The 372,695-nt window shown below is 71.2% G+C and carries 339 protein-coding genes and 5 tRNA genes (1 of these 344 only partly in view); 214 read left to right on the top strand and 130 right to left on the bottom strand.

The window, feature by feature from the left end:
* Positions 1 to 78 precede the first annotated feature (78 nt).
* From ABD269_RS09105 to ABD269_RS09070, 8 genes are all read left to right on the top strand, one after another.
* Complete coding sequence (locus tag ABD269_RS09105) at positions 79 to 723, top strand: HAD family hydrolase (protein ID WP_344117256.1); 645 nt, start codon at positions 79 to 81, stop codon at positions 721 to 723.
* A 68-nt stretch (positions 724 to 791) separates the two neighbouring features.
* Entirely contained in the window at positions 792 to 2,054 is a 1,263-nt protein-coding gene (locus ABD269_RS09100) for an MFS transporter (protein WP_344117255.1), read from the top strand.
* Entirely contained in the window at positions 2,005 to 3,174 is a 1,170-nt protein-coding gene (locus ABD269_RS09095) for an acetoin utilization protein AcuC (protein ID WP_344117254.1), read from the top strand. The genes ABD269_RS09100 and ABD269_RS09095 overlap by 50 nt, the downstream gene beginning before the upstream one ends.
* A gap of 157 nt (positions 3,175 to 3,331) precedes the next feature.
* A complete protein-coding gene (locus ABD269_RS09090) occupies positions 3,332 to 4,147 on the top strand; it encodes a phosphatase (RefSeq protein ID WP_344117253.1) in 816 nt (271 codons plus the stop codon).
* A 128-nt stretch (positions 4,148 to 4,275) separates the two neighbouring features.
* Positions 4,276 to 4,485, top strand: coding sequence for a helix-turn-helix domain-containing protein (locus tag ABD269_RS09085; protein WP_067299677.1), 210 nt, complete (start codon positions 4,276 to 4,278; stop codon positions 4,483 to 4,485).
* 110 nt (positions 4,486 to 4,595) lie between these two features.
* The gene (locus ABD269_RS09080; RefSeq protein ID WP_003948845.1) at positions 4,596 to 4,694 is read left to right on the top strand and encodes a 30S ribosomal protein bS22; all 99 of its coding nucleotides are present in this window, start codon (positions 4,596 to 4,598) and stop codon (positions 4,692 to 4,694) included.
* 197 nt (positions 4,695 to 4,891) lie between these two features.
* Entirely contained in the window at positions 4,892 to 5,938 is a 1,047-nt protein-coding gene (locus ABD269_RS09075; RefSeq protein WP_301886517.1) for an NAD-dependent epimerase/dehydratase family protein, read from the top strand.
* A 14-nt stretch (positions 5,939 to 5,952) separates the two neighbouring features.
* On the top strand, positions 5,953 to 6,981 hold the full coding sequence (locus tag ABD269_RS09070) for a lysophospholipid acyltransferase family protein (protein ID WP_344117252.1): 1,029 nt from the start codon (positions 5,953 to 5,955) through the stop codon (positions 6,979 to 6,981).
* A 126-nt stretch (positions 6,982 to 7,107) separates the two neighbouring features.
* Here the strand turns inward: ABD269_RS09070 and ABD269_RS09065 are convergent, their stop codons facing one another.
* The 4 genes from ABD269_RS09065 to ABD269_RS09050 form a co-directional block, all read right to left on the bottom strand.
* Entirely contained in the window at positions 7,108 to 8,304 is a 1,197-nt protein-coding gene (locus ABD269_RS09065) for a DUF5667 domain-containing protein (protein ID WP_344117251.1), read from the bottom strand.
* Positions 8,305 to 8,508: 204 nt separating this feature from the next.
* The gene (locus ABD269_RS09060) at positions 8,509 to 9,294 is read right to left on the bottom strand and encodes an ECF subfamily RNA polymerase sigma factor, BldN family (protein WP_116212650.1); all 786 of its coding nucleotides are present in this window, start codon (positions 9,292 to 9,294) and stop codon (positions 8,509 to 8,511) included.
* Between the two features lie 410 nt (positions 9,295 to 9,704).
* Positions 9,705 to 10,646: an HAD family hydrolase gene (locus tag ABD269_RS09055; RefSeq protein WP_116212649.1), complete on the bottom strand. Its 942-nt coding sequence runs from the start codon at positions 10,644 to 10,646 to the stop codon at positions 9,705 to 9,707.
* A gap of 135 nt (positions 10,647 to 10,781) precedes the next feature.
* Complete coding sequence (locus ABD269_RS09050; RefSeq protein WP_301886522.1) at positions 10,782 to 11,069, bottom strand: glutaredoxin family protein; 288 nt, start codon at positions 11,067 to 11,069, stop codon at positions 10,782 to 10,784.
* A 340-nt stretch (positions 11,070 to 11,409) separates the two neighbouring features.
* On the opposite strand from ABD269_RS09050, the gene ABD269_RS09045 reads away from it, so the two are divergent.
* The 6 genes from ABD269_RS09045 to ABD269_RS09020 all read left to right on the top strand — a co-directional run bounded on the left by ABD269_RS09045 (position 11,410) and on the right by ABD269_RS09020 (position 17,804).
* A complete protein-coding gene (locus ABD269_RS09045; RefSeq protein ID WP_301886523.1) occupies positions 11,410 to 12,180 on the top strand; it encodes a redox-sensing transcriptional repressor Rex in 771 nt (256 codons plus the stop codon).
* Complete coding sequence (locus tag ABD269_RS09040; protein WP_344117250.1) at positions 12,177 to 13,592, top strand: glutamyl-tRNA reductase; 1,416 nt, start codon at positions 12,177 to 12,179, stop codon at positions 13,590 to 13,592. The genes ABD269_RS09045 and ABD269_RS09040 overlap by 4 nt, the downstream gene beginning before the upstream one ends.
* Entirely contained in the window at positions 13,589 to 14,587 is a 999-nt protein-coding gene (hemC, locus tag ABD269_RS09035) for a hydroxymethylbilane synthase (protein ID WP_301886526.1), read from the top strand. The genes ABD269_RS09040 and hemC overlap by 4 nt, the downstream gene beginning before the upstream one ends.
* A complete protein-coding gene (locus tag ABD269_RS09030; protein ID WP_344117249.1) occupies positions 14,584 to 16,233 on the top strand; it encodes a bifunctional uroporphyrinogen-III C-methyltransferase/uroporphyrinogen-III synthase in 1,650 nt (549 codons plus the stop codon). The genes hemC and ABD269_RS09030 overlap by 4 nt, the downstream gene beginning before the upstream one ends.
* The gene (gene hemB, locus ABD269_RS09025) at positions 16,230 to 17,219 is read left to right on the top strand and encodes a porphobilinogen synthase (RefSeq protein WP_301886528.1); all 990 of its coding nucleotides are present in this window, start codon (positions 16,230 to 16,232) and stop codon (positions 17,217 to 17,219) included. Before ABD269_RS09030 ends, hemB begins: the two co-directional genes overlap by 4 nt.
* 132 nt (positions 17,220 to 17,351) lie before the next feature.
* Complete coding sequence (locus ABD269_RS09020) at positions 17,352 to 17,804, top strand: ATP-binding protein (protein WP_116212643.1); 453 nt, start codon at positions 17,352 to 17,354, stop codon at positions 17,802 to 17,804.
* 1 nt (position 17,805) lies between these two features.
* On the opposite strand, the gene argS is transcribed toward ABD269_RS09020, so the two are convergent.
* Positions 17,806 to 19,569: an arginine--tRNA ligase gene (argS, locus tag ABD269_RS09015; RefSeq protein WP_301886529.1), complete on the bottom strand. Its 1,764-nt coding sequence runs from the start codon at positions 19,567 to 19,569 to the stop codon at positions 17,806 to 17,808.
* Between the two features lie 208 nt (positions 19,570 to 19,777).
* Between argS and lysS the strand changes: the two genes are divergently transcribed.
* Positions 19,778 to 21,514 (top strand): lysine--tRNA ligase, encoded by a 1,737-nt coding sequence (gene lysS / locus ABD269_RS09010; protein WP_344117247.1) that lies wholly within the window; start codon positions 19,778 to 19,780, stop codon positions 21,512 to 21,514.
* 72 nt (positions 21,515 to 21,586) lie between these two features.
* On the opposite strand, the gene ABD269_RS09005 is transcribed toward lysS, so the two are convergent.
* A complete protein-coding gene (locus ABD269_RS09005) occupies positions 21,587 to 22,300 on the bottom strand; it encodes a hypothetical protein (RefSeq protein ID WP_344117246.1) in 714 nt (237 codons plus the stop codon).
* Positions 22,301 to 22,434: 134 nt separating this feature from the next.
* Positions 22,435 to 23,280, bottom strand: coding sequence for a hypothetical protein (locus ABD269_RS09000; RefSeq protein WP_344117245.1), 846 nt, complete (start codon positions 23,278 to 23,280; stop codon positions 22,435 to 22,437).
* Positions 23,281 to 23,490: 210 nt separating this feature from the next.
* Here ABD269_RS09000 and ABD269_RS08995 point away from each other — a divergent pair, with 210 nt between their 5' ends.
* Positions 23,491 to 24,684, top strand: coding sequence for an RtcB family protein (locus ABD269_RS08995; RefSeq protein ID WP_301886534.1), 1,194 nt, complete (start codon positions 23,491 to 23,493; stop codon positions 24,682 to 24,684).
* 29 nt (positions 24,685 to 24,713) lie between these two features.
* Here ABD269_RS08995 and ABD269_RS08990 read toward each other — a convergent pair whose 3' ends face one another.
* The 3 genes from ABD269_RS08990 to ABD269_RS08980 form a co-directional block, all read right to left on the bottom strand.
* The gene (locus tag ABD269_RS08990) at positions 24,714 to 25,094 is read right to left on the bottom strand and encodes a VOC family protein (protein ID WP_344117244.1); all 381 of its coding nucleotides are present in this window, start codon (positions 25,092 to 25,094) and stop codon (positions 24,714 to 24,716) included.
* Positions 25,095 to 25,207: 113 nt separating this feature from the next.
* Positions 25,208 to 25,966, bottom strand: a complete 759-nt coding sequence (locus ABD269_RS08985) for an SDR family NAD(P)-dependent oxidoreductase (protein ID WP_301886536.1) — start codon at positions 25,964 to 25,966, stop codon at positions 25,208 to 25,210.
* 93 nt (positions 25,967 to 26,059) lie between these two features.
* Positions 26,060 to 26,395 (bottom strand): YnfA family protein, encoded by a 336-nt coding sequence (locus ABD269_RS08980; RefSeq protein ID WP_116212635.1) that lies wholly within the window; start codon positions 26,393 to 26,395, stop codon positions 26,060 to 26,062.
* A 474-nt stretch (positions 26,396 to 26,869) separates the two neighbouring features.
* On the opposite strand from ABD269_RS08980, the gene ABD269_RS08975 reads away from it, so the two are divergent.
* The 3 genes from ABD269_RS08975 to ABD269_RS08965 all read left to right on the top strand — a co-directional run bounded on the left by ABD269_RS08975 (position 26,870) and on the right by ABD269_RS08965 (position 28,787).
* Positions 26,870 to 27,253, top strand: coding sequence for an STAS domain-containing protein (locus ABD269_RS08975; protein WP_344117243.1), 384 nt, complete (start codon positions 26,870 to 26,872; stop codon positions 27,251 to 27,253).
* Positions 27,254 to 27,321: 68 nt separating this feature from the next.
* Positions 27,322 to 28,053 (top strand): ANTAR domain-containing protein, encoded by a 732-nt coding sequence (locus ABD269_RS08970; protein WP_344117242.1) that lies wholly within the window; start codon positions 27,322 to 27,324, stop codon positions 28,051 to 28,053.
* Positions 28,054 to 28,058: 5 nt separating this feature from the next.
* A complete protein-coding gene (locus ABD269_RS08965) occupies positions 28,059 to 28,787 on the top strand; it encodes a GAF and ANTAR domain-containing protein (RefSeq protein WP_344117241.1) in 729 nt (242 codons plus the stop codon).
* A 31-nt stretch (positions 28,788 to 28,818) separates the two neighbouring features.
* On the opposite strand, the gene ABD269_RS08960 is transcribed toward ABD269_RS08965, so the two are convergent.
* Positions 28,819 to 29,388, bottom strand: coding sequence for a hypothetical protein (locus ABD269_RS08960; RefSeq protein WP_344117240.1), 570 nt, complete (start codon positions 29,386 to 29,388; stop codon positions 28,819 to 28,821).
* A 198-nt stretch (positions 29,389 to 29,586) separates the two neighbouring features.
* Between ABD269_RS08960 and ABD269_RS08955 the strand changes: the two genes are divergently transcribed.
* The gene (locus tag ABD269_RS08955; RefSeq protein ID WP_344117239.1) at positions 29,587 to 31,341 is read left to right on the top strand and encodes a recombinase family protein; all 1,755 of its coding nucleotides are present in this window, start codon (positions 29,587 to 29,589) and stop codon (positions 31,339 to 31,341) included.
* A 61-nt stretch (positions 31,342 to 31,402) separates the two neighbouring features.
* Here ABD269_RS08955 and ABD269_RS08950 read toward each other — a convergent pair whose 3' ends face one another.
* The 5 genes from ABD269_RS08950 to ABD269_RS08930 all read right to left on the bottom strand — a co-directional run bounded on the left by ABD269_RS08950 (position 31,403) and on the right by ABD269_RS08930 (position 35,545).
* Positions 31,403 to 32,038: a recombination directionality factor gene (locus ABD269_RS08950; protein ID WP_344117238.1), complete on the bottom strand. Its 636-nt coding sequence runs from the start codon at positions 32,036 to 32,038 to the stop codon at positions 31,403 to 31,405.
* On the bottom strand, positions 32,031 to 33,398 hold the full coding sequence (locus ABD269_RS08945; protein ID WP_344117278.1) for a replication initiator: 1,368 nt from the start codon (positions 33,396 to 33,398) through the stop codon (positions 32,031 to 32,033). The genes ABD269_RS08950 and ABD269_RS08945 overlap by 8 nt, the downstream gene beginning before the upstream one ends.
* A 292-nt stretch (positions 33,399 to 33,690) precedes the next feature.
* The gene (locus ABD269_RS08940; protein WP_344117280.1) at positions 33,691 to 33,888 is read right to left on the bottom strand and encodes a hypothetical protein; all 198 of its coding nucleotides are present in this window, start codon (positions 33,886 to 33,888) and stop codon (positions 33,691 to 33,693) included.
* Positions 33,885 to 35,189, bottom strand: coding sequence for an FtsK/SpoIIIE domain-containing protein (locus ABD269_RS08935; RefSeq protein WP_344117236.1), 1,305 nt, complete (start codon positions 35,187 to 35,189; stop codon positions 33,885 to 33,887). Before ABD269_RS08935 ends, ABD269_RS08940 begins: the two co-directional genes overlap by 4 nt.
* Positions 35,189 to 35,545: an SCO3933 family regulatory protein gene (locus tag ABD269_RS08930; protein WP_344117235.1), complete on the bottom strand. Its 357-nt coding sequence runs from the start codon at positions 35,543 to 35,545 to the stop codon at positions 35,189 to 35,191. The genes ABD269_RS08935 and ABD269_RS08930 overlap by 1 nt, the downstream gene beginning before the upstream one ends.
* Before the next feature lie 158 nt (positions 35,546 to 35,703).
* Here ABD269_RS08930 and ABD269_RS08925 point away from each other — a divergent pair, with 158 nt between their 5' ends.
* From ABD269_RS08925 to ABD269_RS08910, 4 genes are all read left to right on the top strand, one after another.
* Complete coding sequence (locus ABD269_RS08925; RefSeq protein WP_344117234.1) at positions 35,704 to 36,477, top strand: GntR family transcriptional regulator; 774 nt, start codon at positions 35,704 to 35,706, stop codon at positions 36,475 to 36,477.
* Positions 36,478 to 37,214: 737 nt separating this feature from the next.
* The gene (locus tag ABD269_RS08920) at positions 37,215 to 38,399 is read left to right on the top strand and encodes an HBL/NHE enterotoxin family protein (protein WP_344117233.1); all 1,185 of its coding nucleotides are present in this window, start codon (positions 37,215 to 37,217) and stop codon (positions 38,397 to 38,399) included.
* A gap of 82 nt (positions 38,400 to 38,481) precedes the next feature.
* Positions 38,482 to 39,654, top strand: a complete 1,173-nt coding sequence (locus ABD269_RS08915; protein ID WP_344117232.1) for an HBL/NHE enterotoxin family protein — start codon at positions 38,482 to 38,484, stop codon at positions 39,652 to 39,654.
* Positions 39,651 to 40,238, top strand: a complete 588-nt coding sequence (locus tag ABD269_RS08910; RefSeq protein ID WP_344117231.1) for a hypothetical protein — start codon at positions 39,651 to 39,653, stop codon at positions 40,236 to 40,238. The genes ABD269_RS08915 and ABD269_RS08910 overlap by 4 nt, the downstream gene beginning before the upstream one ends.
* Positions 40,239 to 40,468: 230 nt before the next feature.
* Here the strand turns inward: ABD269_RS08910 and ABD269_RS08905 are convergent, their stop codons facing one another.
* The 3 genes from ABD269_RS08905 to ABD269_RS08895 all read right to left on the bottom strand — a co-directional run bounded on the left by ABD269_RS08905 (position 40,469) and on the right by ABD269_RS08895 (position 41,921).
* Positions 40,469 to 40,768 carry a hypothetical protein gene (locus ABD269_RS08905; RefSeq protein ID WP_344117230.1) on the bottom strand — a complete coding sequence of 100 codons (300 nt, stop codon included), beginning with the start codon at positions 40,766 to 40,768 and terminating at the stop codon, positions 40,469 to 40,471.
* Positions 40,769 to 41,349: 581 nt separating this feature from the next.
* Entirely contained in the window at positions 41,350 to 41,562 is a 213-nt protein-coding gene (locus ABD269_RS08900; RefSeq protein WP_344117229.1) for a hypothetical protein, read from the bottom strand.
* Complete coding sequence (locus tag ABD269_RS08895; protein ID WP_344117228.1) at positions 41,562 to 41,921, bottom strand: ATP-binding protein; 360 nt, start codon at positions 41,919 to 41,921, stop codon at positions 41,562 to 41,564. The genes ABD269_RS08900 and ABD269_RS08895 overlap by 1 nt, the downstream gene beginning before the upstream one ends.
* A gap of 189 nt (positions 41,922 to 42,110) precedes the next feature.
* Between ABD269_RS08895 and ABD269_RS08890 the strand changes: the two genes are divergently transcribed.
* The gene (locus tag ABD269_RS08890) at positions 42,111 to 43,421 is read left to right on the top strand and encodes an NsdA family TPR-like regulatory protein (RefSeq protein ID WP_344117226.1); all 1,311 of its coding nucleotides are present in this window, start codon (positions 42,111 to 42,113) and stop codon (positions 43,419 to 43,421) included.
* A gap of 7 nt (positions 43,422 to 43,428) precedes the next feature.
* Here the strand turns inward: ABD269_RS08890 and ABD269_RS08885 are convergent, their stop codons facing one another.
* The gene (locus ABD269_RS08885; protein WP_116212620.1) at positions 43,429 to 43,962 is read right to left on the bottom strand and encodes an NUDIX hydrolase; all 534 of its coding nucleotides are present in this window, start codon (positions 43,960 to 43,962) and stop codon (positions 43,429 to 43,431) included.
* 384 nt (positions 43,963 to 44,346) lie between these two features.
* On the opposite strand from ABD269_RS08885, the gene hemL reads away from it, so the two are divergent.
* The 7 genes from hemL (at position 44,347) to ccsB (ending at position 52,219) form a co-directional block, all read left to right on the top strand.
* Complete coding sequence (hemL, locus tag ABD269_RS08880) at positions 44,347 to 45,684, top strand: glutamate-1-semialdehyde 2,1-aminomutase (RefSeq protein ID WP_344117224.1); 1,338 nt, start codon at positions 44,347 to 44,349, stop codon at positions 45,682 to 45,684.
* Positions 45,685 to 45,704: 20 nt separating this feature from the next.
* Positions 45,705 to 46,409: a histidine phosphatase family protein gene (locus tag ABD269_RS08875; RefSeq protein ID WP_344117223.1), complete on the top strand. Its 705-nt coding sequence runs from the start codon at positions 45,705 to 45,707 to the stop codon at positions 46,407 to 46,409.
* Positions 46,410 to 46,578: 169 nt separating this feature from the next.
* Positions 46,579 to 47,790 (top strand): polysaccharide deacetylase family protein, encoded by a 1,212-nt coding sequence (locus ABD269_RS08870; RefSeq protein WP_301894429.1) that lies wholly within the window; start codon positions 46,579 to 46,581, stop codon positions 47,788 to 47,790.
* A 123-nt stretch (positions 47,791 to 47,913) separates the two neighbouring features.
* A complete protein-coding gene (locus ABD269_RS08865) occupies positions 47,914 to 48,537 on the top strand; it encodes a TlpA family protein disulfide reductase (protein WP_301886544.1) in 624 nt (207 codons plus the stop codon).
* Positions 48,538 to 48,577: 40 nt separating this feature from the next.
* Positions 48,578 to 49,315 (top strand): cytochrome c biogenesis CcdA family protein, encoded by a 738-nt coding sequence (locus tag ABD269_RS08860; protein ID WP_301894430.1) that lies wholly within the window; start codon positions 48,578 to 48,580, stop codon positions 49,313 to 49,315.
* Positions 49,316 to 49,319: 4 nt separating this feature from the next.
* Complete coding sequence (resB, locus tag ABD269_RS08855; RefSeq protein WP_344117222.1) at positions 49,320 to 51,074, top strand: cytochrome c biogenesis protein ResB; 1,755 nt, start codon at positions 49,320 to 49,322, stop codon at positions 51,072 to 51,074.
* The gene (ccsB, locus tag ABD269_RS08850) at positions 51,071 to 52,219 is read left to right on the top strand and encodes a c-type cytochrome biogenesis protein CcsB (RefSeq protein WP_344117221.1); all 1,149 of its coding nucleotides are present in this window, start codon (positions 51,071 to 51,073) and stop codon (positions 52,217 to 52,219) included. The genes resB and ccsB overlap by 4 nt, the downstream gene beginning before the upstream one ends.
* 54 nt (positions 52,220 to 52,273) lie before the next feature.
* On the opposite strand, the gene ABD269_RS08845 is transcribed toward ccsB, so the two are convergent.
* The gene (locus ABD269_RS08845) at positions 52,274 to 53,701 is read right to left on the bottom strand and encodes a phosphocholine-specific phospholipase C (RefSeq protein ID WP_344117220.1); all 1,428 of its coding nucleotides are present in this window, start codon (positions 53,699 to 53,701) and stop codon (positions 52,274 to 52,276) included.
* Between the two features lie 217 nt (positions 53,702 to 53,918).
* Complete coding sequence (locus ABD269_RS08840; protein WP_344117219.1) at positions 53,919 to 54,227, bottom strand: PLDc N-terminal domain-containing protein; 309 nt, start codon at positions 54,225 to 54,227, stop codon at positions 53,919 to 53,921.
* An 87-nt stretch (positions 54,228 to 54,314) separates the two neighbouring features.
* On the opposite strand from ABD269_RS08840, the gene ABD269_RS08835 reads away from it, so the two are divergent.
* The 3 genes from ABD269_RS08835 to ABD269_RS08825 all read left to right on the top strand — a co-directional run bounded on the left by ABD269_RS08835 (position 54,315) and on the right by ABD269_RS08825 (position 57,544).
* Positions 54,315 to 55,766 (top strand): menaquinone biosynthesis decarboxylase, encoded by a 1,452-nt coding sequence (locus ABD269_RS08835; protein ID WP_301886549.1) that lies wholly within the window; start codon positions 54,315 to 54,317, stop codon positions 55,764 to 55,766.
* 79 nt (positions 55,767 to 55,845) lie between these two features.
* Complete coding sequence (mqnP, locus tag ABD269_RS08830; protein ID WP_344117218.1) at positions 55,846 to 56,766, top strand: menaquinone biosynthesis prenyltransferase MqnP; 921 nt, start codon at positions 55,846 to 55,848, stop codon at positions 56,764 to 56,766.
* A gap of 70 nt (positions 56,767 to 56,836) precedes the next feature.
* Positions 56,837 to 57,544 (top strand): UbiX family flavin prenyltransferase, encoded by a 708-nt coding sequence (locus ABD269_RS08825; protein ID WP_344117217.1) that lies wholly within the window; start codon positions 56,837 to 56,839, stop codon positions 57,542 to 57,544.
* Here the strand turns inward: ABD269_RS08825 and ABD269_RS08820 are convergent.
* Complete coding sequence (locus ABD269_RS08820; protein ID WP_344117216.1) at positions 57,541 to 57,675, bottom strand: hypothetical protein; 135 nt, start codon at positions 57,673 to 57,675, stop codon at positions 57,541 to 57,543. The two genes, ABD269_RS08825 and ABD269_RS08820, sit on opposite strands and share 4 nt — an antisense overlap.
* Before the next feature lie 133 nt (positions 57,676 to 57,808).
* On the opposite strand from ABD269_RS08820, the gene ABD269_RS08815 reads away from it, so the two are divergent.
* The 6 genes from ABD269_RS08815 (at position 57,809) to ABD269_RS08790 (ending at position 62,973) form a co-directional block, all read left to right on the top strand.
* The gene (locus tag ABD269_RS08815) at positions 57,809 to 58,264 is read left to right on the top strand and encodes an Lrp/AsnC family transcriptional regulator (RefSeq protein ID WP_116212605.1); all 456 of its coding nucleotides are present in this window, start codon (positions 57,809 to 57,811) and stop codon (positions 58,262 to 58,264) included.
* A gap of 73 nt (positions 58,265 to 58,337) precedes the next feature.
* Positions 58,338 to 59,501 (top strand): aminofutalosine synthase MqnE, encoded by a 1,164-nt coding sequence (gene mqnE, locus ABD269_RS08810; protein ID WP_344117215.1) that lies wholly within the window; start codon positions 58,338 to 58,340, stop codon positions 59,499 to 59,501.
* Between the two features lie 92 nt (positions 59,502 to 59,593).
* Positions 59,594 to 60,112: a GNAT family N-acetyltransferase gene (locus ABD269_RS08805; protein WP_344117214.1), complete on the top strand. Its 519-nt coding sequence runs from the start codon at positions 59,594 to 59,596 to the stop codon at positions 60,110 to 60,112.
* Positions 60,113 to 60,179: 67 nt separating this feature from the next.
* Complete coding sequence (locus ABD269_RS08800) at positions 60,180 to 60,470, top strand: DUF4229 domain-containing protein (protein ID WP_116212600.1); 291 nt, start codon at positions 60,180 to 60,182, stop codon at positions 60,468 to 60,470.
* A 370-nt stretch (positions 60,471 to 60,840) separates the two neighbouring features.
* Positions 60,841 to 62,166 (top strand): dicarboxylate/amino acid:cation symporter, encoded by a 1,326-nt coding sequence (locus tag ABD269_RS08795; RefSeq protein ID WP_301886557.1) that lies wholly within the window; start codon positions 60,841 to 60,843, stop codon positions 62,164 to 62,166.
* A 180-nt stretch (positions 62,167 to 62,346) separates the two neighbouring features.
* Positions 62,347 to 62,973 carry a TetR/AcrR family transcriptional regulator gene (locus ABD269_RS08790; RefSeq protein ID WP_301894431.1) on the top strand — a complete coding sequence of 209 codons (627 nt, stop codon included), beginning with the start codon at positions 62,347 to 62,349 and terminating at the stop codon, positions 62,971 to 62,973.
* A gap of 31 nt (positions 62,974 to 63,004) precedes the next feature.
* Here ABD269_RS08790 and ABD269_RS08785 read toward each other — a convergent pair whose 3' ends face one another.
* Positions 63,005 to 63,784 (bottom strand): hypothetical protein, encoded by a 780-nt coding sequence (locus tag ABD269_RS08785; RefSeq protein ID WP_344117213.1) that lies wholly within the window; start codon positions 63,782 to 63,784, stop codon positions 63,005 to 63,007.
* A 220-nt stretch (positions 63,785 to 64,004) separates the two neighbouring features.
* On the opposite strand from ABD269_RS08785, the gene ABD269_RS08780 reads away from it, so the two are divergent.
* Complete coding sequence (locus tag ABD269_RS08780) at positions 64,005 to 65,903, top strand: AMP-dependent synthetase/ligase (RefSeq protein ID WP_425572854.1); 1,899 nt, start codon at positions 64,005 to 64,007, stop codon at positions 65,901 to 65,903.
* Positions 65,904 to 66,103: 200 nt separating this feature from the next.
* Here the strand turns inward: ABD269_RS08780 and ABD269_RS08775 are convergent, their stop codons facing one another.
* The 3 genes from ABD269_RS08775 to ABD269_RS08765 form a co-directional block, all read right to left on the bottom strand.
* Positions 66,104 to 67,255, bottom strand: a complete 1,152-nt coding sequence (locus ABD269_RS08775) for a lipase family protein (RefSeq protein ID WP_344117212.1) — start codon at positions 67,253 to 67,255, stop codon at positions 66,104 to 66,106.
* An 84-nt stretch (positions 67,256 to 67,339) separates the two neighbouring features.
* On the bottom strand, positions 67,340 to 68,377 hold the full coding sequence (locus ABD269_RS08770) for an AraC family transcriptional regulator (protein WP_301886560.1): 1,038 nt from the start codon (positions 68,375 to 68,377) through the stop codon (positions 67,340 to 67,342).
* A gap of 232 nt (positions 68,378 to 68,609) precedes the next feature.
* A complete protein-coding gene (locus ABD269_RS08765; RefSeq protein ID WP_030067036.1) occupies positions 68,610 to 68,813 on the bottom strand; it encodes a cold-shock protein in 204 nt (67 codons plus the stop codon).
* A 285-nt stretch (positions 68,814 to 69,098) separates the two neighbouring features.
* Between ABD269_RS08765 and ABD269_RS08760 the strand changes: the two genes are divergently transcribed.
* On the top strand, positions 69,099 to 69,962 hold the full coding sequence (locus ABD269_RS08760) for a menaquinone biosynthetic enzyme MqnA/MqnD family protein (protein WP_344117210.1): 864 nt from the start codon (positions 69,099 to 69,101) through the stop codon (positions 69,960 to 69,962).
* A gap of 83 nt (positions 69,963 to 70,045) precedes the next feature.
* Here ABD269_RS08760 and ABD269_RS08755 read toward each other — a convergent pair whose 3' ends face one another.
* A complete protein-coding gene (locus ABD269_RS08755; RefSeq protein WP_344117276.1) occupies positions 70,046 to 71,071 on the bottom strand; it encodes an alpha/beta hydrolase in 1,026 nt (341 codons plus the stop codon).
* Between the two features lie 250 nt (positions 71,072 to 71,321).
* Here ABD269_RS08755 and ABD269_RS08750 point away from each other — a divergent pair, with 250 nt between their 5' ends.
* The 5 genes from ABD269_RS08750 to ABD269_RS08730 all read left to right on the top strand — a co-directional run bounded on the left by ABD269_RS08750 (position 71,322) and on the right by ABD269_RS08730 (position 77,309).
* Positions 71,322 to 72,887: a serine/threonine-protein kinase gene (locus ABD269_RS08750; RefSeq protein ID WP_344117209.1), complete on the top strand. Its 1,566-nt coding sequence runs from the start codon at positions 71,322 to 71,324 to the stop codon at positions 72,885 to 72,887.
* A 91-nt stretch (positions 72,888 to 72,978) separates the two neighbouring features.
* Positions 72,979 to 74,175 carry a cyclic dehypoxanthinyl futalosine synthase gene (gene mqnC / locus ABD269_RS08745; RefSeq protein WP_344117208.1) on the top strand — a complete coding sequence of 399 codons (1,197 nt, stop codon included), beginning with the start codon at positions 72,979 to 72,981 and terminating at the stop codon, positions 74,173 to 74,175.
* Between the two features lie 9 nt (positions 74,176 to 74,184).
* The gene (locus tag ABD269_RS08740) at positions 74,185 to 74,832 is read left to right on the top strand and encodes an amidohydrolase family protein (RefSeq protein ID WP_344117207.1); all 648 of its coding nucleotides are present in this window, start codon (positions 74,185 to 74,187) and stop codon (positions 74,830 to 74,832) included.
* Between the two features lie 395 nt (positions 74,833 to 75,227).
* Complete coding sequence (locus tag ABD269_RS08735; RefSeq protein ID WP_344117206.1) at positions 75,228 to 75,926, top strand: demethylmenaquinone methyltransferase; 699 nt, start codon at positions 75,228 to 75,230, stop codon at positions 75,924 to 75,926.
* Positions 75,927 to 76,025: 99 nt separating this feature from the next.
* A complete protein-coding gene (locus tag ABD269_RS08730; protein ID WP_301886567.1) occupies positions 76,026 to 77,309 on the top strand; it encodes a geranylgeranyl reductase family protein in 1,284 nt (427 codons plus the stop codon).
* A gap of 248 nt (positions 77,310 to 77,557) precedes the next feature.
* Here the strand turns inward: ABD269_RS08730 and ABD269_RS08725 are convergent, their stop codons facing one another.
* A complete protein-coding gene (locus tag ABD269_RS08725; RefSeq protein ID WP_344117205.1) occupies positions 77,558 to 78,409 on the bottom strand; it encodes a C40 family peptidase in 852 nt (283 codons plus the stop codon).
* A 728-nt stretch (positions 78,410 to 79,137) separates the two neighbouring features.
* Here ABD269_RS08725 and ABD269_RS08720 point away from each other — a divergent pair.
* The 14 genes from ABD269_RS08720 to nuoN are packed head-to-tail and all read left to right on the top strand — an operon-like array spanning position 79,138 to position 95,095.
* Positions 79,138 to 79,497 carry an NADH-quinone oxidoreductase subunit A gene (locus tag ABD269_RS08720; RefSeq protein ID WP_058047631.1) on the top strand — a complete coding sequence of 120 codons (360 nt, stop codon included), beginning with the start codon at positions 79,138 to 79,140 and terminating at the stop codon, positions 79,495 to 79,497.
* A gap of 13 nt (positions 79,498 to 79,510) precedes the next feature.
* Positions 79,511 to 80,065, top strand: a complete 555-nt coding sequence (locus ABD269_RS08715) for a NuoB/complex I 20 kDa subunit family protein (protein ID WP_301886569.1) — start codon at positions 79,511 to 79,513, stop codon at positions 80,063 to 80,065.
* Entirely contained in the window at positions 80,062 to 80,820 is a 759-nt protein-coding gene (locus ABD269_RS08710; RefSeq protein ID WP_344117204.1) for an NADH-quinone oxidoreductase subunit C, read from the top strand. Before ABD269_RS08715 ends, ABD269_RS08710 begins: the two co-directional genes overlap by 4 nt.
* Positions 80,820 to 82,142, top strand: a complete 1,323-nt coding sequence (locus tag ABD269_RS08705; protein ID WP_301886571.1) for an NADH-quinone oxidoreductase subunit D — start codon at positions 80,820 to 80,822, stop codon at positions 82,140 to 82,142. The genes ABD269_RS08710 and ABD269_RS08705 overlap by 1 nt, the downstream gene beginning before the upstream one ends.
* 17 nt (positions 82,143 to 82,159) lie before the next feature.
* Positions 82,160 to 82,924 (top strand): NADH-quinone oxidoreductase subunit NuoE, encoded by a 765-nt coding sequence (gene nuoE, locus ABD269_RS08700; RefSeq protein ID WP_344117275.1) that lies wholly within the window; start codon positions 82,160 to 82,162, stop codon positions 82,922 to 82,924.
* Positions 82,921 to 84,300: an NADH-quinone oxidoreductase subunit NuoF gene (gene nuoF, locus ABD269_RS08695; RefSeq protein WP_344117203.1), complete on the top strand. Its 1,380-nt coding sequence runs from the start codon at positions 82,921 to 82,923 to the stop codon at positions 84,298 to 84,300. The genes nuoE and nuoF overlap by 4 nt, the downstream gene beginning before the upstream one ends.
* Positions 84,297 to 86,807: an NADH-quinone oxidoreductase subunit G gene (locus ABD269_RS08690; RefSeq protein ID WP_344117202.1), complete on the top strand. Its 2,511-nt coding sequence runs from the start codon at positions 84,297 to 84,299 to the stop codon at positions 86,805 to 86,807. The genes nuoF and ABD269_RS08690 overlap by 4 nt, the downstream gene beginning before the upstream one ends.
* A gap of 32 nt (positions 86,808 to 86,839) precedes the next feature.
* Positions 86,840 to 88,180, top strand: a complete 1,341-nt coding sequence (nuoH, locus tag ABD269_RS08685; protein ID WP_344117274.1) for an NADH-quinone oxidoreductase subunit NuoH — start codon at positions 86,840 to 86,842, stop codon at positions 88,178 to 88,180.
* Complete coding sequence (nuoI, locus tag ABD269_RS08680) at positions 88,173 to 88,790, top strand: NADH-quinone oxidoreductase subunit NuoI (protein ID WP_344117201.1); 618 nt, start codon at positions 88,173 to 88,175, stop codon at positions 88,788 to 88,790. The genes nuoH and nuoI overlap by 8 nt, the downstream gene beginning before the upstream one ends.
* Positions 88,787 to 89,617 (top strand): NADH-quinone oxidoreductase subunit J, encoded by an 831-nt coding sequence (locus ABD269_RS08675; RefSeq protein ID WP_301886575.1) that lies wholly within the window; start codon positions 88,787 to 88,789, stop codon positions 89,615 to 89,617. The genes nuoI and ABD269_RS08675 overlap by 4 nt, the downstream gene beginning before the upstream one ends.
* Entirely contained in the window at positions 89,614 to 89,913 is a 300-nt protein-coding gene (gene nuoK, locus ABD269_RS08670) for an NADH-quinone oxidoreductase subunit NuoK (protein WP_301886576.1), read from the top strand. Before ABD269_RS08675 ends, nuoK (ABD269_RS08670) begins: the two co-directional genes overlap by 4 nt.
* A 12-nt stretch (positions 89,914 to 89,925) precedes the next feature.
* Positions 89,926 to 91,821 (top strand): NADH-quinone oxidoreductase subunit L, encoded by a 1,896-nt coding sequence (gene nuoL / locus ABD269_RS08665; protein ID WP_344117200.1) that lies wholly within the window; start codon positions 89,926 to 89,928, stop codon positions 91,819 to 91,821.
* 2 nt (positions 91,822 to 91,823) lie between these two features.
* Positions 91,824 to 93,446, top strand: coding sequence for an NADH-quinone oxidoreductase subunit M (locus tag ABD269_RS08660; RefSeq protein WP_344117199.1), 1,623 nt, complete (start codon positions 91,824 to 91,826; stop codon positions 93,444 to 93,446).
* Complete coding sequence (nuoN, locus tag ABD269_RS08655; protein WP_344117198.1) at positions 93,443 to 95,095, top strand: NADH-quinone oxidoreductase subunit NuoN; 1,653 nt, start codon at positions 93,443 to 93,445, stop codon at positions 95,093 to 95,095. Before ABD269_RS08660 ends, nuoN begins: the two co-directional genes overlap by 4 nt.
* Positions 95,096 to 95,152: 57 nt before the next feature.
* Here the strand turns inward: nuoN and ABD269_RS08650 are convergent, their stop codons facing one another.
* The gene (locus ABD269_RS08650) at positions 95,153 to 95,650 is read right to left on the bottom strand and encodes a hypothetical protein (RefSeq protein ID WP_344117197.1); all 498 of its coding nucleotides are present in this window, start codon (positions 95,648 to 95,650) and stop codon (positions 95,153 to 95,155) included.
* A gap of 167 nt (positions 95,651 to 95,817) precedes the next feature.
* Positions 95,818 to 96,993 (bottom strand): fumarylacetoacetase, encoded by a 1,176-nt coding sequence (gene fahA / locus ABD269_RS08645; protein WP_344117196.1) that lies wholly within the window; start codon positions 96,991 to 96,993, stop codon positions 95,818 to 95,820.
* A 323-nt stretch (positions 96,994 to 97,316) separates the two neighbouring features.
* On the opposite strand from fahA, the gene ABD269_RS08640 reads away from it, so the two are divergent.
* From ABD269_RS08640 to ABD269_RS08615, 6 genes are all read left to right on the top strand, one after another.
* Entirely contained in the window at positions 97,317 to 98,576 is a 1,260-nt protein-coding gene (locus ABD269_RS08640; RefSeq protein ID WP_344117195.1) for a carboxylate--amine ligase, read from the top strand.
* A 22-nt stretch (positions 98,577 to 98,598) separates the two neighbouring features.
* The gene (locus tag ABD269_RS08635) at positions 98,599 to 99,801 is read left to right on the top strand and encodes an NAD(P)-binding domain-containing protein (protein WP_301886584.1); all 1,203 of its coding nucleotides are present in this window, start codon (positions 98,599 to 98,601) and stop codon (positions 99,799 to 99,801) included.
* Between the two features lie 236 nt (positions 99,802 to 100,037).
* The gene (locus ABD269_RS08630) at positions 100,038 to 101,048 is read left to right on the top strand and encodes a polyprenyl synthetase family protein (RefSeq protein ID WP_116212537.1); all 1,011 of its coding nucleotides are present in this window, start codon (positions 100,038 to 100,040) and stop codon (positions 101,046 to 101,048) included.
* 232 nt (positions 101,049 to 101,280) lie between these two features.
* Complete coding sequence (locus tag ABD269_RS08625; protein ID WP_344117194.1) at positions 101,281 to 102,516, top strand: LolA family protein; 1,236 nt, start codon at positions 101,281 to 101,283, stop codon at positions 102,514 to 102,516.
* A 70-nt stretch (positions 102,517 to 102,586) separates the two neighbouring features.
* Positions 102,587 to 103,591, top strand: a complete 1,005-nt coding sequence (locus ABD269_RS08620) for an ABC transporter ATP-binding protein (RefSeq protein WP_425572853.1) — start codon at positions 102,587 to 102,589, stop codon at positions 103,589 to 103,591.
* On the top strand, positions 103,578 to 104,465 hold the full coding sequence (locus ABD269_RS08615) for an ABC transporter permease (RefSeq protein ID WP_344117193.1): 888 nt from the start codon (positions 103,578 to 103,580) through the stop codon (positions 104,463 to 104,465). Before ABD269_RS08620 ends, ABD269_RS08615 begins: the two co-directional genes overlap by 14 nt.
* Positions 104,466 to 104,651: 186 nt before the next feature.
* Here ABD269_RS08615 and ABD269_RS08610 read toward each other — a convergent pair whose 3' ends face one another.
* The 8 genes from ABD269_RS08610 to ABD269_RS08575 form a co-directional block, all read right to left on the bottom strand.
* A complete protein-coding gene (locus ABD269_RS08610) occupies positions 104,652 to 105,686 on the bottom strand; it encodes a M28 family metallopeptidase (protein WP_344117192.1) in 1,035 nt (344 codons plus the stop codon).
* Positions 105,687 to 105,797: 111 nt separating this feature from the next.
* Positions 105,798 to 106,838 carry an EamA family transporter RarD gene (gene rarD, locus ABD269_RS08605; RefSeq protein WP_344117191.1) on the bottom strand — a complete coding sequence of 347 codons (1,041 nt, stop codon included), beginning with the start codon at positions 106,836 to 106,838 and terminating at the stop codon, positions 105,798 to 105,800.
* Between the two features lie 127 nt (positions 106,839 to 106,965).
* On the bottom strand, positions 106,966 to 108,939 hold the full coding sequence (locus ABD269_RS08600) for an APC family permease (RefSeq protein ID WP_344117190.1): 1,974 nt from the start codon (positions 108,937 to 108,939) through the stop codon (positions 106,966 to 106,968).
* Between the two features lie 89 nt (positions 108,940 to 109,028).
* Complete coding sequence (locus ABD269_RS08595) at positions 109,029 to 110,078, bottom strand: 2-oxoacid:ferredoxin oxidoreductase subunit beta (protein ID WP_301886590.1); 1,050 nt, start codon at positions 110,076 to 110,078, stop codon at positions 109,029 to 109,031.
* Entirely contained in the window at positions 110,071 to 112,068 is a 1,998-nt protein-coding gene (locus ABD269_RS08590; protein WP_344117188.1) for a 2-oxoacid:acceptor oxidoreductase subunit alpha, read from the bottom strand. The genes ABD269_RS08595 and ABD269_RS08590 overlap by 8 nt, the downstream gene beginning before the upstream one ends.
* 271 nt (positions 112,069 to 112,339) lie before the next feature.
* Positions 112,340 to 113,011, bottom strand: a complete 672-nt coding sequence (locus ABD269_RS08585) for a response regulator transcription factor (protein ID WP_301894437.1) — start codon at positions 113,009 to 113,011, stop codon at positions 112,340 to 112,342.
* A 180-nt stretch (positions 113,012 to 113,191) separates the two neighbouring features.
* On the bottom strand, positions 113,192 to 114,505 hold the full coding sequence (locus tag ABD269_RS08580; RefSeq protein ID WP_344117187.1) for a sensor histidine kinase: 1,314 nt from the start codon (positions 114,503 to 114,505) through the stop codon (positions 113,192 to 113,194).
* Positions 114,506 to 114,632: 127 nt separating this feature from the next.
* Positions 114,633 to 115,874 carry a sensor histidine kinase gene (locus ABD269_RS08575; RefSeq protein WP_344117186.1) on the bottom strand — a complete coding sequence of 414 codons (1,242 nt, stop codon included), beginning with the start codon at positions 115,872 to 115,874 and terminating at the stop codon, positions 114,633 to 114,635.
* A 172-nt stretch (positions 115,875 to 116,046) separates the two neighbouring features.
* On the opposite strand from ABD269_RS08575, the gene ABD269_RS08570 reads away from it, so the two are divergent.
* The 12 genes from ABD269_RS08570 (at position 116,047) to ABD269_RS08515 (ending at position 127,359) form a co-directional block, all read left to right on the top strand.
* Positions 116,047 to 116,472, top strand: coding sequence for an NADH-quinone oxidoreductase subunit A (locus tag ABD269_RS08570; protein ID WP_205519195.1), 426 nt, complete (start codon positions 116,047 to 116,049; stop codon positions 116,470 to 116,472).
* Positions 116,463 to 117,053: an NADH-quinone oxidoreductase subunit B gene (locus tag ABD269_RS08565; protein ID WP_344117185.1), complete on the top strand. Its 591-nt coding sequence runs from the start codon at positions 116,463 to 116,465 to the stop codon at positions 117,051 to 117,053. The genes ABD269_RS08570 and ABD269_RS08565 overlap by 10 nt, the downstream gene beginning before the upstream one ends.
* The gene (locus tag ABD269_RS08560; protein ID WP_344117184.1) at positions 117,046 to 118,236 is read left to right on the top strand and encodes an NADH-quinone oxidoreductase subunit C; all 1,191 of its coding nucleotides are present in this window, start codon (positions 117,046 to 117,048) and stop codon (positions 118,234 to 118,236) included. Before ABD269_RS08565 ends, ABD269_RS08560 begins: the two co-directional genes overlap by 8 nt.
* Positions 118,233 to 119,198: a complex I subunit 1/NuoH family protein gene (locus ABD269_RS08555; RefSeq protein WP_344117183.1), complete on the top strand. Its 966-nt coding sequence runs from the start codon at positions 118,233 to 118,235 to the stop codon at positions 119,196 to 119,198. The genes ABD269_RS08560 and ABD269_RS08555 overlap by 4 nt, the downstream gene beginning before the upstream one ends.
* On the top strand, positions 119,198 to 119,749 hold the full coding sequence (locus ABD269_RS08550; protein WP_344117182.1) for a NuoI/complex I 23 kDa subunit family protein: 552 nt from the start codon (positions 119,198 to 119,200) through the stop codon (positions 119,747 to 119,749). The genes ABD269_RS08555 and ABD269_RS08550 overlap by 1 nt, the downstream gene beginning before the upstream one ends.
* The gene (locus ABD269_RS08545) at positions 119,746 to 120,345 is read left to right on the top strand and encodes an NADH-quinone oxidoreductase subunit J family protein (RefSeq protein ID WP_301886600.1); all 600 of its coding nucleotides are present in this window, start codon (positions 119,746 to 119,748) and stop codon (positions 120,343 to 120,345) included. The genes ABD269_RS08550 and ABD269_RS08545 overlap by 4 nt, the downstream gene beginning before the upstream one ends.
* Entirely contained in the window at positions 120,345 to 120,710 is a 366-nt protein-coding gene (gene nuoK / locus ABD269_RS08540; RefSeq protein ID WP_116212503.1) for an NADH-quinone oxidoreductase subunit NuoK, read from the top strand. The genes ABD269_RS08545 and nuoK (ABD269_RS08540) overlap by 1 nt, the downstream gene beginning before the upstream one ends.
* On the top strand, positions 120,707 to 122,698 hold the full coding sequence (locus ABD269_RS08535; RefSeq protein ID WP_344117181.1) for an NADH-quinone oxidoreductase subunit 5 family protein: 1,992 nt from the start codon (positions 120,707 to 120,709) through the stop codon (positions 122,696 to 122,698). Before nuoK (ABD269_RS08540) ends, ABD269_RS08535 begins: the two co-directional genes overlap by 4 nt.
* A 17-nt stretch (positions 122,699 to 122,715) precedes the next feature.
* Positions 122,716 to 124,299, top strand: a complete 1,584-nt coding sequence (locus ABD269_RS08530; protein WP_344117273.1) for a complex I subunit 4 family protein — start codon at positions 122,716 to 122,718, stop codon at positions 124,297 to 124,299.
* A complete protein-coding gene (locus tag ABD269_RS08525; RefSeq protein WP_344117180.1) occupies positions 124,299 to 125,822 on the top strand; it encodes an NADH-quinone oxidoreductase subunit N in 1,524 nt (507 codons plus the stop codon). Before ABD269_RS08530 ends, ABD269_RS08525 begins: the two co-directional genes overlap by 1 nt.
* Before the next feature lie 169 nt (positions 125,823 to 125,991).
* Positions 125,992 to 126,855: a zinc metalloprotease HtpX gene (gene htpX, locus ABD269_RS08520; protein ID WP_301886604.1), complete on the top strand. Its 864-nt coding sequence runs from the start codon at positions 125,992 to 125,994 to the stop codon at positions 126,853 to 126,855.
* A gap of 111 nt (positions 126,856 to 126,966) precedes the next feature.
* Entirely contained in the window at positions 126,967 to 127,359 is a 393-nt protein-coding gene (locus tag ABD269_RS08515) for a YccF domain-containing protein (protein ID WP_344117179.1), read from the top strand.
* 106 nt (positions 127,360 to 127,465) lie between these two features.
* Here the strand turns inward: ABD269_RS08515 and ABD269_RS08510 are convergent, their stop codons facing one another.
* A complete protein-coding gene (locus ABD269_RS08510) occupies positions 127,466 to 127,954 on the bottom strand; it encodes a YajQ family cyclic di-GMP-binding protein (protein WP_116212491.1) in 489 nt (162 codons plus the stop codon).
* A gap of 187 nt (positions 127,955 to 128,141) precedes the next feature.
* Here ABD269_RS08510 and ABD269_RS08505 point away from each other — a divergent pair.
* Positions 128,142 to 128,223: transfer RNA gene (locus ABD269_RS08505), tRNA-Tyr, on the top strand.
* A gap of 130 nt (positions 128,224 to 128,353) precedes the next feature.
* Here ABD269_RS08505 and ABD269_RS08500 read toward each other — a convergent pair.
* Positions 128,354 to 129,016: an NAD(P)H-binding protein gene (locus ABD269_RS08500; RefSeq protein ID WP_344117178.1), complete on the bottom strand. Its 663-nt coding sequence runs from the start codon at positions 129,014 to 129,016 to the stop codon at positions 128,354 to 128,356.
* 90 nt (positions 129,017 to 129,106) lie between these two features.
* Positions 129,107 to 130,390 carry an amidohydrolase family protein gene (locus ABD269_RS08495; protein ID WP_301886620.1) on the bottom strand — a complete coding sequence of 428 codons (1,284 nt, stop codon included), beginning with the start codon at positions 130,388 to 130,390 and terminating at the stop codon, positions 129,107 to 129,109.
* Between the two features lie 194 nt (positions 130,391 to 130,584).
* Here ABD269_RS08495 and ABD269_RS08490 point away from each other — a divergent pair.
* From ABD269_RS08490 to ABD269_RS08455, 8 genes are all read left to right on the top strand, one after another.
* Positions 130,585 to 130,657 (top strand) — tRNA-Thr (locus tag ABD269_RS08490).
* Between the two features lie 49 nt (positions 130,658 to 130,706).
* A tRNA-Met gene (locus tag ABD269_RS08485) sits at positions 130,707 to 130,779 on the top strand.
* An 85-nt stretch (positions 130,780 to 130,864) separates the two neighbouring features.
* Entirely contained in the window at positions 130,865 to 131,029 is a 165-nt protein-coding gene (rpmG, locus tag ABD269_RS08480; RefSeq protein ID WP_087927546.1) for a 50S ribosomal protein L33, read from the top strand.
* An 89-nt stretch (positions 131,030 to 131,118) separates the two neighbouring features.
* Complete coding sequence (locus ABD269_RS08475; protein WP_301886621.1) at positions 131,119 to 131,571, top strand: MaoC family dehydratase N-terminal domain-containing protein; 453 nt, start codon at positions 131,119 to 131,121, stop codon at positions 131,569 to 131,571.
* A complete protein-coding gene (locus tag ABD269_RS08470) occupies positions 131,571 to 132,002 on the top strand; it encodes a MaoC family dehydratase (protein WP_301886622.1) in 432 nt (143 codons plus the stop codon). The genes ABD269_RS08475 and ABD269_RS08470 overlap by 1 nt, the downstream gene beginning before the upstream one ends.
* Positions 132,003 to 132,131: 129 nt before the next feature.
* Positions 132,132 to 132,698, top strand: coding sequence for a TetR/AcrR family transcriptional regulator (locus tag ABD269_RS08465; protein ID WP_344117177.1), 567 nt, complete (start codon positions 132,132 to 132,134; stop codon positions 132,696 to 132,698).
* 81 nt (positions 132,699 to 132,779) lie between these two features.
* Entirely contained in the window at positions 132,780 to 134,171 is a 1,392-nt protein-coding gene (locus ABD269_RS08460) for a DHA2 family efflux MFS transporter permease subunit (protein ID WP_344117176.1), read from the top strand.
* A 65-nt stretch (positions 134,172 to 134,236) separates the two neighbouring features.
* Complete coding sequence (locus ABD269_RS08455) at positions 134,237 to 135,292, top strand: UDP-N-acetylmuramate dehydrogenase (protein WP_301886625.1); 1,056 nt, start codon at positions 134,237 to 134,239, stop codon at positions 135,290 to 135,292.
* A gap of 150 nt (positions 135,293 to 135,442) precedes the next feature.
* Here ABD269_RS08455 and ABD269_RS08450 read toward each other — a convergent pair whose 3' ends face one another.
* Both ABD269_RS08450 and ABD269_RS08445 read right to left on the bottom strand, forming a co-directional pair.
* Positions 135,443 to 136,462 (bottom strand): adenosine deaminase, encoded by a 1,020-nt coding sequence (locus ABD269_RS08450; protein ID WP_344117175.1) that lies wholly within the window; start codon positions 136,460 to 136,462, stop codon positions 135,443 to 135,445.
* A gap of 116 nt (positions 136,463 to 136,578) precedes the next feature.
* Positions 136,579 to 137,823: a pyridoxal phosphate-dependent aminotransferase gene (locus ABD269_RS08445; RefSeq protein ID WP_344117174.1), complete on the bottom strand. Its 1,245-nt coding sequence runs from the start codon at positions 137,821 to 137,823 to the stop codon at positions 136,579 to 136,581.
* A gap of 218 nt (positions 137,824 to 138,041) precedes the next feature.
* Here ABD269_RS08445 and ABD269_RS08440 point away from each other — a divergent pair.
* The 13 genes from ABD269_RS08440 (at position 138,042) to tuf (ending at position 155,221) form a co-directional block, all read left to right on the top strand.
* Positions 138,042 to 138,114: transfer RNA gene (locus ABD269_RS08440), tRNA-Trp, on the top strand.
* A 109-nt stretch (positions 138,115 to 138,223) separates the two neighbouring features.
* Positions 138,224 to 138,514 (top strand): preprotein translocase subunit SecE, encoded by a 291-nt coding sequence (secE, locus tag ABD269_RS08435; protein ID WP_116212476.1) that lies wholly within the window; start codon positions 138,224 to 138,226, stop codon positions 138,512 to 138,514.
* An 80-nt stretch (positions 138,515 to 138,594) separates the two neighbouring features.
* Complete coding sequence (nusG, locus tag ABD269_RS08430) at positions 138,595 to 139,500, top strand: transcription termination/antitermination protein NusG (RefSeq protein ID WP_116212474.1); 906 nt, start codon at positions 138,595 to 138,597, stop codon at positions 139,498 to 139,500.
* A gap of 162 nt (positions 139,501 to 139,662) precedes the next feature.
* A complete protein-coding gene (gene rplK, locus ABD269_RS08425) occupies positions 139,663 to 140,097 on the top strand; it encodes a 50S ribosomal protein L11 (protein ID WP_116212472.1) in 435 nt (144 codons plus the stop codon).
* Between the two features lie 76 nt (positions 140,098 to 140,173).
* Complete coding sequence (gene rplA, locus ABD269_RS08420) at positions 140,174 to 140,890, top strand: 50S ribosomal protein L1 (protein WP_116212470.1); 717 nt, start codon at positions 140,174 to 140,176, stop codon at positions 140,888 to 140,890.
* Positions 140,891 to 141,251: 361 nt separating this feature from the next.
* Complete coding sequence (rplJ, locus tag ABD269_RS08415) at positions 141,252 to 141,815, top strand: 50S ribosomal protein L10 (RefSeq protein ID WP_344117173.1); 564 nt, start codon at positions 141,252 to 141,254, stop codon at positions 141,813 to 141,815.
* A 110-nt stretch (positions 141,816 to 141,925) separates the two neighbouring features.
* Positions 141,926 to 142,309: a 50S ribosomal protein L7/L12 gene (rplL, locus tag ABD269_RS08410; RefSeq protein WP_301886632.1), complete on the top strand. Its 384-nt coding sequence runs from the start codon at positions 141,926 to 141,928 to the stop codon at positions 142,307 to 142,309.
* 587 nt (positions 142,310 to 142,896) lie between these two features.
* Positions 142,897 to 146,379 carry a DNA-directed RNA polymerase subunit beta gene (gene rpoB, locus ABD269_RS08405; RefSeq protein ID WP_344117172.1) on the top strand — a complete coding sequence of 1,161 codons (3,483 nt, stop codon included), beginning with the start codon at positions 142,897 to 142,899 and terminating at the stop codon, positions 146,377 to 146,379.
* 122 nt (positions 146,380 to 146,501) lie between these two features.
* On the top strand, positions 146,502 to 150,401 hold the full coding sequence (locus tag ABD269_RS08400) for a DNA-directed RNA polymerase subunit beta' (protein ID WP_301886633.1): 3,900 nt from the start codon (positions 146,502 to 146,504) through the stop codon (positions 150,399 to 150,401).
* Positions 150,402 to 150,836: 435 nt separating this feature from the next.
* Entirely contained in the window at positions 150,837 to 151,208 is a 372-nt protein-coding gene (gene rpsL / locus ABD269_RS08395; RefSeq protein ID WP_003948652.1) for a 30S ribosomal protein S12, read from the top strand.
* 2 nt (positions 151,209 to 151,210) lie between these two features.
* Positions 151,211 to 151,681 (top strand): 30S ribosomal protein S7, encoded by a 471-nt coding sequence (gene rpsG, locus ABD269_RS08390; RefSeq protein ID WP_030368420.1) that lies wholly within the window; start codon positions 151,211 to 151,213, stop codon positions 151,679 to 151,681.
* Positions 151,682 to 151,720: 39 nt separating this feature from the next.
* Positions 151,721 to 153,844, top strand: a complete 2,124-nt coding sequence (gene fusA, locus ABD269_RS08385) for an elongation factor G (protein WP_301886635.1) — start codon at positions 151,721 to 151,723, stop codon at positions 153,842 to 153,844.
* A gap of 183 nt (positions 153,845 to 154,027) precedes the next feature.
* The gene (gene tuf / locus ABD269_RS08380) at positions 154,028 to 155,221 is read left to right on the top strand and encodes an elongation factor Tu (protein ID WP_301886636.1); all 1,194 of its coding nucleotides are present in this window, start codon (positions 154,028 to 154,030) and stop codon (positions 155,219 to 155,221) included.
* An 86-nt stretch (positions 155,222 to 155,307) separates the two neighbouring features.
* On the opposite strand, the gene ABD269_RS08375 is transcribed toward tuf, so the two are convergent.
* Complete coding sequence (locus ABD269_RS08375) at positions 155,308 to 156,171, bottom strand: metallophosphoesterase family protein (RefSeq protein ID WP_344117171.1); 864 nt, start codon at positions 156,169 to 156,171, stop codon at positions 155,308 to 155,310.
* Between the two features lie 124 nt (positions 156,172 to 156,295).
* The gene (locus ABD269_RS08370) at positions 156,296 to 158,410 is read right to left on the bottom strand and encodes a PIG-L family deacetylase (RefSeq protein ID WP_344117170.1); all 2,115 of its coding nucleotides are present in this window, start codon (positions 158,408 to 158,410) and stop codon (positions 156,296 to 156,298) included.
* A 611-nt stretch (positions 158,411 to 159,021) separates the two neighbouring features.
* Between ABD269_RS08370 and rpsJ the strand changes: the two genes are divergently transcribed.
* The 31 genes from rpsJ to truA all read left to right on the top strand — a co-directional run bounded on the left by rpsJ (position 159,022) and on the right by truA (position 176,296).
* On the top strand, positions 159,022 to 159,330 hold the full coding sequence (gene rpsJ / locus ABD269_RS08365; protein ID WP_003948644.1) for a 30S ribosomal protein S10: 309 nt from the start codon (positions 159,022 to 159,024) through the stop codon (positions 159,328 to 159,330).
* A 13-nt stretch (positions 159,331 to 159,343) separates the two neighbouring features.
* Positions 159,344 to 159,988 carry a 50S ribosomal protein L3 gene (gene rplC, locus ABD269_RS08360; protein WP_086567349.1) on the top strand — a complete coding sequence of 215 codons (645 nt, stop codon included), beginning with the start codon at positions 159,344 to 159,346 and terminating at the stop codon, positions 159,986 to 159,988.
* A gap of 7 nt (positions 159,989 to 159,995) precedes the next feature.
* On the top strand, positions 159,996 to 160,646 hold the full coding sequence (gene rplD / locus ABD269_RS08355) for a 50S ribosomal protein L4 (protein WP_301886638.1): 651 nt from the start codon (positions 159,996 to 159,998) through the stop codon (positions 160,644 to 160,646).
* Positions 160,646 to 160,978 (top strand): 50S ribosomal protein L23, encoded by a 333-nt coding sequence (gene rplW / locus ABD269_RS08350; RefSeq protein WP_116212450.1) that lies wholly within the window; start codon positions 160,646 to 160,648, stop codon positions 160,976 to 160,978. The genes rplD and rplW overlap by 1 nt, the downstream gene beginning before the upstream one ends.
* A 39-nt stretch (positions 160,979 to 161,017) precedes the next feature.
* Positions 161,018 to 161,854, top strand: coding sequence for a 50S ribosomal protein L2 (gene rplB, locus ABD269_RS08345; protein ID WP_301886639.1), 837 nt, complete (start codon positions 161,018 to 161,020; stop codon positions 161,852 to 161,854).
* 12 nt (positions 161,855 to 161,866) lie between these two features.
* Positions 161,867 to 162,148: a 30S ribosomal protein S19 gene (rpsS, locus tag ABD269_RS08340; protein ID WP_301886640.1), complete on the top strand. Its 282-nt coding sequence runs from the start codon at positions 161,867 to 161,869 to the stop codon at positions 162,146 to 162,148.
* Positions 162,149 to 162,189: 41 nt separating this feature from the next.
* On the top strand, positions 162,190 to 162,537 hold the full coding sequence (gene rplV, locus ABD269_RS08335; protein WP_004571827.1) for a 50S ribosomal protein L22: 348 nt from the start codon (positions 162,190 to 162,192) through the stop codon (positions 162,535 to 162,537).
* Positions 162,537 to 163,367, top strand: coding sequence for a 30S ribosomal protein S3 (rpsC, locus tag ABD269_RS08330; protein ID WP_301886641.1), 831 nt, complete (start codon positions 162,537 to 162,539; stop codon positions 163,365 to 163,367). The genes rplV and rpsC overlap by 1 nt, the downstream gene beginning before the upstream one ends.
* A gap of 5 nt (positions 163,368 to 163,372) precedes the next feature.
* The gene (gene rplP / locus ABD269_RS08325; RefSeq protein WP_116212444.1) at positions 163,373 to 163,792 is read left to right on the top strand and encodes a 50S ribosomal protein L16; all 420 of its coding nucleotides are present in this window, start codon (positions 163,373 to 163,375) and stop codon (positions 163,790 to 163,792) included.
* Positions 163,792 to 164,016: a 50S ribosomal protein L29 gene (gene rpmC / locus ABD269_RS08320; RefSeq protein ID WP_116212442.1), complete on the top strand. Its 225-nt coding sequence runs from the start codon at positions 163,792 to 163,794 to the stop codon at positions 164,014 to 164,016. Before rplP ends, rpmC begins: the two co-directional genes overlap by 1 nt.
* Positions 164,016 to 164,297 (top strand): 30S ribosomal protein S17, encoded by a 282-nt coding sequence (gene rpsQ / locus ABD269_RS08315; protein WP_030026328.1) that lies wholly within the window; start codon positions 164,016 to 164,018, stop codon positions 164,295 to 164,297. Before rpmC ends, rpsQ begins: the two co-directional genes overlap by 1 nt.
* A 134-nt stretch (positions 164,298 to 164,431) precedes the next feature.
* A complete protein-coding gene (gene rplN / locus ABD269_RS08310) occupies positions 164,432 to 164,800 on the top strand; it encodes a 50S ribosomal protein L14 (protein ID WP_030368406.1) in 369 nt (122 codons plus the stop codon).
* 3 nt (positions 164,801 to 164,803) lie between these two features.
* Positions 164,804 to 165,127 (top strand): 50S ribosomal protein L24, encoded by a 324-nt coding sequence (gene rplX, locus ABD269_RS08305; protein ID WP_116212440.1) that lies wholly within the window; start codon positions 164,804 to 164,806, stop codon positions 165,125 to 165,127.
* The gene (rplE, locus tag ABD269_RS08300) at positions 165,127 to 165,687 is read left to right on the top strand and encodes a 50S ribosomal protein L5 (protein WP_116212438.1); all 561 of its coding nucleotides are present in this window, start codon (positions 165,127 to 165,129) and stop codon (positions 165,685 to 165,687) included. The genes rplX and rplE overlap by 1 nt, the downstream gene beginning before the upstream one ends.
* A gap of 5 nt (positions 165,688 to 165,692) precedes the next feature.
* Positions 165,693 to 165,878, top strand: coding sequence for a type Z 30S ribosomal protein S14 (locus ABD269_RS08295; protein ID WP_030368403.1), 186 nt, complete (start codon positions 165,693 to 165,695; stop codon positions 165,876 to 165,878).
* Positions 165,879 to 166,087: 209 nt separating this feature from the next.
* On the top strand, positions 166,088 to 166,486 hold the full coding sequence (gene rpsH, locus ABD269_RS08290; protein ID WP_116212436.1) for a 30S ribosomal protein S8: 399 nt from the start codon (positions 166,088 to 166,090) through the stop codon (positions 166,484 to 166,486).
* Between the two features lie 22 nt (positions 166,487 to 166,508).
* Positions 166,509 to 167,048, top strand: a complete 540-nt coding sequence (rplF, locus tag ABD269_RS08285) for a 50S ribosomal protein L6 (RefSeq protein WP_301886643.1) — start codon at positions 166,509 to 166,511, stop codon at positions 167,046 to 167,048.
* Between the two features lie 3 nt (positions 167,049 to 167,051).
* Positions 167,052 to 167,435: a 50S ribosomal protein L18 gene (gene rplR / locus ABD269_RS08280; RefSeq protein WP_116212433.1), complete on the top strand. Its 384-nt coding sequence runs from the start codon at positions 167,052 to 167,054 to the stop codon at positions 167,433 to 167,435.
* Positions 167,436 to 167,481: 46 nt separating this feature from the next.
* Positions 167,482 to 168,084, top strand: a complete 603-nt coding sequence (gene rpsE, locus ABD269_RS08275; protein ID WP_116212431.1) for a 30S ribosomal protein S5 — start codon at positions 167,482 to 167,484, stop codon at positions 168,082 to 168,084.
* Complete coding sequence (gene rpmD, locus ABD269_RS08270; RefSeq protein ID WP_030368398.1) at positions 168,084 to 168,266, top strand: 50S ribosomal protein L30; 183 nt, start codon at positions 168,084 to 168,086, stop codon at positions 168,264 to 168,266. The genes rpsE and rpmD overlap by 1 nt, the downstream gene beginning before the upstream one ends.
* A 1-nt stretch (position 168,267) precedes the next feature.
* Complete coding sequence (gene rplO, locus ABD269_RS08265; RefSeq protein ID WP_116212429.1) at positions 168,268 to 168,723, top strand: 50S ribosomal protein L15; 456 nt, start codon at positions 168,268 to 168,270, stop codon at positions 168,721 to 168,723.
* A gap of 213 nt (positions 168,724 to 168,936) precedes the next feature.
* Entirely contained in the window at positions 168,937 to 170,250 is a 1,314-nt protein-coding gene (secY, locus tag ABD269_RS08260) for a preprotein translocase subunit SecY (RefSeq protein WP_301886645.1), read from the top strand.
* Entirely contained in the window at positions 170,250 to 170,906 is a 657-nt protein-coding gene (locus tag ABD269_RS08255; RefSeq protein WP_301886646.1) for an adenylate kinase, read from the top strand. The genes secY and ABD269_RS08255 overlap by 1 nt, the downstream gene beginning before the upstream one ends.
* Positions 170,907 to 171,021: 115 nt before the next feature.
* Positions 171,022 to 171,858, top strand: a complete 837-nt coding sequence (gene map / locus ABD269_RS08250; protein ID WP_344117169.1) for a type I methionyl aminopeptidase — start codon at positions 171,022 to 171,024, stop codon at positions 171,856 to 171,858.
* Between the two features lie 284 nt (positions 171,859 to 172,142).
* Positions 172,143 to 172,364 (top strand): translation initiation factor IF-1, encoded by a 222-nt coding sequence (infA, locus tag ABD269_RS08245; protein WP_003956442.1) that lies wholly within the window; start codon positions 172,143 to 172,145, stop codon positions 172,362 to 172,364.
* A 60-nt stretch (positions 172,365 to 172,424) separates the two neighbouring features.
* On the top strand, positions 172,425 to 172,538 hold the full coding sequence (gene rpmJ, locus ABD269_RS08240) for a 50S ribosomal protein L36 (protein WP_003956441.1): 114 nt from the start codon (positions 172,425 to 172,427) through the stop codon (positions 172,536 to 172,538).
* 195 nt (positions 172,539 to 172,733) lie between these two features.
* Complete coding sequence (gene rpsM / locus ABD269_RS08235) at positions 172,734 to 173,114, top strand: 30S ribosomal protein S13 (protein WP_030368393.1); 381 nt, start codon at positions 172,734 to 172,736, stop codon at positions 173,112 to 173,114.
* A gap of 68 nt (positions 173,115 to 173,182) precedes the next feature.
* Positions 173,183 to 173,587: a 30S ribosomal protein S11 gene (rpsK, locus tag ABD269_RS08230; protein WP_003956432.1), complete on the top strand. Its 405-nt coding sequence runs from the start codon at positions 173,183 to 173,185 to the stop codon at positions 173,585 to 173,587.
* Between the two features lie 127 nt (positions 173,588 to 173,714).
* A complete protein-coding gene (locus ABD269_RS08225; RefSeq protein ID WP_004946635.1) occupies positions 173,715 to 174,737 on the top strand; it encodes a DNA-directed RNA polymerase subunit alpha in 1,023 nt (340 codons plus the stop codon).
* A gap of 145 nt (positions 174,738 to 174,882) precedes the next feature.
* Positions 174,883 to 175,359, top strand: a complete 477-nt coding sequence (rplQ, locus tag ABD269_RS08220) for a 50S ribosomal protein L17 (RefSeq protein ID WP_344117168.1) — start codon at positions 174,883 to 174,885, stop codon at positions 175,357 to 175,359.
* 82 nt (positions 175,360 to 175,441) lie between these two features.
* Positions 175,442 to 176,296: a tRNA pseudouridine(38-40) synthase TruA gene (gene truA / locus ABD269_RS08215; protein ID WP_301886656.1), complete on the top strand. Its 855-nt coding sequence runs from the start codon at positions 175,442 to 175,444 to the stop codon at positions 176,294 to 176,296.
* Between the two features lie 56 nt (positions 176,297 to 176,352).
* On the opposite strand, the gene ABD269_RS08210 is transcribed toward truA, so the two are convergent.
* Positions 176,353 to 178,473 (bottom strand): glycosyltransferase, encoded by a 2,121-nt coding sequence (locus tag ABD269_RS08210; RefSeq protein ID WP_344117167.1) that lies wholly within the window; start codon positions 178,471 to 178,473, stop codon positions 176,353 to 176,355.
* A gap of 314 nt (positions 178,474 to 178,787) precedes the next feature.
* Between ABD269_RS08210 and ABD269_RS08205 the strand changes: the two genes are divergently transcribed.
* A complete protein-coding gene (locus ABD269_RS08205; protein ID WP_344117166.1) occupies positions 178,788 to 179,591 on the top strand; it encodes a hypothetical protein in 804 nt (267 codons plus the stop codon).
* Positions 179,592 to 179,618: 27 nt separating this feature from the next.
* On the opposite strand, the gene ABD269_RS08200 is transcribed toward ABD269_RS08205, so the two are convergent.
* Positions 179,619 to 180,536, bottom strand: coding sequence for a hypothetical protein (locus ABD269_RS08200; protein ID WP_344117165.1), 918 nt, complete (start codon positions 180,534 to 180,536; stop codon positions 179,619 to 179,621).
* 56 nt (positions 180,537 to 180,592) lie between these two features.
* Here ABD269_RS08200 and ABD269_RS08195 point away from each other — a divergent pair, with 56 nt between their 5' ends.
* The 4 genes from ABD269_RS08195 to glmM all read left to right on the top strand — a co-directional run bounded on the left by ABD269_RS08195 (position 180,593) and on the right by glmM (position 185,060).
* A complete protein-coding gene (locus tag ABD269_RS08195) occupies positions 180,593 to 182,212 on the top strand; it encodes an ABC-F family ATP-binding cassette domain-containing protein (RefSeq protein WP_301886660.1) in 1,620 nt (539 codons plus the stop codon).
* Between the two features lie 286 nt (positions 182,213 to 182,498).
* A complete protein-coding gene (gene rplM / locus ABD269_RS08190) occupies positions 182,499 to 182,945 on the top strand; it encodes a 50S ribosomal protein L13 (protein ID WP_116212410.1) in 447 nt (148 codons plus the stop codon).
* A 43-nt stretch (positions 182,946 to 182,988) separates the two neighbouring features.
* A complete protein-coding gene (rpsI, locus tag ABD269_RS08185; RefSeq protein ID WP_301886661.1) occupies positions 182,989 to 183,507 on the top strand; it encodes a 30S ribosomal protein S9 in 519 nt (172 codons plus the stop codon).
* Positions 183,508 to 183,701: 194 nt separating this feature from the next.
* Positions 183,702 to 185,060: a phosphoglucosamine mutase gene (glmM, locus tag ABD269_RS08180; protein WP_344117164.1), complete on the top strand. Its 1,359-nt coding sequence runs from the start codon at positions 183,702 to 183,704 to the stop codon at positions 185,058 to 185,060.
* 184 nt (positions 185,061 to 185,244) lie between these two features.
* Here the strand turns inward: glmM and coaA are convergent, their stop codons facing one another.
* A complete protein-coding gene (gene coaA / locus ABD269_RS08175) occupies positions 185,245 to 186,237 on the bottom strand; it encodes a type I pantothenate kinase (RefSeq protein ID WP_301886664.1) in 993 nt (330 codons plus the stop codon).
* Positions 186,238 to 186,420: 183 nt separating this feature from the next.
* Here coaA and ABD269_RS08170 point away from each other — a divergent pair, with 183 nt between their 5' ends.
* The 5 genes from ABD269_RS08170 to ABD269_RS08150 all read left to right on the top strand — a co-directional run bounded on the left by ABD269_RS08170 (position 186,421) and on the right by ABD269_RS08150 (position 190,750).
* Positions 186,421 to 186,717 carry a hypothetical protein gene (locus tag ABD269_RS08170; RefSeq protein ID WP_425572852.1) on the top strand — a complete coding sequence of 99 codons (297 nt, stop codon included), beginning with the start codon at positions 186,421 to 186,423 and terminating at the stop codon, positions 186,715 to 186,717.
* A gap of 89 nt (positions 186,718 to 186,806) precedes the next feature.
* Positions 186,807 to 188,654 (top strand): glutamine--fructose-6-phosphate transaminase (isomerizing), encoded by a 1,848-nt coding sequence (gene glmS, locus ABD269_RS08165; RefSeq protein WP_344117163.1) that lies wholly within the window; start codon positions 186,807 to 186,809, stop codon positions 188,652 to 188,654.
* A complete protein-coding gene (locus ABD269_RS08160; RefSeq protein WP_344117161.1) occupies positions 188,651 to 189,019 on the top strand; it encodes a holo-ACP synthase in 369 nt (122 codons plus the stop codon). Before glmS ends, ABD269_RS08160 begins: the two co-directional genes overlap by 4 nt.
* A 99-nt stretch (positions 189,020 to 189,118) precedes the next feature.
* Positions 189,119 to 190,303: a helix-turn-helix domain-containing protein gene (locus tag ABD269_RS08155; RefSeq protein ID WP_344117160.1), complete on the top strand. Its 1,185-nt coding sequence runs from the start codon at positions 189,119 to 189,121 to the stop codon at positions 190,301 to 190,303.
* Between the two features lie 144 nt (positions 190,304 to 190,447).
* Positions 190,448 to 190,750 (top strand): hypothetical protein, encoded by a 303-nt coding sequence (locus tag ABD269_RS08150; protein ID WP_344117159.1) that lies wholly within the window; start codon positions 190,448 to 190,450, stop codon positions 190,748 to 190,750.
* Between the two features lie 6 nt (positions 190,751 to 190,756).
* Here the strand turns inward: ABD269_RS08150 and ABD269_RS08145 are convergent, their stop codons facing one another.
* Positions 190,757 to 191,254: a MarR family winged helix-turn-helix transcriptional regulator gene (locus ABD269_RS08145; protein ID WP_344117158.1), complete on the bottom strand. Its 498-nt coding sequence runs from the start codon at positions 191,252 to 191,254 to the stop codon at positions 190,757 to 190,759.
* 72 nt (positions 191,255 to 191,326) lie between these two features.
* Here ABD269_RS08145 and ABD269_RS08140 point away from each other — a divergent pair, with 72 nt between their 5' ends.
* Genes ABD269_RS08140 through ABD269_RS08130 form a run of 3 tightly spaced genes read left to right on the top strand, consistent with a single transcriptional unit; the run spans position 191,327 to position 196,437 of the window.
* Positions 191,327 to 192,244 (top strand): EamA family transporter, encoded by a 918-nt coding sequence (locus ABD269_RS08140; protein ID WP_344117157.1) that lies wholly within the window; start codon positions 191,327 to 191,329, stop codon positions 192,242 to 192,244.
* 19 nt (positions 192,245 to 192,263) lie between these two features.
* On the top strand, positions 192,264 to 192,905 hold the full coding sequence (locus ABD269_RS08135; RefSeq protein WP_344117156.1) for an NAD(P)-dependent oxidoreductase: 642 nt from the start codon (positions 192,264 to 192,266) through the stop codon (positions 192,903 to 192,905).
* A 43-nt stretch (positions 192,906 to 192,948) separates the two neighbouring features.
* Positions 192,949 to 196,437, top strand: coding sequence for an NACHT domain-containing protein (locus ABD269_RS08130; RefSeq protein ID WP_344117155.1), 3,489 nt, complete (start codon positions 192,949 to 192,951; stop codon positions 196,435 to 196,437).
* A 46-nt stretch (positions 196,438 to 196,483) separates the two neighbouring features.
* Here ABD269_RS08130 and ABD269_RS08125 read toward each other — a convergent pair whose 3' ends face one another.
* The 3 genes from ABD269_RS08125 to ABD269_RS08115 form a co-directional block, all read right to left on the bottom strand.
* On the bottom strand, positions 196,484 to 196,864 hold the full coding sequence (locus ABD269_RS08125) for a PIN domain-containing protein (RefSeq protein WP_344117154.1): 381 nt from the start codon (positions 196,862 to 196,864) through the stop codon (positions 196,484 to 196,486).
* Complete coding sequence (locus ABD269_RS08120) at positions 196,861 to 197,115, bottom strand: Arc family DNA-binding protein (RefSeq protein ID WP_344117153.1); 255 nt, start codon at positions 197,113 to 197,115, stop codon at positions 196,861 to 196,863. The genes ABD269_RS08125 and ABD269_RS08120 overlap by 4 nt, the downstream gene beginning before the upstream one ends.
* Before the next feature lie 77 nt (positions 197,116 to 197,192).
* Positions 197,193 to 198,626 (bottom strand): NAD(P)H-hydrate dehydratase, encoded by a 1,434-nt coding sequence (locus tag ABD269_RS08115; RefSeq protein WP_344117152.1) that lies wholly within the window; start codon positions 198,624 to 198,626, stop codon positions 197,193 to 197,195.
* Between the two features lie 99 nt (positions 198,627 to 198,725).
* Between ABD269_RS08115 and alr the strand changes: the two genes are divergently transcribed.
* Entirely contained in the window at positions 198,726 to 199,937 is a 1,212-nt protein-coding gene (gene alr / locus ABD269_RS08110; RefSeq protein WP_344117151.1) for an alanine racemase, read from the top strand.
* A 17-nt stretch (positions 199,938 to 199,954) separates the two neighbouring features.
* Positions 199,955 to 201,247 (top strand): alpha/beta fold hydrolase, encoded by a 1,293-nt coding sequence (locus ABD269_RS08105; RefSeq protein ID WP_344117150.1) that lies wholly within the window; start codon positions 199,955 to 199,957, stop codon positions 201,245 to 201,247.
* A gap of 24 nt (positions 201,248 to 201,271) precedes the next feature.
* Here ABD269_RS08105 and ABD269_RS08100 read toward each other — a convergent pair whose 3' ends face one another.
* Positions 201,272 to 201,451 (bottom strand): hypothetical protein, encoded by a 180-nt coding sequence (locus ABD269_RS08100; protein WP_301886677.1) that lies wholly within the window; start codon positions 201,449 to 201,451, stop codon positions 201,272 to 201,274.
* A gap of 154 nt (positions 201,452 to 201,605) precedes the next feature.
* Here ABD269_RS08100 and tsaE point away from each other — a divergent pair, with 154 nt between their 5' ends.
* A complete protein-coding gene (gene tsaE, locus ABD269_RS08095) occupies positions 201,606 to 202,130 on the top strand; it encodes a tRNA (adenosine(37)-N6)-threonylcarbamoyltransferase complex ATPase subunit type 1 TsaE (RefSeq protein ID WP_344117149.1) in 525 nt (174 codons plus the stop codon).
* A 191-nt stretch (positions 202,131 to 202,321) separates the two neighbouring features.
* On the opposite strand, the gene ABD269_RS08090 is transcribed toward tsaE, so the two are convergent.
* A complete protein-coding gene (locus tag ABD269_RS08090) occupies positions 202,322 to 202,903 on the bottom strand; it encodes a hypothetical protein (RefSeq protein WP_344117148.1) in 582 nt (193 codons plus the stop codon).
* A 128-nt stretch (positions 202,904 to 203,031) separates the two neighbouring features.
* Between ABD269_RS08090 and tsaB the strand changes: the two genes are divergently transcribed.
* From tsaB to ABD269_RS08070, 4 genes are all read left to right on the top strand, one after another.
* Positions 203,032 to 203,700: a tRNA (adenosine(37)-N6)-threonylcarbamoyltransferase complex dimerization subunit type 1 TsaB gene (gene tsaB, locus ABD269_RS08085; protein WP_344117147.1), complete on the top strand. Its 669-nt coding sequence runs from the start codon at positions 203,032 to 203,034 to the stop codon at positions 203,698 to 203,700.
* A 23-nt stretch (positions 203,701 to 203,723) separates the two neighbouring features.
* A complete protein-coding gene (rimI, locus tag ABD269_RS08080) occupies positions 203,724 to 204,206 on the top strand; it encodes a ribosomal protein S18-alanine N-acetyltransferase (RefSeq protein WP_301894440.1) in 483 nt (160 codons plus the stop codon).
* Entirely contained in the window at positions 204,190 to 205,347 is a 1,158-nt protein-coding gene (tsaD, locus tag ABD269_RS08075; protein WP_344117146.1) for a tRNA (adenosine(37)-N6)-threonylcarbamoyltransferase complex transferase subunit TsaD, read from the top strand. The genes rimI and tsaD overlap by 17 nt, the downstream gene beginning before the upstream one ends.
* Positions 205,348 to 205,451: 104 nt before the next feature.
* Complete coding sequence (locus ABD269_RS08070) at positions 205,452 to 205,817, top strand: hypothetical protein (protein ID WP_344117145.1); 366 nt, start codon at positions 205,452 to 205,454, stop codon at positions 205,815 to 205,817.
* Positions 205,818 to 205,833: 16 nt separating this feature from the next.
* Here ABD269_RS08070 and ABD269_RS08065 read toward each other — a convergent pair whose 3' ends face one another.
* The 4 genes from ABD269_RS08065 to ABD269_RS08050 form a co-directional block, all read right to left on the bottom strand.
* Positions 205,834 to 206,121 carry a hypothetical protein gene (locus ABD269_RS08065; protein ID WP_344117144.1) on the bottom strand — a complete coding sequence of 96 codons (288 nt, stop codon included), beginning with the start codon at positions 206,119 to 206,121 and terminating at the stop codon, positions 205,834 to 205,836.
* Positions 206,118 to 206,495 carry a DUF6247 family protein gene (locus tag ABD269_RS08060; protein WP_344117143.1) on the bottom strand — a complete coding sequence of 126 codons (378 nt, stop codon included), beginning with the start codon at positions 206,493 to 206,495 and terminating at the stop codon, positions 206,118 to 206,120. The genes ABD269_RS08065 and ABD269_RS08060 overlap by 4 nt, the downstream gene beginning before the upstream one ends.
* 77 nt (positions 206,496 to 206,572) lie before the next feature.
* Positions 206,573 to 206,710, bottom strand: a complete 138-nt coding sequence (locus tag ABD269_RS08055; RefSeq protein ID WP_344117142.1) for a hypothetical protein — start codon at positions 206,708 to 206,710, stop codon at positions 206,573 to 206,575.
* Complete coding sequence (locus ABD269_RS08050; RefSeq protein ID WP_344117141.1) at positions 206,707 to 206,856, bottom strand: hypothetical protein; 150 nt, start codon at positions 206,854 to 206,856, stop codon at positions 206,707 to 206,709. The genes ABD269_RS08055 and ABD269_RS08050 overlap by 4 nt, the downstream gene beginning before the upstream one ends.
* A gap of 434 nt (positions 206,857 to 207,290) precedes the next feature.
* On the opposite strand from ABD269_RS08050, the gene ABD269_RS08045 reads away from it, so the two are divergent.
* The 3 genes from ABD269_RS08045 (at position 207,291) to ABD269_RS08035 (ending at position 209,118) form a co-directional block, all read left to right on the top strand.
* Entirely contained in the window at positions 207,291 to 208,157 is an 867-nt protein-coding gene (locus ABD269_RS08045; protein WP_344117140.1) for a hypothetical protein, read from the top strand.
* A gap of 56 nt (positions 208,158 to 208,213) precedes the next feature.
* Positions 208,214 to 208,795, top strand: coding sequence for a Uma2 family endonuclease (locus ABD269_RS08040; protein ID WP_301886688.1), 582 nt, complete (start codon positions 208,214 to 208,216; stop codon positions 208,793 to 208,795).
* 74 nt (positions 208,796 to 208,869) lie between these two features.
* Entirely contained in the window at positions 208,870 to 209,118 is a 249-nt protein-coding gene (locus ABD269_RS08035) for an SCO4226 family nickel-binding protein (RefSeq protein WP_344117139.1), read from the top strand.
* A gap of 13 nt (positions 209,119 to 209,131) precedes the next feature.
* Here the strand turns inward: ABD269_RS08035 and ABD269_RS08030 are convergent, their stop codons facing one another.
* From ABD269_RS08030 to ABD269_RS07995, 8 genes are all read right to left on the bottom strand, one after another.
* The gene (locus tag ABD269_RS08030) at positions 209,132 to 209,785 is read right to left on the bottom strand and encodes a contact-dependent growth inhibition system immunity protein (protein WP_344117138.1); all 654 of its coding nucleotides are present in this window, start codon (positions 209,783 to 209,785) and stop codon (positions 209,132 to 209,134) included.
* 12 nt (positions 209,786 to 209,797) lie between these two features.
* Entirely contained in the window at positions 209,798 to 210,097 is a 300-nt protein-coding gene (locus ABD269_RS08025; RefSeq protein WP_301886691.1) for an RNase A-like domain-containing protein, read from the bottom strand.
* Positions 210,098 to 210,111: 14 nt separating this feature from the next.
* On the bottom strand, positions 210,112 to 210,684 hold the full coding sequence (locus tag ABD269_RS08020; RefSeq protein WP_344117137.1) for a hypothetical protein: 573 nt from the start codon (positions 210,682 to 210,684) through the stop codon (positions 210,112 to 210,114).
* Between the two features lie 23 nt (positions 210,685 to 210,707).
* On the bottom strand, positions 210,708 to 212,426 hold the full coding sequence (locus tag ABD269_RS08015; protein ID WP_344117136.1) for an RNase A-like domain-containing protein: 1,719 nt from the start codon (positions 212,424 to 212,426) through the stop codon (positions 210,708 to 210,710).
* Positions 212,423 to 212,725 (bottom strand): WXG100 family type VII secretion target, encoded by a 303-nt coding sequence (locus tag ABD269_RS08010; RefSeq protein ID WP_301886694.1) that lies wholly within the window; start codon positions 212,723 to 212,725, stop codon positions 212,423 to 212,425. Before ABD269_RS08010 ends, ABD269_RS08015 begins: the two co-directional genes overlap by 4 nt.
* Positions 212,726 to 212,811: 86 nt before the next feature.
* Positions 212,812 to 213,213, bottom strand: a complete 402-nt coding sequence (locus ABD269_RS08005) for a WXG100 family type VII secretion target (RefSeq protein WP_344117135.1) — start codon at positions 213,211 to 213,213, stop codon at positions 212,812 to 212,814.
* 36 nt (positions 213,214 to 213,249) lie between these two features.
* Positions 213,250 to 214,437, bottom strand: coding sequence for a THUMP-like domain-containing protein (locus tag ABD269_RS08000; RefSeq protein ID WP_344117134.1), 1,188 nt, complete (start codon positions 214,435 to 214,437; stop codon positions 213,250 to 213,252).
* Positions 214,438 to 214,510: 73 nt separating this feature from the next.
* Positions 214,511 to 214,966 carry a MarR family winged helix-turn-helix transcriptional regulator gene (locus ABD269_RS07995; RefSeq protein WP_301886697.1) on the bottom strand — a complete coding sequence of 152 codons (456 nt, stop codon included), beginning with the start codon at positions 214,964 to 214,966 and terminating at the stop codon, positions 214,511 to 214,513.
* Between the two features lie 137 nt (positions 214,967 to 215,103).
* Between ABD269_RS07995 and ABD269_RS07990 the strand changes: the two genes are divergently transcribed.
* The 4 genes from ABD269_RS07990 to groL all read left to right on the top strand — a co-directional run bounded on the left by ABD269_RS07990 (position 215,104) and on the right by groL (position 219,635).
* On the top strand, positions 215,104 to 216,369 hold the full coding sequence (locus ABD269_RS07990; RefSeq protein ID WP_344117132.1) for an alpha/beta hydrolase: 1,266 nt from the start codon (positions 215,104 to 215,106) through the stop codon (positions 216,367 to 216,369).
* Positions 216,370 to 216,451: 82 nt separating this feature from the next.
* On the top strand, positions 216,452 to 217,297 hold the full coding sequence (locus ABD269_RS07985; RefSeq protein ID WP_301886699.1) for a polysaccharide deacetylase family protein: 846 nt from the start codon (positions 216,452 to 216,454) through the stop codon (positions 217,295 to 217,297).
* 271 nt (positions 217,298 to 217,568) lie between these two features.
* A complete protein-coding gene (groES, locus tag ABD269_RS07980) occupies positions 217,569 to 217,877 on the top strand; it encodes a co-chaperone GroES (protein WP_116212352.1) in 309 nt (102 codons plus the stop codon).
* A gap of 135 nt (positions 217,878 to 218,012) precedes the next feature.
* Positions 218,013 to 219,635 (top strand): chaperonin GroEL, encoded by a 1,623-nt coding sequence (groL, locus tag ABD269_RS07975; RefSeq protein ID WP_301886700.1) that lies wholly within the window; start codon positions 218,013 to 218,015, stop codon positions 219,633 to 219,635.
* An 84-nt stretch (positions 219,636 to 219,719) separates the two neighbouring features.
* Here the strand turns inward: groL and ABD269_RS07970 are convergent, their stop codons facing one another.
* Both ABD269_RS07970 and ABD269_RS07965 read right to left on the bottom strand, forming a co-directional pair.
* A complete protein-coding gene (locus ABD269_RS07970; protein ID WP_344117131.1) occupies positions 219,720 to 220,493 on the bottom strand; it encodes an SDR family NAD(P)-dependent oxidoreductase in 774 nt (257 codons plus the stop codon).
* Between the two features lie 71 nt (positions 220,494 to 220,564).
* Positions 220,565 to 221,233 carry an MOSC domain-containing protein gene (locus ABD269_RS07965; protein WP_301886702.1) on the bottom strand — a complete coding sequence of 223 codons (669 nt, stop codon included), beginning with the start codon at positions 221,231 to 221,233 and terminating at the stop codon, positions 220,565 to 220,567.
* 79 nt (positions 221,234 to 221,312) lie between these two features.
* Here ABD269_RS07965 and ABD269_RS07960 point away from each other — a divergent pair, with 79 nt between their 5' ends.
* Positions 221,313 to 222,227, top strand: coding sequence for a LysR family transcriptional regulator (locus tag ABD269_RS07960; protein ID WP_301886703.1), 915 nt, complete (start codon positions 221,313 to 221,315; stop codon positions 222,225 to 222,227).
* Positions 222,228 to 222,245: 18 nt separating this feature from the next.
* On the opposite strand, the gene ABD269_RS07955 is transcribed toward ABD269_RS07960, so the two are convergent.
* Positions 222,246 to 222,557, bottom strand: coding sequence for a WhiB family transcriptional regulator (locus ABD269_RS07955; RefSeq protein WP_116215726.1), 312 nt, complete (start codon positions 222,555 to 222,557; stop codon positions 222,246 to 222,248).
* A gap of 453 nt (positions 222,558 to 223,010) precedes the next feature.
* Between ABD269_RS07955 and ABD269_RS07950 the strand changes: the two genes are divergently transcribed.
* The 5 genes from ABD269_RS07950 to ABD269_RS07930 all read left to right on the top strand — a co-directional run bounded on the left by ABD269_RS07950 (position 223,011) and on the right by ABD269_RS07930 (position 228,802).
* Positions 223,011 to 223,622 carry a response regulator transcription factor gene (locus tag ABD269_RS07950; RefSeq protein ID WP_003948568.1) on the top strand — a complete coding sequence of 204 codons (612 nt, stop codon included), beginning with the start codon at positions 223,011 to 223,013 and terminating at the stop codon, positions 223,620 to 223,622.
* A gap of 369 nt (positions 223,623 to 223,991) precedes the next feature.
* Entirely contained in the window at positions 223,992 to 224,594 is a 603-nt protein-coding gene (locus tag ABD269_RS07945) for a sigma-70 family RNA polymerase sigma factor (protein WP_301886704.1), read from the top strand.
* Between the two features lie 140 nt (positions 224,595 to 224,734).
* Positions 224,735 to 226,237: an IMP dehydrogenase gene (gene guaB, locus ABD269_RS07940; protein ID WP_116212342.1), complete on the top strand. Its 1,503-nt coding sequence runs from the start codon at positions 224,735 to 224,737 to the stop codon at positions 226,235 to 226,237.
* Between the two features lie 132 nt (positions 226,238 to 226,369).
* A complete protein-coding gene (locus ABD269_RS07935; protein WP_344117130.1) occupies positions 226,370 to 227,497 on the top strand; it encodes a GuaB3 family IMP dehydrogenase-related protein in 1,128 nt (375 codons plus the stop codon).
* Positions 227,498 to 227,647: 150 nt separating this feature from the next.
* The gene (locus ABD269_RS07930; protein ID WP_301886705.1) at positions 227,648 to 228,802 is read left to right on the top strand and encodes a rod shape-determining protein; all 1,155 of its coding nucleotides are present in this window, start codon (positions 227,648 to 227,650) and stop codon (positions 228,800 to 228,802) included.
* Positions 228,803 to 228,882: 80 nt separating this feature from the next.
* Here ABD269_RS07930 and ABD269_RS07925 read toward each other — a convergent pair whose 3' ends face one another.
* The gene (locus ABD269_RS07925; protein WP_344117129.1) at positions 228,883 to 230,154 is read right to left on the bottom strand and encodes a nucleotide sugar dehydrogenase; all 1,272 of its coding nucleotides are present in this window, start codon (positions 230,152 to 230,154) and stop codon (positions 228,883 to 228,885) included.
* Between the two features lie 268 nt (positions 230,155 to 230,422).
* Between ABD269_RS07925 and ABD269_RS07920 the strand changes: the two genes are divergently transcribed.
* From ABD269_RS07920 to ABD269_RS07910, 3 genes are all read left to right on the top strand, one after another.
* Positions 230,423 to 232,129, top strand: a complete 1,707-nt coding sequence (locus tag ABD269_RS07920) for a glycerol-3-phosphate dehydrogenase/oxidase (RefSeq protein WP_344117128.1) — start codon at positions 230,423 to 230,425, stop codon at positions 232,127 to 232,129.
* A gap of 413 nt (positions 232,130 to 232,542) precedes the next feature.
* Complete coding sequence (locus tag ABD269_RS07915; RefSeq protein WP_344117127.1) at positions 232,543 to 234,405, top strand: serine/threonine-protein kinase; 1,863 nt, start codon at positions 232,543 to 232,545, stop codon at positions 234,403 to 234,405.
* A gap of 267 nt (positions 234,406 to 234,672) precedes the next feature.
* Entirely contained in the window at positions 234,673 to 237,363 is a 2,691-nt protein-coding gene (locus tag ABD269_RS07910; RefSeq protein ID WP_344117126.1) for a protein kinase, read from the top strand.
* Between the two features lies 1 nt (position 237,364).
* Here ABD269_RS07910 and ABD269_RS07905 read toward each other — a convergent pair whose 3' ends face one another.
* A complete protein-coding gene (locus ABD269_RS07905; protein WP_344117125.1) occupies positions 237,365 to 238,939 on the bottom strand; it encodes a class I adenylate-forming enzyme family protein in 1,575 nt (524 codons plus the stop codon).
* A gap of 129 nt (positions 238,940 to 239,068) precedes the next feature.
* Here ABD269_RS07905 and ABD269_RS07900 point away from each other — a divergent pair, with 129 nt between their 5' ends.
* The 4 genes from ABD269_RS07900 (at position 239,069) to ABD269_RS07885 (ending at position 243,416) form a co-directional block, all read left to right on the top strand.
* On the top strand, positions 239,069 to 240,268 hold the full coding sequence (locus ABD269_RS07900) for an amidohydrolase family protein (RefSeq protein WP_344117124.1): 1,200 nt from the start codon (positions 239,069 to 239,071) through the stop codon (positions 240,266 to 240,268).
* Between the two features lie 6 nt (positions 240,269 to 240,274).
* The gene (locus tag ABD269_RS07895) at positions 240,275 to 241,444 is read left to right on the top strand and encodes an acyl-CoA dehydrogenase family protein (protein ID WP_344117122.1); all 1,170 of its coding nucleotides are present in this window, start codon (positions 240,275 to 240,277) and stop codon (positions 241,442 to 241,444) included.
* Between the two features lie 2 nt (positions 241,445 to 241,446).
* Positions 241,447 to 242,526, top strand: a complete 1,080-nt coding sequence (locus tag ABD269_RS07890; protein ID WP_344117271.1) for an acyl-CoA dehydrogenase family protein — start codon at positions 241,447 to 241,449, stop codon at positions 242,524 to 242,526.
* A 413-nt stretch (positions 242,527 to 242,939) separates the two neighbouring features.
* On the top strand, positions 242,940 to 243,416 hold the full coding sequence (locus ABD269_RS07885) for an ATP-binding protein (protein WP_301886713.1): 477 nt from the start codon (positions 242,940 to 242,942) through the stop codon (positions 243,414 to 243,416).
* Between the two features lie 359 nt (positions 243,417 to 243,775).
* On the opposite strand, the gene ABD269_RS07880 is transcribed toward ABD269_RS07885, so the two are convergent.
* Entirely contained in the window at positions 243,776 to 244,702 is a 927-nt protein-coding gene (locus tag ABD269_RS07880; protein ID WP_344117121.1) for a cyclase family protein, read from the bottom strand.
* Positions 244,703 to 244,800: 98 nt separating this feature from the next.
* On the opposite strand from ABD269_RS07880, the gene ABD269_RS07875 reads away from it, so the two are divergent.
* From ABD269_RS07875 to ABD269_RS07860, 4 genes are read left to right on the top strand one after another with little or no spacing between them, the layout of a single operon-like run.
* Positions 244,801 to 245,712 (top strand): SDR family NAD(P)-dependent oxidoreductase, encoded by a 912-nt coding sequence (locus ABD269_RS07875; protein ID WP_344117120.1) that lies wholly within the window; start codon positions 244,801 to 244,803, stop codon positions 245,710 to 245,712.
* A gap of 24 nt (positions 245,713 to 245,736) precedes the next feature.
* Positions 245,737 to 246,897 carry an acyl-CoA dehydrogenase family protein gene (locus ABD269_RS07870; RefSeq protein WP_344117119.1) on the top strand — a complete coding sequence of 387 codons (1,161 nt, stop codon included), beginning with the start codon at positions 245,737 to 245,739 and terminating at the stop codon, positions 246,895 to 246,897.
* Positions 246,894 to 248,357 (top strand): aldehyde dehydrogenase family protein, encoded by a 1,464-nt coding sequence (locus tag ABD269_RS07865; protein WP_344117118.1) that lies wholly within the window; start codon positions 246,894 to 246,896, stop codon positions 248,355 to 248,357. Before ABD269_RS07870 ends, ABD269_RS07865 begins: the two co-directional genes overlap by 4 nt.
* A 47-nt stretch (positions 248,358 to 248,404) precedes the next feature.
* Complete coding sequence (locus tag ABD269_RS07860) at positions 248,405 to 249,475, top strand: alcohol dehydrogenase catalytic domain-containing protein (protein WP_344117117.1); 1,071 nt, start codon at positions 248,405 to 248,407, stop codon at positions 249,473 to 249,475.
* 12 nt (positions 249,476 to 249,487) lie between these two features.
* On the opposite strand, the gene ABD269_RS07855 is transcribed toward ABD269_RS07860, so the two are convergent.
* The gene (locus ABD269_RS07855; protein WP_425572851.1) at positions 249,488 to 250,522 is read right to left on the bottom strand and encodes a GlxA family transcriptional regulator; all 1,035 of its coding nucleotides are present in this window, start codon (positions 250,520 to 250,522) and stop codon (positions 249,488 to 249,490) included.
* Positions 250,523 to 250,717: 195 nt separating this feature from the next.
* On the opposite strand from ABD269_RS07855, the gene ABD269_RS07850 reads away from it, so the two are divergent.
* Complete coding sequence (locus tag ABD269_RS07850) at positions 250,718 to 252,028, top strand: MFS transporter (RefSeq protein WP_344117115.1); 1,311 nt, start codon at positions 250,718 to 250,720, stop codon at positions 252,026 to 252,028.
* Positions 252,029 to 252,355: 327 nt separating this feature from the next.
* Positions 252,356 to 253,369 (top strand): hypothetical protein, encoded by a 1,014-nt coding sequence (locus ABD269_RS07845; RefSeq protein ID WP_344117114.1) that lies wholly within the window; start codon positions 252,356 to 252,358, stop codon positions 253,367 to 253,369.
* A 16-nt stretch (positions 253,370 to 253,385) separates the two neighbouring features.
* Here ABD269_RS07845 and ABD269_RS07840 read toward each other — a convergent pair whose 3' ends face one another.
* Genes ABD269_RS07840 through ABD269_RS07830 form a run of 3 tightly spaced genes read right to left on the bottom strand, consistent with a single transcriptional unit; the run spans position 253,386 to position 257,263 of the window.
* The gene (locus ABD269_RS07840) at positions 253,386 to 254,054 is read right to left on the bottom strand and encodes a flavin reductase family protein (RefSeq protein WP_344117113.1); all 669 of its coding nucleotides are present in this window, start codon (positions 254,052 to 254,054) and stop codon (positions 253,386 to 253,388) included.
* 49 nt (positions 254,055 to 254,103) lie between these two features.
* On the bottom strand, positions 254,104 to 254,979 hold the full coding sequence (locus ABD269_RS07835; RefSeq protein ID WP_344117112.1) for an enoyl-CoA hydratase/isomerase family protein: 876 nt from the start codon (positions 254,977 to 254,979) through the stop codon (positions 254,104 to 254,106).
* Positions 254,980 to 255,016: 37 nt separating this feature from the next.
* Positions 255,017 to 257,263, bottom strand: a complete 2,247-nt coding sequence (locus ABD269_RS07830) for an acetate--CoA ligase family protein (RefSeq protein WP_344117111.1) — start codon at positions 257,261 to 257,263, stop codon at positions 255,017 to 255,019.
* Positions 257,264 to 257,393: 130 nt separating this feature from the next.
* Here ABD269_RS07830 and ABD269_RS07825 point away from each other — a divergent pair, with 130 nt between their 5' ends.
* Together ABD269_RS07825 and ABD269_RS07820 are read left to right on the top strand one after the other, a co-directional pair.
* Positions 257,394 to 257,828 (top strand): Zn-ribbon domain-containing OB-fold protein, encoded by a 435-nt coding sequence (locus tag ABD269_RS07825; RefSeq protein ID WP_344117110.1) that lies wholly within the window; start codon positions 257,394 to 257,396, stop codon positions 257,826 to 257,828.
* 9 nt (positions 257,829 to 257,837) lie between these two features.
* Positions 257,838 to 258,437 (top strand): GNAT family N-acetyltransferase, encoded by a 600-nt coding sequence (locus ABD269_RS07820; RefSeq protein WP_344117109.1) that lies wholly within the window; start codon positions 257,838 to 257,840, stop codon positions 258,435 to 258,437.
* On the opposite strand, the gene ABD269_RS07815 is transcribed toward ABD269_RS07820, so the two are convergent.
* A complete protein-coding gene (locus tag ABD269_RS07815; protein WP_344117108.1) occupies positions 258,415 to 259,098 on the bottom strand; it encodes a pyridoxine/pyridoxamine 5'-phosphate oxidase in 684 nt (227 codons plus the stop codon). The two genes, ABD269_RS07820 and ABD269_RS07815, sit on opposite strands and share 23 nt — an antisense overlap.
* Positions 259,099 to 259,159: 61 nt before the next feature.
* Positions 259,160 to 260,332 (bottom strand): thiolase C-terminal domain-containing protein, encoded by a 1,173-nt coding sequence (locus ABD269_RS07810; RefSeq protein ID WP_344117107.1) that lies wholly within the window; start codon positions 260,330 to 260,332, stop codon positions 259,160 to 259,162.
* Between the two features lie 88 nt (positions 260,333 to 260,420).
* Between ABD269_RS07810 and ABD269_RS07805 the strand changes: the two genes are divergently transcribed.
* Positions 260,421 to 261,659: an acyl-CoA dehydrogenase family protein gene (locus tag ABD269_RS07805; RefSeq protein WP_344117106.1), complete on the top strand. Its 1,239-nt coding sequence runs from the start codon at positions 260,421 to 260,423 to the stop codon at positions 261,657 to 261,659.
* Positions 261,656 to 262,135, top strand: a complete 480-nt coding sequence (locus tag ABD269_RS07800; protein ID WP_344117105.1) for a nitroreductase family deazaflavin-dependent oxidoreductase — start codon at positions 261,656 to 261,658, stop codon at positions 262,133 to 262,135. The genes ABD269_RS07805 and ABD269_RS07800 overlap by 4 nt, the downstream gene beginning before the upstream one ends.
* Positions 262,136 to 262,261: 126 nt before the next feature.
* Here the strand turns inward: ABD269_RS07800 and ABD269_RS07795 are convergent, their stop codons facing one another.
* Positions 262,262 to 262,909 (bottom strand): TetR family transcriptional regulator, encoded by a 648-nt coding sequence (locus tag ABD269_RS07795; RefSeq protein WP_344117104.1) that lies wholly within the window; start codon positions 262,907 to 262,909, stop codon positions 262,262 to 262,264.
* Between the two features lie 490 nt (positions 262,910 to 263,399).
* Here ABD269_RS07795 and afsK point away from each other — a divergent pair, with 490 nt between their 5' ends.
* Positions 263,400 to 265,928, top strand: a complete 2,529-nt coding sequence (afsK, locus tag ABD269_RS07790) for a protein serine/threonine kinase AfsK (RefSeq protein ID WP_344117103.1) — start codon at positions 263,400 to 263,402, stop codon at positions 265,926 to 265,928.
* Positions 265,929 to 266,018: 90 nt separating this feature from the next.
* Here the strand turns inward: afsK and ABD269_RS07785 are convergent, their stop codons facing one another.
* Genes ABD269_RS07785 through ABD269_RS07775 form a run of 3 tightly spaced genes read right to left on the bottom strand, consistent with a single transcriptional unit; the run spans position 266,019 to position 268,420 of the window.
* Complete coding sequence (locus ABD269_RS07785) at positions 266,019 to 266,801, bottom strand: enoyl-CoA hydratase/isomerase family protein (protein ID WP_344117102.1); 783 nt, start codon at positions 266,799 to 266,801, stop codon at positions 266,019 to 266,021.
* Positions 266,798 to 267,262, bottom strand: a complete 465-nt coding sequence (locus ABD269_RS07780; RefSeq protein ID WP_344117101.1) for a Zn-ribbon domain-containing OB-fold protein — start codon at positions 267,260 to 267,262, stop codon at positions 266,798 to 266,800. The genes ABD269_RS07785 and ABD269_RS07780 overlap by 4 nt, the downstream gene beginning before the upstream one ends.
* Positions 267,263 to 267,268: 6 nt before the next feature.
* Positions 267,269 to 268,420 carry a lipid-transfer protein gene (locus tag ABD269_RS07775; protein WP_344117100.1) on the bottom strand — a complete coding sequence of 384 codons (1,152 nt, stop codon included), beginning with the start codon at positions 268,418 to 268,420 and terminating at the stop codon, positions 267,269 to 267,271.
* Between the two features lie 93 nt (positions 268,421 to 268,513).
* Between ABD269_RS07775 and ABD269_RS07770 the strand changes: the two genes are divergently transcribed.
* A complete protein-coding gene (locus tag ABD269_RS07770) occupies positions 268,514 to 270,154 on the top strand; it encodes a FadD3 family acyl-CoA ligase (RefSeq protein WP_344117099.1) in 1,641 nt (546 codons plus the stop codon).
* 213 nt (positions 270,155 to 270,367) lie between these two features.
* Here ABD269_RS07770 and ABD269_RS07765 read toward each other — a convergent pair whose 3' ends face one another.
* The 3 genes from ABD269_RS07765 to afsR form a co-directional block, all read right to left on the bottom strand.
* Positions 270,368 to 270,625 (bottom strand): hypothetical protein, encoded by a 258-nt coding sequence (locus ABD269_RS07765; RefSeq protein WP_344117098.1) that lies wholly within the window; start codon positions 270,623 to 270,625, stop codon positions 270,368 to 270,370.
* Between the two features lie 700 nt (positions 270,626 to 271,325).
* Positions 271,326 to 271,529, bottom strand: a complete 204-nt coding sequence (locus ABD269_RS07760) for a hypothetical protein (RefSeq protein ID WP_301886737.1) — start codon at positions 271,527 to 271,529, stop codon at positions 271,326 to 271,328.
* Positions 271,530 to 272,041: 512 nt separating this feature from the next.
* A complete protein-coding gene (gene afsR / locus ABD269_RS07755; RefSeq protein ID WP_344117097.1) occupies positions 272,042 to 274,975 on the bottom strand; it encodes an SARP-family global regulator AfsR in 2,934 nt (977 codons plus the stop codon).
* Between the two features lie 154 nt (positions 274,976 to 275,129).
* On the opposite strand from afsR, the gene ABD269_RS07750 reads away from it, so the two are divergent.
* The 9 genes from ABD269_RS07750 to ABD269_RS07710 all read left to right on the top strand — a co-directional run bounded on the left by ABD269_RS07750 (position 275,130) and on the right by ABD269_RS07710 (position 285,190).
* The gene (locus tag ABD269_RS07750) at positions 275,130 to 276,347 is read left to right on the top strand and encodes an amidohydrolase family protein (protein WP_344117096.1); all 1,218 of its coding nucleotides are present in this window, start codon (positions 275,130 to 275,132) and stop codon (positions 276,345 to 276,347) included.
* A gap of 98 nt (positions 276,348 to 276,445) precedes the next feature.
* Positions 276,446 to 277,357, top strand: coding sequence for a TIGR03619 family F420-dependent LLM class oxidoreductase (locus tag ABD269_RS07745; protein ID WP_344117270.1), 912 nt, complete (start codon positions 276,446 to 276,448; stop codon positions 277,355 to 277,357).
* Positions 277,358 to 277,405: 48 nt separating this feature from the next.
* On the top strand, positions 277,406 to 278,191 hold the full coding sequence (locus tag ABD269_RS07740) for an SDR family NAD(P)-dependent oxidoreductase (RefSeq protein WP_344117094.1): 786 nt from the start codon (positions 277,406 to 277,408) through the stop codon (positions 278,189 to 278,191).
* A gap of 110 nt (positions 278,192 to 278,301) precedes the next feature.
* On the top strand, positions 278,302 to 279,420 hold the full coding sequence (locus tag ABD269_RS07735) for an LLM class flavin-dependent oxidoreductase (protein WP_344117092.1): 1,119 nt from the start codon (positions 278,302 to 278,304) through the stop codon (positions 279,418 to 279,420).
* A gap of 483 nt (positions 279,421 to 279,903) precedes the next feature.
* Positions 279,904 to 281,661, top strand: a complete 1,758-nt coding sequence (locus tag ABD269_RS07730; protein ID WP_344117091.1) for an N-acyl-D-amino-acid deacylase family protein — start codon at positions 279,904 to 279,906, stop codon at positions 281,659 to 281,661.
* Positions 281,662 to 281,908: 247 nt separating this feature from the next.
* Positions 281,909 to 283,462 carry an APC family permease gene (locus ABD269_RS07725; RefSeq protein ID WP_344117090.1) on the top strand — a complete coding sequence of 518 codons (1,554 nt, stop codon included), beginning with the start codon at positions 281,909 to 281,911 and terminating at the stop codon, positions 283,460 to 283,462.
* Positions 283,463 to 283,533: 71 nt separating this feature from the next.
* Positions 283,534 to 283,818 carry a hypothetical protein gene (locus ABD269_RS07720; RefSeq protein WP_301886744.1) on the top strand — a complete coding sequence of 95 codons (285 nt, stop codon included), beginning with the start codon at positions 283,534 to 283,536 and terminating at the stop codon, positions 283,816 to 283,818.
* Positions 283,800 to 284,213 carry a DNA-binding protein gene (locus ABD269_RS07715; protein WP_301886745.1) on the top strand — a complete coding sequence of 138 codons (414 nt, stop codon included), beginning with the start codon at positions 283,800 to 283,802 and terminating at the stop codon, positions 284,211 to 284,213. Before ABD269_RS07720 ends, ABD269_RS07715 begins: the two co-directional genes overlap by 19 nt.
* A gap of 170 nt (positions 284,214 to 284,383) precedes the next feature.
* Positions 284,384 to 285,190: a VOC family protein gene (locus tag ABD269_RS07710; protein WP_344117089.1), complete on the top strand. Its 807-nt coding sequence runs from the start codon at positions 284,384 to 284,386 to the stop codon at positions 285,188 to 285,190.
* A gap of 28 nt (positions 285,191 to 285,218) precedes the next feature.
* Here the strand turns inward: ABD269_RS07710 and ABD269_RS07705 are convergent, their stop codons facing one another.
* The 3 genes from ABD269_RS07705 to ABD269_RS07695 are packed head-to-tail and all read right to left on the bottom strand — an operon-like array spanning position 285,219 to position 287,110.
* Positions 285,219 to 286,001, bottom strand: coding sequence for a maleylpyruvate isomerase family mycothiol-dependent enzyme (locus ABD269_RS07705; protein ID WP_344117087.1), 783 nt, complete (start codon positions 285,999 to 286,001; stop codon positions 285,219 to 285,221).
* A 25-nt stretch (positions 286,002 to 286,026) separates the two neighbouring features.
* Entirely contained in the window at positions 286,027 to 286,251 is a 225-nt protein-coding gene (locus tag ABD269_RS07700; RefSeq protein ID WP_344117085.1) for a DUF397 domain-containing protein, read from the bottom strand.
* Positions 286,241 to 287,110, bottom strand: a complete 870-nt coding sequence (locus ABD269_RS07695) for a helix-turn-helix domain-containing protein (RefSeq protein ID WP_344117084.1) — start codon at positions 287,108 to 287,110, stop codon at positions 286,241 to 286,243. The genes ABD269_RS07700 and ABD269_RS07695 overlap by 11 nt, the downstream gene beginning before the upstream one ends.
* 274 nt (positions 287,111 to 287,384) lie before the next feature.
* Here ABD269_RS07695 and ABD269_RS07690 point away from each other — a divergent pair, with 274 nt between their 5' ends.
* The 4 genes from ABD269_RS07690 (at position 287,385) to ABD269_RS07675 (ending at position 290,800) form a co-directional block, all read left to right on the top strand.
* On the top strand, positions 287,385 to 287,963 hold the full coding sequence (locus ABD269_RS07690) for a DUF6415 family natural product biosynthesis protein (protein ID WP_344117083.1): 579 nt from the start codon (positions 287,385 to 287,387) through the stop codon (positions 287,961 to 287,963).
* Positions 287,964 to 288,036: 73 nt separating this feature from the next.
* Entirely contained in the window at positions 288,037 to 288,429 is a 393-nt protein-coding gene (locus ABD269_RS07685) for a helix-turn-helix domain-containing protein (protein WP_344117082.1), read from the top strand.
* A gap of 48 nt (positions 288,430 to 288,477) precedes the next feature.
* Entirely contained in the window at positions 288,478 to 288,888 is a 411-nt protein-coding gene (locus ABD269_RS07680; protein ID WP_344117081.1) for a VOC family protein, read from the top strand.
* Between the two features lie 418 nt (positions 288,889 to 289,306).
* On the top strand, positions 289,307 to 290,800 hold the full coding sequence (locus ABD269_RS07675; RefSeq protein ID WP_344117080.1) for a carboxylesterase/lipase family protein: 1,494 nt from the start codon (positions 289,307 to 289,309) through the stop codon (positions 290,798 to 290,800).
* Between the two features lie 26 nt (positions 290,801 to 290,826).
* Here ABD269_RS07675 and ABD269_RS07670 read toward each other — a convergent pair whose 3' ends face one another.
* The 3 genes from ABD269_RS07670 to ABD269_RS07660 form a co-directional block, all read right to left on the bottom strand.
* Positions 290,827 to 292,383 (bottom strand): alpha/beta hydrolase, encoded by a 1,557-nt coding sequence (locus tag ABD269_RS07670; protein ID WP_344117079.1) that lies wholly within the window; start codon positions 292,381 to 292,383, stop codon positions 290,827 to 290,829.
* 433 nt (positions 292,384 to 292,816) lie between these two features.
* Positions 292,817 to 293,053 (bottom strand): hypothetical protein, encoded by a 237-nt coding sequence (locus ABD269_RS07665; RefSeq protein ID WP_301886756.1) that lies wholly within the window; start codon positions 293,051 to 293,053, stop codon positions 292,817 to 292,819.
* A gap of 153 nt (positions 293,054 to 293,206) precedes the next feature.
* The gene (locus tag ABD269_RS07660) at positions 293,207 to 294,703 is read right to left on the bottom strand and encodes a CehA/McbA family metallohydrolase (RefSeq protein ID WP_344117078.1); all 1,497 of its coding nucleotides are present in this window, start codon (positions 294,701 to 294,703) and stop codon (positions 293,207 to 293,209) included.
* 267 nt (positions 294,704 to 294,970) lie between these two features.
* Here ABD269_RS07660 and ABD269_RS07655 point away from each other — a divergent pair, with 267 nt between their 5' ends.
* The 4 genes from ABD269_RS07655 to ABD269_RS07640 all read left to right on the top strand — a co-directional run bounded on the left by ABD269_RS07655 (position 294,971) and on the right by ABD269_RS07640 (position 301,047).
* Positions 294,971 to 295,828, top strand: coding sequence for an LLM class F420-dependent oxidoreductase (locus ABD269_RS07655; protein WP_301886758.1), 858 nt, complete (start codon positions 294,971 to 294,973; stop codon positions 295,826 to 295,828).
* Between the two features lie 217 nt (positions 295,829 to 296,045).
* Entirely contained in the window at positions 296,046 to 298,640 is a 2,595-nt protein-coding gene (locus ABD269_RS07650) for a bifunctional FO biosynthesis protein CofGH (RefSeq protein ID WP_344117077.1), read from the top strand.
* Between the two features lie 232 nt (positions 298,641 to 298,872).
* Positions 298,873 to 299,850, top strand: a complete 978-nt coding sequence (locus ABD269_RS07645) for a DUF8017 domain-containing protein (RefSeq protein WP_344117076.1) — start codon at positions 298,873 to 298,875, stop codon at positions 299,848 to 299,850.
* A gap of 75 nt (positions 299,851 to 299,925) precedes the next feature.
* Entirely contained in the window at positions 299,926 to 301,047 is a 1,122-nt protein-coding gene (locus ABD269_RS07640; RefSeq protein WP_344117075.1) for an ADP-ribosylglycohydrolase family protein, read from the top strand.
* Positions 301,048 to 301,142: 95 nt separating this feature from the next.
* On the opposite strand, the gene ABD269_RS07635 is transcribed toward ABD269_RS07640, so the two are convergent.
* From ABD269_RS07635 to ABD269_RS07625, 3 genes are all read right to left on the bottom strand, one after another.
* Positions 301,143 to 301,340 (bottom strand): DUF397 domain-containing protein, encoded by a 198-nt coding sequence (locus tag ABD269_RS07635; RefSeq protein WP_344117074.1) that lies wholly within the window; start codon positions 301,338 to 301,340, stop codon positions 301,143 to 301,145.
* Between the two features lie 198 nt (positions 301,341 to 301,538).
* On the bottom strand, positions 301,539 to 302,402 hold the full coding sequence (locus ABD269_RS07630) for a helix-turn-helix domain-containing protein (RefSeq protein WP_344117268.1): 864 nt from the start codon (positions 302,400 to 302,402) through the stop codon (positions 301,539 to 301,541).
* A 419-nt stretch (positions 302,403 to 302,821) separates the two neighbouring features.
* Positions 302,822 to 303,598, bottom strand: coding sequence for a GOLPH3/VPS74 family protein (locus ABD269_RS07625; protein WP_344117073.1), 777 nt, complete (start codon positions 303,596 to 303,598; stop codon positions 302,822 to 302,824).
* A gap of 407 nt (positions 303,599 to 304,005) precedes the next feature.
* On the opposite strand from ABD269_RS07625, the gene ABD269_RS07620 reads away from it, so the two are divergent.
* Together ABD269_RS07620 and ABD269_RS07615 are read left to right on the top strand one after the other, a co-directional pair.
* The gene (locus tag ABD269_RS07620) at positions 304,006 to 306,297 is read left to right on the top strand and encodes a D-alanyl-D-alanine carboxypeptidase (RefSeq protein ID WP_344117072.1); all 2,292 of its coding nucleotides are present in this window, start codon (positions 304,006 to 304,008) and stop codon (positions 306,295 to 306,297) included.
* A 201-nt stretch (positions 306,298 to 306,498) separates the two neighbouring features.
* Entirely contained in the window at positions 306,499 to 308,370 is a 1,872-nt protein-coding gene (locus ABD269_RS07615) for an MFS transporter (RefSeq protein ID WP_344117071.1), read from the top strand.
* Between the two features lie 218 nt (positions 308,371 to 308,588).
* On the opposite strand, the gene ABD269_RS07610 is transcribed toward ABD269_RS07615, so the two are convergent.
* Genes ABD269_RS07610 through ABD269_RS07595 form a run of 4 tightly spaced genes read right to left on the bottom strand, consistent with a single transcriptional unit; the run spans position 308,589 to position 316,435 of the window.
* The gene (locus ABD269_RS07610; RefSeq protein WP_344117070.1) at positions 308,589 to 310,859 is read right to left on the bottom strand and encodes an ABC transporter substrate-binding protein; all 2,271 of its coding nucleotides are present in this window, start codon (positions 310,857 to 310,859) and stop codon (positions 308,589 to 308,591) included.
* The gene (locus tag ABD269_RS07605) at positions 310,856 to 312,334 is read right to left on the bottom strand and encodes a VWA domain-containing protein (RefSeq protein ID WP_344117069.1); all 1,479 of its coding nucleotides are present in this window, start codon (positions 312,332 to 312,334) and stop codon (positions 310,856 to 310,858) included. Before ABD269_RS07605 ends, ABD269_RS07610 begins: the two co-directional genes overlap by 4 nt.
* Before the next feature lie 13 nt (positions 312,335 to 312,347).
* Complete coding sequence (locus ABD269_RS07600; RefSeq protein WP_344117068.1) at positions 312,348 to 314,648, bottom strand: serine/threonine-protein kinase; 2,301 nt, start codon at positions 314,646 to 314,648, stop codon at positions 312,348 to 312,350.
* Positions 314,645 to 316,435, bottom strand: a complete 1,791-nt coding sequence (locus tag ABD269_RS07595; RefSeq protein ID WP_344117067.1) for a trypsin-like peptidase domain-containing protein — start codon at positions 316,433 to 316,435, stop codon at positions 314,645 to 314,647. The genes ABD269_RS07600 and ABD269_RS07595 overlap by 4 nt, the downstream gene beginning before the upstream one ends.
* A gap of 365 nt (positions 316,436 to 316,800) precedes the next feature.
* Here ABD269_RS07595 and ABD269_RS07590 point away from each other — a divergent pair, with 365 nt between their 5' ends.
* The gene (locus ABD269_RS07590) at positions 316,801 to 317,361 is read left to right on the top strand and encodes a hypothetical protein (RefSeq protein ID WP_344117066.1); all 561 of its coding nucleotides are present in this window, start codon (positions 316,801 to 316,803) and stop codon (positions 317,359 to 317,361) included.
* 313 nt (positions 317,362 to 317,674) lie between these two features.
* Positions 317,675 to 318,502 (top strand): class F sortase, encoded by an 828-nt coding sequence (locus tag ABD269_RS07585; protein ID WP_344117065.1) that lies wholly within the window; start codon positions 317,675 to 317,677, stop codon positions 318,500 to 318,502.
* Here the strand turns inward: ABD269_RS07585 and ABD269_RS07580 are convergent.
* On the bottom strand, positions 318,420 to 318,941 hold the full coding sequence (locus ABD269_RS07580; protein ID WP_344117064.1) for a MarR family winged helix-turn-helix transcriptional regulator: 522 nt from the start codon (positions 318,939 to 318,941) through the stop codon (positions 318,420 to 318,422). The genes ABD269_RS07585 and ABD269_RS07580 overlap by 83 nt on opposite strands.
* 70 nt (positions 318,942 to 319,011) lie before the next feature.
* Between ABD269_RS07580 and ABD269_RS07575 the strand changes: the two genes are divergently transcribed.
* Positions 319,012 to 320,112: a hypothetical protein gene (locus ABD269_RS07575; protein ID WP_344117063.1), complete on the top strand. Its 1,101-nt coding sequence runs from the start codon at positions 319,012 to 319,014 to the stop codon at positions 320,110 to 320,112.
* A 96-nt stretch (positions 320,113 to 320,208) separates the two neighbouring features.
* On the opposite strand, the gene recQ is transcribed toward ABD269_RS07575, so the two are convergent.
* Together recQ and ABD269_RS07565 are read right to left on the bottom strand one after the other, a co-directional pair.
* Entirely contained in the window at positions 320,209 to 322,077 is a 1,869-nt protein-coding gene (recQ, locus tag ABD269_RS07570; RefSeq protein WP_344117062.1) for a DNA helicase RecQ, read from the bottom strand.
* A 92-nt stretch (positions 322,078 to 322,169) separates the two neighbouring features.
* On the bottom strand, positions 322,170 to 324,215 hold the full coding sequence (locus ABD269_RS07565; protein WP_344117061.1) for a restriction endonuclease: 2,046 nt from the start codon (positions 324,213 to 324,215) through the stop codon (positions 322,170 to 322,172).
* Between the two features lie 204 nt (positions 324,216 to 324,419).
* Here ABD269_RS07565 and ABD269_RS07560 point away from each other — a divergent pair, with 204 nt between their 5' ends.
* Both ABD269_RS07560 and ABD269_RS07555 read left to right on the top strand, forming a co-directional pair.
* On the top strand, positions 324,420 to 324,884 hold the full coding sequence (locus tag ABD269_RS07560; RefSeq protein ID WP_344117060.1) for a hypothetical protein: 465 nt from the start codon (positions 324,420 to 324,422) through the stop codon (positions 324,882 to 324,884).
* A 189-nt stretch (positions 324,885 to 325,073) separates the two neighbouring features.
* Positions 325,074 to 325,484 (top strand): hypothetical protein, encoded by a 411-nt coding sequence (locus ABD269_RS07555; protein WP_344117059.1) that lies wholly within the window; start codon positions 325,074 to 325,076, stop codon positions 325,482 to 325,484.
* 81 nt (positions 325,485 to 325,565) lie between these two features.
* Here the strand turns inward: ABD269_RS07555 and ABD269_RS07550 are convergent.
* From ABD269_RS07550 to ABD269_RS07440, 23 genes are all read right to left on the bottom strand, one after another.
* A tRNA-Arg gene (locus ABD269_RS07550) sits at positions 325,566 to 325,638 on the bottom strand.
* A 129-nt stretch (positions 325,639 to 325,767) separates the two neighbouring features.
* Positions 325,768 to 327,225: an amino acid permease gene (locus tag ABD269_RS07545; protein ID WP_344117058.1), complete on the bottom strand. Its 1,458-nt coding sequence runs from the start codon at positions 327,223 to 327,225 to the stop codon at positions 325,768 to 325,770.
* Positions 327,225 to 328,580, bottom strand: coding sequence for an alkaline phosphatase family protein (locus tag ABD269_RS07540; protein ID WP_344117267.1), 1,356 nt, complete (start codon positions 328,578 to 328,580; stop codon positions 327,225 to 327,227). Before ABD269_RS07540 ends, ABD269_RS07545 begins: the two co-directional genes overlap by 1 nt.
* 44 nt (positions 328,581 to 328,624) lie before the next feature.
* On the bottom strand, positions 328,625 to 329,845 hold the full coding sequence (gene eboE, locus ABD269_RS07535; RefSeq protein ID WP_344117057.1) for a metabolite traffic protein EboE: 1,221 nt from the start codon (positions 329,843 to 329,845) through the stop codon (positions 328,625 to 328,627).
* A gap of 29 nt (positions 329,846 to 329,874) precedes the next feature.
* The gene (locus tag ABD269_RS07530; protein ID WP_344117055.1) at positions 329,875 to 330,750 is read right to left on the bottom strand and encodes a TatD family hydrolase; all 876 of its coding nucleotides are present in this window, start codon (positions 330,748 to 330,750) and stop codon (positions 329,875 to 329,877) included.
* Between the two features lie 53 nt (positions 330,751 to 330,803).
* Complete coding sequence (locus ABD269_RS07525) at positions 330,804 to 331,472, bottom strand: EboA domain-containing protein (protein WP_344117054.1); 669 nt, start codon at positions 331,470 to 331,472, stop codon at positions 330,804 to 330,806.
* On the bottom strand, positions 331,469 to 332,458 hold the full coding sequence (locus ABD269_RS07520; protein WP_344117053.1) for a sugar phosphate isomerase/epimerase family protein: 990 nt from the start codon (positions 332,456 to 332,458) through the stop codon (positions 331,469 to 331,471). The genes ABD269_RS07525 and ABD269_RS07520 overlap by 4 nt, the downstream gene beginning before the upstream one ends.
* Positions 332,455 to 333,348, bottom strand: coding sequence for an SCO3242 family prenyltransferase (locus ABD269_RS07515; RefSeq protein ID WP_344117052.1), 894 nt, complete (start codon positions 333,346 to 333,348; stop codon positions 332,455 to 332,457). Before ABD269_RS07515 ends, ABD269_RS07520 begins: the two co-directional genes overlap by 4 nt.
* On the bottom strand, positions 333,345 to 334,544 hold the full coding sequence (locus ABD269_RS07510; RefSeq protein WP_344117051.1) for an inositol-3-phosphate synthase: 1,200 nt from the start codon (positions 334,542 to 334,544) through the stop codon (positions 333,345 to 333,347). Before ABD269_RS07510 ends, ABD269_RS07515 begins: the two co-directional genes overlap by 4 nt.
* Position 334,545: 1 nt before the next feature.
* Positions 334,546 to 335,361, bottom strand: a complete 816-nt coding sequence (locus ABD269_RS07505) for a Tat pathway signal sequence domain protein (protein ID WP_344117050.1) — start codon at positions 335,359 to 335,361, stop codon at positions 334,546 to 334,548.
* A 122-nt stretch (positions 335,362 to 335,483) separates the two neighbouring features.
* Positions 335,484 to 336,767, bottom strand: a complete 1,284-nt coding sequence (locus ABD269_RS07500) for an MFS transporter (protein WP_344117049.1) — start codon at positions 336,765 to 336,767, stop codon at positions 335,484 to 335,486.
* On the bottom strand, positions 336,764 to 337,723 hold the full coding sequence (locus tag ABD269_RS07495; RefSeq protein WP_344117048.1) for an ornithine carbamoyltransferase: 960 nt from the start codon (positions 337,721 to 337,723) through the stop codon (positions 336,764 to 336,766). The genes ABD269_RS07500 and ABD269_RS07495 overlap by 4 nt, the downstream gene beginning before the upstream one ends.
* 5 nt (positions 337,724 to 337,728) lie before the next feature.
* Positions 337,729 to 344,244 (bottom strand): amino acid adenylation domain-containing protein, encoded by a 6,516-nt coding sequence (locus ABD269_RS07490; RefSeq protein WP_344117047.1) that lies wholly within the window; start codon positions 344,242 to 344,244, stop codon positions 337,729 to 337,731.
* Entirely contained in the window at positions 344,241 to 349,322 is a 5,082-nt protein-coding gene (locus tag ABD269_RS07485) for an amino acid adenylation domain-containing protein (RefSeq protein WP_344117046.1), read from the bottom strand. The genes ABD269_RS07490 and ABD269_RS07485 overlap by 4 nt, the downstream gene beginning before the upstream one ends.
* Before the next feature lie 75 nt (positions 349,323 to 349,397).
* On the bottom strand, positions 349,398 to 349,622 hold the full coding sequence (locus tag ABD269_RS07480) for an MbtH family protein (protein WP_301886818.1): 225 nt from the start codon (positions 349,620 to 349,622) through the stop codon (positions 349,398 to 349,400).
* 56 nt (positions 349,623 to 349,678) lie between these two features.
* Positions 349,679 to 350,686 carry a 2,3-diaminopropionate biosynthesis protein SbnB gene (sbnB, locus tag ABD269_RS07475; protein ID WP_344117045.1) on the bottom strand — a complete coding sequence of 336 codons (1,008 nt, stop codon included), beginning with the start codon at positions 350,684 to 350,686 and terminating at the stop codon, positions 349,679 to 349,681.
* Complete coding sequence (sbnA, locus tag ABD269_RS07470; protein ID WP_344117044.1) at positions 350,680 to 351,708, bottom strand: 2,3-diaminopropionate biosynthesis protein SbnA; 1,029 nt, start codon at positions 351,706 to 351,708, stop codon at positions 350,680 to 350,682. The genes sbnB and sbnA overlap by 7 nt, the downstream gene beginning before the upstream one ends.
* A 90-nt stretch (positions 351,709 to 351,798) precedes the next feature.
* Positions 351,799 to 353,064 (bottom strand): FAD-dependent monooxygenase, encoded by a 1,266-nt coding sequence (locus ABD269_RS07465; RefSeq protein WP_344117043.1) that lies wholly within the window; start codon positions 353,062 to 353,064, stop codon positions 351,799 to 351,801.
* Between the two features lie 112 nt (positions 353,065 to 353,176).
* Positions 353,177 to 354,625 carry a condensation domain-containing protein gene (locus tag ABD269_RS07460; protein WP_344117042.1) on the bottom strand — a complete coding sequence of 483 codons (1,449 nt, stop codon included), beginning with the start codon at positions 354,623 to 354,625 and terminating at the stop codon, positions 353,177 to 353,179.
* Positions 354,622 to 355,323: a 2-hydroxychromene-2-carboxylate isomerase gene (locus ABD269_RS07455; protein WP_344117041.1), complete on the bottom strand. Its 702-nt coding sequence runs from the start codon at positions 355,321 to 355,323 to the stop codon at positions 354,622 to 354,624. The genes ABD269_RS07460 and ABD269_RS07455 overlap by 4 nt, the downstream gene beginning before the upstream one ends.
* Complete coding sequence (locus tag ABD269_RS07450) at positions 355,316 to 356,437, bottom strand: beta-ketoacyl synthase N-terminal-like domain-containing protein (protein WP_344117040.1); 1,122 nt, start codon at positions 356,435 to 356,437, stop codon at positions 355,316 to 355,318. The genes ABD269_RS07455 and ABD269_RS07450 overlap by 8 nt, the downstream gene beginning before the upstream one ends.
* Complete coding sequence (locus ABD269_RS07445) at positions 356,434 to 357,699, bottom strand: beta-ketoacyl-[acyl-carrier-protein] synthase family protein (protein WP_344117039.1); 1,266 nt, start codon at positions 357,697 to 357,699, stop codon at positions 356,434 to 356,436. The genes ABD269_RS07450 and ABD269_RS07445 overlap by 4 nt, the downstream gene beginning before the upstream one ends.
* Complete coding sequence (locus ABD269_RS07440; RefSeq protein ID WP_344117038.1) at positions 357,696 to 357,971, bottom strand: acyl carrier protein; 276 nt, start codon at positions 357,969 to 357,971, stop codon at positions 357,696 to 357,698. Before ABD269_RS07440 ends, ABD269_RS07445 begins: the two co-directional genes overlap by 4 nt.
* A gap of 279 nt (positions 357,972 to 358,250) precedes the next feature.
* Between ABD269_RS07440 and ABD269_RS07435 the strand changes: the two genes are divergently transcribed.
* The 4 genes from ABD269_RS07435 to ABD269_RS07420 all read left to right on the top strand — a co-directional run bounded on the left by ABD269_RS07435 (position 358,251) and on the right by ABD269_RS07420 (position 363,079).
* The gene (locus tag ABD269_RS07435) at positions 358,251 to 359,234 is read left to right on the top strand and encodes a TauD/TfdA family dioxygenase (RefSeq protein WP_344117037.1); all 984 of its coding nucleotides are present in this window, start codon (positions 358,251 to 358,253) and stop codon (positions 359,232 to 359,234) included.
* A gap of 77 nt (positions 359,235 to 359,311) precedes the next feature.
* Positions 359,312 to 360,910, top strand: coding sequence for a tryptophan halogenase family protein (locus ABD269_RS07430; protein ID WP_301886829.1), 1,599 nt, complete (start codon positions 359,312 to 359,314; stop codon positions 360,908 to 360,910).
* Positions 360,911 to 361,032: 122 nt separating this feature from the next.
* Entirely contained in the window at positions 361,033 to 361,611 is a 579-nt protein-coding gene (locus ABD269_RS07425; RefSeq protein ID WP_344117036.1) for a flavin reductase family protein, read from the top strand.
* Between the two features lie 202 nt (positions 361,612 to 361,813).
* On the top strand, positions 361,814 to 363,079 hold the full coding sequence (locus tag ABD269_RS07420; protein WP_344117266.1) for a cation:proton antiporter domain-containing protein: 1,266 nt from the start codon (positions 361,814 to 361,816) through the stop codon (positions 363,077 to 363,079).
* 74 nt (positions 363,080 to 363,153) lie between these two features.
* Here ABD269_RS07420 and ABD269_RS07415 read toward each other — a convergent pair whose 3' ends face one another.
* The 5 genes from ABD269_RS07415 to ABD269_RS07395 all read right to left on the bottom strand — a co-directional run bounded on the left by ABD269_RS07415 (position 363,154) and on the right by ABD269_RS07395 (position 372,021).
* Positions 363,154 to 365,721 (bottom strand): ABC transporter permease, encoded by a 2,568-nt coding sequence (locus tag ABD269_RS07415; protein WP_344117265.1) that lies wholly within the window; start codon positions 365,719 to 365,721, stop codon positions 363,154 to 363,156.
* Positions 365,721 to 366,497 carry an ABC transporter ATP-binding protein gene (locus ABD269_RS07410; protein ID WP_425572850.1) on the bottom strand — a complete coding sequence of 259 codons (777 nt, stop codon included), beginning with the start codon at positions 366,495 to 366,497 and terminating at the stop codon, positions 365,721 to 365,723. Before ABD269_RS07410 ends, ABD269_RS07415 begins: the two co-directional genes overlap by 1 nt.
* A gap of 52 nt (positions 366,498 to 366,549) precedes the next feature.
* The gene (locus tag ABD269_RS07405; protein WP_344117035.1) at positions 366,550 to 368,322 is read right to left on the bottom strand and encodes a fatty acyl-AMP ligase; all 1,773 of its coding nucleotides are present in this window, start codon (positions 368,320 to 368,322) and stop codon (positions 366,550 to 366,552) included.
* Between the two features lie 92 nt (positions 368,323 to 368,414).
* On the bottom strand, positions 368,415 to 369,917 hold the full coding sequence (locus ABD269_RS07400) for an NAD(P)-dependent oxidoreductase (protein WP_344117034.1): 1,503 nt from the start codon (positions 369,915 to 369,917) through the stop codon (positions 368,415 to 368,417).
* A gap of 169 nt (positions 369,918 to 370,086) precedes the next feature.
* Complete coding sequence (locus ABD269_RS07395) at positions 370,087 to 372,021, bottom strand: AfsR/SARP family transcriptional regulator (RefSeq protein WP_344117033.1); 1,935 nt, start codon at positions 372,019 to 372,021, stop codon at positions 370,087 to 370,089.
* 435 nt (positions 372,022 to 372,456) lie between these two features.
* On the opposite strand from ABD269_RS07395, the gene ABD269_RS07390 reads away from it, so the two are divergent.
* On the top strand, positions 372,457 to 372,695 hold the 5' end (the start) of the coding sequence (locus tag ABD269_RS07390) for a LuxR C-terminal-related transcriptional regulator (RefSeq protein WP_344117032.1). The gene runs 736 nt beyond the window's last position; the window shows 239 of its 975 coding nt (coding positions 1-239); it begins with the start codon at positions 372,457 to 372,459; its stop codon lies off the right edge, out of view.

Raw genomic sequence — 372,695 nt, 5'->3', positions numbered from 1 at the left:
GCCGCCGAACAAATTTTAGCCTCAGGCCCTGGGTCATAGACCCGGGGCCTGAGGCATTTTTGCGTTTAAGGTGACGTCATGCGCTATGACCTCGTCATCTTCGACAACGACGGCGTACTCGTCGACAGCGAGCCGATCGCGAACCGGATCCTCGCCGCGTACCTCACCGAGCTGGGGCACGCCACCAGCTATGAGGACTCCCTGCGCGACTACATGGGCGCCGCCGTCCACCGCGTCCACGACCTCGTACTCGAGCGGACCGGGCAGCAGCTGCCGGCCGAATTCGACGACACGCTGCACGCCCGCACCTTCGAGGCCTTCGAGCGGGAGCTCCAGCCGATAAAGGGTGCGGTGGAGCTGCTGGAGCAGCTGGTCGCCGAGGGCGTGTCGTACTGCGTCGCGTCCTCCGGTTCGCACGAACGGATTCGTGTCGGGCACCGGCGCACTGGGCTGGACGAGTGGTTCGAGGACGAGTGGATCTTCAGCTCGGACGATGTCGGCAAGGGAAAGCCGGCGCCGGACCTCTTTCTCCACGCCGCCCGCTCCATGGGCGTCGAGCCGGGCCGGTGCGTGGTGATCGAGGACAGCCCGCGGGGCATCCAGGCCGCGGTCGCCGCGGGAATGGATGTGTACGCGCTCACTTCCCTCACGCCGAAGGATCGGCTGACCGGGGCGACCGGGCGGTTCGAAAGCCTCATGGAGCTCCCGCAGCTCCTCGCGTGAAACCGGGGCGCGGCGAATCGTGTGAGCGAGCTACCCAGGGGTAGCCCCGCGCCGTACTCTCATCGGCCATGACGGATGCGCGCTCGCGGCTGAGACACGGTCGGCTGTCCCTGGAGGTCAGCTTCTTCGTCCAGGGCGCGGTCTTCGCTCTCCTGGTGACGCGAATACCGGCGATCCAGACCCGGTACGGGATATCCGACGGGCTGCTGCCCGTCTTTCTCGCCGCCGTGCCGGTCCTCGCCGGAATGGGGAGCATCGGCACCGAGCGCCTGGTGGCGAGGGTGCGGCCCGGGGCCGTGCTCCGCTGGGTGCAGCCCGTCGTCGGCCTCGCTCTGCTCGCGGCCGGCTCGGGCCACGAGTTATGGCAAGTCGCCCTTGCCCTCGGAGTGTTCGGGCTGTCGGTCGGCGGGCTCGACGCCTCGATGAACATGCTCGGGGTGAGCCTCCAGCACGCGTACGGGCGCAGCATCATGCTCGGCTTTCACGCCGCGTACAGCCTCGGGGGCATTGTCGGGGCGACGCTCGCCTGGGTGGGCGCGCACGAGGGGCTTTCGCTGGCCGTGCTCTACGGGCCGGTGGTTGCTGTCGCGGTGCCGACGGCTCTTGTCGCGAGTCGCTGGTACGCGGACCGGGACGATCCGCGCGTGCAGGTCCTCGCCGACGACCGGCTTTCCGGCCGGACCGAAGTGGGCGCCTCCGACCGCGGCATGCGCTTTCTGCTGCCGCTGTGTCTGGTGATGGCGTTCGCCTATATAGGGGACTCCACCGTCTCCAATTGGAGTGCCAAATACCTCCAGGACGTCCTGCACGGTTCGGATCAGGTCTCGACCGTCCCGTACAACGCCTATATGGCAACGACCCTGCTGGGCCGGGCTGTCGGTGATCTCGGGGTGCGGCGTTTCGGGCCGGTGCGGGTGGTGCGGGCGGGGACGGTTGTCGCGGTGTGCGGATTCGGGGTGGTGTCGACGGCGCCCGGGGCGTGGGTCGGGACGGCCGGCTTCACGCTGCTGGGGCTGGGATTGAGCGTGATCGTTCCGCAGACATTCGCAGCGGCCGGTAGGAATGCCGAGGAAAGGCTCGGCGCCGGGGCGTCCGACAGGGCCGTCGCCCGGCTCAATATCTTTAACTATGTGGGTTTTCTTGTGGGTTCGCCCCTCGTCGGTGCGCTCGGCGAGATGTGGAGCTATCGGTGGGCCATGGTCGTGCCCATGATTCTGGCGCTTGCTACTTTCCGGTACGCCCCTTCATTCGGCCCCTCGGGGGCCCGCTACGGTGGCGGACATGAGCGGCCGAGCACAGCTGATGTGGGACGAGGCGGTAACGGGTTATGACTTCGGTCCCGGGCACCCGATGGATCCGGTGCGGCTCGTGCTGACCATGCGGCTGGTCGAGGCGTACGGCCTCGAGCGCGGGCTACGGGTCGTCGCCGCGCCTCCGGCGGGTGAGTCGACGCTGCGGCTGGTCCACCGCGAGGACTACGTGGCGGCCGTGCGGGCCGCGTCGGCCGATCCGGCCTCGGCCGACGGCTCGTACGGGCTGGGCACGGCCGACGACCCGGCGTTCGCGGGGATGCACGAGGCGTCGGCGCTGATCGCGGGCCAGTCGGTGGCCGCGGCGGAGGCGGTCTGGCGCGGGGAGGCGCTGCACGCGGTGAACTTCGCGGGCGGCCTGCACCACGCGATGCCGGGGGCGGCCGCGGGCTTCTGCGTGTACAACGACGCCGCCCTCGCCGTGGCCCGGCTGCTGGAGCTCGGGGCCGAGCGGGTCGTGTACGTGGATGTCGACGTGCACCACGGCGACGGGGTGCAGGCGGCGTTCTGGGAGGACCCCAGGGTGCTGACGATCTCGCTGCACGAGGACCCCCGCACGCTCTTCCCGCAGACCGGCTGGCCCGGGGAGACGGGGGCCGCCCAGGCGGAGGGCGGCGCGGTGAACGTGGCGCTGCCGGCCGGGACGGGGGACGCGGGGTGGCTGCGCGCCTTCCACGCGGTCGTCCCGCAGCTCGTCGCGGCCTTCCGGCCGCAGGTGCTGGTGACGCAGCACGGGGCGGACACCCACTTCGAGGACCCGCTGGCGCACCTGGCCGTGTCGCTGGACGCGCAGCGGGCGGTGGCGGAGGCGTGCCACGAGCTGGCGCACGCGCACACGGAGGGGCGGTGGGTGGCCCTGGGCGGCGGGGGCTACGCGGTGGTGGACGTGGTGCCGCGGAGCTGGGCGCATCTGGTGGGCATCGCGGCGGGCCGGCCGGTGGAGCCCGCGTCCGCGGTGCCGGAGGAGTGGCGGGGGGAGGTCTTCCGGCTCACGCGGCAGTTGGGGCCGTTGCGGATGACGGACGGGGTGGTGCCGTCCTGGCGGGACTTCGACTCCGGGTACGACCCCGGGGACCGGGTGGATCAGGCGATTCTGGCTACGCGGCGAGCGGTTTTCCCGGCGCACGGGTTGTTGCCGTAGGGGCTGGTGTTTCCGGGTTGTTCCCCAGCCCCGCCCCTTCCCGAAACCGGGGAGACCCGCGGCCCCCCCCGAAGCGGCTGCCCCGCACCGTTACGCCAAGCGTGGGATCCCTCTCCGAAAGGGCGCGGCGTCCCCCGGGGTGCGGCAGCATCGGGGTGTGTTGAGTGCTCGTACCTTGCGTGCGCATTTGCTGGCCGCCCGGCTGGCCGGGACCGTGGCCACGACGCGGGAGCGGAGTCTGGGCCGGTATCGGATGTTCGTGGCCCGGGACCCGCGGGCACTGATCGGGCTGGAGCCCGAACGTGACTGGCTTTTGGGGGACTTGTTACAACTGATGTGTCGAAGGTGTGGAGTTTCGGCCGATCCTGATCACGCGTCAGGGCAGGATGTGATCGACCCCGACCGAACGATCGCGGCACTCGATGCCTTCGCCGAGCGGCTCGCGGCCGCGGCCGAGGCCGGCGCTCCGGTGCTGTTCGGCACCGGTCATCCCCATCGACTCCTGGGCTTCTACGCCGGGTTGGCCGCGGCGCTCTCGGCGGCGGGATGCAGTGTCCTCACCCCGGCGCAGGGTCGAAGTGTCGACATAACGACCCGGTTCGGGGTACGCACTTACAACCTTGACTACGTTCGAGGAGTCGCGATGATGCGTGAACCCGGCGCACGGAGAGGCGCAAGTGAGCCGGGCGCACATACGCATTCCCCGCTCCCGCTTCGGGTGGCGCTGGACTCGGCGATGGACGCAGGAGAACCGCTGCCGGCGCTGGTCGTCGGGGACCACGGCTGGGTCTGCGGGGCAGGTCAGCTGGGCATTGAGGCCATCGGCCTGGCGGATTCGGACGACCCCGCGCCGTTCGTCGGAGAGGCCGAGGGGCGGGTGTCCGTCGTCGTTCCGCTTGATGACACTGTGCGGTCTGATTACTACCGACCGCTTACTCGCTATGTACTCAATCGAGCGTGTCTGTCACAGTAGGCGGCCGATGGCTGCTCCTCTTCCCCACTCGCATCACCCGCCCCTAACCTGGGGAGTGAGCGCGCAGCGACGAGGAGTCACCGGAGGGGAAGCCGGTGCGCGTCATGTGCGGAAGGTTCAGGTGTGTCATGGCTGCTGGCGAGAGGCCTCTCAACGAGGTCGTGTTCCTGACCGTGGCGGAAGTCGCCGCGGTGATGCGAGTGTCCAAGATGACCGTGTACCGCTTGGTGCACAGCGGTCATCTGCCGGCGATCCGGGTGGGAAGGTCGTTCCGGGTCCCAGAGCAAGCGGTGCACGAGTACCTCCGGGAGTCCTACGTGGGGGTGGAAACAGCCTGACGGGGACCTCGGATTACGTTGTTCGCCCGGTGCCGGGTAGGCTGGCCCGATGTAGGTCGTGTGGGCTCGGACGCCCCGCACCGAGTGAATCGATGTAAGCGAGGGTAGTCGTGGGCTCTGTTATCAAGAAGCGGCGCAAGCGGATGGCCAAGAAGAAGCACCGCAAGCTTCTCAAGCGCACGCGTGTTCAGCGTCGCAACAAGAAGTAAGCAGCGCCGCTGTGCTCGTCCCGCAGCCCTTCCACCGCTCAGCGGTGGGAGGGCTGCGGTGCGTTGCGGTGAGTAAAGCTTTCGCTACGGCTTGAAATGTAGCTCCGCGCATCGGCTGGTCATCACAGCGCAACAACGACCCGCTACGGTGGCCGCGACAGCACCACTGGCAAGGGGCGGGAAGGAAGGCGCTGATCTTGGGCAAGGTCGTGCTCGTCACCGGAGTCGCACGGCAGCTGGGGGGCCGGTTCGTCCGCCGCATCCTGCGCGAGCCCGATGTGGACCGTGTCATCGGAGTGGACGCGGTGGCCCCCGAGCGCGGTCTCGGCGGGGCCGATTTCGTACGGGCGGACATCCGCCATCCCGCGATCGCCAAGGTTCTGGCCGAACAGGGCGTCGACACCGTCGTCCACATGGATGTGAACGGCACCCCTCTGGGCAAGCGCGGCAGCCGGGCCACGGTCAAGGAGACCAACGTCATCGGCACCATGCAGCTGCTCGGTGCCTGCCAGAAGACACCCTCCGTGAAGCGGCTCGTGGTCAAGTCCAGCACGAATGTCTACGGTTCCGCGCCACGCGACCCCGCGATCTTCACCGAGACCACCCCGCCCAAGTCCCTGCCGAGCGGTGGCTTCGCCAAGGACGTCGTCGAGGTCGAGGGATATGTCAGGGCCTTCGCCCGCCGCCGCCCCGACGTGGCCGTGTGCGTCCTGCGCTTCGCCAACATCCTCGGGCCCCAGGCCGATTCGCCGCTCGCGGAGTACTTCTCCCTGCCCGTCCTGCCGACCGTCCTCGGCTTCGACCCCAGGCTGCAGTTCGTCCACGAGAAGGACGTGATCGAGGTGCTGCGGATCGCCGCGGGGGAGCCCCGCCGGTCCACCTTCAACAGCGGCACCTTCAACATCGCGGGCGACGGCGTGCTGCTGCTGTCCCAGGCCGCCAGGCGCCTCGGGCGCCCCACCCTCCCCTTCTTCCTGCCGACCGTCACCTGGGTCGGCTCCGCGCTGCGCTCGGTCGGCGTGACGGACTTCTCCCCCGAACAGATCCGGCTGCTCACCCATGGGCGCGTCGTCGGCACCACCGAGATGCGCGAGAGACTGGGCTTCGAACCCCGCTACACGACCGCCGGGGCCTTCGCGGACTACGCGAGCAGCCGCGGCCCCGGGCTGCTGCCGCCCGACACCCTCGCCCGTACCGTCGACCGGATCGCCGCGGCCCTGCCTGCCGGCCACGGCCAGAACTGAGGAGCGCACCCACCATGGCGGACGCGAAGGTCATCCCGTTCGGCGAGGAACCGCGGTCCAAGCGGAAGGGCAAGCGGGTGGGCCGTCCCCGTGCGAACCGGACCCAGTCGCCGCTCGCGCCCGTACCGCAGCAGCGCGATGAGGACCCGGCCGTCCCCGAGGAGGACCCGGCGGCGGAGGCGGAGGCCGCGCGGGAGCAGGGCGAGGGCTGGGACCGCAAGCTGGCCCACGGGCTGAACTTCCTGCGGCGGCGCATCACCGGCGAGTACGAGGTCGACGACTTCGGCTACGACCAGGAGCTCGCGGACCAGGTGGTGATGTCCGCGCTCCGCCCGTTCTACGAGAAGTACTTCCGGGTGGAGGTGAAGGGGCTGGAGAACATCCCCGACAAGGGCGCGGCCCTGGTCGTCGCCAACCACTCCGGCACCCTGCCGGTCGACGGGCTGATGCTCCAGGTCGCGCTGCACGACCACCACCCGGCCGGGCGGCACATCCGGATGCTCGCCGCCGACCTGGTCTTCGCCCTGCCGGTCATCAACGAGATCTCCCGGAAGCTCGGGCACACGCTCGCCTGCGTGGAGGACGCGGAGAAGCTGCTGGAGCGGGGCGAGGTGGTCGGGGTGATGCCGGAGGGGTTCAAGGGGATCGGGAAGCCCTTCTCCGAGCGCTACAAGCTCCAGCGCTTCGGCCGGGGCGGCTTCGTCTCCACGGCACTGCGTGCCGGGGCGCCGATCGTGCCCTGCTCGATCGTGGGCGCCGAGGAGATCTTCCCGATGGTCGGCAACTCCAGGACGATGGCACGGCTGCTGGGCATCCCGTACTTCCCGCTGACGCCCACCTTCCCCTGGCTGGGGCCGCTGGGCCTGGTGCCGCTGCCGACGAAGTGGACGATCCAGTTCGGCGAGCCGATCCCGACGGACGGCTATTCGCCGGAGGCCGCGGACGACCCGATGCTGATGTTCAACCTGACGGATCAAGTACGAGAAACGATTCAGCACACGTTGTACAAGCAGCTCGTCCAACGCCGTTCGGTGTTCTTCTGAGTTCGGAGTTCTTCCGACGCGTTGCGCCGGTCGCTCCGGGAACGACGGCGGCCGGTGTTCTCACGAGCCCCTCGATGGGTGAGCTCGGTCCGAGGTGAAGAACACCGACCGCCCTGGGCTGCCGCCCTATTTCTCCGCTTCGCCGTGGAATCCCAGGCCCGGGAGGATGTCCGGGAGGAGCGGCGGGATGGTGATGTCCGGCTGCTTGGACGGCTTGCCGTCCTTGCCGCTGTGCGCCGGGCCGGAGGCGCCGGGGGTCTGCGGGGGCTGGAGCAGGCCCGTGCCCCCGAGGAGCCCCTCGTGCTCCTGGTGGGTGCCGGGGTCCGCCGAGCGCTGCTGACTGCCGGCGCTGTGCTTGCCGTCGGCGGTCGAGGACGCGGACGGGGGCGTCGCGGGCCGGCTGCTCGCCCCGCCGCCGGTGCCGTGCCGGGAGGTGCCGGCCCTGGGCGCCGCGTGCTTGCCCGTGGGAGGGGGCAGCAGCGAGCGCAGCGGGCCGACTTCATCGTCTATGGCCGCGAAGACCGAGCTGACCTGGTTGCTGACGTCGGCCAGTTGGGCTGGCAGCTTCTCGCGCAGCTGGCTCCAGCCCTCGCGGTGCAGCGAGGCGAAGGAGTCGAGCCGCTCCATCGGGCCGAGGGAGCCGTCGCGCTTGTAAGCCGCGTGGAGCAGCCGGTGGCCCTCGGAGACGTCGTGGCGCATGCCGAAGAGCGTCTTGCGGATCTCGCTGAGGGCCTCGGTGTCGAGCGGGCCCGAACGGCCGCGCTCCATCAGCCGGCGCGCTTCGTGGAGCCGGGTCGACGCCTGGTCCAGGAAGAGGCCTCCGCGGGCGGAATCACCGTCGGCCATGCCGAGCCTGATGTCTTCCATGCCGCGCTTCAGGCCGTACAGCGAGTCGCCCGGGAGGGCGTTGGAACTCGCCGCCGCCACACCGCCGAAGGCACCCGCGGCCACGCCCACGGTCAGCCCGCCCGCGGCGAGCCCCTTGGACCAGCGGGACCGGGGCTTCAGCCGGCTCAGCGCGCGGTGCGCGCCCCGCCCTCGGGCCCTGCTGCCGCGCGGCTCGGGGACGGCGGCGGCGGATCCTGAAGCGAACTGGCTCTCCATGGCGGCGATCAGCTGCGCCCGCTGCACGGTTTTGATCTCGGGGTCGAGCTCGGGTGCGGGCAGGCCGCCGAGCTCGCTCGCCAGGGCCAGCAGCTTTCCCCGCTCGGCGTCGTCCGCCGATGGGCCGGGCTGTGTGGCCGCCGCGCCCTGGAGTTCCTGGTCCTCCAGGGCCTGGGCGAAGGCGTTCGCCCGCCGGTGCGCCGAAACGTTCGCGATCACAGGCGGCACCTCCTCTCGTCATGACGGTCGACTCCCCTCAAGACCGGGAGGGTTGCACGCCTTGGACGCATCCACTCGATCGAGTGAGGAGATACGGGCATGACGTGACCGCAGGGAGTCTGCATCCCGCACAACGACTGGCGCGGCGGCCGGGTTACGCGCCCTCGACGATGTGACCGCTGGTGAGTGAACAGGCGCACATAGTTAGCGCGCGTCGTCCGGGAGGAGCCGCGCCAGGGTGCGGACCGCGCGGTACTGGAGCGTCTTGATGGCGCCCTCGTTCTTGCCCATGACGCGGGCGGTCTCGGCGACCGAGAGGCCCTGGAGGAAGCGGAGCGTGACGCACTCCTGCTGCTGGGGGTTGAGCTTGCGGACCGCCTCCAGAAGGGCGGCGTTGGAGAGGGATTCGAGGACGGAGTCCTCGGGGCTGCGCTCGACCTCGTTGGCGTCGAGCATCTCGCCGGTGGTCACCTCCAGCCGGAACCGCGACGACTTGAAGTGGTCGGCCACCAGATTGCGGGCGATGGTCACCAGCCAGGCGCCGAAGTCGCGGCCCTGCCAGGTGAAGGTGCCGATCCGGCGCAGGGCGCGCAGGAACGTCTCGCTGGTGAGGTCCTCGGCCGTGGCCCGGCCGCCTACTCGGTAGTAGATATAGCGGTAGACCGTATCGGCGTACTGGTCGTAGAGCCGGCCGAAGGCCTCGGCCTCGCCGGCCTGGGCGCGCTCGACCAGGTCGAGCATCCGGGCGCTGTCGCTGTCGGCGCTGGGGCGGCGGGTGGTGGTGGACGTACCGGCGCCGGCGCCGCGGCGGGCGCGTCTGCCCACCGCCGCCGCGCTGCCCTCGGCGAGGGCGTAGCAGGGGCCGGCGGGGACGGGTGTGGCGAAGGCGGGGACGGCGTACGCGGTGGGGACGAAGCCGCGCAGACGGTCGAGGACCGTTGCGCGCAGCGTAGCCAGGCCCGAGGCGTCAACCCCGACGTGTGGGTACACGGGACTCCCAGAGGCAGAGCTTCCATCACGTGCAGTACGGAACCGTTCACTCGTCGTAGGGACAAGGGGGTACCGGTTTGCGTCTGAGGAGAATAACGCTTCGTACAGGCAGCGCTACACCGAGTTGCTCAAATCACCGTTTCCGTTCGATCTCTTGCCACTTCGGGATCGATCAAATATCGAACCATGGAGGGAAGTTGACCGAATTCGGTAATGGTGTGGCCGAATGGGCAGCGTGTTGTGGCAATCCGGGTGCGGAAGGACTGGCGGGGGCTGTGTGAGGGTATGACGACAGGATTGCCTGAGGGTGACGAACGGTTACGCGCTGTTGCGGGCGCGCCGGAGCGGCGCGTACGCCGGTGGCGGGATACGCGCGCTGGGTGTTGACGGCAGTTGCGTCGGGCCCCGGGTCAGCGCCGGCGGCGGTGCAGGGCGATCGCCGCGGCCGCGCCGCCCGCCAGGGCGCCCACCCCGGCCGCGGCCGGGATGCCGACCTTGGCCGCCTTGCGGCCCGTACGGTAGTCGCGCAGGCGCCAGCCGCGCTCGCGGGCGAGCTTGCGCAGGCGGCTGTCCGGGTTGACGGCGTAGGGGTGGCCGACGATCGACAGCATCGGGATGTCGTTGGCCGAGTCGCTGTACGCCGCGCAGCGGGCCAGGTCGAGGCCCTCGGCGGCGGCCAGCGCCCGTACGGCCTCGGCCTTCGCGGGGCCGTGCAGCGGCTCGCCGACCAGCTTGCCGGTGTAGACGCCGCCGATCGACTCGGCGACCGTGCCGAGCGCGCCGGTCAGGCCCAGCCGGCGGGCGATGATCGTGGCGGCCTCGATGGGCGCGGCCGTGACCAGCCAGACCTTCTGGCCCGCGTCGAGGTGGGCCTGGGCGAGCGCGCGGGTGCCCGGCCAGATGCGCTCCGCCATGTACTCGTCGTAGATCTCCTCGCCGATGGACATCAGCTCGGAGACGCGGTGGCCCTTGACGATGGACAGGGCGCTGTTGCGTGCGTCCTCGACGTGCTCGGGGTTCTCCGAGCCGACGACGCGGAAGTAGATCTGCTGCCACACGAAGCGGGCCAGGTCGCGCTTGTGGAAGAAGTGGCGTTTGTAGAGGCCCCGGCCGAAGTGGAAGAGGGACGCGCCCTGCATCACCGTGTTGTCGAGGTCGAAGAAGGCGGCTGCCTTCACATCGCCGACGACGGGGAAATCCGGCTCCGCGGATTCCGCGCCCTCTGTGGTCTCCGCGCTCTCGGCGTTCTCCAGAGCGGTCTTACGGGCTGCCTCCGCCGCGGCCTCGCCTGCCAGCACGCTGCGTGCGGTGGCGGAGCGCTTGCGGGGAGTGATCCATCCCAGTGCGGCCATGCGGGGAGCATAGCCAGTTTGTTCGGGGTAACGCTTCCGGGTGCGTGCGGCTTTGGGTGCGGGTTCGTTGCCGCCTGCGGCGGGAGCGGCCTCCGGCCGCGTCCTCAAACGCCGGACGGGCTGAAAGCTCCCGCCTCAGCCGCCCAGTGCCTTTCGCAGGCGTGTCGGGTCCGCTCGCCAGAAGTCGTGCTGGGCGCCGTCCACCAGGATCACCGGGATCTGTTCCCAGTACTTGCGGTGGAGCTCCTCGTCCTGGGTGATGTCCTTCTTCTCCCAGCGGGCGCCCAGTTCGGCGCAGACCTCGACGATGACGGCCTCGGCCGCGTCGCACAGGTGGCAGCCGGGCTTGCCGATCAGCGTCACCGTGCTGTCGGCGGGGTTCTTGCGGGCGCTACGGCGCAGCAGCGGGCTCATGGAGGCCATTGTGCCCGGTGTGGAGGGGGTCTCGTCCGGACCGATTTGGGTGCCTGGGTCGACTACCATCATGTGGCGATTTGTTGGTGTCCGGGGGTATGGCGATGAGGAGTGAGGGCGCGTGTCGCCGTCGGCGTACCCCTGGTGCCGGTGTGGTTGGCGTGACGGTCGCCGTGGGGCGGCCGATGGTTCCCGGATCGGGGCGAAACACCGCGTGACGCCGGTCACTTTGCCCGGACAAAGCGGACACCATCTTTGTGCACGCGTTCACAAAGGCATAGCCTGCGGGGGACGGGGCGGTCCTGGGACGAGGCGCCGCCCGCAGCCCCGCTCTACCCGCAGGAGCACCGTGGCAACTGGCCGAACTCACCGACCGGCGACCCGAAGCCGAGGGATTCCCGAGGCCACCGTCGCCCGGCTACCGCTGTATCTGCGTGCACTGACCGCGCTCTCCGAGCGCTCGGTGCCCACGGTCTCCTCCGAGGAACTCGCGACCGCGGCGGGCGTCAACTCCGCCAAGCTGCGCAAGGACTTCAGCTACCTCGGCTCGTACGGCACCCGCGGTGTCGGCTACGACGTCGAGTACCTCGTCTACCAGATCTCCCGTGAGCTCGGCCTGACCCAGGACTGGCCGGTCGTCATCGTCGGCATCGGAAACCTCGGTGCCGCGCTCGCCAACTACGGCGGCTTCGCCTCGCGCGGCTTCCGCGTCGCCGCGCTGATCGACGCCGACCCGGCGATGGCCGGCAAGCCGGTGGCCGGGCTGCCCGTGCGCCACACCGACGAGCTCGAAGCGATCATCAGTGACAACGGTGTGTCCATCGGCGTCATCGCGACCCCCGCCGGCGCCGCCCAGCAGGTGTGCGACCGGCTCGTCGCCGCCGGGGTCACCTCGATCCTCAACTTCGCGCCCACGGTCCTTTCCGTGCCGGAGGGCGTCGACGTCCGCAAGGTCGACCTGTCGATCGAGCTCCAGATCCTGGCCTTCCACGAGCAGCGCAAGGCGGGCGAGGAGAACACGCCGTCCCCCGTGCCGCCCCGCTCGGGTGCGGCGGTGCGCGCGGCGGCGGAGAACCGGAAGGGTCCGGACGGGGATGTCCCCGCCGTGATGCCGGCATGAGTCTTCTTGTCGTCGGTCTGAGCCACCGCAGTGCGCCGGTCAGCGTGCTGGAGCGGGCAGCCCTCGCGCGCGAGGCGCAGGCGAAGCTCCTGCAGGACACCCTCGCGGCGGAGCCCGCCACGGAGGCGGCCGTGCTCGCCACGTGCAACCGCATCGAGCTGTACGCCGACGTGGACAAGTTCCACGCCGGTGTGGCCGAGCTGTCCACGCTGCTCGCCCGGCACACGGGCGTCGGCCTGGACGAGCTGACCCCGTATCTCTATGTGCACTACGAGGACCGGGCCGTCCACCACCTCTTCTCGGTGGCGTGCGGGCTGGACTCGATGGTCGTAGGCGAGGGCCAGATCCTCGGCCAGATCAAGGACGCGCTCGCGCTCGGCCAGGAGCTGCACACGGCCGGGCGGCTCCTCAACGACCTCTTCCAGCAGGCCCTGCGGGTCGGCAAGCGCGCCCACAGCGAGACCGGCATCGACAAGGCCGGGCAGTCCCTGGTCACCTTCGGCCTGGAGCGGCTCGCCGCCGGTGCGGTCGTGGCCGAGTGGGCGGTGGGCAAGCGCGCCCTCGTCATCGGCGCGGGTTCGATGTCCTCCCTCGCGGCGGCGACCCTCGCCCGTGCGGGCGTCGCGCACGTGGCGGTCGCCAACCGCACGGTGGAGCGGGCCGAGCGCCTGGCGCAGATTCTCACCGAGCCCGGTGCCGCCGGTGTCGCCGACGGCTTCACGGCCTCGGCCGTGGAGATGACCGCCGTGCCCGGCGAACTGGCGCTCGCGGACGTCGTGGTGAGCTGCACGGGCGCCATGGGCGTGGTCCTGACGGCCGAGACCGTCCAGACCGCGCTGGCCGCACGCAAGGATGCGCTCTGCGCGGTCGATTCCGCCTGCGCGGACGCGTCCGGCACGGTGCTCGCCCTCCTCGACCTGGCCATGCCGCGCGACATCGACGCCGCCGCCCACCGCCTGGGCGGCGTACGGCTCGTCGACATCGAGTCGCTGGCCGAGGCGTCCGCCGACGCGCCCATGGCCGCCGATGTCGACCGGGTGCGCGCCATCGTCTCCGACGAGGTCGCCGCCTTCGGCGCCGCGCAGCGGGCCGCGCACATCACGCCCACCGTGGTCGCGCTGCGCACCATGGCGGCGGACGTCGTCGCGAGCGAGATCGCCCGGCTCGACGGCCGGCTGCCCGACCTCGACGACAAGCAGCGCGCGGAGATCACCCAGACCGTGCGCCGGGTCGTCGACAAGCTGCTCCACGCGCCCACCGTGCGCGTCAAGGAGCTTGCCTCCACCCCCGGCGGCGCCGGTTACGCCGACGCGCTGCGGGAGCTCTTCGACCTCGATCCGCAGGCGGTCGCCGCCGTGAGCCGGGCCGATTCACGGGCCGGTACGCACAACACTGCACGGGAGCCGGCATGAACGACACCCCCCCGACGGCGGACGGGGTGACCGTGGAACAGCAGCGCCCGCTGCGTCTCGGCACCCGCCGCAGCAAGCTCGCCATGGCCCAGTCCGGGCAGGTGGCGGAGGCTGTGCGGCAGCTGACCGGCCGCCCGGTCGAGCTGGTCGAGATCACCACGTACGGCGATGTCTCGCGGGAGTCGCTCGCGCAGATCGGCGGGACCGGCGTTTTCGTCTCCGCGCTGCGCGACGCGCTGCTCGCGGGGGAGATCGACCTCGCCGTGCACTCCCTCAAGGACCTGCCGACGGCCCAGCCCGAGGACCTGGTGCTGGCCGCGATCCCGGTCCGCGAGGACCCGCGGGACGTGCTGATCGCGCGGGACGGCCTGACCTTCGAGACCCTGCCGGCCGGAGCCCGCATCGGCACCGGCTCGCCGCGCCGCATGGCCCAGCTCAACGCCTGGGCCCGCACGCACGGCCGGGAGATCGAGACGGTGCCCATCCGCGGGAACATCGACACCCGGATCGCCTTCGTCACCGACGGCGAGCTGGATGGCGTGGTGCTGGCCGCCGCCGGGATCTCCCGGCTGGGCCGCTCCGCGGAGATCTCCCAGTACCTGGAGCCCGACACCGTTTTGCCCGCCCCCGGCCAGGGGGCCCTGGCGATCGAGTGCGCCGTGACCAACGCACCGCTCGCCGCCGCGCTCGCCGAGCTCGACGACCCGTACACCCGGGTCGCCGTGACCGCGGAGCGTTCCCTGCTCGCCGCCCTGGAAGCCGGCTGCTCCGCACCTGTGGGTGCGCTGGCCGACTTGTTGGCCGACGGGCAGGTTGTCACCGAAATGCGCCTGCGCGGCGTCGTCGGCTCGACCGACGGCAAGACGCTGGTGCAGCTGTCCATCACCGGTCCCGTGCCGGCGTCCAGCGAGGAAGCCGTGGCCCTGGGCCGCGAGCTGGCCGCAGCGATGCTCGACAAGGGTGCGGCCGGTCTTATGGGGGAGCGAGCACTTTGAACCCCACCGCCCCGAACCACCCCGTGCACGGGCACGTCACCTTCCTCGGTGCCGGCCCCGGAGACCCGGGACTGCTGACGCTGCGCGCCGTGGAGGCACTGGCGGCCGCGGACGTCCTGATTGCCGATCCGCAGGTGCTCGATGTGGTGCGCGCGCATGCGCGCGCCCATGTGGACATGCCTGCCCAGACGGTTACTGACGAGTCATCAAAAACCGCTGATGTCCCTGTCCTTAGGGACACCGCCAATCTTGTCATGACGGCCGCGCGCGGCGGCAAGCGGGTCGTCCGTGCCGTCCTCGGCGACCCCGGCCTCGACGGCAACGCCGGCGACGAGATGCTGGCCTGCGCCACCGAGGGCATCACCTTCGAGGTGGTGCCGGGCGTCGCGACGGCCGTGGGCGTGCCCGCCTACGCCGGAGTGCCGCTGCGCGACGGCAAGGGCGCCGACGTGCGCTTCGTGGACGCCCGTACGGCCTCGGCCACCTGCTGGTCCGAGGTCGGCGCGAGCGAGGTCACCGCGGTCGTCTCCACCACCCTCGACTCGGTGGTGGCCGCGGCCGGCGAGCTGGTCTCCGCCGGGCGCAAGCCCGACACCCCGCTGACCGTCACGGTCGCGGGCACGACCACGCGCCAGCGCACCTGGACCGCCACCCTCGGCACGATCGCCCAGGTGCTCAAGGCCGCGAAGGTGCTGCCGTCCCCGGACGGCGGCCAGCCGGTGATAGCCGTGGTCGGCGAGCGCAGCGCGGCCGCGCAGCGCGACCAGCTCTCGTGGTTCGAGTCCAAGCCGCTCTTCGGCTGGAACGTGCTCGTCCCGCGGACCAAGGAGCAGGCCGCGTCGCTCTCCGACCAGCTCCGGTCGTACGGCGCCGTGCCCAGCGAGGTCCCGACCATCGCGGTCGAGCCGCCGCGCACCCCGCAGCAGATGGAGCGCGCGGTCAAGGGCCTGGTCACCGGCCGCTACGAGTGGATCGCCTTCACCTCGGTGAACGCGGTCAAGGCGGTCCGCGAGAAGTTCGAGGAGTACGGGCTCGACGCGCGTGCCTTCGCGGGCATCAAGGTCGCGGCCGTCGGCGAGCAGACCGCGAAGTCCCTCGTCGAGTTCGGTGTGAAGCCCGACCTCGTGCCGAGCGGCGAGCAGTCGGCCGCCGGGCTGCTGGAGGACTGGCCGCCCTACGACCCGGTCTTCGACCCGATCGACCGCGTCTTCCTGCCGCGCGCCGACATCGCCACCGAGACCCTGGTGGCGGGGCTGATCGAGCTGGGCTGGGAGGTCGACGACGTCACGGCCTACCGGACCGTGCGGGCCTCCCCGCCGCCGGCCGAGACCCGCGAGGCGATCAAGGGCGGCGGCTTCGACGCCGTGCTCTTCACCTCGTCGTCCACCGTGCGCAACCTCGTCGGCATCGCCGGCAAGCCGCACAACGTCACCGTCATCGCCTGCATCGGCCCGGCCACCGCGAAGACCGCGGAGGAGCACGGCCTGCGGGTGGACGTGCTGTCGCCCGAGCCCTCGGTGCACAAGCTTGCCGAGGCGCTCGCGGACTTCGGCGCGGCGCGGCGCGATGCCGCCCTGGAGGCCGGCGACCCGGTCACGCGCCCGAGCGAGCGACGGCCCGGATCGCGCAGGAGGGCACGCAGTTGAGCACGTACGGAACCTTCCCCGGGGCCAGGCCCCGGCGGTTGCGGACCACCCCGGCCATGCGCCGCATGGTCGCCGAGCACCGGCTGCACCCGGCCGACCTGATCCTGCCCGCCTTCGTGCGGGAGGGCGTCAGCGAGCCGGTGCCGATCTCGGCCATGCCGGGCGTCGTCCAGCACAGCCGTGACACGCTGCGCCGGGCGGCCGTCGAGGCGCTGGAGGCGGGCGTCTCCGGGATCATGCTCTTCGGCGTGCCCGAGGACGCCAAGAAGGACGCGGCGGGCACCGCCGGGACCGACCCCGACGGCATCCTCCAGGTCGCCATCCGGGACGTGAAGGCCGAGGTCGGCGACGACCTCGTCATCATGTCCGACCTGTGCCTGGACGAGTACACCGACCACGGCCACTGCGGGGTCCTGGACTCCGCGGGCCGGGTGGACAACGACGCGACGCTGGAGCGCTACGCCGAGATGGCGCAGGTCCAGGCCGACGCGGGCGTCCACGTGGTGGGTCCGAGCGGCATGATGGACGGCCAGGTCGGCGTCGTCCGCGACGCCCTGGACCAGACCGGGCACGAGGATGTCTCGATCCTCGCCTACACCGCGAAGTACGCCTCCGCGTTCTACGGCCCCTTCCGCGAGGCCGTCGGCTCCTCGCTGCAGGGCGACCGCAAGACGTACCAGCAGGACCCGGCCAACGCCCGGGAGTCCCTGCGCGAGCTGGAGCTCGACCTCGCCGAGGGCGCAGACATGGTCATGGTCAAGCCGGCCCTGCCCTACCTCGACATCCTCGCCAAGGTCGCGGAGTCGGTGGACGTGCCGGTGGCCGCGTACCAGATCAGCGGCGAGTACGCGATGGTCGAGGCGGCCGCCGCCAACGGCTGGATCGACCGCGACCGCGCCATCATGGAGACGCTCACCGGCATCAAGCGGGCGGGCGCGAACATGATCCTCACCTACTGGGCGACGGAGGTCGCACGGCAGCTCTGAGCGGGCACGGCTGTACGGACCGATGGCGGCTTCCCCGGCGGGGAGGCCGCCATCGGCGTTCCCGCCAGGTGGCGACCATTCGCCTCAGAGCTCTACGTTGTAGCCCATATCGCTCACCACTCGGAGGCGTAGATGAGCAACGACCCGGAACTCGCCGACGACTGGGAGTACACCCTCCAGGTCCCCTCCGACCCGATGGCGCCCTGCATCGCGCGGCGCACCCTGCGCACGATCTTCCAGGAGCACGGCTTCGCCGAACTGGCGGACACCGCAGAGCTGTTGACGTCGGAGCTGGTCACCAACTCCTACCGGCACTCGGACGGCCCCGCGTCCGTGCGCGTGCGGCGGGAGGGGGAGCGGGTCAGGGTGACCGTGTGGGACACCAACCCCAAGCTCCCCGGGCTGAGCAGGGTCGCGCTCCCCGACGACGAGGCCGAACAGGGGCGTGGGCTGGGGCTGGTGATGCGGTGCGCCGACAGCTGGGGAGGGTTCGCGCTGCGGAACCAGCCGCAGGGGCTCGTCGGGAAGCTGATCTGGTTCGAACTGGGGGCGGGACGCGTGGCCCCGCCCCCGGTGAGCCCGTGAACTACAGCTGCTCGGGCGTCCGGATGCCCAGCAGGCTCATGCCCTGACGCAGCGTGCGGCCCGTCAGCTCGGCGAGGAAGAGGCGGTTCTCGACCGTCGCCGCGTCCTCGGCCTTGAGGACCGGGCACTGGTCGTAGAACGTCGTGAACGCCGACGCCAGCTGGTACAGATACGCGGCCAGCTTGTGCGGCTCGTAGGAACCGGCGACCTCGGCGAGGGTCTCCGCGAACTGGTCCAGGTGCAGCGCCAGCGCGCGCTCCGCCGGGGCCAGCGCCAGCTCCGGGTGGGCCTTGGCGGAGGCCGACTCGCCCGCCTTGCGGAGGATGGAGCGGATACGGGCGTACGCGTACTGGAGGTAGACCGAGGTGTCGCCGTTGAGGGAGACCATCCGGTCGAGGTCGAAGATGTAGTCGCGGCCCAGGGACGTGGACAGGTCGGCGTACTTCACCGCGCCGATGCCCACCTGGGTGCCGCGCTCGGCGATCTCCTCCTCGGAGAGCCCGAGCTTCTCGCTCTTCTCCCGGACCACGGCCGTCGCCCGCGCGATCGCCTCGTCCAGCAGGTCGACCAGCCGGACCGTCTCGCCCTCACGCGTCTTGAACGGCTTGCCGTCCTTGCCGAGCACCGTGCCGAAGGGCAGCTGGACGGCCTTGACGCCCTCGGGCAGCCAGCCGGCCCGGCGGGCGGTCTCGAAGACCATCTTGAAGTGCAGGCCCTGCCGGGCGTCCACGACGTAGAGCAGGGACTCGGCGCCCAGCTTGCCCACCCGGTCGCGGATCGCGGACAGGTCGGTCGCCGCGTAGCCGAAGCCGCCGTCGGACTTCTGGACGATCAGCGGGGTGGGGTTGCCGTCCGGGCCCTTGACGTCGTCGAAGAACACGCACAGCGCGCCGTTGGACCGGACGGCGACACCGGACTCCTCCAGCATGCGGCAGGTGTCGGCCAGCATGTCGTTGTAGCCGGACTCGCCGACGACGTCGGCGTCCTGGATCTCCATGTCGAGCTTGCCGAAGACCGAGTAGAAGTAGATCTTCGACTCGTCCACGAACCGCTGCCACAGGGCGAGGGTCTCCGCGTCGCCCGCCTGGAGGTCCACCACCCGGCGGCGCGCCCGCTCCTTGAACGCCTCGTCGGAGTCGAAGAGCGCGCGGGAGGCCTTGTAGAGCCGGTTGAGGTTCGACATGGCCTCCTCACCGGAGGCGGCGTCCTTGTGGTCCAGCTCGTGCGGGTGCTCGATCAGGAACTGGATGAGCATGCCGAACTGGGTGCCCCAGTCGCCGATGTGGTGGCGGCGCACGACCGTCTCGCCCGAGAACTCCAGGATCTTCGCGACCGCGTCACCGATCACGGCGGACCGCAGGTGACCGACGTGCATCTCCTTCGCCACGTTCGGCTGGGCGTAGTCGATGACGGACGTGCCGGGACGCTCGGCGAAGGGGACGCCGAGGCGGTCGTCGGCCGCGCGGGCCGCGAGCGTCTCGGTGATCGCCCGGTCGGTGACCGTGATGTTGAGGAAGCCGGGGCCGGAGACCTCGATCTCCTGGATCAGGTCACCGGTGGGCAGGCCGTCCACGACCTTGCCCGCGAGCTCGCGGGGGTTGCCCTTCAGCTTCTTGGCGAGCGCCAGCATCCCGTTGGCCTGGAAGTCGGCCCGGTCGCTTCGTCGCAGCAGCGGGTCGGCGGCACCGGCCTCCGGCAGGGCTGCCGAGAGAGCGTCCGCGATGCGCTGGTGGAGCGAGGAAGCGAGGGAAGGGACCGAGGCCATGGGGTGGGTGCCGTTCCGTTAGAGGGCGTTTTTGGTACACCGAGTATCACACGCACCCGTCACCGCCCGGGCGGCCATTTCGGCCGCTCTCATGCCCGCCCTCGCGCCCGCCCTCGCGCCCGCCCTTTCGCCGGCCCGGGAGCAACCCCGGAGCCGCCCGTGCCGTCTGGGACAATGGTCATGCCAGGACCGTAAGGAAGGAAGTGCCGTGGCTCAGGCTCAGAGCACCGAGGCCGATTGGGTCTCCCGTTTCGCCGACGAGGTCATTGCCGAAGCGGAGCGCCGTGCCCCCGGCAAACCGATCGTCGTTGCCTCCGGCCTGTCCCCCTCCGGCCCGATCCACCTGGGCAACCTGCGCGAGGTCATGACCCCGCACCTGGTCGCCGACGAGATCCGTCGCCGCGGCCTCGAGGTCCGGCACGTGCTGTCCTGGGACGACTACGACCGCTACCGCAAGGTGCCCAACGGCGTCCCCGGTATCGACGCCTCCTGGGCCGAGCACATCGGCAAGCCCCTGACCTCGGTCCCGGCCCCGGCGGGCTCGGCGTACCCGAACTGGGCCGAGCACTTCAAGGCCGCCATGGTGGCCGCGCTCGCCGAGCTCGGCATCGAGTACGACCCGATCAGCCAGACCGAGCAGTACACCTCCGGTGTCTACCGCGAGCAGATCCTGCACGCGATGAAGCACCGCGGTGACATCGACGCGGTCCTCGACCAGTACCGGACGAAGGACAAGGCGACCGGCAAGCCGAAGAAGCAGCAGCAGAAGCCGGTCGACGAGGCCGAGCTGGAGGCCGCCGAGGGCTCCGGCGCGGCCGCCGAGGACGACGGCAGCGGCTCCGGCGCGGGCTACTTCCCGTACAAGCCCTACTGCGGCGTCTGCGAGCGCGACCTGACCACGGTCACCGCCTACGACGACGAGACCACGGAGCTCGCCTACACCTGTGTGTGCGGCCACTCCGAGACCGTGGCCCTGAGCGAGTTCAACCGCGGCAAGCTGGTCTGGAAGGTCGACTGGCCGATGCGCTGGGCCTACGAGGGCGTGATCTTCGAGCCCTCCGGCGTCGACCACTCCTCGCCCGGCTCCTCCTTCGTCGTCGGCGGCCAGATCGTCCGCAAGGTCTTCGGCGGCGAGCAGCCGATCGGCCCGATGTACGCCTTCGTCGGCATCAGCGGCATGGCCAAGATGTCCTCCTCCAAGGGCGGCGTCCCCACCCCGGGCGACGCGCTGCAGATCATGGAGGCGCCGCTGCTGCGCTGGCTGTACGCGCGCCGCAGGCCCAACCAGTCCTTCAAGATCGCCTTCGACCAGGAGATCCAGCGGCTCTACGACGAGTGGGACAAGCTGGAGGCCAAGGTCGCCGACGGCAGCGTGCTGCCCGCCGACGCCGCCGCGTACGCCCGTGCCGCGCGCACGGCCTCCGGTGAGCTGCCGCGCACCCCGCGCCCGCTGCCCTACCGCACGCTCGCCTCGGTCGTCGACATCACCGCCGGCCACGACGAGCAGACCCTGCGCATCCTCAGCGAACTCGACCCGGAGAACCCGGTCACCTCGCTGGAGGAGACGCGGCCGCGGCTCGACAAGGCCGAGCACTGGATCAACACCCAGGTGCCGGCGGAGTCCCGCACGGTCGTCCGCTCCGAGCCCGACGCCGAGCTGCTCGGCTCGCTGGACGAGCAGGGCCGCGAGTCGCTGCGGCTGCTGCTCGCGGGCCTGGACGAGCACTGGTCGCTGGACGGGCTGACCACGCTCGTCTACGGCGTGCCGAAGGTGCAGGCCGGGCTGGAGCCCGACGCCAAGCCCACGCCGGAGCTGAAGGTCGCCCAGCGCACCTTCTTCGCGCTGCTCTACCACCTGCTGGTCGGCCGTGACACCGGCCCGCGCCTGCCCACGCTGCTGCTGGCCGTGGGCGCGGACCGCGTGCGCAAGCTGCTGTCGGTGTAACACCGCGTACGGACACGACGACGCCGGGCGGGCCCGATTCCTCGGGCCGGCCCGGCGTCGTCGTGCGTGCGGCTACTTCTTGTTCGCGGCCGCGACCGAGGCCACGACCTGCTTCGCCGCGTCCTGGGTGTTCTTCATCAGGTCGCCCGCGTCGGGGTTCTTGGCGCCCTCGAAGCCCGCGCCGGTGTACTTGACGCTGATCACGACGTTGGCGGTGCGGGTCACGACGATCGCGTTGCGGTAGTCGTCGTTGTCCTTGCGGTAGTCGGTGGCGATGCTGTTCGCCTCGTCACCGATCCCGCTGACCTTCTCGGTCTTGGCGTCCTTGGCGCCGTCCTCGGTGGCCGCCTTGGTCGTCCGCTGGCCGACGTACGTCGCGGCGAGCTTCTCGCCCGAGCCGAGCGTCGGGTCCGCCGAGAAGCGCTTGAGCGAGATCGTCAGGCCGCGGTACTGCAGGTCCTTGGGGTCGTCGCCGTTCAGGCCGTTCCAGAAGCAGCTTGCGGAGTCGTTGGGGGCGGTCGCCGGGAGCGCCTCGCCCTCCTTCTTCTTCGCCTTCGGCACCAGGCTGTCGACGGTCTTCTCGTCGACGGACTTGCACACCTCGGGCAGCTTGGCGAACGTCGCCGCCTTCACCGAGGCCGAAGGGCTGGGCGTCACCGAGTGGGACGGCGTCGCCGTCGCCTTCTTGGAACCGGAGTCGCCGCTCGAGCAGCCGGTGGCGACGAGCATCACCGGTACTGCGGCGCAGGCGAGGATTCGGGCGAGTCGCGGGGCTGTTCGGTGCATGGGTCCTTCACTCGGTCGGTGTCGGGGGCGGGTCGTTTGCGGTCCGGGGCGAGCCGTCCGTGGCCGGGTGCCCTGCCCGGCACGGTACGCGGCGGGGGAGCGCCGGTGGCCGAGGCGGGGCGATACTCGCCGGGCTAATTGCCGAAGTGCCCCGCGTCCAGTTCCCGGGCCAGGCCGTGCGCCTTGCCCTGGAGGTCTTCGCTGGTGGGAATGTGCTGCCGGTCGGCCGACCACTGGTCGTAGGCGATGCTCACGAGGATGTTCGCGGACCGGAAGACCACCGCGATGTCCCGGTGCACGCCCGCCGCCGTGCTGACCAGCTTGTCGTCGATGAACGCGTCGTCGCCGAGGTCGTCGAGGACGCGGGGGAGGAAGCGGGGGTCGGCGGAGGGGGAGCCCGGGGCGGAGGGGCTCGTGGAGGCGCCGGGGGAGGGCGATCCGGTGGCCGCGCCGCCCTGCGGGTGCGTGCCCGCGCTCGCGGAGGGCGAGGGCGAGGGCGTCGGAGCGGAGGGGGACGCCGACGCGGAGGGGATCTTCGCGGCGGTCGCCTGGCGCGCGTAGAGCTCCTGCGCCCGCTCCTCGTCGCTGACCCCCGGCTGGTACGACACCACGCGCTCGAAGTCGACCGACAGATGCCGGGTGCCCTCCGGGGTCTCCAGCTTCCAGCGGCAGCCGACGCGGCGGTCGGTGTCGTAGGTGATGGCGGCCTGGCCGCGGTAGAGCTTCTGCAGCTCGGGGTCGCTGTCGTCGTCACCGGCGGGCAGCATGCGGCGCAGGGTGTCCCGGTTCACATAGCCGCAGGGCTCGGGGAGGCTGCGGTATTTGCCGGGTTCCCCGGCCGGGGCCGTCGAGCCGGTGCGGCCGGTCTTCGCGTCGTCGCCCCCGCCGTGGCCGCCGGAGGAGCCGCCGCACGCGGTGACGATCACCGCGAGCAGTGCCGCAGCCAGTGCGGCGGCCGGTGCGTACGCCCTTCGCTGCACTGTCCGTGGCTCCCTTCGCCCTGCGGCTTGTCGCCCTGGCCCGTCGCGCTCACGCGGGTGCTCGCGCGAAAACGGGTTGCCGCCGGGAAGGCGGCGGCTGGAAGGTATGTCTACCGCACGTACCGCCCGGTCTGCCGGTTCCCTGTCGTGAATCGTCAGATTTGTCCGGCTTTTGCGTTATCTTGCTTTTACGGGGTTATGAGGAAAACGATGTCCTACACCGAGGTACCCGGCGTCCGTGTACCGATCCGCATGTGGGCCGACCCGGCCACGGTCGAGGGCGTTGCCATGCAGCAACTCCGCAACGTCTCCACCCTGCCCTGGATCGAGGGCCTCGCGGTGATGCCGGACGTCCACTTCGGCAAGGGCGCCACGGTCGGCTCGGTGATCGCGATGCGGGGCGCGGTGTGCCCGGCGGCGGTCGGCGTGGACATCGGCTGCGGCATGTCGGCGGTCCGTACGTCCCTGACGGCGAACGACCTCCCGGCGGACCTGTCCCGGCTGCGCTCGAAGATCGAGGCGGCGATCCCGGTGGGCCGGGGGATGCACGACGACCCGGTGGACCCGGGCCGGCTGCACGGCGTGCCGACGGCGGGGTGGGCGGACTTCTGGGGGCGGTTCGACGGAGTGGCCGAGGCGGTCAAGTTCCGTCAGGACCGCGCGGTGAAGCAGATGGGAACGCTCGGCGGCGGTAACCACTTCATCGAATTCTGTCTCGACGAGTCGGGTTCGGTCTGGCTGATGCTGCACTCCGGCTCCCGGAACATCGGCAAGGAGCTCGCCGAGCACCACATCGGCCAGGCCCGGAAGCTGCCGCACAACCAGGACCTGATCGACCGCGACCTCGCCGTCTTCGTCTCCGACACCCCGCAGATGGCGGCCTACCGGCACGACCTCTTCTGGGCCCAGGAGTACGCGAAGCACAACCGTGAGCTCATGATGGCGCTCTACCAGGACGTGGTCCGCAAGGAGTTCGTGAAGGCGAAGCCGACCTTCGAGCCCGTGATCTCCTGCCACCACAACTATGTGGCCGAGGAGACCTACGACGGCAAGGAGCTGCTGGTCACCCGAAAGGGAGCGATCCGCGCGGGCGACGGCGACTACGGCATCATCCCGGGCTCGATGGGCACCGGCTCGTACATCGTGCGCGGGCTCGGCAACGCGGCGTCCTTCAACTCCGCCTCCCACGGCGCGGGTCGCAAGATGAGCCGCAACGCGGCGAAGAAGCGCTTCTCCACCCAGGACCTGGAGGAGCAGACGCGGGGCGTGGAGTGCCGCAAGGACTCCGGCGTCGTGGACGAGATCCCGGGCGCCTACAAACCGATCGAGAAGGTCATCGAGCAGCAGAAGGACCTGGTCGAGGTCGTCGCGAAGCTCAAGCAGGTCGTCTGCGTCAAGGGCTGAGGCCCGTGGCCCGTGGCCCGCGGGGCGCGTCACGCGTCCTGCGGGTACCAGCGCAGTTCCACCGTGTTGCCGTCCGGGTCGAGGACGTAGAGGGACTCCGCGTTGCCGCGGGCGCCGTAGCGCTTGCCCGGTCCGTCGACGACGGTGAAGGTGCCCGCGTCGATCACCGTCTGCCAGTCCAGCGGCTCGACGACCAGGCAGATGTGGTCGACGTTGGACTCGCCGCGGGCGCGGTCGACCAGGTCGATGATGGTCGTGGGGGAGACGCGCACGGAGGGGAAGGACACCTTCCCCGCGCGCCACTCCTCGACGCGGACGGGCTCCAGGCCGAGCGGGCCGCAGTAGAAGGCGAGGGCCCGCTCGACGTCGGAGACGTTCAGGACGAGGTGGTCGAAGCCGGTGACACGCATGGGAGTTCCTTTCGCACAGGCCGTCCCCCGTGGCGGCCGCTGTGCCGAAGGTAGCTCCCGATGATCTTCCTTGTCATCGGTCTCCGGTCCTGCGTCGCAGGTCCCGGGCCCGCTCAGCCCTCGCGGTGCACCTTGTGGTTGGCGGCCTGCGCCCGCGGGCGCACGACCAGCAGGTCGATGTTCACGTGCGAGGGGCGGGTGACCGCCCAGGTGATGGTGTCCGCCACGTCCTCGGCCGTCAGCGGCTCGGCGACCCCGGCGTAGACCGCGGCGGCCTTCTCCTCGTCGCCGCGGAAGCGGGTGACGGCGAACCCGTCCGTCTTCACCATGCCCGGGGCGATCTCGACGACCCGCACGGGCTGCCCGCACAGCTCCAGGCGCAGCGTCTCGGCGATGACGTGCGCGCCGTGCTTGGCCGCGACATAGCCGCCGCCGCCCTCGTAGGTGCCGAGCCCGGCGGTGGAGGAGACGATCAGCACGGTGCCGTCGCCGCTCTGCACGAGGCGGGGGAGCAGCGCCTGGGTCAGGTTGAGCACGCCGAGCACGTTGACCTCGTACATCGTGCGCCACTCCGCGGGGTCGGCGGTGGCGACGGGGTCGGCGCCGAGCGCGCCGCCGGCGTTGTTGACCAGGACGTCGACGGAGCCGTCCAGCTGGTCGGCGAAGGCCAGGACGGCCGCACGGTCGGTGACGTCGAGCTCGTGGGCGACGGCCTCGTGGCCGGCCGCGGTGAGCTCGGCCGCCAGGGCCTCGATGCGGTCCTTGCGGCGGGCGGTGAGGACGACGCGGTGGCCCGCGGCGGCCAGCTGCCGGGCGGTGGCGGCACCGATGCCGCTGCTCGCGCCGGTGATGACAGCGGTGCGGGTGGTCATGGTGGGCCTCCTGGGGTGCCTGCGTGCGGGATCCGCTCGCAGGATATGCGGGCGCCGTTCGAGCAGCTGTCCGGGCCCGGTGCGCGGGCGGCGTCAGCGGCCGCGCGGCGCGTACATGATGATCGCGACCCCGGCGAGGCAGACCAGCGCCCCGGCCACGTCGTAGCGGTCGGGGCGGTAGCCGTCCGCGACCATGCCCCAGGCGAGGGACCCGGCGACGAAGACCCCGCCGTACGCGGCGAGGATGCGGCCGAACTCGGCGTCCGGCTGGAGCGTGGCGACGAAGCCGTACGCACCGAGGGCGATCACTCCGGCGCCGATCCACGCCCAGCCCCTGTGCTCCCGCACGCCCTGCCAGACGAGCCAGGCGCCGCCGATCTCCAGGAGCGCGGCGACGAGGAAGAGGGCGATGGAGCGGAAGGTGAGCATGGGAGGCACGCTACGTGCCGGGCGGGGCCGTGAGCGCGACGGCCGGAGCCGACCGGTGGTCCCGCCCTCCCCTGGCGGGGGCACCGGCCGGCCTGTCTACGACCTCGGGGCGACGGCAGGGCGGGAGGCGTCCGGCGCGTCCGGGGGAGACGGCGGCCGGGGGCCGGGGCCACGGGCCCACCCTAGAGCGGAGAGGGGCCCTCCGGAAGGCGGCCGGGCGGTCGGCCGTGACCGGTGGGTGAGGTCTCGGCCATCGGCGGGTACAGACCCTTGGAGAGTCAATCACCGATCGCCGCACCCGAAGGCCTGCTCCAGCTATTTTCATACCTTCGGGAGCCCGGAACGCGTTCCGGCCCTTGCGCGGTGGCGGTGGCCCGTATCTTCGTAGCAGCTGCCCCGGACCTTGGTGGCGACGGTGTGCAAGGCCCTGTTTCCCTGCCGCTGTCTCATGCCGTCCACGCAGGGGGAGCACTCGTGACCGAGTGGCAGAGCGCGTCGCATATCCGTGTGGTGGGCCGGTGGGGCGTGCTGCGGCTGACCGGTGAGCTCGACATCGAGTCGGTGCCGGAGGTCGAGCGGCTGCTGGTGCGGCTGCTCGCGCTGGAGAAGCCCGTCGTGGTGATGGATCTGCGCGAGGTGACGTTCTTCGACTGCGCGATCCTGGGCGTGATGTGCCGGGCCCGCACCGGAGTGCTCGCGGCGGGCGGCCGGTTCGCGGTGCTGTGCACCCGGCCGTGGGCGCTGAAGGTCATGCGGCTGGCCGATCTGCTGGAGGTCTTCGCACCGGTCGCCTCGCTGACGGATTTGGCCGATCTCGACGCCCTCGACGGCAGCCCCGACCGGGGCTCCCGGGCGTAGGGTGAAACCGACAGGCCGCCCGTTCCGGGTGGCGTGTGGGGGTTCGGCCCGGGAAGCGGGTGGCATCTGTGGCTACCAGCGCGGGCATGGCCCGCGTGCTGCGCGACATGTCCGCACGCTCGGGCCCCGGACTGATCGGCGGGAACCCGCTGGAGTGCGCCCGGGTCTTGGGCGTGGACGGGGTCGCGGTCTCCCTCGCCACGGCCGGGTCGCTGAGCGAGCTGGTGTGGTCCTCCCCGGGTGTCAGCGAGCGCCTTGAGGACGAGCAGTACACGCTCGGCGAGGGGCCGGGGGTGGATGCCCTGGGCTCCTGTGCGGTGGTCGTCGAGCCGGATCTGGGGCGGGTCCGCCCCGACCGGTGGCCCGCGCTGCTCCCGGCACTGACGGGGCTCGGGGTGGACGCCCTCTTCTGCTTCCCCCTGCGGATCGGCGGCGCGTGCCTGGGCGTGCTGACCGCGCAGCGGACCGGGGTGGGCCCGCTGACGGGGGCCGCCATGGATGACGCCCTGATCCTCGCCGCGGCGGTGACCGCGGTGGTGCTGGACGGCGGGGAGCACGCCGCGGCGTTCGCCTCCGCCGAGTCCGCCGCGCAGCTGCACCGGGCCGTCGTCCACCAGGCCAGCGGGATGATCAGCGTCCAGGCGCGGGTGACCGTCGCCCAGGCCCTGGTGCTGCTGCGCGCCCACGCCTATCGGCACGAGCTCCCCCTGATGGGGGTCGCGGAGGAAGTCGTGGCCCGCCGATTGCACTTCCGACACACTGACGACGGGCCGGACCCGTCTTTCGAGAAAAGGGGATGATGGCCATGGCTAGCCAGCAACGCACGCTGGAGATCCTGGTCGAGGCCGTCGATTCGCTGATCGACGACTTCGATCTGATCGACTTCCTGCACCGGCTCGCCGCCCGGTGCGTCGAACTGCTCGACATCGAGGCCGTCGGCGTGATGATCGTGAACCCCTATGGCGAGTTGCAGGTCATCGCCGCCTCGGACGAGCACACCCGGCTGCTGGAGCTGTTCGCCCTGCAGCACGACCAGGGCCCGTGCGTGGAGTGCTACCGCACCGGGCAGGCGCAGCTGGACATCGATCTGTCGTCCTCCCGGGCGACGTCGGATTTCGGGCCGTTCGCGGCCCGTGCCCGCGCGGCGGGTTTCCGTACGACGCACGCCATTCCCATGCGGCTGCGGCATCAGGTCATCGGTGCGCTGAACCTCTTCGACTCCCGTGGCGGGCGGATCTCCGAGCCCGATGTCCAGCTGGCCCAGGCACTGGCGGACGTGGCCACGATCGCCATCCTGCAGCAGCGCACGATCGAGCAGGGCAACATCGACAAGGCGCAGTTGCAGGCCGCGCTCCACAGCCGGGTGGTGATCGAGCAGGCCAAGGGCGTGCTGGCCGAGCGCTGGCAGGTGGGTCTTGACGAGGCCTTCGAGAGCCTGCGCAGCTACGCCCGCCCGCGGCAGCTGCGGCTGGCGGATCTCGCGCAGGAGGTGGTGCAGGGCAGCTTGGACACCGACCTGCTCGCACCGCGCTGACCGCCGTACGGGGCCGGGCGGGCCGGGGCGGTCAGGGCCAGACCAGGCAGTACGGCTGGTGGCCGTTCTCGTGCAGGCGGTGGGAGAAGTCCTGCCACTCGCGGAGCAGCTGGTAGACGGTGAACGCGTCCCGCGGGCCGCCGCGGTCGGGGACGGTGGACCAGATGAAGGCGGCGGCGCCCACCGATTCCTCGCCGATCCCGCGCAGCGGGTCGACGACGGTCATGGGGAGCTTGACGACGGCGTAGTCGGGGTGGAGGACGACCAGTTCGAGCGGGGGGACCTTGTGCAGGGGTATGCCCTCGATGCCGGTGAGGACCATCGCGGCCATCGTCTCCGGCTTGATCTTGGTGAACATGCCGCCCATGCCGAGCTCGTCACCGCCGAGCTCCTCGGGGCGCATGGAGATGGGGACGTTGGCCGCGGCGGCGCTGTTGGGCGCCCCGAAGTACTTGTAGGTCACCCCCACCCGGCCACCACTCCTGCTGCTTGCCACGCCGTCTTCTTCGCGGCGGCCCCTGTGACGCCCCCTGCGGGACCTCTGGGCTCGCTCGGGCCCCAGGTCATCGGTGCCCTCGCCCAGTCCGCCACCGCGATGCATATCTCCACCCGACCGCTTTTTTACGCAGCACAGCCCCCGCCGCGCAACCCGATCATCGTCTCAGAGACCTCCCCCGTGAACGGCGTGTGAAACGCCCGAAGACGACTCGGTGCGCGGCTCTGAGACCATGGCTAGCGTGAGCTACCCATATGAAGCCCCAGCTTCACCGAACTGGGGTAGTTAGGGTACCGTCCCTGTGTGACCCACACCACTGAAGCTGGGCACCCGGAGCACGTTGCAGCCGCGCTCCGGGTAGCAGCAGGGTATACCCGTCAGTCGAAGAAGAAATCCGACAAGTCGGAAGCCAGTCCGCAGACGCAGGACAGGGCCACGGAAAAGAAGGCCCGGGACCGCGGGTGTAAATTCGCGGGCCATTATCGCGATATCGGCGTTTCCGGCTACGACCCGAACGCGAAGCGCAAGAACTTCGAGCGGCTTCTGAATGATTGCCGCGCCCGCAAGATCCAAGAAATCATCGTCTTCAACGTCACCCGGTTCTCTCGTCGGGAGCCGAAAGACGCAATCCCCGTAGTCCTTGAGCTTTTCTCGCTCGGGGTCACGATCACCTCTGTTTCGGAGGGGTCGTTCTCGCCGGACAACACGATGGAACTCATCATGTTGATCATGCGGCTCGATGCGGCGCATCAGGACAGTAAGAACAAGAGTGAGTCAATCGCTGGCGCCAAGCGTGTAGCCAAGCAACTGGGCGGGTGGGCGGGAGGGGCACTTCCCTACGGGATGGAGAGCTACCCTGTGTCCGAGAGGAGGATGGTGGACGGCAAGGAGGTCGTCGTCACTATCCGCCTACTCCGTCCAGTCCCTGCAAGCGAGGACGGAACGGACCAGGGCAGCGTAATTCTCCGCATGGTGGATCGCATCTTCGAATTCAAGGACAAGCCTTGGATGGGGAAGAAGAGTGCGCATCCCGCTTCGGTAGGCGCTATCGTCACTTGGCTGAACGTGAATCAGGTGCCGAGCCAAAATGGCGGTGCGTGGCGCAAGCCCACCGTGAAGCGTGTCCTCTCCGATCCTCGTCTCGCGGGATTCGCAGCCGATCCGGTGTATCGAAAGGACAGGGACGGAAACCCCACCCGAACGATTGAGGGCTACAAGATTCTTCGGGATGCGACCGGCGAGCCCATTTCAATCGGGAAAGCACTCATCCCTCCTCCTCGGTGGTTCGAGCTCCAAGTGTGGCTGGACGGACGCGAAGGCGTGAAGGGGGTGACCTGGAGTGCGTCGTACCTTTTGACGGCCATGGACAAGCTCAAGTGCGAGTGCGACCGCCCTTTGACCGGCTCGCCGGGCATCTACAAGTGCAGCCGGGCGTCCGGTGTGGTGGAAGCCGGCAAGCATGAGGGCGGGCTCACCATCAACCAGGCGGAGGTGGACGAGTACGTGGCACGCCGGATCATGGCCGTCCTCATGACCGCGGAGGACAAGCCGGAGACTCTCGCCATCATCGCGGAAGCCACTCTCAGGCTGGCGAAGCTCAGAGAGCGGCCCGAGATGAGCGGTGAACGCGCCGCACTCACCGGGGAACGCGCAGAGATCACCGACTCCATCACCCGTCTCTACGATGACCTCAACTCGGGCATCTACGAGGGCAAGATCGGTAGGGCCCGCTTCCTGGCCGACAAGGAGTCGCTGGAGAGCCGCCTCGCAGCGATCGAGCGTCGGATCGATGACGTGGGCGGACCAGAGGTGCCCGCGCTTCCGATCGAGGAGTGGACCTACACCGAAGATCCGAATGGTGACCCGTTGGGAGAGGGCTCCTGGTGGAAGAACGCCACCGTCGCCGACCGGCGAATGTTGGTCGGGCTGTTCGTGGACGAAGTCCGCGTGAGTAAGGCGGCAGGCAGGGGCGGTAGTCGCCGTACTTGTCGGGTGGAGGAGCGCGTGAAGCTTCTGATGGCAGGGCAGCAGCAGGCAGCGGAGACCGCTGCTGCGTAAGGCACGTAGAAAGCCCCGAGGGGGACACCTCCTCGGGGCTTTCGCTTGGTCGTACAGTGCTCTATCCAGATGCCGCTTCGTGCCAGGGGCCAAGAACCTTGATGACCGGCTTTCGGTACGACACCCGCGTGCCGCTCCTCGTGGTGCATGTGACGAGTTCCATGCCGAGTTCCGCCAATGCTCGGCGGCCGATGCGCTCAATGGCCGCCGTCACGCTTTGTATGGACTCGGCGAGCTTCCAACTCGTCGATCTGTAGAAGAAGAAGCCGAGAGCCGCGTCATCAGCCAGGCGGAACGTGATCGCCGAGTTCGGCTGGGGTCCGCGGAATTCCATCGCTGCGGCTTTCCGCTCAGCAAAGGTCGGCGGGCAACCGCATGGCGTGCCTCGCCTGTCTGTGGGGCTCAGAAACTCGGCACCGTCACAGTGGTGCACGAGCTGAGAGCTCTTCCACAGCCGCATTTCGGAGGACACGGCGGTCGGGGTATCCACGACGATCATTACCTTGTCCGTGTCGGTGAGGATCTCAAGACAATCCCCGCCATCGGTCCTCCGCCTCTCGGGTTGTCCTCCCATCAGCCGGGATACCGCCTTGGCTATGTCCGGTTCGCTGGTTGTGACGCACCAACTCGGGAGCGAGACAGGAAGGTTGTCCACGATGTGGCCGGAGCGGAGGTGGCCTGCGAGGTCGTCAGGCACTGAACACCTCACGGGCGATCTTGCGGTTGGTGGCGAGGTCTTGGGCGATTCCGGCGGCGATGAGGGTGGCGCCGGGGGTGTGGCCGGAGCCGAGGTAGCGCCAGTGGGTGTCGGTGATCGCGTCTGGGGTGTCGGGGAGTTGGAGTCCGGCGTGGTGGTGGTCGGCTCGTTCGGTGCGCAGGGCTGTGTAGGTGGTGGAGTAGGCGCGGGATTTGGTGAGGATGTGGCCGCGGTAGCCGAGGGTGTGGGCCCAGGAGCGGAGCCGGAGGGGTGCGTACTCGGGCAGGCCGCCGAGGTGCCAGCAGGTCCGCATAAGCGCCTGGACGTGCGGGGTGGCGGGGACGGCCGCGATGTCGTCCCAGGTCAGGAGGCGGTGGTCGGTGCCGGCTGCGGTGTCGCTGGCGCCCTTCGTGACGTACTTGGCGACGTAGGCGGCGACCGCGTCGTCGGCGAGGCCGAGGGTGTTGTCGGTGGCGCGCAGGGGGCGGGCGTCGAGTTCGGTGCCCCAGCGGAGGGCGTGTTCCCCGGCGGCCGGGCTGTACGGGCTGCGAACCACGACGGAGCGGGCCGCAGCACGCACCGCCGTGATGAGGAGGTCGGCGGAGGCCGAGGGCGGGGGCGGGGTTCCGGGGCCGTGCGGGCCGTCGAGGCGTACGACGGCGTGGACGTGGACGGCGGCGCGTTTCTGGTACTCGGCGACCTTGGCGAAGGAGAGCCGGGCGTGGTCGGGGAAGCGGGACTGCGCGAGCCCTGCGGCGGTGGCGAGGTGGCGGCGGACGGCGCGGGTGAAGCGGTCCCAGAGTTGTCCGGCGTTGGCGTGCCACAGGACGTGGGCGGGGTAGTCGTAGCAGCCGGGACAGAGCGGCTGGCCGATGAGCCGGTCACCGGTGGCGTGGATGGCCGGGCAGCCGAGGGGGCGCCCGTGGTCGCATTCGCCTGCGTCGCGCCGGGGTCGGCAGCGCTTCCCGTCGGCGGCTCCATGGACGGGGCCGAAGGAGGGGGCGGTGAGGGTGACGAAGAGCCGGGGGTGCTCACGGACCTTGTCGGGGACGGTTTTGCCGCCGGTGAGTCCAGCTTGGACGAGGTGGTAGGTGTCTCCGGCGTGGAGGCGGGAGCACGGGGCGCAGACGGAGGAGCGGCGGTTGCGGCAGCGGACGAGGAGCCGTTCGCCGGGCTCGTTGCGGGTGTCGTAGTGGTGGAGGATCTCGCCCGTGGCCGCGTCGCGGGTGGTGGTGCGTCCGGTGAGGTGGATCGGGTGGGCGCAGCCGCCGGTGGTGGTGATCTGCTCCAGCCAGCGGCCGAATTGGGGGTCCTGGGCGAGTCTGATGGCGTCTTGGTCGGTTTCGGTGAGCTGACGCAGGCGCGCCGCGCGGTCGAGGGCGGCGCGCCGGTCAGCCGGGGTGGTTACGGCGGTGATGGTGGTGATCTCCCGGGGTGAGCCGCTCTGACAGCGGCGCGGTTGGTGGCTGGTGGTCCGGGGTCGTCCATGGGGTCGTCCTCTCGATGCGGGGGTGGAGTCTGGGTTCAGCGGGTGGTGCCGGTGCCGCGGCAGCAGCGGCAGCGACGCCACCGGCCGGTGTAGGTCTTGATCCGTCGTTCGCCCTTGCAGATCGGGCAGCGCACGGGGCGCATGGGCATGCTGGCCTGCCTTTTCAGTGGGTGTGGGTGAAGCCGGACAGGCACCAGGTCATGAAGCTGTTGATCGTGAAGATCACCGGGGTCTGGCCCAGGTAGACGCCGAACAGGCCGATCAGTACGGCCTGCCACCAGCGCACATCGCGGGAGTTGACCAGGAGGGCGGTCATGATCCCGAGCACCACCACCAGCGGGAGAACGGCTGTGTCCTTCACGTGGCTTCACCCACTCCGGCCATCAGCAGCGCCCGCCGCACGCCCAGGAGTTCCGGGGTGAGGTGCATGCAGGCCGCGGCGATCTTGCGGGCGTCCTCGACGGTGGTCAGGTGGGAGCGGGCCCGGCCCCAGCCGCCGTCGGCACCGGTGCACACTGCCACTCCCTTCTCCTCCGAGGTGATCGACTGCGCGACGGTCACGGCGTCCTTGTTGAGATCGCCGAGGGTCATTTCGGCGGTGCCGGGGTCGTTGACGCGGTGGCAGATGCGGCCGGAGAGCTGGGCGCGCAGGGCGGTGACGCCGGGGCCGAGATCGGAGCCGACCCGCTGCCCGGCCACGACCAGGTGAAGGCCGAGGGCTGCACCGAGCTGGGCGATGCGCAGGAGGTGGACGGAGCACTTCTCCGCCTCCGCCTTGGACTCCCTGGTGCCGTCCGAGAGATAGAGCTCTGCCAGCTCATCGACGAGGACGACGACGGGCACGGGGCGGAGCTTGTCGGGCAGCTCCCAGATCGAGCGGACCCCTTCGAACCGGCAGATCTCCATCCGTACCTGCATCTCGGCAACGAGCGCGCCGAGCACTGCCACGGCTTCCTTCCGGCAGGTGGTGAGGGCGGAGAGGCGAGGCTCGAACAGACCGAGCTCCATACCGCCCTTGCAGTCGATCCCGACCAGAGCGACCGGCTGCGGGGCAAGCTTCACCACCAGCCGCGCCAGGAGCGTGGACTTCCCCGACTGCGTTGCGCCGACGATCAGCCAGTGCGGGACTTGCCGGAGGTTCATCACCCACGCCCCGCCGCTCTCCAGGATCCCGATCAGCGCCGACAGCAACACGGCGGGCGCGTGCGCCAGGCCGGGCCGTTGGAGTGGGTCACCGGCCGTCGCGACCAGCGAGACCCGTCCTCGTTCGGGGGAGGTGACGCGTACGGCGTGGACGCGCCAGGCGTGGGCCAGGGCATCCGCCGCCGCGATGAACGGCCCCGGCGTCTGACCGGGGTGCAACCGCACTTCCACGCTCAAGCCGGCACGGGTCGCCCGGGGGAACGAGATCCGCGGCGCGACCGGGCGCAGGGCCTCACCCTTGACGACGAGGTCGCCGACGAGGCCGCGGGAGGGGCGGGGCGAGACGGCGAGGTCGTTGAGCTGGGCGACCTTGCGCCAGGTCCGCACGACCCGCACGGCGGTGGCGGGGTAGCCGGTGAGGTACCAGAACCACACCGGGTGCCGCTCCCGCACATGGGCGCCGGCGACGACGGCCCAGGCGAGGGCCGCGAGTAAGAACGCGAGCGTGATGGGTCCCATCAGGCACCACCCGCCCTCGAAGCAGCAGCGGCCGGAGCAGCTACCGGTGCGGGGGTGATGGCGGCGGCGCGGAAGCTGATGCCGTGCCGGTCGCCCATGGCCCAGGAGAACGCCTCCAGGCCCGTCACCCGCACCTCACCGCCCTCGACGACGCCTTTCGGCTCGCCGGTGACGGAGATTTCGATGACCGAGATCCGGCGGCCTTCCTGCCGGACCGTGACGGCCACGGTGTAGACCGTGTTGCCCTCCTTGTCCTTCTTGACTTCCTTGGTCCCGAAGCCGGTGAGCTTCGGTTCCGGCGCGACAGCGCACCGCAGTACGCCGAGCCGGGAGACATCAACAGGGATTGACTGCATGGGGTGTTGGCCTCCTTGGCCAATCAGACGTCAGCATCACACTGACGTCACTCGTGCTGACGAGTGACGACTATGCACCTATCGCGCCAACCGCGCAAGCACTTATGCTGACGAGTGACGTAAGACCAACGACCCGTTCACGCAAAGGGAGTTCGACAGTGGGAGAGATCCAGCGACCCGGCGCCCTGTACCAGCAGGTCGCCGCCGAGATCCGCAACGCCATCACCGCGGGCGAGATCCCGCCCGGCGCACCCGTCCCCTCCGAGTCCCAGCTCATGGACCGCTACGGAGTCTCCCGCCCCACCGTGCGCAACGCCGTCGCCGCACTCAGGTCCGAGGGGCTGATCGAGGTCATCCACGGCAAGGGCAGCTACGTCCGCGCCCTGCCCGCACCGGTCAACACCATCAACCGAGCCGTGACCAGCACCGGCCGCACGTTCAGCATGCTCGGGGACGAGGTGTGGGAGCCGGTCGAGGAACCGGCCGCCTACCGCACCACCACCGCAGTCACCGGCCCCCAACTCGGCCTGGAGGAAGGGGAAGCACTCTTCGCCTGCGACTGGCTGCTCGCCGACCCCAAGACCGGCACACGCCTCATGCACCGCGTACTGATCCCGTTCGCCACGGCCGAGGGCACGGGGCTGGGCGAGGCCCCGGACAGCCAGCCAACCGACATCTACGCGGCCCTCGCCAAGGCCGGGCACAAGCTGTGGTGGTCAGAGACCGTCGGCGCCCGCATCCCCAGGCCCGACGAACGCGCCACCCTCCAGCTCACCGACGCCACCGCCGTCCTCCACACCACCCGCACCACCCACGGCACCAACGACCAGCCGCTGCTCCTCGAAGAGCTCCGCGTCAGCGCCGACCGCGCCCAACTCACCTACCGCATCACGCCCGACAAAGCCCCGGCCAGCCGCCGCGCCCGCGCCTGAGACCGGCGATCGGTCGAAACCTTCTTCACTTACTCAAGGGCGCGCCTGCGGCGCGCCGGGCGGCCGGGCCGCCCCGGACCGGGCTGCGGCCTGACGGCCGGTCCCGGCCGGGCGCCCCACCGCCCGCACCGAGCGCGACTTGGCAGTGCGGAAGGCGACCTGCAGAAGAGCCTGGGGCGAAGCCGGCCAGCGTCCAGCCGCGCCAAGGCCGTCGAGCGGGCGCGGCATCGTTCACGGCACAAATTGCGTGGCCGGGCCGGGTGGGTGGTTGCTGGAGGCACACGCGCGCCTGATCGTCCGGCCGCCCCGCCATCGTGGCTGTCTTTCCGTGGCCGAGGTCCAAACTTGGCCACCATCGCAGCACCCTCCAACATCCACGACTAGAAATCCGGTGAGTAGGGGCCAGAGTGAAGCACGGGTATGAGGTGCAGCATCGGTTGTGGTGGGTTCTGACCTGCGGATTGCATTGAGTTCGGCCCCCGGCATTCGTGGCAAGGGTGTCCGCCCGGCCATGACGGGTTGGGAGATTACGCCAAAAATAGGCTCTCGTGATGGTATTTCCGGCACGTCAGGCGACTCCGGCCTGACGACCCGCCGTCGGTTTGCGTCGAATCCTGCTGGCCGAAAGCCCACATCCCGGCCGAGGTCCGAAAACGTTCTGCCGAGCATTCGTCACCTGGTGTGAGGATCGCTCCATTCGGTCGGTAGACGGTCACCGGGGAACGGAGACGATCACGATGGCAGTCACATTCGCTGATGCCCTGCAGGCTTCGCACGGTCCGGGCCTGGCGGTGCAGATGTTCACGCAGATGGTGACCAAGCAGACCAACATGGACACCAAGACGCTTCAGGAAAACGACAAGTTCAAGGACGAGTTGCCGACCGACCAGAAGCACGTCGTCGACGACGGCCTGGCGGCGCTCGACCAGATCAACACGCACCTCGGCAAGGCGCGGGGCCACGCGAATGACTGGAACACGGATCCCAACTTGCTGCAGGGCATGATCGGGACCAACGAGAACATCTACGGTCACGGTGACCTCATCAGCGCGGCCCTGAGTGAGTTGCCCGCCGCGCTGCAGAAGGCCAAGGAGAGCGGCGGCGACCAGCAGAAGCGCAGGGCCCTGAAGGAAGCTCAGGATCAGCTGCAGACGATCGAGGAGGACGTCGAGTCCTACCTGGAGGCCGTGGAGAAGCTCGTCAAGCGGTTGGGGACCTTCCAGGCCGACGTCGAGGAGGACTACCGGGCCTTCGACGGGGACAACACCAAGGTCGTCGCACTCCTCAACGGCGACACGGGACTCCTCAACACGATCTCCAGCGAGATCGACTCCCTGCACTCGGCCATCGCGAAAGACAACGCGATGATCGCCGGTGGCGCGATCATGGTCGTTGCTGGTGTCGTGGCCGGCGTTGTCGGCGGCATCCTCATCGCGACCGGGGTGGGCACGGGGATCGGACTCACCGTGATCGCCGGCGGAGTCCTCGTCGGGGGCGGCGGCGTGGCGATGACCACCGTCGCGGGCATCGACCTCAAGAAGAAGCAGGGCGAGCTGGCCTCGGCGGAGACAGAGTTGCATGTCCTGCACGCGTGCGTGACGTCCTTCAACTCCGCCAAGTCGGTTCTCGGTCAGCTCAAGACCGCGGCACAAAACGCGGCAACTGGAGCTGGTCAGCTGCACGCCGCGTGGCTCGGGCAGCAGGAGGCCCTGAAGCAGGAGCGGCACGACATCGAATCGGCGCTCAAGGCGGGTGGCTCTCAGATCGACCTCGCGTTGACCAAGGCCATCGACTTCACCAAGGCCGCCCTGAAGGAATGGGCGGTGGTGCAGACCAACGCGGACAACATCAGGACCGCGCTGACCGGTCTCACGGACGAGCCGAAGACGCACATCCCGAGTGTGGAGCTCCAGGCGGCCTGACCGCTCCCCTGGGGAGGGACCAGCTGCGGACCCTCCCCAGGCCGTACGGTCCCGCTCTTTCTCTTCTCCAGGAAGTACCTACATGCCCCAGACGCCGAAGATCTCTCCACCTGTGCAGTCCGCCCTCCTGGGCTCACATGCTCCCGCGCTCGCCGTGCAGAGCCTGATTGGGTGCATTGAGCTGACCTATCCCCTGCAGTTCGAGGACCTGAAGGACCTTCCCCAGGTCCGGACGGAGCTGGAAAAGCTCGACCAATTAGTGGCCGACGAAGCCGTGACGGCGCTGAGCGGTATCGCCACGCACACCCAAGCCGCTCAGCGGCATGGGCGATCCTGGCGGAACCGTCTTCTCCAGCAGTTCCTGAGTACGGCCTCCGACGTCCACGGATACGCCGATCTATTCGGTGTGGCGGCCGAAGAGGCCATCCAGCAGCTCAAAGCCGCAGGTTCCGATACAAGTAAGCAGCGCAAGGCGTTGAGCGATGCCCGTAATCAACTGTCCATATTGCGGGACGACGTGGGCGAAAGCCGGAAGGGCCCTGCCCGCGATCTGCGCACTGACCTCACGAACTTCGCCGTACTGGTCAACGGGGACAGCGCCGCCTTCGACACCGACCGGCAGACCGCTGAGAAGGCCATCACCGGCCAGGGCGGCATCATCGAGAAGCTCAAAGGGCGCCTCGACGTGCTCGGCCGGCAGCTGGCGGACGACCTCGCGAAGATCGCCCAAGGCGTCATCGAGGTAGGGGAGGGCATCGTCCTGATCGTGATCGGCGGCATCTTCACCATCGCCGACAAATCGGACGCCGGGATCGGGTTCATCGACGCAGGTATCGGCCGGCTGAAGGACCACAGCGGGCACACGGTGAGCGATGTCGACCTCAACAAGGAGAAGAGCGAATTGCTCAATCTCCAGGAGAGCCTGTCCGTGCTCCAAGCCTCCATCGCCTCTTTCAGCGCGGCCCAGCAGGCAGTGGCCACCTTCGCCAGCAGCAACCACAACAGTGTCACTGGAGCCGACGGCCTTGTCGGCATGTGGGACGCCCACGGTGACGCTCTGGACGCACAGATACAGGCGATCGACGCCCCGCATGCCGATCCGGCCCAGCTCGTCAAGGACGTGGGCACATTCTTCGCCGCCGCACTCAACGACTGGCAGGCGGGGCAGAAGACCGCGAAGTTCGTCCTGGACGGCCTGGAGGGCATCCAGGACAACGTCGACACCACCCGCGTCGACCGGCAAGGAGCCGCATGAACCAGACACCTCTGCTGGCCACATTCGACGCCGCGATCGCCACCACGCAGAAGGCCCTGCACGCCTACCTCTGGGACGTCAGCACCGTTGGCGGCAGCCAGGCGGCGAGTGCCATGAACGACGACGTCCGGTGCGTGAGCAGCTACCTGTGCAATCTGACGCAGTGGATCAAGGATGCCTGCGGGAATCTGCGGGCGACGCCGTTCGCCGATCTTCTCGACCGGAAGGATGTCGACGGGCTCAAGCAGCACATCCAGCCGGTGCTGCGCGATTTCGACGACGCTAAGGACAACACGAAGATCAGGCTGCTGCACAGCTACATCGGGCAGTTCGGCGACGAGAGGGCTGCCCTGAGCGGCGAGACCCCGCGCGACAGGTTCAAGGGCGATTGGCAGGCGTGCGTCACGGCGGCCGAGACCGCCGCCGCCGCACTGACCCCGCTGTACACCGGGATGTACGGCATGGGCGCCGCCGCGAAGGAGGCCCTGCACCTGGCGGGGATGCCGTCCGGCCACGCCGGGGCGCTCAACGAGTGGAAGCGGACGATGGATTATGCGACGAAGCTCGTGGGGCAGGCGGCCTGAAGCGGGCCGGGGTAACCAGGGCGGGTCCAATCTGATTGGGGTGCCCAGGTCCACCACGCACCATTCAGTCGGCACCTGGGCCTGAACAACGCCTAGCGGCAATACCAGTGATGTAGGGGCAAGTTCAGCCACCTGACCTGCGGAGACGTTGCCCTGTGGCGGACTTGGCAGTCGTAGAGTCACTGGTATTGTCCCTAGGCCCACCATGACGAAGGCCCACAGAACACCGCTCAGCTCGCCTTCCTGAACCGCGCCACCACCCGCGTCACCTCCGCCGCCGCAGCCGTCGACAATTCCACCCGCACCACTCCCGAGCCGTCCGCCGCCGAGCCCGCCCGCAGCCGCACCCCGGACGCCTCCACGCCCGCTGACATCAGCGCCTGACCGAGCTCTGCCGCCGCGTCACGCGCCGCAGCCCAGCCCGTCACGTAGTCCACCCCGCGCACCCACAGCGCCGCGTCCGGGTCGAACTCCTCAGCCCCGAACTCCACGTCACCGATCTCGAACGCCTCATCACCCGGCCCGAACATCAACTCTCCACCCCTCAAAGAATCTTGTCTGATCCTGGATCTTGTGGGGCGTCGCACGAACGCACGACGAGAGCCCCGGTACCATCGGCACCGGGGTCCTCGAGATCCCTTCCGGACCACCCCCGCCCGCCAAGGTGTAAGGGGTGGTCCGGTCTCATGTCTGGTGTGTGCGGCCTTGCTCCGGTAACCAACCGGAGCAAGGCCGCAGGCGGTGCACGGACAACACCGCCTCTCTCAAATACGGGCCGACCTGCCAAACGGTGGAGCCCGTACCGAGGAATCAAGGACGAGGCCGCCGTCCCCTCCGAGGGAATCGGCGACCGCGCCCGGTCTGGTTGCTGCGCACGGTCCGGCCCCTGGTTCCGTACGTCACCAAGGGGCCGGACCGCTGGCAGCGGCTGGAGCAGGCAACCGCTGCCATCCCCTCCGGCACGTTTGACGGCGAGCGTCCGCAGCGCGGCGCGTTGGGGGCCGCGCTGCGGGCGTTCCGTGCCGGGGGAGTTGAAGAGGCGCAGCCGTCCTTCCTGCCTGACGGCCGCGCCCTGCCTATCGAGGCTGACCGGGCCCTGTCCGGGCTGCCGTCAGCGCGCTTCCCGGCGTGGCTGCCGCCAGGTGCGCTGAACTCTGGTCACGGCGTTCGCGTTGACCCTTATCGAGGGGCCGGTTTTGAACACCATCACGACCTCGCTGCGCCCGTGGGAGAGGTGGAGCAAGCGGGCTTCCTTGACCTGCCGTTGCTCGTCGCCGACGGTCACCATGTCGCCGCGCTGGACCATGTACGCCAGCAAGCGCATCACGCCCGCCCTTCACGCGGTGCCGTCACCACGGCCCACACCGACTTCCCGACCCCGTTCCGGCCGCTCACGCCCCAGCGGTCCGACAACTTGGCCACCAGGACGAGGCCCCGGCCGCTCTCGATGGCCTGATCGCGGAGCTGAGGGCGGGTGTCGTCGGCGTCGTCAACCTGGATGCGTACTCCGTTGGGCTGAGGGAGGAACTGCGTCTCGATCTCCCGCCCCGGTGACACGCGGGCGTGGACGACGGCGTTCGTCATCAGCTCGGAGAGCACCAGGAGCGCCGCGTCCTCGACCGCCGCCAGACCCCAATTCGCCAGGGCGCTGCTCAGTTCGCCCCGCGCGCGTCTGACGGACATCGGGCGTGGCGACCAACGCCGCACCACAGCCTGCCCGTTCATAGAAACAACTGTCTGCTCCATGCCTCACAGCGTCGCGGTTGCACAGGGGCCGCAATAAGGCCCATTGGGATACCCACAGTGGGTAGCATCACCTCAGGCGGCACCGCAGAGACGATCAGTGCAGGTCACCCGACTCGGAGCACTCGCATGCCTCAGCCCTCGCAACAGGTGGGATTACCGGCGCAGTTGCTGTCCAGCCCGGCCATGGTCGCGGCTTGTCGTGAGCGCGACTTCGGGAAGATCTTCAAGCTTGCCAATCGCGCCGGGTTCAACAATGCACGCATCTCACGCCTTGTCGACATGACCCAGAGCCGCATCGGCGAGATCATCGTCGGTCCACGCGGGATCAGGGACATGAACGTCATCGAGCGGATCGCCGATGGCCTGCGCATCCCCGGCCACATGCTCGGGCTGGCCCGCCGGGACTGGGAGCCAACACCTGTCGCCGCCCCCTCGTACCGGCCTGCGGGCGTAGCCCTGTCTGCCCCCGCCAACCCGGTGTGTGCGCTCCCCGGAGCGGATCTGGACAGCATCCTTGCCGTGGCTGCCGGTCCCAAGCTCAGCCCGTCCACGGTCCGTGCGCTCCACTCGTCGATTGAGGACTACTGGCGACGCGACGACGAGCACGGTGGTGAGACGCTCCGCCCCGCCGTCGTAGGACAGCTGCGCTACGTCGTGGAGCTGCTGAAGGAAGCCGGCGAAGGTGAGTACCGCCGCAACCTCTACGGCGTCGCTGCGGAGCTCGCACGGCTCACCGGCTGGACGTACTTCGACGCCCGGCAGTACAGCCAGGCCCGCACCTACTTCGCCGAGGCACTGCAACTGGCCAAGGCGGTCGATGACCGCCCCTTCATGGCGAACGTGCTCTCGTGCATGAGTCTGCAAGCGACCTACGAAGACCGCCCGGCGGACGCGGTCGCGCTCTCGACCGCGGCCCAGGACTGTGCCCGATGGCACGGCGGTACGCCGCGCGTCATGTCGATGCTGTCCCTGCGGGAAGCGTTCGCCCACGCGTCCATGAGCAACCGCTCGGCCACCCACGCCGCGATCAAGGACGCGCACAGTCACTTCGAGCGGATCTCCGACGCGGACGACGATCCGTCGTGGGTCGCGTACTTCGACGAGCCCAAGCTGATCGTGGACACCGGCATCGCCCACGGTCGACTCGGGGAAGCCGATGCCGCCGAGCCGCTCGTGGCCGAGGCTCTGAGGCGCGGGCACTCGGGCAATCACCGCGGCCGCGCCTTCCACTCGTTCTGGCTGGCGAACATCCAGCTGCAACGCGGCAACCTCGACCAGGCGTGCCACACCGCAGGCGGCGCACTGGAGATCGCTTCCGCTGTCGACTCCGAGAGAGTCGCAGGGCATCTACGCGAGTTCCACGAGTTGCTGGTGCCTCACCGGAAGGCGCCCGCGGTCAGGGCGTTCGAGACGCAGATACGGGCCGCCCTCCGGTGAGAGCCGGTCAGCGAATCGATTCATCCATGAGCACGTAGAGCAGACCGACGAGTGAGCCGCTGCTGACGATCTCGCGACGGTCGATCATGCCGCGCACCTGCTCCAGCGGGATCCACTCGATCCGGTCGGACTCGTTCTTCTCTGTCGGCGGCCCGATGTACGTGGCGCCGTCGGCCCGGAACACGTGGTGCTGCGAGTCCGTGATCCCGTTCGCGGGCTCGGCGTAGATCAGCGGCTTGATCGGCCCAGGCCGCCAGCCGGTCTCTTCCTCGACCTCGCGAGCGGCAGCCTCTTCGGGGGTCTCTCCCTCTTCGATCAACCCCATGGGCAGCTCCCACGCCCACGCGTCCGTGATGAAGCGATGGCGCCACATCATCAGAACCTCACGCCGGTCGTTGACCACCGCTGCCACAGCCAGGTGGCGAAGCCGCACCACGTGATGCTCCCAGCGCCGCCCGTCGGGCTGCTCAACATCGACAAGGCACAGGTTCACCCAGGAATTCGTATAGATCTGTCGTTCGCCATAGGTCTTCCACTGCATGCGTGTTGCCCCTCTCGCCGTCAACGCCCAGCATCCCAGAGGCCGGTGCGAGGGTGGAGGAGTGCGATCAACATCGCTGAGTGACGATGAGCGTGGCCGGGATATCCGCGGACCTGGTGCTTGATCAAGGGCACATCAAGCTGTCTGTACAGATGGCCCCTAATGCGGCTGGGGTGTGCCGGATACCGGGCCGACCCGGCGCAGATAGCCCGGGACGTACCCTGTCGGCATGGCAGATGAGTACGTAGAAGGGGCTCCCGCGCGCGCCCGCGTGGGCAGCCTCTCCGCGTCGCGAGGAGCGGCGTGGGGCGTGGTGGATGCACGCGGCCAGCAGGTGGCTGGGGACGCGGGCCAGGGCAAGCAGCGGACGAATGGAGCAGGTCAGTGAACGAGTCTTCGCAGGTCAGCCCCGAACTACCTTTTGCTTATGAAGCCCCAGTCTCGCAGACGCTCTTCGACCGTGCCGCTGTCGTGACGCCCGGTGGCGTGAACTCTCCCGTGCGTGCCTTCCGCGCCGTGGGCGGTACGCCCCGGTTCATGGTCTCCGGTACCGGTCCGTACCTGACGGACGCCGACGGCCGTGAGTATGTGGACCTCGTGTGTTCGTGGGGGCCGATGATCCTCGGTCACGCGCACCCCGAGGTGATCGCGGCCGTCCAGGACGCCGTCGCCCGCGGCACGTCCTTCGGTACGCCGGGCGAGGGCGAGGTGGCGCTCGCCGAGGAGATCGTCTCCCGGGTCGAGCCCGTGGAGCAGGTGCGCCTGGTGTCGTCCGGCACCGAGGCGACGATGTCGGCGATCCGGCTCGCGCGCGGCTTCACCGGCCGCGCCAAGGTGATCAAGTTCGCGGGCTGCTACCACGGCCACGTGGACGCGCTGCTGGCCGCGGCGGGTTCGGGTCTGGCGACCTTCGGGCTGCCGGACACGCCCGGGGTGACGGGCGCGCAGGCGGGCGACACGATCGTGCTGCCGTACAACGACCTGGAGGCCGTGCACGCCGCCTTCCACGCGCACCCGGGCGAGATCGCCTGTGTGATCACGGAGGCGTCGCCGGGCAACATGGGCGTGGTCCCGCCGAAGCCGGGCTTCAACGCGGGTCTGAAGGCGGCCTGCGCCAAGAACGGCGCGCTGTTCATCTCGGACGAGGTCATGACCGGCTTCCGCACGAGCAGGGCCGGCTGGTACGGCGTCGACGGCGTGCGGCCGGACCTGCTGACCTTCGGCAAGGTCATGGGCGGCGGCTTCCCGGCGGCGGCGTTCGGCGGCCGCGCCGACGTGATGGGGCACCTGGCCCCGGCGGGCCCGGTCTACCAGGCGGGCACGCTCTCCGGTAACCCGGTCGCGACGGCGGCGGGCCTCGCCCAGCTGCGGCTGCTGGACGACGCGGCGTACGAGAAGGTGGACGCGGTCGCCGCGGAGATCGGCGGCCTGGTGACCGCGGCCCTGACCAAGGAGGGTGTGGCGCACCGGCTCCAGACGGCGTCGAACATGTTCTCCGTGTTCTTCACCGACCGCGAGGTCACGGACTACGAGCAGGCGAAGGCGCAGCAGTCGTTCCGCTTCAACGCCTTCTTCCACTCGATGCTGGCGCAGGGCGTGTACCTGCCGCCGTCGGCGTTCGAGTCGTGGTTCGTCTCGACGGCTCATGACAGTGCGGCGATCGAGCGGATCGCGGCGGCGCTGCCGGCCGCGGCGCGGGCGGCTGCCGAGGCGACGGAATGACGGACGGGATGACCACTGGCATGAGCAACGAAGCCGGCAAGGCCAAGGGCGGCGGCGAGATCACCGTTGTGCACCTGATGCGGCACGGCGAGGTCCACAACCCGGAGGGCGTGCTCTACGGGCGCAAGCCGGGCTATCACCTCTCCGAGCTGGGGCTGCGGATGGCCGACCGGGTCGCCGAGCACCTGGCGGGGCGCGACATCACGCATGTGGTCGCCTCCCCGCTGGAGCGCGCGCAGGAGACGGCGCACCCGATCGCCAAGGCGCACGGCCTGGACCTGGCGACGGACGAGCGGCTGATCGAGGCGGAGAACGTCTTCGAGGGGAAGACGTTCGGCGTCGGCGACGGCGCGCTGAAGAAGCCGGCCAACTGGAAGTACCTGACGAACCCCTTCCGCCCGTCGTGGGGCGAGCCCTATGTCGAGCAGGTCGTGCGGATGATGGGCGCGCTCGGCGCGGCCCGCGACGCGGCGCGCGGTCACGAGGCCGTCTGCGTGAGCCACCAGCTGCCGATCTGGATCGTGCGGAGTTTCGCGGAGCGGCGGCGGCTGTGGCACGACCCGCGTAAACGTCAGTGCACTTTGGCGAGCCTGACGACGTTCACCTTCAGGGGGGACAAAATCGTGTCGGTCGGCTACAGCGAGCCGGCCCGGGATCTGGTCCCGGCTCATCTGCTCGCGGGCGCGAAGCCGGTAAAGGGCGGGGCCAAGGCATTCGGTGCCTGAGCGTAAGGCCGTCCGGAGACCTTGGCGACCGCCGGTCTAATTCCGGGTAAAGCGCCGTAAAGACCGGCGAAATCGCGCAACCGCCGTACTCGACGCGCCGTCTCACGCAATGTCGTTTTATATGGACGACAAGGTGTATGGAGGCGTGGCGAGTACGGACGGAGACGACATGCGCGAGATCAGCCGACGAGGTCTCCTCGGCATGGGAGTGGGCGCGGGAGCGGCCGCCGCGCTGACCGGCGTCGCCGGCTGCTCCGGTCCCGCGGGCTCCGAGAAACACGACCCCTCGGCCAAGGCGAGCGAGCGGGCCAAGGCGAGCCCGATCGGCGACGGTTCCACGGCCGACGCCGGGCCGCAGCCCAACCAGCCGCCCAAGCCGGAGCGGCTGGAGCCGGGGCAGAAGCCGCCGCAGTTCGTGATCTTCTCCTGGGACGGCGCGGGCGAGGTCGGCAACGGCCTCTTCCCGCGCTTCCGCAAGCTCGCCCGGGACCACGGCGCGCACATGACCTTCTTCCTGTCCGGGCTGTACTGCCTGCCCGAGTCGAAGAAGGACCTCTACAAACCGCCGAACAACCCGGTGGGCGCCTCCGACATCGGCTACCTCACCGACGAGCACATCAAGGCGACCCTGGAGAACGTGCGCGAGGCCTGGCTCGACGGCCACGAGATCGGCACCCACTTCAACGGGCACTTCTGCTCCGGCTCCGGCTCGGTCGCCCAGTGGACCCCCGAGGACTGGGAGTCGGAGATCGAGCAGGCCGTCTCCTTCGTCACCGAGTGGCGGACGAACACCGGCTTCAAGGACCTGGAACCGCTGCCCTTCGACTACCGCAAGGAACTCTGCGGCAGCCGCACGCCGTGTCTGCTGGGGCAGGACAATCTCCTGCCGACCGCCAAGAAGCTGGGCTGGCGCTACGACGCGAGCAACCCCGGCGGCACTCAGGTGTGGCCGGGCAAAAGGCACGGCATCTGGGATCTGCCGTTGCAGCAGATGCCCTTTCCCGGCCATTCGTTCGAAGTCCTTTCGATGGACTACAACATCCTCGCCAATCAGTCGAAGAACACCACCCGGGGCCCCTCGGAGCACTACGACCACTGGCGCCGCCAGGCCACCGATTCCTATATCGCGGGCTTCGACCGCGCGTACGAAACGAATCGCGCGCCGTTCTATGTCGGCAACCACTTCGAACAGTGGAACGGCGGCATCTATATGGACGCCGTCGAAGAGGCGCTGAAATACATCGCCGACGAGAAGCGCAAGGACGTCCGGCTGCTGTCCTTCCGGCAGTTCGTCGACTGGCTGGACGCCCAGGACCCGGCCGTCCTCAAGAAGCTGGCCCAGTTCGACGTCGGCGAGAAGTGGCACGCCAAGAGCGACTGAACGCCGGCGGGGGAGGGGTGGCGGGCGGGGCGGTGCGGGCCGCTCCCCCGTGCGCATACTCGTTAGAGGGGCCCCGGAGGGGGGTGCGGAAGATCCCTAAACGGACCATGCGAAACTTTTCACATGAGTGCCTGCCGCGCCCTTCGACGCCCCGAATCCCGCCGTCGCACCACCCTGCTGGCCGCCTGCACCGCCCTCGCGGCCCTGACCCTGACCGCCTGTGGCTCGGGTGACAACCCGAAGAGCGGGGGTCAGACCCAGTTCGTGCAGGGCACCGGCGGCGTGAGCGTCGTGAACGACAAGAGTGCCCGGCAGAACGCGCCGGACCTCTCGGGCAAGACGCTGGAGGGCAAGGAACTCGACGTCGCCAAGGACTACAAGGGCAAGGTCGTCGTCCTCAACGTCTGGGGCTCCTGGTGCTCCCCCTGCCGCGGCGAGGCGAAGAACCTCGTCACGGTCGCCAACGACTACAAGGACAAGGGCGTCCAGTTCGTGGGCATCAACACCCGCGACACCGACCCCGCCCCGGCCCTGCGGTTCGAGAAGGAGTTCGAGGTCCCGTACCCGAGCCTCTACGACTCCGGCGGCCAGCTGCTGCTCCGCTTCCCCAAGGGCAGCCTCAGCCCCCAGTCGATCCCCTCGACCGTCTTCGTCGACCGCAACGGCAAGATCGCGGCACGGGCGATCAAGGCGCTGACCGAGGACGAGCTGCGCAAGACGCTCGACCCGCTCGTCGCGGAGAAGTGACCCGGTGACCACCGTCACCCTCGCCGCCGCCGTCGGGGACATGAACCAGACCGTCCTCACCGGCGCCCTGCTGCTCGCCCTGCCCGTCGCCGTACTCGGCGGGCTGGTCTCCTTCTTCTCGCCCTGTGTGCTGCCGCTCGTGCCCGGCTACCTCTCCTACGTCACAGGCGTCAGCGGCACGGACATGGCGGAGGCCAAGCGCGGCCGGATGCTCGCCGGGTCGCTGCTCTTCGTGCTCGGCTTCAGCGCGGTCTTCGTCTCCGGCGGCGCGCTGTTCGGCAACTTCGGCCAGGACCTCCAGAGCTACCAGGCCACGATCTCCAAGGTCCTCGGCGTCCTCACCATCGTGATGGGCCTCGCCTTCATGGGCCTGCTCTCCCGCTGGGGCCAGCGGGAGTTCCGCTTCCACCGCAGGCCGACGATGGGGCTGGCCGGCGCGCCGCTGCTGGGCGCGATGTTCGGCGTCGGCTGGACGCCCTGCATCGGCCCGACGCTCGCCTCCGTCCAGTTCCTCGCCCTCAACCAGGGCAGCGCCGGGCGCGGCGCGCTGCTGATGTTCGCCTACTGCCTGGGCCTCGGCCTGCCGTTCATACTCGCCGCCCTCGCCTTCCGGCGCGCTCTCGGCGCGTTCGGCTGGATCAAGCGGCACTATGCGTGGGTCATGAGGCTCGGCGGCGCCATGCTCATCACGGTCGGCGTGCTGCTGCTCACCGGCGCTTGGGACCACCTGATCGGCATGATGCGCCAGTGGTCGCAATCCTTCGTTCTCGAGGTCTGATCACATGACTAAGACAGAGACCACCCCCGCCACCGAGGACAAGGACATCGGCGTCGCCGGTTCCCAGCTGTCCACTGCGCCCGCCGAGGACGGCGGCCAGGCGGTGCCCGGCTCGTTCGGCGGCGTGCGCCGCCCCGGAGCCCTGGGGTGGCTGGGCTGGTCATGGCGGGAGACCGTCGGCTGGGTGCGCTGGTTCTGGCGCCAGCTGACGTCGATGCGGGTCGCGCTGATCCTGCTCTTCCTGCTCTCGCTCGCCACGATCCCCGGCTCGCTCGTCCCCCAGACGAGCGTCGACGCGGTGAAGGCCGAGAACTGGAAGAAGGCGCACGAGACCGTCGCCTCCGTCTACGACAAGCTCGGGCTCTTCCACGTCTACACCTCGGTGTGGTTCTCCGCGATCTACATCCTGCTGTTCACCTCCCTGGTCGGCTGCATCATCCCGCGCACCTGGCAGTTCGTCGGCCAGCTCCGCGGCCGCCCGCCGGGCGCGCCGAAGCGGCTGACCCGGCTGCCCGTCCACACCACCTGGCACACCGAGGCGGAGCCCGAGCAGGTGCTCGCGGCGGCGGGGAAGCTGCTCAAGAAGCGGCGCTTCCGCACGGAGGCCTCCGGTGACGCGGTGGCCGCCGAGAAGGGCTATCTGCGCGAGGCCGGCAACCTCGTCTTCCACATCGCGCTGATCGTGATGCTCCTGGCCTTCGCGTCCGGGCAGCTGTGGAAGTCCGAGGGCCAGAAGCTGATGGTCGAGGGCGACAAGTTCGCCAACACCCTCACGCAGTACGACGACTTCAAGTCGGGCTCCCTGTTCAAGGCGGAGGACCTCAAGCCCTTCGGCTTCACGATGGACAGCTTCGAGGGCACGTACGAGCGCACCGGCCCCCAGCGCGGCACGCCGCGGAAGTACGAGGCCGGGGTCACGTACTGGGACGGCGCGGACGGCGCTCCCAAGAAGACGACGATCAAGGTGAACGAGCCGCTGGAGACGGCGGACTCGAAGGTCTACCTGATCGGCCACGGCTACGCGCCGGTCGTCACCGTCCGGGACGGCAAGGGCGAGATCGCCTACCGCGGCGCGGTGGCCTCGCTGCCGCTGGACGCCAACGTCACCGAGTCCACGGTCATCAAGGTGCCGGACACCCGGGACAAGGACGGCAACAAGACCCAGCTCGGCTTCAAGGGCCTCTTCGTGCCGACGCAGGACCCGGCGATGCCCATGGTCTCGAAGTTCCCCGCGCTGGACAATCCGCGGCTGGTCCTCACCGCCTACCGCGGCAGCCTCGGCATCGACTCCGGCCTGCCGCAGAGCGTCTACCAGCTCGACGTGTCCAAGATGAAGCAGTACAAGGACGGCAAGAACCCGTTCGCGCAGAACCTCAAGGTCGGCGACACCATGACGCTCCCGGACGGCGCGGGCACGCTCAAGTTCGAGGGCATCAAGCCCTGGGCCACCTTCCAGGTCTCCCAGCAGCCCGGCAACAGCATGGCGCTCGTCGGCGCGGTCGCCGCCCTCGTCGGTGTGGCCGGGTCGCTGTTCATCCAGCGCCGCCGCGTCTGGGTGCGGGCCGTGCGCGGTGCCGACGGGCGGACCGTCGTCGAGATGGCGGGCCTCGGCCGCAGCGAGTCCGCCAAGCTGCCCGAGGAGATCGGCGACCTTGCCGGCGCCCTCCAGCCGGACGCCCCGCCCGTGGCCCCGGAAGAACCCACCGAGTCCGCTCAGCCCGAAGATTCCGCTGATCCCTCCGAAGGAGCGCGCGCGTGACCTCGATCGCTGCCGCAGCCAACGAGAACCTGGCGAATACCAGCAATGTGCTGATCTATTCGGCCATGGCCGTCTACACCCTGGCCTTCCTCGCGCACATCGCGGAGTGGGTGTTCGGCAGCCGCAGCGCGGTCGGCCGCACCGCCGCCGCGATCACCGTCGAGGCGCAGGCCCCGGCCGCCGCGGCCAAGGCCGCGCAGGGCGGCGGCACCGCCGTCCTGGAGCGCCCCAAGGTCGTCACCCGGTCCGCCGTCGGCAGCCGCGACATCCCCGACGGCCCGGGCGCGGCCGGCACCAGCGAGAAGGGCGACGTCTACGGCCGCATCGCCATCTCCCTGACCGTCCTCGCCTTCCTGCTGCACGCGGGCGCCGTCCTCACCCGGGCGCTGTCCGTGGAGCGGGCGCCGTGGGGCAACATGTACGAGTTCTCCACGACCTTCGGCATGGTCGTCGTCGCGGTCTACCTCATCCTGCTGGTCGCCAAGAAGAACGTGCGCTGGCTCGGCCTCCCGCTGACCACCACGATCCTGCTCGACCTGGGCCTGGCCCTGTCGGTCCTCTACACCGACAGCGACCAGCTGGTGCCCGCCCTCCACTCGTACTGGCTGTGGATCCACGTCTCCTGCGCGATCCTCTCCGGCGCGGCCCTGTGGGTCGGCGCGTGCTCCACGCTGATGTACCTCATCCGTGACGGCTACGAGGCCCGCCTGGTCACCGGCCGGACCGGTGCCGGTCTCGACCGCTACCTCGCCGAGCTGCCGCAGGACCGCAAGTACGCCCGCCTCAAGGCCAGGATCGCCAGGAGCACGGACAACCCGGTCTCCCGGCTGCCCGCCGCCGCCACGCTCGACAAGTTCGCGTACCGCATCAACGCGACCGTCTTCCCGCTGTGGACCTTCACCATCGTCGCGGGCGCCATCTGGGCCGAGGCCGCCTGGGGCCGCTACTGGGGCTGGGACCCCAAGGAGGTCTGGTCCTTCATCACCTGGGTCGCCTACGCCTGCTACCTGCACGCCCGCGCCACCGCCGGGTGGAAGGGCCGCAAGGCCGCGTACATCGCGCTGGCCGCGTTCGCCTGCTACATCTTCAACTACTACGGCGTGAACATCTTCGTCACCGGCAAGCACTCCTACGCCGGCGTCTGACCGCTCCGTACGCGACGGCCCGCCCTCCTCCCGGAGGGCGGGCCGTCGTGCTTCTCACCGGCGCGGGCGGCTGCCCTTCTCCTGCTGCGGGGGCGTCTGGTGGGAGTCCGGCAGCTTCGGCTTGGGCAGGTGGGTGACGTCCCACTTGGCCTGGGCGAGCTGCTTCGCGGTGTCGTGGGGCAGCGCGGGCGGCTTCGCCCTCGGCTGTTCGAAGCCGAAGGCGGAGGTGAGGTCGCCGAAGGCGTGCCTGCGCCAGGCGCTGATGTTGGGCTCCTTGACGCCCGTCACCCGCTCCAGGAACCGCAGGCAGGAGGTGTGGTCGAAGGCCTCGCCCGCGGCCCAGCCGCCCACGGTCCACGGCGAGACGATCAGGCACGGGACGCGGAAGCCGCCGCCGATCGGCAGGCCCTTGACGAACTCGTCCCGGGTCCCCGCGGGCGGCACCGGCGGGGGCACGTGGTCGAAGAGGCCGTCGTTCTCGTCGTAGTTCAGGATGAAGACGGTCTTCGCCCACACCTCGGGGTTGTCGGCGATGGCCTCGATCTTCTTGGCGACGTAGTCCGCGCCCGCGGCGGGCAGGAAGTCCGGGTGCTCGGACTGCCCGGCGGTGGGGATCAGCCAGGAGACGGTGGGCAGCCGGCCGTTGCGGGCGTCGTCCTCGAAGGTGCCCGCCGGCTGCCGGCGCATCCCGCGCTCGTACAGCGGATTGCCGGGCCTGGCGTCCTTGAACTGCTGGAACTCCTCCAGCAGGTTGCACTCGTAGTTGTCCTGCTCCTGATAGACGCGCCAGCTGACACCGGCCTTCTGGAGCCGCTCGGCGTAGGTGGTCCAGCGGTACGGCTTGGGAGCGTCATTGCTGATCACCGGGCCGCCGTGGGCGCCCGCGGGGTCGATGGTGCCCGTCATCCAGTAGAGCCGGTTGGGCCAGGTGGGGCCGAAGACCGAGCAGAAGTAGTTGTCGCAGAGCGTGAAGTTCTCGGCGAGCGCGAACTGGAACGGGATGTCCTCGCGCGTGTGATAGCCCATCACGTACGGCCCGTTGACCCCGTCCGCCTTGCGGTGCGCGGGCAGCCAGCGGTCCATCTTCCCGCGGTTCCACGCCTCGTGCTGGACCTCCCACGCGTGGCTGGTGGAGGGGATCGCCTGGGCGCTCGACTTGTGGGTGTCCAGGCGGAACGGCAGCAGGTGCCCGGCGGCGTTCTGCGGGTCCGGCTGGTGGAAGACCGTACGGCCGTCGGGGAGCTTGAGCGCGTCCGGGTCGTCGAAGCCGCGCACGCCGTTGAGAGTGCCGAAGTAGTGGTCGAAGGAGCGGTTCTCCTGCATCAGCAGGACCACGTGCTCGATGTCGCCCAGCGAGCCGCGCCGGGCCGGTCCGGCGGCGACCGCCCGCTGCACGCTCGGCGGCAGCAGCGACAGCGCCGCCGCGCCGCCCACCGCCCCCGCCGCCGCACCGAGGAGTCTGCGTCGGGTCATGTCGGGCATGGCGTGCCCCTCTCCCTGGAGTCGCGTGAGGCCACAGTGTGACCCCACAGACTCTCCCGGCACAGGGGTGTCGAGGGCAGGAGGAGGCGTGTGAACGGTGCGTCAAATGGCGGTGAAGAGGCACCAGTTGGGAGAAACGGTCATCGTATTCGCGGCGGACTTCCACCCCATCGGGTGATGCGCCGCTAGCCCGTACGGCAGTGTTTGATCCCGGGCGTCAGCCCTGCGTGCCGCTGCCGTTCTGGTCGTCGCGCCGCAGCGAGCGGAGGAACTCCGGGTTGTCGTCCGGCGCCACCCACCGCTGCCCGCCGTCGCGCCCGCCCGGGCGGGTCCGCTCGGCGCCGCGGCGACGGCCCGCGATCATCCACGCGACCGGCCCGACCAGCACCCCGCCGAAGAGCAGGATGACGATCACCCAGCCGATCTTCGGCAGGCCGCGCACCTCGTCCTCGGGAGTGTTCAGGCAGTCGATGAACGCGTAGATCCACAGGCCCAGGACCAGCAGTGACGGCAGATACCTGAGCATGGTGGCGGGCTCCCCGAGAGCGGCGGTACGGGCCGAACGCGGCCCCCGTGACGGCTCCAGGGTAGTCCGTGCTTGATACTGGAACGCATGGCTTATGACGATCTTCGCTCGTTCCTCCGGGCGCTGGAGCGCGACGGTGACCTCAAGCGCATCAAGGCCGAAGTCGACCCGTACCTGGAAATCGGGGAGATCGTCGACAGGGTGAACAAGGCCGGCGGGCCCGCCCTGCTCTTCGAGAACGTCAAGGGCGCGGCGATGCCGCTCGCCATGAACGTCTTCGGCACCGACCGCCGGCTGCTCAAGGCGCTCGGCCTGAAGTCCTACGACGAGATCAGCGAGAAGATCGGCGGACTGCTCAAGCCCGAGCTGCCGCACGGCTTCGTCGGGGTCCGCGAGGCCTTCGGCAAGCTGGGCTCGATGGTCCATGTGCCGCCGAGGAAGGTCAAGGAGGCACCGGTCCAGGAGGTGGTGCTGACCGGCGACGACGTCGACCTCGACCAGCTGCCCGCGCTCTTCACCTGGCCCGAGGACGGCGGCTCCTTCTTCAACCTGGGCCTCACGCACACCAAGCACCCCGAGACCGGCGTCCGCAACCTCGGTCTCTACCGCCTCCAGCGCCACGACAAGCGCACCATCGGGATGCACTGGCAGATCCACAAGGACAGCCGCAACCACTACCAGGTGGCGGCCAAGCGCGGCGAGAAGCTGCCCGTCGCCATCGCCTTCGGCTGCCCCCCGGCCGTGACCTACGCCTCGACCGCGCCGCTCCCCGGCGACATCGACGAATATCTCTTCGCGGGCTTCGTCTCGGGCAAGCGGATCGAGATGGTCGACTGCAAGACCGTGCCGCTCCAGGTCCCGGCGAACGCCGAGGTCGTCATCGAGGGCTGGCTGGAGCCGGGGGAGATGCTCCCGGAGGGCCCCTTCGGCGACCACACCGGCTTCTACACCCCGCAGGAGCCGTTCCCCGCGCTGACCATCGACTGCGTGACGATGCGGTCGCGGCCGCTGCTCCAGTCGATCGTGGTCGGCCGCCCGCCGACCGAGGACGGTCCGCTGGGCCGGGCGACGGAGCGGTTCTTCCTGCCCCTGCTCAAGATCATCGTGCCGGACATCGTGGACTACCACCTGCCGGAGTCGGGCGGCTTCCACAACTGCGCGATCGTCTCGATCGACAAGAAGTACCCCAAGCACGCCCAGAAGGTGATGCACGCCATCTGGGGCGCGCACATGATGTCGCTGACCAAGCTGATCATCGTGGTCGACAGCGACTGCGACGTGCACGACCTGCACGAGGTGTCCTGGCGGGCGCTGGGCAATACCGACTACGCGCGTGACCTCACGGTCGTCGAGGGCCCGGTCGACCATCTCGACCACGCCTCCTACCAGCAGTTCTGGGGCGGCAAGGCGGGCATCGACGCGACCGCGAAGTGGCCCGAGGAGGGCTATACGCGGGACGGGGGCTGGCCGCACATGGTCGAGTCGGATCCGGAAGTCGCCGATCGGGTGACGAAGCGCTGGAAGGAGTACGGACTGTGAGGAACAGTTCCAACATGGAGAGCGGCGGTGCGGATCCGGGATTTTCCCGCATCCGCGGGGGTGAGCCGGAGTACGGGCTGTGACGTCAGCTGCCGAGGGGGTCCTGAGCCCCGGACCCGCGCCGTCCACCGGCAAAATCCGCGCGTTCCTGCGCCTCGTGATGATCGAGCACTCGGTCTTCGCGCTGCCCTTCGCGTACATCGCCGCGCTCACCGCGATGTTCCAGGAGTACGGCGACGTCCACTGGACGCGGCTGCTGCTGGTCACCGTCGCCATGGTGGGCCTGCGCACCTTCGCGATGGCCGTCAACCGGATCATCGACCGGGAGATCGACGCCCGCAACGCCCGTACGGCGGGGCGCGAGCTGGTCACCGGCGCCGTCTCCGTGCGGACGGCGTGGACGGGCGCGCTGATCGCCGTCGTGGTCTTCCTGGGTGCGGCGGCGCTGCTGAACCCGCTGTGCCTGGCGCTCGCGCCGGTCGCCGTGATCCCGATGGTGGTGTACCCGTACGGGAAACGGTTCACCAACTTCCCGCACGCGATCCTCGGCCTGGCGCAGGCCATGGGCCCGGTCGGGGCATGGCTCGCGGTCACCGGGCAGTGGTCCTGGGACGCGGTGATCCTCGGGCTGGCCGTGGGCATCTGGATCGGCGGCTTCGACCTGATCTACGCCTGCCAGGACGTGCTGGCGGACCGGGTGCACGGCGTGAAGTCCACCCCGGCGCGCTTCGGCGTCCCGGCGGCGCTGCACGGTGCGCGCGTGTGTCACGTCATCACGACGGGTCTGCTCGTCTGGTACGGCCTCGCGATCGACGCGGGTGTCTTCTGGTGGGTGGGTCTCGGCTTCGCCGCGGCGTCGTTCGTCTATGAGCACTCGGTCGTCCGGCCGCACGACCTGTCCCGGCTCAACAGGGCGTTCTTCACGGTCAACGGCGTGATCGGCATCGTGCTCTTCGTCTTCGCGCTGCTGGACCTCGTCAACCTCGGCCTCGGCTGGTAACCCGCCCGGGTAGCTGCGTCCCGGCCCGCTGGCCGCGGGGCGACGCGCCGCTGCGGCTAGGCTCAAGACCGTGGAGCCGTACGAAGAGACAGCCGCACACGACACTCCGGCCCCGGGACGCAGGCCCTGGGTGGTCGGGGTGTCGGGCGCGTCCGGGACGCCGTATGCCGCCGCCGTGGTGCGGGGGTTGCTGGCCGCCGGTGAGGCCGTGGACCTGGTGGTGAGCCGCGCTTCGCGGCTGACGCTGCTGGACGAGACCGGGATCAAGTTCCGGGACGCGCACTGGCGGGAGGATCTGCGCGACTGGCTGGAGCTGGGCGCGGACGGGAAGCCGCACACGTTCGAGGTGGACCTCGCGGACGTGCGGTACTGGCCGGCGGGGGATCTCGCCGCGGGGCCGTCGTCGGGTTCGTACCCGGTCAAGGGGATGCTGATCGTCCCGGCGAGCACGGCCTGTGTGGCCGGGGTGGCGCTGGGGCTCTCGAAGGACCTGCTGCAGCGCGCGGCGAGCGTGATGCTCAAGGAGCGGCGCCGGCTGGTGGTCGCGGTGCGCGAGACGCCGCTGAGCGGTCAGACGCTCAAGCAGCTGGTGGCGCTCGACGAGGCGGGCGCAGTGGTGCTGCCCGCCTCTCCGGCGTTCTACGCGGGTGCGACGCACATCCAGGATCTGGTGGATTTCGTCGCGGGGCGGGTGCTGGACGCGGCGGGTGTGCCGCACCAGCTGTACCGCCGGTGGAAGGGAGAGCTGGGTGAAGCGCGCTCCCGGTCCGGGGGTTAGCGCTTCTTGGTGCGCGCGGTGCGGGCCGCCTTGGCCTCGGCGCGACGCTCGGCGAACTGATGGGCACGCGAGCGGTTGGCCGTGTCCTGCAGCTCGCGCATACGGGCGTAGGCCATCTCGATCGTGTACACGGGAAGATCACTCCTGAAGGATCGTCGTTGATCTAGCGGATCTTGCGAGAAATCACAGGGCGTTGACCCCTGTATGCCTTAGATTCTACATGCAAAGCGACGAGTTCGCTCATTATTTGAAAGGTGCCAGGCAATGGACGCGGTGGACAGGCAGCTCATCCAGGCCCTCCGGGAGAACGGCCGGGCGTCGTACGCGGAGCTGGGCCGGCTCGTCGGCCTCTCCGGGCCGAGCGTCACGGACCGGATCAACCGCCTGGAGGCGGCGGGTGTGATCACCGGCTACCGCGCGACCGTCGACGCCACGTCGCTCGGCCTCGGTGTCACGGCGCTGATCGGCATCCAGCTCTCCGACGCGGCGGACCACGAGGACGTGGCGCGCCGCCTGCGGGACCTGGAGGAGATCGAGGACTGCTGGTTCATCGCGGGCGACGACTCGTACATGCTCAAGGTCCGCGTCGGGGACGTGGACGGTCTGGAGCGCACGATCCGGCGGCTGTCGGGCACCAAGGGCGTGAGCCGGACGCGCACGACGATCGTGCTGTCCACGAAGTGGGAGAACCGCGTGGGGGAGCTTCCCGAGGAGGCGTAGGGGGTGCCGGGCCGCCGGAGGGCGGGGGAGTAACCTCGGTGAGGTTGCAGAAGCAGATGGGAGAGGCGGACTCGTGGACGCTGGGCTGAAGCGTGAGCTGGAGGAGAAGGTCCACGCGGGTGAGCGGTTGACCCGTGAGGACGGTATCGCCCTCTATGAGTCCGATGACCTGGCGTGGCTGGGTGGTCTCGCCCATGAGGTGCGGACGCGGAAGAACGGCGATGTCGTTCACTTCAACGTCAACCGTCATCTGAACATGACGAATGTGTGCACGGCGTCGTGTGCGTACTGCTCGTTCCAGCGGAAGCCGGGTGAGAAGGATGCTTACACGATGCGGATCGAGGAGGCCGTCCGCCTGGCGAAGGCGATGGAGAACGAGAACCTCACCGAGCTGCACATCGTCAACGGTCTGCATCCGACGCTGCCGTGGCGCTACTACCCGCGTTCCCTGCGGGCGTTGAAGGAAGCGCTGCCGAGTGTGTCGCTGAAGGCGTTCACGGCGACCGAGATCCAGCACTTCGAGAAGATCTCCGGCATGCCCGCCTCGGAGATCCTGGACGAGCTGATCGATGCGGGTCTTGAGTCGCTGACCGGTGGCGGTGCGGAGATCTTCGACTGGGAAGTCCGTCAGCACATCGTCGACCACGACACCCACTGGGAGGACTGGTCGCGCATCCACCGCCTCGCGCACTCCAAGGGCCTCAAGACCCCGTCGACGATGCTGTACGGGCACATCGAGGAGCCCCGCCACCGTGTGGACCACGTGCTGCGGCTGCGTGAGCTGCAGGACGAGACCGGTGGTTTCCAGGTCTTCATCCCGCTGCGCTACCAGCACGACTTCGTCGACATGAAGGACGGCAAGGTCCGTAACCGTCTCCAGGCGCGCACGAGTATGGCGACGGGTGCGGAGGCGTTGAAGACGTTCGCCGTCTCGCGTCTGCTGTTCGACAATGTGCCGCATGTGAAGGTGTTCTGGGTGATGCACGGTGTGCAGACGGCTCAGCTGGCGTTGCAGCACGGTGCGGATGACATGGATGGTTCGGTCGTCGAGTACAAGATCACGCATGATGCGGACAATTACGGTACGCCGAACAAGCTGACGCGTGATGATCTGCTGGATCTGATCCGGGATGCGGGTTTCCGTCCGGTGGAGCGGAACACGCGGTACGAGGTGATCCGTGAGTACCCGGGTCCTGACGCGTCGCTGCGCGAGTCGCCCCAGCCCATGCGCGTCTGATCCGCACAGCTCGTGAGGAAGCCCCGGTGGACACCGTCCGCCGGGGCTTTCCCTATTGCGGCGCCGCACCATGTAATGGTTGCATTGCCACTATGCCGCTTACCTGTATACGTGACCCCGAGCTGACCCCGGCCCTCCGTGAGGAGTTGCTCCGCCTGTGGGTGGACGTCACCCGGGCCGGCGGCTCCGTCGGCTTCGTGCCGCCGGTGACCGCCGACGAGGTGCGGCCCGTGGCGGACGCGCTGACCGGTGACGTCGCCGGGGGCAGGGCGCGCATGCTCGGGGTGTACGACGAGGGGCGGCTGGCCGGGACCACGTTCTTCAGGCTCAACGCGAATCCGTTGATGCACCACTGGTGCACCCTGGTCACCGTGATGATCCACCCCTCGCTCCAAGGCGGCGGCCGGGGGCGGCAGATGCTGGGCGAGGCGGTGGAGATGGCCCGTGACCTGGGCTTCGAGGCGCTCCGGCTCGAAGCGCGCGGCGGCATGGGGTTGGAGAACTTCTACGCGGGCTGCGGCTTCAAGGAGGTCGGCCGGGTGCCCGCGGGCATCCGCGTGGCGGCCGGTGACGACCGCGACGACATCACGATGTGGCGCCCACTGGACTGATCGCCTTCCGGTCGTGCTTGACTGGAGAGCGACCCTTTCGGTTGTCGTTGAGAAGAAGGTCCCGTCCGTGAGTAGCCAGAAGTTCGCCTCGCTCCGCTACACCGCCCTGCGGTTCGGCTTGCTCATCGCCTGCTTCGCCGTCGTCTGGGTGCTCTGCTCGCTGCACGCCATCCCGCTCGGCGCGAACAACTCGAACCTCATCTGGATGGTGCTGCTCGCGCTCGTCCTCTCCGCCCCGCTGAGCTGGGTGCTGCTGCGCAAGCAGCGTGACGCGATGTCGGAGCAGATCGTGGAGCGCGTGGACCGCGCCAAGGCCCGCTTCGAGGCCAACGCGAGCCAGGAGGACGGGGCGGCCTGAGCCTCCCGTATCCGGACCGATCGCCCTAATCGGGTGTAAGTCTCCTCACATCACCGCAACGCCCCGCCGTGGAGCAGCCGCTCCACGGCGGGGCGTTGACGTTTTCCGCGCCCCTCGGGTCGCCGTGGACCCAAAGAAGACCTTTGAGGCACCCAAAGCGTCAGTGTTAACGTATTGGACATGAAGACAGCAGCAGCGCACCGATCCCCCATGAGCCCCGCGCTCGTGGCGCGCCTGCACGTCGATCTTTGCCGCTGTGTCTCCGCGGCTTGTTGCCGCCGCTGACGTATGTCGACCCGGCCGGAGATCCCGCAGCACGTACGGACCTCCCTGGCGCCCACGCCCTTTTTCTTGACTTCCGGAGCTTCCGTTGTCCTCGACACCCGTGTCGTCCCAGGCGTCCCTGCGCGGGCGCATACCCAAGGTCCCGTTCTGGGGCCAGATCCTGCTCGGTCTCGTGCTCGGCGCCCTCCTCGGCTGGGCCGCCAAGAGCGGTGACATCCACTGGCTCGAGGTCACCCTCGGCAAGATCGGCGACATCTTCGTCCAGTTGCTGATGGTGGTGATCGCCCCGCTGGTGTTCTTCGCCATCCTGGTGTCGATCACCAATCTGCGGAACGTCTCCAACGCCGCCCGGCTGGCGACCCGCACGCTGATGTGGTTCATGATCACGTCGCTGATCGCGGTCGTCATCGGCCTGGCGATCGGCCTGCTCACCGACCCCGGCTCCGGCACCGGCCTCACCGCGGCCGACGGCAAGATGCCCAAGAAGCACGGCTCCTGGCTGGACTTCCTCACCGGGATCATCCCGACCGACATCATCACGCCGTTCAGCAAGCTCGAAGTCATGCAGATCGTCTTCATGGCCGTGGTCGCGGGCATCGCGATCCTCCAGGTCGGCGCCAAGGCCAAGCCCGTGCTCGACTTCAGCCAGGCCGCCCTGGAGCTGCTCCAGAAGGTGCTCTGGTGGGTCATCCGGCTCGCCCCGCTCGGCAGCCTGGGCCTGGTCGGCACGGCCATCGCCACCTACGGCTGGGACCTGATCGGGAAGTACGCGACGTTCACCGCCGACATCTACGTCGGCTGCGCCATCGTGCTGTTCGGCGTCTACCCGCTGCTGCTGGCCACCGTCGCCAAGGTCAACCCGCTCCAGTTCTTCAAGGGTGCCTGGCCCGCCATTCAGCTGGCCTTCGTCTCCCGCTCCTCCGTGGGCACGATGCCGCTGACGCAGAAGGTCACCGAACGCCTGGGCGTGCCCAAGGAGTACGCGAGCTTCGCGGTGCCCTTCGGGTCGACGACCAAGATGGACGGCTGCGCCTCGATCTACCCGGCGATCGCCGCGATCTTCGTGGCGCAGGTCTTCGATGTGCACCTGGACGTCCGGGACTACATCCTGATCGCCTTCGTCTCCGTCGTCGGCTCCGCGGCCACGGCTGGTCTGACCGGTGCCACCGTGATGCTGACCCTGACGCTCTCGACGCTCGGTCTGCCGATGGAGGGCGTGGGTCTGCTGCTCGCCATCGACCCGATCGTGGACATGATGCGCACCGCCACGAACGTCGCCGGCCAGTCGGTGATCCCGATCATCGTGGCCTCGCGGGAGAAGATCCTCGACCGCGAGGCGTACGACTCGGCGACGGCCTCGCCGCTGGATCCGGCCGAGCAGCCCGCTCCGGTGCCCGTCGCCGCGGCCTGATGAAGGTGGCCTGATCCTTTCGGTTCGGCTGTTTCGGCCGGATCTTCCCTCCTCGGCGTCCCTCCTCCCCGTAACATTACCTGCCGGTAACGTTACGGGGGCGGAGGGACGTTTGTCGTGAATGCTGCACAGATCGACGCTGCTGAGGCCGGAACGAAGCCGAAAGGCAGGATCAAGCGCATGCCGCGCGCGGTGCGCGAGCGCCAGATGCTCGACGCCGCCGTCGAGGTCTTCGCACGCCGTGGCTACCGCGCGGCGTCGATGGACGAGATCGCCGAGGTCGCCGGCGCGTCCAAGCCGCTGGTCTATCTCTATCTGAACTCCAAGGAAGAGCTCTTCAGCGCCTGCATACGGCGCGAGGCCGAGGCGCTGATCCTGGCCGTGCGCGAAGGGGTCGACCCGGGCGCGCCCGCCGACCGGCGGCTGTGGAACGGGCTCCGCGGATTCTTCGCGCACACGGCCGCGCACCCCGACGGCTGGGCCGTCCTGCACTGCCAGGCCCGTACGCACGGGGAGCCGTTCGCGCTCGAAGTGGCCGCCCTGCGGCAGGAGCTCGTCGACGTCGTCACCCAGCTGATCGTGGCGACGGCCGCGGAGAACGGCTGCGACGCCCCGCTGCCCTGGCAGGAGGCGTCCGGGCTGGCCCACGCGCTCGTGGGCGCCGCCGAGTCGCTCGCCGGGTGGACCAACGGCCGCACGGACGTGGCCCCGGCCGAGCGGGACACGGCGGAGACGCTGATGAACTTCGCCTGGGCGGGCCTGGACAACCTGATGAACGGGCGGCGCTGGGCGCCCGCCCGTCCATAGGTTCCGCTCCGCCCCCCGTGTGCCGCAGGGCTCAGCGCTCGCCCTTGCGGCGGCGGGCGGCGAGCAGGCCCGCGCCACCGAGGACACCGGCCGCCGCGAGCGCGCCGCCGATCATCCCGGGGTCGGTGTCCGAACGCTTCTCGGGCGCCTCGCCCGCGGCGACACCGCCCTTGGGCAGCTTCTTGGTGTCCGGCGTCTTGACGGCCGCGTCCTTCGCGGAGGTGTCGCGGGCGGCCTCGCCGTTGCGGCTCTTGACGGTGGTCTGGGTGATCTTGCCGGTCTTCTGGTCGAGGGTGACCTTCAGGCCGCCGTCGAGGGTGACGGAGGGGGAGGCCGCGGTGAGCGTGCCGAAGACGAAGCCGTCCGGGCCGGTGATGACGGCCTTGTAGGAGCCGTCGCCGAGCTTGGTGATGACGGCGTACTTCCCGTCGTTCAGCTTCACCGTGCGGGAGGACTCGCCCTTCTTGTCGTCTTTCTTCTGGTCCTTCTTCTTGTCGTCGCCCTGCGTCTTCGCGGTCACGTTCTGGCCGTCGAAGTGCACGTAGATGCCGTCGGTGTAGGTCTGGCCCTTCGAGAGCACCGCGAAGACCTTCCCGCTGCCGATCTCCTTGAGGTACGCCTTGCCGTCCTTGATCTCGGCCTCCATGCCGCCGCCGATGTCGACGGTCTTCCCCGCCGGCTGCGTGCTGCCCGTCGCGCTCGGCGCCGTGTTCGCGTCCGCGGCGAACGCCGCGGTGGGAACCGCTACGGCGCCCGCGAGGACGGTGGCGGCTATGGCGGTGCGAAGTGCGGTGCGAGTGGTGGTGTTCATGTGGCTCTGATCTCCTTACGGAGTTCTGTGTGCCGCCCGTGCGGCGACCCGACACCAAAAAAGTTATTTCGGGCACACCCGTACACGTATCGGCAAAACGGGCAGGGCTGTGCTGGCCGTAAGGACTAGAGAAGGTCTGGAGCGCATGGGCCCCGAGGCGTAGATTGACCGCGATTTACCGCTGAGTAGGTCTACTTGCCGGCAGGAACAGGAGCCGCACGTGTCCGAACCGCACAGCGCAGCCCCCTCCATACCCCACCCGCCCCGGACGACACTGGTGCGCGGCGTCGTCCGCGAGGCCGCCGTGCCGCCGCTCGCCCCGCCCGTGTCCACCGGCTCCCTCGGGGACCTCCCCTTCGACAACGCCGCCGCGGCCCCCACGGACGCCGTGCTCAGCCGCAGACAGCCCGACGGGACCTGGCGCGACGTCACCGCGGCCACCTTCGCCGCGGAGGTGCTCGCCACCGCCAAGGGCCTGATCGCGCACGGCCTGCGGCCCGGCGACCGGCTCGCCATCATGGCCCGTACGACCTACGAGTGGACGCTCCTGGACTTCGCGGCCTGGGCCGCCGGGCTGGTCGGCGTCCCCGTCTACCCCACCTCCTCCGCCCACCAGGTCCACTGGATCCTCCGGGACTCCGGGGCCACCGCCTGCGTCGTCGAGGGCGCGGCCCAGGAGCGGCTGGTCGAGGGTGTCCGCGCGGACCTGCCAGAACTGGCCCACCTGTGGCGCTTCGACGCCGGGGCGATCGGCGCGCTCATGGCCGCAGGACGGGAGCTGCCCGCCTCGGCCGTCACCGAGGCCCGCGCCACCCGCACCCCCGCGGACATCGCCACCCTCATCTACACCTCGGGTACCACCGGCCGCCCCAAGGGCTGCGTCCTCACCCACGGCAACTTCTTCACCGAGGCGGACAGTTCCACCGAGCTGCTCCACCCCCTCTTCAAGGCGACCGCCAAGGCCCCCGCCGCCACCCTCCTCTTCCTTCCGCTCTCCCACGTCTTCGGCCGCACCGTCGCCGTGGCCTGCATGCGGGCGCGCGTACGGGTGGGCCACGCGCCCTCCATCCGGACCGACGACCTCCTCGCCGACCTCGCGGCCTTCCGGCCGACGTTCCTGCTCGCCATCCCCTATGTGCTGGAGAAGGTCTACAACACCGGCCGCGCCACCGCCGAACGGCTCGGCCGCGCCGCCTCCTTCGACCGGGCCGCCCGGATCGCCACCCGCTACGGCGAGGCCGAGGAAGCCCGCCGGCACGGCACGGGACCCGGCCCGGGCCCGGCCCTGCGCGCGGCCCGCGCCCTCTACGACCCGCTCGTCTACCGCCGCATCCGGGCCGCGCTCGGCGGCGAGGTCCGCTACGTCCTCAGCGGCGGCTCACCACTCGGCCACCGCCTCGCCGCCTTCTGCGCGGGCGCGGGCATCGAGGTCTTCGAGGGCTACGGCCTGACCGAGACCACCGCCGCGGTCACCGTCACCCCACCGCTGCGCCCCCGTCTCGGCACGGTCGGCTGGCCGCTGCCCGGCAGCGCCGTACGGATAGCCGACGACGGGGAGGTGCTGCTGCGCGGCGGGCAGGTGTTCTCCGGGTACTGGGACGCCGAGCGCGGCGAGGCCGTCCCCGCGTCGCCCGGCGACTGGTTCGCCACCGGCGACCTGGGCGCGCTCGACGAGGACGGCTACCTCACCATCACCGGCCGCAAGAAGGAACTGATCGTCACCTCCGGCGGCAAGAACGTCGCCCCCGCGCCCCTGGAGGACCGGCTGCGGGCGCACCCGCTGGTCGGCCAGTGCGTCGTCCAGGGCGACAACCGCCCCTACGTCACGGCACTGTTGACGCTCGAAGCGGACGGTCTGGCGCACTGGGTGCGGATGCGGGGGAAGTCCGCGGTCCCGATGGACGACCTGGTGCGGGACCCGGAGCTCCTCGCCGAGCTCCAGCGGGCGGTGGACGACGCGAACTCCCTCGTCTCACAGGCGGAGTCGATCCGCCGGTTCGCGGTGCTCCCGGTGGATTTCACGGAGGAGTCGGGGCACTTGACGCCGTCCCTGAAGCTTCGCCGGGCGGTGATCGCCCGGGATTTCACGGCGGAGGTGGAGGCACTGTACGAGCGCTGACGCGCGTCTTCCCCCACCCCGCCCCTTCCCGAACTGGGGCTCTGCCCCAGACCCCGGAGCCCGCTTCGCGCGCTGTCCTCAAACGCCGGACGGGCTGAATTCAGCCCGTCCGGCGATTGAGGACGCGCCCGAAGGGCGCCCCCGCCGCAGACGGCGACGAGACCGCACCCGAACGTGGGCCCAGGGCGGAGCCCAAGTGGCTAGCAGTTACTCCCGGCCGGCTCATCCGCGAAGCGATGCGCCAGCCAGTTCGCCGCCGGGATCGATTCCGTGATCGCGCCCAGGACGTGCTCGCCCAGCGGCAGCGCATGCCACTGCACCGGCACACCCTTCGCGCACCAGTCCGCGCGCAGCTGTTGCCCGATCGCGTACGGGATCAGCTCGTCGATCACCCCGTGATAGAGGTAGACGGGCCGGTCGGGTGCGTGCGAGCCGAGGTTCGAGGCGCGCAGGACGCGCTGCCAGTCCGGCTCGTACAGCGGGTTCCTGACCGTGACGTCGGAGATCCGCTTGAAGAGCCCGGCGACCGTGTTGGCGGCGACGCAGTTGTTCTTCAGGAAGCCGACGAGCTGCCGCCCCCGGTCGTTGAGGTACGAGTCGAGCCGGAGCTCGGGGTAGGCCGCGTTCTGGCCGATGGCCGCCATGAGGATGAGGCCCGCGCCGATGTTGCCGTTGTTGTGGTCGGCGGTCTTGAGCAGGTCGGCGGGGACGCCACCGGTGGCGGTGCCCTTGAGGTTGAGCTCGGGGGCGTACGAGTCGTGCAGTTCGGCGGCCCAGCCGCCGGCGTGCCCGCCCTGGGAGTAGCCCATGATGCCCACGGGCGAGTCCTTGGCGAGCCCCGCCTCCGGCAGGCGCAGCGCCGCGCGCGCCGCGTCGAGGACGGCATGGCCCTCGGCGCGGCCGACGATGTAGGTGTGGTCGCCGGGCGTGCCAAGACCTTCGTAGTCGGTGACGGCGACCGCCCAGCCGCGCAGGGTGAGCTGCTGGATGAGGTTGGCCTCCGCCGTGGTGCCGTGGGGGAAGCCCGCCGAGGGGGCGCACTTGTCGGCGAGCCCCACGGTGCCCACCGCGTAGGAGACCAGTGGGCGCGGCCCCGTTCTGCCGTCCCGGGGCACGATCACGGTGCCGGAGACGACGTTGGGTGCGCCCTTGGCGGTGGTGGAGCGGTAAGTGATGTGCCAGGCCCTGGTGTTGGTGGGCTGGCCGGGCAGCGGGTGGAAGGACGTGGGCGCGGAGCTGAGGACGTCGCCGGGGGCCGCGGCGGGGCCCTCCGCCGCGGCGCCCGTGCCCGAGAGGCCGAGCGAGAAGGCCAGCGCGGCGACCGCGGCGAGGGCGGTGGATCGCAGGTGCATACGGCACTCCTGACTGTCGGTGGTACCGGGCCGGTCGGTGCGACCGTAGTGACGCGGGGGTCAGCAGGGCGGTGACCGTGGAGCTCAGCTTTGCTGACCCGGCCGCACCCGGTGCTCCAGGAGGCGGTACGCGCCGGGGGTGGTACCCGTCCAGCGGCGGAACGCCCGGTGGAAGGCGGTGTCCTCGGAGAAGCCCAGCCGCGCCGCCAGTTCGGCGATCGGCTCCCGCCCCTCCGCCAGGCTGCGCACCGCGGCCTCCCGCCTGACCTGGTCCTTCAGCTTCCGGTACGAGGTGCCCTCGTCCTTCAGCCGCCGCCGCAGCGTCGCCGGGCTCACCGCCAGCCGGGCCGCTGTGTGCGCCACTTCCGGCAGCCGGACGGTCCGGCCCTCGCGCAGCGCCCGCGCGAGCGAGTGCCGCACCTGCTCGGCGACCGTCGTCCCGTACTCGCGGCGGCTGAGCAGGCCGGCGGGCGCGTGCCGGAGCAGGGCCTCCAGGCTCGCCTCGTCCCGCACGACGGGGGCGCCGAGCCAGCACGGGTCGAACCCGGCGCGGGTGCGGGGCGCGCCGAAGCGGACGGGGCAGCCGAAGAGGAGGTCGTACTCCCGGGCGTACGGCGGGGCGGGGTGGGCGAACTCCGCCCAGCGCAGGGCGATCCGGCGGCCGATCAGCCAGCCGGCCAGCCGGTGCCAGACGACCATCAGGGACTCGGCGAGGAAGCGGCTCTCGGGGATGTCGCGCAGGTCGCTGCGGACCGTGAAAACGGCTTCCCCCGGCCGGTGTTCGAGCGCGAGGTCGGGGCCGCCGGGGAAGAGCCCGTAGAAGCGGATCCCGCGCTCCATGGCCGCGCCGAGGTCGCGGCAGCCGGCGCAGGCGTAGCACATCATCGCGAACGTGCCGGGCCTGCTGGGAGAGCGGCCGAGGCCGAGGAACTCGTCGCCGGTGGCCCGCCGCACCTCCTTGATCAGCAGGGTGAACTGCTCGGGGGTCACCCGGGCCCCTTCGTCGGCGAGGACGGGGGGCGGGATCCGCGCGCTGTTCAGCAGGGAAACGGTGTCGATGCCGAGCCGTCGGGCTCCGCCGAGAGCGGCCTTGACGTGGTGCACGGTGATCGTGCGGCTCATGGGATCAATTCAAGCCGGTTCGGGGATTGCGAGCATGCCGAAGACAACAGCGTGAACAGAAACGAAAGAAAAGGTGCAAAAGAAAAGCTGAATCGAAAGAATCAGGGCAGGAGGGTAAAAAGCAGGAGCCCCGTCCGCTTCCGTCGAAACGGAAGCGGACAAGGCTCCTTGGGTACTGCAAGCGACCGCGATCGGTCGGACGGTCAAGCCGTCGGATCAGCAGATCCGAAGACTAGGCCGGGGTGACGTTCTCCGCCTGCGGACCCTTCGGGCCCTGCGTGACGTCGAAGGTGACCTGCTGGTTCTCCTCGAGGGAGCGGAAGCCAGCGGCGTTGATCGCGGAGTAGTGGACGAAGACGTCGGGGCCCCCGCCGTCCTGGGCGATGAAGCCAAAGCCCTTTTCAGCGTTGAACCACTTCACGGTTCCGGTAGCCATAAGCCCTCCTTGGGCCAAAGGGTTGCCCTGCTCCAGAACCTGCGAGAAGTCTGAAAACTACAAAAGCCTGCGGGGTCACATGCTCCGCAGGCTCTGTACTGCAAGGGAAACCAAACTGCAACTTGCGGCGAGCCTAGCACGCGAGGTTCTTGCTGCGAAAGAGTGGAAGATCACGCTGTTGGATGGTTTTCCGGGTGTCGCGGCCGGAAAAGATCGACGGTCGGGCACCTGCCGTCAGGCCACCCCGCCCCACCCTTCACGGCGGCACGGGGCTAGCCTCCGGATGTGGACAATTCAGCCTCGGACCGGCGCAGCGGCCGCCCCCGCGTCGGCCATATCCAGTTCCTCAACTGCCTGCCCCTCTACTGGGGGCTCGCCCGCACGGGCACGCTGCTCGACCTGGACCTGACCAAGGACACCCCGGAGAAGCTCAGCGAGCAGCTGGTCCGCGGCGATCTGGACATCGGGCCCGTCACCCTCGTCGAGTTCCTGCGGAACGCCGACGACCTGGTGGCCCTGCCCGACATCGCCGTCGGCTGCGACGGCCCGGTGATGTCCTGCGTGATCGTCTCGCAGGTGCCGCTGGACAAGCTGGACGGCGCCCGGGTCGCGCTCGGCTCCACCTCGCGCACCTCGGTGCGGCTGGCGCAGCTGCTGCTCGCCGAGCAGTACGGCGTGCGGCCCGACTACTACACCTGCCCGCCCGACCTGAGCCTGATGATGCAGGAGGCGGACGCCGCCGTGCTGATCGGGGACGCCGCGCTGCGGGCCTCGCTGCACGACGCGCCGCGGCTCGGCCTGGAGGTCCACGACCTGGGGCAGATGTGGAAGGACTGGACGGGGCTGCCGTTCGTCTTCGCGGTGTGGGCCGTGCGCAAGGACTACCTGGCCCGCTCCCCGCACATCGTCGCCGACGTCCACGAGGCGTTCCTCGCCTCCCGGGACGTCTCGCTCGACGAGGTCGGCAAGGTCGCCGAGCAGGCCGCGCGCTGGGAGGCGTTCGACGCGGAGCTGCTGGAGCGCTACTTCACGACCCTCGACTTCCGCTTCGGTCCCGACCAGCTCGCGGGCGTCACCGAGTTCGCCCGCCGCACGGGCCCGACGACGGGCTTCCCCGCCGACGTCCGGGTGGAACTGCTGAAGCCCTGACCCCCGGAATCGGGGTCAGGGCTTCGAAGCGCGGGTGACGGGCGGCCGGGTCCCGGTGGAACAGCCGGGGCCCGGCGAGCGGGTCAGGAGGCGGGCACGGGGCCTTCCATCTGCTCACTGATCCACTGGATGCTGCCTTCGCCCATGCCCTCGACATAGGTCTTGGCGTTGTGCTCGCCGCCCTGGATCACCTGCAGGCGGGTGTGGATCGGTCCCTTGTTGCCGTACGTCCTGATGAACTGGTCCACCTTGGGGATGACGCTCTTCTCCTTCGTCCCGTACTGGAACGCGAGGTAGACGTCCTGCCCCGGCTTGTTGGCGGCGATCATCGCCTTGGCCAGCAGCTCGGGGTTGTTCTCGTTCTTCTCCTGCTCGTGGCCCTTCCACAGCGGGGAGTCCGGGACGATGTCCGGGCCGGAGGCGATCACGGCCTTGAACTTGTCCGGGTGCTTGAGCACGGCCTTCAGGCCGGAGAAACCGCCGGAGGAGGAGCCCATGAACGCCCAGCCGTCGCGCGACTTGATCGTCCGGAAGTTCTGCTTCATCAGGTCCGGGACGTCCTCGGTGAGCCAGGTGCCCATCTTCGGCTGGCCGGGGATGTCACTGCCGTCCCAGTAGAGCCCGCCGTCGTCCGGCTTGGGGTTGAGGACCGGCATCGCGAGGAGGAAGGGCTTGCTCTTGCCCTCGGAGTACCACTTGGAGATCGACGACTCCAGCTTCAGGCTGTCGTCCATCCAGTAGTTGGCCGGGAAGCCGGGGCCGCCGGGGAGCGCGATCAGCACGGGGAAGCCGCTCTTGGCGAACTTCGGGTCCTCGTACTCCTTGGGCGCCCACACCCAGACCTTGCCCTTGAAGCCGGACTTCTGGCCGTCGTAGGAGACGACGCCGACGTGCGTGCCGTTGCCCAGCGTGCTGGCGATCTTGAAGTCCGCGGCCGGGCCGGTGGGCATCGACACCTTGGAGTTCGCGGGCTGCTCGCCGCCGGTGCCGCCTGCCTGCCCGCCGCCGTTCGGCACCGAGCCGAAGCTGACGGGCTTGCCCTTGTCGGTGAAGGGCGGGATCTCGTAGTAGCTCATGACGGGCCAGGCGATCAGCCCGAGCACGGCTATGGACGCCACCACGATGATCCATCGTTTGGCGCGGGATGCTCGGCGGTGGCCCTGGGACCGGTAGGCCCCATTGGATGAGTGCGTCATCTCGTCGCTCCGGATGATGCTGCTGCCCCGAAGGACATGACGGTTTGTTCCGTCCTGGTGGATGGGTAAATCCGGCTCCGGGGTTCCTGGGACACCCCGTGAATTGAGTCATAGGCTCAAAAGCGGGGTCGTCGGTCCCCCACCGGGGGAGGCGAAAGACCCGATGCAGCCACTGCGTGCGGAAGATCCGCAGGTCATCGGCGCGTACCGGCTGCTGGGGCGGCTCGGGGCGGGCGGCATGGGCCTGGTCTACCTGGGGCGCAGCGCCGGCGGCCGCACGGTCGCGGTCAAGGTCGTGCACCCGCACTTCGCCCTCGACGAGCAGTTCCGGGCGCGCTTCCGCCGCGAGGTGGCGGCGGCCCGGCGGGTGGCGGGGGACGCCCGGCCGGACGGCCGGCAGTGGACCGCGCCCGTGCTGGACGCCGACCCCGACGCCGCCGTCCCCTGGGTGGCGACCGGCTATGTCGCGGGACCCTCGCTCACGGAAGCCGTCCTGGAGACCGGCGCCCAGCCGGAGCCGACCGTACGGGCCCTGGGCGCGGGCCTGGCCGAGGCGCTCGCGGCGGTGCACGCGCTGGGCCTGGTCCACCGGGACATCAAGCCGTCGAACGTGCTGCTCTCCCTGGACGGCCCCCGGCTGATCGACTTCGGCATCGCCCGCGCGTCGGACGCGACGGCGGCCCTGACCGAGACCGGGGTGTCCGTCGGCTCGCCCGGCTACATGGCACCCGAGCAGATCCTCGGGGCGGAGGTGACGGCCGCGGCGGACGTGTTCTCCTACGGGGCGGTCCTCGCCTACGCGGCCACGGGCGAGCCGCCGTTCCCCGGCGACAACTCCGCGGGCCTCCTCTACCGGGTCGTCCACGAGCCGCCCGTGCTCGGCCCGGCCCTCACGGGCGAGCTGCGCCTGCTGATCGAGTCCTGCCTGGCGAAGTCCCCGGCGGACCGCCCCACCCCGTCGGACCTGGCCCGCCGCCTGGCCCCGGCGGAGGGCGCGCGCGGCCTCGTCCGGAGCGGCTGGCTGCCGGCGCCGCTGCTGGAACGGGTGACGCGCCGGGCGGTGGAGCTTCTGGATCTGGAAGCGGACGGGTTCTCGCCGACGCCGACGCCGACTCTTCCCGGGCTTGAAGGAGCCCGCGATCCAGCCCGTCCGGCGTTTGAGGACACCGCGCGGAGCGCGGTTCAGGGGGCCGGGGTCTCCCCGGTTTCGGGAAGGGACGGGGCCGGGGAGAAGAAGACGCGCCGGAGCCGCGTGCTCGTGCTGACGGGGATCACAGCGCTCGCCGCTACGGCGGCCGCCTTCGCCCTGCTGCCCGGCAACGGCAACGGCAGTGCGAAGCCCGCCACCTCCCCGACGGCCCGGGCCGCCACCTCATCCGTACCGAAGGAGTTCCTCGGCACCTGGACCGGCGACGTCCACCAGTCCGACGGCACCCCCAACGGCACAGTGACCGCCGCCGTCTCCGGCGGCGGCACCGGCGCGTACGTGGTCCGCACGACGTACTCCGCGCTGAACGTCCTGGAGTGCCACAGCAAGGCCAAGCTCCTCTCGGCCACCGCCACCGAGCTCACCCTGGAAGAGGTCAGCGACGGCACCCCGGCGCTGGGCTGCACGGGCAACACCTCGAAGATCACGTTCACCCTCACCGGTGGAGACCGGCTCGCCTACGCCTCCGAGGACGCGGCCGGGGGCAGGCCCACGGCGACGCTCAGCAGGAGCGGGCAGTGACCGGACCGGTGGTGGCGGCCGCCATCAGCCGTGTCACAGGGCTGGCGTACGCTGGATCGGTCGTGTCAAACCCCCTCCGAAGGGACGCCCGGTGACCGAGAACGCCGACCTTCAGTCCGTCCTCGACCGTGCCGCTGCCGGTGGCCGGATCTCTCCGGAGGAGGCTCTCGATCTGTACCGCTCCGCGCCGTTGCACGCTCTCGGGGCTGCGGCCGACGCCGCACGCCGCAGGCGGTACGCGGGTGTGGAGCACATCGCGACGTACATCATCGAGCGGAACATCAACTACACGAACTCGTGTGTGACGGCGTGCAAGTTCTGTGCGTTCTACGCCCCGCCGAAGAGCGACAAGGTCTGGACGCGCGGCCTGGACGACATCCTGCGCCGCTGCGCGGAGACCGTCGAGCTGGGCGGCACGCAGATCATGTTCCAGGGCGGGCACCACCCGGATTACGGGGTGGAGTATTACGAGGAGCACTTCGCGGCGATCAAGAAGGAGTTCCCGCAGCTGGTGATCCACTCCCTCGGCGCGTCCGAGGTGGACCACATGGCGCGGATCTCGGGGGTGTCGGCGGAGGAGGCGATCCGCCGCATCCACGCCGCGGGCCTGGACTCCTTCGCGGGTGCGGGTGCGGAGCTGCTTCCGGCGCGGCCGCGTACGGCGATCGCTCCGCTGAAGGAGTCGGGTGAGCGCTGGCTGGAGATCATGGAGCTGGCTCACACGATGGGTGTGGAGTCGACGTCCACGATGCTGATGGGTACGGGTGAGACGAACGCGGAGCGGATCGAGCACTTGCGGATGATCCGTGATGTGCAGGACCGCACGGGTGGTTTCCGTGCGTTCATTCCGTACACGTACCAGCCGGAGAACAACCACCTCAAGGGCCGCACCCAGGCGACGCTGTTCGAGTACCTGCGGATCATCGCGGTCGCCCGTCTCTTCCTCGACAATGTGGCGCACATTCAGGGGTCGTGGCTGACGACGGGCAAGGAGGTCGGCCAGCTGTCGTTGCACTACGGTGCGGACGATCTGGGTTCGATCATGCTGGAGGAGAACGTGGTGTCCTCGGCGGGTGCGAAGCACCGGTCGAACCGGATGGAGATCATCGATCTGATCCGTAAGGCGGGGCGGGTGCCGGCGCAGCGTGCGACGACGTACGAGCACCTGCTGGTGCACGACGACCCGGCGAACGACCCGGTCGACGACCGTGTGGTCTCGCACCTGTCGTCGACCGCGATCGAGGGCGGCACCGCACACCCCGAGCTGAAGATCGTCGCGACCGGCTGACCCGCGGTCGTGCTGACCATCCACTCCGCCGAGCTGCTGATCACCGGCCCCGGCGCGGTCCCGCTGCCCGGCGGGGCCGTCGCCGTGGAGGGTGACCGGATCGCGGCCGTCGGGGCGTACGACGACGTGGCCGCCGCGCACCCGCTGGCCCGCACTCGCTGCTGGCCAGGCGTGCTCACCCCCGGGCTCGTCAACACCCATGCGGCCGCGCTGCTCGAAGCCGCCTACCACCCGGACCCGCGCGAGGCCGCCGAGCTCGGCGAGGAGCCGCTGACCGGGGACCGGCTGACGGCGCTCGGCCTGGACGACACCCGCTGGGGTGGCTCCGCCCGGCGCGGCGCCCAGCGGATGCTGCGGCACGGCACGACCGCGGTGGTCGGCCCCTTCACCCGGGCGTCCGTGCGGCTCGCCGTGGCGCGGGCGGGGCTGGCCCAGGTGCGCCGCCCGGCATCGCCCGGACCTGCGGGCCTCGACCCGCTCGCCGCCCTGCTCCAAGGCACCGCGCCGGACACGGCCTTCGCGGGCACGCTCGCGCCGGGCGCGCGGGCGGACTTCGCGGTCTTCGACGTACGGGACGTCGCCGCGCTCGCGGAGCGGGGTGCGGGGGCCTGCGTGGCCACGGTGCTCGGCGGGCGGCTGGTCTACCGGGCGCGCTGACGCGCGTCAGTGATCCGTAAAGGCGGTTGCGCCGTACGTCAGGGCGGCGTTAACGGATGTCGATCTTCCGTTTTCACCCTTCAGGATGAGAAGCGCGGGGGCGGTGGGACCGGGGGGTTCCCAGCGGTTCCGGGGAGCGGGGGTCCCCGGGAACCACGTCGCTGGCGCAGGCCGTCAGCGAGCCGCCCCCGTCCAGACCCCCGGGGTGCGCAGATCCAGCCCGTCCGGCGATTGAGGACACCGCGCGCCAGCGCGGTCCGGGGTCTGGGGCGGAGCCCCAGTTTCGGGAAGGGGCGGGGATGGGGAAAAAGCCCGCCGCAGGCGAAACGGCGCCGCGCCCGGCAACGGCGGCCCCCACGCACCCGGCCGAGTACCTCGCGGTGAACAATGGGGGCGTGACCCGAGCATCCCTGGACAAGCAGCCGCACGAAGTCGCCGCGATGTTCGACGACGTGGCGGCGAAATACGACCTGACCAACGACGTGCTGTCGCTCGGCCAGGCCCGCCTGTGGCGCAAGGCCGTCGCGCAGGCCGTGAACGCGCGCCCGGGGGAGAAGGTGCTGGACCTCGCGGCCGGTACGGGCACCTCCTCCATGCCGTTCGCCGCGGCGGGCGCGTACGTCGTGCCGTGCGACTTCTCCGTCGGCATGCTGCGCGAGGGCAAGAAGCGCAACCCGTGGCTCCCGCTCACCGCCGGTGACGCGACCCGACTGCCCTTCGCGGACGGCGTGTTCGACGCCGTCACCATTTCCTTCGGGCTGCGCAACGTGCAGGAGACCGACGCGGCGCTGCGCGAGATGCTGCGGGTGACCAAGCCCGGCGGGCGCGTGGTGGTCTGCGAGTTCAGCCAGCCGACGTGGGAGCCGTTCCGCACGGTCTACACCGAGTACCTGATGCGCGCCCTGCCGCCGATCGCGCGGGCCGTGAGCAGCAGCCCCGACGCGTACGTCTATCTCGCCGAGTCGATCCGCGAGTGGCCCGACCAGCCGGCGCTGGCGGCGCGGCTGAAGGGCGCGGGCTGGTCGGACGTGGCCTGGCGCAATCTGACGGGCGGCGTCGTGGCCCTGCACCGCGGTACGAAGGGCCAGGGGTGACCGGTGGGTGGGCAATTGCCCGCCCCGGCCGGACGGCTTCCGGCGCCCGGCTCATAGACTCGACGCATCCAACCCTCCGTCGAATCGGGAGAGCCGACCGTGACCGAGTCCCCCACCGCACACACCGCCGACGTGATCGTCGTCGGTGCTGGCCCGGCCGGCTCCACCACCGCGTACTACCTGGCCAAGGCCGGGCTGGACGTGCTGCTGCTGGAGAAGACGTCGTTCCCGCGCGAGAAGGTGTGCGGTGACGGGCTGACGCCGCGCGCCACCAAGCAGCTCGTGTCGATGGGCATCGACATCTCGGAAGAGGCGGGCTGGCTGCGCAACAAGGGCCTGCGCATCATCGGCGGCGGCGTCCGCCTCCAGCTGGACTGGCCGGATCTCGCCTCCTTCCCCGACTACGGACTCGTCCGCAAGCGCGACGACTTCGACGAGCAGCTCGCGCGGAACGCGGAGAAGGCGGGCGCCCGGCTCCACGAGCGGTGCAACGTCGGCGCGCCGATCATCGACGACCGCACGGGCCGGATCACCGGTGTGCACGCCAAGCTCGGCGAGGACAAGACCCCGGTCACCTTCCACGCCCCGCTCGTCGTCGCCGCCGACGGCAACTCCACGCGCCTGTCGCTCGGGATGGGCCTGCACCGGCGCGAGGACCGCCCGATGGGCGTGGCGGTCCGCACGTACTTCACCTCGCCCCGCCACGACGACGACTACCTGGAGTCGTGGCTGGAGCTGTGGGACCGGCGCGGCCCGCAGGACCGGCTGCTGCCCGGCTACGGCTGGATCTTCGGCATGGGCGACGGCACGAGCAACGTCGGCCTCGGCGTCCTCAACACCTCCGACTCCTTCAAGGAGCTGGACTGGCGCGAGGTCCTCAAGGCCTGGTGCGCCTCGATGCCCGAGGACTGGGGCTACACCCCGGAGAACATGACGGGCCCCATCCGCGGCGCCGCCCTCCCGATGGCCTTCAACCGTCAGCCGCACTACACGCGCGGCCTGCTGCTGGTCGGCGACGCGGGCGGGCTGGTCAACCCGTTCAACGGCGAGGGCATCGCCTACGCCATGGAGTCCGGCCAGATCGCCGCGGACGTCATCGTGCAGGCCCACGCCCGCGCCTCGTACGCCCAGCGCGAGCTGGCCCTCCAGCGCTACCCGAAGATCCTCAAGGACACCTACGGCGGCTACTACACGCTCGGCCGCGCCTTCGTGAAGCTCATCGGCAACCCGAAGGTCATGCAGATCGCCACGCAGCGCGGCCTGACGCACCCGCTGCTGATGAAGTTCACGCTGAAGATGCTGGCGAACCTGACGGACCCCACGGGCGGCGACGCCATGGACCGGATCATCAACGGCCTGAGCAAGGTGGCCCCGCGTTCATGACGACCAGCAGGCCGTGACGGACGCGCTCGTGACAAACGAGTGAGTTTCACCCTTTCGGGTAACTTTCATGCCGTTTCGGCGTGTCCGCTTTGCGGAAGAAATCAGGCAAGCAACCGCCCGCCGTGCGCCACAGCCCCCGTACGGCGGGCGGTCCTTGTGTGAAGTGACCGGGTATGCGAAAGGGCCGCCTTCCCCGAGCGGTGGGGAGTGGCGGCCCTTCGTCGTGCGTCCGTGTGCCGGAGCGCGCGTCACATGACGCGGACGGCACCCGTGGGCATGTCGTAGCTGAGGTCGCGCTCGACCACACCGGCGCTGGGGTTCTGCGCGCCGATGAACTTGCCGCCACCGATGTAGACGGCGACGTGGTAGGCGCTGCCCGCGGAGCCCCAGTAGAGGATGTCGCCGGGCTGGAGGTTGCTCAGGCCGACCTGCGTGCCGGCCGTCGACTGGTCCTGCGAGACCCGCGGCAGGCTGATGCCGATCTGGTTGTACGCGGACATGACCAGGCCGGAGCAGTCGTACGAGGACGAGCCGGTGGCGCCCATGACGTACGCCTTGCCCAGCTGCGCCTGGAGGAAGGAGATCAGCGTGGCCGAGCTGCCGCTGCCGGTCGACTTCGAGGAGGAGGACGACGACGCGGCGGAGGAGGCCTCGTCCGAGGAGTCCGTGGCGGACTTGACGCCGAGGCTCTTGCGCTCGGTGGCGCGGGAGGCGCGGGCCTCGTCCTGCTCGCGCTTCTCCTTCTCCGCTGCGGCCTTCTTCTCCGCGGCGTCGGCGATGCGCTGAGCCTCGTCCTTGGCCTGCTTGGAGGCGTCCTTGGCCGTGTCGTCGGCCTTGTCCTGCTGCGCGCTCTCCTGGTAGCCGAAGGCGGTCTGCTGGGTGGCAGCGGCGCTCTGCGCGATGGAGGAGGAGATCGTCGCGTTGATCGCCGGCATCTCCATCGTGGCCTCGGTGGGCTTCTCGACGGCAGTGGCGGAACCGGCGCCGGCCACGGCCAGGGTGCTGAGGACGCCACCGGCAACACCCGTGCGCACGACCCACGACTGGGTGGCCGTACGGCGGGGCTTCCGGTGGCTGGTTATATGCGCGTTCGGGGACATGGGACAACGGACTATCAGGCCGCGCAGGTTGAGTTCAATAAAAGTGACGTGCGCCACAATTGGCATGCGCGCGCCGAGAATTGGGACATTTGATCACGGCGGAGTCACGGCGCCCCGGGGCCTGCCGGGCGTGAACAGCCGCCTCAGCACGGCGTTTGGCCGCCGGGGATGATCAGCGGCGGGCATATCACCTTTACGGCGAGCGTGTCGAGGCTACCCGGGAAAAGGGGACCCTGAACCTCCCGTGGCGTGGCGCAGCTCACGCCCCGGCGGCCCCCGGCCCCGCGCTCGTGAACCGGAGGGCGGAGCGGCGGGCGAGGACCCCGCCGACTGCCGCCGCCTCAGTGTGCGGCGCCCCTATATCACTTGACGATCACCCTTGCCAATTTGCGTGCAGCGGCCATGTCTTGATAGGGCCGCACCCCTCCGACCAGCGCGGCAGCCGTCAATTGTCACCACTCGTGATCACTCGACCGCTTCGTGTACGAAGATCGGTGCTCATCCGACTTGATGATCGTTCGTCAGGTGGTGGAGATCACAAACGCGGTCGTGCACCCCGTGTCGCAGATCACAGACCGGCGGGCATAGGATGCAGTCGACCCGGGCTTGTGAACTGCCTCACATATGGGTGATCTTCGCGGGGATCTCCAGGAGGCGGCGAGCCCGCCGGGGTCCGGTCAGCCAGCGGTCAGCATCTTTCGGAAGTCGACTGGAAGGAGCGAGGAGCGGTGAACGCCTACGCGCCCATCCTCGTACTGGGAGCCCTCGGAGCAGGCTTCGCGATCTTCTCCGTGGTCATGGCCTCGCTCATCGGGCCCAAGAGGTACAACCGCGCCAAGCTCGAGGCCTACGAATGCGGCATCGAGCCCACACCGCAGCCCGCCGGGGGCGGGCGCTTCCCGATCAAGTACTACCTGACGGCGATGCTCTTCATCGTCTTCGACATCGAGATCGTCTTCCTCTATCCCTGGGCCGTCACCTTCGACGCCCTGGGGCTGTTCGGGCTCGTCGAGATGCTGCTCTTCGTGCTCACCGTCTTCGTCGCCTACGCCTATGTCTGGCGCCGCGGCGGCCTGGAATGGGACTAGGGGGCACCACACCATGGGACTCGAAGAGAAGCTGCCCAGCGGTTTCGCGCTGACCACCGTCGAACAGGCCGCCGGGTGGGTGCGCAAGGCGTCCGTCTTCCCGGCCACCTTCGGACTGGCCTGCTGCGCCATCGAGATGATGACCACCGGCGCCGGGCGCTACGACCTCGCCCGCTTCGGCATGGAGGTCTTCCGCGGCTCACCGCGCCAGGCGGACCTGATGATCGTGGCCGGCCGGGTCAGCCAGAAGATGGCGCCGGTGCTGCGCCAGGTCTACGACCAGATGCCCAACCCGAAATGGGTGATCTCCATGGGTGTCTGCGCCTCCAGCGGCGGCATGTTCAACAACTACGCGATCGTCCAGGGCGTCGACCACATCGTGCCGGTCGACATCTATCTGCCCGGCTGCCCGCCGCGCCCCGAGATGCTGCTGGACGCGATCTTGAAGCTGCACAAGAAGATCCAGGGCGAGAAGCTCGGCGTGAACCGCGAGGAGGCCGCCCGCGAGGCGGAGGAAGCGGCACTCAAGGCCCTGCCGCTGATCGAGATGAAGGGTCTGCTGCGGTGAGCGATCCGAAGAACAACGGCACTTCCCGGTCCAACGGCGTCAACCCCGACAAGGACGTCAACGCCCAGAACCTCCCGGGCCAGCGCGGCGACCAGGGCGAGGCCATCCGCGTCCAGCGCGGCATGTTCGGCGCCCGCAACGGCGGCGACACCTCCGGCTACGGCGGCCTCGTCCGCACCGTACGGCTGCCGGGCGAGTCCGCCCGCCCGTACGGCGGGTGGTTCGACGAGGTCGCAGACGAGCTCGAAGGGGCCCTGGAGGAACAGGGGCTCGCCCCCGAGAACGCCATCGAGAAGACCGTCGTCGACCGCGGCGAGCTCACCTTCCACATCGCCCGCGAGCACCTGCCGCGCGTCGCCCGCACCCTCCGCGACGACCCCGCGCTCCGCTTCGAGCTGTGCACCGGCGTCAGCGGCGTCCACTTCCCGGGTGACAAGGGCCGTGAGCTGCACGCGGTCTACCACCTGCGCTCGATCACCCACAACCGGCTGATCCGGCTGGAGGTCGGCGCCCCCGACAGCGATCCGCACGTGCCCTCGATCGTGGACGTCTATCCCACCAACGACTGGCACGAGCGCGAGACGTACGACTTCTTCGGCCTCGTCTTCGACGGCCACCCGGCGCTCACGCGGATCATGATGCCGGACGACTGGCAGGGCTTCCCGCAGCGCAAGGACTACCCCCTCGGCGGCATCCCCGTCGAATACAAGGGCGCCCAGATCCCGGCTCCGGACCAGCGGAGGTCGTACAGCTGATGAGCACTTCCCCTGCGAGCGCGCGCGACACCACCGAAGGCACCGTATATACGGTCACCGGTGGCGACTGGGACGAGATCGCCGAGGCCGCGAAACAGGCCGACGACGAGCGCATCATCGTCAACATGGGCCCCCAGCACCCCTCCACCCATGGAGTGCTCCGGCTGATCCTGGAGATCGACGGCGAGACCGTCACCGAGGCCCGCTGCGGCATCGGCTATCTCCACACCGGCATCGAGAAGAACCTCGAATTCCGGAACTGGACCCAGGGCACCACCTTCGTCACGCGCATGGACTACCTCACCTCGTTCTACAACGAGACGGCCTACTGCCTCGGCGTGGAGCGGCTGCTGGGCATCGAGGAGCAGATCCCGGACCGGGCCACGGTCGTCCGCGTGCTGCTGATGGAGCTGAACCGTCTCTCCTCCCACCTGGTGGCCATCGCCACCGGCGGAATGGAGCTCGGCGCCACCACGATCATGATCTACGGCTTCCGGGACCGCGAGATGATCCTGGACCTCTACGAGCTGATCACCGGCCTGCGGATGAACCACGCGTACGTACGCCCCGGCGGCCTCGCCCAGGACCTGCCGCCCGGAGCGGTCGACGCGGTGCGCGAGTTCGTGAAGAAGATGCGCAGGAACCTCCCCGAGTACGACAAGCTCGCCACCGGCAACCCGATCTTCAAGGCCCGTATGCAGGACGTCGGTTACCTCGACCTCGCCGGCTGCCTCGCGCTCGGCGCGACCGGCCCCGTCCTGCGCGCCGCCGGGCTCCCGCACGACCTGCGCAAGGCACAGCCCTACTGCGGCTACGACACCTACGACTTCGAGGTGCCGACCGCGGAGACCTGCGACGCCTACGGGCGCTTCCTCATCCGCCTCGAAGAGATGCGGCAGTCCCTGCGGATCGTCGAGCAGTGCCTGGACCGGCTGGCGCCCGGCCCGGTGATGGTCGCCGACAAGAAGATCGCCTGGCCCGCCCAGCTGGCCCTCGGCCCGGACGGCCTCGGCAACTCCCTCGACCACATCAAGAAGATCATGGGCACCTCGATGGAGGCCCTGATCCACCACTTCAAGCTGGTGACGGAGGGCTTCCGGGTGCCGCCCGGCCAGGCGTACGCGGCGGTGGAATCCCCCAAGGGCGAACTCGGCGTGCACGTCGTCAGCGACGGCGGCACCCGCCCCTACCGGGTCCACTTCCGCGACCCGTCCTTCACCAACCTCCAGGCCATGGCGGCGATGTGCGAGGGCGGCCAGGTGGCCGACGTCATCGTCGCCGTCGCGTCCATCGACCCTGTGATGGGAGGCGTCGACCGGTGAGTGATGTTCAGTTGGGGATGCCCCAGCTTCCGGCTCCCGACTACCCCGCCGACGTACGGGCCCGGCTGGAGGCCGATGCGAAGGAGGTGATCGCCCGCTATCCCGACAGCCGCAGCGCCCTGCTGCCGCTGCTGCACCTCGTCCAGGCGGAGGACGGGCACGTCACCCGCACCGGCCTGCGCTTCTGCGCCGAGGTGCTCGAACTGACCGTCGCCGAGGTCACGGCGGTGTCGACCTTCTACTCCATGTACCGCCGCGGGCCGAGCGGGGACTACCAGGTCGGCGTCTGCACCAACACCCTGTGCGCGGTGCTGGGCGGCGACGCCATCTTCGACGCGCTGCGCCGTCACCTGGGCGTCGACAACGGCGGCACCACGGAGGACGGCAAGGTCACCCTCGAACACATCGAGTGCAACGCGGCCTGCGACTTCGCGCCCGTGGTGATGGTCAACTGGGAGTTCTTCGACAACCAGACCGTCGAGAGCGCCAAGGCCCTCGTCGACGACCTGCGCGCCGGACGCCTCGACGGCGCCCGGCCGACCCGCGGCGCGCCCCTGTGCACGTACAAGGAGACGGCCCGCATCCTGGCCGGCTTCCCCGACCCGCGGCCGGGCGCCGTCGAGGCGTCCGGCGCCGCCGGGCCCGCCACCCTCGCCGGCCTGCGGCTGGCCAAGGGCGGGACCCCGGCCGCCCACGTCGGCCCGCCGCGCGGAGCGCCCGCACCGGACGGACCCGCGCCCGGGCCGGGGCCCGTGGCGCACACCGAGGAGGGGGAGGAATGACCATGGCACCCGCGAACGGTGGGACCCCCCGGCCCACGGCCGGGGGCGGCGCCGACCCGGAGAAGCTGCTCTCGCCCGTGCTCAGCGCCTTCTGGGACCAGCCGCGCTCCTGGACGCTGGACACCTATCTGCGCCACGAGGGCTACGCGGGCGCGCGCAAGGCCCTGGCGATGACCCCCGACGACGTGATCGCCTATGTGAAGGACTCCGGGCTGCGCGGCAGGGGCGGCGCGGGCTTCCCGACCGGGATGAAGTGGCAGTTCATCCCCCAGGGCGACGGCAAGCCGCACTACCTCGTCGTCAACGCGGACGAGTCGGAACCGGGCACCTGCAAGGACATCCCCCTCCTCTTCGCCAACCCGCACTCCCTCATCGAGGGCATGCTGATCGCCTGCTACGCGATCCGCTCCAGCCACGCCTTCATCTATCTGCGCGGTGAAACCGTCCCCGTGCTGCGGCGGTTGCACGAGGCCGTGCGCGAGGCGTACGCCGCGGGCTACCTCGGCCGGGACATCCTCGGCAGCGGGCTCGACCTCGACATCATCGTGCACGCGGGGGCGGGCGCCTATATCTGCGGCGAGGAGACGGCCCTCCTCGACTCGCTCGAAGGGCGTCGCGGCCAGCCCCGGCTCAGGCCCCCCTTCCCTGCCGTGGCGGGTCTCTACGCCTGCCCCACTGTGGTGAACAACGTCGAGTCCATCGCGTCGGTTCCCGCGATCCTCAACCGCGGTAAGGAATGGTTCCGTTCGATGGGCAGCGAGAAGTCCCCGGGCTTCACGCTCTACTCCCTCAGCGGCCATGTCGCGGGCCCCGGGCAGTACGAGGCGCCGCTCGGCGTCACCCTGCGCCAGCTCCTCGACATCAGCGGCGGCATGCGCCCCGGCCACCGGCTCAAGTTCTGGACCCCCGGCGGCTCCTCCACCCCGCTGCTCACCGAGGAGCACCTCGACGTCCCCCTGGACTACGAGGCCGTGGGGGCCGCCGGTTCCATGCTCGGCACCAAGGCCCTCCAGTGCTTCGACGAGACGACCTGCGTGGTGCGGGCCGTCACCCGCTGGACCGAGTTCTACGCCCACGAGTCCTGCGGCAAGTGCACGCCCTGCCGGGAAGGCACGTACTGGCTGGTGCAGTTGCTCCGCGACATCGAGGCCGGGCGGGGCCGTATGACCGACCTCGACAAGCTGGCCGACATCGCCGACAACATCAACGGCAAGTCCTTCTGCGCGCTCGGTGACGGCGCCGCGAGCCCGATCTTCTCCTCGCTGAAGTACTTCCGCGCGGAGTACGAACAGCACATCAAGGGGAAGGGCTGCCCCTTCGACCCCGCGAAGTCCACGGCGTGGGCGGACGGGAACCACCAGGAGGTAACCGCATGACCGTCACCACGCCGGCTTCCTCCGGGGGAGGGAACGCGGCGGTGCCACCGGACGACCTGGTGTCCGTCACCATCGACGGCATCGCGCTCTCCGTGCCCAAGGGGACGCTGGTCATCCGCGCCGCGGAACTGCTCGGCATCGAGATCCCCCGGTTCTGCGACCACCCGCTGCTCGACCCCGCCGGAGCCTGCCGGCAGTGCATCGTCGAGGTCGAGGGCCAGCGCAAGCCGATGGCGTCGTGCACCATCACCTGCACCGACGGCATGGTCGTACGCACCCAGCTCACCTCGCCCGTCGCCGACAAGGCCCAGCGCGGGGTGATGGAGCTGCTGCTCATCAACCACCCGCTCGACTGCCCCGTCTGCGACAAGGGCGGCGAGTGCCCGCTGCAGAACCAGGCGATGTCCGCCGGGCAGGCCGACACCCGCTTCGAGGGCCGCAAGCGCACCTTCGAGAAGCCGGTGCCGATCTCCACCCAGGTCCTCCTCGACCGCGAGCGCTGCGTGCTGTGCGCCCGCTGCACCCGCTTCTCCCAGCAGATCGCGGGCGACCCGATGATCGAGCTGCTGGAGCGGGGCGCGCTCCAGCAGGTGGGCACCGGCGAGGACGTGCCGTTCCAGTCGTACTTCTCCGGCAACACCATCCAGATCTGCCCGGTGGGCGCGCTCACCTCCGCGGCGTACCGATTCCGCTCCCGGCCCTTCGACCTCGTCTCCTCGCCGTCGGTGTGCGAGCACTGCGCGGGCGGCTGCGCGACGCGCACGGACCACCGGCGCGGCAAGGTGCTGCGCCGCCTCGCCGCGAACGACCCCGAGGTCAACGAGGAATGGGTGTGCGACAAGGGCCGCTTCGCGTTCCGCTACGCCCAGCGGCCGGACCGGCTCACCACCCCGCTCGTACGCAACGCCGACGGCGCCCTGGAGCCCGCGAGCTGGCCCGAGGCGCTGGAGGCCGCGGCCCGCGGGCTGGCCGCCGCGCGCGGCCGGACGGGCGTGCTGACGGGCGGACGGCTGACGGTCGAGGACGCCTACGCCTACGCCAAGTTCGCGCGCGTGGCCCTCGACACGCACGACGTGGACTTCCGGGCGCGGACGCACAGCGCGGAGGAGGCCGACTTCCTCGCGGCGCGGGTCGCCGGACGGGGCCGTGACCTCGACGGCGAGGGCGTCACCTATCAGACGCTGGAGCAGGCACCCGCCGTGCTGCTCGCCGGGTTCGAGGCGGAGGAGGAGGCGCCCGGGGTCTTCCTGCGGCTGCGCAAGGCGCACCGCAAGCACGGCCAGCGCGTCTTCTCCCTGGCCACCCACACAACTTCCGGTCTGCTGAAGGCGGGTGGCACGCTGCTGCCCGCGGCTCCCGGCACCGAGACCGAGTGGCTGCGGGCGCTGGCGGACGCCGTCGGGCTGGACGCGGCCGGGCAGGCGGCGGCCGAGGCGCTGCGCGCGGACGGCTCGGTGATCGTCGTCGGCGAGCGGCTGGCGGCCGTGCCGGGCGCGCTGACCGCGGCCCTCGCGGCCGCGGGCACGACCGGGGCGAGCCTGGTGTGGATCCCGCGCCGGGCGGGCGAGCGGGGCGCGATCGAGGCCGGTGCCCTGCCGGGCCTGCTGCCCGGCGGCCGCCCGGCCACCGACCCCCGGGCCCGGGAGGAGACGGCGGCCGCCTGGGGCGTCACCGACCTGCCGCGCGGCACCGGCCGGGACACCGGCCAGATCGTCGGGGCCGCGGCCACCGGGGAGCTGGGCGCCCTGCTGGTGGGCGGGGTGGAGGTCGCCGACCTGCCCGACCCGGCACGCGCGCGTGCCGCGCTCGATGCCATCGGCTTCCTGGTGAGCCTGGAGCAGCGGCCGAGCGAGGTGACGGAACGGGCGGACGTGGTGCTGCCGGTCGCGGCGGTCGAGGAGAAGGCGGGCACGTTCCTCAACTGGGAGGGCCGTGCCCGTCCGTTCGAGGTCGCGATCAGACGCGATCAGCTGACGCGCGGTCATGTCCCGCCGGACGTCCGGGTGCTGCACATGCTGGCCGACGCGATGGGCGTCGCCCTCGCCCTGCCGGACACCGACGCCGCCCGGACGGAGCTGGACCGGCTCGGCGCCTGGGACGGCGCCCACGCGGCCGCCCCCGCCGAGCCCGGCCGCCCGCCGGCGCCGCCCGGCGCCGGTGAGGCCGTGCTCGCGGGCCACCGGCTGCTGCTCGACCGGGGACGGCTCCAGGAGGGCGACGAGGCGCTGGCCGGCACGCGGCACGCGGCGGTCGCCCGGCTCTCCGCCGCGACCGCCGCCGAGGCGGGGGTGCGCGAGGGCGAGCCGCTGGCCGTGACCGGTCCGGCCGGGACCGTACGGCTGCCGCTGCGGATCACCCCCATGCCGGACCGGGTGGTGTGGCTCCCGCTGAACTCCGTCGGCGCCGGGGTCACCGACGGCACCGGCGCCCGCCCCGGCGAGCTCGTGCGCATCGCCGCGGCCGCCGGTGACGGCACCGGAACCGAAGAACCGGAGGCACAGCAGTGAAGGCATACGCACTGGCCGCCGAGGACCTGTCGATGTTCGGCCGGGACCCGTGGTGGCTGATCGTCGTCAAGGCCGTCTTCTGCTTCGCGTTCGTCATGCTGACGGTGCTGTTCTCGATCGTGTGGGAACGCAAGGTCGTCGCGTGGATGCAGCTGCGCATCGGCCCCAACCGGCACGGCCCCTGGGGCATGCTCCAGTCCCTCGCGGACGGCATCAAGCTGATGCTCAAGGAGGACGTGGTCGTCAAGCGGGCCGACAAGGCCGTCTACATCCTCGCGCCGGTCGTCGCGGCGATCCCGGCCTTCATGGCGGTCGCCGTCATCCCCTTCGGCCCGGCCGGGAACGAGATCTCGATCTTCGGCCACCGCACCACGATGCAGCTCACCGACCTGCCGATCGGCGTGCTCTACATCCTGGCCACCGCGTCGGTGGGCATCTACGGCATCGTCCTGGCGGGCTGGTCCTCCGGCTCGACCTACCCGCTGCTCGGCGGGCTGCGGTCGTGCGCGCAGATGATCTCGTACGAGATCGCGATGGGCGTCTCCTTCGCCGCCGTCTTCCTCTACTCCGGGTCGATGTCGACCTCGACGATCGTCGACGCGCAGCACGACCGGTGGTACGTCCTGCTGCTGCCGGTCTCCTTCCTCATCTACATCGTGGCGATGGTCGGGGAGACCAACCGGGCGCCGTTCGACCTGCCGGAGTCCGAGGGCGACCTGGTCGGCGGCTTCAACACCGAGTACTCCTCCATCAAGTTCGCGATGTTCATGCTCGCCGAGTACGTCAACATGGTCACGGTCTCGGCGGTCGCGGTGACGCTGTTCCTGGGCGGCTGGCGGGCCCCGTACCCCGTCTCGGCGTTCTGGGAGGGGGCGAACCACGGCTGGTGGCCGATGCTGTGGTTCGTCATCAAGCTCCAGCTGCTGCTGTTCTTCTTCATCTGGCTGCGCGGCACGCTGCCGCGGCTGCGCTACGACCAGTTCATGAAGCTGGGGTGGAAGGTCCTCATCCCCGTCTCGATGGTGTGGCTGATGCTCGTGGCCACCGTCCGGGCGATGCGCAACGAGCACTACGACTTCCAGCGCATCGTGCTCTACGTGGCCGGCGCAGTCGTCGCCATCCTGCTGCTGTCCTTCGTGGCCGACGTCTTCCGCGACCGCGGTGCCAAGGCGGAGCAGGAGGCGGAAGGGGCGGGCCCGGAAGGGGAGTTCGACCCGATGGCGGGCGGCTTCCCCGTGCCCCCGCTGCCCGGCCAGACCCTGCCGCCGGTGCCGCGCCGCCCGTCGCGCCTCGACCGCGAGCTCATTGTCAGTGGCAGCCCCAATACTGTGAGTGACGGTCCCCGAGACGGAAAGGAGGGCGAGGGTGCCTGACTTCCAGAACCCCGTGGCCGGCTTCGGCGTGACCTTCAAGGCCATGTTCAAGAAGCGGCTGACCGAGCAGTATCCGGAGGAGAAGAAGCACACCGCGCCGCGCTTCCACGGCCGCCACCAGCTCAACCGGCACCCGGACGGGCTGGAGAAGTGCATCGGCTGCGAGCTGTGCGCCTGGGCCTGCCCGGCCGACGCGATCTATGTGGAGGGTGCGGACAACACCGAAGAGGAGCGCTACTCCCCGGGCGAGCGCTACGGCCGCGTCTATCAGATCAACTACCTCCGCTGCATCCTGTGCGGCCTGTGCGTCGAGGCGTGCCCCACCCGGGCCCTGACCATGACGAACGAGTACGAACTGGCCGACACCAGCCGGGAGTCGCTCATCTACACCAAGGAGGAGCTGCTCGCGGGCCTGGAGGACCGGATGGTCGACACCCCGCACGCGATCTTCCCCGGCATGACGGAGAAGGACTACTACCGCGGCCTGGTGACGGAGGCCGCGCCGGGCACCGTGCGCCAAGTGGCGCTCTCCAAGGGCGAGGAGCCGGCGCGGGACACCGAGCCCGCGGGCACCGGGGCCTCCGCGCCGTCCGGTGAGGGGGAGGCATGAGCGCCACCGTCGCCGCCGCGGGCATGACCTCGACCGGCGAGGCCGTGCAGTTCTGGCTGCTGGGCACCGTCGCCGTCGTCGGCGCGCTGTCCACGGTGCTGATGAGGAAGGCCGTGCACAGCGCCCTGTCGCTCGCCGGCACCATGATCGTCCTCGCGGTGTTCTACCTCGCCAACGGCGCCTACTTCCTGGGCGTCGTCCAGGTCGTCGTCTACACCGGCGCGATCATGATGCTCTTCCTCTTCGTGGTCATGCTGGTCGGCGTCACCGCCGCCGACTCCCTCAAGGAGACCATCAGGGGCCAGCGCTGGCTCGCCGGGCTCTGCGCGCTGGGCTTCGGCATCCTGCTCATCGCAGGCATCGCCAATGCCTCACTGAAGGACTTCACCGGGCTCGGCCAGGCCAACTCCGGCGGCAATGTGCAGGGTCTGGCGGCGCTCATCTTCACCAAGTACGTCTTCGCCTTCGAGATCACCGGCGCGCTGCTGATCACCGCGGCCGTCGGGGCGATGGTCCTCACCCACCGCGAGCGCACCGAGCGGGCCCCCGGCCAGCGCGAGCGCTCCCAGGCGAGGGTCCGGGCGGGCAAGCAGCTGCCGCCGCTCCCCGCCCCCGGCGTCTACGCCCGGCACAACGCCGTGGACGTCCCCGGCCTGCTGCCCGACGGCACCCCCGCCGAGCTCACCGTCAACCCGACGCTGCGCGCCCGCGGCCAGATCCGCGACGTGTCCGGCGAGGCGCTCCAGGAGCTGGCCGCGCTGGAGCAGCGCTCAGCGGAGTGGGTCGAGGGCGGCCGCACCGAGGGCGCGAAGGAGGCCCGCAAGTGAACCCGGTCAACTACCTGTACCTGGCGGCCCTGTTGTTCACCATCGGCGCCGCCGGTGTGCTCATCCGGCGGAACGCGATCGTCATCTTCATGTGTATCGAGCTGATGCTGAACGCCTGCAACCTGGCGTTCGTCACCTTCGCCCGGCTGCACGGCAATCTGGACGGCCAGATCATCGCCTTCTTCACCATGGTCGTGGCCGCCGCCGAGGTCGTGATCGGCCTCGCGATCATCGTGTCGATCTTCCGCTCCCGCCATTCGGCCTCGGTCGACGACGCCGGCCTGCTGAAGCTGTAAGGGGACGCTGACGTGGAGAACCTCATCGGACTGCTCGTCGCGGCACCCCTGCTGGGCGCGGGCCTGCTGCTGTGCGGCGGCCCCCGGCTGGACCGGGCCGGGCACTGGATCGGCACGCTGCTCGCGGCGGTGTCCTTCGCCCTCGGCGCCGTGCTCTTCGCCGACCTCCTGGGCAGGGGCCGCGAGGACCGGACGCTGACCTCGCACCTGTTCAGCTGGGTGCCGGTCGGCGGCTTCCGCGCGGACGTCGGCTTCCAGCTGGACCAGCTGTCGATGACCTTCGTCCTGCTGATCACGGGGGTGGGCACGCTGATCCACCTCTATTCGGTCGGCTATATGGAGCACGACGAGCGGCGGCGCCGCTTCTTCGGCTATCTGAACCTCTTCCTCGCCGCGATGCTGCTGCTCGTCCTCGCCGACAACTACCTTCTGCTGTACGTGGGCTGGGAGGGCGTCGGCCTCGCCTCGTATCTGCTGATCGGCTTCTGGCAGCACAAGCCCAGCGCGGCCACCGCCGCCAAGAAGGCGTTCCTCGTCAACCGCGTCGGCGACATGGGCCTGTCCATCGCGATCATGCTGATGTTCACCACGTTCGGCACCTTCGCCTTCGGCCCCGTCCTCGCGCACGCGACGGACGCGGGGCAGGGCAAGCTGACGGCCATCGGGCTGATGCTGCTGCTCGCCGCGTGCGGCAAGTCCGCCCAGGTGCCGCTGCAGTCCTGGCTCGGGGACGCGATGGAGGGCCCGACCCCGGTCTCGGCCCTCATCCACGCGGCGACGATGGTGACCGCCGGCGTCTATCTGATCACCCGGTCCGGCGCGATCTTCAACGCGGCACCGGACGCGCAGACCGCGGTCGTCACGGTGGGCGCGGTGACGCTGCTCTTCGGTGCGATCGTCGGTTGCGCGAAGGACGACATCAAGAAGGCGCTGGCCGGCTCGACGATGTCGCAGATCGGCTACATGATCCTCGCGGCCGGACTCGGCCCGGTCGGCTATGTCTTCGCGATCATGCACCTGGTGACCCACGGCTTCTTCAAGGCGGGGCTCTTCCTCGGCGCCGGGTCGGTGATGCACGGCATGAACGACGAGGTCGACATGCGGCGCTACGGCGGCCTGCGGACGTATATGCCGGTCACCTTCGTCACCTTCGGCCTCGGCTATCTCGCCATCATCGGCTTCCCCGGCCTGTCCGGCTTCTTCTCCAAGGACAAGATCATCGAAGCCGCCTTCGCCAAGGGCGGTACGGAGGGCTGGATCCTCGGCGGCGCGGCGCTGCTGGGCGCGGCCATCACCGCGTACTACATGACGCGCGTGATGGTCCTGACCTTCTTCGGCGAGAAGCGCTGGCAGCCGGATGCGGAGGGCAACGCCCCGCACCCGCACGAGTCGCCCAGGACCATGACGATCCCCATGGTCGTGCTCGCCTTCGGATCGGTCTTCGCCGGTGGGCTGTTCAGCATCAACGACACCTTCCTGAAGTGGCTGGAGCCGGTCACCGGGCACGCCGAGGGCAACTCGCCGGTCAGCGCGCTCACCGTCACGATCGGCACCATGGTCGTCCTCGTCCTCGGGGTGGCGCTCGCCTGGGCGCAGTACGGGCGCCGCCCCGTCCCCGTCACGGCGCCCCGGGGCAATCCGCTCACCCGCGCCGCCCGACGGGACCTGCTCCAGGACGACTTCAACCACGTCGTGCTGGTCCGGGGCGGTGAGCACCTCACCCGCAGCCTGGTCTACGCCGACCACACGCTGGTCGACGGCGTCGTCAACGGCACGGCCGCCTCGGTCGGCGGGCTCTCGGGCCGGATGCGCAGGCTCCAGAACGGCTACGCGCGGTCGTACGCGGTCTCGATGTTCGGCGGTGCGGCAGTGCTCATCGCCGCGACCCTGCTGATGAGGGCGGTCTGATCATGTCTTTTCCCCTGCTGACGGTCACGGCCGCGGTGCCCGCGGCCGGCGCGGTCGTGACCGCCGCCGTCCCGGCCGCGCGCCGCACGGCCGCGAAATGGCTCGCGCTGGCCTTCGCGCTGGCCACGCTCGTGCTGGCGGGCGTGCAGCTGGCGCGGTTCGACCCGGACTCCGGGAAGCCGTTCCAGCTGACCGAGTCGCACGCCTGGATCAAGGACTTCGGCGTCCGGTACGACCTGGGGGTCGACGGCATCGCGGTGGTGCTGATCGCCCTGACGGCGCTGCTGATCCCCTTTGTGATGCTGGCCGGCTGGCATGACGCCGACCCGCTCGAAGGGCCCGCGCCCAACCGGCGCTGGCGGCCCACCCAGGGCTTCTTCGCGCTGATCCTGATGGTCGAGGCGATGGTGGTGATCTCCTTCGAGGCCACCGACGTCTTCCTCTTCTACATCTTCTTCGAAGCCATGCTGATCCCGATGTACTTCCTCATCGGCGGCTTCGGCGACCGGGCGGGCGGCCGGTCCGAGGAGGAGACGGCCGCCCAGCGGTCGTACGCGGCGGTGAAGTTCCTGCTCTACAACCTGGCCGGCGGGCTGATCATGATGGCCGCCGTCATCGGGCTCTACGCCGTCACCGCGCACCAGCTCGGCACCGGCACCTTCTCCCTCCAGGAGATCGTCCAGGCGCGGGCGGACGGCAGGCTGCACTTCGCGACCGTCACCGAACGGGCCCTGTTCCTGGGCTTCTTCTTCGCCTTCGCGGTGAAGGCGCCGCTGTGGCCGCTGCACACCTGGCTGCCCAACGCCATGGGCGAGGCCACCGCGCCCGTCGCCGTGCTGATCACCGCGGTGGTCGACAAGGTCGGCACGTTCGCGATGCTGCGCTTCTGCCTCCAGCTGTTCCCGGAGGCGTCGAAGTGGGCGACGCCGGTGATCATCGTGCTGTCGCTGATCGGCATCCTGTACGGGGCGCTGCTCGCGGTCGGCCAGCGGGACATCAAGCGGCTGATCGCGTACGCGTCGATCTCGCACTTCGGCTTCATCATCCTGGGCATCTTCGCGATGACCACCCAGGGCCAGGGCGGCGCGACGCTCTATATGGTCAACCACGGCATTTCCACGGCCGCGTTGATGCTGGTCGCGGGCTTCCTGATCTCCCGCCGCGGCTCCCGGCTCATCGGCGACTACGGCGGGGTGCAGAAGGTCGCGCCGGTCCTCGCCGGGACGTTCCTGGTGGGCGGTCTGGCCACGCTGTCGCTGCCGGGGCTCGCGCCCTTCGTCTCCGAATTCCTGGTCCTGGTCGGCACGTTCACCCGCTATCCGGCGGTCGGGATCGTCGCGACGCTGGGCATCGTGCTCGCCGCCCTGTACGTCCTGGTGCTCTACCAGCGCACGATGACCGGCCCGGTGCGGGAGTCCGTGCGCGGCATGCCCGATCTGCGGGTGCGCGAACTGGTCGTCGTCGGCCCGCTGATCGCCCTGCTGATCTTCCTCGGCGTCTATCCCAAGCCGCTGACGCAGATCATCGACCCGGCGGTCGGCCGCACGATGTCACAGGTCCACAAGGTCGACCCCAAGCCCGATGCCCCGACTGTTCCGACGAACGATGTGGAGGCCGCGAAGTGAGTCACGCAGCATTCGTCCACAGCCTGTGGACGATGTCGGCCGACCCGCCGAAGAAGATCCCGGCCCCGCATATCGAGTACGCCCAGCTGTCACCGACGCTGATCGTCCTCGGCGCGGCCGTCCTCGGCATCCTCGTGGAGGCGTTCCTGCCGCGGCGCCTGCGTCACCCCGTGCAGCTGCTGCTGAGCGCGGTCGGCCTGGTCGCCGGGTTCGCCGCCGTCATCGCCCTGGCCGCCGGGGGCTACGGCACCGGCAAGGCGCACGTCGCCGCCATGGGTGCCGTCGCCGTCGACGGCCCGGCGCTGTTCCTCCAGGGGACCATTCTCCTGGTCTCGCTGATCGCGGTGTTCACCTTCGCCGAGCGGCGGCTGGACCCGGCGGCGCACGGCAAGAGCGTCGACTCCTTCGCCGCGCAGGGCTCCGCCGTGCCGGGCGGAGCGGCCGAACAGGCCGCCGTCAAGGCGGGGTTCACCACCACCGAGGTCTTCCCCATCGTGCTCTTCGCGGTCGCGGGCATGCTCGTCTTTCCCGCCGCGAACGACCTGCTGACCCTCTTCATCGCGCTGGAGGTCTTCTCCCTCCCGCTGTATGTGCTGTGCGGGCTCGCCCGCCGCCAGCGGCTGCTGTCCCAGGAGTCGGCGGTCAAGTACTTCCTGCTGGGCGCCTTCTCCTCGGCCTTCCTGCTGTTCGGGGTGGCGCTGCTGTACGGCTACGCGGGCACGGTCACCTACGCCGGCATCGCCGACGTCGTGAACGGCACGGTCCGTACGGTCGACCCCGCCCTCGCGTCGACCACCGGCAATGACGCGCTGCTGCTGATCGGCGGGGCGCTGGTGCTGATGGGGCTGCTCTTCAAGGTGGGCGCGGTGCCCTTCCACATGTGGACCCCCGACGTCTATCAGGGCGCCCCCACGCCGGTGACGGGCTTCATGGCCGCAGCCACCAAGGTCGCCGCCTTCGGCGCGCTGCTGCGGCTGCTGTACGTGGTCCTGCCGGGGCTGCGCTGGGACTGGCGGCCGGTGATGTGGGGCGTCGCGATCGTCACCATGCTGGTGGGCGCGATTGTCGCCGTGACCCAGACGGATGTGAAGCGGCTCCTCGCCTACTCCTCCATCGCGCACGCCGGGTTCATCCTCGCCGGTGTCATCGCCGTCAGCCCGGACGGGGTGTCCTCCGTCCTGTTCTACCTGGCCGCGTACTCCTTCGTGACCCTGGGCGCCTTCGCGGTGGTGACGCTGGTGCGGGACGCGGGTGGCGAGGCGACGCACCTGTCCAAGTGGGCGGGTCTCGGCCGCCGTTCGCCCCTGGTCGCGGCCGTCTTCGCGGTCTTCCTGCTGGCCTTCGCGGGCATCCCGCTGACCAGCGGCTTCACCGGGAAGTTCGCGGTCTTCAAGGCCGCGGCGCAGGGCGGCGCGACGCCGCTGGTCATCGTCGGTGTGCTGTCCTCGGCGATCGCCGCGTTCTTCTACATCCGGGTGATCGTGCTGATGTTCTTCAGCGAGCCGAAGGCCGACGGGCCGACCGTGGCCGTGCCGAGCGCGCTGACCTCCACGGCGATCGCCGTCGGGGTCGCGGTCACGCTCGTCCTCGGTGTCGCCCCGCAGTACTTCCTGGATCTGGCGGGCCAGGCGGGGGTGTTCGTGCGGTAGGCGCGCGGAGCCGTCATGCTGCCCGGTGCCCCGAGAGGGGCGCCGGGCAGCGGTGCGTCAGCCGCCGAGCTTGCCCGGCATGCCCGGCACCTCGGCGGCGGGCTTGCCGTCCACGCCCACGGCCTTGGTGAGGGTGTCCTCCTTGCCGGAGGCCCACGCCACCGTGAGCTTCTTGGCGTCCACGCTCTTGATGGTGCCCTTGGCGTATTCGGTGCTGCCGTCCTGGCAGCGGGTGATGTTGATGGTGACCGGCTGCGTGCTGTCGACGACCGTGCCGGAGCAGGCGGTCTTCCCGCTCAGCATCACCATGTTCCCGGAGAAGGACAGGATGAGCAGGCTCTTGTCCATGAGCTTGCCCTTCGACCAGCCGCCCTTGAGGTCGGCGGCCTTGACGTTGCCGCCCTTGGCGGCGGCCGGGTCGGCGGGCTTGTCCGGCTGGGCGGCCGGCGGTGTGGCGGCGCCGGTCTTCTTGTCCCCGTCGCTCTGGCTGCTGCAACCCGTCATCAGCACAGCGGCGATGATCGCCGCCCCCGTGATCTGTACTGCCTTGCGCACGTGCGCTCGCTCCTCCGTAGTGGATCTGGACACGACAAATTAGCAGTCCAGATCCACTGCTCCGGAGCGGTGTCAGCCGCCGTCCGCGGAGCGGTCCCGCTGCACATTGGCGAAGGAGAGCAGCAGCAGTTCCGCGGGCAGCGTGAGGCCCGGGGCGGTGCCGGCGGTCATGGCCCGGAGGTGCGTGCGGGCGCGATCCTGCCCGTGACCTCGCCGAGGCCGATCCGGGCGCCGTCCGGCCCCGGCGCCCAGGCGGTGAGGGTGACCTCGTCCCCGTCCTCCAGCCAGGGGCCCTTGCCCTCGGTGAGCTCCAGCAGGCAGCCGCGCTGGTCGGGGTCGGGGCCGCTGACCGTGCCGGACGCGAAGAGGTCGCCGGTGCGCAACGAGGCGCCGTTGACGGTCATATGGGCGAGCTGCTGGGCCGCCGTCCAGTACATGGAGGCGAAGGGCGGCCGGGAGACCGTCTCCCCGTTGATGGTCACCTCGATGCGCAGGTCGATGCCGCCCGGCTCCGCCGCGGAGTCGTCGAGGTAGGGCAGCAGCGGGTGGGTGCGCTCCGGCGGCGCGGTGCGCGCCTCGTCGAAGGCGTCGAGTGGGGTGATCCACGCCGAGACCGAGGTCGCGAAGGACTTCCCGAGGAAGGGGCCGAGCGGGACGTACTCCCACGCCTGGATGTCGCGCGCCGACCAGTCGTTGACCAGGCACACGCCGAAGACGTGCTCGCGGAAGTCGCTCAGGGGTACAGGGGTGTTCGGCGGCGCGGGCGTGCCCACGACGAAGCCGACCTCGGCCTCGATGTCGAGCCGCGTCGACGGGCCGAACACCGGGCCCTCCGGGGTCCTGCGCTGGCCCTGGGGCCGGATCACGGGGCTGCCGGAGACGACGACCGTGCCGGCGCGGCCGTGGTAACCGATCGGCAGGTGCTTCCAGTTGGGCGTCAGCGCGTCGCCGTCGGGCCGGAAGATCCGGCCGACGTTGGTGGCGTGGTGCTCGCTGGCGTAGAAGTCGACGTAGTCGGCGATCTCGAAGGGCAGGTGAAGCGTCACCTCCTCCAGCGGGTGGAAGTGCTCCCCGTCCAGCCAGGTGCGGATCTCGGCGCGGACGGCCTGCCACGTGGAGCGGCCCGCCGCCAGCAGCGGGTTGAGCGTCGGCCGGTCCAGCAGCCCGGCGTACGCGGAGCCGTGCGCGGCGGCCGCGGCCGCCGCGTCGAGGACGTACGCGCCGTAACGGACGCCGATCCGGCGGTGGTCCGGGGCGTCGGGCGTCGTGAAGACGCCGTACGGGAGGGTGGCCGCGCCGAAGGGATCGCCTTCGGGAAGCTCGCGGGGGCTGTGCTGGGGCATGGGACGCTGCCTCGCTCTCTCCTGGACGCCTGGTGACCGTCCGTGCCCACATTACGTGCTGGCGGCCGCCAGGCAAGGGGTGTCCGAGGGGGATCCGGGGGGCGTGCGCAAGGCGCTCGCAGGGGCGGAACGCGCCCTGCTCGGACCGCCTCGCGCGCCGACTCCGAACACCCGCCCGGGACCTGGTCCGAACCACTGTCCGACCACTCACTAAAGGGCGAGCAATGTCCGGTAATTCCTTGCTGGAAGCGGTAATTCCGAAGTAGCGTCCTTAATCGGGTCACGCACAGTGGGGGGCCGCTGCGGCTGAGTGGCCGAGGGGGATGCTGGTGGCGAGCAGGAGTACGCCCATCGCGGCGGACCGGTCCGTTCCGGGGCTCATCGTGAAGATCGGCGATTACCCTCTGCATCACGGCGGGGTCGGCGCGATCCGCAGTCTCGGCAGACTCGGGGTCCCGATGTACGCCATCACCGAGGACCGCTGGACCCCCGCCGCCGTCTCCCGTTATCTGCGCGGTGGCTTCGTCTGGCCCACCACGGGCCGGGAGCGGCCCGAGGAGCTCGTCGAGGGGCTGCTGCGCATCGGGCGGTCCATCGGCCGCCCCACGGTGCTGCTGCCCACCGACGAGGAGGCGGCTGTCCTGGTCGCCGAGCACGCGGAGCAGCTGTCGGGGAACTTCCTCTTCCCGCCTGTGGAGCGGGAGTTGCCCCGCAGACTCGCGAGCAAGCAGGGCCTGCACGAGCTCTGCGTGGAGCACGGGGTGCCGTCCCCGGAGGCCCTCTTCCCGTCCTCCTACGAGGAGATCGAGGAGTACGCCGGGCGCGCCCGCTTCCCCCTGGTGGCGAAGAACCGGGAGGCGTTCGAGCGGCGCCGCAGGCCCGCCGTGCACGGGACCACCCGCATCGCCGGCCCCCGCGAGCTGCTGGCCCTCGCGCGCGGCTGGGGCCCCTCGCCGGGGGTGATCCTCCAGGAGTACCTGCCCCGCGAGCAGGCCGAGGACTGGATCGTGCACGCGTATTTCGACGCGGAGAGCACCCCCCTCGCGATGTTCACCGGAGTGAAGGTGCGCTCCTGGCCGCCGCACGCGGGCATGACCGCCAACGCCTACGTCGTGGACAACCCCGAACTGGCCGACATGGCTGCACAGTTCATCAAACAGATCGGCTTCTGCGGAATCATCGACCTGGACTGGCGCTTCGACCGGCGCGACGGCCGCTACAAACTCCTCGACTTCAACCCCCGGATGGGCGCCCAGTTCCGCCTGTTCGAGAACGAGGCCGGCATCGACGTCGTCCGGGCCCAGCACCTCGACCTCACCGGGCGCAAGGTCCCCGAGGGCGAGCAGCTCGCGGGGCGCCGGTTCGTCGTCGAGAACATCGACCTGCCGGCCCTCGCCGCCTACCGCCGCAGCGGGTACACCACCCCGCACGCGCCCGCACGGGCGAGCGGCACGGAGCTGGCCTGGGTCGCGCGTGACGACATGAAGCCGTTCTTCACCATGCTCGCCCGGTTCGTCAGGCCGGGCGTTCGGCACCTCTGGCAGCTGTGGCGCTCCAGGCGTGCCGCTGCTCTCGTCGAGTAAGCAACGCCCTGGGAGGGGACTCGTGACACTTCCCGTCGTAGTCATCGGGGCAGGTCCGTACGGACTGTCTACCGCTGCCCACCTGAGGGCGCACGGCATAGCGACCCGTGTCTTCGGCTCGCCGATGGTGAGCTGGAGGGCCCACATGCCCGCCGGAATGCTGCTGAAATCCACCCCCGTGGCCTCGAACATCGACGCACCGCAACCGGGCCACACGCTGCTCGACTTCTGCCGCGAAGCGGGGGAGCAGCGCTACGAATCGGACTGGGACGCCATCCCGGTCGAGACCTTCGCCCGCTACGGCCTGTGGTTCCAGGAGCGCCTGGTGCCCGATCTGGAGCAGACGCGGGTGGTGTCCGTGGACCGGCGGTCCACGGGCTTCGAGCTGAAGCTGGACTCCGGCGAGCAGTTCGCGGCCCGTGCCGTGGTCGTCGCCACCGGGCTCAGCGGGCTCGCCCGGCTGCCGGCCGAGCTGGCCGCGGCCGTGCCGGACGGCCCGTCGGTGAGCGGTCCCATCTCGCACAGCTCGCAGCACGACGACCTGTCGCGGTTCGCCGGCCGCGACGTGGTGGTCGTCGGCGCCGGGCAGTCGGCGCTGGAGAGCGCCGTGCTGCTGGCGGAGGGCGGGGCCGCGTCGGTGCGGGTCCTCGCCCGGCGCCGGGGCGCGGTGCGCTTCGGGGCGGCGCCGGACGGGCAGTCGCCGCTGAAGCCGGACACCCCGTTCGGGCGGGCCTGGTCGCTGTACGCGTTCTCGTACTACGCCGACGGATTCCGCCGGCTCCCGGCGCCGACCCGGAAGTACCTCGTCCAGCGGGTGCTCGGGCCGCTCGGCGCCTGGTGGCTGCGGGACCGCTTCATCGGCCGGGTGCAGGTGTCGGAGGGCAAGCGGATCGTCCGGGCCAGGGTGGAGGACGGCCGTCCGGTTCTGCTCCTCGCCGGGCCCGACGGGTCCACCGAGGGGGAGCTCTCCGCCGACCACGTCCTCGCCGCGACCGGCTACCACGTCGACCTGGCCGCCCTCGACTTCCTCGGCCACGGTCTGCGGACCAGGCTCGCGGTCGGCGCGGGCGGGCCCCGGCTGGGCCCCGGTTACCACTCGTCGGTCCCGGGCCTGTTCTTCACGGGCCTCCCGGCGGCGGCGAGCTACGGCCCCGTCATGAGGTTCGTCTGCGGCACGGAGTACGCGTCGCCACGGCTGGCGAGGGCGGTGGGAGCGCTGCCGTAGGCCCACGGCGCCGGACGGACTGGTTCCGGATGCAACCGGATCCAGTCCGTCCGGCGTTCGGTCAGGGGTTCCGGGGGCTTGCTCCCGGTGGGTGACCAAGCGCATAACGGGGCACACGTCTGGTCGACCGGGAAGGCGCCCACGGTGATCGACAGCCGACCGGATACGCTGACTTTCGGTGGAGACAGCGACACATCGACAATCCCCGTGTTCGCAGGCAGACAGGAGTACCCCTCGTGACCGTCGTCGGGCCTTTTGGGCTGAGCGTGCGGGACCAGGCTCTTGAAGCCGATGTCCAGGCCGGTTTGGCCGCCGTCGAGGAGGGCCTCCTGGAGGCCACCAAGAGCGACGTGCCCTTCATCACCGAGGCGGCCCAGCATCTCGTCCGGGCCGGAGGCAAGCGGTTCCGCCCGCTTCTGGTGATGCTCGCCGCGCAGTTCGGCGACCCGCACGCCCCGGGCATCGTGCCCTCGGCGGTCGTCGTCGAGCTCACCCACCTGGCCACGCTCTACCACGACGACGTCATGGACGAGGCGGACGTGCGGCGCGGCGTCGACAGCGCCAACGCCCGCTGGGGCAACTCCGTGGCCGTCCTCACCGGGGACTTCCTCTTCTCCCGGGCCTCGTACATCCTCGCCGACCTGGGCCCGGAGGCCGTCCGCATCCAGGCCGAGGCGTTCGAGCGGCTGGTCACCGGCCAGATCCTGGAGACGGCGGGACCGCGCGACGGCCGCGACCCCATCGAGCACTACCTCGACGTCATGGCTGGCAAGACCGGCTCGCTGATCGCCGTCTCCACCCGCTACGGCGCGATGATGTCCGGCGCCGACGAGCGCACCGTCGACATCCTCACCCACTACGGGGAGCGGCTCGGCATCGCCTTCCAGCTCGCCGACGACGTCCTCGACATCGCCAGCGACTCCCACGAGTCCGGCAAGACGCCCGGCACCGACCTGCGCGAGGGCATTCCCACGCTGCCGGTGCTGCACCTGCGGGCCCAGGCGGCCGCGACCGGCTCGGCGGACGACCTCCAGCTGTGCGAGCTCCTCGACGGCGACCTCACCGACGACACCCTGCACGCCGAGGCACTGCGCCGCCTGCGCGCCCACCCGGCGCTGGAGCAGGCCCGCCGCGACACGGTGCGCTACGCGCAGGAGGCACGGGCGATCCTGGCCCCCCTCCCGGAGTGCTTCGCGAAGGCGGCCCTGGAAAACCTTTGCGACGCGGTCGTGCACCGGGCTGGTTGATTCAGCCCGTCCGGCGTTTGAGGACAGCGCGCGAAGCGTGCTTCGGGGTCCGGGGCGGAGCCCCGGCAACAGGCCTGCGCCACAGGGGTCATACCCGAGAGGTACGGGAAAGTGCTCCCCGCGGCTGACGCGCAACCCGGCTGGCTTTGGTGCAATTGACACTGCTCCAGCAACCAGCGGCAGGGCCACAATGAAGAAGGCCCGGGGGCGCCGACGACGGAGGTATTGGCACATGGCACGGAATGAACCGACCCAGGTTGCCGAAGGCCCGGAGGGCCATCGCACACCGGCCCGCCGCAAAGCGGTCCGCTATGCCGTGCCGGTCGCGGTGGCGGGCGTCGCGGCGGCCACGATCGGGCTCGTCCCGGCGCTGGCGAAGAGCGGCGACCCCGATCTGCCGAAGATCAGCGCGGAGGATCTGATAGCCAAGGTCGCCAAGTCGGACGTCCAGCAGATGTCCGGCTCGGTCAAGGTGACCACCGACCTGGGCCTGCCGTCGCTTCCGGGCGGCGCCTCGCTCGGTGCCCTGGGCGGGGGTCACGACGGGAAGAAGGGCGGCGCGGACGTCTCCCCGCAGGCCAAGCTCACCGAGCTCGCCTCGGGTTCGCACACGCTGCGCGTCGCCGTCGACGGCCCCGACAAGCAGCGCGTGTCGATCGTCGAGCCCGCCGCGGAGTACAGCCTGATCCGCAACGGCGACCAGGTCTGGGCGTACGACAGCGGCAGCAACACCGTCCACCACTCGACCGCCCCGCGCGAGAAGGCCGATGCCAAGGGGCACTCCGGCCCGGAGGAGCTGAAGGGCGCGTCGCCGCAGGAGCTGGCCAAGAAGGCCCTCTCCGCCGTGGACGACTCGACGTCGGTGTCGGTCGGCGGCACGGCCAAGGTGGCCGGTCGGGACGCCTATCAGCTGGTCGTCAAGCCGAAGGCCGAGGAGTCGACGGTCGGCGCGGTCCGGATCGCGGTGGACGCCAAGACCGGTGTGCCGCTGAAGTTCACGCTCTCCCCGAAGAGCGGTGGCAAGGCGGCGATCGACGCGGCCTTCACCAAGGTCGACTTCGCCGAGCCGGCTGCGAGCACCTTCGACTTCACCCCGCCCAAGGGCGCCAAGGTCACCGAGGACAAGGGCAAGGGCGACGGCGCGCAGCGGGAGCACAAGGGCGCACTTCCGGCCACGCCGGGCGAGATGTCGGGCTTCGACGTGGTGGGCAAGAGCTGGACGTCGATCGCCCAGTTCAAGGCGCCCGCGGGCGCGAGCAAGGACGCCAAGGCCAAGGGCGGCGCCCTCGGGAAGAACGCCGGCGGCGCCGGTGCCCTCCTGGACACCCTCGGCACCAAGGTCTCGGGCCCCTTCGGCTCGGGCCACGTCTTCAGCACCCGCCTCGTCAACGTCCTGATGACGGACGATGGCCGGGTGTACGCGGGCGCGGTGACGAAGGAAGCACTCATCAAGGCAGCGACGAAGTAGGCACCCTCCTCGGCCGGCCCGGCGGGGTCGGCCGAGGTGTTCCACGAAAGCGTGACGAAGGGGGAGGCGGGTGCCAGGGTCTGCCGAGCGTGCGCCCTCCGGCGCCGGGTGCCATCCGGACGCCGCCATCCACACCCGCGCCCTCACCAAGCGCTACCGCGGCGGCCAGCTCGCCGTGGACGGGCTGGACCTCACCGTGCCGCGCGGGAGCGTCTTCGGGTTCCTCGGGCCCAACGGGTCCGGGAAGACCACCACCATCCGGATGCTGATGGGCCTCATCGAGCCGACCTCCGGCTCGGCCGAGGTGCTGGGGGAGCCGATGCCCCGCGCGGGCCGCCGGGTGCTGCCCAGGGTGGGCGCGCTGATCGAGGGGCCCGCGCTCTACGGCTTCCTGTCCGGGCGCGACAACCTCGTACGGTTCGACGCCGCCGACCCGACCGCCGATCCCCGTACCCGGGCCGCCCGGGTGGACGCGGCGCTCGACCGGGTGGGGCTCGTCGCCGCCGCGGGCAAGAAGGCCCGCGCGTACTCCCTGGGCATGAAGCAGCGCCTCGGGCTGGCCGCGGCCCTGCTCCAGCCGCGCGAACTGCTCGTGCTCGACGAGCCGACCAACGGCCTGGACCCGCAGGGCATGCGGGAGATCCGCACGCTCGTCAGGGAGCTCGCGGCCGACGGCACCACCGTCTTCCTCTCCTCGCACCTCCTCGACGAGATCGAGCAGGTCTGCACCCATGCCGCGGTCATGGCCCAGGGGCGGCTGCTCACCCAGGGCACGGTCGCCGGGCTGGCCTCCTCCACGCGCGGCCGGCTGGCCGTCACCACCCCCGACACCTCGGACGCCGTCCGCGTCCTCAAGGAGCACGGCGTGACCGATCTCGTCGTCGTGGACGACCGTGTCACCGGTGAACTCCCCACCGGGGAGCCGCCCGAGGACGCCGCACCGCTCGATCTCGCGGACCTCAACGCCGCGCTCGTCCACGCCCGGGTCCGGGTCCGGGCCTTCGGCACCGAACGCGCCTCGCTGGAGGACGCGTTCGTGGCGCTCACCGGGGAGGGTTTCGATGTCGCGGGCTGACGTCGCGGTCGCGGGCGGCACCCGGGTCCCGAGCGCGCTGTGGCAGCTGTCCCTCTTCCGCAGCGAGGTGGGCTCGGTGTTCCGGCGGTGGCGGACGGTCGCCCTGCTCGGGGTGCTCGCGGCCGTCCCCGTCCTCGTGGGCATCGCCGTGAAGATCGAGACCAGGGGCGGCGGCACGGTCGGCCAGGAGGGCGGCGGGGGTGGCCCGGCGTTCATCAGCCAGGTCACCAACAACGGCCTCTTCCTGGTCTTCACCTCGCTCGCCGCGACCCTGCCGTTCTTCCTGCCGATGGCGATAGGCGTGGTCGCGGGCGACTCCATAGCCGGCGAGGCGAGCTCCGGCACCCTGCGCTATCTCCTCGTGGCACCCGCCGGGCGGACCCGGCTGCTGCTCGCCAAATACGCGTCGACGCTGGTCTTCTGCCTCGCGGCCACCCTGGTCGTCACCGTGTCCGCGCTGGCGGTGGGGGCGCTGCTGTTCCCCCTGGGCGAGGTCACGCTGATCAGCGGGACGAACATCTCCTTCGGCGAGGGGCTGCTGCGCGCGCTGGCCATCGCGGGGGTCGTCGCGCTGTCGCTGATCGGCGTCGCCGCGGTCGGGCTGTTCGTCTCCACGCTCACCAACAGCGGGATCGCGGCCATGGCCACGACGGTGGGCCTGCTGATCACGGTCCAGATCCTCGACCAGTTCCCCCAGCTGCACGCGGTGCAGCCGTATCTCTTCCCGCACTACTGGCTGAGCTTCGCGGATCTCCTGCGGGAGCCGGTGTACTGGGACCAGCTCCTGGACAACCTGCGCCTTCAGGCGCTGTACGCGGCGGTATTCGGCTCGGCGGCGTGGGCGAGGTTCACGTCGCGGGATGTGACGGCGTAATTTTCCGCGCTTCGCGCGGTGTCCTCAAGCGCCGGACGGGCTGGAAATCCAGCCCGTCCGGCGCTTGAGGACGCGGCCGCAGGCCGCTCCCGCCGCAGGCGGCAACGGACCCGCAGCCGGGGGCCTGGGGCACGAGCCCCAGTTCGGGAAGGGGCGGGGTGGGGAACAAGCCCCGCAGGGCGCCCGCTAGCTCGTCGTGCCGCCGCTCAGCGACCACACCGCACCCGCGATCGCATCGGTGTTCGTGCCGAGCGCCGTGTCGTTCAGGTTGGCATACGTGTCGCACGAGCGGTGGTAGCAGGCGTCGAACGCCCGGCCCGCCGTGCCGCCCCACTTCTGCGCCTGGTCGGCGGTCTTGATGTAGTCGGCGCCGCTGAAGAGCCCGCCGACGGGTATGCCGACGTTCTGGAAGGGGGCGTGGTCCGAGCGGCCGTCGCCCTCGTGGTCGACCTCGGTGGCGATGTTCTTCGCCGCGAACCAGTTCTCGAAGAGGCTCTGGAGGTTCGCGTCGTAGCCGTAGACGTAGTAGCCCGGGTTCGGCGAGCCGATCATGTCGAAGTTCAGATAGGCGTCGATCTTCGACCGGTCGGCGGAGGACAGTTGGTCGACGTAGTTCTGCGAGCCGACCATGCCGAGTTCCTCGGCGCCCCACCAGCCGAACCGCAGGTGCTTGTCGGGCTTGTAGCCCTCACGGGCGACGGCGAGGGCGACTTCGAGGACCCCGGCGGAGCCGGAGCCGTTGTCGTTGATGCCGGGGCCCGCGGAGACGGAGTCGAGGTGCGAGCCGGCGAAGACGACGTGGTCGGTGTCGCCGCCGGGCCAGTCGGCTATCAGGTTGTAGCCGGTGGCGCCGTTGGCGCTGAACTGCTGCACGGTGGTGGTGAATCCGGCGGCGTCCAGCTTGCCCTTCACATAGTCGACGGACGCCTTGTAACCGCTGCGGCCGTGCGCGCGGTTGCCGTTGTTGGCGTTGGCTATCGACTGGAGCCGGTTGAGGTGGGCCTTGACGTTGGCCACGGGGATGGCGGGCGCGCCGGCCTTGATCTTGACGGGGCCCTTGGCGACGGTGGTGGCGCTGGTCTTCGCGGTGGTGGGGACCGCGTCGGCCGTGCCGGAGGCCGTGCCGAGGAGGGTGGCGGCGAGGGCCGCGCCGGTGGCCAGGAGGGCGACGGCGCGGCTTCTTCGGGCAGGTCCGTTGAGTGGTCCGGTGAGTTCAAGCATGGGGGGCTCCCAACTCATTTTGACGTGGCCATGATGTTGGGGGCCCCTGGAAGGTGCGTCAAGGGCGGATTTCGGACGCCGAACACCGGTTTCCGGATATCGGGCGCCGAACTACCGCCCCTGAGCTGTGGCTTCAGGGGTTTCTGTGGTGCCTGTGTCCTCTGTGATTTCTGTGTGAACAGTGGCGTCCAGCCCCGCCTTGTCCGTCCGCCCCGCCTGCTCCGTCCGCTCCGCCTTCTGCCGGGCGGCCCGCAGCTCGGCCCGCGCGGTACGGGCCGTACGCAGCGCGTCCCAGCTGAGCAGCGCCAGCGCCAGCCAGATCAGGGCGAAGCCCGCCCACCGCTCCGCGGGCATCGTCTCGTGGAAGACCAGCAGCCCCAGGGCGAACTGGAAGACGGGGGCGAGGTACTGCACCATCCCGATCACCGACAGCGGCAGCCGCACGGCCGCGATGCCGAAGCAGACGAGCGGCAGGGCGGTGATCGCGCCGGTGCCCATCAGCAGCAGGGCGTGGCCGGTGCCCTCGCTCGCGTACGTGCTGTGGCCGCTCGACCCCAGGAACAGCAGGAAGCCGAGGGCGGGCAGGAACTGCACCGCCGTCTCGGCCGCCATCGACTCCACGCCGCCCAGCCCGACCTTCTTCTTCACCAGGCCGTAGGTGCTGAACGAGATCGCCAGCGTCAACGCGATCCACGGCGGCTTCCCGTACGCGACGGCCATCACCACGACCGCCGCCGCACCGACCCCGACCGCCACCCACTGCAGGGCCCGCAGCCGCTCGCGCAGGACGAGGACGCCGAAGGCGATGCTCACGAGGGGGTTGATGAAGTAGCCCATCGACGTCTCGACGACGTGCCCGGAGTTCACGCCCCAGATGTAGACGCCCCAGTTCACGGAGATCAGGGCCGCGCCGAGCGCGATCATCACCAGTCGCCGGGGCTGCCGGAGCAGCGGGCGTATCCAGTCCCAGCGCCGGGTCACGGCGAGCACGACGAGCACGGTGGCCAGCGACCACACCATGCGGTGCGCCAGGATCTCGACGGCTCCGGACGGCTCCAGCAGTGGCCAGTAGAGGGGGAAGAGGCCCCAGATCGAGTAGGCGGCGACGCTGCACAGCAGTCCTGTGCGGGTCTCGTTCCTGGGTGGTTGCATGGGGCGGCTCCTGGGGGTGCGAGGGCGGCGGCGACGCTGCGAAGGTAGCGCCGCGGGCGCGCCGGTGTCATGCGTGTATCAGATAACGGTCATGACGCGCCCACGTCGTACCCGGCAACGGCGAGCCCTACTCGTTCACCGAGCGCAGGCGCTCCACCTCTCGGGTCACGTCGAACGGCAGCACCGTCACCGCCACGTTCGGCAACTGCTCCAGCGCCTTGGCCATTTCGTTGCCGCTGTCGGGGTGGAGCAGGGGGCCGAGCGGCGGGGAGTACGTGCGGCGGGGGATCAGGAGGGTGAGGGCCGTCTCGCCGTCGGCCGTGGTGCGCGCGGCGAGGCCGGCGACCGCGTGCCGCAGCCGGCGGTCCGGGCAGTCGACGAGTTCCAGCGGCACCGTCGTGCCCGGCGTCGCGTCCCACTTCGCCGCCAGCCGCCGCGCCCGCTCCGCGTCGATGACGAAGTGCAGGGCCCGTACGTCGTCCGGCCGCAGCTCGTGGGCGTACTGCAGCGCCTTGACCGTGGCCAGGTCGAGGTAGTCGACGAGGATGTACACCAGGTGCCGCCGCCAGTGCGGCCGGTCCGCGGTGAGGGCGGGGACGTTGCCGAGGGCCTCTTCCTCCTCGCGGTACTGCCGGTTGATGCGGATCAGCGCCCACACGCCCAGCGGGAAGATCACCACGACCAGCCACGCGCCCTCGGTGAACTTGGTGATCGCGAAGATGATCACGACCAGCGCCGAGACCACCGCCGCGACGAGGTTCACCCCCACCTTCCAGTGCCGGTGGGACTCCCCGGGCCGCCGCCAGTAGTGGGCGGTCATCCCGGCGGCCGCCATGGTGAAGCCGGTGAAGACGCCGATGGCGTAGAGCGCGACGAGCTTGTCGACGCTGCCGCGCGTCACGATCAGCAGCGCGAGCGAGACGACGGTGAGGGAGATGATCCCGCCCGAGAAGGCCAGCCGGTGTCCGCGGCGCGTCAACTGGCGGGGCAGGAAGCGGTCTTCGGCGACGAAGCTGGCCAGGAAGGGGAAGCCGGTGAAGGGTGTGTTGGCGCCCGTGTAGAGGATGAGCGCGGTCGCGAGCTGGACGTAGACCAGCCCGGCCGTGCCGAGCCAGCCGTCGCCGAAGACGAGGTGCGCCTCCTGCGCGATGACGGTCGGGTTGCCGTCCTGGTAGGGGACCGCGTGGGTGAAGTGGGCGAGGGTGGAGACGCCCAGCACCATGACGCCGAGGATGCAGCTCATCACGGTGAGGGTGCGCCGGGCGTTGGGACCCTGCGGCTTGCGGAAGGCCGAGACGCTGTTGGAGATCGCCTCCAGACCGGTCAGCGAGGAGCCGCCGTTCGCGAACGCGCGCAGCACCATGAACAGCGACGCGCCGTAGAGCCAGCCGTGTCCGGCGGTGCCGAGCGGGACCACCCCGGAGGCGTGCAGGTCGGCGTGGGGGAGCCCGCCGTTCAGGGCGCGCACGAGGCCGATGAGCAGTATCAGCGCGACGGCGATCATGAAGAGGTACGCGGGGGCCGCGAACGCCCGTCCCGCCTCGCGGAGCCCGCGCAGATTCCCGTACATCAGCAGCACCACCACGCCCACCGTGATGGGCACCTTGAGGTGGTCGATGCCGGTGTAGCCGTCGCCGGTGAGGTGCGCGAGGGAGATCAGCGCGTCGGTGCCGGCGGCCGTCTGCACGGCGACGGTGACGATGTAGTCGACGAGGAGCGCGACGGCGGCGATCTGGGCGATGCGCGGCCCGAAGTTCTCCCGGGCGACGACGTACGAGCCGCCGGCGCGGGTGTAGACGGAGACGACGTCGCGGTAGGAGAGCGTGAGGAGCAGCAGGACGAGCAGGATCGCGCCGGTCACCGGCATCAGCAGGGTGAACGCGGCGACTCCCACGACGGGTACCAGGATGCGCAGCATCTCCTCGCTGCCGTACGCGGTGGAGGAGATGCAGTCGGAGGCGAGCACGCCCAGGGCCAGGGGGTTGGACAGCGTCTCGTGGGCGAGCTCCTGGGTGACCAGCGGGCGGCCCAGCAGGCGGCACTTGACCCGGTAGGCGAGCCGGTCGGGGACCTCGGGTACGACTTCGGGGTGGTCGGCCATAGCCGTATCTTCGGGGCTCCGCCCCGGGCCCGGACCCTCAAACGCCGGGCGAGCCGAAAGTCGGCCCGCCCGGCGTCCGGGGACGTGCGTCAGCCGACGACGGTCCAGGTGTCGTTCCCGGCCAGCAGTGCGGCGAGGTCGCCCTTGCCCTTCTGCTCGACCGCGGCTTCCAGCTGGTCGGCCATCTGGGTGTCGTAGACCGGGCGTTCGACATCGCGGAACACGCCGATGGGCGTGTGGTGCAGCGTGTCGGGGTCCGCGAGGCGCGACAGCGCGAACGCCGAGGTCGGGGACGTCGCGTGGGCGTCGTGGACGAGGATGTCGGCCTCGTTGCCGGGCGTGACGTCGACGACGCGGAGGTCGCCGGTGGTGCGGTCGCGGACGACGCCCTTGGCGTCGTCGGTGCCGAAGCGGATGGGCCGGCCGTGTTCGAGGCGGATGACCGCTTCCTGGGCCTGCTGCTTGTCCTTGAGGACCTCGAAGGCGCCGTCGTTGAAGATGTTGCAGTTCTGGTAGATCTCCACCAGCGCGGTGCCGGGGTGCTCGGCCGCCTGCCGCAGCACCTCGGTGAGGTGCTTGCGGTCGGAGTCGACGGTGCGGGCCACGAAGGAGGCCTCGGCGCCGATGGCCAGGGAGACCGGGTTGAAGGGCGCGTCGAGGGAGCCCATCGGCGTGGACTTGGTGATCTTGCCGACCTCGGAGGTCGGGGAGTACTGGCCCTTGGTCAGCCCGTAGATCCGGTTGTTGAAGAGGAGGATCTTGAGGTTGACGTTGCGGCGCAGGGCGTGGATGAGGTGGTTGCCGCCGATGGAGAGGGCGTCGCCGTCGCCGGTGACGACCCACACGCTCAGGTCGGGGCGGGAGGAGGCCAGGCCGGTGGCGATGGCGGGGGCGCGGCCGTGGATGGAGTGCATCCCGTAGGTGTTCATGTAGTACGGGAAGCGGGAGGAGCAGCCGATGCCGGAGACGAAGACGATGTTCTCCTTCGCCAGGCCGAGGGAGGGCATGAAGCCCTGGACGGCGGCGAGGATGGCGTAGTCGCCGCAGCCGGGGCACCAGCGCACTTCCTGGTCGGACTTGAAGTCCTTCATGGTCTGCGCGGCCTCGGCCTTGGGGACCAGTTTGAGCGCCTCAGTCATCGATGGCCTCCTTGAGGGCTCCTGCGAGCTGCTCGGCCTTGAACGGCATGCCGTTGACCTGGTTGTAGGAGCGGGCGTCGACCAGGTATTTCGCGCGGATGAGGGTGGCGAGCTGGCCGAGGTTCATCTCGGGCACGATCACCTTGTCGTAGCCGGCGAGGACCTTGCCCAGGTTTTTCGGGAAGGGGTTGAGGTGGCGCAGGTGGGCCTGCGCGATCGCCACGCCCTCGGCCCGCAGCCTGCGGACGGCCGCGGTGATGGGCCCATACGTCGAACCCCAGCCCAGCACCAGGGTTTTGGCGCCGTGGGGGTCGTCGACCTCGAGGTCGGGGACGGTGATGTTGTCGATCTTGGCCTGGCGGGTGCGGACCATGAAGTCGTGGTTGGCCGGGTCGTAGGAGATGTTCCCGGTGCCGTCCTGCTTCTCGATCCCGCCGATCCGGTGCTCCAGCCCCGGAGTGCCCGGCACCGCCCACGGGCGCGCCAGGGTCTGCGTGTCGCGTTTGTACGGCCAGAAGACCTCGGTCCCGTCGGCCAGGGTGTGATTGGGGCCGGTGGCGAACTGGACGCGCAGGTCGGGAAGTTCGTGCGTCTCCGGCACCCGCCAGGGCTCGGAGCCGTTGGCGAGATAGCCGTCGGAGAGCAGGAAGACCGGTGTGCGGTAGGTGAGCGCGATGCGGGCGGCGTCCAGGGCGGCGTCGAAACAGTCCGCCGGAGTGCGCGGCGCCACGATGGGCACCGGGGCCTCGCCGTTGCGTCCGTACATCGCCTGGAGCAGGTCGGCCTGCTCCGTCTTGGTCGGCAGGCCGGTCGAGGGGCCGCCGCGCTGGATGTCCACGATCAGCAGCGGGAGTTCGAGCGACACGGCCAGGCCGATGGTCTCGGACTTCAGCGCCACGCCGGGGCCGGAGGTCGTCGTCACCGCGAGGGCGCCGCCGAAGGCCGCGCCGAGCGCGGCGCCGATGCCGGCGATCTCGTCCTCCGCCTGGAAGGTGCGCACGCCGAAGTTCTTGTGCTTCGACAGCTCGTGGAGGATGTCGGAGGCCGGGGTGATGGGGTACGAGCCGAGGTAGAGCGGCAGGTCCGCCTGCCGGCCCGCTGCCACCAGCCCGTAGGAAAGGGCCAGGTTCCCCGAGATGTTGCGGTACGTGCCGGCGGGGAAAGCGGCCGTGGCGGGGGCGACTTCATAGGAGACCGCGAAGTCCTCGGTGGTCTCGCCGAAGTTCCAGCCCGCCCGGAACGCGGCCACGTTCGCTTCCGCGATGTCCGGCTTCTTCGCGAACTTCGCCCGCAGGAACTTCTCCGTCCCCTCGGTCGGCCGGTGGTACATCCACGACAGCAGGCCGAGCGCGAACATGTTCTTGCTCCGCTCCGCCTCCTTCCGCGACAGCCCGAAGTCCTTCAGCGCCTCGATCGTCAGCGTGGTCAGCGGCACGGGGTGGACGCGGTAGGCGTCCAGCGACCCGTCCTCCAGCGGCGAGGCCGCGTAACCCACCTTCGCCATCGGGCGCTTGGTGAACTCGTCGGTGTTCACGATGATCTCCGCGCCGCGCGGCACATCCGCGATGTTCGCCTTCAGCGCCGCCGGGTTCATCGCGACCAGCACATCAGGCGCGTCACCCGGGGTGAGGATGTCGTGGTCGGCGAAGTGCAGCTGGAACGAGGAGACACCCGGCAGCGTCCCGGCAGGCGCCCGGATCTCCGCGGGGAAGTTCGGAAGCGTGGAAAGATCGTTCCCGAACGACGCCGTCTCCGACGTGAACCGGTCACCCGTGAGCTGCATGCCGTCACCCGAGTCCCCCGCGAACCGGATGATCACCCGCTCCAGCTTCCGCACCGACTTCGCACCGGACCCCTGGGCGGGAGCGCGCTGGGGGCTGAGGCGTGAAGGCTCCTGCTCTGCCGGCTGCTGTGCCGACGGCGGGGCGGCCCCGCTCGGCTGCTCGCCTGGTTCGGCCTGTTCGGCCGGGCTGCTGACCTGGCTGGTCACTGCTTCGGACCTCCCTCGTGGCGGCGGCTCGCACGCGGTGGTGACGGCCGGCGTTCCCACGGCCATCGTACGGGGGTAAGGGTCGCCTACCTGGGATGGATCACAAGATGCCTGCGCCGAACCGTAGTCACTTTGCCCCGGTAAATGGTTTTTGAGCCACCCCGACGCCTCTTGCGGAGGGGGAGGCTCCGCTGGGTCTTTTGTCCTAGGTCCCCGCCCTGGCGACCGTCTCACCAGGGCGGCTCCCCCCGACCGGACCGGAGCCGGCCCCTCAGGACCGGAGGTAGGTCAGCACGGCCAGCACCCTGCGGTGATCCCCGTCACTCGGCGACAGCCCCAGCTTCAGGAAGATGTTGCTGACGTGCTTCTCGACCGCGCCGTCGCTGACCACCAACTGCCGTGCCACAGCGGAATTCGTCCTTCCCTCGGCCATCAGACCGAGGACCTCCCGCTCCCGCGGGGTGAGCCCGGCCAGCACGTCCTGCTTGCGGCTGCGACCGAGCAACTGCGCGACGACCTCGGGGTCCAGAGCGGTACCGCCACGGGCGACGCGGACCACGGCGTCGACGAACTCCCGCACCTCGGCGACCCGGTCCTTCAGCAGATAGCCCACGCCCCGGCTGCTCCCCGCCAGCAGCTCCGTCGCGTACTGCTCCTCCACGTACTGCGAGAGCACGAGCACACCCAGCCCCGGGTGCGCCTTGCGGAGCCGCACCGCGGCCCGCACGCCCTCGTCGGTGTGGGTCGGCGGCATCCGTACGTCCGCGACCACCACGTCCGGCAGGGCGTTCTCGTCGGCGAGCTCCTTGATGACCTTCAGAAGCGCCTCGGCGTCGCCGACACCGGCGACGACGTCGTGCCCGCGGTCGGTGAGCAGGCGGGTCAGCCCTTCCCTGAGCAGCACCGAATCCTCGGCGATGACGACCCGCACCCTGTCCTCCACGATTCCCTTGCCCCCATGTTTGTCGCTGCGTTTGCGTTCAGTCAGCATCGCAGCATTCGTGAGGGTGCGGGTCCGTTGCGCCTGCGGCGGAGCGCCCTGCGGGCGCGTCCTCAAGCGCCGGACGGGCTGATTTCAGCCCGTCCGCCGCTTGAGGACAAGCGGCGAAGCCGCTTCAAAAAGTCAGCCGCGCCAAGGCAGTTCCGCCGTCACCGTCGTCGGCCCGCCCACCGGCGAGTCGACCACCAGCAGGCCGTCCACCGACCCCAGACGTTCGGCCAGGCCCGCCAGCCCGCTGCCGGATTCGGTCGATGCCCCGCCCCGCCCGTCGTCCCAAACCTGAAGCATCACGCGGTTCCCCGAGCGCCACGCGTCGACCCGCGCCGCCCGCGCCCCACTGTGCTTGCTGATGTTCTGGAGCAGCTCGGAGACCGTGAAGTAGGCGATGCCCTCGATGGCCGGAGCCGGGCGGGACGTCAGGTCCACCTCCACCCGCACGGGGACCGTGCAGCGCGCGGCCAGGGCAGAGAGGGCCGGGCCCAGGCCGCGGTCGGTGAGGATCGCCGGGTGGATGCCGCGGGCGAGGTCGCGCAGTTCCTGGAGGGCGAGCTTCACCTCGCCGTGGGCCTCGTCGACCATCTTCGCCGCGGCCTCCGGGTCCTCCTCCAGCTTCTCCTTCGCGAGGCCCAGGTCCATGGCCAGGGCCACGAGGCGGGCCTGGGCGCCGTCGTGCAGGTCGCGTTCGATGCGGCGCAGGTCGGCGGCCGCGGTGTCGACGACCACGCCGCGGTCCTCCTCCAGCTCCCACACCCGCGCCGCCAGCCGGGACGGCCCCAGCAGGCCGAGCACCAGCATCCGGTCGCCGAAGGCGAGTCCGCGGATGATCCAGGGGGTGATCAGGACGAGCACCAGGCCGACGGCGCAGGTCGCCCCGATCTCGAAGGGGTTGTCGAGGTAGAGGGCGGTGCCGTCGGCGTCGCCGTACACCTGCATGCCGGGCTGGCCCCAGTAGGTGGGGTACATCCACATGTACGCCGGGTACAGGAACAGCGCCCAGCTCACCGCCCACATGGTCAGCGACACCACGAAGGCCGTGATCGCCCAGGGCATGTGCACCACGCAGTAGAGCAGGTGCCGCCACGACGTACCGCTCTTGAGCAGCGCCCCCGTCCAGGCGAGCGGCCCCTTCCGGCCCTTCGGCGGGCGTACGGGCTCCGGCTCCGCTATCTCCACCCGGAGCAGCCCGCGCGCCCGCGCGCGCTCGGCCGCGCCCAGCGCCCGCGCCCCGAGGAGCGCCGCGGCCAGCACCGGCACCCCGATGAAGGTGATCAGCAGACCGGCGCCGAGGCACACCATCGTGATCGCGTAGCTGAAGGCCAGGACCGACATCGGCAGGCTGAGCAGGAGATAGAGGAACTCCCGCCAGGTGCGGGCCTCCACGGGCGCGCGCAGCACGGCGGGCACGCGGTGGGTCGCCCGTCCTTCGTCGATGGCCATCTCTGTCGTCCGATCTGCCAGGGCTCTGCTTGACGTACTCCAGCCTCGCGGAGGGCGAGGGCCGGGACCATGGAGCGAGTAGGTGTCCTCGGGGTGGGGTTGTCCCTACCTTCCGGGACTGCGGAGGTCAGACCGCGGAGCGGTCGCGCCAGGGGAGCTCCGCCGTGACCACCGTCGGCCCGCCCACCGGCGAGTCCACGACGAACAGTCCGTCGACCGATCCCAGGCGCTCCGCCAGCCCCGCGAGACCGCTGCCGGAGTCCGTCGACGCCCCGCCCTTGCCGTCGTCGCGCACCTGGATGAGCAGCCGGTCCGCCTTGCGCCACAGCTCGACCTCGGCGGTGCGGGCGCCGCTGTGCTTGCTGATGTTCTGGAGCAGCTCGGAGACCGTGAAGTAGGCGATGCCCTCGATCGCCGGCGCGGGCCGGGCGGCCAGGTCCACGGACACGCTGACCGGCACGGTGCAGCGGGCCGCCACCGACGACAGGGCCGCGTCCAGACCACGGTCCGTCAGGACGGCCGGGTGGATGCCGCGGGCGAGGTCGCGCAGTTCCTGGAGGGCGAGCTTCACCTCGCCGTGCGCCTCGTCGACCATCTTCGCCGCGGCCTCCGGGTCCTCCAGCACCTTCTCCTTCGCCATGCCGAGCCCCATGGCGAGCGCCACGAGGCGGGCCTGGGCGCCGTCGTGCAGGTCGCGTTCGATGCGGCGCAGGTCGGCGGCCGCGGTGTCCACGACGATGCCGCGGTCCGACTCCAGCTCGGCGACCCGCCGTTCGAGCTCGCTGGAGGGGGACAGCAGCCCGCGCACCATGGCCCGGTCCGCGTTCGTCAGCAAGCGCGCGAGGTGGCCGAGCACGGGCCAGGCGACGAACAGCGCGCAGAGGGTGACGCCGAAAGTGAGAACGCCCCATGGCAGTCGTATGAACGAGTAGAGCGTGCTCCGCCAGGCCACGGGGTCCTTCACCGCCGTCCACGTCCAGGAGAGGAACCCCCGGTTCCGGGGGTGTCGCGACAGCGGGCTCGGCTCGTCGATCCGCAGGCCCAGCAGCGCCCGGGACCGACGCCGCTCCATCCGCCCCAGCCACCGCGCCCCCAGCAGCCCGAGCGCCAGCAGCGGCAGTCCGATCACGGTGATCGACAGCGCCGCGCCCGCGTACAGCCACAGCGACACATAGACGAACCCGGCGATCCCCACGGGCAGGTTGAGCAGGAGGTGGGCGACTTCCCGCCACGTCTGCGCGCCGAAGGCGAAGCGGGCGGGTGGCAACCGGTCCTGGTCGTGGTCGGTCCCACCGTCACGGAGGGTCGTGGGGCCGGTGCTCCCGGTGGTGCTTCCGGTGGTGCTGTGTGCGGCACTGCTGGCGGTCATACGCCCAGCCTGCCGGGCCGGGCGGGCGGACGCCATGGGGGCCATGGGTGCGCCCGGGTGGGGATAACCCCACCTCCGGCCGGACAGCGCTGCTCGCCGTGACCTTGTCAGGGCCTAGACTCCCGTGCGTAAAGAATCGTCGAAATGTGCTGGACAGGGAGCGAGGGCGGACGTGCCGGAGGCCACCGTGCGCACCGACAGTGCGGGCGTCCCCGACGTCCAGCTGGCGACTGACTACTTCCACAGCTATTCGGTGGTCGGACTGCTCGCCGTCGTCGGCGTGCTCTTCGTCGCCGTCGCGTTCGCGGCCGGACGGCTGCTGCGGCCCGTGGTGCCGACGCCCGAGAAGCTGCTGACGTACGAGTGCGGCGTCGACCCCGTCGGCGAGGGCTGGGCGCACACCCAGATCCGCTACTACGTCTACGCCTTCCTGTATGTGATCTTCGCGGTGGACTCGATCTTCCTGTTCCCCTGGGCGACGGTCTTCGCCGCGCCGGGCTTCGGCGGTGCCACGCTCGTGGAGATGTTCGTCTTCCTCGGCTTCCTCGCCGTGGGTCTGTTGTACGCATGGAAGAAGGGCGTCCTCGAATGGACGTGACACCGGTGGACCTGCCCGAGCCGCGACGGTTGGGCGCCCTGTCCCGGCTCGCGCCCGAACCCATGAAGGTGGTCCTCAACTGGGGCCGCCGCTACAGCCTCTGGGTCTTCAACTTCGGCCTCGCCTGCTGCGCGATCGAGTTCATCGCCGCGTCGATGGCCCGGCACGACTTCATCCGCCTAGGCGTCATCCCCTTCGCCCCGGGCCCCCGCCAGGCGGACCTCATGATCGTCTCGGGCACCGTGACGGACAAGATGGCCCCCGCGGTCAAGCGGCTCTACGAGCAGATGCCGGAGCCGAAGTACGTCATCTCCTTCGGCGCGTGCTCGAACTGCGGCGGCCCCTACTGGGACTCGTACTCGGTGACCAAGGGCGTCGACCAGATCATCCCGGTCGACGTCTACGTCCCGGGCTGCCCGCCCCGCCCCGAGGCGCTGCTCCAGGGCATCCTCAAGCTCCAGGAGAAGATCGCGCAGGAGTCCCTGCGCGACCGCTACGCCTCCGGCGCGGGCCCGTCGGTGGCGGCGCTGAAGAGCGGCCTGGTTCCGCAGCCGGAGGCCGGGGGCCAGAACGATGAGTGAGCCGACGCATCAGGGCGAGAGCGCGCCGGAGACTTCGGAGGCCGGTACGGCCGAGACCTCCGGTGCGACCGCCGCCGAGGCGGCTGCGCCGCCCGTCGGGTGGCTGCCGCGGAGCGCTGCCGAACTCTTCGGCGAGGGCGCGAGCGCCGAGGAGGCGTACGGGCTGCTCACCGTCGACGTCCCCGCCACCGCCTGGCTCACCGCCCTCGAAACGGCCCGCACCGCGCTGGGCTGCACGTTCTTCGACTGGCTCAGCGCCGTCGACGAGCCCGGTACGGGCTTCCGCGTCTGCGCCCACCTCGTGGCCCTGCCGGGCCCGGAGGGCGGGGTGCGCCGCCTCGTCGTCCGCACCACCGTGCCGCACGACAAGCCGGCGCTGCCGACCGCGATCGGCGTCTACGCGGGTGCGGCGTGGCACGAGCGCGAGACCCACGAGATGTTCGGCGTGGACTTCACCGGGCACCCCCACCTCGTACCGCTGCTGCTCCCCGAGGGCTTCGAGGGGCACCCGCTGCGCAAGGACTTCGTGCTGGCCGCGCGCGTCGCGAAGGCATGGCCCGGGGCGAAGGAACCGGGCGAGTCCGAAGGGGGCGGCCCGAAGCGCCGTCAGATGCTCCCGCCGGGCGTCCCCGACCCCAACGAGTGGGGCCCCCTCAAGGGCCAGCTCCCCCCTGCCCCGGCCCGCCCGGCCCGCGGAGCGCGCGCGGCAGCCGCGGGCGCACCGGCCGCGGGGGACCGCCCCGTACGGCGTGCCCGCAGCGTGAGCGAAGGCTCGGCGAGCCAGGCCGCGGTCCCGCGCCGCACGCGCAGCGTGAGCGAGGGCTCCGCGAGCCAGCAGCCGACCGGGCCGACGGAGCCGACTCCGGCAGCGGAGGAGCGCCCGGCGCGCCGCAGCCGCAGCGCGAGCGAGGGCTCTGCGAGCCAGACCGCTCCCGAGCAGCAGCCGCACAGCGAAGCTTCTGCCGCCGAGCAGCCCGCGGCCCAGCCGGAGCCGAAGCCGGCACCACGCTCGTCCGACGCACCGTGGCACCACGCCCGCCCGGCATTCGACGACACGAAGCCGCCCGAGCCACCCGCGGCAGCGGACACCGCGGACACCGCGGACGGCGCGGATGACGCGAAGACAGAAGACCAGGGACCGGGCGCGCAGCGCCCCGACACGGCAGGAGGCGAGTCGCAGTGAGTGGCACTCTCGACGTGGTGCTGCGCCTCGTCGCCGTGTTCGCCGTCTTCCTCGTGCTGCCGCTGGCGATCGGGCAGACCGAGCACAAGGTCATGGCCCATATGCAGGGGCGGCTCGGCCCGATGTACGCCGGTGGGTTCCACGGCTGGGCACAGCTCGTCGCGGACGGCGTGAAGTTCGCGCAGAAGGAAGACGTCGTGCCCGCGGGCGCGGACCGGCGGATCTTCCAGCTCGCGCCGGCCGTCGCCCTCCTGCCGTACCTCCTGGTGCTGGTCGCGATCCCGGTCGGGCCGGGCAACGCCGTGGGCCAGTTCATCGACGCGGGCATCTTCTTCGTCCTCGCCGTCATGGGCGTGGGCGTGCTCGGCTCGCTGATGGCCGGCTGGGCGTCCGCGAACAAGTTCTCGCTGCTCGGCGGTCTGCGGACCGCCGCCCAGCTGATGGCGTACGAGCTGCCGATGCTGCTCACGGCGGCGTCGGTCGCCATGGCGGCGGGCACGGTCTCGCTGCCGGGCATCGTGGAGGCCTTCCACTGGTGGTGGGTGCCCTGGCAGATCGTCGGCGGCCTGGTCTTCTTCACGGCCGGACTCGCCGAGCTGCAACGCCCGCCGTTCGACATGCCGGTGGCCGACTCCGAGATCATCTTCGGTGCCTACACCGAGTACACCGGCCTCCGCTTCGCCCTCTTCCTGCTCTCCGAGTACGCGGGCATCGTCGTCCTCTGCGGTCTGACGACGGTCCTCTTCCTCGGCGGCTGGCACGGCCCGTTCGGCGCCGACGGCCTCGGCTGGCTGTGGACCCTGCTCAAGACGCTGGTCCTCGCCTTCGTGGTCATCTGGCTGCGCGTCACCTATCCGCGACTGCGCGAGGACCAGCTGCAGAAGCTGGCCTGGACGGTCCTCATTCCGCTCGCCCTGGCGCAGATCGCGCTGACAGGCGTCGTCAAGGTGGTGATCCAGTAGTGGCGATCCCCGGTTCCGGTCTGGCCAAGGGCCTCGCTGTCACCCTCCGCACGCTGACGAAGCGTACGGTCACCGCCCAGTACCCCGACGTACAGCCCGAACTGCCGCCGCGCACCCGCGGTGTCATCGGCCTGTTCGAGGAGAACTGCACGGTCTGCATGCTGTGCGCCCGCGAGTGCCCGGACTGGTGCATCTACATCGACTCCCACAAGGAGACCGTGCCCCCGGCCGCCCCCGGCGGGCGCGAGCGCAGCCGGAACGTCCTCGACCGCTTCGCGATCGACTTCTCGCTCTGCATGTACTGCGGCATCTGCATCGAGGTGTGCCCCTTCGACGCGCTGTTCTGGTCGCCGGAGTTCGAGTACGCGGAGACCGACATCCACGACCTCACCCACGAGCGCGACAAGCTGCGCGAGTGGATGTGGACGGTGCCCGAGCCGCCCGCGCTGGACCCGGCGGCCGAGGAACCGAAGGAGATCGCGGCCGCCCGCAAGACCGCCGAGAAGATGGCGGCCCAGCGGGAGAAGGAGAAAGAGGAGGGGGAAGCGTGACCGGCACCGCAGCGCTCGCCGCGCAGGCGCACGGCACCCATACGCTCGCCGCGCAGGCGCAAGGTTTCCTCTCCACCTCCGGTGTGGAGATCGCCTTCCTCCTGGTCGGCCTGGTCACCCTCGGCGCGGCCCTCGTCACCGTCACCACCAAGCAGCTGGTGCACGCCGCCCTGTGGCTGGTGGTCACCCTCGGCGGGCTCGCGGTCGAGTACCTCCTGCTCACGGCGGAGTTCATCGCCTGGGTGCAGGTGCTCATCTACGTGGGCTCCGTCGTCGTCCTCCTGCTCTTCGGGCTGATGCTCACCAAGGCGCCCATCGGCCGCTCCCCGGACGCCGACTCGGGCAACCGCTACCCCGCACTCGGGGTCGCCGGAGCCGCGGCCGTCGCGCTGGTGTGGGTGGTCGCCGATGCCTTCCGTACCACCTGGATCGATCTCGACGGGGCACCGCAGGGCACCACCAAGGTCTCCGGAGAGTTCCTCTTCCGGAACTGGGTGCTGCCCTTCGAGGCCCTGTCCGTCCTGCTGCTCGCCGCGCTCGTCGGCGCGGTCGTGCTCTCCCGCAGGAAGAACGCACAGGCAGGGGAGAAGCGCTGATGCACCTCGTCTACCCCGCCGTCCTCGCCGCCCTCCTCTTCTGCACCGGGCTCTACGGCGTGCTCGCCCGGCGCAACGCGATCCTCGTCCTGATGTCCGTCGAGCTGATGCTCAACGCCGTCAACCTCAACCTCGTCGCCTTCGACGTGTGGCTGCGCGACACGCTCCACGCGGGCCAGGCGCTCACCCTCTTCACCATCGCCATCGCCGCCGCCGAGATCGGCATCGGCCTGGCGATCGTGCTGCTCGTGTACCGCAACCGCGGCACCGCCGACATCGACCGGCTCCGCGACCTCCACGAGGACGCGCCCGGACCCGACGCAGGCCACGGTGACCGCGAGGAGAAGGCGGAGGCCGCCGCGTGACGACCACGACCACCGCCGTACTCGTCCCCCTGCTGCCCTTCCTCGGCGCCGCCGCGGGCCTGCTGCTCGGCCGCCGCGCGCCCGGCTTCGTACGGCCCCTCGCCGTGCTGCCGACCCTCGCCGCGGCCGTCCTCGCCGTCGTCGTCGCCTGGCGGCAGGGCGGGGGCGAACCCCTCGACGCGGCCAGGCGGCTGACGCCCACCGGGTCGGTGCCCATCGACCTCGCGCTGCACCTCGACGGCTTCGCCGTGCTCGTCGCCGTGCTCGTCGGTGTCGTCGCGACCTGCGTCCAGCTCTACTCGACGGCCTATCTGCGCGACGACCCGCGCTACCCCTCCTACGCGGCCCTCGTCTCCCTCTTCACCTCCGCCATGCTGCTCGTCGTCTACTCCGGCGACCTGATGGTGCTGCTGGTCGGCTGGGAGATCATGGGCATCTGCTCGTACTTCCTGGTCGGCCACTACTGGGAGACCGAGGCCGCGCGCAGCGCCTCCCTCAAGGCGTTCCTGGTCACCAAGCTCGGCGACGTCCCCTTCCTGATCGGCATCCTCGCGCTGGCCGCCGACGCCGGGACGTTCCGCATCAACGGCATCCTCAGCGCCGTCGCCTCCGGCTCCATCGGCCACCCGACGCTCATCGCGCTGCTGCTGCTCGCCGGCGTCGCGGGCAAGTCCGCGCAGTTCCCGCTGCACACCTGGCTGCCCGACGCGATGGCGGGCCCCACGCCTGTCTCCGCGCTGATCCACGCCGCGACGATGGTCGCCGCCGGTGTCTACTTCGTCGCCCGGCTCCTCCCCGTCTTCACCGCCTCCTCGGCGGCGCTGGTGGTGCTCGCCGTGATGGCGGCGGTCACCATGGTCGGCTCGGCGCTCGCCGCGCTCGCCCAGGACGACATCAAGCGCGTCCTCGCCTACTCGACCGTCGGCCAGCTCGGCTACATGACCGGCGCCCTCGCCGTCGGCGACCGGGACGCGGCCGTCTTCCACCTCATCACCCACGGCGCGTTCAAGGCCCTCCTCTTCCTCGGCGCGGGCGTGATCATCCACGCCGCCGGCACCAACTCGCTGGGCGCGATGGCCCGCATGGGCGGCCTCGCCAAGCGCATCCCCGACGCGTACTGGACGATGACGATCGCCCTGCTCGCGCTCGCCGCGATCCCCCCGTTCAGCGGCTTCTTCTCCAAGGAAGCCGTCCTCGGCGCGGCCGAGCACGCCACCGGCGCCGACGCGCACGGCATCCCGCACGCGGCCGGCTGGACCGTCCTCGTCGCCGGGCTGCTCACCGCCCTGCTCACCGCCGGCTACGCCACCCGCCTGTGGCTGCGCGCCTTCCACGGCAAGGGACCCGAGGCCCCCGACCACGGCAGGCAGCCCACCGCCATGAACGCCGTCCTCTGGGTCCTCTTCCTCCCCACCCTCGGGCTCGGCCTGGCCGCATGGAAGCTCCCCGACTGGTTCGACGGGAACTCCCTCACCCCGACCCTCACCACCTCCGTGCTCGGCACCGGCTGCGCCCTCGCCGGCGCGGCCGTCACCTACGCGGCCTGGCGGCGCACCGCCCCCCTCGCGGCCCGCGCGCCCCTCGGCGCCGTCGCCGCCGACCCGGACGCGGCCCCCTACATCTCCGAGGAAGAGACCATCGCCACCCACGTGGCGGCCTACGGGAACATCGCGGGCGCCCACGACCCGTCCGACCCCGGCCGCCTCCTCCTCGGCCCCCTGCACCGCCACGCGGTCGCCGGCTTCCACCTCGACGCCGTCTACTCCGCCCTCTTCGTACGGCCCGTGCGCGCCGCCGCCGGTCTCGTGCGCTTCCTCGACCGCGAGGTCGTCGACGCGTACGTCCGCGGTGCCGCGGGCGCCCCCCGCCTGCTCGGCGCGGCCGTCCGCCGCGCCCAGACCGGCAATGTGCAGACCTATCTCAGCGCCCTGCTCGCCGGCTCCGTCGTCCTGGCCGTCGCCGCCGTGCTCGTAGCCACCGGAGCCTGACCGTGAGTCATACCGTCATGCAGATCCTCCTCGCTGCGACCGTCGTCGTCCCCCTACTCGGCGCCCTCGCCGCCCTGCTCCCGGCCCCGCCCGGCCTCAAGGGCAGGAACCCGGACCAGGCCGTGCTCCGCCACGGCGTCACCGTCACAGGCGCCGTGCTCGCGCTGTCCGTCGCCCTCGCCGTCGGCTTCGACCACGACCACCCGGCGCGGATGCAGGCCACCACCGACATCAGCTGGATCCCGGCCCTCGGCATCCGGATCCACCTGGGCGTCGACGGCGTCTCGCTCCCCCTCCTCGTGCTTACGGCCCTGCTGACCTTCCTCAGCGCGCTGTACTCGTACTTCAAGCCGCAACATCAGCCGCTGGCGCAGCGGGCGTCGGGCCCGTCTCCCAAGGCATTCGTCGCGCTGATCCTCGTGCTCGAAGCCGGCACCCTCGCGAGCTTCGCCGTCCTCGACCTGATGCTGTTCTTCCTGGCGTTCGAGATGGTGCTCATCCCGATGTACTTCCTCATCGCCCGCTGGGGCGGCGAGGGCAGGGAACGCGCCGCGTGGCGGTTCATCCTCTACACCCTGCTCGGCTCCGTCGTGATGCTGCTCGGCCTCCTCCTCATCGGCATCAAGGGCGGCACATTCGACATGGTGGCACTCGCCACTGACAACGGCTCGGGGCTCAGCCACACCACGCAGGTCATCGCCGTTCTGGCCATCGGCATCGGACTGGCCGTCAAGGCCCCGATGTGGCCCTTCCACAGCTGGCTGCCCGACGCCCACACCGCGGCCCCGACCGTCGGCTCGGTCCTCCTCGCGGGCGTCCTGCTGAAGATGGGCACGTACGGCTTCGTCCGCATCGTCCTGCCCATCGCCCCCGGCGGCGCGCACACCTTCGCGCCGTACCTCGCGGCCTTCGCGGTCGTCGGCATCCTCTACGGCTCGCTGGCCTGCCTCGCCCTCGCGCGGCGCGGTGCCAAGGGCGACCTCAAGCGCCTGATCGCCTACTCCTCGGTGGGCCACATGGGCTTCGTCCTCCTGGGCATCGCCACCCTCACCCCCACCGGCGTCAACGGCGCGCTCTTCGCCAACATCGCCCACGGCCTCATCACCGGCCTCCTCTTCTTCCTCGTCGGCGCGATCAAGGACCGCCACGGCACCAGCGACCTCGACGCACTCTCCGGCGCGACCGGCGCCGCCCTCTACGGCAGGGCACCACGCCTCGGCGGCCTCCTCGCCTTCGGCGCCGTCGCCTCGCTCGGACTGCCCGGACTCGCCGGGTTCTGGGGCGAGATGCTCGCGATGCTCGGCTCCTTCCACCCCGCCGACGGACTCAGCCGCCCCGCCTACCTCACCTACATGGCGCTCGCCGGCTTCGGCACGCTGCTCACCGCCGCGTACATGCTGGTCGTGGTGCGCCGGGTGTGCATGGGCGGCGACGGCGACGGCAGGCCCGGGGGAGCCCCCGCCCTCACCGACGTCCAGACCTACGAATTCGCCGCCTGGACCCCGCTCGTCGCCCTCACCGTCCTCGCCGGACTCTGGCCCGCGGCCCTCCTCGGCCTCACCGACCCGGCCGTTCAGCAGCTCCTCCGAGGAGGCAACTGATGGTCCCCCTCGCCGGAAGCGTGGTCCAGTCCGTCGACTGGCTCGCCATCGCCCCGCCCACCGTCGCCGCCGTGGCGGCGCTCGTCGTCCTGGTCGCCGACCTCTTCCTGCCCGAGCGGAAGAAGCCCCTCCTCGGCGGGATCGCGATCGGCGGCATCGTCCTCGCCGGGCTCTCCCTGCTGCCGCTCCTCGACGGCGACCGCTCCACCTTCTGCCTCACGTCGGGCACGCGCGCGTGCAGTTACACGGCGGACCACTTCACCCTCGTCATCCAGTTCCTGGTGCTGGGCGGCGCCCTGCTGACGGCCCTGCTGTCCGTCAGCGACCTCGTGGACTTCGAACTCCCCTCGGGCGAGTACTGGTTCCTGCTGCTGTCCTCCGTCGCGGGCGCGGCCCTGCTGCCCGCCTCCCGGGACCTCGCCACCCTCGTCGTCGCCCTCGAAGTGGCCTCCCTGCCCGCCTTCGCCCTCGTCGGCCTGCGCCGCGACGACAGCCGCTCCTCCGAGGCGGCCCTGAAGTTCTTCCTCTCCTCGGTCACCGCCACCGCGGTGATGCTTCTCGGCGTCAGCTTCGTCTACGCCTCCACCGGCACCCTGCACCTGACCCAGGTGGCCGACGCGCTCACCCACGTCGACCCCCGCCTCGACACCCTCGCCGGTGCGGGCGTGGCCCTCACCCTCGTCGGCTTCGCCTTCAAGACCGCGGCCGTCCCCTTCCACTTCTGGGTGCCCGACACCTATGTGGGCGCCCCGCTGCCCATCGCGGCCTACCTCTCCGTCGTCGGCAAGGCGGTCGGCTTCACCGGCCTCATCCTCGTGACGGTCGTCGCCTTCCCGTCCTACGCGGACGTCTGGGGACCCGTCCTCGCCGTCCTCGCCGCGCTCACCATGACGATCGGCAACGTCGGCGCGCTGCGCCAGCGCCCGGACCGCACCCGCAGTGCCGTACGCCTCCTCGCCTGGTCCTCCGTCGGCCAGGCGGGCTATCTGCTGGTGCCGATCGCGGCCGCCGCGTACACCGACGACCCGGGCCGCGCCATCGGCTCCACCGTCGCCTACGCCCTGATGTACGCGGCCGTGAACCTCGGCGCCTTCGCCGTCGCCGCCCTCGTCGCCCGGACGAACCCGGCGCACCGCGTCGCGGACTACCGCGGCCTCTACGCCCGCAGGCCCCTGGCGGCCCTGGCGCTCGGCTTCTTCCTGCTCTGCCTGGCCGGGCTGCCGCCGGGCATCATCGGGCTGTTCGCCAAGGTCACGGTCTTCTCGGCGGCCGTGGACGCGGGGCTGGGCTGGCTGGCCGTCGTCATGGCCGTCAACGTCGTGATCGCCCTCTACTACTACCTCCAGTGGACGGCGCTGCTGTTCCGCGCGCCCGACGCCGAGGCGGAGCCGGCGGACGGCGAGCGGCCCGCGCGGATCCCGGTGCCGCTGGCCACCGCGACGGCCCTCGCGGCCCTCGTCGGCATCGCCCTGTCCGGCGCCCCGCAGCTCGTCCTGCGCTTCGCCTCGCAAGCGCTGCTGTAGGCGCCCGCGCGCTCACCCGTACGGCCCAGGCGCCCCTCGCGCGCACAAGGGAACTGGCGGCCTTCGTCTGGCGTTGATCGGTCAGGAAGGTTCCACTGGAGGCTCCACTGCGAAGTGGAAGCGCACCGCAGCAAAGGGTTCCCCTGCCGCACCATTTGGAGGGCGTACCGTGCACCGCCGGCACAACGGGCTCAGGACCGCCGTCCTCCTCGGGGGGCTGTCCGCGCTCATCATCGTCATCGGCAGCCTGTTCGGGCGCATGGGCCTGGTCGTCGCCGTCGTGGTGGCGCTCGGCACCAACGCCTACGCCTATTGGAACAGCGACAAGCTGGCCCTGCGGGCGATGCGCGCCCGGCCGGTCAGCGAGTTCGAGGCGCCGCAGCTCTACCGCATGGTGCGCGAGCTCTCCACGGCCGCCCGCCAGCCGATGCCCCGGCTGTACATCTCCCCGACCGAGGCCCCCAACGCCTTCGCCACCGGCCGCAATCCGCGCAATGCCGCCGTCTGCTGCACCGACGGCATCCTGCGTCTCCTCGACGAGCGCGAGCTGCGCGGCGTCATCGGCCACGAGCTCAGCCACGTCTACAACCGCGACATCCTGATCTCCTCGATCGCGGGCGCGCTCGCCTCGGTGGTGATGTTCCTGGTGAACTTCGCCTGGCTGATCCCCTTCGGCAGATCGGACGACGACGAGGGCCCCGGCATCGTCGGCATGATCATGATCATGCTGCTGGGCCCGATCGCCGCCTCCCTCATCCAGCTCGCCGTCAGCCGCTCCCGGGAGTACGAGGCGGATGCCTCCGGCGCGCGCCTCACCGGCGACCCGCTGGCCCTGGCCTCCGCCCTCCGCAAGCTCGAAGTGGGCACCCAGCGGCTCCCGTTGCCCCCCGAGCCGCGCATCGAGACCGCGAGCCACATGATGATCGCGAACCCCTTCCGTGCGGGCGAGGGGATGTCCAAGCTCTTCTCCACCCACCCCCCGATGGCCGAGCGCATCAGCCGCCTCGAAGGCATGGCGGGCCACCGGCTGTGATCAGCCGCTCCGAGGCCGCGCGGCACCCCTGAGCGGCCCCCGCGCAACCACTCTCAGCCGCGCGAGCGTCCTGCTCGCCAGGGACTGGTTTCGCGTGGGAGGCTGTTTTTCATGAGGTTCATCCTGAATGTCATCTGGCTGGTCCTCTGTGGCCTCTGGATGGCAATCGGCTATGTGGTCGCAGGTCTGATCTGCTGCGTCCTGATCATCACGATCCCCTTCGGGATCGCCAGCTTCCGCATCGCCGGCTTCGCCCTGTGGCCCTTCGGGCGGACGACGGTCGAGCGCAACGACGCCGGCGCGGGCTCGCTGATCGGCAACATCATCTGGTTCGTCTTCGCGGGCTGGTGGCTGGCGCTCGGGCACATCTTCACCGGCATCGCGCTGTGCCTGACGATCATCGGGATCCCGCTGGGCATCGCCAACTTCAAGCTGATCCCGATCTCCCTGATGCCGCTGGGCCGCGAGATCGTCCCGACGGACCGCCCCTTCGCCACCCGCTGAGCCGCGCGGTCCGTACGCACCGAGGGCGCGTCCGGGGAGTTCTCCTCCCCGAACGCGCCCTCGGCGTACGGCGTCCCGCGCCACCTCGGCCCCGTGGCCGGTGCGGCTAGCGGTAGTTGACGTACTGGATCGCGAAGTCCAGGTCCTTGCCCTTGAGAAGGGCCTGGACCGCCTGGAGGTCGTCGCGGCTCTTGGAGCTGACGCGCAGCTCGTCGCCCTGGACCTGCGCCTTGACGCCCTTCGGGCCCTCATCGCGAATGATCTTGGCGACCTTCTTCGCGTTCTCCTGCGAGATCCCCTCCTCGATCGAGGCGAAGATCTTGTACTCCTTGCCGGAGGCCTGCGGCTCGCCCGCGTCCAGGGACTTCAGCGAGATGCCGCGCTTGACCAGCTTGGTCTCGAAGATGTCGAGGACGGCCTTGACCCGCTCCTCGGCATTCGCGCGCATCTCGATCTTCTCGCCGGACCACGCGATCGAGGCGCCGACGCCCTTGAAGTCGTAGCGCTGCGAGATCTCCTTGGCGGCCTGGTTGAGGGCGTTGTCGACCTCCTGCCGCTCGACCTTCGAGACGATGTCGAAACTGGAGTCGGCCATATTGAGTTGGCTCCTCATACGTAGATCCATCAGGGGGCACGGCCCATGGCCGCTCCGCAAGCCTAGTCACCCGGACCCCGCGTGAGGGGTGATGAATCGAGTGGCGGACCACCCCTGGTCATCGGGTATGGTTTACGTCGTTGCCACGGAGCACCACCGCAAGGCGGAATCCGGGGCGGCAACCCTTGGCGGTGTGCCCGAGTGGCCAAAGGGAGCAGACTGTAAATCTGCCGGCTCAGCCTACCCAGGTTCGAACCCTGGCGCCGCCACATGTGAAGGGCCTTCTCTTTCGAGAGAAGGCCCTTCTGTGTTTTCCGGATGCCGCCGAGAAGCCAAGAACCCACCGTGAAATGTGATCTGCCGCACTTTCCCGGAGAGTGGCTCGTTCGGCCCCTCGGCTCAGCCCTCCGCCGCGCTCTTCACCGCCTCGTCCACCGGCGTGTCGCCCGCGATCAACTCCAGCGTCCGCCCCGCGGTGCCGGGTTCGGCCAGCAGCGCCGCCAGGACCGCGGCCACGTCGTCGCGGGACACCGAGCCCCGCCCCGTCGACCCGGCGAGCGCCACCCGGCCCGTACCGGGCTCGTCCGTGAGGCCGCCCGGCCGCAGGATCGTCCAGTCGAGCCCGGCGCGGCCCGTCACGTCCGCGTCGGCCGCGCCCTTCGCGCGGAGGTACGCGGCGAAGACCGGATCGGTGCCCTCCGGGGGCTCGTGGTCGGCGCCCATGGCGGAGACCACGACGAAGCGCCGTACCCCTGCCGCCTCCGCCGCGTCGGCGAACAGGGCGGCCGCCGCGCGATCCACGCTGTCCTTGCGTTCGATGCCGCTCCCCGGGCCCGCGCCGGCCGCGAAGACGGCCGCGTCGGCGGTCTCCAGGTGCCGGGCGATGTCCTCGACAGACGCCGACTCCAGGTCGCACACGACCGGTTCGGCACCCGCGGCGAGAAGGTCCCCGGCCTGCTCCGGCCTGCGGATGACACCCGCGACCTCGTCCCCGCGCGCGGCGAGCAACCGCTCCAGCCGCAGCGCGATCCGACCATGTCCACCAGCGATGACAATGCGCATGATCCGACCGTACGCGGTGGGGCCCGCGCCGCCAGGCGGAAGGGGCGCGAACCGGCCTGACCAGGCGCGCGGGGGGCGCGCGACGACCGGTCAGGAGGGCTCGCCGCCGCGCGACGACTGGCGGGGCAGCTCCAGCGCCGAGACGGCCGACGAGTCGCAGTACTCCCGCACCGCGCTGGTGCGCGCCACCACGCGCCCCCGGTGCACCACCAGTCGGCTGTACGCAAGCGACAGCACGCCCTCGATCCGCCGCCCCCGCACGGCCAGGAGCTCCGCGGGGAAGCCCGCCTCCACCCGGACCGGCGGCAGCCCCATTGCCGCCCGCGCGCCCCCGCTGACGGCCTCGTAGGCCTCCTGCGGGCGCAGCTCGCCGCGCGAGGCCAGCAGGAAGGCGGCCTCCAGGGGGTCGCCGCGGCCGACGGGGTTGGCCGCGTCCCGCAGCGCGCCGCTGCCCGCCGTCACCCGCACCCCGGCGGCCCGCAGCAGCCGCACCGGCGCGCAGCGCGAGACGCGGGCCGCGCGCTGCTCCAGGGCGGCGCAGTCGCCCTGTGGCAGGCACACCACGGTCACCCCGGCGGCCGCGAGCTGTTCCGCGGCCCGTACGGCCTGGTCGTACGGCAGCCGGGCCAGGCCGCCGCAGGGGCCGATCGTGACGCCGGGGCGCAGGCCGCCGGCCATGGCGGCGAGCCGGGCCAGCCGGGCGGGGTCGGCGCCGTCGGTGTGCAGGTCGACGGCGCAGCCGTGCTCGGCGGCGAGGTCCAGGACGGCCTCGGCGTAGCCGGTGGGGTCGGGGTCGAGGTCGGGGCAGCCGCCCACGGCCGCGCCCATCTTCACGGCGTCCCGCAGCATGGCCAGCCCGTCGGCCCCGGCGGCCCCGGTGAGCAGCCGGGGCACCGCGACGGTGGTGAGGTCGGTGAGGCCGCGCAGCGCCCGCCGCGCCTGGAGCACGGCCTCCAGCGAGCGCAGGCCCTGGACGGCGCCGATCCGGACGTGCGAGCGGAGCGCGGTGGCGCCGTGGCCGAGCTGGAGCAGGGCGGCTTCGGTGGCCCGGCGCTGGACGGCCTCGACGGAGTACGGGACGGGGCCGTCGGCGTCCGCGGTGAGCGCGGTGTCGCCGTGGCCGTGGGGTTCCGCCGGGGCGGGCAGCAGCAGATAGCCGCTGAGGTCGACACGCGGGCCGGGGGCGAGGCTGCCGGAGGTCCCGACGGCTTCGATGCTCCCGCCGCTGAGCCGCACGTCCACGATGCGGCCGTCGGCGAGCCGGGCGCCGCACAGCACCAGGGCGCTGTCGCCGGGCGCGGCGCCGGACGGCGGGCCGACGGGCGGGGTGTCACCCCCGGGGTTTCTCGGGGGCTGCGGCTGGCTGTCGGGCATCGCGCTCCTCCGGGGTCCGGGGCGTGCATGATCACGCAGCGTGTTCCGAGCCTAGGGCGGGTGAGGAACGGCTTCGAGCAAGCGACGAATAGTCGTACTGGTGTGGTGCGAGAGGGGTGCGCAGAGCCCCTTGGGGTGGCCGCGGGATACGGATTTCACCTTCGGCGGCCAACCGTGTAATGTCTTCCTCGCTCGCCCCAATAGCTCAGTCGGCAGAGCGTCTCCATGGTAAGGAGAAGGTCTACGGTTCGATTCCGTATTGGGGCTCTGGTGTGTGAGGTTCCTCGCCTTCGGGCGAGGATCTCTCTCGCATCAAAGCGGTGTAGCTCAGTCGGTAGAGCAAGCGGCTCATAATCGCTGTGTCACCGGTTCAAGTCCGGTCACCGCTACACGTAGTAGCCGATTGTGGGGTCGGTCCTCCGGTCGGCTACTCTTGTCTGCGTTCATCCGTCCATTCCGTCAAGGAGCACTCACGTGGCTGCCACCGACGTCCGCCCGAAGATCACGCTGGCCTGCGTGGAGTGCAAGGAGCGGAACTACATCACCAAGAAGAACCGGCGTAACGACCCGGACCGTCTTGAGATGAAGAAGCACTGCCCGCGCTGCAAGGCGCACACTGCGCACCGCGAAACGCGCTAAACACAGGCTCGTTCATGAGGCCGTCCCCAGATCTTGGGGGCGGCCTCATGGCGTTATCCACCGCAGTCCACTCAGGAGGTGCCGAGCCCATGGCGCTCGACCAGTCCTTCGTCGGACGGACCTACCCGGCCACCGAGCCCTATGAGGTCGGCCGGGAGAAGATCCGCGAATTCGCCGATGCCATCGGTGACGCCAATCCGGTGTACACCGACCCCGAGGCCGCCAAGGCCCTCGGTCACCCCGATGTGATCGCGCCGCCGACCTTTGTGTTTGCGATCACGTTCCGGGCCGCGGGCCAGGTCGTCCAGGACCCGCAGCTGGGCCTGGACTACGACCGTGTGGTGCACGGCGACCAGAAGTTCGCCTACACCCGCCCGGTCCGCGCGGGCGACCGGCTGACGGTCACCTCCACGATCGAGACGATCAAGTCCATGGCGGGCAACGACGTGGTGACGGTCCGTGGCGAGGTCCACGACGAGACCGGCGAGCACGTTGTGACCGCGCACACGATGCTGGTGGCGCGCGCCGCCGAGGAGGCGTGATGGCCGCGAGGATTTCGTACGACGACGTCGAGGTCGGCACCGAGCTGCCCGTGCAGTCCTTCCCGGTGACCCGCGCCACTCTTGTCCGCTACGCGGGCGCCTCCGGCGACTTCAACCCGATCCACTGGAACGAGAAGTTCGCCAAGGAGGTCGGGCTGCCGGACGTCATCGCGCACGGCATGTTCACCATGGCCGAGGCGGCCCGCGTGGTGACGGACTGGACCGGCGACCCGGGCGCCCTCGTGGAGTACGGCGTGCGGTTCACCAAGCCGGTCGTCGTGCCGAACGACGACGAGGGCGCGGTCATCGAGGTCGGCGGCAAGGTCGCGGCCAAGAACGACGAGGCCCGTACGGTCCGCGTCGACCTCCTGGTCAAGAGCGCGGGCCAGAAGGTCCTGGGCATGTCCCGCGCCGTCGTCCGCCTCGCCTGACGGCGAAGCCGGCCGGAGCCGTGAAGTAAGAAGCTGTGGAGTAAGGGGCATCCGCCATGGCGGATGCCCCTTACTTCTTGCCTTCGCTGCTCCTTGACTTCATAAGTAATCAATCACTAACTTACGTCCATGGTCAGGATGAGCGCCGATGAGCGCCGCGAGAGCGTCATCCGCGCCGCGATCACCGAGTTCGCGCGCGGCGGCTACCACGGCACCTCCACCGAGACGATCGCCCGCCGGGTGGGTGTCTCGCAGCCGTATCTCTTCCGGCTCTTCCCCGGCAAGCAGGCGATCTTCCTCGCCGCGGCCGAGCGCTGCCTGGAGCGGACCCGTGGGGTCTTCGAGGAGGTCGCGAAGGATCTCCCGGCCGGCGCCGCCGCCGAGGATCGTGTGCACGCAATGGCGGCCGCCTATCGGCGGCTGATCTCCGAGGATCCCGACAGCCTGCTGATGCAGATGCAGGTGTATGTCGCGGTCGCGTCGGCCGAGGCCGCCGGTGACCACGGATTCGGCGATTCCATCCGGGCCGGCTGGCTGGACCTCTGGGACGCCGTTCATCTGAACCTCGGGGCCGACCGGGAGGAGACCAAGTCCTTCATGGCGTACGGGATGCTCATCAACACCCTCGTCACGCTCGGCTTTCCCGACGACCACCGGGTGTGGGCCGGCTTCTACGAGTCCGCCCGGTCGGCGTGACCTCGTGCCGCCGGGGAGAACGGCATGGCATGACCACGCAAGTTAGTAAGCGATAACTAATCTTCAGGGGGGAAATCCACCATGCTCCAGCGAACAGCGCGGCGCTCCGGCGTCGTCTGGGCCCTGGTCGTCACCGGCACCGCCGGGTTCATGGCCGCACTCGACAACCTCGTCGTCACCACGGCCCTCCCCTCCATCCGCGAGGACCTCGGGGGAGCGCTCCAGGACCTCGAGTGGACGGTCAACGCCTACACCCTCGCGTACGCCGCCCTCCTGATGACCGGCGCCGCACTCGGCGACCGCTTCGGGCGCCGCAGGCTCTTCGCCCTCGGCATCGCGCTCTTCACCGCCGCGTCGGCCGCCGCGGCCCTCGCGCCCGGTATCGACGGACTGATCGCCGCCCGCGCCGCGCAGGGCGTCGGCGCCGCGATCATGACGCCGCTGTCCCTCACCCTCCTCACCACGGCCGTACCCGCGGAACGGCGCGGCACCGCGTACGGCATCTGGGGCGCGGTCAACGGCCTCGCGGTCGCGGGCGGCCCGCTCATCGGCGGCAGCCTCACCGAACACATCTCCTGGCAGTGGATCTTCTGGCTCAACGTCCCCCTCGGCATCGCCCTCCTGCCGCTCGTCCGGGCGCGCATGGCGGAGTCCCGCGCGCCGGGAGCGCGCCTCGACATCCCCGGCACGCTCCTGGCCACCGGCGGCCTCTTCGGCGTCGTCTTCGGCCTGGTCAACGCCGACGCCCACGGCTGGACCAGCGCCCGCGTCCTCACCGGCCTGATCGCCGGGGCGGCGCTCCTGGGCGGCTTCGTGCACCACGGCTTCCGCAGCAGCGACCCGGTCCTGCCGATGCGGCTCTTCGGCAACAGGGCGTTTGCCGCGGTCAACGCGGCCGGGCTGCTGATGTTCCTCGGCATGTTCGGCTCGATCTTCCTGCTCAGCCAGTACCTGCAGATCGCCTGCGGCTACTCGCCCACCGAGGCGGGCCTGCGGATGCTGCCCTGGACCGGCGCCCCGATGGTCGTCGCGCCCTTCGCCGGCTACCTGTCCGACCGGATCGGCGGCCGCCGGGTCGTCACGGCCGGACTCGCCCTCCAGGCGCTCGGCCTCGCGCTGTTCGCCCTGGTGCTCGCGCCCGGCGTCTCCTACGCGGCGCAGCTTCCCGCGCTGATCGTCAGCGGGGTCGGGATGGCGCTGTACTTCGCGCCGGCCGCGAGCCTCGTCATGTCCAGCGTCGCCCCCGCGCAACAGGGCATCGCCTCCGGGGCGAACAGCGCCCTGCGCGAGGTGGGCGGAGCGCTGGGTGTCGCGGTCCTCGCCTCCGTCTTCTCCGCGCAGGGCGGGTACGGGTCGGCCGCGAGCTTCACCGACGGCATCGTGCCGGCGCTGTGGGTCGGGTCGGGGGCGGTCGCCCTGGCGGCGGTGACGACGACGGCGATACCGCGCCGGCAGGCGACGCCGGCGGGCTGACGGTGCTCCCGCCGTGGATCACAGGGCCCCGGGGCGGTGAAAGTGCAGCGGATACCCTGGGGCCCGTGCAGGAATTCCACGATGCCCCCCTCGCCCCCCTGACCACCTTCCGTCTCGGTGGCCCCGCGACCCGCCTGGTCACCGCCACCACCGACGACGAGGTGATCACGGCCGTACGCGAAGCCGACGCGACCGGCACCCCGCTGCTGATCATCGGCGGCGGCAGCAACCTGGTCATCTCCGACAAGGGCTTCGAGGGCACCGCCCTGCGCATCGCCACCACCGGCTTCACCCTCGACGGCACCGACCTCGAACTCGCCGCCGGCGAGAACTGGTCCGACGCCGTGGCCCGCACCGTCGAGGCCGGACTCGCCGGCATCGAGTGCCTGGCCGGGATCCCCGGCTCCGCCGGTGCCACCCCGATCCAGAACGTCGGCGCGTACGGCCAGGAGGTCTCCGCCACGATCACCGAGGTGGTGGCCTACGACCGCCGGGCCGACGAGGTCGTCACCCTCCCCAACGAGGAGTGCGCGTTCTCGTACCGCCACAGCCGCTTCAAGCAGGACCCCGCCCGGCACGTCGTGCTCCGGGTCCGCTTCCGGCTGGAGGACGCGGGCGGGCTGTCCGCGCCGATCAAGTACCCGGAGACGGCCCGCGTGCTCGGCGTCGGGGCGGGCGACCGGGTACCGGCCGCGACCGCCCGGGAAACGGTCCTGAAGCTGCGCGCCGGCAAGGGCATGGTGCTCGACCCGGAGGACCACGACACCTGGTCCGCGGGCTCCTTCTTCACCAACCCGATCCTCACGGAGGCCGAGCACGCGGCGTTCCTGGAGCGGGTGGCGGAGCGGCTCGGATCGGACGTCGTCCCGCCGGCCTTCCCGGCGGGGGAGGGCTTCATGAAGACGTCCGCCGCCTGGCTGATCGACAAGGCGGGGTACACGAAGGGGTACGGGGCCGGGGCGGCTCGTATCTCGACGAAGCACACGCTGGCGCTGACGAACCGCGGCGGGGCGACGACGGAGGATCTCCTGGCACTCGCCCGCGAGGTCCGGGACGGCGTGCGGAGCGCTTTCGGGGTGACCCTGGTCAACGAGCCGGTGACGGTGGGCTGCGGGCTTTAGCCCCCGCGGTGCGCGAATTCAGCCCGTCCGGCGTTTGAGGACGCGCCCGCAGGGCGCTCCGCCGCAGGCGCAACGGACCTGCAGCCGGGGGTCTGGGGCACGAGCCCCAGTTTCGGGAAGGGGCGGGGCTGGGGAAAGCCCCCGGCAGGGCTACGCCGCCAGCCAGCCGTCCACGCCCGCCAGAAGCTTCTCCCGGACATCGGCCGGCGCCCGCGACGCCCGGATCGACTGGCGGGCCAGCTCCGCGAGTTCGGCGTCGGAGAAGCCATGGTGCTCCCGGGCCAGTTCGTACTGCGCGGCCAGCCGCGAGCCGAAGAGCAGGGGGTCGTCCGCGCCCAGGGCTATCGGGACGCCCGCCTCGTAGAGCACCCGCAGCGGCACGTCGGACGGCTTCTCGTAGACCCCCAGCGCCACGTTCGACGTCGGGCAGACCTCGCAGGCCACCCCGCGCTCGGCGAGCTTGCGGAGCAGGCGGGGGTCCTCCGCGGCGCGGACGCCGTGCCCGACGCGGCCCGCGCGCAGGTCGTCCAGGCAGTCGCGGACGCTGCTGGGGCCCGCGAGCTCGCCGCCGTGCGGCGCGGCGAGGAGGCCGCCCTCCCGGGCGATCTCGAAGGCGCGGTCGAAGTCGCGGGCGAGCCCGCGCCGCTCGTCGTTGGAGAGCCCGAAGCCGACGACGCCGCGGTCGGCGTAGCGCACGGCGAGCCGGGCCAGTGTGCGCGCGTCCAGCGGGTGCTTCATGCGGTTCGCGGCGACGATGACCCGTATGCCCAGGCCGGTGTCCCGGGACGCGCTGTCTACGGCGTCGAGGATGATCTCCAGCGCGGGGATCAGCCCGCCGAGCCGGGGCGCGTACGAGGTGGGGTCGACCTGGATCTCCAGCCAGCCGGAGCCGTCGCGCACGTCCTCCTCGGCGGCCTCGCGCACCAGCCGCCGGATGTCCTCGGGGGAGCGCAGGCAGGACCGGGCGATGTCGTAGAGCCGCTGGAAGCGGAACCAGCCGCGTTCGTCGGTGGCCCGCAGCTGGGGAGGTTCGCCGCCGCTGAGCGCCTCGGGCAGGTGCACCCCGTACTTGTCGGCCAGCTCCAGCAGGGTCGACGGGCGCATGGACCCGGTGAAGTGCAGGTGCAGGTGGGCCTTCGGCAGCGTACGGACGTCGCGAACGTTCTCCATTGGCAGATCCTGCCGCATGGGCCCGGCAACCGGAAGGGACTTTCCCTGAACGGGAACCGGCCGAAAAGAATTGCGGGCCCCCGGCGACAGCCGGGAGCCCGCGAGGAGGAAGCGTGCTACTTGGCCTCGGCCAGCAGCTTCTGCATCCGGGAGACGCCCTCGACCAGGTCCTCGTCGCCCAGGGCGTACGACAGGCGCAGGTAGCCCGGCGTGCCGAAGGCCTCGCCCGGCACCACCGCGACCTCGACCTCGTCGAGGATCAGGGCGGCCAGCTCCCCGGAGGTGGCGGGCCGCTTGCCGCGGATCTCCTTGCCGAGCAGCCCCTTCACGGACGGGTAGGCGTAGAACGCGCCCTCCGGCTCCGGGCAGACGACGCCGTCGATCTCGTTGAGCATCCGCGTGATCGTCTGGCGGCGGCGGTCGAAGGCCTTGCGCATCTCCGCGACGGCCTCCAGGTCACCGGAGACGGCGGCCAGCGCGGCGACCTGCGCCACGTTGGAGACGTTGGAGGTGGCGTGCGACTGGAGGTTGGTCGCGGCCTTGACCACGTCGTTCGGGCCGATGATCCAGCCCACGCGCCAGCCCGTCATCGCGTACGTCTTGGCGACACCGTTGACCACGATGCACTTCTCGCGCAGCTCCGGCACGACCACCGGCAGCGAGCAGAACTCGGCGTCCCCGTAGACCAGGTGCTCGTAGATCTCGTCGGTCAGCACCCACAGGCCGTGCTCGGCGGCCCAGCGGCCGATCTCCTCGACCTGCGCACGGCTGTAGACCGCGCCGGTCGGGTTCGACGGGGAGACGAAGAGCAGGACCTTGGTCCGCTCGGTGCGGGCCGCCTCCAGCTGCTCGACCGAGACGCGGTAGCCGGTGGTCTCGTCGGCGACGACCTCGACCGGCACACCGCCCGCGAGGCGGATCGACTCCGGGTAGGTGGTCCAGTACGGGGCGGGCACGATGACCTCGTCGCCCGGGTCGAGGATCGCGGCGAAGGCCTGGTAGATGGCCTGCTTGCCGCCGTTGGTGACCAGCACCTGGGAGGCGTCGACCTCATAGCCGGAGTCGCGCAGCGTCTTGGCGGCGATCGCGGCCTTCAGCTCGGGGAGGCCGCCGGCGGGGGTGTAGCGGTGGTACTTCGGGGTGCGGCAGGCCTCCACCGCGGCCTCGACGATGTAGCCGGGGGTCGGGAAGTCGGGCTCACCGGCACCGAAGCCGATCACCGGGCGCCCGGCGGCCTTGAGGGCCTTCGCCTTGGCGTCCACGGCGAGCGTGGCGGACTCGGAGATCGATCCGATACGGGCCGACACCCGGCGCTCGGTGGGGGACTGTACGGGGGGCTCGGAAGGAGTCGCAGCGGTCATGGAGGCATCGTCGCAGACCCGGGACGAACGGGGCACACGCATTGCTCGCCGCCCCCTCGCCCGCCCGTGCGGCGCCTGAGCCGCGGGTGCCCCGGGTGGCGCTGTTCGACGCGGGCCTCCGGAGCACGTACACTCATCCGTCGTTGGCCCCTCATCGGCACGTCCGCTGCACGCACACCGTGCGTACGACCGGATGCGGTAGGTTGGGGGAACCACAAAGGGTCGTAGCTCAATTGGTAGAGCACTGGTCTCCAAAACCAGCGGTTGGGGGTTCAAGTCCCTTCGGCCCTGCTACACGCATCGTTTCCAGGGTGCGTGCATGCGTACGTACTGAAATGCACCGCCGTGCGGCTCAACCGGGCGCGGCACGGCTCACGACCCGGATTCAGGTGAGGACGTAGTGACGGAAGCCCTTGGCTCCACCGCGACGCCTGAGAGCGGTCGTCCCGAGGACGAGGTGGCCGCCAAAAAGGGCCGCCGTGGTGGGAAGCGCGGGAAGAAGGGCCCCTTCGGCCGCCTCGCGCTGTTTTACCGTCAGGTCGTCGCAGAGCTCCGCAAGGTCGTCTGGCCCACGCGGAACCAGCTGTCGACGTACACCACAGTGGTGATCGTCTTTGTCGTCATCGTCATTGGCCTGGTCACCGTGATTGACTATGGGTTCTCCAACGCCGTCAAGTACGTCTTCGGCTGAACCCGCGCGTAGGGCGGCTGCTTCTCGGAGAGCCGCCCCTTCGCACGTTCCACCCCTTGAAGCCAGGAAGAAGCAGCCACGTGTCTGACCCGAACCTGAACGACGCCGTCGACTCCGCCGACGCGGCAGAGGCCGACGCGGTCGCGGCTGCCTCGGCCGAGGTCGAGGGCGACGCTGCGGCCATCGCTGATGAAGAGGGCGCGCAGGAGATCGTCGAGAACGCCGACGGCGTCGACGAGCTCGACGCCGAGGACTCCGCCGCCGGCGAGCCCGCCGAAGAGGCCGCCCTCCACGTCGAGGACGACGCCGAGTCCGAGGCCGCCGCCGCGGTCGAGGCCGACGAGCTGCCCGCCGAGGAGCAGGCCCCGGTCGACCCCGTCGCCGCGCTCCGCGACGAGCTGCGCGGTCTGCCCGGCGAGTGGTACGTCATCCACACCTACGCGGGTTACGAGAACCGCGTGAAGACCAACCTCGAGCAGCGCGCCGTCTCGCTCAACGTCGAGGACTACATCTTCCAGGCCGAGGTGCCGCAGGAAGAGGTCGTCCAGATCAAGAACGGCGACCGCCGCACCGTCCGCCAGAACAAGCTCCCCGGCTATGTGCTGGTGCGCATGGACCTGACGAACGAGTCCTGGGGCGTCGTCCGCAACACCCCGGGCGTCACCGGCTTCGTGGGCAACGCCTACGACCCGTACCCGCTGACCCTGGACGAGATCGTCAAGATGCTCGCCCCGGAGGCCGAGGAGAAGGCCGCCCGCGAGGCCGCCGAGGCCGAGGGCAAGCCGGCGCCGTCCCGCAAGGTCGAGGTCCAGGTGCTGGACTTCGAGGTGGGCGACTCGGTCACCGTCACCGACGGTCCGTTCGCGACGCTCCAGGCCACGATCAACGAGATCAACGCCGACTCGAAGAAGGTCAAGGGCCTCGTCGAGATCTTCGGCCGCGAGACCCCGGTCGAGCTCAGCTTCGACCAGATCCAGAAGAACTAGCTTCTTCCGGACCAACGCTTCCGAACAGGTCAGATCGGCTGCTTGCAGCCTGTCTGACCTGCTCGGTTTTTGGCCGCAGCATGTTACCCGTTATCGTGGTGCGGTATGCCTGCGCGCACTGTGCGCCGGCAAAAAAACTCTCACTAGGACCCGGAGAGAGCAATGCCTCCCAAGAAGAAGAAGATCACGGGGCTTATCAAGCTCCAGATCAGCGCCGGTGCCGCCAACCCGGCCCCGCCGGTCGGCCCCGCGCTGGGTCAGCACGGCGTCAACATCATGGAGTTCTGCAAGGCCTACAACGCCGCGACCGAGTCGCAGCGTGGCATGGTCGTGCCGGTGGAGATCACGGTCTACGAAGACCGCTCCTTCACCTTCGTCACGAAGACTCCGCCGGCCGCGAAGCTGATCCTCAAGGCCGCGGGCGTGGAGAAGGGCTCCGGCGAGCCGCACACCAAGAAGGTCGCGAAGATCACCCGCGACCAGGTGCGCGAGATCGCCGCCACCAAGATGCCCGACCTGAACGCCAACGACCTGGACGCCGCCGAGAAGATCATCGCCGGCACCGCCCGTTCCATGGGTGTCACGGTCGAGGGCTGATCAGCCACCTCGCAGTAACCGTGGAAGGGCCGAGCGCGGCCCGCACCACGACTCCATTCACCACTGAGGAGAAGCAGTGAAGCGCAGCAAGACTCTCCGCGCTGCGGACGCCAAGGTCGAGGCGGAGCGCCTGTACGCCCCCCTCGAGGCCGTCCGTCTCGCGAAGGACACCTCCGGCACCAAGTTCGACGCGACCGTCGAGGTTGCCATGCGTCTGGGTGTCGACCCGCGCAAGGCCGACCAGATGGTCCGTGGCACCGTGAACCTTCCGCACGGCACCGGCAAGACCGCCCGGGTCCTGGTCTTCGCGACCGGTGACCGTGCTGCGGCCGCGGAGGCCGCGGGCGCCGACATCGTCGGCTCCGACGAACTGATCGACGAGGTTGCGAAGGGCCGTCTGGACTTCGACGCCGTCGTCGCCACCCCGGACCTCATGGGCAAGGTCGGCCGCCTCGGCCGCGTGCTCGGTCCGCGTGGTCTGATGCCGAACCCGAAGACCGGCACGGTCACCCCGGACGTGGCGAAGGCTGTCACGGACATCAAGGGCGGCAAGATCGAGTTCCGCGTCGACAAGCACTCGAACCTGCACTTCATCATCGGCAAGGTGTCGTTCGACGAGGCCAAGCTGGTCGAGAACTACGCCGCCGCGCTCGAGGAGATCACCCGCCTCAAGCCGTCCGCCGCGAAGGGTCGCTACATCAAGAAGGCGACCATGACGACGACGATGGGCCCCAGCATCCCGCTGGACTCCAACCGCACCCGCAACCTCCTGGTCGAGGACGAGACGGTCTGATCGACCTCTCGTAGCGAGTAAGCGTCACGGGCCGGGCCCCGCATCCTTCCGAGGGTGCGGGGCCCGGCTTTTTGCCGGCGTACGGGGGGCGATTTGCATCCGAAGACACCCTTCCCGTACCTTGTTCCAGAAGCCAAAGACCGCTGGTCGTTGCTGTGCCTTCCCAGTGAAGGTGTGGTGGCCGAAGGATCCGCTAGCTGCGGGCGACCTGCGCAGGTGATTTGTGGTTGAACTCCCGTGAGAACCCCTGGTTCGAACGGTCGAGTGCACGCCCCGAGCGCCTGCGCCGGGGCGTTTCGTTTTGCCCAGGTCCCTTCGCGTGTCTATGCGGTCCGAATCACCCGGAAGGAGGCCGAGGCTCATGGCGAGGCCCGACAAGTCTGCCGCGGTTGCCGAGCTGACGGACAAGTTCCGCAGCTCGAACGCCGCCGTGCTGACCGAGTACCGCGGTCTCACCGTGGCACAGCTCAAGGAGCTGCGCCGTTCGCTCGGTGAGAACGCCCAGTACGCCGTGGTGAAGAACACGCTGACCAAGATTGCGGCCAACGAGGCCGGGATCAACACGCTGGACGACCAGTTCACTGGTCCGACGGCTGTTGCCTTCATCACCGGTGACCCGGTGGAGTCGGCGAAGGGTCTTCGTGACTTCGCCAAGGACAACCCCAACCTCATCATCAAGGGCGGTGTCCTTGACGGTAAGGCGCTGACCGCTGATGAGATCAAGAAGCTTGCGGACCTCGAGTCCCGCGAGGTTCTGCTCGCCAAGCTGGCGGGTGCCATGAAGGGCAAGCAGTCCCAGGCTGCCGCGCTCTTCCAGGCCCTGCCGTCGAAGTTCGTCCGCACCGCGGAGGCGCTTCGCGCGAAGGTCGAGCAGGGCGGTGCCGGTACGCCGGCTCCCGTCGAGGCCGAGGCTGCCGCCGAGTGATCCAGGCTCACGCCTGAATCACTCGCGCCCGTCACGGTCGCAGCGGGCCCGTAGTACGCCCGCCGAAATGTACATCCGGCACCAGCCGAATTAGTGGAAGGACCGCCATCATGGCGAAGCTCAGCCAGGACGACCTGCTCGCGCAGTTCGAGGACATGACCCTCATTGACCTCGCCGCGTTCGTGAAGGCGTTCGAGGAGAAGTTCGACGTCACCGCTGCCGCCCCGGTCGCCGTTGCCGCCGCCGGTGGCGCCGCTGCCGCCGCCGAGGCCGTCGAGGAGCAGGACGAGTTCGACGTCATCCTCACCGCCGCCGGTGACAAGAAGATCCAGGTCATCAAGGTCGTGCGTGAGCTGACCTCCCTGGGTCTGAAGGAGGCCAAGGACCTCGTCGACGGCACCCCGAAGCCGGTCCTCGAGAAGGTCGCCAAGGACGCCGCGGAGAAGGCCGCCGAGGCCCTCAAGGGCGCCGGCGCCTCCGTCGAGGTCAAGTGACCTTCGGAGTCTGCTGACTCTCTCCTGCGCGGCCCGGCGCGTCCGGGCGGCGTATAAGTTTCAAGGGCGATCACCCATGCGGGTGGTCGCCCTTGGGCGTTCCCGCGACGGCTGCCTTGCCCCGGGCGCGGGGGCGAGTATGGTGATCTTCGTTGTCTGCCGGAAGCGCGCGAGAGGGCGGCCGGGCGACGGCCGTGGAGACGCCACGGGAAGCGTCCGGAGGCCGAGGGGCCTTGACGAACGGCACGCCGCGCGCAATTCTCAGGACGCGTCGCCACATCGATCCGCAGCCGAGGCATGGATCGACGGCGAAGAGGGAAGCCTTGCTCCAGGCAATGAGGAACAACAGGATCCCGGAGGGAGAGATTGGTATCGCACCGGTCTCCGGAAATCCGCTCTGGACATCAGTGGGCCAAGTGGCTACACTGACCCTTTGCGCTGCCTGTTAGCTGCTCCCTGCCCGTCACCAGGGGCATGCCCACTGTCGAGCACTGCTGATGGAAACCCGCTGAGCTGGGATTCTCTCGTATGCACGGAGTGGGGCCGGTACGCGCGTAGTGAGTCCGAGCCCTCGGAAGGACCCCCTCTTGGCCGCCTCGCGCAACGCCTCGACTGCCAATACGAACACCGGCGCCAGCACCGCCCCGCTGCGCATCTCTTTTGCGAAGATCAAGGAGCCCCTCGAGGTTCCGAACCTCCTTGCGCTGCAGACCGAGAGCTTCGACTGGCTGCTCGGCAACGCCGCCTGGAAGGCTCGCGTCGAGGCTGCGCTGGACAGCGGTCAGGACGTCCCCACCAAGTCCGGTCTGGAGGAGATCTTCGAAGAGATCTCCCCGATCGAGGACTTCTCCGGGTCGATGTCGCTGACCTTCCGCGACCACCGTTTCGAGCCCCCGAAGAACTCCATCGACGAGTGCAAGGAGCGCGACTTCACGTACGCGGCCCCGCTCTTCGTCACGGCGGAGTTCACCAACAACGAGACCGGTGAGATCAAGTCCCAGACGGTCTTCATGGGCGACTTCCCGCTCATGACCAACAAGGGCACCTTCTGCATCAACGGCACCGAGCGTGTCGTCGTCTCGCAGCTGGTCCGCTCGCCGGGCGTCTACTTCGACTCCTCCATCGACAAGACGTCCGACAAGGACATCTTCACCGCCAAGATCATCCCGTCCCGGGGTGCCTGGCTGGAGATGGAGGTCGACAAGCGCGACATGGTCGGTGTCCGCATCGACCGCAAGCGCAAGCAGTCCGTGACCGTCCTGCTCAAGGCTCTCGGTTGGACGACCGAGCAGATCCTCGAGGAGTTCGGCGAGTACGAGTCCATGCGCGCCACCCTGGAGAAGGACCACACCCAGGGCCAGGACGACGCGCTGCTCGACATCTACCGCAAGCTGCGTCCGGGCGAGCCGCCGACGCGCGAGGCCGCGCAGACGCTGCTCGAGAACCTCTACTTCAACCCCAAGCGCTACGACCTCGCGAAGGTCGGCCGCTACAAGGTGAACAAGAAGCTCGGCGCGGACGCCCCCCTCGACGCCGGTGTGCTGACGGTCGACGACGTCATCGCGACGATCAAGTACCTGGTCAAGCTGCACGCGGGTGAGCTGGAGACGGTCGGCGAGAACGGCACCTCGATCGTCGTCGAGACCGACGACATCGACCACTTCGGCAACCGTCGTCTGCGCAACGTCGGCGAGCTCATCCAGAACCAGGTCCGCACGGGTCTGGCTCGTATGGAGCGCGTCGTCCGCGAGCGGATGACCACCCAGGACGTCGAGGCGATCACGCCGCAGACCCTGATCAACATCCGGCCGGTCGTCGCCTCCATCAAGGAGTTCTTCGGCACCAGCCAGCTGTCCCAGTTCATGGACCAGACGAACCCGCTGTCGGGCCTGACCCACAAGCGCCGTCTGTCCGCGCTGGGCCCCGGCGGTCTGTCCCGTGAGCGGGCCGGCTTCGAGGTCCGAGACGTCCACCCGTCGCACTACGGCCGCATGTGCCCGATCGAGACGCCCGAAGGCCCGAACATCGGTCTGATCGGCTCGCTCGCCTCGTACGGCCGCGTCAACGCGTTCGGTTTCGTCGAGACCCCGTACCGCAAGGTCGTGGGCGGCGTCGTCACCGACGACGTGGACTACCTGACTGCCGACGAGGAAGACCGCTTCGTCATCGCGCAGGCGAACGCCCCCCTCACCGAGGACATGCGTTACGCCGAGTCGCGCGTGCTGGTCCGCCGCCGTGGCGGCGAGATCGACTACATCGCCGGTGACGACGTCGACTACATGGACGTCTCCCCGCGCCAGATGGTGTCGGTCGCGACCGCGATGATCCCCTTCCTCGAGCACGACGACGCCAACCGCGCGCTCATGGGATCGAACATGATGCGCCAGGCCGTTCCGCTGATCAAGGCGGAGGCCCCGCTGGTCGGCACCGGCATGGAGTACCGCTGTGCGGTCGACGCCGGTGACGTCATCAAGGCGGAGAAGGACGGTGTGGTCCAGGAGGTATCCGCGGACTACGTCACCGTCGCCAACGACGACGGCACGTACAACACGTACCGGGTCGCCAAGTTCTCCCGCTCGAACCAGGGCACGTCCTTCAACCAGAAGGTCGTCGTCGACGAGGGCGCCCGTGTGGTCGCCGGCCAGGTGCTCGCCGACGGTCCGTCCACGGACGAGGGCGAGATGGCCCTCGGCAAGAACCTCCTCGTGGCGTTCATGCCGTGGGAGGGTCACAACTACGAGGACGCGATCATCCTGTCGCAGCGCCTCGTGCAGGACGACGTCCTCTCCTCGATCCACATCGAGGAGCACGAGGTCGACGCCCGTGACACCAAGCTCGGCCCGGAGGAGATCACCCGGGACATCCCGAACGTCTCCGAGGAGGTCCTCGCCGACCTCGACGAGCGCGGCATCATCCGCATCGGTGCCGAGGTCGTCGCCGGCGACATCCTGGTCGGCAAGGTCACGCCCAAGGGCGAGACCGAGCTGACCCCGGAGGAGCGCCTGCTCCGCGCGATCTTCGGCGAGAAGGCCCGTGAGGTCCGTGACACCTCGCTGAAGGTGCCGCACGGTGAGATCGGCAAGGTCATCGGCGTCCGCGTCTTCGACCGCGAAGAGGGCGACGAGCTGCCGCCGGGCGTGAACCAGCTGGTCCGCGTCTACGTCGCGCAGAAGCGCAAGATCACCGACGGTGACAAGCTCGCCGGCCGCCACGGCAACAAGGGTGTCATCTCCAAGATCCTTCCGGTCGAGGACATGCCCTTCCTCGAGGACGGCACCCCGGTCGACATCATCCTCAACCCGCTCGGTGTCCCGTCCCGAATGAACCCGGGACAGGTCCTCGAGATCCACCTCGGCTGGCTCGCCAGCCGCGGCTGGAAGGTCGAGGGCGACGAGGACTGGATGAAGCGGCTCCAGGCGATCGGCGCCGACGAGGTCGCCGCCGGCACCAACGTCGCGACCCCGGTCTTCGACGGTGCCCGCGAGGACGAGATCGCCGGTCTCTTCGAGTCCACGATCCCCAACCGCGACGGTGACCGTCTGGTCCTGCCCTCGGGCAAGGCCCGGATGTTCGACGGCCGCTCCGGCGAGCCGTTCCCGGACCCGATCTCGGTCGGGTACATGTACATCCTCAAGCTGCACCACCTGGTCGACGACAAGCTGCACGCCCGCTCGACCGGTCCGTACTCCATGATCACCCAGCAGCCGCTGGGTGGTAAGGCTCAGTTCGGTGGCCAGCGCTTCGGTGAGATGGAGGTGTGGGCGCTGGAGGCATACGGCGCCGCCTACGCCCTCCAGGAGCTGCTGACCATCAAGTCCGACGACGTCACCGGCCGCGTGAAGGTCTACGAGGCCATCGTCAAGGGCGAGAACATCCCCGAGCCCGGCATTCCCGAGTCCTTCAAGGTGCTCATCAAGGAAATGCAGTCGCTCTGCCTCAACGTGGAGGTGCTGTCCTCGGACGGCATGTCCATCGAGATGCGCGACACGGACGAGGACGTCTTCCGCGCGGCGGAAGAGCTCGGTATCGACCTGTCCCGGCGCGAGCCGAGCAGCGTCGAAGAGGTCTGACGGGTCTGGTCGGGGCTCCCCAGTGGAGCCCCGGCCGTCCCCGGACCCCCAGACCATGATGTAGAGCCCAATAACTCGCTGGCGCGAGGGGGCACAAACCCTGAAAGAGGGATTGACGAACAGTGCTCGACGTCAACTTCTTCGACGAGCTGCGGATCGGCCTGGCGACCGCGGACGACATCCGAACCTGGTCCCACGGCGAGGTCAAGAAGCCGGAGACCATCAACTACCGCACCCTGAAGCCCGAAAAGGACGGACTCTTCTGCGAGAAGATCTTCGGTCCGACCCGGGACTGGGAGTGCTACTGCGGCAAGTACAAGCGTGTCCGCTTCAAGGGCATCATCTGTGAGCGCTGTGGCGTCGAGGTCACGCGCGCCAAGGTGCGCCGCGAGCGGATGGGCCACATCGAGCTCGCCGCTCCCGTCACCCACATCTGGTACTTCAAGGGCGTCCCGTCGCGCCTGGGCTACCTGCTCGACCTCGCCCCGAAGGACCTCGAGAAGGTCATCTACTTCGCCGCCTACATGATCACGTGGGTGGACGAGGAGCGCCGTACGCGCGACCTGCCCTCGCTGGAGGCACACGTCTCCGTCGAGCGTCAGCAGATCGAGCAGCGCCGCGATGCCGACCTGGAGGCCCGCGCCAAGAAGCTCGAGGCCGACCTGGCCGAGCTCGAGGCCGAGGGTGCCAAGGCCGATGTGCGCCGCAAGGTGCGCGAGGGCGCCGAGCGTGAGATGAAGCAGCTGCGCGACCGTGCGCAGCGCGAGATCGACCGCCTCGACGAGGTGTGGAGCCGCTTCAAGAACCTCAAGGTCCAGGACCTCGAGGGCGACGAGCTGCTCTACCGCGAGCTGCGCGACCGCTTCGGCACCTACTTCATGGGTGCGATGGGCGCCGCGGCGCTGCAGAAGCGCCTGGAGTCCTTCGACCTCGACGAGGAGGCCGAGCGCCTCCGCGAGATCATCCGGACCGGCAAGGGCCAGAAGAAGACCCGTGCGCTCAAGCGCCTCAAGGTCGTCTCCGCCTTCCTGCAGACGCGCAACAGCCCCAGCGGCATGGTGCTCGACTGCATCCCCGTGATCCCGCCGGACCTGCGTCCGATGGTGCAGCTGGACGGTGGCCGCTTCGCGACCTCCGACCTGAACGACCTGTACCGCCGTGTGATCAACCGCAACAACCGCCTCAAGCGTCTCCTTGACCTCGGTGCCCCCGAGATCATCGTGAACAACGAGAAGCGGATGCTGCAGGAGGCCGTCGACGCGCTGTTCGACAACGGCCGCCGCGGTCGCCCGGTCACCGGTCCCGGTAACCGCCCGCTGAAGTCCCTCAGCGACATGCTGAAGGGCAAGCAGGGTCGATTCCGTCAGAACCTGCTCGGCAAGCGAGTCGACTACTCGGCCCGTTCCGTCATCGTCGTCGGTCCACAGCTGAAGCTGCACCAGTGCGGTCTGCCCAAGGCCATGGCGCTGGAGCTCTTCAAGCCGTTCGTGATGAAGCGCCTGGTCGACCTGAACCACGCGCAGAACATCAAGTCGGCCAAGCGCATGGTCGAGCGCGGCCGCACCGTCGTGTACGACGTCCTCGAAGAGGTCATCGCCGAGCACCCGGTGCTGCTGAACCGTGCGCCCACGCTGCACCGCCTCGGCATCCAGGCCTTCGAGCCGCAGCTGGTCGAGGGCAAGGCCATCCAGATCCACCCGCTCGTCTGCACCGCGTTCAACGCGGACTTCGACGGTGACCAGATGGCCGTCCACCTGCCGCTCTCCGCGGAGGCGCAGGCCGAGGCCCGCATCCTGATGCTGTCCTCGAACAACATCCTCAAGCCGGCCGACGGCCGTCCGGTCACCATGCCGACCCAGGACATGGTGCTTGGCCTGTTCTTCCTCACCACCGACGAGGAGGAGCGCAAGGTCATCGGCGAGGGCCGGTCCTTCGGCTCGGTCGCCGAGGCGATCATGGCGTTCGACGCCCGCGAGCTCTCGCTCCAGGCGAAGGTCGACATCCGCTTCCCGATCGGCACCGTCCCGCCGCGTGGCTGGACCCCGCCGGTCCAGGAGGAGGGCGAGCCGGAGTGGCAGCAGGGGGACAGCTTCCGCCTGCGCACCACGCTGGGCCGCGCGCTCTTCAACGAGCTGCTGCCCGAGGACTACCCGTTCGTCGACTACTCGGTGGGCAAGAAGCAGCTCTCCGAGATCGTCAACGACCTGGCCGAGCGCTACCCCAAGGTCATCGTGGCGGCGACGCTCGACAACCTGAAGGCGGCCGGTTTCCACTGGGCGACCCGTTCCGGTGTCACCGTGGCCATCTCCGACGTCGTCGTTCCCGAGGCGAAGAAGGAGATCGTCAAGGGCTACGAGGCGCAGGACGAGAAGGTCCAGAAGCAGTACGAGCGCGGTCTGATCACCAAGGACGAGCGCACGCAGGAGCTCATCGCGATCTGGACCAAGGCGACCAACGAGGTTGCCGAGGCGATGAACGCGAACTTCCCCAAGACGAACCCCATCTTCATGATGGTTGACTCGGGTGCCCGAGGAAACATGATGCAGATGCGTCAGATCGCCGGTATGCGTGGTCTGGTGTCGAACGCGAAGAACGAGACCATCCCGCGACCCATTAAGGCGTCGTTCCGTGAGGGTCTGTCCGTGCTGGAGTACTTCATCTCCACCCACGGTGCCCGTAAGGGTCTCGCGGACACCGCCCTGCGTACCGCCGACTCGGGTTACCTGACCCGTCGTCTGGTGGACGTCTCGCAGGACGTGATCATCCGCGAGGAGGACTGCGGCACCGAGCGCGGCCTCAAGCTGCAGATCGCGGCCAAGGGCGCCGACGGCGTGCTCCGCAAGGCGGACGACGTCGAGACCAGCGTCTACGCCCGCATGCTGGCCGAGGACGTCGTCGTCGACGGCAAGGTCATCGCGCCGGCCAACGTCGACCTGGGCGATGTCCTCATCGACCAGCTCGTCGCCCACGGCGTCGAGACGGTCAAGACCCGCTCGGTCCTCACCTGCGAGTCCGCGGTCGGCACCTGTGCCTTCTGCTACGGCCGCTCGCTGGCCACCGGCAAGCTGGTCGACATCGGTGAGGCCGTCGGCATCATCGCGGCCCAGTCCATCGGTGAGCCGGGTACCCAGCTGACGATGCGTACCTTCCACACCGGTGGTGTGGCCGGTGACGACATCACCCAGGGTCTGCCCCGTGTCGTCGAGCTCTTCGAAGCCCGTACGCCCAAGGGTGTCGCCCCGATCTCGGAGGCGGCCGGCCGCGTCCGCATCGAGGAGACCGAGAAGACCAAGAAGATCGTCGTCACTCCGGACGACGGCTCCGAGGAGACCGCCTTCGGCATCTCCAAGCGTGCCCGTCTGCTGGTCAGCGAGGGTGAGCACGTCGAGGTGGGCCAGAAGCTCACCGTGGGTGCCACCAACCCGCACGACGTTCTGCGCATCCTGGGTCAGCGCGCCGTCCAGGTCCACCTGGTCGGCGAGGTCCAGAAGGTCTACAACTCGCAGGGTGTGTCGATTCACGACAAGCACATCGAGATCATCATCCGGCAGATGCTGCGCCGCGTGACGATCATCGAGTCCGGCGACGCGGAGCTGCTGCCGGGCGAGCTCGTGGAGCGCTCGCGCTTCGAGGGCGAGAACCGTCGTGTGGTCACCGAGGGCGGTCACCCCGCCTCCGGCCGTCCGCAGCTGATGGGTATCACCAAGGCCTCGCTGGCGACGGAGTCGTGGCTGTCCGCGGCCTCCTTCCAGGAGACGACCAGGGTCCTGACGGACGCGGCGATCAACGCCAAGTCCGACTCCCTGATCGGCCTCAAGGAGAACGTCATCATCGGTAAGCTCATCCCGGCCGGTACGGGCCTGTCCCGTTACCGCAACATCCGGGTGGAGCCCACCGAGGAGGCCAAGGCCGCGATGTACTCGGCCGTCGGTTACGACGACATCGACTACTCGCCCTTCGGCACCGGCTCCGGCCAGGCGGTCCCGCTGGAGGACTACGACTACGGTCCGTACAACCAGTAAGTCGCAAGTCGAGCGCGCAGGGCGGTCACCCCTTCCGGGGGGTGGCCGCCCTGCGGCGTGTTGTCACTCTCACTCGTTCGGCCGCTAGAGTGATCGTCATCTCCGCCGGCGGCCGCGTCGCCCGTGCTGGGCCGGGGAAACGGGCCCCGAGCCGCGATACGCCTCGCGCGTCGGGGTGTCCACCGCGTGTGCATTTGTTTTGACCGCAGCCCATGCGCTAGGTACGCTCTGACCTTGTGCCTGGGGTGTCCCTGGGCTCTCGTGCGTGCCTTTAGACCGTGCGGGAGACCCGGACCGTAACGGTCCGAGACACCGAAATCTGCGCCTAGCCGTCTTCGGCGGTGGTCTGCAGCCTTCGACACACCCGACCGCGTGGGTCGGTGGTAGCTCCCAGGTTAGTTTTATCGTGATCGGCACACAGAAACCGGAGAAACGGTGCCTACGATCCAGCAGCTGGTCCGAAAGGGCCGGCAGGACAAGGTCGAGAAGAACAAGACGCCCGCGCTCGAGGGTTCGCCCCAGCGTCGTGGCGTCTGCACGCGTGTTTTCACGACCACCCCGAAGAAGCCGAACTCGGCGCTCCGTAAGGTCGCGCGTGTGCGTCTGACCTCCGGCATCGAGGTCACCGCTTACATTCCGGGTGAGGGTCACAACCTGCAGGAGCACTCGATCGTGCTCGTGCGCGGTGGCCGTGTGAAGGACCTGCCGGGTGTTCGCTACAAGATCATCCGCGGCTCCCTCGACACGCAGGGCGTCAAGAACCGTAAGCAGGCTCGCAGCCGCTACGGCGCCAAGAAGGAGAAGTAAGAATGCCTCGTAAGGGCCCCGCCCCGAAGCGCCCGGTCATCATCGACCCGGTCTACGGTTCTCCTCTTGTCACCTCCCTGATCAACAAGATCCTGCTGCACGGAAAGCGCTCCACCGCCGAGCGCATCGTGTACGGCGCCATGGAGGGTCTGCGCGAGAAGACCGGTAACGACCCGGTCATCACCCTCAAGCGCGCCCTCGAGAACGTCAAGCCGGCTCTTGAGGTCAAGTCCCGCCGTGTCGGTGGCGCCACCTACCAGGTGCCGGTCGAGGTCCGTCCGGGCCGCGCCTCCACCCTCGCGCTCCGCTGGGTCGTGGGTTACTCCCGCGCCCGTCGCGAGAAGACGATGACCGAGCGCCTCATGAACGAGCTCCTGGACGCCTCCAACGGTCTGGGCGCTGCGGTCAAGAAGCGTGAGGACACGCACAAGATGGCCGAGTCCAACAAGGCCTTCGCGCACTACCGCTGGTAGTCGCTACCCCCATCGAGAACCGAGAGAAGACTGAGCCATATGGCCACCACTTCGCTTGACCTGGCCAAGGTCCGCAACATCGGGATCATGGCCCACATCGACGCGGGCAAGACGACCACCACCGAGCGGATCCTGTTCTACACCGGTGTTTCCTACAAGATCGGTGAAGTCCACGACGGCGCTGCCACGATGGACTGGATGGAGCAGGAGCAGGAGCGCGGCATCACGATCACGTCTGCCGCGACGACCTGCCACTGGCCGCTGAACGACGTCGACCACACCATCAACATCATCGACACCCCGGGCCACGTCGACTTCACCGTCGAGGTGGAGCGTTCGCTGCGCGTCCTCGACGGTGCCGTGACGGTGTTCGACGGCGTTGCCGGTGTTGAGCCCCAGTCCGAGACCGTGTGGCGTCAGGCGGACCGCTACGGCGTTCCGCGTATCTGCTTCGTCAACAAGCTCGACCGCACCGGTGCCGAGTTCCACCGCTGCGTCGACATGATCGTCGACCGCCTCGGTGCGGTTCCGCTGGTCATGCAGCTGCCGATCGGCACCGAGGCCGACTTCAAGGGCGTGGTCGACCTCGTCCAGATGAAGGCGCTGGTCTGGTCCGCCGAGGCCGCCAAGGGCGAGATGTACGACGTCGTCGACATCCCGGACACCCACACCGAGGCTGCCGAGGAATGGCGCGGCAAGCTCCTCGAGGGTGTCGCCGAGCACGACGACGCCATGATGGAGCTCTTCCTCGAGGGCCAGGAGCCCACCGAGGAGCAGCTGATGGCGGCCATCCGCCGCATCACGCTGGCCTCCCGTGGCAGCGCCGACTCCGTCACCGTCACCCCGGTGTTCTGTGGCACCGCGTTCAAGAACAAGGGCGTTCAGCCCCTGCTCGACGCGGTCGTGCGCTACCTGCCGTCGCCGCTGGACATCGAGGCTGTTGAGGGCCACGCCGTCAACAACCCCGACGAGGTCGTCAAGCGCAAGCCGTCCGACGACGAGCCGTTCGCGGGTCTTGCCTTCAAGATCATGAGCGACCCGCACCTCGGCAAGCTCACCTTCGTCCGGGTTTACTCGGGCCGCATGGAGACCGGCACCCAGGTGCAGAACTCCGTGAAGGGCAAGAAGGAGCGCATCGGCAAGATCTACCGGATGCACGCGAACAAGCGTGAGGAGATCGAGTCGGTGGGTGCCGGTGACATCGTCGCCGTCATGGGTCTGAAGCAGACCACCACCGGTGAGACCCTCTGCGACGCGGCGAAGCCGGTCATCCTCGAGTCCATGGACTTCCCGGCCCCGGTGATCCAGGTCGCCATCGAGCCGAAGTCCAAGGGCGACCAGGAGAAGCTGGGTGTCGCCATCCAGCGTCTCGCCGAGGAGGACCCGTCCTTCCAGGTCCACACGGACGAGGAGACGGGCCAGACCATCATCGCGGGTATGGGCGAGCTGCACCTCGACGTGCTGGTCGACCGTATGCGCCGTGAGTTCCGCGTCGAGGCGAACGTCGGCAAGCCGCAGGTCGCGTACCGCGAGACGATCCGCAAGGCCGTCGAGCGCATCGACTACACGCACAAGAAGCAGACTGGTGGTTCCGGCCAGTTCGCCAAGGTGCAGATGGCCATCGAGCCCCTCGAGGGCGATGGCTACGAGTTCGAGAACAAGGTCACCGGTGGCCGTATCCCGCGGGAGTACATCCCGTCCGTGGACGCGGGCTGCCAGGAGGCCATGGAGTTCGGCGTGCTGGCCGGCTACCCGCTGACCGGCGTGAAGGTGACGCTGCTCGACGGCGCCTACCACGACGTCGACTCGTCCGAACTCGCCTTCAAGATCGCCGGTTCCATGGCGTTCAAGGAGGGTGCTCGCAAGGCGTCCCCGGCTCTTCTCGAGCCGATGATGTCCGTCGAGGTCACCACCCCCGAGGACTACATGGGCGATGTGATCGGTGACATCAACTCCCGCCGTGGCCAGATTCAGGCCATGGAGGACCGTCACGGCGCCAAGCTCGTCAAGGGCCTGGTTCCGCTGTCGGAGATGTTCGGCTACGTCGGAGACCTCCGCAGCAAGACCTCGGGTCGCGCAAGCTACTCGATGCAGTTCGACTCCTACGCCGAGGTTCCGCGGAACGTCGCCGAGGAGATCATCGCGAAGGCCAAGGGCGAGTAACCGCGTCCCTGCACGCAAAGCTCACGCTTTAGGCTTTACACCGACTGTCGGGGCATTCCGGTGCGTAGCGTTAGGAACGTGTTCCTTTCGATGCGCGGCGGATGCCCCGGCGGACGGCACCCCAGCAAAGATCACCTGGCGCCGATGAGTAAGGCGTACAGAACCACTCCGTAGGAGGACCCAGTGGCGAAGGCGAAGTTCGAGCGGACTAAGCCGCACGTCAACATCGGCACCATCGGTCACGTCGACCACGGTAAGACCACTCTTACCGCGGCGATCACCAAGGTGCTGCACGACGCGTACCCGGACCTGAACCCCTTCACGCCGTTCGACGAGATCGACAAGGCGCCCGAAGAGCGTCAGCGCGGTATCACGATCTCGATCGCTCACGTTGAGTACCAGACCGAGTCGCGTCACTACGCCCACGTCGACTGCCCCGGTCACGCGGACTACATCAAGAACATGATCACCGGTGCCGCCCAGATGGACGGCGCGATCCTCGTGGTCGCCGCGACCGACGGTCCGATGCCGCAGACCAAGGAGCACGTGCTCCTGGCCCGCCAGTCCGGCGTTCCGTACATCGTTGTCGCCCTGAACAAGGCCGACATGGTGGACGACGAGGAGATCCTGGAGCTCGTCGAGCTCGAGGTCCGTGAGCTCCTCAACGAGTACGAGTTCAACGGCGACGACGCTCCGGTCGTCCAGGTCTCGGCGCTCAAGGCGCTCGAGGGCGACAAGGAGTGGGGCGAGAAGCTCCTCGGCCTGATGAAGGCCGTGGACGAGAACATCCCGCAGCCCGAGCGTGACGTCGACAAGCCGTTCCTGATGCCGATCGAGGACGTCTTCACGATCACCGGTCGTGGCACCGTCGTCACCGGTCGTATCGAGCGTGGTGTCCTGAAGGTCAACGAGACCGTCGACATCATCGGCATCAAGACCGAGAAGACCACCACCACGGTCACCGGCATCGAGATGTTCCGCAAGCTGCTCGACGAGGGCCAGGCCGGTGAGAACGTCGGTCTGCTCCTCCGTGGCATCAAGCGCGAGGACGTCGAGCGCGGCCAGTGCATCATCAAGCCGGGTTCGGTCACGCCGCACACCGAGTTCGAGGCCACGGCGTACATCCTGTCGAAGGACGAGGGTGGCCGTCACACCCCGTTCTTCAACAACTACCGTCCGCAGTTCTACTTCCGTACGACTGACGTGACCGGTGTTGTGACCCTCAAGGAGGGCACGGAGATGGTCATGCCCGGCGACAACGCCGAGATGACCGTGTCCCTGATCCAGCCCGTCGCCATGGAGGAGGGCCTGCGCTTCACCATCCGTGAGGGCGGCCGCACCGTCGGCGCCGGCCAGGTCACCAAGATCAACAAGTAAGTCTTCTTGCTTGCAGGTCTGACCTAGACGGTCGGAAAGGGCCCGCACATCTTCGGATGTGCGGGCCCTTTCGCTTTTTCCGGCGCCTACTGCTGGTACGGCAGGATCTGCCGCAGCAGGCCCTTGGGGTGGCCGCGGCGGCGCCACTCGCGCGGGTAGCCGATCGAGACCTCCTCGAAGCGCACGCCGTCGTACCAGGTGGTGCGGGGGATGTGCAGGTGTCCGTAGACGACGGCCGCGGTGTTGAAGCGCCGGTGCCAGTCGCGGGTCAGCACGGTGCCGCACCACTGGGCGAACTCGGGGTACGTCAGGACGTCCGTGGGCTCGCGCACCAATGGCCAGTGGTTGATCAGGACCAGGGGTACGGACGGGTCGTGCGCGGCGAGGCGGGCCTCGGTGGCCGCCACCCGGGCGCGGCACCAGTCGTCGGCGGCCGGGTAGGGGTCCGGGTGCAGCAGGTACTCGTCCGTGCACACCACGCCCACCGCGTGGGCCTGCTCCAGGGACTCCCGCTTGGTGGCCGCGGTCGGGGTGCGGAAGGTGTAGTCGTAGAGCGTGAACAGCGGGGCGACCGCCACGGGCCCGCCCTCGCCCTCCCACACCGGGTAGGGGTCCTCGGGCGTCACCACGCCGAGGCCGCGGCAGAGCTCCACGAGGTGCTGGTAGCGCTCCTGGCCGCGCAGCGGCACGGGATCGGCCGGGGGAGTCCACAGCTCGTGGTTGCCCGGGGCCCAGATCACCTTGGCGAAACGGGAGGCGAGCAGCTTCAGGGCCCGCTCGACGTCCGCGATCTCCTCGGCGACGTCACCGGCCACGATGAGCCAGTCCTCGTCCGTGACGGGCCGCAGGGACTCCATGATCGGTACGTTGTCGGCCATGCTGATGTGCAGGTCGCTGACGGCGAGGAGCCGCCGGCCGGGCTTGGGTGGTCCGGGAATCGTCGACGGCATCGAAGCAACGTAGCAAGGGCGCCCGGGCACGGCAACGATCTACGTCACGGCGGGAAATCGCTCGTACCGGGGAATGGCGCCGCCCCCGGAGGGTGAATTCCGGGGGCGGTCGTTGACGCGTGCGTCAGCTGTTCTGCGGGCGCCAGACCCAGGGGCTCGCGTCCGTCCCCATGGCGACCACGCACAGCTGGTGGCCCGCGTCGGTGAGCACCGCGGCGGTGCCCACGGCGACCTGGTCGGGGGCGGTCGTGGGCGAGGCGTCGCCGGACGCGGCGTCCACCACCTGGAGCTTCCCGTCGACGGCCCGGCCCAGGACGATCACGGTGTCGTTGCCGCCGCGCGCGGGCAGCGTGTGGGCGTCGAGCGGGCCGTATCCCGCGAACTCCTTGAGCTCGGTGCTCGCGACATCCTCGGAGCCGGGCTTGAAGCGGTGGACGGTCGGCTGGACGGCCTCAGGGGTGCGGTAGACGACCGCGAGGCGCCCGTCGGGGTCCAGGGTGGCACCGGGGAGCCCGCCGGGCTGCGGGAGGCCCTTGAGGGGCATCGCGCGGACCGGCTTGTCCGGGGCGTCCTGGCTCCAGTGGTGCACGGTGTCCCGGCCGGTGCCGAAGACGTGCACCCGCTTGTCCTGGTCCAGGGCCACCGTCAGGCCGTCCTGGATCTCCTGGCCGTGCAGGCTCTGCCACTTGCCCCACTTGCCGTCGGCCTCGCGGACCCGGCTGGAGACGCCCTTGCCCGCGTTGCGGACGAAGAGGTGCACCCGCCCGTCCGGGGTGGCGATCGCCGCGGGCATGCCCACGCGGCGGCCGCGGTCGGCCTTGTGCTCGGGGTTGCCGAGCGGCTTCCAGTCCTTGAAGGCGCCGTCCGGGGAGCCCTGCTCCAGCACCACGATCTCGCGGGTGTCCGGGCGCCCCTGGCCCGCCAGCGCGGAGAACCGCAGGGCGAACAGCAGCCGGCGGCCGGCCGTGTCCTTGACGGAGGCCAGGGCGGGGGCGAGGGGGCCGCCGCCGAGGTTCTGCGGCTCGCCCCAGCGGCCGCTCCCGGCGGAGGTCTCCTGCCAGCGCACGGCCTGGGTGCCGAGCACGCCGTACGCCTCCAGACGGCCCGACTTGTCAGTGTCGGGGGCCGTCGTGGCGCCCTCGTAGCGGTAGTGGGTGGAGCGGATCCAGCCCTTGCGGTTCTTGATCGGGCGGTCGCCGCCCTGGCCGTAGTCGCCGCAGCCGGCGGGGTTGCCGCACTCCCACTTGGGGTCGCCGCCGTACGCCTCGACCAGGCGGTGCTTCTGCTCCACGACCTCGGGCGGCAGGTTGTGCGGCCAGCGCTGGTTGTAGTAGCCGCGGAAGGACGTGGTCACGAAGCGCGGCGGGTGCCCGTCGCGCTTGGTGGCGTCGGCCACCCACTGCGACATCGCCTTCCAGGTGAAGAGCGCGGTCGGCGTGTGGTCGCGGTGGTCGGAGCAGGCGCCGTAGTCGTTGTCCTTGGGGTGCGTGGCGTCGTGGACCTGGTAGTCGGGGTCCGGGTCCATCGTGTGGATCACGGTCGGCTTGAACCGGTCCATGATCGTGGCCAGCGTGTCCACCAGCGTGCCGTGGCTGTACTTGCTGACCGTGGTGCACGGTGAGCCCGTGGCGACCATGCTCTGCATCTCGCCGTCCGGGCGCTCCCACAGCAGCGGCAGGCGCATGTCGTGGGCGGAGAGCATGGCGATGTTGAGGAAGACCAGCTGGGCCCGGCGGTTGCCGTTGGCCAGCTCGTTGGTCTCCGCCTGGACGCCGTTGCCGAGGTCCAGGACGGACTTCTTCCAGCCCGTGAACTTGTCGAGCCCCAGCATCTCCGCGTACGCCTGGCGGAGGCCCTGGTGGCGGGCCGAGGAGTAGGCGGCCTTGTCGGGCTTGCCCTTGGGCATGCCCTCGATCCAGTTCTGGCCGACGGCCTCGCCCGCCGTCACATAGACCGACACGACCGGCACCCCGGACTGCACGATGTGCAGGGCGTCGGGGTTCATGAAGAACAGGTCGTCGTCGGGGTGCGCCATGAACTGCAGCAGCAGCGGGTTCTTCACACTGTTGAACGACTGCGTGGCATGGGGGTCCACGGCCCTTATCGGGCTGGGGGAGGCCTTGGGCTTGTGGCCGCCCCCGCTGCCGTCGCTGCACCCCGCGGCCACCGCCACCGAGGTGGCGGCCAGGGCCGCGAGCGCGGTCCGGCGGGATATCACCATGCGCTGTGAGGTGTTCAACTAAGTGACTCCGTCTCGTTGTGCAGCACGCAGTCCCCGGCTGCCCCAGCGTGTTAGGGGACGTGGTGGGGATCGCGCGGGTTGCTCAAGACCACGGCAAACCACGGCAAAGGCGGGTAAGGCCAGGAGCCCCGGGGGGCCGACGCGGCGTGCGGGCCGGACGGCCTCTGGTGGGCGGCCTGGGCCTACGCGACCATAGTGTCCCGTATGTCGGCGGGGTGGTTTGACAACTGAGCCGGTCGGGGTACCTTCTTCGGCTGCGATTGGCGCCCCTTCGGGCGCGTATGGCACACTGTTCAGGTTGCTCGGTTGTGAGCTGATGCTTGCGCGCCTCCCGCCGGGAGGACTGGAAGCGAGTCCCGCAGTACTCGTCACCCCTTTTCAGGGGTGGAAGTACGGGAATCTTCCGGGAAGCGCCAGCGCGGCCCCGGCCAGGCGCTCGGTGGGTGTCCTTCCCCCACAACCCCCTTCATCAGGGATTTCCTCTCGGGGAATTCCCCGGAGGGGGCGCGACACGCCCGACCGCGTGGGTCGGAGAAGGACGGTGCCTCGCAAGAGGCGCAGCACACCGGGTCCCAGAGCGTTACGAGAGACAGGACTACGAAGTAGCCATGGCGGGACAGAAGATCCGCATCCGGCTCAAGGCCTACGACCACGAGGTCATCGACTCCTCGGCGAAGAAGATCGTCGAGACGGTGACCCGCACTGGTGCGTCGGTCGCAGGCCCGGTGCCGCTGCCCACTGAGAAGAACGTGTACTGCGTCATCAAGTCGCCGCACAAGTACAAGGACTCGCGCGAGCACTTCGAGATGCGCACGCACAAGCGCCTCATCGACATCCTCGACCCCACGCCGAAGACGGTTGACTCGCTCATGCGCCTCGACCTGCCGGCGGGCGTCGACATCGAGATCAAGCTCTGAGGTGACGCGCGAGATGGCAAAGAACATTAAGGGCGTCCTGGGCGAGAAGCTCGGCATGACCCAGGTCTGGGACGAGAACAACCGGGTCGTCCCGGTGACCGTCGTCAAGGCCGGGCCCTGCGTCGTCACCCAGGTCCGCACCAACGACAGCGACGGCTACGAGTCGGTCCAGATCGCCTTCGGCGAGATCGACCCGCGCAAGGTGAACAAGCCCCTCAAGGGTCACTTCGCCAAGGCCGACGTCACCCCGCGCCGCCACCTGGTGGAGCTGCGTACCGCTGACGCCAGCGAGTACACGCTCGGCCAGGAGATCACCGCTGCCGTGTTCGAGTCGGGCGTCAAGGTTGACGTCACCGGCAAGAGCAAGGGCAAGGGCTTCGCCGGTGTCATGAAGCGTCACAACTTCAAGGGCCTCGGCGCCGGTCACGGCACCCAGCGCAAGCACCGCTCGCCCGGTTCCATCGGTGGCTGCGCCACCCCGGGCCGCGTGTTCAAGGGCCTCCGCATGGCGGGCCGCATGGGCAACGAGCGGGTCACCACCCAGAACCTGACCGTCCACGCCGTTGACGCGGAGAAGGGCCTGCTCCTGATCAAGGGCGCGGTTCCTGGTCCGAACGGCGGCCTCGTCCTGGTCCGTACCGCGGCCAAGGGGGCCTGAGGTAACGATGAGCACCATTGACATCCTTTCGCCGGCAGGCGACAAGGCCGGGACCGTCGAGCTCCCCACGGAGATCTTCGACGCGAAGGTCAGCATTCCGCTGATCCACCAGGTCGTTGTCGCGCAGCTGGCCGCTGCCCGTCAGGGCACGCACAAGACCAAGACCCGCGGCGAGGTCCGAGGCGGCGGCAAGAAGCCGTACCGCCAGAAGGGCACCGGTCGCGCCCGTCAGGGTTCGACCCGCGCGCCGCAGTTCGCCGGTGGTGGCGTCGTGCACGGTCCCGTGCCGCGTGACTACTCGCAGCGGACCCCGAAGAAGATGAAGGCCGCCGCCCTGCGCGGTGCCCTCACCGACCGGGCGCGCCACTCCCGCATCCACGTCGTCTCCGGCGTGGTCGAGGGCCAGGTCTCCACGAAGGCCGCCAAGACGCTGTTCGGCAAGATCTCGGAGCGCAAGAACCTGCTCCTGGTCGTCGACCGTGCCGACGAGGCCGCGTGGCTGTCCGCCCGCAACCTGCCCCAGGTCCACATCCTGGAGCCGGGCCAGCTGAACACGTACGACGTGCTCGTCTCGGACGACGTGGTCTTCACCAAGGCCGCTTTCGAGTCCTTCGTGGCCGCGAAGACGGCCGGCGAGCTCGAAGGGAGCGACGCCTGATGAGTGAGGCGACTGTCGCCGTGGTCACCAGCAAGACCTACACGGACCCCCGTGACATCCTGGTCAAGCCGGTGGTTTCGGAGAAGAGCTACGCGCTTCTCGACGAGAACAAGTACACGTTCATCGTCGACCCGCGCGCGAACAAGACCCAGATCAAGCAGGCCGTCGAGGCGGTCTTCTCGGTCAAGGTCACCGGGGTCAACACGATCAACCGTCAGGGTAAGCGCAAGCGCACCAAGACCGGTTTCGGCAAGCGCGCCAACACCAAGCGCGCCATCGTGACCCTCGCCGAGGGCGACCGAATCGACATCTTCGGCGGCCCGGTCTCCTAACGGAGTCCGAGTCGTCCGGAATCGGACGAGGACTGAGAAATGGGTATCCGCAAGTACAAGCCGACGACCCCGGGCCGTCGTGGCTCCAGCGTCGCCGACTTTGTCGAGATCACGCGGTCCACGCCGGAGAAGTCGCTGGTCCGCCCGCTGCACAGCAAGGGCGGCCGTAACAACGCCGGTCGTGTGACCGTTCGCCACCAGGGTGGTGGCCACAAGCGCGCCTACCGCGTGATCGACTTCCGTCGTCACGACAAGGACGGCGTGCCGGCCAAGGTCGCTCACATCGAGTACGACCCGAACCGCACCGCGCGCATCGCGCTGCTGCACTACGCAGACGGCGAGAAGCGCTACATCATCGCCCCCGCGAAGCTCCAGCAGGGTGACCGGATCGAGAACGGCGCTGGCGCCGACATCAAGCCGGGCAACAACCTGCCGCTGCGCAACATCCCGGTCGGTACGACGATCCACGCGATCGAGCTCCGCCCCGGTGGTGGCGCCAAGTTCGCCCGCTCTGCCGGTTCTTCCGTGCAGCTGCTGGCGAAGGAGGGCCAGTACGCCCACCTGCGCATGCCGTCCGGTGAGGTCCGCCTGGTCGACGTCCGCTGCCGCGCCACCGTCGGCGAGGTCGGCAACGCCGAGCAGTCGAACATCAACTGGGGCAAGGCCGGTCGTATGCGCTGGAAGGGCGTTCGCCCGACCGTGCGTGGTGTGGCGATGAACCCGGTCGACCACCCGCACGGTGGTGGTGAGGGTAAGACCTCCGGTGGTCGCCACCCGGTCTCCCCGTGGGGTCAGAAGGAGGGTCGTACTCGTTCTCCCAAGAAGGCGAGCAACAAGTACATCGTCCGCCGCCGCAAGACGAACAAGAAGCGCTAGGAGCGGGTTTAGATGCCGCGTAGTCTCAAGAAGGGGCCCTTCGTCGACGACCACCTCATCAAGAAGGTGGATGTCCAGAACGAAGCCGGCACCAAGAACGTCATCAAGACCTGGTCCCGTCGCTCCATGATCGTGCCGGCCATGCTCGGCCACACGCTCGCGGTGCACAACGGCAAGACGCACGTCCCGGTGTTCGTCACCGAGTCGATGGTCGGCCACAAGCTCGGCGAGTTCTCGCCGACCCGCACCTTCCGCGGCCACGTCAAGGACGACCGCAAGTCGAAGCGCCGCTAGGCGGGGTGTGAACGACTATGACTGACACCGAAGGGACAACCATGGAAGCCAGGGCCCAGGCGCGGTACATCCGCGTCACGCCCATGAAGGCCCGCCGCGTGGTGGACCTCATCCGTGGCATGGATGCCACGGAGGCTCAGGCGGTCCTGCGTTTTGCCCCGCAGGCCGCGAGCGTGCCGGTTGGCAAGGTGCTGGACAGCGCCATCGCCAACGCTGCACACAACTACGACCACACCGACGCCTCTTCGCTGGTCATCAGCGAGGCGTACGTCGACGAGGGCCCGACCCTGAAGCGGTTCCGTCCGCGCGCCCAGGGCCGTGCCTACCGGATCCGCAAGCGGACCAGCCACATCACCGTGGTCGTCAGCAGCAAGGAAGGAACCCGGTAATGGGCCAGAAGGTTAACCCGCACGGGTTCCGGCTCGGCATCACCACGGACTTCAAGTCCCGTTGGTACGCCGACAAGCTGTACAAGGACTACGTCAAGGAAGACGTTGCCATTCGTCGCATGATGACGAAGGGCATGGAGCGCGCCGGTATCTCGAAGGTTGAGATCGAGCGCACCCGCGACCGCGTCCGCGTCGACATCCACACCGCTCGCCCGGGCATCGTCATCGGTCGCCGCGGCGCCGAGGCCGACCGCATCCGCGGCGAGCTGGAGAAGCTGACCGGCAAGCAGGTTCAGCTGAACATCCTCGAGGTCAAGAACCCCGAGGTGGACGCTCAGCTGGTGGCCCAGGCCGTCGCCGAGCAGCTGTCCTCCCGCGTCTCCTTCCGTCGCGCCATGCGTAAGAGCATGCAGTCGACGATGAAGGCCGGCGCCAAGGGCATCAAGATCCAGTGCGGTGGCCGTCTCGGCGGCGCCGAGATGTCCCGCTCGGAGTTCTACCGCGAGGGCCGTGTGCCCCTGCACACGCTCCGCGCGAACGTCGACTACGGCTTCTTCGAGGCCAAGACCACCTTCGGCCGTATCGGCGTGAAGGTCTGGATCTACAAGGGCGACGTCAAGAACATCGCCGAGGTCCGCGCCGAGAACGCCGCTGCGCGTGCGGGCAACCGCCCGTCCCGCGGTGGCGCCCAGGACCGCCCGGCCCGCGGTGGCCGTGGTGGCGAGCGTGGCGGCCGCGGCCGCAAGCCGCAGCAGAGCGCCGGCGCCGAGGCCCCCAAGGCCGAGGCCGCTGCCGCTGCTCCGGCTGAGTCCACCGGAACGGAGGCCTGACCGACATGCTGATCCCTCGCAGGGTCAAGCACCGCAAGCAGCACCACCCCAAGCGACGCGGTATGGCCAAGGGTGGCACTGAGCTCGCCTTCGGTGAGTACGGCATCCAGGCCCTGACCCCGGCCTACGTGACGAACCGTCAGATCGAGTCCGCTCGTATCGCCATGACGCGTCACATCAAGCGTGGCGGCAAGGTGTGGATCAACATCTACCCCGACCGTCCGCTGACGAAGAAGCCAGCCGAAACCCGCATGGGTTCCGGTAAGGGTTCTCCGGAGTGGTGGGTCGCGAACGTCCACCCCGGTCGGGTGATGTTCGAGCTGTCCTTCCCGAATGAAAAGGTCGCCAAGGAGGCGCTCACCCGCGCCGCCCACAAGCTTCCGATGAAGTGCCGCATTGTTCGGCGCGAGGCAGGTGAGTCGTGATGGCCGCTGGTATCAAGGCGACCGAGCTGCGTGAGCTGAACGGCGAGGACCTCGTCGCGAAGCTCCGTGAGGCCAAGGAAGAGCTGTTCAACCTCCGCTTCCAGGCGGCGACCGGGCAGCTCGAGAACCACGGTCGGCTCAAGTCCGTCCGTAAGGACATCGCCCGGATCTACACCCTGATGCGCGAGCGCGAGCTGGGCATCGAGACGGTGGAGAGCGCCTGATGAGCGAGAAGAATGTGACTGAGACGAACGAGCGCGGCTTCCGCAAGACCCGTGAGGGTCTCGTCGTCAGCGACAAGATGGACAAGACCGTCGTCGTCGCCGTCGAGGACCGCGTCAAGCACGCGCTGTACGGCAAGGTCATCCGCCGTACGAACAAGCTCAAGGCGCACGACGAGCAGAACGCTGCCGGCGTCGGCGACCGCGTCCTCATCATGGAGACGCGTCCGCTGTCGGCGAGCAAGCGCTGGCGCATCGTCGAGATCCTCGAGAAGGCCAAGTAGGCAATTCCCGCAAGGGAATTCCAATAATTACCGTCTGAGGGGGTTTCCCCTCGGATAAGTTCCGCCAGGCTCGGCGTGGGGCCTCATTCACTTGAGGCCCCCGCCGGGAACCGGCAGACGATCAGGAGATAGACGTGATCCAGCAGGAGTCGCGACTTCGGGTCGCCGACAACACTGGTGCCAAGGAGATCCTTTGCATCCGTGTTCTCGGTGGCTCGGGTCGTCGCTACGCGGGCATCGGTGACGTCATCGTCGCCACCGTCAAGGACGCGATCCCCGGTGGCAACGTGAAGAAGGGTGACGTCATCAAGGCCGTCATCGTTCGCACCGTCAAGGAGCGCCGCCGTCCGGATGGCTCGTACATCCGTTTCGACGAGAACGCCGCTGTCGTTCTCAAGAACGACGGTGACCCCCGCGGCACCCGTATCTTCGGCCCCGTGGGCCGAGAGCTGCGCGAGAAGAAGTTCATGAAGATCGTCTCGCTCGCGCCGGAGGTGCTGTAACCGATGAAGATCAAGAAGGGCGACCTGGTCCAGGTCATCACCGGTAAGGACAAGGGCAAGCAGGGCAAGGTCATCGTGGCCATGCCCAGCGAGAACCGCGTCCTCGTCGAGGGTGTCAACCGGGTCAAGAAGCACACCAAGGCCGGCCAGACCGCTCGTGGTTCCAAGACCGGCGGCATCGTGACGACCGAGGCCCCGATCCACGTCAGCAACGTTCAGCTGATCGTGGAGAAGGACGGCAAGAAGGTCGTCACTCGTGTCGGTTACCGCTTCGACGACGAGGGCAACAAGATCCGCGTTGCCAAGCGCACCGGTGAGGACATCTGATGACTGCCACCACCAACGCGCCGCGTCTCAAGCAGCGCTACCGTGACGAGATCTCCCCGAAGCTCCGTGAGGAGTTCTCGTACGAGAACGTCATGATGATCCCCGGCCTGACCAAGATCGTGGTCAACATGGGTGTGGGCGACGCCGCCCGCGACTCCAAGCTGATCGAGGGCGCCATCCGCGACCTCACCACGATCACCGGCCAGAAGCCGGCCGTGACCAAGGCCCGCAAGTCGATCGCGCAGTTCAAGCTGCGCGAGGGGCAGCCGATCGGCTGCCACGTCACCCTCCGCGGTGACCGCATGTGGGAGTTCCTGGACCGTACGCTGTCGCTCGCGCTGCCGCGCATCCGCGACTTCCGTGGTCTGTCCCCGAAGCAGTTCGACGGTCGGGGCAACTACACCTTCGGTCTCACGGAGCAGGTCATGTTCCACGAGATCGACCAGGACAAGATCGACCGCGTCCGGGGTATGGACATCACCGTGGTCACCACGGCGACCAACGACGACGAGGGTCGCGCCCTCCTTCGTCACCTCGGCTTCCCCTTCAAGGAGGCGTAAGCGAGATGGCGAAGAAGTCTCTTATTGCCAAGGCTGCCCGCAAGCCGAAGTTCGGTGTGCGCGCGTACACCCGCTGCCAGCGTTGCGGCCGCCCGCACTCCGTTTACCGCAAGTTCGGCCTGTGCCGCGTGTGCCTTCGTGAGATGGCTCACCGTGGCGAGCTGCCGGGCGTGACCAAGAGCTCCTGGTAATTCCCTACTTGGGAATCCAGGGCTCTCGGTAAGCATCAAGGATGGCAGGTGCCCCGTCTTTCCCTCCCGTAGAGTGGAAGGGTTGGGCGCCTGCCGCCCATGACCGTCTTACTACGCCGTAGGTCCCCGCGCCGCACCCGTCCCGACTCTGCTCGGGGAGAGGGATGGCGCAGATAGGAAACCACGGCGAGAGAGGCCGAAGGCCAAACATGACCATGACCGATCCGATCGCAGACATGCTGACCCGTCTGCGAAACGCTAACTCGGCATACCACGACACCGTGTCGATGCCGCACAGCAAGATCAAGTCGCACATCGCGGAGATCCTCCAGCAGGAGGGCTACATCACCGGCTGGAAGGTCGAGGACGCCGAGGTCGGCAAGTCCCTGACCCTCGAGCTGAAGTTCGGCCCGAACCGCGAGCGCTCGATCGCCGGCATCAAGCGTATTTCGAAGCCGGGCCTGCGGGTCTACGCAAAGTCCACCAACCTGCCGAAGGTCCTCGGCGGCCTGGGCGTGGCGATCATCTCCACGTCCCACGGTCTCCTGACCGGCCAGCAGGCCAGCAAGAAGGGCGTGGGTGGGGAAGTCCTCGCCTACGTCTGGTAACCAGGGAACGGAGGAATAGCCAATGTCGCGTATTGGACGGCTGCCCATCCAGGTTCCCGCTGGTGTGGACGTCACCATCGATGGCCGCACGGTGCATGTGAAGGGCCCCAAGGGTTCCCTCACGCACGCCGTTGCCGCGCCCATCGAGATCGCTAAGGCCGAGGACGGCACCCTTGTCGTCACCCGCCCGAACGACGAGCGTCAGAACAAGGCCCTGCACGGCCTGTCCCGCACGCTGGTGGCGAACATGATCACCGGCGTGACCGCGGGCTACAGCAAGGCTCTTGAGATCAGCGGTGTCGGTTACCGCGTCCAGGCGAAGGGCTCCAACCTGGAGTTCGCCCTGGGCTACAGCCACCCGATTGTGATCGAGGCCCCGGAGGGCATCACCTTCAAGGTGGAGTCCCCGACCAAGCTCAGCGTCGAGGGCATCGACAAGCAGAAGGTCGGCGAGGTCGCGGCGAACATCCGCAAGCTGCGGAAGCCCGACCCGTACAAGGCCAAGGGCGTCAAGTACGCCGGCGAGGTCATCCGCCGCAAGGTCGGAAAGGCTGGTAAGTAAGCCATGGCATACGGTGTGAAGATCGCCAAGGGCGACGCTTACAAGCGTGCCGCCAAGGCTCGCCGCCATGTCCGCATTCGCAAGAACGTGTCGGGTACGGCGGAGCGTCCGCGCCTCGTCGTGACCCGCTCGAACCGCGGCATCACCGCTCAGGTCATCGACGACATCAAGGGTCACACCCTGGCGTCGGCGTCGAACCTGGACGCGTCGATCCGTGGTGGCGAGGGCGACAAGTCCGCGCAGGCCAAGCAGGTCGGTGCCCTGGTCGCCGAGCGTGCGAAGGCTGCCGGTGTCGAGGCCGTCGTGTTCGACCGTGGTGGCAACAGGTACGCCGGGCGCATTGCCGCTCTGGCTGACGCCGCCCGCGAAGCCGGGCTGAAGTTCTAAGCCCCGGTTCCGGAGCTAGCGGACGTAACAGAGAGAGGTAAATCCAATGGCTGGACCCCAGCGCCGCGGAAGCGGTGCCGGTGGCGGCGAGCGGCGGGACCGGAAGGGTCGCGACGGTGGCGCTGCCGCCGAGAAGACCGCGTACGTTGAGCGCGTTGTCGCGATCAACCGCGTCGCCAAGGTTGTCAAGGGTGGTCGCCGCTTCAGCTTCACCGCGCTGGTCGTGGTGGGCGACGGTGACGGCACCGTAGGTGTCGGATACGGCAAGGCCAAGGAAGTTCCCGCGGCCATCGCCAAGGGCGTGGAAGAGGCCAAGAAGAACTTCTTCAAGGTCCCCCGCATCCAGGGCACCATCCCGCACCCGATCCAGGGCGAGAAGGCGGCGGGCGTCGTCCTGCTCAAGCCTGCTTCCCCCGGTACCGGCGTTATCGCCGGTGGCCCGGTGCGTGCGGTGCTCGAGTGCGCCGGCGTCCACGACATCCTGTCGAAGTCGCTCGGTTCTTCGAACCCGATCAACATCGTGCACGCCACGGTGACCGCGCTTCAGGGCCTTCAGCGCCCCGAGGAGATCGCGGCCCGTCGTGGCCTGCCGCTGGAGGACGTCGCCCCCGCCGCACTGCTGCGGGCGCGTGCAGGGGCGGGTGCGTAATGGCTCGCCTCAAGGTCACGCAGGTCAAGTCCTACATCGGTAGCAAGCAGAACCACCGCGACACCCTTCGTTCGCTTGGTCTCAAGCGCATGAACGATGTGGTCGTCAAGGAGGATCGTCCCGAGATCCGCGGCATGGTGCAGACCGTCCGCCACCTCGTGACGGTTGAGGAGGTCGACTGACATGGCGGAGCAGAACCCGCTGAAGGTCCACAACCTCCGGCCCGCCCCGGGCGCCAAGACCGCCAAGACCCGTGTGGGTCGTGGTGAGGCGTCCAAGGGTAAGACCGCAGGTCGTGGTACCAAGGGCACCAAGGCCCGTTACCAGGTTCCGGAGCGCTTCGAGGGTGGGCAGATGCCCCTCCACATGCGTCTCCCGAAGCTCAAGGGCTTCAAGAACCCGTTCCGCACCGAGTTCCAGGTCGTGAACCTGGACAAGCTGGCCGCGCTCTACCCGCAGGGTGGCGAGGTCACGGTGGCCGATCTGGTCGCCAAGGGTGCGGTTCGCAAGAACCAGCTCGTCAAGGTCCTGGGCCAGGGCGAGATCTCCGTGGCGCTGCAGGTGACGGTTGACGCCGTCTCCGGCTCCGCCAAGGAGAAGATTGCCGCTGCCGGCGGCAGCGTCACCGAGCTCGTCTGAGCTCGTTGAACTGACAACCGGGGATGTCCCAAAAGGGGCATCCCCGGTTGGTCGTTCCAAGGGGGGCACGGTCGCCGGTAAGGTGGCGTGCACTGTTAACCTCCGCGCGGACTGTCATGCATGGCGGCCCGTGCGGATTTTGACTGATATGTATTCGTCGATCCTCAAGACCGTCTCCTCTCACGTCGCTGCGTGAGAGGCGCAGGAGGCACCGTGCTCACCGCGTTCGCCCGAGCGTTCAAGACGCCCGACCTGCGCAAGAAGCTGCTGTTCACGCTGGGCATCATGGTGCTCTTCAGGCTCGGTGCGCACGTGCCGGTGCCGGGCGTCAGTTATGCCAACGTCCAGACGTGTATGGACCAGGCCAAGAGCGGCCAGGGCCTCTTCGGCCTCGTGAACATGTTCAGCGGTGGCGCGCTGCTCCATGTCACGATCTTCGCGCTCGGGATCATGCCCTACATCACGGCGAGCATCATCCTGCAGTTGCTCACTGTCGTCATCCCACGGCTGGAAGCCCTCAAGAAGGAGGGTCAGTCGGGGCAGGCGAAGATCACGCAGTACACGCGTTATCTGACCGTCGCCCTCGCCATCCTCCAGGGCACCGGCCTGGTGGCCACCGCGAGCAACGGTGCGCTGTTCAGCGGCTGCGCGGTCGGCAACCAGATCGTTCCGGACAAGTCGATCTTCGCCACGGCCACCATGGTCATCACCATGACCGCGGGCACCTGCCTGATCATGTGGCTCGGTGAGCTGATCACCGACCGCGGCATCGGCAACGGCATGTCGATCCTGATGTTCACGTCCATCGCGGCGGGCTTCCCGAGCGGCCTGTGGGGCATCAAGCTCGCGGGCAAGCTGATGGGCGGCTGGCTGGAGTTCGGGCTCGTCATCGTCTGCGGCCTGGCGATGGTCGCGCTCGTCGTCTTCGTCGAGCAGGCCCAGCGCCGCATCCCCGTGCAGTACGCGAAGCGCATGATCGGCCGCCGGTCCTACGGCGGCACCTCGACCTACATCCCGCTCAAGGTGAACCAGGCGGGCGTGATCCCGGTCATCTTCGCCTCGTCGCTGCTGTACATCCCGGCGCTGCTGGTGCAGTTCACCGGCTCCAAGGCGGGCTGGGCGACGTGGGTCAACTCCAACCTCGTCAAGGGTGACCACCCCATCTACATGGTCACGTACTTCCTGCTGATCGTTTTCTTCGCCTTCTTCTACGTCGCCATCTCCTTCAACCCCGAAGAAGTTGCCGACAACATGAAGAAGTATGGTGGGTTCATTCCGGGCATCCGGGCCGGTCGTCCCACCGCGGAGTATCTGAGCTACGTGCTGAATCGCATCACGTGGCCCGGCTCTCTCTACCTGGGTCTGATCGCCCTGGTGCCCACCGTGGCACTGGTCACACTCAAGGCAAACCAGAACTTCCCGTTCGGGGGAACCAGCATCCTGATCATCGTGGGTGTCGGTCTGGAGACTGTGAAGCAGATCGAGAGCCAGCTTCAGCAGCGCAACTACGAAGGGTTCCTCCGCTGATGCGAATCGTCCTCGTCGGGCCGCCCGGCGCCGGCAAGGGTACGCAGGCCGCGTACCTCGCCAAGAATCTCGCGATCCCGCACATCTCGACGGGTGACCTCTTCCGGGCGAACATCAGCCAGGGCACGCCGCTCGGGCAGAAGGCACAGGAGTACATGCGTGCCGGCCAGCTCGTGCCGGACGAGGTCACCATCGGGATGGCCAAGGACCGCATGGAGCAGCCGGACGCCGCGAACGGCTTCCTGCTGGACGGCTTCCCGCGGAACCTCGCCCAGGCCGAATCCCTGGACGAGATCCTCAAGGCCGACGACCTCCGGCTCGACGCCGTCCTGGACCTGGAGGTCCCGGAGGACGAGGTCGTCAAGCGGATCGCCGGTCGCCGGATCTGCCGCCGGGACAGCAGCCACGTCTTCCACGTGATCTACAACGCGCCGAAGACCGAGGGCGTCTGCGACGCCTGCGGCGGCGAGCTGTACCAGCGCGACGACGACCACGAGGACACGGTCCGTGACCGCCTCGAGGTCTACCACACGCAGACCGAGCCGATCATCGACTACTACAAGGCCCAGGGCCTGGTGGTCACGATCTCGGCGCTCGGTCCGGTCGCCGAGGTCACGGAGCGCGCGATGGCCGCTCTGGACCGCGCGAACGCCTGAGACACGGTCCTCCTACGGCCGCGATGCCCCACCGGGCATCGCGGCCGTAGTGTTGTCCGAGAAAATTTTGTTTGCGGCACCGTCCGTACGCGGCACCAAGAGAGGCAGCACCCCCATGGTGGAGATCAAGACTCCCGAGCAGATCGCGAAGATGCGCGAGGCGGGGCTGGTCGTCGCCGCCATTCACGCGGCCACCCGGGAGGCGGCCGTGCCGGGTGCGACGACCAAGGACCTGGACGAGGTGGCCCGCAAGGTGCTCGCCGAGCACGGCGCGAAGTCGAACTTCCTCGGTTACGGCGGCTTCCCCGCGACGATCTGCACCTCGGTGAACGAGGTCGTCGTCCACGGCATCCCGGACACCAGGACCGTCCTGAAGGACGGCGACATCATCTCCATCGACGCGGGCGCGATCATCGACGGCTGGCACGGCGACGCGGCCTTCACGGCCTTCGTGGGCACCGGTCACGCTCCGGAGCTGATCGAGCTCTCCCGGGTGACCGAGGAGTCGATGTGGGCCGGCATCGCCGCCGTGAAGAACGGCAACCGCCTGGTGGACATCTCCAAGGCCATCGAGGGCTACATCCGCCGCCAGCCCCGCCCGGCCACCGGGAAGTACGGGATCATCGAGGACTACGGCGGGCACGGCATCGGCTCCGAGATGCACATGGACCCGCACCTGCTGAACTACGTCTCGCGCAAGCGCGGCAAGGGCCCCAAGCTCGTCCCCGGCTTCTGCATCGCGATCGAGCCGATGGTGAGCCTCGGCACGGCGCGTACGCACGTCCTGGAGGACGACTGGACGGTCCTCACGGACGACATGACCTGGTCCTCCCACTGGGAGCACTCGGTGGCCGTGACGGAGCAGGGGCCGCTGGTCCTGACCGCGGTGGACGGCGGCAAGGCGAAGCTGGCGGAGTACGGCATCGTGGCCGCCCCGGATCCTTTGGCCTGAGCTCTGGGCCTTCCGGGCTCGGCCGCCGACTCGCCGGACGGAGTCCGGCGCAGCCGGCCGAAGCTTGTGAGGCGCCCCTGGCGCCGAACCCGCGAGGGCGGCGTTGGGAGGAGTGGCCCCGCTGGCTTAAGGATCTCTGCGGCTGGGCAGTCACCCCTGGATTAGTCTTTCGGGTTGCCCTGACGTAGACTGACGCGTCGGCTCTCGTGTATCCGCATGCCTGCGTTCGTACGGCATGTTCGATCACGAGAGTTGATCAAGGTAGCCGATTCGAAAGGCGAAGCGTGGCCAAGAAGCAAGGTGCCATCGAGATCGAGGGCACCGTGATCGAGTCTCTGCCGAACGCAATGTTCAAGGTGGAGCTCCAGAACGGTCACAAGGTCCTCGCGCACATCAGCGGCAAGATGCGGATGCACTACATCCGTATTCTCCCGGATGACCGGGTCGTCGTGGAGCTCTCTCCCTACGACCTGACGCGTGGCCGGATCGTCTACCGCTACAAGTAGATCTTGTCGACGCCCCCTTCTTGCGGGGTGGCGGCACTGACCCGGAGAACCTGACATCCCATGAAGGTCAAGCCGAGCGTCAAGAAGATCTGCGACAAGTGCAAGGTGATCCGCCGCCACGGCCGGGTCATGGTCATCTGCGACAACCTGCGCCACAAGCAGCGCCAGGGCTGACGCAGAACCTGCACTTCGCAGTTACTTCGCGCGACGCATAGCAATTCGTACATACGCAGGGCCCGTCCAGCCACGGCTGGCGACACCTCCGGCGGGGGCCGGGGACTCGGAACGTACCACCGCTCTTGATCAAGAGCGGTCGGCGGTCGAGAGCGGCACTGTGGAAGACCCCCGAGAATCAACTGGAGCCAGTCAATGGCACGCGTTTCCGGTGTTGACATCCCGCGTGACAAGCGCGTGGAGGTTGCACTCACCTACGTCTTCGGTATCGGCCGCACCCAGTCGCAGGCGACTCTCGCCGCGACCGGTGTGAACCCGAACACCCGCGTTCGTGACCTTCCCGAAGAGGACCTGGTCAAGATCCGCGAGTACGTGGACGCCAACCTCAAGACCGAGGGTGACCTCCGTCGCGAGATCCAGGCCGACATCCGCCGCAAGGTTGAGATCGGCTGCTACCAGGGTCTGCGTCACCGTCGTGGCCTGCCGGTCCACGGTCAGCGCACCAGCACGAACGCTCGTACCCGCAAGGGCCCGCGTCGCGCGATCGCCGGCAAGAAGAAGCCGGGCAAGAAGTAGTCCTCAGCGGACGCTCACCAGCGGTCTTCGCTGTAGGACCGATCACCTCCACTCCACAGGAGTAAGACATGCCCCCCAAGGGACGTCAGGGCGCAGCCAAGAAGGTGCGTCGCAAGGAAAAGAAGAACGTCGCTCACGGCCACGCGCACATCAAGAGCACGTTCAACAACACCATCGTTTCGATCACAGACCCGTCCGGCAACGTGATCTCCTGGGCCTCCGCCGGCCACGTCGGCTTCAAGGGCTCCCGCAAGTCCACTCCGTTCGCCGCGCAGATGGCCGCCGAGTCGGCTGCCCGTCGCGCGCAGGAGCACGGCATGCGCAAGGTTGACGTCTTCGTCAAGGGCCCGGGTTCCGGTCGCGAGACCGCCATCCGTTCGCTCCAGGCGACCGGCCTCGAGGTCGGCTCGATCCAGGACGTCACCCCCACGCCGCACAACGGCTGCCGCCCGCCGAAGCGCCGCCGCGTCTGACGCAGCGCCGCTCGCGCGGTTGTCTTGAGGGCATGGGCGGTACGGCTCCTTGGAGCCGTACCGCCCGTACCCTTGTAGTACCTCAGGACATCAAATAGTGGGTGTCCATGACTGAAGGATGCTTCGCATGCTTATCGCTCAGCGCCCCTCGCTGACCGAAGAGGTCGTCGACGAGTTCCGCTCCCGGTTCGTGATCGAGCCGCTGGAGCCGGGCTTCGGCTACACCCTCGGTAACTCCCTGCGTCGTACGCTCCTCTCCTCGATCCCGGGTGCGGCTGTCACGTCCATCCGCATCGACGGTGTCCTGCACGAGTTCACCACCGTGCCGGGCGTCAAGGAGGACGTCACCGACCTCATCCTGAACATCAAGCAGCTGGTCGTCTCCTCGGAGCACGACGAGCCGGTCGTGATGTACCTGCGCAAGCAGGGCCCCGGCCTGGTCACCGCCGCGGACATCGCCCCGCCGGCCGGTGTCGAGGTCCACAACCCGGACCTGGTCCTGGCGACGCTGAACGCCAAGGGCAAGCTGGAGATGGAGCTGACCGTCGAGCGCGGTCGCGGCTACGTCTCCGCCGTGCAGAACAAGCAGGTGGGCCAGGAGATCGGCCGTATCCCGGTCGACTCCATCTACTCCCCGGTGCTCAAGGTCACGTACAAGGTCGAGGCGACCCGTGTCGAGCAGCGCACCGACTTCGACAAGCTGATCGTCGACGTCGAGACCAAGCAGGCCATGCGCCCGCGTGACGCCATGGCGTCCGCCGGCAAGACCCTGGTCGAGCTGTTCGGTCTGGCCCGCGAGCTCAACATCGACGCCGAGGGCATCGACATGGGCCCGTCCCCGACGGACGCCGCCCTGGCCGCCGACCTGGCGCTGCCGATCGAGGAGCTCGAGCTCACCGTTCGGTCGTACAACTGCCTCAAGCGCGAGGGCATCCACTCCGTGGGTGAGCTCGTCGCCCGCTCCGAGGCCGACCTGCTCGACATCCGCAACTTCGGTGCGAAGTCGATCGACGAGGTCAAGGCGAAGCTGGCCGGCATGGGCCTGGCGCTCAAGGACAGCCCGCCCGGATTCGACCCGACCGCCGCCGCCGACGCTTTTGGCGCCGACGACGACGCGGACGCGGGTTTCGTGGAGACCGAGCAGTACTGAGCGGTCTTCGGCTGCCGGCCCGCTGTGGCTGGTCGCGCAGTTCCCCGCGCCCCTTCGGGGGCGCGGGTCTCCGACGGGCAACCGCCCGCTCGGATACTGACCCCGGTACCTGATACGGCCAGGGCAGACACCTAGGAGAAACACCATGCCGCGTCCCACCAAGGGTGCCCGTCTGGGCGGCGGTGCCGCGCACGAGAAGCTGATGCTGGCGAACCTCGCCAAGTCGCTCTTCGAGCACGGCCGCATCACCACCACCGAGGCCAAGGCCCGTCGCCTGCGCCCCGTGGCCGAGCGTCTGATCACCAAGGCGAAGAAGGGCGACATCCACAACCGTCGCCAGGTTCTTCAGACGATCACGGACAAGGGCATCGTGCACGTGCTCTTCACCGAGATCGCTCCCCGCTTCGCCGAGCGTCCGGGTGGCTACACCCGTATCACGAAGATCGGCAACCGTCGTGGCGACAACGCCCCGATGGCCGTGATCGAGCTCGTCGAGGGCGAGATCGCGAAGAAGGCGACCGTCGCCGAGGCCGAGGCCGCCACCAAGCGTGCGGTCAAGGAGTCCGAGGCTGCGGCCGAGGCTGCGGCCGAGGCTCCGGCCGAGGAGTCCAAGGACGCCTGACGCATCTGATGCGTGCAGTGGACGGGTCCGTTCCCTCTTCGAGGGGGCGGGCCCGTCCCGCATTTTCTGAAAGAGGAACGCGGTGAGTGACGAAGTTGAGCCCGGCTTTGTGCGGGTGCGGCTGGATCTGTCGTACGACGGCAAGGACTTCTCCGGCTGGGCCAAGCAGCGCTCGGGCCTGCGCACCGTGCAGGGCGAGATCGAGGCCGCCCTCCGTACGGTGACCCGGTCGTCCGAGACCTATGAGCTGACGGTCGCGGGCCGTACGGACTCCGGGGTGCACGCCCGCGGCCAGGTCGCGCACGTCGACCTGCCGGCCGGGGTGTGGGCCGAGCACGAGGAGAAGCTGCTGCGCCGGCTGGCCGGGCGGCTGTCGCACGACGTACGGGTGTGGAAGGTCGCGGAGGCGCCGGCCGGTTTCAACGCCCGCTTCTCGGCGGTCTGGCGGCGGTACGCCTATCGGGTGACCGACCACGTGGGCGGTGTCGATCCGCTGCTGCGCGGTCATGTCCTGTGGCACGACTGGCCGTTGGACGTCGACGCGATGAACGAGGCCTCGCGCGCGCTGCTCGGGGAGCACGACTTCGCCGCGTACTGCAAGAAGCGCGAGGGCGCGACGACCATCCGCACGCTCCAGCAGCTGAGTTGGGAGCGCGACGCGTCGGGTGTCGTCACCGCGACCGTGAAGGCGGACGCCTTCTGCCACAACATGGTGCGTTCGCTGGTGGGCGCGCTGCTGTTCGTCGGCGACGGGCACCGGCCGGTGGACTGGCCGGGCAAGGTGCTCGCCGCGCGGGTCCGCGATTCGGCGGTGCACGTGGTGCGGCCGCACGGGCTGACGCTGGAGGAGGTCGGCTACCCGGCCGACTCCGAGCTCGCCGCCCGCAACCGCGAGGCGCGCAACAAGCGGACGCTTCCCGGCGCGGGTTGCTGCTGATCCGGACGCAACAGTGGGATAGGCCGGGCGAGTTGGCCTATCCCACTGATTGAGCGTCAGGCTCCTTCGGGGGCCGGGCAGTTGACCGCGAGGTCGCTGTTGACCGTGAGGTACGGCTTGATGCCGTCGATCACCGGGTAGATGTCGGTCTTGTTCCGGTCGACGATGTCGCCGACGAGCCGGGCGACGCGGATCGGCTCGGCGTCGGGGGCCGGGCGCAGGGCCAGGTCCCAGACGGTGTTCTCGTCGCCGCCGCGGGCGTGCCGCAGATCCGCGTACGAGAGGCTGAAGGTGAAGGCCGTCTCGTTGACGACCGTCACCTCCGCCGTCACCGTCGAGGCCGCCTCGATGCGCGGGGTGGCCACGACGGCGGGCTTGCTGTCGGCGGTGAACTGCGCGCCGTGCAGGGTGCCTTCGACCGTCAGCGCGTTGTTGCCCTGCCGGACCGTGCGGGCCTCGGCGTGCTGCTTGCGGTTCCAGGCGCGCAGCGCGAGGAAGCCGTCGACGGTCGGATAGGCCACCCACCAGGTGAACGGCGAGCCCGGCAGCGGCTCCAGCTCCACCAGACCGCGGCCCTCGGCGAGGTGCGAGACGACCCGGCGGCGGGCGCCGTCGTCGCCCCGTACGACGTGGAAGTCCCAACGGCCTTCGCCCAGACGGAGTTCGCGGCGGTCGAGCACCGCGGTGTACGCGCCCTTGCCGTCGGCGGGGGCCTTCAGCGGCACGCTGATCGGCTTGCCCTCCTTGCGGCGGGTGACCGTCAGGGACAGCTTCTCGCCGGACAGGCCCTTGCGGTCGACGGAGACGACGATGTTGCCGTCGGTGTCGACGCGGCAGGACGCGGTGCAGCGCAGCGGCTTGCGGACGATCTCCTTTATGGCCGCCTTGACCGTCGGGGTGGCGGGCTTGGCCACCGAGCGGCGCAGCGGGCGGATGAGCTTGCCCGCGGTGCGGCGCAGCACCTTCGACAGCGGCACGGGCGCGGGCTTGCGGGGCTCGCCGGGCGCGCTGCCCGCGGGGGCCGGCGCGGTGCCGGTGTCGCCGCCGAGGCTCTCGATGAGGTCCTCGTAGGCGCGGGCGATGGCGTCGGGCTGGTAGCGCTCGGCGGAGATCCGGGCGGCCTTGCCCATGGCGTGCCGCAGCTCGTCGTCCTCGATCAGCTTGAGCAGGCCCTTGGCGATGGCGTCGCTGTCGAGGTTGGTGACGAGCAGGCCGTCCTTGCCGTCGCTGATGATCTCGCCGGGGCCGTGCGGGCAGTCGGTGGCGACGACGGGGACGCCGCAGTTCATGGCCTCCACGATCGTCATGCCGAAGGACTCCTCGCGGGAGGTGACGGCGGCGATGGAGCCCTTGGCCCACTCGGTCTCGATGGGGGAGTGGGGGCCCATGAGGCGGACGTGCTCGTTGAGGCCGAGCTTGTCGATCTGCTCGCGCAGCTTGGCCTGCTGGGGGCCGCGGCCGTAGATCCGCAGCTTCCAGTCGGGGCGGGTGGCGGCGACGGTGGCCCACGCCTTGACCAGCAGGTCGTAGCGCTTGACGGGGATCAGCCGGCCCGCGGCGACGACCAGCTTGGCGTTGCCGTCGGAGGGCTCGACCTCGGACGGCGGGACGCCGTTGGGCAGGGCGATCAGCTTGGTCTTCACGCCGGGGAAGTGCTCGCGGTGGGTGGCCGCGTCGGCCTCGGAGACGGCGGTGTGGGCGTCCAGGCGCGGGATGGCGCGGTCCTGGGCGGCGCGGATGTTCGGCTCGTGCGTGCCGTAGATCCGGTGCTCCTGGCCGATCTTGAGGTAGCGGTCCGTGCCGAACTCGGCGAGGTACATCACCAGGCCGGGGCGGGTGGCGATCACGACGTCGGCGTCGGTGCGGGCGAGGTGCTCGGCGACGCGCTTGTCGGTGAGCGCGCTGAACTGCGCGCCCTTGGCCTCGACGGGCGGGATCAGCGTGCTGTCCTGCTGGAGCAGGCCGTTGTCCCGGTCGGCGCCGGTCTCGGCGCGGGTGTCGATGAGGTGGACCAGCTTGACCTTGCGGTGCAGGGGGAGCTTGGGCGTGCCACCGGTTCTGTGGATCGACACGATCTCCACGTCGTGCCGGGCCGCGAGGGCGCCGGCGACGTTGAACGTGGAGCGGATCGTGCCGCCGATGCCATAGGCATTCTGCAAAAGGAAAGAGATCTTCATGGCGGTGTGTGCGCGGCACGTCGGGTGCCGCGTCCGTCCTTCCCCCTGGCCTGGGTGTCCGGGTCGTCCCCTGTGTGCGGACCGCTGGGCCAAGTGTTGGTCGAGTGCGGCCCGATCCGTCGGTAAAGACCGTTGGGAGGGGTTTCGGTTGCCTGCGAAGCCTACATTGTGGCTTCAGTCACAGGTCGTGGGTCAAGGGGGAGATCGTCCCCGCGGGCCGTGCGCCGGAGGCGCTCGGACAGCCGTCCAGAGGGTAACCGGGCCGCCGGGCGTGGCGATCGGACGGACCCCGCGGGCGCTGGGACGCTGGGGGTGTGAAGGCGATGGTGGCGGTCTCCGCGGTCGTGGCCCTCGGGCTGGTGACCGGGTGTGGTGTCGGTGACGGCGGCGCTGCGGGCGAGCCCCGCAGGGCGTCCCCGTCCCGGGCGGACAGGGGTGAGGGCAAGGAGGCGCTCGACGCCGTGACGATGCTCGGCCCGGACCGGCTGAGACGTGTGGAGCTGGGCGCGCACGAGGTGCCCGGCTTCCAGATCGAGAGGGCGGGCGAGGGCGCGGCGGGCGCGGGCAGGCCCCGTACGGACAGCGAGCCCTGCCGGCCCCTCGCCGACGCGCTCGGCTCCCAGCTGCGGCCCGCGCCGGCCGCGACGGTGGTCAGGACCTTCGCCAAGACGGGCGAGGACATGGACTTCGAGGGCCTGATGGGCATGATCCGCGTCTCGGCGTACGAGGGGGACGGCGCGGCCGGCACGCTCCGTGCCCTGAGGGCGGCGGCCACCGCCTGCGCGGACGGCTTCCGGATGCGCACGGGCGAGGGCGAGCCGCAGGAGTTCGAGGCGGTACGGACGCTGTCGCCGCCGTCGCTGGGGGACGAGGCGGTGGCCTTCCGCCTGGAGAACGTGGCGGAGCGCGCGCCCAGTCTGATCACCGCCGTGCGGTCCGGGAACATGCTGGCGATGTTCTTCGCGACGAGCCTGTCCGACCCGGACGGGGTGGAGATCCCTCCCGAGCTCGTGCGCGCGCAGGTCGAGAAGCTCCGGGGGATGGCGGAGGAGGCGTCCGCTCAGGCTTCCGCCGCTCCGGGGGAGGACGACGACGAGGACGAGGATCCCTCGGGGTGAACGCGTGGAGGCCGGGGCGAAGCCCCTTCACGCCCGCTTTGCCGGTGGCGGCGCCGACCTCACCGAGTCCGCTGCCTGGGCCTGTGCGCGGTACATGATGCGGCGGAACGTGTAGTCCGACACGTCCCGTCCGGCCTGCAGCGCGGCGGTGTCGCCCGAGTCGACCGCCTTGCCGTTGGCGAAGCCCGCCACGGTGAAGTACGCGTAGCGCCCGATCGCATTGGCTGTCAGCCGGCATGCCGTCGCGCGGCAGAACTCGGGGGCGTTGTCGCCGGGAAGGGAGGCGATGTTCCCCGCGGACTGCTCCTTGGCCTTGTCCGCGGCCGCCTTGTCGTCGAAGACGGCGACGCCGACCGTGACCGCGATCCCGTCCCGTACGTAGGTGGAGCGCAGCACCTTGCGGCAGCCGTTGTCGGCGAGGACGGAGCCGAGCGCGCCCTGGGTCGCGGAGGCGCAGTCCGTCGTGGTGGCGGTGGCGGTCCGCTCGTACGTGCGCTTGTAGAGGACCGGCTTGGTGTGGGGGAAGAGGGTCTTCGTGCTCAGGGGCGCCTTGTCCTTGTCGGCGCTCGCTATGAAGTCGAGGGGGTTCGGCGGGGGCGGCGGGGCGTTCTCGGAGAAGGAGGGCTCCGGTGCGCCGGAGGAGCTGGGCAGCTTCTCGGGCGCGGGCAGGCCGGACTGCTTGCCGCCGCCGTGCGAGCCGGTGACCGCGAAGGCCACGGCGGTGGCGACGGCGGCCGTGGCGAGCGCGCCGCCACCGCCGAGGAGGAGCCACTTGCGGCGGCGGCCGCGGGCCGCGGTGTCGTCGGCGAGCGCCGACCAGTCCGGGGTCTGCGGTGCGCCGGAGGCGGCTCCCCAGGGCTGTGGCGGCGGGGGCGGGCCCCACTGCGGAGTCGGCCGATGGGGTTCCCCCGGGGCCCCGTGCGGCCCTCCCTGCCCAAAGCTCATGGCGTGCATCGTAAACCGGTTGGTCGCACCCCTCGCCAGCGGCGACAATCCCACCCATGGGACATGTCGAAGCAGCGCACCTGGAGTACTACCTTCCGGACGGCCGGGTGCTGCTCGGCGATGTCTCGTTCCGGGTCGGGGAGGGCGCCGCGGTCGCCCTCGTCGGTGCGAACGGCGCGGGCAAGACGACCCTGCTGCGGCTGATCTCCGGGGAGCTCCAGCCGCACGGCGGCACGGTCTCGGTCACCGGCGGGCTCGGGGTGATGCCGCAGTTCGTCGGATCCGTGCGGGACGGCCGTACGGTCCGCGACCTGCTGGTCTCCGTGGCCCAGCCGAGGATCAGGGAAGCGGCGCGGGCCGTGGACGAGGCCGAGCACGCGATCATGACGCGGGACGACGAGGCCGCGCAGATGGCGTACGCGCAGGCCCTGTCCGACTGGGCGGAGGCGCGGGGCTACGAGGCCGAGACCGTGTGGGACATGTGCACGATGGCCGCGCTCGGCGTCCCGTACGACAACGCGCAGTGGCGCGAGGTGCGCACCCTCTCCGGCGGTGAGCAGAAGCGGCTGGTCCTCGAGTCGCTGCTGCGCGGCACGGACGAGGTGCTGCTGCTCGACGAGCCGGACAACTACCTCGACGTGCCCGGCAAGCGCTGGCTGGAGGAGCGGCTGCGCGAGACGAAGAAGACCGTCCTCTTCGTCTCCCACGACCGTGAGCTGCTCGCCCGCGCCGCCGAGAAGATCATCAGCGTCGAGCCGGGCCCGGCCGGGTCGGACGTATGGGTGCACGGCGCCGGCTTCGCCACCTACCACGAGGCCCGCAAGGAGCGCTTCGCCCGCTTCGAGGAGCTGCGCCGCCGCTGGGACGAGAAGCACGCCCAGCTGAAGAAGCTGGTGATCAACCTCCGCCAGGCCGCCGCGGTCAGCCACGAGATGGCCTCGCGCTACGCCGCGGCCCAGACCCGGCTGCGGAAGTTCGAGGAGGCCGGCCCGCCGCCGGAGCCGCCGCGCGAGCAGGACATCCGGATGCGGCTGCGCGGCGGGCGCACCGGCGTCCGGGCCGTGACCTGCGAGAAGCTCGAGCTCACCGGCCTGATGAAGCCGTTCGACCTGGAGGTCTTCTACGGCGAGCGGGTCGCGGTGCTCGGCTCGAACGGCTCCGGCAAGTCCCACTTCCTGCGGCTGCTCGCCGGTGACGACGTGGCCCACACGGGCACGTGGAAGCTGGGCGCCCGCGTGGTGGCCGGGCACTTCGCCCAGACCCACGCCCACCCGGAGCTGCTGGGGCGCACGCTCGTCGACATCCTGTGGACGGAGCACGCGAAGGACCGGGGCGGGGCGATGTCCGTGCTGCGCCGGTACGAGCTGGAGAAGCAGGGCGACCAGCCCTTCGAGAAGCTGTCGGGCGGGCAGCAGGCGCGCTTCCAGATCCTGCTGCTGGAGCTGGCCGGGACGACGGCCCTGCTGCTGGACGAGCCGACGGACAACCTGGACCTGGAATCGGCCGAGGCGCTCCAGGACGGCCTGGAGTCCTACGACGGCACGGTGCTCGCGGTCACACACGACCGCTGGTTCGCTCGCGCGTTCGATCGCTATGTGGTCTTCGGCTCCGACGGCACGGTCCGCGAGGTCCCGGAGCCGGTCTGGGACGAGGCGCGGGTGGTGCGGAAGCGGTAGCCGCCCGGGCGCGGCACCGCCTCCGGGGCCCTGGAGCCGTACGGGTGGCCGGGTCCGGCAGCCGGTGGGACCATGTTGTTTTGACCCCGCCGGTGGGCGACCGGTACTCTACGAGTTCGTTATGCGTATTGGCTTGGTCGTTCTCACGCGAGGGGCCCTTACGCTTGCTCATCGGGCCGATAATGACCGGCGCGCGTTCGGGTTGCGTCCCCGGATCGCCGCCAGTGTCGGTTGACCGCCCGGAGAGACGTGTCAGGACCCACACTCAGAAGCGAAGGCTACGACCGTGCGTACGTTCAGCCCCAAGCCCGGCGATGTCCAGCGCCAGTGGCACATCATTGACGCGCAGGACGTTGTCCTGGGCCGTCTGGCCTCTCAGGCCGCCAACCTCCTGCGTGGCAAGCACAAGCCTGTGTATGCCCCGCACATGGACATGGGTGACTTCGTCATCATCATCAACGCCGACAAGGTTCACCTGTCCGGCAACAAGAAGACCCAGAAGCTGGCGTACCGCCACTCCGGCTTCCCGGGTGGTCTCCGTGCCGTTCGTTACGACGAGCTGCTCGACAAGAACCCCGAGAAGGCCGTCGAGAAGGCCATCAAGGGCATGGTTCCCAAGAACTCCCTCGGCCGTCAGATGCTCTCGAAGCTGAAGGTCTACTCGGGCAGCGAGCACCCGCACGCCGCCCAGCAGCCCGTCCCGTTCGAGATCACCCAGGTCAAGCAGGGCTAGTCCCGGCCACCGCCGACCAGACAGAAAGTATCTGAGGAGAATCGTGGCTGAGACCACCGCCGAGACCCCCGTCATTGACGAAGAGGTCAGCGTCGAGGAGTACACCACCGAGACCGAGGCGCCGCTGGAGGGTGAGTACACCTCCGAGTCGCTCGCGTCCCGTTTCGGTGACCCGCAGCCGGCCGCCGGCCTGGGTCGTCGCAAGAACGCCATTGCCCGCGTCCGGATCGTTCCGGGCACCGGCAAGTGGAAGATCAACGGTCGCACCCTTGAGGACTACTTCCCCAACAAGGTGCACCAGCAGGAAGTCAACGAGCCCTTCAAGGTGCTCGAGCTCGACGACCGCTACGACGTCATCGCCCGCATCTCGGGTGGCGGCGTTTCCGGCCAGGCCGGCGCCCTGCGCCTCGGTGTGGCCCGCGCGCTGAACGAGGCGGACGTGGACAACAACCGCGGCCCGCTGAAGAAGGCCGGCTTCCTGAGCCGCGACGACCGTGCGGTCGAGCGCAAGAAGGCCGGTCTGAAGAAGGCCCGCAAGGCTCCGCAGTACAGCAAGCGCTAAACAGCGGCTTCGCTGCTTCTGCTCGAACGCCCCGGCGGCACGCTCCGTGCCCGCCGGGGCGTTCGGCTATCGGCGGCACGGGGCGTATACCTGGATGTACCCGGGCGCAACGCTCCGGTCCCGGACTCGACACCTTTCTTTGGCGGGGGCCCTCTCCCGGGCCCCGCACCCCCGCGTTTTTTCGGAGGACACCAGTGGGACGACTCTTCGGTACGGACGGTGTGCGCGGTGTGGCCAACGCCGATCTGACAGCCGAGCTGGCGCTCGGCCTGTCGGTCGCCGCGGCGCATGTGCTCGCCGAGGCGGGTACGTTCGAGGGCCACCGCCCCGTGGCCGTGGTGGGCCGGGATCCGCGCGCGTCCGGGGAGTTCCTGGAGGCCGCCGTGGTGGCCGGGCTCGCCAGCGCGGGCGTGGACGTCCTGCGGGTGGGCGTGCTGCCCACGCCGGCCGTGGCGTACCTCACCGGGGCGCTCGGTGCGGACCTCGGCGTGATGCTGTCCGCCAGCCACAACGCCATGCCGGACAACGGTGTCAAGTTCTTCGCCCGCGGCGGCCACAAGCTCGCCGACGAGCTGGAGGACCGGATCGAGCAGACCTACCGGGCGCACGCCTCCGGCGAGCCCTGGGACCGGCCCACCGGCGCCGGTGTCGGCCGGGTCCGCGAGTACGACCAGGGCTTCGACAACTACGTCGCCCACCTCATCGGCGTGCTGCCCAACCGCATGGACGGCCTCAAGGTCGTCATCGACGGCGCCCACGGCGCGGCCGCCCGTGTCTCCCCCGAGGCGTTCGCGCGGGCCGGCGCCGAGGTGATCACCATCGGCACCGAGCCCGACGGCCTCAACATCAACCACGAGTGCGGCTCCACCCACCTGGACAAGCTGCGCGCCGCCGTGGTCGAGCACGGCGCGGACCTGGGTGTCGCCCACGACGGTGACGCCGACCGCTGCCTGGCCGTCGACGCCAAGGGCAACGAGGTCGACGGCGACCAGATCCTGGCCGTACTCGCGCTCGCGATGCGCGAGGCGGGCTCGCTGCGCAAGAACACCGTCGTCGCCACCGTGATGTCCAACCTCGGCTTCAAGCTGGCCATGGAGCGCGAGGGCGTCGACCTCGTCCAGACCGCCGTCGGCGACCGCTATGTGCTGGAGGAGATGAAGGCCCACGGCTTCGCCCTCGGCGGCGAGCAGTCCGGCCACGTCATCGTCCTCGACCACGCGACGACCGGCGACGGCACCCTCACCGGCCTGATGCTGGCCGCTCGCGTCGCGGCGACGGGGCGGTCGCTGGCCGACCTCGCCGGTGTCATGGAGCGGTTGCCGCAGATCCTCATCAATGTGCGGGATGTCGACAAGTCGCGCGTGACGTCCTCGGAGGAGCTCGCCGCTGCGGTCGCCGTGGCGGAGGCCGAACTGGGCTCCACCGGACGGGTGTTGCTGCGGTCGTCCGGCACCGAGCCGCTGGTGCGGGTCATGGTCGAGGCCGCCGACATCGAGCAGGCACAGGCTGTCGCCGAGCGGCTCGCCGACGCGGTCAAGTCGGCACTGGGCTAGGGGTTTTCTTCCCCAGCCCCGCCCCTTCCCGAACTGGGGCTTCGCCCCAGACCCCGAAAGCGGCTTCGCCGCTTGTCCTCAAACGCCGGACGGGCTGATTTCAGCCCGTCCGGCGTTTGAGGACGCGCCCGCAGGGCGCTGGGGGCCCGGGGTCTCCCCGGTTCGGGAAGGGGCGGGGTGGGGGCTAAAGCTTGCGCAGCGACAGGCGCTGCACCTTGTGGTCCGGACCCTTGCGCAGGATCAAGTTCGAGCGCCCCCGGGTCGGCGCCACATTCTCCAGCAGATTCGGCTTGTTGATCGTGCGCCAGTTCCGCCGCGCATAATCCAGCGCCTCTTCCTCCGGCACCTGTGTGTACTGCCGGAAGAACGAGTGCGGATCCTGAAACGCCGTCAGGCGCAGCTTCTTGAACCGCTCGTAGTACCACCGCTCGATGTCCTCCGCCCGCGCGTCCACGTAGACGCTGAAGTCGAAGAAGTCGGCGAGCCCCACCCGCGTGCGCCCGTCCTTGCCCGGGAGCGCGGGCTGGAGGACATTGAGGCCCTCGATGATCAGGATGTCCGGGCGGTGCACGGTCAGCCGCTCGCCGGGCACGATGTCGTAGATCAGGTGGGAGTAGACGGGCGCGGTCACCTCGTCCTTGCCGGCCTTCACGTCGGCGACGAAGCGGGTGAGGGCCCGGCGGTCGTAGGACTCGGGGAAACCTTTCCGCGACATCAGGCCCCGGCGGTGCAGCTCCGCGTTGGGCAGCAGGAAGCCGTCCGTGGTGACCAGCTCGACGCGCGGGTGCTCGGGCCAGCGGGCCAGCAGCGCCTGGAGGAGACGGGCGGTGGTCGACTTGCCGACCGCGACGCTGCCCGCGACGCCTATGACGAAGGGCGTGCCCGGCTGCGAGCCGTGGCCGCGGGTCCCGGCCTCGCCCAGGAACGTGTTGAGCGTCCCCCGCAGCTGGCTCGTGGCCCCTACGTAGAGGTTGAGCAGCCGGGACAGCGGCAGATAGACGTCCCGGACCTCGTCCAGGTCGATGACGTCTCCGAGCCCGCGCAGCCGCTCGACCTCGTCCGCGGTCAGTGGCAGCGGGGTGTTTTCGCGCAGGGCGCTCCACTCCGCGCGGGTCAGGTCCACATACGGGGAGGAGTCGGCGCGGCGGCGCTGCTGCTGCTCTGAGGTGGTCGGCACGGGCCCATTGTGCGCGGGTGGCGCGCGCGGCTCACTTCCGGGTGGTGGATGCGGGTGTTCTCGTCTGATTTGGGTGACTCCGGCGGCGCCGGACGGTGAAGTTCCGCGGAGACCCTGTACCTACTGGCGGGTCAGTACTACGGTCCCACCCACCTCCGGCCACCGCATCCCGCTAGGAACGCCGTGTTCGTTCTCCTCGCCCTACGGAACACCGTCAGGGTCTCCCTGCGCCACTTCCTGCGCCGCCTCGCACGCCGGCTGCGCCCCGCCCCCGCCGTACGGGCCACGCCGGTCCCGCGCGACGACTTCGCCGCCCTGGTCTCCGGCGAGCTGGCCGCCGAGCTGCCCGACGAGGACCTCGGCCAGGACCTGGACGACTGCCTGGACCGCTATGAATTCGGCAGCAAGCCGCGCTGCGAGGAGGTCGAGTACCTCGAACTCGTCCAGGACGCGATCGACCGCATCGAGCGGGGGCGTTGAGGGGCGTACGGGGGCGCGCGGGCACTCCGGTGCGACCGCGTTGCGCCATTGGGGGCACCCGCCCGCCCCTGGGCCGTACGCTGCTGCGCATGTGCGGAATCGTTGGCTATGTGGGAGGGCAGTGCGCCCTCGACGTCGTATTGGCCGGGCTGAAGCGCCTGGAGTACCGCGGCTATGACTCGGCCGGGGTCGCCGTGCTCGCCGACGGCGGGCTCGCGGCGGCGAAGAAGGCCGGCAAGCTCGCCAATCTGGAGAAGGAGCTCTCGGACCGCCCGCTGCCGTCCGGCCCCACCGGCATCGGCCACACCCGCTGGGCCACCCACGGCGGCCCCACCGACGCCAACGCCCACCCGCACCTCGACAACGCGGGCCGCGTCGCCGTCGTCCACAACGGCATCATCGAGAACTTCGCCCGGCTGCGCGCCGAGCTGACCGACCGCGGCCACGAGCTGGCGTCCGAGACCGACACCGAGGTCGTCTCGCACCTGCTGTCCGAGGCGTTCTCCTCCTGCGGCGACCTGGCCGAGTCGATGCGGCAGGTGTGCCGCCTGCTGGAGGGCGCGTTCACGCTGGTCGCCGTGCACGCCGACGAGCCGGACGTGGTCGTCGGCGCCCGCCGCAACTCCCCGCTGGTCGTCGGCGTCGGCGACGGCGAGTCCTTCCTCGCCTCCGACGTCGCCGCTTTCATCGCCCACACCCGCGACGCCATCGAGCTCGGCCAGGACCAGGTCGTGGAGCTGCGCCGCGACGGCGTGACCGTCACGGACTTCGACGGGGCGCCCGCGGAGGTCCGCGCGTACCACGTGGACTGGGACGCCTCCGCCGCCGAGAAGGGCGGCTACGACTACTTCATGCTCAAGGAGATCGCCGAGCAGCCGAAGGCCGTCGCCGACACCCTGCTCGGCCGCATCGACGCGGCGGGCACGCTGTCCCTGGACGAGGTGCGCATCCCCGCCTCCGTGCTGCGCGAGGTCGACAAGGTCGTCATCGTCGCCTGCGGCACGGCGTACCACGCGGGAATGATCGCGAAGTACGCCATCGAGCACTGGACGCGGATCCCGTGCGAGACGGAGCTGGCGAGCGAGTTCCGCTACCGCGACCCGATCCTCGACCAGCGCACGCTGGTGATCGCGATCAGCCAGTCCGGCGAGACCATGGACACCCTGATGGCCCTGCGGCACGCGCGGGAGCAGGGCGCGCGCGTGCTCGCCATCTGCAACACCAACGGCTCGACCATCCCCCGCGAGTCCGACGCCGTGCTCTACACCCACGCCGGGCCCGAGGTCGCGGTCGCGTCCACGAAGGCGTTCCTGACCCAGCTGGTCGCCTGCTACCTCGTCGCCCTCTACCTGGGCCAGGTGCGCGGCACGAAGTGGGGCGACGAGATCCGGTCCGTCGTGCGCGAGCTGTCCGCCATCGCCACGCAGGTGGACGAGGTGCTGGAGACCATGGAGCCCGTACGGGAGCTGGCGCGCTCCCTGGCCGACAAGAACACCGTGCTCTTCCTCGGCAGGCACGTCGGCTACCCCGTGGCCCTGGAGGGCGCCCTCAAGCTCAAGGAGCTCGCCTACATGCACGCCGAGGGCTTCGCCGCCGGCGAGCTGAAGCACGGCCCCATCGCGCTGATCGAGCGGGACCTGCCGGTCGTCGTGGTCGTCCCCTCGCCGCGCGGCCGCTCGGTGATCCACGACAAGATCGTCTCCAACATCCAGGAGATCCGCGCCCGGGGCGCCCGTACGATCGTCATCGCCGAGCGCGGCGACACGGCCGTACGCCCCTACGCCGACCACCTCATCGAGATCCCGCCGACTCCCGTGCTGCTCCAGCCCCTTGTCGCCACCGTCCCGCTCCAGGTCTTCGCCTGCGAGCTCGCCACCGCGCGCGGCAACGAGGTCGACCAGCCGCGCAACCTCGCGAAGTCGGTGACCGTCGAATGATCGTCGGAGTGGGCATCGACGTCGCCGAGATCGAGCGCTTCGACGCGGCCCTGCGCCGCACGCCGGGCATGGCGAACCGGCTCTTCGTCGAGCGCGAGCTGTATCTGGCGAACGGCGAGCGGCGCGGCATCGCCTCCCTCGCGGCCCGCTTCGCCGCGAAGGAAGCGGTGGCCAAGGCCCTGGGAGCCCCGGGGAACCTGCTCTGGACGGACGCCGAGGTGACCACCGAACCGACGGGCCAGCCACGCCTGGTGGTGACGGGCACGGTCGCGGCCCGCGCGGAGGAACTGGGCGTACGCTCCTGGCACGTCTCGCTGAGCCATGACGCGGGGGTGGCTTCGGCGGTGGTGATCGCGGAGAAGTGAGGGACGGCCCCCGTTTGCTGCGGGGGCCCAACTGGACCTTGTACGCGTGTCGGTGGGCGGGGGTACGGTTCTGATGGACGAGTCAGAACGGAGCACCGTATGCCCCCGCACTTTGACGAGTACACCGGAGCGCGTGTCGCGCGCGTCCGTAAGGTCCGGCGGTTGACCCAACGCGAGTTGGCGGACCTGTCCCATGTCTCCTACAGCACCCTCACGAAGGTCGAGCAAGGGGCGCTGCCCGCGAGCCCTTCGGTGGTCGGGGCACTGGCCCGCGCGCTGTCCGTGCCTGTCGCCGAGCTGATCGGGCAGCCGTATCTGGAGGAGTTGCAGCAGGACCAGTTCGACGGGCTGATCCAGCCGATCCGCGAGGCGCTGAACGTCTACGACCTCGGCCCCGACCCGGACGTCTCCCCACGCCTGGTGGAGGAGCTGGAGGCCCACGCGGACGCGTTGTGCGCTCTGGTCCGAGCGGCGAACATCAAGCAAGTGGCCACCGAACTCCCCGGCCTGATCCACGAGGCCACGACAGGGGCGCATCTGACGCCGAGCGCGCGCTGGTGGAGGTTGCTTGCCAGCGTCTACCGCACGGCTTACGACGTCACGACCAAGCTCAGCCACCCCGACCTGGGCATGGTCGCCCTGGATCGAATGGGCTGGGCTGCCCAGCAGGCATCCGATCCCATCCTGAGCGCCATCCGGCAGTACCTGCGTGGTGTGGCCTACCTGCGGGCGGGCGACTGCCGGACCGGGACCCGCCTCGTCCGGCTGGGCATGTCCACCCTGGAGCAGGCGGAGCCCGGCCGGACGTTGGATGTGGCCACGGGGCAGTTGCACCTGGGGTCCGCGGTGCTTGCGGCGCGGGGGAAGTCCGAGGACGCGGCCGGCGCACATCTCGATGAGGCGCAGCGCATCGCGGAACGTACCGGGCCCGCCGAGGAGGTCTACTGGCTCTCATTCGGGCCGACCAACGTCGATATCCACCGTATCAGCGTGCTGGCCGAGTTGGACCACTACCCGGAAGCCGTCTCCGCTGCCCAAGCGATGACGGTTCCTCAAGGGTGGACGCCCTCCCGCCTGGCCCATCACCACACAGAGGTCGCCCAGGCACAGATGTGGACGGGCCGCTCGGAGGCGGCCTTCAAGAACCTGCAACTGGCCCGGAAGGTCGCTCCCCAGCAGACGCGCTACCACCCGACGGTGCGGGAGACGTACGCGGGCCTGGAGTCGGCGAAGCGACGCATGCCGGAGACGTTCGGCAACTTCGGTGCGTGGCTCGGCATGTGACTGAGGGTCAATCGGTGGCCGGGGCTATCAGGAACGTCTGACAGTTCCGGCCCTGGTGCGTCGGCACGATGTGGGGGTGAGCGACCCCCCGCGACCGCGTGAACGGCCCGGGGGGCATGGTCAACGCCAGCTAGGAGCGTCAACATGCCGAAGTTTATCCACCGGGTCGTCGACTGGGCGAGGGCCAGATTCGGCGCACGTACGGCCGAACTCACCGTGCCGGAGCCCGAGCCGACGGCCCGCCCCGCCGCGGCCCCGCAGAGCGAACTGTGCGGCGTCTACGTCTGGGCGACCGCCCACGGGATCGACATCAAGCCGAGCTCACCCCTGCGCTCGTGCGACTGCGCCTCGCATCAGCCGTCCGAACTGAGCGCGAAGGTGGCGGAAGCGAACAAGCTGAGCCGCCGGGGGAGAGGCGAGCCCGCCCCGGGCACGCCGTGGCCGTAACCGCTCTCAGCGCGGCACGTCCCCCAACGACTCCAGCAGTACCCGGAGTTCGCCCGCCAGGGCGTCACGGCGGGAGGCCGTCAGGGCGGACAGTAGGCGGTTCTCCGTCGCGATGTGGTCGGGGAGCGCCTTGTCGATCAAGGCGCGCCCCGCTTCGGTGAGGGTGACGTACACGCCGCGGCCGTCCGAGTCGTTCGGGGTGCGGGTCACGAGCGCGCGGGCCTCCAGGCGGTCCAGGCGCTGGGTGATCGCGCCCGAGGTGACCATCGACGCCCGCATCAGCTCCGCGGGCGTCAGCCGGTGCGGGGGGTCGCTGCGGCGCAGGGTCGCGAGGACGTCGAAGGACGCGGTGTCGAGGCCGTGCGTGGCGAACGTACGGCGCAGCTCCGTGTCGAGGAGCCGGGAGAGCCGCTGGAGGCGGCCGATGACGCCCATGGGGGAGGTGTCGAGTTCGGGGCGCTGCGCGGCCCACTGTTCCAGGATTCGGTCCACTTGGTCTGCCACGCCCCCAGCCTAGCCACTGTCTCACCGCTAAGAGAGATTGCTTAGCACTAAGCAAAGCGTTACGGTGGTTTAGTGCTAAGCAATCGCATCGGGATCGTCCTCGTGACCGCCTTGGCGCCCGCCATCTGGGGCTCCACCTACCTCGTCACCACCGAGCTGCTGCCGCCCGGCCGCCCCCTCCTCGCAGGGGTGATCCGGGCGCTGCCCGCCGGGCTCGCCCTCGTCGCCGTCACCCGCCGCCTGCCGCGCGGCTCGTGGTGGTGGCGGGCGCTCGTGCTGGGCGCGCTCAATATCGGCGCGTTCTTCGCGCTGATCTTCGTCGCCGCCTACCGCCTGCCGGGCGGCGTCGCGGCCACCCTCGGCGCGCTCCAGCCGCTGCTGGCGGCGGTTCTCGCCGCCGGGCTGCTCGGGGAGCGGCTGACCACCCGTACGGTGATCACCGGCGCGGCGGGCGTGGCCGGCGTCAGCCTTCTCGTGCTCCAGGCGAACGCGCGGCTCGACGCCCTCGGGATCGCGGCGGGACTCGGCAGCGCTGTCGTCATGGCCACCGGGGTGATCCTCAGCAAGCGCTGGGCCTCGCCCGCGCCGCTGCTCGCGACCACCGGCTGGCAGCTCGTCGCGGGCGGCCTGCTGCTGCTCCCGGTCGCGCTCTTCGTCGAGGGCCCGCCCCCGGCGTCGCTGACCGGCGCGAACCTGACCGGTTACGCCTACCTCGCGGTCGTCGGCGCGGGCCTGGCCTACCCCCTGTGGTTCCGGGGGATACGCGCCCTGCCCCCGACCGACGTCACCTTCCTCGGCCTGCTCAGCCCGGTCGTCGCCACCGCACTCGGCTGGCTCGTCCTCGGCCAGGACCTCACCCCGGCGCAGTCCCTCGGCGGGCTCGTCGTCCTCGCGTCCCTCGTCGTGGCGCAGATCCGCCGCCGCCCGCGCGCGGAAGCGGCGCCCCTTCCCGTACGGGACGACGCCGTACGTGTCTCATCCACCCGTTGAACCAAAGGAGTTCGTAACCATGCGCATCACTGTCTTCGGAGCGGCCGGGAACGTCGGGAGCCGCGTGGTGGCCGAGGCGCTGTCCCGCGGCCACGAGGTGACCGCTGTCGTACGGGACCCGGCCCGCTTCCCCCACCTGCCCGCCGGGGCCGAGGCGCGGACCGGTGACGCCGCGGTCGCCGACGACGTGGCCGCCCTGAGCGCCGGCCAGGACCTCGTGATCAGCGCGACCCGCCCGGCGCCCGGCCGCGAGAGCGAGCACGCCGCCACCACGCGGACCCTGCTGGCCGGGCTCGCCCGGACCGGCGTACGGCTGCTGCTCGTCGGCGGCGCGGGCAGCCTGACCGTGCCCGGCAGCGGCGGCATGGTGGTGCGGGACGACCCGGCGTTCGCCCCCGCGGCCATCCGGCCCATCGCGCAGGCCGGCACGGAACAGCTGGCGGTCTGCCGCGCGGAGACGACGGTGGACTGGGCCTACCTCAGCCCGGCGGCCCTGCTCGCACCGGGCGAACGCACCGGCACCTACCGGCTGGGCACGGACGAGCTCCTGGTCGACGCCGAGGGCAACTCCGCGATCTCCATGGAGGATCTGGCGGTGGCCCTGCTGGACGAGGCGGAGCGGCCGAAGCACCGGCGGGCGCGGTTCACGGTCGCGTACTGAATGACCCGACGGCCGGGCCGGAGCGCTGGATAGCCTGTGAATCGTGCATCCAGCGAGGGAACGTATCGCGGCGGTCATCGGACGACGGACGCAGGGCAGCGGCTATCTGCTGGCCCCGCGTCTCGTCCTGACGGCCGCCCACGTGGCGCGGGATTCCGTGCGGGTGGCCGTCCCCGGCGGCGTCGGCCCCGTGGCCTGCCGGGCGCTCTGGACCCGCGATGACGACAAGGGCGACGTCGCCCTTCTCCTGGCCGAGCGGGATCTGGTGCCGCCACAGGTGGCGGCCGCCTTCGAACCGGTGGTCTGGGGGCGCGTCGGCGACCTGCGGGTCTGGCGCGACGCCCAGACGATCGGCTTCCCGCAGGCCGCCCGGGACGCGCACGACGAGCTCGACACCGAACAGCTCGTCGGCACCCTCAAGCCCGGCAGCCAACTGCTCGGCGGCCGCCACGTGCTCGACAGCGACCACGGCGCCCCGGCCGCGCTCGCCGACGGCGGGTCCCCGTGGGCGGGGATGTCCGGCGCGGCCGTCTTCGTGGGCGGCCTGCTGTGCGGCGTCGTCTGCGAGGACCCTGGCGGCTGGCGGCACGGACGGCTCGCGGTGACGCCCATGTTCCGTATCTGGTCGGACCCGGAATTCCTGGACCTGTGCGCGGAGCACGGCCACAAGCCGGCGTCGCGTGCGCTGGCTTCTTCTCTGGAGGTCGAGGAGGAGACGTTCGAGCGGCGGTTGCGGGAGTATCTGGCAGAGCGGGCTGGGGAGTTGACGATTGTCGGGTTGACGTTGTCGGACGGAGAGGGGGAGGGGTGGCCGCTGGATGCGGCTTATTTGAGTTTGGAGGTGACGGGTGGAGGGAGGGTCTGGTATGTGTTCCAGGGCGGCGCAGACCAGGGCGGCGCCGCATTCGAGTTGGCTATTCCGGGGGCTTGGTCGGGTCTGAGGGTGCCATCGTCGGCCGTGGTCGGCGAGAGCGTTGGAACGTCTGACGCGGGTGCATTGCGACGCGTCGGGGAGGGCCATGCGTGGGCGCGGAATGCGCAATGGAACGAAGCCGTACCGGGACCCCGGCGGGCTGAAGAAGCCCTCTCCGGCCAGGATCGAGTTCTCCTGCGGGGCGCCGCCGGTTCCGGCAAGACCACGCTGCTCCAGTGGTTGACCTCGGTCACCGCTAAAGGTGAACTCCCGCCAGGGTTGGAGCAGTTCTCCGATTGCTTTCCGCTCCCTTTGCCGCTGCGTACGCTCGTCGGGGAAGGTGGCGGCCTGCCGGGCCCGGAAGGCCTCCTCCATGCGGTCGCCCGTCCGCTGGCCGGGCTGCCTGCCGCGCAGGGATGGGTGACGCGTCGCCTGTCCGAGGGCCGTGTACTGCTGCTGATCGACGGCGTCGATGAGGTCCCCGAGGCCGACCGCCGCCGTACGCTGGCGTGGCTGAAGGAACTGCTGGCCGCGTATCCGGACGCTCGATATATCGTCACGACCCGGCCCTCCGCTGTACGTGAGGGATGGCTCAAGGATTCCGGCTTCACGGAGCTGGAGCTGATGCCCATGAGCCGCGCGGACGTCGCAGCGTTCATCGACCGCTGGCATACGGCGGCGGGGCAAGCGAAGAATGCACAGCTCCGTGCTTTTCGGGACGCGCTGACCAAGGCGGTGATAGCCAAGCCGGATCTGGGGCGGCTGGCTACCAATCCCCTGATGTGCGCGCTGATTTGCGCGCTCAATCGCTCACGTCGCGGCAGCCTTCCGCAGGGTCGTATGGAGCTGTACCGTGCCGCGCTGGAGCTGCTGCTCGTACGGCGGGATCGTGAACGCGATGTCGTGATCGGCGCGGACGGCCCGGAGCTGGAACACGCGCAGCAAGTGGCGCTCCTGCAGAAGATCGCCTACTGGCTCATCCGTAACGGTCGTTCGGAAGTCGAGTGGGACAAGGCAGTCCAGATCATCGAGCGCGCGCTCCCGGCCATGCCGTCGGTCGCGGCGCGTGGCGACGCTGAGAGCATCCTTCGGCATCTCGTGCTGCGCAGTGGGCTGTTGCGGCGTCCGACGAGTGAGACGCTGGACTTCATTCACCGCACGTTCCAGGACTATCTCGGATCTCAAGCAGCCGTCGAGGAATGGGATTTCGATGTCTTGGTGAGCCACGCCCATGACGACCAGTGGGAGGACGTGCTGCGCATGGCGGTCGGCCACGCGTCACCGAAGGCGAGGGCCGAACTGCTGGGGATGTTGCTGGACCGTGCGGCACTGCGGCCTTCTCGCGGACAGCGATTGCGTCTGTTGGCGGCTGCCTGCCTTGAGCACGCGACGGAACTCGATCCCGCCGTCCGGGCACGCGTGGCCGAAGAGGCGCTGGAACTGGTGCCGCCGCGGAATCCGGAGGCTGCCAAGGGGCTGGCGACTGCGGGTCGCGTCGTCATCGACCTGCTGCCGGGGCCGAACGAGATATCCGAGGAGAAGTACGGAGCCGAGCGGGACGAGGTGGCCCGCGCTGTGGTCGTGGCGGCGACTGCCGTTGCCGATGACCGGGCGATTCCACTGCTGGCCGAGTATGCCGACCATCCTTATCTGGGCGTTCGTGCCCAACTTGCATGGTCCTGGGACCGTTTCGACACCGATCACTACGCGGACGAAGTGATCGGGAAGCTCGCGTATGAGGGGGCAGGTAAGGAGGACCTGGAATTCGTCGTCAAATCGAAAGCCGAGATCTCCGCGCTCAAGAGGCTCGGTGGACGCCCATGGGTACGCTGCGTGGGCTCACTCCATGAGGACGACCTGCGTGACCTGGACACCCCCGCCCTGGACGTGCTCTCATTCCGATCCAATACCGAGGGCGTCGATTTCGGGCGCCTTCGTCTCGTCCGCCCGCTGTCGGAGCTCGGCATCGTGGAGTCGCGCTCCTTCGCTGGCTTGGAAGCGCTGAACAGCGAGGCCCTGCACACTTTGAGCCTTGCAGTGAACGGGCGCCCTGGGCGCATCGATGCCGTGTCGGACATGGAGAACCTGGAGGTGCTTACGCTCGATTGGATTGTTCAAAATGGGCCCGCGCAGACATTGGCCCTGCCGTCCGCGCTCCAGTACCTCCGGTTGGGAGTCGGGCCGTCGGTCAATCTGCAGCTGGAGGGCATGAGCCGCTGCCGTACCTTGCGTTCGCTGTCGTACGTGAACCTGGACTCGTCCAAGATCATGGCGCTGACGGCCCTTCCCTCCCTCACGGATCTGCGGATCGAGAGCGAGAATCTCATGTGGTGGGCGGTCGTCGCGGAGCCGCTTCTTCAGGTGGAGCGTCTCTTCCTTGATGAGCCCTTGAGCTTCACGGGTCTGCGTCACCTGCCCAATGTTTTCCCCAACCTCAAACAGTTCTCCATCTACAGCAAGCACTCGAACGAACCCCTTGACGCGGCACTCTTGGCGGACCTGGACATCCCCGAGATCTCCATCGACCACCACGGCCCCGTCCTCAATGCCGAGCTGCTCCCCAACGTCGTGCGTAATCCCGCCGACAACACCGTCCGCGGCGCAAAGGAACGCACCTGACACGCACCTCGTCAGGCCGCATTTCCGAAAGCGCACCCCGTACCCGTCACGGATTGATGTCGAGCACCCGCACCGGCTGCCCCGCCCACCGACCCGGTGTCGCGGTCGCGATGAAGGCGCCGTCAGGACGCTCGGGTGTCGGTTCGGCGGCGTGGCGGGTGTGCGCGGCTGCCCAAGTCGCTTCGCGGGCGACGGCCAGAGCGGCCGGCAGGTCCAGGTCGAGAATCGTGATGCCGGGCAGTGCCGCGAAGTGTTCGGCGATGCCGGGCCGTGCCCTGTCGGCTTCCACGAGTGCGCAGGTGGGGGCGTATACGTACCAGCCCGCTTCCGTGTCCGCGCGGTGGATGAGCCGGGAGACGACGACGTTGCCCTGGCCGGCGGCGGTCAGGGCCGTTTCGTCGAGCAGGACGTGGATCTGGTCGCTCACCGCATCGCCTCGGTGAGGCGCCGGTCCAGGTCGGCGTCCAGTCGGGCCACGTCGTCCTCGCTGGGGTCGTAGCCATTCCACTCGTGCAGCAAACGGCGGGTCTGTTCGGCGCGTTCGGCGCGTTCGGCCGGAGTGAGAAGCTGGTCGGCGAGGCGGGCGAGATAGGAGCGCAGCGACAGTCCTTCTGCGGCTGCGACCTCTGCGAGCCGGTCGCGTGCTTCGGCGGGGATGCGGATGTTGGCGTCTGCCATGGCTTCGGTCTCCTTCCGTTCACCAGGCAGCGTACGGGTACGCACCCGTACCCACCATCACTCGATCGGGCGGCGCCTCACCCCACCACATCCCCCCAGACCCCCCGCAGCGCCTCCGCCACCGCCGATGCCGTCAGGGGGGCCTGGCCCAGGGAGCGGGCTGCGAGGCCGTGGAGGTAGGCGCCCGTCGAGGCCGCGTCGTAGCCCGTCAGGCCCGCGGCCAGGAGGGCGCCCGTCAGGCCCGAGAGGACGTCGCCGCTGCCCGCCGTCGCGAGCCACGGGGTGCCCGTGGGGTTGACGCGGACCGGGTGGTGGCCGGAGGCGACGGCTGTGGTGGAGCCCTTGAGGAGGGCGGTCGCGCCGTACCGCTCGGCGAGGGCGCGTACGGACACCAGGCGGGCCGACTCGACGCGTTCGCGGGTCTGGCCGAGGAGGACGGCGGCCTCGCCGGCGTGCGGGGTGAGGACGGTCCCGGCGGAGCGGGCGCGCAGGGCCTCGGGGGAGAGCAGGCGGAGCCCGTCCGCGTCGATCAGGACGGGGACGTCCGAGGCCAGGACGTCCTCCAGCGCTTGGCGCGCCTCCGCGCCGTCACCGAGGCCGGGGCCGACGACCCACGCCTGTACCCGCCCCGCCTTCGACGGCGGGCCCGCGGAGACGAGCGTCTCGGGGAAGCGGGCGATCACCGCCTCCGCCGCGGGGCCGACGTAGCGCACGGCGCCCGCGCCGCCGTGCAGCGCGCCCGCCACGGCGAGGACCGCGGCGCCCGGGTAGCGGGCGGAGCCCGCGACGATGCCGACGACGCCGCGCCGGTACTTGTCGCTCTCGGCCTCCGGGCGCGGCAGCAGCCAGGCGACGTCCGCGTGCTGGAGCGCCTCGGCGTCGGGCGCGGACGGCAGGCGCAGACCGATGTCGACCAGGCGCAGCGCGCCCGCGTGCTCGCGGGCGGGGTCGAGCAGGAGGCCGGGCTTGTACGCGCCGAAGGTGACCGTCGCGTCCGCGTGGACGGCCGCGCCGTGCACCTCGCCGGTGTCCGCGTCGACACCGCTCGGCAGGTCGACGGAGACGATCAGGGCGCCCCCGGCGTACGCCGCCCGCATCAGCGCCTCCGCCTCCGGCCGCAGCCCGCCCTTGCCGCCGATGCCGACGATCCCGTCCATGACGAGGTCGGCACGGCGCACGGCCCGGTCGGCGGACTCGGCGGAGGCGATCCGTCCGCCCGCGGCCCGCAGCGCGGCCAGACCGCCCGCGTGCGTGCGCTCGGGGGAGAGCAGGACGGCGGTCACGCCCGCGCCGCGGCGTGCCAGCCGGGCGCCCGCGTAGAGCGCGTCCCCGCCGTTGTCGCCGCTGCCGACGAGCAGCGCGACGCGCGACCCGTACGTACGCCCCAGCAGATCCGCGCAGGCGGCCGCGAGCCCGGCCGCGGCGCGCTGCATCAGGGCGCCCTGGGGGAGCTGTGCCATGAGCGCGCGCTCGGCGGCCCGTACGGTCTCGACGCTGTACGCAGTCCTCATGCTCCCCAGTGTCACCTTCGAGCCCGCCGCACGCCGCCGTATTGCCGCGGATCCGGCACCCTGGGCGCACGGAAACGGACACCTGAGAGACTGACGGGGATGAACGAGACACCGATGCGCGCCCGTGCCCTGGTCGACCTGGCCGCCCTGCGGGCCAACGTACGCACGCTGCGGGCCCGTGCGCCCAAGGCGCAGCTGATGGCTGTCGTCAAGGCGAACGCGTACGGCCACGGCGCCATCCCCTGCGCCCGGGCGGCGCGCGAGGCGGGCGCGGCGTGGATCGGTACGGCCACGCCGGACGAGGCGCTCGCGCTGCGCGCGGCCGGTGACCGGGGCCGGCTGATGTGCTGGCTGTGGACGCCGGGCGGCCCGTGGCGGGAGGCCGTCGAGGCGGACATCGACGTGTCGGTGAGCGGCCTGTGGGCCGTGCGCGAGGTGAGCGACGCGGCCCGCGCCTGCGGCCGCACCGCCCGCGTGCAGCTGAAGATCGACACCGGTCTCGGGCGCAGCGGCTGCCAGCCCGACGACTGGCCGGAACTGATCGCCGCCGCCCGCGCCGCTGAGGACGAGGGCCTGATCAAGGTCACCGGCGTGTGGTCGCACTTCGCGTGCGCGGACGAGCCCGGCCACCCGTCCATCCAGGCGCAGCTGCGGGTCTTCGAGGACGCGGTGGGCTACGCCGAGCGGCAGGGCATCGAGCCGGAGGTGCGGCACATAGCCAACTCCCCGGCGACCCTCACGCTCCCGGAGAGCCACTTCGACCTCGTCCGCACCGGCCTGGCGATCTACGGCGTCTCGCCGAGCCCGGAGGTGGGCACGCCCGCCGACCTGGGCCTGAAGCCCGTGATGACGCTGTCCGCGTCCCTCGCCTCCGTCAAGCGCGTGCCGGGCGGGCACGGTGTCTCATACGGGCATCACTACGTCACGCCCGGCGCCACTACTCTCGCCCTCGTTCCCGTCGGCTACGCGGACGGGATCCCGCGGGCCGCCTCCGGGACCGGGCCCGTGCTGATCGGGGGCAAGTGGCGGACGGTCGCGGGCCGGGTGGCCATGGACCAGTTCGTGGTCGACCTGGGCGGCGACAGCGCGCGGGTGGGCGACGAGGCGGTGCTGTTCGGACCGGGCGACCGGGGCGAGCCGACCGCCGAGGACTGGGCGCGGGCGACCGGAACCATCGCCTATGAGGTCGTCACGCGCATCACCAGCCGGGTGCCTCGCGTCTACGTCGGTGAGACGGTGGACGCGGGTACGGATGCGCACGAGAACGTGAACAAGAACGAGAGCACGGACGTGATCGGGCAGGAGAGCTAGGACACGGGGGGCACGGCATGAGCGACAGCGCGAATACCGACGGGACGGGTGTGGCCCGAGTGGCCGACGTGGCGGGCCTTGGCGCCGCCGCGGTCGATGCGGCCGGGGCCGCCGGGTGGCGGCGGGGCGCGGGTGTCGCCGGTGCCGCGATCGGCGTGGTGGCCGCGGGAGCCGCGGTCGGGGTGGCCGTGGAGCGCCTGACCGTCGGGCGCGGAGTGCGCCGCAAGGCGCGGCTCGCGCTGGACTCGATGGGCCCGTACGGAACGCTGCGGGGCCGGCCGGGCCGGGCGGTCGCCGAGGACGGCACGGAGCTGTACTACGAGGTCGACGAGGTGGGGGAAAACGCTTCCGCCGGTGCCTCCACCGATGCCCCTGCCGATGCGCAGGAGTCGCTGCTGAAGCGGATCTTCGGGCGGCGCACGCCCCCTCCGGTCACGGTGGTTTTCAGCCATGGCTACTGCCTCGGCCAGGACGCCTGGCACTTCCAGCGGGCCGCCCTGCGCGGAGCCGTGCGCACGGTTTTCTGGGACCAGCGCAGCCACGGCCGCTCGGAGCGCGGCCGCTCCCAGCTGGACGGGAGCGTTCCGGTCTCCATCGACCTGCTCGGCCGCGACCTCAAGGCGGTCATCGACGCCGCCGCGCCCGAGGGGCCCCTGGTGCTCGTGGGGCACTCCATGGGCGGCATGACGATGATGGCGCTGGCCGCGCAGTACCCCGAGCTGATCGCCGAGCGCGTCGTGGGCGCGGCCTTCGTCAGCACGTCCTCGGGCGGGCTCGCGGCCAACACGTACGGGCTGCCGGCCGCGGGCATGAGCGTCGTGCGCCGGGTGCTGCCCGGCGTCTTCAAGGTGATGACCGCGCAGCCGGAGCTGGTGGAGCGCGGCCGGCGGGCCACCGCCGACCTCTTCGCGGGCCTCATCCGGCGCTATTCGTTCGGCTCCCGCGACGTGGACCCGGCCGTCACCCGCTTCGCCGAACGCCTCCTGGAGGCGACCCCGGTCGACATCGTCGCCGAGTTCTACCGGGTCTTCGCGGAGCACGACAAGGCGCAGGCGCTCTGTACGTTCGCCGGCCGCCCCGTCGTCGTCATCGGGGGCGAGAAGGACCTGATGATTCCGAGCACGCACTCGGAGGCGATCGCGGAGGTACTTCCGGAGGCGCGGCTGGTGCTGCTGCCGGGGGTCGGGCACTTGGCGATGCTGGAGCAGCCGGAAGTGGTTTCCGGCTGCTTGCTGGAGCTGCTGGAAGCTGCCGGGTCCGATGCGGGCGCTTCGCGCGAGCAGGTCCCGGCCGCGCGCCGCCGCGTCTGAACGGAGGCTCGTCCCGGCACGGGCTCAGGCCGCGGGGCGGTTCCGGTCCTGTTCGGGCTCGGGTGCCTTCGGAGGTGTGGACACCGCGTCCGCCGCCGCGCACGCCGCCAGCAGATCTCGCATCGACAGGGGCCGCTCATCGGACCGCTCGTCGCGGCGGTCGGCAGCAGGCGCAGGCTCGGCGGCGGGTTCTCGGGCCGTCATGAGTGCCTCCTGAGGCAGCTGGGCAAGGTTAGGTAGACCTAACCGTGTCTCTGCCTTCCATGTGACCACGCCGGAGACCGCCCGCGCAACATGTTGCCGACGGCCTGTCGGAATGAAGCGGCGTACGGCGGCGGGCCCCGTACCATCGACGGGTATGAGCGCCCCGCATGACATCTCCACCCCCAACATCGCCCACCTCACCGTCAAGTCCGCCGAGGACATGCGTGACTTGGGCCGCAGGCTGGCCGCGCTGCTGCGGCCCGGCGATCTGGTCCTGCTCACCGGTGAGCTGGGCGCGGGCAAGACGACGCTGACCCGCGGGCTGGGCGAGGGCCTGGACGTGCGCGGCGCGGTCACCTCGCCCACGTTCGTGATCGCCCGCGTCCACCCGCCGCTCGGCTCCGGCCCCGCCCTCGTCCACGTCGACGCCTACCGCCTCAACGGCGGCCTGGACGAGATGGAGGACCTCGACCTGGACGTCTCCCTGCCGGAGTCGGTCATCGTCGTCGAGTGGGGCGACGGCAAGGTGGAGGAACTCTCCGACGACCGCCTGCACGTGGTGATCGAGCGGGCGGTGGGCGCGGACGCGGACCTCTCGGAGCACGCGGACGACGTACGCGGCGTCCGCTTCGAGGGCGTGGGCGACCGCTGGGCGAACGTGGACCTGGGCGCGCTGTAATCAGCCTGTCCGGCGTTTGAGGACAAGCGGCGAAGCCGCTTTCGGGGTCTGGGGCGGAGCCCCAGTTTCGGGAAGGGGCGGGGCTGGGGAAACAACCCGCCGGGCCGCACCCGACACGCGGCCGGGGCGGAGCCCCGCATGAGAGGCAGCGGGGCCGGGAAAAGGAACCCGTCAGGGTGAACGGCGGACCCTTACGGGACCACCACCACACTCGCCCCGCTCACCGCGAACTCCCACATCGCCCGCCCATCCGCAGGCTGCTCCCGAACGCCACCCGTCTTCTGCGTGGCGGACGGCTTCGGCGAAGACCCGTCCACCGCCGCGCTGAAGCCGAAGACGACACCGGCCGCGTCGCGGTGGAAGCGCACGATGTGCTCGATGGGGACACCGTCCGAACCGTTGCCGGTGGGCGTCCGCGAGGTCACCTTGTAGGAGCCCGGCGGCGGGTTCACCGCGCTGGGCGCGACCTCGAAGGACCGGGTCGCCTGCCCGTTCGCGCCGACCAGCCACACCCGCTTGGCCGCGAGCGCGTACACGACCCGCTTGCCGGTGCCGGAGTTCGCGGGGACGGCCGTGGCGGGGTCCTGCGCGGGCTTGTCCTTGCCCGCGGAGTCCTGGCCGGAGGAGGACTTGCCGGAGCCGGACGGGGAGGCGGACGCGGCCGCGTGCGGGCGGCCGGGCGCGGCGTCCGCCTGGTAGGCGAGAAACCCGACCCCGGTCAGCGCCACCGCGGTGAGCACGGCCACCATGGCTCCCGAGCTGCTGCGTGCCACGCTGCGCACCCTTTCGTCCTGCGTACGGCTATGCGGCTGACCGTAGCACCCGCGTACGCCCCCGCCGCGCCCTCCGCGTGGGCAGGCGCGGGCACCGTCCGCCCCATGGCGCGCCGTAGGCTGTCAGTGTGCTGCTGCTCGCTCTTGATACCGCAACCCCCGCCGTCACCGTCGCTCTCCACGACGGCGACAAAGTCATCGCCGAATCGCGTCAGGTGGACGCGCGCAGGCACGGTGAGCTGCTGCTTCCCGCTGTCGACCGGGTGCTCGGCGAGGCCGGCCGCGTGCTGGCCGACGTGACCGGCATCGTCGTCGGCGTCGGCCCCGGCCCGTACACGGGCCTGCGCGTCGGCATCGTGACCGCCGCCACCTTCGGTGCCGCGCTGTCCGTCCCCGTCCACGGGCTGTGCTCGCTCGACGGGATCGCGTACGCGGCGGGGCAGCAGGGGCTGGAGGGCGAGTTCGTCGTGGCGACGGACGCCCGCCGCAAGGAGGTCTACTGGGCGCGGTACCGCGACGCGCGTACCCGCGTCACCGAGCCCGCCGTGGACCGCCCCGCCGACCTCACCGAGCCGCTCGCCGGGCTGACCGTCGTCGGCGCGGGAGGAATGCTCTACCCGGACGCGTTCACGGACGTACGGGCCGACATGCCCGAGCACCAGTCGGCGGGCGCGCTGGCGTCGCTGGCGGTGGAGAAGCTGCGGACGGGCGGGGAGTTCCTGCCGGACCAGCCGCTCTACCTGCGCCGTCCGGACGCGCAGGTGCCCGCGAACTACAAGGTGGTCACACCGAAGTGACCGAGACAGTACGTATCCGCGAGATGCGCTGGTGGGACATCGGGCCGGTGCTGGAGCTGGAGCGCGTGCTCTTCCCGGACGACGCCTGGTCCAAGGGCCTGTTCTGGTCCGAGCTGGCGCACGCCCGCGGCGCGGGCGCCAACCGCCGCTACGTGGTCGCCGAGGACGCCAAGGGCGGCGTCGTCGGCTACGCCGGCCTCGCCGCGATCGACGGTACCGGCGACGTACAGACCATCGCTGTCTCCTACGAGCACTGGAGCACCGGCCTCGGCGCCCGGCTGCTCGCCGAGCTGCTCACCACCGCGACCGACTTCGAGTGCCGTGAGGTGCTCCTGGAGGTGCGCGTCGACAACACGCGCGCCCAGCGGCTCTACGAGCGCTTCGGCTTCGAGCCGGTCGGCGTCCGCCGCGGCTACTACCAGCCCGGTAACGTCGACGCGCTCGTGATGCGCCTTTCCGATCCGAACTCCGCAGTGCAAGGAATGACCCATGGCTCCCAGAGCTGACGAACCCCTCGTCCTCGGCATCGAGACCTCCTGCGACGAGACGGGCGTCGGCATCGTCCGGGGCCACACCCTGCTCGCGGACGCCGTCGCCTCCAGCGTCGACGAGCACGCCCGCTTCGGCGGCGTGGTCCCCGAGGTCGCCAGCCGCGCCCACCTGGAGGCGATGGTCCCGACCATCGAGCGGGCGCTGAAGGAGGCGGGGGTCAGCGCCAAGGACCTGGACGGCATCGCCGTCACCGCGGGCCCCGGCCTCGCGGGCGCGCTGCTCGTCGGGGTGTCGGCGGCCAAGGCGTACGCGTACGCACTCGGCAAGCCTCTTTACGGCGTGAACCACCTGGCCTCGCACATCTGCGTGGACCAGCTCGAACACGGCGCGCTGCCCGAGCCGACGATGGCCCTGCTGGTCTCCGGAGGCCACTCCTCGCTGCTCCTGGCGCCCGACATCACCTCCGACGTCCGCCCGCTGGGCTCGACGATCGACGACGCGGCGGGCGAGGCGTTCGACAAGGTCGCCCGTGTGCTGAACCTCGGCTTCCCCGGCGGCCCGGTCATCGACCGGTACGCACGCGAGGGCAACCCGGACGCGATCCGCTTCCCGCGCGGCCTGACCGGCTCCCGGGACCCGATCTACGACTTCTCCTTCTCCGGTCTCAAGACCGCCGTGGCCCGCTGGATAGAGGCCAAGCGCGCGGCGGGCGAGGAGGTGCCGGTCGCGGACGTGGCGGCGTCCTTCCAGGAGGCCGTCGTGGACGTCCTGACCCGCAAGGCCGTGCGCGCCTGCAAGGACAACGGGGTCGACCACCTCATGATCGGCGGCGGCGTCGCCGCGAACACGCGGCTGCGCGCCATGGCCGCCCGCCGCTGCGAGGACGCGGGCATCACGCTGCGCGTGCCGCGCCCGAAGCTGTGCACGGACAACGGCGCGATGGTCGCGGCGCTGGGCTCGGAAATGGTGGCGCGGGGGCGTGCCGCCTCCGCGTGGGACCTCTCGGCGGACTCCTCGCTGCCGGTGACGGAGACGCACGTACCGGCGCCGGAGGGCGCTCATGGGCACTCGCACTCCCACGGTCACTCGCACTCCCACGCGCATGATCATGACCATGTGCACGAGCTGAGCAAGAAGAACCTGTACGAGTCGTGAGCCGGTAGCGGGCCATCCACGGCCGGTTATCCACAGGCCTGCCCGGGCCTCCGGGGGAACACCTATTCTGGAGGCCGGGCAGGGCGGACGGGGAGGAGCCGGACATGGATTGGCTCTGGTGGGTACTGATCTTTTTTGGCGTGGGAGGCTTCACCAAGGCCGCCGACATGGGCCGCACGGCCCTGCGCACCCGCCACGAGCGCAAGCTGGAGCTCCTGGAGACCGAGCGCCGGCAGCATGAAGCGCTCGAATCCGCGTCCAAGCCCCCGGAGCCGGTCTGCGGCTGCACCCACCACCTGGCGAAGCACGACAAGCAGGGCCGCTGCCACGAATCGGTGGAGGTCCCGGTCGCCTGGGACGCGGAAAAGAAACCGACGAGCTATGAGCCGGGCCAGTGCAACTGCCAGCAGTACATAGGCCCGCAGCCGCTCACGACGTTCTACGCGGAGGATCTGACGGATCTGGCGTAGGGAGCCCCGGGGCCGTTCAGAGGTACTCGAAGGGCGGGATGACGCGGGTGATCACGACCAGCTTCCGGCCGGGCAGTGGGAGGGCGTACACGAATCCGTCGGGGGAGAGAGGCAGGCGCCGCATCCCGCCGGGACCGCCATGACTTGGGCCTTCTCCGATGTCGGTCACATCGATCCCCAACTCGCCCAGATCAACCAGGTCTCCGGCAATTTTCTCGACCTGGGTGACGACGGCCTCGGGTAACCCTGTGATGACATGCGCGCGATTCGGGTCGTACGCCCAGCGCCACTCTTTGTCGCTCACTCGCCTGCCGACCTGTGCAGGAGCCCAGCTTCGGCGAACGCCTGGTCCAGGATGTGCCCGAGCTCGGAGGCCGCCGTCAGGGCCTCTTCGTCCGTATCGGCCTGATCAGCCGCGGCTTCGAGGTAGTGAAATCTTGCCGCCCGCTTCGGGTGTCGCTCGATGGCGACGTACACCGCCCACTGGCCGACGAGTCGGCGCATCGGCCCCGCGTTCCCGGTGCTGCGTGCCTCTCTCAGAGCTTCGACGCGCTCGGCGTCGAAGGTCGTCAGCGAAGCAGGCATGACCTTGGCGACTGCGGCCCGTAGAGCTTCGGGGGTGTTCGCCGGCTGCGGGATCAGCGGAGTGTCGGGCTCTTCCGTCGCGGCTGTGCTCATGGGGCTGCACCCTCCAGGTCGACGCGCTGTGGTGACGCCCATCAAGTCTAGGTGTCCCGCGGTGCTGATGTTGCTGATCACCGTTCCTCCGAATGGCGCGGAGGGGCAGGGTTGGTCTCCGCGATCGCCGCGTGGGCCTCGTCCGGGGTGTTCGCCCCGGCGACCGCGGTGCGGAGGTCCTCGGGCGTGGGGCAGTCCGTCGGGCCCGTGGTCATACGAGCCTCCGGCGGTTGTTGACCTCCGAGACGTGCGCGCGCAGATAGGCGCGCAGCGTCGTGACCTGAAGCGAGGCGGCGGGGCACTCCCACTCACGGCCGCCGCCGGGCGGGCGCAGGTGCACGAAGTCGCCTGTGTGGTCCATGACTTGACCGACTCGGTCGGTGCGGGTGTCGATGACGTATGCCCCACGCGGCGGAATTTCTCTGTTCACGCTACCCAGGATTGCGGGGCGTGGCCGGACTCGTAAGTGACGATTGCGGGACGTGCGTCGCGCGTACCGTTCAGGCGCAAGGAATCCGCGCGCTGTATAAGGAAATTGATGGAGGGGTTATGGGGGCTTGAGCTCCGGGCTCCGGGGTCCGGACCCCGAGCTCTGCCTCTGAGGAATGGATGGTGGGTATAACCCACCCGCCCACCCTCCCTCAACCCCCGCGCGCACCACACGAGTTAACTTCCAGTGATCGGGTTGCGACGGCCCGTCGCCACGCTCTAGCGTTCGCAGCAACAAAGCGACCCCGGCAGGTGTTAGCAGCACCGACCGGGGTCTGACCTACAAGATCACTCAAGGCTGATCTCATGGCTTACGCCAACTCTAGTGGCGCCGCGCGCCCCACGCACGTACACCCGCAAGCCACTCCCGGCTACGGCAAGCGGAGCGCCCCCGATCAGGAGCCCCGCCGCGCGGGCGACTTCGCACACCTGCCCGCCCGTGAGGCCCTGATCGCCGCATTTGTCGACCGCCTGCCCGAGGGCGCGGCCATGGATGCGAAGACTCTGGCCGCGAACATCCCCGCGTACGGCCAGGCCGCGTGCCGTACGGCCATCCGCCGCCTCTCGGAGGCGGGTCACCTGCGGATGGTGAAGGAGCACCGCAAGGGTGACGGCGGCAGCATGCACTGGGTGACGCGCACATACTTCTCGCGCACGGCGCGGGGCGACGCGTGGTGGGAGACGTTCCTGAGGGGAGACGTCGTCCCGGAGGCGCGCCACGAGCCACCGGCCCGCTCGGAGGCGTACGACGCGCTCGCGTCCCTGGGCCGCACCGACCCCCGGATGACGCTGTCGGCGGCGGACTGCCGCGAACTGGAGGAACTGGCCACGGAGTGGCTGACGAGGGGCGCGTCACCGAGAGACCTCGCACGCGAACTCACGGCGGGACTGCCCCCGGTGGTGCACTTCGCGCGCGCCATGGCCCGTACGCGCCTGGTCGACAAGATGCCACCGGAAAGGGTGAAGCAGCCCGTTTCGGCACCCCTCCGCATCCTGGAATGCACGATCTGTCGCACCCCGGGTCGCCCGGAAGCGATCCCTGGCGGCGTCTGCGGCCCTTGCCGAGGCGAGACGCCACCCGAACCTGACTACGCGGTGGCCCCTGCCGAGGTCCACGACCACGCAGCGGAGATCCGAGCGGCCCTCCGTGCACGCGAAAGGAGCAGTAGGTGACGTTGCTGCACGTGCCCCCTGATGTCGGGGCACCATGTAGGGGAGGAGGCGACACCATGACCCCCAGCACTGCTGACCGCCGGCCCCAGATGAGTGTCGAAGAGTTCGAGGAACTCGCCCACTCGGCACCCGAGACCGTGTGGCTGGAATTCATCAACGGAAAGCTTGAGGTCAAGCCGGTGCCGGACGGGGATCACGGAGAGATCATCATGTGGCTTCTGGAGCAGTGCATGGTGCAGCGCGCTGGGCTGCGTCTCTATCCGGAGCAAGGTCTCAAGATCGAAAACTATCGTGCGGGGCGGGCCCGGGCGGATGGCTCCCTTGCGCCCAAGGGCAACTTTGCGGGCCAGGGGGAGTGGGCCAACCCTGACGGTGTTCTGATGACTGTCGAGGTGACTTCACATGACTCGGACACCGATCGCCGCGACCGGAAGGAGAAGCGTGACGGCTATGCCGCCGTCGGTATTCCGGTCTATCTCCTCGTCGACCGTGACGAGTGCATGGTGACCGTCTACAGCGAGCCCAGGAACGGGAAGTACCTGAGCCGAAAGTCGCATCCGTACGGCGAAACCGTCGTGCTCCCTGAACCGGTCGGCATCACCTTGGCGACAGAGGAGCTCAAGGACTACACCCACTGACAGGTCGCGTCGGCGTGGCGGGAAGCGGACGATGGACGTATGGGCATCCCTTCGGCAACCGGAGGTGGCGGGCGATGGCCAAGTTCATGGACGTCCATCACGGCATGAAGGGCATCACGGCCGAGCAGCTGGCGGCCGCGCACAAGGCCGATCAGGCGATCGAGCGCGAGGAGGGCGTGCATTTCGAGAGGGCATGGGCGGACCCGAAGTCGGGAACCGTTTACTGCCTGTCGGAAGCGCCCTCGGCCGAAGCGGTCAAGAAGGTCCACGCGAAGGCCGGCCACCCGGTGGCGGAGGTCCACGCGGTCCCGCTGTCGGTCTGACCGCCTCCCTCCCTCAATCGCTGATGCGGTTAGCGATCAAGGCCAGCCACCCGCTGGGGGCATACGGCTCGGGAGGGTCGACCTCCATGCCCAGCTCGGTCACGGCCAAGGCGTAGTCGCTCTCCTCCAGCGGCAGGGCCAGAATTTCGTGGAGCTCACCGACGAGGCGGACGACGAGATCGGGCTCGGTCGTGGCGAGATAGTCGTCGAGGGCCGCGTCGTGATCGGCGAACTCGTCCGGCATGTCCTGTGAGTACCAGCCCCCGAGGAGCTGACTCAGCTCGGGGAAGCGCGTCTGCCATTCCCAATGGGTTTGCGGAGCGGCGGGCGGCGGCACATCACCGCTCTCCACGCTCCGCTTGAGGTGATCGGCGAGGAGCAGCAGCCAGTCCTGGATTTCGGACTCCTCCAGCCCGACATCGGGCACGGGATAGAACTCGCCCAGGCGCAGGCGGAGACGCCCCGGGGGATTCTGCGCGTACTCACGGATCTGCTGTTCGGCGACGGCGATGGCCCATGGGCGGGTGTGCCATGTGTGGCGCAGATAGGCGTCGAGGGCAGCACTGCGATTCTCGGGGGTGTCATCGGCGGCCTGCCCGAGATACGCGCGGACGACCTGATCCAACTCGCCGTATTTTCGGTCGTGTTCGAGAGGTCCCAGGGGCATGTGAGGCTGCCTTCAGAGGTAGATCGGGAAGGTGGCGTGGACCGAGAAGCCGTGCGGTCGGGCGGCATCACGCTTGAGGATCACCCGCGCGGCCCGCACATCCACGGGCTCGCGGCCGGCGAGCATCATCGCTTGCAGCAGGACGCGACCCACCGGCTCGGCGCGGGAGGGCCAGGATGCCTCGATGGTGAGCCGTTGCCTGACGCCTTGGGCGAGCCAACGATGGATGACTTGTTCGTTGCGGGTCACGACCTGCTGGGTACACCACTGCGCGGTTTCCCGGTCGGGGTAGGTGGCGGTTCTGGTCAGCACGGTCCGATCCTCTCTCACTCGTCGTTGAAGGCCCAGAAGACACCGACTTCGGTGTCGGAGACGACGATGAGGCCCAGGTCTCCCATAAGGTCGGTGAAGGGGATATCGCCGGAGACGCTGTTTCGATCGGACTCGCGGAAGAAGTCGGGGTGCTTTGTTGTTCTCGCCAGTCCGGAGGGGGTGTAGCAGGCGCTGTCCGGTCCGTAGCGGGCGACAAGTGTGCGGGCATCCGAGAGCAGCTGTTCCTCCCTCTCCTCGAAATTCCACACTCCTTTTATCGTGAACCACTCGCTGAGCAGTGTCACCAGCAGGTGTGCCGCCGGTTCGGGTTCGATCTCATATAGTCCCGTCAGCTGCTCGACCGTAAGATTCTTGAAGGGGAAGGCCGTATTTCCTTCGGTGCGTTCCTCGGAGTCTTTGTCCCAATCGAGCTCGACCCAGCCGCGCGGGTCTTCGACTTCGCGCGTGAGAATCGGTGGAAGGTCGTGGCGCCAGTCCCCATGCTTTCTGGGGCCGGTGCGGACAAAAGAATATACGTCGTCGAACATCCGCACTGCGGCTGCGTTCCACTGGTTACGGTCAGGCATGGAGGTATCGGTCCCTTCGGCTGTCACTGTTGAGGCATACAGGTCAGTACGACGAAGGGCGGGTCAAGGTTCCTGTCGTACTTGAGAACGGTTCTGATTCCCTGGACAGGGATGGCCCTGGCGTTGATCCCATCACTCTTGTATCCGGAATTGTTCTGTGGGTTCGATTGCTTGGTGACGCTGCGGCCGCTGTTCTGGCCAGGGGGTGCCGTGCCGTCGAATGACTCTTTCTCGCCGTCCGACGGAGGTTTGTCGAGCCACGCTTTGATTTCGCTCGACTTCTGATCGATGTTGTATTGCGTGAGCCGTTGCGCTTCCTCTGCGTTCTCGAAGGTGGAGGAGGCGCCGATGCTCGGCTTGCCGTGCGGCCACGCGTCCGTCGGAGGGTTTCCCTGGTCCCGCAGCCGCTGAGCGAGCTGCTGATCCGACTTCCCCACGTGCTTGTCGAGCGTGTGCCCGCCGTCGAGCTCCTCGTTGGCCGCGAGGTCAATGTGGTAGATGCCGTTCTTCGTGTCGTCCGGGTTGGTCCATTTGTGCTCGTGCTTGAACTCGTTGAGCGAACGCGATCCGAACCCTTCGGCACGTGCCTCTTCCGCATCGAAGTCGGGGAGGCTCATGAGTGCCTCGTCCAGGGGCGCGAGCCGGGCGTTCAACTTGGGTACCAGGTCATGGAGGCGGGACTCGTAGCGAGCGACCGCCGCGTTGAGGGCTCCCTCGTCTATTTCCAGAGTGATGCCCTGGCCGAGGCTCTTCCCCATTTTGTAAGCGCCCTTGGCGAGGCTCTTGAGATCCTTGATGCCGAAGCCGTCCGACAGGTCGAGTCCCCCCAGGGCGTCCTTGACGGCCTTGCGGTAGATCTTGCTGACCTCCAACCGCATGTCGTACGCGGCCTCGGCGTATTGCCGTACGGCATCGCTCACTGTGTCGCACGTATCGAACAGCACTGCCAGCGCCGGGTGGTTGCTGCCGCCGGCCGAGGCGCTGTCGTGCTTCCACTGATAGCCCTCGCGGGACCCTCCCCACGCGGTCGTGCCCCAGACCGCACTGCAGAAGGTGCGCATGGCGCTGTACCACTCGGAGTTGGCCTGATCGGTGATACTGCTGACCAGCCCGGTGAGGTTGCCGTCCACCTGCGCGAGCGCGATCCCCGGGTGGAGCCAGGACGCGGAAACCTTGTCCAGGGCACCGCTGTCGGGAAGCGGCAGCACCTCGGCGACCTTGCCCCAGCGCATCGCGTGGTGGATCAGCGGACGGACAATGGCCTCGGCGGCGTGGTCGATACCGTCGATGACATCAGCGAAAAAGCCGTCGTCGCCGTCGTCCACGATCCCGTCCCATTTGAGGACGGGAACCTTCCCGTAAGGAGACACCTGCCGGATGACTTGAGGGAGCGGCCGTGTTGCCGGAGGCCCTTTGTGGGCAGGGTTGGAATGGGCGTCGGCGGTGACGTAGTGGTTGGCCGTGACGGTGAAGCCGACGGCCGCGCCGCCCACGCTCACGACGCTCTTGGCCCACACCTTCAGTATTCGCTCGCCCACCTCCATATAGGCGGCGTTGAACGCGTCGGCGGCTTTGCCGGCGCCGCCGACGTTCGAGTGGCCGTCCAGCTCGCGGAGGAACTGTCCGGCGCCCCGGTCGAGCACCCCTTGCTCCAGGGCTATCCGACCGGAGACGCGGTAGAGGTCCGTGGGTTTGATGTCGATGGTGCCGTTCTGCGGAGCCGGAGGAGGCGCCGAAGTCACTGAGCCCCCCAACCGCGCAGAACGGCCCGGTGTGCGGCGGCATAGTTGTGGTGACCGGTGACGACCGAGTCGTGCAGCCAGCGCTGCGCGCCTTCCAGGTCCTGCATCGACCTGTCCCACTTGTCGAGGGCGTCGACGCACATGTCACGAGCCTCTCCGTCCCAGCTGAGAACGACCGTTTCGGTCCGCCGGTAGAGATGCTCCAGCTTGTCGTTCAAGTCCTTGAGGAGGGAGTCCAGCTCACCGGATATCTCATGCAGCTTGCTGAACTTGACGGATATGTCGCTGTCTTCTGACATGCTCGCCCCCGGAGCGTACGGTCTTGGCAACTGCGTGTTGCAACCGATCACTCTATCGACGCCCGGTGCTCTTCGAGCGAGATCGCTCAGTAGCTGTCCAACTTGCTTTGCGTTCCGGCCGGTGGCTCCGTCGGCTGATCCGTCCCCGGCTGGGTCGGTGCGAGGAGTTCACGTTCGCTCCGGGCCGACTCCTGGAGTCGTCGGAAGCCGCGCAGGATTTCCAGATCCTGCGCGCTGAAGCCGTCCCGGCCCAGCTTCACGGCTTCCTCGATGAGGATCAGAGTTTTCCTGATACGCACTGCGTCGTCGTTGACGCTCTTCTGAAGCTTTTTGTATGTAGCCGAAGCAGGGCTGTCCCAACCTGCGTCGACGGAGTCGACCAGCTCGTTCAACTGCGTGATCCTCGCCTTGAGATAGCGTTCCATCGAGCCGAGATCTTTCGCCAGCCCCGCGAGCCCCGAATCCACCACAGCGAGCTTGTCGTCCATCGTCCCCGCCCTCCCTCGCCCGTCCCGGCTGTCAGATTAGGCCCGGACCGGATGCCCCAGCAGCATCGTCGGGGCCCCCGCCGCGCGCGTGAGAAGGATCGTGCAGGAGTTGGCGCCCTCCAGCTTCAGCTTCTTGCGCAGATCCTCCGGCTCCACCGCCGAGCCGCGCTTCTTGATGACCGCGACGCCGATTTCCCGTTCGCGCATCAGCTTTTTGAGGTGCTTGAGGTTGAAGGGGAGCACGTCCGTGATCTCGTACGGCGTCGCGTACGACGTCGGGCGGAGTTCGTCGCTCGTCACGTAGGCGATCGTCTCGTCGATCAGGCCGCCGGCGAGGTCCTCCGCGACCTCGGCGACGAGGTGGGCGCGGATGACGGCGCCGTCCGGTTCGTAGAGGTAGCGGCCGACCGGGCGGACCGCGGGGTCGGGGAGGCCGCGGCCGGGGAGGGTCGCGGCCGACGGGAGCAGCGTCGCGCGGCGCGTGCCCGGGGCGGTGCCGAACCACAGCACCGCTTCCTTGACGTCGCCTCCGTCGGAGATCCACTCCGCTTCGGCCTCGTCCGGGATGGCCTCGTGCGGGATGCCGGGTGCGATCTTGAGCGCGGCCCGGGGAGCGGCGAGGGCCGCCCGGACCGCCCAGGACAGCGGGGGCGAGTACGCCTCCGGGTCGAAGATCCGGCCGCGGCCGCCACGGCGCGCCGGGTCGACGAAGACGGCGTCGTACGAGGAGGTGTCGACCTCCGTGACGTCCGCGCAGCGCACTTCGATGAGGTCGGCCAGGCCGAGCGCCTCCGCGTTGGCCTGGGCGACCGCGCAGGTCAGCGGGTCGCGGTCGACGGCGAGGACCCGTACGCCCGCGCGGGCCAGCGCGAGCGCGTCGCCGCCGATGCCGCAGCAGAGGTCGGCCACCGAGCGGATGCCGAGCGCGGCGAAGCGGGCGGCGCGGTATTCGGCGACGGTCTTGCGCGTCGACTGCTCGACACCGTTGGGGGTGAAGAACATGCGGTACGCGTCCTCGGCCCCGAACTTCGCGACCGCCCGCTGCCGCAGCCGCGCCTGGCCGAGCGCGGCGGAGACCAGCTCGGCGGGGTGCTCACGGCGCAGCCGGGTGGCCGTGGCCAGCTCCTGCGACGGGTCGTGGTCGCGCAGCTCGGCGAGGAGGTGGCGGCCTTCCTCGGTGAGGAGGGAGGCGAAGGCTTCGGTCGGGGAGTTCGGTGCGGGCACGGGGCCATTCTCGCCGACGGGCGGGGAGGGGCGCGTACGCCCGGGGCCGTACCCCGCGTCGTACAGCCGCCTTTCAGAGCCGGTCGTAGATGTCGGCCAGTTGTCGCAGCACGTCCGTGGCGGCGTCGAGCGCCGCCGCGTCGTGGTGGGCGAGCGCGCCGCGCAGGGCATCGGCCAGGGCCCGCTCGCGCTCCTCGTGGCGGCGGCGGCCGGCGTCGGTGAGCGCGACCACGACCGACCGTTTGTCGCCGGGCGGGCGTTCGCGGGTGACGTAGCCGGCGGTGACCAGCCCGTTCACGAGCTGGGTGGTGGCGGCCCCGGTGGTCTCCGTGGCCTCGGCGAGCTGCCCGATCGACAGCGGGCCCCGCTCGGCGAGGATGCGCAGGGCGCGGGCGTGCGTGAGGGAGAGCGCGCCGGGCGTGCGGGTGGCGCGCCCGCGGAGGCGGGAGTCGGCGGCGCTGAGGCTGTACGCGGCGCGGGCCAGGCGCCCCAGCGCTTCCTCGTGGCCGGTGGCGGACGGGTCGGGCACGGTGGGCTCCTCGCCGGGGTGGCGGACGTCGGGGGCGGGTTGACAACGAGCTTAGCCTAAGTACTTACTAAATAAGTACTTAGCTATCTGCTGCGAGTGCGGGGCGCACCCGCATGCCATCCGAGAGGACACCCGCCATGACCGTCCGTTCCACCGGCCAGAGCTGGGCGCTGGACATCGCCCTCGCCCAGGGCGGCTTCGACGCCCTCCACCCCGAGGCCATGGGCACCCTGGAGCAACTCGGCCACGACCACACCGACTTCACCAAGGTCTTCGACCTCGTCAGGAGCGGCGCGATGCTGCCCAAGGCGTGGGCGACCGTGGCCGGTCAGGCGGAGGAGCGCGCGAGCCACCACGAGCGCGGTGGCTTCGCACAGACCGCCGCCGACCTCTATGTCCGCGCCGCCGTGATGTGGGGCCGCGCCCAGTACTCGGTCTTCGACGCCGCCGACCCCCGCAAGGCCGCCTTCCGCGAGCGTGCCGACCACTGCGTCGAGCGGCTCGGCGCGCTGCGCGGCGGCCGGGTCCGCCGGGTCGTCCTCGACTTCGAGGGGAAGCGCATATACGCCCTGCTGCACCTGCCCCAGGGCGAGGTCCGGGGCGCCCCCGCGGTGATCCTCGGCCCGGGGATGGACATGATCAAGGAGGACTACATCCACGCGGCCGAGCGCTACTACACCTCCCGCGGGATCGTCGCCCTCTCCATCGAGGGCCCCGGCCAGGGCGAGTCCAGGGCGGGCGGCCTGACGGTCGACCTCACCAACTACGAGCGCGCCATCAGCCGCTACATCGACCACCTCGCCGGACTGCCCGAGGTCGATCCCCGGCGGATCGGCATGTTCGGCATCAGCATGAGCGGCTACTGGGGCTCGCGGGCCGCCGCCACGGACCGCCGCCTGGCGGCGCTGGCCGCCTTCGAGGCGGTGACCGGGGACTTCGCCACGATCTTCGAGCGCGCCCAGCCGACCTTCAAGAACAACTACATGTACATGGCCGGGTACACGGACGAGGGCGCCTTCGACCGGGAGCTGGCCGCGCGCATGCCGCTCGGCGACCTCGTGCGGGAGATTGTCTGCCCGGTCCTCCACGGCATCGGCGAGTTCGACGAACTCACGCCGCTGGAGCAGGCCCTGGCGAGCTACGAGCGGATCGGGGCGCCGAAGGAGATGCGCGTCTACGAGGACGAGTTCCACCCGCTGGGCGGCGTCGCCGCGGAGGTGTTCCGCTTCGGTGCGGAGTGGCTGGAGCGGGCGCTGAACGGGGAGTTCGCGGAAGCCGGGCGGGACGTGCGCTGCTATGTCCGCCGGGACGGGAGCACGGTGGACGGCTCGGCGGATCCGGCGTGGTGGATGGGTGCCGTGCCCGCGGAGGTGGCGGGGGTGCGTACGGCTCAGGCCGGGTGACCTGCGGATCCCGGGCCTGGCTCAAGCGGCCCGGGACCCACCCGCCTCGCCTCACTCGAACGAGTGAACAAGAATCGGATAGGTGAGTTCTTCCATATCCGGCCCCCGGGTCGTCATCGCGCTGCTGCTCGCCGGACTGCTCTCCGGGTGTTCCGGATCGTCGTCCGGGCCGGAGAAGCCGGAGAAGCCCGCCCCGTCGGCCACCGGGCAGGCGTCGGGTGCCGCGCCCTCCGCCGACACCGGCGCGTACCGCCGCTGGGGGCTGGACGCACCGCTCGCCGCGCCGCCCGCGCCGCCCGCGGCGAAGGTGACGGACGGGATGAAGCCGGGGGAGACCCCCAAGATCGTGCGGCGGGTGGCCACCAAGGACAAGGTCGTCTTCATGACCTTCGACGACGGGGCGGAGAAGGACCCGGAGTTCGTGAAGATGACGAAGGATCTGAAGCTGCCCTTCACGATGTTCCTGACGGACGACATCGCCCGGGCCGGCCGCGGCTACGGCTACTTCGAGCAGCTCAAGGACGGTGGCAACACCATCCAGAACCACACCCTCTCCCACCCCAACCTGCGCACGCTCCCGCCCGCCGCCCAGCGCCACGAGATCTGCGGGCAGCAGGACGTCCTGGAGAAGCGGTTCGGGGCCAGGCCGCCGCTGTTCCGCCCGCCGTACGGCAACTACAACGACGCGACGCTCGCGGCGGCCGGGAGCTGCGGGGTGAAGGCGGTCGTGCTGTGGGAGGCGACGATGCAGATCAACGACATGCGCTACGCCGAGGGCGACAAGCTGCGCCCCGGCGACATCGTCCTCGCGCACTTCCGCGGTCCGCAGGAGCTCAAGGGCACCTCGATGACCAAGATGGTGACGAACATGCTCCGCAGCATCCAGAAGCAGGGCTACACGGTGGCCCGCCTGGAGGATTACGTCTGAGGACCGCGCCCGGCGGGGTGAGGATTACGGCCCGCGGAGCGGGGAAGATCCTCCCGGCGAACGTCCGTCGTCGACGCGCGCGCCGCACGGCGAATTGGCACTCCGCTTGACCGAGTGCTAACCGCGTCATAGTCTCGCTTCCGTTGGCACTCTCCACCCGGGAGTGCCAGACACGGCGACGGGCAGATCCGGCACCCGCGACGACGGATCCGACCTGGTCGCCACCTCAGACAGTTAACCCCGTGAGATCTCCGAAGGGGGAGGTCGGATCGTGACGACCGCCAGCTCCAAGGTTGCCATCAAGCCGCTCGAGGACCGCATTGTGGTCCAGCCGCTCGACGCCGAGCAGACCACGGCCTCTGGCCTGGTCATCCCGGACACCGCGAAGGAGAAGCCCCAGGAGGGCGTCGTCCTGGCCGTGGGCCCGGGCCGCTTCGAGGAGGGCAACCGTCTTCCGCTCGACGTGACCGTCGGCGACGTCGTGCTCTACAGCAAGTACGGCGGCACCGAGGTGAAGTACAACGGCGAGGAGTACCTCGTCCTCTCGGCTCGCGACGTTCTCGCGATCGTCGAGAAGTAATTCACCCGAAGCTTTTTGATCTGCGCCCCGTGCTCCCGCTCTTCACCGGCCGGGTGCCCGGGGCGCAGTTCGTTCGAGCGATAGGCGGCCACTGTTGCGTGGCCGAGGATCGCAACGAGAGGACTTGAAGCAACCATGGCGAAGATCCTGAAGTTCGACGAGGACGCCCGTCGCGCCCTCGAGCGCGGCGTCAACAAGCTGGCCGACACGGTCAAGGTGACGATCGGCCCCAAGGGCCGCAACGTCGTCATCGACAAGAAGTTCGGTGCCCCGACCATCACCAACGACGGTGTCACCATCGCGCGTGAGGTCGAGCTCGACGACCCCTACGAGAACCTGGGCGCCCAGCTCGTCAAGGAGGTGGCGACCAAGACCAACGACATCGCGGGTGACGGCACCACCACCGCGACCGTCCTGGCCCAGGCGCTGGTCCGCGAGGGTCTGCGCAACGTCGCCGCCGGCGCCTCCCCGGCCTCCCTGAAGAAGGGCATCGACGCCGCGGTCAAGGCCGTCTCCGACGAGCTGCTCGCGACCGCCCGTCCGATCGAGGACAAGTCCGACATCGCCGCCGTCGCCGCGCTCTCCGCGCAGGACAAGCAGGTCGGCGAGCTCATCGCCGAGGCGATGGACAAGGTCGGCAAGGACGGTGTCATCACCGTCGAGGAGTCCAACACCTTCGGCCTGGAGCTGGACTTCACCGAGGGCATGGCCTTCGACAAGGGCTACCTGTCCCCCTACATGGTCACCGACCAGGAGCGTATGGAGGCCGTCCTCGACGACCCGTACATCCTGATCCACCAGGGCAAGATCTCCTCGATCCAGGACCTGCTGCCGCTGCTGGAGAAGGTCATCCAGGCCGGCGCCAGCAAGCCGCTGCTGATCATCGCCGAGGACGTCGAGGGCGAGGCGCTCTCCACCCTGGTCGTCAACAAGATCCGTGGCACCTTCAACGCCGTCGCCGTCAAGGCGCCCGGCTTCGGTGACCGCCGCAAGGCGATGCTCGGCGACATGGCCACCCTCACCGGTGCCACCGTCATCGCCGAGGAGGTCGGCCTCAAGCTCGACCAGGCCGGTCTGGACGTGCTGGGCACCGCCCGCCGCGTGACCATCACCAAGGACGACACCACGGTCGTCGACGGTGGCGGCAACCACGAGGACGTCGTCGGCCGCGTCAACCAGATCAAGGCCGAGATCGAGTCCACGGACTCCGACTGGGACCGCGAGAAGCTCCAGGAGCGCCTCGCCAAGCTCGCCGGTGGCGTCTGCGTCATCCGCGTGGGTGCGGCCACCGAGGTCGAGCTCAAGGAGAAGAAGCACCGTCTGGAGGACGCCATCTCCGCGACCCGCGCCGCGGTCGAGGAGGGCATCGTCTCCGGTGGTGGCTCCGCTCTCGTCCACGCCGCCAAGGTGCTTGAGGGCGGCCTGGGCAAGACCGGCGACGAGGCCACCGGTGTCGCCGTGGTCCGCCGCGCCGCCGTCGAGCCGCTGCGCTGGATCGCCGAGAACGCCGGCCTCGAGGGCTACGTCATCACCTCCAAGGTGTCGGAGCTCGACAAGGGCCAGGGCTTCAACGCCGCGACCGGCGAGTACGGCGACCTGGTGAAGGCCGGCGTCATCGACCCGGTCAAGGTCACCCGCTCCGCCCTGGAGAACGCCGCGTCCATCGCGTCGCTGCTGCTCACGACCGAGACCCTGGTCGTCGAGAAGCCGGCCGACGAGGAGCCCGAGGCCGGTCACGGCCACGGCCACTCGCACTGACGCCACGCGCGCTAAGGCCGAGGCCCGGCACCCCTTCGGGGGCGCCGGGCCTCGGCCTTTTTCCGTGAGCCTTGCCGTGAGCGCCTACTTCGGCCCGTACTTGCGGCCCGTCGTCGACGACGCCCGGGACACCGCACCGCGCGGCGCCAGCCGCATCAGACCCGTGAGCGCCTTGTAGCGCGGATCCGGCACGGAGAGCGTCTTGCCGTGCGCCAGATCCCGCAGCGCCGCCGCGACCACCTTGTCCGCGTCCAGCCACAGCCAGCCGGGGACGTTGTCCGTCCCCATCCCGGCCCGCTGGTGGAACTCCGTACGCACGAAACCGGGGCACAGGGCCATCAGCCGTACGCCCGTGCCGGCCAGGTCGCGGGCCACGCCCTGGGTGAACTGCACGACCCACGACTTGCTCGCGCCGTACGTGCCCCGCGGGGTGAAGGCGGCCACCGACGCCACATTGACGACCGCGCCCCTGCGGCGCTCCCGCATCCCCTCGGCCGCGGCCGACGTCAGCCGCAGCACCGCCTCGCAGTGCACCTTGAGCATCCGCAGCTCGTCGGCCATCGACACTTCGAGATACGCGCCCTTGTTGCCGAAACCGGCGTTGTTGACCAGCAGATGCACCGGGCGGGCGCCGTCGCGGAGCCGGGCCTCGACGGACTCGATGCCCTTGTCCTCGGCCAGGTCCGCCGGGAGGACCTCGACCTCCACGCCGTGCCGGTCGTGGAGGTCGGTCGCCTGCTCGTGGAGGCGCTCCTCATTGCGGGCGACGAGGACCAGGTCGTGGCCGTCGGCCGCGAGCTTGCGCGCGAAGGCGGCGCCGATCCCGGCGGTCGCCCCTGTGATCAATACAGTCGTCATACAGGCACGTTAGAGCCCGGGGGCGCTCCGTGCCGTTCCACTGCACTCTTTTGACGGTCCGAAGGGCACGGTCACAGGGCCGCCCGATACGCGAGGGCCTTCTCGTGGGCCTCGGGGTGCAGCGCGTCGCCAGCTGCCAGGACATCCGGCAGCAGGGCCCTTTCTGTGGTGCTCGCGCGGAAGAGGAAGGAGACGGTCACGGCGTGATCCGGGCGGTGCACGACGGTGACAGGATCACCCGCACGGACCTCCCCGGGCTCTATCACCCGAAGGTAGGCGCCCGGGGCGGCCTCCTGCGTGAACCGCTTGATCCAGCCCGCCTCGCCCAGCCAGGTGGCGAACGTACGGCAGGGGATGCGCGGCGACGTCACCTCCAGCAGCAGATCCGGGCCGACGCGCCAACGCTCGCCTATGAGTGCGCCGTTGACGTCGATCCCGCTGGTGGTGAAGTTCTCGCCGAAGGCCCCGTTGGGCAGCGTGCGGCCGAGCTCCCGCTCCCAGCGGTCGAGGTCCTCGCGGGCGAACGCGTACACCGCCTGGTCGTCCCCGCCGTGATGGCGCAGGGTGACGATCGTGTCCCCGGCGAGACCGCTGCCCGCGATGCCCTTGGGGCCGGGCGCGGCCACGGCGACCGGGCCGTCGGCGGGCCGCTTGTCGATACCGGTGGCCAGACCGGGCGCGAAGCCGGGGAGGCCCTCGTCGGTACGGTCCTGGCCGAGGTTCACGGAGAGCAGCTGCATGAAGAAAGGTTAGGCGACATCACCCAAAGCAGCGAATGGAATTTCGCGATCACCCCCAAGGTGGGCTTATGCTCGAAGAATGATCGAGGCTCGTCATCTGAGGGTGCTGCGCGCGGTTGCCGCCACCGGTTCGTTCTCGGCCGCGGCCCGCGAGCTGGGGTGCACCCAGCCCGCCGTCAGCCAGCAGATGAAGGCCCTGGAGCAGTCCACGGGCACCCCGCTGCTGATCCGCACGGGGCGCGAGATGCGCCTCACCCAGGCGGGCCAGGCGCTCGTGCGGCACGCCTCCGGGATCCTGGCCGGGCTGACCGCGGCCGAGGAGGAGATCGCCGCGATCGCCGGGCTGCGGGCGGGGCGGGTGCGGATGGTGTCCTTCCCCAGCGGCAGCTCGACGCTGGTGCCGGGCGCGCTCGCGCGGATGCGGGCCGCCCACCCCGGCACCCGGGTCTCCCTGGTCGAGGCGGAGCCGCCGCGCTCGGTGGAGATGCTGCGCGACGGCGACTGCGAGATCGCGCTGGCCTTCCGCTACCCCGAGGTGCGGGGCGCCGACCCCGCCGCGGCCGCGGAGTGGGACGACCTGGTCGTACGGCCGCTGCTCACCGACCGCCTGATCGGCGTGGTGCCCGAGGGGCACCGGCTGGCCGGGGCGGACCGGATCGGGATCACGGACCTCGCCGAGGAGCCGTGGATCGCGGGCTGCCCGCGCTGCCGCAGGCACCTGGTCGAGGTGTGCGAGAGCGCCGGGTTCACGCCCCGGATCGACTTCGCGACGGATGACTACCCGGCGGTCTTCGGGCTGGTCGGGGCGGGGCTCGGGGTGGCGGTGATGCCGGAGCTCGCGCTGGAGTCCGTACGCCCCAAGGGCGCGTGCACGGTGCCGGTCGAGCCGGTGGTGCAGCGCGAGATCGTGGCCCTCACGCTGCCGGACCTGGCGCGGGTGCCGGCGGTGGCGGCGATGCTGGAGCAGCTGGCGACGGCGGCCGAGCGTTCGTAGCCGGTCGCCGGGGGAGCGCTAGGCCCCGGTGGGCGTCACCGCGATGACCCGGTGTCGCGCGCGGCCCATCAGCTCCTCGCGCTCGTCCTCGGTGAGGCCGCCCCAGACGCCGTAGGGCTCCCGCACGGCCAGTGCGTGTGCCGCGCACTCCGCGCGCACGGGGCAGCGCATGCACACCTCCTTCGCCGAGGTCTCGCGCGCGCTGCGGGCCGCGCCGCGCTCACCCTCGGGGTGGAAGAAAAGCGAGCTGTCGACCCCGCGGCACGCCGCCAGGAGCTGCCAGTCCCACAGGTCGGCGTTGGGACCGGGAAGGCGGGAGAAATCTGCCATGGCTATCCCCTCGAAGCGATCCGCCGGGGCGATCCGCCGGAGGATCCGGCGGGATCGGCCCGGCACGAGCGGTCTGATGCGGACGCACTGCCTGTGCCGTTTACGTCTGCCCGTGGGAGCAGATGTAAATATGACTGATTGCGAATCTAGTCATAGACACCGGCAAATGGGAAGAAAGACTGCTCCGCCTGGGCAAATGGGGCATAGCTTGTGCGCCGCAAAGGGCGCCCCCAATGCGCCCTGCTCCGTGTCCGCGCCCTCACGTAGAGTGCCGAACGTGGCCGACCGAGCCCGTAACTCTTTCGGGTGACCGTCGTTGAGAGGGCGGAGGCGGTTGACGGATGAAGCAGTCGGGCAGTTGTCCGAGCCTGCCGGAGAGCGTCGATCGCACAGGTGACGATCAGTACCAGCCTGGAGGCTCAAGGTGACGCGCATCAGCTGCGGAGGACGGCCATGACATCCGTCCTCGTCTGCGACGATTCCCCGCTTGCCCGAGAGGCGCTCCGCCGTGCGGTGGCGACCGTGCCCGGCGTCGAGCGTGTGACGACGGCGGCCAACGGCGAGGAAGTCCTCCGCCGCTGGGGCGCCGATCGTTCGGACCTCATTCTGATGGACGTACGGATGCCCGGACTCGGCGGTGTCGAGACGGTCCGCCGGCTGCTCTCCGCGGACCCCGGCGCACGCATCATCATGCTCACGGTCGCCGAGGACCTCGACGGCGTCGCGCTCGCGGTCGCCGCCGGGGCGCGCGGCTATCTGCACAAGGACGCCTCGCGCGCCGAGTTGCGGGCCACCGTGACACAGGCGCTCGCCGACCCGACCTGGCGGCTCGCCCCGCGGCGGCTGCGCTCGGCGGAGATGGGCGCCGCGCCCACGCTCACCGCGCGGGAGATCCAGGTGCTGGAGGGGATGAGTCACGGCCGTTCCAACGCGGAGATCGGACGTGAGCTGTTTCTCTCAGAGGACACCGTGAAGACCCACGCGCGGCGGCTGTTCAAGAAGTTGGGCGCCTCGGACCGGGCGCATGCCGTGGCCCTCGGATTCCGCTGGGGCCTGGTCCGCTGAGCCGGGAGTGGCGCGCAGCGCCGTGAGGTCGCGGTGCGCGCCACCCGGGTGGGTGACCGTGCCGTGACCTCATCGCGTGGCCGTCCAGCGCCGAAACTCCGAGGGATGCCGCATCCTTGGAGTGTGACCCCTCCCCGGCCGGAGGCCGAGGCTTCTCACTCGGCCGGCGATGACCCCATGACGGACAAGCCCTGTCCCGTGCCTCGCGGTACCGGCACAAGCTATCGGTGGAGTCGTGAGGGCGGGGGCGGGTATACCCGGAAGGGGGAGACGCGAGACGTGAGTACGAGGACACCTACGCGTAACGGTTCGATGCACGACTATGAAGGCGGTGCCGTGGATCGCTTGGCGTCAAGGCACCATGGACCGATGCGCGACGACGATACGACGGGGTCCCCCGCGGCTGCCGCCCCCGGGGAGATCGGCGCACTCGTCACCCTCGCGGTGGAGGGGGACCGGCGGGCCACACACGACCTGCTCGCGCTGGTGCACCCTCTCGCGCTGCGCTACTGCCGCACCCGGCTCTCGCGGCTGCCGGGTGACGCCCGCCACTTCGTGGACGACCTGGCGCAGGAGGTCTGCCTCGCGGTGCTCTGCGCCCTGCCGCGCTACCGCGACACCGGCCGTCCCTTCGAGGCGTTCGTCGTGGCCATCGCCGCGCACAAGGTCGCCGATCTCCAGCGCGCCGCCATGCGCCACCCGGGCAGCACGGCGGTGCCCTCCGACGAGATGCCGGAGCAGCCCGACGACTCCCTGGGCCCCGAGGAGCGGGCGCTGCTCAGCAGCGACGCCGAGTGGGCCAAGAAGCTCCTGGCCAACCTCCCGGAGAACCAGCGCGAGCTGGTGCTGCTGCGCGTCGCCATCGGGATGACCGCCGAGGAGACCGGGCAGATGCTGGGCATGTCCCCGGGCGCGGTCCGGGTCGCCCAGCACCGGGCGCTGAGCAGGCTGAGGGCGCTCGCGGAGCAGTGAGGAGGGGGGCCGGGCCGCCCGGCGTCCCCTCTTCGTAGGAATATCCAAGTGATGCGGGACTCAGTCGTCGTGGAATGGGACACCTGTGGCGGCCGTTAGCATGGGAGTCCGCGCTGGGGCAAGACCATTGGGAAGGTGTCATGACTGACAACGTCGACGGAATGCCCGGGAAATTCGCGATGCTCGGTCTGACATACGACGACGTCCTGCTGCTGCCGGGCGCCTCAGAGGTCCTGCCGAACGGCGTCGACACCTCCTCCCGGGTCTCGCGCAACGTCCGGGTGAACATCCCGCTGCTGTCCGCGGCGATGGACAAGGTGACCGAGGCGCGCATGGCGATCGCCATGGCCCGCCAGGGCGGCGCCGGTGTCCTGCACCGCAACCTCTCCATCGAGGACCAGGCCAACCAGGTCGACCTGGTCAAGCGCTCCGAGTCCGGCATGGTCACCGACCCGATCACGGTCCGCCCGGACGCCACGCTGGCCGAGGCGGACGCGCTGTGCGCGAAGTTCCGCATCAGCGGCGTGCCGGTCACCGACCCGGCGGGCAAGCTGCTCGGCATCGTCACCAACCGCGACATGGCCTTCGAGTCCGACCGCAGCCGTCAGGTGCGCGAGGTCATGACCCCGATGCCGCTGGTCACGGGCAAGGTCGGGATCTCCGGCGAGGACGCGATCGAGCTGCTCCGCCGCCACAAGATCGAGAAGCTGCCGCTGGTCGACGACGCCGGCGTGCTCAAGGGCCTCATCACGGTCAAGGACTTCGTCAAGGCCGAGAAGTACCCCAACGCCGCGAAGGACTCCGAGGGCCGCCTGGTCGTCGGTGCCGCCGTGGGCGTCGGCGACGAGGCCTACGAGCGCGCCCAGGCGCTGGTCGAGGCCGGGGCCGACTTCCTGGTCATCGACAGCGCCCACGGCCACAGCCGCGGCATCCTCGACATGATCTCCAAGGTCAAGTCCAACATCAACGTCGATGTCGTCGGCGGCAACGTCGCCACGCGCGACGGCGCCCAGGCGCTGATCGACGCGGGCGTGGACGGCGTCAAGGTCGGCGTCGGCCCCGGCTCGATCTGCACCACCCGCGTCGTCGCCGGCATCGGCGTGCCGCAGGTCACCGCGATCTACGAGGCCGCGCGGGCGTGCCACGCGGCGGGCGTCCCGCTGATCGGCGACGGCGGCCTGCAGTACTCGGGCGACATCGCCAAGGCGATCGCCGCCGGTGCGGACACGGTGATGCTCGGCTCGCTGCTCGCGGGCTGCGAGGAGTCGCCGGGCGAGATGGTCTTCATCAACGGCAAGCAGTTCAAGTCGTACCGCGGCATGGGCTCGCTGGGCGCGATGCAGTCGCGCGGCCAGGCCCGCTCGTACTCCAAGGACCGCTACTTCCAGGACAACGTCCTCTCCGAGGACAAGCTCGTCCCCGAGGGCATCGAGGGCCAGGTTCCCTACCGCGGCCCGCTGTCCTCGGTCGCCCACCAGCTCATCGGCGGCCTGCGCGCCTCCATGGGCTACGTCGGCTCGGCGAACGTCCAGGAGCTCAAGGACAAGGGCACCTTCGTCCGCATCACGGCGGCGGGCCTCAAGGAAAGCCACCCGCACGACATCCAGATGACGACGGAAGCGCCGAACTACTCGCGGCGGTAGCAAGCAAGCAGCAGGCGCCTACTGCCGACGGTAGTAGTACGTGGTTCAAGAAGCCCGCGACCGCTCAGGCCGCGGGCTTCGCCACGTCAGGGATACTGGATGCGGCAGACGTAGAAGGAAAGGCCACACAACGTGACTGAGATCGAGATCGGGCGCGGCAAGCGCGGCCGCCGGGCGTACGCATTCGACGACATCGCCGTCGTCCCGAGTCGCCGTACCCGCGACCCGAAGGAGGTCTCGATCGCCTGGCAGATCGACGCCTACCGCTTCGAGCTGCCGTTCCTGGCCGCCCCCATGGACTCGGTCGTCTCGCCCGAGACCGCCATCCGCATCGGTGAGCTGGGCGGCCTGGGCGTGCTCAACCTCGAGGGCCTCTGGACCCGCTACGAGGACCCGGAGCCGCTGCTCGCCGAGATCGCCGAGCTGGACGAGACCGCCGCGACCCGGCGCCTCCAGGAGATCTACGAGGCTCCCATCAAGGAGGAGCTGATCGGGCAGCGCATCAAGGAGGTCCGCGACTCCGGTGTCGTGACCGCCGCCGCGCTCTCCCCGCAGCGCACCGCGCAGTTCTCCAAGGCCGTCGTCGACGCGGGCGTGGACATCTTCGTGATCCGCGGCACGACCGTCTCCGCCGAGCACGTCTCCGGCGCCGCCGAGCCGCTGAACCTCAAGCAGTTCATCTACGAGCTCGACGTCCCGGTCATCGTCGGCGGCTGCGCGACGTACACCGCCGCGCTGCACCTGATGCGCACGGGCGCGGCGGGTGTCCTCGTCGGCTTCGGCGGCGGTGCCGCCCACACCACCCGTAACGTCCTGGGCATCCAGGTCCCGATGGCGACCGCGGTCGCCGACGTGGCCGCCGCCCGCCGGGACTACATGGACGAGTCCGGCGGCCGCTATGTGCACGTCATCGCCGACGGCGGCGTGGGCTGGTCCGGCGACCTGCCCAAGGCCATCGCCTGCGGTGCGGACGCCGTGATGATGGGCTCCCCGCTCGCCCGCGCCACCGACGCGCCGGGCCGCGGCTTCCACTGGGGCATGGAGGCCGTCCACGAGGACGTGCCGCGCGGCAAGCGCATGAACCTGGGCACGGTCGGCAGCACCGAGGAGATCCTCACCGGTCCCTCGCACACGCCGGACGGCTCGATGAACATGTTCGGCGCGCTGCGCCGTGCCATGGCCACCACGGGCTACAGCGAGCTCAAGGAGTTCCAGCGGGTCGAGGTGACGGTCGCGCCGTCGCAGCACGACAACCGCTGACCTTCAGCAGGGCGGAAGGGCCCGGACCGCTTCGGCGGTCCGGGCCCTTCGTGCTTCCCGCCGTGTCGCCGGCCCCGCGGTGTCACCGACAGCGAGCGGGCCGCTGTGAGTTCCGTATAAAAGTTCGACGGTAAGGAATAATGGCAACTTATGGCGCAAAGCAAGTCGTTCAGCGGCAGGGACATGGGGATCGACCTCGGCACGGCGAACACGCTGGTGTACGTGCGGGGCAAGGGGGTAGTGCTCAACGAACCATCAGTTGTCGCCGTCAACGCCGAGGACGGCAGCGTGCTGTCGGTCGGCCATGAGGCCAAGGAGACGATCGGCCGTACCCCCTCGAACATCGTCGCGGTCCGCCCGCTGCGCGACGGCGTCATAGCCGACTTCGAGATAGCCGAGCGGATGATGCGGCACTTCATCAAGAAGGTGCTGGGCAACCGCCGTTTCACCCGCCCGCGCGTCGTGGTGTGCGTCCCGTCCGGCATCACCGGTGTCGAGCGGCGCGCGGTCATCGAGGCCGCGTCCCGGGCCGGGGCCCGTCAGGTGCACCTGGTAGAGGAGCCGATGGCGGCGGCGATCGGCGCGGGGCTGCCGGTCAGCGAGCCGACCGGCTGCATGGTCGTCGACATCGGCGGCGGCACCACCGAGGTCGCGGTGATCTCGCTGGGCGGCATCGTCACGGCCCGCTCCGTGCGGACCGCCGGTGACGCGATGGACGTGGCGATCACCTCGTACGTGAAGAAGAAGTTCGCCCTCGCCATCGGTGAACGCACCGCCGAGGAAATCAAGATGAGCATCGGCTCGGCCTCGCCCACGGGCTCCTGGACCGCCGCCGGGCTCACCGCGCTCGCCAAGCAGCTGGAGAAGAACGACGGCCTGGAGGACGCGGGCGGCGACCCGGAGGAGACGCAGGGGCTGCTGCCGCCGGACCGCTTCACCATTCGCGGTCGCGATCAGGTCAGCGGTCTGCCGAAGACGCTGGAGCTGACGGCCGACGAGATCCGGCACGCGCTGGCCGAGCCCGTCGACGCGATCGTCATGGCGGTCCGCCAGACCCTGGACGAGACCCCGCCGGAGCTGGCGGGCGACATCATGGACCGCGGCATCGTCCTCACCGGCGGCGGCGCGCTGCTGCGCGGCCTGGACGTACGCCTGAGCAAGGAGCTCGACATCCCGGTCATCGTCGCCGAGGAGCCGCTTGACTGCGTCGCCGTCGGCACGGGGCGCTGCGTGGAGGACTTCGCGTCGCTGAAGACGGTCCTGGACGCGCAGCCGAACCGTCTGCTCGGTACGGGAAGGCTGTAACGGGAAGGCTGTAAAGGCTCCAAGGGGGCGGGGGTTCGCCGGACGGGCTCGATCCGGCCGGCCCCGGCCCGATCGGGCACTCACAGCCGGTGGGCCGCGCCCGCCGGCGTCGCTCCCCTTGTGTCCAGCAGCAGTTGAGCCTTCACCGCCAGCCCCTGGAGGTCGTACGTGCGGTGGTGCTGGAGCAGGACCGTCAGGTCCGCCTCCGACGCCGCCTCGTAGAGGCAGTCCGCCCGCGGCACCGGCTGGCCGAGCACCCGCCACTGCGCCACGTACGGGTCGTGGTAGCTGAGCTGGGCGCCCAGTTCGATCAGCCGGGAGCCGATCTCGCGGGCGGGGGAGCCCTCCTGGTCGGCGATGTCGGCCTTGTAGCTGATGCCGAGCAGCAGGACGCGCGCGCCGCGCGCGGACTTGCCGTGCTCGTTGAGGAGCGTGGCGCAGCGCTGGATGACATAGCGCGGCATCCGCCCGTTGACCTCCTGCGCGAGCTCGACCATGCGCAGCGGGTAGCCCAGGCTGCGGCCTTTGTAGGAGAGGTAGTTGGGGTCGACGGGCACTCCGTGACCCCCCACCCCGGGCCCCGGGCGGAACGCCTGGAAGCCGAAGGGCTTGGTCTCCGCGCACCGTACGACGTCCCACATGTCGACGCCGATGTCGTGGCAGAAGACCGCCATCTCGTTCGCGAGTGCGATGTTGACGTGCCGGTAGTTGGTCTCCAGTACCCGCACCGCCTCCGCCTCGCGCGGCCCGCGCGCCCGGACGACCTTCTCGCAGATCCGCCCGTAGAAGGTGGCGGCGGCCTCCGTGCAGGCCGAGGTGAGGCCGCCCAGCACCTTGGGGGTGGTGGTGTAGTGGTGCCGGCGGTTGCCGGGGTCGGTCCGGCTGGGGGAGTACGCGAGGTGGAAGTCCCGCCCGGCGCGCAGCCCGGAGCCGGCCTCCAGCAAGGGACGCAGGTATTCCTCCGTGGCTCCTGGGTAGACGGCTGATTCCAGGAGCACCGTGGTGTGCGGGCGCAGCCGCGCCGCGAGCGTACGGGCCGCGTCCCCGACGGGCGTCAGGTCCAGCGCCCGGTCCTCGCCCAGCCGGGTGGGGACGCAGATCACGGCCGTACGGACCCTGCCGAGCTCGGCGTCCGCGGTCGTCGGCCGGAACCCGGCGGCGAGCATCCGGCGGACGTCGGCGGCGGTGAGGGTGCCGTCCACGTCCTCCGAGGGCAGCCGCCCGGCCCGCAGCTCGGCCACGGTGTCCGGGTCGGGGTCGTAGCCGATGGTGGCGATGCCGGCGGCGGTGGCCGCCCGGACGAGAGGGAGGCCGAGAGGGCCCAGACCGATGACGGCGAGATCTGCGGGCATGACGAGGCGGTCCTTCCCGAGGGGCGATCCCTGGACGGCCCTGGAGGGGGTACATCAGGTTAAGCGGATATATGACTGTTATGAGGTATTGCGACGGCGTGGCTCGTGCCCGGGCGGCTCCGGCACGGCCAAAGTGACCGATCTGAGGCAGCATCGAAGGAGACAGCGGCTTCGGCAGCGGCGGAAGCGCGGCCGTGCGAACGGCGGTGACCGAAGCGGACCGGCGAATCGGCGGACGGCAGTGACAGCGGTCGAGCGGGAGGCAGCGGTGAGGACAGCGACACTCGGGCCGGTCGAGCGCGGCGAGGCGCTCGCCCGGATGGCGGAGCGGGAACTGGACATCCTGGTGGTCGGCGCCGGGGTCGTCGGCGCGGGCACCGCGCTGGACGCGGCCACCCGCGGGCTCTCGACCGGACTGGTCGAGGCGCGCGACTGGGCGGCGGGCACCTCCAGCCGGTCCAGCAAGCTCATCCACGGAGGGCTGCGCTATCTGGAGATGCTCGACTTCGCGCTCGTGCGCGAGGCGCTCAAGGAACGCGGGCTCCTGCTGGGACGGCTCGCCCCGCACCTGGTGAAGCCCGTCCCCTTCCTCTACCCCCTCCAGCACCGCGGCTGGGAGCGCCTCTACGCGGGCTCGGGGGTCGCCCTCTACGACGCCATGTCGGTCTCCTCGGGCCACGGCCGCGGCCTGCCCACCCACCGCCACCTCACCCGCAGGAGGGCGCTGCGGGTCGCCCCGTGCCTGCGCAAGGACGTCCTGGTCGGCGCGTTGCAGTACTACGACGCCCAGATGGACGACGCCCGCTACGTCGCCACCCTCGTGCGCACCGCCGCGGCCTACGGCGCCGACGTGGCCAACCGGGCGCGCGTGGTGGGCTTCCTGCGCGAGGGGGAGCGGGTCGTCGGCGCCCGGGTGCACGACCTGGAGCAGGGCGGCGAATTCGAGATCCGGGCCCGGCAGATCGTCAACGCCACGGGCGTGTGGACCGACGACACCCAGAAGCTGATCGCCGAGCGCGGGCAGTTCCACGTACGGGCGTCCAAGGGCATCCACCTGGTCGTGCCGAAGGACCGCATCCACTCCAGCACGGGCCTGATCCTGCGCACGGAGAAGAGCGTGCTCTTCGTGATCCCCTGGGGCCGGCACTGGATCATCGGCACGACCGACACCGACTGGGACCTGGACAAGGCGCACCCCGCGGCCTCCAGCGCGGACATCGACTATCTGCTCCAGCACGTCAATTCCGTGCTCGCGGTGCCGCTCACCCGCGACGACGTGCAGGGCGTCTACGCCGGGCTGCGCCCGCTGCTGGCGGGGGAGTCGGACGCGACGAGCAAGCTCTCCCGCGAGCACACCGTGGCGCACCCGGTGCCGGGGCTGGTGGTCGTGGCGGGCGGCAAGTACACCACGTACCGGGTGATGGCCAAGGACGCCGTCGACGAGGCGGTGCACGGCCTCGCGCAGAAGGTGGCGGAGTGCGTCACGGAGGACGTGCCGCTGGTGGGCGCCGAGGGCTACCGGGCGCTGTGGAACGGCCGCGCGCAGATCGCCCGGCGCACCGGCCTGCACGTGGCACGCGTCGAACACCTGCTCAACCGGTACGGGTCGATGGTGGACGAGGTGCTGGAGCTCGTCACTTCCGACCCGACCCTGGGCGAGCCGCTCGCCGGTGCGGACGACTATCTGCGGGCGGAGGTCGTCTACGCGGCCTCGCACGAGGGGGCGCGCCATCTGGACGACGTCCTGACCCGCCGTACCCGGATCTCCATCGAGACCTTCGACCGCGGCACCCGCTCCGCGCGGGAGGCCGCCGAGCTGATGGCGCCCGTGCTCGGCTGGGACCACACCCAGGTCGAGAAGGAGGTCGAGCACTACGAGAAGCGGGTGGAGGCGGAGCGCGAATCACAGCGGCAGCCCGACGACCTGACGGCGGACGCGGCCCGGCTGGGGGCGCCCGACGTGCAGCCGATCTGAGCGGAACCCGTCGTCTTCGTGTGGGTGAGTCAGGAGTGTCGTTGTTGACGCGATAACTGAGGGAGCGTCGCCTGCGGATCCGTACATACGCGCCGTTAACAGGGCACCCATGAGCATCCTGTGACAGCTCGGCCGGTCCGGGAACCGCTCCGGCCGAAAGCAGGTCCCTCAGGGGAGACCGGTCCGCGTGGCCCGCTGCTGTGCCACCGTCAGCACCGGTGCTGTGACGGCGCAGGTCAGGCAGGGTTTGCGCGGCAGCGGCCGGTGCGTGGTGCGAGGCGGCGGCGGGGCGTCGGCATGCGGCCATCATCAGGGGGCCCGCGGACCCTGGCCTTCCGCCGGTCCGCGGATGAGAGACAATGGTGGCTCTGCCAGGGTGGGTTGGTCGCAGAGCTGATTGCCAGAGGGGACGCATGTCGGAGGCGGAGCAGACGCAGGGCACGGCAGGGCGCCTCCTGGCCGGGCGGTACCGCCTCGGGGACGTCCTCGGGCGCGGCGGCATGGGCACGGTCTGGCGGGCGACCGACGAGACCCTGGGCCGTACGGTCGCGGTGAAGGAACTGCGGTTCCCGGCCAACATCGACGAGGACGAGAAGCGCCGCCTGATCACGCGCACGCTGCGCGAGGCCAAGGCGATCGCGCGCATCCGCAGCGCGGGCGCCGTCACCGTCTACGACGTGGTGCACGAGGACGACCGGCCGTGGATCGTCATGGAGCTCATCGAGGGCCGCTCGCTCGCCGACGTCATCCGTGAGGACGGGCCGCTGAAGTGGCGGCGCGCCGCGGAGGTCGGCCTGGCCGTCCTGGACGTGCTCGGCGCCGCGCACCGCCAGGGCATCCTGCACCGCGACGTGAAGCCGTCCAACGTGCTGATCGCGGACGAGGGCCGCGTGGTGCTCACCGACTTCGGCATCGCGCAGGTCGAGGGCGACCCGTCGGTCACCTCCACGGGAATGCTGGTCGGCGCGCCCTCGTACATATCCCCTGAGCGGGCGCGCGGCCAGAAGCCCGGCCCCCCGGCGGACATGTGGTCCCTGGGCGGCCTGCTGTACGCGGCGGTCGAGGGCGCCCCTCCGTACGACAAGGGTTCGGCCATAGCCACCCTCACCGCCGTGATGACGGAGCCGCTGGGCCCGCCCCGCAACGCGGGACCGCTGGCGGAGGTCATGTACGGGCTGCTCGCCAAGGACCCCGAGAAGCGGCTGGACGAGGCGGGCGCGCGGGCGCTGCTGAACGGTGCCGTCAACGCGCCGGACGAGCGGCTGCCGAAGCCGCCCGCGCCGGAGCCCGAGCTGGACGCGACGCAGGCGATCGCCATTCCGGCGATCCCGGAGGCGGCCTCGCGGTCCGCCGCGCCGCGGTCGGGCGAGAAGGCGTCGGCGAAGCCCTCGGGCAAGCCGTCCTCGAAGCCTTCCCTGAAGCCGTCCTTGAAGAAGGCCGGCGCGTCCTCCGAAGGCTCGCCGAAGCCGTCGGCCGCGGCCGCGAAGCCCGCTGCCGTGGGCCACTCCGGTGCCGCCCAGGTCTCCCAGGACGGCGCGCCCGGCGCGGGCGGCGGTCTGCAGCGGGTGACGTGGGAGCGGGCCTCGGTCATGGAGGTCGTGCCGCGCCGCACCCTGGTGATCGCGGCGGTCGTCGTCGTGCTCGTCGTCGTCGGCACGGTGCTCGCCTTCGCGGTGGGCAACGACGGGAACGGCGGTGCGGACAAGGGCGGTAAGAGCGGCAAGGCCGTCAAGTCCGCGTCCGCGTCGGTGCCGGGCGGCCTCCAGGGCACGGCGGATCAGTCGGCGCCCGGCGGCACCAAGCGCGGTGCCGGGGCCGGTTACGAACGGGTCGAGAACGACGCGTACGAGTTCGAGATCGACATGCCCAAGGGCTGGCGGCAGACCGGCACGGCGGGCGACCACTCCGGCGCCATCTACAGCGCAGAGGGCGGCTTCCCCAGGGTCCAGGTCGACTTCGGGCCCGATCCGCAGGCGGACGCCGCGAAGGCCTGGCGCGAGCTGGAGTCCGGCGCGAAGCACAGCATGAAGAACTACAAGGGCCTCGGTATCAAGGAGGTCCACGGCTGGGACGGCCACGACTACCCGACCGTGGCCGACTGGTCCTTCGAACGCGACCAGAACGGCAAGCGCGTCCAGGTACTCAACCGCGGCTTCAAGGTGGACGACGAGCACGGCTACGCCATCATGATCACGTGCGAGAAGGGCGCGTGGAACGGCGCGGAATGCACCTCCCTGCGCGACGCGGCCTTCAGGACGTTCACGCCGGAGGACTGACCGGAGGGCGGCCGGGGAAGACCCCCGTCCCGGCCGGGAAGCGCGTGACCCGAGGGAGACCGGCCCGCTCCCCGGGCTCGTGGGGCGGAACAGGACGACGTACGTGGCGACGTACTGAGCCGTACGGCCCCGAAGGGGTGGGTTCGGCACGTATCGTGAGTTGTCGTGGACGGTACGCAACCACAATAGGCAGCAAGATGACCGGTGTTGACGGCGGCTCGACCGTCATCCGGGCGACGGTGCGGATCACGCGCGTGGGGAGGCGTCGTGGACGATTACGCGGGACGGGTGCTCGCCGACCGCTATCGCCTGCCGCTGCCGCCGTCCGAGGTGTTCGAGCTCGTGGAGACGCGCGCCTTCGACACCTACAGCGGCCAGGAAGTCCTCATCCGGCAGATCCCGTTGCCGGAGGTCGTGGAGGCCGAGGTCGAGGGCGAGGAGGCCCACGGCACCGGACCCGCCGCTTCCGCGCACAAGGGGGCCATGCACAAGGGGCCCGCGCACAAGGGGTCCGCCCGGCAGGGGCCCGGCGATTCCGCGGTGCGCCGCGCGCTCGCGGCCGCCACCGCCGCTGCGCAGATCCCCGACCACCCCAGGCTCGACCAGGTCTTCCACGTCTTCGCGGAGGGGAGCAGCCTGTGGATCATCAGCGAGCTCGTCTCCGCCCGCCCGCTCGCCGCGCTCCTCGCCGAGCGCTCCCTCTCCCCGCATCGCGCCGCCGAAGTCGCCGCCGACGTCCTCACCGCCCTGCGCGCCCTGCACTCCCACGGCTGGACCCACCGCAACATCACCACCCGCACGGTCCTCATCTGCGATGACGGCCGCGCCATTCTCACCGGCCTGGCTGCGGGCGCGGCGGAGGAGGCCCTGTGCGGCTACGACCCGGTGCCGGAGGGCGTTGCTCCGGCGACGGGCTCGGGCATGGGCATGGGTGACGGAAAGGTGCCCGGCGCTCGTCCGGGTGTGCCCGGTCCCGGGGGGGCCGGAGCTCTCGGGCGCGGTGCGGGAGCCTCTGGCGGCGCCGCGCGGCCGGCAGGCGGTGGTCCGGGGCCGGGCGCGGCGAGCGGACCCGCGCAAGGTGCCACGCAGGCCGGACCGTCGGCGTACGGCGCCTCCGGCGGCGGGAGCCGGCGGCCGGGGCCGGGCGCCGCGGGGCGCCCCCAGGGCGGGTCCGCGTACCGCGACCAGGGCGCCGCGGGCGGATTCCTGCCGCCGGGCGGTACGCCGCGTCCCCGGGCGCCGCAGGACGGCTCCGGGCCGACGCAGCAGCCCGGGGCGGGCGCCCCCGCGCGAGGGCCCCAGGACCCCCGGGCGGCACGGGCCGGAGCCATCGCCGCATACCGTGCGGGCGCGCGTGCCGCGGCGGCGCGGGCGGCCGCGGAGAACGCCGCGCACACCCCGACCGGCACCTCCACCTGGGGCGGCGGCAGCGCCGCCAGTGGCACGGCCCCCGCGGCCGGCCGTATGCCGTCACCGCGCCCGGTCCCCGGTGCCCCCGGTGTCTTCGGCCCGGCGTCCCCGGAGGGCGCGGCGGCGCTGCCCGCGCCCCGAGCGGAGGGCTCAGCTCCGGCCGCCGCCGCGGGCAGCCCGGCCGCACCTCCGGCCGGTTCCGCTCCCGGTGGCTGGGGCGGCGACGGCTCCGCGGCGAGCGCGTACGCCGCCGAACGGGCCCGTCAGGCGCGGATGGTGGTGGTCGGGGCCGTCACCGAACGCTGGTCGCCCGAGCAGGCGTGGCCGGTGCAGGAGAGCTGGCAGCTCGCCCCCCCGGTCGGGCCCGCCGCCGACCTGTGGGCCCTGGGCGCCCTGCTCTTCCGCGTCGTACAGGGCCATGCCCCGTACCCCGAGGACAGCACGGCGGACCTCCTCCAGCTCGTCTGCGTGGAACCGCCCGCGTACGCCGAGGAGTGCGGCGCGCTGCGGCCGGTGGTCGAGTCCCTCATGCGCAAGGACCCGGCGGAGCGGCCGGAGTTCGAGGAGCTGCGCGGCTGGCTGCGGTCCCTCATCCGCTCGGCACCCGAACCCGACATCGGCAGCCGTACCGTCACCGTTCCCTCGATCGGGCCGGGCGTCCCCGCAGATCAGCACCGGCTGCCGGTCATCCGGCGCAAGGGCGAGCTCGTGCGCCGCAGGCGCGGCCGTCCGGTCGCGGCGGTGGACTCCGCGGCGGCCGCGCACGGGCGGCACAAGAAGACCGCCAAGGACCAACTCCAGCCGCGCGCCCGGGCCCACACCACCGGACACCTCCAGGAGCAGCGCGTCAGCACCCGGCGCGGCCCCCTCAGCCTCGGGCGGTTACTGCTGGGGCTGATCCTGCTCGTCTTGATCGGTGTGGTGCTGTACGCCGTGCTGTTGATGCCCGGCGCCGACAAGAGCGAGGGGAAGGCGCCGACGGAGCACACCGGCACGACCGGTGCCCCGAGCGCGGTCCCCAACGCCCCCGCCACCGAGGGCAAGGCGGGGCAGGCGTCCGTGGGCTCGGACGAACCGTCCACCGAGGCCGAGGGACTGGCGAAGGGATTCGCCCTGCGCCAGGACCCCAAGGGCTTCACCGTGGCCGTCGCCAAGGAGTGGCAGCGGCGCGGCGAGAACGACCGGGGCCAGGTGGTTTATTTCGGTGGCGACTGCCAACTGGTCGTCGTGCCCGGGCGGGACAAGGTCACCGAGTTCGGCAGCGACCCCATGGCCTACCAGCAGGACAAGGAACCGGAACTCGACGCCTACCGCTCGTCCTCCTGGTCGGGCGCTTCCGGCCTGCGCCGCATCGACGTCGGGCAGCGCGCGTCGGCGGAGGGCACGTTCAACTGGAACGACAGCAGCGGCCGGCAGGTCTATGTGCGCAACTCCGCGATGATCCTGGGCGGCCGCTATCACGTGCTCCAGGTGATCGGCCCGATGAACGAACAGCGCCTGGTCGACGGGTACTTCGACCAGGCCACCGCCACCTACCGGACCCGCTGAGTCACCCGTCGGAGAAGCGCTCGCGCAGCCGGTGCTTGAGGACCTTGCCGAGGGTCGTGTCGCGGGGCAGCGCGTCGACCAGCTCCAGCTGCTCGGGGACCTTGTGCACGGCCAGCCCCGCGCCCCGCAGATAGGTCCCGATGTCGTCGAGCGTGAGCGGCGCGGCCCCGGCGGGCTGCTGGACGACGGCGCAGACGCGTTCCCCTCGCGCCGGATCGGGGAGCCCGATCACAGCGGCGTCCTCGACGGCCGGGTGCCCCTGGAGGAGTTGCTCCACTTCCCGGGCCGAGATGTTCTCGCCCTTGCGGATGATGACGTCCTTGGCGCGCCCGGTGAGCACGAGATGCCCGGTGGCGGTGAGGCGGCCGCGATCGCCGGTGCGCAGGAAGCCGTCCGCGTCGAACGCCTCGGCGGTCTGCGCCGGATCGAGGTAGCCGCGGCAGACGGCCTCGCCGCGCAGCCGTACGTCCCCGTCCACGCCCGGCGGCACGGGCAGTCCGGCGGCGTCGACCACCCGGATCTCCATGCCCGCGGCCGGGCGGCCCTCGGTGGTGGCGAGGTTCTCCGGGGTGTCGTCCGGGTCCCCCATGGTGATCATGGGGGCTTCGGTCATCCCGTAGCCGTGGGTCAGCCGGCAGCCCAGCTCGCGGACGACCTCGTGGTACAGCCCGGGCGGCTTGGGGGCTCCGCCTCCCGCCATGAGACGGAGCGTGGGGACGATTCTGCGGTCCGGGTCCTTGCGCTGTTCGGCAAGGAACATCGAGTAGAAGGCGGTGGAGCCGCCCGCGATGGTGACGCCGTGGCGCCTATAGGCATCCAGCGCGGCGGGGAGCGCGAAGTGCTCCATGAGGAGCGCGGGGAAGCCGCACAGCAGCATCATCACGGTGTAGTCGGGGCCCGCCACGTGCGCGTAGGGGAAGGCCATCGAGCCCATGTCCGCCGGGGTGGGCCGCAGTGCGCGGGCGAGACGGGCTCCGGCGGCGATCAGGGTGCGGTCCGTGTGCAGGACGCCCTTGGGGTCGGCGGTCGTGCCGGACGTCCAGTAGACCCAGCGGACCGCGGCGCCGTCGCCGGGCGGTGGCGGGAGGATCGCCGGGTCCCCTTGCGGGAGCGTGTCGTACGCCGTGAACACCAGCGGCGGAGCGGGCATCCGGAGCGCCAGCCGGAAGGCCATGGCCGCGTGGTCGTAGCCCCGCCACAGGCCGGGGGTCGCGAAGAAGCCCGCCTCGGTGGCCCGCAACGCGTGACCGGCCTCGCGGTCGCGGTAGAAGGGGACGAGCGGCGTCTGCACGGCGCCCAGGCGGGCCAGGGCGAAGGACAGCACGACGGTCTCGATGCGCGTGGGCAGCTGCCAGGCGACCGTGTCGCCGGGCCGGACCCCGAGCTCGTACAGCCCCGCCGCCGTCCGCTCCGCCTGCTCGCGCAGGGCGCCGAAAGTCAGCCGCCGGTCCGCCCCGGTGGGGCCGGGGTCGTCGCCCTGGACGAGCGCGAGGGCGTCGGGGGTACGGGCGGCGCGGCGCCCGAGCAGCTCCCACAGGGTGCGGGAGGCGCTGAGGTCGTCATCGGTACCGGTCATGGAGGCTCCCCGCTTCCGCTGCTCCGGCGTGAGGCGTGGCGCGAAGCGTAGGGTGCCACGGCTTGTCGGTCCAGAGGGCGCGGGCTAGCCTCGATTCTGACGGAGCGTCAGAAAAGTTGGAGGGCCGCCGTGGAACTGCCCCGCATCGTCAGCGTCGACGACCATGTGATCGAACCGGCCCACCTCTTCGCCTCCTGGCTCCCCGCCCGCCTCCGCGACCGTGGCCCCCGCCCGGTCACCACCGGGATCGGCGAACTCGCCTACACCGGCGGCAAATACGTCGTCACCATGGACCCCGACGGCCCGCCCGCCGACTGGTGGATCTACGAGGACCTCGCCTTCCCGTACAAGCGCAACATCGCCGCCGTCGGCTTCGACCGTGACGACATGACCCTGGACGGCATCACCAGGCAGGAGATGCGGCCCGGCTGCTGGGACCCGGCGGAGCGCCTCAAGGACATGGACCTCAACCACGTGGAGGCGTCCCTGTGCTTCCCGACCTTCCCCCGGTTCTGCGGCCAGACCTTCGCGGAGGCCCGGGACAAGGAGGTCGCGCTGGCCTGTGTGCGTGCCTACAACGACTGGATGGTCGAGGAGTGGTGCGGCGACAGCGGCGGCCGGCTCATCCCACTCTGCCTCATCCCGCTGTGGGACATCGCTCTCGCCGTCGCCGAGATCCACCGCAACGCGGCGCGGGGCGTGCGCGCCGTGACCTTCAGCGAGATCCCCACCCACCTGGGCCTGCCCAGCATCCACTCCGGCCACTGGGACCCCTTCTTCGCCGCCTGCCAGGAGACGGACACCGTCGTCAACATGCACATCGGGTCGTCCTCGCAGATGCCCGCCGCCTCACCGGACGCCCCGGTCGCGGTTCAGGCGACCCTGTCCTTCAACAACGCCATGGCATCGCTGGCCGACTTCCTCTTCAGCGGCGTGCTGGTGCGCTTCCCCCGCCTCAAACTCGCCTACAGCGAGGGTCAGATGGGCTGGATCCCGTACGCCCTGGAGCGCGCCGACGACGTATGGCGGGAACACCGCGCCTGGGGCGGCGTGCGGGACCTGATCCCCGAACCGCCCTCCGCCTACTACTACCGGCAGGTCTTCTGCTGCTTCTTCCGCGACAAACACGGCATCGCGTCACTCGATGCGGTGGGCCGCGACAACGCCACCTTCGAGACCGACTACCCCCACGTCGACTCGACCTTCCCCCACACCAAGGACGTCGCACTCGACCACGTGCGCGGCCTGGACGACGAGACCGTCCACAAGCTGATGCGCGGCAACGCCATCCGCATGCTCGGCCTCGACCTCGACCGGCCGGGCCGGTGACCGCCCATGGACCTCAGCGGCACGGAAGAAGAGGAAGCCTTCCGGCACGGGCTGCGCGCCTGGCTCCGCGAGACACTGCCGAAGCTGCCGCCGCGGCCGCCCGCCACGGACTGGCCCGCCCGGCGCGCCCACGACTGCGCCTGGCAACGGGCCCTGTACGACGCCGGTTACGCGGGGCTGCACTGGCCCTCCGACGCCGGTGGCCGCGGCGCCGGCCCGACCCAGCACCTGATCTTCCTGGAGGAGACGGAACGGGCCGGTGCCCCCTACGTGGGCGCCAGCTTCGTCGGCCTGCTGCACGCGGGTCCCACCATCGCCGCGGAGGGCACCGCCGCCCAACGGGCCCGCTGGCTCCCGCCCATCTTGCGCGGCGACGAGATCTGGTGCCAGGGCTTCTCGGAACCCGAGGCGGGCTCCGACCTCGCCGCCCTGCGCACCCGCGCCGTCCTCGACGGTGACTCCTACGTCGTCACCGGCAGCAAGCTCTGGACCTCGCACGCCGAGGTCGCCGACTGGTGCGAACTGCTCGTCCGCACCGACCCCTCGGCCCCCAAGCACTGGGGCATCACCTGGCTCGCCCTGCCGATGGACGCCCCCGGCGTGAGCGTACGACCCCTGCGGACCCTCGCCGGGTCCGACGAATTCGCCGAGGTCTTCCTCGACGGAGTGCGGGTGCCCGTCGGCAACCGGGTCGGCGCGGAGAACGACGGATGGCGCGTCACCATGGTCACCCTCGCCTTCGAACGCGGCACGGCCTTCGCGGGCGAGGTCGTCGCCTGCCGTCGCACCCTCACCCGGCTCGCCCGCGCGGCCCGTGCGAACGGCCGCTGGGACGACGCCGTACTCCGCCGCCGCCTGGGGCGGCTCAACGCCGAGTTCACGGCGCTGTGGCGGCTCACCCAGTGGAACGTGAGCGAGGCGGACCACGCGGCACGCACCGGTGGCAGCGGGGTCCCGGGCACGACCGGCTCGGTCTTCAAACTGCGCTACTCCGAAGCGCGCCAGGAGCTCTACGAGGCCGCCGCCGGCGTCCTGGGCCCGGAGTCCCTCGACGCCGGCCGGGCGTGGACGGCGGACCGGCTCTCCTCGCTCTCCTACACGATCGCCGCGGGCACCTCCCAGATCCAGCGGAACATCGTCGCCGAGCGCGTCCTCGGCCTCCCCAAGGCATGGTGACCGTGGACTTCCGGCTGACCGACGACCAGCGCGCCCTCCAGGCGGGTATGCGCACGCTCCTGGCGGCCCGGTACCCGCGCGAGAAGCTGCGGGCCGCGGTGGACGCTCCGCCCGCCCCTGACGGGGCACCGGGGGCGCCGGAGGCCCATGGCGCCGCGGGCCCCGGCCCGGACCGCAAGGTGTGGCGCGCGCTCGGAGAAGCCGGCTTCTTCGCGCTGCGGCTGGCCGAGAAGGACGGCGGGACGGGCCTCGGCCTGCCCGAAGCCGTGCTCCTCTTCGAGGAGGCGGGACGGGCCCTGCTGCCCGGCCCCCTGGCCGCCACCCACCTGGCCGCGGGCCTGGTGCCCGGCGCCGCCGACGGCACCCGGATCGTCACCGCCCTGGACGCGCCGGGCATCGCCGAACACCTCGCATTCGCGGACGCAGTGCTGCTGCTCACCGACGACACCGCCCGGCTGCTGCCCATGGAGGCCGGTGCGGGACCGCGCGCCGTACGGGCCCGCCCCTTCCGCTCCGTCGACCCGCTCACGCCCCTGCACCACGTGGACCCGCCACCTCCCCTGTGTCCAGGCGCCCTTGACACGTCCGCCGATGCCGCACGCCTGCGTCGCGAAGCCGCCTTGCTGACCGCCGCCCAGCAACTCGGCAGCGCCCGGGGCACCATCGCGCTCGCCGTCTCCCACGCCCGGCGCCGCACCCAGTTCGGCCGACCGGTCGGCGCGTTCCAAGCTGTGCAACACCTGTGCGCGCAGATGCTCGTACGCACGGACCTCGCTCGCGCGAGTGTCTACGCCGCGTCACTGACCGAGGACCCCGCCGAGATCGCCGCCGCGAAGCTGCTTGCGGACAGTGCAGCCATCCGCAATGCCCGTGACTGTCTGCAAGTACACGGTGGCCTGGGCTTCACATGGGAAGCCGACATTCATCTGCACCTCAAACGTGCCTGGGTCAGGGCATTTCAGTGGCAGTCGACCGAAGAATCGGAGGAATTCCTTGCGAATGAACTGTTGATGGACGCCGCTGAGGAAAATGCGCCAGATGTTTGGTGGGGCACTCAAGGCGGCGAAAATGTCCTGGCTTAATCGGCATGGGTGAAATGCCGGTCATGTCATACATAACCGATCACAGAACGTCGATATCAGGCTGTGTCCTATGCGTTACTCGTCACTGGGTGGAGTCGGTCCCGCCCTCGGGTACTCTCCCTTGGATGCGAGTGGTTCAGAGGCGCAGCAAGCCAGGTGTTGTCCATGTGGCGACGCCGGGTGGGAAAATGTCTGACGCTCGTGTCGGAACGGGGCCTGTGGCCCTCCGATGTTCGAGTCTCCGCAGCGCGCGTCGCACAGTATGCAGTACGCATACTCCTTTGCGCCGGAATATGCCCGAAGCGCTTGTTGAGGTGACTGTGCGTCAACCATGCTGTCTTGGAGCGGGATCACGTTCCGTGACCCCTCGGAGACGCGAGGCGTTGTGTCCGCCGGTTCGGATGGTGTGAGCGGTGCAGGTGCTTCAGATGCAGATGGAGGTCCGGGCCGATCCCGCGGAGGTGGGACGGGCCCGTAGGTGGGCAAGGTCCCGACTGGCCGGTTCCGGCATAGGCGTCGATGAGCCCCTGGCGGAGACGCTGATCCTGCTCATCTCGGAACTGGTCACCAACGCCGTGGTGCACACCGGCTGTCCGGCCGTGCTGCGCATGCTCTTCCCGGACGCGGGTGGCTCCTCCGGTGCGGCCGGGTTCTGCGCGGGCACCGTGCGCGTGGAGGTCGCCGACATCAGCGCCCGCCCCCCGCGCCCACGGCGGGCCGAGGGCGACGACACCGGCGGCAGGGGCCTGGAGCTGGTGGACGGCCTGGCCGACCGCTGGGGCTGGCAGCCCGAGGGTGCGGGCAAGCGCATCTGGTGCGAGGTCGACCGGGGGCAGGCCCCATGGGTCGGCGCTTTCGAGTCGCCACGCGCCGTCACAAATCGGGCTTAGTCGACAAAGTCCAGACCAGGTGTTGACGTGAAGTGTCCACGTGATCACCCTTGGACGCAGCGATTCGTTGCGAGGGGACGTCGAGGAGCCCGTTCGTACTGGGCTGCTTGGCGAGTACGGGTCGCGGTCCGGCGCGAGCAGGGCTTGCGCGCCGGAGCCGGCGGCGGCGTGCGGTGCCGTGCTCGGGGTGCGCATCGGCGCGCCGCCGCCCGCCCACCTCGTCGTGGGCCTCTCCGATGCCATGGAGCTCCGGTCCCTCCATGAGTCCATCAGGTTCGCTATGCGGTCCGGACGGCCCTCGTGCGGGGGTGAGTTCCCGCGGTTCTCCCGGTCGGGAGGGCGTAACCGGTCCTCGGTTGTCAGAGGATCGCGACAGGCGCGACCGGTGAACCGGCCCCACCCGTGAAGGGCTCCGGCGTGGCACTGAGCAGGAAGGCGTAGCGCCCCTCTTCCGCGCACGCCTGGGACAGCTCCTCCAGATTCCAGTTCTGCCCTTGCGGCATCCCCATCTCGACCAGGTCGAGGGCGTGCACCGGAAGCCACAGTCCGTCGATCTCCGGCGGGATGATCTCGAACGTCAGGGTGTCGTTGGCGACCGCGGCGACATCCCGCGCGCGGAACCACTCCGGCGTGCGGAACGACAGTCCGGGCGACGGATGGCCGTACGCCTGCCGGTCACCTGCCAGATACGCCTGGATCTGGCCCGTCCGCACCAGCACGATGTCCCCCGACCGGACCGTCACCCCCGCGAGCTCCTCCGCGGCGTCCAGGTCCTCCGGGCCGACGGCGTACCCGGTGGCGAGCCGCTCGACCCCGTGGGCGCGGGCGACATCGAGCAGGACTCCGCGCGAGACGACGTGCCGCATCTTCTCGATCCCATGGCACGCCGCGCCCCCATGTGCGGTGACCGAGCTCGCCGGGCGGCCGTTGTAGATCTTGCCGCCGTGCGAGATGTGGGCGAGCCCGTCCCAGTGGGTCCCCGCCTGCAGGCCCATCGTCACGGCGTCGTCGCTGATGGCGATGGTGTCCGGGCCGAACATCTCCACGTTGATCGCGACCATCGTGTGCAGGGGGTTGACCCTGCCGGGGATCATCCCGGTCTGTATCCCCTCCTGTTGCAGGGGCACGGCCAGTGGAACGCGGCGGCCCGTGCGCACGGTCGAGACGGCGTCGCGGACGACGGTGTCGGTGATCAGGTTGAGGGTTCCGATCTCGTCGGCCTCGCCCCAGCGGCCCCAGTTGTTGACCCGCTTGGCCGCATCGTAGAACTCCGCCGGCAATGACATGCGTCCCCTCCCCGGATCCGGGCCCCGCCGGGTCTTGTGCCCGCGGCCGCCCTGCTCAAAAATCTAACGGTCCGTCAGAAACCTGGAAGGGGTGCCGCATGGGTGACTTCTTGACCGGCAAGGTGATCGCCGTCACCGGTGCCGGCCGGGGCATCGGGCGCGCCGTCGCCCTGGCTTGTGCGGCTGAAGGGGCGAGCGTCGTCGTCAACGACTACGGGGTGTCCGTCGACGGCGCGGAACCGGCGAGCGATGTCGCCACGGCGGTGGTCAAGGAGATCGAGGCGGCAGGTGGCCGGGCGACCGCCCTCGCGGACGACGTGTCGACCATGGCGGGCGGCCGCAGGGTCGTCGACACCGCGGTGGCCAGGTACGGGCGGCTCGACGGGGCTGTGTGCGCCGCGGGCATCCTCCGCGAACGCATGCTGTTCAACATGACCGAGGAGGAGTGGGACCCGGTCATCGCCACCCACCTCAAGGGGACCTTCACCGTCTTCCGCGCCGCCTCCGCGCTCATGCGCCGCCAGGGCCACGGCGCCCTCGTCGGCTTCACCAGCGGCAACCACCAGGGCAGCGTGGCGCAGGCCAACTACTCCGCCGCCAAGGGCGGCATCATCTCGCTCGTCCGCAGCGCCGCCCTGGGCCTGCACAAGTACGGCGTCACCGCCAACTGCGTGGCCCCCGTGGCCCGTACGCGGATGTCGGCCGAGGTGCCGATGGAACTGACCGGGATCGGCGATCCCGAGGACGTCGCCGCCATGGTGGTCTACCTTCTCAGCGACCGGGTGCGCGAGCACGGCATCACCGGGCAGGTCTATACGGTCGCCGGCCCCAAGATCGCGGTATGGGCCCAGCCGCGCGAACTGCGCGCCGCCTACGCCGACGGCGCCTGGACCCCGGAGAAGATCGCGGACCACCTCCCGGGCACCGTCGGCAGTGACCCCATGCCCCTGCTCGCCAAGCTGGAGGCCATGGCCAAGGCCGCTGCCGCCCATGACCGCCCCAACGCGTGACCGCGTGCGGTGAGAGGACAGAGCGTGGACTTCGCATTCGGGCCGGAGGACGAGGCATTCCGGGAAGAGGCGCGCGGCTGGCTCGCCGAACACCTCGCGACCGGGCCCGCCCCCACGCCCCGCGCCTGGGAGCGTGAACTCGGCACCGGCGGCTGGATCGGCCTCGCCTGGGACCCCGCCCACGGCACCTACGGCAATCGCACCACCACCCTGATCGGACAGGTCGTCTGGGCCGAGGAGTACGCCCGGTCCCAAGCGCCCGTCCGCCTCGGCCACTTGGGCGAGACGCTCCTCGCCCCCACCCTCCTCGCCCACGGCACCGCCTCCCAGCGCGACCGGTTCCTCCCCGCCGTCGCCCGGGGCGAGGACATCTGGTGCCAGGGCTACAGCGAGCCCGGCGCGGGCTCGGACCTCGCCGCCCTCCGTACCTCCGCCGTACTCACCGACGGAGGCGGGACCTACCGGATCAGCGGACAGAAGATCTGGACCTCCTACGCCCATGAAGCCGACTGGTGCTTCCTCCTCGCCCGCACCACCGAGGGGTCGCGCAGGCACCACGGGCTCTCCCTGCTGCTCGTGCCGATGGACCAGCCCGGCCGGATCGAGGTCCGGCCGATCCGGGACATGTCGGGGGCCGCCGACTTCAACGAGGTGTTCTTCGACGGTGCCGAGGCCGACGTCGAACACGTCGTCGGCGGGGAGGGCAACGGCTGGCGGGTCGCCATGGACCTCCTCGGCCGGGAGCGCGGGCTCTCCACCCTCGCCCAGCAGATCGGCTTCGCGGCCGAGCTGGAGGACGTGATCCGCCTCGCCCTGGACACGGGCGCCGCAGCGGAACCGGTGACGCGCGACCGGATCGTACGGCACTGGGCCCAGTTGCAGGCCATGCGCTGGAACGCCTTGCGCACCCTGGGAACAGCCGGCGACCCCGGAGCCCCCAGCGTCGCCAAGCTCCTGTGGGGCCGCTGGCACCAAGAACTCGGCGAACTGGCGATGCTGATACGAGGCCCGGCCGCCACCCTGGGCCCGGCAGCCTGGGACGCCGACCGGCCCTATGAACTCGACGCCCTGCAACGCATGTTCCTCTTCTCCCGCGCCGACACCATCCACAGCGGATCGGACGAGATCCAGCGCACCGTCATCGCCGAGCGCGTGCTCGGCCTGCCGAAGGAGCCGCGTCCATGACGGCGTACGGACTGTGGATCGACGGCTCCTGGCACACACCGGAAAAAGGGCACTATGCAGTTGTCAATCCGGCGACCGAAGAGGTCGTCGGGGAGGCCCCGGAGGCGACTCCCGCCGAAGTCGCCGACGCCGTGACCGCCGCGCGGGCCGCCCGAGACGGCTGGTCCCGTACGGATCCGCGCGAGCGCGCGGCCGTCCTGGACCGGACAGCGGAACTGATCGGTGAACACGAGAAGGAACTGCTGCCCCTCCTCCAAGCGGAGACCGGCGCGACGACCCGCGTCACCACCACCCTGCAACTGCCCGCGGCGGTCGACCGGTTCCGCCGCTACGCCCGGGGCGCCCTCGAACCGGACGTCGTCCCGCTCGCGCCCTGCCCCGTCAAGCGGACCCCACTGGCCCCCGGCGGCCTGCTGGGCGCCGCCGCGGTCCGGCGCCCCGTGGGCGTCGTCGGCTGCATCACCTCCTACAACTTCCCGGTCGTCAATCTGGCGGGCAAGGTCGCACCCGCCCTGGCCATGGGGAACGCGGTCGTCGCCAAGCCGGCGCCGCAGGACCCGCTCTGCTGCCTCGCGTTGGGCCCGATCCTCAAGGAGGCGGGCCTCCCGGACGGCCTCTTCAACGTCGTCACGGGCTCGCACCCCGCCACCGGCGAAGCGCTCGTGTCCCACCCCGGTGTCGACATGATCAGCTTCACCGGGTCCACCGCTGTGGGAAGGAAGATCGCCGAGGCCGCGGGGAGGTCGATGAAGCGCACCCTGATGGAACTGGGCGGCAAGGGCGCGGCCATCGTCCTGGAGGACGCCGACGGGAAAGTGCTCAAGTCGGCGATCGGGGCGGTCGGTTCGGTCTGGTCGTTCCACAGCGGACAGATCTGCACGGCGCCGACCCGGGTGCTCGTCCACCGGTCGTCGTACGAGAAGGTCGTCACCGGTCTCTCACACTACGCGCGGGCACTGACAATCGGGAGCCCTGTGGATAACTCCACGATCGTGGGCCCGTTGATCTCCGCCGCCCAGCGCGACCGCGTCGAGGCGTACATCGCCGGGGCCCGCGAGCAAGGCGCCCGTATCGCCGTCGGCGGCACCCGTCCCGGCCTCGACCGCGGCTTCTACGTCGCACCCACCTTGATCACCAATGTCACCCCGGACATGACCGTCGCCCGCGAGGAGTTGTTCGGTCCCGTCGTCGTGGCTCTTCCCTTCGACGACGAGGACGAGGCGGTCCGCATCGCCAACAGCACCTCGTACGGCCTCTACGACTACGTCTTCAGCGCCGACGCCGGCCGCGCCTGGGCCCTCGCCGCCCGGCTGCGCTGCGGAAACGTCGGGATCAACACGGTCCAACGGCACCCCGAAACACCGTTCGGCGGCTTCAAGGAGAGCGGGGTCGGCCGGGACGGCGGCTCCTTCGGGCTGCACGCGTACAGCGAGCTCCAGTCCGTCGTCTGGCCCGCCTGAACAGTCCGGTCCGCATATATCCGAGCCGCCGAGAGGACGGAGCAGCCATGAGAGGTGTCATCTTCGACGGCGAGCGCCCCCAGGTCGTCGACGACCTCGACGTCCGCGGGCCGGGCCCCGGCGAGGTGCTGGTCGCCGTGGCCGCCGCCGGTCTCTGCCACAGCGATCTGTCCGTCATCGACGGCACCATCCCCTTCCCGGTCCCGGCCGTGCTCGGGCACGAGGGCGCGGGGGTGGTGGAGGAGGTCGGCGTCGGGGTCACCCATGTGGCGCGCGGCGATCACGTCGCACTCTCCACCCTCGCCAACTGCGGCACGTGCGCCGAGTGCGACCGCGGTCGGCCGACCATGTGCCGCAGGTCGATCGGCATGCCCGGCAGGCCCTTCTCCCGGCGCGGGGGCAAGCTCTACCAGTTCGCCTCCAGCTCCGCCTTCGCGGAGCGCACGGTCGTCAAGGCGGTCCAGGCGGTCAGGATCCCCGCCGACCTGCCGCCGGCCTCGGCGGCCGTCATCGGCTGCGGCGTCCTGACCGGCGTCGGCGCGGTCCTCAACCGGGCCAGGGTCGGCCAAGGGGACTCCGTCGTCGTCATCGGCACGGGCGGCGTCGGCCTGAACGTCCTCCAGGGGGCGCGCATCGCCGGAGCCTGTGTCATCGTCGCGGTCGACGCGAACCCCGAAAAGGAGGCCGTGGCCCGGCAGTTCGGGGCGACACACTTCGTCGACGCCTCCGCCCCGGCAGGCGCCCGGGCCGCCGTCCGCGCGATCCTGCCCAGCGGTGCGGACCACGCGTTCGAGTGCGTCGGGGACGCCGGGCTCGTACGGCAGGCGGTCGATCTCCTCGACCGGCACGGTCAGGCGGTGCTGCTCGGGGTGCCGCCCGCCGCCGCGGAGGCGTCCTTCCTGGTCTCGTCCCTCTATCTGGACAAGTCGATACTGGGCTGCCGCTACGGCTCGTCCCGCCCTCAGCGCGACATCGCCCTCTACGCCCGGCTGTACGGGGAGGGCCGCCTCCTGCTGGACGAACTGGTCACCACCGCCTACCCGGTCGAGGACTTCGCGAAGGCCGTCACCGACACCTTGGGAGGGCGTGTGGCACGCGCCGTGCTGACCTTCGGCTGAACCGCGTGCGGATCACCGGCGGGAGTCCGTCGGCGCCGCCCGGAACGTGCGCCGGTACGCGGTCGGTGACACACCCAGTGCGGCCTGGAGGTGCTGCCGCATGGACGCCGCCGTGCCGAACCCCGCATCCCGCGCCACCTGGTCCACGGAGAGATCGCTGTCCTCCAGCAGGTGCCGTGCCCGCTCCACCCGCTGCTGGGTCAGCCACTGCCCGGGGCTGATCCCGACCTCCTCGCGGAAGCGGCGCGTGAAGGTCCGTACGCTCATCGCCTCCTGCTCGGCCATGTCCCGCAGCTGGATGGGCTCGTGCAGCCGCCCCAGCGCCCACGCGCGTGCCGCCGTGGTCGTCGCCAACTGCGGCTCCGGCACGGGCCGGTGGATGTACTGCGCCTGGCCGCCGTCGCGATGTGGAGGCACCACACTGCGCCGGGCCACCTCATTGGCCACCGCGGTCCCGTGGTCGCGCCGCACGATGTGCAGGCACAGGTCGATGCCGGAGGCCACCCCCGCGGAGGTCAGCAGATCACCGTCGTCGACGAACAGCACATCGGCGTCCACCCGGACCGACGGGAACAGCCGCTGGAAGTGGTCGGTGCTGCTCCAGTGGGTGGTGGCCGGGCGTCCGTCGAGGAGCCCGGCGGCCGCCAGGATGAACGACCCGGTGCAGATGGACACCAGGCGTGTGCCGGGGCGTATGTGCGCGAGGGCGGCGGCCTGGGCGTCCTCGAGCTCGCCCACGGTGTAGGGGCGGCCGAGCTCGTACGACGCGGGGACGACGACCGTGTCGGCCTCCGCTAGCGCCTCCGGGCCCCGCTCGACGGTGATCGTGAAGTCGGCGTCGGTGCGGACCGGGCCCGGCTCGAGCGCGCACGTCACCACCTCGTACAGCGGCTCGTCGGACGCCGTCCTGGCCTTGCCGAAGATGCGGTACGGAATGGAGAGCTCGAAGGGGATGACGCCCTCCAGGGCGAGCACCACGACGCGGTGCGGCCGTACGCCCGGCCGGCTTTCCGTACGCCCGGCATCGGTGGTCTGCGGCATGTCCATTCGTCCCCCCAAGCGCTTCCCGGGCGGTCTCCCACCCGTCTTTGACCAGTCTGCGGCCCACCACTGACAATCACCGGCCCGCACCGACAAGGCTGCCGCAGGCCTGCGGCTTTCCGGATCATGATGGCCCGATCCTTGCGAATGCTGTCCTTTCGGCCACTCGTTCGCAACCCGGGTGCTCCCGATGCTGATGACGTGACCCAGACAACTCCTCGTCCCGCACGCCCGGCGAGCCGCTCGGGGCGCGGCGGGCGCCGGACCCGCATCCACCGTGCCTGGTTCGTTGCTCTCGTCACCTTTGTGACCATCATCGGCGCGGCCGGTTTCGCCTCCCTGCCCGGCCTGCTGATCGATCCGCTGCACGCGGAGTTCGGCTGGTCGCGCGGCACCATCGGCTTCGCGGCCTCCGTCAACCTCGCCCTCTACGGGCTCACCGCACCCTTCGCCGCCGCCCTCATGGACCGCTTCGGCATCCGCAGGGTCGTCGCCTGCGCCCTGACGGTGATCGCGACGGGCGCGGGGCTGACCGTCTTCATGACGGAGAGCTGGCAGCTCGTCCTGTGCTGGGGTGTGCTCGTCGGCCTCGGCAGCGGCTCCATGGCTCTCGCTTTCGCGGCGACCGTCACCAATCGGTGGTTCGTCGCCCGGCGCGGACTGGTCACCGGCATCCTCACCGCCGCGGGCGCCTCCGGGCAGCTGATCTTCCTGCCGCTGCTCTCCTGGATCGTCGAACACCACGGCTGGCGGCCCGCGGCCCTGATCGTGGCCGCCGCCGCGCTCGCCGTCGTCCCGTTCGTCTGGCTGCTGCTGCGCGACCACCCCGCGGACGTCGGCCTCACCGCGTACGGGGCGCAGGCCTACGCGCCGAAGCCGGCGCCCGTGTCCGGTGCGGCCCTGCGTGCGGTGAAGGCTCTGGTGAACGCGGCCCGCACGGGCCCCTTCTGGCTGCTCGCGGGCACCTTCGCGATCTGTGGCGCGTCCACGAACGGGCTGGTCAAGACCCATTTCGTGCCCGCCGCCCACGACCACGGCATGCCGGTCACTGCCGCCGCCGGCCTGCTCGCGGTGATCGGCGTCTTCGACGTCGTCGGGACGATCGCCTCCGGCTGGTTCACCGACCGGTTCGAGGCGCGCAGGCTGCTCGCCGTCTACTACGGGCTGCGGGGCGTCTCCTTGATGTTCCTGCCGATGCTGATGGCGCCGTCCGTCCACCCTCCGATGATCTTCTTCATCGTCTTCTACGGGCTCGACTGGGTCGCCACCGTGCCGCCGACGATCGCGCTGTGCCGTGAGCACTACGGCGACGACAGCGCGATCGTCTTCGGCTGGGTGCTCGCGTCCCATCAGGTGGGTGCCGCCCTGGTCGCGTTCCTGGGCGGTGTGGCCCGCGATGCCTTCGGCTCGTACGACCTCGTCTGGTACGCCTCCGGAGCGCTGTGCGCGGTGGCCGCGCTGATGGCCCTGATCATCCGGAGGAGGCCTGCCCGGACCCCGGCCGCCGTCTGACCGGCTGCCTCCGGAGCGCACCTGTGTGATCCCTCTTGCGATCGGTGTCGGCGGTCTTGCGCCGGTCACGGCCTCGGGGTGTTGTTGGCTCGTGCCTGTCGGGGCCTTCGCCCCTCCGGGATGCGGGGCCGCGTAGGCCCTCATTCAGGTCAAGGCGGGCCAATCGGTAAGAATGGTCCGCCGGGCGGCCGGTGCCGGTGCGGTGCTCTTCCGGACCTCCTCGCCGGTGGAAACCGGCGGTCCGGCGGACGAAGCACTGGTCACGGTCTGCGCGCGGAAGCAACCTCCCGGCCTCTGGGGGAATCTTTCTTGGAGAGAGGGGCGGTTATGACACAGCAGGCCGAGCCGGACGCGATGCCGGTCGGGGCGGAGGCACAAGCGGAAGCCACACCCGAGGAGTCGGCCCGGGCGCCGAAGCGGGTGATGCACGCCGACGGTTTCGGCGCGGCGTTCTGCGCGTCGATGGCCGGGCTGTGCGCGGAGGCGGTGATCGGCGGGACGATCGCCGTCCTGGTGATGCTCGCGCGTGAGCACGACGGGCTGCCGCACAACGTGGCCGTGATCATCGCGGCGGTTCTCGGCATCGCGTTCTTCGCCGTCCTGGTCAGCGGCTTCGTGACGGGCATCGCAGTGATGCCCGCGCTGGCGCTCGCACGGCGCGTCGCACGGCGCGCGGGCCGGGCCGAGCGCCTGCGTTGGGACCTGTCCGCCGTGCCGGTGGTGGCCGCCCTGGTGGTGGCCGCGTTCGGGGGCGTGGCGGCGCTCGGCAGCCACGCGTTCGCCCCCGCGCTGTCCTACGCCCTGTGGTGGGCCGGCCTCACGGCCGGGCTGCTGCCCGCCACCCTGGTCGCCGCGGTCGCCGGCCGCCGCGTCCGCAAGGGCCGCGCCAGGGGCCTGGTCCGCAGGGTCGCGCGCGACGGGGCGCTCGCGTGGCTCGCGGTCGCCGTGCTGGGCGCGGGCGCGTACGGCACCGGCCTGGTGAAGGTGTACGAGCCGCCGCGGCTGCACAAGTCGGATCTGGCCGGCACCTGGACCGACGGCCACGGAGGCACGGTCAAGCTCGACTCGGACGGTGTCGCCGTCGCAGAGGGCCTCGACAACTACGTCTGGGACGAGACGGGCAAGGACAGGCCGAAGGACTGCGACGGCTCCGGGAACTGGAAGGCCGTCCGGGAGGGCGGCAAGATCGAGAGCGTGGCCATGCGCATCAAGTCCTGCGAACTCAGCCGCGACTGGAGCGTCGGCGGCACGCAGAAGAAGCCGCGGATCTACCACGAGATCGGCAAGCCGGGCTCCGGCAAGCGCTACGTGCTGACGAAGGTGGTCCGGCACAAGAGGTAGCCCGGCGGGCCACGGCTCAAGGGGCGAACGTCGCGAACGCGCCCCGGTGGAAGAGCAGCGGCCGCGCTCCTGCCGCGTTCCCGTCCGCCCCGAGCGCCTCGACGCTCCCGACGACGATCAGGTGGTCACCGCCCGGGTGCACGGCGTGGACCGTGCAGTCGACCCAGGCCGGAACGTCCGCGAGGCGCGGCGATCCGGTCGCGGGGGACGGCGCGTGCCGTACGCCCGCGAACTTGTCGGCCGTCCGCGCACCGCTGACCGCGAAGGCCCGGCAGAGCTCCTCCTGCCATGCGCCGAGGATGTTGACGCAGAAGACTCCGGCGCGGGCGATGCGCGGCCAGGTGGAGGACGTGCGGGCCACCATGAAGACGACCAGCGGCGGGTCGAGGGAGAGCGAGGCGAAGGACTGGCAGGAGAAGCCCGCGGGCGGCTCCCCGCCCGGGCCCGGCGCCGTGACGACGGTGACCCCGCTGGCGAAGTTGCCGAGTACGCGGCGGAGTTCGTCCGGCGAAGGCGGAACTCGCTCGTCCGCCCGGACCGCACGCAGCTCCGGGCGCGGCATGGGGTCGACGGGCCGCGGTTCCGGGCGGGGCGGGCCGGCGGCCCGCGGAGGTGCGGAGGTCGGCGCTCCGGTCGACCGCAGATACCGCACGGCGGCTGCCGCCATGCCCGCGTGTCCCATCATGACTCCATTGAAGCTGACGGGCTGTCAGGTTGGAAGGGTCGCGTACGGGCTATCGGCCCCGGAACCGCGGGGCGCGGCGCTCCACGAAGCTCGCCACGCCCTCCCGCGCGTCCGCCGTCGTCATGTTGATCTCCTGCGCGGCGGCCTCGGCGGCGAAGGCCGCCGTCCGGTCGGCGTCGAGCGAGGAGTTGACCAGCTGCTTGGTCAGGGCGAGGGCGCGGGTCGGCCCGGCCGCCAGCCGCTGCGCCCAGGCGCGGACCGTCTGGGTCAGATCGCCGTCCGGCACCACCCGGTTCACCAGCCCCAGCCGTTCCGCGTCGGCCGCGCAGAGCGCGTCGCCGAAGAACATCAGCTCCTTCGCGCGCCGCGGGCCCACGAGCCGGGGCAGGAGATAGGCGCCGCCGCCGTCGGGCACCAGGCCGCGGCGCACGAACACCTCGATGAACTGGGCCGATTCGGCCGCCACCACAAGATCGCAGGCCAGCGCGAGATGGGCACCGAGGCCGGCGGCGATGCCGTTCACGGCAGCGATCACGGGCTTCTCGCAGTCCAGCACCGCGCCGATCAGCCGCTGCGCGCCGAGCCGGATCACGCGGGCGACATCGCCCGGCACGGGCTCGCCGGGCCGCGCCGGAGAAGCCGCGCGGAGATCGGCCCCGGCGCAGAAGGCCCTGCCCGTCGCGGTGACGACCACGGCCCGCACGGCCGGGTCCGCGGAGGCTTCAAAAAAATCTGAAATCAGTTGTTCCCGCTGGTCAGCGGTGATCGCGTGGAGGGATTCCGGGCGGTTCAGCGTGATCCACAGGACGCCGTTGTCAGTGGCGTGGAGTATCACTGAGGCATCGGAGCGGACGGGCCCGGGGGGCTCGGTGGACCCGTCCGCTCCGGTGGTGTCGGCAGGCGTTTCACGGGGGGAGACGGACATGGGGGAACTCCTGGTTCTCCGGGCCGCCGCGCGCGGCTCAGCGGCAGAGGGCCAGCGCGTCCAGGGCCACGGCGCCCTGGCCGCGGTCCAGCACCACGAGGGGGTTGATGTCCAGCTCGGCGAGTTCGCCGTCCAGCTCCAGGGCCATGCGCTGGACGCGCAGGACGGTCTCCACGAGCGCGTCCACGTCGGCCGGGGGCGCCCCCCGGACCCCGTCCAGCAGGGCTCCGCCGCGCAGTTCGCCGAGCATCGCGCGGGCACGGTCCTCGTCGAACGGCGGTACGCCCACGGCGATGTCGCGCATCACCTCGACCAGCACCCCGCCCAGCCCCACCGTCACGGTCGGGCCGAAGAGCGGATCCGGCGAGATCCCGACCGCCATCTCCACCCCGTACCCGACGAGTTGGCAGACGAGGATGCCGTCCAGGGGCAGGCCCTCGTAGCGGGCGATGTCGGTCAGCTCGCGATAGGCGTCGCGGACCTGGCTCGCCGAGGTCAGGCCGATCTTGACCAGGCCGAGCTCCGTCTTGTGCGCGAGCTGCGGGCCCGAGGCCTTCATCACGACGGGGTAGCCGACGAGCCCGGCCGCCCGCACGGCGGCGGCCGCGCTGGTCACCAACTGCTCGCGGGGGACGCGGATGCCGTACGCGCGCAGGAGCTGCTTCGCCGCGTGCTCGCTGAGCTGCTCGCCCGGCCGCATGAGGGCCTGCGCCTTGCGGGCGGAAGGGGAGAGGGTGCGGGGCGCCTCCTCGAACGGGGAGCGGTAGTGGGCGACGAAGCGGTGGTGGTCGAGGTAGGCGCGCACGGCGGTGACGCAGTTGGCGAAGGTGCGGAAGGTGGCCACGCGCGAGGAGCCGAGGAGCGCGTCGCGGTAGGCGTCCTCGGTGCCCACAGGGGAGCCCCAGACCACGCAGACGAGCTTGTCCGTCTCCTCCGCCGCCGCCACGAGGTCCCCTACGAGGGTGTCGCTCATGGGCGGGAAGGGGCCGGGTATCGGGCAGATGAGGACGCCGACGGAAGGTTCGTCGAGGACCGCGTCGATGATCTTGCGGCCGCGCCAGTCGCCGACCGGGTGGCCGCCGCTGTCGACGGGGTTGGCGACGGAGAGGTAGTCCGGTATCCACTGGTGGAGCTCGTGCTGCTTCGCGGCGGGGAGGGCGGGCAGGTCGAGGCCGGCGGCGGTGGCCAGGTCCGCGAAGTGGGCGCCCGTGCCGCCGGATATCGAATAGACGGCGACCCCGGTGGCCCGCGGCGGGCGGGCGCGGGCGAGCAGGGCCGAGGTGTCCTGGAGCTCGTCGAGACCGTCGACGCGGATCACGCCGAACTGCCGCATGGCCGCGTCCACCACGTCGTCCGCGCCGGTCAGCTTGCCGGTGTGGGTGGCGGCCGTGCGGGCGCCGGTCTCGGTGCGGCCGACTTTGACGGCGACGACGGGCACCTTGTGCCGGGCCGCCCGGTCGGCGGCGAGCAGGAAGGAGCGGCCGTCCTTGAGCCCTTCCACATACGCGGCGATGGCCCCGACCTCCGGCCGGGTGGCGAAGTAGGAGATGAAGTCCGCGCACTCCAGGTCGGCTTCGTTGCCGGTGGGGGCCCAGTGCGAGAGCCGGACGCCGAGTTCCTGGAGGGAGAAGACGGGGCGGCCCTGGTGGCCCGACTGGGTGACGAGCGCGATCGCCGGGCCGTCGAGGTCGGTGCGGAAGTGCTCGAAGGCGTTGAGGTTGGTGTTCGGGCCGAGCAGCCGGACCCCCGCCCGCCGGGCCGCGGCGGCGAGCCGGGCCTGGGCGGCGGCGCCCTCCGGGCCGGTCTCCGCGAAGCCGGAGGCGAACGCGACGGCGAACGCCGCCTTGCCGTCCGTGGAGTCGCCCCCGGAAGCGGCCAGTTGCTCGATGACGGGAAGGGGGTCGCCCACGAGGAGGACGGCGAGATCGATCCGCTCGGGCAGTTCGGCGACGGAGGGATGACAAGGACGGCCGAAGACCGTCGTGCGGGTGGGGTGCACGGGGTGGAGCCGGGCGCCGACCCGCTCGGCCCAGGCGACGAGCTGCCGGGTGATGCCGGTGTTGGGCCGTCCCTCCGCGTCCGAGGCGCCGACGACGGCGACGGTCTCGGGCCGGAAGAACCGGTCCAGGTCGGGCACGCCCGAGCGTAATGGGCGCCCGCTGACATCGAGGTCCTCGGCGTCGTCGGCCAGACCGTGGACGGCCGGGCCGCGGCGTTCGCCGCAGGCCGCCACGCGGGCCGGGCGGGAGGTGGTGGTGAGGGTGCCGTGAGTCGATCCAAGCATCGTTCTCGTCCACTCCTGCTCAAGGGCCGACGGGCTGACGTAAGGTCAGGCTACCGATCTGACGTCACGTCAGGAAAGATGTGCGGGATGCCCGTAGGGCGGCGCGAGAGGCCCAAGTGGTCATGGATCCATGGGGGTTGAGGTATTGGTGGCGGAGATTCGTCATGATGTGCCCGAGGTGGATGCGTTCACACAGCCCTACTGGGACGCCGCCGCGCGGGGCCGGTTGCTGATACGCCGCTGCCGCGCCCGGGGGTGCGGCAAGGCGCATCACTACCCACGGGAGATCTGCCCGCGCTGCTGGAGCGAGGACAACGTCTGGGAGGAGGCGACCGGCCGCGCCACGCTCCACACCTGGTCGGTCGTCCATGTCAACGACCTGCCGCCGTTCGGCGAGCGGCTGCCCTACGTGGCCGCCGTCGTGGACCTCGAGGAGGGGCCGCGCATGACGACCGAGGTCGTCGACTGCCCCGAGGGCCGGCTGCGGATCGGCATGGGCCTGCGGGTGGCGTTCCGCGCGCTGCCCGAAACCCCGCTGAAGATACCGGTCTTCCGCCCGTGTTGAATGCCGGACATGAAGGAAGCGAAGCCATTGGCCCCGGCCTGGATCGGCGAGTTCGACCTGCTGCTGCGCCCGTGGGAGGACAGTGACCTCGACGCCGTGCTCCGGGGCATATCGGACCCCGAGTTCCGCCGCTGGAACGCCGTCACCGTGCCGCCGCCGGACGAGGAGGGCGCGCGGACCTTCCTGGAACGCCGCGCGGCCGGGTGGGAGCAGGGCGACTCGGTGGCGTTCGCGGTCACCGCACAGGCGGAGGGACCGGACGTCGTCGTGGGCAGCGTGGGTCTGGCGATGATCGACCACGTCCAGCGCAGCGCCCGGGTCAGCTACTGGATCCTGCCCGAGTTCCGGGGCCGGGGCTATGCCTCCCGGGCCCTGGAGGCCCTCACCCGGTGGGCGTTCCACGAGGAACTGCGGCTGCACCGGCTGGAGCTGGGGCACGCCCTCGGCCACGGTGCCTCGTGCCGGGTGGCCGAGCGCTGCGCGTACGGCCTCGAAGGCACGCTGCGGGGTGCGATGCCGGGCAGCGACGGCGGGATGTGGGACATCCACCTCCACGCCCGGATCGCCACCGACCCGGAGCCCGACCTCAGGGCCAGAGCAGCTCGGTGACCCAGCCGCCGCCCCGGGTGCGGCGGTAGAGGAGGCGCACGTGGCGGCGCCGGGCGTCGCCCTGGAAGAACTCGACCTCGTCCGCCTCCAGGACGTACAGCGTCCAGCTGTCCACCGCGGCGTCGGGCTCCCGCAGGGCCCGTTCCCATGCCGCCTCCGAGGCGCGTGCCAGCTCGGCGCAGGAGGCGAGTGGCTCGCTCTGCCGCCCCACCAGCGCGGCCGCCAGGGCGCCGGTGGAGCGCTCGGCCAGATCGGCCCGGCTCTCCCGGGCGCCCATGGCCGTCACGGCGCCCCGCACCCGGACCTGGCGGCCGACCGCCGGCCAGTAGAAGCCCAGCGCCGCCTCGTGCCGGGCGGCCAGCTCCCGGCCCTTGCGGCTCGTGCGGTGGGTGGCGAAGTGCCAGCCGCGCCGGTCCGCGTCGTGGAGCATGACGGTCCGTACGGACGGCATGCCGTTCGCGTCGGCCGTCGCCAGGGTCATCGTGTGCGGCTCGGGCGTCCCGGCCTCGGCGGCCTCGCGCAGCCACTGCTGGAAGAGGGGCAGGGGCTCGGCGGGGGCGGTGGCCGGATCGAAGTGCGGCAGCTCGGTGTCCCACACCCGGAGGGAGCGCAGCAGTGCGCGGAAGGACTCCTGGCGGCTGTCGGCCGTTTCATCGCTCATGGTGCCCATCCAACCCGCCGCGCGGGCTTCGTTCGAGTCTCCCGCCGCGGAACAACGGCTGTCAGTCGCGTGCCAGGATCAGTGTCCCCGACGAGCAGAACCAGCCGCCCGTCCCCGAGACGACGGCCAGCCGTGGCAGGGCTCCGTCGCGCCGCCGCACCTGGCGGCCCTCCTCTGCCTCGCCCCTGAGCTGGCGTGCCGCCTCCACCAGGAGGAAGAGGCCCCGCATGCCGGGGTGACAGGCGGACAGGCCGCCGCCGTCGGTGTTGACCGGCAGTCCGCCGCCGATCGTCAGCCGGCCTCCCGCGACGAACGCGCCGCCTTCGCCTTTCGCGCAGAAGCCCAGGTCTTCCAGCGTCACCAGCGTCATGTAGGTGAAGGCGTCGTACAGCTCCGCCACATCCACCTCCTGCGGGGTGACGCCCGCGCGCCGGAAGGCGAGTTGCCCGGAGACCGCCGCCGGGGACACCGTGAAGTCGTCCCACTCCGACAACGTCGAGTGGGAGAGCGCGGTTCCGGCGCCCAGCACCCACACGGGTGACTTCGCCGTGCCGGCCACGTACTCCTCCGCCGCGAGGAGCACGGCACAGCCGCCGTCGGACCGTATGCAGCACTGCAGTTTGGTGAAGGGATCGGCGATCACCGGCCCGCCGAGCACGTCGTCGACCGTGATCGGATCGCGGTACATGGCGTGGGGGTTGAAAAAGGCGTTGGCGCGGGTTTGAACCGCGACGTCGGCAAACTGTTCACATGTGGTGCCGTACTGATGCATGTGGCGACGGGCGGCCATCGCGTACTTGGCGATGAGGGTGTGCCCGTACGGCGCCTCGAACTGCGCGGGGCCCCGGCTGCCGAAGGAGAGGGCGGCGGTGCGGCGGCCCGCCTTGAGGTCGGCGCGGGCGGTGGAGCCGTAGACGAGCAGGACCGCGTTGGCGTGGCCCAGGGCGATGGCGTCGGCCGCGTGCGCGGCCATGACCTCCCAGGTCGAGCCCCCGACGCCGGTCGAGTCGGCCCACGTGGGCCGCAGGCCCAGATAGTCCGCGATCTCCGTGGGGGCGAGCGTGCCCAGCCCGGCGGAGGCGAGTCCGTCGACGACGTCCCGGCCGAGGCCGGAGTCGGCGAGGGCGCGGCGGGCGGCCTGGGCGTGCAGGGCGTACGGGGTGGCGTGGTCGAGGCGGCCGCAGTCCGAGAGGGATACACCGACGACGGCTACCTTGCGTGGGCGGCCCGGCATAAATCTGACGGTACATCAGTTCAGGGCTGGGAAAGTGCGGTTGCGCTGCCTACGATGACGGCCCGTCGGTTCCGGTAGGAGGCAGCCCATGGATGCCGCGTTGAGCGACGAGCAGCACGAGATCCGGCGCACCCTGCGCGAACTGCTGCTCAAGCGCTGCGGGCCGGAGGACGTCAGAGCGGCGGTCCGCACACCGGCCGGTCACGACGACGCCCTGTGGCGGCTGCTCGCGGAGCGGCTCGGCCTGCCGGGCCTGGCGGTGGAACCCCGCTACGGCGGGGCGGGCTGCGGGCCCACGGAAATGGCACTGGCCTGCGAGGAGACGGGCCGCGTACTGCTGCCGTCCCCGCTGCTGGCCACGGCCGGGCTGGTGGCACCGCTGATCGCCGCCCTGGGCACGCGGACGCAGCGCGCGGAGCTCCTGCCGCAGCTCGTCTCCGGCGAGCTGACGGGGGCGCTGGTGCTGCCGGACGGCCACCTGACGGCCGCACTCGGGCTGACCGGAGCGAACGACGGGCTGTGGGCCGGAGGCGGCCGGGCGGGCGGCATCCAGGCGCGGCCGGCCGGTGACGGCCCGGGCTGGCGGCTGTACGGTGAGTCGGCGCAGGTGCTCGACGGGCACAGCGCGGGCCTGCTGCTCGTCGCGGCCCATGCGGGCGGCTACGCGCGCGGCAGGACGCTCCTGTTCGCCCTGTGGCCGCGGCGGGCGCGGGGCGTGACCCGTACTCGGCTGACCACACTGGACGAGACCAGGCCGCAGGCCCGCGTCGAACTGCGCGATGCGGCGGCCGACCTCCTGGGGTCCGACGCGGACGCCGGTGCCGATGTGCCGGGCGCGCTCGCCCGGCTGGGCGGCGGTGTGGCGGCGGCCGTGGCCGCGGAAGCGGTGGGGGCCGCGGACCGGGCGCTGGAGCGGACGGTCGAGTACGTGTGTTCCCGGGAACAGTTCGGCAGGCCGATCGGGTCCTTCCAGGCGGTCAAGCACCGGTTGGCCGACCTGTACGTGGCGGTGCAGACGGCACGTTCGGCGGCGTACTACGCGGCGTGGGCGGCCGGCGCGGCACCGGCGGCGGACGGCACCGGGGCGGCGGTCGTCGGAGGGCTCGCGCTCGCGCAGGCGCTGGAGGCGCAGCGGACCGTCGCGGGAGAGGCCGTCCAGTTGCACGGCGGCATCGGGGTGACGTGGGAGCACGACGTGCAGCTGTATTTCAAGCGGGCCGCATCGGACGAGCTGCTGTTCGGTCCCGTGCACCGGTTGAGGGAACGCGCCGCGGAGAGCGCCGGGCTGTTTGCCGCCCGGGCCGAGCGGGAAGCCGTGGCGCTGTGACGGCCGCGGTGGAACGAGTGGTGCAAAGGGTTTCCTCGACCCGTGCGTTCGCGCGGATCGCGCCGCACTTCGTGCCGGCGCTGGATCGCGCGGTGCACCGGTTGTCGGGCGGAAGGACGTTGCTCAGCGCGCGCCTGCTGCCGAGCGTCGTCCTCACGTCGACGGGCGCGCGGAGCGGGCAGCAGCGGCGCACACCGCTCGCCTGCATGCGGGAAGGCGACCCCGCCGGCGCCTGGGTGCTGATCGGCAGCAACTTCGGCAGGCCCGGCCATCCCGCCTGGACGGCGAACCTGCTGGCGAACCCCGATGCGGAGATCAGCTGGAAGGGGCGGGACATCCCCGTACGGGCACGGCTGCTGAGCGGCACGGAGCGGGCGGCCGCGTGGGCGGCGGTGGTGAAGTTCTGGCCTCCGTACGCGCGCTACCAGGCGCGCGTGGAGCGTGAGATCCGGCTGTTCCGGCTGGAGCCGCGCTAGCGACGCGGTCGGTGGGGGGAGAGACGGACGTGCGGGGGTGGGGGATGTCACTGCGGCGGGCCGCTCCGGCCCGAGCCGGGAGTGGCCCGCCGCTGCGATGACAGGACGTGCGAGGCGCTGAAGCGCTTACTTGGCCGGCTTCTTGCCGGTGATGCCCAGGTGTACGAGCAGCGCGAGGTTCGGCTTGAGCTCGGCCTGCTTGACGCCCCAGCTCTGGAAGCCCTTCTGGTGCGAGGCCACCGCGGCCAGCATCGCGACGAGCGAACCGGCGACGGCGGCGGGGTTGACGTCCTTGTCGACCTTGCCCTTGGACTGGAGCTCCTTGACGGAGTCCGTCAGGGAGTTGGTGACGGCGTTGAGGATCTTCATGCGGATCTTGTAGAACCGCTTGTCGCCCTCGGCCGCCCCGAGATCGACGACGCGCAGGATGGCGTCGTGCTTGCGCCAGAAGCCGAGGAAGCCGTCGACCAGCTCCTCCGCGGCCTGCCAGCCGGACTTGCCGACCCAGGAGCGCCCCGCGACGAGATCGGTCAGGCTCGCGCCCTCCTTCGCCATCTCCTCGGCGATCTCCAGGACGGCGCCTTCGACGTCCGGGAAATACTGGTAGAAGGTGGCGGGCGAGGTGCCGGCCTTGCGCGCGACGTCGATGACCTTCACATCGCGGTACGGCGAGGAGCTGAGCATTTCACTGAGGCAGTCGAGCAGCTTCTGCCGCGTCGCCTGTCCGCGTCGGCCGGCCACGCGGCCGTCGACGGTGCGTACTTGTCCTGTCATGCCGTCAGCTTACCGAGGGGTGATCGGAGCGCGATTCGGCCGCATGCAAATGGGGGGAGGGGGGCGAGGTGGTACGTAAGGCCAGCTCAGGCCGTATGTGAGGGTCGCCGCGAGAGCCGGGGTGGATTGGCCCGTACCGGTGAATCGTCCTATCGACAGGCTGTGGACAGGGCCCGCCGGAGCGCTCTTCGCACAGTTATCCACAGGCCGCGTGGAAACCGCCGTACCCCGATAACGTGGCACTCGGAACACCTCGCCGGGCGGGCGAGGAGCCTCACGGGAACAACGGAGAGTCACGGGACGGAAGTGAGGGGTACGACGTGCGGGGCGGGACGTTCCGCATGTGGTGGAGACACGTCGAAGCGCGACCCGGGTTCGCAACCGCGCCCGTCGCCAGGAAGAATCAGTATGCGTACCCCGGAGATAATTCGCGGTGAGACGCTGCACGGGGCTGAAACCCTTCAAGCCCCCACGGGGAGGTGGCAGGCCAGTGGTGGAGCAGCTTACGCAGCACGACCCGAGACGGATCGGCCCGTTCGAGGTGCTCGGCCGACTCGGCGCCGGCGGCATGGGGCTGGTCTATCTCGCCCGCTCGGCGTCCGGCCGACGGGTCGCGATCAAGACGGTGCGCACGGAGCTCGCGGAGGACCAGCTCTTCCGGGTCCGCTTCACCCGTGAGGTGGAGGCTGCCCGCGCGGTCAGCGGCTTCTACACCGCCGCCGTCGTCGACGCCGACCCGCGCGCCGCCGTGCCCTGGCTGGCCACCGCCTATGTGCCCGCGCCCTCGCTCGAGGAGATCATCAACGAGTGCGGGCCGCTCCCGGCCCAGGCCGTCCGGTGGCTGGCCGCCGGTGTCGCGGAGGCGCTCCAGTCCATCCACGGCGCGGGCCTGGTGCACCGCGACCTCAAGCCGTCGAACGTCCTGGTCGTCGAGGACGGCCCCCGGGTCATCGACTTCGGCATCGCCTCAGGCGTCTCCAACACCCGGCTGACGATGACCAACGTCGCCGTCGGCACGCCCGCCTACATGTCACCCGAGCAGGCGCGGGACTCCCGCAGCGTGACGGGTGCCAGCGACATCTTCTCCCTCGGCTCGACCCTGGTCTTCGCCGCGACCGGACACGCGCCTTTCCACGGCGCGAACCCGGTCGAGACGGTCTTCATGCTGCTGCGCGAGGGCCCGGACCTGAGCGGGCTGCCCGACGAGCTGCGCCCGCTCATCGACTCCTGCATGCAGATGGCCGCGGAGCACCGCCCCACCCCGGCGGACCTCCAGGCGGAGCTGGCCCCGCATCTCTTCGCCTCCGGCGGGGGCGACGACAGCGGCACGGCGTCGGCCTGGCTGCCGGACAACGCCGTCACCCTCATCGAGCAGCGCCGGGCCGGACACCGCCCCGCACCGGCGGTCGCGAGGAGCGGCGGCCGCAACCGCTCCGGGGTGCCGCCCCGACCCCCGCAGCCCCCGACGCCGTCCCGCGCGCCCGCTCCCTCGTACGCACCGCCCACCGGTGCGCGCAGCGGGCCCGCCTGGGGCGACGGACATCCGGGCGGTGCGGAGACCGGGCGCTCCGGCATGGTCGGCGCCCCCGATCCGCGCGGCGGAGCGGGCGGGCTGCCGGACGCCCCCGCCGTGGCCGGTGCGCACGGCAGGCACGCGGGGGCGCCCGCCGCGCCCGCGCACGACGGCTCCGTGCGGCTCGCCGGGTCACAGGTCCCGATCGGGCCGGGCCCGCGCGTCGCCGACGTGCGCGAGCCGCAGGCCCACCCCGGCACGGGGCACGCGACCGGATGGGTGCGGCCGCCGGCCGGGATGACGGGCGCTGCGCCCGCCTCCGTGCCCGCGCAGTCCCCCGCCCCCTCGCCCGACGGCGGCAACGCACAGGGCGACCAGGGCCGTTGGCGGCCCTGGCGGTTCCGCATGTCCAACGACGTGTGGGGCACGCCGACCGTCGCCGGGGACCTCCTCTATGTGACGTCGTTCGAGGTCCACGCGCTCGATGTGGCCAGCGGGCGCAGGCAGTTCAAGACGCGTGACGTGGCCTGGGCCATGGCCGTGGCCGACGGCCGCATCCACGCCTCCGACGGGCCCACGCTCTACGCGCTCGACGCGGCCGACGGCGCCGAGCGCTGGCGGCTGGCCACGGACGGCTGGGTGTATTCGCTCCGGGCCGACCGGGGCACGATCGTCACCGGCACCCGCGGCGGCGGCGTGCAGGCGTGGGAGGCGGCCAACGGCGAGCTGTTGTGGGAGATGGGCGGCCTCCAGACCGACTTCGAGACCCCGGACTGCGGCCCGTTCGTGCAGGACGGCACGGTGTACGTCTGGGCCGACGGGCGGCTGCGCGCCCTGGAGGCCCGCACGGGCACCGAGCGCTGGTCGTATCCCGTGGGCGACACCGCCTCCTGCGGCGGTGTGCCGGTGCGGCTGCTGGCCGCCCCGGACGGCGTCGTGTACGTCGCGGCGGGCACGCGGGTCCTCGCGATCGACGTGGCGCGCGGGGACGTGCGCTGGCGGTTCGAGGCACCGGCGGTCTTCCTGAGCCCGCCCGCGTTCGCGCCGGGCCCGGCGGTGACGGGCGGCGGTGTCTACGTCGCCGACTACCTGGGCACGGTGTATGCCCTGGATGCGGCCACCGGCCGTGACCGCTGGCGGATCGCCACGGAGCCCCGGCAGACCACGGAGCCGGTGCTGGTGGCGTCGGGGGCCGTGCACCTGGGCAGCGGCGGCGCGCTCTACACGCTGGACGCGGTCACCGGCACGCCCAGGTGGCGCTTCGCGGCCGGTGGCGACGTGGTGGGCGCACCGGTGGTCGCCGACGGCCGGGTCCACTTCGGCTCCGCGGACCACTGCCTGTACACGGTGGACGCGGCGGGCGGGCAGCTTCGCTGGAAGCTGGCCACCGGCGGCGAGATCACCGGATCGCCCGTGGCCATGGGCGGCGTGGTCTACGCCTGTAGCAAGGACCGCTGTGTGTACGCGCTGGACGCGGCCAAGGGGACGGGGCTGTCCCGGCGTTGAGAGTGTCCGTCCCGTCCGGCTGTTTGCCGGACGGGGCCGACTGCTGGTCCGCCGACGCGAGAGTCATCACGTGCGCCCGCCATCCGCCGGTCACCGCAGACGGTATGCCCGGTCGCGGGTGGTGAAGAGCTGTTCCTGGTGGGCCGGTGGCAGGTTGCCCAGGGAGATCAGGTGCGGGGCCAGGGCGAAGGCACGGTCGCGGGCGGCCTCCTTGGCCGCCCACAGGGCCCGTACGGTCCCCTGGACCGCCTCGGTGGGGCAGGACGCGATGACGCGGGCGGCGCGCAGGGCCGCGGGCACGGCCCCGCCGGGCGGGGTCAGTTCGGAGACGAGGCCGATGTCGTACGCGCGCCGTGCGGAGAGGCGTTCGGCGGTGCCCATCAGCGCCATGCGGGCGGCCTCGCCGAACGGCATCCGCTGGGCCATGTGGATCGACTCGTAGGCGCTGACCATGCCGTAGGTGGTGTGCGGGTCGAAGAACGTCGCGTTCTCGGCGGCGACCACGAACTCGGCCTCGCCGAGCAGATAGAACGCCCCGCCGCAGGCCAGCCCGCCGACCGCGGCGATCACCGGCTTCCACAGGTCGGCGGCCTTGGGCCCGACGGCGAGGAGCGGGTCGTCGGCGGAGTAGGGCGAGCCGGGCTGGGGCACGGTCACCGACCGGTCGATGCCCGAGCAGAACGCCCGGTCCCCGGCGCCGGTGAGCACGATGGCGCGCACGCCGTCGTCGTCGCGGAAGCGGCGCCATACGGAGCCGAGGGCGGCGGCCGTGGCCAGGTCGATCGCGTTGTGCCGGGCGGGCCGGTCGAGGGTGACGAGCGCGACGCCGTCCTCTCCCGTCTCCGCGCGGACCGGTGGCCCCCCGGTCGTCATGGGCGCTCCAGCAGCCAACAGGGCACCGTCACACCCTCGGTGAGCTCCGCGAAGACGACGCGCACGGGCGCGCCGATGCACAGCCGGGCCGGGTCGACGGAGTCGGGGGGCGCGTCGGGGGCGGCGACCACATTGCCGACGAGGCGGATGAGCGGGGCGTCGGCGAGTTCCACGACCACGACGTTGTACGGGGCGTGTTCGGCGTAGGCGGGCAGGAGGGGCGGGTGGGGCAGGACGAAGGACCAGATGCGGCCGCGACCGCTCATCCTGCGCCACTCGACGGCGAAGGACTGGCAGCGCGGGCAGCAGGGCCGGGGCGGGAAGCGCAGCCGCCCGCAGCCGGCGCACGCCTGTATCCGCAGCTCACCGCGGGTGGCGAACTCCCAGAAGGGGGCGCTGTCCTCGTCCGGCGCGGGCACGAGGAGGCCATTGTCAGTGGTGCCCTTCATGATGGAGGACATGAAGACTCAACTCCTCAGCAGCAGCGCCGAAGTGGGGACGCCCTCGCCCGCCGTGACCAGACAGGTCGTGGCGCCGGGCACCTGCGCGGTGGAGCGGCCGCGGAGCTGCCGGACGCCTTCGTTGATGAGGTTGAAGCCATGGACGTAGGCCTCGCTGAGCCCCCCTCCCGCCGTGTTGAGCGGCAGGCGGCCGCCGGTCTCCAGCGCGCCGTCCTCGGTGAAGGCCGCTCCTTCGCCGCGCGCGCAGAAGCCGTAGCCTTCGAGGGAGAGCAGCACCAGCGGGGTGAACGCGTCGTAGATCTGGGAGACTTCGACGTCCTGGGGGCCGAAGTCGGCCGTTTTCCACAGGTGCCGTGCGGCGGTCCAGGCGGGCCCGGACAGCGGGTCCTCGTTCCAGTAGTTGACCATGCCGTGGTGCTGGGCGGGCAGGCCCTGGGCGACGGAGTGGATGAGGACGGGCGTGTCGCGGCAGTCGCGGGCCCGCTCGGCGGAGGTGACCACGCAGGCGAGGGCGCCGTCGGTCTCCAGGCAGTTGTCGAAGAGGCAGAGCGGTTCGCTGATCCAGCGCGACGACATGTACGTCTCACGGCTCAGCGGGCGCCCGTGCATCATCGCGGCGGGGTTCTGGTTGGCCCGGTTGCGGCACGCGAGCGCGACGTTGAAGAAGTGGTCGCGTGTGGCGCCGTACTCGTGCATGTAGCGGCGGGCGAGCATGGCGATCTCGTCGACGGGGCGCAGCAGGCCGTACGGCCGGGTCCACTGCCCGGGCGTGGGGAGCTGGACGGCGGTGTTCCGCCAGGGGCGGGGTCCGGAGCCGCGCTTGCGGGAGCGCCAGGCCACGCCGACGGTCGCCTGACCGGTGGTGATCGCGGCGGCCAGGTGGGCGACGGTCGCGCAGGAGCCGCCACCGCCGTAGCCGACCTTGGAGAAGAAGGTCACGTCGCCCGCGCCGATGGCCTTGGCGACCTCGACCTCGTCGGTCTCCTCCATGGTGTAGGAGGCGAAGGCGTCGACCTGGGAGGGAGGGATGCCCGCGTCGTCGAGCGCCGCCAGGATCGCCTGGCAGGCCAAGGTCTTTTCCGATGAGGGAAGTTGGCGGGCGAAGGGGGTCTGTCCTATGCCGACGATCGCAGTGGAGTCCTTGAGTGCCGCCGCCATCGTCACCTCCACGCTGTGGGTGCTGTCGCTGCTGACAGCGCGGAAGGCTATCGCTAATCTGACGTTTAGTCAGCCAGTGGGGGAGGGGGCGCGATGCGCGGGGACCTGGAATTCATGTCCATATCCCGGCTGGTCCGCACGGCCGCCGCGCGGTACGCCGGCCGTGAGGCGGTGGCCTGCGGCCGGACCCGGATCAGCTACGGACAGCTCGCCGCCCGCGTCGAACGCGCCGCGGCGGGCTGCCTCGCCGCGGGCGTCCAGGCGGGCGACCGGGTGGCCGTCTGGGCCCCGAATACCCTCGACTGGATCGTCGCGTCCCTGGGCGCCGTCTCGGCGGGCGCGGTGCTCGTCCCCCTCAACACCCGGCTGAAGGGCGGCGAAGCGGTCCAGGCGCTGAAGCGCACACGGGCCGAGCTGCTCTTCGTCACCGGCACCTTCCTCGGTACGTCCTATGTCGCCGCGCTGCGCCGAGCGGCGGGTCGGGGCGGCGGGGGCGGGAGGAAGAGCGGCGGTCCGCCGCTGGCGGGGCTGCCCTGCCTGCGGCACGTCGTGGTGCTGGCCGAGGACGCGCCCGCGGAGTTCCGTACGTGGCAGGAGTTCCTGGCCGCGGGAGACGCGGTGCCTGCCTGGGCGGTACGGGCACGGGCCAACGCGGTGGCGCCGGACGCGCCTTCCGACATCGTCTTCACCTCCGGTACCACGGGCGAGCCGAAGGGGGTGGTCACCACCCACGCCCAGAGCCTGCGGGCCTTCGGGGCCTGGGCGGACCTCGCCGGGCTCAGGGCGGGCGACCGGTATCTGATCGTCAACCCCTTCTCGCACACCTTCGGTTACAAGGCGGGGGTGCTCGCCTGCCTGATGCGGGGCGCGACGATGGTCCCGCAGTCCGTCTTCGCCGCGGACGTGGTGGCGGCTCACGTCGCCGCGGAACGCATATCGGTGCTGCCGGGGCCGCCCACGCTCTTCCGGTCGCTGCTGGACCACCCGGCGCGGGAGTTGTACGACCTGTCGTCCCTGCGGGTGGTGGTGACGGGCGCGGCGACGGTGGACCGCGGGCTGATCCACCGGCTGCGCGCCGAGCTGGGGCCGGTGACGGTGCTGACCGCCTACGGGCTGAGCGAGGCCACCGGGCTGGTCACGATGTGCCGGCGGGGCGACGCGGACGAGATCGTGGCCCGCACGTCCGGCCGGGCCGTCCCGGACACCGAGGTCAAGGTGGTCGGGGCGGACGGCAAGGCGCTGCCGCCGGGGGAGCCCGGTGAGATCCTGGTGCGTGGCTACCAGGTGATGTCGGGCTACTTCGAGGACCCCGGGGCGACCGCCCGGGCCGTCGACGCCGAAGGCTGGCTGCACAGCGGGGACGTCGGCACGCTGGACGAGGCGGGCAATCTCCGCATCACGGACCGGATGACGGACATGTTCGTGGTCGGCGGCTTCAACGTCTACCCGGCCGAGGTGGAGCGGGTGCTGGCGCGGCACCCGGGCGTGGTGGACGCGGCCGTCGTTGGGGTGCCGGATCCGGACGGTCGGCTGGGCGAAGTGGGCAAGGCGTTCGTCGTCCGGCGCGGCGGGGCGGACTCGCCGACGGAGGAGGAGCTGATCCGCTGGGCGCGCGGGGAGTTGGCGAATTACAAGGTGCCGAGGGGGGTGGCGTTCCTGCGGGCGCTGCCGCGCAATGCGGTGGGGAAGGTGCGTAAGGGAGAGCTGCGGGGGATGGAGGGCGCCGGGGAGTGATCCGCGGTGTCGCCCTGTCCCATCAGGGGCGTCCCATCAGGAGCGTCTCCCTGCCTGTCTTCTCTCCGCACCAGGTCTCCGACCTGGCCTCTCTGCTCAAGAGGCCTGCTCAAGAGCCCTGTTCAGGGGCCCAGCCCAAGAGCCCCGCTTCGCGATCGCCGGACGGGCTTGATGTGCTCGTGCCCGGATCAGATCAAGCCCGTCCGGGTACGGCTAGCGCAGCCCGCCGAAGGTGATGTGGTCGTCGGCGCCGCCGGTCGTGTGGTCGTCGGAACCCAGGGTGGTGTGGTCGTCCGCTCCGCCGGTGGTGTGGTCGTCATGCGGGCTGGCGTGGCCGCCGAGCACGGAGAGCGGGGCGGAGACCGTCGAGTGGTCGTCGGCCGCGGCCGGTACCGCGGCGGCGATGGCGGCCGCCATCGCCAGGGCGGCTATGACGGCGGTTTTCCTCGTGCGCGTGGTCGTGCTGTTCATTTCGACTCCTCTGGATCGGGGGTGGCAATGCAGTGGTGATGCGCGCTCGGCGCCTGCGGTCCTGACGGAATGGAGACGTCGCTGAAATATGACCGCAGGGGCCGGCGTCGACGGCTCCCCCTCCGTGCTGCCGACGCCGGCCCCTGTCAGTCCCCCGTTGGTCTGTCCCCCCGTTGGGACTTCCCGTATTCAGTTGTCATTCAGTTGTCGCGCGGAACTTCCCCCGTCGAGCGGCCCGTCGAGCTCCCCCGTGGGACTCCCCTGGCGGGGAGCCCCCGTAGCCTTCCGGGCCCGGTCGCTCTGTTCCTCGTGAACGTTCCCCCGTTGAACGTTTCCCCCGTGGGAGCCGTCCCCCGTTTTCGGCCGGCCCCTTCGAACGTTCCCGTTCGCGCTTCCCCCGTTGAGTTCCCCCGTGCGGCTTCCCCCGTGGTCCCCCGTGTTCCCCCGTGTGCGGCCCCCTCCGTTCTTCCCCCCGTGCGGCGTTTCCCCCGTGATCAGGGCCGGGCCCTCGTCCGTTCGTCGTCCGTCCCCCCCGGACGGTCCCCCGTCGAACGTCCCCCCGTAGGGCCCTTCCCCGGTGGCCGGGCCGCGGCCCCCGTGTTTCCCCCGTGCTTTCCCGCGGCCCTGTGGTTCTGTGGTCCCCCGTGACGTCCCGTGCTCGTCCGGGACGGGCGTCGCCGCCCGGACGGGCACGGGCGGATCAGCTCTGGGTGAGCGGGTTGTCCGTCACGTGGTCGTCCATCATGACCAGCGGCTCACCTACGGTGGCGTGGTCGTCCGGCGGCGGAGCGAATTCCGGAGTGAGTTCCGGGGCCGCGGCCAGGGTGCTGCCGCCGCCTCCGCCCGTCACGTGATCGTCCTGCGGTGTGGCCACGACTGGCTTGAGCTTCCGCTCATCGCTCATGTCGATCAACTCCGTTGCTCAGTGCGAGTCTTTTGGTGTGAAGGGGAGGTGATCCTCGGGGACTGCAGAACCCGCCCGGCGACTCCCCCGAGGATCGCCGGACGGGCATGAGGGCTGATCAGGTAGATCACCCCTAGGTGAGGTTTCACCTACGACCCGCCTGCCCCCCGACGCGACGGATCGACATGAGTAAGACTGCCGGGTGCCGATAAACGATCGATGAACGGGCACGTGACAGCGTTGTTCGGGGGTGTCGTGGGGGTGCGGTTCGCTTCGCGGGGGCCTGGTACTAGGCCCGCTCCGCGAGGCCGCTTCGCGGGGTGCGCGGGGGGGTTCGGGCGGATCTTTCCCCACCCCGCCCCTTCCCGAAACCGGGGCCTCGCCCCGGGCCCCTCGTACGGCGAGCCCGGAAGCGGGGGCTCCGGACCGGGGCTCCGCCCCTGACCCCGGTCCTCGGAGGCCGGACAGGCCGAAGAGAGGGTGCCCCGGCCCGAACGGACCGGGGCTCGCCCCTACGCCGCTGCCACCACCCCCGCCAGCAGGCCCCGCACGTCCGCCTCCTCCGATGCCCCGAGCTGCTCGTATATGGCGAGCGCCTCCGTCCAGCAGGCGCGGGCGCGGCCCGGCTGGCCCAGGGCGTCCAGGGAGCGGCCGAGGAGGGTGAGGACGTTGCCGCGGCGCCAGGCGCCGCCGATGCCACGGAGCTTGAGCGCCTGCTCGGCGTGGTGCGCGGCCGCGGCCGGGCGGCCCGCGCAGAGGTGGACGTTCGCCATCCGGTAGTGCGTCATGCCCTCCCACAGCCGCTGCCGGTTGTCGCGGAACACCGGCAGGGCCTCGGAGAGACGGTTCAGCGCCTCCTCGTAGCGCCCGGCGTGGGTGAGCGCGACCCCGAGCGCGTAGAGGCCGTTGGCGACCCGCCAGGAGGCGCCGATCTCGTGGTAGAGGGCGAGCGCCTGCTCGGCCAGTTCGACGCCGGACACGACCCGGCCGGTGTCGAGGCGTACGCGGGCGAGGTTGCTCAGCGCGCTGGCCTCGCCCGGGCGGTTGCCGTCGGCGCGGAAGGCGGCGAGGGACTGGCCCAGATACAGCTCGGCGTCCTTGTAGCGGTGTTCGTAGATGGCGATGATGCCGCGGTAGTTGGCGGCGTAGCAGCAGGGGATGGCGTCCCCGCAGGCGCGCCCGAGCAGCATCGCGAGCCGGCCGTGCTCGTCGGCCTGCTCGAAGCGGCCGCCGATGCGGTCGACGTGGGCCAGCACCGTACGGGCGCGCCCCTCCGACCGGGTGTCACCGGCCTCGCAGGCCGCGGCCAGCAGGGCGGTGGCGGCCTGTTCGTACTGCCGGGAGTCCGCGCCGGACTCCGCGAGGTCCTTCGCCGCCAGCAGCAGGTCGACGGCGCGCCGCAGGGTGTCGCCGCCCGCGCCCGCCTGCTGGCGTACGCAGGCGAGCAGGCAACCGGCCTCGGCGAACAGCCAGTCGCTGGCCGCCGCGCCGTCGCCGAAGGTGAGCCCGGGGTGCGTGGTGGGCGCGAGGTGGGCCAGGAGCTGGTCGCCGGGCCGTTCCAAGACGTACGCCCCGGCGGCCGTGACCAGGTAGAAGTCCAGCAGCCGGGACATCGCGGCGCAGCGTTCGGCCGGCGGCTGTTCGTCGCGCTCGGCGCACGCACGCGCGTAGAGGCGGACGAGGTCGTGGAAGCGGTAGCGGCCCGGGGCCGCGGATTCGAGGAGTGAGGTGTCGACGAGCGACTCCAGGAGCTCCTCGGTGGCGTCGGCGTCCAGGTCGAGGACGGCGGAGGCGGCGGCCAGGGAGATATCGGGCCCGTCGGCGAGGCCGAGCAGGCGGAAGGCGCGGGCCTGGGCGGGCTCCAGCTGGCCGTAGCCGAGTTCGAAGGTGGCCTTGACCGCGAGGTCGCCGGCGCGGAGCTCGTCCAGGCGGCGGCGCTCGTCGGCGAGCTTGCGGGCCAGGACGGAGACGGTCCAGGTGCGGCGGGCGGCGAGGCGGGAGGCGGCGATGCGGATGGCGAGCGGCAGGAAGCCGCAGGCGGCGACGACGTCCATCGCGGCGTCGCGCTCCGCGTTGACCCGCTCGTGCCCGACGATGCGGGTGAAGAGCACCAGCGCCTCGTCCGGGCTCATCACGTCGAGATCGACGAGGTGGGCACCGGCCAGGTCGACCATGCGGGCGCGGCTGGTGACCAGCGCGGCGCAGCCCTCCGTGCCCGGCAGCAGCGGCCGGATCTGGGCGGCGTCACGGGCGTTGTCGAGGAGGGCGAGGACGCGGCGGCCGTCCAGGGTGGTCCGGAAGAGCGCCGCCCGCTCCTGGAGGCCGTCGGGGATCGACGCGTCCGGGATGCCCAGCGCCCGCAGGAAGGACCCGAGGACGGCCTCCGGCTCGGCGGGCACCGGCCCGGCGCCCTGGAGGTCCACGTACAGCTGGCCGTCGGGGAAGTGGTTGCGGGCCGCGTGCGCCACGTGCACGGCCAGCGTCGTCTTGCCGACTCCGCCGATGCCCGCGACCGCCGAGACGGCCATGATCCGGCCCTCGGCGGTGGACAGTTGGTCGCTGAGCTCGTCCACGAAAGCCGCGCGCCCGGTGAAGTCGGACACCGTCGCCGGGAGCTGCGCGGGCCGGATGAACGTGGGGCCCGCGTGCGGCCGGTCGTCGTGCGAGAGGTGCAGCGTGAGGTCCGCGTCGGCCTGGAGGATGCGCTGCTGGAGCTCGGCGAGCTCGGGGCAGGGGTCGACGCCGAGCTCGTCGGCGAGGAGTTTGCGGGTGTCGGCGTAGACGGCGAGGGCCTCGGCCTGCCGGCCGCTGCGGTAGAGGGCGAGCATCAGCAGCTCCCGCAGCCGCTCGCGCAGCGGGTGGGCCGCGGTCAGGGCGGTCAGCTCGGAGACGGCCTCGGCGTGGGCGCCGACCTCCAGGTCGAGGTCGAGGCGGGTCTCGATGAGGGTGAGGCGCCACTCCTCCAGCCGGGCGCGCTGGGTCTCGGCGTACGGGCCGGGCAGGCCGGCCAGCGGTTCGCCGTCCCACACGTCGAGCGCCTGGTTGATCAGTTCGCGGGCGCGGGCGCGGTCGCCCGCGGCGCGCACCTTCTCGGCTTCGGTGGCGAGGTGTTCGGCCTTGTCGATGTCGAGGCAGCCGTGCTCCACCCGGATCGCGTAGCCGCCGGACTCGCTGACCAGGGCGTCGGCGTCGGGGCCGAACGCCTTGCGGAGCCGGGAGGCGTACGTGCGCAGCGCGGCGAGGGCGGCGTGCGGGGGTTCGTCGCCCCACAGCGCGTCCACCAGCTCGGGCGCGGTGGCGGTGCGGCCGCCGCGCAGCAGCAGGGCGGCGAGGAGCGCCCGCTGCTGAGGCGAACCGGTGTGCAGCAGTTCCCTGCCGCGCCGGGCCCGCACGGGCCCGAGCACGGTGAAGCGCAGATGGTGCCCGTGCCCTGTGTCGCCGGCCATTGTGACCCCCTGCCTGTCCTGCTCGGTCGCACCGGCCAGTCTGCCTTGTCCGTGGCCTCTACGTCAGCAGCGGTCCGGCCTCTCCACAAGGCCTGCAAGAGACGGCCCCGCCACACTGCTGACGGATCGTCAGTTCGTCGCTAACGTGTCAGCCATGGTGAGCTTCCCCAGGATCATCTCGGTGGACGACCACACGGTCGAGCCCCCGCACGTCTGGCGGAACCGGCTTCCGGCGAAGTTCCACGACGTCGGACCACGTGTCGTGCGCGCGCCACTGAAGGAAATGACCTTCACCGGAGGGCGGTTCGCCCCGGTCATGGGAGCCCCCGGGGACGACGGGCCGGTGGCGGACTGGTGGGTCTATGAGGATTTGCACCGTCCGCTCACCCGGCTGGATTCCGCCGTCGGATGCTCCAGGGACGACATCAAGCTGGAACCCGTCACCTACGAGCGGATGCGCCCGGGGTCCTACAGCGTGCCGGAACGTTTGGCCGATATGGATCGCAACCATGTCCAGTCCGCGCTCTGTTTCCCGACCTTTCCGCGTTTCTGCGGACAGACCTTCACCGAGGCGAAGGACCGCGAACTGGCCCTGCTGTCCGTCCGCGCCTACAACGACTGGATGGTCGAGGAGTGGTGCGGCCCGGACGCGCACGGGCGCCTGATCCCCCTCGCGATCGTCCCGTTGTGGGACGCCGGGCTCGCCGCGCGGGAGGTGCGGCGCAACGCGGCGCGGGGCGTGCGCGCCGTCTGCTTCTCGGAGATACCGCCGTACCTCGGTCTGCCGTCCGTCCACACCGACGCCTGGGACCCCTTCCTGCGCGCCTGCGCCGAGACCGGGACCGTCGTCGCCATGCACATCGGCTCCTCCTCGCGGATGCCGTCCACGTCCGACGACGCGCCGCCCGCCGTCAGCTCCGCCCTCACCTTCGCCAACTGCTGCTTCTCCATGGTGGACTGGCTGATGTCGGGCGCCTTCGAGCGCTTCCCCGGGCTGCGCGTCATGTACGCGGAGGGGCAGATCGGCTGGATCCCGTACATCCTGGAACGCGCGGACGCGGTCTGGGCCGAGAACCGCGGCTGGGGTGGCATCGCCGACAAGGTCCGCCGCCCGCCCTCCGAACTCTTCGCCGACCATGTGCACGGCTGCTTCTTCGACGACCCGGTCGGCCTGCGCAACCTCGACGCGATCGGCCTGCCGAACGTCCTCTACGAGACGGACTACCCGCACTCCGACTCGACGTGGCCCCGCTCGCGCGAGGTGGCGCAGGAACAGATGGGGCACCTGGCGGCCGATGTGGTCGAGGCGATCGTGCGGGGCAACGCGATCGCGCTGCTGGGTCTGGGCGAGGACGGCTTGTGGGCGGGCTGACTTCCGGTTCGGGACAAGGTGTGGGGCAGGGCCCGGGGCAGGGAGGGCGCGTGGACGACGGAGTGGACGTGCTGCCCGCCGGGCGGCTCGCGTACGGGATGCAGGTGCCCATCACCTCGCTGAGCACCCTCTACGCCGAGCCCTGGGAGGTCGAGGCCGGGCCCGTCGAGCTGCGGGACGTCGCCCGCGCCGCCGACCGCCTCGGCTTCGCCTACCTCGCCACCTGCGACCACGTCGCCGTGCCCGCGCGGCTCGCGGCCGCCATGGGCACCACCTGGTACGACCCCGTGGCAACCCTCGCCCACCTCGCCGCCGTCACCGAACGGACCCTGCTGCTCAGCCACGTCTCCGTGGCCGCGCTGCGGCACCCGCTCGTGCTGGCGAAGCAGTACGCCACCGTCGACCGGCTCTCGGGCGGGCGCCTGGTCCTGGGGGTGGGGGCCGGGCACGTACGCGAGGAATTCGACGCGCTGGGCGTCGAATTCCGGCGGCGCGGGGCGATCCTGGACGAGACCGTCGATGCCCTGAAAACGGCCCTGGGGCCCGAGGAGTTCCCCGAATTCAGCGGCCCCCGCTTCGCCTTCCGCGGCCTGGGCCAGGCACCCCGCCCCGTGCGCACGCCGCGCCCGCCGATCTGGGTCGGCGGCTCGTCGCCCGCGGCCCTGCGCCGGGCTGCGCTCCGGGGCGACGGCTGGCTGTCGCAGGGCGACTCCCGCGAACAGCTCCCCCTGCGCGTCGCCGAGCTCCGCCACCTGCGCGCCGAGGCGGGACGCGAGGGGCCGTTCGCCATCGGGGCGATCACGGAGGCGCTGTACATCGGCACGCCCGGCTGGGACGTCGGCCCGCGCACGCTGTCCGGCCGCCCGGGGACGCTGGCGGAGTCGCTGCGGGTGTACGGGTCGCTGGGGGCGGATCAGATCCAGGTCCGCTTCCGGTGCCGGTCGCTCGGTGAACTGCTCGACCAGATGGAGCGGTTCGCGTCCGAGGTCGCTCCGCTGCTGGACGAATGACGCCGATCTCCGCGCCGGCCGGCCGCTCCGAACGAAGGGGACCACGACATGCGCCTGAACGACCGCGTCATCCTCATCACCGGCGCCGCCCGCGGCCAGGGCGCGGAAGAAGCGCGCCTCTTCGCCGCCGAAGGCGCGAAAGTCGTCCTCGCCGACGTGCTCGACGACCAGGGACAGGCCGTCGCCAAGGAAATCGGCCCCGGCGAAGCCGCGTACGTGCATCTCGACGTCGGCGAGGAAGCCGACTGGGCCGCGGCCGTCGCCGCGGCCAAACACACCTTCGGGAAACTCGACGGGCTCGTCAACAACGCCGGGATCATCCGCTTCAACGAGCTTGTGAACACCTCTACGGGCGAATTCATGGAGCTCGTCCGCGTCAATCAGCTCGGCACGTTCCTCGGTATGCGCGCCGCCGTGCCGGAGCTCACGGCTGCGGGCGGCGGGACGATCGTCAATACCGCCTCCTACGCCGCGCTGGCGGGAATTCCCTGCGTCGGGGCCTATGCCGCGACCAAGGCCGCCGTCGTCGCCATGACCCGCGTCGCGGCGCTGGAACTCGCCGACAGGGCGATCCGGGTCAACGCCCTCTGCCCGGGCGCGATCGACACCGCGATGACGAACCCGGCGCTGCTCGACCCCGCCGCGGACGCCGGGCGGGCCGCCGCCGGATCCGCGGAGCTGTACCGCAGGGTGGTGCCGCTCGGGCGGATAGGACAGCCGGCGGAGGTGGCCCGCACGGCGCTCTTCCTGACCGCCGACGACTCCTCGTACGTCACCGGACAGCGGTTCGTCGTGGACGGCGGATGGCTGGCGGGGACGCGGTTGTTCACCTGACGTCCCCCTGGCCGGACCGCCGTGGGCACGTTCCCTTGACGCTCCCTGCCGCCGATGCCAGAGTCTTTTCATCTGACGGTGCGTCAGAAATCTAGGGACGGTGAACCCCCGTGGAATTCGGGATCTTTGTCCAGGGCTACGTTCCGTCGAGCAGGTCGCGGACCGACCCCGAGGCCGAGCACCACGCGCTGCTGGAGGAGACCGAGTACGTCATCGAGGCGGACCGGTCCGGCTTCAAATACGCCTGGGCTTCCGAGCACCACTTCCTCGACGAGTATTCCCACCTCTCCGCCAACGACGTCTTCCTCGGCTATCTCGCGCACGCGACCGAGCGCATCCACCTCGGCTCGGGGATCTTCAACCCGCTGCCCCAGGTCAATCACCCCGCCAAGGTCGCCGAGAAGGCCGCCATGCTCGACCATCTCTCCGGCGGGCGCTTCGAGTTCGGCACCGGGCGCGGCGCCGGGAGCCATGAAATCCTCGGATTCCTCCCGGGTGTCACCGACATGGATCTCACCAAGGAGATCTGGGAGGAGACCATCGCCGAATTCCCCCGGATGTGGCTCCAGGACGAATACCCGGGATTCCGGGGCAAGCACTGGTCGCTGCCGCCGCGGAAGATCCTCCCCAAGCCGTACGGTCCCGCCCACCCCGCCATGTGGTACGCGGCCGGGTCGCCCTCCTCGTACGCCATGGCCGCCCGCAAAGGGCTCGGCGTCCTCGGGTTCAGCGTGCAGAAGGTCTCCGACATGGAGTGGGTCGTCGACTCCTACAAGACGGCCATCAAGGACGCGAAGGCCGTCGGCGCCTTCGTCAACGACAACGTGATGGTCACCTCCACGGCGATCTGCGCCGAGACCCATGAGGAGGCTGTGGCCACGGCGGTGAGTGGGGGACTCCACTACCTCCAGTCGCTCCTCTTCCGCTACCACGACACGTTCCCTCGTCCCGAGGGGATTCCTCAGTGGCCCGAGCTGCTGCCCGAGTACACGGAGGAGATCATCGAACTCCTCATCGCCGAAGAGCTCATGATCTGCGGCGACCCCGACGAGGTCCTCCGCCAGTGCAAGCGCTGGGAACAGGCGGGCGCCGACCAGCTCTCCTTCGGCCTGCCGATCGGGGTGCCGCGGGAGGACACGCTGCGGACGATCAGGCTGATCGGGGAGCGGGTGATTCCGAAGATCGATACGGATCCTGTCCACCGGACTACGCGTATGCGGGCCGGTTGATTGGGTGCGGCTTGTCGGCGCCTGCGGCGGAGCGCCCTGCGGGCGCGGCCTCAAACGCCGGCCGGGCTGGTTCTTTGGGCTCGTCGCCGTTGTCACGGTGCGGGGCCGTGCCGCTCCGGAGGAGTACGGGACTGCTTCGCTTTACGTCCCGCACTCCTCCTGCGCGTCCCGCCCCCTCACGCCGGTGGGTGGACTTCCAGCCCGGGTGGGCAAATTCAGCCCGTCCGGCGTTTGAGGACGCTCCCGCAGGGAGCTCCCGCCGCAGGCGGCAACGGCGGGACAGCCGGGGGTCTGGGGCACGCGCCCCAGTTTCGGGAAGGGGCGGGGTAGGGGAACAAAGCCCCGCCGGGCCGCACCCGGGCACGGGTCCGGGGCGGAGCCCCGGCCGCGGCGGAGCCGCGCATCAGATGCTGCGGGAAGGGGCGGGGCTGGGGAACAGAAACCGCCGGGCCGCACCCGCCAAAGAGACAGAGGTGACCGACCATGCTCGACCATCTCATCCGCCGTGCCACCGTCGTCGACGGCACCGGAAGCACCCCCTACGTCGCAGACATAGGCATCCGGGACGGGAGAATCGCCGTCATCGGGCGCCCCGGGAGGACCCTGGCCGGGCGCGTAGGGGAGCGGGCGCGCACCGAGGAGGACGCGAGCGGGCTCGTCCTCGCCCCCGGCTTCGTCGATCCCCACACGCACTACGACGCGCAGCTGTTCTGGGACCCGTACGCCACCCCGTCCATGGGCCACGGCGTCACCACCGTCGTCGGCGGCAACTGCGGCTTCACCCTCGCGCCGCTCAACCCCGCGCGGCCCGCCGACGCCGACTACACGCGGCGGATGATGAGCAAGGTCGAGGGGATGTCCCTCGCCGCGCTGGAGCAGGGCGCGCCCTGGAGCTGGTCGTCGTTCGGCGACTACCTCGACGCGCTGGACGGGCGGATCGCCGTCAACGCCGGTTTCATGGTGGGGCATTGCGCGCTGCGCCGCTATGTGATGGGCCCCGACGCCGTGGGCGGTGCGCCGGGGGAGGGGCAGCTGGGGAGGATGACCGCGATCCTGCACGACGCGATGGACGCCGGCGCCTGGGGCCTGTCCACGACGCGCTCGACCACCCACTCCGACGGCGACGGCAGGCCCGTACCGTCCCGGCACGCGGAGCCCGAGGAGCTGATCGCGCTGGCCCGCGCCGTCGGCGCGCACGAGGGCACGCAGCTGGAGGCCATCGTCACGGGCTGTCTGGACCGCTTCTCGGACGCCGAGACCGATCTTCTGGTGGAGCTCACGGCCACCGCCGGGCGGCCGCTGAACTGGAACGTCCTCACCATCGACGCCGCCGTACCCGACCGCGTGCCCCGCCAGCTCGCCGCGAGCGAGCGGGCCCGTGCGGCGGGCGGCCGGATCGTGGCGCTGACCATGCCGATCCTCACGCCCATGAACATGTCGCTCGGCACGTTCTGCGCGCTCAACCTGCTGCCCGGCTGGGGCGAGGTGCTCTCCCTGCCCGTGCCGCGCCGCATCGCCGAGCTGGGCAAGGAGTCCGTACGGGCGGAGCTGCTGCGCCGCGCGTGCAGCGAGGAGGCCGGGGTCTTCCGGCGGCTGGCCGACTTCGGGCGTTACGTCATCGGTGACACCTACGCCAAGGAGAACGACGGGCTCACCGGCCGGGTCGTCCGGGACATCGCCGCCGAGCGCGGCCTGGACCCGTTCGCCTGCCTGGTGGAGATCTGCGCCGCCGACGGGCTGCGCACGGTGCTGTGGCCGATGCCCACCGACGACGACCCCGACAGCTGGGAGCTGCGCCGCCGCACCTGGGAGCACGAGGACGTGCTGCTGGGCGGCTCGGACGCCGGGGCGCACCTGGACCGGATGTGCGGGGCGCCGTACACGACGCGCTTCCTCGGCGACTGCCTGCGCGGCCGGAAGCTGGTGCCGCTGCCCACGGCCGTACGGATGCTCACCGACGACCCCGCGCGGCTCTTCGGTCTCCGGGACCGCGGCCGGATCGCGGAGGGCTGGTACGCCGACCTCGTCCTCTTCGACCCCGCCCGCGTCGACGCGGGCCCCGCGACGCTCGTCCACGACCTGCCCGGCGACGGGCCGCGGCTGGACGCGCGGGCGGTGGGCGTGGTGAGCGTACGGGTCAACGGCGTGGAGACCGTACGGCACGACGTGGTGACGGGGAAGGTGCCAGGGAGGGTGCTGCGGTCGGGGCGGGACACGGAGACGGTGGACACGAAGTCCTGAGGGCGGCGGAAGGCGACGGGAAGACGACCGGAAGGCGACGGGAAAAATTGGAATCGGGACAAAAGGTGCGGCGCTGCGGTTATCGCAGAGGGCTCGGGGGTGGGTTACTCCTGGGTGTTACCTGGCGTAAGCGTCATGCCGCCTTCCAAAGCCAGGTCAACTCGCCCCACTGGGCGGAATATTCAAGGAATCCGTACAGGATCGCGTCCCTCCGGTTGCGGAAACAGCAGCCCTTAACGTCCTGTTCATGGTTCAGACAGCCCCACGGCCCAGGGCCGGAGACACGGTAACGAGCGTCGGCGACCGGCGCGCCAAGGGCCTCAGCGGGAACTCCGTCGGGCTGCTGGGCAGCGCCGTCATCGGGATCTCGACGGTCGCCCCGGTCTACTGTCTGACCTCGACCCTCGGCCCGACCGTCGGCCAGGTCGGCGTGCAGATGCCCGCCGTCTTCCTCGCGGGATTCCTGCCGATGCTGCTCGTCGCCTTCGCGTACCGCGAGCTGAACAAGGCCGTGCCCGACTGCGGCACGTCCTTCACCTGGACCGTGCAGGCCTTCGGGCCCCGGATCGGCTGGATGTGCGGCTGGGGGCTGGTCATCGCGACGATCATCGTGCTGTCCAATCTCGCGGGCGTCGCGACCTCCTTCTTCTACCTCCTCCTCGGCCAGGTCACCGGCAGCGGCACGGTCGCCGACCTGGACGGCAACCGGCCCGTCCACGTCCTGACGTGCCTCGCCTTCATCGCCGTCGCGACCGCCATCAGCTATCGCGGGATGACCGCAACCAAGGGCGTGCAGTACGCACTCGTCGGCCTCCAACTCGCCGTCCTCGCCGTCTTCGTGACCATGGCGCTCGTCAAGGCCCGCACCGGCGGACTCCCCGGCTCGATCGACTTCTCCTGGACCTGGCTCAACCCCTTCGCCGTCCAGTCCTTCGCCGCCTTCACCGCCGGGCTGTCCCTCTCGATCTTCATGTTCTGGGGCTGGGACGCGTGCCTCACGGTCAACGAGGAGACCCAGGGCAGCGCGAAGACCCCCGGCCGGGCCGCGCTGATCTCCATGGTCGTGCTCGTCGGCTCGTACCTGCTGACCGCCGTCGCCGCCCAGATGTTCGCCGGCGTGGGCGCCGAGGGGACGGGCCTCGGCAACCCCGACACCGCCGACAACGTCTTCGCCGCCCTCGCCGACCCCGTGCTCGGCACGGCCCTCGGCGTCCTGCTCTTCATCGCGGTCCTCGCCTCGGCGGCCGCCAGCCTCCAGACGACGTTCCTGCCCGTGGCCCGCACGGTCCTGGCCATGAGCACCTACCAGGCCCTCCCCCCGTCCTTCGCCCGCATCCACCCCCGCTTCAAGTCCCCCGGCCGCGCGACCGTCGCCGCCGGCATCGCCACCGGCGTCTTCTACGCGGTCATGAGCTTCCTCAGCGAGAACGTCCTCATCGACACGATCTACGCCCTGGGCCTCATGATCTGCTTCTACTACTCGATCACGGCCTTCGCCTGCGCCTGGTACTTCCGCCACGAACTGCGCCGCTCCCTGCGGGACGCGCTCTTCAAGGGCGTCTTCCCGCTGCTCGGCGGCGTGCTGCTGGCGGCCGTCTTCGGCAAGACGCTGTACGACATGTGGAACCCGGCGTACGGCAGCGGCAGTTCGGTGCTGGGCGTCGGCTCGGTCTTCGTGATCGGCGTGGGCCTGCTGCTGCTCGGGGTGGTCCTGATGCTGCTGATGCGCCGCCGGAGCCCGGCGTTCTTCAGGGGCGAGGTTCTGACGCGGTCCACGCCGGCGTTGGTGGTGGAGGACTGACCGAGGGGCGTGCCCCGGGGTGGCCGATCCGGTAGCACACCGATTTCCTACTCGTTTGATAAAGTCGATGTATGTCCGAGATGGAGTACAGCATCGGCGAAGGGCCCGCGACCCGCGTCAGTCTCTCTCTGCCCGAAGGGACCGCCGAGGCGATCCGGGCCCGGGTCGGCAAGCGCGAGTTCTCCGCGTTCATCACCGCCGCGGTGGAGCGTGAGCTGCGCGGCCAGATCCTGGACGAGTATCTGGCCGACTACGAGCGCCGCAATGGCCCGGTGTCCGAGCGTGCGCAGGAGCGGGCGCGGCAGGTCTTCGACGAGGTCTTCGCCGAGGAGGGGCAGTGGCCCGCCGCAAGTTGAGCCACGAGGGGACGCTGGTCCTGGACAGTGAAGGCCTGTCCAAGCTCCTGAGCGACGACGAGTCGGCCGTGGCTCTGATCGCCGAAGCACGGCGGCGCGGCATGGAGGTCGTGATCTGCGCGCTCACTGTCATCGAGGCTGTGCACGCCCGTACGGACAAGTCCCGCCTGGGCTGGGTGCTTTCTGGCTTGCGCGTCGTCGCCGTGGGCGAAGAGGAGGCGAAGGCCGCCTCCGCGTTGCTGATGGAGACCGGCCTGCACGGTCACAAGTACGCCATCGACGCAGCCGTGGCGGTGATCGCCCTGCGGCAGCAGCGGCCCGTCGTCATGCTGACCTCCGACGTGGACGACATGACCAAACTGTGCGGTGACCGAGTCCGGCTCGTCGCCGTGTGATCACCGGCGGCGCGGTCTTCCGAAGTTGCACCCGAACGGCCACCGTGGACGTGCGCGTGTCGCGAGTCGGTGCGTGACTGGATTGGGCGCCGCACCGGTGGAGAGACATAGGACGCTCCCGGCGAGCACTCCGCTCCGCGACCCGCGCCATCGATCCAGGGAGGCCGCTCATGCCCGAAGTCACCGGTCCGTACAAGCCCGGCACACCCTGTTGGGTCGATCTGATGGTCCCCGACCAGCAGGCGGCCCTCGACTTCTACCGCGATCTCTTCGGCTGGCAGGGCGAGGTCGGGCCGCCCGAGACCGGGGGCTACGCGGTCTGCTCCATGAACGGCAAGCCCGTCGCCGGCATCATGGCCGCGATGAACCCGGACGGCAGCAAGCCCGACCCGATGCCGCCGACCGTGTGGACCACCTACCTCGCCACCGCCGACGTGGCCGCCACCGAGAAGGCGATCACGGGCAACGGCGGTCAGGTCACGATGCCGGGCATGGACGTGCTCCAGCTCGGCCGGATGGCCGTCGTGGGCGACCCCACGGGCGCCGCCTTCGGCATCTGGGAGGCCGGGGAGTTCCCCGGCGCGGGCCTCGTCAACGAGCCCGGCGCGATCATCTGGAACGAGCTCAACACCAGTGACCCCAAAGCCGCCTCGGCCTTCTACGCCAAGGTGCTGGGCGTCACCGCCGCCCCGACGGAAGGCATGGAGGGCTACTTCTCGCTCTCGGTGGACGGTCGCGCCGTCGGCGGCATGCAGGGCCTGTCCAACATCCCGGGCCTGCCGGCGGACGCGCCCTCGCACTGGCTGACGTACTTCGCCGTCGACGACACCGACAGCACGGTCGACGCGCTCGTCCGCGCCGGCGGCAATGTCCTCAAGCCGCCGTTCGACATGATGGCGGGCCGGATGGCCGTCGTGCAGGACCCGCAGGGCGGCGTCTTCGCGATCATCAACGCGTCCGGTCCGGAAGCGGCCTGAGGGTGCCCCCCCCCGCGCGTCGGCCGCGTCAGGCGAAGCTGACGCGCTCCAGCCAGAAGTCGAGCAGCTGCTCGTCGCCGAAGATCTCCACGCCCTCGCCGCGGGGCGGGCGGCGCTTGTAGACGAGCAGCAGGAGGTCGGTCAGCGGGGCCCGTACGGCCACAGCCGCCTTCTCGTGCGCGCGGCGCCAGACGATCGCGTCGCCGGTGAGGTCGACCACCCACTCCGCCGCTTCCGCGTCCGTGGCGTGGAAGTGGATGGTCCGACCGGGGCCGAGCAGCTCGCGCATCCACGGGTGCACGTCGAAGTGCATCGGCAGCGAGCAGAACTCCATCCATTCGTCGAGGGCGTCGACGGCGACCTCTTCGTCGACGTCGAACTCCGCGCCGAGGGCGAGGGCCGCGTCGGCTCGGTGCACGGCCGTCTCATGCGTGAACCGGCGTGCGTAGAACCGCGCGTTCCCACCAGGCACCGGAGTCCACACCACGGCCTCCGGCCCGGCCTCGCGCAGCGCCTCCACCAGCCGCTCCGCCCCCTCCACGAGCCACGGCCCGACCACGGCGGGGTCCTCGTCGGCGTAGGCCGACAGATCCCGGAACTGCCCGTCGGGAACCGGCCCCGTCGCCCGACTCCGCACGGTCTCCTCGGCCCACCGGTGCACACCGCCGAGGTGGCGCACCAGCTGCCCGACGTTCCATCCGGGGCAGGACGGGACGGGGGTGGTGAGATCCGCGCCATCGATGTGGGACCTCAACAGGTGCGCCTGCGCGAGGATCTCGGAGCAGTAGCGGTCGTAGCTCAGGAGAGGCATGGGCCAACGGTAGCCGCCGGACCGGTCAGTTGGTCACCTGTACGCCACGGATGAATGAGATCCAGGCGGCGTGCGGAACGGTTATGGCGGGGCCGTTGCTTTGCTTGGAGTCGCGGACAGCGACGCTCGGCGATCGTGGTGCAAGTCTCTTGGCTTCTACGCAATTCTGGCCGGCGTTGCTGTACGAAGACCTGATCCAGGAGGGCTTCTCGGTCAGGTCGAAGAACTTGAGACACGCATTATTGGCCATCGATCTCGCTTGCCAGCCGCTGAAGGAATTCGACGGTCTTGGCCGGAGCCAAGGCGCCCTCTCGCATTGCGTCGAAGCGTCGGGCGTACTTCCAGACCTCGCGCGGCTTGTCGGAAACCGTCATGGACGTCGGCCCTTCTTCTGCGACGACCGGTTCGAGGCCGTCTCCGAAGTCCAGGATGGTGAAGCCCATGGTCGCCCGGTATGTGGCGAGGTTCAGCGGAATGATCTGGACCGTCACGTGGTCGAAGGCGACGGCTTTCTCGATCTCCTCGTACTGCTCACGCATGATGTCGGGGCCGCCGATCACGCGGCGTAGAGTCGCCTCGTCGAGGATCACCCGCAGTTCAATCGGGTCGGCTCCGTAGATGATGTCTTTGCGCTTCATCCGGAGCGCTACGTTCTCCTCGACGAACTCGGTCGTTCGTTCGTCGACCGGCTTCGCCGTCATGAACATGGCGCGGGCGTAGTTTTCCGTCTGCAAGAGGCCGAAGACCACTTGCGAATGCCAAGCGCGCATCATGGTGGCTTCTGACTCCAGCCCCACATAGACCGGTTCTCCCGAAGGCATGAAGTGCTGGTACGGCCGGTACCAATCCGCGCTGAGCGAGTCCCGGTGGAGGGCCAGCAGGTGCTCACGGTCGTCCCGGTCCGTGACGCCGTACAGCTCCAGCAGGTCTTCCAGATCTCGGACGCGGGGGAGCTGGTTGTTGCCGGTCTCGACCCGGTTGATCTTTGTTTCGGAGCTCTCGATGTGCGCTGCGGCCTCCTTCACGCTGATCCTGCGCTCCTCGCGCAGGCGCCTCAGCTCCTTGCCGAGTTCCCGCCTTCTGAACGTCGGACCGCGTCGTGCTGCCACCCTTGAGCTCCCTCTGGTGCTGTTCCCCGGCGGTGCATCTCTGTGCGCCGTCGGCGTGTGCCTGTTGCTGCTGGGTGAGGACTTGCCGCGCCTCGGGGCAGCCTTGCTCGCAGTCTTCCACTCCATGTACCCCAGCAGGCAAGCTCTGTTGGGGTTCAGTCATATGCCAATTTTTTGGTTACTGGCAGCTGGGCTTGATTAGTAATTCCTAGGTGCAGGAGGGTGGTTGCACCGCCACAGGCCATCAGGCCAGCTGTTTTCTGAGGAGCCCCCCATGCCCTACTTCCCCTACACCGCCTACACCGGCGGCGGCCTCACCTACGTACGCCCACCCGCCCCGCTCGCCGCCGAAGCGCCGACCGCCATCGAGGACGTCGTCCGCGAAGCCACCGCCATGGACAGGTGGCTGCCTGCCCCCAGTCGCGTCCGTGACCTGACCGACCGGCTTCGCGACTTCATCGGGCAGGCGGCCCCCGCCCTGGAAGCGGCCGCTGGCCAAAGGGACGCGAACGACCCCGCTCGCCGCGACGCCCTCGCCGCCGCGAAAGAAGCTCGCTATCGCCTCAGGATCGGACCCGGCAACGGCTACGCCTCCGCGATCACCTTCGCCAGGAGCCTCGGCCGCGCTGCGGAAACGCTGCTCCAGTGCCGACGGCAGCTGGAGGCGATCGTCCCCGTCGCGGGAACGTCCGGCTACGCCGTCATCGTCGTCACGGACGCCGAAACCTGCGACGTATGCGTGGAGTTCGGGCGCGCCCGTCACGCCGCGGAGCTGCGCTACGACTGGTCGGGAATGAAGCGCGCCAACACGCTTCTGGGCGCGCATCGACGCGACGTACACCCGACCCGGTAGCCGGCCTGATCGCTCCACGTCCTCCCATCCAGTGCGCGTCTTCGACGGCGGAGAGCCGTGATGTGATGGCGCCGTGAGTCGCGCTGCAGAAGAGACCAACCGCCGCATGCTCCGGGCGCGGGATGCGATGGACCGTGCCTACGCGCAGCCGCTGGACGTGGCGGCCCTGGCGCGGATCGCCCATGTGTCGGAGGCGCACTTCGCGCGCACCTTCCGGGCCACGTTCGGTGAGACGCCGCATCGTTACCTGCAGCGCCGCCGTGTCGAGCGGGCGATGTTCCTGCTGCGGGAGACCGACCGGAGTGTGACGGACATCTGCTTCCAGGTCGGCTTCGGCAGCCCGGGAACCTTCAGCCGCACGTTCCGCGACATCGTCGGGCGGTCGCCGAGGACGTACCGCAAGGAGGCGGTGTCCGCGGGCGTGCCGACGTGCTTCGCGATGGCGTGGACGCGACCGAGCGGCTGAGCAGTTTCGGATAAGTTTTCGTCCCGCTCGCGCAGTAGCGTGATGCACATGTTCAACGCCATCACGCAATCGCAGATATACGTCCTGGACCAGGACGAGGCCCTCGACTTCTACGTCGGCAAGCTCGGCCTGGAGGTCGTCGCCGACGTCGACATGGGCTTCATGCGCTGGCTGACCGTCAGTGTTCCCGGTCATCCGGAGCGCCAGATCCTGCTGGAGAAGCCGGGCGCTCCGGCGATGTCCCCGGAGACGGCGGAGCAGGTCCGCGAGTTGGTGACCAAGGGTGCGATGGGCGGGTGGCTCATCCTCACCACGGACGACTGCCGCAAGACGTACGAGACGCTGCTGGGCCGGGGCGTGGAGTTCACCGAGGAGCCCACCGACCGCCCGTACGGCACCGACTGCGGACTTCGCGACCCCTTCGGCAACCGGATCCGCTTCACCCAGCCGAGGGCCTGATCGGCCGTACGCTTGTCGCTGCCCGCTCCCCGAGAAGTAAGGCCGGTCGGATGCTGCCCGAGATCACGGAGCACACCTGCACCCGCTGTGGCAGGGCCGTCAAGGGAATCTTCGGGCGCTGGGCATGCACGTCGTGCAAGACGAGCTCTCCCTACATCGAGCCGCCCGTCGAATACGCGGCGCAGCTCGACAACGGGCCGGCGCCGCGTAGAGACCCGATAAGGCACCACGTGTGCGGGGAGATCGGCTGCGTCTGCCCCCGGTTCGACGGGCAGCGGCGCTAGCTCTGCCACACGGTGCAGACGGCTGACCGTCGCGGGTGGTCTGATGGCGGCTGTGAGTGGCCGCCCGGCGGCCGGCCGTGCACCGGTCGGATCGGTGGTCCTCGCTGATCGCCGTACGAGGAGAGCGGGACGAGATGGCGAGTGGGCAACGGCCGGTCGTGGTCACGCGGGCGGGTCGCGTCCGCGGTGTCGAAGAGGGGCCGGTGGCGGCTTTCCGGGGGATTCCCTATGCGGCGTCCCCGGTGGGGGAGCTGCGTTTCACCGGGCCACGGGCCCATCCCGGCTGGAGCGGCGTGCGGGACGCGGCCCATGCCGGTCCCGCGGTGCCGCAGGAGCACTCCCGGCTCGAGGCCGTGATGGGGCCGCACGCGCTGGACTGTGACGAGGACGGGTGCCTGAATCTCAACGTCTGGACCCCGGCCGGAGCCCTTGCCGAGGGCGCGGCGCCGCGGCCGGTGCTGGTGTGGATCCACGGCGGCGGTTTCAGCAGCGGCTGCGGCGGCTGGGACTGGTACGACGGCGGCCGGCTGGCCGCGCTCGGCGACATCACCGTGGTCACCGTCAACTACCGCCTCGGCCCGCTCGGCTACCTCCACCTCCCCTCGATCGGTGCGGACAACCTCGGTTCCCAGGACCAGGGCGCGGCCCTGCGCTGGGTGCGGGAGAACATCGCCGTGTTCGGCGGCGACCCCGGTCTCATCACCGTCGGCGGCCAGTCGGCGGGCGGGTTCTCGTCACTGGCGCTCGCCACCGACCCGGCCACCAGCGGCATGGTCCGCCGGGTGATCCTCCAGAGCCATGCCCCGGGGCTGCCTCCGCAGGACCCGGCCGATGCCGCCGAGATCGCCACCGCCTATCTGCGCATCCTCGGAGCGGACCGCGAAACGGACCCGGGCAGGGCACTGCGCGAAGTGCCGGTCGCCCAGCTGCTGGACGCCTACCGGCAGTTGGCGGCCGGCCTCGGGCGGACGCCCGGTGACCCGGCGCCCGCGATGTGGCCGGTGCTGGGCGGCGCGGGACAGCCCCGCACCTGGCAGCAGGCCGTGGCCGACGGTGCCCTGGATGGCAAGGACGTGCTGACCGGCTGCACCGAGAACGAGATGGCGGCGTTCCTGGCGTTCAACCCGGACGTCCGGGCCTTCACCCGCGAGGACGCGATCGCCGCGCTGGGGACCCTCACCGCCCGGTACGGCGGCGACGCCGTGTCGGCCTACCAGCGCTGCGAGGCCCGACGGCCCGGCGGGACGGCCGCCCAGGTCTTCACCGACGTCGCCGGCGACTGGGTCTTCTGCGCCGGGGTCACGGAGCTGGCCGGACGATGCGCCGCGCAGGGCACTCCGGCGTACGTCTACCGCTTCACCCGCCACCCGGACCCCGACGAACACGGCCTCGGCTCGGCCCACTGCGCCGAACTGCCCTTCCTCTTCGGCACCTTCGACGCCTACCCCGGCGCCCCGATGCTGGGCGCCGTCAACGACGACGACCATGCCCTGGCCCGCGCCTTCGGCGGCGCGCTCGCCACCTTCGTCGCCACCGGTTCCCCCAACGGCACGGACCTCGCCAAATGGCACCCGTACGGCCCCGGCCCCGAACCGGAGGTCATGCGCTTCGGCCCGGCACCGCACTGACTCCGGTCGCCCATGCACCCCGTCGGTCACTGCTGGCCGGCCCGCTTGGAGCAGGTCTGGTCATCGGCGGGCAGCCTGCCGGTGTCCAGGTACCGGTTGACCTTGTCGTCGACGCAGGGGTTTCCGTAGAGGCCGTAGAGCGCGTGCCGGTTGGCGCCTTCGAGGGTGACCAGCTTGGAGCTCGGGAGCAGGCCGTGCAGGGCGACGGCGCCCTTGTGCGGGGTGCGCGGGTCGCCGGTGGCGGACACGATCAGCACCTTGGCGTCGTGCTTCACCTCGGTGGGCTCCTCGCGGGGCCTGTCCCAGAAGGCGCACGGGCCGATGTTGTCGGCCAGCGCGCCGAAGCGCGGGTACGCGGCACGGCCGCGCTCGATGTCCCGCCAGTAGACCTCGGGGTCGCGCGGGGCCGCGCCGTCCCCGCAGATGACCGCGGACTGCACGCTGCCGTGGGGCGACTGCTCGCCGGTCAGCCCGAGCCGCAGGATCGCGGTGAACTGCGGTGACAGCCGGGTCGGCTGCCCGGCCGCGGCCTTGTTCAGCACGGAGACCTGCTCGGCGAGGGACGCCCGGGACGCGTCGGTGTCGCTGTCGATCCCGGCGAAGAGGAGGAACGGGATCTGGGTGTCGTCGAGCCGGAAGCTCTCCGGTGCGGTGCCGACGGTCAGCGGGCCGCGCGCGGACGTCCTGATGACGCGGTCGATGGTGGCGAGGACATCGGCGCGGGTGCGGCCGAGGCCGTACGTGTCGTCGCGGGCGGCGGTCCAAGCGGCCCAGTCGGCGAGCGCCTGCTCGTTCTCGCCGACGGCCTCCCGGACCAGCCGGGGGCCGTACTTGCGCGGGTCGATGGCACCGTCCAGGACCATGCGGTCGGTGCGGCCGGGGAACATCTGGGTGTAGACGGTGCCCAGGTAGGTGCCGTACGAGTAGCCGAAGTAGGAGATCTTCTTCTCGCCGAGCGCCCCGCGGATGACGTCCATGTCGCGGGCCGTGTTGCGGGTGCTGACATGAGGCAGCACGGAGGCATTGGTGGTGCGGCACTTGGCGGCCAGATCCTTCTGGAGGGCGACCTGGCGCTCGAAGCCCGCCCGGCCGAGGCCGGCCGAGAAGAGATTGGTGCCCACGGGCCAGCCGCAGTCCAGCGGGGTGCTGCGGCCGACGAAGCGCGGGTCGAAGCCGACGATGTCGTACCGCGGGCCGGTCTTCTTCATCCACGCGTGGAATTCCGGCGGGGAATCGAGGGCCGTGCCGCCGGGACCGCCGTTGTTGAGCAGGAGCGAGCCGATGCGGTGGCGGGTGTCGGTGGCCTTCAGCCGGGATATCGCGACCGTGATCGTACGGCCCCGGGGATCGGCGTAGTCGAGCGGCACGGTGACGTCCGCGCACTGCACGCCGGCCTTGTCCAGATCGCGGCCCATGGTGTCGTCCGGGCCCTTGGCGCAGCTGCCCCAGCCCAGGCGCTGATCGTAGTAACGGTCCAGCCCGGCCCCGGATTTCGCCGTGGCCGTGCCGGCGGGGGCCGCGCCCAGGCAGGCGGCGAGGGCGAGACCCACGGCCGCGGTGCGGCGTGTGGCGGGGCTGGTCACGAAGTCTCCTTGCGGTGTTTGGTGTTGATGCCTGCCAGAGAGGCTCTCTTCGACGCGTTCCGTGGATATGTCACACCGTCAGACGTTAAGCGGAGCGGCGGCCCCACTCACTCCTGCTGTCCCCCCACCCTCGATGGGGCCACCCCCACCGACGGCCCGTGCCGCCCCTGACCGGGCTCGCGGCTGGAGAGTCCGGGCAAGGGCGGCGTGCGGGGGTCGGCGGTGTCGGAGATCGGCGTTCTCTTCGGTTCTTCACCCTTCGGATGATCCGAGAAACGCGCGTCACTCGAAGGGGTAAGCGGATTCCTTCGATAGGGGACGCCGCGCGCCGCAGAGAGCGAAGTCGGCCATCGTGACAGCCCGTTCACCCGCATACGGAAGGGCACGGCCGAAGCGCCCTCGGCCGTGCCCCGGTCCTGTCGGCGGCCGCGTCTCAGGTCTCCACGCAGCTCGCGGCCGCGGAGCGGAAGCGGGCGGCGGCGTCGAGGTTGCTCTCGCACAGGCGGGGCGCGCTGCTGAGGAGCTGGAGGCTCTCGCCCGAGAGCATCCCGGTCACCCCCTCGGTCCTGGCCGTGGAGCCGTCGTCGGCGAGCGCGGCACCGGCGCCCCCGAGCACCACTGCGGCGGTCAGGACACCTGCGGTGACAGGCCTACGGATACGAGCACGCATGAGACGCCTCTTTCGTGAAGGGTGATCCAGCCGCGCGCCCGACCGGGAAATCACATATCGGGCGTCGCGCCCCAATCCTCGGGGTCCGGTCCCGCTCAAGGCCCCCAACGCCCCGCAAGGGTCCCCCTCCTAGCCGCATGCGCGGACGCGCCCCTACTCCCGTCCCAGGAAAATCGGGTTCGTCATCGCCGCCATCGCCCCCGGGATCCCCGACGCGCCGCCGTCCCCGGCCGGGTGCCGGACCTCCGCGCGTACGTACGCCGCGTACGAAGGTGTCGTCCGCCATTCCACGCGGCCGTCCGCCGGGACGGGGGTGCTGAACAGCTGCCCCTGGTCCGTCACGAACGACGCCGTGCAGCCCGGCACCCCCGTCACTTCCAGCCGCACCGTCACCTCCGTATCGCCGTCCACGCGCAGCCGTTCGCCGATGCCCGCGTGGGCTCCGCGGCCGCCTGTCGCCGTGAACGACAGGTGCACGGACGAGGACTCGCAGATCCAGCTGCGGCCGGAGCGGATCGCCTCCTGCAGGGCGGGGCGGGACAGGTCGTCGGCGAGGACGACCGTCTGGGGGAGGCCGACGACCTGGGGTTCGCGGTGGGCGTCGCTGTTGCCCATCGCGGGCAGCCACGGTCTTCCCTGGCGTACGGAGGCGACGAGCGTATTGTCCCACTCCGCGATCGTGATTTCGTCGTCGGGGGTGAACGGGCCGTTCCACACCTCCACCGCGTCGGCGTCGGCGAAGCCGAACTTCCAGCCGCAGCCGACGCACGTCGCGTGCGGATGGGCGGGGACGACCAGGCCGCCCGCGCGGTGGATCGCGCGGGAGAAGCGGCCGAAGGCGTTGTCGCGGGCGCGGTAGCGCCAGTCGACGAAGACGCCGGGGTCGGTGCCGAGGGCGACCACGTGGCCGTTGCGGGTGGTGACCTCCTCGCCCGTGAGGATCAGCAGGTCGTCGCCCCACAGCCCCTCCCAGGCGCCGTGCGAGGACGTCGTGTTGTGCTCGGTCGTCGTGATCCAGTCCAGCCCGGCGGCGCGCGCCGCGGCCGCGATCTCGGCCGGGGTGCGCTTGCCGTCGGAATGGACGCTGTGCAGGTGGTTGTCGCCCCGGTACCAGGCCCGGCCCCGCCCCTTGGCGCGCTGCGGCGGGTACACCGGTCCCGGCGTCGCGCCCGCCGGCCCGTAGCGGAGGGTCACCGTCACCTCGTACGCCAGGCCCTGCGGCGCGACCGTGTACGGGCCCAGGACCACATGCCAGGTCCCGGCCCGCACGGGACCGGCGAGATAGCCGGGCGTGGCCTGCTCCGCGCCGATCGCGAACTCCGTGCGCGCCCCGCCCGACCAGCCCCGGAAGCCGCGCCCGCCGAGATCCGTGCCGCGCTCGTCGAAGACGCCGATGTCACAGGCGTTGCCCTGGGTGCCGGGCGGGACGGACGGCCGGTCGTAGGTGTAGGACACGGCCAGCTCGCGGACCCCGTGCGGCACCTCCACGGGGAGGTACACATAGTCCGGCGCGCCCGTCGGCAGGCGGCCGGTGACCGTGCGGGACTCCTCGCCGCCGGTACGCGCGTCGGCGTGGGCGAACGTCACGCCGTCGAGCGTGAGCGCGCCCGCGGCTCCCGCGGTGATCTTCAGCAGTGCGCGTCGGTGCATCAGTGCCTCCGGCTTCGGGGGAGGGCTGCCAGGGACACCGTTGTACGCCCGGGTGGCGCGCGGGGGAACGGGTGCGGGCGGGTGGATTGCGGGCCGCGTACGGTCCCGGGAGGGCCGTACGGGGAAGGCGGGATTACGACAGTCGCATGGCGGAACCGCCCGGTCGGTCCCCATCGCGCCCGGTTGGGCATACGGTGACCACAGCCGGACCCCGGGGGTGACCCACGTCACCCCGCGCCAGCCACAGCCACGACGGAGGTGCCCCGGATGCGGATTGCCACCACGGTCTTTCTCACGGACGAGACGATCAGCCCCGTCCGGCTCGCGCGCGAGCTGGAACAGCGCGGCTTCGACGGCCTCTACCTCCCCGAGCACACGCACATCCCCGTCAGCCGCGACACCCCCGCGCCGATGGGGGGCCCGCTGCCGCGCGAGTACGGCCGCGCGCTCGACCCGATCGTGGCGCTCGGCCAGGCGGCCGCGGTCACCGAGCGGATCACCCTCGGCACGGGCGTGGCGCTCGTCGCCCAGCACGACCCCGTCCACCTCGCCAAACAGGCCGCCACGCTCGACCACGTCAGCGGCGGCCGCTTCACCCTCGGCATCGGCTTCGGATGGAACAAGGAGGAGGCCGCCGACCACGGCGTCCCCTGGGCGAAGCGGCGCGAGATCGTCCGCGACCGGATGGCGCTGATGCGGGCGCTGTGGACGGACGAACCGACGGCCTACGACGGCGAGTTCGGCTCCGTACGCGCGAGCTGGGCCCACCCCAAGCCGGTGCGCCCACCGCGCGCCCGGAAGCACGCCGGCCCCCTGGCCGGCCCCCGGGTCCTCATCGGCGGCGCGGCCGGACCCAAGCTCTTCGCGCACATCGCCGAGTACGCGGACGGCTGGCTGCCCGTCGGCGGCAGCGGCCTGCGCGAGTCGATGCCACAGCTGCGCGCGGCGTGGGAGGAGGCGGGGCGGCCCGGCGAGCCGGAGGTCGTGCCGTACGCGGTGCGGCCTTCCGCGGGGAAGCTCGCGCATTTCGCGGAGCTGGGGTTGAGGGAAGTGGTGGTGGGGCTGCCGTCGGCGGGCGAGGGCGAGGTGCTTCGGGCTCTGGACGCCCATGCGGACTTTTTGTGACGGGGGTGGGTGCGGGTTTCGTTGCCGGGCCTCGCGCCTGTCCGTTGCCGCCTGCGGCGGGAGCTCCCTTCGGGAGCGTCCTCAAACGCCGGACGGGCTGGATTTGCGCACCCCTGGGGGTCTGGGGGCGGAGCCCCCAGGACGCACCCTCACACCCCGACCGCATTACTGACGGTGCCCCAGAGCCGCTCGCGACCCCGTCGCATACGCTCGGGCCATGACTTCCAGTGCGCACCGACCCTCGCCGGCAGGACCGACCGCGAACGCGATGCGGCGGGCGCTCAGGCGCGCGCGTGACGGCGTCGCGCTGGATGTCAGTGAGGCCGCCGTGCTGCTGCAGGCGAGAGGCGCGGATCTCGACGACCTGTGCGCGTCGGCCGCGCGCGTCCGGGACGCCGGTCTCGAAGCCGCCGGGCGCCCCGGTGTCATCACGTACTCCAAGAGCGTCTTCATCCCCCTCACCCGCCTCTGCCGCGACAAGTGCCACTACTGCACCTTCGCCACCGTGCCGGGCAAGCTGCGCCGCGCGGGACACGGGATGTTCATGTCCCCGGACGAGGTGCTGGACATCGCCCGGCGCGGCGCCGAACTCGGCTGCAAGGAAGCGCTGATCACCCTCGGCGACAAGCCCGAGGACCGCTGGCCGGAGGCCCGCGAGTGGCTGGAGGCGGAGGGCTACGACGACACCATCGCGTACGTGCGGGCCATGGCGATCCGCATCCTGGAGGAGACCGGGCTGCTGCCCCACCTCAACCCGGGCGTCATGACCTGGACGGACTTCCAGCGGCTCAAGCCGGTGTCCCCCTCGATGGGGATGATGCTGGAGACCACGGCCGAGCGGCTGTGGAGCGAGCCCGGCGGCCCCCACTACGGCTCGCCGGACAAGGAACCGGCCGTCCGCCTGCGGGTCCTGGAGGACGCGGGCCGCAGCTCCGTGCCGTTCACCAGCGGGCTGCTGCTGGGCATCGGGGAGACGCCGGAGGAGCGCGCGGAGTCGCTGTTCGCGCTGCGCCGCGTCTCCCGCGCCTACCACGGCATCCAGGAACTCATCATGCAGAACTTCCGCGCCAAGCCGGACACGGCGATGCGCGGCATGCCGGACGCGGAGCTGGACGACCTGGTCGCCACCGTCGCCGTCGCCCGGCACATCATGGGCCCGGCCGCCTGCCTCCAGGCGCCGCCCAACCTCGTGGACGACGAGTACGCGCGGCTCATCGGCGCGGGCATCGACGACTGGGGCGGCGTCTCGCCGCTCACCCCGGACCACGTCAACCCCGAGCGCCCCTGGCCGCAGATCGAGGAGCTCGCGGAGAAGTCGGCGGCCGCGGGCTTCCGGCTGAAGGAACGTCTCGCCGTCTACCCCGAGTTCGTCAAGCGCGGCGAGCCCTGGCTGGACCCCCGGCTGCTGCCGCACGTCCGCGCCCTCGCCGACCCGGAGACGGGCCTGGCCCGCGAGGACGCCGTGGTGGAGGGTCACCCCTGGCAGGAGCCGGAGGACGTCTTCGTCGCCGCGGGCCGTACGGACCTGCACCGCACCATCGACGAGGAGGGCCGGACCGGCGACCGGCGCGAGGACTTCGACGAGGTGTACGGCGACTGGGAGGCGCTCCGCGAGGCCGCCGCCCCCGGCATGGTCCCGTCCCGCATCGACGGCGACGTGCGCTCCGCGCTGTCGCAGGCCGCCGACGACCCGACCAGGCTCACCGACTCCGAGGCGCTCGCCCTGCTGCACGCGGACGGGCCCGCGCTCGACGCGCTGTGCCGTATCGCGGACGACCTGCGCCGCGCGACGGTCGGCGACGACGTCACGTACATCGTCACGCGCAACATCAACTTCACCAACGTCTGCTACACCGGCTGCCGCTTCTGCGCCTTCGCCCAGCGCCGCACGGACGCCGACGCCTACACCCTGTCCCTGTCGCAGGTCGCCGACCGGGCCCAGCAGGCGTGGGACGTGGGCGCGGTCGAGGTCTGCATGCAGGGCGGCATCCACCCCGACCTGCCGGGCACGGCCTACTTCGACATCGCGCGGGCGGTGAAGGAGCGCGTCCCCGGCATGCACGTGCACGCCTTCTCACCGATGGAGGTCGTCAACGGCGCCACGCGCACCGGCATGTCGATCCGCGAGTGGCTGACCGCCGCGAAGGAGGCCGGGCTCGACACCATCCCCGGCACCGCCGCCGAGATCCTCGACGACGAGGTCCGCTGGGTCCTCACCAAGGGCAAGCTGCCCACCGCGACGTGGATCGAGGTCGTGAAGACGGCGCACGAAGTGGGCATCCGCTCCTCCTCCACGATGATGTACGGGCACGTGGACCAGCCCCGCCACTGGCTCGGCCACTTCCGCCAGCTCGTACGCATACAGCAGGAGACGGGCGGCTTCACGGAGTTCGTGACCCTGCCCTTCATCCACACCAACGCCCCCGTCTACCTCGCGGGCATCGCCCGCCCCGGCCCGACCATGCGCGACAACCGCGCGGTCACGGCCATGGCGCGCGTGCTTCTGCATCCGCATATCACCAACATCCAGACGAGCTGGGTCAAGTTGGGCGCGGACGGGGCGGCGGAAATGCTGCGCTCCGGGGCGAACGACCTGGGGGGCACGCTGATGGAGGAGACCATCTCCCGCATGGCGGGCTCTTCTTACGGTTCGTACCGCTCTGTCCAGGACCTCGTCGCCATCGCGGAGGCGGCGGGGCGGCCTGCGCGGGCGCGGACGACGCTCTATGGGGAGGTGCCGGCGGAGCGCTTGTCTGCGGCGGAGGCTTCGGATGGTCATCTGCCGGAGCTGCTGCCGGTGCTTGAGGATTGACCGGGGTGGGTGCGGGCCCGCTGCGCCTGCGGCGGGCTTTCCCCCACCCCGCCCCTTCCCGAAACTGGGGCTCGTGCCCCAGACCCCCGGCTGCGGGCCGGTTCGCCGCCTGCGGCGGGAGCGCCCTGCGGGCGCGTCCTCAAACGCCGGACGGGCTGGATCTGCTCCACGGTTGCCGTTTTGTTGAAGTGCGTCTACCTCGTCGCGACACTCCGCCACATAAAGTTCCCGCATGTCTTGGCCTCAGAACCCCCAGCAGCCGCACAACCCTCGCCCGTATCCGGAGGCCACGGCTGTCGACCAGCCCGCGGTGGTACCGCCGCCGCCCCCCGGCAATGACGTGCACTCGCAAGCGACCGTCTTCGCGCAGCCCGTGGTGACCCCGCCGCCCCCACCCGCTCCGCCGGCCCCTGCGCCGCAGGGTGGGAACAAGACGCTGCTCGCCGTCGTCGGCGGGGTCGTGGCGCTGGCCGTCGTCGGTGGCGGCGCGTTCTTCCTGCTCAAGGACGACAAGTCGGACGACAAGAAGAAGAGCGACCAGAGCGTCATCGCCCCCGATCCGGCACGGAAGAAGGACGTGCTGCCCACCCCCGACAAGACATCGGGTACGCAGCCCGTGGTCGCCGGGTGGCAGACGCAGACCGCCAGGGAGTACCGCTTCCGGTACGACGTGCCGGGCAAGGACGCCAAGTGGAACCTGCTGCCGCAGGACACGATGACGTCGTACGTCGACGAAGCGGGCAAGCCGCAGATCACGATGCGGGACGTGGCGCACTTCCGCGAGGGCGGCTGCTCCTCCGCCGCCAACCCCAACGCGTTCGGCGAGACGGGCAAGGGCCAGCTGGCCACGGTCGGCACCATGGGCGGCGACACGTCGCTGAGCATTCAGGAGAACGCCCGGAACTGGGCGGGCAACTGGGGGTTCTTCGCCTACGGCGGCAAGACGAACAAGCCGAAGATCGAGGTCTCAGAGGCCAAGCCGTGGAAGCACAACGGCATCGACGGCTGGACGGCCACGGCGAAGGTGACCGTGACCAACCGCCCGAGCCAGTGCGTTCCGGCCACGGCGATCGTCAAGAGCATCGTGGAGAAGCAGCCGGACGGGAAGTTCCACAGCTGGGTCATCTACGCAGACCAGGGCGTTCCCGACGCGCTGCCGGAGACCGAGATCGACAAGATCATGGGAACGGTACGGCCGGTCAAGGGCTGAGAGCCCCACAGCACGGGCAACTACAGTGCTGTGCCGTCGGACACCGAACATGATGCGAAGCCAGGAGGCCAGGACGTGACCACGACCGCCGGATCGACCCCCGCGCTGTGGAGCCGGGCGGAGCAGCAGGACTTCCGCGCCCGGGTGCGCGGCTGTCTGCTCGGCGGGGCGATCGGCGACGCGCTCGGCGCGGGGATCGAGTTCGACTCCCTCGCCGCGATCCGCGCCGCCCACGGGCCGGAGGGCGTCACCGACTACGTGTCCGCGTACGGGCGGCGCGGGGCGGTCACCGACGACACCCAGATGACGCTCTTCACCGTGGACGGGCTGATACGCGCCCACGTACGGCGGGACACCGGCGCCTGGCACCCGCCCACCGACGTCCACCGCGCCCACCTCCGCTGGGCCGCCACCCAGCGCGACTGGGGCCCCGACGAGCGCGAGCCGGACGCCGGCTGGCTGGCGCGCGAGGAGTGGCTCTACGCGCGGCGGGCGCCCGGCAACGCCTGTCTGTCCGGCCTCGCCGACACCACGATGGGCACCCTGGAGGCGCCCAAGAACCCCGGCTCCAAGGGGTGCGGGGCGGTGATGCGCTCCGCGCCGTTCGGGCTGCTGGTGGGCTGGGAGCCGGAGCTCGTCTTCCAACTCGCGGCCGAGTGCGCCGCGCAGACGCACGGCCACCCCTCGGGATATCTGGCGGCGGGCGCCTTCGCCGTCATCGTGCACGGCGCGGCACGCGGCGACGGCCTGGACGGCTCGGTCCAGCGGGCCCTGGCCGTCCTGGCGACCCGTTCCGGCCACGAGGAGACCAGCGGCGCCCTCCAGCAGGCGCTCGGCGCGGTGCGGCAGGGCATGCCGTCGCCGGAGCGGGTCGCCTCGCTCGGCGAGGGCTGGGTGGCGGAGGAGGCGCTGGCCATGGGCGTCTACTGCGCGCTGGTCGCCGAGGACGTACGGCACGGGCTGCTGCTCGCGGTCAACCACGGCGGGGACTCCGACTCCACGGGGTCGCTGTGCGGGAATCTGCTCGGTGCGCTGCACGGGGAGACGGCGCTGCCCGCGGGGTGGGTGGCGGAGCTGGAGGGCCGGGCGACGGTGCTCCAGCTCGCGGACGACTTCGCGATGGAGCTGACGCAGGGGGCGAGCCTGCACAGCCCGGCGGTGTCGACGTCGGCCTGGCTGACCCGCTACCCGCGCTAGAACCGGCTCTCGGGACCCCGGAAACGGCCGTGCCCTCCCGGCCGGAATGGCGAGAGGGCACCGCACGGTGGAGCTGGGGGATATGGCCGGGTGGATCAGACGTCGGCGTCGGTAACGGTCGTCACGAACGCGGACCACGCGTCCGGCGTGAAGCTGAGCGCCGCGCGCTGCGGCTCCTTGGAGTCGCGAACCGCGATGGTCCGGGGAAGGGGGGAGGCGACCTCCACGCAGTCGCCGTTGTGCAGCGAGTACGAGGACTTATGCCACGTGGTGTTCCCCTGCTGGATCGCCATGATTGCTCCATGCCTTGGTGAGTTGCTGTCGATATCGCCTTTGCGGGAAGGCCGGTTGTCGTGCCGGACCTCCCAGACGCCACCGACGGTACGCGCCAACATCAGCTGATGATTGGCCCATTCACTCGACCGGATGGCATATCCTGGAACGCTTCCCCAACTCACCATTGCACCTGTACCGTGCGGCCCTTTCGTGAATCAGCCGGCGGCCGCCCACTCCTCGCCGACCCGCTCGATGAACTGCCGCGAGTGTTCGGCATTGAGTGCCTGCATACGCAAATGCTCATACATCACGCTGTACGTCTGGACATCATTCGGCTTCTCCAGATACAGGTCGCTGGTGATCCCCTCCAGATAGACGGTGCTGGCGTCCTGCGGGTCGTTGAATTCGAGGATGCAGAACTTGCCGTACATCCCCGGGTGCGCGCCCACGTCGTACGGCAGCACCTGCACGGTGATGTGCGGCTCCATGCTGAACTCGACCAGTTTGCGCATCTGTTCCTGCATGATGTCGCGGTTGCCCACGATCCGGCGCAGCGCGGACTCGTCGATGACGGCCCACAACCGCAGCGGGTTGTCCAGGTCGTGGATCCGTTCCTGTCGTCGCATCCGCACCTGCACGCGGCGCTCGATCTCGGCCGCCGTGGCCTCCGGCCAAGAGCCCTCGCTCACCGCGCTCGCGTAGTTGGGGGTCTGCAACAGGCCCGGCACCAGCGACGCCTCGTACACCCGCAGCGAGGAGGCGTCGGTCTCCAGGCCGATGTAGACGCTGTAGGGGATGTCGCCGAAGGCGTGCCACCAGCCTTGCTGGCGCGACTCCTTCGCCATCTGCATCAGCGAATCGACGATGCGGTGGTCCTCGACCCCGTACACCCCGCACAGGTCGCGGACGTCGCGCTGGCTGATGCTCCGTCGGCCGTTCTCCAGCCTGCTGATCTTCGACTGCGAGACAAGTAGCCGTTCGGCCACTTCCTCGGCTGTCATGCCCTTGAGTTCGCGGAGCTTGCGCAGCTCCTGCCCCAAGCGGCGTCGCCTAACGGTGGGATTGACACTGGACGCCACGGGACGCATCTCCGGCTCCGTCATGCTCTGTCTCCTGACCTCGCAGCCTGCCACCACTGGCCGGGGCGGCGCTGGAAAATGCCGACACAGAGTCCACCGGCGGTGACGCGCGGCAAGGGCTGTGACATGCGGCGGGGCGGCGAGTCGGAGATGCGCGCGCGGGGCGGCGGACCGGCCGCCATCCCGGGCGACGGGCCCACCACCCCGCGCGGTTCCGCGGCTCCCGAACCGGGCCGGAGGACTGAGGTGCGGTCGGTGGAGCTGATGGAGCTGAGGGTGCGTCAAAAGTGCGTCGCGGCCGTACCGCGGTTCGCACCAAGGGTGTTACCGGGGCCGCCGGCGGTACCGGCCGCGGCATGGCCGCGATGCCGGACGCCCGGCGGCTTTAACGATTCACCGGCTGGGGGACCGGTTCAGTTTCAGGAGGCGCCCGCACGGGCCATCACGGCCGCCCCGTGCGCCACCTGCTGGGCGGAGACCCCGGAGGGCTCCACCGCGGCCCGGACGGACGTCGTACGGCGCCCGGAGCCATTGCTGCTGCCGGCCGTGGCCGGCTGTCGCCGCGGCTGCGCCGCGACGCCGTTCTGCACGTCCATGACGGCGTGGGCCACGAGCCCGCCCATCGGGTCGTGCCTGATCAGATCCCGGAGCCTGGAGCGGGAGGACCGCCCCTCGTTACCGGGGTAGAGATGCTTGCCGAGACCCACCGCGTGGGCCAGCGCGGCCAGGGCCGCGGTCCGCGGGTCCGGCGGGACGCCGGTGCGGATCGCGCTGTCCAGCCGGGCCCTGATCTCCCGGCTGATGGCCGTGTCGGTCGCCTGATAGCGAGTCGTCGGCAGTACCCCGCACATCTGGCCCGCCACGGCATGCACCATGCCGCACCGCTCCAGGTGCGTGAGATACGTCTGGCGCAGCCCCAGCCGGGGCCCGCCGATCCAGTGGACGGCGCGGACCGGGCTGCCGCGGCGACGCAGCAGCTCCAGCGCGGAGTCCAGGGTCGGATCTCCTGTGGGCCGTGGCATCACCACGGCGATACGATCCCCGTCTGGGGCTATCCGTCCGGCCAAGGCCAGCTCGACGAGCTGCGCCCCGGCGAGACCGAGGTCGAGCGACTGCGGCTGCGCCGTGGTACCCGTGGCCGGGTCCAAGGCGAGCAGCAGAAGCTCCTCCGGAATTGTTCTGCGGCTCCTGCCCATCCATGCCTCCCCGCGTGGATGAGTGACAGGGTGACCCCTCTCACATTGGTCTGTCGAGAGTGCGTGGTGGCTTCGGGTGGGAACCGGTAGGTATGTCGTCTCGTCTAGCACGTCGGTGAGGCCAGTCGAAGCCCTTTGACGGTGCGGTTGCGCGGTGGCGTGGCGACGACGAAGGACACTGGTAAGCGTTGTGAAGGTCCGGCGGCGGGGCGTTCGTCCCGTGACGGCGTATGGCGTGGGAATTCGAGGAGGCATCGGTGGCGGGCGAGTCCCCCGACAAGTCGGAGCAGCGGAAGTCGTCGGGGGAGACGACTGGCGGCGAGCGCGACCCACGGCTGGGGGTTTTCCGGGAATCGGAAACCTCCGCCGCGGCTGACGCGCGGCCTTCGAAGCCCGCGGAATCCCCCGTGCGCACGGATATCGACGAGAAGCCGCCCGTTTCACCGGGCGAGGACGCGGGCAAGGCGGCCGTGCGCGGCGGTGACGCGCGCCTGAAGGCGGCCGTCGCGGCGTGGGTGGCCGACGCGGCGTCGGATGCGGACGCGGATGCTGCCGTGGACGGTGAGGAGAAGCCCGAGCCCGCCGCGGCGGATGACGATGCGAACGCCAAGGCCGACGACAAGGGCGCCGAGGCCTCCGGCGGGCCCGCGAAGCCCGCCGCGGACCGGGCCACGGCCGTGTTCGGCGCGGTGCGTCCCAAGGCGGAGGACGGCGCGAAGAAGGACAGCGCTAAGGAGGGCGACGCGGCGAAGGCCGCGCCCGCCAACGGTTCCGGCGCCGCGAAGCCCGTCGCCGACCAGGCCACCGCCGTGTTCGGTGCGGTGCGTCCGAAGGCCGACGGGGACAAGGACAAGAAGGCGGCCAACGGCTCCGACAAGAGCTCTGGCGACGGTGCCGGGAAGCCCTCCTGGGTCCGGGTGACCGACGGTGCCGAGAGCCCGAAGGGCGACGGCGAGGCCAAGGCTTCCGGCGACGCCGCCGCGAACGGTGACAAGCCCGCCGCCGACCGGGCCACGGCCGTCTTCAAGGCCGTACGCCCCGAGGCCGACGGCGAGCCGAAGGCGGGTGCCGACCAGGCCACCGCCGTCTTCGGCACGGTCAAGACGCCCGAGAAGGCCCCTGCCAAGGCGGGCTCCGACGATCAGCCGACCGCGTTGATCAAGGCCCCCGAGGTGCCCGCGAAGCGTCCGGCCGAGTCAGATTCCGAGCGGACCAGCCAGTTCGTGCCGCTGAAGTCCCTGGACGACGCCGCCGCGAAGGCCGGCGCCAAGCCGGCCATACCCGTCACGGTCGCCCCGCCCGCCGACCCGCCGAAGGCGCCCAAGGCGGCCCCGCCCAAGACCGAGCCCAAGACCGAGTCCAAGGCGGAGCGGCCCGAGCCGGAGGCGCCGCAGCAGCCCGCCGCGCCGCTCGACCTGCTCGCCCAGCTGACGAACACGCCGCCGCCCCCGCCGACCCCGGTCCGCAGCACCCTGCGCCGGGTGAAGATCTACGCGCCGATCGTGGTGCTGCTGGCGATCGTCTTCTGCGTGGTGCAGGCGTTCCGCCCGCTGCCCGCCCCGAAGCTCACGACGGCCGCGGACAAGGCCACGTACACCTTCCAGGGCGACAAGTTCGCCATGCCGTGGCCCGACCAGGGCCAGGCCGCGGCCAAGGTCGCGGGGGTCGGCAGCCTGGGCACGTACGGCGAGGAGAAGCCCACGCCGACCGCGAGCGTCGCCAAGGTGATGACCGCCTACGTGATCCTGAAGAACCACCCGCTCAAGAAGGGTGACAAGGGTCCCGACATCACGGTCGACGCGCAGGCGGAGCAGGACTCCCACGCCAAGGACGAGTCGCTGGTGACCCTCAAGCAGGGCGAGAAGGTCTCGGAGTACGACCTGCTCCAGATGCTGCTCATCCCCTCAGGCAACAACGCCGCCCGCCTGCTGGCCCGCTGGGACGCCCAGTCCAAGGAGGCGTTCGTCGCGAAGATGAACGAGGCGGCCAAGTCGCTGGGCATGACCAACACGACCTACACCGACCCCAGCGGCCTGGACGAGACGACCAAGAGCACGGCCGTCGACCAGCTGAAGCTGGCCGAGGAGGTCATGAAGGACGACGTCTTCCGCGAGATCGTGGCCAAGCCCAACACCAACGTCGCCGGTGGCCAGCACCTCAACAACAACAACGACGAGCTGCTGATCAAGCCGGGGGGCCTCGGCATCAAGACGGGCTCCAGCACCCCGGCCGGCGGCACGCTGATGTGGGCCGCCAAGCGGACCATCGACGGCAAGGAGCAGCTGATCCTCGGCGTCACGATGGACCAGCACTTCAAGGGCGGTCTCGACGTCAACGCCGAGATGAGCCTGAAGCTGGTCAAGAAGGTCAGCTACAAGATGATCCAGGACGTGCAGAATGCGCTGACCTCGGCGAAGCTGGTCGGCAAGGGCGACGTCGTCGGCTACGTCGACGACGGCCTGGGCGGGAAGACCCCGGTCGTCGCCACCCGCGACCTCAAGGGCGTGGGCTGGCCCGGCATGACCGCGAAGCTCACCGTCGGCAAGGGTGCCAAGCCCGTGCCGCACGCCGCGAAGGCGGGCACCGAGGTCGGCGAGCTGACCGTCGGCGAGGGCGCGAGCGCCCAGAAGGTGCCGGTGGCCCTGCAGAAGGACCTGGTGGAGCTGGCCTTCGGGGCGAAGCTGACGCGCCTCGGCTAGACCGTCCGGCAGACCTGGCGAAGGCTCCTGGTCCGTACGAGTACGTACGGACCAGGAGCTGTTTCGCTGGAGAGGCCGGATTCGCCCGGCGTGCTAGCGTCGCGAGGGTTTGACCACGGCCGGAACGCCGTGCCGCTACCCGTCGCAACCGGGACAGCGTGAAGATGGGGGAAGACTTCGGGGGAGACGGGGAGAGCAGCAGTGACCACCGTGGGGCCGACGTGCGCCGGGAAACCGGAGGAGCCGTCGGGCAAGAAGGCCGACGACACCCCCTCCCGGATACGGGCATCCGCACGACCGCCGGGAGACGGCCGCGAGAGCCTACGCGCACGCCTGCTGCGCGCCGCCCGCGCCCTCGCCGGGCGGCCGGTGCTGACCACGCTCCTCGTGGCCGCGCTGCTGCACGTGCTGTGGATCCTGGTGTTCGCCAACAGCGGCGGGGACCTGGCCGCCCAGGACGCCTGGGCGGAGTTCGCGCTCCAGCACCCGTCCTCGGCGTACAACCTCTCCTGGTACGGCGGGATGCACCCCGTCTCGTACAGCGCGATCTCGCCGTATCTGATGGCGCAGCTCGGCGTCCGGCCCACGATGATGATCGCGGGCACGGTGTCCGCCGGGCTGATCGCCCTGCTGCTGGTGCGCAGCCGCGTTGTGCGGCGGCCCCTGTGGCCCGCGCTCTACGGCGCCGTCGCGCTGACCGGCAACGCGATCTCCGGGCGGGTGACGTTCGGGCTCGGCATGATGTTCGGGCTGGCCGCCGTGGCCGCGATCTTCGCGTGGCCCACGCGGTGGCGCACCGAGGGCAAATACAAGTGGGGGCGCGCCGCGCTCGCGGGGGCGGCGGCCGCGCTGGCCACCGCTTCGAGCCCGGTCGCCGGCCTCTACGTGGGCATCGTGGCGGCCGCGCTGTGGCTGGGCAAGCGCCGCCCGGCGGCCTACGCGCTGGGGCTGCCCCCGGTCGCGGTGGTCGCCCTGTCGGCGTGGCTGTTCCCCTTCTCCGGCCAGCAGCCGATGTTCTTCCCCTCGACGATCCTGCCGCTGCTCAGCGGCATCTTCGGGGTGGTCTTCGTCCCCAAGGCGTGGCGCACCGTCCGTATCGTGTCGGCGCTCTACGTCCTCGGGGTGCTGCTGGTCTGGCTGATCCCGTCGCAGATCGGCACGAACATCTCCCGGCTCGGCATGGTCTTCGGCGGGGTCGTCCTCGTCGCCGCCCTGACCGAGCGGAAGGTCCCGCCGCGCTCGGAGCTGCTGCGCTCGGCCCGGAACTGGACCGCGTTCGTCCTCGCCGTCCTCACCTGCACGGTCTGGCAGGCCGCCAACGCGATCGGCGACATCCTGCACACCACGCCCGCCGCCTCCTGGGCGCGGGAGCTCGCCCCCCTCGTCGACCGGCTCCAGAAGCTGGACGCCGACAAGGGCCGCGTCGAGGTCGTCCCCGCCCGCAGCCACCGCGAGGCGTCGGCCCTCGCCCCGTACGTCAACCTGGCCCGCGGCTGGAACCGGCAGGCGGACCGCGAGCGCAACCCGCTCTTCTACGAGCCCGACCTGCTCAACCCCTCCAGCTACCGCGCCTGGCTGGACCGCTGGGCCGTGCACTTCGTGGTGCTGCCCACCGGCGAGCCCGACGACGCCGCCAAGGCCGAGGCCAAGCTCGTCGTCAAGGGCCAGTCGTATCTGCGCCAGGTGTGGAACGACGACAACTGGCGGGTCTACGAGGTCGACGCGCCGACCCCGCTCGCCGACCCCCCGGCCGTCGTGGACCGCGTCGAGGCCAACGAGGTCACGATCACCGTGAAGTCCGCCGGGCCGGTGCTCATCCGGATCCCGTACTCCCCCTGGCTGAGCGTCGTCGGCAAGGACGGCAAGGCCGTCCAGCCGCCGAAGCCGGGCCCGCACGGGGAGCCGGCCGTCAATGTCAACGGCTGCCTGATGAAGCAGGTGCAGGAGCCGCGGGGGGTTCAGCCGGAGGACGACTGGACGATGCTCTACGCTCCGCGGGCCGGCCAGTATCGGATCGCTTCGCCTTACAAGCTGCCGCGCGGCACGGGGTGTCCGGCGGAGATGGCGCGCTGATTCTTTGACCGCGGGTCGGCGGCGCCTGCGGCGGGCTTCTTCCCCAGCCCCGCCCCTTCCCGAAACCGGGGAGACCCCGGACCCCGAAGCACGCTTCGCGCGCTGTCCTCAAACGCCGGACGGGCTGGATTTTCCAGCCCGTCCGGCGTTTGAGGACCGGGGTCTGGGGCGGAGCCCCAGTTCGGGAAGGGGCGGGTCGGGGAAAGCCCCCGGCAGGGTTACGAGCCGCCGCAGACGCGGTCCCCTCGCGGCGCGATCCCCTTGCGCACCGATTCGAGATCGCGCAGCACTTGGCTCAGCTTCCTGGGACCCGGCGCGCTCAAGTAATCGAGCACGCCGTGCTGAAAAGCGAACCGCATCCGAGGAGGCATCGAGTCGGAAGCATCGAGGCACAGCGCAGAAGCGCCGCGCAGCTCGCGGTCGATGTGGGCGTTCAGCTGCTCGTCGTTCGGGAAGGACAGCGGCGGGCGGCCGGGGAAGAAGGGGAAGAACGGGCGGAAGGGGTTCCCCGGGCGGTCCTGGTCCGGCTCGGACCACACCCGCTGCGCCTCGTCCGTGGTGAGGAAGCGCATGAGCTCCCGCGCCTGGGGGCTGTCGTGGAGGAGCGCCGCGTAGTCCGCCGAGACCTCGCGCGCGGTGGAGCGCGGGTCCGCGCCGGGCAGCAGCCGCGGCGTGGGGACGAAGTCGGCGTGCCGGTCCTGCGGATAGCCGCTGCGGATGAACGTGCCCTGGTGCTCCAGCGCGCAGGCCCCGGGTCCGGCGGAGTGGAAGAGGCCCTGCGTGTAGTCCTCGGCGAGCGCGGTCCGCGCGGGGCCCGCGGTGAAGACGGAGCCGAAGGTCCGCCAGGCCCTGGCCACGACGTCCGAGTCCCACTTCAGCCCGCCGTTCGCCAGCTGCTCGTAGGCGCGCGTGCCGCTCTGCTGGAGCAGGATGTCCTCGATCCAGTCCGTGCCGGGCCAGCCGGAGGTGTCGTCGCCGCCCATGCCCGCGCACCAGTGGGCGCCGTCGGCGGCGAGCGCGGTCAGGTCCCGGGGCGGGGCGGCGGCGTCGTACCAGGCGATGCTCTTCAGGTCGGCCTTGACCGGGACGGCGTAGACGCGGCCGCCCGTGCGGGACGTCCACTGCGGCCCGTACGCGTCCAGGGTGCTCTTCGGCAGGACGCCGTCGAGGGGCGTGAGGACCTTCCGCGCGGCGTAGTCGGCGGCCTCGCCGCGGCTGGGCAGGATGGCGATGTCGGGCGGGTCGCCGGTGCGTTCGCGGGAGAGCAGCACCTCGCGCAGGGCGGTGGTGCCCTGGTAGCTGACGCTGATGGCGCGGTGGGTGCCGCTGGAGAAGGCCTTGAGCACCTTCTCGAACCGCTGCTTCTCAGGACCTGACCAGGAGGCGAGGACCGTCACCCTGCTGCGGTGCTCGTCCTGCCGGTCGCCGTAGGCCATGCCGCCGATCGTCACGAGCCAGAAGGCGAGCACGGCGGCGGTGACCGGTTGCGTACGGGCCCCGACGCCCAGCAGCGCGCTCACCGGGCTGTCGGCGGGCCTGGCCGGGCCCTGGTGCCGGAAGCGGTATTCGTCGATGCGCGGCTGGAGCCCGATCAGGACCAGCGCGGCGATCAGCGCGCCGGTCAGCGCGATCCAGCCCGTGGCCGCGGCCCGCCACTGCGTGCCCCGGAGGGCGGCGTTGACCCAGTGGAGGGTCCCGGCGTCGATCCCGCCGTGCGTCCGGTCGTGCTCGATCCGCTCGGCAGCGGCGTGCAGCTGGCGCTGGATCTGGACGGCGAGGACGGTCAGCGACAGCACCAGCGCCGTCAGCAGCGCCGTGCCCGCGGCCAGGGCCGGGTTGACGCGGCGGCGGAACCGGCGGCGCAGCATGCGCTGGGTGTCGATCAGCAGCCACACCAGCCCGCCGCAGAGGACGAAGGCCACGGTCCAGGCGAGGGCCAGCAGCCGGCCGAAGGACACCTGCTGTCCCAGCACACCGCGCTGTGCGGCCTGGACCGCTTCGAGGCGGTCGACGATGCCGCTCTCGGGGCGCAGCAGCGTCGACCGGGCGGCCGCCACATAGGCGTCCCGCAGCACGCCGTCGGTGCCGCTGCGGACGGCCTGCTGGATGAGGTAGCCGTACGAGGAGACGAGGCCGGAGGCCGTGCGCAGGGTCTGCTGTCCGTCGTCGCCCGCGACGGTGCTCATGGCGGCCTGCTCCAGCGCCTGGTTGGCGGCGTTGAGCTGGGCCCGGTACTCCTCGCCCGCCCCCTCGACCGGCCCGGCCGGACCGGTCAGGCCGGCCTTCGCGGCGGTGAACGACGCCTCCAGCGAGGTCTCGGCCGCCGCGACCTCCACGATCGCGGGCGTCGTCCGGCCGTCCACCGCGGGGGAGTTGCGGCTCACGCCGTAGTACGCGGTCAGCAGCGCCGCGCACGCGATCACCGTCCCGACGAGGAGGGCGGCCAGGCGCCGTATGAGATACGGGCGGGTGCCGGACGGGCCGCTCATGCCGACGGGCCGGAGGGCGGCGGGGGGAAGCGGTGCCCGCACTGCGTGCAGACGTTGGCGCTCGCCGCCGAACTGCGGCCGCAGTCCGGGCACACCCGGTCCGGGGCCTCCTCCGGCGGTGGGGAGGGCCGGGCCTCCTCCGTCCACTGGGTGCTGTGATCGGCCGTCACCCAGGCCGCGTTGAGGTCGCCTGCCGACAGCCCGGGCCGCACCCGCACCTCGCCCCGCGCCGGGTCGGCGACCGTCACCAGGCGCCGCAGTCTGCGCAGCGTCTTCTCGTCGCCCAGCTCGTGTGCCAGCCGCACCGCACGCCCCCACGCGGCCGCCGCCGCGTCCGGCTCGCCGCGCTCGTACGCCTCGCACCCGGCGTTCACGGCCCGGCCCAGCTCCGCGTGCCCGTCGTAGTGGGCGACGCGCGGGTGGACGCGGGTGGACAGGGCGCGGTCGTCGGTCCACCGGACCGTGAACGGGCAGGGGTCCGGCAGCGCGACGGGCGTCGCGGCCGCCTCGGGGCCGGCCGTCACCAGGGCCACGGACGCCAGCCGGACCTCCTCGCCCTGCGGGTCGCCCTCCGGGTCGGCCGTGACGCAGAGGTGGAAGTCGCGGGACTCGTCGCCCCACGCCCCCGTCGGGAACTCCCAGCTGCGCTTCCCCGTGCGCACGCCCTCCGCCGTGAGGTCCTGCTCGGTGGGGAAGACCTGCTTGACGAAACGGAGTTCGCTGCCGTCGCGCACGCTGACCCGGATCCGTACGTCCGGCAGCGCCTTGGCCATGGCGCCGGCCATCATCGTGCGGAACTCCGCCTCCAGGTCGGAGTCGTCCACGACCGCGTCGGCCACCCCGTGCAGCCGGGCGGCGATCGCGCGCAGCTCGGTGGCCGCCCACCCCTCGCCGATGCCCCGCGCGTCGCACCGGAACCGGCCCGCGCACTCGGCCAGGACGCGCTCCAGCTCGCCCGGCCGGTCGTGCTCGTTGCGCCCGTCGGTCAGCAGCAGGGCGTGCCGGATCGGGGTGTCCTGCGCGGCGAGGAGGCGGTGCGCGCAGTCCAGCCAGCCGGCGATCGCGGTGCCGCCCGCGGCCACCAGGCCGGAGGCGACATGGGCGGCGTCGGCCCGGGAGTCGGGACCGGCGACCGCCATCCGCTCGGTGGGCGGATAGACGACCCGGGCCCGGTCGGTGCCCTCGACGAGCGCGAACCGGGTGCCGTCGCGCAGCACGTCGACGGCGGCGGCCGCCGCCCGCCGGGCCGCCGCGATCTTCGTGCCCGGCGAGCTCATCGACCCCGAGCAGTCGATGACGATGACCTCGGCGGACTCGGCCCGCCGGGCGAGCGGCCCCAGCCCTTCGGCCTCGACGGTCAGGATCGCGTGCGCCGGCACGGTGCCGGAGCCGGCCGGCAGATAGTGGTTCTGGCCCAGAAGCGCGGTCAGCGCGGGCCCGCCCGGCCCGCCGCCTGCGCCGTTCGCTCGGTCCATCTGTCTCCCCTGGTCAGACGCGGGTCGTCGGACGGACGCGGTTGGCCAGGTCGACCAGCGCGCCGAGGCCGTCCGGGGTGCGGGCCTGCTGGGCGAGGCCGCGCAGCTTCTGTTCGAGCCGGGTGCGGATGGTGAACTCCTCGTCGTCCGTGCCGAAGAGCGTGCCGCCGCACCGCTCGGCCGCCGGGGTGGAGTCCGCCCGGATCCAGTCCAGGGCCACGTCCAGCAGCTCGGCCTCCAGCCGGTCGCGGGCCGGGCCCGTGCGGTGGCCCTCGTCGAGATACAGGCGCGGCAGCCGCACCAGCGCCTCGGTGAGGTCGGCCGCCCCCGGCAGGCTCCGCGCGCCGTCGGAGCACAGCCGCCCGGCGAGGATCCGCACGCACGCCGTACGGGCCGCGTCGTGGTGCCGGGAGACCTCCGGCACGCCGTTCAGCAGCTGCACCGCGCCCCTGCGGTCCCCGGCGGCGAGCCGCAGCCGCGCGAGGCCGAACGCGGCGCTGCCCTGCGACCGGTTCCGCTGCCAGACGGCCTGGTAGTAGCGCTCGGCGGCGGCCGCGTCGCCGCGGTGCTCCGCGCAGTAGCCCAGCGCCAGCTTCGGGGCGTACTCGCCCGGCAGGTCGGCATAGACCCGGTCGAACTCCCGCTCCGCGGCGGCCGGTTCGCGCCGTGCCAGGTGCAGCAGCCCCTGGTGCCAGCTCAGCCGCCAGTCGTACGGAGCCGGGGCGCCCACCGCCTCGCGGGCCGCCGCCAGCCGCTCCGCCGCCGCGTCCGGCTCGCCCAGCTCCAGGTGGGCCCGGCACTGCCGCAGCGGGATCTCCACCGAGCTGCGCCCCGACGCGTACAGCTGCTGGATCAGCCGGCGCGGCCCGCTGGCCGTCGGCTGTCCGAGCAGCGGGGCGCCCGGGTCGGCGGGGTCGGGGTGGGGCACCGGCAGGATCACGGGCACCCGGTCCGGCTCGGGCAGCCCGCGGTCGAGGACCGGCCGCCGCTCCCCGCCCAGCCAGCGCTCCAGCGGCGGTACGCGCCCCAGCGACGCGTCCAGCAGGGCGGCCGTCGGCGCGAACAGGGCGGAAGGCTCGGGGTGTTCGCGCTCGGTGCGCAGCGCGCGGATCTCCCGCAGCACGCCGCGCAGCTGCTCCGCCATGTCGCGGGCGGAGGCGTAGCGGGCGCGCGGGTCCTCGGCGGTGGCGCGGGCGACGGCACGTTCGTAGGACTCGCCGCCCAGACCCGGCGGGCGGTCCCCCGGGAACGCCTCGTCGGACAGCGCCCGCAGCGTCATCCCCACGCTGAAGAGGTCCGAGCGCGGGGACAGCCCCTCCGCCCGGTGGTGCACGACCTCGGGCGCGATGAAGCCGCGCGCGCCCAGGACGGTGCCGTCGCGGTCCCCGATCCTGCGGACCGCGCCCAGGTCGATGAGCTTGACCCGGTCCTCGTGGTGCATGACGTTGTTGGGCTTGAGGTCGCAGTAGACGAGGCCCTCGCGGTGGAGGTGGTCGAGCGCGTCGAGGATCCGGCAGCCGTACGTGAGGACGTACTCGAGGACGCGCGGCCCGCCGAACGGGCCGTCCCCGCCGGCCATCCGGTCCTTGACCTGCGACAGCTGCATGCCGCCGACGAACTCCATGACGATGTAGCCCGTGCGCCCGTCGTCCTCGGCCGCGCCCCGGGCGGGGTGGGTCACGTAGTTGATGATGCGGACGATGCCGGGGTGGTCGAGGCGGGTGAGCGACCGCCGCTCCTCGCCCGCGAGGTGCAGGGCGACGGGGTCGCCGGTGTGGATGAGGCCCTTGAGGGCGACCGGGTGGTTCTCCAGCCGGGTGTCGTGGGCCAGATAGACCCAGCCGAGGCCGCCGTTGGCGAGGGCGCCGACGACGCGGTACTGCTCGCCGACCAGGTCGCCCGCGGCCAGGCGCGGGGTGAAGTCGAAGGGGTGCCCGCAGTGGGGGCAGTAGCCGGTGGCGAGCGCGGGCTGGCCGGCGTGCGGGCGGCCGACGACCGCCGTGCAGCCCTCGTGGCCGCAGGTCTTGCCGCCGAGCGGCATCTGAGGGTCCGTCACGACGAGCGCCTCGGGGGAGGGGGTCCGCACGAAGGGCAGGTCCAACAGGCCGTCGCCCGCGGGCTCCACGCTGAAGAGCAGGCCGGTGGCGATCCGCCGCCGGGTGCCGGCGGTGGGCGGGCTCTCCGCGGGCGCGCGCTGCCCGGGAGGGCGCAGCCGCCGCCCGGTCACCTGGCAGAAGCCCGTGCCGTCGGCGGAGCAGCCCTCGCAGTCCGGGCGGTCGCAGTCGGGCGGCCGGGCTCTCCCTTTCGCGGTCATGGCCGGTCGCCCCCTCGCGGGCGGTGGGTGTGCTGCCGTACGGCCGTCGCGAAGAGCTCCACCGCCCGCTCGGCCTCGGCGAGTTCGCAGGGAGCCTGGAAGAGGAGGTTGTGGGCCGCGCGGTAGAGCGGGGCCGCCGCCTGCTCCTCCTCCAGGCTGCGGGCGGCGAGCAGCGCGAAGAACGCCTCCAGCCGCCCGCGCAGTTCGTTGCGGCGCGCGACGCCCGCCTCGGCCCGGCCGATCGCCTCCTCGACCCTCAGCAGCCCCGACTCCACCGCGCTCTCGAACGCCGCGAGCTTCGGCAGGAAGCGTCTGCTGCCCAGCTCCGGGTCGCGGCGCAGCCCCGTCAGATCGAGCCGCAGCCCGGCCGCCTCCTGCGGCACGGGGCGCACGGGTGCGATCAGGGCGACCCTGTCGTACGCGGTGCGCTCACGGCGGGCGATGTGCTCGATGCGGTCGCGCACCCGGTCGAGCCGCGCGGTGATCTCGTCCTTGCTCGGGTCGGCCATCCTCAGCGCCAGCTCCAGGCTCTGCGAGTCGGGGTTGCGGAAAACGAGCAGCAGGCGCGCGCCCCGGGCGGCCAGCAGGTCGGTGAACTCGACGAGCGCGACGGGATCGGCCGCGTAGTCGACCCCTTCTGCGACGATCGTCAGCGGCACGGCACGGATGTCACCGAACCGCCCCACCCCGCCGTCCCCGCCCCCGGTACGCAGCCCGAGCCGGTCGGCGACCCGTTCGGCGAAGAGCGCGACGGTCTCCCCGGACACGTCGAGCGCGAGATCGACACTGCCGACGGGCGGCACCGTGTCGTCGAGGGCCCGGGTGACGACGTGCCCGTTGGTGCCGCCGCCCGGAGGCCCGGGGGAGCGGGGGGAGGGGAGACGGGGGGTGTGCGCGGCGCCCGGGAGGGGCGGGTCCGCCACCACCTCGCGGTCGGCCAGGGCGACCGCCCGGCTCAGCGTCGCGGCGCGGGCCGCCTCGCCCTTCTTGATGACGATCGCCTCGATGTGGCGCGTGCCCTCCGCGGCGCGGAACCAGCGGGCCAGCCAGCGCGCGAACTCCCGGTCGCGCGGCGCCCCCGAGGGCACCGGCGGAAGGCTGTTGCCGCGCCGGCCCGTCACATGGTCGCCGATCAGCGGGAGATACCGCACGACGGTCTCGATGGGGATCATGTACGACAGGTGCAGCTTGCCGTCCGGCGCGGCCGAGGACCGGTCGTCGTAGCGGCTGACGACCATGCCCAGCACCCGGTGCGTCTCCGCGTCGGTGACGGCCGCCCCGCTGAACCCGGGCCGCACCGTCTCCTCCGGCGTCGCCGGGAAGAGCTGCACCCACTCGCCGCGCGGCCCGCTCGGACCCGCGATCGTGGCCCGGAACCACACCCCGTCGGCCAGCCCCTTCGTCCGGGGGAAGCCGCACATCCGCACGGCCCGCCCGGGCGACGGCGCCACGCGGTGCAGCGGCGCCGCGTGCCGGGCGTCCTGCGGCTCGGCGAGCCTGAGCAGGGCCACGTCACCCCGGGAGTCCGCCAGCTCCGGCACCCAGCACCGCTCCGCGACCCGGGCCCGCACGGCCGGTGTCCCGGCCACGCCGACGAGCTCCGCGACCACCTCGGCGGTGGGCTGCGGCCCGCCGTCCCAGGGGATGACATGGGCACAGGTCAGGACGGAGTCCGCGCCGACCAGGATGCCCGCGCCCAGCATGTCGCCGCCGGGCGTGGAAATGCGAACCCGCCAAGTCTCCTCGAACGTATGGCCGTTGACGGGGACCTCGGTCTCCTCCCCCATGGGCGCAGAGCATACGCGCGCCCCGGCGCGAAGTGACCCCTTGTGACCCAGGGGTCACCGTTCTGTGTGGTGGCGGTCCGGCCCCGCGCCCGCGCGCGGGGCCGCCTGCCGGCCGGGGGCCGTCCCGGGGTCACCCGTTCGCCGCATCCGGGGCGGGTTGCTCCGGTAGTCGTACGGTCACCCCCGGTGACCTGCCGTTACGCCTTCCGGGCGGTTCGGCGGGCCGGGCCGGGACGGCCCGTCCGAGGTGACGTCGAGGTGCGGCGGTCCCGGAACGCGGCTTCGCTCGGCACATAGGAGCGCGGAACCCCCCACGCCTTCGGTGGCACATCGGTGTGCCGCGTCCGCGTTCTCGGAGGACAGGCATGCGTACTGCACGAGTGCTCACCGGGGCCGCTCTGACCATCGTGGCCCTCGGGCCGACGGGCGCGCCCGCGCTCGCCGGGGACTTCGGCAAACTCGAGGTCTCTCCCAGCCCCGCCCAGCCCGGCACCCTGGTCACGGTGAACACCACCGCTTGCGGCTCCAACGGCTCGGGCACGGGCGACGCCAGCGCGGTCGGCGGCCCCGCCTCGTTCGCCCTGAAGCCGGGCACGCACAAGGAGGACGTCGTCGGCCAGTTCTCGGTCCCGGCCAAGGCGAAGTCCGGCACGTACGGCATCGGCGTCAAATGCCACAACGGCAAGGAGGCGACGGGCGACCTGATGGTCGGCAGCGGTGGCGGCGGCGGTAGTGGCAGCGGCGCGAGCAGCAGCCCCGGCATGAGCACCACGGCCACGAAGCCGCCCATGGGCGGCGTGAAGACCGGCGTCGGCTCCACGAGCGAGAACTCGGGCCTGACCGAAATCATGGCCGGAGCGGCTGTCTTGGCGACGGCGGCGGTGGGCGGCACGTGGTTCTTGCGGCGGCGTGGGGGACGCGTCTGAGGACTGCGCTTGGGTGCGGGTGCGTTGCCGCCTGCGGCGGGAGCTCCCTGCGGGAGCGTCCTCAAACGCCGGACGGGCTGGTTTTTGCCGGCCTTCGTTGTCGGGTGCGGGGCCGTGCCGCTCCGGGGAAGTACGGGACTGCTTCGCTTTACGTCCCGCACTTCCCCTGCGCGTCCCGCCCCCTCCCGTCACAATCAGCCCGTCCGGCGTTTGAGGACAGCGCGCGGAGCGTGCTTCGGGGTCTGGGGCGGAGCCCCAGTTCGGGAAGGGGCGGGGCTGGGGAAAGAACCCGCGGCGCGGTGGAGGAGCCCCGATGGGCGAGACACGGAAGACCCGCCACGCCCGAGCGCGCACCGTCCGCGCGGAGCGAGCCCGGGAAGCCCGCACGGCCTGCGCTCCGCGCAAGCCGCGCCCGCCCGCTGCCGACGCCCGCCGCAAAGCCGCCGTGGCCACAGCCCTGGCCATAGCCCTGTGCACCGGCAGCTGGCTCATCCAGCACGGCGCGGGAGTGCAGGGGCCGCCCCCGCAGCCGTCCGCCGCCGAGGCGTTCTCACCGGCCTCGCCGAGTGCGCCCGGCGCGCCCGTGCCGCGCATGGGACCCAGCGTGCCGCCGCTGCCGCCCTCGCCGCCGACCCGCGTCCGCATCCCGGAGATCCAGGTCGACGCCCCGACGCGGCCCCTGGCCCTGCTGCCGGACGGCAGTCTCGCCAGCCCGCCGGACGACGACCGCAACCTCGCCGGCTGGTACGCGGGCGGCGCCACACCGGGAGCGACCGGCACCGCGATCGTCGCCGGGCACGTCGACACGGCCGTCGGCCCGGCCGTCTTCTACAGCCTGGGAGCCCTGAAGAAGGGCCAGGCCGTGGAGGTCGCCCGCGCCGACGGCCGTACCGCGGTCTTCACGATCGACGCGATCGAGGTGTACGGCAGCGCGGACTTCCCTTCGCAGAAGGTCTACGGGCCTTCCGCCCGGGCCGAGTTGAGGCTGATCACCTGTGGCGGAGGCTTCGACGAGGACGCCCACGAGTATCTGGGCAACGTCGTCGTCTACGCCCACCTCACTTCGGTGCGGGAGCCCTATCCGGGGGCGTGGCCGGCCGGTCCCGCACCTCTCGCGCCCATGCGTTCAGTCCTGCGATGAAGCCCGCGCGGTCGCGCGGCGACAGGCTGTCGAGCGCGCGCAGCAGCGGCTGGGAACGGGTGGCGATGAACGCCTCGACCACCGGCAGGCGGTCGTCGGCGATGGCCACCAGTGTGCGGCGCCGGTTCGTGGGGTCCTCACGTCGCTCGACCAGCCCGGCCCGGTCGAGCGCGCCGACCAGCTCGCTGGTGGTCGACAGCGACAATCGCAGTCGCCGCGCCAACTCGCTGACCGCCAGCGGCTGTTCCGCGAGCAGTTGCGGCAGCACCGCGCCGTGCCGCGCGGTGAGGCTGTGGGTGTCGAAGACCGTGCGCAGCTCGTCGGGCATCTCTGCGGGGGCCTGGCGGATGTAGGGCGCCAGCAGGGGGACCAGGCCGATGGCCTGGGTCTCCTCCGGGGTGGGGAGCCGGTGCGTCCCGGGTTCGGCGGCGTGCTGCATACTGAGATTGTAGATGCTTCGTAAATCCAAACTATTCGGGAATCCGAACTTCTGGACAGGGGGCTCCACCATGCCGGTCATCGGTTACCAGGATGCGATCAACGACGCCCTGGAGCGCATGGACGACCTCGGATACGAACGCGGGGCCCAGGGCGACCTCGCCAACCACGGCCCCATGGGCGCGGAGGCGCTCGCCGTCCTCGGCCACGGCGACGAGGTCGCCGCCTGGGTCGAGGGCTACCGCTCCGTCATGCCCCATCACGAGGTGCCCGCCCCGCGCTTCGCACTCGACCCCGCCGACGAGACCTCCTGGCGCCCGGCCCTCGGGGACTTCTCCCGCGCCGGCGACTGGGAACGGCTCTTCGCGTGCGAACTCGCCGACGCCGCCTGGCGCGACGTGCTCGTCCGCTGGTGGCCCAGGCTGCTGCCCGGACTGCTCGCGGGCCTCACCCACGGCGTGATCCGCACCGCCCACGCCGTGCGCTCCCTCGCCGCCGCCCCGGAGCCCACTCCGGGCCGGCTCACGGAGCTGGCCCGGGGCCTCGCCTACTGGGCGGCCCGGTTCGCCCACCTGCCCGGCGAGGTCCGGATGCGGGGCACGCAGGACCTGGCGGGGGCCGTGGCGGCACTGCCCCGTACGCCGCACCCCGGTGACTTCCGTGTCGGCTCGGCGGCGGGGCGGCTGGCCCACCCGGACCGGCTGCCCGGCTATGCGGAAGCGCTGGACGCGCTCGCCCCGACGCGCACGCAGTGGCTGCTCACCGAGATGACCACCGAGTTCGCCGGGATCTACCTCGCCCATCCCGAACTTCCGCCCGTGCCCCTCGTCCACGGGGTCACCGCGCCCGCCGCCGTACGCCTCGTGCTGCCCCATCTGCCCGACGAACTCCATGAGCCGTCACTCGCCGCGCTCTGGCACGTGCACACCGCGCTGCTGCTCGCCTTCACCGGAGACCGCGGTGCCGAGGCCTCCGCGGCGTCCCGGGCCGCGGAGGCGGACATACCGCCCTTCGGCGAACTCATCGCCCGAGCGGTCGCCCACGGTGACGAACACGTCCTCAAATTCACGGAGGCGTGCGCGCGTGAGCATGCGCTGAGGCCGGACGCGCGGTTCGGGGCGGCGGTGGATGTCGCGCAGCGGCGCATCGAGCCTCGGCCGACAGCAGGGTAGGCGCCGTTTGCGCCTGGGTGTTCCGCCCCCGGGGGTCCGGGGGGGGGCACGCGCCCCGGTTTCGGGAAGGGGCCGGGCGGGGAACGACCCGCCCGGTTACCCCTCCGCTCGCAGGCCCGCCAGCAGGTCCAGGATCGGCGGTCCGTACTTCGCGAGCTTGCCCTCGCCCACCCCACTGATCCCCGACAGCTCCTCCAGGGAGGAGGGCGACACCGTCGCGATCTGCCGCAGCGTCGCGTCGTGGAAGATGACATACGCGGGCACCCCGAGCTCCTTGGCCGTGGCACCCCGCCACGCCCGCAGGGACTCGAAGACCGGCACCAGCTCCGCCGGCAGATCGACGGGCGCGCTCTTCTTGCCCGCGCCCGACGAGGACCGGGACGCGCTCTTCGCGGCGCGGGCCGGCTCGCGCCGCAGCCGCACCTCGCGCTGCCGGCCCAGCACCTCCGCGCTCGCGTCGGTGAGGACCAGCGTGCCGTAGTCGCCCTCGACGGCCAGCAGGCCCTGCGCCAGCAACTGCCGGACCACGCCGCGCCATTCGGCGACGCTCAGCTCGGTGCCGATGCCGAAGACCGTCAGGCCGTCGTGGTCGTGCTGGATGACCTTCGCGGTCTTCTTGCCCAGCAGGATGTCGATGATCTGGCCCGCGCCGAACTTCTGCCGCCGCTCCCTGGCCAGCCGCAGCACCGCGGAGAGGAACTTCTGGGCGGCGATGGTGCCGTCCCACGTCTCGGCGGGCGTCAGACACGTGTCGCAGTTGCCGCAGGCGGTGCTCTGCTGGCCGAAATACGCCAGCAGCTGCACCCGGCGGCACTCGACCGTCTCGCACAGCGCCAGCATCGCGTCGAGGTGCGCGCCGAGCCTGCGGCGGTGGGCGTCGTCGCCCTCCGAGCCGTCGATCATTTTGCGCTGCTGGACGACGTCCTGGAGCCCGTACGCCAGCCAGGCCGTGGACGGCAGCCCGTCGCGCCCGGCACGGCCGGTCTCCTGGTAGTACCCCTCGACGGACTTCGGCAGGTCGAGGTGGGCGACGAACCGGACGTCCGGCTTGTCGATGCCCATGCCGAACGCGATCGTGGCCACCACGACCACGCCGTCCTCGCGCAGGAAGCGCGACTGGTTCGCGGCGCGGGTCCGCGCGTCGAGCCCCGCGTGGTACGGCAGGGCGTCGATGCCGTTCTGCGCGAGGAACGCGGCCGTGTCCTCCACGCCCTTGCGGGACAGGCAGTAGACCACGCCCGCGTCACCGTCGTGCTCGCTGCGCAGCAGCTCCAGCAGCTGGCGCTTGGGCTCGTCCTTCGGGGCGATGCGGTACTGGATGTTCGGCCGGTCGAAGCTCGCCACGAAGTGCCGGGCGTCCTGGAGCTTCAGCCGCCCCGCGATCTCCGTGTGCGTGGCCTCGGTGGCGGTCGCGGTCAGCGCGATGCGCGGCACGTCCGGCCAGCGCTCGTGGAGCTGGGACAGCGCCAGGTAGTCCGGCCGGAAGTCGTGGCCCCACTGCGCCACGCAGTGCGCCTCGTCGATGGCGAACAGGGAGATCTTGCCCCGGTCCAGTAGCCGCAGCGTCGCCTCGACCCGCAGCCGCTCCGGCGCCAGATAGAGCAGGTCGATCTCGCCCGCGAGGAACTCCGCCTCGACCATCCGCCGCTCGTCGAGATCCTGCGTGGAGTTCAGGAAGCCCGCCCGGACACCGAGCGCGCGCAGCGCGTCGACCTGGTCCTGCATGAGCGCGATCAGCGGCGAGATCACGACGCCCACACCGGGCCGCACGAGCGCCGGGATCTGATAGCAGAGCGACTTGCCACCACCGGTGGGCATCAGCACGAGTGCGTCCCCACCTGCGACGACGTGCTCGATGATCTCTTCCTGATCGCCCCGGAACGCGTCATAGCCGAAGACGCGCTGAAGACAGCCGAGCGCTTCGCTGGTGTCGGAGGGGCGGGAGGTCTGGGTGGGGTCGGCCATTTTTGCAGTCTACGAGGGTTCGCTTACCCGAATGGGTGATGTGGACAAGTCCTCGACCCACCGGGGCTCCGCCCCGGACCCCGGGGCGGACCTCACGCCACCTCGATACCGAAATCCTGCACAAGATCCGAAAGCCCGCCCCGGTACCCCTGCCCGCCCAGCACGAAGTCCCAGTCGCCGTTCGCCCGCCGCCGGAAAGAGCCCAGCACCAGCGCCGTCTCACCCGGCCGCCCGTCCGAGACCTCCAGCTGCCCGAGCTCCGAACCCGACGCGTCCGACAGCCGGATCCGCGCGTCCGTGAACTCCGAGAGGTCGGCGTCCGGATTGACGGCCGGGTCGATCGCGGCGACGAGGACCAGCCGGTCCGAGGCCGCGGGGAGGGCGTCGAAGGTCACACGGAGGGCCGCCTTGTCCCCGGCGGACGGGGGCACCGCGCGCACGGACCCGTCGGGGGTGGCCGGATTGTTGTAGAAGACGAAGTGATCGTCGCTGAGCACGCGCGTGCCCTCGCATACGAGCGCGCACACGTCCAGGGCGACCCGGCCGGACCACGCCATCCCCAGGACGTTGTGATCACCGGCCGCCTGCTCGGCGGGGGCCGCCGCAGGACGGGCCGCGGCCGCCGCCGGGCCGCCGCCCAGCCGGCCGCGCAGCCCGTGCCGGCCGAGCAGGCCGACCAGCTCCTCGCCGGAGACCAGGGTCAGCGGCTTGCCGTTGGCGAAGGTGTACGAACCGGGGCCGAACCCCGAAGTCGTCACCAGCACGCCCTTGTTCGCACCGGCGCCCTGCACGGTCCCGTACAGATCGCGCACCGCGGTCGGCGGCACCGTCTTGCGGTACCGCTTCACCTGCACGATGATCCGGCCGCCGCTGATCGGGTCCGGGTCGAGCGCCTCGACGTCCACGCCGCCGTCGTTGGAGCGCGTCGTCATCACGGCCTGCATCCCGCGGGCCCGGAACAGCTGGGCGACCAGCCCCTCGAACTCGATCGGGTCCATCTCGTAGAGGTCCGGGTCGTCACCGCCGCCGTGCGACACCACGCCCCGGCCCACCTCGTCGGGCATCCGCCCCGGCCGCACGGCCGCGAGCTGGTCGGGGCGGGCGGACAGCTGGCCGCCCAGCCCGTCGACGAGACAGTCGACGGCGCTGACCTGCTCCAGGTGCAGCCCCTCGAAGACCCCCCGCGCCACGGAGACCGTGGCCAGGACGATCTGCGCGCGCCGCCCGGTGGCCGGGTCGTGGTCGTCGACGAAGGCGTTGAGCGATACGGATTCCAGCGCCCCGAACTCATCGGCCGCGAACAGCTCACGCACCGTCAGCAGCACGCACTGCGCCAGCACATCGCGGTACACGGCCCGCCGCTGGGCGGCGGGCCGGGCCGTCTCCTTGTCCTGGTCGGCGGTCGGCATGTACCGCACCGCCTTCGCCTCCGGCACGATCCCGTACCCCGGCAGCTCCGACGTCAGCACCAACTGCCGCGCGCCCGGGTCGTACGCGGCGGAGATCTGGTGCGGGAACTCCTGCGGCCAGGCGGAGGAGGCGTAGAGCGCGGCGGAGAAGTAGTCGACGACCGCGTCCGGGTCGCGCCCGCGCAGCGCCTCGGTCATCTCCGCGACGCCCGCGTTGTACCGCCGCGTCTCCGCGAGCTGCCCGGCGGCCCACTGGTCGTACTGCTGCCGGTACGCGGCCAGCTGCTGCTGCCGCTGTGCCTCGGCGGCCTGCGCGGCCTGCCAGTCGCGCTCGAACTGCTGGCGCGCGAAGCGGTACTGGCCGGGGTCGGGCATCGCCACCGGGTGCGCGAGGTGCCCCGGCTGGAACGGTTCGACCTCCTCGGGCCTGCGGAGCGCCGCCGCGGTGAACGCCGGTTCGGCGCACCCGGCCACCAGCAGCCCGGTCAACTCCGCGACCCGGCCCTCCAGCTCCTCCGTACGGCGCATGGCCTCGGCCTCGCGCCGCTGCCGGTACGCCGCGCGCTGCTCCCGGTCGAGCCGCGCGGTCTCGCGCTCGTACGCCCGCTGCTGCCGCTCCTGTTCCCGCTGGGCCTGCGTCCGTTCCCGGTGTGCGGCTTCACGCTGGCGCTGCTGCTGACGCTGCGCCTCGGCCCAGATGCCTATCAGTCCGTTGGAGCGACGACTCATGCGGAAACATGCCCTCCCCTCGGGACGCCCCTGCGCCCCGGACCGCGTACTGGCCCCACAACCAGCGGTGAGGAATCCGACTTTAGTCGAATTCAGCTGATCCGATTCGGCCGGGCGTGATCTTCGCGCGGCGCGGCGCCGCACGCGCGAGCGAGTGCAAGCGAGTGATGTGCGGATTTATGGGTACGTGCTTACGTCATGAATATGCCGAACCGTACGAGGCTTTGCGCCGCCGTGGCCGTCACCACCGCCCTGCTGACGGCCGGCCCGCTCGCCCTGTCCGCCCAGGCCGTGGACGCCCCCACGGCCCCCGCTGTCACGGCGGCCCAGCAGTCCCGGGCCGAGGTCCGCGTCAATTCCTTCTTCCGCGACTACCGGCAGGCCGTCCTCCACAAGGGCCCCTCGACCCCCGCCCAGGTGCGCGCCCGCTATCTCGCGCCCGACCTCGACAAGCGCCTCGACGCCTGGGCCCTCCAGCACGACGCCGACCCCGTCTTCCGCGCCCAGAACGTCCCCGCCACCTGGGCCACCCGCTACGAGGGCAGCGGAGCCGGCCACTCCACGGTCGTCCTCACGGAGCGGTGGTCGGGAGGCGCCAAGCAGGAGGTCTGGTTCTCCGTCCGCCTCCAGGACCTCGTCATCAACGACCTCAAGGACCCCGCGTCGTAGGCGGTTTGCTGATCCGTGGGGCCGCACGAGGTTTACCGGACTCTGTTCACGCTTGCGGAGGAGAGAACCGGTTTCCCCTGGTCATCAGACATTGCGATGAGCCACTTTGGTCCGCAGACGCCGCCACGTCGACGGACTGGTCAGGTCGGACCACTCCGTGCCGCCCGCTTTCCCCTTGGAGGAACCGATATGGCCAGCAACCGCAGGGCCCGCCTTCTCGCTCTCGTGACCGCCGTCCCGTTCGCCGCCGCACTCATCGCCGCCGGAGCCGGCTCGGCATCGGCCGCGGAATCCACCGCGCCGTCCCACAGCGCCGTCGTGACCACCCATCAGCTCGGAGGCGGCGACCACGGCAACGGGGGCGGCGACCACGGCAAGGGCGGTGGCGACCACGGGAAGGGCGAGGGCCACGGCAAGGGCGGTGGCGACCACGGCAAGGGTGAAGGTCACGGCAAGGGCGGTGGCCACCACGGCAAGGGTGGTGGCAAGGGCGACGACTGCGACCACGGCAAGGGCGAGGGCAAGGGCCACGGCAAGGGCGGCGGCCACCACGGCAAGGGTGGCGGCAAGGGCGACGACTGCGGTGACTCGCACTCGTAGCGCGGAGCCTCACTGCTGAACCACACACAGAAAGCCCTTCCGCCCGATCGGGCGGAAGGGCTTTCTGTCCTGCTGCGACTGTGCCCCCGGGCAGATTCGAACTGCCGACACCCGCTTTAGGAGAGCGGTGCTCTATCCCCTGAGCTACGGAGGCGGGGCGCTGCGGCGGTGCGGCCGACGAGGGCTGCGCCACCGCGGACAGTGTAGCGGGTGGTGCCGCGAGGGCCGTAGGCCGTTCGTGGTGCCGGGGCCCCGCCCCGCCGGGCGGGCGGGGCGGGCGGCTTCAGTCCGCTGCCAGGGTCCGCCGCGCCGTCCGTGCCGTGCGGGCCCGTACGGCGAAGTACGCGGCCGTCACCAGCGCCAGGAGCGGGCCGCCCGCGAGGAGGCCCACGCGGAAGTACGGGGTGAAGGCCATCGTGACGAGAACCGCGACCACGAAGGCGGCCGCCGCCAGGGTCGTCCAGGGGGCGCCGGACAGGCGGATGGGCAGGGCGGGGGCGTCCGCCGCGCGGCCGCGGCGGAAGGCGACGTGCGTGGCCAGGATGACGAGCCAGGTGACGAGCGCGCTGAACAGGGCCACCGCGATCATGATGGCGAAGACCCGGTCCGGGGAGACGACCGACACGAGGATCGCGCCCAGCGCGCCGACCGCCGACAGCAGCAGCGCGCCGACCGGCGTGCCGCGCTTGCTCAGGCGCGTCAGGCGGGCGGGGGCCCAGCCGTCGGAGCCGAGCGAGTAGAGGGTCCTGGCCGTCGCGAAGAGGTTGGTGTTCATCGCGGACAGCGCGGCGACGAGCACGATCAGGTTCATGATGGTCGCCGCGGCCGGGAGGCCCGCCGAGCCGAAGAGCCGGACGAACGGGCTCTGGACGACGCCTCGGTCGCCGCCCGCCTCCGTCCACGGCACGATCATCACGACCACGGCGATGCCCAGCACGGAGAACGCCGTCAGCCGGAAGACGGTCATCCGCGCCGCGCGCGGGATGTCGCGCACCGGGTCGCTGGACTCCGCCGCCGTCAGCGAGAGGGCCTCGGTCCCGATGTAGCTGAACGACGCCATGGTCGTGGCCAGCCACAGGCCCGTCAGGCCGTTGGGCGCGAGCCCGCCGTGCCCGACGAGTGCCGATGTCCCTACCGCCGCCTGGCCGGGCAGGCCGAAGACGATGGCCACGGCGCCCAGCGAGAGCAGCACGACGAGGGCGCCGACCTTGATCATGGCGAACCAGTACTCGAACGTGCCGAAGAACGCCACGGAGAGGACGTTCACCCCCACCATCGCGAGGGAGAAGACCGCGACCGGGATCCACAGCGGCAGCCCCGGCCACCACATGCGGGTGTACATCCCCGCCGCGACGGCCTCGCTCCCGATGTTGATCACCTGGGCGATCCAGTAGATCCAGCGCTGGACGAAGCCGGCCAGCGGGCCCAGGTGGATGTGGGCCAGGGCGCCGAACCCGCCCGCGCGCGGATGCGCGGCGGTCATCTCCGCGAGGGCGTACGTCACGACGAGGGCGACGACGGCCGCGGCGGCGTAGGCGAGGACGACGGCCGGTCCGGCCAGGGAGATCGCCTGCCCGGAGCCCAGGAACAGGCCGGTGCCGATGACGCCGCCCAGCGCGATCATGCTGATCTGGCGGCTGCTCAGGGCAGCGCGGAGGGCTCCGGACCCGCTGTGCGGGCCGGCCGGGTCCGCTGCCCCCGGTCCGGCCGCCCGCGCCGTCTCCTTCGTTCCCGTACCCATCACCCGAGCCCCTGGAGCCGCAGGATCAGGTCCTTGACCTCGGTCGCCCGGTACCGGTCCCGCGCCTGCGAGCCGTCCGAGCACAGCAGCACCGGCCCGTCACGGTCGTCCTCCGGGAGCCGGCCGTGGCTGCCCCGCACGCACGACGGGTCCAGCGGGACCACCGTCATCGGGGCGCGCATGCCCGCCTTCTTGCGGGCCACGGTCAGTGCCGCCTTCGCCTTGACCAGCGGGTCGGCGGGGTCGAAGAACAGCTCGGCCGGGTCGTAGCCGGGCTTGCGGTGGATCTCGACGCCCCGCGCGAAGTCGGGGGCCCGCTCGTCGTCGAGCCAGTAGTAGTACGTGAACCAGGCGCCCGGCTCCGCGACCACGACCAGCTCGCCCGCGTTGGCGTGGTCGATGCCCAGCTTCTCCTGGGCGGCCCGGTCGTGGACCTCGTCCACCCCGGGGAGCGCGGCCAGCAGGTCCCGGGTGCGCGCCACGTCCGCCGGGTCCTTCACGTAGACGTGGGCGACCTGGTGGTCGGCGACGGCGAAGGCGCGGGAGGTGTAGGTGTCCAGGTACTCCATGCCGCGCTGCGCGTAGACCTTCAGCAGGCCCTCGCGGCGCAGCGCGCGGTTGATGTCCACGGGCCGCCGCACCGGGCTGATGCCGTACTCGCTCAGCGCGAGGACGGTGGTGCCGCGCTCGCGCAGATCGTCCAGGAGCGGTCCGAGCGCGGCGTCGGCCTCGCGTGCCGCGCGGACGGCCTGCGGGCTGTCGGGGCCGAAGCGCTGCAGGTCGTAGTCCAGGTGCGGGATGTACACGAAGCTCAGGTCGGGGCCGCGGCGGTCCACGACGAGGCGGGCGGCCGCGGCGATCCAGCGCGTCGAGTTGATGCCCGCGGTCGGCCCCCAGTAGGTGAAGAGGGGGAACTCGCCCAGCTCCGCGGTGAGTTCGTCGCGCAGGCCGGCGGGCACGGTGTAGCAGTCGGGCTGCTTGCGGCCGTCGTAGCGGTAGACGGGGCGCGGGGTGAGGATCGTGTCGACGTCCGCGCCCATCGCCCACCACCAGCACAGGTAGGCCGTGGAGTGGGCGGGGTCCGCGGCGCGCGCGGCCTGCCACACCTTCTCGCCCCGCACCAGTGCGTTGTGCTGCCGCCAGAAGTGGATCTCGCCCTGGTCGCGGTGGTACCAGCCGTTGGCGACGGCGCCGTGGTCACGCGGCAGCAGGCCGGTGGTGAAGGTGGCCTGCACGGTCGCCGTCACGGCGGGGAAGACCGTGTCCAGCGGGGCGGCGAAGCCCGCTTCGCCGACCGCGCGGAGGTTGGGCATGTGCTCCAGCAGCCGTGTGGTCAGGCCGACCGTGCACAGCACGGCGACCTTGGCGCGGGTACGGGCGGGCGTTCGTTCGGCGGCGGTCAACGGTGGTCCTCCTGGCGGAGCCCGAGCGCGGTCAGTTCGCGGCGGGCGTGGTCGAGTTCGGCCGCGATGCCGGCGGGCAGGCCGCCGCTCGCGTCGCCGGGCCGCCGGTCCTCCGGGAGGACGGACCAGGTGTAGGTCTCGACCTCCACGTGGTCCGTGACCGCCCGGGGGCCGGCGAACAGGGCGTGCAGGGTCTCGCTCAGCACGGAGCGGGTGCTGCGCAGGGGCGGTTCGGGGTCGGCGTGCAGCGGTACGTGGTAGTGGATGCGCCACGGGGCGTCCCCGGGCAGGCCGTCGGCGGGGTCGAGGGCCTGGGGGAGGTCGTCCCGGGCGGCCGGGTCGTCCCGGACCGCGGCGAAGCGGTGGGCGGCCGGGGTGTCCGGCGCGCCCGCCTCCCGGGTCTGGTGCAGGAAGCGCGGCTCGGCGAAGGGGGCGAGTGCGGCCCGGGTCGCGGGGTCGCGCGGCCGGTCGGCCTGCAGGGCGGCCGAGGCCTGGAGCTTGACCACGGGGACGCCGGCGTCGGCGCAGTCGGCGACGGCGCCGGCCGGGTCCTCGTGGGCCACCGCGAGGTGGCAGGCGTCCAGGCACAGGCCGAGGTGGGTGTGGTCGGTGCCGGCCAGGCCGTCCAGCGCCTGGCGCACGGTCTCGGCGGCACAGCCCGGCTCGGGCTCCAGGCCGACGCGGATCCGGCGGCCGGTCTCCGCCTCGATCCGTCGCAGGCCTTCGGCCAGTGCCTCCAGGTTGCGCCGCACCGCGTCGCGCCGCCCGGCGGTCCACGCGGTGCGCCAGCCGAAGGGCAGGGTGGAGACGCTGCCCCTCGCGGCGTCGTCGGGCAACAGCTCGGCCAGCACGCGGGCGAGGTCGAGGGTGTAGGCGAGTCGGCGGGGGTCGGCCCAGTCGGGGGAGTAGACGGCGTGCTTCACGACGGGGGCGTGGAAGCCCTCGTACGGGAAGCCGTTGAGGGAGACGACCTCCAGGCCGCGTGCGGTCAGGTCGGCGCGCAGCCGGGCCGGCGCGGCGGGATCCGCCGCCAGGGCCGTGGCCGCGTCGTGCGGCAGCCACAGGCCGAGGCCGAGCAGGCCGGTTCCCAGGCGCTCGCGCACCGGTTCGGCGTAATCGGCGAGTTGGGCCCGGATGCCGGCCAGGTCCTCGGCCGGGTGGACGTTGGTGCAATAGGACAGGTGGACGACGGTGCCGTCCCGGTGCCGGAAGCGCATGGTTCCTCCTCCCCTTCCTTCCGGTCCGCTCAGCTGCCGCCGCGCAGAATGGAGTTGCCCTCGAAGTGGGCGGCGGGGGCCGCGGCCCCAGGGGCGTCACCAGGCTGTCCGCCGGTGAGGTCGAGGCGGCCGCTCTGCCCGTAGAAGGCGACGGGATTGCGCCACAGGACGCGGTCCACGTCGTCGTCGCCGAAGCCGGCGGCCAGCATGGCCTCGCCCGTGGCGCGGGTGAGCAGCGGGTCGCTGTGGCCCCAGTCGGCGGCCGAGTTCACGAGCATCCGCTCGGTCCCGTGCCGCTGGAGGATCCGCACCATGCGGTCGGGGGTCATCTTGGTGTCGGGGTAGATGGAGAAGCCCATCCAGCAGCCGGACGCGGCGACCTCGTCCACGGTGACCTCGTTGAGGTGGTCCAGGACCACGTACGAGGGGTCGATCCCGGAGTCCGCGACGACGGCGAGGGAGCGCGCGGTGCCGCCGGCCTTGTCGCGGTGCGGGGTGTGGACGAGCGCGGGCAGGCCGTGTTCGACGGCGAGGGCGAGCTGGGCGGCGAAGGCCCGCTCCTCCGCCGGGGTGCCGTTGTCGAAGCCGATCTCGCCCACGGCCACGACGCCGTCCTTGGCCAGGTAGCGGGGCAGCAGGTCGATGACGGGGGCGCAGCGCGGGTCGTTGGCCTCCTTGGGGTTGAGGCCGATCGTGCAGTGGTGCCGGATGCCGAACTGCGCGGCGCGGAAGGGCTCCCAGCCGAGGAGACCGTCGAAGTAGTCGGCGAACGAGTCGGGCGACGTACGCGGCTGGCCCAGCCAGAACGCGGGCTCGACCACCGCGCGGACACCGGCGGCGTGCATGGCCCGGTAGTCGTCCGTGGTCCGCGAGGTCATGTGGATGTGCGGGTCGAAGATGCGCAAGGTGGTTCGCTCCTGCTGCTGGGTGGTTCGTGGGGCGGGAGGGCCGGGGCCGCTCAGCGGGCGTGCGTGAGCAGCCAGGTGTCGTCGGGCACGGGGCGGCCCGCGGCGCGCCGCTCCTGGGCGAACCGCTCGGCCATGGCGGCCAGTTCCGCGTCGCGGCGGGCGTCGAGACCGGCGACCGCGGACAGCCGGATGCCGGTGAACAGGCACTTGAGGACCGCCTGCCGCCAGTGGTCCTGGTCCAGGTGCCGGCAGGCGTAGGGGCCGACGGCGGCCCCGATCAGGCGGGTGTCGTTGGTGCGCAGCGCGTCGTCGACGAGCGGCAGGGCGGCCGGGCCGATGGGCAGGAACGGCAGCGCGCGCAGCACGCCGATCCGCTCGTACGCGTCGCCCCGGTGGTAGAGGGACACGGCCTCGGAGACCAGGGTCCGGGCGTCCGGCGAAGCGGCCAGCAGCAGGACGGTCCGGGCGGCGTCCGCGATCGACCAGCCCGCCCAGCCGGGCAGCGGGCCGCGGCCGCAGCCGCGGCCGGCGGCGGGGAAGTGGCGGTGCAGGGCGGTGGCGGAGTCGGCGACCTCGCCCAGGGCCCGGTCGAGCCAGGCGCGGGCGTCGGCGTCGAGGGCGGCGTGGAGGGAATCGCGGAGGGTGCGTTCGGTGAGGGCGTCGGCGGACCCGGCCGGTTCCGTGGCGGGTCCGAGGGTGGCGGTTGCGGTCGCGGTCATGGGGTGGTGGTCCTCTCCGGTCGTCGGGGCCGTGCGCCCGGCGCCGTCGCCGGGGCGTGCGCGCGCAGGAACTCCAGGCAGCTGCGTGCGGTGGCGGTGGCGGCGTGGCTGTGGCGGGGCAGCTCCACGGAGACGAGGCCCCGGTAGCCGGTGTCCACGAGGGCTCTCAGCACGGGCGGGAAGTCGATCTCGCCCAGGCCGAACGGGAGATGCTCGTGCACGCCCCGGCGCATGTCCTCGATCTGTACGTGCGCGAGCCGGTCCGCGGACCGCCGGACGCACTCGTCGACGGGCCAGGGCTCCAGGCACCGGCAGTGGCCGAGGTCCAGGGTGAGCCGGAAGCGGTCGGGGCTGCCGAGGGCGGTGTACAGACGCCGGTATCCGGTCAGATCGCTGACGAGCATGCCGGGTTCGGGCTCGAAGGCGAGGTCGATGCCGGCGCGGTCGGCGTGCGCGAGGGTCTCGGCGCAGCCGTCGACGAGGCGGTCCCAAGCCTGGGCATCGGTGACGCCGGGGACGGTGGTGCCGCTCCACAGGTGCACCGCTTCGGCACCGAGGTCGGCACCGATGCGCACCGCGCGCCGCAGCAGCTCAAGCCGGCGGGCCCGGCCCCGGCCCTCGTCCTCGTCCGAGAGCAGGGTGGGCTGGTGCTTGTGCCAGGGGTCGAGCACGTACCGCCCGCCGGTCTCGACGACGACGGCGAGCCCGGCGCGGTCGAGGTCCCGGCGGACGGTGTCGACCCGGCGGGCGAGTGCGGGGTCGAAGGGGTCGAGGTGGTGGTGGTCGAGGGTGAGGGAGACGCCTTCGTACCCGAGGTCGGCGAGGACGCGGACGGCGTCCCCGAGCCGGTGGTCCCCGAACCCGTTGGTCCCGTAGGCGAATCGGAGGTTGCCCGGGTGCGCCGGATCCGGGCCGGGGACCGCTCCGGCGGCACCGGATGCGGGTGTGCGTCCGGTGGCGTCGTTCCGCGCCGGTGCGGCCGTCATGTCGGTGACACCTTTCGTGCCAGCCGGGCGGCTAGAGGCAGGGCCGCCACCAGCGGGGCCGCCAGGGACGGGCGGCCCGCCCGGGCCACCAGGGCGGCCTGCAGCGGGAGCATGGCGTGGATGCCCGCCTTCACCGCGCCGCGGACGCGGGGCGCGTCCGGCCGGCGCGCGGCCGCGTACTGGGCGCGTCCGGCCGTCGCCGTATAGAGCGCGGCGCCCGCCGCAGCGACGGCTCCCGTGGCGCGGGTGGTGCCGGGCCCGGGGGCGGCCGCCGCGGCGCCCAGCGCGGCCGTCGCCGCGAGTGCGGCGCGGGGCTCCGCCGGGGTGCAGCCCTCGACCTCGAACCGGCTCAGCCGGGTGACCTCGTGGGTGTGGGCCGCCATCAGCAGCGCCGGGACGACCGCACCGCGCGCCGGTGCCGGGCCCGCGCCGAGGAGCACGTCCAGACCCCGGGCGGCCGCCATCGCGGCCGGGCCCAGGGGCGTGGACTTCAGCCCCAGGTCGTACGCCCACACCGTCGCCGCCAGGGGCAGCGCGCGGGTCAGCAGGGTGCGGCGCCCGCCGGACAGTGCCGCGAGGCCGAGGCCGCCGGCGGTCAGCGCGGTGGCGGTGAGCAGCGCCGTGCGCGGGGAGACCCTGCCGGACGGGACGGGCCGGCCCGGCCGGTCACGTGCGTCCTCCTCGCGGTCCGCCCAGTCGTTCAGGGCCATCCCGGCCCAGTACAGGCCGACCGACGACGCCGCGAGCCCCGCCGTGCGCGGTCCGAGCGGCAGGCCCGCGGCGGTGGCACCCGCGAGCACGTCACCCGGCACGGTGAGGGCCGCAGGAGCCCGTACGAGCTCGGCCAGGTCCCGCAGCAGGGCCCGGGACCGGCCGCGTCCCGGCGTCACCGCGGCACCGCCGGAGCCGCGTCCGGCCGCACCGCCCACGCGCGCAGTGCCTCGTACTGCCTCGTCAGGTTGTGTTCCGTGGAGCCCACCGGGCTCTTGAAGTAGAAGCCGAGCGACGGCAGTGCCCCGGCCTCCCCGCGCGCGTGGGCCAGCGCCGCGAACCGCGCCAGGTCCAGGACCAGTGGCGCGGCCAGCGCCGAGTCGCAGCCCTGCCAGGTGAATTGCAGGGTCATCCGGACCCCGAGGAAGCCCTCGAAGGAGATGTGGTTCCACGCGGTCTTCCACTCGCCCATGTCGGGGACGTTGTCGATGTGGACGACGCCCTCGACGGGGTGGCCGAGCGTCTCCTCCAGGCTGCGCTGCTTCGAGTCGGTCTTGCTGCGCGCGGCGGCCGGGTCGGCGAGGGTCGCGCCGTCGCCGCCGCCGAGCAGGTTGCTGCCCGACCACGACCGCACCTTCAGGGCGCGCTGCCGGAACATCGGCGCGAGTGCGCTCTTGACCAGCGTCTCGCCCGTCTTGCCGTCGCGCCCGGCGTGCGGCAGACCCGTGACGCGGGCCAGCTCCTCCAGGGCCGGAAGGCAAGCGCCCGCGGACGGGGTGAAGTTGACGTACGCGCAGCCCGCCCGGAAGGCGGCGTACGCGTACAAGGAGCTTGCCGGGAGGACGTCCGCCCGGGTCTCGAGCGCCTGCTCCAGCGCGTCGAGCGAGGCGTGGGCCGGGTCGGCGGCCGGGAGCGGTTCCGTGGAGGCGAGGTTGACCGCCACCACCCGCGCCAGCCCGTGCCGCTCCCGGAAGGCGGCGATGTCGGCGGTCAGCCGCTCGGCCGCCCGCGCCTGGGGTTCGGCCCCGCCGTCCGGCAGGCCGTCGCGGATCTCGCGGTCCGCCGTGGTCAGCGCCTCCCGCACGTGCGGCAGCAGGGACGCGGGCAGCACACCGCCGTCGACGAGCCGCCCGGCCTTCTCGACGAGGGCCGTGCCGACCACGTCGTGACCGCCGAAGACGAGCGCGTCCACCGGCGGCAGGCCGGCGGCACGGAAATCGGGGAGCTCCGCGGCGCAGCCCTCCGCCGGGGCGAGCCCGGCGGCGACGGCAGCCGCGCCCGCGACCACGGTCGTGGCCAGCGAGCCGCGCGCACCGAAGATCCAGACGCCGGTCCGCCCGGTCGTCACGGGCATGGCGTGGGTGGTGTCGTTCATGTCAGCGCCCCATGTCCACGGGGTACGGGAAGACGGAGAACGCCTGGTCGATCTCCGCCGGCGAGCGCTTCAGCCACTTCTTGGTGAGGCGGTCGACGAGCGCCTTGGACAGGTGCGGGTTGTCGGTCGCGTCGATGCGCGGCTTGGCGATCGAGTGCAGCTCCCAGCCGAGGCCCGCGAGGCGGTGGATGTGCGTCCACCAGTCCCCGTCGATGCCCAGGAGGGCGAACGCCCGCAGGAACATGTGCCAGCGGTGGTAGGAGTGCGTCGGGTCCGGCGGCGTGAAGTTCATCATGTGGATGCGGTTGCCGGCGGTCGGGCGCGGGTCGTAGAGCGTGCCCTGCCCGAACTCCTGGAAGGCCAGGACGAGATCGTCGGGGCGGCCCGCGAAGTACGTGTCGTAGACACCGCGCTGCTCGCGCGAGAGCAGGACGAGGGAGTCGCGCGAGGGGGCGACCAGATCGATGAAGCTCTGCGGGTAGGCGCCGCCCTTGTAGTGCTGCAGCCAGACGTCCCAGATCGCCTGGAAGCCGCCCATGGGGCCGACGATCTTGCCGATGGCCTGGCCGGTCTCGGGGGTCGGCTGGACGTAGAACTTCTGGTCGTACTGGTACCAGAACTCATTGGCACGGCGGTCGCCCTGCATCCCGGGGACCGGCGAGAAGTCCGGGACGCCCGGCTCGCCGGCGCCCGCCGGGGTGGTGCCGGGGGTCGCGGCCCGGGCCGCGCCGGCGGTGAGGCCGACGGCGCCCAGTGCCGCGCCGGCGCCGAGCGCCGTGCGCAGGACCGCGCGCCTGTCCATGGATTCGGGTGACACCTGGATCTCTCCTTGCGTTGGGAGGTCGGGCGGAACCGGGGCCCTGGTGCGATGCAACTCCGGTCCACCGTCGGTGTCTTGACTCTCCCGCCGCGTTCTATAAATGATCCATATTCCAGGTATCAGGAGGTGGACCGGGCCTCTACTCCCTTCGGTCGCGCGGGGATTGGCTCCTCGATGCGCAGCGCGCGCGACAGTGCGGTGGCGGCCGAGGTCACCCCCATGGCGGCACCCAGCGCCAGGATCGTGCGGGCCGGACCCACCGCCGCCAGGAGGAAGCCGGCCGCGGGCGGGCCCATCGCCATCGCGCCCGAACTCACCAGCATCGCCACGCTGTTGGCCCGTCCGCGCAGATGATCGGGGGCCGCTCGGGTCAGGTGGACGCCGACCACGACGTTGAACACGCCGCCCACATAGCCGCTGCCCGCGAACAGGGCGCCCAGCGCGACGGCGTCGCGCGTCCCGGCCACCGGCAGCATCAGGGCGGTCCACGCCGCCAGCCCGCCGACGACCAGCGCGCGCATCCCGTACCGGCGCATCCACCACGCGCCGCACAGCGAGCCCACCAGGCCGCCCACCCCGCTCATGGCGGTGATCGCGCCGACGGTCGCGACGGCTCCGCCGGCGTCCTTGACCGCGGCCATCACCGCGAGGTTCAGCCCCTGGAAGAGGACGTTGCTGACGGCGACGGCCACCATCACGGACCGAAGGAACGGCTGTCCCCAGAGCCAGGCGAGGCCCTCCCCGACCTCGCGGGCGAGCGCCCGGGGCGACGCGGGGGCCGCGGGGGCGGCCCCGTCCGCCGGCGACCGCAGCGGCCCGCGGATCCGGGCCAGGAAGACCACCGACCCGAGGTGCGCGACCAGCGCGAACACGAAGGGGAAACCGGCCCCGAGACCGGCCAGGGCGCTTCCGGCGGGCTGCCCGAGCACCGAGGCGGCGCGGGTACGGGCCTCGTTGCGGGTCAGTGCCACGGGGAGCCGGTCCGGCGGCACCAGCGCCGGGACCGCGGACCGTTCGGCCAGCTGGTACAGCACGGTGAAGACGCCCTCCAGGAAGGCGGACACCAGCAGGTGCGGCAGCCAGACGGCCCCCGACAGCAGGGCCGCCGCGGCCCCCGCCGCCACCAGGGCCGAGCCGAGCCCGCACGCCGTCATCAGCCTGCGGCGGTCGACCCGGTCCACCAGGGCCCCGCCCGGCAGCTGCACCAGCAGGTGCGGCAGCAGCAGGGCGAAGCCGACCAGACCGGCCGCGCCGGACGAGTCGGTGGCCCACAGCACGACCAGGGGGTAGGCGAAGGCCGTGGCCCGGCCGCCCAGCACGGCGAGCCCGGCGCCGCCCCACAGCAGGCCGAAGTCCCGGCCGCCGCGGGACGGTTCCACCGCCGTGGGCCCGACGGGACTCATGCGCAGGACCGGGCCGCCGACGCGGTGGGACGGCACCACTCCAGGACGGCCATCGCGCTGTGCATCTTGTTCTCGGCCTGGTCGAAGGCGATGCTGCGCGGCCCGTCCAGGACCTCGGCCGTGACCTCCTCGCCCCGGTGGGCGGGCAGGTCGTGCATGAACACGGCCTCCGGGCTGTGCTCCCACAGAGCCGCCGTCACCTGGAACGGCGCGAAGATCTCCCGCCAGTTCGCGTCGGGCTTCGCCGTGCCCGTGGTCTGCCAGCGCGTGGTGTAGACGACGTCGAAGCCGCCGGGCAGCTCCGCCATGTCGTGCCGCTCCCGCAGGACCGCGCCCGTGCGGGCCGCCTGCCGCCGGGCCCGCTCCGCGACCGGCGCGGCGAGCCCGTAGCCCGCAGGGGTCCGCAGCTCGAACTCCACGCCGGGGAAGCGGGTGAGCGCCAGCGCCAGCGCCGCGGCCGTGTTGTTGCCCTCGCCGACGTACAGGATCCGCAGGCCGTCGACGCGGCCGAAGTGCCGTACGAGCGTGGTCAGATCGGTGAGCGCCTGGGTGGGGTGCTCCTCGGCGCTCATCGCGTTGACGACGGCCATGCGTTGCTGGGACGCCCAGGCCCGCATCTCCTCGGGGTCGCCCGCCGTGCGGGCCACCAGGACGTCCAGCATCCGCGAGAGCACCCGCCCGGTGTCCTCGCTGGTCTCGCCGGTGTTCAGCTGGAGGTCGCCGGGCCCGTAGGCGACGAGCGACGCGCCGAGCCGGAGCGCGCCCGACGAGAACGCGGTGCGCGTGCGGGTGGAGGTCTTGGCGAAGTAGACGCCCGCGACGAGCCCGTCCAGCGGGCGGTCGGCGCTCGCCTCCCCGGCGGAGAACTCGGCGCCGCGCCGCACGAGATGGCGCAGGTCGTCGTCGGTGAGGTCGTCGAGGGAGATCAGGTGGCGCGCCGGTGTGTGCCGGTTCATGGGGTTCAGCCTTCGGTAGGGGTGTCGAGTGCGGCGGCGAGCGCGGCGACCGTCGGGTGCCGCAGGGCGGTCGCGAGGTCGAGCGGGAGACCGGCCCGGTGGGCGCCGGCCAGGACGGGCAGCACCAGCAGGGAGTCGCCGCCCAGGTCGCGGAAGTGGTCGTGGACGCCGACCCGGGCGACGCCGAGGACGTCCTGCCACACCTGTGCCAGCAGGCCCTCGCGGGCGGTGCGCGGCGCGGTGTACGGGGCGGTGACGGCCGTGTCCCCGCGCTCGGCCGTGGCGAGCGCGGCCGGGTCGCGCTTGCCGCTCTCCGTGAGCGGCAGGGCGTCGACCACGCGGTACGACACCGGGACGGTGCCCGCCGGGAGCAGCGACCGCAGCCGGTCGCGGAGTCCGGCGGCGGGGATGTCGCCGCCGTGGCCGTCTGCGGGCACGATCCAGGCGGTCAGCCTGGGCTCGCCGGACGGGCCGGGCAGGGCGGCGACCAGGGCGTCGCGGACGCGCGGGTCGGCCGTGAGCGCGGCCTCGGCCTCGGCGGGCTCCACCCGGTGGCCCCGCACCTTGAGCTGCCGGTCGGCACGGCCCGCGAACTCCAGCTCGCCGACGGGCAGGACGCGTGCCAGGTCGCCGGTGCGGTACAGGCGGCTGCCCGGTGCGCCGTACGGGTCGGGCACGAAGTGCGCGGCCGTGGTGGCGGGCCGTCCGGCGTAGCCGCGGGCCAGGCCCGCGCCGCCGATGTGCACCTCCCCGACGGCACCGTCGGGGACCGGGGCCAGGTGCTCGTCCAGGATCCGCAGCACGGTGCCGGGCAGGGCGCGGCCCAGCGGGACGAGGGGGCGGGTCGCGGGGCCGGTGACGCGGTGGGCGGCGGCGGCCACGGTGGCCTCCGTCGGCCCGTACTCCGCCGCGAGCCGCAGGCGTCCGCCGGCGGCCGCGACGCGGTCGGCCACCCGGTCGGCCTGGCCGCCGGGGTAGGCGTCGCCGGCGCAGACCAGCAGGTCCGCCAGGCCGCCGAGCTCCTCGTCCGTCAACTGCCGCTCCAGCAGGGCGAGGTGTCCCGGAGTGAGGCCGACGAAGGCGTGCGGGGCGTGCTCGGTGAGCAGCCCGCCCAGCTCGTCCGGGGCGAAGCGCTGCGGCAGCAGGTGCACGGTCCGGCCGGTCAGCAGCGGGCCGAACAGGGCGGGGACGCCCAGGTCGGCGCCGACCGAGGTGAAGAAGGGCGCGCCGCCGGGGGCTCCGGTGAGGTAGGTGTCCACGGCCCAGCCCAGGTAGTGGGCGAGCGCCTCGTGGGAGACGGCCACGCCCTTGGGGGTGCCGGTGGAGCCGGAGGTGTGCAGGATGTAGGCGAGGCGCGCGCCGTCCCGGCCCGCCGCGTCGCGCACCGGCGGCTCGGGGAGTTCCGCCCGCAGCGCCGCCGTCTCCCGCGGGTCGTCCACGACCAGGGACGTCCACGCCCCGGTCCGGTCCGCGTGGCCGGTCTCGGTGACGACCAGGCGGCAGCCGGCGTCGGTGAGCAGCGTGTGCAGGCGGGCGTCCGGTACGCACGGGTCGAACGGCACATGGGCGGCGCCGGACTTCCAGACGGCGAGCAGCGCGGTCACGAGGGCCGGGCCGCGGTCGACCAGCACGCCGACGCGCTCCTCGGCCGTGGCCCCGAGCGCCCGCAGGCGGCGGGCCAGGCGGTTGGCGTCCGCGTCCAGCTCGGCGTACGTCAGGCGCCGGCCGCCCGAGGTGAGGGCGACGGCGTCCGGGGTGCGGGCCGCCTGCGCCTCGAACAGGGCCAGGGCGTCGGGGCCGGGAGCGACCGCCGGGCCGTCGTGGCGCTCGTCCTCCTCCGGGTAGCCGCGGCGGGCGTCGCCGTCCGGACCCGTGGCGGCCATGTCCGCGAGGACGGCCCGGTAGAGGCGGGAGAGCCGCTCGGCGGCGTCGCGGCGCAGGGTGCGCGTGTCCGAGGCGATGCTCAGGAAGCCGCGCAGCGGAGTGCCGACGACGAGCGGGAACTCGTTGGGGCTGTCGTCACGGCTGGCCATGACGTCGACGATCTCGGTGTCGATCTGGTGGAAGTCCAGGTAGTGGAAGAGGACGTCGATGAGGTGGCTCTCGCCGCCGGGGCGGCGCATCGCCGGCATGGGGAAGCGGCGGTGCGGCCACAGCGACACCTCGGCGTCGAAGACCTGCCGCGCGAGCTCGCCCCAGGTCCGGGCGGTGCGCTCGTACGGGAAGGGCACCGAGTTGAGGTACATGCCGGAGACGGTCTCGGCGCCGCGTGCCTCGGGGCGGGCGTCGGCGACCATGCCGCCGCGGAACCTCCCCTGCCGGGTGAGGAGCGTGAGCACCTTGTTGTGCGCGGCGTGCAGGACGCTCTTGTACGGGACGCCCGTGGCGGAGGCCAGGGAGCGCAGACCGGGCTCCAGCTCGTGCAAGGGCACGTCGATGCGGTAGCGCTCGTCGGGCGCGTCCGGGGCGCCGGTCCAGCCCTGGGGGATGCGGAACTTCTCGTGCCCGTCGACCAGTTCGCGCCAGTACCCGCGGTCCTCCTCCGCGTCGAGGGAGCGCAGTTCGGCGGCGATGAAGTCGGCGTAGCGGACGGCGGGAGCGGGCGGCGCGGGCTCGGGGTCCAGGCCGTCGCGCAGCCGGCGGTAGGCGCGGAGCATCTCCATCAGCTGGGAGTGGTAGCTCCACCCCTCGATGATCGGGTGGCACTCGGTGATCGACAGCCACCAGCTCTCGTCGTCCAGGGTGTGGGTGGCCATGCGCATCAGCGGCGGCGCCGTGATGTCGAAGAGCTCCTCGCGGTCGCGGTCGGCGAACTCCCACAGCGCAGCCTCGCGTTCGCCCGCCGGCAGGTGCCGCAGGTCCTCGTGGAGGCAGGGCATCGTCGCGGCGGCGTGCACGATCTGGAGCGGCCGGGCGCCGCCGCCCGGGGCGGACAGCGCGAACGAGGTCCGCATGACCTCGTGGCGGGCGACGACCATGTCGGCGGCCCGCCGGAACGCCTCGGGGTCGAACGGGCGGTCGTCGCGGATCCGGAAGGAGGTGATGTTGTGGTAGCGGTTCTGGCCGCTGCCGCCGAACATCTCCAGGAACATGCCCGCCTGGATGCGGGAGACGGGGTACGCGTCGACGGCGTCGGCGGGCAGCGCCGCCCGCTCCTCGGCGGTGACCATCGCGAACGGCTCGACCGGCCGCAGCTGTTCGGGACCGTCGACGGCGCCGCTGTCCAGGGCGGCGCGGAGCCCGGCCACGGTGCGGTGCTCGAAGACGTCGCGCACCGCGACGGCCTGGCCGGCCTCGCGCAGCGCGCCGACCAGGGCCACCGCGCGCAGCGAGTCGCCGCCGAGGTCGAAGAAGTTGTCGTGGACGCCGACCGCGTCGAGGCCGAGTACCTCGGCCCACACGGCGGCCATGGCGCGCTCGCCGTCGGTGCGCGGGGCGACGTGCTCGCCGACGGCGGTGGCGTCGCGCTCCGGGGCGGGCAGCGCCTTGCGGTCGAGCTTGCCGTTGGCGGTCAGCGGCAGGGCGGCGAGGGTGACGAACGCGGCCGGGACCATGTAGGCGGGGAGCACCTCGCCGAGGGCCTCCCGCAGCCCGGCCGGGGCCAGATCGGCGGAGCCCGCGCCGGGCGCGGGCACGACGTAGGCGACGAGCCGCCTGTCGCCCGGGGTGTCCTCGCGGACGAGGGCGACGGCCTCGCCGACGGCCGGGGAGGCGGTCAGGGCGGTCTCGATCTCGCCCGGCTCGATGCGGTAGCCGCGCAGCTTGACCTGGTGGTCGGCGCGGGAGACGAAGTCGAGGTTGCCGTCCGGCAGGACGCGGGCGAGGTCGCCGGTGCGGTAGAGCCGGGACCCGGGCGCGCCGTAGGGGTCGGGCAGGAACTTCTCGGCGGTCTGGCCGGGCCTGCGCGCGTAGCCGCGCGCGAGCCCGATGCCGCCGATGTACACCTCGCCGACCGCGCCGACCGGCAGGGGCCGCAGCTCCTCGTCCAGGACGCGCATGGTGGTGTGGGGGATCGCGCGGCCGATGGAGACCAGCTCGGCGTCCTGCGGGCCGTCGACGAAGTACGCGGAGTTGCCCACGGTGATCTCCGTGGGACCGTACTCGGCGGCCAGCCGCGTGCCGTCCGGGCCCGCGGCGCGCGCCCACCGGTCGGCGAGGCGACCGGTGAAGGAGTCGCCTGCGGCGATCACCAGCCCGGCCAGGCCCGCGATCTGCTCGTCGTTCAACTGCCGCGTCAGCAGGTCCAGATGGCCGGGGGTGAGCTTGACGAAGGCGTAGGGCGCGCCCTCCGCCAGGACGCGGCCGAGCTCGGTGACGTCGGTGTCCTGGTCGACGAGGTGGACGGGCTGCCCGGTCATCAGCGGCGTGTACAGGTCGGGCACGCCGAGGTCGAAGGCGACGGAGGAGAACAGCGGCGCGCCCCCGGTGCCCGCGCCGGCGTAGGCGTCGACGGTCCAGCCGAGGTAGTTGGCGAGCCCCCGGTGGGAGATCAGGACGCCCTTGGGGCGGCCGGTGGAGCCGGAGGTGTAGATGACGTACGCGAGGTGGTCGAGGTCGTGGCCGCCGGGCGGCGGGGCGAGCGGTCCCGCCGGGCAGGCGCGCAGCGCTTCCCGCTCGGCCGCGTCGTCGAGCACGACGAGCCGGGCCGCTGCGGCGGCGAGGCGGCCGGCGTGGCGCTGCTCGGTGACCACGAGGGAGGTGCCGGTGTCGGCGAGCATGAACTCCATGCGCTCGTCGGGGTATCCGGGGTCGAGCGGTACGTACGCGGCGCCCGAGCGCCAGATGCCCAGCAGCGTGGCCACCATCTCGGGGCTGCGGTCCAGGAGGACGCCGACGGTGTCCTCGGGGCCCGCGCCGAGGGCGCGCAGGCGGGCGCCCACGCGGTCGGCCAGGGCGTCGAGTTCGGAGTAGGTGACGCGCCGGGCGCCGTGCACGACGGCGACGGCGTCGGGGGTCCGCGCGGCCTGGGCGGTGATGACCTCGTGGACCGGCCGCAGGGCGGCCGGGTCGAGCGGGGTCTTGGTGCCGACGGGGACGGCCGGGCCGTCCATCAGCAGGGACCGCTCGTCCTCGCCGAGGATGTCCAGGTCGTGGACGCGGGCCGTGGGATCGGCCGCGGCCGCGGCGAGCAGCCGGGTGTAGTGCCCGGCGATGCGCCGGGCCGTCGCGGCGTCGAAGAGCGCGGTGGCGTACTCCAGCGAGCCGTCGAGGGAGCCGTCGGCACGCTCCTCCAGGTGGACGGTGAGGTCGAAGCGGGAGATGCCGTAGGCCGGTTCGACGGGGGTCGCGTCGACGCCCGGCAGGTCGAGCGCGGAGGCGTCGTCCGCCCGGGCGAGGTCGAACATGACCTGGAAGACCGGCGTCGTGGACAGGTCGCGCTCCGGCTCCAGGGCGTCGGCGAGCCGGTCGAAGGGCGCGGACTGGTGGTCGAAGGCGGCGAGGACGCTCTCACGGCTCTCCTCGACGAGCCGCGCGAAGGTGGGCTCGCCCTCCCAGCGCAGCCGCAGGACAAGGCTGTTGAAGGCGTAGCCCGCCATGTCCCGCAGTTCGGGGCGGGTGCGGGCGGACACGGCCGTGCCCACGGCGATGTCGGTGCTCCCGGTGTAGCGGGACAGCAGGGCCTGGAAGGCGGTGAGGGTCACCATGAACAGGGAGGCGCCCCTCCCGGCGGCCCAGTCGCGCAGCCGGCCCGCGACGCCGGCGTCCACGGTGAACCGTTCGACGGCGCCCTCCCAGGAGCGCACCGCGGGCCGCGGCCGGTCGGTGGGCAGGTCGAGCGCGGTGAGTCCGGACAGCCGCTCCTGCCACCAGTCGAGGTCGGCGCGGGTGCCGGGGCCGTCCTGCTGCTCGTTGAGCCAGGCCGCGTAGTCCGCGTACTGCGTGGCCACCGGCTCCAGCGCGGGGGCACGGCCCGCGGCCTCGGCGCGGTGCAGCTCGCTCAGCTCGGTGAGCAGCAGCGGACGGGTGAGGGCGTCGCACGCGATGTGGTGGAGCACGACGACGAGGAGGTGGTCGTCGGCGGCGAAGCGGACCAGGCGCACCCGCAGCGGCGCCCGGCCGGCGAGGTCGAAGGGGACCGTGACCTCGTGGGCGAGGAAGCGCCCGGCCTCCGCCGCGCGCCGGTCGGCCGGCAGCCCGTCCCGCTCCACGAGCGAAAGGTCCACGGGGGAGGGCGCGTCGACGATCTGCCGGGGCTCCGCGCCGTCGAGCACGTACCGGGTGCGCAGGATCTCGTGGCGCCCGGCGAGCCGGTCGAACGCCCGCCGCAGGGCGTCGGTGTCCAGGGGGCCGCGCAGCCGGTACGCGAGCGGCAGCAGGTACGCGGGGCTCGCCGGGTCGAGCTGGTGCAGGAACCACAGCGCGCGCTGGCCGGCGGACAGGGCGAGCGGCTCGTCGCGGGACACCCGGGGGACGGCCCGGCGGGTGCGCCGGTCCGCGCCCGCCAGACGGCGGCGGAGCAGTTCCTCGCGCAGTGCGGTGGCCGCGGCGGTGTCCCGGCCGGTGGGGACGGATGTGGTCACGGCTGGTACTCCCTGTGGGCGGCGGCCAGTTCGGCCTCGGTCAGTGACGCGAGCTCGGCGCGTACGGCCGCTTCGACGGCCTCGGCCAGTGCGGCGACGGTGGGTTGCTCGAAGAGGGTGCGCAGCCCGAGCGCGACGTCGAACTCCTCCTGGATCCGGGCGACGACCCGGGCGGCGCGCACGGAGTCCCCGCCGAGGCGGAAGAAGCCGTTGTGGGCGCCGACGCGCGGGGCGCGGCCGTCCGGCCCGGTGAGGACCTCGCGCCAGATCTCCGCGATCGTCTCCTCCAGCGGCCCGTCGGGCGCGGTGAAGGGCGCGCCGTCGGCGACCGAGGACAGGTCGGGGGCGGGCAGCGCGGCGGTGTCGACCTTGTTGTGCCGGGTCAGCGGCACCCGGTCGAGCGGCACGACGAGGGCGGGCAGCATGTGCTCGGGCAGGAACCGGGCGCAGTGCGTGAGGAGTTCGTCCTGCGCGGGCAGGGAAGCGGCCGCCGGGACGCAGTAGGCGATCAGGCGGGCGTCGTCGCCGGTGCCGTGGACGCTCACCACCGCCTCGCCGACGCCGGGGTGCTCGACGAGCACGGCGCGTACCTCGTCGGTCTCCACCCGGCGGCCGCGGATCTTCACCTGGCCGTCGGCGCGGCCCGCGAAGACGAGCGTGCCGTCGGACAGCACCCGGGCCAGGTCGCCCGTGCGGTACAGGCGGGACCCGGGCGGTCCGTACGGGTCGGGCACGAAGCGCTCGGCGGTCAGGGCGGGGCGGCCGTGGTAGCCGCGGGCCAGGCAGCCGCCGCCCACGCACAGTTCCCCGGTGACACCGGCGGGCACCGGGCGCAGGTACGGGTCGAGGACGCGGGCCGTGGCGTGCGGGTAGGGCAGGCCGATGGGCACCGCGGTCGCCGCCGTGTCCGCGTCCCAGCGGGTGGCGGCGATGGTGGTCTCGGTCAGGCCGTACTCGTTGACGAACCGCTTCAGGCGGCCGGCGAGGTCCCGGGCGAGCGCGGGCGGGCAGGGCTCGCCACCGGTCTGCCCGGTCAGCAGCGGCCGGGTGCCGAGCCCCGCGTCGATCAGCATGCGCCAGTGGGCGGGCGCGACCTGCAGGTGGGTGACGCCGTGCCGGTCGATCAGGCCGAGCTGCGCCGTGTGGTCGGCGGTCTCGGCCTCCCGGGCCAGCACCACACGGCCCCCGGCGACGAGCGGCATCAGCAGCTCGGTGAAGGAGATGTCGAAGGTGGGCTGGGCCAGCGCGAGCCAGGCGTCGTCCGGGCCGCGGCCGAAGTCCAGGTGGTCGCGGGAGGCCCGCAGCATCCGCAGCAGCGTGCGGTGTTCGACGGCGACGCCCTTGGGCCGGCCGGTGGAGCCCGAGGTGTAGAGCACATAGGCGAGGCGGGCCGGGTCGGGGGCGCCGTCGCCGTCCGGGAGGCCGGTGCGCGGCGCCGGGGTCCGGCCGGTCAGCACCGGGTCGGTGTCGACGGCGAGCGCGAGGCCCCGGTGGACGCCGGCGAGCCGGTCGAGGCCGTCGGCGTCCGAGACCAGGACGCGGGCCCCGGAGTCGGCCAGGATGTGGGCGAGGCGCTCGTCGGGCGCGGCCGCGTCCAGCGGTACGTAGCCGGCGCCGGCCCGCCACACGCCGAGCAGGCAGGCGAGGAGATCGGGGGTGCGCGGCAGCAGCACCGCCACCGTGGACTCCGGTGCCGCGCCCAGGTCGAGCAGCCGCTGGGCGAACAGCCCGGCGCGCTCCCACAGCCGCCCGTACGTCCACGCCTCGTCGCCGCAGACCACGGCGGTCGCGTCCGGGGCGCGGCGCACCGAGTCCGCCACGGCGCCGTGGACGTGCCCCCCGGCCTCCTCGGCCGCGCCGGGTGCCGCGCCGAGTGCGAGCAGCCGGTCGCGCTCGGCCGCGGGCAGCAGCTCGGCCTCGGCCAGCCGCTGCGCCGGGCCGTCCACGAAGGACTCCAGGAGCCGGGTCCAGCAGGCGGCGAGCCGGTCCACGGTGGTGGCGTCGAACAGCGCGGTGGCGTACTCGGCCATGCCGAGCAGGCTGCCGTCGGACTGCCGCTGCACCATGAACGTGAGATCGGTACGGGCCGACTGCCAGGCGTCGCGGAAGGCGGCGAGGTCGGCGCCCGAGAGGGCGGTGCCGGTGCGGCCCTCCTCGTGGAAGTCGAACATCACCTGGTAGAGCGGGGTACGGGACAGGTCGCGCTCCGGGGCCAGCTCCCGCACCAAGTGGTCGAAGGGCAGCTCCTGGTGGGCGAAGGCGTCCCGGACGGTGTCCCGCACGGAGGCGATCGCGTCCCGCACGGTGTCCTCCCCGGCCACCTTGCAGCGTGCCACCAGGGTGTTGAGGAAGAAGCCGGCGACGTGGTCGACCTCGGGGCGGTGCCGGCCGGCGACGGGGATGCCGACGGCCAGGTCGGCGCGGCCGGTGAGGCGGCCGAGCAGCGCGGCGAACGCGGCGAGCAGCGTCTGGTGCAGCGTGGCCCCCGAGCCGTGCCCCAGCTCCTCGACCCGCTCGACCAGGCCCGCGGGCACGGTGAAGGTGCGGACGGCACCCCGGCCGTCGCGCTCCCTCGGGCGCGGCCGGTCGGTGGGCAGCTCCAGCGGGGCGCAGCCGTCCAGCTCGGCCCGCCAGTGCGCGAGTTCGCGGCCGAGCCGGGCGGCGTCGAGGCGGCGGTGCTGCCAGGCGGCGTGGTCGGCGTACTGCACGGGCAGCTTGGGCAGCCGGGCCGGGACGCCGGTGCGGACGGACTCGCCCAGGGCGAGCAGGTCGCGCTCCAGGACGACCGACGTCCAGCCGTCGCAGGCGATGTGATGGACGCACAGGACGAGCACGCGGCCGCCGTCGGCCTCCTCGATCAGCAGCGCCCGCCACACCGGGCCGTGCCGCAGGTCGAAGCCCCGGCCGAGCTCCTCGGCGAGCAGCTTCCGCCGGTCCTCGGCGTCCGTCACTGCGGCGACCCGCAGTTCCACGGGGGTGCCGGGCCCGTCCACGATCTGCACGGGGCCTTCGGGGCGCGGCTCGTAGCGGGTGCGGAGGATCTCGTGCCGGCCGGCGAGGTGCTCCAGCGCCGTGCGTACGGTCTCCCCGGTCCAGCCCTCGGGCAGCCGGATCCACAGCGGGGCCGTCCAGTCGGGGCTGCCCGGGCGCATCTGCTCCAGGAGCCACAGGCCCTGCTGGCCGGGTGCCAGCGGCAGGCCCTCGCCCCGCGGCACGGGCACCACGGCGCCGTCGTCGTCGCCGGTGCCGGGGGCCGCGCCGTCCCCGCCCGCGAGCAGGGCCGCCTGGGCCGCCACAGTGGTGGCGGTGAACAGCTCGCGCAGGTCGATCCGCCGCGCGGCGTGCGAGGTCAGCCGGTCGGCGAGCCGGGTGAGCAGGAGGGAGGAGCCGCCGCGCTGGAAGAAGTCGTCGTGGGCGCCGACGGCGCCGGCGGGCAGGTCGAGCAGGGCCGCCCACATGGCGGCCACCGCGTGCTCCTCGGCCGTGCGCGGCGGCACCGGGGGCGCGTCGGATCCGGCCCCGGTCCCCGGGTGGGGCAGGGCCGCGCGGTCGATCTTCCCGTTGGCGGTCAGCGGGAACGTGTCGACGGGGACGAACACGGCCGGCACGAGCGGGTCGGGCAGCGTGCGGCGGAGGAAGGCGCGCAGCTCGTGCGGGTGCGGCGCCGTGCCGCGGGTCTGCACCCAGGCGACGAGGCGGTGCCCGCCCCGGCCGTCGGGCACGGCCGCGACGACGGCCGCGGCCGTCCGCGGGTGCGCGGTCAGCGCGGCCTCGACCTCGCCGGGCTCGATGCGCACGCCGTTGACCTTGACCTGGTGGTCCAGGCGGCCGAGGTACTCGAGGGTGTCGTCGGAGCGCCACCGGACCCGGTCGCCGGTGCGGTACAGCCGCGCGCCCGGCTCGCCGTACGGGTCGGGCACGAAGCGCTCGGCCGTCAGGGCGGGGCGGCCGTGGTAGCCGCGGGCCACGCCCGCTCCGCCCGCGTACAGCTCACCCGCCACGCCGCGCGGCACGGGCCGGCCCCGGCCGTCGAGGACCAGTGCGCGCAGATTGCCCAAGGGTCGGCCGATCGGCACCGGGCCGGTCTCCTGGGCCGCGTCGAAGCGGTGCTCGGTGACGTCCACGGAGCACTCCGTGGGCCCGTAGGTGTTCCAGATCTCCGCGGCCGGTACGTGCGCGAGCAGCCGGTGGCACAGCTCGGCGTAGAGCGGCTCGCCCGCGCTGAAGATCAGCCGGAGCGCGCCGCAGCCCTCCCAGCCGGGCGCGTCCGCGAGGGCGCGCAGCACGGAGGGCACGGCCTGCAGGACGGTGCACCCGCCCTCGGCCACGGCCCGCAGCATCGCCGCCGGGTCGCGCTCGGCGCCCCGCGGGGCGAGCACGACCGTGCCGCCGCTGATCAGCGGCGAGAACAGCTCGAGGCCGGCCGCGTCGAAGCCGATCGTGGTCTTCTGCAGGACCCGGTCCGCCGGGCCGAGGCCGTGCTTGACGGCCAGCCACCGCACCCGGTTGGCGATGCCCGAGTGCGGCACGACCACGCCCTTGGGGCGCCCGGTGGAGCCGGAGGTGTACAGCACGTAGGCCGCTCGCCGGGCCGCCTCGGCGGGGCCTCCCGGCAGCTCGGGTGCGCCGTCGCACGCGCCCTCACCGCTCCCGTCGCCCTCCTCGCGGACCTCGCCGTTCCCGTCGAGCAGCACCACGCGGGTCCCGTCGAGCTCCGGAAGGGCCGGGGCGGCGTCGCGCTCGGAGAGCACGATCGGCGCCCGGGTGTCGTCGAGGACCCAGGCCAGCCGGTCGGCCGGGTGGTCCGGGTCCAGCGGTACGTACGCGGCGCCCGCCTTCCACACGGCCAGCAGCGAGACGACCAGGCCGGGGCCGCGGCGCAGGCACACGCCCACGAGGCTCTCGGGCCCGGCGCCGAGCGCGCGCAGCCGGTGCGCCAGCCGGTTCGCCCGCCGGTCCAGCTCTCCGTAGGTGAGACCGGCCCGGCCCGAGCCGACCGTGTCGACAGCGGTCGCGTCGGGGGTACGCGCCGCCTGCGCGGCGAACAGCTCTGGCAGCAGCGGACTCGGGGCGTTCACGGGGTGCTCCTTCGGAAAGACGGCCTCGGACGGCCTCGGGGCGGGGAGAAGAGGGGGACCGGACGGCGGGGCCGGTCAGCCTGCGGCGGTTTCCATCCGGCGGCGCAGGCTCAGCGGCCGCATGTCGTTCCAGACCTCGTCGATGCGGGCCAGGCACTCCTCGCGGCTGCCCTCGGTGCCCTCGGCGTGCCAGCCGGCGGGCAGCGGCCGGTCGGACCACCAGATCGAGTACTGCTCCTCGTCGTTGAGGACCACGCGGTAGGCGCGCTCCTCCGGGGCGGCCGTGGTGCTGTTGTCCATGGGGGTGTCTCCTCTGCGGGAAGGCGGGACGGAAAGAGGTGCGGAAGAAGGGGAATTCAGCCCTGGTGGCCGGGCTCGGGCAGGAACCCCTCGACGAGGACGCCCAGTTCACGGCTGCGCGCCTCGTCGCGGACCCAGCGGGTGAGGGCGAGGTCCAGCACGCCCAGGCCGAACGGCGAGAAGACGGCGACACGGGCCGGGTCGCGCCGGAAGTCCGAGGTGCCGCGCAGCAGCGCGCCGATGTGCGCGTCGACGAAGTCCCGGCCGCCGGTGGCCTGTTCGGCCAGGTGGAGCGAGGTGCTCTCACGGCAGACGTGGTCGGCGTCGTCGACGACGTTCTGCGCGCCCAGTACGGACTCGACCGTCAGGTCGCGCAGCGAGACGTGCAGGACGGTCGCGCCCGGCCGGCAGGCCGAGAGGCCCATGTGCGGCACCCCGGCGGTGGTGGCGAGCGCGACGAGCGCGTGGGCGCCCAGGGCGTCCTCGGCCCGCTCCGCGACGGTGACGGTGGCGTCCGGGAGCATCGCCTGGGCCTCGGCGGCGAAGGCCGCGGCCCGCTCCGGGTCCAGGTCGAAGACGGTGACCTCGGTGAGCGAGGGCAGCCGCGCCTTGGTGAAGCGCAGCACCTCGCGGTTGATGGGACCGCAGCCGAGGAGGGCGATGCCCCGGGGCTCGGATTCGGTCACCAGCAGGCCGGCGGCGAGCGCGGCGGAGGCCGCGGTGCGCTTGGCGGAGATCAGCGACGCCTCGACCCAGGCCTCCGGGCGGCCGTCCGTCGTGGAGTTGAGGGCGATGGCGGCGCTGGCGCGCTCCAGGCCCCGGGCCACATTGCCGGGGAAGCTCGCGATCCACTTCATGCCGGCGACCGGCTCGTCCCCGCCGACGTAGCCGGGCAGGCCGATGATGCGGTCGCGGGGCGCGTCGGGGAAGCGCAGGAAGACCGAGTGGGGGAGCGCGGTGCGCCCCTCGTCGTGGAGCCGGTACGCCTCGCTCACCAGCGACATGATCCGGTGCTCCTGGCCGTCCAGGATGTCGCGCACCTCGCGGTGGCCGATGATCAGCAAGGGACGGTCTCCTTCGTTTCGAGGGTTTCGAGGATGTCGAGGTGGGTGCCGCGGTGGTCCGGGTGCGCCGTCGGCTCCTGCCACAGATGCGTGACGTCACCGAAGTTCCGGCGCACCCAGGAGTCGGAGTAGACGGTGTCGAGATAGCGGTCGCCGCCGTCCGGCAGGACCAGCGCGACGGTCGCCCCCGCCGGGATGCCCGGCGCGAGCCGCTCCAGCGCGGCGACGACGGCCCCGGAGGAGCCGCCCGCGAGGATGGCCTCCCGCTGCATCAGGCGCCGGCAGCCGACCACCGACTCCAGGTCCGTGACGTGCTCCACCCGGTCGGCGGAGGTGGGGTCGAGCAGCGCGGGCACCACCGAGGCGCCGTGCCCGGGGATGAGCCGCGCGCACGAGACCGGGGAGTCGAACAGCGCGCTGCCGACGGCGTCCACCGCGACGACCGTGGTGGACAGCCCGTTGCGGCGGATGTAGCGGGCGCAGCCGCCGAGGGTGCCCGTGGTGCCCGCGGCGCAGAAGAGGTAGTCGACCCGCCCGTCGAGGGCGCGGTCGATCTCCGCCATGGTCTCCAGGTGCGCCTCGGGGTTGCGGGGGTTGGCGTACTGGTCGGGCCGGTAGGCGTACGGAACGGTCGCCATGAGCTCGGCGACGCGGCGCAGCCGGCCGGGCAGGAACTCGCCGGTGGCCGGGTCGGGTTCGGAGATCATCTCCACCTCGGCCCCGTAGGCCCGCAGGATCGCCAGGTTCTGCTCGGTGGTCCGGGCGTCCACGACGCAGATGAACCGCAGGCCGAAGTAGCGGCAGATCTGGGCTATGCCGATGGCGAGGTTGCCCGAGCTCGATTCGATCACCGTGGAGCGGCCCGGCACGAGTTCGCCGGAGCGGATGAGCCCCAGCAGCATGCTCAGTGCCGAACGGTCCTTGATGCTGCCACCGGGGTTGAAGCGCTCGACTTTCGCGAAGACGCGGAATTCGAAATCGGCGGCCAGCCTTTCCAGTTCGACCAGGGGGGTTCCGCCCACGGTCGAGAGGATTCCCTTAAGCCCCTGCACGGTCACAGATTCCCCTTTTCCGTGCGGAATTCGATGGGTTCATCTTGGAAGGGGTGGCTATCATCCGCCTATATCTCCCCCGGTGGCCGCCGCCCGCGTCCCGGGCCCGGCGGCGAGAGCGGCCTCGGCGTCGTGCCGCTGGATCCAGCCGACGTCCTGGACCATGCGGCTGAGCGCGCCGGGGGTCCCGGAGTTGCCGGCGGACCCGGCCGCGCCGGGAGCGCCGCCCTGCTGCGGCCGCCCGCCGCCCAGCCGCAGGGATCCGCTGTCGCGGGAGCCCAGTTGGACCTTCGCCGTGTGCGGGCGGCGACTGTCCTCGTAGCGGCGCAGCGCCGCCGCGACGCCCGCCCGGCCGGGCTCCGCCTCGGCGAGGCAGAGCGCGAGCGCCATGCCGTCCTCGAACGCCTGGTTGGCGCCCTGGCCGTGGTGGGGCAGCATCGGGTGGGCCGCGTCGCCCAGCAGGGTGGTCCGCGCCGTGCTCCAGCGCTCCAGCGGCTCCCGGTCGTACAGGGCCCAGCGCCGCACCTCCCCGGCCCCGGCGGCCACGGACAGGGCCTCCGGCGTCCAGCCCGCGAGCGCGGCGGCGAGGTCCTCCCGCCGTCCGGCGCTCGTCCAGGACTCCTCGGTCCAGTCCGGGTCCGGCACGACCGCCACATACGTGAACTGCCGCCCCCCGCTGACCGGGTAGCACAGCAGCCGGGCCGCGGGGCCGGCGAACATGTACATCAGGTCCGGCGAGAGCGCGGGGACCGCGTCGGCGTCCACCAGCCCCCGGAAGGCGCTGTTGCCGGAGAAGACGGGGTTCTCGGCACCGGCCACGGAGCGGCGTACCAGGGAGTGCACGCCGTCCGCGCCGATCAGGACGTCCGCGTGGGCGACGTCGCCGTCCGCGAACTCCAGACGCACCCCGTCCGCGGTCTCCTCGTGCGCCACCAGCTCCTTGCCGGTGCGCACCACTTCATCGGGCAGCAGCCCGGCGAGCGCCCGGTGGAGCTCGCCGCGGTGCGCGGTCAGATACGGGGCACCGAACTCCTCCTCCCAGGCCGCGCCCATCTCCTGCCGGGTGAGCACCCGGCCGTCGACGAACGCCCGGACCTCCAGCGCCTCCGGCCGCACGGCGTGCTCCGCCAGGAAGCCGTCCAGGCCCAGCCGCCGCAGCAGCCGGGTGCCGTTGGGGCCCAGGTGCATCCCGACGCCGTCCTCGCGCAGCCGGTCGGCCCGCTCGTACACCGTGACGTCCAGACCCCGCCGCCGCATCGCTGCGGCCGCCGCGAGGCCGCCCAGGCCCGCGCCCACGACCGCGATCCGCGGCCCCTTGCCGTCCATCGTCGCGTTCTCCTCGATCCTCGATTGATGGCGCGCGTGGGCCCGGCCGTGCGGCCGGGCCCACGCGCCGTGTCGGTGGCTGCTGTTCAAAAACCGGGGCCCGGGGGCCGGGTCAGAAAGCGGGCCCCTCGCCCGCGCCGCCGAGCCCCGGCAGTCCTGCCGGGTCGTGCTCGTCGGCCAGCGGTACGTCGGCGACCTGCCGGGCCGGTTCCGTGACCGCGGCGCGCAGCATGCGCGTGAATCCGTCCGCGAAGCCCTCGACCGAGGCCCGGTCGAAGACGTCGGTGTCGTACGAGAACACCGCGGTGATCCCGTCCGGCGCCTGTTCGAGACGGAGCAGCAGATCCAGCTGGCCCTCCTGCTGGGCGAGGTCGTCGACGAGCGAGACCCGCAGCCCGGCGCAGGTCGCCGGCGGCCCCTCCGGCGCGCCCTGGGGCACGGGCGGAACGGGCAGTTTCATCCGGTCCAGGGGCACCAGGAACACCGCCATGTGGAACAGCGGTGCCCGGCCGCCGGCCGTCGGCGCCTTCAGGCGGGCGCCGGGGTAGCGGCCGTCGACGAGGCACCGGGTGACCTCGCGTCCCGCCTCCGCCGCCGCCCCCCGGAACGTGGTGTCCGCGGTGAACCGGGCCCGTACGGGGACGGTGTTGAGGAAGCAGCCGACGACGTCGCGCAGCCGGCGCCCCATGCGGTTGCTCGCCGGGACCCCCAGCAGGAAGTCGTCCTGCCCGGTCCAGCGGTGGACGAACGCCTGGAACGCCGCGAGCGCGTACGCGTACGGCGTCGTGCGCGCGGCACGGGCGGCGTCCGGCAGCGCGTCCACCACGTCGGCGGGCAGGTGCCGCACCACCGTCGCGCCGCGCAGGGCGCGCAGCACGGGCCGGGGCCGGTCCAGGGGCAGTTCCGCCGGGGCCGAGCCGGCCAGGGCGGAGCGCCAGCGGTCCGCGGTGGCCCGCCCGGCCGGTGAGGCGAGGTAGCGGGCCTCCTCCTCGGCGTACTCCGCGTAGCTGCCCGTGACGGGGGCCCACTCCGGCACCCGGCCCGCGGCGAAGTCCGCGTACGCCCGCAGGAGATCGCCCACCATCATCGAGCGGGAGACGTAGTCGCTGACGATGTGGTGGGCGGTGGGCACGAGCACGGCGTCCTGCGCCGAGCGGCGGAACAGGACGACCCGCAGCGGGCCCTCGGTCTCCAGGCGGAACGGCTCGTGGGTCTCCCGCCGGGACACCTCGTACAGCGTCGCCTCGTCGGCGCCCGGCAGGTCACGGACCTCCAGCCGGGCGTGGGGACCGTCCAGCAGCACCCGGCGGGGCAGGCCGTCGCGCTCGACGAAGAGCGAGCGGAGCTGCTCGTGCCGCTCCTGCAGCGCGGCCACCGCCTTCTCCAGGGCGGGGACGTCCACGGTGCCGCGGATCCTCAGCCGCCACACGGCGTTGTAGGCGTGGCTGCCGGGTGCCGACCGGTAGGCGGTCCACATCTCCTCCTGGACGCCCGACAGGGGCAGGGCGTCTCCCGCCGTCGCCCCGGTCGCCGTGCGGTCCGGTGTCGCGTGCCCGGTCATCCGGTGCCTCCCGCGTGTCCCAGGTCCGCCGGTCCTGTGGTGCCGGGCCCCGCCCACTGCCCCCCGGCGGTGTCATCGGGCAGCGACGCGGCGAAGGCGGCGAGCCGCTCCACGCCCCAGTAGGTGTCGAGGCCGTGCGCGAAGTACGGCACGCCGAAGACGCCGTCGCGGTGGATGTCGAGCAGGGAGCGCGCCCCCTGCTCCCGCACCGCGGGGTCGTCGACCGCGCCCGCGACCTCGTCCGGGTCCAGATCCAGCTCGGCGGCGACCCGGCGCACGGTGCGCGGGTCGCAGATGTCCCGCCCCTCCAGCCAGCGGGCCCGGGAGATCCGCTCGGCCCAGGCGCGGCCCAGGCCCTCCCGCTCGGCGACGAACCAGGCCAGGTGCGGGACCTCCCACCACGGGGAACGGTCCTCGGGCCAGACGATCTCCAGGCCGCGCTCCGCGGCGAGCCGCCGCACGTCCCGCTGGATGTACAGCTCCTTGGCCGGGGACGCGGGGGTGTACGGGAAGCGGGCGCCGATGCCGCGGAGCAGCTGCTCGCCGGCCTCGTCGGGCTCCCACCAGGGCCGCCACTCCAGGCGGTCGGCGAGCCCGGGGTGATGCTCCTCCAGGTCGAGGAGCGCGAACCACGAATAGGGGCTGCGCAGGCCGAAGTAGAAGCGCGGCGGCCGCGGATGCGTCACCCGGTCAGCCATGAGCGAGCTCCTCCACGAGCGGCCGGACAAGGGTGCAGCCCGCGGTGCCGTCCCGGTCCACGAAGGTGACCAGGGCGGGCCGGCCCGCGTCTGCCGGGCGGCGGAGTGCGGGGGCGACGAGCGCCGCGAGCTGGAGGGCCGTCGACGCGGTGGTGGTGTCGCCGAGCAGCGGCCGCAGCTCCGTACGGGGCGGCGAGGCGCCCAGCACGGCGTCCAGCGCCGCCGTCTCCTGTGCGCCGAGGGCCCCGTGCGCGCCGGAGGGCGCGACGGCCGCCAGGTCGCGGGCGTCCGTGCCGGTGTCCTCCAGCACGGCGGATACGCAGGCTTCGAGCGCCCGCCCGGCCCGCTCCACGGACCCGAAGGACCGGAACCGGCTGCCGAGCACGGCCGCCAGGGGCACCCGCCCGCCCTCGCGGGCGTGCGCGGCGCTCTCCAGCAGGAACACCGCCGCACCCTCGCCGAGCGGTCCGCCCTCCTCGCCCGTCACGGCCCGCGTGAGGCGGGCGCGCTGCACGGTGAACTCCTCGGCCGCCCCGCACAGCAGGGCGTCGGCGTGTCCCGCCCGCAGCAGCCGGGAGGCGTAGTTGAGAGCCAGCAGGCCGGTGCCGGCGCCGCCGGACACGCTCGCGTTCGGTCCCCGGAGATCGTGCCGGATGGCACACCGGCCCGTGGGGTGGTTGAGCACGGTGTTCGGGAAGCGGGAGGGCTCGACGTAGTACGGCTTCTCGCCGGTGACCGCGTCCTCGGTGAAGGACATGCAGCTCTGCAGGCTGCCCGGGACACCCAGGACGAGGCCGGTGCCCTCGGGGTCGGCGGCCGCACCGGCCCCGTACCGTTCCAGGAGCAGTCCGGTGGTCACCACGGCGATGCCGGTGAGGCGGTCCATCGAGCGGGTGCCCTTGCGGCCGAGCAGGCCGGGGATGTCGAAGCCGGGGATCAGGCCCGCCTCGCCGTACGGCACCGGCCGGTCGCCGGGCCACGTGCCGCCGTCGAGCGGGGCGACCGCCCGGCGCCCGGCGGCCAGGCCCTCGGTGAAGGCGGCCTCGCCGATCCCGTACGGGGACGTCACGGCGAGCCCGGAGATCACCAGGCCGTCTGTGGGAATGCTGGTCATGCGGACTTCCTCGACTCCTCCGGGCCGCCGGGCCCGTCGTAACGGCCCAGGACCAGGACCGCGTTGTTGCCGCCGAACGCGAGCCCGTGGTTCTGCACGATCCGCAGCTCCGCCTCGACCGCCGTGTTGGGCACGCAGTCGACGGCGCACTCCGGGTCGGTCTCCCGGTGGTTGATCGTCGGCGGGATGAAGCCCTGCCGCAGGGCGATGGCGCACGCGGCGGAGGCCAGCGCGCTGGCCGCGCCCATGGTGTGGCCGATCATCGACTTGATGGACACCGTGCGCGGCGGCTCCGCGCCGAACACGTCGCGGATCGCGCCGACTTCGGTCGCGTCGTTGGCCCGGGTGCCGGTGCCGTGCGCGGAGACGAGGTCCACGTCCTCCGGGCGGATGCCGGCGTTGCGGTGGGCCGTGCGGATGCACCGGGCGATGCTGTCGCGGTCCGGCGCCACCGGGTGGCGGGCGTCGCAGGACAGGCCGTAGCCCAGGACCTCCGCGTAGATCCGGGCGCCGCGGGCCAGCGCGGACTCCAGGCTCTCCATGACGAGGACGGCGGAGCCCTCGCCGACGAGGATGCCCTCGCGGTCCTTGTCGAAGGGGCGGCACACCTCGGGGGCGACGGTCCCCAGGCGGTAGAAGCCGGTGAACGTCTTGCGGCAGACCGCGTCGGCGCCGCCGCACAGGGCCATCTCGACGTCACCGGTGCTGATCGCGTCGAAGCCGTTGCCGATGGCGTAGTTGCCCGCGGCGCAGGCGGTCGGCAGGGTGACCGCCTCGACGTCCTCCAGGCCCAGTTCGCGGGCCACGGCCGCGGACAGCCGGGCCGGTGCCACCCGGCCCGCGACGCGCGGGTCCACCCGGTCCGGGCCCCCGGCGACCTGCAGGGCGACGAGGTGGTCCAGGTCGCGGCTCTCGCCGTCGCTGGTGCCCACCGACACCAGGGTGCGGCGCAGCCGCACGTCGTGGTCCGACAGGCCCGCGTCCGCGACCGCCATCCGGCTCGCGGCGACGGCGAACCGGGCGGCCCTGCCGAGCTCTTCGGCGTCCAGGGTGCGCAGCGAGTCCGCCGGGTCGGCATCGGTGATCTCGCAGGCGACGGAGTGCGCGAAGCCCGTGGTGTCGAAGGACGTGACCGGCTTGGCGCCACTGCGGCCGGCCCGCAGGCCGGCCGCGTAGTCGGCCACGCCGGTGCCGATGCTGCTGATGACGCCGAGGCCGGTGATCACCACCCGGCGGCGGGCCGCCGACGGGCGGCCGGTCACTTCTGCCCGGCCGCGGCGCGTGCCTCGGCCACCACGGCGTACACGCCGTCGAGGCTGACCATGCGGTCCAGTTGGGACTGGTCGATCGTGACCGCGAATTCCTGCTCGATGTGGGCGAGTATCTCGATCACGCCCAGCGAGTCCGCGCCGAGCTCCTTGAAAAGGCTGGCCCCGGTGACGTCCGCCGGCTCCAGTTCGAGGATGTCGCAGACGCTCTCCTTGATGAGGGCGCGCTCCGTGTCGAGAAGTCCGGGGGCCTGCGTCGTCGTCATGTGCTTCTCCGTCGGTCGTGGGGAAACGGCCGGCGCGCGACCGGCGCCGGGCCCGTTTCATTTCGCCGGTGAAGTCTCGGATCGGAGGCTATGCATTCTCTATAGACCGTGATTTATAGGCCGTTTATAGCCGGGCCCCGGATTCTGGGTCGGCATCGGGATGCGGTCGCCGTGTCCCCCCGCTCCCGCTCCGGGGGCCGCGGTCTCCGGGCCCGTACGCCCGCTCCGTACGCACTCGCCCTCCGCACTCTCCCCGGCTCCGACGAGAAGGCACTGACCATGACAGAGACGAGCTCGATCCCCCGTCTGTCCGCCGCGGCGGTGGTCCTCACCGACGCCCAACGCGACCAGGTGGGCGCCTTGGCCGCCGAACTCGTGGACGCCGCCCCCGGGCCGCTCGACAGCCGCGCATGGCTGGACACGGTCCGCGCCGCCTCGGCCCGGCTGCCGCACGAACTCCTCGCCGCCCTCCGCGACTTCCGGCACGATGCCGGGCCGGACGGCGTCCTGCTGGTCCGCAACCTTCCCGTCGGCGCCCACGCCCTGCCGGCCACACCGACCACGGCGGGCTCCGTCGAGCGCGCCGTCACGCTCCCCGCCGCCGCCGTCACGGCCGCCATGATCCAGCTCGGCGAGGTGATCGCCTACCGCAGCGAGAAGACCGGCGCCCTCGTCCAGAACGTGGTCCCGGTGCCCGGCCGGGAGCGGCAGCAGAGCAACGCGGGCTCGGTCCGGCTGCAGATGCACGTCGAGAACGCCTTCCACCCCAACCGCCCCGACTACGTGGGCCTGTTGTGCGTCCGCGAGGACCCCACCGGCGACGCCCGCCTGTGCACCGCGTCCATCCGCCGTGCCCTGCCGCTGCTGTCCGAGGGCGCCCGCCGGGTGCTGGCCGAGGAGCGCTTCCTGACCGAGGCCCCGCCGTCCTTCGGCGGTGGCGGCGTCACCCCCGAACACTCCGTGCTGACCGGCGCGCCCGAGGACCCGGACGTCCTCGTCGACTTCGCCGCCACCCACGCCCTGGACGACGAGGGCCGCGTCGCCCTGGAGGAGCTCCGCTCCGCCTTCGACGGCACCACCCACGCCCTCGCCCTCGCCGCGGGCGACCTGGCCGTCGTCGACAACCGCCTCGCCGTGCACGGCCGTACCTCCTTCACCCCGCGCTACGACGGCACCGACCGCTGGCTGCACCGCGTCTACGCCTCGCTCGACAACCGCCGCACCCGGGCCGGCCGGCGTGCCGGCGGCAGCGTCCTGGACTGACCCGGCACCGGCACCACCGACTTCGACCTCAGACCGCACCCGGCCGGATCCGGACCGGACGAGAACAAGGACTTCCCGTGGACAACCGCATCAAGAACGTCGTCATCCTCGGTGGCGGCACCGCCGGCTGGATGACCGCCGCCTACCTCGGCAAGGCCCTGCACGGCACCGTGGACATCACCGTGCTGGAGGCCCCCTCCATCCCGCGCATCGGCGTCGGCGAGGCCACCGTGCCCAACCTGCAGCGCGCCTTCTTCGACTACCTCGGCATCGCCGAGGACGAGTGGATGCGCGAGTGCAACGCCAGCTTCAAGATGGCCGTCAAGTTCGTCAACTGGCGTACGGAGGGCCGCGGCGAGGCCGGTTCCCGCGAGCTGCCCGGTGGCGGCGAGGACCACTTCTACCACCCCTTCGGCCTGCTGCCCGACCACGACCGGCTGCCGCTTTCGCACTACTGGTACAACCGGCTGCACGAAGGCCGCACCGACGAGCCCTTCGACTACGCCTGCTTCCGCGAGCCCCCGGTCATGGACGCCAAGAAGTCCCCGCGCTGGATGGACGGCACCCACTCCACGCGCTACGCCTGGCACTTCGACGCCCAGCTCGTCGCCGACTTCCTGCGCCGCTTCGCCACCGAGAAGCAGGGCGTCCACCACGTGCAGGACGAGATGACCGGCGTGGACCAGAACGACGACGGCTTCGTCACCGCGCTGCGCACCAAGAGCGGCCGCGTCCTGGAGGCCGACCTCTTCGTCGACTGCTCCGGCTTCCGCGGCCTGCTGATCAACAAGGCGATGGAAGAGCCGTTCATCGACATGAGCGACCACCTGCTCTGCGACAGCGCGGTCGCCACCGCCGTCCCGCACGACGACGAGGCCGAGGGCATCGAGCCCTACACCTCCGCGATCGCCATGTCCTCCGGCTGGACCTGGAAGATCCCGATGCTCGACCGCTTCGGCACCGGCTACGTCTACTCCAGCAAGTTCACCACGCAGGAGGAGGCCACCGAAGAGCTCTGCGAACTGTGGGGCCTGGACCCGGCGGAGACCAAGTTCAACCACGTCCGCTTCCGCGTCGGCCGCAACCGCCGCGCCTGGGTGAAGAACGTCGTCAGCATCGGCCTCTCCTCCTGCTTCCTGGAGCCGCTGGAGTCGACCGGCATCTACTTCATCACCGCCGCGATCCACCAGCTCGCCAAGCACTTCCCGGACCGCACCTTCAACCAGGCGCTGGCCGACAGCTTCAACCGCGAGATCGAGGTGATGTTCGACGACACCCGCGACTTCATCCAGGCGCACTTCTACTACGCGCCCCGCAACGACTCGCCGTTCTGGAAGGCCAACAAGGAGCTCACCCTCCCGGACAACATCCAGGAGAAGATCGCCGCCTACCGTGCCGGCCTGCCGATCAACGTGCCCATCACCGACGAGAGCACCTACTACGGCAACTTCGAGGCCGAGTTCCGCAACTTCTGGACCAACGGCAGCTACTACTGCATCTTCGCCGGCCTCGGCCTCCTCCCGGAGGCCCCGCTGCCCGCGCTGACCCACCGGCCGGAGTCCATCGCCGGCGCCGAGCCGCTCTTCGACAAGGTCAAGGAGGAGCAGCGGCACCTCCTGGAGACGCTGCCCAGCACCTACGAGTACCTGCGTCACCTGCACGGCAGGGACCAGTAGCGCACAGCGGTACCACCGCCCCGCACACGGCCCGGAAGGCCGACGCCCCCGTCCGGCCTTCCGGGCTTTTCGCCTACCCGAGAACCGTCCGAGCAGCATTCCCACCCGATGGGAGACCCGTCATGCCCCGCCAGGCCACACTCTCCGCGCCCTCCCTGCCGTCCGCGACCACCGCCTCCGGCGCGGACCTCCGGCCCTTCATGGCCGCCTTCCCGACCGGTGTCGCCGTGCTCACCACCTTCGACGCGGCCGGCCGGCCGCAGGGCATGACCTGCACCTCGCTGTGCAGCGTCGCCCTCCACCCGGCCACGCTGATGGTCTGCCTGCGCACCGCGAGCGCCACCCTGGGCGCCGTACGCGAGTCCGGCGGCTTCTCGCTCAACCTCCTGCACGACGGCGGCCGCGCCACCTCCACCCTCTTCGGCTCCGGTGCGCCGGACCGCTTCGAGCGCACCGCGTGGAGCGTTCCCGCAGCCGTCCGGGGCGGCCCGCACCTCCACGCCGACGCCCACGCCACCGCCGACTGCACCGTCGTCCGCACCGTCGAATTCGGCGACCACACGGCCCTGTTCGCCGAGGTCCACCACATCACCGAGCACACCGCCGCGCCCGCGCCGCTGCTGTACGGACTGCGTACGTACGCGAGCTGGTCCGCGACCACCGGCGGGCAGAACGGGGAAGCGCCCGATGGGCACCGCTGACCGACCGACCCCTCCGCCCGCCGCCACGCCGCGGCCGCGCCCCCGGCTGGCGACGCCGATCACCGTGGCGCTCGTCCTGCTGCCGCTCGCTCTCCTGCTGGGCGTCCTGCGGCTGGGCTCCGCGCTGTACGAGGCCCCGGCCGCCGCCGTGTCCGCGGCCGCCGGGCACACGGGCGGGGCCCTGCCCCGACTGCTGCTCGCCCTGCCCGTCGTCCTGCTCGCCTGCCGTGCGGGCGCGGCCCTGTGCCGCAGGATCGGCCAGCCGCCCGTCGTCGGCGAGATCGCCGTCGGCGTCCTGCTCGGCCCGACCCTCCTCGGGGCCGTCTGCCCCCAGGCCCAGAGCTGGCTGTTCCCGGCGCAACTGGCGCCCTGCACCGACATCCTCGGCCAACTCGGCCTGCTGTCCTTCATGTTCCTGGTGGGGCTGGAACTCGACCTCAAGGCGCTGCGCGGCAGCGGCCGTACCGCCGTCGCCGTCAGCCAGGCCGGCATGGTCGTCCCGCTGCTGTGCGGGGCCCTGCTGGCGCTCGGCATGTACCCCTCCCTCGCCCCGGACGGCGTCGCCTACCTGCCGTTCGCCCTGTTCCTGGCCGTGTCCATGAGCATCACGGCCTTCCCTGTGCTCGCTCGCATCCTCGCCGACAAGGGCCTGACCGGCACCCGCCTGGGCACCCTCGCGCTGGCCTGCGCGGCGGTCGACGACGTGACCGCGTGGTGCCTGCTGGCCCTGGTCGTGGCCGTGGGGCAGAGCGGCTCGCCGCTGGACGCCCTGTGGACGGCCCTGCTCACCGTCGGCTTCGCGGCCCTGATGCTGACCGTGGTCCGCCCGCTGCTCGCCCGCCTGGCCGCCCGCGCGGCACGGCGCGGTGCCCCGCGCGGACCCGGCGTCCTGATCGCGCTGTTCGCGGGCCTGTGCCTCGCCGCCCTCGTCACCGACCGCATCGGTGTGCACGCCGTCTTCGGCGCCTTCCTCTTCGGCGTCGTGACTCCCCGCGGCTCCATCGAGGTCGAGCGCGCCGCGGAGCGCCTGCACTCGGTGGCGGTGCCCCTCCTGCTGCCCCTGTTCTTCGTCCACACCGGGCTGCGCGCCGACTTCGGTGTGCTGGGCGCCGACGCCTCCGCCTGGCTCTGGTGCGGCGCGGTGCTGGCCGCCGCGGTCCTCGGCAAGTGGGGCGGCAGCACGGCCGCCGCCCGCCTGTCCGGCCAGGGGCCGCGCGACGCGCTGTCCCTGGGCGCCCTGATGAACTGCCGCGGCGTGACCGAACTGGTCGTCATCAACATCGGACTGGACCTCGGCCTCATCGGCCCGGAACTGTTCACCATGCTCGTTCTGATGGCCCTCGCGACCACCGCGATGACCGCCCCGGCCGTCAGCGCCCTGCTGCGCCGCCGTGGCGGCGACGGCCACGACGGTCACGGCGCGGAGCGCCTGCCCGACCCGGAACTGCGCACTCCCGTAGGGGTCTAGCCGACCGGGACAGGTGAAAGGGGTGGGACCGGAGAACCGGTCCCGCCCCTTTCACCTGTCTGTTCCGCCGTGGGCTACTGCTTCATCCCGATCGCGTCCGCCGGCCGGCCGCCCAGCGCGACCCGCCCCGGGATCAGCGTCGCCCCCAGGGCCAGGAGACCCGCCAGCGCGACGATCAGCAGATACGTGACCGGCTCCAGCGAGGGTGCCGCCGCGCCCGTCATGCCGACGCTGAACGCGGTGAGCGTGGCCAGCGCGACCGCCGTGCCCAGGACCGTCGAGATCACCACGACCGTCAGGGACTCCAGCCGCAGCATCAGCCGCACCTGGCGCCGGGTCGTGCCCACCAGCCGCAGCAGCGCGAACTCGCGGGCCCGGTCGGCGGTGGACACCGCGAGCGTGTTGACCGCCGCGATCGCCGTGAACGCGATGATCAGGCCCATCGCCACGTACTTGACCTCGGCGTTGGCCTGCTGCGCGTCACCCTGCAGGTTGTCGGCCTCGCCCCGGTCCAGCACCTTCACCCCGGGGAAGCCCTTGACCGCGGCGGACAGCGCCTGGCGGCCGTCGGTGCCCGCGGCCGGCCCGTCCGTCTTGACGAGCACGGCGGAGCCGAGCGGGTTGTCGACGTGGCGGGACACCAGGGTGTGGGACATCGTCAGATCACCGAAGCCCAGCCCGCGTTCGTAGACCGCGACCACGTTCAGCCGCTCGGGGGTGCCGTCGCCGAGCGTCACCTTCAGGGTGCTGCCGGGCTTCAGGCCCAGGTTGTCCGCGGCGATCTCGCTCACGGCCACGCTGCGGTCGTCGAAGCCGTCCAGCGAGCCGGCGCTCACACCGGGGTCCCAGGTGCGGGTGAGCCCGGCCGGGGTCACGCCCTGCGCCGGGTACTTGTCGAGCCCCACGCGCACGGTCGTGCGTACGACCTCCGTGGCCGCAGTGACCCCCGGGACGTCCCGCACGGCCCGCGCCGCGGCCCCCGGCACACCGGGCCCGGACGACGCCAGCACCCAGTCGGCGCGGTTGCCCGCCTCGGCCTGGGTACGGGCCGCGTTGTCGACCGTGGTCTGGGTGAAGATCACCGTGCAGGCCATGCCGATCAGCAGCGTGAGGGGCGTGACGACCGCCGCCAGCCGCTTGGCGTTGGCCCGCGCGTTGGCCGCCGCGAGGTAGCCGCCGACGTACGACAGCCGCAGCGGAACGCTCAGCAGCGCCACGGCGCCGCGCGCGAGCACCGGGCCCAGCACGGACACCGCGACCGCCAGGACCACCACGGTCAGGAACGTCACCGGCGTCGACGCCGGTTCGGTCTTCAGCGCGCTCAGCACGACCAGCAGGACGATGCCCGCGGCGAGCACGGCCAGGCCCGCCACCAGCTTGCCGGGCGTGGTGATCCGGGTCTCCATCGCCGCTTCCGAGAGCGCCTCGGCGGGGCGGATCCGGGACGCGCGGCGCGCCGACAGCCGGGCGGACGCCCAGGCCCCGAACAGTGCGGCGGCGACGGCAGCGAACATCGGGAAGGGGCTCAGCGCGAGTTGCAGCGAGTCCGGGATGGTGCCGAACTCGACGAACTTCTCCCGCAGCCAGTACGCGAGCGGCAGCCCGGCGACCGAGCCCAGGGCGCCCGCCACCAGACCCACGATCAGGGCCTCCCGGCCGAGCAGTTGGCGCACCTGCCGCGGCGTGGCCGCGATGGCGCGCAGCAGGGCCAGCTCGCGGTAGCGCTGCTGGATCAGCAGGGCGAAGGTGCCGACGACCACGAGGATCGCGACGAGCAGGGACGTACCGCCGATGGCGCCGCCCATGCTGACCAGCTTGGTGCGGGCCTTGGACGCGTCCCAGAACTCGGCCGGGCCGCGGTCGTCACCGGAGTGCACCTTCGCGGTCGTGTCCGCCAGCGCGGCCTCGACGTCCTTGACGACGGCGCCCGTGTCCGCCCCGTCCCGGGTCAGCACGCCGATCGCGGCGACCTGGCCCGGCCGCCCGGCCAGCCGCCTGGCCTCCGCCGTGGAGAAGAAGAGCGAGCTCTGCTGCTTCAGGTCGCCGCCGGAGGGCGCCGCGACACCGACCACGGTGTAGCCGGCCGGGGCGTCCGTGGCCTGCACGGAGAGGCGGTCGCCGACCCGGACCCCGGCCCGCCGGGCCAGCTCGCGGTCGAGGACGACCTCCCCGGCCCCCTGCGGGGCCCGGCCCTCGGCGAGGGCGAAGGGGGTGAGCGCGGCGGACTCCCAGGCGTGGCCGTAGCTCGCCTTGCCGTCCGTCCCCTTCAGGATCCGGCCGTCGGAGGTCACGGCGTTCGCGGGGAAGGTGAGTTCGCCGATCGCGGCCTTCACCCCGGGTACCCGCGCGACCCTGCCGACCAGGTCCTCGGCCACCCACACCCGCTCGGCCAGCGGCTTGGCCTTCTTCTTGACCTTCTTCTTGCCCTTCTTCTCCTTCACGGTGACCTTGTGCACGTCCTGGTCGCCACCGACGACGACGGGCGTGGCCGCGTACCGCTCGGGCTTGATGGTGCCGCGCAGGCCGGTCTCCAGGATCACCCCGCAGGCCGTCACCAGGGCGGCCGCGCACAGCAGGGCGACGAAGGCGCCGACGAACCCGCCCTTGCGGCTGCGCAGTGTCTGCAGCGCGTAGCGCAGCATCAGGCCCACGCTCCCAGCGAGGTCATCCGCTCGGCGACGCGCTCGGCGGTCGGCGCGTCCATCCGGTCCACGATCCGGCCGTCCGCGAGATAGAGCACCGTGTCGGCGTAGGAGGCGGCGACCGGGTCGTGGGTGACCATGACGACGGTCTGGCCCGTCTCGTCCACGCAGGAGCGCAGCAGGCCGAGGATCTCCTTCGCCGTGACCGTGTCCAGGGCACCGGTCGGCTCGTCACCGAAGATCACATCGGGCCGGGTGATCAGGGCGCGGGCGATGGCGACGCGCTGCTGCTGACCGCCGGAGAGCTGCGCCGGCCGGTGGTCCGCGCGCCCGGCGAGGCCCACCCGCTGGAGGATCTCCTCCAGCCACCGGCGGTCCTGGCGCGCCTTGGCCAGTCGCAGCGGCAGGGTCACGTTCTGCCGCACGGTGAGCGCCGGGACGAGGTTGAACGACTGGAAGACGAACCCGATGCGCTGCCGCCGCAGATGGGTCAGCTCCGTCTCGTTCATCCCGCTGAGCTCGGTGTCGCCGATCCAGGCGGACCCCGACGTCGGGGTGTCCAGGCCGGCGGCGCAGTGCAGGAACGTGCTCTTGCCGGAGCCCGACGGGCCCATGACGGCGGTGAACGTGCCGCGCGGTATGGCGGCGGTGACGTTGTCGAGCGCGTGCACTCCCCGCCCGTTGCGTCCGTAGACCTTGCTGACGGAGTCCAGGCGTACGGCGTGGGCCAGCACGGGCCCACCCCCCGAACCTGTCCGGGTGCTGTATGTCCCCATGGACGGTCTTCCCTCTTTCTCTTTCGCCTCCGGGCCCCGTGGGGGCCCGGAGTCACTGATGGGTCTTGTGGACGGCGCCGGTCCCGGGGCGGGGCCGGTATCTGCGGCGGAGTCCGGAGTGGAGGTCTTCGTAGAGCGGGTCGAGGGCGTCGGCGACGAACAGCTCCCTGGTGAAGGCGCGCAGCGGCTTGCCGTCGAACGACCGGGGGACCTGCCCGGGGCGGCCGAAGACGATGCCGCCGACGTGCACGCCGTGGGAGGCCGCGAGCGCGCCGCGGACCGTGGCCGCGAGCCGTTCGAGGTCGGCCGGAGCCGCCGTGCCGGCGCCGTACTCCTGCACGACGACGACCTCACCGTCGGCGGCGCCGACGGTGAACACGCTGCCGCGCAGCCCGGAGAACCCCTCGTCGAGCGTCGCTATCCGCTGCTCCAGGTGCGGCGCGTACAGCCGGCGGCCCTGGACGACCAGGACGTCGTTGAGCCGGCCGGTGACGTAGAGCTCGCCGTCGAACAGGCCGCCGATGTCCCCGGTGCGCAGATAGCCGCCGTCGCCGTCCTCGGTGACGGCGCGGAACGTCCGTACGGTCTCGTCCTGCTTGTCCCAGTAGCCGCGGCCCACGCTGCGGCCGCGCAGCCAGATCTCACCGATCCGCCCCTCGGGCAGCACCCGCCCCGTATCCGGGCACACCACCCGGACGTCGGTCTCCAGCGGCGTGCCCCGGCTGATCAGCCGCGGACCGGTGCCGTCCGGGGCCTGTGGGGTCAGGACGTCGTTCTCCAGGGCCGGTGCGTCGGCGTGCAGCACCGTCGGAGGCGCCTGGGGAGGGGACGTCACGGGGGAGCCGCTCGTCTCCGGCGGGCAGTAGCCCACGCGCCAGGCCGCGGGCCGGAAGCCCGCCGCGGCGAACCGTTCGGTGAACGCGGCCATGCCCTCGGCCGAGACCGTGGTGCCCGCCGTGAAGGCGTGCCGCCATCCCGAGAGGTCGAGCTCCGCGGCCTGCTCCGCCGTCACCCTCCGGGCGGCCAGGTCGTACGCGAAGCCCGGCGCGGCCCCGACGTCCGCGCGCCACCGGCTCATCAGCCGGAGCCATGGGTACGGGTCGTCGGTGCAGGCCACCGACGGCATCAGCACGGCCGTGGCGCCCAGCACGAGCGGGCCGAGCACCAGGCCCACCAGCGCGGGGCCGCTGTGCTTCAGCAGCCGGCCCGCGAAGACGCTGTCCGGGCCCAGGCCCAGGTTCCGGCCCAGCGCGTCCAGACCGTGCAGGAGGTTGTCGTGCCCGATCATCACGCCCTTGGGCTCCGACGCCGCGCCCCAGGTGTACTGGAGCAGGGCGAAGGGCTCCCTGCTGATCAGGGGAGGCACCCAGCTGTCCGGCGGGCCGCCGGCGACGACGTCCGTGGCCGCGCACAGCATCCGGGCGAGGCCCTGCTGGTCGGCCCAGGCGGCGACCGCCCCCAGGTGGGCGCTGTCGGTGAGCGCCACCTGGGCGTCGGCGTCCAGCGCGATCCCCGTGGCCTGGGCCAGATGGTGGCGCCGGCCGACGGGCAGCGGCGCGGGCACGGGCACCATGCCCGCGTACATGCAGCCCAGGAGGCTCTTCACGAACTCCAGCCCCGTCGGGTACAGGAGCAGGATCCGCGCTCCCGTCGTACAGCGCTGCCGGAGCCAGACCGCCCGGCCGCGGGCCGCCCGGTCGAGCTCGGCGAAGGTGAGGGAGGCGTCGTCCGGCGCCCGTCCGTCACATCCCGCGACGGCGACCGCCGTGCGCTCCGGTAAATCCCTCGCGTGTCCGGCGATGATCTCCACCACATTGCCGCGCATGTCTGTGGTCCCCCGTTTCCGTGTGGTCCGTGCTGTCGGCGGACCGCGGCCTGTCCGGCTCGCGTGCGTCCGCCCCTGTTCCTGTCGTGCCGTCAGCCGGGGGCGACCTCCGTGCCGTCGGCGGCCGCCCACCCCGCGCGGGCGCCGGTGGCGCGCACGACGTCGGCGAGCAGCGCGGGCCCGACGGGCCCGCTGACGGTCAGCAGCACCAGGGCGTCACCTCGCGGCCGCACCGGCACCGCCTGTGCGCAGTCGATGTCCAGCCCGGCGGCGGCGAGCGCTCCGGCGGCGGCCGCGAGGATGCCGGGCCGGTCGTGGTGGCGCAGGGCCAGCAGGCGGTCCCCGAGCGCGAGATCGACCGGGGTGCCCGACACCTCCGTGAGCCGGGCCGGCCGCCCCGGGCCGTGGAGCGCGGCGGCCAGCCGGATCGTGCCGCCGTCGGCGTCGCCACAGGTCAGCCGCACGTGGACGGCGGGTTCCGGGGCGGGCCGGGCGGTCGCGCTGCTCGCGATGCCGCGGCGGCGGGCCCGCTCCGCCACCTCGACGTAGGAGGGGTACGGACCCCCGGCCGCGGTCAGCAGCCCGGCGAGCGCGGCGAGTTCGGCCGCGGCGGCGCTCTCCTCGCCGCCCGGGCCGTGGAACTCCGTCCCCAGGCTCCGGACACCGGCACCGGTCAGGGCGCCGGCGAACTGCCCGAGCCGCCGCACGGCAGGAAGCCGGGAGGAGACCGCGGGCGGCACGCTGCCGGCGGGAATGTTGACCGCCCCGGGCGCGGGCTCACCGCGAAGCGCGCACCGCACGGCCAGAGCGGCGAACTCCACGGCGGCGGGCTGGATGTGACGCAGGCTCACACTCTCTGCACTCGGGTCCGCCAGGGAGTCGAGGAGGGAGTCGAGCAGGCCGGTGGAACCGGGCGACTCCACCCCGGGCGCGACGGCGGCCCGCAGCCGCCTCAGCGCCTCGTCGCCGAGCAGACCGACGGAGTGCGCGGTGGGTCCCAGGTGGACGGTGACGTAGTCGGAACGCCGCACCAGCTCGCCGAGCTCCATCGCGACAACACGGTCCTGTGCGGCCGCCCCGGCCTGCTCCGCACCGGCACCGGGCTCGTATGTCAGGACGTTCATGCCGAACGCCGACATCAGTTCCGCGACGCGCCGGCCGACGGCCCCGCGGCCGACGACGCCGAGCACCCTGCCCGTGAGGTCCACCCCTGTGGTGCGGCCGCCGTTCCCGGAGCCCGCGCGCGCCAGCAGCAGTGCCGCCGTGGAGTGCGCGACCGTGGCGGCGGGCGCCGGGGACGTGACCACGGCGACCCCGGACCGGGTCGCGGCCGCCAGATCGACGCCCGCCGCGCCCGCGTCCGCCACGGCGACGACCCGCAACCGGGGCGCTGCGTCGATCAGTTCGGCGCCGACGGGCGTGCCCGGCCCGGCAATCAGCGCCTCGGCCTCGGCCAGGTCGGCCCGGAGCGCGGTGCGGTCGCCGGGTGCGGCCGGGTGCCAGGTCCGTACCCGGCACTCGGGGCCGAGTCCGTCCACGGCCGCGGGGAGCAGTCCGTCCTCGACGAGGACGAGGGGGCCGAGAGGGCCGCTCATCAGGGGGTGTCCTTCTCATGGTGGTCGATCGGTCGGGTGGTCGCGCGGCACGGCTGTCCGGTGCCTCTCGCGGCCGGACAGCCGCCTCGGACGGGCGGGTCCGGCGAAGGCGCATCGCCTCCGGAGGGGCGCCCGGCATGCCGGGCGCGTCCGGGGCGCGCCTCGTCGGCTAGGCGCTCGCTTCCCACACAGGGCGGTCGTGCGCGTGTCCGTTGACCCGCTCCAGCGCGGCTCTCCGCTCGCGGGCCGAGCCGTCCGTCCCCGCCCGCTCGGCCAGATACGAGCGGACGAGGCCGGACAGCCGGTACATGGGGCGGCCGCGGCCGCCCTCCTCCACGGGCTCCACCATGTGGGCGTCCACCAGGAGTTCGACCAGGTCGTGGGCGGTGCCCAGCGGCAGGTCGAGCAGCAGCGCGGCCGTCCAGACGCAGAAGTGCGGCGAGTCCAGCAGGGACAGCAGGCGCAGCGCCCGCTGGGCCGAGGGGCGCAGCCGGTCGTAGCCGGAGGCCAGCGCGTCGCGCAACGCGAGGTCGGCGACCTGGAGTTCGTCCATGCGCCGGTGCGGTTCGGCCAGGCGCTCGGCGAGCCGCGCGAGCGGCCAGTGCGGCCGGGCGACGAGGCGCGAACCGGCGATGCGCACGGCGAGCGGCAGGTGACCGCACGCCTCGACGATGGCGTCGGCGGCCTGCGGCTCGGCCGCCAGCCGCTCCGCACCGGCGATGCCGCGCAGCAGGTCGTACGCCTCGCCCGGGGCGAAGGGCGCGAGCACCAGGGGGCGCACCCCGGCCAGGGCGGAGAGCCGGGACCGGCTGGTCAGCAGCGCGCCGCAGCCGGCCATGCCGGGCAGCAGCGGGCGCACCTGCCGTTCGTCGGCGACGTCGTCGAGGACGATCAGGGCGCGCCGGTCGAGCAGGACGCCGCGGTAGAGCGCGTCGAACCCGTCGCCGCCGGCGGGCAGTCCGCCGCCGGAGTCCCCGCAGAGGAGGCGGAGCACCTCGGTCATGGCCTCGTGGGGCGTGCGGGGGCGCGCGGAGCTGCCCCGCATGTCCACGTGGATCTGCCCGTCGGGGTACTCCTCCGCGAGGAGGCGGGCGACGTGCAGGGCCAGCGCGGTCTTCCCGACGCCTGCCATGCCGACGACGGCGCCCACGGCGGGCTGATCGCCGCGGCGGCCCGCCGCGGCCAGGAGGTTGCGCAGCCGCAGGACGTGTTCCCCCCGCCCGGTGAAGTCGGCGGGGGCGGCCGGGAGCGGGGCGGCCACCGGGGCCGGGGCCGCGGCGGGCGGCACGAGGGTCAGCGTCGACGTGGCGGACCTCGGCGGGGCCACGGGCGGCAGGTCGCCCCGCAGGATCGACTGGTGGAGGTTGCGCAGCGTCGGGCCGGGGTCGATGCCCAGTTCCTCGGCCAGCACGCGCCGGCCGTCCTGATAGACGGAGAGCGCGTCGGCCTGCCGGTCGCAGCGGTAGAGGGCGGTCATCAACTGGCCGCGCAGCCGCTCCCGCAGGGGATAGGTGGAGTTCAGCGCCATGAGCTCGGTGACCAGGGCGGCATGGCGGCCGAGGGCGAGGTCGGCGTCCACGCGCTCCTCGAGCACGGTGAGCCGGGTCTCCTCAAGATGCGGACGCTCTCCTTCCGCCAACGAGGCCGTGACCCCGCCCAGTACGGGGCCGGACCAGGTCGCGAGCGCGGCGTGCAGAGAATTCGCGGCCGCGTCGAGGTCGCCGTCGGCGGCCGCCCGCCGCCCGTGCGCCGTCAGGCGTTCGAACTCCAGCAGGTCCACGGACACCCGGGGTGCCGGCTCCTCGCCGGGTCCGCCGGCGGCCGCCCCGGCGGACGGCAGCCGGAGCAGATAGCCGGGGCGCTGCCGGACGACCTCGGCGTACGGACCGATCAGGTGCCGCAGCCGGGACATGTACGTGTGGATCTGGGCGGCGCAGGTGGCGGGGGGCTCCTCCCATAACAGCGCCGTGAGCCGGGAGTCGGTGACCACGCGGCCCCGCGCGAGGAGCAGCGCGGCGAAGGCGGTACGCAGCTTGGGGCCGCCGAGGGCGACCTGCGTCTGATCGCGCCATGCCTCGACCGGCCCCAGAACCTGGAATCTCACGTTGTCCCCCCGGACATGCCAGAAGCCGCCCGGTCTCCCGGGTGCTTCTCCCCCTGTGCGGACGGCGTGCCGCGCGAACGGCGCGGCACGCGCGGATCCGCGGTCCCCGGTTTTCCCCCCGGCCGCGGCCTCCGCCCGGAGCAGGGCTCCGGAAGGTCCGACAGGGCAAGTCTTGCCGACCGGTTGAGCTCTGTCAGCGCTCTCCGGTGTCAGCACGCTGCCCTGGCAGATGGCTGCCAGCTGACCGCGTCCCCGATACCGGACGGATCCGCGGGGAATTTACCGGAGGGGATTCGCGCTCTCGATCAAGATCGGTCAACCATTCGCAATGATAGAAAGTTCATTGACCTCTACATCGAACAGTGCACGAGGCGGTTCTCACCGCCGCTGCAAAAGATCCTCGCGGAGAGATGAACGGTGCTTGCTCAGCTCGGATTGAGTCCGGACAGTGAGACGGTCTATCAGGCGATGGTCAAGAATCCGCACGCGAGCGCCAAGGAGTTGGCGACCGAGCTCGGCTGGTCCACGGAGCGCGTCACCGGCGCGCTCGACGGGCTGGGCCGGCTTTCCCTGATCCGGCCTTCCGAGGACGGTCCGGGGCGGCGGCTGGTCAGCCCCGAGGTGGCGCTCGGCCGGCTGCTGAGCCAGCAGGAGGCCGAACTGCTCAGGCAGCA

Source organism: Streptomyces blastmyceticus, assembly GCF_039521185.1.
In the GTDB taxonomy this organism is placed as follows: Bacteria; Actinomycetota; Actinomycetes; order Streptomycetales; family Streptomycetaceae; genus Streptomyces; species Streptomyces blastmyceticus.
This window is presented reverse-complemented; position numbering and strand designations above follow the sequence as displayed.

Excerpts from the sequence above, each read along its gene's own strand:
- ABD269_RS09105 (WP_344117256.1), top strand. The coding sequence starts at position 79 with ATGCGCTATGACCTCGTCATCTTCGACAACGACGGCGTACTCGTCGAC.
- ABD269_RS09100 (WP_344117255.1), top strand. The coding sequence starts at position 792 with ATGACGGATGCGCGCTCGCGGCTGAGACACGGTCGGCTGTCCCTGGAG.
- ABD269_RS09095 (WP_344117254.1), top strand. The coding sequence starts at position 2,005 with ATGAGCGGCCGAGCACAGCTGATGTGGGACGAGGCGGTAACGGGTTAT.
- ABD269_RS09085 (WP_067299677.1), top strand. The coding sequence starts at position 4,276 with ATGGCTGCTGGCGAGAGGCCTCTCAACGAGGTCGTGTTCCTGACCGTG.
- ABD269_RS09070 (WP_344117252.1), top strand. The coding sequence starts at position 5,953 with ATGGCGGACGCGAAGGTCATCCCGTTCGGCGAGGAACCGCGGTCCAAG.
- ABD269_RS09055 (WP_116212649.1), bottom strand. The coding sequence starts at position 10,646 with ATGGCCGCACTGGGATGGATCACTCCCCGCAAGCGCTCCGCCACCGCA.
- ABD269_RS09050 (WP_301886522.1), bottom strand. The coding sequence starts at position 11,069 with ATGGCCTCCATGAGCCCGCTGCTGCGCCGTAGCGCCCGCAAGAACCCC.
- ABD269_RS09040 (WP_344117250.1), top strand. The coding sequence starts at position 12,177 with ATGAGTCTTCTTGTCGTCGGTCTGAGCCACCGCAGTGCGCCGGTCAGC.
- hemC (WP_301886526.1), top strand. The coding sequence starts at position 13,589 with ATGAACGACACCCCCCCGACGGCGGACGGGGTGACCGTGGAACAGCAG.
- ABD269_RS09020 (WP_116212643.1), top strand. The coding sequence starts at position 17,352 with ATGAGCAACGACCCGGAACTCGCCGACGACTGGGAGTACACCCTCCAG.
- argS (WP_301886529.1), bottom strand. The coding sequence starts at position 19,569 with ATGGCCTCGGTCCCTTCCCTCGCTTCCTCGCTCCACCAGCGCATCGCG.
- ABD269_RS09005 (WP_344117246.1), bottom strand. The coding sequence starts at position 22,300 with ATGCACCGAACAGCCCCGCGACTCGCCCGAATCCTCGCCTGCGCCGCA.
- ABD269_RS08995 (WP_301886534.1), top strand. The coding sequence starts at position 23,491 with ATGTCCTACACCGAGGTACCCGGCGTCCGTGTACCGATCCGCATGTGG.
- ABD269_RS08990 (WP_344117244.1), bottom strand. The coding sequence starts at position 25,094 with ATGCGTGTCACCGGCTTCGACCACCTCGTCCTGAACGTCTCCGACGTC.
- ABD269_RS08985 (WP_301886536.1), bottom strand. The coding sequence starts at position 25,966 with ATGACCACCCGCACCGCTGTCATCACCGGCGCGAGCAGCGGCATCGGT.
- ABD269_RS08980 (WP_116212635.1), bottom strand. The coding sequence starts at position 26,395 with ATGCTCACCTTCCGCTCCATCGCCCTCTTCCTCGTCGCCGCGCTCCTG.
- ABD269_RS08965 (WP_344117241.1), top strand. The coding sequence starts at position 28,059 with ATGGCTAGCCAGCAACGCACGCTGGAGATCCTGGTCGAGGCCGTCGAT.
- ABD269_RS08960 (WP_344117240.1), bottom strand. The coding sequence starts at position 29,388 with ATGCATCGCGGTGGCGGACTGGGCGAGGGCACCGATGACCTGGGGCCC.
- ABD269_RS08935 (WP_344117236.1), bottom strand. The coding sequence starts at position 35,189 with ATGGGACCCATCACGCTCGCGTTCTTACTCGCGGCCCTCGCCTGGGCC.
- ABD269_RS08930 (WP_344117235.1), bottom strand. The coding sequence starts at position 35,545 with ATGCAGTCAATCCCTGTTGATGTCTCCCGGCTCGGCGTACTGCGGTGC.
- ABD269_RS08920 (WP_344117233.1), top strand. The coding sequence starts at position 37,215 with ATGGCAGTCACATTCGCTGATGCCCTGCAGGCTTCGCACGGTCCGGGC.
- ABD269_RS08915 (WP_344117232.1), top strand. The coding sequence starts at position 38,482 with ATGCCCCAGACGCCGAAGATCTCTCCACCTGTGCAGTCCGCCCTCCTG.
- ABD269_RS08910 (WP_344117231.1), top strand. The coding sequence starts at position 39,651 with ATGAACCAGACACCTCTGCTGGCCACATTCGACGCCGCGATCGCCACC.
- ABD269_RS08905 (WP_344117230.1), bottom strand. The coding sequence starts at position 40,768 with ATGTTCGGGCCGGGTGATGAGGCGTTCGAGATCGGTGACGTGGAGTTC.
- ABD269_RS08900 (WP_344117229.1), bottom strand. The coding sequence starts at position 41,562 with ATGCGCTTGCTGGCGTACATGGTCCAGCGCGGCGACATGGTGACCGTC.
- ABD269_RS08895 (WP_344117228.1), bottom strand. The coding sequence starts at position 41,921 with ATGTCCGTCAGACGCGCGCGGGGCGAACTGAGCAGCGCCCTGGCGAAT.
- ABD269_RS08890 (WP_344117226.1), top strand. The coding sequence starts at position 42,111 with ATGCCTCAGCCCTCGCAACAGGTGGGATTACCGGCGCAGTTGCTGTCC.
- ABD269_RS08885 (WP_116212620.1), bottom strand. The coding sequence starts at position 43,962 with ATGCAGTGGAAGACCTATGGCGAACGACAGATCTATACGAATTCCTGG.
- ABD269_RS08875 (WP_344117223.1), top strand. The coding sequence starts at position 45,705 with ATGAGCAACGAAGCCGGCAAGGCCAAGGGCGGCGGCGAGATCACCGTT.
- ABD269_RS08870 (WP_301894429.1), top strand. The coding sequence starts at position 46,579 with ATGCGCGAGATCAGCCGACGAGGTCTCCTCGGCATGGGAGTGGGCGCG.
- ABD269_RS08865 (WP_301886544.1), top strand. The coding sequence starts at position 47,914 with ATGAGTGCCTGCCGCGCCCTTCGACGCCCCGAATCCCGCCGTCGCACC.
- ABD269_RS08860 (WP_301894430.1), top strand. The coding sequence starts at position 48,578 with ATGAACCAGACCGTCCTCACCGGCGCCCTGCTGCTCGCCCTGCCCGTC.
- resB (WP_344117222.1), top strand. The coding sequence starts at position 49,320 with ATGACTAAGACAGAGACCACCCCCGCCACCGAGGACAAGGACATCGGC.
- ABD269_RS08845 (WP_344117220.1), bottom strand. The coding sequence starts at position 53,701 with ATGCCCGACATGACCCGACGCAGACTCCTCGGTGCGGCGGCGGGGGCG.
- ABD269_RS08840 (WP_344117219.1), bottom strand. The coding sequence starts at position 54,227 with ATGCTCAGGTATCTGCCGTCACTGCTGGTCCTGGGCCTGTGGATCTAC.
- ABD269_RS08835 (WP_301886549.1), top strand. The coding sequence starts at position 54,315 with ATGGCTTATGACGATCTTCGCTCGTTCCTCCGGGCGCTGGAGCGCGAC.
- ABD269_RS08815 (WP_116212605.1), top strand. The coding sequence starts at position 57,809 with ATGGACGCGGTGGACAGGCAGCTCATCCAGGCCCTCCGGGAGAACGGC.
- ABD269_RS08805 (WP_344117214.1), top strand. The coding sequence starts at position 59,594 with ATGCCGCTTACCTGTATACGTGACCCCGAGCTGACCCCGGCCCTCCGT.
- ABD269_RS08790 (WP_301894431.1), top strand. The coding sequence starts at position 62,347 with ATGCCGCGCGCGGTGCGCGAGCGCCAGATGCTCGACGCCGCCGTCGAG.
- ABD269_RS08785 (WP_344117213.1), bottom strand. The coding sequence starts at position 63,784 with ATGAACACCACCACTCGCACCGCACTTCGCACCGCCATAGCCGCCACC.
- ABD269_RS08775 (WP_344117212.1), bottom strand. The coding sequence starts at position 67,255 with ATGCACCTGCGATCCACCGCCCTCGCCGCGGTCGCCGCGCTGGCCTTC.
- ABD269_RS08770 (WP_301886560.1), bottom strand. The coding sequence starts at position 68,377 with ATGAGCCGCACGATCACCGTGCACCACGTCAAGGCCGCTCTCGGCGGA.
- ABD269_RS08765 (WP_030067036.1), bottom strand. The coding sequence starts at position 68,813 with ATGGCTACCGGAACCGTGAAGTGGTTCAACGCTGAAAAGGGCTTTGGC.
- ABD269_RS08750 (WP_344117209.1), top strand. The coding sequence starts at position 71,322 with ATGCAGCCACTGCGTGCGGAAGATCCGCAGGTCATCGGCGCGTACCGG.
- ABD269_RS08725 (WP_344117205.1), bottom strand. The coding sequence starts at position 78,409 with ATGTCCCCGAACGCGCATATAACCAGCCACCGGAAGCCCCGCCGTACG.
- ABD269_RS08715 (WP_301886569.1), top strand. The coding sequence starts at position 79,511 with ATGGGACTCGAAGAGAAGCTGCCCAGCGGTTTCGCGCTGACCACCGTC.
- ABD269_RS08705 (WP_301886571.1), top strand. The coding sequence starts at position 80,820 with ATGAGCACTTCCCCTGCGAGCGCGCGCGACACCACCGAAGGCACCGTA.
- nuoE (WP_344117275.1), top strand. The coding sequence starts at position 82,160 with ATGCCCCAGCTTCCGGCTCCCGACTACCCCGCCGACGTACGGGCCCGG.
- nuoF (WP_344117203.1), top strand. The coding sequence starts at position 82,921 with ATGACCATGGCACCCGCGAACGGTGGGACCCCCCGGCCCACGGCCGGG.
- ABD269_RS08690 (WP_344117202.1), top strand. The coding sequence starts at position 84,297 with ATGACCGTCACCACGCCGGCTTCCTCCGGGGGAGGGAACGCGGCGGTG.
- nuoH (WP_344117274.1), top strand. The coding sequence starts at position 86,840 with ATGTTCGGCCGGGACCCGTGGTGGCTGATCGTCGTCAAGGCCGTCTTC.
- ABD269_RS08675 (WP_301886575.1), top strand. The coding sequence starts at position 88,787 with ATGAGCGCCACCGTCGCCGCCGCGGGCATGACCTCGACCGGCGAGGCC.
- ABD269_RS08660 (WP_344117199.1), top strand. The coding sequence starts at position 91,824 with ATGTCTTTTCCCCTGCTGACGGTCACGGCCGCGGTGCCCGCGGCCGGC.
- fahA (WP_344117196.1), bottom strand. The coding sequence starts at position 96,993 with ATGCCCCAGCACAGCCCCCGCGAGCTTCCCGAAGGCGATCCCTTCGGC.
- ABD269_RS08640 (WP_344117195.1), top strand. The coding sequence starts at position 97,317 with ATGCTGGTGGCGAGCAGGAGTACGCCCATCGCGGCGGACCGGTCCGTT.
- ABD269_RS08625 (WP_344117194.1), top strand. The coding sequence starts at position 101,281 with ATGGCACGGAATGAACCGACCCAGGTTGCCGAAGGCCCGGAGGGCCAT.
- ABD269_RS08615 (WP_344117193.1), top strand. The coding sequence starts at position 103,578 with ATGTCGCGGGCTGACGTCGCGGTCGCGGGCGGCACCCGGGTCCCGAGC.
- ABD269_RS08610 (WP_344117192.1), bottom strand. The coding sequence starts at position 105,686 with ATGCTTGAACTCACCGGACCACTCAACGGACCTGCCCGAAGAAGCCGC.
- rarD (WP_344117191.1), bottom strand. The coding sequence starts at position 106,838 with ATGCAACCACCCAGGAACGAGACCCGCACAGGACTGCTGTGCAGCGTC.
- ABD269_RS08600 (WP_344117190.1), bottom strand. The coding sequence starts at position 108,939 with ATGGCCGACCACCCCGAAGTCGTACCCGAGGTCCCCGACCGGCTCGCC.
- ABD269_RS08595 (WP_301886590.1), bottom strand. The coding sequence starts at position 110,078 with ATGACTGAGGCGCTCAAACTGGTCCCCAAGGCCGAGGCCGCGCAGACC.
- ABD269_RS08580 (WP_344117187.1), bottom strand. The coding sequence starts at position 114,505 with ATGGCCATCGACGAAGGACGGGCGACCCACCGCGTGCCCGCCGTGCTG.
- ABD269_RS08575 (WP_344117186.1), bottom strand. The coding sequence starts at position 115,874 with ATGACCGCCAGCAGTGCCGCACACAGCACCACCGGAAGCACCACCGGG.
- ABD269_RS08565 (WP_344117185.1), top strand. The coding sequence starts at position 116,463 with ATGGACGTGACACCGGTGGACCTGCCCGAGCCGCGACGGTTGGGCGCC.
- ABD269_RS08560 (WP_344117184.1), top strand. The coding sequence starts at position 117,046 with ATGAGTGAGCCGACGCATCAGGGCGAGAGCGCGCCGGAGACTTCGGAG.
- nuoK (WP_116212503.1), top strand. The coding sequence starts at position 120,345 with ATGCACCTCGTCTACCCCGCCGTCCTCGCCGCCCTCCTCTTCTGCACC.
- ABD269_RS08530 (WP_344117273.1), top strand. The coding sequence starts at position 122,716 with ATGCAGATCCTCCTCGCTGCGACCGTCGTCGTCCCCCTACTCGGCGCC.
- ABD269_RS08525 (WP_344117180.1), top strand. The coding sequence starts at position 124,299 with ATGGTCCCCCTCGCCGGAAGCGTGGTCCAGTCCGTCGACTGGCTCGCC.
- ABD269_RS08515 (WP_344117179.1), top strand. The coding sequence starts at position 126,967 with ATGAGGTTCATCCTGAATGTCATCTGGCTGGTCCTCTGTGGCCTCTGG.
- ABD269_RS08510 (WP_116212491.1), bottom strand. The coding sequence starts at position 127,954 with ATGGCCGACTCCAGTTTCGACATCGTCTCGAAGGTCGAGCGGCAGGAG.
- ABD269_RS08500 (WP_344117178.1), bottom strand. The coding sequence starts at position 129,016 with ATGCGCATTGTCATCGCTGGTGGACATGGTCGGATCGCGCTGCGGCTG.
- ABD269_RS08495 (WP_301886620.1), bottom strand. The coding sequence starts at position 130,390 with ATGCCCGACAGCCAGCCGCAGCCCCCGAGAAACCCCGGGGGTGACACC.
- ABD269_RS08475 (WP_301886621.1), top strand. The coding sequence starts at position 131,119 with ATGGCGCTCGACCAGTCCTTCGTCGGACGGACCTACCCGGCCACCGAG.
- ABD269_RS08470 (WP_301886622.1), top strand. The coding sequence starts at position 131,571 with ATGGCCGCGAGGATTTCGTACGACGACGTCGAGGTCGGCACCGAGCTG.
- ABD269_RS08465 (WP_344117177.1), top strand. The coding sequence starts at position 132,132 with ATGGTCAGGATGAGCGCCGATGAGCGCCGCGAGAGCGTCATCCGCGCC.
- ABD269_RS08460 (WP_344117176.1), top strand. The coding sequence starts at position 132,780 with ATGCTCCAGCGAACAGCGCGGCGCTCCGGCGTCGTCTGGGCCCTGGTC.
- ABD269_RS08450 (WP_344117175.1), bottom strand. The coding sequence starts at position 136,462 with ATGGAGAACGTTCGCGACGTCCGTACGCTGCCGAAGGCCCACCTGCAC.
- ABD269_RS08445 (WP_344117174.1), bottom strand. The coding sequence starts at position 137,823 with ATGACCGCTGCGACTCCTTCCGAGCCCCCCGTACAGTCCCCCACCGAG.
- rplK (WP_116212472.1), top strand. The coding sequence starts at position 139,663 with ATGCCTCCCAAGAAGAAGAAGATCACGGGGCTTATCAAGCTCCAGATC.
- rplJ (WP_344117173.1), top strand. The coding sequence starts at position 141,252 with ATGGCGAGGCCCGACAAGTCTGCCGCGGTTGCCGAGCTGACGGACAAG.
- rplL (WP_301886632.1), top strand. The coding sequence starts at position 141,926 with ATGGCGAAGCTCAGCCAGGACGACCTGCTCGCGCAGTTCGAGGACATG.
- rpsG (WP_030368420.1), top strand. The coding sequence starts at position 151,211 with ATGCCTCGTAAGGGCCCCGCCCCGAAGCGCCCGGTCATCATCGACCCG.
- fusA (WP_301886635.1), top strand. The coding sequence starts at position 151,721 with ATGGCCACCACTTCGCTTGACCTGGCCAAGGTCCGCAACATCGGGATC.
- ABD269_RS08375 (WP_344117171.1), bottom strand. The coding sequence starts at position 156,171 with ATGCCGTCGACGATTCCCGGACCACCCAAGCCCGGCCGGCGGCTCCTC.
- rpsJ (WP_003948644.1), top strand. The coding sequence starts at position 159,022 with ATGGCGGGACAGAAGATCCGCATCCGGCTCAAGGCCTACGACCACGAG.
- rplC (WP_086567349.1), top strand. The coding sequence starts at position 159,344 with ATGGCAAAGAACATTAAGGGCGTCCTGGGCGAGAAGCTCGGCATGACC.
- rplD (WP_301886638.1), top strand. The coding sequence starts at position 159,996 with ATGAGCACCATTGACATCCTTTCGCCGGCAGGCGACAAGGCCGGGACC.
- rplW (WP_116212450.1), top strand. The coding sequence starts at position 160,646 with ATGAGTGAGGCGACTGTCGCCGTGGTCACCAGCAAGACCTACACGGAC.
- rplB (WP_301886639.1), top strand. The coding sequence starts at position 161,018 with ATGGGTATCCGCAAGTACAAGCCGACGACCCCGGGCCGTCGTGGCTCC.
- rpsS (WP_301886640.1), top strand. The coding sequence starts at position 161,867 with ATGCCGCGTAGTCTCAAGAAGGGGCCCTTCGTCGACGACCACCTCATC.
- rplV (WP_004571827.1), top strand. The coding sequence starts at position 162,190 with ATGGAAGCCAGGGCCCAGGCGCGGTACATCCGCGTCACGCCCATGAAG.
- rpsC (WP_301886641.1), top strand. The coding sequence starts at position 162,537 with ATGGGCCAGAAGGTTAACCCGCACGGGTTCCGGCTCGGCATCACCACG.
- rplP (WP_116212444.1), top strand. The coding sequence starts at position 163,373 with ATGCTGATCCCTCGCAGGGTCAAGCACCGCAAGCAGCACCACCCCAAG.
- rpmC (WP_116212442.1), top strand. The coding sequence starts at position 163,792 with ATGGCCGCTGGTATCAAGGCGACCGAGCTGCGTGAGCTGAACGGCGAG.
- rpsQ (WP_030026328.1), top strand. The coding sequence starts at position 164,016 with ATGAGCGAGAAGAATGTGACTGAGACGAACGAGCGCGGCTTCCGCAAG.
- rplX (WP_116212440.1), top strand. The coding sequence starts at position 164,804 with ATGAAGATCAAGAAGGGCGACCTGGTCCAGGTCATCACCGGTAAGGAC.
- rplE (WP_116212438.1), top strand. The coding sequence starts at position 165,127 with ATGACTGCCACCACCAACGCGCCGCGTCTCAAGCAGCGCTACCGTGAC.
- ABD269_RS08295 (WP_030368403.1), top strand. The coding sequence starts at position 165,693 with ATGGCGAAGAAGTCTCTTATTGCCAAGGCTGCCCGCAAGCCGAAGTTC.
- rpsH (WP_116212436.1), top strand. The coding sequence starts at position 166,088 with ATGACCATGACCGATCCGATCGCAGACATGCTGACCCGTCTGCGAAAC.
- rplF (WP_301886643.1), top strand. The coding sequence starts at position 166,509 with ATGTCGCGTATTGGACGGCTGCCCATCCAGGTTCCCGCTGGTGTGGAC.
- rplR (WP_116212433.1), top strand. The coding sequence starts at position 167,052 with ATGGCATACGGTGTGAAGATCGCCAAGGGCGACGCTTACAAGCGTGCC.
- rpsE (WP_116212431.1), top strand. The coding sequence starts at position 167,482 with ATGGCTGGACCCCAGCGCCGCGGAAGCGGTGCCGGTGGCGGCGAGCGG.
- rpmD (WP_030368398.1), top strand. The coding sequence starts at position 168,084 with ATGGCTCGCCTCAAGGTCACGCAGGTCAAGTCCTACATCGGTAGCAAG.
- rplO (WP_116212429.1), top strand. The coding sequence starts at position 168,268 with ATGGCGGAGCAGAACCCGCTGAAGGTCCACAACCTCCGGCCCGCCCCG.
- ABD269_RS08255 (WP_301886646.1), top strand. The coding sequence starts at position 170,250 with ATGCGAATCGTCCTCGTCGGGCCGCCCGGCGCCGGCAAGGGTACGCAG.
- map (WP_344117169.1), top strand. The coding sequence starts at position 171,022 with ATGGTGGAGATCAAGACTCCCGAGCAGATCGCGAAGATGCGCGAGGCG.
- rpmJ (WP_003956441.1), top strand. The coding sequence starts at position 172,425 with ATGAAGGTCAAGCCGAGCGTCAAGAAGATCTGCGACAAGTGCAAGGTG.
- rpsM (WP_030368393.1), top strand. The coding sequence starts at position 172,734 with ATGGCACGCGTTTCCGGTGTTGACATCCCGCGTGACAAGCGCGTGGAG.
- rpsK (WP_003956432.1), top strand. The coding sequence starts at position 173,183 with ATGCCCCCCAAGGGACGTCAGGGCGCAGCCAAGAAGGTGCGTCGCAAG.
- ABD269_RS08225 (WP_004946635.1), top strand. The coding sequence starts at position 173,715 with ATGCTTATCGCTCAGCGCCCCTCGCTGACCGAAGAGGTCGTCGACGAG.
- rplQ (WP_344117168.1), top strand. The coding sequence starts at position 174,883 with ATGCCGCGTCCCACCAAGGGTGCCCGTCTGGGCGGCGGTGCCGCGCAC.
- ABD269_RS08210 (WP_344117167.1), bottom strand. The coding sequence starts at position 178,473 with ATGAAGATCTCTTTCCTTTTGCAGAATGCCTATGGCATCGGCGGCACG.
- ABD269_RS08200 (WP_344117165.1), bottom strand. The coding sequence starts at position 180,536 with ATGAGCTTTGGGCAGGGAGGGCCGCACGGGGCCCCGGGGGAACCCCAT.
- ABD269_RS08195 (WP_301886660.1), top strand. The coding sequence starts at position 180,593 with ATGGGACATGTCGAAGCAGCGCACCTGGAGTACTACCTTCCGGACGGC.
- glmS (WP_344117163.1), top strand. The coding sequence starts at position 186,807 with ATGTGCGGAATCGTTGGCTATGTGGGAGGGCAGTGCGCCCTCGACGTC.
- ABD269_RS08160 (WP_344117161.1), top strand. The coding sequence starts at position 188,651 with ATGATCGTCGGAGTGGGCATCGACGTCGCCGAGATCGAGCGCTTCGAC.
- ABD269_RS08155 (WP_344117160.1), top strand. The coding sequence starts at position 189,119 with ATGCCCCCGCACTTTGACGAGTACACCGGAGCGCGTGTCGCGCGCGTC.
- ABD269_RS08150 (WP_344117159.1), top strand. The coding sequence starts at position 190,448 with ATGCCGAAGTTTATCCACCGGGTCGTCGACTGGGCGAGGGCCAGATTC.
- ABD269_RS08135 (WP_344117156.1), top strand. The coding sequence starts at position 192,264 with ATGCGCATCACTGTCTTCGGAGCGGCCGGGAACGTCGGGAGCCGCGTG.
- ABD269_RS08120 (WP_344117153.1), bottom strand. The coding sequence starts at position 197,115 with ATGGCAGACGCCAACATCCGCATCCCCGCCGAAGCACGCGACCGGCTC.
- ABD269_RS08115 (WP_344117152.1), bottom strand. The coding sequence starts at position 198,626 with ATGAGGACTGCGTACAGCGTCGAGACCGTACGGGCCGCCGAGCGCGCG.
- alr (WP_344117151.1), top strand. The coding sequence starts at position 198,726 with ATGAACGAGACACCGATGCGCGCCCGTGCCCTGGTCGACCTGGCCGCC.
- ABD269_RS08105 (WP_344117150.1), top strand. The coding sequence starts at position 199,955 with ATGAGCGACAGCGCGAATACCGACGGGACGGGTGTGGCCCGAGTGGCC.
- ABD269_RS08100 (WP_301886677.1), bottom strand. The coding sequence starts at position 201,451 with ATGACGGCCCGAGAACCCGCCGCCGAGCCTGCGCCTGCTGCCGACCGC.
- tsaE (WP_344117149.1), top strand. The coding sequence starts at position 201,606 with ATGAGCGCCCCGCATGACATCTCCACCCCCAACATCGCCCACCTCACC.
- rimI (WP_301894440.1), top strand. The coding sequence starts at position 203,724 with ATGCGCTGGTGGGACATCGGGCCGGTGCTGGAGCTGGAGCGCGTGCTC.
- tsaD (WP_344117146.1), top strand. The coding sequence starts at position 204,190 with ATGGCTCCCAGAGCTGACGAACCCCTCGTCCTCGGCATCGAGACCTCC.
- ABD269_RS08070 (WP_344117145.1), top strand. The coding sequence starts at position 205,452 with ATGGATTGGCTCTGGTGGGTACTGATCTTTTTTGGCGTGGGAGGCTTC.
- ABD269_RS08060 (WP_344117143.1), bottom strand. The coding sequence starts at position 206,495 with ATGAGCACAGCCGCGACGGAAGAGCCCGACACTCCGCTGATCCCGCAG.
- ABD269_RS08055 (WP_344117142.1), bottom strand. The coding sequence starts at position 206,710 with ATGACCACGGGCCCGACGGACTGCCCCACGCCCGAGGACCTCCGCACC.
- ABD269_RS08050 (WP_344117141.1), bottom strand. The coding sequence starts at position 206,856 with ATGGACCACACAGGCGACTTCGTGCACCTGCGCCCGCCCGGCGGCGGC.
- ABD269_RS08045 (WP_344117140.1), top strand. The coding sequence starts at position 207,291 with ATGGCTTACGCCAACTCTAGTGGCGCCGCGCGCCCCACGCACGTACAC.
- ABD269_RS08040 (WP_301886688.1), top strand. The coding sequence starts at position 208,214 with ATGACCCCCAGCACTGCTGACCGCCGGCCCCAGATGAGTGTCGAAGAG.
- ABD269_RS08035 (WP_344117139.1), top strand. The coding sequence starts at position 208,870 with ATGGCCAAGTTCATGGACGTCCATCACGGCATGAAGGGCATCACGGCC.
- ABD269_RS08030 (WP_344117138.1), bottom strand. The coding sequence starts at position 209,785 with ATGCCCCTGGGACCTCTCGAACACGACCGAAAATACGGCGAGTTGGAT.
- ABD269_RS08020 (WP_344117137.1), bottom strand. The coding sequence starts at position 210,684 with ATGCCTGACCGTAACCAGTGGAACGCAGCCGCAGTGCGGATGTTCGAC.
- ABD269_RS08010 (WP_301886694.1), bottom strand. The coding sequence starts at position 212,725 with ATGTCAGAAGACAGCGACATATCCGTCAAGTTCAGCAAGCTGCATGAG.
- ABD269_RS08005 (WP_344117135.1), bottom strand. The coding sequence starts at position 213,213 with ATGGACGACAAGCTCGCTGTGGTGGATTCGGGGCTCGCGGGGCTGGCG.
- ABD269_RS07990 (WP_344117132.1), top strand. The coding sequence starts at position 215,104 with ATGACCGTCCGTTCCACCGGCCAGAGCTGGGCGCTGGACATCGCCCTC.
- groL (WP_301886700.1), top strand. The coding sequence starts at position 218,013 with ATGGCGAAGATCCTGAAGTTCGACGAGGACGCCCGTCGCGCCCTCGAG.
- ABD269_RS07970 (WP_344117131.1), bottom strand. The coding sequence starts at position 220,493 with ATGACGACTGTATTGATCACAGGGGCGACCGCCGGGATCGGCGCCGCC.
- ABD269_RS07965 (WP_301886702.1), bottom strand. The coding sequence starts at position 221,233 with ATGCAGCTGCTCTCCGTGAACCTCGGCCAGGACCGTACCGACGAGGGC.
- ABD269_RS07960 (WP_301886703.1), top strand. The coding sequence starts at position 221,313 with ATGATCGAGGCTCGTCATCTGAGGGTGCTGCGCGCGGTTGCCGCCACC.
- ABD269_RS07955 (WP_116215726.1), bottom strand. The coding sequence starts at position 222,557 with ATGGCAGATTTCTCCCGCCTTCCCGGTCCCAACGCCGACCTGTGGGAC.
- ABD269_RS07950 (WP_003948568.1), top strand. The coding sequence starts at position 223,011 with ATGACATCCGTCCTCGTCTGCGACGATTCCCCGCTTGCCCGAGAGGCG.
- ABD269_RS07945 (WP_301886704.1), top strand. The coding sequence starts at position 223,992 with ATGCGCGACGACGATACGACGGGGTCCCCCGCGGCTGCCGCCCCCGGG.
- guaB (WP_116212342.1), top strand. The coding sequence starts at position 224,735 with ATGACTGACAACGTCGACGGAATGCCCGGGAAATTCGCGATGCTCGGT.
- ABD269_RS07930 (WP_301886705.1), top strand. The coding sequence starts at position 227,648 with ATGGCGCAAAGCAAGTCGTTCAGCGGCAGGGACATGGGGATCGACCTC.
- ABD269_RS07925 (WP_344117129.1), bottom strand. The coding sequence starts at position 230,154 with ATGCCCGCAGATCTCGCCGTCATCGGTCTGGGCCCTCTCGGCCTCCCT.
- ABD269_RS07915 (WP_344117127.1), top strand. The coding sequence starts at position 232,543 with ATGTCGGAGGCGGAGCAGACGCAGGGCACGGCAGGGCGCCTCCTGGCC.
- ABD269_RS07905 (WP_344117125.1), bottom strand. The coding sequence starts at position 238,939 with ATGACCGGTACCGATGACGACCTCAGCGCCTCCCGCACCCTGTGGGAG.
- ABD269_RS07895 (WP_344117122.1), top strand. The coding sequence starts at position 240,275 with ATGGACCTCAGCGGCACGGAAGAAGAGGAAGCCTTCCGGCACGGGCTG.
- ABD269_RS07880 (WP_344117121.1), bottom strand. The coding sequence starts at position 244,702 with ATGTCATTGCCGGCGGAGTTCTACGATGCGGCCAAGCGGGTCAACAAC.
- ABD269_RS07875 (WP_344117120.1), top strand. The coding sequence starts at position 244,801 with ATGGGTGACTTCTTGACCGGCAAGGTGATCGCCGTCACCGGTGCCGGC.
- ABD269_RS07865 (WP_344117118.1), top strand. The coding sequence starts at position 246,894 with ATGACGGCGTACGGACTGTGGATCGACGGCTCCTGGCACACACCGGAA.
- ABD269_RS07860 (WP_344117117.1), top strand. The coding sequence starts at position 248,405 with ATGAGAGGTGTCATCTTCGACGGCGAGCGCCCCCAGGTCGTCGACGAC.
- ABD269_RS07855 (WP_425572851.1), bottom strand. The coding sequence starts at position 250,522 with ATGGACATGCCGCAGACCACCGATGCCGGGCGTACGGAAAGCCGGCCG.
- ABD269_RS07845 (WP_344117114.1), top strand. The coding sequence starts at position 252,356 with ATGACACAGCAGGCCGAGCCGGACGCGATGCCGGTCGGGGCGGAGGCA.
- ABD269_RS07840 (WP_344117113.1), bottom strand. The coding sequence starts at position 254,054 with ATGATGGGACACGCGGGCATGGCGGCAGCCGCCGTGCGGTATCTGCGG.
- ABD269_RS07835 (WP_344117112.1), bottom strand. The coding sequence starts at position 254,979 with ATGTCCGTCTCCCCCCGTGAAACGCCTGCCGACACCACCGGAGCGGAC.
- ABD269_RS07830 (WP_344117111.1), bottom strand. The coding sequence starts at position 257,263 with ATGCTTGGATCGACTCACGGCACCCTCACCACCACCTCCCGCCCGGCC.
- ABD269_RS07825 (WP_344117110.1), top strand. The coding sequence starts at position 257,394 with ATGGGGGTTGAGGTATTGGTGGCGGAGATTCGTCATGATGTGCCCGAG.
- ABD269_RS07820 (WP_344117109.1), top strand. The coding sequence starts at position 257,838 with ATGAAGGAAGCGAAGCCATTGGCCCCGGCCTGGATCGGCGAGTTCGAC.
- ABD269_RS07815 (WP_344117108.1), bottom strand. The coding sequence starts at position 259,098 with ATGAGCGATGAAACGGCCGACAGCCGCCAGGAGTCCTTCCGCGCACTG.
- ABD269_RS07810 (WP_344117107.1), bottom strand. The coding sequence starts at position 260,332 with ATGCCGGGCCGCCCACGCAAGGTAGCCGTCGTCGGTGTATCCCTCTCG.
- ABD269_RS07805 (WP_344117106.1), top strand. The coding sequence starts at position 260,421 with ATGGATGCCGCGTTGAGCGACGAGCAGCACGAGATCCGGCGCACCCTG.
- ABD269_RS07795 (WP_344117104.1), bottom strand. The coding sequence starts at position 262,909 with ATGACAGGACAAGTACGCACCGTCGACGGCCGCGTGGCCGGCCGACGC.
- ABD269_RS07785 (WP_344117102.1), bottom strand. The coding sequence starts at position 266,801 with ATGACGACCGGGGGGCCACCGGTCCGCGCGGAGACGGGAGAGGACGGC.
- ABD269_RS07780 (WP_344117101.1), bottom strand. The coding sequence starts at position 267,262 with ATGTCCTCCATCATGAAGGGCACCACTGACAATGGCCTCCTCGTGCCC.
- ABD269_RS07775 (WP_344117100.1), bottom strand. The coding sequence starts at position 268,420 with ATGGCGGCGGCACTCAAGGACTCCACTGCGATCGTCGGCATAGGACAG.
- ABD269_RS07770 (WP_344117099.1), top strand. The coding sequence starts at position 268,514 with ATGCGCGGGGACCTGGAATTCATGTCCATATCCCGGCTGGTCCGCACG.
- ABD269_RS07765 (WP_344117098.1), bottom strand. The coding sequence starts at position 270,625 with ATGAACAGCACGACCACGCGCACGAGGAAAACCGCCGTCATAGCCGCC.
- ABD269_RS07760 (WP_301886737.1), bottom strand. The coding sequence starts at position 271,529 with ATGAGCGATGAGCGGAAGCTCAAGCCAGTCGTGGCCACACCGCAGGAC.
- afsR (WP_344117097.1), bottom strand. The coding sequence starts at position 274,975 with ATGGCCGGCGACACAGGGCACGGGCACCATCTGCGCTTCACCGTGCTC.
- ABD269_RS07750 (WP_344117096.1), top strand. The coding sequence starts at position 275,130 with ATGGTGAGCTTCCCCAGGATCATCTCGGTGGACGACCACACGGTCGAG.
- ABD269_RS07745 (WP_344117270.1), top strand. The coding sequence starts at position 276,446 with ATGCAGGTGCCCATCACCTCGCTGAGCACCCTCTACGCCGAGCCCTGG.
- ABD269_RS07740 (WP_344117094.1), top strand. The coding sequence starts at position 277,406 with ATGCGCCTGAACGACCGCGTCATCCTCATCACCGGCGCCGCCCGCGGC.
- ABD269_RS07730 (WP_344117091.1), top strand. The coding sequence starts at position 279,904 with ATGCTCGACCATCTCATCCGCCGTGCCACCGTCGTCGACGGCACCGGA.
- ABD269_RS07725 (WP_344117090.1), top strand. The coding sequence starts at position 281,909 with ATGGTTCAGACAGCCCCACGGCCCAGGGCCGGAGACACGGTAACGAGC.
- ABD269_RS07720 (WP_301886744.1), top strand. The coding sequence starts at position 283,534 with ATGTCCGAGATGGAGTACAGCATCGGCGAAGGGCCCGCGACCCGCGTC.
- ABD269_RS07710 (WP_344117089.1), top strand. The coding sequence starts at position 284,384 with ATGCCCGAAGTCACCGGTCCGTACAAGCCCGGCACACCCTGTTGGGTC.
- ABD269_RS07705 (WP_344117087.1), bottom strand. The coding sequence starts at position 286,001 with ATGCCTCTCCTGAGCTACGACCGCTACTGCTCCGAGATCCTCGCGCAG.
- ABD269_RS07700 (WP_344117085.1), bottom strand. The coding sequence starts at position 286,251 with ATGGCCAATAATGCGTGTCTCAAGTTCTTCGACCTGACCGAGAAGCCC.
- ABD269_RS07690 (WP_344117083.1), top strand. The coding sequence starts at position 287,385 with ATGCCCTACTTCCCCTACACCGCCTACACCGGCGGCGGCCTCACCTAC.
- ABD269_RS07680 (WP_344117081.1), top strand. The coding sequence starts at position 288,478 with ATGTTCAACGCCATCACGCAATCGCAGATATACGTCCTGGACCAGGAC.
- ABD269_RS07675 (WP_344117080.1), top strand. The coding sequence starts at position 289,307 with ATGGCGAGTGGGCAACGGCCGGTCGTGGTCACGCGGGCGGGTCGCGTC.
- ABD269_RS07665 (WP_301886756.1), bottom strand. The coding sequence starts at position 293,053 with ATGCGTGCTCGTATCCGTAGGCCTGTCACCGCAGGTGTCCTGACCGCC.
- ABD269_RS07660 (WP_344117078.1), bottom strand. The coding sequence starts at position 294,703 with ATGCACCGACGCGCACTGCTGAAGATCACCGCGGGAGCCGCGGGCGCG.
- ABD269_RS07655 (WP_301886758.1), top strand. The coding sequence starts at position 294,971 with ATGCGGATTGCCACCACGGTCTTTCTCACGGACGAGACGATCAGCCCC.
- ABD269_RS07650 (WP_344117077.1), top strand. The coding sequence starts at position 296,046 with ATGACTTCCAGTGCGCACCGACCCTCGCCGGCAGGACCGACCGCGAAC.
- ABD269_RS07645 (WP_344117076.1), top strand. The coding sequence starts at position 298,873 with ATGTCTTGGCCTCAGAACCCCCAGCAGCCGCACAACCCTCGCCCGTAT.
- ABD269_RS07635 (WP_344117074.1), bottom strand. The coding sequence starts at position 301,340 with ATGGCGATCCAGCAGGGGAACACCACGTGGCATAAGTCCTCGTACTCG.
- ABD269_RS07625 (WP_344117073.1), bottom strand. The coding sequence starts at position 303,598 with ATGGGCAGGAGCCGCAGAACAATTCCGGAGGAGCTTCTGCTGCTCGCC.
- ABD269_RS07610 (WP_344117070.1), bottom strand. The coding sequence starts at position 310,859 with ATGAGCGGCCCGTCCGGCACCCGCCCGTATCTCATACGGCGCCTGGCC.
- ABD269_RS07605 (WP_344117069.1), bottom strand. The coding sequence starts at position 312,334 with ATGGACCGAGCGAACGGCGCAGGCGGCGGGCCGGGCGGGCCCGCGCTG.
- ABD269_RS07600 (WP_344117068.1), bottom strand. The coding sequence starts at position 314,648 with ATGACCGCGAAAGGGAGAGCCCGGCCGCCCGACTGCGACCGCCCGGAC.
- ABD269_RS07595 (WP_344117067.1), bottom strand. The coding sequence starts at position 316,435 with ATGGGGGAGGAGACCGAGGTCCCCGTCAACGGCCATACGTTCGAGGAG.
- ABD269_RS07590 (WP_344117066.1), top strand. The coding sequence starts at position 316,801 with ATGCGTACTGCACGAGTGCTCACCGGGGCCGCTCTGACCATCGTGGCC.
- ABD269_RS07585 (WP_344117065.1), top strand. The coding sequence starts at position 317,675 with ATGGGCGAGACACGGAAGACCCGCCACGCCCGAGCGCGCACCGTCCGC.
- ABD269_RS07580 (WP_344117064.1), bottom strand. The coding sequence starts at position 318,941 with ATGCAGCACGCCGCCGAACCCGGGACGCACCGGCTCCCCACCCCGGAG.
- ABD269_RS07575 (WP_344117063.1), top strand. The coding sequence starts at position 319,012 with ATGCCGGTCATCGGTTACCAGGATGCGATCAACGACGCCCTGGAGCGC.
- recQ (WP_344117062.1), bottom strand. The coding sequence starts at position 322,077 with ATGGCCGACCCCACCCAGACCTCCCGCCCCTCCGACACCAGCGAAGCG.
- ABD269_RS07565 (WP_344117061.1), bottom strand. The coding sequence starts at position 324,215 with ATGAGTCGTCGCTCCAACGGACTGATAGGCATCTGGGCCGAGGCGCAG.
- ABD269_RS07560 (WP_344117060.1), top strand. The coding sequence starts at position 324,420 with ATGCCGAACCGTACGAGGCTTTGCGCCGCCGTGGCCGTCACCACCGCC.
- ABD269_RS07555 (WP_344117059.1), top strand. The coding sequence starts at position 325,074 with ATGGCCAGCAACCGCAGGGCCCGCCTTCTCGCTCTCGTGACCGCCGTC.
- ABD269_RS07545 (WP_344117058.1), bottom strand. The coding sequence starts at position 327,225 with ATGGGTACGGGAACGAAGGAGACGGCGCGGGCGGCCGGACCGGGGGCA.
- eboE (WP_344117057.1), bottom strand. The coding sequence starts at position 329,845 with ATGCGCTTCCGGCACCGGGACGGCACCGTCGTCCACCTGTCCTATTGC.
- ABD269_RS07525 (WP_344117054.1), bottom strand. The coding sequence starts at position 331,472 with ATGACCGCGACCGCAACCGCCACCCTCGGACCCGCCACGGAACCGGCC.
- ABD269_RS07520 (WP_344117053.1), bottom strand. The coding sequence starts at position 332,458 with ATGACGGCCGCACCGGCGCGGAACGACGCCACCGGACGCACACCCGCA.
- ABD269_RS07510 (WP_344117051.1), bottom strand. The coding sequence starts at position 334,544 with ATGAACGACACCACCCACGCCATGCCCGTGACGACCGGGCGGACCGGC.
- ABD269_RS07500 (WP_344117049.1), bottom strand. The coding sequence starts at position 336,767 with ATGAGTCCCGTCGGGCCCACGGCGGTGGAACCGTCCCGCGGCGGCCGG.
- ABD269_RS07495 (WP_344117048.1), bottom strand. The coding sequence starts at position 337,723 with ATGAACCGGCACACACCGGCGCGCCACCTGATCTCCCTCGACGACCTC.
- ABD269_RS07480 (WP_301886818.1), bottom strand. The coding sequence starts at position 349,622 with ATGGACAACAGCACCACGGCCGCCCCGGAGGAGCGCGCCTACCGCGTG.
- ABD269_RS07465 (WP_344117043.1), bottom strand. The coding sequence starts at position 353,064 with ATGGACGGCAAGGGGCCGCGGATCGCGGTCGTGGGCGCGGGCCTGGGC.
- ABD269_RS07460 (WP_344117042.1), bottom strand. The coding sequence starts at position 354,625 with ATGACCGGGCACGCGACACCGGACCGCACGGCGACCGGGGCGACGGCG.
- ABD269_RS07455 (WP_344117041.1), bottom strand. The coding sequence starts at position 355,323 with ATGGCTGACCGGGTGACGCATCCGCGGCCGCCGCGCTTCTACTTCGGC.
- ABD269_RS07450 (WP_344117040.1), bottom strand. The coding sequence starts at position 356,437 with ATGACCAGCATTCCCACAGACGGCCTGGTGATCTCCGGGCTCGCCGTG.
- ABD269_RS07440 (WP_344117038.1), bottom strand. The coding sequence starts at position 357,971 with ATGACGACGACGCAGGCCCCCGGACTTCTCGACACGGAGCGCGCCCTC.
- ABD269_RS07435 (WP_344117037.1), top strand. The coding sequence starts at position 358,251 with ATGACAGAGACGAGCTCGATCCCCCGTCTGTCCGCCGCGGCGGTGGTC.
- ABD269_RS07425 (WP_344117036.1), top strand. The coding sequence starts at position 361,033 with ATGCCCCGCCAGGCCACACTCTCCGCGCCCTCCCTGCCGTCCGCGACC.
- ABD269_RS07415 (WP_344117265.1), bottom strand. The coding sequence starts at position 365,721 with ATGCTGCGCTACGCGCTGCAGACACTGCGCAGCCGCAAGGGCGGGTTC.
- ABD269_RS07410 (WP_425572850.1), bottom strand. The coding sequence starts at position 366,497 with ATGGGGACATACAGCACCCGGACAGGTTCGGGGGGTGGGCCCGTGCTG.
- ABD269_RS07405 (WP_344117035.1), bottom strand. The coding sequence starts at position 368,322 with ATGCGCGGCAATGTGGTGGAGATCATCGCCGGACACGCGAGGGATTTA.
- ABD269_RS07400 (WP_344117034.1), bottom strand. The coding sequence starts at position 369,917 with ATGAGCGGCCCTCTCGGCCCCCTCGTCCTCGTCGAGGACGGACTGCTC.